Raw genomic sequence first — 452,896 nt, forward strand, 5'->3', positions numbered from 1 at the left:
TGGGAGGCCTGGCCGCCCGCAATGATCGCGGCAGCGATCCGTTGCGCGGCGCTTCGCGACTGGCGTCGACGTCTCAGGGCTTCGTCGAAACCGTTGATGCGGTGGAGAGCCTGGCTCCGGCACTGGCCGCGATCCAGGCACAGATCGACCGGGTCCTGGGCCCGGATGACGCCACCGCCCCCCACATGGCGGCGCTGCGCCGGATCCTGGGCGGCTATGGCCGGCTGCTCCTGGCCGACCTCGCCCTGCGAGAGGCCGATGCCGCCTTCGCGGGCACGCCCTTCGCCGCCAAGGCCCTGGCGGATCCCGGAGATCCCGGTTTCGGAGCGGCCTATCGACGACTGCGCGCCGGAACCAGCGATACGCTCGCGCGCTATCTCGCGGCCGCCGCCGCGGTCTCCGGCGTCGATCACGCATGGGGCGCCACGCTCGGCCGGCCTCCCGCAGATGAACAGGCACCGGCCGAAACCGGAAGAGAAAACGGATGAGCGCCGCGTCCTGCTACAATCTCGAGACCAGGCTCGCGAGCTTCAGCGCCACCATCGCGCTCGACCGCGGCGAGGCCTTGATGGACATCCTCGCCTTCGAGGCGCCGGAGGACATGGTCAAGGCGGTCACGGTGACGCTGATCTCGCATGCGCCCAGCCTGCCGAGCGGACTCGATATCGGCTGGCTGCAGGGCGAGACGCTGCTCGACAAGGCGGCAGTGCGCGCCGGCGAACGCCTGGTCCTCGGCCTACGGCGCGAAGCGGTGATGCGCGCCGTGGCCGCACACCGCCAACAGGCCGATATCGAGAGCGACGCCAGCCTCGAAATCGCCTTCTCGACCATCGTCGAGACGGCAGGCGGGGCCCGCGCCTCGCCGCGCCGGGTGGTCAAGATCGCGGTTCTGGCCGGCGCCTCGCAGCCGGAATGGCGAATCGAGCCGGTTGAGATCGACCTCGATTCCCTCGCCACCGGCAAGACGCTCGGCATCAGCCAGATCGCCATCGACATTCCCAAGGACATCGTGCTGGAGGGCCGGCGCGGCCTGACCATCGAGGCGAGCTGTTTTGGCCTGAAGGCACAGAACCTGTCGCTCGCCATCGCCGCGCCGATGGACCATTCGGTCTCGCTGCGACGCTATCCCGATGCCGGAGCCAGCACCTGCCGTCACCTGCTCTGGCTGGCCGACGCACCGGCACTCGCCGGGCAGGAGGTCCGGCTCGACGTCACGCTGACCCGCGACGCCGTGCTCGACTTCGTCGACGAGACGATCCAGGCCAATCCCAAGGCGACGCTCCAGGTCCGGCTGACGGCCAAGCTCGGCGGCTGGGTCGCCCAGGACGGCTCGGGCCACGACCCGGACGGGCCGGCCAGGCCCTGGTCGAGCGCGCTCGAGGCCCGCTCCGTGCCGATCCGCAGCCAGAACCGCGGCGAGGTCGCCTTGACCATCGCCGGTTCCCATCTCAACTGTCCGCTCGGCACGACCTCCGATCTCGTGCTCGAGGGCGGCCTCAACGCCGAGGTCGACCCGGACGACGAGACCGCGATCGTGCGCTGCGACGGGCTGGTGATCGACGTCAGGCGCTGGCCGCTGACCCGCACCGCCCCGCTGACCATCGATGTCGTCAGCCGGATGGGCAGCAGCGAGATCGCCGAGCCGACGACGCCCTTCCCCCTGGAGATCGTTCGTGAGGGCGATTTCGGCCGCCGCGGCCGCGCCGTCGTGCCGATGCAGGCGCTGACCACGACGCTGTCGCGTGCCGTGCGGACCAGCGGCGCCGACATCCTGCGCGGGCCGATCACGGTCGAGCTCACCATCACCGCCGGAGACGATGGCGGCCGTCCGCTGGTGCGCGCGCGCCTGCCGGTGCGCTACAGCCGCCGCATCCATCGCCTGCCGATCTGCATCGACCTCGGCGCCTCCGCGACCTCGATCTGGTCGGGCGCGCCGCGTGCAGCCGGCCGGGCCACCGAGATCAGGCCGCTGGCCCTCGGCAGCTGGCTGGCGCGGCATGTCGATCCGCGCCATGGCGAGGCGGCCTTGCAGGACGCCGGCTCCGCACCGTTGATCCCCAGCCAGGTCGGCCTCGATTCCGGCAATAACTTGCGTGCGGATCATGCTCCGCACGCTCTGCCCGACCTCTCCCTGATCGGCTCCGACCGGGCGACCGTGGCACGACGGCTCAAGGCCTTCGCGCGTCGCTATGACGTGTCGGCGCCGGCCCCCCCGGCGCAGGGAGGGCAGCCGGAAGGCGGCAAGCGGGTGGATTCGCTGAAGCATGCCCTGACCTCGGGCGCCGTCTCGCTGACCTTGCCCGAACAGGTCCATCGCTACGACGCGGCGGCGGAGCGGGTCGTCGCCACCAATACGGTCGAGATCGCGCCGCTCGTCGCCGACGTGCTCGACGAGCTGGTCGACCTTTATGTGCTGCGCCTCGGCGAGGACCGGCTGCGGGTCGAGGACCACGCGCCGGCGCCGATCGTGCCGCGCATCCTGATCTCCTGCCCGAGCGGCATCGGCGACGAGATCGCCTCGCGCTACCGAGCTGCGCTCGAACTGTTCTCGCAGCGGCTGGAGCGGCTCTTTCCCGGCGCGACGAGCTTTCCGGACGCCGCCGTCACCGTGCCCGAGGCGGTCGCCGCTGCCCGCTATGTCGCCAGCCTGCCCGAGGTCCGCGCTGCCGTGCCCGATCAGGGCGAGGCGCTGCTGGTGACGCTCGACATCGGCGGCGGCACCAGCGACGTGGCGCTCGCCCGCCTGCGGCGCGATGGCGACCGGCTGACCAGCCAGACGCTCGCGACCTTCGGCCTGCCGATCGGTGGCGACATGATGGACGAGGCGCTGACCGAGGCCGCCGCGCGGCTGATCGACAAGGCGATGGAGGGCCAGGAGGCGCATTGGCAGCCGGCCTTCGCCGAGGCCTCGCTGGCGCGCGCCGTGCAGCGCCAGGATGCGGCGGCGCTCTCCGCCAGGGCCTGGCTGCGCCAGGCCGTCAAACGGGCCAAGGCGAATCTCGCTGCGCGCCTGACGGCCAAGGCGGAGGCAGCCCAGAGCTCCTATCGCTGGAATCCGGATTCCCCGGATGAAAGTCTCGACCTCGTCCTCGCCGAATTGCGCGGCGATGGCGAGGCCGCGGGCCTGTTCGTCGCACAGGGCGAGCCGGCATTGGCGGGGGCGGCGCTGCCCGCCGGGCTGCGCCTCGCGCTCGACCCTGCCGACCGCACGGAAGGACGGCGCCTCATCCTCAAGCTTCCCCGCACGGCCCTCGAAAAGGGGGCCGGCGACGCCTCGGCGCGCCTCAACGAGATCGCCGCCGTGCTCGGCGGCATGTTGCCGCGCATGGCGCGCGCCGCCGGGCCGAACCCGCAGCAGCGGCCGGCCATCGTCGTCGTGCCGACCGGCCGCGCCGCGCTCTGGCCGCCGATCTTCGAGGCGATCGCCCAGGAGGCGAAGCTGAGTCAGGCCGCCCTGCCGTTCGAACGGCCGTTCTCGCCGGCGGCGATGAAGAAGGCGGTGATCGCGGGCGCCGCGATCCTCGGCATCGAGGGCGACATGGCCGGCAGCGCCGTGCTGCACAAGAATCCGCTCGGTATCGCCGCGATGGCGGTGCAGATGCGCGATCTCGGCGCCACCGGCCTGCGTACCGAGTTCGCCGCCGAGCGCATCCATTATCTCGGCTATGACATGGGCTCGGGCGACCGGCTCCATGCCGAGCATGACGAGATCGCGCCCAGCCTGGGCGGGCGGGCCAATCTCGGCCGGCGCTTCCAGTTCGTGCGCACCATCCCCGGGCTCGACCCGCAGGGCAAAGCTTTGTCGCGGCTGCGCCCGCTGCTCGCCGGACAGGACCCGATGGTGCTGCTCGAAGGCGATTCGATCGTCGAGGCGCATCGCGAGGGGCTCGACGGCTTCGGCATCTGCGAGATCGTCTCGGAAGTGCTGTCGCCGACCAGCCGCAAGGTCACGGTGCTCGCCGCCAATGAAGGCTGGGAAGCCTGCTGGCGGATCGAGCATGACCGCGTCTCGCGCATCTATTGAGGCGAGCAAGATCGTGACGGGGCTCGCCGCGAAAACCGCTCTGACCGCCGCAAGTGCGAGCTGGCCTCGCTCCCGCGCTGCGCTTCCACCTGTTTCCAGCCCTTCCTACGCCGAGTGAGCTGACGCCATGGCCCTGCCCGACCTGATGGACCTGGTAATGCATGATCCCCGCAGGCTGACCTGCCTGCGCGCCGTCGCCGGCGAGCCGGGCGAACCGATGCCCGGCATCGAAAACCTCTGGCGCAAGCCGGTCTTCGCCCTGACCCAGGCGGGGCAGCCGACCAAGGATGCGCGTCTCTCGCTGGAGGATCTGATCGACCGCAATCGCGGCATCGCCCTGATCGACGGCGGCAGCGGGCCGCAGCCGATCGACATCCCCTTCACCTCGATCGTGGTGCTGACCGCCGAGGCCCTGCCCGGCGCGCAGGAACTCGGCCGCTTCCTCGCCGACCGGATCGAGCAGCGTTTCCGCGACGTGATCGATCCGGATGTCGGCGTCACCATCCATGTCGAGCAGAGCCTGCACGCGGCGGCGCCGGTCGCGGTCTATTTCGGCCATGGCGTGCACGCGCCGCCGCAGGGCGGGCTCTTGCCGCATGGCGAGGTGATCATCAAGCAGAACGCCGATATCGCCATCGGTCAGCCGATCATCGGCGCCAACACCGCCGGCGGGCTCTATCCCGGCCAGTCGCGCTTCGCCTTCTCGCGCAGCGAGATGCTGACCCCGGCGGTCCATCCCGACCTGCCGGCCGGGACGATCTTCTTCCTCGGCCGCTACCCGGTCGATTCCTCGGCGCGCGATGCCGGCGGCCTGCCGCTGCTCATCGCCCTGCCGCAGACGCCGGAAGCGCGGGCGCAGGCAATCCAGGTCGAGACGCTGGCGACACCGACGCAGGGCGGCATCGATGCCCGTTTCGAGATCCTCGGCATCCGCCCGCAGACCGGCCGCGTCTCGCTCGGCGTCGTCGACGTCACCCTCGATCGCCGCCCCTGCCGCCTGCACCAGCAGCCGCCCAAGGGCCCGCACCTGGCCGTGCTCGGCCTCGCCATCCCCGAGAATTTCGGCGGCCGGCGCATGGCGCGCTACTGGGTCGAGCGCAGCCATGGCGGGCGATTGCTGTCCTCGGCCATGCTCGCCCCGCGCGACAGCATCGTAGTGCAGGGGCGCGATGCCCGCCGCTATGACCGCCGCGAACTGCGCTACAGCCGCGCCGGCGGCGAGTTCCGGGCCGAAAGCATCGGCTTCGACAATCGCCGCCGCTCGGTGCTGATGCTGGAGGAAGGCGAGTTCGGCTATATCGCCCTGCCGCGCGAGCAGACCGCGATCTCCTTCGGCCCTGACCAGTCCGCGCGCGGCTATGGCAGCTTCGACTGGCTCGGCGAAGCCGTGCGGGTGCAGTTCGGCTCCGGCGTGGTCGAGCGTCTCGACAATCTCTATGATCACAACCCGGTCGGCTTCATCGCCGCGGTGCCGGGCGGCGTCGCCGTGCAATCGGCCGGCGACATCTGGATTCTCGGCGAGCGCAAGGCGCAAGCTGCCGGCACCTGCACCATCCCCGCCAACGGCCCCTTCGTGCTCGGGCCGCTGGTGGTGGAGCTTCGGGGGGCGATGCCATGAGCCATCCGCTTTTCCGCGGCCTCAAGCGCAGCCTGGCCGCACTCGCGGTCGGGCTCGTCACGATCGCCGGCTTCCTCTGGCTTTCGGGCGGGCTGATCGGGGAACTCGCCGCCAGCCGGGCCTGGATCAAGCAGCCCGATTTCACCGAAACCAGCCGCTCGAACGAGGACCTGTTCATGCAGGCCGTCTCGACCGGGCTGATCTGGCTCGACCCGGCCGGGCCGACGATCCGTTCGCAGCCCTGCGAAGCGCTCTACGACCCGTCGCTGACCGTGGCGACGCCGCAAGGCACCAAGGAATTCTCGCGCACCTTGCTCGACCGGCTCTGCAACCTGCCGGCCGGCCAGCAGATCCGCTCCGAGATGCTGGCCTGGAACAACTCCTTCCTGATCGCCGCCGCTCGCGACGACCGCGCCCCCGACCGGCGCTGCGCCGACGGCACGCCGCTGACCCTGCCGGTGGTGCCGGCCGGCTGCCGGCCCTCGAGCTGGACCGCCCGCGTCGCCCAGACCACCGATCTCGCCGCGCCGCTCAACGTGATGCCGAACGCGGTGCCGCCGCCGCGCGACTTCTCCGATTTCGCCACCCGCCGTGCCAACCAGCTCTCGGACTGGGCGCTGTTCGGCCCCCTGCGCGAGCGCGACGATCGGCTCGCCCTCTCCTCCCGCCTGCCGGCGGGCGGGCGGCGCATCACCGTCGACATGATCCTGGAGCCGAGCCGCATCGTCGTCGGCAATGAGCGGGCCAATCTCGACCCCAAGCGCGACCAGCAGATCGTGCGCCTCGCCGGGATGAGCATCGCGGCTGAGCGGATCTGCTCCGACAGCGACGATTTCGCGACCTGCGCCGAGGAAGCCGCGCAGGGCCTGCCGCATGGCTGGCGCTTCACCATCACCGGCCAGCGCCGGCGCGAGACCGAGATCACCGTCGAAGGCTCGCCGGTGCGCGCCGTGCCGCCGCGGGCCCGCGAGATCCTCGGCGGCACGACGGCGCAGGCCGAGGACGGCAAGGTCAAGCTCTGGCGCTCATCGCATATCGAGGCCGATTGCGAGCGCGCCAAGGCCAAGCTGGTCTGCGAGCTCGGCTGGCGCGGCGCCGTCACCCAGCGGCGCAGCGGCGCCGGCCGCGCCCTCGCCTTCGCCGACGGTACGCCGGCGCTCGACGCCAATGGCGTGCCGCTGCCGATCGTCGACGAGCTCGGCCTGACCGCGATGATCGGCTATGGCGCCGGCGATGTCGGCTCGCTCTCGGCCGCTCTCGGCCGCGCCCGGACCCGCGAAAATCTCGTCCTGACCATCGAGCCGCGCCTGCAGAAGCTGGTGCAGGAAGCGGTCTACACGCAGATGGGCGAACGCATCGCCCGCGGCAAGCGCCCGCGCAAGCCCGGGCCGCTGCCGGTCAACCTGCCGCCCGAGCAGGAACCGCCAGACCAGGGCGACGGCCGCGCCGTCGTGCTGCTGATGGACGCCGGCGACGAGCCGGGCGCCGTGCTCGGCATGGCGAGCTGGCCGGATTTCGTGCCGGGCATGCACAGCTGGGACATTCAGGCGCTCTCGACCGGCCGCGACAGCGATTCCCCGCTCGCCGGCCATGGCTGGCGCGCCGGCGACGTCCACACCATGCCGGGCTCGACCTTCAAGCTGGTCACCGGTCTCGCCGGCATCCTCGCCCTGAAGGAGCAGCCCCGCCTCGCCGACATCATCATGGGCCGGACCCCGCCGGGGCAGCAGGCGCAGATCTTCGGCATTCCCGGCGGCGGAACGCTCAACGTCGACGGCGTGCAGATCGCCAACTATGGCGGCGCGGGCTTCAATGTCGGAATCCTGGCGCCGTCGCAGACCGGTTGCCCGGATGGCGGACGCGGCGCGCAGATCGGCTTCTGCGAAGCCCTGATCAAGTCGTCGAACCTGTGGTTCGCCGGCGTGGCGCTGACCATGGACGGCAGCAAGGTCGGCGGCCGGCCGAGCACGGTCCCGTCCCGCACCGGCACGGTCCTCGCCCGCATGACCGAGCACCTCTACCCGATCACCCAGCCGGGTCAGCTCGCCCAGCCCGGCGTCGACCTGACGCGCGGGATCGTGCCGGGCGCGCAGCGCCTGACGGGCGAGGCGCTCGACCTCGCCGTCGAGGACAAGCGCAACGCCAGGCGCATCGACCTCGTGACGAACTCCTACGGCCAGGGCGTGCGCGCCACCCCGATCGCGATGGCGTCCATCTACGGCTCGCTCGGCGCCCGCAAGGTGATCCGGCCGCGCGTGCTCAAGCCGGTCAGCGACGTCGCCGAGACGCCCCAGCCGAACGAGGGCCAGCCGGTCATCCCCGGCATGGATCCGCGCCAGGCCGAGCCCTTCCTCGATGGCGCCCAGCGCGGCCTGTTCGGCGTGGTCAACGCGCCGGGCGGCACGGCGGCCGGCGTGATGGCGAGCCTGCCGCCGGAAATAAGGCGCCGCATCTACGGCAAGACCGGCACCGCCGACACCACCGACGGCATGAACTCGGCCTGGTTCGCCGGCTGGATGAACGATGTCGCCGGCAGGAAGCGCGTCGCCTTCACCTGCCTGGTCTCGCATACGCGGGAAACCGGCGGACGCGCCTGCGGCCGGCTGATGGCCGGGCTGCTCGGCAAGGTCGCCGCGCTCGGAGACAAGAAGTGAGCGAAACGACCGCGCTGCGCCAGCTCCTCGGCCGCTGGCTCCAACTCCGCCCCTTCCGTCTGCCGCGCATCCGCCTCGGCTCGACCGGCGGCGCGGTGACCGGACTCGTCCTGCTCGCCGCCTGCCTCGCCCTGCTCGGCTTCTGGTGGCACAATACGAGCTATCTGATCGAGACGGCGCGACCGGTGGTCAGCCTGGAGCGGCTCGACCTGGCCCTGGCGCGCGGCGAGACCGTCGCGATCGGCCGGCGCGAATTGCTGCAGCCGCAGCGCTTCGACTCCGCCGAAACGCGCCATGTCGCCTTCACCCGCCTCCCCGACGGGCGGGTCAACATCCGCAACGTCGCCAACAGCCGGCGGCTCTGGCTCGACTACGCCAATGGCTCGGGCAGCTTCTCGGCGCGCTGGCGCTTCCAGCCCGGCGACCGCATCGCCGCCGGCGCGCTGACGATCGCCGTCGACGAGGCCAGCCCGGGCAATCTGCAGCTAACCCTGACCGAGGCCGGCAAGCCCGGCCCCGGCCGCAAGCTGACGGTGCAGCGCACCGGCCCGGTCACGGCGCTGCGGCTCGACGGCAATGCCCTGCCGGTCTGCCAGCCGCGTGGCGCGGCCGACCGCATCCGCGAAGTCGTGACCGGACTGATCGCCACTGACGAGCGCGGCGAGGATCGCATCGCCCAGATCGGCGGACGCCTGACCTGCTCGGTCAGGGACGAAGCCCATGTCGCCGCTGGCGCCCTGCCCTTCAAGGCGCTGACCATCGTAGCGCGCGGCGGCGGCTTCTTTCTGGCGCCGGGCGATGCCGTCGATGCGCCACGCCCGCCGGTGGTCTTCGCGCGCGGCAATCAGCGTGTCACCGATTTCGGCGACATCGCCTGGGAGCTCGATCCGGACGGGCCCGCCCGCCTCAGCCATCTGATCATCGGTCGCACCCGCTATGCGGTCGAGATCGGTGATGACGTCGGCGGCCGCCTGCCGCTGCGGCTGACCCCGCTCAGCAAGACCCACCGCTTCGACCCGGCCGAAGCCGAGCAGCTGCGCGCAGCCTCGACGACGGAGAGCGTGCGGCCGGTGATCACGCCGCCGCGCCAGCCGATGTCCGGGGCGGAGCTCGGCAACCCGCTCAGCTCGCTCAACGGCGTCGAGCGAATCGTTCGCCTGCTGCTGACGCTCGGCCTCGCCATCTTCGGCATCCTGTCGGCGATGCATCAGGCCAGCGCCTTCCGGCGCAGCGCCATTCTGGTCAGGCTGGTCGGCGCGCTCGGCTCCACCGCTTTCATCACCGCGACGACGATGCTGGTGCTGGCGCCTGAACTGTCGCGGCTCGGCGGCGCCTCGATCTCCTATGAAGGCGCGCTGCACGCCACCATCCTGGCCTATGCCATCGCCTGCCTGCTGCTGATGGTCGGGCCGCGCTTCACCACGCCGATGCGCGTCGCCTGGCTCGGCCTGCTCGGCCTGTGCTGCCTCGGCAGCCTGACCCTGCTGGCGCTCGGCATCGACGCCGAGAAGACCGACTTCACCATCCATGCCGAGAAGAACAAGCTCCTGTTCTTCGATCTGATCCCGGTCGTCGCGGTGGTGGTCGCCCTGCAGCCGCAGCGTTCCATCGCCGCCCTGCCGCGCTCCTTCTTCATGGGCGTCGGCTTCAAGGACCAGCTGCTGCGCGCCATCCCCGCCGTGCTGATCCTCGTCGCCTTCATCGCCTGGGGCGTGCTCGGCACCGAGACCGGTGTGGCGGGCTTCCAGCCGGTCGAGCTCGGCAAGATCGCGCTCGTGCTGGTGCTAGCGCATATCTTCCTCGGCTTCTCGCGGATCGACTTCTTCTACAACCAGCGCCACTACATCTCCTGGCTCGGCGTCAGCCTGGCGACGGTCCTGGTCTTCATCCTGTTCCTGACGGCGATCCCGTTCCTGAAGAGCGACTACTCGCCGGCGCTGATCATCATCATCACCACGGTGGTGCTGGCCTTCGCCTTCCTGCTGCCGAGCACGCTGAAGCGTCTGTTCGAGATCACCCGCGTCTTCCTGCGCCGGGCCGATGCGCCGCAGCGCAAGGTCCGCAAGCTCGGCTGGCCGCGCGGCGGCGTGCTGGCGCTGGTGCTGGTAATCCTGCTCGGCATCAATGCCGCCTTGATCTACGCCTTCCCCGGCCTTGTCACCTATGCGATTTCCGGGCAATGGAGCCTGCCGAAGGACCGCATCGCCGCGATCGACGTGCTCGAGAAGGCACGCGGCGGTGCCTTCCGTGTCCCGGCCGAACGGCTCCTGACCTGGTATGATCTCGACCATGCCAGGCTGCGCGGCGCCGCCACCGGCGAGGCCCGCAATCCCGACGTGATGCACCGCGATCTCGGCTTCCAGCTGCTGCAATCCAAGGTGGCGCTCGCCGAAATGCCCTGCACGCTGGCGAGACTCGATCTCGGGCTCGACAAGACGCCGCCGGAAGTCCGCCGGGCCCTCGACGAACTGCCGCCCTCGCCGGTCTCGCTCTGCGCCATGCTGCCCGGTGCGCGCGCGACGCCGATCGCCGAGCGCAAGAGCGAGATCGAGGACGAAACGGCGAGCCGCTTCACCGTCAGCGATCTCGTGCGCGTGCCGGTGGTGCAGAACGACTTCATCGCCACCTTCCTGATGGTCCGTTTCGGGCTGCCGGCCGGCCTCGCGCTGCTCGCCGCGCAGGTCGTCACCGTCTTCGGCCTGCTGGCGCTCGCTATCGGGCTGATGCGCGAGCGCGCCATGGGCGCGGCCCAGGAGGGCGCGAACAAGGGCATGGCGATCGTGCTGGTCGGCATCGTCACCATCTTCGCGCTGCACTGGAGCATTTCCTGGGGCAATGCGCTCGGCCTGCTGCCGGTGATGGGCCAGCCGATGACCTTCATCGCGGCGGCGACTTCGCATCACATGCTGATGGCGCTGCCCTCGATCGCGATCGCGCTGATCGCCGGGCGCCTGGCCGCGATCCGCCAGCTCTCCCCGACCAGCGACCCACCGCCCTGGGGGCTGTGGCGCGGGCTGACGCGGGCGGGGCTGTAACGCCCCCCTGCGCCATCGCCCGGGCTGGGGCAGGATGGCCGTGGCAGGGATTCAGGACAGGGATTTTGGGCAGGGATTTTGGGCAGGGATTTCGGGCAGGGATTTCGGGGAAGACGGAAGGTGACCGGCAGCGCTCAGGCGGTGCAGGTCACGCAATCCGGGCCGGGGGCCCGGGGCAATCGCGGCTCTGACCCGCTCAGCGGCGCTTGATCTCGATCGAGAGCGGCTTCGGCTCCTCGATCCGGATGACCGGGAAGGCCGTGATGCCGCTGCGGATCGCCGTGGGGTTGAACACGAGGCGGGTGGCGCTCGACTTCGAAGCGACGACCGCGGGCCCGGTCCCGGGCTGGAACTTGCCCTTGGCCGGCGCGACCGGCTCGAGCGCCAGTCCGCAGATCTCCTGTGCGTCGATCTGGAGGCTGGTTGCCTCCGCGACATCAATCGCCGACTCGCTGTAGCGCGGGGTCAGCTCGTAGACCTGCGCATCGCAGCTGCTGCCGGCCGGCGGTGACAGCATGACCAGCCGCGCCAGCGCCGGGCCGGAGACTGCCGCCGCAGGCACCGAACCCTGCGGCGCCGAACCCTGCGGCCCCGTCTGGAGCTGGCTCGATCCGGCCTGGCCACTCGGTCCGGCCGGAGGCGTGGAAAGCGTCAGCGACGGCGGGGCCTGGTCGGGCCCACGAGCGCCAGGGTCGCGCAGCGCATACCAGGCCGCACCGGCACCACCGGCGAGCAGGACCACGGCCGCCGCGACCAGCGGCAGCCGCGAAGAGGAGGAACGCGACGGCTTCTCACCCAGCACCGAGCCCCGGGAGAACGGCGCGGCTGCCGGCTCAGAGGTGTTGATGGGCGCCTCGGCGGCCGGGCGTGATTGCGGGGCTGCCTGACCAGCAGGCTCGGCGGCAGAAGCAGGCTGTGGCGGCTGCTTCGCCGGCGCGGGTTCGAACGGCTTCAGCGCCATCGAGGCCGAGACCGGAGCGGCAGGCTGCGCCGGCTCCGGCGCCACCGCCTGCGGCTGGAAGGAGCCGGAGCGCAGATAGAGTTCGATCGGCGCCACTATGTCGGCGAGCGAAGCGACGATGGCGATGTGATGCGGCTGATTGCCGAGGATCTTGCCGAGAATGCCGGCCGCGCGCTCGGCCTCGTCGCCATGCGGCACCAAGGCCAGCACCGGGATCGCGCCATGCTCGGCCTCGGCGAAGAGATGGCGCGAGCGGTCGATCTTCGTGGTGAGATGGTATTCCTGCTGGGTGACGCGCGCCTCCGCGGCGGTGTCGGCGACGGACAGGTCGATCGCGCCGGTGCCCCAGATCAGCAGCCTGGCTTCGGCGGCCTTGTGCGTCACCGCCTCGCCATGGGCGAGCGCGCAATGCGCGGCCAGCGTCGGAACCATCCAGCTCTTGCCCTGGTCGATCGCGCCGGACGCGGCGAGACGATAGCTGCCGCCATCCGGCAGGCCGAGAATCTGGCGCAGCGGCTCCCCGGGGCGCAGGAGATTGCTGTACTGCGTGCTCCAGGGCTCGCAGACCTCGGAACTCTCGGTCGCGAGCACGACCCGCGAGACTGGCACGCGCGCCGACCAGGCAAGCTTCTTCAGGATGATGGGCTGGTCGGTGGTGGGCACGACGACGAAGACGCCGGAACGCCTGACGTTCTGATCTCCTGAAGCCATTTCCCTCTCTCGCCAGACGCCGCCGTAACGGAAGCCAAGCCTAGACCCGCCGCCTCTCGCGGCACCTGCTTGACGTTACAGCAGATAAACGCCCGCGAGCGGGTTGGCGAGCATCAATCGCAGCAGATCGCGCTCGGCGTCCTGGCGCGGCAGATCGATGACGATGTGCTTGTCGACCGGCGCCGGCAAAGCCAGACGGACGACACCCTCGATCGAGACCACCTCGATCATGGTCGGAGCCGGCACCGAGTCCGACAGGCACTGGATGACCAGCGCCGGCGGGGCATCGTCCTCCTCGATCACGTCGAGCTCGAAGGAGCCGATGCGCCGGTGGGTCGCGCTGCTGTCATAAGCGGCGGCGGCCAGCTCGCTACGCGCCACCGCCTGGAAGGAGAGCAGGCGGCGATAGAGCCTTGCCGCCTCGGGATCGGTGCGGATGGCGCGCTCGGCGGCGAAATTGACGGGATCGCCCTTGACCCGGCGGGCATGAGCCCAGAGATCGGCACGGCTAATGCTCGCAGCCGCAGTCTCCTCGGCCTCGGTGCTGGCCAGCGCGGCCAGGACCAACCGGGCGGTCGCGCGGCCGATCAGCGGATCATCCTCGATCGGAGCCTGGGTAGCGAAATCTGTCATGGCCGTTTCAACCGCCCTTGATAGCGCTGCGAAAACACTTCGGTGAAGCGCGCCTCGTCGAGCGCGGCCTGGGCAGCCAGGTCGACCGTCTCGCCGAAGCGCCTTTGTTGCCTGATGATCCGCTGCAGGGCTCCCGCCACGGTTCTCAGTGCTCCACCATGCCTTGCGAAGGTCAGCGCCAGTTTCGCATCGTCGATGCGGAAACTGGCGCGATCATGGCGCCAGCGCCGCAGCACCTTCTGTCCCTCGGCTCGGACCGAAGCGCCGGCCGGGCCCTCCAGCGCATCGAGCGCGACGCCGATCAGCAGGAGTTCGTCGAAGCGCTTGCCCAATGCCGCCAGCGCCCCGGCGATACCGGGATAGTCGAAGGGCTCTGGGCTCTGGTCGACCTGCCCGCGATTGGAGCCGGCGACACGGCGGCTGGCTTCGACCAGCCGGTTCTCCCAGGGCGCAACCGCCCGCGAGCGCGCCAAGGTCAGCGGCTGCTCATGCGCGATCGGCAGGAGCGCGATGGCCCGGCCGATGGATTCGCGTTCCTCCTTGTTGAGGAATTTCGGATCGGCCGGCAGGCGCATCAGCGCGGCGTAGACCCGCTCGCGCACCGCCCCGTCCTCGTCCTCCTCCTCGGGCTCGTCATCGGCCTCCTCGTCGAGATCCTCGGGCTCGAGCTCACCAATCAGCGCCTGCTGATCGAGCCAGGCGATCAGCGCCTCCTCCGGGTTCTCCGAAGGCTGCCGCGCCATCAGCGCATCCATCGAGGCCGGAGCCATAAAATCGCGCCGGCCGACACTGGAGCGCTCCTCGCGCATCAGCGCGCTGAAGCGCTCGGCGAAGCGGGCAAAGCTCCAGGTCTCGCCATGCAGCAGTGCGAAGCTCCAGAGCGAGACGAGATCGTCGGGATCGAATTCGCGCTGACGCTCGCGCCGGCCGCTGGCATTGAGGAAGGCCTCGCGCTGACGGATCAGGTCGGCGAAGGCGAGCAGCGGCAAATGGCGCCGGCGCCAGGCGCGCATGAAGCGGGCCGGCTCCTGTACCGCCCGTTTCAGCCCGTCCTCATCGAAGGCGGGCAGGGCGAAGATCGCATCGAGCGCGTTGCGCAGGGCGGCCAGGCCGCCTTCGGAGCGCTCATCCGCCTCCGCTGCGAACAGGAAATCGGCCAGGCCGAGCGCCCGCCTGATCCGGCTCCAGGAAAAAGAGCGGGTCTTGCCGGCGCCATACGACAGGACGACCTCGGTCGCGGAGGCCTCGATCGCGGCGCCGGCCAGCTCGACGCCGACGGACTTCTCCTGCCGCAGCGGCCGGAGGAGGATGCCAGCCTCGTCGAGCAGGCAGCCTATGGCCGCGTCGCGGGCCGGCATGCGCGGGCCGGCGGTCAACGCCCCCAGCGCGAACAGCACCTGCAACATGTCCCAGAGCGGCAGGTCGGCGTTTTCCGAGCCGCCGCCGGTGATAGCGAGAACGAACTTCTCAGTGTCCCGGGCGGAGAAACGGCGCGAAGAGGCAATGGTGCCGATCTCCGCGACCCGTGCCGGGTCGATGCCCCAATCCATTTGCAAATTGCCCGCATCCAGCATCGAACACGATCATCAGGAGCGGAAACCCAGCCCTTCCGCCTGCGCCGTCCACAATGCTAATTTCTGCCACATTTAAAATAACAAGCCACCCGGCCCCTGTCGACCGGGTGGCATTTTCTTATAGCAACGCCGGCAATAATGGTTACCCGGCTGCTATTTCAGTCAGATTGTCAGCGGGTCGAGACCTTGCTGACGATCAGGCGATTGCCGGCGAAGGTAATCTGCCCGTTGAGGCCGACGAGTTCCATCATCAGACGGAAATTGCGGGTCAGGCGTGCCGAGTCCGACGAGGTGCTGTAGAAGAAATCGGCCGAGTTGCCGGTCATCCGCACGGTACGGTGGCTGCGATAGCACCCCCAGCGCACGAACTCGCTCTCGATCCGGTCGACTTCCGAGGTGGTGAACTCGCGCAGCTGGATCTCGAAATCGGTCGGGAGATTGGCGCAGCCATCGCCCTGGGCCACGGCGACGCCACCGCCGACGCCGTCCTTGCCACCGCCGGCAATGCCGGGCTGGCGGGCGAAGCCTTCGAGCTTCTGCGCGATCGCGGCGCCGAGATCGGTCGCCAGGACGCGAGAATGGGTGCCGACTGTCTCGAGCAGGCATTCGGCGCCGCAAGGATTGGGCAGCGCCGGCAGCTGGAAGCCGCCGACCTCGAAGGCCGCAATGAACTGGCCGCTGCGCACGTTCAGCACGCGGCCGGCGATGCGGATCTCGGGGTAGCGGATGTCGGCGGCGCCCGCACGGCGCGCCGAAGCGTAGATCTGATAGACGACCATGGCGTCGATCGGGGTCGAGACCGCCCGCGCGATCTCGATCAGCTCGGCGTCGCGGCGGCGGACGCGGCCGGTCGGCGTGATGCCGAGGGCCAGGCTGGTCTCGTCATAGACCTGGAAGCCGCGGGTGTTGAGATATTCCGAGAGCTGGAGCTGCACCCGGTTGAAGATGCGGTTATTGCGCGGAACCGTATCGGGATCGGCATCATCCGACATCACCAGCAGATTGATGCGGGAATTGGTCGACTGGGCGCTGGCGGCGGCTGCGCATGAGAGCAGCAGAGCGAGGCCGAGCATGAGACGCTTGAAGAAGGCCATGGTGGTTACCCCTGGAGGCAGGCGGTTGAAGCGAGAAGGCGACCGGCAGATCAGCCGGTGATGGCGATGATTTCCACCCGGCGATTGACCGGCGAATAGGGGTTGCGCGGATTGCGCAGCATGTCCGGGCCGAAGCCGTGCGGCTGCAAGCGGCCGCCGTCGACGCCACCATAGCCCATCAGCCAGTTGCGGACCGAGGCCGCGCGATCCTGGGACAAGGCGACATTGTGGTCGTAATCGCCGTCCTGGCTGGTATGCCCGGCGATCAGGAAGCGCTGATCGGCCAAGATCGGATCGCGCAGCGCCACCGCAAGACGCGACAGCGCCTGCTGCGCGCCCGGGCGCAGGGCAGCGGAATTATTGGCGAAGAACACCGTGACCTCGACGCGACGGCTCAGATCGATCTCGACCTCGCCGTAGGAGCGGGTGCGGATGCGACGGGTCACCGGTGCGCTGCGCCGGCCGGGGCTGCGGTCATGGGGCGCGAGGGAGCGCAGAATATTAGTGGCGGCCTGATCGGTCTGCGCCAGCGCCGGCACGGAAGCCAGAAGAGGCAGAGCCGTGAACAATCCGCCAAATGTCCGGCGCGTCATGTTCTGATGAAGCGCGGCGCTTTCGTGGTCATGATCTGCGATCTTCACGATCGGTTCCCCCAGGTTGACTTGTCGTATAGTCATATTGCCTCGACAAAGCGACGACCAGCCCGACGCGGAGCGGACGCAGCAATGGCGTTGCCAGAGCCTTGCACGCTTCTGGTGACTTTTCGCGGGGCCCCGCATTTTTCGTGGAACGACACATCTGCGATTTCGCATCGGCCGCTCTCAGGGCCACCGGCGAAAGCAGCCCAGAGCCGGCCAAGGACCGGACAACGTGCTCGCCACTCAATGAGGAGACCCGCAATGGGCTTCCAGACCGACCTTGCCGCCACGACCCGCATCCCCGGCGGAAGCCGCCGCAGCAGCCTCGCCGTCGCCGCCCTCGCCATCATCATCTCGGCCGGCGCAGCGCTCGCCCAGCCCGACCGCGACGGTGCAGCCGCGAACCCGATGCCGAACTTCATGGAAACGGCGCCCGCCGGCGCGCCGAAGATCACGGAACGGCCGCAGTCGCTGCGCCTGGAATTCTCGGCCCGCACCATCACCCTCGGTGTCGTGCAGGCGGCCCGTGAAATCATGACCACAGGCGCGATCCCCTTCGCGCCGGGCAGCTGGGAGGTCACCTCCGAGGCCCAGCGCGCCATCGGCCGCCTGCGCAACGAGTTCCGTGGCAATGTGCCGAAGGGCGCCGCCTTCGCGATCCTGGTCTCCGGCGGCGACGAGGTCGTCAATTACCGCCGGGCACGCGGCCTGCGCACCGCGCTGATCGAGCAGCAGCTCGAGGAAGCCGCCCAGATCGTGATCGCGGCCCGCGCCACAGGCGAGGGCCAGAGCGGCGACACCGGCAAGGCCCGCGTCGACCTCGTGCCGCTCGATCCCAGCCGCTGCGGCGGCTGCGGCAGCACGCCGTTCCGGACCATCGCGCTCGACACCGGCGTCTCGAAGCTGGTGCGTGCCACCGCGGAGGATGTCGTCGTCGCGGTTTCCTCGCCGAACGCGGCGGAGAAGCAGGACAGCGACATCACGGCCAAGCCGCTGCCGGCACCGCGCCCCCGCCTGAGCGAGGACCGGCCCAACACGGTGCCGGCTCCTGCGCCGCAACGCGCCCGCGCCGCCCGTCCCGAGGCGCCTGCGCTGGCGATGCCGGCTGCGCCGCCGCGCCCTGTCGCCCGGACCGCGATGACCGAGCGTGACAGCTACCAGGCACCGAAGCGGCGCGCGGCGCGCAGCCGAGCCGGCTGTCCGCAGCCCGACATCATCATCGACGACTACTATCCGGGCGGACCGCTGGTCGGCTGCGACGGCTCCTATGGCCCGCGCCCGCGCTGGTGACTGAGATCGCGGCGGCCATTGGCAGCCGCGATCATTCCTTGCCCGAATCCTGATCGATCCGGGGGTCGGCGAGATTGCGCTGGACCATGCCGAGATAGGCCAGGAAGCGCTCGCGATCCTCGGGAGAAAACCCCTCCGTCGCCTTCTCGACGACACCGACCGCCAGTGGCATGAGCGTCGCCTTCAGCGCCCGCCCCTTCGGCGTCAGCCAGACATGCAGCTTGCGGCGGTCGGCGGCATTGCGCTCGCGCAGGACGAGACCGCTCTTCTCCATGCCGGCGATGGCGCTCAGCGTCGTCGGCTCCATCGTGCCGATCCGGTGCGACAGCTCGCGTTGGGTGAGCCCGTCTTCCTGCCAGAGTGCGCGCAGGAAGTACCACATGCCGAGCGTGACGCCGTGCGGCTCGATCCGCTCCTGCAAATAGCGCTGCGAAGCCCGGTGTGCCATGCGCAGCTGGTAGCCGACGCTGGTCGCAAGCGGCAGCTCGTTCTCTTCGTCCGCGCGGTCATTCGGGTCGGCCATGCGCGAATCGTCCCATGCGCGATATTGCGCCGCCAGATCATAGCCCAGGCGCCTGCCGGCGCCCATGGTCCGCCGCCCCTGCGCGGGCATCTGGCGCGGTCAGACGAGATGGCTGCGGCCGGGCGGCGGCGCGCCCACCAGAGCTGTCTCGTCCGGCGGCAAGACGACTCCGCTCGACATGCCGGGCGGCGGCCTCCGCGAACGGAGGACTCAAACGACCTGATTATGGAGCCCCGCGTCGCCGCGCTCGAGGCGCCCGAGATTTTCCAGCAGCATGTCGACGATGTTGCGTTCATAGGCGCGCGTCTCGCCGGCGCTGTGCGGGGTGACCAGCGCATTGGACAGGGTCCAGAGCGGAGAATCCGCCGGCAGCGGCTCCTCATGGACACAGTCGATGCCGGCGCCGGCGAGGCGGCCGGACGCCAGGGCCGCGATCAGCGCGGCTTCGTCGACGACACGGCCGCGCGCGACATTGATCAGAAAGGCCGAGGGCTTCATCGCCGCGAGCGCGGCAGCATCGATCAGCCCCTCGGTTTCCGGCGTGAGCGGGCAGGTCAGCGCGACGATATCCGCCGCGGCGAGCACGCTAGCGAGTTCGGTCGGCGGTACGATCTTCTCGATCCCCGGCTCGCTGCCGCCGCGGCGGCGCACGCCGATGACATGCATGCCGAAGGCGCCGGCGAGGGCTGCGAGCCGCATGCCGATGCGGCCGAGCCCGACCACGACCAGCGTCTTGCCGCCGAGTTCGTCCTCACGGCGGGTACGATCGCCGATCATCGGCCGCCAGAAATGCCTGGCCTGGTTGTCGCGAGCGAGATGGAGCTGACGCGCCAATGCCAGGATCAGCGACATCGCATGCTCGGCAACAGCCCGTTCATTGCTGCCCTGGCCACTGGCGAGGCGGATGCCGCCGGCGGCGAGGCGCTGCTTGTCGAACTGGTCGGTGCCGGCACTGACAGACTGGATGAAGCGCAATTTTCCGGCGCCATCGAGCATCTCGTTGCGCCAGAGACCGGAGACGACCAGCACATCGGCTTCGTGCGCCCTTGCCTTCAGTTCATCGACGGTGCGCACCTCGAAGCTCGCAGCCTCGCCGTGCCGCGCCAGATACTCGTCGCGAAGCTCATAGGCGGCATGGGCGAAGCCGATGGTCAGGGCGTTCCGCTTCGGCCAAGGCTGCATGTCGTTTTCTCCGGGAATTCAGAATCGGGCACAGCCGCGACGATAGCCTGCGATCGCGCGCCCGTCGCCATCGCACCCTGCCCGATCGGCCGCGCCTCCCAGCCAGCCAACGGATAGCGCTCCGGATTGGCCCGCGAGCCGACCCCAGGGGGAGCGCAGCGCGGCTACGACCAACGCCCGTCGCCTTCGGCGCCGAGGACGGTCTCGAGCCGGACCCAGCCCGGCTCGTCGCCCGGCAGGCCGAAGCGCAGGCGCGACGGATCATGCCGGAAGCGCCTGACATAGATGCCCGCCCGCCCGAGACGCTCGAACAGGGCCGGCGCCGCGGATGTCTCGAGCAGGCGATAGAGTATGGTTCCGCCGACGACGCGGCCAGATTTGGCGAGCAGGGCGTCGAGCCGGCGCGCATCGGCGGCACGGGCCTTTTCCTGCGCCGCGAGCCAGCCGGCATCGCCGAGCGCCTGAGTGCCGATTTCGAGTGCCGGTCCCGCCACCGCCCAGGGGCCGAGCATGCCGCGCAACGCCTCGACATGCCGGCTCTCGCCGATCGCGAAGCCGAGCCGCACCCCGGCCAGACCATAGGCCTTACCGAAGGAACGCAGCACCAGCGTCGCTTGCGGCAAGGTCGGAACGAGACTGGCGCCGGGCTGGAAGTCGGCGAAGGCCTCGTCGATCACCAGCAGGCCACCGCGCGCTGCAAGACTGCCTGCCACGGCCGTCAGCGCCGGCAGATCGACAATATGGCCATCGGGATTGTTGGGATTGACCACGACCACGACATCAGCCGCGCCGGCCTCGGCGAGATCGGCGATCTCACGGACCTCGCAGCCGGCTTTCCGCCAGGCCAGCTCGTGCTCGCCATAGGTCGGCCCGAGCACCGCCACGCGCGCCTGCGGCGCGAGGCGCGGCAAGAGCTCGATCAGAATCTGCGTGCCCGGCGCAGCGACGATGGCGCTTGCCGGCAACATGCCATAGGCGCGCCCTGCCGCCGCCAGCAATGCCGCCTCCTCGCGCCCCCCGGGCAGACGCTGCCAGAGGCTTAACGGCAGCGCCGGAAGCGGATAGGGGAAGGGGTTGATACCGGTCGAGAGATCGATCCAGGGCTCCGGCGCATCGTGAAAGAGCGCCTTGGCCGTGGCGAGATCGCCGCCATGCCAGATCGCCCCTTCCGTCCCCGCTCCGTCCGCCATGATCTTCCCCGACGCTTTGCCGCTGCTCCTCGCCGCCCTGATCATCGAGGCGGCGATCGGCTATCCGGCGCGCTTGTACGCATGGATCGGCCATCCCGTCACCTGGATCGGGGCGCTGATCGCGGCGCTGGACCGCAGGCTGAACCGCGAGAGCGCCGCCTTCTCCAGAAGGCGCCTCGCCGGTCTCGCGGCACTCGCCATCCTGCTTTGCGTGACGCTGGTGGCGAGCCTCGTCCTGCTCTGGCTCTGCCGCCTGGCGGGTGCCTTTGCCCTGCTGCCGCTCGCTTTGCTCGCTTCGACCTTGCTGGCGCAGCGCAGCCTTTACGAGCATGTCGCCGCCGTCGCCGAGGGGCTCGAGAAGGATGGACTTCCTGGCGGGCGCAAGGCGGTCGCGATGATCGTCGGGCGCGATCCTGAGAGCCTCGACGAGGCCGGAGTGGCGCGGGCCGCGATCGAGAGCCTGTCGGAGAATTTTTCCGACGGCATCGTCGCGCCGGCCTTCTGGCTCGGCATCGGCGGCCTGCCCGGCGCCATCCTCTACAAGGGGATCAACACCGCCGATTCGATGATCGGCCACAAATCGCCGCGCCATCTCGCCTTCGGCTGGGCGGCGGCGCGGCTCGACGACCTCGTCAACCTGCCGGCCTCGCGGCTGACCGCCCTGCTGCTGGTCGCAGCAGCGGCGCTCGATCGGCAGGCCGATGCCTCCGCCGCCTGGCGCGCCGTGCGCCGCGATGCAGGGCGCCACCGCTCGCCCAATGCCGGCTGGCCGGAGGCGGCGATGGCGGGGGCGCTCGGGCTTCGTCTCGCCGGGCCGCGCGTCTATGGCGCGGTCAGGGTCGAGGATGGCTGGATGGGCGACGGACGGGCCGAGGCGAAGGCAGCCGACATCCGGCGGGCGCTCGGGCTCTACCGGAAAGCCTGCCTGATCCTGTGGGGGCTGGCGGGGCTCGGCAGCCTCGCAGTGCTGGCTGGCTGAGCGACGCTCAGAACTCGATCCCCTCCTGGGCCTTCACGCCGGCGGCGAAATGGTGCTTCACCAACGTCATCTCGGTGACGAGATCGGCGGCCTCGATCAACTCCGGCTTGGCGTTGCGGCCGGTGACGACGATGTGGAGATCGGGCCGGCGCGCCTGCAAGACCGCCACGACCTCGGCGAGCGGCAGATAGTCGTAGCGCAGGGCGATGTTGAGCTCGTCCAGGACCAGGAGCCGGATGCTCTCGTCGGCCATCAGCTCCTTCGCCTTCTCGAAGGCGCGGGTCGCGGCGGCGATGTCGCGGGCCTTGTCCTGCGTCTCCCAGGTGAAGCCCTCGCCCATCGAATGCCAGGAGATCTGATCGCCGAAGGCCTCCAGCGCCTTGCGTTCGCCGGTCGACCAGGCGCCCTTGATGAACTGCACGACGCCGATGCGCCAGCCATGGCCAAGCGCCCGCAGGATCAGGCCGAAGGCGGCGGTCGACTTGCCCTTGCCGGGTCCGGTGTTGACGATCAACAGCCCCTTCTCGAGCGTCTTGCCGGCGACCTCGGCGTCCTGGACCGCCTTGCGCTTCTCCATCTTCGCCTTGTGGCGGGCGGCCCCACCGTCATCGATCGTCATCGCTTCGTCCCTGCTATTTCACCTGCATCGGCAGACCGGCGACCATGAAGACCACGCGCTCCGCCTGACTCGCAAGGCGCTGGTGCAGCCGCCCGGCCTCGTCGCGGAAGCGGCGGGCGAGCGCATTCTCCGGCACGATGCCGAGGCCGACCTCGTTCGAAACCAGCACGATCGGCCCCTGCGCCTCGCGGCAGGCGAGCATCAAATCACCTGTGGCGATGGCGATATCGCGCTCGGCCAGGATGAGATTGGTCAGCCAGAGCGTCAGGCAGTCGACCAGCACCGGCCGCCCGGGCGGAACGGCACGCAGAGCCTCGGGCAGCGCCATCGGCGCGTCGATCGTCCGCCAGTCCGGCGAGCGGCGGGCCCGGTGCTCGGCAATCCGCGCGCGCATCTCCTCGTCATAGGCCTGGGCGGTGGCGATGTAGATCCAGGGAGCCGGCAGGGCTTCGATCAGCGTCTCGGCATGGCGGCTCTTGCCGGAACGGGCGCCACCGAGGACGAGGGTGAGCGGGGGAACGGTCATGTCTTGGTCTCCGCGTCATGCTCGGGCGCAGAGCCGAGCATCTCTTTCAGGAGATTCTCGGCTCTGCGCTACGCTTCCGGCCGAGAATGACGTGAGTGCATTGCACAGCGCCCGCCGGATGGCTAATGATCATCCCCGACGGTGCCTCGGCGACGAGGTGAAAAGGGAACGCGGTGCGATGCCGCGGCTGCCCCCGCAACTGTAAGCGGCGCGTCCTGCGCCATCGGCCACTGGGTTTCCCGGGAAGGCGGAGCAGGACACCAAGCCGTGAGCCAGGAGACCTGCCGTCTTTCGATGTCGTCCAACAGGCTGCCGGTGGGGTGGCCAGGAAGTGAACCAAGATGAATACGGCTACCGTCTCCAGCCAGGCCAGCGTCTCCGAGCGTGCGAAAGCCGTCGCCGCGGCGCTGATCCTCGGCTTCGTGCTGGTCTACACCGTCGGCTTCGCGGCCTCCGCGAATGTCCACAATGCGGCGCATGACGCCCGCCACGGCCTCGCCTTCCCCTGCCACTGACGGGGAAGCCAAATGGTCACGCGTGTTCTCACGGTCAGTCTTCTGGCCGGGCTTCTGGCTGGGCTGCTGATATCGGCGCTCCAGCACGTCACCACGACGCCGCTCATCCTCAAGGCCGAGACCTATGAGGCGGCGCTGCGCGCGCAGCCCGCACCGATGCAGGCGGCCTTCACCGGCGAAGCCCGCATCCACCTCGCGCACGGCCCGGCCGCGCATGGGGACGAGCATGAATGGAAGCCGCAGGACGGTTTCCAGCGCACCGCCTTCACCAGCCTGGTGACGATCGGCACCGCGATCGGCTTCGCCGCCCTGTTGCTCGCCGGCATGATCGCGGCGAACGAGCGGATCGACGAGCGCCGGGCCCTGGCCTGGGCGGTCTGCGGGTTCCTCGCCTTCGGGCTCGCCCCGGCTATGGGGCTGGCGCCGGAACTGCCGGGCGCAGCCGCGGCGGAGCTACAGCACCGGCAGCTCTGGTGGCTGATGACCGCAGCCGTCACCGCGGGCGCGCTCTTCGTCTTCCTGCGGGTCGAGTCCTCCTGGGCAAGGGCGCTCGCCGTGCTCGCTTTGCTGCTGCCGCATCTGATCGGCGCGCCGCACCCGGTCGCTCCGGAAAGCCGGGTCCCCGCCGAGATCGCGGCGCATTTCGCGGCGCTCTCGCTCGCCATCCAGGCCGCGCTCTGGCTCGCCACCGGCTTCGCCGTCGGCGTGCTCTGGCCCTGGGCCACGCGCCGCAGCGCCGCCACGGCGGCGGCCTGACGCCTCGCGCGGCCGGAAACGGCCGCGCCAGTCCAAGGAAGCAGTCTCATGCTCGAAGGCGATCTCGCCCTCGCGACCATCGCCCGGCTGGAGCCGGGCTGCACCATCCATGTCTGCACAGCCTGCCGGCGCCAGCGCGACGATCTGCCTGACGGCTATGACCGGCCGGGCGTCGAGCTCGCATCGGCCCTGGCCGCGCGCCTTGCCGGCAGCCGCGTCGCCGTCGTCGAGGTCGAATGCCTCGCCGTCTGCAAGCGGCCCTGCACCATCGCGCTCGCCGCCGACGGCAAGTGGACCTATCTAATCGGTGACCTCGACACCGACAGCCATCTCGACGAGATCGTCGGCGCGGCGCAGAGCTTTGCCGCCAGCGCCAACGGCATCGTTCCCTGGAAAGAAAGACCCGCCTCGTTCCGCAAGGGCGTGGTCGCGCGCGTGCCTCCGCTGCCGCGCCAGCAAGGATCTGATCAATGAACGCTCCCCAGAACCCCACGCTCGGCAAGGTGCCGTGCACGATCATCACCGGCTTCCTCGGCGCCGGGAAGACGACCCTCGTCCGGCATCTGCTCGAGAATGCCGGCGGCAAGCGCCTCGCCGTGCTGGTCAACGAATTCGGCGATCTCGGCTTCGACGGCTCCTTCATCGCCGGCTGCGGCATCGAGGGCTGCTCGGAGGATGACATCGTCGAGCTGCCGAATGGCTGCATCTGCTGCACCGTCGCCGATGACTTCGTGCCGGCACTGGAGAAGCTGCTCGACCGGCCGAACCCACCGCAGCACATCCTGATCGAGACCTCGGGCCTGGCTCTGCCGAAGCCGCTGGTCCAGGCCTTCAACTGGCCGGCGATCCGCAGCCGCGTCACCGTCGACGGCGTGATCGCAGTGGTCGACGGGCCGGCTGTCGCCGAGGGCCAGTTCGCCGACGATCCCGAAGCGCTGAAGGCACAGGCGGCTCAGGACCAGTCGGTCGACCATGACAACCCGCTGGAGGAGGTGTTCGAGGACCAGATCCTCTGCGCCGACCTGATCCTGCTCAACAAGAGCGACCTCATCGACGCGGAAGAGCGCGAGCGGGTCAAGGCCGAGATCGCCGAGCACCTGCCCAAGGCGATCAAGGTGGTCGAGACCGCTCATGGCAAGGTCGAGCCGGCCCTGATCATCGGGCTCGGCGCCGCCGCCGAAGCCGACCTCGCGGCGCGCCCCTCGCATCATGGCGAGGGCGAGGACCATGATCATGACGATTTCGACAGCGTCGCCCTGCCGCTGCCGGAAGCCGGCTCGCCGGAGGAACTCGTCGCCCGCCTCGCCAAGGCCGCCGAGGCCGAAGGCGTGCTGCGCCTGAAAGGTTTTGCCGCCGTCCCCGGCAAGCGGATGCGGCTCGTCGTGCAGGGCGTCGGCCGACGCATCGGCCACCATTACGATCGCGCCTGGGAGGCTGACGAGGCCCGTGACGGCAGGCTCGTCGTCATCGGCCTCAAGGGCTTCGACCGCTCCGCCGTCGAGGCCGCCCTCAAGGGCTGAAAGCGATGAGGTCCGGACGGCGGTCTCGCGCCTTCCGGACATCATGTTGAGAAAGTGATGCGATGCATCTGCTTCCGACCAGCGAGGTGAGGCTCGACGACGGCGAAGACGCCGTCGACCTCGCCTTGCCGCCGGGAGACATCATCGTTCTCTCCTTCAGCGACAGCGATCTTTCGGCGGTGGCGGCGGCCTCTTCGTCCTGGTCGGGCTTGTCCCGACCATCCACGCCTTCCCTTGGCACGGACAGTGTTCAAGACATGGATGCTCGCCACAAGGGCGAGCATGACGGAGGAGGCGCGGCATTCACGCTTCGCCTCGTGCCGCTGCGACGCTGCAAGCATCCGCTCTCGATCGACCTCTTGATCGAAAAGACGTTGAGCCGCTCGCGCTTCGTGCTGCTGCGCTGCCTGGGTGGGCTCGACAGCTGGCGCTACGGCATCGAGCAGGTCGCCGCCGCCTGCCGGCAGAACGGCGTGGCTCTCGCCGTGCTGCCCGGCGACGACCGGGAGGATGAGCGGCTGGCTGGCCATGGCACGGTGCCGCCTGCGTTCGCGGGCGCGCTGCTGGGCTATTTCCACGCCGGCGGCGGTGCCGAGAACATGCGGCGGCTGCTGGGGCGTATCGACGGTTATCTGGAAGCGCAACGCGACATATCCGATGTTGCTCCCGCCCCGCTCCCGCCGCTCTTCGCCCTCGGCCCCGACGCCGCGCCCCTGCCCTGGCGCGCCGCGCTCGCCACTCTGCCGGCCGAAACGCCTCTCGTGCCCGTCCTCGTCTATCGCTCCGGCGTCACCGCCGGTGACACCGCGATGGTCGAGGCGATCGCGGCAGCCCTTGCCGCGCGCGGCCTTTCCCCGCTTCCGCTCGCCCTGACCAGCCTTAAGGACGCCACCGTCGCGGCCGGGCTCGCCGAGCTGATCGCGGCACGCAAGCCGGCGCTGATCATCACCAGCACCGCCTTCTCGGCCCGCGAGAGCGAGGGCTTCGTGCTCGACGCTGCCGATTGTCCGATCTTGCAGGCCGTGCCGGTCGGCAGCGCCCGCGAGGCCTGGGAAGCCTCGCCACGCGGGCTTTCCGCCGCCGACCTCGCCATGCAGGCGGCGCTGCCGGAGTTCGACGGCAGGCTCGGCGCGATCCCGGTCGCCTTCAAGCAGGAGGTCAGCGATCCCGCGACCGGCCTCAGCCTGCGCCGGCTCACGCCCGATGCGGACGGCGTCACCGCGCTCGCCGAGCTCGCGGCGAATTGGGTGGCGCTCGGCCACAAGCCGGCCGCCGAGCGGCGGCTCGCTCTGGTGATGTCGGACTATCCCGCCCGCGGCGGCCGCGCCGGCTTCGCCGTCGGCCTCGACACGCCAGCGAGCGCGCTGGCGATCCGGGAATTGCTGGCCGGGGCGGGGTATGATGTCGCCCGCGACGTCGTCCCTACCCTCAACCCTCATCCTGAGGAGCGGCCTGCAGCCGCTCCTCAGGATGAGGGTTGGCGGTTGATGTCCGCACTCACCGAGGGGCCCGCCGACTTCGCCGTTCCGCTCTCGGCCTATCGCAACTGGCTCGCCACGATTCCGGCCACCGCCCGCGCCGCGCTTCTCGCCAGCCATGGCGCCCCCGAAGCCGACCCCGCCTGCTGCGGCGGAGCCTTCCGCTTCCGGCTCGTGCGTTTCGGCAAGCTCGCCGTCGCGCTGCAACCGGCGCGCGACGCCTCGCCCGATCGCAAAGCGCGTTATCACGACCCCGATGCGCCGCCGGGCCATGGCTATCTCGCCTTCTATCTCGGCTTGCGGGAGATCGAGCGGGTCGACACCCTGATCCACCTCGGCACCCATGGCACGACCGAATGGCTGCCCGGCAAGGCGGTGGCGCTCTCGGCCGCATGCTGGCCGCGCCTCGCCATCGGCGCGCTGCCGGTGATCTACCCTTACGTCGTCGACGACCCCGGCGAGGCCGCCCCGGCAAAACGCCGGCTTTCGGCTCTGACGCTCGGCCATCTGCCGCCGCCGCTCGCCGCGAGCGAGGCCGCCGGCGAGGCGGCCCTGCTGCGCGACCTTGTCGAGGAATATGCGCAGGCGCAGGTGCTCGATCCGCGCCGCGCCGAGATCGTGGCACGCGAGATTCTCGACCGGGCGCAGGCGAGCGGGCTCGCCGCCGCCTGCAGCGTCACGCCGGGCCAGGACATGCCGAGCGCGCTCGCGGCGCTCGATGCCCATCTCTGCGACCTCGCCGAGATGCAGTTCCGCGACGGCCTGCACATCTTCGGCAGCTCGGAAGCCGATCCGGAATCGGCTGCTAACGAGCGTCGCAACCTGCTGAAGGCCCTCGATGCCCGCTTCGTGCCGCCCGGCCCGGCAGGCGCACCGCAGCGCGGGCGGCCGGACGTGCTGCCGACCGGGCGCAACCTCTCGACGCTCGATCCGCGCGCCGTGCCGACGCGCGCCGCCGCCCGATTGGGGGGGGTGGCGGCCGAGGCCGTGGTCGCCCGCCATCTCCAGGACGAGGGCGATTATCCGCGCCGGATCGTCATGGATCTCTGGGCTTCTCCCACCCTGCGTTCCGGCGGCGAAGACATAGCGCATGCGCTGCATCTGATGGGCGTCTCGCCAGTCTGGGACCATGGCTCGACCCGGGTCACGGGCTTCGCCATCACGCCGCAGGCCAAGCTCGCCCAGCCGCGGCTCGACGTGACGATCCGCATTTCCGGTGCCTTCCGCGACACGTTTCCGGCGCAGATCGCCCTGCTCGACGCCGCCGCCAGAGCCGTCGCGGCGCTCGACGAGCCCGAGGAATGGAACGAGCCGGCCGCCGCCCGCCGGCGCGGCGAGACCGGCAGCCGGATCTTCGGCGCCGCGCCCGGCCGCTATGGCGCGGCCATGGCCGACCGGGCGCTCGATGGCGACTGGCGCTCGCGCGACGAACTCGGCGCGGCCTATCTCGCTGCCAGCAGCCATGCCTATGGCGGGGCGGACGGATCAGGACGGGCCGATATCGGCTTCGCGGCAAGGGTCGCGGCGGCCGATGCCTTCATCCATGCCAGCGACACCGCCGGCCGCGACATACTGGAAGCGACGAGCGCGGCCGATGCGATCGGCGGCTTCGTCGCGGCAATGCAGGCGCTGGGCGGAGAGGCTGTGACCTACAGCCTCGACACCTCCGATCCGCAGGCGCCGAAGGCGCGGACGCTCGCCGAGGATGTCTCGCGCATCGTCCATGGCAGGCTCTGCCATCCCCGCTGGATCGCGGGCCATCTCGCCCATGGCTGGCGCGGGGCGGCCGAGCTCGCCGAGGCGGTCGATGCGCTCTTCGTCTATGCCGCGAGCACGGACGCCGTCTCGGACGCCCTGTTCGATGCGGTGTTCCAGGCCTATTGCGGCAATGCCGCGACCTGGCAGGTGCTGGAGGCGGTCAACGCGCCGGCCGCCGCTTCGATCCGCTCGCGTCTCGCCGAAGCGCAGACGCGAGGGCTGTGGCGCAGCCGGCTGAACTCCACGGCGCTGCTCGCCGCCGAGCGGGAGGCGGCGGAATGAGCCTGCCCGCGCCCGAAACGATGCGACGCGGCTGGTGTCCCGGCACCTTGCGGCCGATGCAGACCGGCGATGGCTGGCTGGTGCGGCTGCATCCACCGCGCGGAGCGCTTTCACCGGCGCAGCTGGCATTCGTCGGCGAACTGGCGACCCGTCATGGCAATGGCCAGATCGAGATTTCGAGCCGCGGCAATCTCCAGCTGCGCGGCGTGCGCGAAGAGACACATCCGGCACTGGTCGCGGAACTGCTCGCCGCCGGGCTGGTCGATGAGGCGACGGGCGAGGGGCCGCACCGACTGGTGCTGGCTTCGCCGCTCGCCGGCCGTGAAGCGGGCGAGCTGCTCGACACTGCCGCCCTCGCCGCAGCAGTGGAAAGCGCCGGCCGCCGCGTCGCAGGGTTGCCGGCCAAGTTCTCGATCGTGGTCGATGGCGGCGGCGCTCTGGCGCTCGACGATTTTGCGGCCGATCTGCGCTTGCGCGCCGTCGCCATCGAGGCCGTCGCCTTCGGCCTGCCGGGCGGGCTCTGGTTCGGACCGGTCGATCCGGCAACTGCGCCCGCGATCGCCGCGATGCTGCTCACCGGCTTCACCGCCGAGGCGCGCGTCAGAAGCGGCGAGGTCCGGCGCATGCGCGAGCTCGACGACGAGGCGCTGAACGCGCTCGCCGCCGTGTGCGACCTGGCTCCGATGCCGGCTCCCACGGCGCGCCCTTTCCCTGCACCGGTTGGCGTCGCCGCCGAGCGGGACAACCGTTTCGCAGTCCTCGCCGGCCTGCCCTTCGGCCGCGGCGACGCCGCAAGCCTGGCACGGCTCGCGGAGCTGGCCGAGCGTTTCGCGATCGAAGAGATCCGGCTCTCGCCCTGGCGCGGTCTCGGCTTCTGCGGGGTTTCGAGCGCCGCCGAGGCGCTGGCTGCCGCCCTCGCACAAGAAGGCCTCGTGCTCTCGCCAAGCGACCCGCGCCTCCCCGTCTCGGCCTGTGCCGGCGCGCCGGCCTGCGATCGTGCCACCGCAGCGACGCTCGCTGATGCTGGACCTCTGTCGCAGGTCCTGGCGCCCCTGCTGGCGGAGGGGCTGACGCTGCATCTTTCCGGCTGCGTCAAATCCTGCGCCCGCCAGGGCGCTGCCGACCTCACCCTCCTGGCCAGCGAGGCCGGCTACGACGTCATCCTCGCCGGCAGCACCCGTGGCAAGCCGATCGCACATCTGACGCTGGCGGAACTTGTGCGCCGGCTCGAACCGGGTCAGGACATCCGCGCGCGCCTCGAGGCCGCAGCGCACCATCGGGAATGAAGATTTGAACACGCGCCACGCCTATCTGCGCGACGGAGCCGCGATCTACGAGCGCTCCTTCGCCATCATCCGGGCCGAATCCGACCTCTCCGGCTTTTCCGGCACCGCCGAGCGCGTCGTCGTGCGGATGATCCATGCCTGCGGCATGACCGATCTGCCCAAGGACGTGGCGATGTCGCCGGATTTCGCGGCGACCGCGGAAGCGGCCCTGGCCAAGGGCGCACCGATCCTTTGCGATGCCCGCATGGTCGCCGACGGCGTCACCCGCGCCCGCCTTCCCGCCGGCAACGAGGTGATCTGCACGCTCACCGACCCTTCGGTGGCGAAGCTGGCGCAGGAGATGGGTACGACCCGCTCGGCCGCGGCGATGGAGCTCTGGCGGCCGCATCTGGAGGGCAGCCTCGTGGTCATCGGCAATGCGCCGACCTCGCTGTTCCGCCTGCTCGACATGCTCGATGCCGGAGCGTCCAAGCCGGCCGCCGTGATCGGCATCCCCGTCGGCTTCGTCGGCGCGGCGGAATCGAAGGAGGCGCTGGCGCTGGACGGGCGCGTGCCTTTCCTCGTGGTGCATGGCCGGCGCGGCGGCTCGGCGATGGCGGCGGCGGCGGTCAATGCGCTGGCGCAAGTGAAGGAGTGAGAGGGTGAGCGAACAGGCCCCCCGCACCCTGCTCTTCGGCGTCGGCCTCGGCCCCGGCGATCCCGACTACATGACCGTGCGCGCCCGCGACATCATCCTCAAAGCCGACCGTCTCGTGCACTTCTGCAAGCGCGGCCGGCGCGGCAATGCCCGTGTCACGGCAGACGCGATCATCGCGCCGGATGCCGCCCGCGAGATCGAACTCGCCTTCCCGGTGACGACGGAGGTGCCGGTCGAGGATGAAGGCTATGCCGGGCCGATCGCCGCCTTCTACGACGCCGCTGCCGAAAGGCTCGCGGATGAAATGGCCGCCGGCCGCACCATCGCCGTACTCTGCGATGGCGATCCGTTCTTCTACGGCTCGTTCATGCATCTCTGGCGGCGCCTCGCCCAGCGCTTCCCGACCGAGGTGGTGCCGGGCGTCACCGGAATGGCCGGTGCCTGGACGCGGGCCGCCGCGCCGATCACCTGGGGCGACGACGTCATGACCGTGCTACCGGGCACGCTCGCCGAGGGCGAGCTGACGCGCCGTCTCGTCGACACCGATGCGGCGGTGATCATGAAGCTCGGCCGCAACCTGCCCAAGGTCAGGCGAGCCTTGCAGCAAGCAGGGCTGATCAACCGCGCCATCTATGTCGAGCGCGCCACCATGGCCGACCAGCGCGTGGTGAGGCTGGCCGAGAAGCCCGATGACGAGGCGCCCTACTTCTCGATGATCCTGGTGCCCGGCGAAGGGCGGCGGCTGTGACCGGCTCTCTCACCGTCGTCGGGCTCGGCCCCGGCGAAGCGCGCTATCTGACGCCGGCGGCACAGGCGGCACTCGATCAGGCCAGCGATCTTATCGGCTATGGCCCCTATCTCGACCGTATCCCCGTCCGGACCGGCCAGAGCAAGCATGCCAGCGACAACCGGGTCGAGATCGACCGGGCCCGGCATGCGCTGGAACTCGCCGCCGCGGGGAAGAAGGTCGCAGTGGTCTCCGGCGGCGATCCCGGCGTCTTCGCCATGGCGGCCGCCGTATTCGAGGCTGTAGAGGCCGGCGAGCCCGGCTGGCGCGAGCTCACGATCACCGTCGAGCCCGGCGTGACCGCAATGCTGGCAGCGGCCGCGGCGGCCGGAGCCCCGCTCGGGGGCGATTTCTGCGCGATCTCGCTATCGGACAATCTCAAGCCCTGGGACGTCGTCACCGCCCGGCTGGAGGCGGTGCTGCGGGCGGATTTCGTGATCTGCCTCTACAATCCGATCTCGAAGGCGCGGCCCTGGCAACTCGGCAAGGCGCTGGAACTCGCACTCGCCGTCCGGGCGCCCGACACGCCGGTGCTGTTCGCGCGCGCCATCGGCCGGGCCGACGAAGCACTGCGCGTCCTGACGCTGGGCGAAGCTCATGAAGCAGCAAGCACGGCCGACATGGCGACGCTGGTGATGATCGGTGCGAGCGGCACGCGCCTGATCGCGCGCGAGGGAAAGGCCCCCTTCGTCTATACGCCGCGCTCTGTGACGAAGAGCCCCTGTGCCACCAGCCAGGGCAGAACCTGATCGATATGGGTGACGTATTCGACATCGGGCTTGGGCGGCCGCTCGACCATGATCACCGGCAGGCCGAGCCGGCGCGCCGCGACGAGCTTGCCGAGCGTCATCGAGCCGCCGGCATTCTTGCTGACCAGGATCTGCGTCCCCTCCCGGTGCATCAGCCTTTCCTCGGCCTCGGCCTCGAAAGGCCCGCGCTGCTGCAGGACCTTGGCATGCGGCAGCGGCAGTTCACCAACCGGCTCGATGACCCGGATCAGATAGCGGTGCTGCGGTGCCGCGAAGAAATGCGGCAGCTCGAGCCGGCCGATGGTCAGGAAGACGCGCTGCGGCTCGGGGCCGAGCGCCTCGACAGCGGCGGCAATGTTCGGCACGCTGCGCCAGCGGTCGCCAGCCCGAGGCCGCCAGCTCTCGCGCCTGATCGCGAGCAGCGGCACGCCCTCGGCCTTGCAGGCGGCCTCTGCGTGAAAGGGCATGATGGCGGCGAAGGGATGGGTCGCATCGATGACCGCAACCACGCCTTCCTCGACGAGATAGCGGCGCAGGCCGGCAATGCCGCCGAAGCCGCCGATGCGGGTCGGCAGCGACAGCGGCCGCGGATCGGAGGTGTGGCCGGCGAGAGAGATCACGGCACGAATCTCGGGGGCCTGCTCAGCCAGAAGCTGATCAAGTGCAGCCGCTTCGCTGGTGCCACCAAGGATGAGGACGGTCATGAATCTTTTGTCGCCTGAAACCGACAAGCTGTCGAGCGCAGCGCAGCATGGCCCCTGGCTCTCGCTGGTCGGACTCGGCGAGGATGGCCGCGCCGGACTAACCCCAGAGGCTCTCGCGGCACTCGAACAGGCCGAGATCGTGTTCGGGGGAGAGCGCCATCTCAAGCTGATCGGAAAGGTCCCCGGCGAGGCCCGGGCATGGCCACAACCCTTCAGAAATGCGCTGCCGGCGATCCTGGCCGAACGCGGGCGGGCGGTCTGCGTTCTGGCCACCAGCGACCCGTTCCATTACGGCATCGGGGCCGGGCTGACCAAAGCGCTCCCTCCGGAGGAAATGCGGGTTATCCCGCAATTGTCAGCGTTTTCGATGGCTTGCACGCGGATGCGCTGGCCTCAGGAGGAGTGCGCGCTGGTCTCCCTGCACGGGCGGGCCTTACAGCGCATCATCCCGCTGCTGCAGCCGGGGGCACGCATCCTGGCGCTGTCCTGGGACGAATCGACGCCCGCCGCCGTCGCCGCGCTGCTGTCGGAGCGCGGCCTCGGCGGCAGCTCGCTCACCGTGCTCGAAGCGCTGGGAGGCCCGAAGGAGCGCGTCCGCGAGACGCGTGCCGACGCCTTCGCGATTGAGGGGATCGTGCCGCTCAACATGCTGGCGGTCAGCGTCGTCGCCGGCGCCGATGCCCGCATCCTGCCTCTGGCCAACGGCCTCGCCGACGACTGGTTCGAGCATGACGGCCAGCTGACCAAGGCCGACATCCGCGCGATCACACTCTCGGCACTCGCACCCCGCGCCGGCGAGCTGCTCTGGGATGTCGGTGCCGGCTCCGGCTCGATCGGCATCGAATGGTGCCTGCGCCACCGCCACAACCGCGCGATCGCTTTCGAGGAGCTCCCGGAGCGGGCGGCACGCATCGGTCGCAACCGGCTGACGCTCGGCGCAGTGCCGATCGAGATCGTCGAAGGCAAGGCACCGGCGAGCTTCGCCGGCAAGGCTTCACCCAATGCGGTCTTCATCGGTGGCGGGCTCGGCGATCCCGGCCTGTTCGAGGCCGCCTTCGCGGCGCTGAAGCCGGGCGGCCGGCTGGTCGCGAACGCCGTGACCATCGAGGGCGAGGCGCGGCTCGCGGCGCTGTTCGCGCAGCATGGCGGCAATCTGCGCCGCATCGGCATCGCTCATCTCGATCCGGTCGGAACGATGCATGGCTGGCGGCCGGCGATGCCGGTGACGCAATGGCGGGTGGTGAAGCCGTGAGCTCCGGCATGACCGCCGGCATCGGCCTGCGCTCCGGCACCTCGGAAGCCGACATCCTCGCCTGCCTGACGCAGGCGCTGGCGGCGGCCGGGATCGGCTCCGAGCGCCTCGGCCGGATCGCGACGCTCGCCTCGCGCTTCAGCGAGCCCGGTCTCGTCGCCGCCGCACGCACGCATCAGGTCGAGCTCGTCGCCATTCCCGACGAGGCGCTGGCCGGCTTTGAGGCCGCCTGCGCCACGCGCTCGACCCGCGTCGCAGGTCTCTATGGCGTCGGCTCGGTGGCGGAGGCGGCGGCACTGGCCGCCGCCGGGCCGGGCGCCGTGCTGGTGCAGCCGCGCATCGCCACGAGCCGCGTCACATGCGCGCTCGCCCGCAGCGCCGAACCGGACAAAAACGCCTTATGACCGTGCATTTCATCGGCGCCGGCCCGGGCGCCGCCGACCTGATCACCCTGCGCGGGCGCGACCTGATCGCCTGCTGCCCGGTCTGCCTCTATGCGGGGTCGCTGATCCCGCAGGCGATGCTCGGCTGGTGCCCGCCGGGCGCGCGCATCGTCGACACCGCCCCGCTCGATCTCGACGCGATCATCGCCGAAATCGCGGCGGCGCATGAGCAGGGCCAGGACGTGGCCCGGCTGCACTCCGGCGACATCTCGATCTGGAGCGCGACCGGCGAGCAGATGCGCCGGCTGGAAGCGCTCGGCATTCCCTATGAGGTCACGCCGGGTGTGCCGGCCTTCGCCGCCGCCGCCGCCGCGCTGAAGCGCGAGCTCACCCTGCCGGGCGTCGCGCAATCGCTGGTGCTGACGCGGACCTCAGGACGCGCCTCGGCCATGCCGGAAAAGGAGAAGCTCACGACCTTCGCCGCTTCGGGGACGACGCTCGCCATTCATCTCTCGATCCATGTGATCGAGCAGGTCGCCGCCGAGCTTACGCCGTTCTACGGCGCCGATTGCCCGGTCGCGGTGGTGTTTCGCGCCTCCTGGCCGGATGAACGGGTGTTGCGTGGCACGCTCGCCGACATCGCGGCGCAGGTGCGCTCCGCCGATCTCGAACGGACCGCGCTGATCCTGGTCGGCCCGGCCCTCGGCAGCGCGGATTTCGGCGAGAGCGCACTGTATTCCACCGGCTATGACCGCCGTTTCCGGCCGCGCGGGGGACAGGCATGACGGCCAGGGGCCTGCTCATCGCCGCACCGCGCTCCGGCTCCGGCAAGACCACGATCACGCTCGGCCTGCAGCGGGCGCTCACCCGACGCGGGCTTGCCGTGCGCGGCCTGAAATGCGGGCCGGACTATATCGACCCGGCCTTCCACGCCGCCGCGACCGGCGCCCCCAGCGCCAATCTCGACAGCTATGCGATGTCGGACGCGCTGCTTGCCGGCATCGCAGGCACGGCGGCGCAGGATGCCGACGTCATCGTCGCCGAGGGCTCGATGGGCCTGTTCGACGCTGTCCCGGGGCCGGAAGGGCACACCGGCGCCAGCGCCGACATCGCCGCTTTGCTCGGCTGGCCGGTCGTGCTCGTCGTCGACGTCTCCGGTCAGGCGCAATCGGCCGGGGCGGTCGCGCTCGGCTGCAAGCTCTACGATCCGCGCATCAGGATCGCCGGGGTCATCCTCAACAAGGTCGCGAGCGAACGCCATCGCCGGCTCGCCGCCGCCGGCATGGAGCGGATCGGCCTGCCGGTCTTCGGCGCACTGCCGCGCGAGGCCAGCCTGATCCTGCCCGAGCGCCATCTCGGCCTGGTGCAGGCCGGCGAGACCGACGATCTGCATGCCCGGCTCGATGCGTTGGCGGAAGCGGTCGCAGGCGCGGTCGATCTCGATGCGGTCGTCGCTGCGGCCGGCGCGACGATGCTGCCGGTATCGGGCGAGGCCGCGGCGGCCCTGCCCGCCCCCGGCAAGCGCATCGCCATCGCCCGCGACTCCGCCTTCAGCTTCGTCTACCCGCATGTCGAGGCCGGATGGCGGGCGCAAGGAGCCGAACTCCGCCCATTCTCGCCGCTGGCCGACGAGGCGCCCCCGGACGACTGCGACGCCTGCTGGCTGCCCGGCGGCTATCCGGAGCTGCATGCCGGGCGGATCGCCTCGGCCTCGCGCTTCCTCGACGGCCTGCGCACCTTCGCCCGGACGCGCCCCGTCCATGGCGAATGCGGCGGCTATATGGTGCTCGGCCGGAGCCTGACCGATGCCGACGGGGTAAGCCATGCCATGGCAGGGCTGCTCTCGGTCGAGACCAGCTTTGCCAAGCGCAAGATGAATCTCGGCTACCGCAACGCCGTACTGGAAGCCGATTGCCCGCTCGGAGCGGCGGGCGCGCGCCTGAGCGGCCATGAGTTCCATTATGCCAGCATCGTCTCGCAAGGCGAGGACCCGTCGCTCGCAGTGGTCAGCGACCCGCATGGCTCGGCCCCGGTTCCCGCAGGCAGCCGCCGTGGGCACGTGACCGGCTCCTTCTTCCACGCCATCGCGCGCAGGGCTGAGCCTTGAGCGCGCAATCGATCCGAACCACCTTCAGCCCTCATCCTGAGGAGCGACCCGCAGGGTCGCGTCTCGAAGGATGCTCCAGCAGGCTTCGAAACGACCTGAAACATCCTTCGAGAGGCCGCTGCGCGGCTCCTCTGGATGAGGGCTGAGAAGAGATGTCCGCCCAATCTCCGAGCTTCGACGAGGCCTTCGCCGAAAAGCTCGGCGAGTTGCTGGCCTGGCGGCGCGATGTCCGGCGTTTCCGCGCGGATGCCCTGCCGGACGCGCTGCTCGCCAAGCTCATCGCCCTGATGGAACTCTCACCCTCGGTCGGCCATTCGCAGCCCTGGCGCTGGCTGAGGGTCGACGATCCCGATCAGCGTCTCGCGGTGCAGGCGAGCTTTTCCCGCTGCAATGCCGAGGCGCTGGCCGATTACGAGGGCGAGCGCGCGGCGCTCTATGCGCGGCTGAAGCTCGAGGGCTTGCGCGAGGCGCCAGTGCAGTTCGCGGTGTTCTGCGATCACGGCACCTTGCAGGGCCATGGCCTCGGCCGGCGGACCATGCCGGAAATGCTGGATTATTCGGTCGTCGCCGCGATCACCCAGTTCTGGCTCGCCGCCCGTGCCCATGGCGTCGGCGTCGGCTGGGTCTCGATCCTCGACCCCGAAGAGGTGCGCCGCATCGCCGGCGCACCACCCGGATGGAAGCTGGTCGCCTATCTCTGCGTCGGCTTCCCGGTCGAAGAGCACGATGTGCCGGAGTTGGTGCAAGCCGGCTGGGAGAAAGGGCGCAGCTGAGCTGCGCCCGTCATTGTCGGAGCCCCTGCGTCAGGAGATGGCCGGGTCGAGCCCGGCCATGACACGCAGCGTCAGAGCGCGACCTTGAACGGCGCCTCGGTTTTGGCCTTGATCTCGTCGAGGGTGACGCCCTCGGCGAGTTCGATCAGGGTCATGCCGGCGCCGTTCTCGTCGATCGAGAAGACGCCGAGATCGGTGATCACCATGTCGACGACGCCGGCGCCGGTCAGCGGCAGGTCGCAGGCCTTGAGCAGCTTCGGCGATTCCGAGCCGTCCTTGTTCCTGGCGACATGCTCCATCACCACGACGACCTTCTTGACGCCGGCGACGAGGTCCATGGCACCGCCCATGCCCTTCACCATCTTGCCGGGGATCATCCAGTTGGCGAGGTCGCCATTCTGCGCGACCTGCATGGCGCCGAGGATGGAAAGGTCGATATGGCCGCCGCGGATCATGCCGAAGGAATCAGACGACGAGAAATAGCTCGTCGTCGGCAGTTCGGTGATGGTCTGCTTGCCGGCATTGATCAGGTCGGGATCCTCCTCGCCCTCATAGGGGAAGGGGCCCATGCCGAGCATGCCGTTCTCCGACTGGAGCTGCACGCTCATGCCGTCGGGGATGTAGTTCGAGACGAGCGTCGGGATGCCGATGCCGAGATTGACGTAGAAACCGTCCTTCAGCTCCTTGGCGGCACGCGCGGCGATCTGTTCACGGGTCCAGGCCATGTGCGTGATCTCCTGCTCAAGCCGTTTCGCGCTTGCGGACGGTGCGCTGCTCGATGCGCTTCACCGGGTTCGCCAGATGGACGATCCGCTTCACGAAGATGCCGGGGGTGTGGATGTGGTCGGGATCGATCTCGCCGGCCGGGACGAGATGCTCGACCTGCGCCACGGTCAAGCGCGAGGCCGTCGCCATCATCGGATTGAAGTTGCGCGCGGTCTTCCGGTAGACGAGGTTGCCCTCGGTATCGCCCTTCCAGGCATGGACGATCGAGATGTCGGCGAACAGGCCGCGCTCCATGATGTAGCGCTCGCCGTCGAACTCGCGCTCCTCCTTGCCTTCGGCGATCAGCGTGCCGACGCCGGTCTTGGTGAAGAAGGCCGGGATGCCGGCGCCGCCGGCGCGGATGCGCTCGGCGAGGGTGCCCTGCGGGTTGAATTCGAGTTCGAGCTGGCCGGAAAGATACTGCTCGGCGAAGAGCTTGTTCTCGCCGACATAGGAACTGATCATCTTCTTGATCTGCTTGGTCTCGAGCAGGATGCCGAGCCCGGCACCATCGACGCCGGCATTGTTGGAGATGAAGGTCAGGTTCCTGGCGCCGGAGTCGCGGATCGCCTCGATCAGCGTATCGGGAATGCCGCACAGGCCGAAGCCGCCCGCCATGATGGTCATGCCGTCCTTGACGATGCCGGCGAGTGCCGCCGCCGCATCGGGATAGACCTTCTTCATCGTGATGCCTTTGTCGCTGGGAAAGGAAGCTGATCGGGCCTGCAGCAAGAACTAGCCGAGCCCCCAGCGGCCCGCAACACGGGAAAGTCCGTCTCGGGCAGCGCCCCGCTGGACCATGACGGCTCAGCCTGACGGGAAGCCCGGACTTGCCGGTGAGGTTTCGCGCCCGCGAGGTCCCGCTCGCGCGCCAGCCGGCACCGAACCCGTCTTCCGGACGCCGGCTTGGGAACGACAGCGCTCCACCCGAGGCCTTACGCCTTTTGTCTAAGCCGGGCTTTTCACCCCAACCGGATGGACTTCCCTGCACATGCGCGCCGTTGACATGGGTGATATGCGCGGTGCAGCATGACGGCCTAGGGGAAACGATCAAACAAGATTGAACGGGGTGACCGACATGCGTGAGTTGTATGTCTGAGGATATTATTCTCTCGACGTCGGGTCTTACGAAAGAATTCGCCGGCTTCACAGCAGTCAATGGGGTCGATCTCAGCGTCAAACGCGGCACGATCCACGCGCTGATCGGCCCGAACGGCGCCGGGAAGACGACCTGCTTCAATCTTCTGACCAAGTTTCTCGCGCCGACGCGCGGGTCGATCGTCTATAATGGCCGCGACATCACGCGGCAGAAGCCGGCAGAGATCGCGCGGCTCGGCTTGGTGCGCTCCTTCCAGATCTCGGCGGTGTTCCCGCAGCTCAGCGTGATGAACAATGTCCGCATCGCGCTGCAGCGCAAGCGCGGCGACTCCTTCGATTTCTGGCGTTCCGAAGACGTGCTGCGTTCGCTCGACAAGGAGGCGCTGGCGCTGGTCGAGGCCGTTGGTCTGTCCTCGTTCGCCAACCTGCCGGCGGTCGAGCTCTCCTACGGACGCAAGCGCGCCCTGGAGATCGCCACGACCCTGGCGCTCGACCCGGAAATGCTGCTGCTCGACGAACCGATGGCCGGCATGGGCCGCGAGGACATCGAGCGGATCGCGACGCTGATCCGCAAGGTCTCGAAGAACCGAACCATCCTGATGGTCGAGCACAACCTCTCGGTGGTGGCCTCGCTGTCGGACCGCATCACCGTGCTCGCCCGCGGCCAGGTCCTGGCCGAAGGCGACTATGCCACGGTCTCGAAGGACCCGCGCGTGGTCGAGGCCTATATCGGCTCGGGAGTCGGCCATGGCCATTGAAGCGACCCTGGAGCGCAAGACGCAGGCCGGGACGACGCCGCTGCTGAAGGTGCGCGGCCTCGAAGCCTGGTATGGCGAGAGCCATGTCCTGCACGGCATCGACCTCGATGTCGGCGAGGGCGAGGTGGTGACCCTGCTCGGCCGCAACGGCGCCGGCAAGACGACGACGCTGAAGTCGATCATGGGCGTGATCGGCAAGCGCAAGGGCTCGGTCAACTTCGCCGGCAAGGAGACGATCTCGCTGCCCTCGCGCGCCATCGCCAGGCTCGGCCTCGGCTATGTCCCCGAGGAGCGCGGCATCTACTCGACCCTCTCGGTCGAGGAGAACCTGATGCTGCCGCCGCAGGTGAAGCCTGGCGGGCTCTCGGTCGCGCAGATCTTCGAGCTCTTTCCCAACATCAAGGAGCGGCTGAGGAGCCAGGGCACCAAGCTCTCGGGCGGCGAGCAGCAGATGCTGGCGATCGGCCGCATCCTGCGCACCGGCGCCAACCTGCTGCTGCTCGACGAGCCGACCGAGGGCCTCGCCCCGGTGATCATCGACCAGATCGGCGCGACCATCCGCATGCTCAAGCAGAAGGGCTTCACCATCGTCCTGGTCGAGCAGAACTTCCGCTTCGCCCAGACCGTCGCCGACCGTCACTACGTCGTCGAGCAGGGCAAGGTGATCGACATGATCCCGAACGAGGAGCTCGACGCCAATATCGACAAGCTGCACGGCTATCTCGGCGTCTGAACCAGTCCAGAACAAAGACATAAGGTGGAGGAACGGCATGAAGACTACAGCACTGCTTCTCGGGACCGCGCTCGCCGCACTGGCGGCCGGCGCCGCCCAGGCCCAGACCAGCGTCAAGGTCGGCGTGATGAACGACCGCTCAGGCCTCTATGCCGACCTCTCCGGCGAAGGCTCGGTGATCGCGGCCCGCATGGCGGTCGAGGATTTCAAGGCGGCGGAGAAGGGCATCAAGGTCGAGATCGTCTCGGCCGACCACCAGAACAAGCCGGACGTCGGCTCGACCATCGCCCGGCAGTGGTATGATCAGGATGGCGTCGACGCGATCCTCGACGTGCCTACCTCCTCGGTCGCACTGGCGGTCAACCAGATCACCAAGGAAAAGAACAAGATCCACATCAATTCGGGCGCGGCCTCCTCGGACCTGACCGGCAAGGCCTGCTCGCCGAACACGATCCACTGGACCTATGACACCTATGCGCTGGCCCAGGGCACGGGCGGCGCCATGGTGAAGGCCGGCGGCGACAGCTGGTTCTTCATGACCGCCGACTACGCCTTCGGCCATGCGCTCGAGCGCGACACCGGCGCCATCGTCACCAAGAATGGCGGCAAGGTCGTCGGCGCGGTGCGCACGCCGTTCCCGGGCACCGACTTCTCCTCCTTCCTGCTCCAGGCCCAGGCCTCGAAGGCCAAGGTCATCGGTCTCGCCAATGCCGGCGGCGACACGATCAACTCGATCAAGCAGGCGGGCGAATTCGGCATCACCTCGGCCGGGCAGAAGCTCGCCGGTCTCCTGGTCTTCATCACCGACGTGCATGCGCTCGGCCTGCAGACGGCACAGGGGCTGGTCCTGACCGAGGCCTTCTACTGGGACAATAATGACGGGACGCGCGCCTGGTCGGAGCGCTTCGCCAAGGCCAATGGCGGCAAGAAGCCGTCCATGGTCCAGGCCGGCGTCTATTCCGGCATGCTGCACTATCTCAAGGGCATCGAGGCGGCCAAGAGCAAGGACGCCACCGCCGTGATGGCGAAGATGAAGGAGCTGCCGACGGACGACCCGCTGTTCGGCAAGGGCTCGGTCCGCGCCGATGGCCGCAAGATGCACGACATGTACCTGTTCGAAGTCAAGAAGCCGTCGGAATCGAAGGGACCGTGGGACTATTACAAGCAGGTCGCGGTGCTGAAGGCCGACGACGCCTTCAAGCCGCTTTCCGAAAGCGAGTGCCCGCTCGTCAAGAAGTGAGGGGCTGACGACAGCCTCCGCACCATCCAAGGCTCCGGGGCCGCGAGACGGCCCCGGATTGTCTGTTGTCGGGAACGGTAGATCCGCATGTTCGAGTTACTTGGCATTCCGCCGCAAGCCTTGTTCGGCCAGCTTCTGCTCGGCCTGATCAACGGCTCGTTCTACGCCATCCTCAGCCTCGGGCTGGCGGTGATCTTCGGCCTGCTCAACATCATCAACTTCACCCATGGCGCGCAGTACATGATGGGCGCCTTCGTCGCCTGGATGTGCCTGAACTATCTCGGCGTGAACTATTGGGCGGCGCTGGTCCTGGCCCCGGTGCTCGTCGGCTTCACCGGCGTCATCATCGAGCGATTATTCCTGTCGCGGATCGCCCATCTCGACCATCTCTACGGGCTCCTGCTGACCTTCGGCCTCGCCCTGATCATCCAGGGGCTGTTCCGCAACAGCTATGGTTCCTCGGGCCTGCCCTACCAGATCCCGGACGCGCTGCGCGGCGGCTATAATCTCGGCTTCATGTTCCTGCCGACCTATCGCGCCTGGGTGGTCGTCGCCTCGATCGCGGTCTGCCTCGCGACCTGGTTCATGATCGAGAAGACCAAGCTCGGCGCCTATCTGCGTGCCGCCACCGAGAACGCGACGCTGACCCAGGCCTTCGGCATCAACGTGCCGCTGCTGGTGACGCTGACCTATGGCTTCGGCGTGGCGCTCGCCGCCTTCGCCGGCGTGCTCGCCGCACCGATCTACTCGGTCAACCCGAACATGGGCGCCGACCTGATCATCGTCGTCTTCGCGGTCGTGGTGATCGGCGGCATGGGCTCGATCATGGGCGCCATCGTCACCGGCTTCAGCCTCGGGCTGGTCGAGGGCCTGACCAAGGTGTTCTACCCGGAAGCCTCCGCCACCGTCATCTTCATCATCATGGTGCTGGTGCTGCTGGTGAAGCCGGCCGGCCTGTTCGGGCGCGCCACCTGATGCACGCGCCTCTCGTCATCACGGCCTCGCTGCCGCTTCGTTTCGAAGGAGCCGCTCATGGCTGAAGTCCTCCCCGCCGATGGCTCCGTGGCGCACGCCGCTGCCGAGCGCAGCACGGCGAGCCTGCACCGCAACGTCATGATCGGTATCGCGATCGCGCTGGTGATCGCACCCTTCGTGGCCTACCCCGTCTTCGTCATGAAGGTGCTGTGCTTTGCGCTGTTCGCGCTCGCCTTCAACCTCCTGCTCGGCTATGGCGGCCTGCTCTCCTTCGGTCACGCCGCCTATTTCGGCATGGCGAGCTATGTCTGCGCCTATGCGGCCAAGCACTGGGGCTTCAACCCGGAATTCGCGATCCTGGCCGGCACCTGCGTCGCCGCGCTGCTCGGCCTCGTCTTCGGCTCGCTCGCCATCCGCCGACAGGGCATCTATTTCGCGATGATCACCCTGGCGCTGGCCCAGATGGTGTTCTTCTTCTCGCTGCAGACGCCGCGCTTCACCGGCGGCGAGGACGGCATCCAGGCCGTGCCGCGCGGCAAGCTCTTCGGCATGATCAACCTCGCCGACGACCGCACCCTGTACTGGGTCGTGGCGCTGATCTTCATGGGCGGGCTGCTCGCCTTCTACCGCATCATCCACTCGCCCTTCGGCCAGGTCTGCAAGGCGATCCGGGACAATGAGCCGCGCGCCATCTCGCTGGGCTATCGCGCCAACCAGTACAAGCTCGCCGTCTTCGTGCTCTCGGCGACACTGGCCGGGCTCGCCGGCTCGACCAAGGCGATCGTCTTCCAGCTGGCCTCGCTGACCGACGTGCACTGGTCGATGTCGGGCGAAGTGGTGCTGATGACGCTGGTCGGCGGGCTCGGGACGATCTTCGGGCCGATCGTCGGCGCCCTCGTCATCGTCTCCATGCAGAACTTCCTCGCCACGCTCGGCGCCTGGGTCACCGTCATCCAGGGCGTGATCTTCGTGCTTTGCGTCCTGCTGTTCCGTGAGGGCATCCTCGGCGTCATCGCCAAATGGATCAAGAAACCGCTCTGAGCGGCTGCTTCAACGCGCCAGCAGGAACGCTGCCAACGCCGCCCGATCAGCCTCACCGAGGCCGACGGGCGGACTCATCCAGCCTCCGGGCACAACCGCATCGGGATCGGCGAGATAAGCCTTGAGGCGCTCGGTATCCCAGCGCAGGCCCTTCTCGCGCATGGCAGTGAAGCCGGGCGAATAGTCGAAGCCGGCGGCCGCGCCGAGGAGCCGACCGGAGAGCCCGTCGAGCGTCGGACCGGCCATGGGCACCCTGCCCGGCTCGAGCGCGTGGCAGGAGCGGCAGCCCTGAAACAAGGCCTCGCCGCGCTTCAATTCGTCGGCTACCGCGCCCGTACCGCCGGCCAGCGCGAGGACGGCCAGAACGGCGAATCCCAGCCTCACGCGGGCTTCACGGTCTGGATCCGGACCAGCCGATTGGTGCCGCTCTCCCCGCCCCAGGCTTCGCCGGAGCGCCCGTCCATCTGGCGGACATTGGCGCCGGCCCGATCGCTCGGGAAGCTGTGGAAGCCCTCGGTCAACGGGTCGAAGCGGAGGATGGCGTTGGCGGCAAAATCGCTGAGCCAGACCTTGTCGGCATCATCGACATAGACCGAATAGGTGCGCGGCCTGTCGCCCGGCAGCTTCCAGGCCTTCCAGCTACCGCTCTCGGTATCATAGGAAGAGACCTGGCCGGAATTCCATTCGCTGACCCAGATCCGGTTCTTCGAATCCGACCAGACCCGCCGCGCACCCTGCCCTTCCGTCGGCGGATCGACCACGGTGAAGGACGTGGTCTCGGTATCGACCCGCGCAATGTAGTTGCCGGCGAGCGAAGCGAACCAGATCTCGCCGGAGGGCGTGCGCGTCATGCCATAGGGGCCGGCGCCGCGCGGGGCGTCGAACACCTCCATCTTGCCGGAATTGGGATCGAGCCGGCCGATGATGCCGTTCTGGCCGCTGAACCAGAGAACACCCTTCTTGTCGAAGACCGGGGTGTTGAGATTGGCGCGCTCGCGGCCCGCCGGCAGCGGGAACAGCCGGACCTCATTGCTCTTACCGTCGATCCGGGCGATGGCGTTCTGTCCGCCCTCGGTGACCCAGGCGGCACCGTCCGGGCCGCGCACCACGCCATGCGGCGCCGCGCCCTCACCGAGCGAAATCACCTTGATCTGGCTGCTGCGCGGGTCGAAGCGCCCCAGCGTGCCGTTGCGCTGGCCACAAACCCAGAGCGTGCCGTCGCCGGCATCGGTGACATCGCGCGAGCCCTTGATCCCGGGCACGTCGAAATAGGTCACGATGAAGGGATTGCCCGGCCGAGGCTGCTCGGTCGCCTGCGCGCGCAGGATCAGGCTGGGAGCAGCGAGGCCAGCAAGACCGCCTTTCAGGAACGAACGGCGCAGCATCGGCTTCTCCTTTCGTCGGTGGCAGGCCGGAGCATCCGGCCATCGGCCCTTGGCCTAAACCGACAAGTTGGTGAAACTTGGCTCGCCGCGCCGCGGTTCCCTCAGAGCTGCCGCTGGACCGAGGCCGGCAAGGTCGAGACCCGCGCCATCTCGCCGCCGAGGAATTCCTCGGGCGCTGCGAGATAGTCGCAGGCCATCGCCATGGCATCGACGCCCCAGAAGATCTCGCCGTCGATCAGCAGGCTCGGCACGCCGAATATGCCCGCAGCGACCGCCTCCTCGGTGTTCTGGCGCAGGCTGTCCTTGACGTTCTGGTAGCCGATCGCCTGGACGGCGTCGGGCTGACCGCCGGCGATCGCGACCAGACCGAGCACTTGCGGGTCGTTGGCGTCGCGCCCCTCCGCCCAGACCAGCCGGAAGGCCTCCGCGACCGCGTGCTCGTCGCCTTCCAGCGCTGTCAGCAGGCGCAGCATCGCCAGCGGGTTGAACGGGTGGCTCGGCGGAAAGCGGAAGGGGATGCCCATGGCTTCGGCCAGATGCGTGGCGAGACGATAGGTGTGGACGCGCTTGGGCGCGATCTCGGCCGGGCCGAGCTGGCCCCAGGCCTTGAGCACCGCGCCGAAGACGATCGGCTTCAGCTCGACCGGCCGATAGGCGCGGATGTCGTCGAGCTTCGACAGCGCGAGATGCGCGAAGGGCGAGATGATGTCGAAATACCAGATGGCGGGCTTGGTCACGGGGCTCACTTGATCAGCTTGGCTGCGGCACGGAATTGCGGATGCTCGGCGGTGCGCAACCATTCGAACACCACCATCTCGGTGGTGACGATCTCGGCGCCATGGCGCTCCATGCGGCGTAGCGCCACCTCCTTGCTCTCGGGTGCGCGCGAGCCGATCGCATCCTGCACCACGACGACGCGGCGCTTGCGGGCCAGCAGAGAGAGCACGGTCTGGCCGACGCAGACATGGGCCTCGCAGCCACAGATTATCAGCTCCTCCTCGCCTGCGAGGGCCGCGATAAAGGCCGGCGCGCCGCAGGAATCGAAGCTCATCTTGGCGATCACCGGGCCTGCCCCGGCGAGCTCGGGGACGGTCGTCCCGAGGCCGGCCGGGTTCTGCTCGGTCATCAGCACGGGCACGCCGAGCAGGCCGGCGGCGTCGACGAGGCGGCGGGCATTGGCGACGAGGCGGGCCCCGTCATGGATCGCCGGCATCAGCCTTGCCTGGAAATCGACGATGACGAGGCGGGAACGGCCGGCATCGATCAGGCTCATCGTCATCGGGCTCCATGCTGGAGCCGGTCCAGCTCCGTTTCGACATGGCGCTCCATCAGCGCGCGCGGCGGCGTTCCGAACATCCGGATACGCCGCGTATGCGCCAGGAGGAGCACGCCGGAAGCATGGGCGAAGGCATCGGCCATGATCAAGTCTGCGAGCTCTGGATTCGCACCGAGCTCGCGCGCCGCCTCACGGATCGGCGCCAGGCTCGCCTCCAACGCCTCGTTCAGCGTCCGATCGCGTTCGCGGCCGAGGCCGTGCGGGCGCATGCCGCCGCGAAACAGGTAGAAGCCGAGATCGAGATCGCGCGGGTTCTCGGCGTAGAAATCGAAGAAGGCGAGCGCGGCCGCACGGAAACGCTGCGGCGGGGTCGCCGCGCCTGCGACCGCGGCGTCGACGAAGGCGGTCAGCGCCGCAAGCGACTGGCCGAGCACCTCGGCATAGAGCGCCTCCTTCGAGTCGAAATGGAAATACAGTGCCGCCGGGGTGTAGCCGGCTTCGGCCGCGATCGCCCGCAGGGACGCACCGTCGAGACCGTCACGCTCGAAGATCGTCCTCGCTGCGGTCAGGATCAGGCCGCGCTTGAGATCGGTCGCGGCATAGCGCCCGCGCTTTCGTCCCGTCGCCTCCTCCCCCATCCTGGAACTCCTCAAAAAGACCACTTGACGAAAATCTAACACCGTTCAATTTTATCGGCAACAACCCCGCTGGAGGACGACGCCATGCTGATGGATGCAGCCGCCTATCGCGAGTCGCTGCGCAGCTACCACCCGCGGGTCTTCGTCGGCGGGCAGAGCGTGAGCTCCGTCGCCGACGAGCCCATGCTGGCACCGGGAATCAACGCGGTCGGCGTCACCTACGACCTCGCCCATGACGAGCCCCACCGGCCGATCATGACCGCGCTGCAGGCGAGCTCGGGCAAGACCGTCAACCGCATGCTGCATGTCGACGCCTCGTCCAGCGATCTCCTAGCCAAGCTCGAGGCGGTGCGCCTGGTCTGCAAGATCTCCGGCTGCGCCCAGCGCTATCTGACGCATGACGCCTTCGGCGGCATCCTGCAGGCGACGACGCGGGCCGACGCCAACCACGGCACGGATTACGGCCAGCGCTTCCTCGCCTATCTGCACGATGCGCAGGACCGCGACCTGACGATCGGCGTTGCGATGACCGACGCCAAGGGCGACCGCTCGAAGCGGCCGGGCGCGCAGGCGAACCGCGATGCCTACGTCCACATCAAGGAACGGCGGAAGGACGGCATCGTCATCCGCGGCACCAAGGCGATCGTCACCGGCGCGCCCTATATGCATGAATTCCTGGTGATGCCCTGCCGCACCCATGCCCCGGGCGACGAGGATTTCGCACTCTGCTGCGCCGTGCCCTGCGATGCGGAAGGCGTCACCATCGTCGCCCGCCCGGCAGGCAGGCCAGGCGATCCGGCGGCGAAGTTCTCGGCGAAATACGGCCAGTCGACCGGCGCGGTGATGTTCGACGACGTCTTCGTACCCTGGGACCGGGTGTTCATGGCCGGCGAGATCGAGGAAGCAGGCTACCTCACCACCAGCTATGCCAGCCATCACCGCCATAGCTGCATCGGGGCACGGGCCGGCTTCGGCGACCTGCTGATCGGCGCCGGAGCGCTGATGATCGAGGCCAACGGGCTCGATGCCGACCGCCATTCCCATATCCGCGAGCAGATGGTCGAGTTGATCACCATCACCGAGAGCTTTTTCGCCTGCGGCGTCGCGGCCTCGGTCTACTGCCAGAAGGACGCGTCGGGCGTCGCCATGCCGGACGCCGTGTTCTCGAACATCGGCAAGCTGCTGCTGGCGACCAAGATCTACGACATGCACCGCATCGCCCATTACGTCTCGGGCGGGTTGATCGTCGCCCTGCCCGGGCCGGACGAGGACCACAATCCCGAGACGGCCGGCTCCCTCGCCGCCGTGCTGACCGGACGGCCGGACGTGCCCTATGAGCAGCGGGCGGAGGTGGCGCGCTTCATCGAGGACCTGACCGTCTCGAAGGAGGCCGGCTGGTATTCGGTGATCTCGCTGCATGGCGGCGGCTCGCCCGAGGCGATGAAGCGCGAGATCTGGCGCAATTATCCCGTCATGGAAAAGGTCGAGCTGGTCGAGAGCCTGCTCGACCGCGGCGTCCTCGCCGACGGCTCGCGCGTCTCCAAGCAGCCCGGCCGCTGCTGCGTCACGGGCTGCGAGGTGCCGGAGCGCATGACGACGCAGGAGGCGGCGGAATAGCGCCCGTACCGTCATGGTCGGGCCTGTCCCGACCATCCCCGTCTTCCCTTCATCCGCGTCGCAAGACGTGGATGCTCGGCACGAGGCCGAGCAGGACGAAAGAGCCCTTCATGACCGCTCACACCGCTGCCACCCATCAGGTCCTCAACCAGGCCCGGCCGGCCACTGGCTGGAACGCCTTTTCCGGCGATACGGTGCTGCAGGGCGTCGTCGCGCGTCTGGTGCCCTGGGCCACGGGCAAGGCCGGCGCTCTCGGCGCCCTCGCCGGCGATGCCGATACGCAGGATCTCGCACGTCTCGCCAATCGGCACGGGCCGGAACTCAGGACCCATGACCGCTACGGCAACCGCATCGACTGGATCGAGTTCCACCCGGCCTGGCACGAATTGATGGGTCTCGCCTTCGCTCATGAGGTGCCTTCGCTCGCCTGGACGACGAAGCAGGCCAATGGCCACACCGCGCGGGCGGTGATGTCCTATCTCTGGAACCAGGTCGAGCACGGGGTCGGCTGCCCGACCGGCATGACCTATGCCGCCTATCCCGGCCTCGCCCAGCCGGAATTCGCGCTCTGGCGCGAGAAGATCACCTCGGGCCGCTATGACGAGCGCCCACTCCCGGTGGCGCAGAAGACCGGCGCCAGCATCGGCTACGCGATGACCGAGAAGCAGGGCGGCTCGGATCTGCGCCAGACCCAGACGACCGCGCGCTTTCTCGAAGACACTCCGGAGGGCCGGGTCTATCTGATCACCGGGCACAAATGGTTCTTTTCGGTGCCGCAATCGGACGGGTTCTTCACCCTGGCGCAGACCGAGAGCGGCGTCTCCTGCCTGTTCTGCCCGGGCTTCCTGCCCGATGGCAGCCGCAACCGGCTGCAGATCCAGCGCCTGAAGGACAAGGCCGGAAACCGCTCGAACGCCTCCTCCGAGGTCGAATTCCGCGAGTGCCTGGGCTGGCTCGTCGGCGCGGAAGGCGCCGGCATCAAGGAGATCCTCTCCCACGCCCATCTCACCCGGCTCGACTTCTCCGTCGGCTCGGCCGGGCTGATGCGGCAGGCGCTGACTTTGACGCTGAACCACACCCAGTCGCGCCGGGGTTTCGGCTCCTCGCTGGCCGAGCAGCCGATGATGAGCAATATCCTCGCCGATCTCGCAATCGACTCGGAGGCCTCGACGCTGATGGCCTTCCGGATCGCCGCCGCGACGGACGCGATGGAGACGAACGAGCAGGAACGCCATCTCGCCCGCGTCTCGACGCCGCTGGCAAAATTCTGGAACTGCAAGCGCGCCGCCGCCTTCGTCGTCGAGGCGCTGGAATGCCATGGCGGCAACGGCTTCATCGAGGAGAACCCGATGGCGCGGCTCTATCGCGAGGCGCCGCTGAACGCGATCTGGGAGGGCACCTCGAACATGATGTGCATGGACGTACTGCGCTCCTTCAACCGCGACCCGCGCACCAAGGAGGCCTTCATGGAAGAGGTCGGCAGCGCGCGCGGCGCCAATCGTGCCCTCGACCGCTGGCTCGACCGGCTCGGCGCGGAGGTCGCCAAGCCACGCAATGATGACGGCCATGGCCGCCGGCTCGCCAATCTGATGGCCTATGCGCTGCAGGCCTCCGAACTGAGGAAGCATGCCGACGAGGCGGTGTTCGAGACCTTCTGCCGCTCGCGGCTCGATGCCGACTGGGGCTATGTCTTCGGCACGCTCGAGCCTTCGCCGGAGCTTGCCGGCATCGTCCAGCGCGCGACGGTAGCGCGGATGTAGCGCGACGGCCGCCCTGTCATTGCGAGCGTAGCGAAGCAATCCAGCCGATGCATCGCGACCCCTGGATTGCTTCGGAGCTTCGCTCCTCGCAATGACGGCAGCGACCGTCGCAGCTTTCGAAAATCGCGCGCCCCAAGCCCATCCTCACGAGGAGGCGGACACCCTACCAACCCTATGCGCGCGTTCCGTGGAGCGCCGCCCTCAGGCGGCGCAGCAGGCGTGGGCCCGTGCCGGCTCCTCGTACTCGTCATGGCGCTTGACGAAGCTGAGCGTCGACGTCTCGTTGCGGCCCCTGGGCGCGCGGTCGAGGATCATCAGCGTCGAGACCAGATCCTCGAGGCCGCGGGCATAGGAGGAGTAGGTGTGGAACACCTCTCCCTGCTCGCCGCGACTGAAGGCGCTCATGCCCGGCAGCTCGTCGAAAGCCTGCTCCGAGGGCGTCTGCGTGAAATTGTACGCGACGCTGCCGCTCGCCAATTCCTCCTTGGTGAAGGAGACGTGGAAATCGGCATTGAAGTCGCTGCCGAAAGACGAGACCCAGGGGAAATTCCAGCCCATCCGCTTCTCATAGGCCTCGATCCTGGCGAGCGGCGCCCGCGAGACCGCGACCAGCGTGACGTCATGATTGTTGAGATGCGGCAGGGTCCCGTCGAAATGATCGGCCATGAAGGAGCAACCCGGGCAGCCCGCCTCCCAGTCCGGCCCGAACATGAAATGGTAGATCATGAGCTGGCTGCGGCCGTCGAACAGCTCCGCCAGGCTGCGCCGTCCGGAAGGCGTGTCGAAGGCGTAGTCCTTCTCGACCCTGACCCAGGGCAGAGCCAGGCGCTCGGCATTGATCGCGTCGCGCAGCCGGGTGAACTCCTTCTCACGCTTCAGAAGCGCGCGGCGGGCTTCCAGCCATTCGGCCTTAGAGGCAAGCTGATGATGCTGCACGGTTTTCTCCCTTCAGCGCTGCGCCCCTATTCTTGACTTAAAGAGTTGATATCAACATAATTGCACAATGTCAAAATCAGCCCTCATGCCAGCGGAATCGCCGGTCCCGTTCACGACCACGCTGCATGTGCGCGACCACTGCCTGTGCCTGCATATGCAGCGCGCAGCCCGGGCGCTGGCCCGGCTGTTCGACGAGGCGTTGCGGCCACTTGAGCTGACCAATCAGCAATTCTCCCTGCTGATGTCGCTGAACCGGCCGGAACCACCGCCGATCGGCCCGGTCGCCAGCTTGCTCGGCATGGACCGCACGACCCTGACCGCTGCACTGAAGCCGCTCGAGCGGCGCGGCCTCGTGACGATCTCTCCCGGTGACAAAGACCGCCGCAGCCGCCTTCTGGCAATTACCCCGGAGGGACTTGCGCTGCTGGCAGAGGCGATGCCGATCTGGCAGCGCACGCATGATACCGTCGATGCCCGCCTCACCGAGATCGAACCGGCCAAGCTCCGACAGGCGCTTATCGCCGTGTCATAGCCGCACCACATCGCCCCGCCCCACTGGCCGTTCCCACCGACGCCGGTCCCGAACCCAGAACGAAGCCGCCAAGGAGCACGCAATGCCTCAGATGATCTTCATCAACCTGCCGGTGAAGGACCTCGCCAAGTCGATGGCCTTCTTCGAAGCGCTCGGATTCTCGTTCAACCCGCAGTTCAGCGATGAGACCGGCGCCTGCATGGTGATCAGCGACACCATCTTCGCCATGCTGCTGAGCCATGAGAAGTTCGCCGGCTTCTCGCCGAAGCCGATCGCCGACACGGACAAGACGACGGAGGTGCTGATCGCGCTTTCACGCGACAATCGCGAGGCGGTCGACGCCATCGTCAAGGCGGCGCTCACGGCCGGCGGCAGCACTTTCAGCGAGCCGCAGGATCACGGTTTCATGTATGGCCGCGCCTTCCGCGACCTCGACGGCCATGTCTGGGAGGTTTTCTGGATGGATCCGGCCGCGGCAAAGGCCGGGTAGCGCCCTTCGACGAGCGCCGCCGGCCTCACCCCTGCGCGGCCAGCACGGGCGCGGCGCTACGCTGCGACGCCATGTAGTCGTCGAGCGCCCGGCGCTGCTCGGCCGAGAGCCGCAGGCCGAGCTTGCTGCGCCGGAACAGCACGTCCTCGGCGGTTACCGCCCATTCCTGCACCATCAGCCAATCGACCTCGCGTTCCGTCAGGTCGGCGCCGAAGTTCCGGCCGAGATCGGCCATCGAGGCCGCGCCTTCCAGCAGGCGCTCAGTGCGGGTGCCATAGGCACGCGCCAGGCGGCGTGCCAGCGGCCTGGCGAGCCAGGGCCGCGCCGTGCAGATCCGCTCGACCAGCGCCTCGAAGCCCTGGACCGGGAAATCGCCGCCGGGAAGCGGCGCCCCGGCCGTCCAGGGCGCAGCGCGAAGCGCCGGCACGGCCGCGGCGAGCTTTTCGACCGCTGCCTCGGCCAGGCGGCGCGAGGTCGTGATCTTGCCGCCGAAGACCGAGAGCAGCGGGGCGGAGCCCGCCGGCTCGTCGAGCTTCAGCACATAATCGCGCGTCGCCTCCTGGGCCTTGCTGGCGCCATCATCATAGAGCGGCCGCACCCCGGAATAGGTCCAGACCACGTCCTCGCGCCGGATCTGCTTGCGGAAGTACTCGTTGGCCGCGGAGCAGAGATAGGCAATCTCCTCCTCGCTGGCGGCGACCTTGGCCGGATCGGCGCGATAATCCCGATCGGTGGTGCCGATCAGGGTGAAATCGCCCTCATAGGGGATCGCGAAGATGATGCGGCCATCGGCATTCTGGAAGATGTAGCAGCGGTCGTGCTCGAACAGGCGCGGCACGACGATATGGCTGCCCTGGACCAGCCTGACCGCGGCAGACCGCTCACTCGGAGCGACACCGTTGAGCACCTCGGCCACCCAGGGGCCGGCGGCGTTGACCAGGGTCCGGGCCGCCGTCTGTGCCCTCATTCCATCCGCGGCCTCGGTCTCGACCAGCCAGTGATCGCCCTGGCGGCGCGCGCCGATGACGCGGGTCCGCGTCAGGATCTGCGCACCGTGCTCGGCCGCATCGCGGGCGTTGAGCACGACGAGGCGCGCATCGTCGACCCAGCAATCGGAATATTCGAAGCCGCGGCTGAAGCGCGGCTGCAGCGGCTTGCCGGCCTCGTCGCGGCGCAGATCGAGCGAACGCGTCGCCGGCAGGAGTTTGCGGCCGCCAAGATGGTCGTAAAGGAAGAGGCCGAACCGCAGCAGCCACCAGGGCCGCAGGCCTTCGTGATGCGGCAGGACGAAGCGCAGCGGACGTACGATATGCGGCGCGGCACGCCAGATCACCTCGCGCTCGGTGAGCGCCTCGCGCACCAGCCGGAACTCGTAGTGCTCGAGATAGCGCAGGCCGCCATGGATCAGCTTGGTCGAGGCAGAGGAGGTGGCGCCGGCAAGATCGCCCTGCTCGAACAGGACGACCGAGGCACCGCGGCCAGCGGCATCGCGGGCGATCCCGCAACCATTCACGCCACCGCCGATGATGGCGACATCGAAGACCGGAGTCGACACGATTACCCTCCCGGCAGGGAGCTTCGGACCCCGCCTGCAACGAGATAGATAATGCGCGCTTTGCTTGCGTACAATGCAAAAGCGAAATTGAAAACGAAAGTAGCAACTTCGCTTCCAGCCGCAACCTCGCCTATGGCGCGGTCCGACGCATCCCTACCGCGCTCCGTTCGAAGCGACGCGGAACCGGTCAGGAGCGAGAGGTTTCCGCAGCGGTCTCGACCAGTTCGACGCCCTCGGTGCGGCAGAGCTCGCGCAGCGGCTCGGCTTCCAGACGGTCGGTGACGAAGACGTCGACATCGCGCAGATGGGCGATGCGGACGGGAGCCGAGCGCTCGAACTTGGTGCTGTCGGCGACGAGCAGGCATTGCCGGGCGTTCTCGATGATCGCCTGCGAAACCCTGACCTCGCGATAGTCGAAATCGAGCAGCGCGCCCTCCTCGTCGATGGCCGAGGTGCCGATCACGGCATAATCGACCTTGAACTGGCGGATCAGGTCGATCGCCGCCGCTCCGATGACCCCGCCGTCCGAGCGTCGGACCGGGCCGCCCGCAACGATCACTTCGATGCGCGGATGCGGATAGAGCAGCGTCGCGACATGCAGGTTGTTGGTGATCACGAGAAGGCCCTGATGGTCGGTCAGCGCGCGAGCGACCTCCTCCGTGGTCGTACCGATATTGATGAAGAGCGAGGCGTCATTGGGGATCAGCGCCGCGGCCGCGCGGCCGATCGCCGCCTTTTCCTCGCCGGCGATGAAGCGGCGCGCCTCATAGGCGAGATTCTCGACGCTGGAAGCGACGACCGCGCCGCCATGGACGCGCGACATCACGCGCTGCTCGCAGAGCTGGTTGAGATCCTTGCGGATGGTCTGGACGCTGACCTCGTAGCGCGCCGCCAGTTCCTCGACGCTGACCCGGCCCTGGCTGCGCGCCAGCGTCACGATCTCGCGCTGGCGCGGCGTCAGGCTTTCCATGGGCGAGGCTCCTTCGGGATCGCGCCAAGCTGACGGGACCGGGGGCTCGCGTCAATCGCCGCCCCGCCACCGACGACGAGGCGGGAAAACCTGTCAAAAGACATGCTGGTTTGACAAGCAATGCTGTAGCGGTCGAGCTGGACGAGAATAGCCCCAGAGATCGAAAGCGCGCACGTGCCGACACAGGTAGACAAGGATGCGCGCCTGATGCGCGCGGTGCTCGCGGCATCGGATGACTGCATCAAGGTGCTCGATCTCGAGGGCAGGCTCACCTTCATGAGCGAAGGCGGTCAGCGTGTCATGGAGCTCACGGACTTCGAGGCGATCCGCGGCTGCGCCTGGCCAGACTTCTGGGACGATGCCGGTGCGGCCGAGACCAGGGCGGCGATCGCAGCGGCGCGCGACGGCAAGAGCTATCGCTTCCAGGGCCCGGCGAACACCACCGCCGGCAATCTGCGCTATTGGGACGTGCAAGTCTCGCCGATCATCGGGCCGGACGGCAGACCGGAGGCCATTCTCTCGGTCTCGCGCGACATCACCGAACTCAGGGCCAGCGAAGAGCGCTATCGCTTGCTCGCCGGCGAACTCAACCACCGCATCAAGAACTTGCTCGCCATGGTGCAGAGCATCGTCAACCAGACCTTGCGCCAGGGCGACGAGCCGATCGAGACCGCCAAGCCCCGCCTGCTCGACCGCCTGCGAGCGCTGGGCACGGCGCAGGACCTCTTGCTGTCGGCGAGCCGGCATGGCGCCGACCTGAAACAGCTCGTCGAAGTCGTGCTGGCGCCCCATCGCTTCGGCGCGCGCATCGCGATTGCCGGCCCGGCCGTCGCGTTGTCGCCGAAATGCGCCCTGGCCATGGCGCTGGCCACCCACGAGCTTGGCACCAACGCCATCAAATACGGCGCGCTGTCCCATGAAGCCGGCCGCGTCGAGATAGCCTGGCAGCTCGAGGCCGGAGACATGCTGTTTCGCTGGCAGGAGCGCGGCGGCCCGCTGGTCGCACCGCCGACCCGGCGCGGCTTCGGCTCGCAGATGATCGAGAAGGCACTCGGCAGCTATCTCGGCGGCACGGCCCAGACCGATTATGCGGCCGAAGGCATCGTGTTGTCGCTGCGGGCGCCGCTTTCTGGCCTGGCGGAAACCTAGCGCCGCCACGGCAGCCGCGAGTCCGTGCAGCCCCGCCGGAAAGCCGCTATCTTCGGCTCACCGGGAGCTGGCCCGGTGGGAGGATGGCGGAAGAACGATGACGGGAACGCGGCGCCGCAGCATCACCCTCCTGTCGGCAGTCGCGCTGTTCGGCCTTGCCTGCGTGCTCTCCTCGCTCTTGCTGCGCCAGCAGGCCGCGGCCGAACTCGCCAAAGCCGGGCAGACCCTGCATCGCCTGATCTCGCAGCGGGCCGACCAGCACGACGCGCATCTGACCAGTCTCTCCGCCCTGGTCCAGGCCGCCGACCCCGCGCCGATCGCGACGGTCGAGCAGGTCGCCGCCAGCATCACGCGCTTCTATCCGCGCATCGTTGGGATCGACGTCGTCGATCTCGCCACCACGCCACCGGCTTCGCTGCTCGATGTGACCGACCCGGCCATCGTCGCGGCCGAAGCGGCACAGGCCTCCGGCGCGGCAGTGCGGACCCGCGCCATCGACGACGGGACGAAGCTGCTCCTGGTCAAGCGCGCCCTGACGGATGGCGTCGGTCACTATGCCATCGCGCTCGTCATCGACATCGCCCGGCTTGCAGCCAGCGACGTGGCACTGCCGGAGAGCGCCAGCGCCGAGCTCGGGCTCGCGGAGCACGCGCAGGCAGGCAGGAAGGCCGCCTTCAGCGCCGATATTGCCAGCCGGACCCAGCCACTGCGGCTCAGCCTGGCTACCACGGCGCCGAGATGGCCGACACCGCCGCCGGCTTTTCTCATCGTCGCGGCCCTGCTGACCGCGCTCGGCGCGCTGCTCGTCGACCGGCTGCTCGAAGCCCGGGCCCGGGCGAGCGAAGCCGCGCGCAAAGCCGCCCTGGCCGCCCAGGATGCAAGGCTCGCCCATGCCGGCCGGGTCAACGCCATGGGCGAGCTCGCCTCCGGCATCGCCCATGAGCTGACGCAGCCGCTGACCGCGATCCTGAGCCATGCCCAGGCCGGCCAGCGCCTCGTCCAGCGTCCCGGGGTCGAGCCCGCCACGCTCGCGCCGGCCCTCGACGCGATTGCGCGCAACGCCAAGCGCGCGGGTGAGATCCTCGGGCGGCTGCGGGCCTGGATCAGCAAGTCCGAGCCCGATCTCGAAATCGTCGATCTCGCCGAGCTTGCGCGCGAGGTCGCCCATCTGCTGACGACAGGAGCCTTGCCGGCCGGCAGCTCGCTCAAGGTCGAGAGCGATGGCAGCCGGCCACTGGTCCGGGCCGACCGGGTCCAGCTCGAGCAGGTCGTCTTCAATCTCGGCCGCAACGGGCTCGACGCAGTCGCGGAGGCGAGGGGCGAGCGGGTCGCCACGATCGCCGTGGCGACGGAAGCGGGACAGGCCGTGCTCAGCGTCGCCGATAGCGGCCCCGGACTCTCTCCGGAGGCGCAGGCGCGGCTGTTCGAGCCCTTCTTCACCACCAAGCCCGGCGGGCTCGGGCTCGGCCTTGCGCTCTGCAACCGGCTGATCGAGCGCTTCGGCGGAACGCTGGACGGCGGCAACGCCGCAAGCGGCGCCGTGTTCAGCTTCCACCTGCCTTTGGCGGCCGAAGCGGTTCGCCGAGAAGCCGCCGAATGAGCCTGCGCCTCGTCCACCTGATCGACGACGACTGGGAGGTGCGGGAGGCGCTCGGCTTCCTGCTGCGCACCGTCGGGCTGGACGTCCGGGGCTATCAGGATGCGCTCGCCTTTCTGGACGCCCTGCCCGGCCTGCCGCCCGGCTGCATCGTCACCGATATCCGGATGCCGCGCCTGACCGGGCTGAAACTGCAGGAGCGCCTCGCCGCGAGCCGCTGCCGCTGGCCGGTGATCGTGATCACCGGCCATGGCGATGTCGAGGCCTGCCGCGTCGCCTTCCGCAATGGCGCGGCCGATTTCCTGACCAAGCCGATCGACGAACAAGTGCTGATCGACACGGTCCAGGCTGCCCTCGCCCGGCTGGAGGCGATGCTCGCGGCGGAAGCGGATGCCTCTTCCGCGCGGCAGCGGCTGGAGCGGCTTTCCGAACGCGAGCGCGAGATCCTCGCCCTGATCGCCGAGGGCCATTCGAGCAAGGAGGCGGCGCGCCGGCTCGGCATCTCGCCGCGGACGGTCGACACGCATCGCGCCCATCTCGCCGAAAAGCTCGAAACCAGCTCGCTCGCCGAGATGGTCCGGCTGCATCTGCAGGGCGCCGATCGGTAGAACTACCGATGCCGCGCGTCGATCACCCGGATGCACGCGGCCGGGCGGCTTCGCCATTCTCCTCTCACGCCGCCACCCTCGGTGGCCGTCAGAGGAGTTCGCCATGTCCTTCGCCCGTCTCGTCCTGATTTCCGCCGCTGTCGCCCTGCCGGCCCTCGCCCAGGCCCAGGTGCCGCAGGAGCGCGTCCTACCCTCCGCCATCGCCGTCGAACTGGCCCAGGCGACCGTCGCGGCCTGCGCCGCCAAGAACTTCAATGTCACCGCGACGGTGGTCGACCGCCAGGGCGTCGTGCGCGCCATGGTCCGCGCCGACCGCGCCGGCCCGCACACCCTCGAAGCCAGCCGCGCCAAGGCGTTCACCTCGGCCTCGGCCCGCTCGAACACCGGCGCCATGGCCGAAGCCGCCGCGAACAATGCCGGCGCCCGCAATCTCGTGCATATCCCCGGCTTCCTGCTGCTCGGCGGCGGCGTGCCGGTCAAGGTCGGCGACGATGTCGTCGGCGCGGTCGGCGTCGGCGGCGCTCCCGGCGGCCATCTCGACGAGGAATGCGCCAATGCCGGCCTGCAGGCGATCGCGGCCAAGCTGAAGTAATCTCACGAACGATGCCCGACCGGGCCGCGCCATCGCCCCCGCGATGGCGCGGCTCTTTGCCGTTCAGGCCCCGGTCAACGCGGCAGGTCGAGCTCGGCCGGCTCGGCCCGGGGCAGCATCGCCCGATAGACCGGCGCCCAGGCCTGGTCGCCGAGGGCGAAATCGCGACATCTGAGATGGCTCCGCCGTCCGCCCTGCGTCACGACGAGGCCGTCGCGATCGCCCTGTCCTTTCACCGTCAGCGAATAGAGCGTGTAGGTGGCGTCGCCGCGCGAGAAGCGGACGATGTCGCCGGCTGACCCGGCATCGCCGACGACGGCGGTGCTAAAGGCCGAGCCGGGCGGGCGCGGCGGGTCGGGATGGACCAGCTCGACCGCGCCCTTGCGCCCGAAGCGGTAGACGAGCGTGCCCTGGCCCGGGTCGATATCGGCAGAGGCGCAGAGCGAGACGATCCGGCTGCCGATGGCGCAGGAGAATACCGCCTTCTCCTCGCGCAGACAGAGCGTCGGCCGCCGATCCTCTGCCGCGGCCCTCCCCACGACAAGCGCGTCGACGAACAAGGCCGGGAGGAGGCAACGCCGGATCGCCTGCCTCATTTCGACCAGAGCCTCAGCGGGATCTTGCCGCTCCTGCCGCAATCGGCGAAGGCGACCCTATCCTCGTTGAGTACACCGGCGACCTCGCAGCTGTCCTCGCCGACGACCAGCTTCGCGACATAGCTCGCGCCGGTGCGGCTCAAGCGGAGCGTACCAGTCTTCTCGGAAACCTCTCCCGGCCCGCAGATGGCGAGGTGCTTCAGCTGCACCGGCCCGGCGAATTCGCGCTTGCGCCAGAGTCCCGGGAACGTCCCCTCCGTCAGCATCGCGGAGACCGCCCACTCTCCGGCATAGCCATAGCGGCCTTCGAGCTCGAGTCCGAAGGCCGGCGCCGCGCCGAGCAGCACGACTATCGGCAGCACCACCGCCCGCATCGCAGCCCCCTCCCCGGCGTCGTACCGCGCCTGCCGATATTGTGCATTGCCTGCCGGCGTCCGCAACGGCAGCGTGATCGCAACGCCGATCGGCCCTGCGCGCCCGCGCATGGCGCATGGCCTGCCAGCGCATTAAGGTCCGCCATTCCCAATTCACAGGACGGGCGCAGTGCCGATGGACAAGCGGGTCGAGACCGAGGCGCCGGCGGCTGCGCTCAGCCATGCCGATATCCGCTCGATCCTGATCGGCATCATGCTCGCCATGTTCCTGGCGGCGCTCGACCAGACCATCGTCGCGACCGCGATGCCGACGATCGGGCGCGAGCTCGGCGACGTCACCCATCTGCCCTGGGTGGTGACCTCCTATCTGCTGGCCTCGACGGCCGTGACCCCGCTCTACGGCAAGCTCGCCGACATCCATGGCCGGCGCGTGACACTGCTCGGCGGCATCGTGATCTTCATCGTCGGCTCGGTCGCCTGCGCGCTCTCCTCCTCGATCTGGCTGCTGGTGGTCGCCCGCTTCATCCAGGGCCTCGGCGGCGGCGGGCTGATCGCGCTGGCCCAGACGATCATCGGCGACATGGTGCCGCCGAAGGAGCGCGGGAAGTATCAGGTCTACATCGCCAGCGTGTTCTTCTCCTCCTCGCTGCTCGGGCCGGTGCTCGGCGGCGTGATCTCGGAGGCGCTGCACTGGTCGGTGATCTTCTGGATCAACCTGCCGCTCGGGCTCGCCGCCTATTGGATGACCGACAAGGCGCTGCGCCGCCTGCCGCGCCATGAGCGGCCGCACCGGCTCGACCTGCTCGGCGCCCTGCTGATGACCAGCGCGACCATGACGCTGCTGCTCGCCTTGTCCTGGGGCGGCGTGCTCTATCCGTGGTTCTCGGCGCCGATCCTCGGGCTGGTCCTGCTCTCGTTCGCACTCTGGCTCTGCTTCGCCTGGCGACTGCGGGTCGCGGAGGAGCCGCTGATTCCACTCGCCATCCTCGCCAATCCGGTGGTGCGCGACGGCACCATCGCCGCCGGCTTCGGCATGGGGACCTTCATCGGCCTGACGATCTATCTGCCGCTCTATTTCGAGACCGTCGCTGGCCTGTCCGCGGCCCATTCCGGGCTCGGACTGATCCCGCTGACCTGCGGCACGGTCGTCGGCGCGACCGCCTCCGGCCGGGCGATGACCAAGCTGACGCATTACAAGCGCGTGCCGCTCGCCGGCCTTGTCGTGGCGCTCGCCGGCACGGCAATCCTCGCGATCTTCGCCGGAAGACTGCCGCTCGTGCCCTTCGGAGCCGTGCTCGCGGTGATCAGCCTCGGCTTCGGCACGCTGCTCCCGGTCGCGACCGTCGCGATTCAGAACGCCGTCGCCATGCACCAGCTCGGCACTGCAACGGCAACCGCCAATTTCTTCCGGCAGATCGGCGGCGCGCTGATCGTCGCCGTGTTCGGCGCGATCGTGCTCGGCGGCATGGGCGCGAGCGGCGCCGGGCTCTCCGCCGAAACACTCAGGGCCGGCGCGGTCGACCGCGAGGTCATGGTCCGGCTCTTCGCCTATGTCTTCGCCGCGACCTTCGTCGGCTTCGCCCTGTCATTGCTGTTCCTGGCGCGGATGAAGGAGTTGCCCCTGCGCGGCGCGGCGAAGGAAGCCGCCAGGGAGCTGGCGGCCGAATAGGCGGGAAGCCGGTGCGGGAAGTCAGACGTGGCGAGGCCTCATCGTCTTGACCTGAATCATGGCTTCCGCCGCAAGCCCGTCACAAGCTATCGTCAGGCTGTTATTCCCGTCTCATCAGGAGTTTCCCCATGTCCGATCTCGTCGTCATCGTCTATCCGACCGAGGCCAAGGCCGAGGAAATGCGCCAGAAGCTCTTCGGGCTCCAGAAGGAATACCTGATCCAGATCAGCGATGCCGCCATCGCCGTGATGCATGAGGGCGGCAAGATCAAGCTCAACCAGCTGCTCAACACCACGGCGCTCGGCGCCGCTTCGGGCGGTTTCTGGGGCCTGCTGATCGGCGCGATCTTCCTGATGCCGGTGTTCGGCGCGGCGATCGGCGCCGCCTCGGGTGCGCTGGGCGGCGCGCTGTCCGATTACGGCGTCAACGACAATTTCATGAAGGAGCTGTCGACGACCCTGCAGCCCGGCAATGCGGCGCTTTTCGTGCTGATCCAGAAGATGACCGGCGACAAGGTTCTCGAGGCGATCAAGGGCACCGGCGGCCTGGTGCTGAAGACCTCACTCGACCATACCCGCGAGCAGGCCTTGCGCGATGCGCTGGCCGCCTCGCCCGCCGCCCAGCCGGTGCCCACCGGGCCCGGCCCTGAGGCGACCACGAACCCTGCCCCGGCCGCCTGAGGCGCTCGCCGCTCGGCCACCTTCAAACTCCGTCATTCCGGCGCTCAGCTTTGCAGGGCTCGGAATGACGGAGTGACCGATATTGCTCGGCGCGACAGAAGCTCGAGCCGGCGCGATCAGCGCGAAAGCGGCGAGAGGGCCGGCATCCAATGCCGAACGGGCCCTCTCGCCATCTCCTTGTCGTAGATAATCAGTCCCGCAGCAGATCGTTGATGCCGGTCTTGGCCCGCGTCTGGGCGTCGACGGTCTTGACGATCACCGCACAGTAGAGCGCCGGGCCGGGCGTGCCATCATTCATCGGCTTGCCCGGCAGCGAGCCGGAGACCACCACCGAATAGGGCGGCACCTTGCCGATATGGACCTGGCCGGTGGCGCGGTCGACGATCTTGGTCGAGGCCGAGATGAAGACGCCCATGGCGAGGACCGCGCCCTCGCCGACGACGACACCCTCGACCACCTCGGAACGGGCGCCGATGAAGCAGTTATCCTCGATGATGGTCGGGTTGGCCTGCAGCGGCTCGAGCACGCCGCCGATGCCGACGCCGCCCGAGAGGTGGACGTTCTTGCCGATCTGGGCGCAGGAGCCGACCGTCGCCCAGGTGTCGACCATGGTGCCGGAATCGACATAGGCGCCGATATTGACGAAGGACGGCATCAGGATGACGTTCGGGGCGATGAAGGAGCCCTTGCGCGCCGCGGCCGGCGGCACGACGCGGAAGCCGGCGGCGCGGAAGCGGTTCTCGCCCCAGCCCTCGAACTTCGACGGCACCTTGTCCCAGAACACGCCCTCGCCCGGGCCGTTCGCCATGATCTGGTTGTCGGTCAGCCGGAAGGAGAGCAGCACCGCCTTCTTCAGCCATTGATGCGTGACCCATTCGCCGTCGATCTTCTCGGCGACGCGGGCCTTGCCGGCGTCGAGCATCTCGATCGCCTGCTCGACGGCCTCGCGCACGGCGCCCTTGGTCGAGATGCCGATCTCGGCCCGGTTCTCCCAGGCGGCATCGATGGTGGCGGCGAGATCGGTCAGCGACATGAGACAGCTCCGGCAGTCATGAGGGCGCCCGGAGCGATGGCCGATGCAGGCAGCAACGTCAAGGCTGAGGGAACGCCGGCCGGCCAGACGTGTTATGATGGAAAGGCTCACCACGCGGAAAGGCCCGATGAAACGGATCGCCCTGTCGCTCGTCCTGACGCTCGCTTTCACCAGTGCAAGCCTGGCCCAGGGACGGCCGTCGACGCTGTCGCGCAGCTGCGCCGCCAACCAGCAGAGCGTGCGCGCCAATGGCGCGATCGTGCTCGGCACCGGCGGCTATACCTATGACCGCTTCGTCGCCCATCGCGGCTTCTGCCAGTTCGACGAATATGCCGATCCGGCCTGGGTGCCGGCACGCGACACGCCGCAATGCTTCATCGGCTATCGCTGCAAGAGCGGCCCGTTCTGGGACGATTGAACCACCGTGAAATGACGACCCGGGCTGGCCTTCGACCAATGTCCCACCTATGCGGGACGATTGACTGAATCGCCGCCTTTATACCCGGACACATCATGCGCCTCTGGATCAGAAATCCGCTCGCCATTCTCGCTGAAAACGCCGGCGGCGGGGTGGTGATCGAGGACGGCGTCATCGTCGAGCTCGTCACGCTCGGCGGTTTCCCCTCGCGGCCCGTGACCGAGAGCTTCGACGCCTCCGACCATGTCGTGCTGCCCGGCCTCGTCAACACGCACCATCATTTCTACCAGACGCTGACCCGCGCCCATCCGGCGGCGATCGACCGCGAACTCTTTCCCTGGCTGAAGGCGCTCTATCCGCTCTGGGCGCGGCTGCGGCCCGAGGATCTGCGGATCGCGGTGCGGGCCGCCCTGGTCGAGCTGCTCCTGTCCGGCTGCACCACCGCGGCCGACCACCACTACCTTTACCCGGCTGGGCTCGAGAACGCGGTCGACATCGCCGTCGAGGAAGCCCGCGCGCTCGGCATCCGCGTCACCATCTCGCGCGGCTCGATGAACCTGTCGCAGAAGGATGGCGGCCTGCCCCCGGATGAGGTCGTGCAGGACGAGGACACGATCCTTTCCGACAGCGAGCGGGTGCTGAAGCTGTTCCACGATCCTGCCCCCGGCAGCATGGTCCAGATCGCGCTCGCCCCCTGTTCGCCCTTCTCGGTGACGCCGTCGCTGATGGCGAAATCCGCCGAGCTCGCCGCCCGCTTCGATGCCCCGCTGCATACCCATCTCGCCGAGACCGAGGACGAGGACGCCTATTGCCTGGAAGTCTATGGCAAGCGCCCGCTCGACCTGCTCGAGGACGCCGGCTGGATGCGACCGAAGACCTGGCTGGCGCACGGCATCCATTTCTCCTGCGAGGAATGCGAGCGACTGGGCAAGGCCGGCGTCGGAATCTGCCATTGCCCGACCTCGAACGGGGTGCTCGCCTCCGGCTTCTGCAAGACCCGCGAGCTCGAAGCGGCCGGCGCCCCGCTCGGCCTCGGCGTCGACGGCTCGGCCTCCAATGACGGCTCCAATCTGATGGAGGAGCTGCGCCATGCGCTCTTGGTCAACCGGCTGCACTATAAGAGCGCCGGCGCGGTGACGGCGCGCGACACGATCCGCTGGGCGACGGAAGGCTCGGCCCGCTGCCTCGGGCGCGACGATATCGGCAAGATCGCGCCCGGCCTGCAGGGCGACCTTGCGCTCTACAAGCTCGACGAGCTGCGTTTCTCCGGCGCGCATGACCCGATCGCCGCGCTGGTGCTGTGCGGCGCCAGCCGGGCCGACCGGGTGCTGGTCGGCGGGCGCTGGCGGGTGATCGACGGCGAGATTCCCGGGCTCGACCTGTCCGGCCTGCGCCGCTCGCATAATCTCGCCTCGCGGCGCTTTGCCTGAGCCCCTGCAATGTCATCCCGGACAAGCCACGAAGCGGCGCTGATCCGGGATCCATGCACGCTGCCCTGTCGGAAAGGCTCCAGAATGGTTCCCGGGTCTCGCTTCGGTCGCCCGGGATGACTCAGAGCTATTTCGAAACAGGAAGCGAAGGGAGCTCCGCCCGCGTCAGCGGCCCGAGGAAGCCGGTCAGATCGTTCGTGACGAAATGCACATGGCCGGCCTCGACCGCCGCCTGTTCCCAGGCCTCGCGGAAGGGATCGGGCGTGCGCGGCACGATCAGCACCGTCTTCATGCCGAGCGCGCTCGGCACGATCAGGTTCTTCTCGATATCCTCGAACATCGCCGCCCGGCCGGGATCGACGCCGTGCTTGGCGAGAAAATTCTCATAGGTCGCGCGCTCGGGCTTCGGGGTGAAGCCGGCATTGACGATGTCGAAAATGTCCTCGAAGTGATGGAGGATGCCGAGCTTGCCGGCGACGTTCTCGGCATGGCCGCGCGAGCCATTGGTCAGGATCAGCTTGCGGCCGGGCAATGCCGCGATCGCCGCCCCGAGCGCTGGGTTGGGATCGAGCAGGGTCAGGTCGATCTCATGGGCGAAGTCGAGGAAGTCAGCGGGGTCGATGCCGTGCTCCTCCATCAGCCCCTTCAGCGTCGTGCCGTAGCGCTGGTAATAATATTTCTGCAGCGCCCGCGACGACATGCCGTCGAGGCCGAACAGCTCCGCCAGGAAGAGCGTGATGCGCTCGTCGACCTGCGGCCAGACCTTCGCCTCATGCGAATAGAGCGTGTTGTCGAGGTCGAAGACCCAATGGTCGACATGGCCGAAAGCGTCCATGTCGGGCAGGAGTGGCAGGTTGGCGGCGATGTCAGCGTTCTGTTTCATTGGATCATGTCATGTGGGACGTGACAGCATGACATACAAGGTTCTTGCAAAGTCCTTGCGATGGGGAAGTCCTACGTTCCCGGGCTTCGCGCAGCGAAGAGCCCGGAACCCATGAACATCGGCATCCTTCGGAGATGCCCTGACCTCACGGCGGGCCTGCCGGCAGATTCGGTGTTCATGAGGTGCGAGCTCGCTGCCACGCAGCTCCCCGGAATGACGGCCAGGTTCGGCCCTCACTTCCTGATGATGGTGCCCGAGCCGGTATCGGTGAAGAGCTCGATCAGCACGGCATGAGGCACCTTGCCGTCGAGGATGACGACGGCCTCGACGCCCTTTTCCAGAGCGTAGATGCAGGTCTCGATCTTCGGGATCATGCCGCCGGAGATGGTGCCGTCGGCGATCAGGCGCCGGCACTGCTCGACGGTCAGCTCCGGGATCAGCTTCTTGTCCTTGTCGAGTACGCCCGGCACGTCGGTCAGCAGCAGCAGGCGCTTGGCGTTGAGCGCCCCGGCGATCGCGCCGGCGAAGGTGTCGGCGTTGACATTATAGGTCTGACCGTCGACGGCGGCGCAGACCGGCGCCAGAACCGGGATCAGCTCGGCCTTGAGGGTCGCGTCGAGCACGGTGGTGTCGACCGTGTCGGGCTCGCCGACGAAACCGAGATCGAGGATCTGCTCGATCTTCGAATCGGGGTCGACGATGGTGCGGGTCGCCTTCTTGGCGATCACCATGTTGCCGTCCTTGCCGCAAAGCCCGATCGCCTTGCCGCCCTCGCGCGAGATGTAGCCGACGATCTCCTTGTTGACCGAGCCCGCCAGGACCATCTCGACGACGTCGACGGTCGCCGCATCGGTGACGCGCAGGCCCTGCTTGAACTCGGATTTCAGGCCGAGCTTGTCGAGCATGCGGGCGATCTGCGGGCCGCCGCCATGGCAGACCACCGGCTTCAGCCCGGATTGCTCGAGCAGAACCACGTCCTCGGCGAAATCCTCGGCGGTGGCGGCGTCACCCATGGCGTTGCCGCCATATTTGATCACGATCACCTCCTGGTCGTAGCGCTGCATATGCGGCAGCGCCTGGACGAGGAGCTCGGCCGCTTGCGATGGCGTCAGATGGGCGGCAGGGTTGATCATCATGCAGGCTCCGCGACGGCGCGCCGGATCCGCGCCGGGCCGCCTTCTAGCTGAAAGTGCCGTGCCGCGGAAGCGCCGCGACGCGGCTCAGACCCGCCTTGCGAACAAGGCCGAGCCGGCGAGGCCGAGCCAGCCACCGAGCATCATGAAGCCACCGGCCGGGGCGGCGCCCATGAACAGGCGCTCGCCATGGAAGCCGCGCCTGGCGAGATCGGCCGCGAACAGCGCGACGCCGAGGATCAGCAGCGAGATTGCAAGACGCGCGCCGATATCGGCGAGCAGGCCGGCACGACGCGCGACGCAGGCTCCGATCACGGCCGAGGCGTGAAAGAGCAGCATCTGGCCGGCGATCTGAAGCGTGTCGGCCGCTCCCGAATGGGTCGCGGCGGCGAGCAGCGTGACGCCGAAGAGCCCCATCAGCATGGCGATGGTCAGATGGATCTTGGTCGCGGTGATCATGACGAGCCTCCGGCAGCGCGCCGGGGCCGACGCCAGGCTGCAGCGGGCAGGAAAGACGATGCCGCCGAGGCGCCGTCAAGCCGGCCGGCCGCGACGCGGTGAAGCGGCGCGGATCGCACCGGAGACTAGCTGCGCTCCGCCAGCACCCGCGCGATCGCGGCCCGCAATTCGGGAATGCCGAGGCCCTTCTCGCTCGAGGTCACCAGCACCTCGGGATAGGCCGCCGGGCGGCGCTTGATCTCGTCGAAGGTCGCCTCGGCCATGAAGGTCTGGTCGGCCTGCTTGATGGCGTCGCCCTTGGTCAGGACGATCTGGTAGCTGACTGCCGCCTTGTCGAGCGTCTCGAGCACCGCGCCGTCGACATCCTTCAGCCCGTGGCGGGCATCGATCAGCACATAGACGCGCATCAGGTTGGAGCGCCCGCGCAGATAGTCGTGGATCAGCCGGGTCCAGGCCGCGACCTTCTCCTTGCCGACGGCGGCATAGCCATAGCCCGGCATGTCGACGATGGTCAGGCGCTCGTCATGGCCGACCTGACGAAAGAAGTTGAGCTGCTGGGTACGGCCCGGCGTATGCGAGGTGCGAGCGAGCGCATTGCGCCGCGTCAGCGCGTTGATCAGGCTCGACTTGCCGACATTCGAGCGCCCGGCAAAGGCGATCTCCTGGCCGACCATGGGCGGCAGGTCGTCGATCTTGGTCGAGGCCCAGACGAAATCCCAGGGCCCTTCGAAGAGCTTGCGGGCAGCTTCGATCTCGTCGGCGTCGTAAGGTGTGGTCGTGCTTGCGGTCATCTGCCTTGCCTACACCGCCCGGCGCAGCGCGTCGATGTCGGCGCCGGCGATCAAGGGCAGGTTGCGGGCGATCTTTTCCGCATCCCAGTCCCACCAGCGAATTTCCAGCAGCGCTTCGACCACCTCCGGCGGGAAGCGCAGCTTCACCACCTTGCCGGGATTGCCGACCACCACCGCATAGGGCGGCACGTCGCGCGCAACCTGCGCCCGCGTCCCGATGATGGCGCCGTCGCCGATGGCGACGCCGGGCATGATCACCGCCTCGCGACCGATCCAGACATCGTTGCCGATCACGGTATCGCCGCGATGGCCATGACCGTCCGGCGTTACGGGAGGCGCGCCCTCGAAGCCGAACATCTGGAAGGGAAAGGTCGAGAAGCCGCCCATCGGATGGTTGGCGCCGTTCATGATGAACTGCGCCGCCTGGGCGATGGCGACGAATTTGCCGATGATCAGCCGGTCGCCGATGAAGTCGAAATGATAGCGCACGCAGCGGGCGAGGAAATGCTCGGGCCCGCGCGAGTCGTCGTAATAGCTGTAGTCGCCAACCTCGACGAACGGGTGGTCGACGATCGCCTTGAGGAAGGCCGTGCCCTTCCAGCCGGGAATCGGATGCCGGGTTTTCGGATCGGGAAGGGGCATGCCGGTCTCCTCGCCGTCGGGCAGGTCGCAGGTGAAATACCGACCGGGCCTTTGCCCAGCGATCGTGCGGGGCTCTTAAAGCAGACATCCCGGGTCGGCTCGCGCCGCCCGGGATGAGATCGTCGGAAACCGGGGGCGAGGCGCCCCCGCCATCCTCACTTCTTGTTGCTGTTCGCCGGCTTGGGCACGCCCGCCGCAGCCGCAGGGGCCGGCTTCTTGCCGAACATGCCCTTGAGATTGTCCCAGAGCTCGATCTTGACGCCGTGCTTGCGCATGATGAAGCCCTGCTGGAGGATCGAGAGAAGGTTGTTCCAGGTCCAGTAGATCACCAGGCCGGCCGGGAACGAGCCGAGCAGGAAGGTGAAGAACACCGGCATCCAGGTGAACATCATCTTCTGGACCGGATCCGGGGGCTCCGGGTTCATCTTCATCTGCACGAACATCGTCACGCCCATCAGGATCGGCCAGATGCCGAGATGCAGCATGGCGGGCGGCGTGAACGGCAGCAGGCCGAACAGGTTGAAGAGATTGGTCGGATCCGGCGCCGCAAGGTCCTTGATCCAGCCATAGAACGGCGCGTGCCGCATCTCGATGGTGATGAACAGGATCTTGTAGAGCGCGAAGAAGACCGGGATCTGGACCAGCACCGGCCAACAGCCGGCGAGCGGGTTGATCTTGTTGGTCTTGTACAGCTCCATCAGCGCCTGCTGCTGCTTCATCTTGTCGTCAGCATAGCGCTCGCGGATCGCCATCATTTCCGGCTGCACCGCCTTCATCTTCGCCATCGAGGCGTAAGATTTGTTGGCGAGCGGGAAGAACAGCAGCTTCAGCAGGACGGTGACGACCAGGATGGCGATGCCGAAATTGCCGACATGCTTGTAGACCCAGTCCATCAGGTAGAACATCGGCTTGGTGATGAAGTAGAACCATCCCCAATCGATCATCAGCTCGAAGCGCTTGATGCCCTGGTTCTTCTCGTAGCCGTCGATCGCCGCGACCTCCTTGGCTCCGGCGAACAGGCGCGAGGAGGCAACGGCCGAAGCTCCCGGCGCGACGGTGACCGCCTCGCCGAGGAAGTCGGCCTGATAGGTCCGCACCGGACCGGTCTGCACCGACGAGTAGCGGCCCTCGTACTTCTTGGTCTGGTCGGGGATGGCTGCCGCCGCCCAGTACTTGTCGGTGATGCCGACGAAGCCACCGACAGCGTCCTTCCAGGCCTTGCCATGCGTCGCCGCGCCGAGAGCCGGCTCCTTGTCGATGGCGTCGTAGGTATATTCCTGCAAGCCCTGCTCGCCGAGGGCGCCGATCATGCCTTCATGCAGGACATAGTAGCCGAGCGTCGTCGGCTTTCCGACGCGGACGACCTGGCCATAGGGGTAGAGCGAGATGGCGCTCGTGCCCTTGTTGTCGACCTCGTCGCGGATCGAGAACAAGGCGTTGTCGTCGACCGAGATGATGCGGCGGAACAGCAGGCCCTGGCCGTTGTCCCAGGTCAGCGTCACCGGCTTCGCCGGGGTCAGGACCTGACTGTCAGCGCTCCAGACCGTGCCGGCGTTCGGCAGGGGAACGTTGACGCCAGGCCCCGCGACCCAGCCGAAATCGGAATAATAGGCGTTCGGGCCGCCGGCCGGCGAGAGCAGCACGATGATCGGGCTCTTCGGGTCGACCGTCTCGTGATAGGCCTTGAGCGAAACGTCGTCGATGCGCGCGCCGGTCAGCGAGAGCGAGCCGGCGATCTTCGGCGTCTCGATTCGGATGCGCGGGCCGGCGGCGAGCGCGGCTTCGCGGGTCGCGAGCGACGCGGCGGCGGCAGGCTGCGCCGGGGCGGCGCCAGGGGCCGGGGCAGCGCCCGGCGTCGGCACGCTTCCCGGAGCCGGGGGCTGCTGGCTGTGCGTCTGCTGGTTCTGCTGCGCGACCTGCTTCTGCTTCTCCATCTGCGGCACGGCGAAGAAGAACTGCCAGCCGAGCAGCACGACCACGGAGAGCGTGATCGCCAGGAGCAGATTACGGTTTTCTTCTTTCATCTTCATGGTCGAAAACGGGTCTCGCTGTCGGCCCTGGCGGGCTTCTCGGGAAGGGGGCGTTTGCCGGAAGGCGGGCCGCGACGGTTGCCGCCGGGGCGGGCGCGGTCGAGCGCGACCGAGAGGTCGGCGACCATGGCGCTGAAACCGGCGGTGATCGTTTCGGGACGAGCGACGATCACGACGTCGCAGGGGCGCTCGAGTTGCCCGGCCAGCGCGAGCTTGGCAGCGGCGCGCAGGCGCCGGCGGATACGGTTGCGCTCGACCGCGCCGCCGACCTTGCGGGAGGCGGTGAGGCCGAGTCTGAGCCCGGATTCGGCGGCGTCGTGCCGCTGATCGTTGACCTGCACGGTGAAGGCAGGCGAACGAAAACGGCGGCCATGCTCGGCCGCCGCGAGAAAGTCCCTGCGTTGCGTCAGACGGGCGATGCGCATGGCGTTTGGCCAGTCTTCACGAAACCGGCGCGCCGGGAGCGCGCGCCCCACCTCATCAGGCCGACAGGCGCTTGCGGCCGTGGGCGCGACGGGCAGCGATGACCTTGCGGCCACCCTTGGTCGCCATGCGGGCACGATAGCCGTGGCGACGCTTGCGAACCAGCTTGCTGGGTTGATAGGTTCTCTTCACGGTCCGTCTCCGGGGCCTTGTCTCGGCGCAGCAACCGCAGCTCTCGAAGAGAAAGCCAAGGCCAGCCAAGCCTGTCATGCAAAAGGTTCCGCGCCGCCGCTTGGGCTGCACAGGTCGCGGGCTTATGGCGGAAGGCATGACCCAAGTCAATGCCGAAACGCCTGTGTCGCAGCAGCGCAGGCGGGTTTTCACAGGCGACGTCTTTGCACAGGCGACTTGCGCTCGCGCCTCTCTTCACCGATATAGCCGACGGGAGGTTGGCGAGGGACGTCTCACTCGCCAACCCGGTCAGGTCCGGAAGGAAGCAGCCGTAACGAGACCGAACGGGTCTTCGTCCAGCCTCCCACCTGCCGCCCCGCGCGGCGATGCATCCGCGATGTCGCTCCTGTCACGGTCGGACCGTCCGGATGCATGGCGGCGTTGACCGCCACGCCGCGAACGGCGAAAGCAATGGCATGACCGACGCGACCGTCCCCGCCGACGAGCCGGGCTTCCCCGGCCTTGCCCCCGCGCCCGCCCCGGCGGCGAACCAGCCGGCCGGCTATCGTGTCCTTGCCCGGAAATATCGCCCTGCGCATTTCGGCGACCTGATCGGCCAGGACGCCATGGTCCGGACGCTGACCAACGCCTTCGCGGCGGGGCGCATCCCGCAGGCCTGGATGCTGACCGGCGTGCGCGGCGTCGGCAAGACGACCACCGCCCGCATCCTGGCGCGCGCCCTGAACTACCAGAATGCCGACGGCACGGGCGCGCCGACCACCGACCTCTCGCGTTTCGGCGTGCATTGCCAGGCGATCGTCGAGGGCCGGCATATCGACGTGATGGAGATCGACGCCGCCTCGAACAACGGCGTCGACAATGTCCGCCAGATCAACGACGCCGTGCGCTACGCGCCGACCAGCGCGCGCTACAAGGTCTACATCATCGACGAGGTCCACATGCTCTCGGGGGGCGCCTTCAACGCCTTCCTGAAGACGCTGGAGGAGCCGCCGCCGCACGCCAAGTTCATCTTCGCCACCACGGAGATCCGCAAGGTCCCGGTGACGGTGCTGTCGCGCTGCCAGCGCTTCGACCTGCGCCGCGTCGATGCCGGCCTGCTGGTTGGCCATCTCGGCGGCATCTGCAAGGCCGAGGGCATCGAGGCAGAGGACGAGGCGCTGGCCGCGATCTCCCGCGCCGCCGAGGGCTCGGTGCGCGATTCGCTGTCGATCCTCGACCAGGCGATTGCCCATGCCGGCGGCAAGATCACGCTGGAAGAGGTCCGCACCATGCTCGGTCTCTCCGACCGGGCCAGGGTGATCGACCTGTTCGAGCAGGTGATGAAGGGCGACATCGCGGCGGCGCTCGGCGAGCTCCGGGCACAATACGATGCCGGCGCCGACCCGGCCGTGGTGCTCTCCGACCTCGCCGAGTTCAGCCATCTGGTGACGCGCCTCAAGCTCGTACCGGATGCGGTCAAGGACAACAGTCTGAGCCAGGCCGAGCGGACGCGCGGCGCCGATTTCGCCGAGCGCCTCTCGATCCGGGTGCTGGCCCGTGCTTGGCAGATGCTGCTCAAGGCGATCGCCGAGGTGCGCCAGGCCGACCGGCCGGTGATGGCGGCCGAGATGGCGCTGGTGCGCCTCGCCCATGCCGCCGACCTGCCGACGCCGGACGAGGCGCTGCGCATGCTGCGCGACGGCAGCGGCAGCGTTTCGGGCAATGGTTCGCCTGCCCCGCGCCCGCCATCGGGCGGCGGCGCGACGGCGCTGGCGGCGAGGCCGGTGCTCGCCGCCGCCAATCCGGCTCCTGCCGTCGCTGCGGCGCCCCGCGCCATGGCCAACGGCCTGCCGCAGCCCCAGAGCCTGGAAGACCTCGTCGCACTCGCCTCGCGCCAGCGCGACATCACCATGAAGCTGGCACTGGAGCGCGATGTCAGGCTGGTCAAGTTCGAGCCCGGCCGCATCGAATTCGCGCTGGCCAATGCGAGCAACCGCCATTTCGCCACCGACCTGTCGAAGCGCCTGAAGGACTGGACCGGCCAGACCTGGCTCGTCGCGCTCGCCAATACCGAAGGCGCGCCGACCCTGCGCGAGCAGGCCGAGGCGGCCCGCGACAAGCGCGAGAGCGACGCCGCGAATCATCCGGTGGTGCGCGCCGTGCTGGAGCATTTCCCGGGCGCCCGCATCGTCGATGTCCGTGATCCGCGCGCCGCCGAGGCCGAACAGGCACCGAGCGCGACGGCCGGCGACGACTATCTGCCCGAAGCCGAGCCGCTGTTCGACGACAGCGAGCCGGATTTCGAGGGTGTCGAATTCTGGACGGACAACTGAGCGAAAGGGAGCGCGGCGATGCGCGACATGATGGGCCTGATGAAGCAGGCGCAGGACATGCAGAAGAAGATGGCCGAGATGCAGGCCCTGCTCGACACGCTCGAATTCGAGGGCTCGGCCGGCGGCGGTCTGGTCACCGTGGTGATGACCGCCAAGAACGTGCTGAAATCGGTGAAGATCGATCCGAGCCTGATGGTCGCCGGCGAGCAGGAGATCCTCGAGGACCTCGTGATCTCCGCCTGCAACGACGCCCGCAACAAGGCCGAGCGCGCCGTCGCCGACCGGATGGCCGAGGTGACGCGCGGCCTGCCGATCCCGCCGGGCATGAAGCTGTTCTGAGTCCGGCTCGCGCACCGTCATTCCGGGCGAGCGCAGCGAAGTCCCGGAATCCATCGTAGAGCGCAGCGCCCCTCGATGGATTCCGGATCAGCGCCGCTTGCGCGGCTTGTCCGGAATAACGGCGCCATTCCCTCTTTAGGCTCGCCATGTCCCGCACCATTGCCGGCCCCGAAATCGAGCGCCTGATCCAGCTCCTGGCCAAGTTGCCGGGCCTGGGGCCGCGCTCGGCCAGGCGCGCGGCGCTGCATCTCGTCAAGAAGCGCGAGCAATTGCTCGGCCCTCTGGCCGAAGCCATGACGGTGGCGCGCGAGCGGATCGTCGTCTGCACCAGTTGCGGCAATGTCGACACCAGCGACCCGTGCGGGCTCTGCCGCGATCCGCGCCGCGACGACAGTCTCATCGTCGTCGTCGCCGACATCGCCGATCTCTGGGCCCTGGAGCGTTCAGGCGCGGTCTCAGGCCGCTACCACGTCCTCGGCGGCGTGCTCTCGGCGCTCGATGGCATCAGGCCCGAAAACCTCTCGCTCGATGCGCTCGTCGCCCGAGCCTCGGAACCCATGGTCAAGGAAGTCATCCTGGCGCTCAACGCCACGGTCGAGGGCCAGACCACGGCGCATTTCATCACCGACCTCCTGGCGCATCTCGACGTCAAGGTAACCAAGCTCGCCCATGGCGTGCCGGTCGGCGGCGAACTCGACTATCTCGACGACGGCACGCTGGCGGCAGCGATCCGCCAGCGCACGGGCTTCTGACCGGCCGGAGCGAAGCGTAGAGCCGAGAATCTCATGGCAGAAGCCGCTGGCCGGAGCCCCATCCGGGCCGAGATGGTCGGCTCAAGGCCGACCATGGCGCCAGGACCATTCCCAGACCGGACCGCCGCTCAGACCGAGCGCATCAGCCCGCCATCGACGCGCAGATTCTGGCCGGTGATGTAGCCGGCGCCCTCGGAGACGAGGAAGGCGACCGTCGCGGCGATCTCCGCGCTGGTGCCATAGCGCTGCATCGGCACGCCGGCGCGGCGCTCCTCGGTCTGCGGGAGAGAATCGATCCAGCCCGGCAGGACATTGTTCATCCGGACATTGTGCTCGGCGTACTGGTCGGCGAAGAGCTTGGTGTAGGCGGCGAGCCCGGCGCGGAACACCGCCGAGGTCGGGAAGGTAGCCGCCGGCTCGAAGGCCCAGGCCGTCGAGATGTTGACGATCGCGCCGGATTTCTGTGCCGTCATCACCGGGGCGACGAGGCGGGTCGAGCGGATGACGTTCATCAGGTAGACGTCGAGCCCGGCATGCCATTGCTCGTCGGTGATCTCGGTGATCGGCGCGCGCGGGCCGTGTCCGGCGCTGTTGACCAATGCGTCGATCCGGCCCCAGCGCGCCATGGTCGCGTCGACGAGACGCTGGAGGTCAGCGTTCGACTGGTTCGAACCGGTGATGCCGAGGCCGCCGAGCTCGGCCGCCAGTTTCTCGCCCTTGCCCGAGGAGGACAGGATTGCGACCCGGAAACCGTCCTGCGCCAAACGGCGCGCCGCCGCTGCGCCCATGCCGCTGCCGCCTGCCGTGACGATCGCTATTTTTTCTGCTGCCATGCCGGTCCCCATCCCTGTCGAGAGCAAGCCGGCTCATCGTCGCTAGCCGGCGTCGACGGGTTTTCTGGCATCGCGACGCGGGCTTGGCCAGTCGCTTTCCGGCCGGCCGGCGCGCACAAGGCGGATGTCATGTCGTCCCAGCAAAAAGGCCGCGCTTGCGGCGCGGCCTCGTCGATATCCGGAATGCGCGGCGGTTCAGAACTTGTAGGCGACGCTCGCCCGCACGGCATGCGAGCTCGGCTCATGCTCGGCGCTCAGGCCGAGATAGGCGCTGCGGGCGACGAAATCGAAGCTGCCATAGTCGGTATAGCGGTAGTCGAGCCCGAAGATGAGATTGTCAGTCCAGGCGAAGTTGACGCCGCCGCCGACGGTCCAGCCGGTTCGGGAGAATTTGCCGCTCTCGCCAAGACCGGCAGCCGGGTTGAAATAGCCGTATTCGAAACGGCTGAAGGCCGCGCCCGCGGCGCCATAGATCATGAAGCGGTCGAAGGAATAGCCGATGCGGCCACGCACGGAGCCCTGCCAGTCCTGCTGGACCCGGAACAATCCGCCATGCGTATCCCGGGCATTGATCCCCTCGATATCGCCCTCGACGCCAAGGACGACCGAGCCCATCTGGTAGTTGAAGCCGGCATGGACACCGCCCATGAAGGCGGAGGGGCTGTAATCGAAGGAGACACCGACCGGCGCGCGCCCGGCGGTGGTGTACAGGCTCTGCCGATCCGAGCCCCAGGAATAGCCGAGCTGGCCGCCGAGATAGAAGCCGGTCCAGCTATAGAGCGGCGGCAGGGCCGGGGCGAGCGGCAGGAACTTGCTCGACGCCAGATCGGCCGAGAGAGCAGCGCCGCTGCCAAGCAGGAGGAAGGTCGCGACGGTGGCTTTGAGGAGCGTCTTCATCGGGCTCTCTGGTCGTGGAAGGAGATGGGGCCGAATGCCCCGCATCTGGCGCCCTGGCGGGGCGCATTAGCCTGTCACGATAAGAAACCGTTAAGGTTAACAAAGCTCTAAGCGGCCTGTTGGCGCGTCAGGGATTGGAACGATCGGGAGCGCCCGGCGTTCCCTGCAGGCAGGCCGCATCGATCCGGCGGAGAGGGGCATGGCGTATCTGAAACGAATCACCGGCGCTGCCGGTCTGGCGGCGCTGGCGCTCGGCTATGTCCACGGCGCGTTCACACGGCGCGTCCGCGATCCCCTGCGACAGGTGCGCCGCGGCCGTGGCGCCGCCTCGCCGGTCGCCCTGCCCTGGCGCGGCTGGAAGGACGTGCTCGGCCGTTTCATCGTCCGTATCCAAGAGGCGCGCCTGCTCTCGCTCGCCGGTGCGGTCGCCTTCTTCACCCTGCTCTCTCTGGTGCCGGCGCTGTCGCTGCTGGTCACGATCTATGGCGGAATGACCGACCCTGCGACCATCGCCGCGCAGCTCGACGATCTGACGCTCGTCTTCCCGGAAGCGGCGCGCGAGCTGATCCGAGAGCAGGCGATGCGGCTTTCGAGCCGCGATGCGGCAAGCCTGTCGCTGACCTTCCTGATCAGCTTCGCGGTCGCCGCCTGGAGCGCGAACGCGGCGGTGAAGGCGATCTTCGACGCGCTCAACATCATCTATGGCGCACGCGAGCGGCGGGGCTTCCTGAAGCTCAACCTGATCTCGCTGGCGACGACGCTGAGCGGACTCCTGCTGCTCGTCCTGGCGCTGGCCGCGATCGCCAGCCTACCGGTGGTGACGGCGCTCTTCCCCTTCGGCCACGAGCTGGAGACGCTGGTGCGCCTCGCCCGCTGGCCCGTGTTCTTCGTCATCGGAACGGTTGCGATCGGCTGCCTCTACTGGGTCGGGCCCGACCGCAAGCCGCCGCGCTTCGCCTGGGTGCTGCCCGGCGCCGTGGTCGCGGCGCTGCTCTGGGCGGCGACGTCGAGCGCCTTCTCCTGGTATGTCAGCACGCTCGGCAACTACACCGCGACCTATGGCTCGCTGGCGACCGTGGTGGTCTTCATGACCTGGCTGTGGCTCTCGGCGACGATCGTGCTGGCGGGCGCCGAGCTCAATGCGGAACTCGAGCAGCAGAGCCGTCATGGCGCCGCGATCCCGCCGACGGCGCGACTGCTTGCCGGGCGCCGCCGCTGAAGGCTCCGGAGCCGGCCGCGCACTGGCGGCCGACGCCACAGGCGCAAGCCGCGATTGCAGTCGCGCAATCTCGGATTTGCCGCAGCCGGGGACGACAAGAGGCGGTCGAGATCCCATTTTAACGGCAAGCGGCCGCGGCCGCACCCATTCCGGAGTCCGCCATGGCCACCGCCACAACCACCCAACCCCGCACCAACGAGTCCCTCGACAGCCCCGTCCATATCGGCACCGTCAGCCTGCGCGTGCGCGATCTGCCCGGCGTCACCGCCTTCTTTCGCGACGCGATCGGCCTTTCGACGATCAGCGAGAGTGCGCAGGAAAGCGTACTCGGCGCCGGCGGCGTGCCGCTGGTCAGGCTCGAAGCCGGCGCGCAGGCGCCCTCCTCCGCTGCCGGCCTGTTCCACCTCGCGCTGCTCCTGCCGTCCCGCACCGATCTCGCCAACTGGCTCGGCCATGCCGCAAGCCGGCGGCTGCCGCTCGAAGGCGCCTCGGATCACCTGGTCAGCGAGGCGCTCTACCTTTCCGATCCAGAGGGCAACGGCATCGAGATCTATCGCGACCGCAGCAGAGCGGAATGGCCGCGCGGGCCGGGCGGCGAGATCAAGATGGCGACCGACCGGCTCGATCTCGACGCCTTGCTCCGCGAGGCCGACGGGCGCGACTATGCCGGCATGCCCGCCGGCACGGTGATGGGGCATATCCATCTGCGCGTCGGCGATGTCGCGGGCGCGGAGGCCTTCTATCGCGACAAGCTCGGCTTCGAGGTGATGGTGCACTATCCCGGCGCGGCTTTCATGGCGACCGGCGGCTACCACCACCACATCGCGGCGAATATCTGGCACAGCCGGGGTGCCGGGCCGCGCCGCGCAAACGAGGCCGGGCTCTTGCGTTTCGAGCTCGTGGCGCGGGACGATGCCGCCTATGCCGCCTTGCGCGAGCGCATGCTGGCGGCCGGCGGCGACGAGGCCGGCGGCGCGCCGGAGATCGCCGACCCCTGGGGCAACCGGATCGCGATTCGCCGCTGACAAAAAAAGGGCGCCTTCCCTGCCCGGGAAGGCGCCCTGCTTTGGTTCGGAAGCGCCTCAGAGACCTTCGAACAGCGCGCTCGAAATATAGCGCTCGGCGAAGGAGGGGACGATCACGACGATCTTCTTGCCGGCATTCTCCGGGCGAGCACCGATCTCGAGCGCCGCGGCGATCGCCGCGCCCGAGGAGATGCCGGCCGGAATGCCTTCGCTCCTGGCGAGGGCCCGCGCCGTCTCGAAGGCGGTCTGGTTGCCGACGGTAACGACCTCGTCGATGACGCCGCGATCGAGGATGCCGGGCACGAAGCCGGCGCCGATGCCCTGGATCTTGTGCGGGCCGGGCTGGCCGCCGGAAAGCACCGGCGAATCCTCGGGCTCGACCGCGACGATCTTCACGCCGGGCTTGCGCGCCTTCAGCACCTGGCCGACGCCGGTGATGGTTCCGCCCGTGCCGACGCCGGAGACGAAGATGTCGACCTCGCCATGGGTGTCGTTCCAGACCTCCTCGGCCGTGGTCTTGCGATGGATCGCCGGATTGGCCGGGTTCTCGAACTGCTGCGGGATGATCGCGCCGGGGATCTCGGCCTTGAGCTCCTCGGCCTTGGCGATGGCCCCGCGCATGCCGCCGGGACCGGGCGTCAGGACCAGCTCGGCACCGAGCAGAGCGAGCATCTTGCGGCGCTCGATCGACATGGTCTCCGGCATGACCAGGATCAGCCGGTAGCCGCGCGCGGCGGCGACGAAGGCGAGCGCGATGCCGGTATTGCCGGAGGTTGGCTCGATCAGCGTACCGCCCGGCTTCAGCGCACCGGACGCCTCGAGCGCATCGACCATGCTGACGCCGATACGGTCCTTGACGCTGGAGATCGGGTTGAAGAATTCGAGCTTGGCGAGGATCGTCGCCTTGACGCCGCGCTCGGCCGGAAGCCGGTTCAAGCGCACCAGCGGCGTATCGCCGATCGTATCGGTGATCGAATCATAGACCCGGCCACGGCCGGGAGCCTGGGCGGGGGTGAGCTTCTGCGCGGCGTCGGCCATGGCGGCCTCCCTGAGTGGTGATCAATCGGTTCGACGACAGGCTAGCATCAAATTACAGAATCTGTCGAGAAACAGATAATTTCACGCTCTATATTGTAAAATCAGCGTCGATACCCTTTCCGGCCAGCGCCGCGAGGCTTTCCGCCTGCTGGCAGAGCTCGGCCACGGTGACCGAGTCCAGCGTCGCCAGACATGCGTCGAGGGCAGTCTGGACGGCCGGGCCGACGACGTTCTCGACCAAAGGCGAGCGCGGCAGCGGCGGCAGGTTCTCCTCCGAATTGGCCTGCATTGCGGCGCGTACGATCGCGCCGGCGGTGATGCGGCGACGCTCACGGGCGAGCTCATATCCCCCGCGCGGACCGCGAACACCTTTGAGGATGCCGGCCTTGACCAGCGCCTGCAGCATGGTCTCGAGATGACGCGGCGGCAGCTCGTGGCGGGCGGCGAGCGCTTTTGCCGCAACCGGGGCCGGGCGGGCGTGCAGGGCGATGTCGACCACCGCGGCGATGGCGAGCAGGCTGCGGCGCGAGAGCTGGATCATGAACGGGCCTCCCGGACAGAGGAGGCGACGGAATCGGCGATCCCGGTCGAGCCGAAGCCGCCGGCGCCACGGACGGTGTCGTCGAGCGAATGCACCTCGACGAGCCTGGCCTGCGCCACCGGCGCGACGATGAGCTGGGCGATGCGGTCGCCATGCCGGATGGTGAAGGGCTGCTGCCCGAGATTGACGAGCAGGACCTGGACCTCGCCGCGGTAATCGGCATCGATCGTGCCGGGCGCATTGAGCACGGTCACGCCATGGCGCAGCGCCAGCCCCGAACGCGGCCTGACCTGCCCTTCGCTGCCCGGCGGCAGTGCCAGGACGAGCCCGGTCGGCACGAGGCAGCGTGTGCCCGGCACCAATTCCAGATCGCGCTCCGGCAGGGCGGCCCGCAGATCGAGCCCGGCGGCCCCCGCCGTCTCATAGGCAGGCAGAGGCAGATCCTGCGCATGCGGCAGGCGCTTGATGCGAACCGGCTCCATCATCGCTCAGCCCTTCTCGGCAAGCAGGGTGGCGAGATGGGTGACGAGTCGCGCCGCGACCTCAGCCTTGGGCAGGGTCGGCCAGGTCTCGACGGCATCGGCCGTGACGAGATGCACGGTGTTGTCTTCACCGCCCATGACCCCGGTCCCGCCGACATCATTGGCGACGATCAGGTCGCAGCCCTTCTTCGTCAGCTTGGCGCGGGCATATTCGATGACGTTCTGCGTCTCGGCGGCGAAGCCGACGACCAGTTGCGGGCGATCGATCTCGCGGGCGGCGATGGTCGCGAGGATGTCCGGATTCTCGACGAGGGTGAGACTCGGCGTGCCGTGCTCGCCCTTCTTCATCTTCTGGCCAGCCGCACCGGCGACGCGCCAATCGGCGACGGCGGCCGCGAAGACCGCGATGTCGGCCGGCAGCTCCTGCTCGGTGGCGTCGAGCATGTCGCGGGCACTCTCGACATGGATGGTGGTGACGCCGGCGGGATCGGGAATGCCGACAGGACCGGAAATCAGCGTGACATCGGCGCCGGCCGCCGCAGCAGCAGCAGCAATCGCGTGCCCCTGCTTGCCCGAGGAGCGGTTGGCGATATAGCGCACCGGATCGATCGGCTCATGGGTCGGCCCGGAGGTGACCAGCACGCGCTTGCCGGCGAGCACCTGACCACCTGCCGCGACTTGACCCGGCAATCGGCCGAGGAAGCCGATCGAGGCCGGCTTGCGCTGCTCGCCGGCCAACGCCAGCTCGATCGCCGCCAGGAGCTCCTGCGGCTCGGCCATCCGACCCGGCCCGCTCTCGCCGCGCTCGGCCATGGCACCGGAGTTCGGGCCGACGACGAGGACGCCGTCCTTCTGCAGCAGCGCCATGTTGCGACGCGTCGCCGGATGCTGCCACATCCGCGGATTCATCGCCGGGGCGATCAGGATGCGCTTATCCGTGGCGAGCAGCGCCGTGGAAGCGAGATCGTCGGCATGGCCGTTCGCCATCTTGGCGATCAGATCGGCCGTGGCGGGGGCGACGACCAGGAGGTCGGTCGAGCGCGACAGCGCGATATGGCCGATATCGGCCTCGTCGGTCAGCGAGAACAGGTCGGTGAAGCAGCGCTCGCCGGCGAGCGTGCCGACCGCGAGCGGCGTGACGAACTGTTCGCCGGCCCGGGTGAGGATGCAGCGGCTGGCGATGCCGCGATCCTTCAGCCGCCGGATCAGTTCGAGACATTTATAGGCGGCGATGCCGCCACCGATGATCAGCAGGATGGAGCGGGAAGCGGACAAGAGCGGGCTCCTGGGTCGGGACGGCCCGTTTGGTAGCATCCGGCAGGCCGGGATGTCATCGGGGCGCCCGGGTGGGCAGGGTCGATACGGCCGCAGCCTGGGCTGGCCCCGGCTGCGGAATCTCGGCGCAGTCGTCGGCGACCGCCCGGTCCCGGCCGCGCGCCTTGGCCTGGTACAGGCGCCGATCGGCGCGGGAGACGAGTTCGGACAGTGCGTCGCCGGACCGGCGCTCCGCAATCCCGAAGCTCGCCGTCACCGCGCCTCCACCCGGCGCGAAGGTGAAGACCAGGCCGGAAAGCCCGGCTCGCACCCGTTCGGCCAACACCAAGCCGGCCGCCTGTGTCGCGCCTGGCAGCAGGATCGCGAACTCCTCGCCGCCGATCCGTGCGACCAGATCCTTCTCGCGGCTGACACGGCGCAGGAGCCTGCCGAAGGCGCTCAGCACCTCGTCGCCGGCGGCATGGCCGTGGCTGTCATTGACCCGCTTGAAATGGTCGAGATCGCAGACGAGCAGCACGCAGGGCGCTTCGCCGGCGACGGAGAGCATCGCGCCCGCACGCTGCTCGAAGGCACGCCGATTGAGCAGGCCGGTCAGGCCGTCGCTGTCGCGCTCGCGGCGTAGATCGTCGATCACGTCGGAGAGCGTCGCCGCCAGCAGCGCCGTCGCCAGGGCCGCGCCGAGCACGGCCAGGGACAAATGCAGCGCCTGCCAGAACAGCGAGTCCTGGAAGACCCTGAGATCGCCCGGCGCCTCCAGCCCGATCGTCAGGATGGTACGCGGGAAGAAATGCAGGGCGAAGGCGAACAGCACCCAGAACAGCACCCGGTCGACCGGGCGGCCACGCATCAGAGGCGTGATATGCAGGCTGGCGACGAGAAGGACGAGGCCGTAGCCGAAATTCTGGAGATAGACGCGTGCCAGGAGGTTGGGTGCAGCATAGGCGAAGTACCAGAGACCGCCCATGACGGCGATGAAGGCGCAGGCATGCCAGACCCGGCCGAGCCGCTTGCCCGAACGACGCAACACCGCCTCGGCCGCGATCTGGACCGCGACGGTATAGAACAGGCCCGAGAGCAAGGCGTTCGCCGGCACCGATGCCGGCCAGAAGAACACCTGGATCGCCACCGCGATCGCGAACAGCGCCGGAGCCGCCGCCAGCAGGAGGAGATAGTCGCGCCTTCGCTCGATCATCCAGGCCCAGAGGAAGGCGAGACCGAAAACGCATAATACGGCCGGCCCGATCAGAGCCATCGTCACTCCGGACTCCAATTCCCCGGCGATCCTTCCTGCAAGCGGCCCTTGTCGAGATTGCTATGGCGTGCATCGCGGGAAATGCCCAGCGATGACGATGCGCGGCAGCCCTGCGTCTCGCGCCGGCTCAGCGGAAGGGTGGCTCGTCGAAGCTCCTGAGCTTGCGCGAATGGATCGAGGAGCCGGCCTCTTTCAGCCTTTCGAGCGCGGCGAGGCCGATCTTCAGATGCTCGCTCACCGCCCGCTCATAAAAAGCGTTGGCGGCGCCCGGCAGCTTGATCTCGCCATGCAGAGGCTTGTCGGAGACGCAGAGCAAGGTGCCGTAGGGCACGCGTAGCCGGTAGCCCTGCGCGGCGATCGTGCCCGATTCCATGTCGACGCCGATGGCGCGCGACAGGTTGATGCGCTTGCGCTCCTTGGTCCAGCGCAGTTCCCAGTTGCGATCGTCCTGCGTCACCACGGTGCCGGTGCGCAGGCGCTGCTTCAGCCGGTCGCCCTTCTCGCCGGTGACGTCGGCGGCCGCCTGCTGCAGCGCGACCTGGACCTCGGCCAGAGCCGGGATCGGGATGTCGGGCGGCACATGCTCGTCGAGAATGCCGTCCTGACGGAGATAGGCATGGGCGAGAACATAGTCGCCGATGATCTGGGTCTGACGCAGACCGCCGCAATGGCCGACCATCAGCCAGCAATTCGGCCTGAGCACCGCGAGATGGTCGGTGATGTTCTTGGCGTTGGAGGGCCCGACGCCGATGTTGACGAGCGTCACCCCTTCCCCCTTCGCCCGGATCAGGTGATAGGCCGGCATCTGGAAACGGTGCCAGGGCGCCGACATCACCCGCTCGGCGGCGCTGACATCGAGGCCTTCGCGCTCGATGCGGACGCCGCCCGGCGCGACCAGCGCCAGTGCCGTGCCGGCCTCGATCTCGGCCAGGGCCAGCCGGACGAACTGGTCGACATAGCGATGATAATTGGTCAGCAGCACCCAGGGCTGGACGGCGCGCCAATCGGTGCCGGTGTAGTGTACCAGCCGGCGCAGCGAATAATCGACACGCACCGCATCGAACAGCGAGAGCGGGCGCGGCTCGCCCTCGATGATGTCGAAGGTGCCGTCGGCGACCTCGTCGCCGACCAGCGACAAGAGTGGCGTCGGGAAGTGACGGGCAAGCTCGGCCGGGCTGACCTTGCCGCGCCCGAGCTCGTCGCCGCCGTCGAGCGCGTAGGGATAGGGAATCTCCTGGGCGCTGACCCCGGTCTCGATGGTCGCGCCGTAATCCCGAACGAGCGGCCGCAGCTGATCGAGCAGATAGGCGCGGAACTCCGCCGGATGCGTCACCGTCGTCGAATAGACGCCGGGCACGGCGAACTTGGCATAGCCGCGCCGCGTCGCGGCCGGCAGCTTCGACGGCTCATAGGTGACGCGCAGCATCGGATAGCGATAGAGCGCGCGCTGCTCCAGCGTCGGCGGCTGGCGTGTGGTGAAGAAGCGCTGAAGGTCATCGCCCAATGCCTGCCGCGCCTGGGCGTACAGGGCCTCCAGCCGGTCGACGGCTGCTTCCGGCGTGGCGGCGATCTCGAAAGTCATGTCGCGCAATGGTCTCCGGTTCGATTCGCCTCAGGGTCACCCTGCTGACGATGGCTGTCGAGCGATCCTGCCATGCTCTTGGTCTCGCAGCCATGCCGGCGATGCGCGCCGGCACAACAATGCAGCGGAGGATCAATGATGAAGCTCGCACCCTATCTTTTCTTCGACGGCCAGTGCGAAGCCGCCTTCACCGACTATCAGCGGATTCTCGGCGGCCGGATCGAGGCGATGCTGCGCTATGAAGGCTCGCCGGTCGATATCGCGCCGGAATGGCGCTCCAAGATCATGCATGCCTGTCTCGAACTCGACGACGGCCAGATGCTGATGGCCTCGGACGCGCCGCCGGAGCAGAGCACCGGGCCGATGCAGAGCGTCCATGTCAGCGTCACCGTGAAGGAGCCGGCCGAAGCCGAGCGCATCTTCGCCGCGCTGGCCGAAGGCGGCACCGTGACGATGCCGATGGCCGAGACCTTCTGGGCGCCGCGCTTCGGCATGCTGAGCGACCGTTACGGGGCATTCTGGATGGTGGGCTGCGAGCCCGCGGCCGGCTGAGCTGAACCGGCGGGCGTGCCCCGCCTGCGGCACGAGGCTCCGGGCCGGAGACGGTTGTAGATATCGTATAATTGGATACAATTATACGATGAGTATTCCGCCCCTTGCCGCCACGACGACCGCCGCCGCCCTCGCCACGCGCCTGCGTCAGGAGATCGACCAGGGCCGCTGGCAGGCCGGTGAGTTGCTGCGCCAGGAGCAGCTCGCCAGCGAATTCGGCGTCAGCCGCATCCCGGTCCGCGAAGCGCTGGCCCAGCTGCAGAGCGAGGGGCTTCTCAGGATCGAGCATTATCGCGGGGCACGGGTGAGCTGGCCGACGCCCGCCGAGATCGACGAGATCTTCGATCTGCGCCACCTGGTCGAGAGCGACCTCATCGCCCGTGCCCTGCCCCGACATGACGAACGGTCCTGCCGCGAGCTGGCGAGGCTGCAAGGCCAGCTCGAGGATGCGCAGGACCGTCTCGGCTGGATCGGCGGCGACATCGCCTTCCATGAAGCGCTCTACCGGCCGGCCGAGCGCCCGCGCAGCCTGGCGCTCTATCGCCAGCTGCGCGCGCCGATCGACCGTTTCAGCGTTCAGCAGCTCGGCCCGGAAGCCCGCAAGCAAGGCTGGGCCGAAGAGCACCGGCAGTTGATCACGGCCGCGGCCTCCGGCGACGTCCCGGCCGCGCTGGCGACACTGGCAGCACATCTCGACGCAACGCGCATGGTCGTGCTGGCGGCCTGCGCCGATCTCGGAGACGGATGATGGCGAACCACGGCGCGACGATCGAATGGCAGCGCGGCGACCAGGATTTCCTCGACCGGCGCTATAGCCGCGCGCATCTCTGGCACTTCGACGGCGGGGCGGCCGTCGCGGCGTCGAGCTCGCCGCATGTGGTGCGCGAGCCCTTCTCGAACCCGGCCAATGTCGATCCTGAAGAAGCCTATGTCGCGGCGCTGTCGAGCTGTCATATGCTCTGGTTCCTCGACCTCGCCGCGCGAGCCGGCTTTCGCATCGACGGCTATCGCGACGCCGCCGCGGGCGAGATGGCGAGGAATGCGGACGGGAAGGAATGGATCGCACGCGTGGTTCTGCGGCCGCACATCCGGTTCAGCGGCGCGCTGGCGCCCGACGACGCCATGGTCGACGGGCTGCACCATGCGGCGCATGAAAACTGCTTCCTCGCCAATTCGGTACGCAGCGCGGTCGAAACGCGAGGTAGCTGGGAGTATCGCCTCGGCGACTGACGACGAGGGTCGAGCGGCTGCGGGTCGGATTCCGCCGCAGCAGACCGTTCTTCCACGGGATACGTTTCCATATGAAGTAAAGCACACCCGCCGAGATTAACCCGTAAGGGACATTGAACCTGCCCAGCCGGGTCTTCACTATTGCGCAACGTCTCCAAGGGCCGACCGCCGCAGCTGAACAGAACCGGATCTGCAATGCCCTCGGCCGAGCTGGGATCAGTCAAGTCCGCAATGCGCGTGCTCGACTTGTTCGAGTATCTGCGCCGCTGGAATGCCGGCCAGACCCATGCCCGGATAGCCGCGCAGCTCGGCATCCCGAAAAGCAGCCTGACGCAGCTGCTCAAGACCCTGGTCTGCCGCGGCTATCTCGAATACGATCCCGCCAGCAAAGGCTATTTCCTCGGCCCGGCCGTGGTCGCGCTCGGCCAGCGCAGCGTCGAGACGCGCGATCTCGTCAGCGTCGCCGAAGACGTGCTGGCCGACACCGCGCACGCAACCCGCGAGACCTGCGCGCTCAACCTGCTGAAGGGCGACCTCTCCGAGGTGGTGGCGACCGCAAGCGGCTCGCACCGCCTGCATTACACGATGCGGAAAGGCGATGTCGCGCCGCTCTACGCGACCTCGGGCGGCAAGGCACTGCTCGCCCATCTGCCCGATGAGATGCGCCGTGACTATCTCGCGCGCGTCAGCCTCGAAAAGATCACGCCGCAGACGGTCGACTCGGTGCCGGCACTGGAGGCGGAACTGGCCGAGATCGCCCGGACCGGCATCGCCTTCGTGGTCGAGGAGTTCATGCCGGGCATCGTCGGAATGGCGCGCCCGATCCTCGGCCGCTCCGGCTTTCCGCTGGCGGCCGTCAACATCGCCCTGCCGATCGCGCGCTATGACGCCGCGCTGAAGCGGCGCTGCCTCAACGCGCTAGAGGACGCGGTGCTGATGCTGCGGGAACGCGCCAATCTCGGCTGAGCGCTGCGCCCTCTTCCCGGTCGAGCGCCGCCCGACTTCCTGGCCTAGACCGGCTTGCCTTCGAGGAAATCGACGATCAGCTCGTGCTGCGCCAGGAACATGTTGAGGCCGGTCTGGGTCTTGCAGCCTAGGCTGCGACCGGCCTCCAGCAAGGGCGAGACCTCGGGCGCCGTGATGACGTCGCCGATGAACATATCCGGCGCGAGCTTCTCGACCGCGACCGGCAAGGGGTCGCCCGCGCGCATGCCCAGCGGCGTGGCATTGGCTATGATCCCGAAGCCGCCCGGGTCGGTCGAGCCCGCCCGCACGCGCCCGGGATAAGCGGCTGAGAGCCGGGAGATCAGCGCATCGCGCCGGCCGGCATCCATGTCGTGGATCGCGAGCTCGGACACCCCGGAGTCGAGCAGTTGCAGCCCGATCGCGCTGCCCGCCCCGCCGGCCCCGATCAGCAAGGCACGCTTGCCCTCCGGCTCGCCGCCAGCCTGGCGCATGGCGCGCACGAAGCCGACCCCGTCGAGCATGTCGCCGTGCCAGGCGCGATCGGGCCCGCGGCGCAGGACATTCGCCGATTCCAGCAGCCGGGCCCGGTCGGACAGCGTCCTGCAGTGCTGCCGGGCGGCGAATTTGTGCGGAATCGCCACGACGATGCCGTCGACATTCAACACCGGGCCGAGCGCGGCAATGAAGCCGTCGACATCCTCGGGCAGGACATGGATCGGGATCAGCGCCGCATTGATGCTGCGCTCGACGAAGGCCCTGGTAATGCCGGCCGGCGACTTAACCTGGGCGATCGGGTGGCCGATGATCACGAAGATCCGGGTCTCGCCGCTCAGCATGTCCAGCATCTCATCCTCCATCCGGCTCCTGCGCGCCGGTCCGGCACCCGCGCCTTGCCCTGCTCTCGACCTTCGCCCTCAGCCTGTTCGGCCGACCGGCCTATCCAAGAGCCCTCGCGGCATCGCGATGGAAAGCGATGGTGCGCGCCAGGCCCTCCGCAAGTCCGGTTCGTGGCAACGTTCCGAGCACCGAAGGCAGGCTGGCGTCGGGGGCGAGTTCCGGGGCCGTCGGCAGGCCCGGCCCGGCAGCACTCAGGCGCGCATCCGGGACCTGACGTCGGATCTCGGCGATGACCTCGTCGACGGTCGCGACCTCGCCGACCAGATTGAAGGCATGGGCACCGGCGATATCGCGCGCCACCGCCGCCGCGAAGGCGGCGGCGAGATCCTCGACATAAAGCAGGTCGGACTGGCCGGTGTAGATGAACTCATAGGCCTCGCCCTTCGCGGCCGCCTCGGCGGCGAGGCTCGGGCCGGCGGTGAGGCCGAGCTCGCGGCCGGGCCCGTAGACCACGAAGGGGCGGAAGCCGACGCTGGCGATGCCATGATCGAGCCAATAAGCGCGGGCGCTGCCTTCGGTGGCGAGCTTGAAAGCGCCGTAATGGGTGATCGGCAGCGGTCTCGCCCCGTCCTCCGGGCCGAAGACACCGGCCGAGCTGGCATAGACGACCTTGGCGATGCCATGCCGACGCGCCGCCTCGAAGACGTTCAGCGTACCGATGACGATGACCCCCGCGCCGAGGACGGGCTGCTCGCGGCAGGCCGGAGTCAGCAGCGCGGCGAGATGGACGATGCTGTCGCAGCCCTCGGCGGCAGCATGGACGGCCTCGCCGTCGCGGATGTCGCCGAGACGCCAGTCGATCTCGGCGGCAGCCTCCCCGGCCAGCGCCCGCACGAGCCGGCTGTCATCCTTGATGTCGAAGATGCGGACCTTGTGGCCAGCGGCGAGCAAGCTGCGGACGATCCAGGCGCCGATGAAGCCGGTGCCGCCGGTGACGAGTATCTGCATGGGAATTCCCGGTCCTGTTGCGAAGGAAAGGACGATGCTCGTGATGTCGGAGCTTCGCCCCGCGCCCGTCAATCCGTCGGCGCGGCGCGTTCCGTTTCGTCGGGCGGTTTCGGCCGCCTTCCGGCCAGATGCAGCGAGATCAGCCCGCCGGCGACGATCAGCGCCGCGCCGACGACGGTGAAGATGTCGGGCACCTCGCCGAAGATGGCGAAGCCGAGCAGGGTGGCGGTCAGGAGCTGGGCGTAGGAATAAGGTGCGAGGCGCGAGGCGGTCGCGCGGGCATAGGCCGCGATCATGGCGAACTGGCCGGCCGCCTGGCAGATCCCGGACAGGCCGAACAGCAGCCATTGCTCGCCCGTCGGGGCCTGCCAGAAGAAAGGCAGAGGCAGCGAGGACAGAACCAGCGCCACCAGCATGGTGTAGAACAGCACCGTGCGGGGCGCCGCCCGTTGCGCGACGATCCGGGTCATGACCTGGCCGAAGGCGGCGAGCAGGCCGGCGAGCGCCGGGATCAGCAGGGTCCAGGAAAAATCACCGCCGAAAGGCCGCATGATCGTCAGCACGCCGAGGAAGCCGGACAGCACCGCAAGCCAGCCCCAGCGGTTCACCGTTTCGCCGAGCAGGAGCTTGCCGAGCGCCATGCTCAGCAGCGGCGAGATGAACAGAATCGTGGTGAGCTGGGCCAGCGGCACATAGGCCATCGCGAAGATGACGCAGCTGCCGGCGAGGAAGGGGAAGATCGAGCGCAGCAGCAGGAGCTTGACGGGGCCGCGCGTCAGCGCCGTCCGCCACTCACCCGGCCGGAGGATGAACAGGAAGAGGGCGGCGAAGACGACGCTGCGCCCCCACATCGCGACGACGGCGTTCGATTCGATGACGATGAGCTTGGAAGCGGCGTCGCCGATGGCGAACAGGCTGAAGGCGGTCAGGGCCAGCGCGAGCGTGGCCAGCCCGCCATCGGACTGCGGAGCTTTGGATAGCGGCTGGCTCACCTGGCGCGTTCGCCGCCGAGCCCAGGCGGGCGCCTTGCTTCGTCGCTGCCGAACATCGCCTCCCCCCGGGGCCGGGGCCCGTCCCGTTGCGCGCCGGCTGGCACGAGGCGGAAGGCTTCCGACAGCCGCCGCGACAGGCGCGACGACGATCCGGCTATAGGCAACGCAGCGTCAGGCGACAATCAGGCGCGCCCTGCGGCCAGTGCAGGGCCGCCCTCCATGCGGGGCCGGTCTCAGTAGCTGATCTGAGCAACCGCCCGCAGATTGTCCGGCGTCGTCGTCGGAAAGCCGAAGAATTCGAGATAGGCCGGGATCTGCTCGAACAGCATGTCGGTGCCGATCTGCGTCTGGCAGCCTCTCGCCCGGGCAGCGGCCAGGAAGGGTGTGACCTCGCTCTTCAGCACGACTTCGCCGACGAAACTCTCCGGTGCGATGCGCGAGACATCCATCGGCAGGGGATCACCCTCGTTCATGCCGAGCGGCGTCGCGTTGACGACGATGTCGTAGCCCTCGGGATCGCGTGTGCCGAGTTCCAGTGCGAGCGCGGGATAATGCGCGCGCAGGCGACGGGCGAGCCCTTCCACGGCGGCGCTGTTGAGGTCGAACAGGCCGAGCGCGGCCGCCCCCGCTCCCGCCAGCGAAGCGGCGATCGCCGCGCCGACGCCGCCGCTGCCGACGACCAGCGCCCGCGCACCCGCCACCTGCCGGCCCTTGCGCAGAACGCCGCGCACGAAGCCTTCGCCGTCGAACATGTCGCCGCGCAGCGTGCCGTCCGGCCGCAGGAGCACGGCGTTGCAGGAGCCGGCGATGCTGGCCGCCGTCGAAAGCTCGTCGACGAGGCCGGTCGTCGTCACCTTGTGCGGCATCGTCACCAGCGCACCGCGGATGTTCTTCAGGCGGAAGAGGGCGGCGAACACCTCAGGATACACATCGGCCTCGACCGCCATCGGCATCACCACCGCATTGACGCCGATCGACTCGAAATAAGGATTGTAGATCAGCGGCGCCTTGAAGGTCGTCGTCGGGTAGCCGAGATGGGCGATCAGGATGGTGTTGCCGTCGATCATGATCAGCCGATCGTGACGACGGCGCCGGTGCTGGCCGCCTGCTTGACGGCCTCGATCACCCTCAGCGTTTCCAACCCTTCGCGACCGGAGACGATCGGCTTGGCCTCGCCACGGATGACCTCGCCGAAATGGCGGACCTGAACGCGCAGCGGATCCTCGGCGACGAAGGGCACGCGCTCCCGGCGCAGCGGCTCCCACCAGCTGCGCTTGCCCGGATTGTACCAGAGTTCGAGCTGCGGCACGGTCAGCGAGCCATGCGTGCCGCCGAGCTGGTAGCAGGACTGGTCCTGCTGCTGCGGATAGACCGGGTTCTCGCCGGTGGTCATCTCCCAGCTCCAGGGCGCGACCACCGAGTCGGAGACGTTGACCGTGCCGAGCGCACCATTGACGAAGCGCAGGATGATCACCGCCGTCTCCTCGACGGCATTGCCGCGCACGATGTTCGATTCCTGCGCCTGCACCGAGGCGATCTCGCCGCAGAGATAGCGGAACAGATCGACGTCATGGCTGAGATTCATCATGATCGGGCCGGCGCCCTTCTCACGCCGCCAGGCCACGTCGAAATAATCGTCCGGCTTCATCAGCCAGAAGCTGCCATGCAGCGTCAGGAGGCGGCCGAGCCGCCCGGCCTCGACGATCTCCTTGGCCTTGCGGATCATCGGGTTGTAGCGCCGGTGATGGCCGGCGAGCAGCGGGATCCCGGCCTTCTCGAACGTCTCGACCAGTTGCTGCGCGGCTGCGACGCTGTCGGCGAGCGGCTTCTCGATGATCGCCGGCAGGCCGGCGGCGGCGGCTTCGAGGCCATTGGCCAGATGCAGGCTGTTCGGCGTCGCGATGACGACGCCGTCCGGCCGGGCACGCGCCAGCATCTCGGCGAAGCTCGGAAACCAGTTCGTCCCGAGCGACGAAGCCAGCGAGGTCGCGCTCGGCGAGGGGTCGACGATGGCGGCGAGCTCGAGACTCGGCTCGGCCGCGATGTGCTGAGCGTGGCGGTTGCCGATCAGACCGGCACCGATGACTGCGAGTCTGACCGGCTTCATCGGCTTTCCCCTATTTCTCGTCGATCAGCGTGGCGAGGCGCCGCAGGGCCAGCGCGTAACCCTGGGTGCCGAAGCCAGCGATGACACCGTCCGCCCGCAGCGAGACATAGGAATGATGCCTGAAAGCCTCACGCTTGTGGACATTGGAGATGTGGACCTCGAAGACCGGTCCGTCAAAGGCATTGAGCGCGTCGAGCACCGCGACCGAAGTGTGGGTGAAGGCGGCCGGGTTGATGACGATGCCGCCGGCGGTCTCGCGGGCCTCGTGAACCCAGTCGATGATCTCGTATTCACGGTTGCTCTGGTGGAAGCGCAGTTCGAGATTCAGCTCGCCCGCCAGCGCCCGGCACTCCGCCTCGACATCGGCCAGGGTGGTGTGACCGTAGATGTGGGGCTGGCGCTTGCCGAGCAGATTGAGGTTCGGACCGTTCAGGACGTAGACGAGGCGGCTCACGGCAGGTTTCCCGGGCTGGCGGATGGCGGTTCGCGGTTGTGCGGCCACAGGCGGCGGCAGCGCCTTCAATCCCTAGAGCATCGGACCGAAAAGTGGAATCCACTTTTCGGGCGAATCCGACGCGTAAACAAAGAGATAGATCGCCAACTCGCGCCCGACCGGACGCGCGCTGGCGATCTATCCTTGCGAGAGGGCTTGGTGAAGGGCCGAGAAAGAACCGCGCCGGTCCGAAGCCGGACCGGCGCGCAGTTTGGGGAGTGGAGGCGGCCCAGCGCCGGCGTGGTCAGGAGGTGAGCGCCCCCGCCGTCATGCCCTGGACCATGTAGCGCTGCAGGAAGATGAAGGCGACGACGAGCGGCAGGCTCGCCAGCACCGAGAAGGCCATCATGGCGTTCCAGTCGGTGACGAACTCGGCCATCAGGCTGTAGATCGCCATGGTCAGCACGCGATTCTCCCAGGACTCGATCAACACCACCGCGAAGAGGAACTCGTTCCAGGCGAGCAGGAAGGTGTAGAGCCCGGCACCGACGAAGGCCGGATAGGAGATCGGCACCAGCGTCCGGAAGATCGCACCGAGCCGCGAGCAACCGTCGACCATCGCGGCTTCCTCGATGTCGCGCGGAATGTTGATGAAATAGCTGCGCAGCATGAGGATACAGAACGGCAGGGTGAAGGTCAGGTAGACGATCACCAGCGAGGTTCGGGTGTCATAGAGCCCGAAGGTGATGAAGATCCTGAAATAGGGGATGCAGAGCAGCACCAGCGGGAACATCTGCGTGGTGATCAGGAACATCAGCACGGCGCGCTGTCCGGCGAAGTTGAAGCGCGCCAGCGCATAGGCCGCCATCGCGCCGAGGACGAGCGAGAGCAGGGTGACGACGAGCGAAATCACCATGGTGTTGGCGAAGACGACGAGATAGCGCGGCGTCGTGAAGATCTTCTTGTAACCGTCGAGCGTGAAGACCTGCGGCAGCCAGTCCGGCGGCATCTGCATCACCTCGATGTTCGGCCGGAAGGAGACCGACAGCATCCAGGCGAGCGGGAAGAAGACGATCAGGATCGCCAGGATGAGGAGGGCATAGGCCGCGGCATTGAGCAGGCGCTCGCGCCCCCGCTGGCCCAGCTTGCCCGAAATGACCATAGGCATCGCTTTTTCCCGTAACGCTTAGACGTTGCGCATCGTACGGCGCACATAGATGGCGCTGACGATGAAGAGCACGACGAACATCACCACGGCCTGTGCCGAGGCGTAGCCGAACTTCAGCTTCTGGAAGCCGTCGAAATAGATCGCCGTCGCCAGTACTTCCGAGGAATGGGCCGGGCCGCCACCGGTCATCACATAGACCGGGTCGAAAGCACGGAAGGTCCAGATCGAATCGAGCAGCACGATCGTCGCCATGACGCCGCGCAGTTGCGGCAAGGTGATGTGCCAGAACTGCTCCCATAGCGTAGCGCCATCGATCTCGGCGGCTTCGTAGAGCTGCCTCGGGATCGCCTGCAGGCCGGCAAGCAGCATCACCATGAAGAAGGGGAAGGCGCGCCAGACATTCATCGCCGTGACCGAGCCGAGCGCCGTCGAGGGGTCGCCGAGCCAGGAGATCGTACCGTTGGGATCGAGCAGGCCGAGCGAGACCAGAAAACCGTTGAAGACGCCGAAGGGCTGCAGCATCAGCACCCAGATCATGCCGGCGACGGTCGGCGCCAGCAGCCATGGCACGATCAGAAGGCCGCGCGCCAGGCTGCGGAAAGTGGCGTCGAGGTGCATGTTGAGCAGCAGCGCGAGCGCCAGCCCGATCACCAGATGCAGCACCACGCTGAAGAAGGTGAAGACGACCGTCTGGATGAAGGCCTTCCAGAACAGCGGGTCGTTGAACAGCGCGACATAGTTGCCGAGCCCGACCCAGACCTCGCGCTGGAGATTGCTGTCGTAGAAGCTCAGGCGGATGACGTCGCCGAGCGGATAGAGCAGCAGCGCGACCAGGATCAGCAGCGCCGGCCACAGGAATGAGAATGCGAGGAGCTCCTCGCGATACTTCTGCTTGAAAGTCATGGCACGCCGCTCATGCGGGGCCGCCGCCCTTTCGGGGGACGGCCCCTATACGATGGGAGAGGGGCGTGCTCGCCCCTCCCGGGCAGACGGGAACTATTTCGCAGCCGCGGCGAAGATCTTGTTCCACTCGGCGGCAGCGTCATCCAGAGCCTGTTTTGCGGTCTTCTTGCCCTGCACGACGTTCTGGATTTCCGTGCTCATGATCTTGTTCATCTGCACGGCGTTGGGCATCACCAGGAATGGCGAGTTGGCGTTGGCCGCCGCCATCTGGGTGACGAAGGCCTGGAAGAGCTTGCGCTCCTTGAACCAGTCCTGGCTCGAGACGTCGGTGCGGGCCGGGAAGGCGCCAGTGCCCTTGGCCCACATCTCGATGCCCTTCGGACCGGACATCCAGCGCATGAAGGTCCAGGCCGCGTCCTTGTCCTGAGCCTGAGACGAGATGGTGTTCAGCGAGCCGCGCACCATCGTGCCGCTGGTCTTGCCGACCGGCAGCGGGGCGATGTCGTAGTTCAGCTTGGGATTGAGCTGCTTCTGGATCGCGATGCCCCAGGGCCCCTCGAACATCATGGCGACGTTGCCGGAGGCGAAGTTGGCACGCTTCTCCTTCTCGCCATTGCTGAGCACGCCGGGAACGGAGACCTTGTCCTTGTTGATGCGATCGACATACCACTCGATGGCCGCAACACCCTCCGGGCTGTTGAACACCGCCTTGTTGGTCTCGGCATCGATGATCTTGGCGCCGGCCTGCAGCAGCAGCGGGTAGATCTCATAGGTCATGTTGGTCGGCGGCTCGCCCTGCAGCGTGCCGGTGATCGCGAACTGGCGCTTGTCGGGGTTGGTCAGCTTGCGCGCATACTCCGCGAACTCGTCCCAGGTCTTGGGCGCGCCGGAGAGGCCGGCGGCCTTGAACAGGTCGGTGTTGTAGAACAGAGCCACCGCGCCGCTCTCGATCGGCAGGTAGTACTGCTTGCCGCGCCATTTCTGGTGGAAGGTCACGGGGATGTTGCCGAAGAACTCTTTCGGCTCCTTGGCGATGCGCTCGTCCAGGGGCTCGATCATGCCGAGATCGGCGAACTCCGCCACCCAGTCGACCTGGACGAGCAGCACGTCGGGCAGCTTCTTGGCCTGATGCAGGACGATGGCGCGGTCGTGGAAGCCGGAGAATGGGGAATCGACCGGCGTCAGCTTGATGTCGGGATGGTCCTTCTCGAAGGCGGCCTTGAGCTCGCCCATGAACTTCTCGCCGACCTCGGTGCCCTTCCACTGGCCCCAGCGCACTTCCTTCTGCTGGGCGAGCGCCAGCGTCGGCAGGCTGATCATCGAGGCGAGCGACAGCGCCGCGAACTTCAGCAAGGAAGACCTACGTTGCAGATCCATGATCGTTTCCTCCCGGGTTGATTATCATTGTCCGCGAGCGCCGTTCGGCGCCTTCGGGTAGCGGGCGCGCCCGTCGTTGCGGGCGCGCCGTAGTCCATCGTCCTCCTTCAGGCCGCGCGTGCCTTGCGCAGCGCCTCAGGCACGGCCGGCGCGACCTTCACGAGCGTCGTGTTGTCGGTGACGAGCTTGCTTGTCGCGCCGACATTCATCCAGGTGAACATGTTGCGGAACATGTCCTGGAGCGACGCCATGATGTCGGCTTGGGCCTGGGCCGGCATCTCCCAGAACGGCTTCTTCATCACCTTCCAGGACTTCTTGCGGGTGTTGTAGAAGAACTGCGCGTCGGTCTCGCCCTGCCCCCGCTCATTGGCGTGGTTGGCGAAGGTGTATTCGCGGATCTGGTCGCGCAGCGCCTGCGGCAGGCTCGGATGGTCGAAGATCAGGTTGTTGAAGCCGAGCGCGAGGTGGACCTCGACGGTTTCCGCTTTCGGCAGCATGGCGAGCTGCTCGCCGGGCAGGGTCGAAGCGCCGTGCTGGACCGCGCCGGCCATGTTGTAGTCCTGGCGGCAGATGGTCGAGATCGTCTTGAGCAGCTCGTAATCGACATTGACCGCGGCCAGCGTGCCATCCGGCAGGACCTTGCCGCCGTGATAGGTGCCGGAATTGATCGAGATCTTGCTGACGATCGGCAGGTCGGCGCCGCGCTTGGCCATCTCCTCGAGATAGACCTTCATGAAGGAGCGCAACTCCTCCGGCGTGGTGTTCTCGTGACCGACCTCGCCGATCTCGGCGCCGAGCGAGATGGTGATGCCCTCCGGCTCGATACCGCGCACGAACTGCGTGAAATGCGCGGTCAGCTCGGCATTGACGCGCTGCTGGTCCTCGACCGTCGCGAGCGAAAGGTCGACCACCGTCGAGGCGTCGATGTCGATGCTGTAGAGCCCGGCCGCGACCTGCTCGCGCATGATGGCCTCGAGCTTGCGCACCTCGGCCTTGGGATCGGCGAGATAGGCCTTGGCGTTGATCTGGTCATGGTCGGCCTGCAGGAAGACCGGGCCGACATGGCCCTCGCGCAGGGCCGCGGCGAGCACGCCGGCGGCATATTCGAGCGGCGGCTGCTGGGCGTAGAGCGCCTCGCCGACGGCCTGTTCGAAGATGAAGAGCTTGGAATCGAGTTCCTTGGCGGCCCGGAACACGGCCCGGCAGGTCTGATAGGTCCAGCCGCGCAGGTTCATCGCCGGCACGGTCTTGCCCGCCCATTTCCCGGCGGCGCAGGCGAGATAGAGCTCCTGCACCGAGGAAGGCACGATGCCGGCGGCGAGCGCCGCCTCGCGGATCGCCCAGATCGCGACCGAACGCGCCTCCGGCTCGGCGATCGCCGCCGTCTCGGCCCAGCGGTCGATCATCGCATCAGGCGGGCGCTGGCTCTTCGAGAAATCGGGGGTCGGACCCGACAGGTCGACCTTGATCGCCTTCAGGTCCGCGAGGAGTTCGGAGAGCGAGCAACACGCCATGGATCACCATTTCCTTAGCCGGCGATATTCACGATAGCGGACGCGTCGCGGGCCGGATGCCGGGGAGCGCCCCAAGGACTGATCTGTGCCCGGCGACGCCGGCACGCCGAAGACGCACCAGACCAAAGCCGCAGAGGCCGGGCACGAGCCGCGCGCCCGAAAATCAGCGCGCGCCAGCGTCACACCCGTCGAAGATGAAAGATCGAAAGAGCTGCCTCCCGAGATTTCTTCTTTTGTGCAAGCATTGATGCACGCACGTTTCGCTATCGCAAGAGATATTTTCGTTTTCGTACATCGACGGCTCTGAACTCCTCTCCGATGTGCGGCCCGGAAGCCCCGGGATCAGCATTGCCGAACACCGGAAGCGCGCGCTCGCGAGCGCTGAGCTCACGCCCCCTCAATGCGGGTGGACGGCCCCTGTCGCCAGCATGGTCTCGATCGCCGCGCGGTCGCCCATGCCGTCCCAGCCGCGGCCGCGCTGCGCCTTTACGGCTGCTGCGGCCGAGGCGAAGCGCGCCGCCGCAAGCGGCGGACGTCCCTCGCTCAAGGCCAGCGCGTAGGCACCGTGGAACGTGTCGCCGCAGCCCGTAGTGTCGGCGACAGCGACCTTGAAGGCCGGCACGGCGACGATTTCGCCATCGATCAGCCAGAGGCTCCCGGCGGAGCCTCGGGTCACCGCGACGATCTTGCCACCGCCACCGGCGCAGTGGCGCAGCTGCTCTGCGGCACCACCCTCGCCGGCATGGTCACGCAGGCCCTCGCTGGAAAAGACGACATGGTCGGCCCGGTCGATCAGGGCCTGATTGTCGTCGGCCGCGCCGCCATCGGCGTCGAGCACGGTGACGACGCCGGCAGCGCGGGCGCGATCGAGCGCGATCAGCGCCCCGGCCGGCCAGCGGCTGTCGACGAGGACGGCTCCGGCAGCGTCGAGCGGATCGTTCGGCAGCACCGAGCCATCCAGGGACAGGCCGTGCCGGTCCGAGACGATGCTGCGCTCGCCATGATTGTCGACCATCACGATGGCGCGCAGCGTCCGGCCTTCCGACAGGACCGCGACACCGCTGCAATCGACGCCGTGCCCGCTCAGCGCGGCGATCCCGGCCTCGCCGGCAGCGTCGTTGGCGACGCGCCCCCAATAGGCGGCCGCGCCGCCGAGGCGGCAGATCGCGACCGCCGCCGTCGCCGCCGGGCCGCCATAGCGCTTCTCATAGCCGAGCACCCCGGTCTTGATGCCGGAAGCCGGCAAGGAGGCAACCTGGAAGACCTCGTCGAGGACGAGGTTTCCGACGCAGACGATCTTGCGCTTCATCGAACCGGCTTTCCGCTTGCGGCGACCGCCGGGCCGGCGCCGGCCAATCCCGGATGCTCGACGGACAGGTCGACCAGAGTGGCGACGGCCGCGGATGATGCAGCAATCTTTCCTTTTCGCAACAGAGATATTCGAAAACGCGCATTCCACTTGACGCCGGGCACAGATGTGCTCCTTAGGCCAGCCATGGCCCAATTGAGCAAACGCCACAGCGAGATTCTCGATATCCTCTCCCGGCGCGGCTATGCCGCGATCGAGGAGCTGGCGGCGACGTTCAACGTCACGCCGCAGACCCTGCGGCGCGATCTGCAGGATCTTTCCGATCGCGGCTTCCTGCGCCGGCACCATGGCGGGGCGAGCGCCAATCTCAGCACCGTCAACGCCGATTACGACCTGCGCCATGTCGAGACCGCCTCCGAGAAAGCGGCGATCGCGCGCGTCGCAGCACAATTGGTGACCCCAGGCAGCTCGCTGTTCCTGACACCGGGCACGACGGTCGACGCACTCGCCAAGGCGATTGCCGAGCGCCGGCCGCGCGGCCTGCGCGTCGTCACCAACTCGACCGCCGCCGCCTCGATCCTCGACAAATGCCCGGATATCTCGATCCTGATCACCGGCGGCCACTGGCTCGGCCAGAACCGGGCGATGGGCGGGATGCATGCCGCCGCCTTCATCGAGAATTATCGCTGCGACCTGCACATGACCAGCATCGGCGGCATCGACACCGAGGGGAATCTGCTCGAATACCGCGACGACGAGGCGGTCGTCGGGCGGGCCATGCTACGCAATGCGCGGCGCGCCGTGCTGCTCGCCGACCACAGCAAGTTCAGCCGCGCCGCCATGTCCAGGCTGGGACATCTCAGAGAGTTCAATACGCTCGTCACCGACCGCCGACCGGCGGGCGGGACGATGCAGATGATCCGCGAAGCCGGCTGCGAATTGATCGTCGCCTCCGAAACATGAAGGCCTGCGGCTGCAAGCGCAGCCGGTCAGGCGAGGAAAGGTCCAAAACCCCGGTGTACAAGCTCGCGATCATCGATTTCGACGGCACGATCTGCAGCACGCATGATGCGGTCCGCCATGTCATCGACCTGACCTTCGCGTTCTTCGACCGCCCGGCACCCGACGCGGCCGAGGTCGAAAGCGCGATCGGCAGCGGCGCTGTCGCCAGCGATCTCTTCGGCGGACTGCTCGGGCTGGAGCCGGACGATCCCGAGCGCGCCGCCTGGGCAGGCCGCTATCGCGAAATCTACAATGGCGGCGAGGGCCTCGCCCTCACCGAACTCTTCCCCGGCGTGCGGGAGGGGCTGGAGAGCCTTGCAGCCGCCGGCTGCCGCAGCATCGTGCTCTCCAACAAGGGCGAGACCTCGCTCGCGCCGGCCCTGCGCCATTTCGGCATAGACGAGCATTTCGAGATGGTGATCGGCGATGCGCCCGGTTTCGTCAGAAAACCGCGCCCCGACAGCTATCACACGCTCATCGCGCCGCGCTTTCCCGATATCCGTCCCGAGCAGACCTTCATGCTCGGCGATACCGAGACCGATATCCGCTTCGCCCGCAATATCGGCGTGCCCGCCTTCTGGGCCCGCTACGGCTTCGGCAATGCCGAAACCTGCGAGGCGCTCAAGCCGGAGCGGACGCTCGACGCGTTCAACGAAGCGGCGGATTTCGCGACGGCCGCGAGCTGAAGCCTTTTCGGCCCCGCCCGGCCGCAAGCACCGAGTCGATTTCGGCCGCCGTCGGCAGGGCGGCGCCGCGGCGCGAGACGGTGATCGCCGCCGCCCCGGCAGCATAGCCCAGCAGTTCCTCGATCTCCGACAGCTCGAGCGCCGCGATCGCCTCGCGACGCAGCCTTCCGCTGCGCGAAAGCTGTGCAAGCAGCGCCGCGTGGAAACTGTCGCCGGCGCCGACCGTGTCGCGGACCGCTGCGGGCCGCGGCGCGACAGCGACGCTGCCGGCGCGAGAGAAGCCGAGCGCCCCTTCGGCGCCGCGGGTGATCACCACCAGCGCCGCACCGCAAGCGAGCCAGTATTGCGCGGCATCGGCGAGCGAAAAGCGGTCTTCCCAGGCGAGCCGGACATCTTCGTCGCTGGCCTTGACGATGGTGGCGCTGCGATAGAAGCGTTCGCCCATGGCACGCCAGCGTGCCATGTCGGGCTCGACACCGGGGCGCAGATTGGGATCGACGCTGATGACGCGCCGCCGCCCCTCGCGCTCGGCGAGGGTGGCGAAAGCCGAAGCTCCGGGCTCGGCGACCATCGAATAGGAACCGAAGGTCAGAGCCTCGACCTCGGCAGACAGGGATTGCGGCAGCTCGGCCGGCATGAGCGAACGGTCGGCTGCGCCCTCGCCATGAAAGGCGTAGCTTGGCTGGCCATCGGCGCCGGTGGCAACGACCGAGATCGTCGACAGCCTCTCGCTGCGAACGAGGAAGCCTGTGTCGACGCCCTCCTTGGCGAGGCGCCCGGCCAGCATCTGCCCGAAATGATCCCGCGACAGGCCGCCGAGGAAGCCGGCCGCCACGCCGAGCCGCGCGAGGCCGATCGCGACATTGAAAGGCGAACCGCCAGCGACGGCGCGGGCCGGCATCTCGCCTTCTTGCGGTGCATCGACGAAGAGATCGACCAGCGCCTCACCACAGACCAGAATCATCCTAGCCCTCGCTTCGTCACGCTACCGCTCGATCCTCGTCGACAGAATGATCGAGGACATGGTGCGCTCGACGCCGTCGAGTGCACCGATCCGGTCGATCAGCGCGTCGAGCTCGCCGATGGACGGGGCGACGACGACGGCGATCATGTCGAAATGACCGCTGACGGAGTGCAGCGTGCGCACTTCGGGGATCCGGCGCAGCTCGGCCTCGACCCTGGCGGCGAGCTTGGTCACCGCCGTGATCAGGATATGCGCCTTGACCTGCCCCTTCTCGTAATCCTCCGACAGCCGCGCCGTGTAGCCGCCGATGACGCCCCGGCGCTCCAGCCGCTCGATCCGGCTCTGCACCGTCGTGCGGGAGAGGCCGAGCTTGCGGCCGAGCTCGGCCACCGGCGCGCGGGCGTTCTCGGTCAGCAGGATCAGAAGCTGTCGGTCGGTCTGATCGATCGGCATAATGTCTAAAGCTTACGGCGTATCGCCGAAAAAACCTATATGAATCGTCGCGAAGCCTACTTCTATCTGACGAAGGCGCCGGCCAAGCTTGGCGCCGAAATTCGTCAGGAGAAATTTTATGAAGAACGTCGTCGTCATCGGCGCCGGCAAGATCGGCGCGACCATCGCCGACCTGCTCGTCGCCACCGGAGATTACCGGGTCACCGTGGCGGACCGTTCGCAGGAACAGCTCGCAGCGATCCCGGCCGGGGCCGCGCTCGCGACCCGTAAGCTCGACATTACCGACCCCGCCGCCCTGCGGCAGGCGCTCGCCGGCCAGTTCGCCGTGCTCAGCGCCGCCCCCTACGATCTGACGACGCGGATCGCCGAAGCGGCGGCCGAGCTTGGCGTGCACTATCTCGACCTGACCGAGGACGTCGCCTCGACCCGCCGGGTCAAGGAGCTCGCGGTCGATGCCAAGGCGGCGCTGATCCCGCAATGCGGACTGGCACCGGGCTTCATCTCGATCGTCGCCGCCGATCTCGCCCGCGATTTCGAACAGCTCGACAGCCTGCGACTGCGCGTCGGCGCCCTGCCGCAATACCCGTCCAACGCGCTGAACTACAATCTGACCTGGAGCACGGACGGGGTCATCAACGAGTATTGCGAGCCCTGCGAGGCAATCGTCAACGGCGAGCGCATCCTGGTGCCGGCAATGGAAGAGCGCGAGGAGTTCTCGCTCGACGGCGTCACCTATGAGGCCTTCAACACCTCCGGCGGGCTCGGCACGCTCTGCGACACGCTGGCCGGCAAGGTCCGCACGCTGAACTATCGTACCATCCGCTATCCCGGCCATTGCGCGATCATGAAGGCGCTGCTGCAGGACCTGCGCCTCGCCGACCGCCGCGACGTGCTGAAGGACATTTTCGAGAACGCCCTGCCGAGCACGCTGCAGGACGTGGTCGTGATCTTCGTCACGGTCAGCGGCAGGATGAACGGCCGGCTGACCCAGCAGACCTATGCCAACAAGGTCTATAGCGGCGTGGTCGGCGGCAAGATGCGTTCCGCCATCCAGATCACCACCGCTTCGGGCATCTGCGCCGTGCTCGACCTGCTCGCCCAGGGCAAGCTGCCGCAGAAGGGCTTCGTCAGGCAGGAGGATATCGGCCTCGACGCCTTCCTCGCCAACCGCTTCGGCCGCGCCTATGCCCGGCCCGAGGATGCCGGCCAGCAACTCGACGCGGCCTGCGCCGCCTGAAGCGCGCGCAGCAGGATCGGCGCGGATCCACCAGCGGGGCAACGCTGGGGAAACATCACGGGTTCGGGCTGGCAACGGCCCGGACCCACGCTACAAAAAAGAAAATCGGTCCAGGGGGACGAAGCCGGAATGGCCAAACGCGTTCTGATCGCGGAGTTCATGCACGAGACGAACACGTTCAGTGTTCAGCTCACGGATGAGGCGGTGTTCCGCCATCACGGCGTCTTCCGCGACAATGAGGTGCCGACCGCCTTCCAGGGCACGCGGACTGCGATGGGCGCGGCCTTCGAGGCCGCCGAGAAGTTCGGCTGGAGCCTCGTCCACCCGCTCGTCACCGGAGCCAATCCCTCAGGCCGTGTCACCGACGCGGCCTTCGATGTCTTTGCCGGAATGATCCTTTCCGCCTGCGAGCGGCTCGACGGCGTGCTGCTGCACCTGCATGGCGCGATGGCGACCGAAAGCTCCGACGATGGCGAGGGCGAGCTGCTAAAGCGCATCCGCGCCAGGGTCGGCGAGGATGTGCCGATCGTCTCTGTGCTCGATCTGCACGCGACGCTGACGCAAGCCATGGCCGACAACGCCAATGCGCTGATTTCCTACCGGACCTATCCGCATATCGACCAGTATGAGCGGAGCTGGCAGGGCGCCGAGCTGCTGGAACGGGCGATGCAGGGCGAGATCCGGCCGCGCGTCGCGGTGGCGCGCCGCCCGATCCTCTATGCGCTCGATGGTGGGCGCACGACCTCGCCACCGTTCAAGGAGCTGCTGCGCCGCGGCGACGCGCTCGAAGCCGCCGGGGACGCACTCGTGGTCAGCGTCCAGGCCGGCTTCTCCTCCGCCGACGTGCACGATATCGGCCCCTCCATCGCCGTCACCCATGACGATCGCGGCAAGGCGCAGGCCATCGCCGAGGAGCTGATGGATTATGCCTGGGAGCAGCGCCGCTTCTCCTCGATCCACTTCACCCCGCTCAAGGAGGCCATGGCCAGCGCCAAGGCAGGCGAAGGTACGCTCGGGCCGGAAGCCGGTGGCAAGCCGCTGGTGATCTCCGACTATTCGGACAATCCGGGCTCGGGCGCCTATGGCGACGCGACAAATCTGCTGCGGGCCGTGATCGAGGCGGATCTCAAGAATGTCGGCTTCCACGCGATCCGCGATCCGGAAGCCGCGCTTGCGGCGCAGGCGGCCGGCGTCGGCAACCGGGTGAAGCTCAAGCTCGGCGGCAAGGTCGATCCGACGACGGGCGGCGGTCCGCTCGACCTCGACGCCCATGTCGTGGCGCTGACCGACGGGCATTTCATCTGCTACGGGCCGATGGGTGGCGGCGTCTGGCGCAATTACGGGCTCTCGGCCCTGCTGCGCGTCGACGATGTCGAGATCATCGTCATCACCCATAACGGCCAGGCGACCGATACGGCGCAGTTCACCTCGCTCGGCGTCGAGCCGACGCGGAAGTCGACCCTGATCGTCAAGTCGATGCAGCATTTCCGCGCCGCCTTCGAGCCGATCGCGCGCGAGGTGATCGAGGTCGACACAGGCGCGCTCTCGACCAAGAATTTCAAGGAGCGGCCTTATCGCAAGGTGCGCCGGCCGATCTTCCCGCTGGACGACATCTGAGCAGGCTGCAAGGTTTCGTGCCGACCGGCCGCAAAGCGCCGGCGGCGACAGGACGGAGGAACGCATGAAGGCAATCGGGAGCAGGCTAGCGGCGGGAGCTGACGCATGAGCGTCAAGGCCGATATCGTGCTGCGCGGCGGGCCGATCTGGTGCGGCCGGGAGGAAGGCGTGGTCGAGGCGCTGGCGATCTGGGGCGACAAGGTCCTGGCCGCCGGCAGCGAAGCCGAGATCGCCGGCCTCACCGGAGCGCAGACCAGGATCATCGACCTCGCCGGCCGGCTGGCGACGCCGGGGCTGAACGATTCCCATCTGCACCTGATCTCGCTCGGCATGACCATGGACTGGGTCGATGCCCGCCCGGCCAATGCGCCGACGCTGGCAGCCCTGCTCGGCGAGATCGCGACACGCGCCGCGAAGCTGAAGCCCGGCGATTGGGTGCTGGCGCGCGGCTACGACCAGACCAAGCTCGACACCGGCCGCCATCCCCTGCGCGAGGAGCTCGACCGAGCCTCGCCGGACAATCCGGTGATGCTGGTCAGGACCTGCGGCCATATCTCGATCTGCAACTCGCTGGCGCTTAAGCTCGCCGGCATCGAAGAGACCTCGCCGACGCCGCCCGGCGGGCTGATCGAGCAGGCGAACGGCAAGCTCACCGGCCTGCTCGCCGAGAATGCCCGCGCTCCGGTCAGCGCCGTGATCCCGCCGCCGACCGAGGAGGACCTCGTCTCCGGCATCGAGCGCGGCGGCAACTACCTGCTCTCGCTCGGCATCACCTCCTGCATGGACGCCGCCGTCGGCCAGAAGGGCGGCTTCGGCGAGATTGCCGCCTATCATCGCGCCAAGCGCGACGGACGCCTGCCGGTCAGGACCTGGCTCGCCCTGCTCGGCGATGAGGGCCGCTCGATCGTGCCGCAATGCCATGAAGCCGGGCTGATCTCCGGCACCGGCGACGAGATGCTGATGGTCGGCGCGGTCAAGATCTTCCTCGACGGCTCGGCCGGCGGGCGTACCGCCTGGATGAGCGAGCCCTATCTCGGCGAGGACCGGACCACCGGCGTGCAGATGCTCTCGAACGAGGAGCTCGAACGCCAGGTGCTGGACGCCCATGCCAAGGGCTACCAGCTCGCCTGCCATGCGATCGGCGATGCCGCGATCGAGCAATTGATCACCGCCTATGAGAAGGCGCTCGCAGCCCATCCCGATCCCGACCGGCGCCACCGTATCGAGCATTGCGGATTCTCGACACCGCAGCAGCATGAGCGGATGGTCAAGGCCGGGATCTATCCCTGCCCGCAGCAGGTCTTCATCCATGATTTCGGCGACGCCTATGTCAAGGTGCTCGGCGAGGAACGGGCGCTGCCGAGCTATCCGTTCCGGACCTGGTTCGACCTTGGCCTGAAGCCGGCGACCGGCAGCGACGCGCCGGTCTGCGACCCGAACCCGTTCCCGAATTTCCACACCATGCTGACCCGGCAGACCTGGCGCGGCACGGTGATGGATGAGCGCCAGCGCGTCTCGATCGAGGAAGCGCTGCAGGCCTACACCGAATACGGCGCCTTCTCGCAGAAGCAGGAGGGCGTAAAGGGCAAGCTCGCTCCGGGCTTCCTCGCCGATATCGCCGTGTTCTCGCGCGATCTCCTCGCTGCCTCGCCGGATGAGATCCTGAAAGATACACGCTGCGACCTCACCATCCGCGGCGGCAAGATCGTCTACGACCGGGCAAGCGCCGCCTGACGGCACTCCGCAAAGAGAAGGGGGAGACAGCCGCCGAAAGCCAGCTATGGTTCGTACACAAATGGTTCGTGCAAGAAGCGGGCACCAAGCCGGAAAACCGGCAAGCCCGACGCGATTTCAACCGGGATTTGGGAGGATTTTACGTGTTGAACAAATGGTTTCTGACGACCGCGCTGACGCTGGCGGCCTTCACCGTGCAGGCACAGGAACAGCCGCGCCGGGGTGGCACGATCCGCTTCACCGCACCCTATGCGACCTCGTTCACCAGCAATGACAGCCATGTCTCGCCGCAGATCCAGGACGAGATCTACACCTATGCGCTGCACCGCTCGCTCTATCGCTGGAACGCGGCCGAGAACAAGCCGGAGCTGGAACTCGCGACCGCCGTCAGCAAGTCGGCGGACGGGCTGACCTGGACCTTCAAGCTGCGCGACGACGCGCTCTTCCACAATGGCCGCAGGATGACGGCCGACGACATCATCTGGACCTATACGCGGCTGATGGACGGCTCGAAGAGCTTCCCCGGCGCGCGTTATATCCGCCGCATCAAGGGGGCGATCGAGGTCGAGAAGGGCCAGGCTAAGGAAATCTCGGGCCTGAAGAAGATCGACGACCAGACGTTCGAGATGACCCTGGTCGAGAAGGCCGATCCCGGCTTCTTCCTCTATTACGGCCAGACCTCGATCTATCCGGCCAAGGAGGCGCAGGAGCCCGATTTCTTCAACAAGCCGATCGGCCTCGGCCCGTTCAAATTCGTCGAGCATGTGCCGGGATCGCGCATGGTGCTGGAGCGCTGGGAGAAGTACTTCAAGGCCGGCAAGCCCTATGCCGACAAGGTGGTGATCTCGCCGATGGGCGAGGCCGCCTCGCGCGACATCGCCTTCCGCAACAAGGAGATCGACGTCTCGATCCTCGGCCCGACGCAATACGTCGCCTACCAGGCCGATCCCAACCTGTCGAAGGGCATCTTCGAGGTCGCCGAGGTCTTCACCCGCAATATGGGCATGAATCCGGCCTTCAAGCCCTTCTCCGACAAGCGCGTGCGCCAGGCGATCAACCACGCGATCGATTCCGACCTGATCATCAAGCGCCTCGTCCGCGACAAGGCCTATCGCGCCACCGGCTGGCTGCCGCTCTCCTCGCCGGCCTATGACAAGACCATGAAGCCCTATGCCTTCGACCAGGAGAAGGCCAAGAAGCTCCTGACCGAGGCCGGCTATCCCGACGGTTTCGAGTTCGAATGGACGGCGACCCCGAACGAGAGCTGGGGCGTGCCGATCGTCGAAGCAGTCATCCCGATGCTCGCCAAGGTCGGCATCAAAGTGAAGATCAAGCCGATCGAGGGCTCGGCGCTCGGCGCAACCGCCCAGAAGGGCGACTTCCAGGCCTATATCTGGTCGAACCTGACCGGGCCGGACCCGCTGACCATCCTGAAGTGCTTCCACTCGGCGACGCCGCAGAGCGCCTGCAACTACACGACCTACAAGAATCCCGAGGTCGACAAGCTGATCGACGAGGCCGGCAATACCGACGATCCGGCCAAGCGGATCGAGCTGCTGAAGAAGGCCAACGCCATCGTCTATGACGACGCGCCGGTCTGGTTCTTCAACTACAACAAGGCGGTGATGGCCTATCAGCCCTGGCTCAAGGGCCTGCAGCCGAACGCGACCGAGCTCGCCTTGCAGCAATATGACGAGCTCTGGGTCGACGCCTCCTCGCCGGCGGCGAAATAGGCCGAACCTGCGCGCGCCAAGTCCGGCGGCAGCCATGCCGCCGGAGCCCCGCCAGAGAGCGCCTCGTCGCTCAGATCGCTCGATCTGAGCGGATCCGGCTCCAGGAACCCGGCATGCTGCAATTCGTCTTACGGCGCCTGCTGCAGGCGATTCCGATCCTGCTCGCCGTCGCGGGCCTGATCTTCCTGCTGTTCAGCGTCATTCCCGGCAACTTCGCCTCGACCCAGATCTCCGATGGCCGCGCCGTCATGGACGCCGAAGCGGTCGAGCGGATGAACCGGCAGTTCGGCCTCGACCAGCCGCTGGCGACGCGCTTCGCGACCTATGTCGGCAAGCTCGCGACGCTCGATCTCGGCACCTCCTTCCGCACCCGCCAGCCGGTCTGGCATCTGATCGGCGAGCGGCTCTGGCCGACCATGCAGCTCGCCTTCGCCTCGATGATGTTCGCGATCCTGATCGGCGTGCCACTCGGCTTCCTCGCCGCATTGCGGCCGGGCGGCATCGTCGACACCGTCTCGATGGTGACGGCGGTCTCGGGCCTCTCCTTGCCGAAATTCTGGCTCGGCCTGATGCTGATGTACCTGTTCGCGCTGCAGCTCGGCTGGCTGCCGAGCTTCGGCTATGGCGACGGTGCCTTGCGCAATCTGATCCTGCCCTCGATCGCGCTCGGCGTGGCGCCGCTGGCGCTATTGGCGCGCACCACGCGCGCCGCCGTGCTCGAGATCATGAACGCCGATTTCGTCCGCACCGCCCGCGCCAAGGGCATGAGCGAGCGCCGCGTCGTGCAATGGCATCTCGCCCGCAATGCGCTCGTCATCGTGTTGACCACGGTCGGGCTGCAATTCGGCTCGGTGATCGGCCAGGCAGTGGTGATCGAGAAGCTCTTCGCCTGGCCGGGGCTGGGCTCGCTCCTGGTCGACAGCGTCTCGCTGCGCGACATCCCGGTGGTCCAGGGCTGCATCCTGGTGATCGTGCTGTTCTTCCTGGTCGTGAACATGCTGGTCGACGTGCTTGCCGCGATCATCGACCCCCGCATCCGCTATAGCTGAGGCCTGCGATGAAGCTCAGAGCCAATCTCGTGATCGGGGGAGCGCTGTTCGCGACCGTGGTCGTCGCCGGCGCCCTCGCCCCTTTCCTCGCCCATACCGACCCAGTGATGGACGCCAATCTGATGAATGCCGAGATCGCGCCCGGCAGCGAGTTCTGGTTCGGAACCGATGCGCAGGGGCGCGACATCTACAGCCGCGTGCTCTATGGCGCGCGCATCTCGCTGACCGTCGGCATCGTCTCGCAATTGATCAACACGGTGATCGGCGTCTGCCTCGGCCTCTCCGCCGCCTATTGGGGCGGCTGGTGGGATGATTTCGTCAACGGCCTGACCAATCTGATGCTCGCCATCCCCTCGCTGATCTTCGCGCTGGCAATCATGGCGATCCTGACGCCGGGGCTGACCAGCCTTCTGATCGCGCTCGGGCTGACCAACTGGTCCTATACCTGCCGGCTGTCGCGGGCCTCGGCGCTCTCGCTCAAGAGCCAGGGCTATGTCCAGGCCGCCAAGGTGCTGGGCTATGGCGACATCCGGATCATGCTGACCCAGATCCTGCCGAACATCCTCGGGCCGATCATCGTCATCGGCACGCTCGGAATGGGCGGCGCCGTGCTGGCCGAGGCCTCGCTCTCCTTCCTCGGCCTCGGCATCCGCCCGCCCTTCCCGAGCTGGGGCTCGATGCTCTCGGACGCCCGCGACCAGATCACCACCGCCCCCTGGATCTCGATCTTCCCGGGGCTCGCCATCTTCATGACCGTGCTCGGCCTCAACCTGCTCGGCGATGGCCTGCGCGACATCCTCGATCCCCAGTCGCGGGCGCGCACGGCATGAGCGGCGAGGCACTCCTCCAGGTCGAGAACCTCCGGCTCGATCTCGTCGTCGGCAGCCGCCGCTTCGGTGCGGTCAAGGATGTCAGCTTCAGCATCGGCCGCGGCGAAACCTTCGGCCTGGTCGGCGAATCCGGCTGCGGCAAGAGCATCACGGCGCTTGCCCTGATCGGCCTGCTGCGCCGGCCACTGGCCTTCGGCGGCGGGCGCATCCTGTTCAAGGGCCGCGAGATCCAGGACCTGCCGGGCAGCGAGATGCGCAAGCTGCGCGGCAATGCGATCTCGATGATCTTCCAGGAACCGATGACGGCACTCAATCCGCTCTCGCCGGTCGGCCGCCAGATCGCCGAGATGTTCGTGTTGCACAAGGGCGCGACCTGGTACGAGGCCGAGCGCAAGGCTGTCGAGGCCCTCGCCGATGTCCGCGTGCCCGCCCCCGACCGGCGGGTGAAGGACTACCCGCACCAGCTCTCCGGCGGCATGCGCCAGCGCGTGATGATCGCGATCGCCCTCGCCTGCCGGCCCGATCTGCTGCTCGCCGACGAGCCGACGACCGCGCTCGACGTCACCGTGCAGGCCGAGATCCTGGAACTGATCCGCGACCTCTCGGCAGCGCAGGGCACGGCCGTGCTGATGATCAGCCATGATCTCGGCCTGATCGCCAATATGTGCGCCCGAGTGGGCGTGATGTATGCCGGGCGCCTGGTCGAGGAACGGGCGGCGCAGGAAGTCTTCCGGGCGCCGAGCCATCCCTATACCGGCGGGCTCGTCGCCTCGCTGCCTTTGCTCGGTGCCAGGGCGAGCCATGGCCGCAGCCGATTGAAGGAGATTTCCGGCGTCGTGCCGGCGGTCACCGCCTTCCCCGAGGGCTGCCGCTTCAATCCGCGCTGCCAGGAGCGGACCGAGATCTGCATCGCAGAAGACCCGGAAGAGACCGCGCTGCCGCGCGGCGGCAGGGTGAGGTGCCACCACCATGCCTGAGACCGACCAGATGATCCTCAGGGTCGAAGACCTCGCCGTGCATTTCCCGCTCGGCGGTGGGCTGCTCGGCGGCAAGCGACGCACCGTCCATGCCGTGGATGGCGTCGACCTCCACCTCAGGAAGGGCGAATGCCTCGGGCTGGTCGGCGAATCCGGCTGCGGGAAGTCGACGCTCGCGCTCTCGATCCTCGGCCTGCAGGAGCCGACGCGGGGCCGCGTCCTGCTCGACGGGGTCGACATCGCCGCGCCCGGTGTCGACCGCAAGGCGCGCGCCCGCATCGTGCAGATGGTCTTCCAGGACCCCTACTCCTCGCTCAATCCGCGCCAGACCGTGCGCCGGACGCTGGAAGACCCGCTGCGGCTGCACGGGATCACCGACAAGTCCGAGGTCGACGGCCGGATCGAGGAGATGCTGCGCCATGTCGGCCTGCGGCCCGAGCAGGCGGCGCGCTATCCGCATGAATTCTCCGGCGGCCAGCGCCAGCGCATCGGCATCGCCCGGGCGCTGATCCTGAAGCCGAAGATCGTGGTGCTCGACGAGCCGGTCTCGGCGCTCGACGTCTCGATCCGGGCGCAGATCATCAATCTGCTGCTCGAGCTGAAGGAGACGATGGAGCTCTCCTACATCATGATCAGCCATGATCTCGGCGTGGTCGAGCATATGAGCGACCGGGTCGCGGTGATGTATCTCGGCCGTATCGTCGAGACCGGCGATTGGCATTCGATCTTCACCGCCCCGCGCCATCCCTATACGCGCGCTTTGATCGCGGCGATCCCCGACCCGTTCGGCGAGCGGCCGGGCGTCAAGATTTCCGGCGAACTGCCGAACCCGCTGGAGCCGCCGTCGGGCTGCCGCTTCCACCCGCGCTGCCCGGAAGTGCGCGACATCTGCCGCAAGCCGCCGACGCCGGCGCTCGGCGAGATCGCGCCCAAGCACGAGGTACGCTGCCTGCGCGCCGCGGAGCTTGTGTGATGGGCCAACCGCTTAGAACGAGAGACCGACCTTGACTGCCATCGACCTCGACGACGGGCCGCTCGAAAGCGTGCGCTTCACCGGCCTGAAACCTGGCCCGAAGCTGATCGTGCTCGGCGCCGTTCACGGCAACGAGCCCTGCGGCCCCACCGCGATCCTGCGCGCCATCGACGATTGCCGCGCCGGGCGGCTCAAGATCCTGCGCGGCGAGGTCACCTTCGTGCCGGTCGCCAATCCCAAGGCCTTTCGGCAGAAGACACGCGAGGGCGACCGCAACCTCAACCGCGACCTGCGCGAGAAGCCCCTCGCCAACGATTACGAGGACCGGATCGGCAACCCGCTCTGCGCGCTGCTGCGCCAGCACGATGCGCTGCTCGACATCCACTCCTTCCGCGGCGAGGGCGAGCCCTTCGTCTTCTTCGGGCCGCAGAACAATCGCGGCGAGCTCGAACCCTTCGCGCGGGCGGAGGAGGAGGCGGCGCTCGCCGACTGCCTCGGCGTCGCCATCGGCATCCATGGCTGGCTCGACAACTATGCCAGGCTGCTCGCGATCCGCGCCCGCCTCGACGTGCCCCGCCTCGCGGTGACCGAGGGCTATGGCACCACCGAGTTCATGCGCTTCTGTGGCGGCTATGCGGTGACGCTGGAATGCGGCTCGCATGACGATCCCGAGGCCGGCGAGATCGGCTATGCCGCGATCCGCAACACATTGGCGCAGTTGCAGCTGATCGACGCCGCCATGCCGGCCCTCGCCCTCAAGGACGTGATCGAAATGGTCGACGTCCTGCTGTGCGAGACGCAAGGGGACGCGGCCGAAGGGCCGTGGCGGACCGGAGATGCCGTGCCGGCCGGCGCGATCATCGCGCGCCGCGCCGACGGCACGCCTGTCACCGCGCCACGCGACGGCTTCGTGATCTTCCCGAACAAGGCTCCGAAGCTCGGCGAGGCGATCTGCCATTTCGGCATCGCCGGCAGGCGCGGCCCGGCCGCCTGAGGCCGCGTCCTACCTACAGAACAGGCCGCTGTTCAGCGGGGCGGGAGCTCGGCGAAATCGTCGCCGTCCCAGCTCAGGCGCTTATGACAGGGCTGGTAGCCGGCACGGTCGCAGAAGCTGCCGTGCAGGTTCAGCACGAGGACGGGCTTGCCGCCTGCGCGCGCGATGGACCAGGAGCGGACATTGTCGCCATAGACCTGGCGATAGCCATCAGCGCCCGACATGAAGATGTCGAGCGTGCAACCGCCGGAACCGCAGAAGCGGTTGACCTTATTGCCTTCGGTACAGACGACGGCACCGTAGTCGAGCAGGTAGTCGGGCCGGCCATCGCCGTTCAGATCGGCCTCGCTCTGGAAATGCGGCTTGAAGCGGGCCTTTCCGCCGCATTGCTCCAGAAGCTCCTTGCGGACCGCTGCGACCTCGGCCGGGACCGTGGCAGTCTGGGCCATGGCCCCGCCGCCCGCCAGCAGCATCGCGGCGAGCGACAGGACGACGAATCGCACGGGCATGGAAGACTCAAGCTGGGAGAGGAAGACCGGCTCATCTTGCCGCTCGCCGGACCGAAGACAAGGAGCGGCGAGCGGTTGTCCGCAGGACGAATGTCGCAGGTGGCTGATCCGCGAGAGCGCCGCTTCATGGCCGCTTCGGGATCTCCAGACCGCGCTGGACGGCCGGCCGCGCCAGGCCTCGCTCGAGCCAAGCCGGAACGCGCTCGAGCTTGTCGTATTCGACGAGCTCGCCGGCGCCGTAGAAGCCGACGAGATTGCGGACCCAGCCGAGGGTCGCGACATCGGCGATGCTGTATTCGCTGCCCATCAGCCAGTCGCGGCCGGCGAGCCTGGTCTCGAGCACGCCGAGCAGACGCTTGCTCTCGTTCGCATAGCGGTCGCGCGGGCGCTTATCCTCATATTCGCGCCCGGCGAACTTATGGAAGAAACCGAGCTGGCCGAAAATCGGGCCGATCGCCGCCATCTGGAAGAACACCCATTGCAGGGTTTCATAGCGCTGCGCCGGATCCTTGGGCAGCAGCTTGCCGGTCTTCTCGGCGAGATAGACCAGAATCGCGCCGGATTCGAACAGAGCCAGCGGCTTGCCGCCGGGACCGTCGGGATCGAGGATCGCCGGGATCTTGCCATTGGGGTTGAGGGAGAGGAATTCCGGCGTCCAGGTCTCGTTCTTGCCGATGTCGATGGTGTGCGGCTCGTAGGGCAGGCCGATTTCCTCGAGCATGATCGAGACCTTGACGCCGTTCGGCGTCGGCAGGGAGTAGAGCTGCAGGCGGTCGGGATGCTGCGCCGGCCAGCGCTGCACGATCGGGAAGGCGGAGAGATCGGACATCGGGGGAATTCCTCGGAAGGCAGATGGCGGGCATGACGGCCGCGCGGGCAGGATACCGCGGAGACGAGCCGCGGCGCCGCCGTCAGCTTGGTTCGGCCGCGAGAGCAGCGCAACCGCCATCACCGTGCAGAAATGCCAGCGCCTGCCGGCATGAACGAGAACGCCGCGCCCCGGCGACGCTCCACGGCTTGGTAAACGCCGAGAGCGACGCGTTAACCGGTGCTTAACGCCAGCGCCAAACTTAATCCGGCCGTGACTTCCCGGCCGCAGCCGGTCAATAAACCGTTCATCCAACGCCTCGCATTTGAATGGTCATGCGTCGCGTTCATCTCGCCCTTCTCACGCTTGGCGTCATCGGTGTCGGACTTGCCGGCTGCGGCAAGTTCCAGAAGCCCCAGCGTGCCGCCTGGCGTGACCAGGCCGAGGCCCAGTGCCTGGCCTCGCGCCAGGTCCAGTTCTCCTCCTATGTCAGCCTGCGCGAGAAGGCGATCGACGGCCCCGGCACCTGCGGCATGGAAAAGCCGATCAAGGTCGCGGCCTTCAGCAATGGCGGCATCGGCCTGACCAGCAATGCGACGCTGGCCTGCCCGATCGTCGCCACCACCGACAAATGGCTGGCGGAGGTGGTGCAGCCGGCGGCGATGAACGTGCTCGGCGCGCAGGTGATCGAGCTGCGGGCCGGCTCCTATTCCTGCCGGGCGATGAACAACGGCACCGGCACAAGGCGCACCTCCGAACACGCCTTCGGCAACGCCGTCGACGTGTTCTCCTTCCGACTCAATGACGGCCGCAACATCACCGTCAAGGATGGCTGGCGCGGCGCGCCCGAGGAGCAGGCCTTCCTGCGCGAGGTCTTCGTCGGCGCCTGCCAGATGTATTCGACCGTGCTCGGCCCCGGAGCCGACGCCTTCCACTACGACCATTTCCACATCGACCTGGCGCGCCACGCCAAGGGCCGGCAGATCTGCAAGCCGGTCATCAAGTACACGCCGAATTACGACCTGCCGCCGCCCGACCCGGCGCGGCCGGACCGCATGGCACTGCAACAGCAGCAGCCTTCCTCGCGCCATGCGCTACCGCCGCCAATGGTGGCGAGCAGCTCGGGCGGGCTGCTGCGCCAGCCGAGCACGGGCCTGCGTCCGCCCGGATCCGTCAATGGCGGCTATTCCGTCGCCCATGGCCAGGGCCAGGGCGGGCTTGAGGCGCAACGGCGCTATATCGAGGAACGGCCGCAGCAGCCGCGCTCGCCCTACCAGCCGCCGCCGACTCCGAGTCAGATGGGTGGGCCGCTGATGCTGCCGGGCTCGGTGCCGCCGACCGAGGAGGTGATCCTCGGCGACGAGGAGGGCAACGGCGTGCTCGACGAGATGCAGCAGGGCGAAGGCGAGACGGGGATCACCCCGCGAAACGACCCGTTCGCCTACCGGCCAGGACAGCAGACCGGCTCGATCCGGCGCTAGAGCATCGGGCCGAAAAGTGGACTCCACTTTTCGGGAAACTCCGGTGCGATAACAATGAGATAGATCACCGTGACCGCGTCCGAACTGACGCGCCGCGAGCTAAGGCGCCAGACTCTCCGAATGATGGACCGCTGACTTGCAGCCGGCGGAGCGCACGGCGGTCCGGTCCGCGGTTTCAGGTATTTGCGGTTTCCCTGGCAGCCTCGTCGATCAGCCCCGCGACCTCGACCGGGCGCGAAGCGAGCGAGGCATGGCTGGCCTCGAGCGTAAGGATCCGACGCGGTTTCATCCGCTCGGCCATGCGCTTCTGGTTGTCCGGATGGATCATCCGGTCCTGGCTGGAGAGCTGATACCAACTCGGCTTCTTCTTCCAGGCCGGTGCGGTGACGGCATCGCCGAAGGTGCTCGCCAGCGGCGCCTTCTGGCCGACCGCCATGACCAGTGCCTCGTCGGCGGAAAGGTCGGGACAGAAGCTCTCATGGTATTTGTCGAGCTTGATCCAGAGATAGCCGTCGCTGTCCGGGGCCAGATTGGGAAAGGCCGCCGGCGGGAGCGCCTGGCTGATCCCGCCGGGGCTCTCGCCGGCATCGGGCGCGAAGGCCGCGATGTAGACCAGCCCGACAACGTTCGGCAGATCGCCCGCCTCAGTGATAACCGCGCCGCCATAGGAGTGGCCGACGAGCAGAACGGGCCGCGGCTGCTGCTTCACCATCTTGCGGGTCCGCTCGGCATCCTCGGCGAGCGAGGTCAGCGGATTTTCGACCGCCCGCAAATCGGCATAGCCCTTGCGGGACAATTCCAGGATCACCTTGCCCCAATGGGCTGCTCCGCCCCAGAATCCATGGACAAAGACGATCGTCGGCTTGACGCTCATTGCTTCCTCCTTCTCGCTGGTTGACGGCTCAGGCTATGCGGAAACGCTTCCGCTGCACAGCCGCCGACGAAACGAGAGCAATGGCGCTCCTGGCCCCCGTCGTTCCTGCCTTCAAACCCTGAAAGTGGAGTCTTCCGGCGGCCTCAGCGCGAGACCAGCACCTGCCGGCACTCCTGCGGGAGCGCATCGAGCGACATGGGCGGCTTGGGCTTCGGCTTCGGGCCGGGCTTCGGCTTGGGCGGGTTGAATATCGCCTTGTGCTGACGCTCGATCCAGCCGGCGAGCTCCTCGCCGCAACCATCACCGAAATTCGGCGGCTCCTGGCCGGCGCAACCTTCGACGCCCGGCGGGCAGCTCATCCTGATGTGGAAGTGGTAATTGTGCCCCCAGATCGGCCTGACCTTGTTGAGCCAGCTCCGGTCCGAGCCGGCCTCGCGGCAGAGCGCGACCTTCAGCGCCGGATTGACGAAGATGCGCTCGACCCGCGGCTCGCTGGCCGCCGCCTTGATCAGCCTCGTATGCGCCGGCGTCCAGTTCTTCGGATCGACGTCGCGCCAGTCGGCCCGGGCCATGTTGACCGCCGGCATGTTCTCGCGGTCGTCGGCATCGAGACGCTTCCTCGGCATCGGCGTCAGCCAGATATCGGCGTCGAGGCCGATCTGGTGCGATGCATGGCCGGTCAGCATCGGCCCGCCACGGGCCTGCGAGATGTCGCCGACCAGCAGCCCGGCCCAGCCGGTGAGCTTCGGCACCTCGCGCGCGAAGCTTTCGAGATAGTCGATCAGCTCCGGGTGGCCCCAATTACGGTTGCGGGCCCGGCGCATCACCTGCCAGCTCTCGCCATCAGGGGCCAACGCCTTGCCTCCCGCGAGGCAGCCACGCGCATAGGAACCGATGGCGCGAGCCTTCATCGCCGCAGCCGGGGTGGTCTTCTGGCCAAAATGGGCGCGGGCGGCATCGGGGAAAGCGGCGATATTGGCGGCGCGGCGTCTGGCCTCGTCCTCAGCGGTGGACTGGGCGCGCGCCGCCCCCGCCAGCAAGGCGAGCGGCAGCAGAATCAGGAGGACGATACGAGAGGAGCGTGACATCGGCGCAGACTCGCAAGCTCCGTGAGGAAAGGTCAAGCGCGCCGCTTGCAGCCAGGCGCTGCCGAGGACCAAGGCCCCGGTGCCCCGCCCTCGCACCGGAAACGGAACCTCCTCCGCGCGCCTGACGTTCTTCGACTGCGCTCCCGTCGCATGGCGACGGTGCCGCGCTGATCCGAAGGAGGCGCATCATGTCCACCGTCCTGATCATCGTCTTGCTGATCGTCCTGCTCGGCGGCGGGTATTACGGCCATCGCAGCTATGGCGGCGCCGGCCTCGGCGGCGTCCTCGGCCTGGTGCTGGCGATCGTCGTCGTGCTCTGGCTGCTCGGAGCGCTCGGCGGCGCACCGGTGCGCGTCTAGATCACCGCGCGCCCGTTCGGACGCGGTCACGGGAATCTATCTCAGTGTTATCGCGTCGGAGTTTTCCGAAAAGCGGAGTCCATTTTTCGGTCCGATGCTATAGGCGTCGGCGCCCGACGCTCACGGAAGGCGTAGCCCGCCTTCCGCCGCTAGCCCGGCAAGCCGGACAGGCGTTCAGTTGGCGAGCTGCCAGACCAGGATGGCTGCTGCCAGATCCTCAAGCGCCGTCCCCACCGACTTGAACAGGGTGACGTCGTCGCGCTCGGCGGCGGTCTCGTATTCGCCGCGGCAGAGCCCGGTCAGCGTGCCGGCGACCTGCTCGGCCCGATAGGCGCCGGCCTTGATCGCGACGGCGACATCGCCGCCTTCATGCAGGGCCGCCTCGGTATCGATGAAGACATGGGCGCGCTGCAGCGCCTCGTCATCGGCCTCGCGCATCGCCATGTTGAAGGCGCCGACCAGATCGAGATGAGCGGTGCGCTTCAGCCAGCGCCCCTGGACGATCGGCTCGCGCGACAGCGTGGCGCAGGAGATCAGATCGGCCTGGCGCGCCTCGGCCTCGAGATCCTCGGCGACGCGCGCCGCGATGCCATCCGCAGCCAGTTCGGCGACGACCTCGGCCGCGGCTTCCGGCCGGCGGGCCCAGATCGCGACGTCCTCGAAATTGCGGACGCTGCGATGCGCCTTGACCAGGAAGGGCGACAGCGCGCCGGCCCCGACCATCAGCATGCGCTTGCTGTCCGGTCGCTCCAGCATGCGCGAGGCGAGCGCCGAGGCGGCGGCGGTGCGCCACAAGGTCAGGCGCGTGCCGTCGAGCGCCGCCAGCGGCTTGCCGGTGGCGCCGTCCATCAGGAGATAGGTGCCCATCACGCTGGGCAGGCCCTTGCTGGCATTGCCGGGATAGACCGTCGCGACCTTGGTGCCGAGATAGGCCGGGGAGATCTCGGGCCCGGTCCAGGCTGGCATCAGCAGGAGCGTACCGGTCGCGTCCGGGCGCGCGACTTCATGATGATGCCGGACGGGGGTGACGATATCGCCGCGAAAGGCCGCGCCCAGGGCATCGACGAGCGCAGGAAAGGTGAGCAGGCCGTCGATCTCGGCGGCGGAAAAGAATCGCATAGGAAGAATCAGACTCGGCTGGTCAGCGCAGGCAGCGCGGAATCGGGAACGGCGGCGCGCAATGATTGCGCCTCGCCGCGCAACTTCTCGGCCTCGCGCCGGTTGACGCGGGCCGCCTTGCGGTGCTTGCCCTGCGTCAGCCAGGAGGCGCAGCCGCCGATCAGCACGCCGAGGGCTATGGCGGCCAGGATCACGGCAAAGAGCGGCACGTCGAAGGCCAGAACCGGCAGGTCCCGGCTGATCGGATCGAAGGAGACGCGAACCGGCGCGCGGTTCGCGACCGAGAACAGGACGATCAGCAGCGCCACCGGGACGAGCACGAGCGCCTTGAAGAAAGCCTTCATTCGGTAACCTCCGCTCGTGCCGCTCAGGCCTTGCCGTTCAGCCGCAGGCGCAGCTCCTTGCCGGTCTTGAAGACCGGAACGAGCTTCTGGTCGACCTCGACGGAATCGCCGGTGCGCGGGTTGCGGCCGACCCTGGCCTCGCGCTGCTTGGTCGAGAAGGCGCCGAAGCCGCGCAGCTCGACCCGGTCACCGCGCGCCAGCGCCTTGACGATCTCGTCGAGGATCGAGCCGACGATATTCTCAATGTCGCGCTGATACAAATGGGTGTTGCGCTCGGCAATGCGCTGGACGAGTTCAGATTTTATCATGGCGCCAATATAACCGCTTGTAAGATCGTCATTTTTCGCCGGCAGGCTGCCAGAGCGCCAAGGGCGCGTCAAGCCGCAGGCCGGTGGGCTGCTCCGCGGCCCGGGCGATCAGCACGGCCAGGCTCTCCAGCCCCGCCGCGCGCGCCAGCGCCTCGCCCGCGCTCCAGATTCCGAAGGAGGAGCTCTCGCTGCGGCGGCGCCAATCGCGCACCGGCAAGGACTTGCCGACGCCCTTCTCGCGCTCGAGCCAGGCGATGGCCTCGCCTTCACCGCCGATCTCGTCGATCAGCTTGAGCCCGACCGCCTGGCGGCCAGAATGGACCCGGCCATCGGAGACCGCGGCGAGCTCGGGATCGTTCAGATGGCGGCGGTCGCGCACCAGCCGCTTGAACCAGTCGTAATTATCCTCGACCACGCGGCGGAGTGCGGCGATCGCCTCCGGCGAAGCCGGTTCGAAGGCATTGGGCGCCGCCTTGAGCGGGCTCGATTTCACCTCCTCGACCTTGACGCCGATCGTGTCCATCAGCTTGGCGAGGTTGGGGAACTGGAAGAGCACGCCGATCGAGCCGACGAGCGAGGTCTGGCGGGCGACGATGCGGTCGCTGCCGAGCGCGACGATGTAGCCGCCGGACGCGGCGAGCCCGTCGACCACGGCGACCACCGGCTTCTTGGCGGCGAGCTTGCGCACCGCCTCATGCACCGCTTCCGAGCCGGTCGTGGTGCCACCGGGGCTGTCGATCCGCAGCATCACCGCGCTGGCGCGGCTGTCCTCCAGCGATTTGAGCAGGTCGAGGGTGCGCCTATCGCCGGAGATGAAGCCGGAAATGGTGACGCGGGCGATATGGGCCTGAGCGGTGCTGCCGGGCAGGCGCCCGCTCCAGGCGAGCGCGGCGCCGACGAGCATGACGACGACCCCCGCCAGCGCCAGCAGGCGCCAGAGCGACAGCTTGCGTCTCAGGCTGCGGCGGTCGGCGAGCAGATCGGCGTCAGTCGACATGTCGGCGGCTCCGGTAGGCAAGGCCAGTGGTTTAGCCGCGCCATGGCAGGCGGGCAAGGCGGCAAATGCCGCATGGCGGCCAAGGATCGGTTCAGGCGGCGATCTCGGCCCGGTGCCGGTCGAGCGCATACAGGGCGAGCCCGCTCGCCACCGAGCGGAAGGCATCGCCGATATGGATGCGCTGCGCCCCGAAGCGCCGGTCGAACAGCGCCCTGACCGCGGGGACATGCGAGGTGCCACCGGTCATGAACACCGCCTCGATGCTTCCGGCCTCGATGCCGGCCTTGGCCAGCGCCTCGTCGAGTGCCTGCTCGATCGCCGCGACATCCTCGGCGATCCAGCCCTCGAAGGCGGCACGCGTCACGCTGCGATCGATCTCGACACCCATCTGGCTGAAGCTCAGCCGCGTTTCGTCCTGGCTCGACAGCGCGATCTTGGTGGCGGAGACGGCGCGGTAGAGCTCGTAGCCGAGATCGTATTCGATCACCGTCATCAGATCCTCGAGCCGGCCCGGCTCGACCGCGTCACGGATCAGGGCCTTGAGCTCGGCCATGGTCTCGCGGCTCTTCATCAGCGAGAGCCGGTGCCATTGCGCGAAGGCGGCGTGATAGTGCGCCGGAATCGGCAGGCGCTTGCCGAAAGACAGATAATCCGTGCCCTTGCCGAGGCGTGGCGACACCGCATGCTCGATGATGCGATAGTCGAAGGTGTCACCGGCGACGCCGACACCGGAATGCGAGAGCGGGATCGCCTCGAGGCGCCCCGTTCCGCCGGGCTCGAAGCGCATCACCGAGAAGTCGCTGGTGCCGCCGCCGAAATCGGCGACCAGCATGGTCTGCGCCTGCTTCAGCTCGCGCGCATACCAATAGGCGGCGCCGAGGGGCTCGAAGGCGAAGTCGACGCGCGGCATGCCGGCCTTGGCATAGGCGCCCGAAAGCCGGCCGAGCGCCAGCTCCTCGTCCGGGCGCTCGCCGGCGAAGACCACAGGGCGGCCGGAGATCAGCGGGCGCTCGGCGAGTCCGTCGAGCCCGGCCGAGAGATCGCTCAGGAAGACCGCGATCAGGTCCTCGAGCTTGAAGAGCTTGCCGAAGAGCCGGGTCTCCTGGAAGGCGCGGCTGGAGAGATGGGTCTTCAGCGACTGCAGGAAGCGGTGCTCGGTCGTCATGCCGAGCGCCATGTCGAGCGCGTCGGGACCGCTGACATGGGCGACATGGGTGTTGGGCGGCCGCCCCTCGCGCCAGAACATCAGCGCTGAGCGATAAGCGTCGACCGCGCCCTGCTTTGTCGCGAAGCTGCGGGTCGAGACGCTGCCATCGGCGCGCGCGAGGGCGACCACGCTGTTGGTGGTGCCGAAATCGATGCCGATCGCCGCGTGGTCCATTCCTACATTCCTTCTGCGCGGAGCCACCGCTGTCTTTCCGGGGCTTTGCGTAAGCAAAGAGCCTGGAACCCATGAACACCCCGCCAGTCGACAGGGCTCGTCGTCACAGCAAACCCGGCAGCCGCCGTGTTCATGGGTTCCAGGCTCGCGGCTACGCCGCGCCCCGGAAATACGCGAACGGCCGAAACAAAAGCCCGCGCGGATCTCTCCGCGCGGGCCGGTGGTCTGGTCAGGCCGCGAGACGCGGCCCGAGGATCACTTCTTGTCGGTATTGGCCTTCTTGAGGGCCGCGCCGAGGATGTCGCCGAGCGAAGCACCCGAGTCGGCCGAACCGTACTGGGCCATCGCCTCCTTCTCCTCGGCCATTTCCAGGGCCTTGATCGAGACCTGGATCTTGCGGGCCTTCTTGTCGAAGAGGATGACGCGGGCGTCGACCTTCTCGCCGGCGGCGAAGCGCTCAGGGCGCTGCTCGGCACGATCACGCGCGATTTCGGCGCGCTTGATGAAGGTGGTCATGTCCGTGCCGGCGATCTTGACGTCGAGACCGCCTTCCTTGACGTCGATGACCTCGCAGGTCACGACCTGGCCCTTCTTGAACTCACCGGCATCCACGAAGGGATCGCCGCCGAGCTGCTTCAGGCCGAGCGAGATACGCTCCTTCTCGACGTCGACATCGAGAACGACAGCCTGGAGCATGTCGCCCTTCTTGTACTCCTCGATCACCTGCTCGCCCGGACGGTTCCAGTCCAGGTCCGACAGATGGATCATGCCGTCGATGTCGCCTTCCAGGCCCAGGAACAGGCCGAACTCGGTCTTGTTCTTGACCTCGCCCTCGACCACCGAACCGGACGGATGCTGCTCGGCGAAGACCTCCCACGGATTGCGGAGGGTCTGCTTGAGGCCGAGCGAGATGCGGCGCTTGACCTGGTCGACCTCGAGGATCGCGACGTCGACTTCCTGGGAGGTCGAGACGATCTTGCCGGGGTGGACGTTCTTCTTGGTCCAGGACATCTCGGAGACGTGGATGAGGCCTTCGATGCCCGGCTCCACTTCGACGAACGCGCCGTAGTCCGTGATGTTGGTGACGCGGCCCTTGAGGCGCGCACCGACCGGGTAGCGCGCCGCGATGCCATCCCACGGATCGGCCAGCAGCTGCTTGATACCGAGCGAGATGCGGTGCGTCTCCTGGTTGATCTTGATGATCTTGACCTTGACCGACTGGCCGATGGTCACGACCTCGGACGGATGGTTGACGCGGCGCCAGGCCATGTCGGTGACATGGAGCAGGCCGTCAATGCCGCCGAGATCGACGAACGCACCGTATTCGGTGATGTTCTTGACGACGCCGTCGATGACCTGGCCCTCTTCGAGCGAGGCGACGAGCTCGGAGCGAGCCTCGGCGCGGGTCTCTTCGAGGACGGTGCGGCGCGAGACGACGATGTTGCCGCGGCGACGATCCATCTTGAGGATCTCGAAGGGCTGCGGCTGACCCATCAGCGGGCCGACGTCGCGGATCGGGCGGATGTCGACCTGCGAACGCGGCAGGAAGGCGACGGCGCCGTCGAGATCGACGGTGTAGCCACCCTTGACCGTGTTGAAGATGTTGCCCATGACCTTCTCACGGGCCTCGAACGCCTTCTCGAGCTTGACCCAGCTCTCTTCACGGCGGGCCTTGTCGCGCGAGATGACGGCTTCGCCGAGCGCGTTCTCGATCCGGTCGAGATAGACCTCGACTTCGTCGCCGACCTTCAGCTCCTGGTCGCGGCCAGGGCCGGTGAATTCCTTCAGGGCGACGCGACCTTCGGTCTTCAGACCGACGTCGATGATCGCCATGTCCTTCTCAATGGCAACGACCTTGCCCTTGATGACGGTACCTTCGAGGGCCTCGTTCCGGGTGAACGATTCCTCGAGCAGAGCGGCGAAATCCTCGCGGCCCGCGTGATAGCTTTCGACAGCTGACATAAGTGCTCCTGAATGCCGGCCGCGTATCCCGCGGATGTCCGGCTGGGCGCCGATTGGGTTGGTGTTGCGATCCGGATCGAACCGCGCGGTGCTCCGCTCACGGAGCTTGCCGACCTTTTCAAGGACGGCGGCGCCTGGCCGCAGGGGCCGATCCGCATCCAAGAGGCCGCGCCAAACGCAAAACGGGAGCTGGCCGGTTCGACCGCCCCCGGCTGTGATCGATCACGGCCCTTCGGACGAGCCGGATTTAGTCGATCCCTGGTCTCGGGACAAGAGCCGACAGGGCCTTTCAGCCCGGAAAAACCGCATCGCGGCGGCGAATCCCCCTTGCCGACCCGAGGTACCCCGTTCGGATCAGGCCGCCCGCTTGCCGCTAGGTCATCCGCATGTCAATAAACCGGCCTTGACGCGCGGCTCGCCAGCCGCCCGCCACTGCCGCCCGTCGTCGCGAATACTGCTCTGAGCTCGCCATCCGTCGTGATCGGCCGCGCCCCTTGCGTGCGCCAGACCAGGAGTCATCGTCGATGCACAGCCCCCTCCCCCGTCTCGCCTTCCTCGCCGCCGCCCTGTTCGCAGCAGCGACCAGCGCCAGTGCCGACAGCGCACCGCCGAAAGAAAGGGTCCAGCGCGGCGAATACCTCGCCGGAATCATGGATTGCGGCGGCTGCCATACGCCCGGCGTCTTCCTCGGCAAGCCGGACAAGGCGCGCAGCTTCGCCGGCTCCGAGGTCGGCTTCCAGATTCCCGGGCTCGGCACCTTCTACCCACCCAATCTGACGCCCGACCCGGAGACCGGTCTCGGCAAATGGAGCGAGCTCGACATCATCAAGGCCGTGCGCACCGGCGTCAGGCCCGACGGGCGGGTGCTGTCGCCGGCCATGCCCTATGAAAGCTACCGCAAGCTGAACGATACCGATGCGCTCGCGCTCGCGACCTATTTCAAGAGCCTGAAGCCGGTGAAGAACGCGGTTCCTGCGCCCGCCGGGCCGAGCGAGAAGCCGAGCGCGCCCTATCTCGCGGTCGTCTCGCCGCAATAGGGCGCAGCGCCGCCCCTCACCGGGAGCCGGTCGCTCATGCGTGCCCGCGCCCTTGCACGGGCGCGCCGCGGAGCCAATCTGCAGAGCGAATGCCGGCTGGCCCGGCGCGCTCAAGGGATCGGCCGCATGCTTCCCCTCTCCATCCTCGACCTCGCCTTCATCACCGAAGGCGCGACGGCAGCCGACGCGCTGCACAACAGCCGCGATCTCGCCCGTCATGCCGAAAAACTCGGCTACACCCGCTTCTGGCTGGCCGAGCACCACAACATGACCGGCATCGCCAGCGCCGCGACCTCGGTCGCGATCGGCTATGTCGCCGAGGGTACCTCGACGATCCGCGTCGGCGCCGGCGGCATCATGCTCCCCAACCATTCGCCGCTGGTGATCGCCGAGCAGTTCGGCACGCTGGAGGCGCTCTATCCCGGCCGCATCGATCTCGGCCTCGGCCGGGCGCCCGGTACCGACCAACGCACCTGGCGGGCGTTGCGGCGCGAGGCCGACTCGGCCGAGCGCTTCCCGCAGGACGTGCTCGAGCTGCAGGCTCTGCTCGGCCCGCTCCAGCCCGACCAGGTGATCCAGGCGGTCCCCGGCACCGACAGCAATGTGCCGCTCTGGATCCTCGGCTCGAGCCTGTTCGGCTCGCAGCTCGCAGCGATGCTCGGCCTGCCCTACGCCTTCGCCTCGCATTTCTCGCCGGACGCGCTGATGGACGCGCTCGCCGTCTATCGCGAGCGTTTCCAGCCCTCGGCCCAGCTCGACAAGCCCCATGCCATGGTCGGCTGCAATGTCGTCGTCGCCGAGACCGATGCCGAGGCGCGATACCTGTTCACCTCCGTGCAGCAGCGCTTCGCCGACATGCTGCGCGGCAAGCGCGGCCTGTTGGCGAAGCCGATCGACGATATCGAGAGCTACTGGTCCGGCCCTGAGAAGGCGCAGGCCCAGCGCATGCTCGCCTGCTCCTTCGTCGGCTCGCGCACGACCGTGCAGGCGCAGCTGCAGGCCTTCGTCGAGAAGACCAGGGCGGACGAGCTGATCGTCGCCTCGGCGGTCTTCGATCACGCGGCCCGCAAGCGCTCCTATGAGATGCTCGCAGAAATCCAGCCCGCGCTCGGCCCGGCGATGGCCCAGGCCTAGATCGCCGCGCGTCCGTTCGGGCGCAGTCATGGCGATCTATCTTATTGTTATAGCATCTATTTTTTCCGAAAAGTGGATTCCGCTTTTCGGTCCGATGCTATAGCCTCGGCAGGATGGGCGCGCCCTGGCTACCGGCCGACCACGCGGCGGGCGAAACCTCGCCAGACACCGACAATGCGCTGCCGGTGAATTCGGCCGGCTGCTTCCCCTGCATCGGCCTTCATGCGAGGTTGCGCCAGTTTCGCCGGCGCCGGAGGAGAACGCCATGGGTTGGGCCGTCCTGGGACTGATCGTCGTCGTCGTGATCTATCTGCTCATGACCTATAACGGGCTCGTGGCGATGCGGCAGCGCGTCAACCAGGCCTTCGCCGACATCGACGTGCAGCTGAAGCAGCGGCATGACCTGATTCCCAATCTGGTCGAGACCGTGAAGGGCTATGCCAGCCACGAGAAGGAAACCTTCGACGCCGTCATCAAGGCCCGTAACCAGGCCCAGGCCGCGGCCGGCCCGCATGACCAGGCCGTGGCCGAACAACAGCTCACCGGCGCCGTCGGCCGGCTGCTCGCGCTCGGCGAGGCCTATCCCGACCTGAAGGCGAGCGCGAACTTCCAGCAGCTCCAGCAGGATCTCGGCAATGTCGAGGACAAGCTGGCCGCGGCGCGGCGCTTCTTCAACAATGCCGTCAGCGAGTTCAACACCGCGATCCAGGCCTTCCCGGCGGTGTTCTTCGCGCCGCAGATGGGCTTCACCCCGCGCGAGTTCTTCGATGTCGGCGAGCAGACCAGGGCACAGATCGAAGTCGCCCCGAGCGTGAAGTTCTGACGAGGCGCGCGAGCGCGGAGCCGCTGTGATGCCGGGGGAAGCTTTCGGGCTCTACACCCACCAGCGCAACAACCGGATCAGGTCGAATTTCCTGCTCGTCGGGCTGTTCCTGCTGGTCTACCTGACCGTCTGGGGCCTGCTGCTGGTCGCCTACGGCTATGGCGGCGTGCCGCGCGGCCGCAGCGCCTTCAGCGAAGCGGGACGAACCTTCCTGTCCTGGCTGCCGGTGATCACGCTCGCCACGGCCGCCTGGATCTTCATCGGCTTCCGGATCAATGTCGCGCTGATCGGCGCGGTGTCCGGCGCCAGTGGGATCAGCCGCGAGGAGAATCCCAAGCTCTACCGGATGCTTGAGAACCTCTGCATCTCGCGCGGCATGGTGACGCCGAAGCTCGCGATCATCCAGAGCGACGCGCTCAACGCCTTCGCCAGCGGCGTCAACGACAAGCAGTTCACGGTGACGCTGACCACCGGGCTGATCGAGCAGCTCAACGATGCCGAGCTCGAAGCGGTAATCGCCCATGAGCTCACCCATATCCGCAATGGCGACGTCCGGCTGATGGTGATCGCGATCGTCATCGCCGGCGTGATCTCCTTCGTAGGCGAGGTGATGTTCCGCGGCCTCACCCGGCGCAGCATCCGCTATTCCTCCTCGTCCTCCGACGACAAGAAGGGCGGCGGCATCGCGATCCTGATCGGCATCGCCGTGATCGCGATCTCCTGGTTCCTGGCGATCGTGGTCCGGCTATCGCTGTCCCGGGCGCGCGAATATCTCGCCGATGCCGGCGCGGTCGAGCTCACCAAGAATCCGGACGCGATGATCTCGGCCCTGCTCAAGATCTCCGGCCGCGCCGATATCGAGGGTGTGCCGTCGGGGGTGATGGACATGTGCTTCGAGAACGACCCCGATGATTTCGCCGATCTGTTCTCGACCCATCCTTCGGTGACCAAGCGGGTGCAGGCGCTGGTGCAGACGGCCGGCGGTCGCATGCCGCTCGAGGCGCCGCTCGGCCCGCCCAAAGTCGCCGAGCGCCAGCCTCTGCCGGAAATCGCCGAGACCTCGGCCGCTCACGGGCCGTGGAGCCGCAAGCCGCCGGGTTGAAGCCCCGCCTCGGCTCAGCGGCCGTCCTTCGCCCAGGTCAGCGCTTCCTCGAGCCGGTCGTCGCCCCAGAACAATTCACCGTCTTCGGTGACGAAGGTCGGCGCGCCGAAAATGCCCAGCGATTTCGCCAGCTCGGTCTCGGCCTTCAGCCGGCCCTTGACCTCCTCGCTGCGTGCCAGCGGGAAGGCGAGCGAGGGATCGGCGCCGGCAGCACGCAGCGCGGCGGTCAAGACCGCCTCCTCGGCGATGTTGCGCCCCTCGCAGAACTCGGCCCGGAACAGCGCCCTGGTGAAGCCCGGCAGCCAACCGGCATCGCGGCCGGCAAGTGCCAGCCTCGCAGCGACCAGCGAGTTCTGCGGAAAAGCCTCCGGCTTGACGATGCTGAGCCCGGCTCGGCCGGCGCGGCGCGCCACATCGCGCCACATATAGCGGCCCTTGCTGGGGTAGAGGTTGAAGGGTGAGCTGTTCCAGCCCTGCGCCGCGAAGATCGGCGCGAGCAGGAAGGGGCGCCAGCGTAGATCGACCCCGGCAGCCTCGGCCGCGGCCTCGATCCTGAGGGCAGTCAGACAGGAATAGGTCGAGGCGAACTCGAACCAGAAATCCAGAACAGGACGTTTCGTCATCAGCCCCCCCGGCGGTCCGAAGCCGGTCCGCCACATCCACCACGGCGCGGGCGGCACGCCCGTCGATCATCATGCCGGTCCCCCGGCCCGGACCGGCCGGAGCCGATCCATCACCGGAAGACGCCACATCGATCAGAAGGTTCCGATTGCGTCGCCCGTAGCCCTGCGATAGTGCGCCCTTACGTCCGAAATGCGGCCGCCGCGGCCGCATCCGTCTCTCAGGCATGAGCGTGTCTCATGCAGCCTCAGCAGGAAGATCAGCCGATGGCCGAAAAGCGCGTGAACAAGGTCGTACTCGCCTATTCCGGCGGCCTCGACACCTCGATCATCCTGAAATGGCTGCAGACCACCTATAATTGCGAGGTCGTGACCTTCACCGCCGATCTCGGCCAGGGCGAGGAGCTCGGACCGGCGCGCGACAAGGCGCTGCTGCTCGGCATCAAGCCCGAGAACATCTTCATCGAGGACCTGCGCGAGGAATTCGTGCGCGACTACGTCTTCCCGATGTTCCGCGCCAACGCCGCCTATGAGGGCGTCTATCTGCTCGGCACCTCGATCGCCCGGCCGCTGATTGGCAAGAAGCTGATCGAGATCGCCGAGAAGGTCGGTGCCGACGCCGTCTCGCATGGCGCCACCGGCAAGGGCAACGACCAGGTCCGTTTCGAGCTGACCGCCTATGCGCTGAAGCCCGACGTGCATGTGATCGCGCCCTGGCGCGAATGGGACCTGCGCTCGCGCGAGCAGCTGATCGCCTTCGCCGAGCAGCACCAGATTCCGATCGCCAAGGACAAGCGCGGCGAGGCGCCGTTCTCGGTCGACGCCAACCTGCTGCACGCCTCCTCGGAGGGCAAGGTGCTGGAGGACCCGGCCGTCGAAGTGCCGGACTACGTCTATTCGCGCACGATTTCGCCGGAGGACGCGCCCGACAAGCCGACCGTGATCACCATCGATTTCGAGCAGGGCGACGCGGTCGCGATCGACGGCCAGAAGCTCTCGCCGGCGACGCTCCTGGCCAGGCTCAACGAGCTCGGTCGCGACAATGGCATCGGCCGGCTCGACCTGGTCGAGAACCGCTTCGTCGGCATGAAGAGCCGCGGCATGTACGAAACGCCCGGCGGCACGATCCTGCTCTCGGCGCACCGCGCCATCGAGTCGATCACGCTCGACCGCGGCGCCGCCCATCTCAAGGACCAGCTCATGCCGCAATATGCCGAGCTGATCTATAACGGCTTCTGGTTCTCGCCGGAGCGCGAGATGCTGCAGGCGCTGATCGACAAGAGCCAGGAATTCGTCACAGGCCAGGTGCGCCTCAAGCTCTACAAGGGCGGCGTCCACGTCATCGGCCGCTCCAGCCCGTATTCGCTCTACGACCAGGACCTCGTCACCTTCGAGGAAGGCGCCGTCGCCTATGACCACCGCGACGCGGCGGGCTTCATCAAGCTGAACGCGCTGCGCCTGCGCACGCTCGGCCAGCGCAAGAAGAAGCTCGGCCTCTGAGACAGAGCACTACACAGGCGTCATTCCGGCTGGAGCGAGGCGACACGCCGGAATGACGAGCCAAGATGCATTGGAGCCGGCGAGTGTCCTCGCCGGCTTTTTCGTTTTCCGGTCAGCTTACTTCGCGACCTTCCCGAGGGTGAAGAACTGGGTCTCGCCGGAGGAGTCGTCGACGCCGTCATTATCGGTGACGACGAAGAGCTCACCGGCCTTGTCGAGCGCCATGCCCTCGACCTTGTCGAGCCCGTAGCCGCCGCGCTTCATCAGCTCCGGCGTCAGGTCGCGCAGCAGCGTCTTCTCGACCGTCGGGATGTCGGAAGCGCCGAGCGGCGCCGGCTTCATCCCCCTCACCGAGAAGCTCTGCAGCGTCTTCACCGCCCCGGCACCGAACTGGTTGTCACGCTCGATCACAGCGAAGCGGTCCGCGCCGAGATAGGTCAGCTCCGAAAGCCCCATCCAGGCGCCGGCAGCCGGCGCGCTCAGCGGATAGTGCAGCACGCCCCAGCTCTTGTCGGCGGGCCTGTAGCTCAGGATCTTGGCCTTGCCCTTGGGATCATCCTTCCATTCGCGCTGCACGGCGAGCCAGACGGTTTCGTCCGCGCCCGTGCCGGTGACGGCAACGCCCTCGAGGCCGAAGCGCGTGGCCTGCTTCTCCAGCGCCTCCGGCAGGAAGATTTCCTCCTCGACCTCGCCCTTGGCGGAAACGCGCAGCAGGATGTTCTTCGTCGGCTTCTCCTTGTGCTCGGGATTGCCTTCCGAGGCGAGCCAGAAGCCGCCGGCCGGGCGGGTCGCAATGCCCTCGATATCGTAGGCCGCGGGCTTGCCTTCCTTGCCGAGCGTCAGCGCGCCGGTGATCGTCGCCGGCTTCGCCGTCGCGTCGATTTCGAGGATGCGGGAGGGCGAATAGGCGCTGTCGGTGACGGCGAAGAGCCGGCCGTTCAGGCTCGGATGGGCCGCGAGACCCGAGAGCGCCCCCCAGCCGAGCGGCACGCCACCGACATCGGCGGACTGGATGGTCGGATAGGCGGCCGGGGCCGCGCTGCGCTCGTAGATCGTCACCGCCGAGCGCGGCCCGCCCTTGGCACCGAGATCGGCCTCGGAGGCCGAGACGAAGAGGTTGCGCTGCGGGATGGCGAGCAGGCCCTCGGGAGCGATCCCGCCCGGCAGCGCCTGGAGATAGCGCGGGGCACGGCCAGCGCCCTCGTCCTTGAAGACGAGCACGAGGGAGGCCCGCTCCAGCCCGACGAAGATCAGCCGGTCCTCGCCATAGGTTCCGACCTCGATGCCCTCGGGCTCGCTGCCCTTGGCCGCCGAGCGGCGCTCCGGATAGTGTCCGAGCCTGATGGCGATATGGTCGACCAGTGCGCCGGAATCGAACTCGACCGTGCCGTCCTTGCGGAAGATGGTGAAGCCGCGCGAGCCGCCCTTCCAGTCGCCCTCATTGGCGGTGACGAAGCGGTCATTGTCGAGCCAGCGCACGGCATCGGGCTCGCGCGCCACCCCTTTCAGCTCCTCGACCGGGCTGATCTGGCCGTCGCGGGTCTTGTCGATGCTCTTCAGATCGACCGCACCGGCCGGGAAATGGGCAACGAGCTTGCCGGTCCCGGTGTCGACGATGGCGAGGTGGTTGTTCTCCTGCAGCGTCACCACGGCGAGCCCGTCCTGGTTGACGTCGACGAATTCGGGCTCGGGGTCGGTTGGCTCGACGGCGGTGATGCCGGTGAGGTCGACGATTTGCTTCGAGGCACAATCAGCTTCGCCGTCCTTGAGGCCGATCAGGGTGAGGTTGCCGGCCGGAAGCTGCGGCAGCGCGCCCTTGTCCAGTTTCTCGTCACGCTCGTTCTCGATGGCGATGACGATCTTGCGCTTGTCCTTGCTCAGCGCGATCGAATCCGGCTGGCCGCCGAGCTCGCATTTCGCCGTGACCTGCTTCGTCTTCAGGTCGATGGTCGCGAGATGCCCGGTCGGTTCCTTGAAATTGTCGCCGGAGGTGACGATCGCGGCGAAGGCCCGGTCACCGAGGACGACCACCGAGGTCGGCTCGCCTTCGACGGACACGAAGCCCGCCGGCTTCGGCGCGCTGGCGGCGGCGATGTCGATCAGGCCGATGCCCTTCTGCTCGGCATCGGTATAGGCGAGCAGCGTGCCGGCCTCGTTGGCGGCGATGATCTCGGCGACGGTCTTCTGCTTGGGGTCGCGGCCGGCGGGGAGATTGCTGGGCACGGAGAAGGTCGCGATACGGTTGAACATCGGTTCTGCCAGAGCCGTACCGCCGAGCAGGACGGTCGCGAGGGCAGCGAAGGCGAGCGGTTTGCGCATCGGACGGGTCCTGTTCCGCAAGGCTTGAGAGAACGGCGGACCCTCCGGCTAGTCAGTGCGGGCAACAGTTTCGTGACAGCTGAAACGAGATCGCCCCGCTTCCGGCTCGCCGGAAGCGGGGCGATCTCTGCCGGGGCATTCAAAGCCGGAGGGCAGCGGTCTCAACCTCGACCGGCGTCGACTTTTTGAGCCCGATCACCTCCAGCTCGGTGACGACCGCGACCACCGCGGCCTGAGCCAGGACGAAGGCGATACCGAGCGCGGTCGGCTGAAACCAGCCGGAGACCAGGGTCAGGATGCTGTCGGCGACCCAGAGGATGTTGATGCCGATCACCGCATGGATGGCGAGCCGCGGCAGACGCACCCGACTGGCGAGGAAGGCGAGCACCGCGGCGCAGGGCAGCAGCACGAGCCCGGCGCCGCGCAGGAACTCGGCCGGGAAGCCGAGCAGGCCGGCAAGCGCTCCGGCTCCGAAACTGAGCAGCAGGCCGGTGGCGGCACAGGCGGCGGCATCGAGGGCGAGAACGTTGCGCAGGAAGCTGGAGGACTGGATGTAGGCCATGGCTGTTCTCCGGTTTGGCCGCCGTTGCGGGCGGCGCCGTTGCTGATGGAGGCCATGCTGACGGATGCCCGGAGGTCGGTCGATTAAGCCAGAGGTAATTGGAAGCCGGTCCGACCGGCGCTAGCTTGCCCCACATGAACCAGCACCAGAAACCTACGGTCGGGCATCTCATCCGCGACTGGCGCCAGCTCCGCCGGCTCAGCCAGCTCGACCTCGCCCTCGAGGCCGAGATCTCCCAGAAGCATCTCAGCTTCATCGAAAGCGGCCGCTCGGCGCCGAGCCGGGACATGGTCCTGCACCTCGCCGAAAATCTCGGCGTGCCCCTGCGTGAGCGCAACGCGCTCCTGCTCGCAGCCGGCTATGCGCCGGTCTATCTCGAACGCTCGCTCGAGGATCCCGGCCTGCAGGCGGCCCGCAGTGCGATCGACCTTTTGCTGAAGGGGCACGAGCCCTATCCGGCGCTGGCGGTCGACCGGCACTGGACGCTGCTCGCCGCCAACGCCGCGGTGGCGCCGCTGCTCGCAGGCGTGACCGAAGCGGAGCTGCTGCGTCCGCCGGTCAATGTGCTGAGGCTCAGCCTGCATCCCGGCGGCCTCGCACCGGCGATCGTCAACTTCGCCGAATGGCGCAGCCATCTGATCGCCCGGCTGCGCCAGCAGATTCGCGCCACCGCCGACCCGGCGCTCGCCGAACTGCTGGCGGAGCTGTTGAGCTATCCGACGCCGGAAGCTCCCGCGCGCAAGGGCAAGGCCGGCGAAGACAGCGAGCCGCCGGTGGTCGTGCCGCTGCAAATGCGCTTCGGCGACAGCATCCTCTCCTTGATCTCGGCGACGACTGTGTTCGGCACGCCGGTCGACGTCACCTTGTCGGAACTCGCGCTCGAAACCTTCTTCCCGGCCGATCAGGCGACGGCGGAAGCACTGAGGGCGATAGCCGGCTCGTAGCGCGCAGCGTGCCGGGAACCTTCCTCGCGCCCGGCCGTTCATTGGGCATCGCCGCTGCGGCGGCACATGTTCGAGCGAGGAAACGACCGATGGGCAGCACCGCCGACAAGATCAAGGGCATGGCCAACGAGGCCGCCGGCAACATCAAGCAGGCCGCCGGCAAGGCGCTGAACAAGCCCGGCCTCGAGGCCGAGGGCTTCGCGCAGGAGCGCAAGGGCGAGGCCCAGCAAGCCGTCGGCAAGGCCAAGGATGCGGTCAAGAAAGTGATCGACAAGGCCTGATCATCGCATCAGGTCCCGATCAAGAAGCGGGCGCCGAAAGGTGCCCGCTTTTTCGTGTCCAGATCATTCCGGCCACAGCGACGCGTAGGCCCGGAATGGGGCTACCAGCAGGGCGCCTCAGGCGGCGCCGCCGAGGCCGCCGAGGAAGTCCTTGACGCGGCCGAAGAAGCCGGCGCTTTCCGGATGGGTCGCGCCGGAGCTCTCGCGCTCGAATTCGAGCAGCAATTCGCGCTGACGGGCGGTGAGCTTCTGCGGCGTCTCGACCAGGACCTGGATGTAGAGGTCGCCGAAATCGCGCGAGCGCAACACGCTCATGCCCTTGCCCTTGAGACGGAACTGCTTGCCGGTCTGCGTCCCCTCCGGGATCTTCACCCTGGCCTTCTCGCCGTTCAGCGTCGGCACCTCGATCTCGCCGCCGAGCGCCGCCGAGGTCAGGCCGATCGGCACGCGACAGAACAGGTCGGCTCCGTCGCGCTGGAAGATGGCGTGCGGCTTGATCGAGAGGAAAATGTAGAGATCCCCAGCCGGACCGCCGCGCAGGCCGGCCTCTCCCTCGCCGGCGAGGCGGATGCGTGTGCCGTCCTCGACACCGGCCGGGATGTTGACCGAGAGCGTGCGCTCGCGGGTGACGCGGCCGGAACCATGGCAGCCATTGCAGGGATCGTCGATGACCTCGCCACGGCCGCCGCAGGTCGGGCAGGTGCGCTCGACCGAGAAGAAGCCCTGATTGGCACGAACGCGCCCATGGCCGCCGCAGGTCGCGCATTGCCGCGATTTCGAGCCTGCCTTGGCGCCGGTGCCGGAACAGACCTCGCAGACCACCGAGGTCGGCACGCGAATGGTCGCGTTCTTGCCGGCATAGGCCTCCTCGAGGCCGACCTCGAGATTGTAGCGCAGATCGGCGCCGCGCTCGCGGGCATTGGCGCCGCGCGGACCACCTCGGCCGCGGCCGTCGCCGAAGAAGGATTCGAAGATGTCCGACATGAAGTCGGACATGTCGGCCGGGCCGCCACCGCCGCCCTGCTCGAAGGCCTGGTGGCCGTAGCGGTCATAGGCGCCGCGCTTCTGGCCGTCGGAAAGGACCTGATAGGCCTCGTTCAATTCCTTGAACTTGGTCTCGGCCGCCTTGTCGCCAGGATGCCGATCCGGATGGCACTGCATGGCGAGCTTGCGGAAGGCGCTCTTCAGCTCCGCTTCGCTGGCGGTCTTCTGCACGCCGAGAATTTCGTAATAGTCGCGCTTGGACATCAAACAGCCGCCCTTGCGCCCTCCTGCGCCTCACGACGCAGCCAGGCGAGCTTTCCCTTCACAGGCCATTCCGCGAATGCAATGGCCGGGTCAAGCCCGGCCATCACGTTCTGCGGGGCGGCGAACGCGCTCAGGCGCTCTTCTTCTTGTCGCCCTTGTCGTCGCTGACATCCTTGAAGTCGGCGTCGATGACGTCGTCCTTCTTGGCGTCGGCGTCGTCGGCAGCGCCATCGGCGGCCCCGGCCTCGGCCTGGCTGGCGGCATACATCGCCTCGCCGAGCTTCATCGAGGCCTGCATCAGCTCATTGGTCCGCGAGGCGATGGCCTCGGAATCATCGCCGGCCAGCGCCGTCTTCAGGGCGTCGAGCGCCGTCTCGATCGCGGTCTTGTCGGCGGCCGAAACCTTGTCGCCATAATCCTTCAGCGACTTTTCGGTCGAGTGCACGAGGCTCTCGCCCTGGTTCTTGGCCTCGACCAGCTCGCGGCGCTTCTTGTCCTCGGCGGCGTTGGACTCGGCGTCCTTGACCATCTTCTGGATCTCGGCCTCGGAGAGACCACCGGAAGCCTGGATGCGGATCTGCTGCTCCTTGGCGGTCGCCTTGTCCTTGGCGGTGACCGAGACGATGCCGTTGGCGTCGATGTCGAAGGTCACCTCGATCTGCGGCATGCCGCGCGGGGACGGCGGGATGCCCATCAGGTCGAACTGGCCGAGCATCTTGTTGTCGGCAGCCATCTCGCGCTCGCCCTGGAAGACCCGGATCGTCACCGCCTGCTGGTTGTCCTCGGCGGTGGAGAAGACCTGGCTCTTCTTGGTCGGGATCGTGGTGTTGCGGTCGATCAGGCGGGTGAACACGCCGCCCAGCGTCTCGATGCCGAGCGAGAGCGGAGTCACGTCGAGCAGCAGCACGTCCTTGACGTCGCCCTGCAGTACGCCGGCCTGGACCGCGGCACCGATGGCGACGACCTCGTCCGGGTTGACGCCCTTGTGGGGCTCCTTGCCGAAGAACTGCTTCACGACCTCCTGGACCTTCGGCATGCGCGTCATGCCGCCGACCAGGACGACCTCGTCGATGTCACCGGCCGAGAGGCCGGCATCCTTGAGGGCCTTGCGGCAAGGCTCGATGGTGCGCTGCACGAGATCGTCGACCAGGCTCTCGAACTTGGCGCGCGAGAGCTTGATGGCGAGGTGCTTCGGACCCGAGGCATCGGCCGTGATGTAGGGCAGGTTGATCTCGGTCTGGGCCGTGGTCGAAAGCTCGATCTTGGCCTTTTCAGCAGCCTCCTTCAGGCGCTGCAGCGCGAGCTTGTCCTTCTTCAGGTCGATGCCCTGCTCGCGCTTGAACTCGTCCGCCAGATACTCGACCAGGCGCATGTCGAAGTCCTCGCCGCCGAGGAAGGTGTCGCCATTGGTCGACTTCACCTCGAAGACGCCGTCGCCGATCTCGAGGATCGAGACGTCGAAGGTGCCGCCGCCGAGGTCGTAGACCGCGATGGTGCCGGTCGACTTCTTGTCGAGGCCATAGGCGAGCGCAGCCGCGGTCGGCTCGTTGATGATGCGCAGCACCTCGAGGCCGGCGATGCGGCCGGCATCCTTGGTGGCCTGGCGCTGGGCGTCGTTGAAATAGGCGGGAACGGTGATGACCGCCTGCGTGACCGGCTGGCCGAGATAGGCCTCCGCGGTCTCCTTCATCTTCGTCAGCGTGAAGGCGGAGATCTGCGAGGGCGAGTAATCCTTGCCGTCGGCCTCGACCCAGGCGTCGCCCGAGGGCGCCTTCTTGATCTTGTAGGGGACGAGATCGATGTCCTTCTTGGTCATCGGATCGTCGAAGGTGCGGCCGATCAGGCGCTTGATCGCGAAGAAGGTGCGCTCCGGATTGGTGACGGCCTGGCGCTTGGCCGGCTGGCCGACAAGCCGCTCGCCGTCATCGGTGATGGCGACGATCGAAGGCGTGGTGCGCGCGCCTTCCGAATTCTCGATGACCTTGGGCGTCGAGCCCTCCATCACTGCAACGCAGGAATTGGTCGTGCCGAGGTCGATGCCAATAACTTTACCCATGGAAGGGATCCCTTTCGATTTAGCAGATCGCCGGAACGCCGCGCCGTGGCGCGGCCCTCCGGCCCATGGCCCCGACCCGTCCCCACCTTCTGCGGCGAACGAATGCGGGATATCCACGTCTGGCAGGCGCTTCCGGATCCTGGGCTTGCGCCCGGGCCCGGCCATCGTCCGCCGGTTCAATAAAGCGAACCGGGAATCCGCCAAGAGCTTGGGAGCCATGGCATTCCGGTTCCGGCCGTGGCGAAAACCACCGCTTCGCGGCGTATATAGGGAGGGTGCCGCCCCCCTTGCAAGGCGCGAAGCCGGAATAAGAGCCAGCTCCCCGCCGCGCCCGGCGCGGTCTTCGTCGCCCGGCATGATTAACGCCTGGTGTTGCTCCCGCGCCCTTGCGCGCAGGGCCGTGTCATTCCATTCAGAAAGACCGTCCATCGCCGAAAAGGACCCGCCGTGACGCCGACCCGCCGCTCCGCCGCAAGCCGCATCGCCGTCACCGGCGCCGCGCTGGCCTGGTTCGGCTGCACGGCCGCGGCGCAGCCTCTGCAACTGCCCGGTGCCCAGCCGTTCAGCGCGCCCGGCACACAGCATTCACCACCGGCATCGAGCGCACCGGCGGCGCCGCGCCCGCGGACGATGCCGGCCATCAAGATCCCCGGCGAGGAATCGCTGCTCGGCAAGACGGTACGGCGCAATGGTGGGGCCGGCGAGGCCACGCTGGAAAAGACCGCGACCGGCTATGGGCTGAAGCTCCGGGCCGAGGGCTTCCAGGCCCAGAACCTGGTCGAGCCCTGCGCCATCTCCTTCGGCGACACGCCGGTGCCGCTGACCTTTCTCGGCAAGCCTGCCGGCCTGCCGCGCTACAAGCTCGAGGCCTCGGTCTGTCCGATCGTGTTCGACGTATTGGAAGGCGGCTTCCTGGTGGTCGAGCCTGCCGAGCCCTGCGTGATCGAGGCGGCCGCCTGCCGGATCGACCCCCGAGGCGTCTGGGGGCCGGATGCGCGCACGCTGGCCGCCCACGCCAAGGAGATCGAGGCCGAGCGCGGCAAGGCCGAGAACGCCGTGCGCGAAGGCTACCGGGCGCTGTCGGCCAAGGCCGAGCTTCCGGAGCAGCGCAGCATCGCCCGCGAACAGGCGGCGTTCTCCTCCGAGCGCGCCCAGATCTGCCGCGATTTCCAGAGCGAGGGCAGCCACGGCTTCTGCGGCGCCCGCATTACCGAGGGCCGTGCCGCCTCGATCCGCGCCCGGCTGGGCCTGCCCGAACCGAAGCCGGAAGCCGCCAAGCCGCGGCCGGCCACGGCGAAGCGGACAGCTCCCCCCGCGGCGGCGCCCACCCAGGCGATCCAGTAATACCGGCTGCGATTGTCACCAGCGCCGTCGTTCCGGGGCGCTGTGCAGCAGCGAGCCCGGAATGCGTGGACCTGATGGGCCGCGAATAGGACGGCCGAGAGCCGATCCTTCGGTTGTGACTTCGGTGTTCATGGGTTCCGGGCCTTCGCTGTGCGAAGTCCCGGAATGACGACGGCGCATCCACCGCGACCCTTCGTGCCTGCTCAGATCGCCTGACCGCCCGATACCTGCCCCGCCTCCCAGCCAAGGATCGCGCGCTTACGCGTCAGCCCCCAATGATAGCCGGTGAGCGCGCCGGACTTGCCGATGACGCGATGACAGGGCACGACGAAGGAGATCGGATTCTTGCCGACCGCCGCCCCGACCGCACGCGCCGCCGAGGGCTTGCCGATATGGTCGGCGACATCGCCATAGGTGGTGGCGCAACCGACCGGAATCCTCAGCAGCGTCTCCCAGACGCGCACCTCGAAATCGGTGCCGATCAACACGACACGCAACGGTGTCTGCGCCGACCAGCGCTCCGGCTCGAAGATGCGGCCCGCATAGGGCTTGGTCGCTTGTGGATCGAAGCGGTAATCGGCATGCGGCCAGCGCCGCATCATGTCGGCGAGCGCCTCGGCCCGGCCGCCGACGACCTTGCCGCCATCCTGGCCGTTCGAGATCCAGCCGAGCCCGGCGAGGCCGCGCTCGGTGACTACGATCAGAGCCTCGCCGAAGGGTGAGGGGTGGAAGCCGTAGGAGAGCCGCAAGCCCTCGCCGCCGGTCTTCCATTCGCCGGGCGACATCGCCTCATGGGTGACGAAGAGGTCGTGCAGCCGGCCGGGGCCGGAAAGCCCGACCTCGTAGCTGGTGTCCAGGATGCTGGCCGAGGAGGCCAGCAGCCCCTTGGCATTGTCGAGCGTGATCGCCTGCAGGAAGGCTTTCGGCGTCAGCCCGCACCAGCGCCGGAACAGATGATGGACATCGGTCGGCGTCGCGCCTGCGGCTTCGGCGATCTGCTCGATCGTCGGCTGCTGCCGCCAGTGCTCGGTGATATAGGCGAGGATGCGCCGCACCGTATCATAATCCGAGCCGGGCGCCGGCGCCGGAAAATCGGCCTCCGAGGGAATGGCCTCGGTTGCGCGGGCCAGTACGGCATTGGAGAGATTGATCGGTTTCATCGCAGTTCGGAAGCCGGAATGAGCATTCATCGTTCTATCCTCGCGATCTGATCTCATGTCCGCGAGGCTACTCATGCCAGCATGCCTATCCCACCCGAAAGCTGGCAAGCTCTCTCTCCCCGCCGCCGCCATCTAGAATCCAGCGGATGACCGATTCTGCCGCCGCGATCGTCTCGCTCTATGAGCGCCATGCCGCCGCCTACGATGCGCTGCGCGGCCGAAAGCTGATGGAGGTGGCCTGGCTCGAGCGCTTCTGCGCGCTGCTGCCGGCCGCGCCGTCGGTCCTCGACATCGGCTGCGGCATGGGCGAGCCGATCGCCCGGCATCTGATCGAGCGCGGCTGCGCCGTGACCGGCGTCGATTCCTCCGGGCCGCTGATCGGGCTCTGCCGCGAGCGCTTCCCGGAGCAGTCATGGCAGGTCGCGGACATGCGCGATCTCGCGCTCGGCAGGCGCTTCGACGGGCTGATCGCCTGGGACAGCTTCTTCCATCTGCACCATGACGACCAGCGCCTGATGTTCCCGCTCTTCCGGCAGCATGCGGCGGACGGCGCCGCCCTGCTCTTCACCAGCGGCCCCGGCCATGGCGAGGCGATCGGGACGTTCGAGGGCGAGCCGCTCTATCATGCCAGCCTGGCACCGGAGGAATATCGCCGCCTGCTCGGCGAGAACGGCTTCGCCGTCATCGACCATGTCGTCGAGGACGCGACCTGCGGCGGCCACACGGTCTGGCTGGCGCAGCGGCACTGACGCCTCAGGCCAGGATCGGCCCCGAGAGGAAGCGCCGCAGCTTCTCGCGCGTCAGACGCTGATTGTTGCGATGCCATTCGTCGTGGGTGGCGAAGACCGGCGAGGTCTCGTCCCAGCCGCTGCAACTGAAATCCGATTGCTCGGCGAAGAAGGCGACGAACTCTTCCTTCGACGCCCATTCTGCGATCGCCTGGCCGCCGTGATAGCCGTCCAGGATGTCGCAGAGCTTGATCCCGGCCCCAGTGCGGATCAGGCCATGGCCGCAGAAATCGCGGTGGAATTCGTGGATCAGGCCGCGATCGACGGGGTGCTGCATCAGCTTGTCCCAGACCTCTCCCGCCAGCACGGGCCCGAACAGGGCGTGATCGAGCCGGTCACGCAGCTGGAGCGCATAGGCGTGGCGCGAGGCTTCGCCGCCATCCTGCGGCGGCAGCTTGCCGCGCGGGCCGCGATTGGCACGCATGGCGGCGACGAGCACGAAAATGATGACGGCCAGCGCGATCAGCGGAATGATCGTCGCGGCCATGCGCGTCAGGCGGGCTCGAAATCGGGGCCGCGCCGGGCTTTGGCCAGCGCGGCGGAGAGCGCCGACGCGAAGCCTTCGCGCTCTTGCGGCGACAATGCCGCGGCGACCGGCACCTTGCGGCCGCGCGAGACCAGCGCCAGTCGCAGCAGCCCGTAATCCTCGTCGTCTTCACGCTCGAGGCGGGTCCAGGCCGGGTTGGAGCGCCAGATCGCCTCCTTGCCGCGATGCGAAACCTGGCGCAGCAGGACTTCGAGCGGGGTCACCACGATGCGTTCGAAGGCGCGCGCGGCCTTGAAATTCACCTTGAAGGCGATGAACAGCGCCAGGATGTCGAGACCGAAGAAGCCGGCCACCGGCCAGGCCCCGAGCAGCAGGAAAGGCACGGAGGTGACGAGGCTCGTCAGGCAGACCAGCGTCATCACCAGCCGGAACCCATCGGCGCCGAGCGAGCGATGGGGGGTGATGGTGGCGTCGAAGACCGGCCTTTCCGCAACGATACCGGCGGCTGCGGCGGCGCTCTCAGGGGCGGGCTTGCTCAGGCTCATGCGCGCAGTATAACGCCGCGATGAGCCCGCCGAACAGTGGCAAGACGCGCGCAGCCGCACGCCGAAAGCCTGCCGCCCCCAAAGCCCGAAACGCTGCCGAGATCCGCGAGATTTTCACGCGTTTCCGAACGGCCCGGCCGGAGCCGAAGGGCGAGCTCGACTATGTCAACGCCTTCACGCTGCTCGTCGCGGTTCTGCTCTCGGCGCAGGCCACCGATGTCGGCGTCAACAAGGCGACGAAGCGGCTGTTCGAACTCGCCGACACGCCCGAAAAAATGCTGGCGCTCGGCGAGGATCAGGTGCGCGAGCTGGTCAAGACGATCGGGCTCTACCGCACCAAGGCGAAGAACGTCATCGCGCTCTGCGAAAGGCTGATCGCCGAATTCGGCAGCGCCGTGCCGACCTCGCGCGAGGCGTTGGAGAGCCTGCCCGGCGTCGGCCGCAAGACCGCCAATGTCGTGCTCAACATCGCCTTCGGCGAGATCACCCACGCCGTCGACACCCATGTCTTCCGCGTCGCCAACCGCCTGCGCATCGCGCCGGGCAAGAACGTGTTGCAGGTCGAGTTCGGGCTGGAAAAGGCGATCCCGGCCGAGTTCGGCCGGCATGCCCATCACTGGCTGATCCTGCACGGGCGCTATACCTGCAAGGCCCTGCGCCCGGCCTGCGAGAGCTGCATCGTCGCCGATCTCTGCGACTCCGCGGACAAGCGGATCGCCTGAGCGCGCCTCAGCCGAAGACCCAGAGCCCGGCAAGCCCGGCCGAGCCGACCACGATCCGCCACCAGGCGAAGGGCGTGAAGCCGCGCTTCGAGACGAAATCGAGGAAGGAGCGAACGACGATCAGCGCCGAGATGAAGGCGGTGACGAAGCCGATGCCGATCAGCAGCGTGTCGCTGGCGGTGAGCTCCTTGTAGTTCTTCATCAGATCATAGGCGAAGGCGCCAGCCATGGTCGGCATGGCCAGGAAGAAGGAGAACTCGGCCGCGGCGCGCTTGTCGGCGCCGAGCAGCATGGCGCCGACGATGGTCGAGCCCGAGCGCGAGACGCCCGGGATCATGGCGAGGCACTGGATCAGGCCGATCTTGAAATACATCGTCAGCGGGAAAGCCGTGGCGTCGTGGTGCTTCACCTCGAGTTCCATTTCGTCGACGACGAGCAGGACCAGCCCGCCGGCGATCAGCGTGGTGCAGACCAGGAAGGGGTTGAACAGCACGCCCTTGATGAAGCCATGGGCGAGCGCGCCGATCACCGCCGCCGGCAGGAAGGCGACGAGCACGCCGATGACGAAGCGGCGCGCCGCCGGGTCGGTGCGCAGGCGCCGGGCGATGTCGAGCAGCCGATGGAAATAGACCAGCAGGATCGCCAGGATCGCGCCGAGCTGGACCAGGATCTCGAAGGATTTACCCTTGGATTCGAAGCCGAGGAAATGGCCGAGCAGCAAGAGATGCCCGGTCGAGGAGACCGGTAGAAATTCGGTCAGCCCCTCGACGACGCCGAGAATGGCGGCCACCAACAGGTCACTCATCGGAAGGTCCTTCTCAGCCGGCAGGCGCGACGCAACCAAGCGGCGCCGCGGGCGTTAAAGCTATGGCGCAGGCTCTTTGCGAATTGGTTACCAATTGGCGAAGGAAACGCACCGAATCCGCCGCATGCCCGATAGCCGGGTTGTTAGCCACCGCAGCCGAGCCTATACGGATTTTGCCTCCGCAAGGCCCGCGACCGCGCTTCAGGCCGCATTTCCAGCCCAATTCTCCGTTTCAAGCGACCGATGGCAACCCTTCACCATTATCCGCTCTGCCCGCATTCGCGCTTCGTCCGGCTGGTGCTGGGCGAATTCGGCCTCGACGCCGCGATGGTCGAGGAGCGGATATGGGAGCGCCGCCGCGAATTCCTCGAGCTCAACCCGGCCGGGACGACACCGGTGCTGCGCGAGGATAGCGGGCTCGTCATCCCCGGCCCCGGACCCATCGCCGAATATCTCGACGAGACGCGCGGCCTGGCCCTCGGCGAGCGCCGTCTGCTGCCGGAGGGCCCCGGCGAGCGCATCGAGGTGCGCCGGCTGCTCGACTGGTTCAACATCAAGTTCAACGAGGAAATCACCGCGCCGCTCGTGCTGGAAAAGGTGATGAAGCGCTTCATGAGCCGCGACGAAGGCGGCGGCCCGCCGGAAATGAGCGCGATCCGTGCCGCCCGCGGCAATGTCCGCTATCATCTGCGCTATATCGCCTGGCTGACGGCGAAGCGGAACTGGCTCGCAGGCCCGGTTCTGAGCTATGCCGATCTCGCCGCCGCGGCGCATCTCTCCTGCGTCGACTATCTCGGCGACGTGCCCTGGGAAGAGGACGAGGCCGCCCGCGCATGGTACGCCATGATCAAGTCCAGACCGAGCTTCCGGCCGCTGCTCAGCGACCGGATTCCGGGCATGGCGCCGTCGGCCCATTACGACGATCTGGACTTCTGAGCGGCGAGAAGCTCAAGGCCGCCGTGCTGGCGCGGGCGGAAAGCGAAGGCTTTTCAGCCGTGCGCGTCGCCTCGGTCGATTCGATCCCGCAGGCGCCGGCGCGCCTCGCCGGCTGGCTCGACGCCGGCAATCATGGCGACATGGCCTGGATGACCGAGCGTACCGCCGAGCGCGCCGCGCCGGGCGTGCTCTGGCCCGAGGCCCGCTCCGTCGTGATGCTCGGCATGAGCTATGCGGGCGAAGGCGACCCGCTGGCCGTTCTGGGGCAGCGCGACCGCGGCGCGATCTCGCTCTATGCCCGAAGGCGCGACTATCACGACGTCATCAAGGGCAAGCTGAAGAGCGTCGCCGGCGTGCTCGCGGCGCGCGGCGAGGTCGATGTCAAGGTCTTCGTCGACACCGCTCCGGTGATGGAGAAGCCGCTGGCGCAGGCCGCCGGACTCGGCTGGCAGGGCAAGCACACCGTGCTGGTCTCGCGCAGGCATGGCTCCTGGCTCTTCCTCGGGGCAATCTACACCACCGCCGAACTGCCGCCCGACACACCCGAGCGCGACCATTGCGGTTCCTGCACGCGCTGCCTCGACATCTGCCCGACCGCCGCCTTCCCCGCCCCCTACCAGCTCGATGCGCGGCGCTGCATCGCCTATCTGACCATCGAGCATCAGGGCCATATCGGCGCCGAATTCCGCGAAGGCATCGGCAATCGCATCTTCGGCTGCGACGACTGCCTCGCCGTCTGCCCCTGGAACAAGTTCGCGCAGGCGGCAAAGGAAACCCGCCTCGCGCTCAAGCAGGAACTCGAGGCGCTGCCGCTCGCCGAGCTCGCCGCGCTCGACGACGCCGCCTTCCGCAAGCTCTTCGCCGGCACGCCGGTGAAGCGCACCGGCCGCGACCGCTTCATCCGCAATGTGCTGATCGCGATCGGCAACAGCGGCGAGCCGACTCTCGCTGCAAGCGCGGAAGCGCTGCTCGACGATGCCTCGCCCCTGGTGCGGGCGATGGCGGCCTGGGCGCTGCTGCGGCTCGCCCCCGAGCGGGCAGCGACACTCGCGCCGGCCAGGCTCGCCTGCGAGCCAGACGCCGACGTCAGGGCCGAATGGGCACGTCCCGACCTCAGGAAATTGGAATCCGCATGAAGCTCGTCATCCTCGGCCTCGGCTATTCCGCCAGTTTCTTCGCGCGCGCCGCACTGGCGCAGGGATGGGAGGTCACCGGCACGGTGCGTTCGGCCGAGAAGGCCGCGAGCCTGTGTCGGGAGGGCCTGCGCACGCTCGTCTTCGGCGGCTTCGCCGTATCTTCGCCGCTGGCCGCCGCGCTGGCGGAAGCCGATGCCGTGCTCGTCTCGGTCCAACCCGACGAGGACGGCGATCCGGTGCTGCGGACGCTGGCCGACAAGCTTGCGGCTGCGCCCAATCTGCGCTGGATCGGCTACCTTTCGACGATCGGCGTCTATGGCGACCATGGCGGAGCGTGGATCGACGAGACTGCCGAGGCACGTCCGACCAGCCGGCGCTCGCGCCAGCGCCTCGAAATCGAACGCGATTGGCTCGCGCTCGGCGAGCGCAGCGGCAAGCCGGTGCAGATCTTCCGCCTCTCCGGCATCTACGGGCCGGACCGCAACGCCATCACCAAATTGCGCGCCGGCACCGCCAACCGGCTGGTCAAGCCCGGCCAGGTCTTCAACCGCATCCATGTCGACGACATCGCCGGGGTGCTGCTGGCCTCGCTGGACAAGCCGCAGCAGGGCGCGATCTACAATGTCACCGATGACGAGCCGGCGCCGCCGCAGGACGTGATCAGCTTCGCCGCCGAACTCGCCGAGCTGGCGCCACCGCCCGAAACGCCCTTCGACGCCAGCAAGCTCTCGCCGATGGCGGCGAGCTTCTATGGCGAGAACAAGCGGGTCTCGAACGCGCTGCTGAAACGCGAGCTCGGCTACGCCTTCCGCTATCCGGACTACCGGCAGGCGCTGCGCGACCTCGCCGCGAGCGGCGAATAGCGCAGGCTCAGGCGGCGTAGCGCTCGCCCTCGCCGCCGAGATAGTCGAGATAGCGCTGGTCGATCGCGGCGACCGGCACGATCACCAGCACGTCGGTCGTGCCGAACTGCCGGTCGATCACGGCCCCGGAGCCGAAGCGGGCGCCGAGGCGCAGATAGCCCTTCACCAGCGGCGGCAGGCTTTTCAGCGCCGTCTTGGCGTCGACCATGCCGGCCGGCAGCCGGTCCATGGCGACATGGCGCTCCGGCTTGGCAGTGACGCGCCACTCACCCTGCGCCGTGGCGTGGTGGTGCAGGAAGGAGAGCGGCAGCGCCAGCAGGTCCGGGTCCGTGCCATCGAAGCTGGCGCAGCCGAACATCGCATCGATGCGGTGATGGCGGACATAGGCCCAGATGCCGTGCCAGAGCAGCTCGACCGTCTTCTTGGTGCGATAGGGCTTGAGCACGCAGGAGCGGCCGAGCTCGAGGAAGCGCAGCTCGGGATGGCGCGCGATCATCGGCTCGATGTCGAATTCCGACTGGCTGTAGAAGCCGCCGAGCCGCCAGGCGGCCTGCTCGCGCATCAGCCGGTAGGTGCCGACGACCTTGGGCTTGATACCGCCGAAGCGGCCGCGCGCAGCGTGGTCGATGACCAGGAGATGGTCGCAGGAGGCATCGAACCGGTCGGCATCGCGCCGGAACATCCGCGACACGACATCGGGCTTGGCCGACATCTCCTGATAGAAGACGCGGTAGCGCAGGCGCTGCGCCCGCCAGATCTCGCGCGGGCCGCGGGCCAGACGAACCTCGAGCGAGCCGGAGCGCCCGAGCGTCCCGGACAGCGCGTCGGGCCCCGGATAGGCGAAGACGCCGCGCGGCCCGGCGCCGACCATCAACCCGAAGGGCGAGAAGCGCGGGCGCTGCGACAAGGCTCCCAGCTTCTGCTTTGCCGGCTGTCTGAGACCTAGGAGAACGTCGAACGCCATTTGCGGTCTTATCCCTGTGAGGCCTCGGCCAGGCGCATGACACCACTGCGCCGAACGTCTTACGGGATCGCGACAGAACTACGACAGAGATATGACCAAGAGATAGCCGATCGGCCGCGAGATGGCGAGCCCCTTCAGGCATGGCGATCCGCGGCGGACGGCCTCAGGCGGAGCGCGTCGCGGTCTTTGCCGCGCCGGCAAGCCTTTCCACCCAGACCCGCAAGGCGTCGCGCGAAAGCGGCTTAGCCAGGCAATCATCCATGCCGCCTGCAAGCGCCGCGCGCCGATCCTCCTGCGAGGTGTTCGCGGTCACCGCCAGCAGCGGCAGGCGCGCGGCACCACGCGCCTGCTCTTCCGCTCGAATGCGCCGCGCCACGGCGATGCCGTCGAGCTCCGGCATGCGGATATCCAGCAAGGCGAGGGCAAAGGCGGGCCGCTGGCCGGCCAGCGCAGCCTCGACCAGGCGAATCGCCTCTCCGCCATCGCGTGCCCAGGTCGGCACGCAACCAAGGCGCTCCAGCGTCCGCGTCGCCAGCAGGGCATTGATCTCGTTGTCCTCGGCCACCAGCACGTGCAGCCCGGCCCCGACCGCCGGTGGCGGCGCAGCGCTCTCCACCTCGGCGGAAACGGCCGGGCGCCTGTCTCCCTCAAAGCGTTGCTGCAGCGAGCGCCCGCGCACCGGCTTGACCAGGAAGCCGGTGAAGCCGGCGGCGAAGGGAGAGCCATAGCCGCGCCGCTCGGCCGGCGAGAGCATGATGACGATCTCGGAGACGCCGGCCTGCCTTGCCGCCGCCGCCAGGCCTTCGACATCGCCGCCCGGCAGCGCCCGGTCGACGAGCAGCGCCGTCAGCGAACCCGCCTCCCGCAGGCAGGCGAGCGCCGCATGCCGATCGGTGGCCAGCAGCACCTCCGCGCCGCGGCGCCGCGCCTGCTCGGCGAGATGGCCGGCACTGAAAGGCGTGCCGCTGGCGATCAGCAGGCGCTTGCCCGACCAGTCGAGTCCCGGGTCGGCAGCAGCCGCTCCGGCAGCGGCCCGAAGCGGCAGGCGAAGCCGGAAGATGGCTCCCTGCCCTGCCGGGCTTTCGACGGAGATCGCCCCGCCCATCGCCAGCGCGAGTCGACGTGCGATCGCGAGGCCGAGGCCGGTCCCGCCGGAAGTCGACATATTCGGGCTCTCGACCTGCTCGAACTCCTCGAAAATGCTTTCCAGGCGCTCGGCCGGGATGCCCGGCCCGGTATCCGCGACCGCGACGAGGATCGCCTCGCCGTCGCGCTCCGCCCGGATGCCGACGCCGCCCCGTTCGGTGAACTTCACGGCATTGCCGATCAGATTCAGCAGGATCTGGCGCAGGCGCTCGGCGTCGCCGCGGATGAGCGCCGGCAGGTCGGCGGCGAGCAGCGCCGAGACCTCGATACCCTTGGCCTGGGCACGCGGCGCCATCAGTTCGGTGACGTCCTCGACCAGCAGGGCAAGATCGAAGGGCTCGTCGACGAGTTCGAGCTTGCCGGCCTCGACCTTGGCGAAGTCGAGGATGCCGTCGACCAGGCCGAGCAGCGCCTCGCCCGAGGTCCGCAGGGCGCGCACATAGGTCGCCTGCTCCGGGTCGAGCCTTGTGTCGCCGAGGAGATCGGCCATGCCGAGAATGCCGTTGAGCGGCGTACGGAACTCATGGCTGACGGTGGCGAGGAAGCGCGATTTGGCGGCGCTGGCTTCCTCCGCCCGGCTGCGTGCCTCTTCCAGCGCGCGCTCGCCCGCGATGCGGGCGCTGATGTCGCGACCGACCCGCTGCAGCACGGCCTGGCCGACCGCGACGGGCACGACCGTCTCGACCCAGGCGATCCAGCGCTCGCCGTCGGCGGTCTCGATGCATTCGTCGAAGACGCGGGCGCCGTCGGCCAGCGCCTGAACCGGCCGCGTGACGCGGACCTGCGGCATGCGCAGGCTGCCGACCACCTGCCCTTCGGCAAGACCGAGCAAGGCCGCATAGGCGCCATTGGCATAGACGATCCGCCCCTCGCTGCGGCGGACGATGAGATCGCCCTGCGCCTCGATCAGGCTGCGATAGCGTTCCTCGCTGTCGGCGAGTTCCCAGAGCCGGTCGTTCAGGCGCTCGACATCGCCGGCGATCGAAGTCGCCTGCCGCAGGACGCGGCCGCGCTCGCGCAGCAGCCAGAACGTCGCCAGGCCGCAAAGTGCGGCGAGCAGCGAGGTCGCGATCGCAATGAGGACAGGCGGGGCAGGCCAGAGCTCCATGTTGCTGTCATAGCATGCCGAGATTGAGGAAAGGTTCGCAGCGCCGCGGCCATGGAGTCGTGATTTGAATGAACTTGTTAACCTCCCGGCATGGATCTGCGGGCCTCCTCCGGCCGGAACGCCCCGAACCTAGGCCGCCTGCGCTGCCTGGTCGATGCGCGAGCGATAGGACAGCGCTTCGGCGAGATGGATGCGCCCGAGCTGCTCCTCGCCGTCGAGATCGGCGAGCGTGCGCGCCACCTTGAGCACACGATGATAGCCGCGCGCGGTCAAGCGCATCGCCTCGGCCGCATTGCGCAACAGGGCAAGCCCGGCGGCATCCGGGCGGGCGACCTCGTCGAGCGCCGATGAGGGGCAGCCGGCATTGGTCGTGACGCCGGCGAGACCGAGCCGCTCGAAACGCGCGACCTGCCGCGCCCGCGCCTGCGCGACCCGCCGCGCGACCTCGACCGAACCTTCCGCCGCCGCCGGCAGGATCAGATCGGAGGCGGTGACCGGCGGCACGTCGATGGTGATGTCTATCCGATCGAGCATCGGGCCGGAGATGCCGGCCTGGTATTGCGCCATGCAGCGCTCGTTCGGCTGGCGCCGGCAGGCATAGCCGGGCTCCGTCGCCCTGCCGCAGCGACAGGGATTCATCGCCGCGACCAGCTGGAAGCGCGCCGGATAGACGGCACGGTGATTGGCCCGCGAGATCAGCACCTCGCCGGTCTCCATCGGCTGGCGCAGCGCGTCGAGCGCCTGCGGCTGGAACTCAGGCAATTCGTCGAGAAAGAGCACGCCGTGATGGGCGAGCGAAACTTCGCCCGGCGTCGCCTTGATGCCGCCGCCGACCAGCGCCGCCATCGAGGCCGAATGATGCGGCGCCCGAAACGGCCGCCGGTCGGTCAGCGCCCCGTCGGCCAGCTGTCCGGCGACGGAGAGCACCATCGAGAGCTCGAGCAGTTCGCGCGGGTTGAGCGGCGGCAGGATCGAGGGCAGCCGGCTCGCCAGCATCGACTTGCCGGCGCCGGGCGGGCCGTTCATCAGCAGGTTGTGCCCGCCGGCAGCGGCGATCTCGAGCACGCGCTTGGCGCTTTCCTGGCCCTTGATCTCGGCGAGATCCGGCAGCGGACCGCTCTGGCGCGCGACGGAAGGCTGTGGCCGCGCCATCACCTGCGTGCCCTTGAAATGATTGGCGAGCTGGATCAGCGAGCGCGGCGCGAGAATATCGAGATCCTGCGCCGCCCAGGCCGCTTCCGCCCCCGAGGCGGCCGGACAGATCAGGCCCTGGCCGCGGGCATAGGCGGCGATCGCCGCCGGCAGCACACCCGCGACCGGGCTGATCGAGCCATCGAGGGCGAGCTCGCCAAGCACCGTGTAGCCGGCGAGCGCGTCGGCCGGGATCGCGCCGATCGCCGCCATGACGCCGAGCGCGATCGGCAGATCGTAATGGCTGCCTTCCTTGGGCAGATCGGCCGGAGCGAGATTCACCGTGATGCGCTTGGCCGGCAGCGCGAGGCCGGAGGCGATCAGGGCGGCGCGAACGCGCTCCTTGCTCTCGCCCACCGCCTTGTCGGGCAGGCCCACCAGGATGAAGGCGACGCCGCCAGGCGTGACCTGGACCTGAACGTCGACGGCGCGCGCCTCGATGCCCTCGAACGCCACCGTCGCGACCCGCGTCACCATTTCGCGCCACCCCAGTTCCCGCACCGTGACGCTAGTGGAATCGCGTCAGGGTTGCAAGAACATACCGGGAACTATCAAGCCGGAGCGACCGCCGCCCTCCGCGCCAGCAGCTGCCGCAGCAGCACTGGCGCGGCGATGGCGAGACCGGCGCCGACGCTCATCGGCGTCGCCAGGATCATCGGCAAGGCGGCGAGCGCGAGGAGCCAGCGCTCCCACATCGCCAGTGGCGCCAGCAGCCAGCCGGCGAAAGCGGCCGAAAGCAGCGTGATGCTGGCGAAGCAGGAGGCGGTCGAGCCGATCAGCTCCGTCCAGGTGAAGCCCGGCGCCATGATCAGCATGGAGGGCGAGAACACGAAGACGAAGGGCACCAGCACCTTGCCGAGCGCCAGCCGGAAGGCGGTATTGCCGGTCTTGAACGGATCGGCGCCGGCCATGCTCGCGCCGGCATAGGCGGCGATCGCGACCGGCGGCGTCACATCGGCGAGCACCCCGTAATAGAACACGAAGAAATGCGCCACGAGCGGGTTGACGCCGAGCATGCCGAGCGCCGGCGCCGCCACCGTCACCATGATGATGTAGTTCGCCGTGGTCGGCACGCCGCAGCCGAGCAGAATGCAGACCACGCCGGTCAGCAGCAGCGTGAAGAACAGCGTCGCGCTCTTGATGTCGAAGGGCAGGAACGGCACCAAGCCGAGCAAGCCATTGGCCCATTGATCGGCCAGCGAGGTGACGATCCAGGAGATCTTGAAGCCGACGCCGGTCAGCGTGACCACGCCGACGATGATGCCGACGGTCGCCGCCGCCGCACCGACGCCGATGGCGTATTTGGCGCCGAGCACGAAGGCGTCCACCATGTCGTTGACGCGCCTGCGGCCTTCTTCCGAGCGCAGCAGCACACCATGGAACATGACGGCGAAGGCAGCCAGGGTCAGGCCGAGATTGACGCCGGGAACGCGCAGGAGTTCGGTCGGCGCCGCCACGCCGATCGCCAGGGCGAAGACGAGCGCGGCACCGGCGCGATAATGCGCGAGGCCGACCAGCATACAGCCGGTGATACCCCAGAAGGCGGCGAGATAGGGGGTGTAGCCGGTGAAGAGCACGACGATCAGGCCGAAGAGCGGCGCCAGCGTCGGCCAGTCGCGGGCGAAGACCTCCCGCAGATTCGGCGCCTCGGCATCGGTCATGCCGCGCATGCCATTGCGCTTGGCCTCGAAATGCACCTGCATCAGCACGCCGAAGAAGTGCATGCAGGCGGGAATGATCGCCGCGATGACGATCGTCGCATAGGGCAGGTTGAGGAACTCGACCATCAGGAAGGCGGCCGCGCCCATGATCGGCGGGGTGATCTGCCCACCCGTCGCCGCAGTCGATTCGACCGCGGCCGCGAAGTGCCGCTGATAGCCGAGCCGGATCATCATCGGGATGGTCAGCGAGCCGACCGTGACGGTGTTGGCGACCGAGGAGCCCGAGATCATGCCGAACAGGGCCGAGCCGAAGATCGAGACCTTGGCCGGCCCGCCGGCGAAACGCCCTGCCACCGCCGCCGCGACGCCGAGGAAGAGCCGGCCGAGCCCGACCCGCGTCGCCAGCACGCCGAACAGCACGAAATGGAAGACATAGGTCGCGACGACGCCGAGCGCGACGCCATAGACGCCCTGGCTGGTCAAATAGAGATGGTTGACGAGGTTCGACCAGGTCGCGCCCGGATGCAGGAAGATGCCCGGGAACCAGGTCCCGAAGATCGCATAGACGATGGCGAAGAGCGCGATCAGCGGCAGGCCCCAGCCGATCGCCCGGCGCGTCGCTTCGATCATCAGGATGATGGTGATCGAGCCCATGACGACGTCGAGCGTCGAGGGATTGCCGACCCGGAACACCAGGTCCTCGAAGACATAGGGCACATAGAGGCTGGCGACGGCGACCGCGACGGCAAAGAGCCAGTCATGGATCGGCACGCCGCCGGGACGCAGCATGGTCGAAGGGTGAACCGTGCCGGCGTCGCTCTTGCGCCCGGAGAAGACGAGGAAGATCAGGCCGAGCACGAAAGCGAGATGGATGCCGCGATGCGTCGTCTCGCGCATCAGGCCGAAGCCCGCCGTGTAGTAGTGGAAGGCCGAGAGCGCGAGCAGCAGTGCGCCGATCAGCAGCGCGGTGCCGTGAGGCACCTTGCGGAACTGCATTTCGGGATCGAGCTCTTCCTCGAGCTTTGCGAGTTCGGCAGCGGAGGGCTGGGTCGTCATCTCTCGTCCTCGGCATCGCGTCCGGCGGCGGGGCCTGCCAGGTCGGTCTGGAAAAAGCCTCGCCGCCGGAGCGCGGCGAAAGCGCCTCCGGGACCGCCCGGCAGGCAAAAGCACCTGCCGTTCGATCCCGGAGCATCCTTCGGCCGCGCGCGATGGCGGCGTTGCTGGTCTGGCTAGGCGCGCTTACTTCAGCAGCCCGGCTTCCTTGTAGAACTTCTCGGCACCCGGATGCAGCGGCACGCCCTGCAGGCCGGAAAGCGCGGTCGCCTTCTGGATCGCCTTGCCCTTAGCGTGGCCGGCGTCGAGCGCGGCGCGGGTCTTGTCGCTCCAGAGCGCCTTGGTCACGGCGTAGACCGTGTCGGGCGAGATCTTGGCCGAGGTCATCCAGTGGGCGCCGACCGCGACGGTCTTGACCGCGCCGACATCCTTGTAGGTGCCGGCCGGAATCTCGTCCGCGGCGAAGAAGGGCGATTCCTTGGCGAGCTTCTCGGCGGGAGCACCGGTGATCGGCAGGATGTCGATGCCCGAGCCGGTCGAGGCCAACTCGGAGATCGCCGCGGCCGGGTAGCCGCCGGTGAAGAAGAAGGCGTCGACCGAGCCGTCCTTCATCTTCTCGGCCGCCTGGTTGGGCTTGAGGTATTCGGCCGTGATGTCCTTCTCGGTGACCCCGAAGGCAGCGAGGATCGCCTTGGCGTTGAGCAGCGTGCCGGAGCCCGGCTCGTCGAGCGAGACCTTCTTGCCCTTGAGGTCGGCGACACCCTTCACATTCGCCGCCTTGCGCACGACGAGATGGACACTCTCCGGATAGAGATTGGCGATCGAACGCAGATCCGCGACCTTCGGCTTGCCCTCGTAGACACCGGTGCCGGAATAGGCCCAGAACGCGACGTCGGCCTGGACGAAGCCGGATTCGGCCGCGCCACCGACGATGGCGTTGACGTTGGCGACCGAGCCATTGCTCGCGACCGCCGTCGAGACCAGCTGCGGCGGCGCCGAGATCGCGTTCGCGATCAGCCCGCCGATCGGGTAATAGGTGCCGGCCGTGCCGCCCGTGCCGATGCGGAAGAAGGCCGGCGCCTGCGCCAGCGCGACACCGGCGGCCAGCGCGATCGCGCCGAGGCCGAGGCCGATCCCGCCGAGGCGCTTCTTAAGCTTCGAGTTCATAGCAAGTCTCCGGTTTAAGCCGCCGACCCTCGGAGAGTTTGCGCCGGGGATCAAGGGGGCCCGAACCGAATTATGTTCGAATTGCGGCACCTCCCGACAGGCCGACATGGTGGGGACCGACGAAAAGCGCCTGACCGAACGGGCCGGACCCCGATTTGCGGGCTGGTAGCAGAGCGCGGGCCGCCTTGGTTTTGCTGCACCGGAAGCACCGTATTCCCGGCCGGGGCCGGGCCCTGCCGGCGACGCAGCGCCAGGCAGGCGCAGGCACCGCGGTGAAAGCGGCCCGTTGCCGGTGACGAAACACCCAGTCCGATCTGCGAACGATCACCCCGCAGACCCGCGAGGCGCCGGCGTCGCCCTCACCTTCGTGTGACGATCCCGATCAGCGGCTTGGGCTCGCCGCCAAGCCAGAGCAGCAGGAAGCCGAGCGCGAGCCCGGCGAGAGCAGTCGGCGCGAGCAGGACATGCACCAGGACAGGATCCCAGAGCAGAGGATGCAGATTGCGTTCGATTCCCGGCTGCAGCTGGCGGACACGATCCCCCAGCAGAGCCGCCATGGTTTCGCCGAGCGGGGTGAAGCGCAGCGCGGAATTGGCGATCGAGCGCGCGCCGTCGGTCAGCAGCACGATGAAGCCGCCCGCGACCAGAAGATAGCCGAGAATCCTGACCAGAAAGCGCAAGCCACCCCCCAAATCCCGCCGGCAGCGCCAGCGCAGGCCGGTTTTCGGCCCGGCTGCGCGCGCCTGCTTCGGCACCGCCCGCCGATGCGCCCGATGTGCGCCCGCACCCGCGTCATTGCAACGCCAAACGCGATTTTGCCGCAACCCGCATAATCGTCAGTTTCGGCACTTGAAAGAAGCGGGCCCGGAGGTCATAAGCAGCGCGCCGGACAGGTGGCCGAGTGGTTGAAGGCGCACGCCTGGAAAGTGTGTATACGGGAAACCGTATCGCGGGTTCGAATCCCGCCCTGTCCGCCATATAAATTTGACAAGATATTGATTTTACTCTAAAATTCTTGAAGGGATATATTTCTATCCCACATCTAATCCCACATTCGTGAGTACCTAAGCTGCGCCGCCGCCACATCCTAGGCGCTGGTCGGCGCTAGGATTCTACGCCGCCTACGCTAACGAGCCCCTCCGACCATCGAAACACAGCCGGTTCGCGCTGAAGCCGTCTCCCGCTGCAGCCATCTTTTCGTGGTGGGGACGTTATGCTTTCTCAGTAGCGCGCTTCTCGATAGCCGCGATCGAGCCCGACTTGGGTAGGGTCGAAACATCGCCACGGTCAACCAACGTCGGCGGAGACGCCCCAAGCAAGGAGTTCAAAGAAATATGAATTGCACTCCACTGTATAAATTCGTCACAAACCTAGAGATCGCGCAATCAATTGCAAACGGTATATATAGATTCTATGAACTTACTAAGTATAAAAAAATGGAACAAATTGCTGGGCGCTCGGACTATTCCGAAGGATCGATTAGCTTTAATGACACCGAAGTCGATAATAATTTTGAAAAACTTCCTACTGGAAGTTTTGGTGGTATTAAATTTTTATGTAAAAGCGTTTCACCGGATGATAAGTATCTAAGTCAATATTTTATTTTTTGCATGAGCACCAAAAATGACGAGAGAGCAATTGGTGACTGCAGTTATTCGGTAGAGCTCGACACCGATATTTTTGACATTTTTGAGATGCTATTGCCAACGCCAAAATCACCGCTTTCCGACAGGGGCATTAAGTTTTTCAGCCATACTCGGGTAGAATATTATGATATTCACAATCACCCGAAGCCCTTTAATGGCGAGCTCTGGAAAGAGGTGTACATGAAGCATTCTGATTTTTCTTATCAATCTGAGTACAGAGCAGCCATGTTTATATCGGACCATTTCTTTGAACGTGTCAGAACTGAGCCTGAAATCTACGAAAGAAAAATACGCGACGCCCAGGGAAATCCGTATGATTTTAATCTAAAGCTCCTCATTCGATCAGGAATCGATGAAAGCGGCTGGCGGTACCTTGAATTTGACATCTCAGAGTTTCAGGCAAATTTTCTACCCGAAAATTCGAAGATATCGATCAAAGAATGCTGATCTGATTGGCAACCAAGCTATGCAACGACACCCCACGACCCATTTGCTCCGCCGCCATCACTGCGAAACACGGCTGAACATTCAGCAAATAATCTCCCGAACAATAATGCGCTAAATGGTTAGGATTGATCTAAGCAGAGAGCTGGCTCGGTTTGTCTGAACAGTTTCCGGGCTGTCGCTAAGTGGATTTCGGCCCTGGTTATGCCGCAACCGGGATTGGCTGCAGCGCATTGAAGCAGGCCTGATCGGGCGTCTGCCGTGCCAGGCTCTGGTGAGGCCTCCGGCCATTGTAGAAGGCGAGGTATCGGCCGATCGAGGCGCGCGCGTCGGATACGCTGGCATAGGCGCGCAGATACACCTCCTCGTATTTCACCGATTTCCAGATGCGCTCGACGAAGACGTTGTCGCGCCAGGCGCCCTTGCCGTCCATGCTGATCCTGATGCCCACGCCGATCAGCAGGGTGGTGAACTTGCGGCTGGTGAACTGCGAACCCTGATCGGTGTTGAAGATCTCCGGCTTGCCGAAGCGGGCCATGGCCTCCTCGACTGCCTCGATGCAGAAGGCGACGTCCATGGTGATCGACAGCCGCCAGGCCAGGACCTTGCGGCTGAACCAGTCGACGACGGCCGTCAGATAGACGAAGCCCCGCGCCATCGGGATGTAGGTGATGTCCATCGCCCAGACCTGATTGGGTCGCGTCACCGGCAGCTTGCGCAAGAGATAGGGGAAGATCTTGTGCCCCGGCGCCGGCTTCGAGGTGTTCGGCCGGCGATAGAGCGCCTCGATCCCCATGCGCTTCATCAGCGTGGCGACGTGGCGACGCCCAACCGTGTGGCCATCCGCCCCGAGAAGCCCCTGCAACATGCGGCTGCCGGCGAAGGGATATTCCAGATGCAGCGCGTCGATCGCGCGCATCAAGGCCAGATCGGCAAACGAGACCGCGCAGGGCAGATAATAGACGCTGCCCCGGCTGATCCCGAGCACCTTCGCCTGCCGGCTGAGCGGCAGATCGTGCGCACAGTCGATCATCGCCTTGCGCTCAGAAGGCCGGCCTTGCCGAGCGCGCCGGACAAAAAATCGTTCTCCAGCGCCAACTCTCCGATCTTCGCATGCAGCGTCTTCACATCGATCACGGGCGCGGTGGCTTCCGACTTTGCCTCGGACCCGAACACGCCAGCCGCCCCGTCAAGGAGCTGGCTGCGCCACTGCGTGATCTGGTTGGGGTGGACATCGAACTGCTGCGCCAGATCGGCCAGCGTCTTCTCTCCCTTGATCGCCGCCAACGCGACCTTCGCCTTGAAAGCCGGACTGTGGTTCCGGCGCACACGTCTCGTCATATCCGCTCCTGCTCACGGCAATCATGCCGCGTTCAGGCCCAAAATCCACCTATGCCCGGTGTCCAGATTTCCCGAGCCAGCTCTCGCCTCGATCTTGAACTCAACCCAAGCCGTCGCCGCATACCCCAGCTTCCGTTTCATAAAACACCTAATCGCGGCGTCCACGAAACCGGCAGCAGGCCACTCTCGCAGGTAAGCCGCAACCTGCGGCCAGCCCCGCCGAGCCCTACCTGTCGCCAGGGGCTAATTCGCGATGCCTTTCCTTGGCGGCCCGCACCAGCGCGAGGAAGCGGTAGATGCCGTGCACGAATTTGCCATAGGGCATGGTGACGAAGAGCGCGAAGACGACACCGAGATGCAGGGCGAGCAGCAGCCCCATGGCAGGCGTGGCGCGCAGCACGAGCAGCGCGAGCCCGGTCAGGCTGGTTAGCAGCAGCATCAGCAGGAAGGCGACGTCCATGCCGACCGGCGTGCCCTGGCGCAAGCCGGGATCGCGGCGCCATTTCTCGCGCAGCAGCCCGATCGGGCCGATCACCATCCCGATGCCGCCGGCCGTGCCGAGCAGCACCGGTAGGTCGTACCAGGGATAAGGCGCCTGCATGCCCAGCAGATAATGGTAGAGCGTCGCCGTCGAGGTCGCGGCGAAGCAGAGCATGAAGCCATAGAAGGTCAGATGGTGATGGAGCCGGCGCCGGTCGCTCGGCCGCTCGTTTTCGTTCATGCAGCCAGCGCCCCCGCCATCGAGATGGCGCAGGCTGCCGGCGTCCTTCAACGCCTGCCAGAGCGAACCGGGATCGCGCAGCGTCGCCTCGGGCTCGCCGATATCGCGCCAGAAGGCGCGCACCCCCATGCCTATCGCGAAGACCGCGTAGAGCATGGCGAGGCCGAAGATCGCGACCATGGTGTTGTGCGGCATCAGCCGGTAGAAGGCGCCCGGCCCGACATGCACGCCGAAAAGCACGGAAGGATCGGTCCAGGCGACGAAGCCGGCGATGAAGATCGTGACAGCCAGCGCCAACGCGATCGCGATGACGAGGCCGTTGCGCGCGAACAGGCCGGCGAACGCCCGCGGCCAAGCATATTGAGCGTAAGACTCGGTCCGGACCTGCGCCAGGGTCGCCGGGACATGCACCGCATATTCATGCGGCGGCGAGAACTGGCAGTCGTGATAGCAGGCGCCGCAATTATGGCAGAGATTGGCGAGGTAGTTCAGATCGCCATCCGAGAAGGAGCGCCGCATCTCCATCGCCGGGAAGACCGCGCACAGCCCTTCGCAATAGCGGCAGGAATTGCAGACGGTCATCAGCCGGTCCGCCTCGGCCAGCGCCGCGGTGGCATGGTGCGGGGTGGAGCCGGCGGTGCCGGCCGGGCCCGCGCCGACCATGTCGCGCAGGAAGGCGAAATCCGTCATGACAATGCGCTCCTGGCTGCTTCGCGCCCGGCAATGCGCCCGAAGACGGCGCCGATGGTCATGCCGATACCAGCGGCATAGCCTTCACCGAGGACATTTCCGGCCATGATCTCGCCGGCGGCGAACATGTTGGGCGCGCCGCGACCATCGGCCATCGTCATGCGCGCCTCTTGGTTCACCCGCACGCCGAGATAGGTGAAGGTGATGCCCGGCCGGACCGGATAGGCGTAGAATGGCGCCTTCTCGATCCGCCTCGCCCAATGCGTCTTCGGCGGCGCCAGTCCCTCGGTCCGGCAGTCGTCGAGGATGCGGTCGTCGAAGGTTCCGGGCTGCACTGCCGCATTGAAGCTCGTCACGGTGTGCACGAGCGCATCCGGATCGAGTTCGAGCCTTTCGGCGAGTTCGCGAATGCTCGGCGCGCTGATCGGCGGATAGAGCGACGGCATGAAGAGCTCGAGCGAGGAAGCGTCGAAGATGATGTAGGCGATCTGGTCGGGCTGGGCCGCGACGAGCCTGCCCCAGATCGCGTAGCGCTTCGGCCAGATATCCTCGCCCTCGTCATAGAAGCGCTCGGCCCGCCGGTTCACGACGATGCCGAAGACGACGCAATCGAGCCGGGTGATGATGCCGCCGTCATATTTCGGCGCGCGCGCGTCGATGGCGACGGCATGGCACTGGGTGGGATCGCCGACCTCCTGCACGCCCTTGTCGAGCAGCAGGCGCAGGATCGTGCCCTTGTTGTTGCGGGTGCCGCGGATCAGAAAATTCTCGGCCGCCTCGCCCCAATAGCGCTTCAGCCAGTCGATATTGGATTCGAAGCCGCCGGCCGCCGCGACCAGCGCCCGCGCCGTCAATCTCTCGCCCGCGACCGTGACCGAGCGGAACCGGCCATCGTCGATCTCGATATCGGTGACCTCGGCCTCGTAGCGGATGTCGACTCCGAGATCCTCGGCGGTCCGATACAGCGCATTCAGCATGGCCCGGCCGCCGCCCAGGAAGAAGGAATTGGTGCGCCCGAGCGAGAGCGTACCGCCAAGAGAGGGCTGCCAGCGCACCCCCTGCTCCTCGATCCAGCCCAGCATCGATTTCGATTCGCGGATCATGAAACGGGCGAGCGGCTCGTCGGTCTTGCCCTTGGTCACCCGCAGGAGATCGTCGAAGAATTCCTCCTCGCCATAGGGGCCGGAAAGGCTGGCAGTGGCCGCGTCATGGGCGCAGCGCATATTCCTGGTATGGCGTGTATTGCCGCCGCGCCAGAAGGCGTCCGCCGCTTCGAGCACCAGGACACGCGCGCCCTCGCGCCGCGCCGAAATCGCCGCGCACAGCGCCGCATTGCCGCCGCCGACGACGATCACGTCATATTCTTCGTGCTGGCTCGCTGCTGTCATTGCCTTTGTCACGGCCTGGAGAGAACGCCATCGACGGCCGTCTTCCGCGGGCCGCGCCCATTTGCATATCTATGTATACATTGGAATGCAATTGTGATCTGCGCTATCAGTGGCGGGCACCTTGGCGCCAGCCGCCATGTGTGGAGGCCTGCGCGCCGTATTGGCGGCGACGGAAGGGAAGCGGATGCCGATCAGGAAGGATGATACCGGGCCGGAAAACCTGTCCCGGTCCGAATTTGCCTATACGCGGCTCATGGCGATGATCCGCTCCGGCGAGCTGCGAGGCGGCCAGAGGCTGCGCGAGGTCGAACTTGCCGAGCAGCTCGGCGTCAGCCGCACCCCGGTGCGCGAAGCACTGCGCCGGATCGGCTCGGAGGGGCTCGCCCAGAATTCTCCCGGCCGCGGTCTCGTGGTCACCGAATACGACAAGCAGCAGGTGCGCGAGCTCTATGCCCTGCGCGCCGTGCTGGAAGGGGCCGCCGCGGGGCTCGCCACCCGTCACGCCTCCCCGGCCGAGATCGCGCTGATGCACGAGATCCTGGAACGCAGCGTCGCGGCGCTGGAGGCGCCCGGGGAGATGATGCGCATGAATGCGCGCTTCCACAGCGCCATCCACGAAGCCGCGCATAACCGCTATCTCGCCCAGGCACTCGCCCAGATGTCCGACGCGCTGGCGCTGCTGCCCGGCACCACCTTCGCCGCGCCGAACCGGGCTCGCGAAGCGCATGACGAGCACCTCGCCATTTTGCGGGCCCTGGAGCGGCGCGCCCCGGACGAGGCCGAGGCGCTGGCGCGGCGCCACATCGAACTGGCCGGCGCCACGCGCCTGCGCATGATGTTCGGCATCGAGAGCTGATGGTCCAGGCCCTACTCCGCGGCCAGCTGCACGAAGGCGGTTGCCGCCGAACGCTCGCGCCAGCGCGCGATATCGGCCGCCACCTTCGCCAGCTTGGTCTCGACCTGGGCCATGGCGACCTCGCCGAGCACGAGCCGCAGCGGCGGCGCCGCGGCGGTGACGGCATCGACGATCAGTTCCGCCGCACGCTCCGGATCGCCCGGCTGTTTGCCGTCGGAGGCCAGGAGATTGCGCCTGAACTCGGCCAGGCTTTGATCATAGGGCGGCTGCGGCGCCGCCATCTGCAACCCCTTGCTGCGGAAAGCGGTGCGAAACGGACCGGGCGCGACCAGCGTCACCCCGATGCCGAACGGCGCGAGCTCCGGAGCCAGCGATTCCGAAAATCCCTCCACGGCAAACTTGACCGCGGCATAGAAGCTGAAGCCGGCCGCGCCGACATGGCCGAGCATCGACGAGACGTTGACGATATGCCCGCGCCCGCGCTCGCGCATTGCGGGCAGGAAGGCGCGCACCATGCGATGCACGCCGAAGACGTTGGTCTCGAACGCCGCCAGCGCCTGCTCGTCCGAGATCTCCTCGGCAGCCCCGACCAGCCCGTAACCGGCATTGTTGACGAGGACATCGACCCCGCCGCGCCAGCCGAGTGCCGCGTCCCGCGCCCGCTCGATCGTCTCCGGCCGCGTCACATCGAGGTCGAGCGCGAGCAGACGCCCACTGTTGGCCGGATCGAGATCCGCCAGGGTCGCCCGGTCACGCGCCGTCGCGACAACCGCTTCACCCCGCGCCAGCAGGGCACGCGCCAATGCGCGCCCGATTCCGGTCGAGCACCCCGTGATCAACCAGACATTCCCACTGCTCGCGACCGGCATCGCCGCCTCCTTGTTTCTATGTCGGATACTATCCGATAATATAAAAAAATGACTCCATCAATGCGGCAGCAACGCGCCAGAGAACCGCACCACAGCCTCTAAAGGCACTATATAATCTCATATATATCAATATATTACATACATATTCAAGCAACAGAACACGCATCCCGCGCAGCAGGGCACAGGCCAAATCAATTTTCACGATGAGAGTTGACAATCTCAACCTGAGAAAATTACGGTCGCCACGTTGCCTGCCGAGATGAAAAAACGGCCGCGGCCGCGAGAGACCCCTCGCAACGCAATGCGGCCATCTCGGATGGGCGAATGAAGGCGGCCCGGCGGCAGATGCATGCCGGCTTACAAAAAGGGGCGCTCAGTCCCGACAAACCGCGAAGCGCATGGGAGGATATGATGAAGGCGTGGCATTTTCTGCGTGGTTCGGTAGCGGCGCTCGGCCTGTTGGCGGTGTCGAATGCCGCCAGCGCCCAAAACTACCCGACGAAGCCGATCGATCTGTCGGTATGGGCCGCGGCCGGCGGCGGCACCGACGCCACCAACCGCTTCCTTGCCCAGGCGATGGAGAAGGCGCTTGGCGGCAAGATCAACGTTTCCAACCGGACCGGCGGCGGCGGCGGCGTCGCCATGACCCATGTCTGGAACCAGCCCCGTGACGGCTACACCTGGCTCGGCGCCTCGGAAGCCATGCAGATCACCAAGGTGATGGAGTTCCACAAGACCGGAACCGCCGACTGGCGCTGGTACATGGTCGCGGGCGCGCCGGGCGTGATCTCCGTGCGGGCGGAATCCCCCTACAAGACCCTCGACGATCTGATTGCCGCCGCGCAAAAATCGCCGAAGTCCGTCAAGGTCGGCCACTGCCCCATCGGCTGTGTCTGGCACATGCGGGCCCTCGCGCTCGGCCAGGCCTCGAAAACCGAGTTCAACTACATTCCCTATGACGGCTCCAGCCCGGCCCATGTCGCCGCCCTGACCGGCGAGGCCGACGCCGTCGTCTCGGGCGTCGCCGAGCAGACCGAATTCATCCGCGCCGGCAAGCTGCGCCCGCTGGCGATGATCGAGATGAAGCCGTTCGAGTTCCCGAAGGTCGGGACGATCCCGGCCGCTGGCGTCAAATATCCCGACATCCAGAAGATTCCGGCCCGCCAGTGGCTCGGCATGGCCATCCCCAAGGACACGCCCAAGCCGATCATCGCCAAGATCGACGCGGCCTTCGTCAAGGCGATGGAAGACCCGAAGGTCAAGTCCCTCGCTTCGGAGCGCATGTTCGTCCTGTCTGGCGAGTATGGGGACGAGGCTGAGAAGAGCCTCCAGGCCATGGAAAACGCAATGAGCTGGAAGCTGTTCGAGCTGGGCGTGGCGAAGACCTCGCCGGACAAGCTCGGCATCGCCAAGCCGTAAGCCGCCGAGGCGGGGCGCTGCGGCGTCCCGCCCGCCGCCCCGTCAGGAACCCGCCATGCTGCCTCGAAAATCCCTCCGTCGCGCCGATGTCGCCATGTCGACCGGCATGATCCTGCTCGGAGCGAGCGTCATCTATGCCGCGTCCGGCATGCCCTGGCAGAGCACGCTGACCGGCGGCTCGGCTCAATGGTATCTCTCGCCAGGCCTGTTCCCCGCCGTGGTCGGCGCCCTGCTGATCGCCTTCAGCCTGCGCGTGCTCATTATCGCGATCAAGGAGGGCGGCACCGAAGAGCTTGTCCCCGCGACAATCGCCTGGCTGCGCGGCATCGGCGGCAATCACCGGCTGCACAGAGCCGCGCTCGCCGTGGGATTGATGGCGGCCTACATCTTCCTCGGCATTGGCCGGGTGCCGTTCCTGGCGGCAAGCGGCATCTTTCTGTTCGTCGCGATCGCGCTGTTCTGGTGGCGCGAAGCCGAGGGCGGGCTGCTGCGCACCGTGCTGATCACGGCCGCGATCGCGATCGGCGTCCCCCTGCTCCTGTCGACGCTTTTCACCACATTCCTTTACGTCCCGATGCCCCAACCGGCCGGCTGAGGAGGCGACGATGCTCGGTTCCTTTCTCTACGAGATCTACGCCCTCGTCACCCCGCTGAACATGGCCGTGATGGCCGGCTCGGTGACGCTCGGCATCGTCTTCGGCGCACTTCCCGGGCTCACCGCGACGCTGGCGGTCGCGCTCTTGAGCACGGTCACCTTCACCCTACCGGTGGAACTCGCCATGGTCGCGCTGATCGGCGCCTATGTCGGCGCGATCTACGGACCGAGCCATGCCTCGATCCTGCTCGGCATCCCCGGAAGCGCCGCTGGCGCCGCGACAGCGCTCGATGGTCACAAGCTTGCCCTGCAGGGCCGGGCCGGCGAAGCGATTTCACTGGCAACCACGGCATCGGTCATCGGCACTGTGATCGGCCTGTTCGCGCTGATCGCGCTCTCGCCGATCCTGGTCAAACTCGCCTTGCAGTTCACCTCGGCCGAGTTCTTCCTGCTCGCGCTGTTCGGCGTGCTGATCTGCGGCTCGCTGACCTCCGAAGACATGCCGGCCAAGGGCTGGGTCGCCGGCCTGCTGGGACTGCTGATCGCCTCGGTCGGCATGGAGACGATCCAGGGCTATGCCCGCTTCACCTTCGGCATTCCCGAACTGGCGGGCGGGATCGACCTGGTTCCGGTGATCCTCGGCGGCTTCGCCATTCCGCAGATCATCCGTGTCCTGCGCGATCTCGACAGCCACCGCGGCAGCGTCAGCGGCGTCAACAAGCTCTGGCCACGTTGGGGCACGCTCTGGCGCGCCAAGTTCGGCATCGCCCGCTCGGCCTCGCTCGGCGTCGGCATCGGCGTGATCCCGGGCGTCGGCGAGGACATCGCCGCCTGGGCCGCCTATGACGCAGCCAAGAAGGCTGACAAGGAGCCCGAGACCTTCGGCCATGGCAATGTCAACGGCGTGATCGCACCGGAAGTGGCGAACAATGCCTGCATCGGCGGCGCGATCATCCCCGTGCTCACCCTTGGCGTGCCCGGCTCGCCGCCCGCAGCCATGCTGCTCGGCGCGCTCAACCTGCATGGCATCCGGCCGGGGCCGATGCTGACCTTCGAGTTCCCGAACTTCATCGCGCAGATGGGCGCAATGCTGTTCTGGGCCGCGATCGGCATCTTCGTCATCGGCCTGTCGATGGCGAAGATCTCGCTGCAGGTGCTGCGCCTGCCGGTTGCCATTCTGATGCCCTGCGTCGCCTTCCTCGCCGTGCTCGGCTCCTGGGCGCTCGGGCTCAACATGTTCAACATCTACCTGATGCTGGGCTTCGGCGTGATCGTCTATTTCCTCGAGGAGATGGGCTATCCCGTCGCCCCGCTGGTGATCGGCGTGCTGCTCGGCCAGATGGCGGATGTCAGCCTGCGCCGCGCGCTGCTCGGCTCCAATGGCAGCTTCGAGCCATTCATGATGCGGCCCGTCGCGCTGATCCTGCTCGCGCTGATCATCATCTCGCTCTGCCTGCAGAGCGAGGCATTCAAGCGCGGCTTCGCCAGGCTTTGGACCAAGATCTTCGGCCGCCGCGAGCGCCAGGCAGCCTGACCACCACGATCCACTGCACCGTCCTCTCCCGAGGGCGGTGCAGTGCGCTCAGAAAACAAATTTCGCAATGTGAGATGCATTGCTATAATATAAAAATCAATCTCGCCATCGGGCGGACAAGCACAAGGATCGAGACCATGGCCAAGGGCGCCGAGCTGATCACCGAGTTTCTCGTCAAGGAGAAAGTCCCCTACATCTTCGGCATCTGCGGACACGGCAATGTCGGCATGCTCGACGCGCTGTACTCGGCGCGCGACGACATCAAGCTGATCTCGCCGCGCCATGAGCAGGTCGCGGCGCACATGGCGGACGGCTATTTCCGCATCAAGCATGAGGCGGTCGCGACCCTGACCTCCTGCGGACCGGGCTCGGCCAATATGGTCATGGGCACGGCGCTGGCGATGACCGATTCCTCGGCCTTCCTGGCGATCACCGCCAATGTGCCGACCTCGCAGTTCAACCGCGGGCCGTTCCAGGAGATCAACCGCCACAACCAGGCGGACTTCGCCAATGTCATGCGGCCGATCGTGAAGCGCAGCTTCCAGCCGACGCGGGTCGACATGCTGCCGCTGGCCCTGCGCCAGTCGATGTCGACCATGCTCTCCGGGCGTCCCGGCCCGGTCAATCTCGACGTTCCCTTCAACCTCTTCCAGGAAGAGGACGATGTCCGGCTCGAAAGCGGTGCGCGCGCCATCGTCAACGAGCGCCGCAGCGCGGCTTCGCCCGAACAGGTTTCCGAGGCGGTCGACATGCTCCTAGCCTCGGCCCGGCCGGCGCTCTTCATCGGCCATGGCGTCACCATTTCCGAAGCCTCGGAAGAGCTGACCGCGCTCGCCCATCTCCTCTCGATCCCGGTCATCAGCTCGCCCAACGGCATGGGCTGCTTCGACATGGAGGATCCGCTTTCGCTGGGCTTCATCGGCCGCAACGGCGCCTACCCGGCCAACCAGGCCGGCCGGCTCGCCGATCTCGTCCTGGCGATCGGCGCCCGCTTCGACGATCGCTCCTCCTCCTCCTGGATGCCGGGCTATTCCTGGAATTTCCCGGCGACCAAGCTGGTCCATGTCGATGTCGACCATGCCGAGCTCGGCCGCAACTACGCGCCCGACCTGCCGATCCTGGCCGATGCGCGCAGCTTCCTGCGTCAGATCCTGGCGGAGCTGGAACGGCGCCGGCCCGATATCACCGCCCACCGCGCCGAATGGCTCGCCATGATCGCGGAATGGCAGAAGGAATGGCAGACTTTCATCTCGCCGAACTTCTCGATCCACGCCAAGCCGATCCGCCCGGAACGGATCGTCGCCGATTGCCGCGCCGTGCTCGACGACGACGCGATCCTGACCTTCGACGCCGGCATCCACCACAATTGGTTCATGCAGTTCTGGAAGGCGCGCAAGCCGCAGACCATGCTCAACAGCTGGGGCTTTTCGGGAATGGGCTTCGGCCCGTCGAGCGCGCTCGGCGCCAAGCTCGCCGCACCGGATCGGCCGGTGATCTCGATTGCCGGCGATGGCGGCTTCGCCATGGTCCCGCATGTGCTCTGCACCGCGGTCGAGTACAACATCCCGGTGGTCTGGGTGGTCTGGAACAACTTCGCCTGGGGCGCGATCCGCGACATCCAGTACGGGCTGTTCGACGGACGCGAGATCGGCACCGCCTTCTATGCCGGCCCCAATGGCGAGCCCTATAACCCCGACTTCGCGGCCTGGGCGCGCGCCGCCGGCGTCGAGGCCGTCACGGTCACCCGTTCGGAGGATTTCGCAGCCGCACTCGAGCATGCGGTGAAGGCCAATAAGCCCTATCTGCTCGACGTGCATGTCGATGCCGATATCCGCCCGCCGGCTACCGGCGCTTGGGAGCTGCCGCCCATCCCCTACAAGGAGCCGGTGTTCGGCAAGCGCATCCTGCAGGGCATCGACGCCTGAGCGAACGGGACTGGATATGGCGCGTATTTTTCTGACCGGCGGCGGCGGCTTCATCGGATGTGCCGTCGCCTCTGCCCTCGCGGCGCGAGGGGACGAGGTGACGGCCTTCGACATCGGTGAAAGCCCGGCCTTGAAGGCGTTGCGGGCCCGCGCCGCCAATGTCTCCTTCGTGCCCGGCGAGCTGACCGAATGGCCGCAGCTCGCCGAGGCGATGAAGCAGGCCCGCCCAGATGCGGTGATTCACTGCGCCGCGGTCGTCGGCATCGTGAACTCGCTGGCAAGCCCGCTCTATACCATGCGCGTCAATGTCGAGGGCTCGCTCAACGTGCTCTCGGCAATGCGGCTTCTCGATGTGAAGCGGCTGATCAATCTGTCTTCCGAGGAGGTTTACGGCCCCTTCACACGGGAGGTCATCGACGAAACCCATGCCTGCTTCCCGACCCAGCCCTACGGCATCTCGAAATTCGCCGTCGAGCAGCTCGCGCGCGACTTTGCCCGGACCAACGGGCTGGAGGCGATCCATATCCGAACCTGCTGGGTCTATGGCCCCGGCCTGCCGCGGCCGCGCGTCCCCAAAACGCCGATCGAGGCGGGACTGGCCGGCCGCGCCTTCCATATTCCCAACGGAGCCGGCTACCGGGTCGATCAGGTCTATATCGACGACCTTGTCGCCGGGCTTCTCGGGGCGCTCGACCATCCCGGCCACCAGCATGACGTCTACCACATCACCAGCGGCGAAGCGCACAGCCTCGCCGAGATGGTCGAGATCATCCGCGAGCTCATTCCGGGCGCACAACTGTCGATCGGCGACGGCGCCTACGAGGTCGCCGGCGAGACGGCCGTCCGCAAGGGGGCGCTCGATTGCAGCCGCGCGGCGGAAGCCTTCGGCTATCGGCCACGCTACCCCTTGCGGGAAGGACTTGCTGCCTATGTCGATGCGCTGAGGCGCGGCTGAAATGGCGCCTGCGGCGGAGCGTTCAGCGCAAGGCTATGACGTCATCGTCATCGGCTCCGGCGCCGCCGGGCTGACCGCGGCCTGCGCCGCCGCCGATGGCGGCGCACGCGTCCTGCTGCTGGAGGGGGCCGACCTCATCGGCGGCACCACGGCCGTCTCCGGCGGCATGGCCTGGCTGCCGGGCTCCGCCGAACATGGCGACGACCGCGCAGCGGCAAGCCGCTACCTCGACGCCGCCGCACCCTGCCCGCCCAGCCCGGCCCGCGACGCCTTCCTTGATCATGCCGATGTAGCGCGGCGCTGGCTCGATGCCCGCACCAGCACCAAGCTCGCCGCCGTTCCGAGCTATCCCGACTATGATCCGGACCTGCCCGGCGGCACATTGCGCGGGCGCTGCTTCGCCGCCCTGCCCTTCGACGGGGCCGAGCTCGGAGCCTGGTTCCCCCGGCTGCGGCCGCCGCTGCCGGAGTTCATGCTGATGGGCGGCATGATGGTCGGGCGTGCCGATCTGCCGCATTTCCAGAACGTCCTGCGCAGCCCGCGTTCGGCCGCCCGCGTCGCGAGCCTGGTCGCGCGCTACGCGTTCCAGCGCCTGAGATACCCCCGCGGCACCACGCTCTTTCTCGGCAACGCACTGGCCGGGCGCCTGCTCAAATCGGCGCTGGACCTCGGCGTCACGATCGAGACCGGCGCGATCGTCTCCGCCCTGCTGCCCGGCAATGGCGGCGTCGCCGGCGTCGAGATCGCCGGAGGCAGCGCCAAGACAAGGACCGTCGCGGGCAAGGCGGTCATCCTGGCGAGCGGCGGCTTCTCGCACGATGCCGAATTGCGGCGCCTTCATTTGCCCGGCGCGGCCCAGAAGGTGACGGCGAACGTCGCATCGCCCGGGCCGACGGGCGCGCGCCTCGCCGAACCATTCGGCGCGCGCATCGAGGCGGAGCACGAGAACAGGGCCTTCTGGGTGCCTGGCTCGACCTTCACCCGCGCCGACGGCACGCAGGGGGTCTTCCCCCATACCGTAACCGACCGCGGCAAGCCGGGGCTGATCGCCGTCGATGCGACCGGGCGGCGCTTCGTCAATGAAGCCCGTTCCTATCATCACTTCGTCATGGCGATGCTGGAGGACGCGCCGACGAGGACGCCGGCCTATCTGATCTGCGATACCGATTTCCTCTGGAAGTACGGGCTCGGGCGCCTGCGCCCCTTCCGCCTGTCGACGCGCGGCGAGCGCCGCAGCGGCTATCTCATCCAGGCCGCCACGATCGGCGAACTGGCGCGGCGCCTCGGCCTCGATATCGGCGCCCTGGAAGAGACCGTTGCGGGCTATAATGCCGGCGCCGAGCAAGGGGTCGATCCGGCCTTCGGGCGCGGCGGCGACGCCTATCAACGCCATCTCGGCGACGGCGCGCACCGCCCCAATCCCTGCATCGCCCCGATGCGGCGCGCGCCCTTCTACGCGATCGCGGTCCAGCCGGCCGATCTCGGCACCGCAGCCGGCCTGCGTACCGATGCGGGGGGCCGCGTGCTGGATGGCTCGGGCACGCCCGTGCCCGGCCTCTATGCCTGCGGCAACGACATGAACTCGGTCATGGCCGGCTTCTATCCCGGCCCCGGCATCACGCTGGGACCGGCCCTGACCTTCGGCTACCTGGCAGGTCGCGATGCCGCGGCCCTTTGAGCTTCTAGGCGACGCGAGCCCGCCGGTTGAGCAGGCGCAGCAGCCCGTCGAATCCGAGATAGTAGGAGTCGATCCCGAAGCCGAGCACGAAGCCCTGGCAATGCTCGGCGGTCAGAGAATGGAAGCCGCCCGCGATCGTCTTATGGGTGATGTGGACCTCGATATAGGGCAGCGTCGGCTTCACCGCAGCGAGGCAGTCACGCAATGCGAAGCCGGCATATTGCAGCCCGGCCGGGTTCATCAGCAGACCGTCGAAGCCCTCGTCAGCGGCGGCATAGATACGGTTGAGCGCTTCGCCCTCGATATTCGTATAGAAAATCTCGAGATCGACGCCGCGCTCCTCGGCGTAATCCAGCATCATGCGGTCGAGATCGGCAGCGGTGGTCGTGCCGTAGAGCGCGGGCTCCCGCTTGCCGAGATAATTCATGTTCGCGCCCTGCAGCAGCAGGATCTTCCAGCGACGTGGTGCCAATTCTCTTCCTCCATCCGCGGCTCCTGTCTCGGGCCGCCTCACGGAGAGAGCATGACAGATTCCGCATTGACAAAAAATATCTCACATTGAGAAATATGCACAACAACCCAAGGAGGATGAGTTGAGCAGCCGTAAAGCCGTGATCCGGAACATCGCGGAAGTGCCGTGGAAGCAATTCCCCAATCACTTCGGCGGCGCGCTGTCGAAGCCGCTCGTCGATGAGGAAGGGCTGGGCGCCAGGCAGATCGACCACCGCATCTCGTCCTATGAACCGATGGCCTATGTCGCCCGCCACAAACATGCGGTGCAGGAGCAGATCTATCACGTCCTCTCCGGCGAGGGCCTGTTCGAGTACGGCGACGAGAAGCGCGTCGTACGCAGCCACGACGTCGTCTTCATTCCTCCGGGGATCGAGCACGCCTTCTACAATACAGGCCTCGAGAACCTCGTCTTCCTGGTCATCACCTCGCCGATCCGGGACGAGTAGATCATGGCGCTGTTGATCACCGGCGCGACGGGGCATGTCGGGCTGACGCTGGCGACGCTCGCCGGCCGTGCCGGGATCGACGTCGTCGCGCAGCACCGCTCGCCGGTGTCGCAGGCGCAGAAGGACCGCGCCGGCCCCCGGGTCCGCTGGGTGCGTGCAGCGCTCGACGATCATTTCTCACTGGCGGCGCTCGCGGCCGAATACGGGATCGACGGCGCGATCCATACCGCCGCCGTACCGAACGACCGTGTCGCCGCCGCGATTCCGTGGGAAACGGTGCAGACCAACGCCACCGCGACCGCCGCCCTGCTCGAACTGGCGCGCATCCAGAACTGGCGCCGCTTCATCTATGTCAGCTCCGGCTCCGTCTTCCAGAAGGAGATGGACCTGGCACAGCCCCTGACCGAAGACACCCCGCTTTCACCGGCGACGCTCTATGGCTCCACCAAGGCGGCGGGCGAGCTCTTCGTCGGGATGTATCGCAAGCAATACGGGCTCTCCGCCGCCACGGTCCGCATCTCCTTCGTCTACGGGCCGCCGCTGGTGCCCGCCGAGCGCGACCTGCCGCGCGGCCCCGTCGTCGCCTTTCTGAGCGAGGCCCTGCGCGGCATCGCGATCCGCGAACCGGCAGGAGGGGATTTCCGGGCGAGCTTCACCCATGTCGACGACGTCGCCGAGGGCTTGCTGGCCGCCTACCGCACCGAGCGCCTGAACCACGACGTCTACCATCTCGGCCATGGCCGGAACTGGGACACTTTCGAGGTCGCCGAGGCCGTCAGGGCCGCCGTTCCCGACGCCGTGATCGAGATCGGCCCGGGCACTGCGCCCTGGACCACCTTCAATCGCATGCGCGGGCCACTGGCCGGCCGTCGCCTCGCCGACGATACCGGCTTTGTACCGCGCCTGCCGCTCGAGGACGGCGTTGCCGCCTTCGCGCAATGGATCAAGCAGAACGACCGGGCGCGAGCGCCGACAGGGAGGACAAGATGAACTACGAACGAGTGCTTGTGACCGGCGCCGCCGGCAAGCTCGGCCAGGCAATCCTGCGCGACATGGCCGGCAAGGCTCGGCTCACCGGCTTCGACCTGCATGCCGGCGCCGGCGACATCGATTGGCGCACCGGCACGCTGACCGATGCCGCCGCCGTCGCCGATGCGGTCAAGGGCCAGGACGCGATTCTCCAGGTCGGTGCGATCCCGAACATCTGGTCCGGCAGCGGCGAGGCGCTGATGCAGGTCAATCTGGTCGGCCTGTACAATCTGCTTTCCGCGGCGGAGGAAGCCGGCGTGAAGCGGGTGATCTTCTGCTCCAGCGATTCCGTCGTCGGCTTCACCGTGCATGAGGGCGCGTTGCGGCCACCGGAGCAGCTGCCGATCGACCTCACGCACCCGCTGAACCCGACCGACCCCTACGCCCTCAGCAAGCTGCTCGGCGAGGAGATGTGCCGCAGCTTCACGCTGCGCGGCAAGCTCGAGATCATCGCGCTGCGCCCGGTCTTCGTCGCCTATCCGGAAATGTACGGCGAGATCCGCGCCCGCTCCCGTTCGCCGCAGAGCTACAAGGGCACACCGGCCGGCGGCCCCTCTTCCGCCGGTGGCGGCCCCTGCTGGCACCATGTCGATCCGCGCGATGTCGCGCGCGCCTTCAGGCTGGCGCTGGAGATGCGCTATCAGGGCTTCGACCGCTTCTTCGTCTGCGGCAACGTCACCTTGCATCCCCAGCCGACGCTCCAGCGCCTGGAAAGCGTCCTCGGCTATCTGCCGCGCCTCGCGAAGCCCGAGATCTACGCGCAAAACCCCTTCGCACCGCTCTATGATCTCAGCCGCAGCCGCGAGATCCTGGGCTTCGACGCCGAGTTCGACGCCCGCGCCGTCTCGCTGCTCCAGGACGGAGAGGCGGCGTGACCAAAGCCGCAGACGGGTTTTGCAGGCGGAGGCGCTGTCCTGCGAAATCAGCTTCAGCGATATGGGATTTCCACCATGAGGATAGTAGATAGACTGCCCGCTACCGATACTTGCTAGCGCGCAACGACGCCGCGCCCGCTCAGGGCGCGGCAAGGCTAAATGCGGAGTCTCAATATGGCCCAGCTCGCCCAGGCTGAGGATACGGACAAGAACGGCACGGATCAGACACGCGAACGCAGCGGCGTCCAGTCGATCGAGCGTGCATTCTCCATCCTCACCCAGATCGCCCAGAATCCGGACGGGATCAGCCTCGCCGATCTCTCGAAAAGCGTAGGCCTCCACACCAGCACGACCTTTCATATCGTCAGGACGATGACCGATCTCGGCGCCGTCAGACAGGATCGCGCGACCAAGCGCTACCATCTCGGAAGGATGATCTTCGGTCTCGCCGCGAGCTCCTCCCGCGAAGTCGATCTCGTCGCGACGGCGACACCCTTCATCGAGAGACTGGCGCAGGAAACCGGAGAAAGCTCGCATTTCGGGCTGCGTTCCGGCGACAAGGTCGTGCTCGCGGCGCGCGTCGCCGGCTCCGGCGCGTTCCAGCTCGTCGAGCGCGTCGGCGCCTTCCGGCCGCCGCATTGCACGGCTCTCGGAAAAATCCTGTTCGCTGCGCTGCCGGACGCCCAGTTCGAGGCCTTCCTCGGCCGCGTCGAGCTCACACCTTCGACCTCGAAATCGATCACCGACAAGGCCATGCTGCGCACCGAGATCGAACGGGTCCGCTCGGCCAAGGTCGCCTTCGACGACGCCGAGTTCGACGAGGAGGTCCGTTGCGTCGCCGCGCCCGTCTATGATCACACCGGCCAGGTCGCCGGCGCGATCGGCTTGTCCGGCCCGATCTGGCGGATGAACCTGCAGCGCATGGAGCAGGTCACACAGCGGGTCCGCGAGATCGCGGCCGAACTCTCGCAGGAACTCGGCTACAGCCCGGCCTGACGATTAGGCCTATCGCGTCGTTGTTTTTCTCAATGTAAGATGATATTCTGCATTGAGAAAAACATGGGTGAAGCGCGATGGGTTGCGGCATATTGGCGATCTGGCACGACATCGTGCCGGAGCATCAGACGGACGTGCTGTCCTGGTACGACAGGGAGCACCATTTCGAGCGGCTCGCCGTTCCCGGCTTTCGCAGCGTCCGCCGCTATCAGGCCGAGCCGGGAACCTCGCCCCAGCTCTTCATCCGCTATGAAACGGAGAGTACCGCCACGCTCTCGGCGCCAGCCTATCTCGAGCGCCTGAACCAGCCGACCCCCTGGACCCTACGCTGCCAGCCGCAGTTTCGCGGCAATTCCCGCACGGTCTGCGAGCGAATCGAGAGCCATGGCGGCGCCGAGGGCGGCTGCGCCGTTACGATCAGACTGGCCGGGCCGATGTCCGCCGAATTGCGGCAGGCCATCGGCCGCGCCTGCGAATTACCGGGCGCACTCGGCTGGGAACGCTGGGCCGCAGACCTGCAGCGCTCGACCATCCCGACACGCGAAAAGCAATTGCGCGGAGGCGAGGACCGCTATGCCGCGACGATACTGGTCCTGCACACACGCGGTACCGAAGAAGCCGCGGCCTGCCTCGCGATCATGAGCCCGGCCCTGGCCATGGAGCCACAGGGCACCACCCTGACCGGCACCTATCGGCTGGCATTTTCGGCGAGTAATTTTGCTATTGTAAAATAGCATTTCATATAATAGAAAATCTGAGCACTGACGGAGACGACCATGCGCGTCGCAGCCTTTGGCACGGGCTTTTTCAGCACCTATCATTACGACAGCTGGTCCCGGATTCCGGGGATCGAGCTGGCCGGCATCTGCGTGAATTCCAATGTCGCGCGCGGCGAGGAGTTCGCAGCGCGCTACGGCGCCAGCCGCGTCTACACCGATCCGGCGCGGATGCTGGATGAGGCGAAGCCCGATCTCGTCGACGTCATCACCACGCCGGAAAGCCATTCCAACCTCGTCGGCCTCGCCGTGGCCCGCGGCATCCCGGTGATCTGCCAGAAGCCGCTGGCGCCCAGCTTCACCGAGGCGCAGGCCATCGCCGATCTCGGCACGCGCTCCGGCACGCTGATCGTCGCACATGAGAACTGGCGCTTCCGCCCGTGGAACCGCGAGATCGGACGCCTGCTGCGCGACGGGGCCATCGGCGAGCCCTACAACGTCACCTTCCGCATGCGGCCAGGCGACGGCCAGGGGCCGGGCGCCTATCTCGATCGCCAGCCCTATTTCCAGCAGATGCCGCGCTTCCTCATCCATGAGACCGGCATTCACACCATCGACGTGCTGCGCTTCCTGATGGGCCGGATCACCGGGGTGTTCGCCCATCTGCGCCGGATCAACCCGGTCATCGCCGGAGAGGATGCCGGATACGTCACCTTCGCCTTTGCATCCGGTGCCGCCGGCATTTTCGACGGCAACCGCCTCGCAGATTTCCAGGCCGAGAACACCCGCCTGACCATGGGCGAACTCCTGGTGGAAGGCTCGGAAGGCGCGCTGCGCGTCGACGGCTATGGCCGAATCTGGCGGCGCGCCCGCGGGGCCACGGAAGCCGAGCACGCCTATCACTGGGAAAAGCGGGGCTATGCCGGCGATTCCGTGCACGCCCTCCAGAGCCATGTCGTCGACCATCTGCGCGATGGCATGCCGATCGAGAATACCGCCAGCGAGTATCTCGAGGCGCTGCGTGTCGAGGAGGCGATCTACCGGTCGCATGAGACGCGGCGCTGGATCGACCTGAATCAATAAGAGATCGTCCGGGAGGAAAATAATGGCTTACAACAAGATCGTGGTGACCGGTGGCGCCGGTCGCCTGGGACGGTTCGTGGTCGAGCGCCTGAAACAGCGTTACGACGTCTCCGTCATCGACATCCATCCGTCCGACGTGCCGGGCGTGCAGAGCGCGGATGTCGACGTCACCGATCTCGAAGCGCTGACCGCGGCCTTCAAGGGAGCCGACGCGGTCGTCCATCTGGCGGCAGTGCCCAATCCTCGCACCAGCTCGCCGGAGAAGTGCTTCCGCGTCAACACGCAGGGCACCTGGGTGGCGCTCCAGGCCGCAGAGGATGCCGGGGTGAAGCGCGTCATCGTCATTTCGAGCGATTCAGCCACCGGCCTGCACTACAATCCCAAGGACTGGGCGCCGCAATACCTGCCCGTCGACGAGAAGCACCCGATCCGGCCGAGCGAAGTCTATTCGCTCTCCAAGGAAGTCACCGAGTCGATCGCGCGCTGCTATTCGGTGCGCGGCAAGGTCGAGGTTCTCGTCATCCGCCCCGGCCACATCGTCTTCGCCCCGGAATATCCGGAGCTCGGCACGCGCGGCTCCGACGTCAACAACTATCATCTCTGGGGCTATGTCGCCCCGCAGGACGTGGCGCAGGGTATCCAGCTCGCCCTCGAGCACCCGGACGGTCGCTATGACTGCTTCTTCCTCGGTGCCGCCGACGGCCTCAATGAGCGTCCGACCCTCGAAATCATGAGGGAGCGTCTGGGCTACCTTCCGGAGGTCCGCGGCGATGTCTTCGAGCGCAACCCGAATGCCGGCGTCTTCGGCATCGGCCATGCGCGCGAGGTGCTGGGCTACGAGCCGCAATTCACCTGGCGCGATTTCGGCGTCCGCTGATCTTCCTCAAGCTCATTTCAGGAACCCGGCTCGATGACCGATCCCAAGACCATTTTCGCCATCAATACCTATTCCTACACCCTCGACTACAGCGCCGCCGAAACCATCCGCCATCTCGGCGGCCAGGGTTACCCCGGCTTCGAGCTGATGATGTATACCGGCCACTTCTGGCCGGGCGAGGTCGACGAAGCCGCGAAGCGCGATATCCGCAGCGCCGTTTCGAGCACCGGCACGCGGCTCGTTTCCTTCAACATGCCGAATATCGACCTCAACATCGCCGGCGCCTCGCCGGAGGTGCGCGCCTATTCGCTCGGCCTGCTCTCCAACTTCATCCGGCTCGCCGGCGAGCTCGAAGTGCCGGCGATCGTGATCGGCCCCGGCAAGGCCAATCCGCTGTTCTCGCCGGGGCACGCGCTGCTGCTCGGCCATTTCCACAAGGCGCTCGACACGCTCGCCCCGATCGCCAAGCAGGCCGGCGTGCGCCTGCTGGTCGAGAACATGCCCTTCGCCTTCCTGCCGGACGCGGACTCGCTGATGAAGGCGCTGGACGACTACGGCAATCCCGATGTCGGCATCATCTACGACGTCGCGAATGGCCATTTCATCGGCGAGGACCCGTGCGAGGGACTGCGCAAGGTGTCGAAGCGCCTCGGCCTCGTCCATTTCTCCGATACCGGTCGCAAGGTCTACCGCCACGACACGATCGGCCTGGGCGACGTGCCCTTCGCCGCCTTCCCGCCGGTGCTGAAGGAAATCGGCTATGCCGAGCTGCCGGTGCTCGAAGTGATCTCGCGCAATGCCGATGCCGACACGCTCGACAGCGCGACGCGTCTCGCCGCGGTCGGATACGGCCGGGCATGAGCAACGCGGTCCGCCGTGCTCTGGTCGTCGGCCCGACGGGCGCCATCGGCAAGGCGCTCGTCGCAGCGATGCGGCGGGCCGGCGGATGGACCGTCTATGGCCTGTCCCGGGGGGCCCCGCCTTCCGGGGCGCAGTTCGATCATCTCGCCGCGGATCTGATGGACCGCGACAGCGTCGCGGCGGCGCTCGCAGGCGCCGAACCGGTCACGCATCTCTTCTGCGCCGCCCGCGCCGCCCATGGCGAGGGCGGCATCGAGGATGTGGCGAGCAATGTCGCGATGCTCGCCAATGTCGTCGAGGCGGCTGCGGCGCGCTCCTCGGAGCTGCGCCATGTCCATCTCGTCGAAGGCACGAAATGGTATGGCGTCCATCTCGGCCCGCATCGCACGCCATCGAGCGAGGACGACCCGCGCCATCTGCCGCCGAATTTCTACTACGACCAGGAAGACGCGCTGATCGCGCTCGCCCGCGGCCAGCGCTGGAGCTGGTCGGCCTGCCGGCCTACCGTGGTCTGTGAATTCGATCCCTCCCGCGCGCGCAATCTGACCGCCATTCTCGCCGCCTATGCCGCGATCTGCCGCGAATTCGGCGCACCACTCGACTTTCCCGGCACCCGGGCCGGCTATGAAAGCCTGAACGAGGTGACCGATGCCGGCCATCTCGCCGACGCGATCCTCTGGCTTTCGACCCGCGAGAGCGGCACCAATCAGGCCTTCAACATCACCAATGGCGACGCCTTTCGCTGGCGGCACATGTGGCCGCGCCTGGCGACGATGCTCGGTCTCGCCTGCGGCGAGCCGCGCGACATCCGGCTGGCCGACTGGATGAAGGACAAGGGCCCGGTCTGGGAGCGGATCGTCAGCCGCGAAGGGCTGGTGCCCCAGCCGCTCGAAGCCACCGCGCTCTGGGCCTTCGGCGACTTCGTCTTCCGGCAGGACTGGGACGTGCTTTCCAACCTGACGCGGCTGCGCCGCACCGGCTTCGCCGGATCGATCGATTCCGCCGAGATGTTCGCGCGGCAATTCACCCAGTACCGCGCCGCACGGCTGATGCCGACGGTGCGAGACGCTTGAAAGGGAACAGGCAGATGGACAGCTCCAACCAGGCCATCAAGCGGATTCCGATGCTGATCGGCGGCGAATGGCGCGAGGGCGCCACCATGGACCCGGTCAACGATCCCTATCGCAACGAGATCGTCTCCTATCAGCCGCGCTCGACCCGGGCCGATCTCGATGCGGCGCTGAACGCTGCCGTCGCCGCCAAATCCGTGATCGCGGCGATGCCGGGCTTCGAGCGCGCCGCGCTGCTGCGCCGCGTTAGCGCGCTGCTGCTCGAGCGCGCCGACATGATCGCCGAGGTGATGTCGCGCGAGACCGGCAAGGCGATCAAGGATGCGCGCGGCGAGGTCGTCCGCTCGCAGGACACGATCAACCTCTCGGCCGAGGAGGCGATCCGCATCGAGGGCGAGCATATCCCGCTCGACGGCAGTGCGATGGGCGCCGGCAAGATCGCGCTCATGCTGCGCTTCCCCGTCGGCGTCATCGCCGGAATCACGCCGTTCAACGCGCCCTTCAACCTCGCTGCCCACAAGGTCGCCCCGGCGATCGCCTCGGGCAATGCGGTCATTCTCAAAGGGCCGCCGCAGGCGCCGGGCGTCGTGCACGAGCTGACCAGACTCTTCGTCGATGCCGGCACGCCGCCCGGCGTGCTCAACACGCTCTACGGCCCCGATGTCGGCCCGGAGCTGGTGCGCGACCCCAGGGTCGATTTCGTCACCTTCACCGGCTCGACCCGCGTCGGCGCCGAGATCAAGGCGGTGACCGGCCTGCGCCGCGTCGCGCTCGAACTCGGCGGCGCCGGCCAGACCATCGTCCATGACGACGCCGATATCGGCGAGGCGGCCACGACCTGCGCCCGCAATTCGATGCGGCTCGCCGGCCAGAGCTGCATCTCGGTACAGACCGTCTATGTCCACCGCGCGGTCTACGACGCCTTCGTCGAGAAGCTCGTCGCCGAAGTCCGCACGCTCAAGCTCGGCGACCCCGCCGATCCCCAGACCGATGTCGGCACGCTGATCGACGAGCGCACGGCACAGCGCATCGAAAGCTGGGTCCGGGAGGCGGAAGCCGGCGGCGCACGCATCCTGACGGGTGGCAAGCGCAAGGGTGCACAGCTCGAGCCGACCGTACTGGTCGACGTCACGCCCTCGATGAAGGTCGTCTGCGACGAGGTCTTCGGCCCGGTCGTCAGCGTGCTGCCCTATGATGATTTCGGCGCGGCCTGCGCAACCGTGAGCGACAGCCGCTTCGGCCTGCAATGCGGCGTCTTCACCAAATCGATCCATCTCGCGGTCCAGGCGGTGCGCAGCATCCGCACCGGCGGCGTGATCATCAATGGCAGCTCGACCTGGCGCACCGACCAGCTCGCCTATGGCGGCGTCAAGGATAGCGGCATCGGCCGCGAGGGCCCGCGCTACGCCATTCGCGACATGACCGAAGAGCGGCTGATGCTGCTCAATCTGTGAAGCCGGCGATGGCCCTGCTCCACACCGCCCATCTGCGAGTCCGGGAGGAGGCGATCGAGCCCTTCCGGGTCCGCCTGCTCCGGCATGCCGCCACGAGCCTCGAGCGCGAGGAAGGCTGCCACCGCTTCGACTTCAGCCAGGAACGGTCAGACCCGACCCTCTTCCTGCTCATCGAGGTCTATGCGGACGACGAGGCTCTCCGGATTCATCGGGAGAGCGCGCATTATCTCGCGTTCCGAGCCGACGTCCAGGACTGGGTGGTCGAGAGACACTGGTGGTTTTGGAACGATTGCGCGCCCGCGCCGCAGAATGCGAGTGGCGACGGCGTATCCAAGGAGCATTCTGGATCGAGGATCGGATCGTGACGCAGGTCTGTGGGTATATCGGCGCAGGGATGATGGGGGCACCGATGGTGCGCCGTCTCCTCGCCGCGGGAACGGAAGTGCACCTGTGGGCCCGAACGCCCGAAAAGATCCATGACCTCGTCGAGGCAGGTGCCAAACTGGCTGCCAGCCCGGCCGAACTGTGCCGACAGGCCGATGTCGTCATCACCTGCGTTTCCGATACGCAGGCCATGCGCTCGGTCGTCTTCGATCGGGACGGCCTGGCCGAGGGCGCCGCTTCGCCGAAGATACTGGTCGACATGTCGACCATCTCGCCCCAGCTGACCATCGAGATGGCCAGCAGGCTCCATGCGGAGACCGGCATGATCTGGATCGACGCGCCAGTCTCCGGCGGCCAGGTCGGAGCCGTCAACGGGACCCTGGCGGTGATGGCAGGCGGTCCGGCCGATGCGATCGACAAGGTTCGGCCGATGCTGGCGCACCTTGCGCGCGCCGTGACGCGGGTCGGCGACAGCGGAGCCGGCCAGTATGTGAAGATGCTCAATCAAACGCTGGTATCGACCACCTATCTGATGGTCGCGGAAGTCCTGAATTTCGCCGAGCGCATGGGTGTCGATGCCGCCGCAGTTCCGGAAGCACTCCGCGGCGGCCATGGCGATTCCAACCTGCTCCAGCAGATCTGGCCGAAGATGCTGGCCCGCGACTTCACCGTCACGGGAACGCTCGACACGCTGATGAAGGATCTCGGCATGGTCCGGGGGATCGCGCAGGAGCGGGCGGCACCGATGCCGCTCAACGCACTCGTCGCGGAGATGATCCGCAAACGCATTCAGGACGGCCATGGACAGGACGACGTTTCGAGCCTGTTCAAGCTCTACGCATCCTAGTGCCGCTCCTAAGCAGCTTTCTATCCAGAACACCCCGCATCCGCGGGGAATAGCCGATTGGCGCGGGAGGCCCGAATGGCAGATCAAATCCTTCCCATGGACCTCAGCGGCTATCGGGTCCTGATCACGGCGGCCGGCAGTGGAATCGGCAAGGTTTCCGCCGAGGCTTTTCTCGCCTGCGGTGCCCGCGTCTATGTCAGCGACATCCAGCCCGAGCCATTGCTGTCGACCATCGCCAGCACCGCGGGCCTCGACGGCAGCGTCGCCGACGTAGCCGAGCCCGAGCCGGTGCGCCGGATGTTCGCAGAAGCGCTCGACAGGCTCGGCGGACTAGACGTCCTCATTAACAATGCCGGCGTCGGCGGCCCGACATCGGGCATCGAACAGATCACGCCCGAGCAGGTCGAGCAGACGCTCGCCGTCAACGTCAAGTCGCAGTTCCATTGCAGCGCCGAGGCCGTCAAGGCGATGCGCGCCAATGGCGGCGGCGCGATCATCAATATGAGTTCTGTCGCCGGCCGCCTCGCCTTCCCCAACCGCACGCCCTATGCCGCGGCCAAATGGGGCGTGATCGGCTTCACCAAGAGCCTCGCCATGGAGGTGGGACGCGACAATATCCGCGTCAACGCCGTACTTCCGGGCCATGTCGAGGGCGACCGCTTCCGCAACATCTGGACGCAGCGCGCGCGGGAGGCCGGGCTCGAACCCGAAGTGGTGTTCAAGGAACTGTTCGACCGGACCGCGCTGGGTCGAACGGTCAGTGCCGAGGACATCGCCAATACGCAGATCTTCCTGGCCTCGCCCTATGCCGCCTCGATCACCGGTCAGGCGATCAGCGTCTGCGGCGGCGTCGAAATGATGCGCTGAAGCAGCTTTCTGGCAGCACCGGACGACATGGCTGGGACGGGGCGAAGCCAGCATCCAGAGACGCCCGCGCTGCGCGAGGGCGCGGGAAAGCTCGAGAGACGCCGGAGGACACGATGCGTGAAGTCGCGATCAACTGCTATTCCTACATCTGGAAGATGGCCGCGGACGAGGCCATCGACCATCTCGCCGGGCTCGGCTATCGCGAGCTCGAATTCATGGTCAACTGGCCGCATCTGTGGCCGTCCGCGCTGGGGCCGCAGGCCCGGCGCCGGACCCGGCAGGCTCTCGAACGAAACGGCGCACGGATCATCTCCCTGGCCCCGCCGATGCTGGACCTCAACCTGGTCAGTCCGGCGCCGGAAATGCGCCGATACACGATCGACCACTATATCGACGTCATTCGTCTCGCCGGGGAGTGGGACGTGCCCTGGGTCGTGGTCGTTCCCGGCAAGACCCATCCGCTGCTGCCGCTGCCGGACCATTATCGGGACCGCTGGTTCGACGACGCCCTGGTCGAGCTCGAACGCTGTGCCGCCGCCGAAGGCGTCGAGATCACGCTCGAGAACGTCCCGAACTCATTCCTGCCGCGCGCGGAGGACCTGATGTCCCGGCTCGCCCGGATCGGCAGCGACCGGATCGGCATCACCTATGACGTCGCGAACGCCGTCTTCTTCGGGGAGGATCCTTCGCAAGGGCTCGAAGAGGTCGCCTCCCGGCTGCGCTTCGTCCACCTCTCCGACACGGGCACCAAGACCTGGGCGCATGCGACGATCGGCACCGGCGTCGTGCCGGTTCAGGACATCGGCGCAGCGCTCGACCGGATCGGGTTCACCGGGCCGACCTCGCTCGAGATCATCTCGCCGGAGCCCGACGCCGATATCCGCAAGAGCCATGACATGCTCGCAGGCTGGGGCTGGCGGCCAAGAGACCGGCACTGACGAGGCAGAAGGCGCGCCCCCGTCGAAGCCCCGCAATCACACGGCGATGCGACGCCGCCGAATACAGGGGCCGGATCGAGGCGCGGCCTGCGAACGCAGCAGTCACGGCGACGAGCGTGAACAAGGGCGCGTAATATCAAAGTCAGCGTTGCTGATTTCATTCTTCCGGTGTTCGATCACGGCAAGAGGTTGCAGGCGCTTTCGGACGGGCTCGAGGGCCCGACCGGGCGCTGCGCTTGCCTCGATCCATTCCTGCTTCGAACGAGCTCCCTGATGCGCGCACTCGGCGTTGGCCTGATCGGCACCGGCTATATGGGCAAATGTCATGCATTGGCCTGGAACGCGGTCGCGCCGGTATTCGGCGACGTGCCGCGCCCGCGGCTCGCCATGCTCTGCGAGGTCGATCCTGCGCTGGCGACGCGACGTGCCGGCGAGTTCGGCTTCGCGCGGGCGACCGCTGACTGGCGGGCTCTCGTCGCCGATCCCGAAATCGATGTCGTCTCGATCACGACGCCCAACGCCTTCCATGCCGAGATGGCCCTGGCGGCCCTGGAGGCCGGCAAGCATGTCTGGTGCGAAAAGCCGATGGCCACCTCGCTCGCCGACGCGCAAGCAATGGCCAGTGCTGCCGCAACGGCGCGATCGGTCGCAGCGCTTGGCTACAACTACATCCAGAACCCGGCGATCAGGCTCGCTGCGAAGCTCATTGCCGAAGGGGCGATAGGCCGGGTCAGCCATGCCCGCGTCGAGATGGACGAGGATTTCATGGCCGACCCGGCCGCTCCATTCTCCTGGAAGAGCCAAGCGGCCTCAGGCCATGGTGCGCTGGACGATTTCGGCGTTCACGCCTTTTCTCTGCTGACGCTGCTGCTCGGCGAGACCCGGGCCGTCATGGCCGATATGGCGAAGCCTTACCATGAGAGACCGCTGGCCGAGGGAGGCACGCGTACCGTCGAAACACATGACGTGGCGAGCCTGCTGCTGCGTTTCGCCTCGGGGGCTTCCGGTCTGGTCGCGCTCAACCGCTCGGCCTGGGGGCGCAAGGGCCGCATCGCGCTGCAGGTCTTCGGAGCGCGCGGCACGATCAGCTTCGATCAGGAGCGCCTGAACGAGATCGAGCTCTATCTCGCCGAAGGGCCAACGGATCGTCAGGGGTTTCGGCGCATCTTGAGCGGCCCGACGCACCCGCCTTACGACCGCTTCATCCCGGCACCTGGCCACGGACTCGGCTTCAACGAGCTCAAGATCATCGAATGCCGAGAACTCCTGCACGCCATCGCTGGCGAGCCGGCCCATCTGGTCGATTTCGCAGCCGGGCTGCGCATCGAGCGCATCGTCGAAGCGGCCGCGCGCAGCTTCGACGAAGCACGCTGGGTCACGCTCTGACGTCTCGGCACCCATTGTTCGGCTGTCATCGGGTCGTGATGACAGCCGACGTGCCGGCCTCGGCGATGCCGCGGTGACGGGGCCGCCTGCCGAGGAGCACCGTCGGCATCTCGGCGTTATCGAAGACGGGAGGCCCTTCGACGAAGTCGGGTGCCCGGTCAGCGCGCCAGTTTCAGCGGGAGTTTCATCAGATAATCGGTCTGCGCCGCGGTTTCGACCGCTGCGGCGGCGTGCTGCCGGCGAATCGTCGCGATCGCGTCGGCGGGGGACTGACCCGCTTCGACCAAGAGCTGCGCCGCGATCGTGCCGGTGCGTCCCAGGCCGGCGCGGCAATGGATGGCCCAGCTCTCTCCGGCCCGGAGGCGGGCGAGCAGGTCCAGCTGCTGCCAGGAGAGCGCGAAGCCGTCATCGGGAACGCCGAAATCGCGAATGGGAAGATGAGCCCAGCGCAGCCCGGCCCGGTCGACGGCTGCCGCGAAGTGCGCAGGCCCGCCGGGCAGCTCCTGCGCTTCGACGAGACTGAGCACGCCGTCGGCGCCGAGCAGCGCGATATGCGCGAGATCGTCGATGACGGCCGCGCTCGCCTCCCGGTCCGAAGCCGCGGACGCCGCCCAGCGACCGGGGCACGGGGAGAGCAGAAGCCGGCCGGCGATACCGGGCAGCGCGATGGTCGAGACAGGCGGGGCGGTCAAGCTGCGCAAGGTGCGAGGCCCAAAATGCTGTGCGCAGGATGCTGCGGCTCGGGACGATGTCGCGCCGGACACCGATGATCGGTCGCGTTCGGCAATTGACACTATGACATAGCTGTGTACAGCTATCCAATCATGATGTCCAGCTCTCCGCGCCCCGCAGAGACGAGTTCGTCGTCGCCACCGACACCGGACTGGCGAGATCGTCTTTCCGCCTGCGTCTGGCCGGCCGTGATGCTGCTGGGCCTTGGGCTGCTCGTCGCTCTGGCCGCGCGCAATGTCTCCGCCAATCTCGCGGCCTCGGGAATGGAGATCGACTTCTCTTTCCTCTGGCTGGAGGCAGGCTTCGACGTCAGCGAGAGCCTGATCGCCTATTCGCCGCGCGACACCTATGCGCGCGTGCTGCTCGTCGGCATTCTGAACACGCTCCTGGCCGCAGCCGTCGTGCTCGTCCTGGCGAGCAGCCTCGGGCTGGTCGTCGGGGTCGCGATGACGAGCTCGAACTGGCTCGTCCGAACCTTGGCCCATGGCTATGTCGAGCTGCTGCGCAACCTGCCGAAGCTGCTGATCCTGATCGCGCTCTATGTCATGATGGTGCGCTATCTGCCCCATGTCCGCCTGGCCTGGACCGGACCGTTCGGCGCCATGCTCAGCAATCGCGGGCTGTTCCTGCCCTGGCCGGTCATCGAGCATGGCGGCAGGCTGCTGGCCCTGGCGAGCGGGCTCTGGCTGGCGGGCTGGGTTCTGTGGGCGCGGCTTGCCCGGCGCAGACAGGATCGCACCGGCCAGCGCCACCCCGTCGCCCTACCGGCCATCGCGGCTGGTGGGCTGCTCCTGGCCACGCTCGCCCTGCTCGACGCGATCAGGATCGGCTGGTCCGTGCCGGAGCTGAAGGGCTTCAACGTCGCCGGCGGCATGAGCCTTTCGCTGCAGTTCACCGCGCTCGTCGTGGCGCTGGGCGTCTATCACGGCGGCCAGATCGGCGCGATCGTCCGCGGCGGCATCATCGCGACCTCGTCCGGGCAGCGCGAGGCGGCGCAGGCGCTCGGGCTCGACTGGTTCAAGACCATGCGACTGATCGTGCTGCCGCAGGCGCTGCGCGTGATCACGCCGCCGCTCGGCAACCAGTATTCGAACCTGCTCAAGAACACCTCGATCGCCCTGGCCGTCGGCTATTCCGACCTGCTCAGCGTGGTCAGCACCTCGGTGAACCAGACCTTCCGGCCGATCGAGCTGATGCTGCTCGTGGCGGGCTTCTTCCTGGTGGTCAACATGCTGATCTCGGCGCTGGTGAACTGGTTCAGCCACACCTACCGCCTGAAGGGACGCTGATCATGGCCATGGTCTCCGTTCCACTGCCGCTCTCGGGCGCCCCGCGTGCGCACCGGCCCAAGGCGCTGTTGGCCTGGCTGCGCGCAAACCTGTTTTCGGGCTGGTGGAACTCGCTGCTGACCATCCTGACGCTGATACTGCTCTATCGCTTCGCGACGGCGGTGCTGAACTGGGCGGTGCTCGATGCCGTGCCATTATCGGGCAGCCGGACCGAGTGCCTGAAGGCGGCGGGCGCGTGCTGGGCATTCCTCAGCGAAAAGGCCGATCTCATGCTGACCGGTACCTATCCGGCGGCCGAGCGCTGGCGCGCCTATCTCGCGAGCGCGCTGATCATCGCGACGATCCTCGTCTTCGCGCTGGTCCCGATCGGGCTCTATATGCGCGTCGGCATGACCAGTCTGGCGGCGGCCGCCTCCTATCTGCTGCTGCGCGGCGGGATCGCCGGCCTGCCGCTGGTCGAATCCCACCGCTGGAACGGCCTGCCTCTGGTCCTGTTCCTCTCCACCTTCACCATGGCGGTGGCCTTTCCCCTGGGCGTCCTGCTCGCGCTGGCACGCTGGTCGCGGCATCGGGCCCTCAATCTCGCAGCCGTCGGGTATATCGAGACGGTGCGCGCCATCCCGATGGTCGCGGTGCTGTTCGCCGGCATCTTCGTGCTGCCGCTGCTGCTGACGCGCGGCGCCACGATCGAGCCCGTGATCGCCATCCTGATCGTGCTGACGCTGTTCTACGCCGCCTATTTCGCCGAGGACGTCCGCGGCGGCCTGCAGGCGCTACCGAAGGGCCAGGTCGAGGCCGGCGCCAGCCTGGGATTGTCGGGCTTTCAGCGCATCCATCTGATCGTCCTGCCGCAAGCCCTGCGGACGGCGGTGCCCGGCCTGACGAACTCGATCATCGGCAGCTTCAAGGATACGTCGCTCGTCGCCATCGTCGGCATGCATGATTTGCTCTCGACCTCGCGCATGGCATATGCCGATCCGCTTTGGCAGGCCTATGCACTTGAGGCCAATGTGGCGATCGGGCTGTTCTATTTCCTCTGTTGCTGGATGATCTCCGAGCGCGGCCGGCGACTCGGGCACGGCACCGGAAAGGCCGGCTCGTGACGGCCTTGGAAGACCGGAGAGGGCAAGGATGACCGAGACCACGATGCCGGAGGCGCAGCAGCTGCGCCAGTTGGTCCGATCGCGCAATGATGTGATCTTCGAGATCGTGCGCGACCGCATCTGCCTGCGCGAATATGACGAAGGCCACGTCATCCACGAGGCCGCGCTGGCGACCGAGTTCCGGGTCAGCCGGACGCCGATCAGGCAGGTCTTGCAGCGCCTCGTCTACGAGCAGCTCGCGGAAACGCGCAACGGCGTCGGTACCATCGTCTCCTATGTCGACCACCATGCCGTCGACATGCTGCGCTTCCGCATTGGCCTGACCGGTCTGATCGCCGATCTCGTGCCGCTGCAAATGCCGGCCGGCCTCAGATCGGATTATGCGCGCCTGCTCTCGCTGGCCGAGCAACTGCGCGACAATTCCGCGATCAAGGAGGTCTGGACCGTCTGGCGCTCCCATCACGAGGTGCGCAACGCCTTGATCGGCGACGAGGCGCTGCGCCAGATGGATGACATGATCTTCTTCCGCATCGCGCGCAGCTGGGTCGCCTGGCTGAAGCGCGATCCGCGCCTGATGCGTGAATTGCTGACCGCGGAGATCGTCGCGACGGCAGAGAAGGCCGGCAGCCTGTCGGCTCCGGAGCTGTTTCGCCTGCATGCGGCGCATCTGGAGCTCCTGCTGGCGCGCTATGGCGCGGACGCCAGCAGATAGGCGACCTGGTCGTTGCTTTCGATCGCATCCGGACGGGCCGCGCGCACTGCATCGATCGCCGCTTGAGGCTGGCTTCCCGCCGCGATCAGGACGCGGGCGGCCATCATGCCGCTTCGGCCGGCGCCGGCGAGGCAGCAGAACCCGACGCTGGCACCGAGATCGAGCTCCGGCAGCACCCTGCCGGCCAGCTCCGGCCAGTAGGAGCTCCTATCGGGGGCACAGAAATCGGCGATCGGTGCAAGCGTGACCTCGATGCCGCGCCTGCCCGCCGCACCCTGCAGGTGCTCGATATCTCCAGGCTCGCATTCGCCGGTGTCGAGCAGGCTGACCAATAGCGTCACGCCATTTTCGGCCAGCCTGTCGAGGACGCGCTCCTGGCGATCATCGTCGATGCTTCGTTCGCCGCGACGCAGGATGACGAGCCCTGGAAAGGGCAGCATGCCGACGGCGCCGCTGAATCCGCGCGGGGAGACCCACGCGATATCGTCGTCCATGCCTTCCCCTCTATGGCGCGGCGCACGCGGCCTTCCGGTCGCGTGCGCCTTTGCACCCATTAGAGCGGAGCAGCCCCCCGGCTGTCGAGCGTCCGATCGGCCCTAGCGGATCGGGAAGCTGAACATCAGGCCGCCATCCCTGGTCAGCCGATTGAGCGAGGCGGCGCGATCCATGGCGAGCGGCGAGCCCTTGCCGATATGCTTCTCGAAGACCTCGCCGTAATTGCCGACCTGCTTGATCAGGCGCGAGCTCCACTCCGGATGCAGCCCGAGCTTCTTGGCCATGTCGGCGGTCGGGCCGGTTGGCGAGATCAGGCGCTGCTCATCGATGGGCAGGTCTTTGAGCGTCGCCATCTTGGCGTCGATATTGGCCGAGGTGACGCCGAATTCCTCGGCGGCGATCATCACCTGGACGCCCCAGAACAGGGTCTTCTCGAGCTCCGTATCCGGCCGCGAGACGAGGGCGAGCGGCTCGGTGGCGGAGCGCTGCGGGACGATCACATAATCGTCCGGCTTCGGCGCAAGCAGCCGGTCGGCAGCCAATGCCGAGATCGAGCTCGCGACCGCATCGCATTTGCCGGAGAAGAAGGCCTGCAGGCGCGCCGTCTTGTCGGCGATGTTCTCGACCTTGTAGGGCAGCTTGGCGGCGCCGAACCAGTCGGCGAGGTAGAGCAGCGTGGTCGAGCCTTCCTCGGCACAGACGGTTGCCCCCGAAAGGTCCGCGAGCTTGGTCATGCCCAGGCTCTTGGGCACCATGAAGCCCTGGCCGTCGAAGAAGGTGGTCGTGACGAATGACACGCCGGGATCGGCATCGCGGGTGCCGGTCGCGGTGATGCCGCGCGAGGCGATATGGGCGCTGCCGCTGATGATCGCCTTCAGGCTGTCGGAAAAGCCGATGCCGCGCAGCTCGGCCTTGGCGGCGTCGCCGAAGATCGCGGCGGAGGCCATGCGGCAGAACTCGACATTGAAGCCGCGGAACGTGCCCTGGCTGTCGGGGACGGAGAAGCCCGGCGAGTTCGGGTTCACCAGGCAGATGATCTTGCCGTCCTGCTTGATCTTGTCGAGCACCGGCCCGGCCTGGGCTGCCGGTGCGAGAACGAACAGCGTTGCAGCGGCCAGAGTCGCGCGGAGCACCGGAAAAGCCATCTAGATCCCCTCGAGCTTATGATTGGCTTATAGCTGTGAAGCTGTATACAGCCATGCTTTGTACACGTCAAACATCCTGAGCCGACCTTGCGGAGCGCGGCATCGATCAGGGCCGCGTCGTCGAGCCCCGTGACGATTTGCGATCGCCGCCACTTCATCCGTCGCGCAGAGATCTCTGCGGCGACACGGCGCCTGCTGTCGCCCGGCACCGTCCCGCCCGATGGTGCAGATCAGCCCTCGGCCACCGCATGCGCCGCAAGGTCCTTCGCCAGACAAGGCCTGCTGCCCGGCGGCCGGAGGCCTCGCGCCCTGATCGCGACGTCGATTGCCGAGAACACAGCGTCACGGCAATCGATCTCCTCCGCGAAGCTCGGGACCCAGAAGCGAACGGCATAGCGGATGCCGTCGCGTTCATAGGAAATGACCCTTACGTCCGGAGCAGGCTTCGCCAGGATGATCGTCGGCTCGGCCGAGGCTTGCGCCAGCAGCCCCTTGGCCACCGCGACCGGCACATCGTGGCCGAGCAGAATCTGGATCTTCGTCCGGTAGCGCCGCCGCGGCGCGCTGTAGTTCGTGAGCCGCTGGCGTGCGATCTGGCTGTTGGGCAGGATCGTGTAAGTGTCGTCGCGCGTCAGAAGCCGGGTCGTGCGCCATCCAATCTCGACGATCCGGCCACGGACCGTGCTGTCGATCTCGACCCAGTCGCCGATGCGGTAGGGGGCCTCCAATCCCAGTGCGATTCCGGAGAGCACATCGGCGAGCGCGTTGCGAACGGCGAAGCCGAGGATCGCCAGAACGAGCCCCGAGCCGGCAAGGGCGCCGCTGACCGACTGCCCGAAGACCAGGATGATGGTTGCGATGGCCGCGGCGATGAACAGCGCGACCGAGACGAGCTCCTGAAGCAGCCTGGGCACGCGCCGGCGGTTCGGGCCGACACGCTCCAGTGCGATGCCGATCAGGCGGCCACCGAGCCAGGCCGCCGTGAAATAGCTCAGCGCACCCGAGAGCATCCGGATGGCATGAGCCTCGATATCGGGCCTGGTCGCGTCCAGGATCGACTGATGCGCGAGGTAGATGCCGATGCTCGTCAACATGGCCGCAGCAGGCCAGAACAAGCGGTGGCGAACGATCTCGTGCCGACTCATGAGCGTTCTGGCCGCGCTCTGCCCGGCGCCCCGGCGGACGGCCGCAAGCCACCGGCCTCGCCGGAGGGGTGCGCCTCGGCAAAGCCGCCCTGCTCGAGGCGACTTGAACACCACGGGCAACGCATCGCGGTCCGCGGGACACTGCGAGTGCAGCGTGCGCAGACCAGCCTGAAACGAATAGTCATCGATCCAACTCCCCTGCGCGCCGGCAAGGCGGCGCGAAAACCCTCGATCTGCTCTCGGTCGGGGGCCCGGAGGGCGATGGCGGCAGCGTCAGGTCGCCGCGAAGCCGCTCCGGGTAACGACATGCGTCTTCGGGATCGAATCCACTTTCAATTTCTGAATTTTTTTGAGCATATAGAATATATATACTATTATTATATTATTTCAACCGCTCGACAGTTAAATATATTTTCGCCGATTTAGCTATAGATGAACTTATTCTTCGAAAATACAGGGCATCACGAAAGCGCAAATCGCCCTCGCTCATCTGCAGCGTAGTCATCACCACGCCGAAGGCTGCACCTTGCAGCTCGTTGAAGCTGGCCAAACCCGGTGCGGATTTCGAGCTGCTCCCGTCCTGGTTTTTCGGCCCCCCTGCATTCGCCCGGGATATGGCCGACCGGCGCCCCGGAAACCTGTCCGTCTGCCAAGAATTCCCGAACCGGCTCCCGGTGACGTGCTAAACCGCGACAGCGCGCCTCTCGGCATCTTGCTCTTGCAGCCTTCATAACAGGGATAGGTGGCGCGCCTATTGGGAGACGCAAAGTGTCGCGCGATCATCGGGTGAGTCTCAAGGATGTCGCCAAGCTGGCAGGCGTCGACGTCTCGACGGCATCGCGCATCCTCGGCGGCAAGCCCGGACAGCGCATCTCCGAAGAAGCGCGCGCCAGAATCCTGGAAGCGGCCAAGACCTTGCAATATCAGCCGAATGCGCTGGCGAGGGCTCTGCGGACCGCACGGACATTCACGCTCGGCCTGGTCGTGCCGCAGTTCGACAACCCGGTGTTCTCGCTTGCGATCCGGGGAGCCGAGGCCGCTGCCGCGCGGCGGGGATATTCGATCCTGATCGCCCATCGCGACCCCGACCACATCGATGCCGGCACCTATGAACGTCTTGCCGGAACCCATCGCGTCGATGGCCTGCTTGCGGCCAGCCTCGACGACGACCGCAACCTGATCGAGGATCTCAAAGCCGCACAAATTCCGTTCGTGCTGATGAACCGCAGCGTCGGCACCTCACCATCGGTCGCGCTCGATACCGAGAGCGCAGCACGCATCGGTGTCGAGCACCTGCTCGCCCTCGGGCATCGGCGCGTCGCGCATATCGCCGGACGCCTCGAGGGCTTCAACGGCCAGGCCAGGTTGGCGGGCTATTACGGGGCTCTGCAGGCGGCAGGCTTGCCGGCCGATCCCTCACTCGTCGAGCCGGCCGGCTACAGCGTCGAAGGCGGCGCCGAGGCCATGCGTCGCCTTCTCACCCGATGCGCGCCCCTGCCAACCGCGGTGCTGGCGGCCACCCTCGTTTCGGCGACGGGAGCGATCGCGGCATTGCATGAAGCGGGGATCAGCGTACCGCGGCAAATCTCGGTGATCGCAATCCACGACGCCCCGATCGCGGCCATGGTCTACCCCGCGCTCACGACCGTCCGGACCCCATTGGAAGCGATGGGCGCATCGGCCGCCGAACTCCTGATCGACCTCATCGAGGGCGGGACGCCCGAGGCCGTACGCCTTCTGCCGCCCAGCGGTCTCTCCATCCGCAAATCCACCGCCCCTCCCCCACTTGACAGCGCGTAAATTCGACATTCTACTTGCGCAAACGATTGTTCAGATCGCTTGGGAGGGTTTTTCGATGCTGTGTGCCGCTCTCACCCCGCGGAGCCCGTCCGCATGAGTTCCGTGCCAGCATCGCAGGGGGCCGCGAAGCCGCTGTCCCGTATCGCCGACATCGTCGGCGCGCAGAATCTCCTGATCGACGAAGCAACCCTGCGCCAGTATGCGCGTGATCGGCTTCCTTTCGGCATCTTCAAGCACCGGTCCGGCGGCCTGCCGGGAACCACGCCGGTCGCCGTCGCGCGCCCCGCAAGCGAAGATGAAGTCGCCGCATTGCTCGAAGCCTCCGCGGCCGAAGGCTTCCGGGTCATTCCCTTCGGCCTGGGCTCGGGCGTGCTCGGCGGCACGATCCCGCTCGGCGGCGAGGTGATGCTCGACCTGACGCGCCTCGACAAGCTCGTCTCGATCGACGAGGTCAACGGCCTCGCCACCGTCCAGGCCGGCATGAACGGCTGGGACTTCGAAACCGCGCTCAATGCAGCGGGATGGACCAGCGGGCACCTGCCCCAGTCGATCAAGATCTCGACCGTCGGCGGCTGGGCCGCCTGCCGCGGCGGCGGCCAGGCCAGCTCCCGCTATGGCAAGATCGAGGACATCGTCGTCGGCCTCAAGGCCGTGCTGCCCGACGGGCGCAAGCTCGCAGTGCGCCCGGTCGCACGCCGCTCGGTCGGCCCGTCCCTCATCGACCTCTTCGTCGGCTCGGAAGGCACGCTCGGCGTGATCACCGAGCTGACGCTGCGGATTTTCCGCAAGCCCGAGGTCGAGCAGGGTGTCGTGCTCGCCTTCCCGACGGTCGAGGCAGCCCTGAGCATGGCGCGAAGGGTCATGCAGGCGGAATTGCGCCCGCAGGTCGTGCGCATCTATGACGAGATCGAAAGCCGCGATCGCACCAAGGGCATCGCCCTGTTCAGCGAGAAGCCGATCCTGGCGATCCTGGTCTTCAGCGGCAGCAAGAACACCGCTGAGGCCGAGGAACGCGATGCGCTCGCCATCGCCGAGCAGGAAGGCGGCACGGTCGCCGATGACGCCCCGCTGCGGCATTGGCGCGAGGTCCGCTACGAATCCTACTCGGCCAAATGGCAGGCGGCCGGCTATTTCATGGACACGATCGAGGTGTGCTGTCCGTGGAGCACCCTGCCCGATCTCTACGAGAAGGCGCGCGCTGCCGCGCTCGGCATCCGGGCCGACATGCATTTCGGCGCGCACTGGTCCCATGTCTATGCCGAGGGTGCCTGCCAGTACATGACCATCCGCCTGCCGCCGATGCCCGATGCCGAAGGGCTCGTCCTGCATGGCAAGCTCTGGGACGCGATCCAGTCGGTCACGCTCGCCTGCGGCGGCAGCATCGCGCACCATCACGGCGCCGGCGTCTTCCGCAATCCCTGGATGCGCGATGAACTGGGCACGGGCCTCGACGTGCTCCAGGCGATCAAGGACGCGCTCGACCCGGACAACCGCCTCAACCCCGGCAAGCTCGGCCTGCGCCCGGCGCCCGGCGCCGTTGCCGTCGGTCATCGCTGAGGGATGCCCCTGATGCGGTGGAGCCTGACATGAGCGCGGCCGATACGCTGTTGCTCGGCATCGACCTCGGCGCCGGCTCGCTGAAGGCGAGCCTCATCCGCCTGGACGGGTCGCTCGAAGGAGAGGCCAGCCACCCGGTCTCGACGCTTGCCCCGCAACCGGGCTGGAGCGAGCAGGACCCGGCCGAGTGGTGGCGCGCAGTCTGTGCGGCGGTGCCGGCTGCGCTGGCGAAGACCGGCCGCAGCCCGGCCAGCATCGCTGCGCTCTCCTTCTCGGCCGGAGCCCATACGCAGGTGCTCGAAGATCGCGATGGGCGCATCATCCGCCCAGCGATCCTCTGGAACGACCAGCGCTCGGGCCCGCAGACCCGGGCCCTGCGCGAGCGCGCCGACGATCGCATCCTGGAGCTCGGCTTCAACCGGGCGAACCCGACCTGGACGCTGCCGCAGATGCTCTGGCTGAAGGAGCATGAGCCGGAAGCCTTCCAGCGCGTGCACCGGCTCTATCTCGCCAAGGACTGGCTGCGCAGCCGCTTCACCGGCGGCTTCGAGACCGACACGATCGACGCCGTCGGCGCCTTGATGGCCGATGCGCGCACGCTGCAATGGTCGCAGGAACTCTGCGACCTGATCGGCTGGAACATGGCAACCCTGCCACCAATCGTCGCCGCGACCAGCCGCTGCGGCAGCGTGACCGCGGAAGCCGCGCGCCAGACGGGGCTCCTCGCTGGCACGCCCGTGATTTGCGGCACTTCAGATACGGCGGTCGAGACTTACGGCGCCGGAATGATGCGCCCGGGCCTTGGCGTCGCCAAGCTCGCCACGGCCGCGACGGTCAGCGTGCTCTCCCCGCACGCCGTGCCGCACAAGGAGCTGATCAACTATCCGCACGTTATACCCGACCACTGGTATGTCATCACCGCGACGAACTCCTGCGCCTCCGCTCACAAATGGCTGCGCGACACCTTCTTCCGTCGCGAAGGCGAAGACGGGCAGGCTGCGTTCGATGCGATGGAGCGTGCCGCCAACAGCGTCGGCGCCGGCAGCGAAGGGTTGTTCTTCCATCCCTATCTGAATGGCGAACGCAGCCCCCATTGGGACCCGATGTTGCGCGCCGATTTCGTCGGCATCGGCTTCAACCATGGGCCGGGGCATTTCGTGCGCGCGCTCTATGAAGGCATTTCCTATTCGTTGCGCGACTGTCTCGAGGTGCTGCGTGCGAACGGTCTCGGCTTCGAGACCGCGCGCCTGACCGGAGGCGGGGCGCGCAGCCCGCTTTGGCGCCAGATCCTCGCCGATGTGCTGGCCGTCAAAGTCGAATTGCCGGCCGTCGCCGATGCCAGCTTCGGCGCAGCGCTGCTGGCAGGCGTCGGGATCGGGGCCTATTCCAGTGCGACAGCCGCCGAACAGGCGATCCGCGTCGTCGCCACCCACGAGCCCGATCCGAGCCGGGTCGAGCTCTACGAGCGCGGATCTGCGCTCTACCGAGACATCCAGGCGGCGCTCGCCCCGCTCAATCACCGCATCCGCGCCCAGTACGGAGCGAGCTGATCATGGCCTCCGTCACGCTCCAAGGCGTCAGCAAGTCGTTCGGCAGCATGGCGGTCGTCGATGCGGTCGACCTGTCGATCGACGAGGGCGAGTTCATGGTGCTCGTCGGCCCCTCGGGCTGCGGCAAGTCGACGACGCTGCGCATGATTGCGGGGCTCGAAGAGAGCACCGGCGGCACGATTCGCATCGGGGGGCGCGACGTGACGCGTCTGGAGCCGCGCGAACGGAACATCGCCATGGTGTTCCAGAACTATGCGCTCTATCCGCACAAGAGCGTGCGCGAGAACCTCGCCTTCGGCCTGAAGATGCGCGGCGCCGGCAAGGCCGAGATCGAACAGCGCGTGACCCACGCCGCGCAGATGCTGAAGATCGAGAATCTGCTGGCGCGCAAGCCGCGCCAGCTCTCCGGTGGCCAGATGCAGCGCGTCGCCCTCGGCCGGGCGCTGGTGCGCGAGCCCGACGTCTTCCTGTTCGACGAGCCGCTCTCAAACCTCGACGCCAAGATGCGGGTCCATATGCGCGACGAGATCGCCCGTCTGCACCGGGCCGTCGGCACCGCGATGATCTACGTCACCCACGACCAGGTCGAGGCGATGACGCTCGGCGACCGGATTTGCGTGATGCGCGACGGCGTCGTGCAGCAGGTCGGCCGCCCGCTCGAGGTCTACGACCGGCCTGCCAACCGCTTTGTCGCCGGTTTCATCGGCTCGCCCGAGATGAACTTCGTCGAGGGTGCGATCGAGCAGCGCGACGGGCGTCTCGTCTTCGCTGCCGGCGAGTTCACGATACCGCTCGCCCCGGCGATGGCAGGCACCGGCAAGGTCACGCTCGGCATCAGGCCGGAGCATCTCAAACGCGATCCATCCGGCTTCGCCGCACGTGTCGTCCATATCGAGCGCATGGGCGACGAGAGCGTGCTCACGCTCGATGCCGGCGTAGCCCTGCGCGTCCTGATCGATCGCGACGATGACATCGCCGAGGGCGACACGCTGCGCTTTGCGGCCCCGCCGCACCGGCTGCACCTGTTCGACAAGGAAGGAAAGACCCTGCGGAGCTGAAACCGGCGCAAGACCGGTTCAACCGACAATGAAACGAGGAGGAGACGCGATGACGACCAGGAAGACCGGCGGGCTCTCCCGCCGCTCGCTGCTGACAGCGGGCGCCGGGGCTGCAGCAGCCACGATCTACATGCCGGCCGTGCACTCGCAGGTGCATGAGCTGCGCTTTCTCAACGGCGAACCCGCCGTCGACTCGGTGCGAGCCCTGCGTGTCGCAGCCGCGCAGTATGAGAAGGAACGCCGGATCAAGGTCACGATCGACACCGTGCCCTCCGGCGACGCCTATACGCGCACCGTCTCAGCCATCAAGGGCGGGCGGCCCTACGACATCTCGACGCTGATCTTTGTCGCCCATGTGCTGACCCTCGCCAATGAAGGCCAGCTCACGCCGATCACCGAGCTCGTGAACCGGCACAAATGGGGCAAGCGGATCCTGTTCCCGGTGAACGGGCAGCACTACTGGTACATGTACGACTACAATCTGTGCTGGCTGTTCTACCGCAAGGACCTCTACGATTCCGCCAAGCTCGAGCCGCCCAAGACCTGGGCGCAGCTGCTCGAAAACTGCCGCAAGACCTCCGGCACCGAGGGCGGCAGCCAGCGCTTCGGCATGGCGACGCCGATCGGCAACAACGACGCGACCAATTGGATGAGCCTGGCCTATATGTGGGCCGACGGCATCTCGCTGTTCGACGACAAATGGACGAACACCTTCGCCAGCGAGGAGAACCGCAAGCGCGCGGCCGCCTATCTCGATTTCTTCGGCGAGATGTACAAGACGATGCCGCCCGGCATGACGCAGGCGGGCTTCGGCACCATCACCGCCGCCTACTCCTCGGGGCAGGCAGCGCACGCGCCTTACGCCGGACGCCTGATCGAGATCCTCGAACAGCGCGCACCCCAGCTCGCGGACAAGTACGGCATGATGCCGTACCCCGACAGCGCCGGCAAACAGGCCGCGGTCAACCATGGTTATGACGGCTGGGTCGTCGGCAAGACGCCGATGGCCGAGGAGGCGGTGCGCTTCCTCGAATGGTTCTCGGACGCGCACTACATCAACTTCCTGCACTCGGCGCCGCTGCATTTCCAGCCGCCACGCCTCGACATCTACGAGGATGCACGCTGGCGGGCGCATCCGTTGATCGAAAAGCATGCCGGTGCGGTGAAGACGATGCAGGGCTTCCTCGAGGACCCCAACATCGTCATCCGCTCGGTCGACACCGAGGGACCGGCACCGGATCTGCGCCCTGCGAAGATCTTCGAATCCTGGGTGTTCCCGGAGATGCTCCAGAACAAGGTGCTGAAGAACCTATCGTCGCAGGACTGCGTCTCGCAGGCCGTCGAGAAGATGAACCGCGCCATTGCCGGCTGAGCCGCGCACCACAACGCAAAGGAGGGCGGGCCCTTCGGGGCCTGCCACCGCCCATGCCTTCACGCTATGACTGGGTGATCTGGACCGTCTTCTGGAGCGGGCTCGCGCTGACGGCGCTGTTCGTCGGCGGCCCCGTGCTCGACGCGCTCTGGCTGTCCCTGCACCAGGCTTCATCCTTCATCGCCGAGCCCCGCTTCGTCGGCCTCGCCAATTACGGGCGCGTCGTCGTCGACCCGGAGTTCTGGCGGGCTATGGGCAACGGGCTGTTCTATGCGCTGACCTCGATCGGGCTGCAGGTCGTGCTCGGCATCGCCTTCGCGCTCGTGCTGAACCAGACCTTCCCGGCGCAGCGGCTCGTGCGCGGACTGGCGACGCTGCCCTATCTCCTGCCGACCGTCGTCGTGGCGCTGACCTTCCAGTGGCTGTCGGATGGCTCGGTCGGGCTCGTCACGGTGTTGATGCGCGATCTCGGCTTCGGCACCATTCCCTGGTTCGAGCAGCCCTGGACCGCCCGCATGTCGGTGGTCCTCGCCTCCGTCTGGCTCTGGACGCCCTTCGTCACGATCTGCGTGCTCGCCGGGCTGCAGACGATTCCGCCGGCATTGTACGAAGCGGCGCGTGTCGACGGAGCCGGGCCGGTCGCGCTGTTCTGGCATGTCACGCTGCCGCAGCTCAAACCGGTCCTGACCGTCGTGGTCCTGCTGCGCGGGATCTGGATGTTCAACAAGTTCGACATCATCTGGCTGCTCACCAAGGGCGGCCCCCTCGGCGCCACCGAGCATCTGCCGATCATGGCCTATAAGCGCGCCTTCTCGCTGTTCGACGTCGGCGGCGGCGCCGCCGTGGCGACACTCTCCTTCCTGATGCTGTCGATCGTCGTCACGATCTATCTCAGGCTCTTCCCGCTCGAGGAGAAACGCTGATGCGTCGCTCCGCCTCTGCCCGGATCGGTATCGGCTTCGCGGCTTTCGCCATCGCCGCCTGGTCGTTCTTCCCGATCTACTGGATGATCGTCTCCAGCCTGCGCTCGCAGCAGGAGCTGTTCACCCGCCCGACTCTGCTGCCGAGCTCATTCTCCCTGGAGAGCTACCAGCAGCTTCTGGAAGTCACGGACTATCCGCAGCAATTCCGCAATTCGATCGTCGTTGCACTCGCCGTGGTGGCGATCACGCTCGTCGCCTCGATCATCATCGCCTATGCGGTGACGCGCTTTCGCGTGCCGTTCAAGCTGATGATCGTCGGCTCGATGCTCTACGCCTACATGTTTCCGCCGATGCTGCTCGCGATCCCGCTCTACGGCATCTTCGTCTCGCTCGGCATCGCCGACAGCCTTTTCGCTCTGGTCATTGCGCATTGCACGCTGACCTTGCCGCTCGGCGTCTGGCTGCTCTGGGGCTTCTTCAAATCCATGCCCTTCGAGCTCGAGGAGGCGGCCATGGTCGATGGCTGCACGAGGCTCGGCAGCTTCGTGCGGGTCGTGCTGCCGCTGTCGCTGCCGGGCATCGTCACCGTCGCGATCTTCGCCTTCCTGCTCTCCTGGACCGACTACACCTATGCGCTGGTGATGATCTCGTCGGATACGCAGAAGACGCTGCCTGTCGGTCTGGCCTCGATGGTCGGCTCGTTCGAGTTGCGCTGGGGCGAGGTGATGGCCGGCGCGACCTTGATCGCGCTTCCCCTGTTCCTGATGTTCACCCTGCTCTCGCGATACTTCATCCAGGGCCTGGCGGCCGGCGCGACAAAGGGCTAACCCGAACCGAGGCGAAGATGAGCTTACGCATCCTCGGCGCGCCGCGCCGCTACATCCAGGGACCGGGCGTAGCCGCCTCTCTTGGCGAGCATGTCGGCCCGCTCGGGCAACGGCCAGTTCTCCTCGCGGACCCGATCGCGCTCGAGCGCGAGGGCTCGCCTCTGCCGGGCGCGCCGGCGCTCGTCTTCGGCGGCGAGATCACCCATGCCGAAATCGAGCGGCAGGCGGATGCCGCACGCCACGCGGGTGCCGATGTGATTGTCGCCATGGGCGGCGGCAAGGCGATCGACACCGGCAAAGGCGTGGCGCGACGCCTTGGCGTACCCCTTGCCGTCGTGCCGACCGTGGCCTCGAACGACGCCCCGACGAGCCGCTTGATCGTCATCTATGACGAGAAGCACGCCATCGCCGAAGTCGAGTTCCTGCCGTCCAATCCCGACATCGTCGTCGTCGACACCGCGATCGTGGCGCGCGCCCCGCGCCGCCTGCTGGCGGCTGGGATCGGCGATGCCCTCTCGAAGACCTTCGAGGCCAATGCCTGTTTCGCGGCGCAGGGTCGCAACTTCTACGGTGCGACCCCACCGCGCGCGGCGCTCGCGCTCGCCGATGCCTGCTACGCCACGATCCGGCGCCATGGCGAGGCGGCACTTGCCGCCGTCGATCGCCAGACGCCGGATGCAGCTCTCGAGGACGTGGTCGAGGCCTGCGTCCTGATGTCCGGCCTGGGCTTTGAATCCGGTGGGCTGTCGCTCGCCCATTCGCTGACGCGCGGGCTGACGGCCCATCCGGCGCTCGCCGGCGCCCTGCATGGCGAACTCGTCGCCTACGGCACCATGTTGCAGATCGTCTATGAGAGCCGTGGCGCGGAGTTCTGCGAAGACGTCGCCGGTTTCGCCCGGGATTGCGGCTTGCCCGTCAGTCTCAAGGCTCTCGGCATCGAGAACCCCGGCGACGACGACTACCGCACCATTGCCGGCCCGACCTTGGCGGCGCCGCACATGAAGCATCTGGCCCGTCCCGCGACAGTTCAGTCCCTGGTCGAGGCCATGCGCCAGGTCGAGGCGGGTCGAAGCTAAGCCTAGCATCCTGTCCGCAGAAGAAGGGCGCTCGATCAAGCCGCGAACTGAATCGAGACCAGCGATGCGCCCGGCTCATGCGCCGGGGTCGGAAGCTGCAGGCCCGCTTGCCGATCGAGCTGATAGTCTGGGGAACGAGAACGATCGAACTCCCGGAGGAACGGCATGCTCGAGAAGAAGCGCTTCTACATCGACGGTGAATGGGTCACGCCATCTGGCGGGCAAGAGCTTGCGGTGATCGACCCCTCGACCGAGGAGGCTTGCGCCGTGATCCTGCTCGGCGACGAGGCGGATGCGAATGCCGCGGTCGCTGCGGCGAAGCGGGCCTTTCCGGCCTGGTCGAGGACCGAGCCGGCTTCGCGGCTGGAATATGTCGAGCGCCTGCTGGAGATCTACAAGCGCCGGGCTCCCGAAATGGCCAAGGCGATCAGCCAGGAGATGGGGGCTCCGATCGACATGGCGCTCGCCAGCCAGGTCGGCGCCGGCGCCTACCACATCGCCAATTTCATCACGGCCTTCAAGGATTTCCAGTTCTTGCGGCCGCTCGGCCCGCACGCACCGAATGATCGGATCCAGATGGACGCGATCGGCGTCGTCGGCCTGATCACGCCGTGGAACTGGCCGATGAATCAGGTGACGCTGAAGGTCGTGCCCGCTTTGCTGGCCGGCTGCACCATGGTGCTCAAGCCCTCCGAGGTCGCCCCGCTCTCCTCGATGCTGTTCGCCGAGTACATCGACGAGGCCGGCTTCCCCAAGGGCGTGTTCAACCTGGTCAATGGCGATGGCGCCGGCGTCGGCACGCATTTGTCGTCGCATCCCGATATCGAGATGATCAGCTTCACCGGCTCGACCCGGGCCGGCGTCGCGATCTCCAAGGTCGCGGCCGAAAGCCTGAAGCGTGTGGTGCTCGAGCTCGGTGGCAAGGGCGCCAACATCGTCTTCGCCGATGCCGATCCGAGCGCGGTCAAGCGTGGCGTGCTGCACTGCTTCAACAATACCGGGCAGAGCTGCAATGCGCCCACCCGCATGCTGGTCGAGCGCTCGATCTATGATCGCGTCGTCGAGGAGGCCAAGACGGTTGCCGAAGGCGTCGCGGTCGATTCCTCGCACAAGCCGGGCAAGCATATCGGCCCGCTCTCCTCGGAGGCCCAGTTCCGCAAGGTCCAGGACCTGATCCAGAAGGGCATCGACGAGGGTGCCCGGCTGGTCACGGGCGGCGTCGGCCGGCCGGATGGGCAGAACAGGGGCTATTTCGTCCGCCCGACCGTGTTCGCCGACGTCAACAACCAGATGACCATCGCCCGCGAGGAAATCTTCGGCCCCGTCTTGTCGATCATCCCGTTCGACGGCGAGGAGCAGGCGATCGAGATCGCCAACGACACGCCCTATGGGCTGACGAACTATGTCCAGTCGAGCGATGGCGAGAAGCGCAACCGTGTCGCTTCGCGCCTGAAGTCCGGCATGGTCGAGATGAATGGCAATCCGCGCGCGCCCGGCGCCCCTTTCGGCGGGGTCAAGGCGTCGGGGCGGGCGCGCGAGGGCGGCGTCTGGGGAATCGAGGAATTCCTCGAGCCCAAGGCGATCTCCGGCTGGACTGCGCAGAGCTAGGTCGCCAAGCGTTCGACCGGACGTGGATGGCCGATCGAGCTCTTTGTGAAAGCATCGCCCGAAAGGTGGATTCCGCTTTTCGGGCGATGCTCTCGCGGTGAGCTTTCGATAGGCTGCCCATCCGGTCCCGCCCGAGGAAGCTGAGGTTGCGAAGCTTCGGACCCCTCGGAGGAACCGGATGAACATGCACGAGAATGCCGGTTGACGCGCCCGGCCGAGAACGGATCGCGCGGCAATCAGCGCGCCTGCGACCACTCCTCGCGATAGAGCCTCGTCGGTTTCTTCTGGCTCGTCGCGACGCCCTGCGGTCCAGCATGATGTGGAGACAGCGATGGCCTCTACTCAAATCTTGAGGAAGAGCAGAGCCTCAGATCAGTGCCCGTCCTATCGGCGACGCAGATTTGACTGGGGTGGGCAAAGCCTTATCGTATCGCCCAGTGACACAATGATGACCGGCAACAGGGGCAAGCGAGGCATCTATCGATATTTTACCCGTGTAGCTGCGGGCTGTCCGAGAACAGGTGGTCAACCTGTGCTGTCGCGATTAACATGGTGGCGAGTAGAAAATTGCATTAGCCGAGCTTAACGCGGCCAAACCTGCCGCATGATTGAGATATGCGTTTCTGAGGGTTTCGATGACAGCCACTGAAGTTGCGTCAGCACCGACTAAAGTCCCGGAAATGCGGACCGTCACTCTCGCCGCAGGCGCCTATCCGCCGATCAGCCTTACTGCACCAGCGCATTGTCACGTCCCGCGTGTCATCGAGAAACACGGGCTGGGAGCGCATGAGCCGCATGCGATCGCTGCTTGCCTCGCAGCAATGCAGGTGACCAAGGGGCCGTTCTACGATGTCGGAGCGAACGTTGGCGTCTTCTCGCTCCTTGTTGCCGCAACTTTGCGCCGTCCTTGCGTATCTTTCGAGCCCACGCCCGAACTGGCTGATGCGTTGGACGATGCCGCGCAGCGGCATTACCTGCCAATCGAGTTGAGGCGCGTGGCTCTTTCCTCCAAATTGGGGGTCGCAAAGTTCTATCTGTCTGCGCGCTCCGATGCGTCCAACAGCCTGAACCCCAAATTTCGGGCTCATTCGGGCGAGATCGATGTCGAATGCGACACACTCGATAATCTGGCGCCGGCTGAAATCGGCGTGCTCAAAATCGATACCGAGACGACAGAGCCCGACGTCATCCGCGGAGCGGCCAAGACGATCGCGAGGCTGCGGCCCTTGATCGTCATCGAAGTGCTGCCGTCTGGTAGATCGGCCGCGTTCATGAACGATTTTCTGCGCGATAGCGGCTATGTCGCGTATCATATCACCTCAAAGGCGACCTGGCGGCTCCGGCGAGCGGTTGAAGTCGCCGAAGCTGGGGAAGACCGCAATTGGCTTTTTGCGCCTCAACCGATCGCGGATGGCTTCTGGACGCATCTGGACGCCTGGCGCTGGCGGCTGATCGCAAAATAGGCGAGCAGCCCCCGGGTGACCGGCTCATGGCGTCACAACCCGTTGCGGATCGAAGCGAGCATGCTGTCGTCTCGCCAAGGCGCGCTGTCATAGGCCCGGTCGGCGAAAAGTAGCTTGCGCGGCGCGGTCGAGCCGGCATTTCGCCGCTCGCGCCTTGTCCTGTGCGTCAACATCGAACTTGTCACATCAGACGCTCTCGACCCTGATCGGCGGCGACCACCACCATGCATGCCGGGCCGGCGCCGACAGCGCCGGCTCCGGCCAGAACCGCATCCTGCACTACAGACATGTCCAAGATCGTCGCTGAGATAGCCAGGCTCGATCCTGGCCTCCCAACCTCGAACTTCGGGGCGAAGACATCGACAAATCCAGGGGCGCTTCGGACCCGCATCTGGTAGGATTGGCGACGTCAGAATGCTGTGGGCGGGTGCAGCCTCACCTCCTGCGTCACCCAGGGCATCAATTCGCCGAACATGGGCAGATAGACATCGCGGAAGATCGCCCGCGCGACATCGGCAACCTTGGCGGGCAATGGGCCGAGCTCGCCAGCCCGGGCCACGATCGAAACCGGCCGGCTGAAGGCCGGGCCGGGAAAGCGGCGCAGCTCGATCGCCGAGAGATGGCTTATGCTGCGCGCGATCGAGGTCGCCGGCAACAAGGCCCAGCCGAAGCCGCCCGCGACCATCGCTGCGACCGAGTCGACGCTGTCGAAGGCGAAAGCGAACTCCGGCTCCAGCTTCATCCGCCTCAGATGGCGGTCGATCAGTCGGCCGAGAGCACTGCTCAGGCTGTTGCGCACGAAGGTATTCTGCATCGCATAGGCCTTGAAGACGGCAAGATCGGACAGATCGGGCGCGCCCTTCGGCACCAGCAGCACGATCGGCTCATCCATCACGTCATGGCGTTCGAGCCCAGCCGCATCGTCGAAGCGGCCGGCTGCGACCAGCAGGTCGAGGCTGCGGTCCAGCAGGCGCGCGCGCAACCCGTTGTTGAAATCGGTCGAGATCGAGAACGCCCGGATCTGCTGCTTCGCGCCCCGGATGAAGTGGGGCAGGAAATGGATCGCCAGCGAATCGATCAGGCCGATCCGGATGCTCGGCAACAGCGCGTCGAAGCCGAGGCGGACGTCGGCATCGAGCACCTTGGCCTGCGTGATCATCAGCTCCGCATGACGTCTGACGATGCTGCCGAGCACGGTCGGCATCGTCGGCCGGCGGGAGCGATCCAGCAGCGGCGCGCCGAAATGGCGCTCGAGCTGGGTCAGCGCGTGCGACACGCCGGACGGCGTGATCCCGACATCACGGGCCGCGAGAGACAGGCTGCCGCGCTCGCAGATTGCGGCGAAGATCGCGAGCTCGCGCAGGTGAAGATTGAGAAATGCCCGCTCCATCAGCTCAGCATAGCGCTTTTCATTGCGATCTGGTCACTTTAATTATGAGCTTCTCGCACAATGACTGCTGTTGCCTCACGGAGAGCAGCGGATAAGCCTTTGTAATATTATAGTTTAATCTGCTCTGCTTCAGCGTCGAATTTGCCGCTGTCCATTTCTTGGGCACGGCTTTGATTGCCCAGTTCCGGGCGAGCGCCTAAGCCTTCTTCCGCTCTACGAAGACGCCCGCATGACAACGATCGGGCGGGCACTTGGCGGTAAGGGGAACTGTCCATGCTTTTGACACGTCGTGCATTGAACCGCGGCATTCTGGGGGCCGGCCTGCTCGGAGTTTCCGGCCGCAGCGCCAGCGCCGAGACCACCCTTGAACGCATCAAGAAGGCCGGGGAGCTGGTTGTCGCCACCGAAGGGCAGTACCCGCCCTTCGAATTCGTGCGCGACGGCAAGCTGGTAGGCCTCGGCCGTGACCTGCTCGAGGAGGTTACCGGCAAGCTCGGCGTCAAGCTGAAGCAGCTCGACCTGCCATTCCAGGGCATTCTGCCCGGCCTGATCGCCAAGAAATTCGATCTGGTCGCAACCTCGCTGGGGCTGACCGAGGAGCGCGCCAGACGCTACGCCTTTACCATGCCGACCGGCATCAGCCAGGCGCATGTGCTCAAGCGCAAGGGCAATGCGGCGATCTCCTCGTTGGCCGATCTCAACGGCAAGGTGGTCGCGACGCAGCTCGCCTCCTCGGTCGAGCCGACTGCCAAGGCTTTGGACGAGAAGCTGAAGGCCGAGGGCGGCAAGGGTTTTGCCGAGCTCAAGCTTTTCCCCGCCTTCTCCGACACCTTCCTGGCCGTGGGCAGCGGCGTCGTCGATGCCGCGATCGCCAATCTTCCGCTCATGTTGCTGCTGATGCGCGACCGCCCGGGAGTCTTCGAGATCGTCGGACCGGCGACCGAGCGCAAAACCTACCTCGCCTGGGCGACCCGCCCGGAGGATGCCGAGCTCCGCGACTTCGTCAACGGCGTCTTCAGGGAGCTGCGCGCCAGCGGAAAGATGGGCGAGCTGCAGGAGAAATGGCTCGGCATCAAGCTCGACCTGCCCGATACCGGCTACCTGCCGGCCGGCGCGCTCTAGACGCGAACGAGCAGGCGCTCCAGCAATGGACTTCAGTGTCGAGGCCGCGCTCGCCGCCTTGCCCGCGCTGTTGCGGGCAACGGGGACGAACATCGCCATCGCGGCCGCCGCGATGGCTCTCGCCCTCGCCGGTGGCATCCTGCTCACCATCCTGCGTTCGCTGAAGATCGCGCCGCTCAACCTGGTGATCGGCGTCGTGATCAGCTTCATTCGCGGCACGCCGGTTCTGATCCAGATCTTCCTGTTCTATTACGGGCTGCCGGCCCTCGGCCTGCAGCTCGATCCGCTGACGGCGGGTATCTGCGCCATCGCCTTCAACAGCACGATCTTCATCAGCGAGATCATGCGCGGCGGCCTCGCCGACATGGACCCCGGCCCCGTGGAGGCGGCGATCGCGCTCGGCCTCAAGGCCCGCGCCATCTGGGGCAAGGTGGTGATCCCACAGCTGCTGCTGCGCATCCTGCCGCCGCTGGTCAACGAAGCGACCATCATCCTCAAGGGCACGGCCTTGCTCTCTGTCATCACCGTGGTCGAGCTGTTCCGTGCCGCCCAGCAGATCTCGGCGACGACGTTCCGGCCGTTCGAGACCATGCTCGCCGCGGCGGCGATCATCCTCGTGCTCAATGTCCTGGTCAGCCAGTTCGGCGGCATGCTCGAGCGCCGGCTGGCGGTAAGGAGGGGTTAGGATGACGCTCGACCTCTCGATCATCACCGACAATGCCGGGCTGTTCGCCCAGGGCGCGGTCGCGACCGTCTATATCTCGGTTGCCGCCATCATCTCGGGATTGCTCATCGCCTTCCCGGTCGCGCTGCTGCGGCTTTCGCCGCGCCGCGTGATGAGCTGGCCGGCGGTTGCCTATGTCGAGCTCTTCCGCAACATCCCGTTCATCGTGATGCTGTCGCTGTTCTTCTACGGGCTGCCCTTCTTCGGCCTCAGGTTGCAGCCGATGACGACCGGTATCGTCGCGCTCGCCTTGTTCGGCAGTGCCTATTTCGCCGAGATCGTCCGCGGCGCCATCCTCTCCGTGCCGCGCGGCCAGATGGAATCGGCCCGTGCCATCGGCATGTCCTATCTCAGGGCACTGCGCGAGATCATCTTCCCGCAGATGCTGCGCTTCTTCATTCCGGCGGCGACCAACACCTCGATCTCGCTCGTCAAGGAAAGCGCGGTGCTGGCGACGCTCTCCGTCGCCGAACTGACCTATCAGGGACTGATCGTGCAGGGCCAGACCTTCGCGCCCTTCGAGGTCTTCCTGGCGACGGCCACGATCTACTGGGGGCTGACCGCGCTGCTGGCGGCGGGCTTCCGGGCCTCGGAACGGCGACTGGGCGGCCAGGCGCGGCGCGGCTTCTCCTCGCGCCATCGCCTTGCGGCACGCTATCTCTCGCTCGAGCCGGAGCCCCGCTCATGACCGCGCCTCCCGTGCTCAGCGTGCGCGGCCTGCGCAAAAGCTTCGGTGCGATGACGGCGGTCGCCGGCGTCGATCTCGATGTCGAAGCCGGCGAGATCGTCTGCATCATCGGCCCAAGCGGCTGCGGCAAGAGCACCTTCCTGCGCTGCATCAACTATCTCGAGCGGCCGGACGAAGGCACGGTGCGGATTGCCGGGGACTATATCGGCCGCGAGCCCGCCGCAGCCGGCGGGACGCGCCTGCAGTCAGCCCGCCAGCTCGACCGGATGCGCCCGCGCGTCGGCCTCGTCTTCCAGCAATTCCATCTCTGGCCGCATCTTTCCGCGCTCGAGAACGTCGCCCGCGCACCGATCAGGCTGCGCGGCGTCGATCGCAACGAGGCGGAGGCGCAGGCGCGGGCGCTGCTGGCCCGCTTCGGCCTCGCGACCAAGGCCGAGCGCATGCCCGCCGACCTGTCGGGCGGCGAGAAGCAGCGCGTCGCGATCGCCCGCGCGCTCGCCATGAAGCCGGAACTCATGCTGTTCGACGAGCCGACCTCGGCGCTCGATCCGGAGGTCGTCGGCGACGTGCTGCGCCTGATGAAGGAGCTCGCGGAGGAGGGCATGACCATGGTCGTCGTGACCCACGAACTCGGCTTTGCGCGCAAGGTCGCCGACCGCATCGTCTTCTTCGACGCCGGCCGCATCGCCGAGATGGGACCGCCGGAGGAACTCATCGACAGACCGCGTTCGGAACGCCTGCGGCTGTTCCTCTCGCACTTCCAGTAGGTCGCCGCGGCGACCCTCTTCCAAGACACCATCGAGGGCAAGATGACCGAAACCCTGACCAGCGCGCCAGAGCATGGCCACGCCACCTTCCTGTTCTCCGAGCTCGCCCTCGATCTCGACGATCTGAAGGCCGACATCGCCTTCCTCGGCATTCCCTACGGCCATCCCTACACGATCAGGAATGTCAGCAACGACCAGTCGAACGGGCCGACGGCGGTACGCCAGGCCTCGGACCGGGTCTCGCGCTCGCTCGAGCGCTATGATTTCGACATTGGCGGGCCGCTCTTCGACGACAGGCCGATCCGCATGGTCGATTGTGGCGACGTGGTCGGCGAGATGCACGATCCGGCCTCGCATACACGGCGGGCCGAAGAGGCGATGCGCAAGATCGTCGCCTCGGGCGCGATGCCGCTGGTGATCGGCGGCGACCACGCGATCCCGATCCCGGTGCTCAAGGCCCTGGACGGCGAAGGCCCGCTCGTCCTCGTCCAGATCGACGCGCATATCGACTGGCGCGACGATGTCGGGGGCGTGCGAGAAGGATTGTCCAGCCCGATCCGGCGCGCCTCGGAAATGGCGCATGTCACGGACATCTTCCAGATCGGCATCCGTTCGCAGGGCAGCGCAAGGCGCGCCGATGTCGAGGCGGCACAGGCCTATGGCGCCAACATCGTCACTGCCTATGAGCTGCACGATGTCGGCATGGACGCGATCCTCGCGCGCATTCCCGACAATGCCCGCTACTACATCACGATCGACGCCGATGGGCTCGATCCTTCGATCATGCCCGCCGTCGAGGGGCCCGCGCCCGGCGGCGTCACCTTCCATCAGGCCCGCAAGCTGATCCACGGGCTGGTCGGCAAGGGCCGGGTGGTCGGCATGGACATCGTCGAGATCACCCCGTCGCGCGACGTCAACCGGATCTCGGCGATCACCGCCGGCAGGCTGTTCCTCAACCTGATCGGCGCGGCCGTGCGCGCCGGCTATTTCGACAAATGAGTTCCTGCAGCCAGCGTCTGGCGCTGGCCGCGACCCGCTCGCCATTTCCATGGAGCAAGACGTGACCGAGATGCGTGGTGCCGCAGACCGCCTGAACCGCGGCTTCGTCGGCGTGCCGACTTTCCTGCGCGCAAACTACTGCGCGGACATGGCGGCCCTCGCGGCCGAGTTCGCCGTGATCGGAGTCCCCTTCGACGAGGGCTCGCCTTTCGCGCCGGGCGCGCGCTTCGCGCCACGCGTCATCCGCGAGCATTCGCTCCGCTTCGGCACCGGCGGGCTCTATGATATCGACAGCGACAGCGTCCTGGCGCCCGACCTCGTCACCTCGGGCCGTCTCGTCGATTGCGGCGACGTCGACATCTGGCCGACCAACCCGGCGCGCACCTTTCAGAATCTGACGCAGGCGGTGCGTGCGGTGCTGGCGCGCGGCGGCAAGCCCGTGATCATCGGCGGCGATCACTCGATCACCTTCCCGATCCTGCAGGGCTATGACCGGCCGGTCCATGTCGTGCAACTCGATGCCCATATGGATTACGGGGCGGTCACCGAGGATCTCCGGCACACCAACGGGCAGGCCTTCCGGCAACTGCACGCTCTGCCGCATGTCGAGAGCCTGACCCAGATCGGCATTCGCAGCTTCAGGACGCGCGCCAGCGATGTGCGCGACGCGCGCGCCAATGGCAGCACCATCGTCACCATGCCGAAGCTACGGGAGGTCGGCGCCACCGGAGCCCTCGCCCATATCCCGGACGGCGCCAGCGTCTATGTCAGCATCGATGTCGACGCCTACGACATGGCACTGGTCCCGGGCTGCGTCTCGGCCGAGCCGGATGGCATGCGCTTCGACGAGCTTACCGGCATTCTCGACATGGTCGCCCGCCGCTTCGCCGTCGTCGGCTTCGATTTCGTCGAGGTCAATCCGCCTCTCGACGTCGGAACCGGCGTCACCTCCTATCTCGGGGCGCTGACGATCGCGAAATTCCTGAGCGCGATCGCAACCGGAAAGCGGCCTTAGGCTCGGCTGCCGGTGCGCCTTGTACTGCCCTGCCGCATGGCGAGCAGCGTTAGGTAGAACGCAACGGCATCGATCACGCGGTGGCGCCGGCATCTGATCGCCCCCCCCCCCCCCGAGATGGGGGCTACCACAACGGATTGATCCGCACGCAACTGCGGGGATGACGACGCGCTTCGACATCCCCTGCGGCATTCCATGATTCATGCCCTGCTTCTGGCGGAAGCGCTGATCGCATCCTGCGCACTCGCTTTCGAAACTGCGGCGGCGCGGCTGGTCGCGCCTTATGCGGGGATGTCGACCGACAGCTGGACCGCGATCATCGCTGGTTTCCTGCTGTCCTGGGCGCTTGGGAACCAGGTCGGTGGCCGCTGCTCCGCCGGCGGAGCGCAGCGCTCGCTATGCCGGGCGGCAGCCGCCGTCGCGGGGGCTGCGGCAATGGTCGCGGCCACACCGCTGCTGCTGCCGGCGCTCGACAGCTGGCTCGTGGCGTCCGATCCGGTCGCACGCTGGCGGCTTGCGCTCTTCGCCGCCCTGCCGACGCTCGGCCCCGGCTTCCTGTTCGGAATCGCACCGCCGCTGGTGATGTTGGCGATCATCCGCCACAGCGGCGGGCACGGGGCGTTCGTCGGCATCGCCAATGCGGCCGGTGCCGCCGGCAGCGCAGCCGGCGCCGTGGCGGTGCTGTGGCTCGGGCTCGACTGGCTCGGCACGCGCGGCACCTGCCTCGCCATCGCCGCGCTCGGCCTCGTGACAGCCGCCCTCCTGACGGCCACGGCGTTTCGGGCCGACACGCGGCACCCCGCATGATCGTTGCGCTACTGCCGCTGGCCGTCTTCCTCTCCGCGGCGGCCTGCCTGTCCGTCGAGCTCGCGATCGTGCGGCTGGGCGCGCCGCATGTCGGCCAATCGCTGCTGCCCTGGACCGCTGCGATCATCGCCGTGCTGCTCGGCCTTACCCTGGGCCATGTGCTCGGCGGCAGGGCCGGAGGGCCGCAGCCGCCCCCCGCACGCCTGCTCTGGCTGATGGCGACAGCCTACCTCGGCGCGAGCGGCGCCGCGATCGCGATGCCGGCCCTGGCTGCACCAGTCGCGAATGCCCTGGCGACGGAAGACGGCGCCGGCCTCGCCTCGACCATCGGACTCGCCGCCCTGTGCCTGCCGCCCAGCATCGCCGCCGGCTTCGTGACGCCTCTGGCACTACGCCTGCAATTGGCGCTGCGCCTCCCCGGACAGGCCAGGCAGGTGGCGGCGATCTATGCCGCATCGGCCGCCGGCAGCGTTGCCGGGACGGTCGCAGCCGGCTTCTGGCTGCTCGAGCAGGTCGGCGCGGCCGGGCTAACCTTCGCCGCAGCCGCGACCTGGGCGACGGTCGGTCTGGCGCTGCTGCCCTGGCGGGGACGCCCGGCCGCCGCCATGCTGCGCGCGATCGGCCTGCTCGCGCCCGGGCTCGGCATCGCATTCCTCGGCTGGAGCAGCGCCTGCGCGATCGAGTCGCGCTATACCTGCGTGCGCTATCTCGACACGACCTCGCCGCAGGATACGCGGCTGCGCTTCATGATCCTCGACGAGGGCGTGCACAGCGCTTCCGATCTCGACGACCCGCGCGCCCTCCATCTCGGCTATGCCGCGCTGGCGGACCGCCTCGCGGCCATGGCCTTCGCCCGTTCTGCCGACCGGCAGGCGATGGTCATCGGCGGCGGCGGCGCGACCCTGCCGCGGGCCTGGGCTAACCGAAGCCCGCCGGTTTCGGTGCTCGTCGCGGAGCTCGATCCTGTCGTCGCAGCCGAGGCCGCGACGGCGATGGCCGCGACCGGCCCGGCCCTGCATACGGTGATCGGCGATGGCCGCGCCGTCCTGCGGAGCCAGCCTGCCCGGCCGAGCTACGACGTCGTGCTGATGGACGCCTATCGCACGCGCACGGCGCCGCCGCATCTCGTGACGCGGGAATTCGGCGCGCTGGTCCATGCCCGGCTGCGCGAGACCGGCGTCTTCCTGTCGAACGTGATCGATCGCGCCGACACGCTGCTGCTCGCGCGCAGCCTCGCGAAGACGCTCGCTCTCGACTATGCGGCGGTCGAGATCTGGCGGGCGGAGGAAGCCGGGACGCCGGGCTCGACCAATGTCGTCGTGGCCGCCTGGAAAAGTGCGGCTTCCGTTCCGGACGCCGGGCGGATCACGGTGCCAGTGAGCATCATGGCTGCCGGCGAGCCGCCCGCGTCGCGCGATGTGAGCTGGCGTCGCCTCGACGGCGAAACGGGACTGCGCGCGACCATGGGGCAATGCGCGATGCTCCTGACCGATGACCGTGCGCCGGTCGAGCGGCTTCTGGCCGGCCGCGCCGCCTGCCCTTCGCGGCCGGGGCCGTGAAGGAGCATCTGGTCCAGATCGCGAGGACAGCGTTGCTCTGCGGCGCCCTCGGCCTGCTGCTCTATCTCGGCCTGACCGAGCTGGCACGGTTTCCCACGTTCACCGTCCCCGTACTCGGCATCTTCGGCTCGGCCTGCGTCGCAATTCTGCTGGCGCAGGAAATCTCGGGCGCGCTCCGGACCGGAATCCTGCCGCGGCTGCCCGGCGCCATCCGGCGACGGGAGGAACCGATCTGGTTCTGGGGATCGCTCGCGTTGAGCCTGCTGTGCCTGCTTCTCCTGCTCTGGCTGCTCGTCGCGAGCCTTGTCCGCCTCGTCCTCCACTCGGCGGCCTGAGCAGGGACGGCGCGGCGCGAAGAAACCGGCTCGCCAGCCCGAAGCCAGTCGCTTTTCCGTCGCAGGCCCCATGAACGGGGGGATGGCCGCCGAGAAAAGCAGCGACATAGTCTGTGGGCGTTCGATCTCGATCGCGCCTGCCGCAAAGGAGCGCTCATGCAAATCCAAGCTCATCCGACGAAGACGCCGCTTCCCTTCGTTCTCGCCAACTCCAAACCCTATGCCCTCGAGCAGTACGAGGACGGCGAGCTCGGCTATTACGATTCGGAGACGCAGACCTGGCGCGGCACCGTGCTCTTCCACAAGTCGTCGACTTCGCGGAACGTCAGCTCGACCTCCGGCCGCACCTCGGATTCCGACCTGGCTTCGGACGTGCTCGGCAACTGACCGGCTTCGGCTTTCGGCCGTTGCCCCGACAAGCAGACAGATCGCCTCTCCGCGCCCGGCAGGGTGCATGGCGATCTGGCGAACCGGCTCGCTCGCCACCGCTTCCTGTCCTCCCACAACGCTGAATCTCGCCGATGCCTGCCACGAATGCCCGCCCGGCCGTCCTGATGATCTCCACGAAGCTGGACCCGCATGTCGATGCGGTGCTCGCCATCCTGGAGCAACGCGGCGTGCCCTGTTTCCGGCTCAACACCGATCATTTTCACGAGGAGTACCGCGTGACGATGAGCGATGGCATCGAAGGCGCGATCCGCATCTCCGACATCTGGGGGCGGAACTGCCTGTTCCCGCACGGCCTGCGCTCGGTCTGGATGCGCAAGCCGGAACCTTCGCTGCCGCCGCCCGGAATCGAGGATGAGGGCGTCATCGGCTACATCAAGGACGAGATGCGCGAGTTCATGGGCTTCCTGCCGATGGACGGGCGCGTTCCCTGGATCAACAATCCCGACGAGAACCGCCGCCACCAGCGCAAATTCCCGCAGCTTCGAATGGCGCAGAGCCTCGGCCTGCGCGTCCCGCGCTCGATCATCACCAATGATCCGGAGGAGGCGGAGGCGTTCTTTGCCGGCTGCCCGCACGGCGTCATCTGCAAGCCTATGCTGATGGGCAGCCATTATATCGAGGGTGCCCATCACGTCGCCTATACGCGCCGCGTCGCGCCCGACGAATTCGCCAGCCTGAAGGCCTCGATCGCGCTCTGCCCGACCTATCTGCAGGAAGCGATCGAAAAGGATCACGAGCTGCGCGTCACCATCATCGGCGACCGCCTGTTCAATTGCCGGATCGACAGCCAGGGCGTCGAGGGGGCCGAGCAGGACTGGCGCGCGGTCGACACGATCAAGCTGCCGCATCGCATCGAGCCGCTGGCGCCGGCGATCGACGCCGCGCTGCGCGCCTATCTCGGGCATTGCGGCCTGCGCTTCGGCGCCTTCGACCTGATCGTGACGCCGGAAGGCGAGCACGTCTTCCTCGAACTCAACCCCAACGGCCAATGGTACTGGGTCGAGCTCGCCACGAAGGCGCCGATGGCCGAGGCGATGGCGGACCTGCTCGAGGCGCCATGACGCCGCCGCCCGCCCCGGCCCGGCTCGCTGCCCTCCTCGGAGGCTTGCCGGCGTCCGGCGAGCCCCGCCTGGGACGCCTCCTCGGCGGCATGCTCTGGCGGCAGCGGCGACGGACGCTCCCGGCACTGGCAGCGGCCGCGGCACTCAGCATCCTCGCCTTCCTACCGCCCTGGCTGGTCGCCGGTCTGATCGACGAGGGCTTCATCGGCCACGAGGCCGGGCTGGTAGCGGGGATCGCGAGCCTGATTTTCGTTCTCGGCGCCGTCGATGGCGGTCTGGCCTATGTCCGTCGCCTGCTTGCCGCGCAGGCGACGCTGGCGCTCCGGCGGGAATTGCTGCTGCCGGCCTTCGGGACGATGCTGCGCCTGCCTGCCGATAGTGGGCTTGCGCGCGATCAGGGCGTGCTCGGGCGAGCTTTCGAGGAGGTCGACCGCCTCGCCCAGGGGGCAGGCGATCGGCTGACCGAGTTCGCGCTGGGGGTCGGTACCGTCATCATTCTGCTCGGTGCCATGCTGACGGTCGACTGGCGGATCGGCCTTGCCGCCGGCGCTCTTGTTGCGGCTCTGGCCGGACTTCATCTGGCCGCCGCTGCGAGCCTGCGCCGGCGAGAGGCAAGCTGGTTCGAGGCCCGCAGCCGATATTGGGGACATCTGATCGAGGCGGTCGCCTATATCGAGACCTTGCGCCGCAACAGCGCTCACGCCTTCGCCGAGCGCCGTTTCCGCGAGCGGCTCGACCAGGACAGCGCGTCCCATCTTTCCGTTGTCAGGCTGTCGGCGGGGCTCGACGCCGCCGGCCGTTTTGCAGGCGGTGCGATCATCGCCGCGGTAATCTTGCTGGCCGGCTGGAGCGTGATGTCGGGGCAGGCGAGCATCGGCGGCTTCGTCCTGCTGCTCTCGCTCGGCGGCGCCCTGACCGCCCCGGCACTGTCGGCGCTGAAGGTCGTCGACGATCTTCAGGCGATGATCGTGGCGACCGCCTGTCTGCGCCGGCTCGCGACGCCACCGCATGAGGCGGTGGATTGGACGTCGACATCCCGAGAGGCAGCAGCCGAGGCTCTCGCCATCTGCGACCTCACCTTCTCCTATGGTCCGCAGGAACAGCCGGTGATCGACCGCCTGTCGTTCACGCTGGCGCCGGGCGAGACGCTGGCGCTGCTGGGCCGCAGCGGCGTCGGCAAGAGCACGCTGGCCAACCTGTTGATCCGCGCCCGGCAGGGCGAGGGCGAGATCCGGCTCGGTGACAGGCGTTCGGCCGAAGTGCCCTTGGGGGCATGGCGGCGCCGGATCGTCGTGGTCCCGCACGAGATCGACATCTTCACCGGCAGCGTTGCGGAGAATATCGCCCTGCCGAAACCCGATGCCGGGCGCGAGGAGATCGCGATGGCGGCGACGCTCGCCGGCCTCGCCGACGACATCGCCGGCCTGCCTGATGGCTACGACACCAGGCTGGGACAGGACGGGGTGGAACTTTCCGCCGGGCAGAAGCAGCGGCTCGGCCTGGCCCGGGCGATGTTCTTCACGCCCGATGTGTTGATCCTCGACGAGAGCACGTCCGCGCTCGACCCGGCGACGGAAAGGCGCGTGCTCGACACGCTCCTGCAACGCCATGCCGGCGCGGCGGTGCTCGCCATCACCCACCGCGACAGCGTCGCGGCAAGGATGGACCGTATCCTGCGGCTGGACGATGAACCGGTCGTCGAAGGGCGAGCGGCGTGAGCATAGCCAGTGTCCAGCACCGACTGCTGCCGGCCGTCATCGCGTCAGGGCTTCTGTTCTTCGGCCTGCCCGGTGGGCCTCGGGCAGAACCGGTCACGGCCGACGAGGCCGAGCTGACCTATTTTCTTGGCCGCTGGGCTACCGAACCTGCCGAACGCCCCGGCTTCGAGACGATCATCGCCCGAGGAGCCGATTGCGAACGCCCCGTCGAGATCGTCTCGCCGAGCCCAGGCAGCATCGTGCGCTCCGTTCCGCGCCGTGACGGCAGCCGGCCCATGACCCGCTTCTCCGTGAAGCGCTTCGGCCGCGATTTCCCCTGGTGGCCGGAGCCTACGGGGCCGGGTCTCGTCGCCCGCAAGCTCGATGATGGCGGCTTCCTGCTTGCCGGTCTCGTCACCGGACGGGCGGATTGGAACAATGCGATCCGCCATCGCCGTTGCCGTTGACCCAGCGGTTCGCAGCAGGACAGTCGAAACGAGATCGACCGGCGAGGCTAACGAGGATACGCGCCGGATGACGCAGAAGTCATAAGGGTTAGGTTCCACAGGAACTCGCCGAATACGCGGTCGACAAGGTCAGGGATCGCTGCGATGCTGTCCTGCGGCTTGCAGTGGGGACCGTCACGGGAGCGATGCCCAGCTCCGGAATGTGGCGGCTGGCGTTGGACGATGGTGTTCTGGCTTCCGAGCCGCATATTGCAGATTGCCGTCGTCATTTGCCTTGCAGCAACGCTCGGGGTGCTCGTGACCGTTCTGCGCCAGCCTTGGCTCGGCCTGACGCTTGTCGGCGAGCCATCCGGCGACAAGGTTCTGATCACCGCTGTTCATGCCGACGGCCCGGCGCAAGGCAAGGTCGAACCGGGACAATTCCTGGCGATAGCCAGCGCCATCGCTCCTGAGACCGCCATCAGCCTCGCCGCGACCGACGTCATCGAAGAACCCGATGTCATCGACAACTACGAGCTGATCAGGGCCTTCTTCGCCAGGCAGTCGCTCCTGGCCTCGGTCCTCGCTTCCGGCAAGGTCGCGCTGCATGTCGCGACGCCGGACGGCGCGCCGTCGATCCTGACGATCGCCCCATCACAACGGCCGCTGACGACGCTGCCTTCGGCGTTCTGGGTGCAGATCGTCACCGGCCTGGGCTCGCTGCTCATCGGCGCCTGGGTACTGGCCTTGCGCCCCCGGGACCTCTCGACCCGGCTCTTCGCCCTGTCGGGCGCGATGATCATGCTCTCGGCCTTCGCGGCGGCGATCTACTCCTCGCGCGAGCTCGCCATCGACGGCAGCCTGTTCCGCTTCCTCGCCGCGCTCAACAATATCGGCGCGGTCGGCTTCGGCATCGTGGTCATCTGCCTGTTCCTGGTCTATCCGCGCCGGCTCGTCCCCAATTGGGTGCTGGGCCTTCTCAGCGGCACGGTGGCGCTCTGGATCCTGCTCAACCTCGCCCATGCCCTGCCGAGCCCGCAAATGGGCGCGCAATTGCCGACCCTTCTCGAGATGCTCGCCATTATCGGCCTGATCATCGTCCAGCGCTTCGCCGTGCGCCGCGATGCGCGCGGCCGCGCAATGCTGCGCTGGATCGGGCTTTCGGTGATCATCGGCGCCCTGCCCTTCATAATGCTGATCAGCAGCCCCGTGCTGTTCGACACCGCCCCCGCCGTCCAGCAGGGGCACGCCTTCGGCTTCTTCCTGCTGATCTATGCCGGCCTCGCGCTCGGGGTTTCGCGATACCGGCTGTTCGACCTCGACGAATGGGCGTTCCGGATTCTCTTCTATGCCGGCGGCCTGCTGCTGCTTCTGGCGGCCGACGGCCTGCTGATCATGCTGCTCCATCTGCAGCCGACCGCCTCGTTCGGCCTGTCGCTGCTGCTGGTCGGCTTCGCCTATCTGCCGCTGCGAAGCCTGCTCTGGGAACGGCTGGTCGAGCGGCGCAGCGTCGAGCGGCACGAACTGTTCCAGGCGGTCATCGACATCTCCTTCACGGGTTCAGCCACGGAACGCTCGCGGCTCTGGCGCTCGCTGCTCGGCCGCCTGTTCGAGCCGGTCGATCAGGTCGTGACGAGCGAGGCCGTCACCCAGGCCGCAATCCTGCGGGACGGGCTCGACCTCGCGGTTCCCGCAGTCGCCGATACGCCGGCGCTCACCCTGCGCTATGGCTGGGCCGGACGGCGCCTGTTCGGCTCGCGGGACGCAAAGCTCGCCGAGCAGCTCGTCAGGATGATGCGCTATTCCGAAGCGAGCCGCAGCGAGTACGAGCGTGGCCGGACGGAAGAGCGCCACCGCATCGCCCGCGACCTGCATGACGATGTCGGAGCGCGCCTGCTCTCGGGCCTGCACAAGAGCGGGGTCGACGACGTGCAGCGGGTCCTGCGCGACGCGCTCGCCGACATCCGCTCGATCGTCGGCGGACTGTCCGCCGACTGCCTGCCGCTCTCGCAGGTTCTCGCCGCCTTGCGGCACGAGACCGGAGACAGGCTCGACATGGCCGGCATCGAGCTGAGCTGGCTGCTCGAAGGCGAGGAGGAGAGCGACTGCCTGCTCGACTACCCCGTCTATCGCGGACTGATCTCGCTTCACCGCGAGATCATCACCAACGTCATTCGCCATGCCCATGCCAGTGCGGTCGAGGTCAGGCTGCGCCTGTCGGAGGGCATGCTGTCGATGCGCATCCGCGACGACGGCGACGGCATACCGCCGTCGACGGAGGAGGCACGGACCGGCCACGGGCTTCTCGGCATCCGGCGACGCATCGCCGAACTCGGCGGGGAGATCGCCTTCGAGCCTGTCGAGCGCGGCACCAGCATCGCGATCTCGCTGCCGCTGCGCCGCATCGCGCATGGCGGTGAGCCGGCCAGGACGGCGCAGCCATGATCCCCGCGATCACGGGGTCGCGAGCGGATCAGGCAGAGCCTATCGTAACGATCCGTGCCCCTTCCCGGTAATGACGCAACCTGCATGACGGACAGAACAGAGCCGCAGCACCGCGCCGACCGCACCGGCCTCGTCGTCGAGGACAGGCCCGACACCAGGCGCTGGCTCGTGGCGATGCTGAAGGCCGCCTTTCCCGGCATCACCGTACGCGAGGCGACATCCATGGCGAGCGCGCGGGCACGGCTGCGCGACGAGCGGGGGCGCGACCGCGCCGAGGGCCCGCAGGACATCGCGCTCGTCGATATCGGCCTGCCGGACGGTTCCGGCATTGACCTCATCCGCGAGATCGCGGCGCAGCATGCGCGCTTCAGCCCGATCGTGACCACGATCTATGACGATGACCAGCATCTGTTCGAGGCCATCGCGGCCGGGGCCCAGGGCTATCTGCTGAAGGACCAGCACGAGGATACGATGGTGCGCTACCTGCACCGGATCGACGCCGGCGAGCCGCCCCTGTCCCCCTCCGTCGCCCGGCGGATCATGACGCATTTCGCGCGCCGGCAGCCCGAGCCCGCCGCCGAGCCGGTGATGCTGACGCCGCGCGAACAGGAGGTGCTCGCCCTGATCGGAAAAGGGCTGCGTATCCCCGAGGCCGCCCAGGTCCTGGGCCTCACCTCTCATACCGTCGCCGGCTATGTGAAGAGCGTCTATCGCAAGCTCAACGTCTCGTCGCGGGCGGAGGCGGCGATAGAGGCGGTCCGGCGCGGAATCGTCTGAGGAACGATCAGCCGGGCGCGGCCGGGCGATCCAGCCGATAGGCGAGTGCCGAAAGTAAGCCGCCGATCCCCGCCACGAACACGGCCAGACCGATGGCGCCTTCGTCCTCGAACAGATAGCTGGCGTAAGCGGCCCCCCACCAATTGCCGGCGAGCGTCCCGACGACGACGAGCAGGAGGCGACGGCCGCGCCGCCAGCGCAGGACAAGACGGTCCGAGACCGGCAGGGCGATCAGGGCGACCGGCGCGACAATGGCCAGAAGATGGAGCAGCGCGGCGGCGAGGGGAGCAAAGCCATGGCTGGCGATGCTGAGGAAAAGCAGCATGGGGAAGAACAGGCCGCCGGTCGAGACCGAGAGCACGATCGCGGCGGCCAGCAGACCGCCGACCAGCCCGACCAGCAGGGCCCACAGGGATCGCCCGGGCCAGATGCCGGGCAAGGCTGTCAACGTCGCCCGCATGAGGCCAGCACGAAGGCCGAACGACTGACGATCTCACGCTCGCCGCTGCCGCCGAGCTCAGCGGAATCGTACCAGAGCGTCGGGCCGAGATCGGGCAGGAAAAGGATGGCCGGCGCGGCTGATCCGGCCCGGGGAGCGTCCGCGATCTCGGACAGGTCGCGACGCAGGGGAATGAGGCGCAATGGCGTGGCCGGCTCGGCTGTGTCCGACGCGGCCGCGATGGGCTGGCCGCGCTCGGCGGGAGCGACGCTCGACGGGTCGCGGATCGCTTCAAGCGTCAGGCCACCATAGCCATTGGCGGCCTGAATGCGGAACCAGTAGCTCTGCCGGGCCGTGCGAACGCGCAGAAACAGATTGGAGGCGGCAGTGCCGAACGATCCTGCCGCCAGCAAGGCCAGCTCTGTCCCGTTGTCGCCCCGCTGGACGTAGAGCGCGGATTCCGCCGGACAGGGCCCGGCGGCAAGGGCACCGGGCATCATGGCAGGCGTCAGGACGGCCAGACAGGCAAGGCGGGCGCGCATCGAAACCTCGCGGATCTTCGCGGACAGCCTAGGGAGCCAGCAGTCACCGCTCCATCCCCGGAACAGGGGGCTCTGTATCGCGAGGATTCCCGACATCCGGACCGGGGGATGCGCAGCTCGAAAGCACGGCAGCGTCCGCTCCAGGAAATGACCTCGAGGCCGTCCACGAAGCCGGGTCAACTCCATCCGCCCCGTCCCCCCAGCTCAGCCAAAGCCAGGCTATGATCCGCGCATGCGCTCGATCAGTTGGAGCAGCTCGCTCTGACGACGGGTGTGTGTTTTCGAGAAGATCATCTTCAAATGGTCGCGCACCGTTCCTGAGGTGATCCCGAGCGTCTGCGCGGCGGAAACGGGGTCCTCCCCGGCAGCGAGGAGGAGCGCCGTACGCGCCTCGGCTGGCGTCAGGCCGAATGCTTCGCGCAGTTTCTCCGGCGTCGGAAGCTTGCTGCTCTCGAGGTCATTGACGGTCAGCAGGGCCCTGGCGCCGGTGAGGATATCCGAAAGGCCGGCGATGATCGGCATGGCCTTGACGATGAGCGGCCGGCGTCCCAGTCGACGAAGCACCATCCAATGCGGCTCCGTCCGGGTAACGGAGATGCCCGGTGCCAGGACCGTGGCGATGAGTGCCTGCAGGCGTTCGCTGTTTTCCGCATGCGTCGTGCGCAGCACCCCGTGCGACAGGGTGAAGTCCGACCCGAGCAAAGCTTTCGCATCGGTATTGAGGCGGATGACCCGCCCGGCCGCATTGAGGAGGAACGCAGGCCTTTCAATCAGCTCCATCGTATCGAGCACAGCTTCGGCGCGCTGGGTCGACAGCGTTTCGATCAAGGTCAGCACGCGAGCCAGATGGTGCCGAAGACCCGACAGAGGTCGCAACTCCTCATATGTGAAAGCGTCTTGCCTGGAGTTCCTGAGCATGACCAGGCCGTAATGCTGGCCATCTCGCGAGAACCCCAGCGTACCCCACCACGGCAGGTCCCAAGGACGGAGCCATTCGTTATGGTAGGCGCTGTTGCGCCGCTCCTGCTCGGTGGAGACGTCGTGCTCGATCAGCACTTTCCGCCCTTGGCGAAGAAGCGGCCAGGCGCGGTAACCCCGCAAGTCGCGCTTGTACCAACCGCTGTCGAGAAAGTCGTCGATTGGAGCGACCAGTTCGGGCGAAACCGGCCTTGCGATCAACGTCTTGCTGCCGACATCGGTCGCCAGGCACGCCCCGACAGCATTGGCCGAGCGAGCAATGTCGTTCAGGACGTCCGGCCAGGTCTCCGGGGCGACCACGACATTGTAGAGCTTCTCGAGATCGAGGCCGTTGTCCTTCTCGCCCATGGCTTGTCCTCGATACCCGCACACGACATGCGAAGCAGCCCTCATCAACTGGCGACGCGGGCAGCCCACCCCAATCGGGATATGTCGAACCTAGGGGAATTTGTAGCTTAGAGAGGCGTTTTCGACGCGATCAAAATTTCATAACCTAGAATTTATTCTTATCCATCTCCGCGAATTCGGCTTCAACGCACAATTTTTCGTTCCATAGGATCAGTGTGCTGAACGCCGGTCTTCGCTTCTTTCGCCGTCCACTTCCAAACCTCCCAGCTTTTCTCGATGCAACGGCCCCTGGGGATCCGACGGCCCAGCTTCAGGCTGTTCAGTTGCAGGCGCTGCTGCGGATCGGACGACGGAAGCACTCCGTCGCCTGCCGGGCCGCGACCAATGCGAAGCGCTGACCGCACCCCCGACATTTCCGCGGCAGTCGGCACGGCGTGCGGTGTTGCCGCCTGGATCGATCCACGGCGCGCGCTCCGGTCGGAGTACCGCGTCAAAATGGGGTTAACCCGTTTGCCAGAAGCGCTCTCGGAGGGCGGAACCGTATAATGGCGCCAACCCTCGGGGAGAGCGCTGGTGCAACAGGGTCCCGTCGATCTTGTGGACGAGTCACGCCGTCACGTTGCGCGGCAGGTGATGGATGACCTCGGCGAGGCCACCATCTCGGTCGAAATCACCACGCCGGAGCGTCTGGCAACGATCGAGCGGGAATGGCGCGGCCTTTCAGGCCGCGCTCTGGCCGACAACGCCTTTCTGGAGCCGTCGCTCATCGCAGCGGCAGCCGATGCGCGCGCGGCCGAGATCGCGGTACTGCTGGCCTGGAGCGCGCCGCAGCCCGATACACCCAGTCGACTGGTCGGTCTCTGGGCGCTGGCGCGCCAGCACGCATTTTCGTTTCTGCCGGTGCCGATGCTCAAGACGCCGGTGCTCGAGCACGCCTTTCTCGGCACCCCCGTGCTCGACCGCGACAACGCCGCCGCGGCTTTTTCGGGCATGCTGGACGCGATCGCCACAGAGCGCTCGCTGCCGGATACTCTGAGCATCGGAAGCCTCGATGCGAGCGGGCCCGTCGCCGCTGTCGTCGCTGACGTCCTGGCGCGGCGCGGCTCATCCAGCACCCGGCTCGAAACCCGGCTTCGCCCCGCGCTGCTTAAATCGGTCGCAGGCAGCGGGGCCAGCCCGGTCGCGCCCAGCCGCGCCAAGGCACTGCGCAAGAAGCAGCAGCGACTCGGGCGCCAAGGCCTCGTCAGCTGCACGCGGCATGCGGACGACGGCGAGATCGCGCCGGCCATCGAAGAATTCCTCACGCTCGAGGCTTCGGGCTGGAAGGGGCGCAAGAGCAGCCGCGGGCAGGCGATCCTGCGCACGCCGGCGCTGGCGAGCTTCTTCAAACGGACGATCCTCGCGCTGGCGAACCGCCATCAGGCCCAGATCATCGCCCTGCGCCTCGACGGGCGGGCCATCGCCATGCAGGTCACCGTCCAATCCGGCGAGACGGCCTTCACCTGGAAGTCCGCCTATGACGAAGCCCATCGCGCCTGCGCCCCCGGGCTGCTGCTGCACCAGGAGGTCACCAACCGCTTTCTCGCCGACCCCGCCTTGCATGCGATCGATTCCTGCAATCATCACGATACCGGTCACATGGCCGAATTCTGGGCCGGCCGGCGTGAGGTCTCGGACCTGATCATCACAGTGCGGCCGCAGCGAAGCCTGGCCTTCGGACTGGTCAGCACGGTGGAGATCGCGCATCGCCGCCTGCGCGCTATGGCTCGGCGCATGCGCGCGCTGCTGCAGGCGGCAAGGCAGCACCACGCCGCCCCGGCTATGCCGGCGGGCAAGGCCGGCAAGGTGCAGCCGTGAGCGAAAGCGCTGCCCTGCCGCGCTTCAGCCGGGTCTCGCCAGCGGGTGAACCGCTCCGTTTCGCAGATGATCAGGCAGCAAGCCCGTCCCGGCCGGCGCAGACGCCACGGATACAGCTGGCGAGCGCCCGCGACTTTGCCGACCTGCGGGACGACTGGGCCGATCTGGTCAGCCGCGCAGCAATCCCGAACGTCTTCATGGACCCAGCGGTAGCAACGGCATTCGCCTGCGCCTGGCCGGATCGGGTGCGGGTCCTGTTGGCCTGGACCGACGATCAGGCGGCGGAAGTCCCGCCGCGGCTTCTCGGCGCCTGGCTGCTGGTGGAGCGTCACACCCGGCTGAGCTGGCCCTGGAAGGCCCTGGTCTGCCCGCCGGGGCCGGTCGCCTATCTCGGCACGCCGGTCATCGACGGCAGACAGGTCACGACAGTCCTTGCCGCGATGCTGGCGGCGATCCGCCGGATGCCGGAGCTGCCCAAGCTGATCCAGGCCGGCGACATGTCGGGGGGCTCTGCGGTGACGGAGGCTCTGGAGACCGTGCTGGACGGCGGAGCCGGCAGTGCGCGGCTGCTGGAGACGCGGATTCGCGCCGGCCTGACCTCTTCCGACGACCCGAAGGCCTTTTGGGCCGCCTCGATGTCGCCGCGGCGGCTACAAGGCTTCGCCCGCAAGCGACGCCAGCTGAGCAAGGAGGGCGAGCTGGCGCTGAGCTTCGTCGACGAGCCAGCCGCAGTGACGACCGCGCTGGAGGAGTTTCTCCGGCTCGAGGCCTCGGGCTGGAAAGCCGCGCGCCACAGCGCGCTCGCATCCAATCCGGACACCGGGCGTTTTGCCCGCGAGCTGGTTCTCGGCCTGGCAGAGCGTCGGCTGGTCAGGATCGAGGCGCTGCGGCTGGACGGGAAGCCGATCGCGATGTGGGTGGTGCTGCTGTGCGGAGACGCAGCCTTCACCTGGCGCACCGCTTATGACGAGACCTATAGCCGCTTCTCGCCCGGCGTTCTGCTGCTCGAGCATACGACGATGCGCCTGCTCGCCGATCCGACGATCAGCTTCACTGATTCCTGCAATCACCGCGACACCGGCCAGCAGGCCGAACGCTGGCCGGAGCGCCACGAAGTGCGCGATCTGCTGATCGACGTCGAGCCCGGCCGAAAGCTGCGCCTGCTCTTCCTGGCGAGCCGCGAGAAGGCCTACCGACGCGGCCGCGAGGCGGCGCGACAGCTCTACCATCGTCTGCGCCCCACCCTCGCCCAGCTCCGGCGCCGGCTACGTGGCGAGGCTGCCAAAGACCCGCAAGAGTGAGGACGCCATGGCGCGCTCGGCAGACATCGTAATCGTCGGAGGCGGGCTTGCCGGTGCAAGCGCCGCCGTGATGCTCGGCCGCACGGACCACGACGTCCTCCTGATCGACCCCCATGATCCGCCGCGGCCGGATTTCCGCTGTGAGAAATTCGACCCCTCGCAGATCCGCCTGCTGCGGCGCATGGGCCTCGACGGGCTGGTCCTGCCGGCGGTGACGCAGAATCGCGAGCTCTGGGTCGCACGGCTCGGGCGCCTCGCCGACAAGCTCGCCGTCGAGCAATACGGCATCCTCTACCAGCCGCTGGTGCGTGCAGTCCGGCGGGGCATTCCGCCGCAGGTGCGCTTCCTGAACGGGACCGTGGCGGCGATCAGCCTGAGCGACGACGAGCAAACGGTCACGCTCGCGGATGGCGAGGTCGTGACGGCCCGGCTTGTCGTGCTCGCCAACGGACTGAATCGCGCCCTGCGAGGCGCGCTGGGAATAGGCTGCCAGACGCTCAGCCAGACTCATTCGGTCACGATCGGCTTCGATGTCGTGCCGACCGCGAGCGCGCGCTTGCCCTTCGACTCCCTGACCTATTACGGCGAACGGCCACAGGATCGCATCGCCTATCTCACCCTGTTCCGTCTCGGCACGGTGATGCGCGCCAACCTGATGACCTATCGCGGCCTCGACGATCCCTGGCTCAAAGCGATCCGCGAAACGCCGGAAGCCGCGCTGACGAGCGTTATGCCGCGGCTGGCTGCGCTGATCGGTCCCTTCGCGATCCAGGGCACGGTACGCGTGCGACCGGCCGATCTCTATGTCTCGACCAATGTCGAACAGCCGGGCGTGGTGCTGGTCGGCGACGCCTTCGGCACCTCCTGTCCGGCGGCTGGAACCGGCACGAACAAGGTGCTGTGCGATGTCGAGCGGCTCTGCTCGGTGCATGTGCCACGCTGGCTGGCGACGCCCGGCATGGGAGCGAGCAAGATCGCCTCCTTCTACGCCGACCCGGAAAAGCGTGCGACCGACCTGTCCTCGCGCCGCGCGGCCTATGCGCTGAAGGCCCGTTCCCTCGCCGATGGCCCCCTCGGACACGCAGCCGGCTACGCACGCTATGTCGGCCGCCTGGCCAAGGGATTCACGCGCCGCGGGCTCGCGCGCCTGCGCAGCCTGTCGCAGCAGGCGGGCAGACTCTCCTGGAGGCGCGGCCCGGCACAGGCTGGCCGATGAAATCTCTTGATCTGCGGGAGGCGGCAGCATGAACGAGTCCGTGCCTTCGATTCATTTCCTGTCCGCGGTCGACTGGCCGGAGACGACGTTGCGCTGCGAGGAGGCGGCCTGGGACGCGGAACTGCTCGGCCCCTGGCGCGATCTCGAACGACGCAGCTCCAGCACCAGCTTCTTCCAGAGCCCCGACTGGTGCGAGGCATGGGTCGAGGCGGCGCGGGCCTGCGGTCAGCCGGAAACGCCCCGGATCGCGACCATCTGGCGCGGCCGGACGCTGGTGCTGCTCTGGCCTCTCTCCGTCCGGCAGCTCTCTTTCTGCCGGATCCTGCATCATCTCGGCGAGCCCGCGACCCAATATGGCGACGTGCTGATCGACAAGCGGGAAGATCGCGACCTGCTGTTCGGCATCGCCTGGGACATGGTCCGCAACTGGCATGATGTCGACACCATCGAGCTGCGCCGCGTCCGCGACGACACGGCGCTCGCCAGCCAACTCGCCCGACATCGGGTGGCAGGCTCGCAGGCGAGTGCGCCGATGCTCGATTTCCGCAGCCTCGACGGCGGCAGCGCCGACGGCCAGCGCACGGGCCGCACGCGTCAGGCGCTGCGGCGGCATCAGCGCCAGCTCGCGGAACATGGGCCGGTCAGCTTCGCGCTGGCACAGCGGCCGGAGGAGCAATGTCTGCTGATCGAGCACGCATTCGCGCTGAAGCGGGTCTGGCAACAGGAGAAGGGGGCCGTCAGCGCCGGCTACGCTCATGGTGCGAGCCTGGGCTGCCTGCTACGTCTCGCCAGGGAGGGCTGGCTTCTGGCGGCCTATCTGCGTACCGGCGACGAGATCGCCGCCATCGAGATCGGCGCCGTCAGCCAAGGACGCTACTGGTCCCTGGTCCAGAGCTACGACCTGCGCTTCGCGAAACACGCTCCCGGCCGGCTGCTGTTCTGGCATCTGCTGGAATGCTGCCCGGAACTCTCGATCGACGTCTTCGACTTCCTGGCGCCGGCGCATCGACACAAGCTCGAATGGGCGAACAGGGAGGTCCCGATCGCGGACTATCTCATCCCGGTCTCGCGGCGCGGCCGCCTCGCCGCCACCTATCTCGGGCGTATCCGTCCGGTGCTGCGTGAATGCTACCACCTCCTACCCTCCGGGCTGCGCCAGCATGCCGGAAAGCTGCTGCACCGGTTGGGCTGAGGGCCATATCGGCCGCATTGCTGCGCCAGCCGGGGTACCTCTGCCGCCCGCTCGACGGCCTGCCCCCGACACGTCTTCAATAGCCTGGAGCAGTTTCGAGCGAAGCGAGCGCCGGTTCGCATGAAGAAAACGCGATGAAATAGAGAATTGGAGCGTTTCCCCGATTCCACAAAAAACGGAAACGCCCTGGCGACGAGAAAATGAGAGGCGCCGAGCATGCCGCTACACCTCTCTGTCGAGATGCCGGCCAGCTTCGCCGCGGCACCGCGAGCACGGGCGCGGCCGGATTGGGGCGATCGCTATCTCGGGCTGCTCTGCTTCGTGCTGGCGGGCTACGCGATCTTCGGCAAGGGCTTCGCCTATGTCGGCGTGCCGCCGCTGTTCATCGGCGAGATCACGCTCGTGCTCGGCGTGCTCGCCTTGATGGCATCGCGCAGCTGGATCGCCATGCTGATGACGGTACCGAGCCTCGCGCTCCTCGCCTTCATGGGATGGGTCGCGGTGCGGACCGTGCCGGGCATCCCGGTCCACGGCTTCGATGCGCTGCGCGACAGCGTCATCGCGCTCTATGGCACCTTCGCCTTCATCATCGTCGCACTGTTGCTGCAGAAGCCGGCGCGGCTCGGCCGGCTGCTCGGCACCTATAGCCGGTTCGCCTTGCTCTACGGGCTTTCCGGCGCGGCCCTAGCCTACACCACCAGCTCGCTCTCGCATCTGCTGGCCTGGCCGTTCTCCGGCGTGCCGGTAGTCTATGTCCGCATGGGCGAGGCGGCGGTGCATCTGTGCGGCGCGACCGTTTTCGTGCTGCTGGGCTTACGTCGCGTTCCCTGGCCCTGGCTCGTTGCCGTGCTCGTCGGCTTCCTGATGATCGCGATCAGCCGCGGGGCGATGCTCGCCTTCCTGCTACCGGTGCTTCTCGCGGCCGTGCTCGGCGGTCAGGTGCGAAAGCTCATACCGATCGCGGCAGGAGGCGGCGCGGTGTTCGCGATCGTCCTGATGTTCGGCCTGCAGGTGGAGCTCGAAAGCGGGCGGGTGATCGGCCCGACCCAGCTGATCAACAATGTCGAGAGCATCATCGGGCGCAGCGAGGCCTCCAATCTCGACGGTACCAAGACCTGGCGCCTGCGCTGGTGGCAGGCGATCCAGGACTACACGCTGCGCGGCCCATATTTCTGGACGGGCAAGGGCTTCGGCGTGAATCTCGCCGAGGATGACGGCTATGTCGTCGGAGCGGAGGGGGGCGGTGCTCCAGTCCGGGCCCCGCACAACGTCCATCTCGGCATTCTGGCAAGGGCCGGAGTGCCCGGCCTCGGCCTCTGGATCGTGCTGCTGCTGTGCTGGTTCGGCATGCTCGTGCGCAGCCATCTCGCCGCGTTGCGCCATGGCGACGAGCGAGCTGCCAAACTGTTCATCTGGATCGGCTGCTACGGCCTGTCGATGCTGATCAACGCCTCCTTCGATGTCGCACTCGAAGGACCGATGCTGGGAATCTGGTTCTGGTCGATCATCGGGCTCGGCATCGGCAGTTCGATGCTGCAGGATTTCGCGCAGCGCCGGAGGCCGGCATGGCCGCCGAGCACCTGAAGGCCGCGGCAGCAGGCATGCTGCTGCTCACCGCCGCCCCGGCAAGCGCGGCGGTTCCGGCGGCCCCTGAACCGCGGCCCGCCTCCGCCTGCCCGGCCGGCGCAACTCGCATCACGAGCGAGCACTCGCTCTCGCAGGCCGTCGCGACGGCACCGAACGGCACCACCTTCTGCATCGAGGCCGGACTGCACCGGCTGCAATCGGCCCAGCCGAAGCGCGGCCAGCGCTTCTTCGGCGAACCGGGCGCCATTCTCAGCGGTGCCGCGATCCTCGCTGGCTTTCGCGCCGTTGACGGCGTCTGGGGCGCCGCCGGGATCGCTGCGCCCGGCCCGGCCAACGGGGTCTGCAAGACCGGCTACGAAGCCTGCCAGTGGCCGGAAGCCCTTTTTCTCGACGGCAAGCCATTGCAGGCGGTCGCCGACCGCGCGCAATTGCGGCCCGGCCGCTTCTTCCATGACCGGCTGCGCAACGAATTCCTGATTGCCGAAGCTCCCGAAGGGCGCCTGGTCGAGGTCGCGCGCGCCCGCTATGCCCTGTTCGGCGCCGCCGCCGACGTCACGGTCCAGGGGCTGGTCTTCGAGAAATACGCCAACCCGCCCCAGGAAGGCGCAGTCCGTGGCGACGGCCCGAACTGGCGGATCGAGGATTGCGACTTCAGGCTGAACAGCGGGGCCGGCGTCTCGGTCGGCCCTAACGGACAGGTCCTGCGCAGCAGGATCCACGACAACGGCCAGATCGGCGCCACGGCCGACGGCACCGACATCCTGTTCGAAGGCAACGAGATCTTCGGCAACAACCGTTCCGGCTTCGATCCGAGCTGGGATGCGGGCGGCATCAAGGTCACGGTCAGCCAGAACGTCATCTTCCGGAACAACAACGTGCACCATAATGACGGGCCGGGTCTGTGGTGCGACGAAAGCTGCGTGAACACCACCTTCGAGGGCAACCGCGTCGCCTATAACAGCTCGGCCGGGATCTTCTTCGAGCTCTCCTCGAAGGCCGTCATCCGCAACAATGTGCTCTGGCAGAACAATCAGGCCGGCGCATCCTGGTACTGGGGCGCCGAAATCCAGATCGCGGCCTCGGAACAGGCGCTGGTCCACGACAATGTGCTGGTCGTCCGCGAATCCGGTCGCGCGATCATGCTGATCGACCAGAACCGCTGGAAGGTGGGCGGCGGCTTCTACAAGACACGCGACAATCGCGTCACCGACAACGAGATCACCTTCATGGGCCGCGGCTCGGCCGGCGGCGTCTCGGTCTCCGACCCGAGCGCGGAGAATTTCGCGATCATCGAACGCGGCGGCAACCTGTTCGACGGCAACCGCTACCGGACCATCACCGGCGCACCGGCACCGCGCTTCGTCTGGGGAACGGTGGAGATGGATTTTGCGAACTTCCGCGCCCGCGGCCAGGAAAAGCAGGGTAGCCTGACGGCCGGTGCCAGCGTTCCGCACTGACCCCCTTCTTCGCTTCAGCCCGGCTTCTTGGGGATCGGCGCCGGCGCGGCGGCCGCGCCGTGCGGCAGGATCCGGAAACTGCGCAGGCGCCCGCCCGGCCGCAGCCAGCGATCCAGCGGCTTCTCGAGCGCAAGGTAGAAGGCCACGCCGATCGCGAGCGCCAGCGCCACCCCGACCAGCCGCACGACAACATCATAGCTCGCCGGCACGCCGAGGCCGCCGAGCAGCTTGCCGCCGGCCGAGAGCACGAACCAGTGCGAGAGATAGATGCTGAAGGAGGCTTCGCCGAGCAGCACCATGCTGCGCCCGAGCCGGCTGTCCTTCTGCAGTGCCTGCCGGCACAGGATGAAGCCGGCGAAAACGAGGCCGGCGGCGGCGATGCGCCAGAGCGGCATCAGCTTGCCCGAAGGCGCCTCCCAGACGGCCCAGAGCAGGATCAGAGCCGGCGGCAGCACTTGCAGGGCGAGGTCGGCGGCCCGGCGTCCCTCCAGTTCGCGCACCAGCCAACCGAGGGCGAAGGCCAGCATGAAGGGGTTGAAGACATGCGTCAGGAAAGCGGCGCCGAGCGTGCTCGCACCGGGGACAGGCCCGGCCGGCGAGCCGAGCGCCAGACCGACGGCACCGAGCGCCGTCAGCAGCCAGGCAAGGCCGATCCGCGCACCACGCCCCGAGCCGACGGTCGCCAGCATCAGCGCCACGCCGAGATAGAACAGGATTTCGTGCTCGAGCGTCCAGCCGACGCCGAGGATCGGAAAGCCCTGCTGCGGCAGGATCAGGAAGGACTTCGCCATGCTGATCGGATCGGGGCTGAAACCCATCAGATGCCAGGCCGGCTTGATCAGATAGACGAGGACCACGAGGCTAGTGAAGAACCAGTACATCGGTATCAGCCGCAGGACGCGCGCCGCGAAAAAGGCGCCGCCCGTGTCCTTCTCACCGACCCGCATGGCGATGACATAGCCGGAGACGATGAAGAAGAGCTCGACGCCGAGCGCCGAGAAGGGCTGATACCAGGACCGGGCGATCGCCAGATTCGAGAAATGCTTGGTCAGCAGGTCGGAATGACAGAGCACGACCTCGCCGGCGGCGAAGGCGCGCAACCACTGCAGCTCCAGACGTCGAGACGCTTGCACCGTTCCGCCCCTCACCGGCTCAGCCTGGCCGCGGCCGGAGGCCCCGGCTTCCATCGCCTTTCGGAAACGCGGCGCATCGAAGCCGACGTCCCGGCCCTGCCTTCCGAGCGGTCATCTCGATCGGTTCTCCGCATCGCCTTTCTCTCCGCTTCCGGCGAGCCTGCCCGGCTCGGTCCTCTGCCGAGGGCTCTAGCGCGCCCCACGCGACGTCAGCACCGCCGGGAAGGTCTCGAGCAGGATGTAGATGTCGAGCCAGAGCGACCAGTTGCGGATGTAGAAGAGATCCTCCTCCTGCTGCACCTCAAGGTCGCCGCCGCTGCGCGAGCTGACCTGCCACAGGCCGGTCAGGCCGGGCGGCACGCTGACCCGTATCGACTGGAAGCCGGGGTCGAAGCTCGCCATGTGGTAGTCCGGGAACGGTCGCGGGCCGACCAGGCTCATGCCGCCGCAGACGATGTTCCAGAGTTGCGGCAGCTCATCGAGGCTGGAACGGCGCAGGAAATGGCCGATCACCGGCAGGATCCGCGGATCGTCCTTGAGTTTGAAGAAGCGCTCCCATTCGGCGCGCGCCTGCGGATTACGTTCCAGATGCTCCTGGAGCCGGCTTTCGGCGTCGGCATACATGGTGCGCAGCTTGAGGACGTTGAGCTCACGACCGTCGCGCCCGACGCGGCGCTGCCGATAGAAGGCATGGCCGGGATCGGCGATCTTCACCGCCAGAGCGAGCATCAGGATCAAGGGGGAGGCCAGCAGCAGCAGGGGCACGGTGACCATGAGATCGATCCAGCGCTTGATCGCGAGATGCCCCGGCTGGAACAGGTCGAAGCGCACCTCGAGGCCGAGCGCCCCGCCGAGATTGCGCGTGTGCATGCCGACATTCGGCAACCCATCGGCATTCTCGGCGACGACGACATGCGGCGCCCGGACATCCGACAGCGTGATCCCCGGCCAGCCCTCGCCCGGCAGCAGGGCCGCCGCCGCGACGATGACGACCTCGGCCTGTTCCGAGAGCCTGGCCAGATCCGCCGAGCCGCCCAGCATCGGAACCGGCCCGGCCTCGGCGCTTTCCAGATCCGGCCGGTCGCCGATCAGGCCGATCGGGCGCAGCCCCAGCTTCGGATCGCGCAGCAGCCGCCTTGCCATCGCGTTGCAGAGCTCGGGCGGGCCGACAAGGATGGTCGGTGCGCCCCAGATCCCGGCCCGCGTCAGCAGATACCGGACCAGCCCTTCCGTGTAATGGCCGATGACGAACAGCGCGCTCCCAAGCAGGAGGATCGCCGCCAGGCTCTCCGGCCCCTGCCAGGCGGCGAACGCCAGCACCGCCATCACCGAGAGCATCAGCGCCGCCTGCGCGCGCAACCGCAGGCGGTCTATCGGGCAGGGCCCCCAGCAACCATAGATCCCGAACGAGGCATGCAAAGGCACCACGAGCGCGATCCCGGCCAGACCGGCTTCGAGGGCATCATGAAGCGCTGCCGGCGCGATCTGCATCGTCAGCGCGACCGCAAGCCCGGCGGCCAGGAGATCGCCGGTCACGAGCGCCGTCACCACGGCGATACGGCGGCGCGACCAGGCACCGCCCCGCCGCACCGATCGCGGGACCGACGGAACGCGCGTGGCGCTCAGTTTCGGCGAGGCAACCGAGGATATGGCCAGAGGCATGACGCGCACCCTCCCCCTTCCCAGCAATGACGCGCCGTTGCGGCGCTATTCGGCCGCCTGCACCTGCGGGGCTTCGGCCTTCCGGGCCAGCATCTCGGCGATCCAGCGATAGGTGGGCTTCAGCCCGTCCTTCAGCAGGATGCCGGGTTCCCAGCCGAGCACCTCGCGCAGGCGGGAATTGTCGCTGTTGCGCCCGCGGACACCCTGCGGGCGCGAGCGGTCATGCTGCTTGACGATGCGCTTGCCGGCGATCCCGGCCACCATGTCGACGAGCTGGTCGACGGAGACCAGTTCATCGGTGCCGAGATTCAGCGGCCGGTCGTAGTCCGAGCGCATGATGCGGAAGATGCCCTCGACGCAGTCGTCGACATGCATGAAGGAGCGCGTCTGCTGGCCGTCGCCCCAGATTTCGATCGCGGCGCCATCGGCCGCGAGCGCAACCTTCCGGCAGATCGCCGCCGGCGCCTTTTCGCGACCACCATCATAGGTACCGAGCGGCCCGTAGACATTGTGGAAGCGGACAGTGCGGGTCGGGAAGCCCCAGTCCTCCGTAAAGTACTGGCACATTTTCTCCATATAGAGCTTCTCGAGCCCGTAGCCCTCCTCCGGATCGGCCGGGAAGGCATCGTCCTCGCGCAGTGGCGTCACATCGGGCTTGTGCTGCAGATATTGCGGATAGATGCAGGCCGAGGAGGAGAACAGGAAGCGCTTCACCTCGGCTTCCCGCGCCGATTTCACCATGTTCACGTTGATCAGCGTGTTGTGCAGCGTGATCGCGGCATGGGACGAGGTGATGTAGCCGATCCCGCCCATATCGGCGGCGAGATGATAGACCTCGTCGACCCCTGCGACCGCCTTCTCGCAATTGCCGGGAAGCCGCAGATCGAGCAGCGCGAACTCATGTGCCTTGCTCGCCTCGTATTCCGGCGCCTTGATGTCGACCCCGCGTACCTTGTGGCCGTGAGCCACCAGATACGAGACGAGATGATGGCCGATGAAGCCGCCGGCGCCGGTGACCAGTGCGATCTTGTCAGGCATGTCGCTCTCCAGCTCTGCATTGGAGGATTGGATACGGGTTCAGCCGGTGATCAGGCGGCGCAGGCGCCGCCGCGTGCCCAGCCAGAAGGTCGTCGCCGAACGCCGGACGAGGTCTCCGCCGACCGCCGCGAGAAAGCCCGGCACGATGCGCAGATAGCGGCGGCCGAGGCGGCGCGGCTCCTGGCAGAGTCGGAACAGCCATTCGAGTCCGTTGCGCTGCATCCAGAGCGGGGCCTGGGCCTTGCGACCGGCCAGGAAATCGAAGGCGGCGCCGACGCCGATCAGCACCGGTGCGTCGAGGCGCGCGCCATGGCTCGCCATCCAGTATTCCTGCTTCGGCGTGCTGAGGCCGACCCAGACGATGTCGGGCTTGGCCGCATTGATCTGGGCCACGACATCGTCGTCCTCGTCGCTGGTCAGCGGGCGGAAGGGCGGGCACAGCGTCCCGGCGACGACGAGGCCGGGGCAATCGCGCTTGAGCGCCGCGGCGAGCTGATCGGCGACGCCCTTGTCGCCGCCATAATAGAATTGCCGGTAGCCCCGCTGGGCCGAAAGGGCGCTGAGCGCCCGCATCAGATCCGGCCCATAAACCCGCCGGGTATCGGCATGACCGAGCAGGCGCGAGACCCAGACCAGGGGCATGCCGTCCGGCGTCGCCATGCCGGCCTGGTTGTGGATCGCCCGCAGGACCGGGTCGCGTCGGCTCTCCATGACGCCATGCGCGCCGGTGATGCAGACATAATGGTGCTTGCCGGCCGCGATCCAGGACTCGATCGTGTCGAGCGCCCTGGGCAGGTCGATGGCGGCGACACGGACACCGAGAATCTCGACGCGTGGCAGCGGCGGGCGGGAGATCGGCGTGTTCATGCCACCACCTTCAGCTCCAGCGATTGCGGGGGAGCCGGGGCCTTGGCCAGGAGCTCGTCGAAATAGGCGATGGTGCGGGACAGGCCTTCCCGCAGCTCGACCCGCGGCTTCCAATGCAGCAACTCGGAGGCGCGCCCGATATCGGGGCAACGCTGCCGGGGATCATCGGCCGGCAGCGGGCGGAAATCGAGCGCCGAGCGCGAGCCGATCAGTTCGATGATGGTTTCGGCGAGCTCGCGCACGCTGATCTCATGCGGATTGCCGAGATTGACCGGTCCGATCACGTCGCCATCGACGTTCATGAGCCGGATCAGCCCGTCGACGAGGTCGTCGACATAGCAGAAGGAGCGCGTCTGGCTGCCGTCGCCATAGAGCGTGATCGGCTCGTTGCGCAGCGCCTGCACGATGAAGTTCGAGACTACCCGACCATCCTTCGGATGCATGCGCGGGCCATAGGTATTGAAGATCCGGGCCACCCGGATACCGAGGCCGTGCTGGCGCTGATAATCGTAGAACAAGGTCTCGGCGCAGCGCTTCCCTTCATCATAGCAGGCGCGCGGACCGTTGATGTTGACCAGGCCGCGATAGTCCTCGCGCTGCGGATGGACCTCGGGATCGCCATAGACCTCACTGGTCGAAGCCTGGAGAATGCGGCAACGCAGCCGCTTGGCGAGGCCGAGCATGTTGATCGCGCCCATGACACTCGTCTTCGTCGTCTGCACGGGGTCATGCTGGTAGTGGATCGGCGAAGCAGGACAGGCGAGATTGTAAATCTCGTCGACTTCGACATAGAGCGGAAACGTTATGTCATGACGATGAACATCAAAATTCTTGTCAGAAAGAATATCAGATATATTTCCGCGATTGCCCGTGAAATAATTATCAACACAGACAACCTCATTTCCTTGGGCTAATAATTTCCTGCAAAGATGCGATCCCAGGAAACCAGCTCCTCCAGAAACCATAACCCGTTTCATTCTACTCTCCGGATTATTTATGTTGGCGGGATATCCATCCAAAGAAAGATAATGTCGTGAATATCTCTCTATAAATTTCGGAAATAAGCCCTCTCGATTTCGTATTTAAAATTAATTTTTACTTCGCATAACCAATTGTTAAGTATTTATAATTTCGAAATCAGACAATTGCTATTTCGGGGCATGCTCAATCAGCCACGCCCATCTTGCAGAGGTACTCCGTCGCACCGCCCCTGACGCGGCAGCCCTTTGGAGGGAGGTGCCGTCGCCGGGTTCCGGCATCCCGGCCCCGCCAATGCCCTGACCATGCGACATGAAATGACCACGACCACCGCCAAACAACGCAATATTTCCAAAGCCTTGGAGCCAACCTGTCGAGGGGTAGCCCTTTCGCGCCCGGCTCGTCGCCCTAATGCGCCCGATCGAAACCGGCGCGGTGCTCTAGCGTGTCCTCACAAACCCGCCTCGCCAGACCGATGACGGATGGCCCGGAGGCCGGGTTCGGAGACATCCAGGAAGGTTCCACGCAATGCCCGCTCGCCAGACATCCGAACCGCAGGCCCTGACGCCGTCTCCGGCGCGGGCAGTGCGGGCCCCGGCCGCAACGGTGAGATTGTCCTGGCTGGCCGGGCTCTGCGTGCTCGCTCTCCCGCTCCTCCCAGCCGCGGCGGCCGAGCAGAACGCCTATCGCGTCGCCCCGGGCGACCGCATCGGCATCACCGTCTTCGGCCAGGCCGACATGTCCGGCGATACGATGATCGATTCCAGCTACAGCATAGCCGTGCCGCTGGTCGGGTCCGTATCGGTGCGCGGCCTCACCCTCAGGGAGATCGAACAGCGCGTCGCCAAGAGCCTCGCGGACGGCTATCTGCAGAATCCGGTCGTGTCCGTGCGGCTCACCGAGCCGCGCCCGATCTATGTCGTCGGCGATGTCCGCACAGCCGGCGTTTATCCCTACCGCCACGGCGTTTCTGTGCTCGGCGCGGTCGCGCTGGCCGGGGGGTTCGGCGTTCCCGAGGAACAGGTGCGCGCCGCGCTGCGCACCGACTTCGTCCAGGCCGATGAACGGGTCCGCGCCCTGGAGACGACCAGGCTGACGCTGACGGCCCGGCGCATCCGGCTCGAGGCGCAGCGTGACGGGCGCAGCCCCGATTTCAGCAGCCTCGCGGCCGGGCGCGGCTCCGAAGAATTCGTGACGCAGCTCAAGGCCAGCGAGACCGAGCTGCACAATTTCCAGACCTCCGCCCTGCAGCAGCAGATCGAGATGCTGCAGCAGCAGGAGCCGAAGCTCCAGGACAATAAGCGCTTCGTGCAAGACCAGCTCAATGCCGAGAAGCGCCAGCTCGAACTGATCCAGCAGCATCTCGTCGACTACAACGCCCTGCTCAGCTCGGGTCTGGCGCGGCGCTATACCGGGATCGAATTGCAGCGCGAGGAAGCGCGCAATCGCGGCAACATTGCCCGTTTCAATGCCGACATCTCGTCGAACGGACTCGCCCTCGGCGAACTCAGCCTGCGGATCCGGGAAGCACGCGAGGCCTTCCAGCGCCGTGTCTGGAGCGAGATGCAGGACGTCGTGCAGCGCCTCGCCGAGACCGATGCGGCACTGCCCGCCGCGCGGCTGACGCGTGAGCTCAGGCTGCGCCAGGTCGGTCTCGCCGAAGAAACCGCCGGGCCGCCGAAGCGCTCCCTGTTCGTGACACGCCAGACCGAACAACGCAGCGAGACTTTCCCGGTCGTCGAAGGCGCCCTGCTCGAACCCGGGGACATCCTGCGCGTCGAGCGGCAGCGCCCGCCCGAGCCCGACCTGCCCCCGACCGCCGCCGCCATGCGCTGACCCGGCCTTTCCCCGCCCTTGAAACTGGAGCGAGACATGAGCTGCCCAATCCGGCCCCTGATCATGTGTGGTGGCGCGGGGACGCGCCTTTGGCCGATGTCGCGCGAATCCTTCCCGAAGCAGTTCGCGCTGCGCGTCGGTGGCTATTCGATCTTCCAGCAGACGGTGCTGCGGGTCACGGGGCCGGAATTCGGCCGGCCCGTGATCATCACCAACCAGACCTATCGCTTCATCGCCGAGCAGCAGCTCGCCGAAATCGATGTTCTGGCCGACTTCGTGCTCGAGCCCGCCCGCCGCGACACGGCGCCGGCGATCATCGCCGCGGCGACCCTGGCTGGGCAAAGCGACCCCGATGTGCCGCTGTTGATACTCGCCTCGGATCATCAGGTCCGTGACGGCGAGGCCTTCCGCACCGCCGTTCTCGCCGGCCTGCCGGCGCTGGCGGCCGGCTGGCTGGTGACCTTCGGGATCCTGCCGACCGATCCCGCTACGGGCTATGGCTATATCGAGCCCGGCGAGACGCTGCCCAGCGGCGCTCGAACCGTCAGGCGCTTCATCGAGAAGCCCGATGCCGAGCGGGCCAGGCGCTATGTCCTCGACGGGATGCTGTGGAACTCCGGCAACTTCATGGCCAGCGCGCGCACCCTGATCGAGGAGTATGCGCTGCACCAGCCCGCCAGCGCTGCCGCCGTGGCACGAGCCGCCGAGCAGGCCACCGTCTCGCCCGGCGTCTTCGCGCTCGAGGCAAAATCCTATGGCGAAGCCGAACAGCTCTCGATCGACTATGCGGTGATGGAGCGGACGGCGCGCGCGGTCGTGGTGCCGCTCGCCTGCGGCTGGTCGGATGTCGGCAATTGGGACCTGCTCTGGGCCGTCAGTGACCAGGACGGGGCCGGCAATGTCAGCCGGGGCGAAGTCGTCCTCTCCGACGCCCATGGCTGCTATGTCTCGAGTGACGGGCCGCTGACCTCGGTGCACGGCGTCGAGGATCTGATCGTCATCGTCAACAAGGACGCGATCCTCGTGACCGACCGCCACCGCAGCGGCGAGGTCAAGCAGATCGTCGAAGGCCTGCGCCAGACCGGGCGGCAGGAGGCCGACACCCATTGCAAGGTCTATCGCCCCTGGGGCTGGTACCAGGTCACCGATTGCGGCGACGATTTTCAGGTCAAGCGTATCGTCGTCCATCCGAAGGGCCGGCTCTCGCTGCAGAGGCATGGGCATCGCGCCGAACACTGGGTGGTGGTCCGCGGCACCGCCCAGGTCACGGTCGGCGAAGAGGTCCGGCTGCTGACGCCGAACCAGCACGCCCATATCCCGCTCGGCGCCATCCACCGGCTCGAGAACCCCGGCAACACACCGGTCGAGCTCGTCGAGGTGCAGTGCGGCGACTACCTCGGTGAGGACGACATCGTCCGCATCGAGGACATTTATCAGCGAGTCTGACGATGGGCTCGCCGCGCCCCTTTGCCGGCAACCCATCGCCACGGTGCGGGCCCTGGGCCTTCGGCCCGGTCCGCACCATCCCGGCCGGGAGCACGCCGCTTTCGACGATCCCCGCCCCGAGCAACCCCGGCAAGCCCAGCGCTTCGCCACAGAAGGCCGCGTTAAGGTCATGAACTGGGCGTTCCAGAATCCGATCCGGCTGGAAGAAGGCGCTCCACGGCATTTCGAGCATGTCGGCTACGAGGCCGGCCTCGCGCTGTGGCGCCGCCGCCGGATGATCATCGGGCTGATCGCGCTGGCGCTGCTCGCTGCCACGGCCTTCCTTTTGACGAGCGAGAAGCGCTATGCCGCGACCTCCCTCGTCCAGATCGATTTCAGCCGCGATGATCCGACCGGCCGTCGCACCGCCGGCCTGCCGCTCGATGCGAGCGCCCTCGTCGAGACCGAATCTCGCTTCGTCCGCTCCCGCACGATTACCCGCCAGGTCGCCGAACAGCTCGCCGCCGAGGCCGCCGCCAAGCCCGCTGCACGGCTGGGAGCGCCCGTCCCCGATCCGGAGCAACTCGAGTCGCAGATCGAGCAGCTGGCGCGCAATCTCACGGTCCGGAACGACAGCCGCTCCTATCTGATCGAGATCGGCTACACTGCCAATACGCCGGCCAAGGCCGCCGAGATCGCCAACCGATTCGCCGATACCTATCTCGCCAATCGCGGCGAAACGAGTTCCGCTTCGGCCCGCCGGGCCGCCGAATGGTATGCCGACCAGATCGAGGTCACGCGCAAGAGCCTCGAACAGGCCGAGCGCGCTGCCGCCGACTACCGCCGCAGCTCCGGCATCGTCGAGACCACTGCGGAAGGCGCGGTGCTGCTGCAGCAGCGGCTGCGCGAGATTTCGAGCCAGGTCAGCGCCGCCACGCTCGCGCGGGTGAACGAGGAATCGCGGCTCGAGCGCGCCAAGCTGGCGGCCGCCGAAGGCAACATCCCGCCCGACATCGCGGCACTGCCTCAGATTCAGCGGCTGATCGAAAGCCGGGAGACGGCGCGCCGGCAAGCCAGCACGCAGGCCGCCGCAACCGGCGAGCGCCATCCTTCGGTGATCCAGGCCCGCGCTTTGCAGCAAGAGGCGGAGGCGCGCCTGCAGAACGAGGTCGCGAATGCGCTGGCTGCGATCACTGAGGACGTGAAGAGCGCACGCCGTGTCGAGGAAGAGCTGGAAACCGGCGTCGGCAAGGCGAAATCGAGCCTGATCGATGCGCGGGCGAGAGAAGCGGAGCTGCGGACCCTGCAGAGCCGGGCCGATGCGCTGCGCGAGCGCCTCAAGGTCTTGAACGAGGGTCATATGCAGGCCCGCGCCCTGTCCGAGCTGAAGCCGGTCGTGGCGCAGATCATGGCGGCGGCGGAACCAAGCCGGGCCCCGGCCGGCCCGAAGAAGGGGCTGACCCTGGCGCTCTCCGGGCTCGGCGCCGCCGTGTTCGGCGGGCTCCTCACCTTCCTGCTCGAACGCCGGGATGTCGGCTTCCGTAAGGAAGAGGAGGTGCTGGCCGCCACGGGCAGCCCCTGCATCGGCCTGCTGCCGGCGCTGCAGCCAGGCGATGCCCGGGTCAACGCCGCCACCCAGCGCGAAATCCTGCGCGCGATCATCGCCACCCACCGTCTCGCGGAATCCGGGCCGGCCAAAGTCCTGCTGATGACCTCGGCCCTCCCCGAGCAGGGCAAGTCGCAGGCGCTCGAGGCTCTCGCCCATTGCCTCGTCGAGATGGGACGTCGCGTTCTCGTCGTCGACGCTTCTCCGCGCAGCGAGCTCGACGGCACCGGGAAGGCGGCGCTCGAGGACATCGTCGCCGGCAGCGCCGCGCGCAAGCGGGCGCTCGAAAGCGGCCGGCAATGGAGCCCGGCGGACATGCCGCTGCGCAATCCGCTGCTGCGGCGAAGGGCACCGCTGGCGGCCAGCGAAGCGCGCCAGCTCTCGGTGGTGCACCGTCGCGGCGGCCTTTCCGACAGCGCCTCCGCCTTCACGCCGGCGACGCTCGCGGATCTGGTCATGGAGGCGCGCTCGTCCTTCGACGTCGTGCTGATCGAAGCACCGCCGGTCCTGCTGGCCGCGGATGCGCTGATCCTCGCCCATTTCGCCGACATCGTCCTGCACGCGGCGCGCTGGCAGGACACGCCGAAAGCCACCGTCGCCGCGGCGGTGAAACGGCTCTGCGACGGCGGCATGAGGGTCCACGGCGTGCTTCTGACCCAGGTGGACGTCGAGCGCTATGCGAGCTTCCAGAGCTTCCGCGCCCCGTCCTCCGCCTACAGGATTCGCAAATATTACGCCGATTTCGACTGAATGCCGGGGAGGTGACCTTGGGCCTGCGCGATCGCATCATCATCACAGGCGGCAACGGCTATGTCGGCCGCCAGCTGACCCGCCAGCTCTACGAGCAGCACGATGTCTGCGTCGTCGACAATCTCCGCTATGGCGAGCTCCGCTTCACGCCGGCCGATCTCGAACGCATCCGCTTCGAGCGCCTCGACATCACCGACGAGTTGGCGATGGCGCGGCTCGTCCGGGAGTTCCGGCCGGATGTCATCGTCCATCTGGCCGCGATCCACTACATCCCCGAATGCGAGAACGATCCGGCACTGGCGCTGCGGACCAACCTGCTCGGCCTGGTCAGCGTCCTGCTCGCGGCACAAAGCGGCACGCGCTTCGTCTTCGCGAGCAGCGGCGCGGTCTACAAGCCCGACCTCGCCCCGCATTGCGAGATGTCGGCGGCGCTCGAGCCGAACGACATCTATGGCATGAGCAAGCTGCATGGCGAGCAATATGTCCGCTATCTCGCGCAGCAGCGCTCGCTCTCCGCGGTCATCGTCCGCCTGTTCAACGTGGTCGGCCCCGGCGAGACCAATCCGCATCTCCTGCCCGAGATCGTCGCGCAGTTGAAGGCCGGCCATCGCGTGGTCCGGCTCGGCAATCTCTGGCCGAAGCGCGACTACATCCATGTCGAGGATGCGGCGCGCGGCTTCGCCACGATCGCGACCGCCAGGCGGTTGCAAACGGAAAGCACGGTCACGGTGAATCTCGGCTCCTCGCAGCCCTATTCGGTCGAGGAGGTCCTGCACAAGCTGCGCGCCATTGCCGACATCGAATTCGAGCTGGAGCAGGATGGCAGCCGGATCAGGCCGGTCGACCGCCCCTTCCTGGCCGCCGACACCACCCAGATCCGCCGACGCTTCGGCTGGGTCCCGGCCTTCACCATCGACGACGCGCTGCGCGACCTCTGGCGCGCACCGGACCTCGCCCGTGCGCTGGTGGAGAAATATCAATGATGAAGGTCCTCGCCGCGATCGTGGCTCCGCCGCATCTCAGCGTCAGCGGCGCCGGCCGGGCCGCCGAGCAGCTCAGCGCCGCGCTTTCGCGGCATTGCGACATCACCGTCGCCAGCATGATGGGCGCGCAGCTGCGCGAGGCGGATGCCGGCGGCCTGCGGCGCGCGCCGGTCAAAGTCGGGTTGCCTCAGCCGCTGCCCTGGGACCGGGTCCCGAACCGCTACCGCACCTTGTTCTACCGCTCCGACATCCCGGAGATGCTGCACACGGGCGGCTTCGACCTGGTGCATCTGCACAATCCGATGCCGGCGCTGGAAATGGCCCGGATCGCCCGGGCCTGCCGGGCGGCCGGCGTGCCCTATGTCGTATCGACGCATGGCTTCAACGAGATCGCCAACGGAACGCGGATCTACGGCTTCGGCCCGCTGCGCCGTCTGGCCTGGCGGACCCTGGTGACAGGCCCGGTGCAGCAGACGGTGCGCGGAGCCGCGGCCGTCCTCGGCCTGTCGCCTGCGGATCGCGAAATCGTTGCGGCGATGGGCTTTGCCGGCAGCTTCGCCCTGGTTCCCAACGGCGTGCCGCTGCCCGGTCCGGCCGATAGCGGCGAAGACACCGCCATCTGCCGCAGGCTCGGCGTGCCGGCCCGGCGCCCTGGCGAGCTCACCGCCATGTTCCTGGCGAACCACACGCCGAACAAGGGCCTTCCGATCCTGCTCGAGGCCTTCAGTGGACTGAATTGCCCGTACACCCTGATCGTCGGCGGCGAGACGCGCCCCGAGATCGACTACAGCCTCGCCAACCGCAAGCGGCGCTCCGATCAGCGCATCATCGTCACCGGACGCGTCTCGGATCGCGAAGTCGAGGCCCTGTTCCGCCGTTCCGACCTCTTCGTCTTCCCGACCCTGGCCGACACCTTCCCGCTCGTCGTCCTGGAAGCGATGTCCCATGGGCTGCCGGTGCTGGCTTCCCGCGTCGGCGGCATCCCGCACCAGCTCGACCAGGGCAGCGGCCAATTGGTCGAGCCGGGCGATGTCGGCGGGCTGCGCGAGACGATCAGCGCGCTGGCGGCGCAGCCTGAGCGGCTGCGGAGCATGGGGCAGCAGGCCAAGGCGCGTGTCGCCCGGCACTTTACCTGGGACAATGCAGCCGAGCGGGCCTTCGCCGAATATGAAAAGGCGCTCGCAGCGCCCTCGCAGGCCCGCGCCTCTGCCGTCTCCGCCCACTGCCTACCCCATACGGTTCAGCGAGGAACACGAGCATGAGCTCCGCCACCCCCAAGCGTCTCGCGATCATCGGCTGCGGAGCGGTCGTCGACCATCACATCCTGCCTGCACTGCGTCGGCTCGGCTGGCTGCCCTCGGTGCTGATCGACCGCTCGCCCGAGCGCGTGGCCCTGCTTGCCGGCAAGCTCGGCCGGCACGGCCGCGATGTCGTCCGCGCCGCCGACTGGCGTGAGGCCGCCGACAAGTTCGATGCCGCCATCGTCGCCGTGCCGCACGTCTTCCATGGCCCGATCGGAACCGAGCTGCTCAAGGCCGGCAAGCATCTGTTCATGGAGAAGCCGCTGGCCGTGACCTCGGAGCAGTGCCAGACGATGATCGGCGAGGCCGAGACCCGCGGGCTCAGCCTCAGGGTTGGTCTGCTGCGGCGCTATCTGCTCGGCGCGCGCTGGCTCAAGGCGCTGATCGAATCCGGCTCGCTCGGCACGATCCGCAGCTTCAGCATTCGCGAGGGCTTCGTCTTCAACTGGGCGACCAGCTCCGATGCGCTGCTCCGGCGCGAACTCGCCGCCGGCGGCGTGCTGATGGATACCGGTGCACACACGCTCGACCTGCTGCTCTGGTGGCTCGGCGACGTCGCCTCGCTGCGCTACCGCGACGATGCCGCACAAGGGGTGGAGGCCGACTGCCTGCTCGAATGCAGGATGGCTTCGGGCGCGACGGGAACGGTCGAGCTCAGCCGCACCCGCGATCTGCGCGACACGATCCAGATCCAGGGCAGCGCCGGTTTCGTCGAGGTCCACCTCTCCAAGAACATCGTCCTCGACGGCTCACCCAACGCGCTCGCCTTCCGCCATGAAGGGCGGGCGGCGGCCGACCTGCCGCTGCAGCTTTTCCCCGAACTGTTCGATTCCGAGCTGCGCGATTTCGCCCGGAGCGTCGCGGGCGAGGTCACTGCCGGCATTCCCGGCAGCGAAGGCGCCCGCTCCGTCGCGCTGATCGAGCGCTGCTACGCCAATCGCGAACCGCTGACGCTCGGCTGGCGCAGCGACGCGGTCGATGGCGACGCGGACGACATGCCCCGCCTGCCCGCCGGCAGCACGGCGCTGCTCACCGGCGCGGCTGGCTTCATCGGTGGCAGGCTCGCCGAGCGGCTGGTCGAGCAGGGCGTCAAGGTGCGCTGCCTCGTGCGCAGCTTCGGCCAGGCGACACGCCTCGCCCGGCTGCCGGTCGAGATCGTCAACGGCAGGCTCGGCGAAGCCGGCCCCGCCTCCCGCGCCTTCGACGGGGTCGATTACGTCTTTCACTGCGCCTATGACCACCGCTCCCGCAAGGCCAATCTCGACGGGCTCGAACAATTGCTGGCGGGCGCCGCCAGGCAGAAGGTCAAGGGCTTCGTCTATCTCAGCAGCTTCTCGGTCTACGAGCCGTTTCCGGACGGCAAGCTGACCGAGGAGACCCGCGATGGCGACGTCTCCTGGCCCTATGCCCGCAACAAGCTCGACCTCGAGGCCCGCACGCTGAAGGCCGCCCGCGAGGAGGGCGTGCCGGCCTCGATCATCCAGCCGGCCGTGGTCTACGGCCCATTCTCCAAGCCCTGGGCGGATGCCCCGGCCCAGATGCTGATCACCGGCGACGTCATCCTGCCCGATGCCGGGGACGGCGTCTGCAATGCCGTCTTCATCGAGGACCTGATCGACGCGATGCTGCTCGCCGCGCTGCGCCCCGCGGCAGTCGGGGAGCGCTTCATCATCTCCGGCCCGGAACCGGTGAGCTGGGGCAAGTTCTTCGGCGCCATCGCGCAGGCCATCCAGGTGCCACCGCCGGTCTATTGGCCCAGCGCCCGAATTCGCGGCGAGAACAGCGGCCTCATGCGCGACATCAAGGCGGTGCTCGCCAACCCGAAGCGCCTGGTCCAGATCATCGTCCGCTGGCCGCCAGCGCGCCAGGCGCTGCAGGCCGGCTACGATGCCTTGCCGCCCGGTCTGCACAAGCTGGTGACCAAGGCCTATTTCGGCGGCGGCGGCGGCCGACGCTTCGGGCTCCGTCACCTGCCCGATCCGCGCGCGCTCGCCCTCTATGAATCCCAGGCCTATGCCAGCAACGACAAGGCGGCGCGCCTGCTAGGCTACCGACCGCGTCATGGTTTTGCCGAAGGCATGGCGGTCACCGGCGCCTATCTGCGCTGGGCCTATAGCGATCTTTGCCGGGCGGGCGAGGCCGCCCGGGCCTCGACCCATGCCGCGCCGGAAGCTCCCGCAACGCTAGCCAAAGCGAGTTGAGCCTTGCTGCGCCATGCCTCCTGGACCTTGATCGATCAGGGCGTCGTCAGCCTCGGCGCCTTCCTGCTCAACATCGTGCTGGCGCGCCATATGGCGCCGGTCGAATACGGCATCTTCGCGCTGATCTTCGGCATCCTGCTGATGATCCAGCTCTCGATCAGCTCGGTGATCTTCTATCCGATGTCGATCCGGATCGCGCGACTGCCCGAGGAGGAGCGCCCGGCGCTCGCCGGGCGCAGTCTTGCCTTGCTGCCGCTGCTCCTGCTGCCGGCAGCAGCGCTGCTCGCCCTTGGGCTCGTCGTCATGGCACGGTCCGACCTCGCCTTGCCCGTGGCGCTCCATCTCACCGTCTGGCAGGGACAGGAAGCGCTGCGACGCGTCCTGTTCGCCGAGTTCCGCCATCGCGACGCGCTCGTCGGCGACAGCATCGCCTATCTTGGCGCGCCACTCGCCGTACTGATCCTGCTGCAACGGGGCACGCTGACGCTGCCTGGCGTCTTCTTCTGCATGGCGGCCGCATCGGGCGTGGCGCTCCTGGTCTCCTCCCGCCTCGTGCACGCCGAGCGGCCAGCCGCCAGGACGCTGCGCCCGACCTTCAGCGAGTTCTGGTCGCTCGGGCGCTGGTCGCTCGCCAACAACTTCGTCGGCGCCCTGCGGATCCAGATCCTGCTTTGGGGACTGACCGCGATGTTCGGCGCCGCGGCGACAGCGGCCTTCCAGGCGGCGCTCAATGTCGTGAACCTCGCCAACCCGATCCTGCTCGGCCTGTGCAACGTCATCCCGCAGGCGGCGGCGCGCAAATCCCGCGAAGGCTACCGGGCCGCCTGGAAGGCAGCGCGGGACTATGCCCTGATCGGCACATTACCCTTGCTGCCCTGCTATGCGGTGCTGCTCGCGGCACCGGACCTTGTGCTCCTGCTGCTGTATGGCGCGGATTCCAGCTATCTCGGGCTCGCCCTGCCGATCCGGATTCTCGCGATCAGCTGGCTGCTCGGCTACTCCGCCGACATGATCTGCTCCTTCATGCATGGCGTCGACGCTGCTCGGCTGGCCCTGCTCGTCAGCGCTGCCGGCACGCTGGCGGCCGCCGCGCTGTTCCTGCCGCTGGTCCAGCCATACGGGCTGATCGGCGCCTGCATCACGTTCGGCGGCTCGAATCTGGTGCGGCTGCTGAGCGCGCACTGGTTCCTGACGAGGATGATTGCCCATGGTCGACCTTCTGCTGCCTGAGACCGCTCGCTCCGCGCCTCCGCGCGCCAGCCTCGACATCCGCCATGTCGTGATCGACGACGCCGGCCCGCACCCTTCCGCCGCCAACGGCGTCCACCATGTCGTGCGCAGGATGGCGCGCGAGCAGATCGCCGCCGGCGACGATGCCAGGATCCTGTTCCTGCGCAGCCATGACCAGGACGGCGGCGGAGAGGCCGTCGATCTGCCGACCCTGATCCTGCCTCTCGACGGCAGGCAGCTGGCCGGAAGGGTCTATGATCTCGCCGAGCCGATCATCGCGGCGATGACGGCAGGAGCCGGACCGAACACGGTGTTCCATATCCACACCGCCCGGCAATTGCTGCTGCCGTCGCTGGCACGGGCGCTCGCCCGACGCGGCCTCCCCTTCGGCGTCACCGTGCATGGCCGGTATTCGCATGTATTCGCCCCGCGAGGCCGTGTCGCGAGCTGGCGAACCGCGGCCTATCTGCGCCTCTTCGAGTGCCGGGCGCTGGAGCTGGCGCGTTTCGTCCAGGCGGTCTCCGTCGCCGAGGCGCGCATCATCAGCCGGCTCGCCCCCGATGCGAATGTCCAGATCGTCCCGAACGCGGCCTATTCCAGCGTCTTCGACGGGGTTCCGCGGCGTCCCAGCCGTCATGTCAGCTTTGCGGAGTTCCCGATCTTCGGTTTCTGCGGCCGCTACGAGATCGTGCACAAGGGCCTCGATCTCCTGGTCGAAGGTTTCGCGATTTATCGCAGGCAGGGCGGCGGCGGGCGCCTGGTTCTGATCGGCACCGGGCCGGCGCGAGACATTCTGGCCGCGATGGCCGCCACGCTCGGCATAACCGATGCGATCGATATCCAGGGCCCATGCTTCGGCGAGGAGAAGCATAGGAAGATGTCGGACTGGCACTTCTTCGTACAGCCTTCGCGCTTCGACGGCGTGCCGATCGCGGCGCTGGAGGCCGCACTCGCGGGGCTTCCACTGGTGGTTTCGCAGGAAACCGGGCTCGCAGAACAGGTGGCGAGCGCCAATGCCGGCCTCGTCATGCGCGATCTGACGGCAGACGCGGTCGCGGAAGCTTTTCACAAGGCGGCGCTGTCCTCCGAGGAGGGCTGGCGGAGCATGATGCTGGAAGCACATGCGATGGCGACCGAAATCGGAGACTGGACGCCGATCGTCGCGGAACTTCGCAAGCTTTACCTGGCTGGATGAGCCTCACATCGCGGCTCGAGAGCGAGCCTCAAGACGCGGCGGCGATGATCGACTCGCTGCCATACCCGATGCCGCTGAGCTCGGCGGCCGGCGCCGGTTCCAGATGGCTGACCGCCCAGATCGCGGCCTGCGTCCGGTTCTGGACCCGGATCTTACGCAAGATCGCCTTGATATGGACCTTCACCGTCGCTTCGCCGATCTGCAGACGCCGGGCGATGACCTTGTTGGAGTCGCCCTGGATCAGGCATTTGAGAATCTGCATCTCACGCGCGGACAGGCCGCGGCCCGAATTGGAGGGCGGCGGCGAATAGGCAATGACTTCCTTCTCGACGTGAATGTCGACGCCATGCTCCTTGCCGATCTCCTTCAGGACATCCGCAGGAAACAGGCTCTCGCCAAGCATGACCAGCTCAAGAGACTTCACAAGTGTAACGAAATTAATCCGCTTCAGAAGATAAGCTGAAACAGATAGCTTGAAAGCAAGCTGAACCTGCCTCGTATCGTAGTCATCCGACAATATGACGATCTTCGAATCCGAAAACAAATTTCTAAAACTTAGAATACTTCTTTCCATCAAATCGATATCATCATTTACGCATATAATAATCAGAGACAGACCTCTCAGGTCTCGGCATTTATTCGTAAAATCGTCGAAATCACTAGCTGAAGCTACGATATCAAAACCACGATTTCCAAGTATTTCGCGAACACCCTCTGAAAAGAGAGCACACCGGTCGATAAATGCTGTACTCACTCCACTCATAACAAGTCCCCTTATCTATAGCATTTTGGTCTCCAGCAGTATTCATAGTCATCTATCCTACTATATAACTACATCAAGATACTCACCTGGAGGGGGTATGACAAGCTATCCCTAGCCAGAACACGAAATTTTGATTAAAATATTAACCTTTAATCAGCCGCCGTTATTTCAATATGAAACAAGAATCGTACAATTCTATTAAATTCTAACAAATAGAATTGAAGATCAACGAACAATATATCCAATTGAACAAAGATATGATCATCTCTAAAATGGCATTTAAATTAAAATTGATCCTTTGCATGCTATAATGAATTGATATTTTTTTGTAAGAAACTTCATAGTCGACACTATCCAGCCCGCCCCGCAAGCAGTGAGGCTCTTTTCTCGTTACCCCCCTTTTTTGTCCTCCAGCCTCCCTCGAACGGAGTACCTCTCACGAGCCCCGATTATGGCGCGCCGGCCGTCACGTCGCCGGCCATGAAATCGTTCGGCCCCAAGCCCTTCCGCGCCGCCGGCACAGCGTGCTCCCAGACAGCCTCTGCTATCATGGCAGGTATGTGTGCTCCCCAGGTCTTTTCGCAGCGACGGCACCGTGACCGCCAACCGGCAAACGGACGGCACACCACGCCGAAAGCATGCTTCCCCTGTGTCCGGCAAGCGCCTAGCCTCGCAGCAACGAGGCAGGTGACCGGAAAGGCGGCAGGGAATGAGCAAGGGATCCGATCTTCTGGTCGCGGCGCTCGAGAACGAGGGCGTCGACCGCATTTTCGGCGTGCCGGGCGAGGAGAATCTCGACGTCGTCGAATCCTTGCGGACCTCGAAAATCGAACTGGTACTGACCCGTCATGAGCAGGCCGCCGCCTTCATGGCGGCGACACATGGCAGGCTGACCGGAAAACCCGGCGTCTGCATCGCGACGCTCGGCCCCGGCGCACTGAACTTCTCGACCGGTGCGGCCTATGCCCATCTGGGGGCCATGCCGATGATCCTGATCACCGGCCAGAAGGCGATCATGACCGCCAAACAGGCCCGCTTCCAGATCGTCGACGTCGTCGCCTCGATGAAGCCGCTGACCAAGATGACCCGGCAAATCGTCAGCGCCGCGAGCATTCCCTCCGCGGTGCGCGATGCCTTCCGCGTCGCGATGGAGGAGCGGCCGGGACCGGTGCATCTCGAACTGCCCGAGGATATCGCCTCCGAAGAAATCGAAGGCATCCCGCTGATCCCGGTGCACCCGCTGGAACGACCGGTCGCCGATCCCGGGGCGCTCGACCGCGCCGCGGCGATGATCCTCGCCGCCAAGCGCCCGCTCGTGATGATCGGCGCCGCCGGCAACCGCCCGCGCCTGATCGAGGCGCTCTCGGCCTTCGTGCGCCGCGCCCGCCTGCCCTTCTTCAACACCCAGATGGGCAAGGGCGCCGTGACCGGCGGCTCCAATCTCTATATCGGCACGGCGGCCCTCTCGGAGGGCGACTATGTCCACCGTGCCGTCGAGCAGGCCGACCTGATCATCGCGATCGGCCATGACACGGTCGAGAAGCCGCCCTTCCTGATGAAGAGCGCCGGCGGCTCGAAGGTGATCCATATCGGCTACCAGTCAGCCACGGTCGAGCAGGTCTACCATCCCGATGCCGAGGTCATCGGCGATATCGGCGCGACCGTCACCGCCCTCGCCGACAGGCTGGGCGGCAAGCTCGAGGCCGATGCGCATCTGCTGGAGCTGCGCCAGAAGATCCTGGCGCGGATCAACGACCGCGCAGAGGAGGACCGTTTCCCGCCGACGCCGCAGCGCATCGTCCACGACGTCCGCAAGGTGATGCCGGAGGACGGCATCGTCTGCCTCGACAATGGCATGTACAAGATCTGGTTCGCGCGGAACTACCGAACCCATGTCGCGAATACACTGCTGCTCGACAATGCGCTGGCGACGATGGGCGCCGGCCTGCCCTCGGCGATGATGGCGGCGATGCTCAATCCCGGCCGCCGGGTGATGGCAGTCTGCGGCGATGGCGGCTTCATGATGAACTCGCAGGAGATGGAGACCGCCGTTAGGCTCGGCCTAAACCTCGTCGTGGTGATCCTGAACGACAGCGCCTATGGCATGATCCGCTGGAAGCAAGCGGTCGACGGCTTCCCCGACTACGGTATGAGCTTCGGCAACCCCGATTTCGTCCGCTATGCGCAAGCCTATGGCGCCAGGGGCTCGCGCGTCGAGGCGGTCGAGGACCTCGTTCCGACACTGGAGGCGGCCTTCGCCGGCGGCGGCGTCCATCTCGTCGAGGTGCCGATCGACTATTCCGAGAACACGCGAGTGCTGGTCGAGGAACTGCGCAACCGCTCGCCGGATGTGGAGTTGGCTTGAGCCGGAGAAACCCGCATCTTCAGCTCTCATCCTGAGGAGCCATTTCATTAGAAATGGCGTCTCGAAGGATGCTCCAGTGTTCTCTGGAGCCATCCTTCGAGACGCCGCTATCGCGGCTCCTCAGGATGAGGGCTGCGGCTGGAAGGAAGGGACATGCCATGCTGCAGGTTGTTCAAGCCTATGACCGGGCGCCCATCGAGGAGATCGCCGCCGACGATGCGGCGGCGCTCGAGGCGAAGCTCCAGGCTGCAGAAAAAGTGTTTCGGGATCGCGATGGCTGGCTGAAGCCGTATGAGCGGATGGCGATCCTGCGGCGGCTGGCCGGCCTGCTGGAGGGCAAGCGCGAGCATTTCGCCCGCCAGATCGCGCGTGAAGGCGGCAAGCCGCTCACTGACGCCATCGTCGAGACGACCCGCGCCATCGACGGCATCCACAACGCCGTCGAGGAGCTGCGCAACTTCGCCGGCCGCGAAATCCCGATGGGGCTGTCGCCGGCGGCGGCCAATCGCTGGGCCTTCACCACCAAGGAGCCGATCGGCATCGTCGCGGCGATCTCGGCCTTCAACCACCCGCTCAACCTGATCGTCCACCAGGTCGTCCCGGCGATCGCGACCGGCTGTCCGGTGATCGTCAAGCCGGCGGGAACGACGCCGCTCAGCTGCCGCGACTTCGTCGCTTTGGTGCACGAGGCCGGGCTGCCGGAAGCCTGGTGCCAAAGCTTCATTCCCGAGAGCACGGAGCTGGCGGAAAGGCTCGCCACCGACAGGCGCATCGCCTTCCTCAGCTTCATCGGCTCGGCCAAGGTCGGCTGGTATCTGCATGCGAAGCTGGCGCATGGCGCCCGCTCGGCGCTGGAGCATGGCGGCGCAGCCCCGGCGATCGTCGACCGCAGCGCCGATCTCGACAAGATCATCGAGCCGCTGGTGAAGGGCGGCTACTACCATGCCGGGCAGGTCTGCGTGTCGACGCAGCGCATCTTCGTCCATCGCGAGATCGTCGATGCTTTCAGCGAGCGGCTGGTCGCACGCGTCGAGGCGCTGCGCACCGGCGACCCCGTGCTGAAGGACACCGAGGTCGGCCCATTGATCCAGCCGCGCGAGGCCGACCGCGTCGCCGCCTGGATCGAGGAAGCCGTCAAGGGCGGCGCGAAGCTCGCGACCGGCGGCAAGCGGCTGTCGGAGACGACGCTGGATCCGACCGTACTGCTCGACCCCGCCATCGACGCCAAGGTTTCGCAGCTCGAGATCTTCGGGCCGGTGGTCAGCATCTATCCCTATGCGAAACTGGACGACGCCATCGCCCTGGCGAATGCCCTGCCAGTCGCTTTCCAGGCCAGCATCTTCGCGCAGGACATCGACATCGCCCTGCATGCCGCCGAGCGGCTCGACGCCTCGGCGGTGATGATCAACGACCCCACCACCTTCCGCACCGACTGGATGCCCTTCGCCGGACGGCGCGAATCCGGCTACGGCACCGGCGGCATCCCCTACACCATGCGCGACATGACACAGGAGAAGATGATCCTGCTGAACCGGCGCTGATCCCTCCGGCCATATCGAGGCTCGGGCGGCCCTGGCGAGCCGCCGCCGCCCTCGCGCCCTGCCCAGACAGAGACCCCAGCCATGCCCGATGCCTTTCTCGACTTCTTCAGCGACACCAAGACCAGGCCGACGCCGGCGATGCGCGCGGCGATGATGGCGGCCGAGGTCGGCGACGAACAGAAGGGCGAGGACCCGACGGTGACCCGGCTCTGCGAGCGCGTCGCCGACATGCTCGGGCAGGAGGATGCCGTGCTGCTGCCCTCGGGCACGATGTGCAACCAGATCGCGCTCGCCGTGCATTGCCGGCCGGGCGACGAGGTGATCTGCGACCAGTCCAGCCACATCATCAATTCGGAAGGCGGCGGCCCGGCCGCACTGGCCGGTGTGATGCTCAGGGGACTTCCCGGCAAGCGCGGTATTTTCAGCGCCGCCGATGTCACCGGCGCGATCCAGCCCGAAAGCCGCTACAGGCCGCGCCCGCGGCTGCTCTGCGTCGAGCAGACCTCGAATTTCGGCGGCGGCTCGATCTGGCCGCTCGAAACGGTGCGGCAGGTCACGGCGACAGCGAAGGCCGGCGGCCTCGTCACCCATCTCGACGGCGCGAGACTCTTCAACGCGGTCGTCGCCTCCGGCGTCAGTGCGCGCGACTATGCCGAGACCTTCGATTCCGCCTGGGTCGACCTGACCAAGGGCCTCGGCGGTCCGGTCGGCGCCGTCCTCGCCGGACCGCGCGACTTCATCCGGGAGGCCTGGCGCCTGAAGCAGCGGCTCGGCGGGGCGATGCGGCAAGCCGGCTTCCTCGCCGCCGCCGGGCTCCACGCCCTCGACCATCATTGTCGCACGGCTGGCGGAGGACCACGCCAATGCCAGGGCGCTCGCGGCCGGGCTGGCGCAACTGCCGGGGATCCGGCTCGCCGACGACCGGATCGAGACCAATATCGTCTTCTTCGATGTCGCCGGCGCCGGCTACAGCGCCGTCGATTTCGTGGCGGCAGCCAAGGCGAAAGGGCTCGGCGCGGGCGCTTTCGGGCCGAGCCTGGTCCGGATGATCACCCATCTCGACGTCAGCGCCGACGATGTGCGGCGCGCGCTCGAGATCATCGCCTCGCTGCGGAAATGAGGCAGGCGCCGCCCGGGTTTCAGTGCGGCGCCGTCTCGGGCGCAGGCGCCTGGGCGGGACGCGGCTTGGCCAGCCGGCCCTCCTCGGCCTTGAAGAAGAATTGCGAGGCGACGAGCCAGCCCTTCAGCGGCCGCAGCGGCGGGATGCAGGTCAACAGGACGATCGGCAGCGTCGTAACCAGATGGACCCAGCCGGGGGGCTCATAGGCGAGCTCGAGCCAGAGCGCGAAGGACAGCGCCGGGATGCAGACGAACATCATGACGAAGAAGGCCGGCCCGTCGGCCGGGTCGGCGAAGCTGTAGTCCAGCCCGCAGGCCTCGCAGCGCGGCTTCAGCGTCAGGAAGCCGTCGAACAGCTTGCCCTCGCCGCAGCGCGGGCAGCGCCCACGCATGCCGGTCTTGTATGGTGATAATTTGGGCCAAACGCGGGGTGTCATCTTCGCCTCCGGGGCGTTCCGGTCGTCCTGATCGGTCATAAGTGCTTCATAGCAGTCATTGCGATCATTGTATGCACTCAATCCTGTCATCAACCGGGATTGCGACCCTATGCCTCAGCGCTCACAACACGCTCGTGCTCAGCTCCGGCGGTTTCTCCAGAGCATGCGCCATGAATTCCAGGGCGCTGCGGATGGCGCCGCGACTTTGCGGCCCGCCCAGACAAATCCGCACCGCCTCCGGCGGATGACCGTCGGCGGCGAAGACGTCGCTGGCGGCGATGCCGATCCCGGTCGCCTGCATATGGCCGGCGAAGGCCGAGCGGGTCCAGGGCGCGGGCAGTTCGAGCCAGAGATTGAAACTCAGCGGATCGGCCCGATAGCTGCCCGGAGCCAGAATCTGCGCGGCGAGCCGCTGGCGGGCGCTGGCTTCGGTCCGGACGAAGCGCAGGATCGCATCGGCGGTACCGTCCTCGATCCAGCGCGTCGCGATCGCCGCCGTCAGCGGCGAGGCCATGACGCTGGCAGCGCGCAGGGCCGCTGCGAAGGGCCAGCCGGAGCGCGCATCGGGCGCCACGACATAGGCGATGCGCAAGCCCGCGCCGATGCATTTCGACAGGCCCGCGACATGCCAGCTCAGTTCCGGCGCCAGCGCGGCGAAAGGCGGCGGCGGCGCGGCCGGAACGAAGCCATAGGCATCGTCCTCGATGATCGCGACGCCATGCTGGCGGGCGATCGCGACAAGTTCGACACGGCGTGCCTGCGGCACCGTCAGCGTCGTCGGATTGTGCAGGACAGGGTTGAGACAGAGCGCCTTCGGCCGGAATTTCTCGCAGGCTTCGGCGAAGGCGGCGGGCACGATGCCGTCGCCGTCCATGGCGAGGCCGAGCAAGCGGATTCCGAGCTGGGCCGCGATCGCCCGGATTCCGGGATAGGTCAGCGCTTCCGTGAGCACGACATCGCCCGGCCGCGCCACCACATTGAGGATGCCGAGCAAGGCCGAATGGGCGCCCGGCACGACGAACAGACGCTCGAATCCAGGGGTGAGCCCGCGCCGGGCGAGCCAGAGGGCGGCGGCCGCCTTGTCGGAGCGCGAACCGCCAAAGCCCTGATAGCGCAGCAGCGAGACCAGATCGCCCCCGACCTCGACCAGTGCTGCGCGCATCCGGGCGATCAGAGCCGGATCCTCGGGCTCCGGCGGCAGGTTCATCGAGAGATCGACCAGCTCCGGCGCCGCCCGGCGCGCCTGGGCAGGCGCCTTGACGAAGGTGCCCTGGCCGACGCGCGAGGCCACCAGACCGCGGCGCTGGGCTTCGACATAGCCACGCGCCACGGTGGTGAAATCCATCGCAAGACGCGCCGCCAGCTGGCGCTGGGGTGGCAGGCGATCGCCGGCGGCAAGCCGGCCATTGCCGATATCCTCGGCGATCGCCTCGGCGATGGCGAGATAGCGCGGCTTGTCGCTGCGCGTCAGATCCGGCGTCCAGTCGATCATCGGCTTCGCATCGGGTTCGGATGACAGGTAAGGCAATACGGATGATTGACTGTATATTGTTGCACGCCGCCCCTGTCACCTCGACGCAAGGTCGCAACTGCCGGGTCCGGCCAGCTGAGCGCCCATAGGATTTACAGACGGCCCCCAAACGGCTATAAACATCATCTGAAATGAATCTTAAAAGAGTTCCCTTCTTGGCCCCGCCCCTGCCGCAGCAAGTCTCCGAGGCTCTGATCGAACGGGTCGTGCACGATTTCTACGGCCTCGTCAGGCAGGACGCACTGCTCGGTCCGATCTTCGAGGAGCGCATCGGTGATGGCTGGGACGCACATCTCGCAACCCTGGTCGATTTCTGGTCCTCGCTGACGCTGATGAGCGGGCGCTATGCCGGCAAGCCGCACACTGCACATTTCGGCCTCGGATTGCGGACGGAGCATTTCGAGCGCTGGCTCGCGCTGTTCGAAAGGGTCGTCAACACGCATTGCGCCGGCCCTGCCGCCGCGCTCTTCATCGGGCGGGCGCGCCGCGTCGCCGACAGCCTGCAGATCGGGCTCAACATCGGAGACAAGGCGCTGCACCTGCCAGCCCGGGCCGGCGCGCCCGCGACGGCCTAGAAAGCGAGGCCGGCGAGCCTGACCGCGCGCTGTTGGACCCCAGCGGCCAGCGGGCGGAGTGTCGCAAGGCGGTTGCGAAAGATGCCACAGCGCTACATCTTCCGCCGAGAACCGAGTGCCGCCCGCGACAACGCCGGAAGCCGCAATGCGCCTGACAAACTTTTCCGACTATTCCCTGCGCGTCCTGATGTATGCGGCGACCCGGGACGGGACGCTGGTGACGATCGAGGAAACGGCCGCCGTCTATGGGATTTCCCGCGCGCATCTGATGAAGGTCGCGAATCTTCTGGTGCATGCCGGCTTCCTCAAATCGATCCGCGGGCGCACCGGCGGCCTGACGCTGGCGAGGCCACCCGGCGAGATCGGCATAGGGGCAGTGCTGCGCGTGACCGAGCCGGACTTCGCCCTGGTCGAATGTTTCGGCGCGGATAATCGCTGTCTCGTGACGCCACGCTGCCGGCTGCGTGGCGTGCTCGGCGAGGCACTCGCCGCCTTCGTCACGACGCTGGATCGCTATACGCTGGCCGACCTCGTGCTGAAGCCTGAGGATTTCGGCCTCGCGGCACCGGCGCAGCCTATAGCGGCCAAGCCGGCGCGGCGGCGGGCTGCCCAGGCCGCGTCCTGACGAAGCTGGATCGCCTCCTCAAGCAAAGGACAGCCGTGCCGACCAACCGAGGGACGTGGTAGCCACGATGGATAAGATCTATTATAAATGAATCTTATTCGCCGCTGGCGGCGTCAGGACCATTCGCAGGCAGAGGATACCCGGCATGGCAGCGCTGGTGCTGGACCCGTCGATCTTCGTCGATGACGAGATCCTGCACGAGATCGTTCAGTCGCTGAGCGAGCGCCTGCGCCGTCATGCCGGGCTTCGCAACGGGCTCGACATGGTCATCGGCAATCGCTGGGAAGAGTTCGAGCGGGATTTCGCTCACTTCCTGGGCGCGCTGCTCGAACAGACCGGCGATCATGGCGGCGGCATCGTCGCGCTGCATCAGAGCTTCCCGGCTCTGCAGCCGCAGCATGTCCGGGACGCCTGCGAGGTCTTCATGGAAGCGGCCTTGGAGGTCCTGCCCTTTCACGCGGCCGCGAGCCTGTCGGAACTTTCCGAGCATGTCGGCGCGCTCGTCCTGCGCGCCCTCGAACCTGCGACCACCGCCGCCGCGGCGATGCCGCTTACCCTGCGCCTCAACGAGGCCGAGGAGGTGCTTCGGGCCGGCGCGGGCCTGAGATAGAATCCGCCTCCGGCGCAGGGCCATCCGCAGCGCTGCCCTCGCCGGAGATCGTTTCCGCCGGTGGAAGTGCCTCGTCCTCAAGCAGGATCCGTGCCGCCGCACCGTCCAGATCCTCGTATTGACCGCTGCGCAGCGACCACATGAAGGCACCGAGCCCGACGACACCGAGCCCGATGGCGATCGGGATCAGGTAGAAGAAATCCATCATCGCAAGGCCATGGCGGGGGCTCCTGCCGGCTTCCGCGCCAGCGGCGCTTTGGCGAGCCCGCTGGCGGCGTGCCGTCCCAAGCGCAGTGCGTTTCCGATCACCAGCAGCGAGGACAGCGACATCGTCACCGCCGCGACCAGCGGCGTGACATAGCCGAGCACCGCGATCGGAATCGCGATCGCATTATAGGCGACCGCGAGGAAGAGGTTCTGCCGCACCAGCCTGCCCGCCTCGCGCGCCACGGCGAGCGCCTGCGGCACGGCGAGCAGGCTCTCGCGCAGGAAGACGAAATCGGCGGCGTTGCGGCCAATATCGGCCGCCGTCGCCGGCGCCATCGAAGCATGGGCGCGGGCCAGCGCCGGCGCATCGTTGAGCCCGTCGCCGACCATCAGCACCTTGTGCCCGCTGGCTGCGGCGGCCTCGATATGGGCCAGCTTGCCGCCGGGCGAGACCCTTGCACCATGCGGCAGACCGAGGGCGGCAGCGAGCCGACGCACCGGCTCCTCGCGATCGCCGGAGAGGATCTCGACCGCAAGCCCGGCGGTCGAGAGCGCCGCTATCGCCTCGCGCGCATCGGCCCTGAGCCGGTCGTCGAAGTCGAAGCTCGCCAGTGCCTTTCCATCCCGGCTGAGCACGACGCGGGCTTCGCTCGCCACAGCCTCCGGCGCGGCGGTGGAGCCGAGCGCCCATTCCGGCCGCCCGAGGCGATAGAGCGAGCCGCCGGCCTGCGCCTCGAGCCCAGCCCCCGGCTGCTCGGCAACCTCGGAGAAGACGATGCCATCGGCAGGGCGCCCGAGCCCGGCCGCTGCAGCGATCAGGGCGCGCGAATAGGGATGACGAGAATGGGCAGCGAGCGCTGCCGCCAATGTCAGGGTGTTAGAGTCATGGGCCTGTGCATCGAGCAGGCGCGGATTGCCCTCGGTCAGCGTGCCCGTCTTGTCGAAGACGACGTGGTCGATCTCGGCGAGGCGCTCCATAGCCGCGCCATCGCGGACCATGATGCCCTTCTCGAACAGCCGTCGCGCCGCCATGATCTGGACCATCGGCACGGCCAGGCCGAGCGCGCAGGGGCAGGTGACGATCAGCACGGCGATGGCGACAGTGATTGCGCGATGGGCGTCTCCGGTCGCCGCCATCCAGCCGAGGAAGGTCAGGAAGGCCGTGAGATGGATCACCGGCGCATAGAGCCGCGCCGCCCGATCGGCGATGCGCCGATAAAGCGAGCGCCCCTCCTCGGCCGCCTCCATCATCCGCATCATCTCGGCCAGGAAGGAATCGCGCGCCGCCGCGATCGCAGTGATCGTCAGTGGGCGCGTCAGATTGAGCGTGCCGGCCTGCAGCGCCTGTCCAACTCTTGCAGGCTGCGGCAGGCTCTCGCCCGAAACCAGCGAGCAGTCGAGTTCGGAAGCACCTTCGAGCACCCGGGCATCGACCGGCACCCGCTCGCCGGCGGCGAGCAGGATGGTCATGCCGGGCTCGATCTCGGCGACCGGCAGATAGGTCCCGCTGCCGTCCGCGCCGATGACGAGGGAGCCGCGGGCCGCGAGCCGGGCGAGCCCCTTGACCGCAGTGCGGGCCCGCTCGCGCATGACATGGTCCAGCGTGCGGCCGATCAGCAGGAAGAAGAGCAGCGAGATCGCGGCATCGAAATAGGCGTGCGGGCCACCATGCACCGTCTCATAGAGGCTGAGCGCGAAGGCGAGCGAGACGCCGATCGAGATCGGCACGTCCATATTGGTGCGGCCCTTGCGCAGGGCGCCCCAGGCGGAGCGGAAGAAGACGCGGCCGGAATAGGCCAGCGTCGGCAGGGCGATCAGCGCCGAGATCCAGTGGAACAGGTCGCGCGTCGCCGGCTCGGCGCCGGACCAGACGGAGACCGAGAGCAGCATGATGTTGCTGGCGGCGAAGCCGGCGACCGCGAGCGATCGGATCAGCTCGGAGAGCGCCGCATCCGTGCCGGACTCGGCGAAATCAGCGAGATGCGCGTCATAGCCCACAGCGGCCAGCGTCTCGGCGAGGGCCGGCGGCACCTCGCCGCGCCAGCGGATCGCGACCCGCTTGGTCGAGAGGTTGACCCTGGCCCGCTCGATGCCCGGCAGCGCCGAAAGCGCCTTTTCGATCGTGGCGATGCAGCCGCCGCAATGGATGCCGGGGACGGAAAGATCGGTCTGGCGCGCCCCGCCGCCGACCTCGCGGCTGGCCAGCATGATCTCGTCGGCGGTCAGCCGGTGATCGACCGTCGGGCTGTCGGCGCCGGGCGCACAGCAACTCATCATCGACTCCGAAACGGCAGGCCGGCCGCCGAAAGGCGGCGCGCCTCATCCCGTCAGCTCGCGTCAGCCTCGGCGGCGATGGCGCGATAGGCGTACCAGGTGCCATGCCCCAGAAGCGGGAACACGACGATCAGGCCGAGCAGGCCCGTTGCCAGGCTGAGCAGGAACAGGCCGAGTACCAGCGCGCCCCAGGCCAGCATCACCGGCAGATTGTTCCAGACCAGCGCGGTGCTCTTGCCCATGGCCGTCAGCGCGTCGACCCGTTTGTCGAGCTGCATCGGGATCGCAAAGACGCTGATCGCGAAGGAAAAGGCGGCGAACAGGCCACCGACAGCGCCTCCGACCAGCAGCATGGCGAGCCCGATCGGTGTCGTGAACAGCATCGCGGCGATATGGTCGAGCCCGGGGAACGGACGCAGGCCGAAGAACAGCGCGTAGATCAGCACCGCCGCTCGCATCCAGAGCAGCATCAGCAGGCAGAGCAGGACACCGGTGAACAGCACCTGCCCGCCCGAGGCCGGCTTGACGAAGAGCATGCGGCCGAGGCCGATGCGCTCGCCCTTCGCATGGCGGCGGCTCTTCTCATAGAGCCCAATGGCGAAGAGCGGGCCGACGACCATGAACCCGGCCAGGGCCGGGAACAGGATGTAATCCCAGCCGAAGGAAAAGAAGCAGGCGACGACGGCGAGCGAGACCAGGAAGACCAGGAGCCCGTAGCTCAAGCTCGGCACGGGGTTGTCGACGATGTCCTGCCAGCCGGCCCGCAGCCAATCCAGGGCGGCAGAGGCCGGCAGGCCGCGGCTCCATTTGTTCTCGCGCGGGAGCGGAGGGACGACGGCCGGGATGATCATGGTTCGCCTCGCTGCGGGCTGATGCCGACTTCGCTCGAAAATGCTCCAGGCGTCATTGCGCTCACCTCGACTGACAGGCCGAGCGGGCGGCGCTGTAGGCGCCCGGCCGGCCCTCGCCTTCGCCCTGCCGGAGATGGGGCACGCAATCGGGCTGGGATGAGATCGCGACATGGACGAGATGCCAGTTGGCGCCGGCGAGCAGCAGCAGGCCACCGCCAATCGCCAGGCCGATGGCGAGCCTGCCGCGCCGGCCCCGCTGGCTGGTCGCGATCTCGCTCATGGCCTCGGTTTCCTGAGGTCGGCGAGGTAGAGCGCCAGGATCTTGCGATCGACCGGCGACAGCCGGTTCTCCCAGGCCGGCATCTGGCCCTGCCGGCCATGCCAGACCGAGTTGAAGATCGACTGCGTGTCGCCGCCATAGATCCAGGCCTTGTCGGTCAGGTCCGGTGCGCCGAGCTCGGCATTGCCCTTGCCCTCATCGCCATGGCAGGCCGCGCAATTGGCAGCGTAAATCGCCTTTCCGGCCTCGACCCTGGCCTTGTCGATGCTGCCAGGCGCCGCCGATAGCGACTGGACGAAGGCGGTGACGCTCTCGACATCGGCGCGCGGGATCATGCCGTCGCGGCCGAAGGCGAGCATCTGGGCGCTGCGGCTCTCGCCATGGCCGGAATTGATCCCGACCCGGATCGTCTCCATCAGCGCCTCGGGCGTGCCACCCCAGAGGGTCGAGGCGGCCGTAAGATCGGGGAAGCCCTTGCTGCCCTTGGCGTCGATGCCGTGGCAGACGGCGCAATTGTCGCCGAACAGGGTGCGCCCGCTCTGGCGCACGATCGTCATCAGGGCCGGATCGGCCTGGATCGCGGCGAAGTCGGCGCTCTCGATCTTCTTGCTCCAGGCGCGCGCCTGCTCGGCCTGCTCCAGCGAGCGCGCGATGCTCTTGCGATCATCGGCGCCGAGCAGGCCCTTGGTGAAGCTTGCGCCGGTCGGCCAGGTCGGCATCAAGAGCCAATAGCCGAGCGAAAAGACGAAGGTCGCAATCAGGAAGAAGTACACGGCCCGGGGGACCGGCGTGTTCAACTCCTTGATGCCGCTCCATTCATGACCGGTGGTCATGAAGCCGCTGTGAGGATCGCGTTCCTCTACCGCCATGGCCGGTCCTCGTCGCGCAGGATGGAATCGGCAGCCTTGTCGAAATGCTGCTTGTTCGACGGCCAATAGGTGTAGACTAGGACGGCGATCGAGAGACCGATCAGGTAGAACAACCCGTAGGATTTCGAGAACCAGACGGTCGTTTCATGGGCGAGGCTCATGGCTTGCCTCCTGAGGGCTTGGCTTCCGCCGACTTGGCCGCTGCCGGTTCGGCTTCCATCGCGACGGCCGGCTTGTGGGCTGCGTCGGTCAGGCGACCGAGGATCTGGAGATAGGCGACCATCGCGTCCATCTCGGTGAGCTCATTGGGCTTGCCATCGAAGGCACGCACCGTGGTCGCCTCGCCATAGCGCTTGGTCACGCCCTCGGCGAAAGGCGAGTCCGGCGCGGCCTGGCCATAGGCGTCGGCCGGGGCGTTGGCGATCATCTCGTCGGTATAGGGCACGCCGACGGCGCGCAGCGAACGCAGATGCTTGCCGAGATCATCGGTCCGCAGCGGCGTGCGCAGGAACCATGAATAGGCCGGCATGATCGAGACGGGGACCACATCGCGCGGATTGTTGAGATGCGCGACATGCCAGGCGTCCGAATACTTGCCGCCATTGCGAGCGAGGTCCGGTCCGGTGCGCTTCGAGCCCCAGAGCATCGGATGGTCGTATTTGGACTCGACGGCGAGCGAATAGGGCCCGTAGCGCTCGACCTCGTCGCGCAGGGTCCGGATCATCTGCGAATGGCAGGCATAGCAGCCCTCGCGGATGTAGATGTTGCGGCCGGCCACCTCCAGCGGCGTGTAGACGCGCATGTCGGGCGCGTCCTCGACCGTCTGGTTGATGGTGAAGAGCGGCGCGATCTCGACGAGGCCGCCAATGCTGGCGACGCCGATCACCGCCAGCACGAAGCCGAGCGTCTTGCGTTCGAGACGATAGTGCAGACCAAACATCGCCTCACTCCCCGGGCTGAAGGGCCGGGGCCGGAACCGGCACCGAACTGTCCGCGGCCGGATCATGCAGATGGGCCGCCCGGATCGTCATCCAGATATTATAGCAGCCGACGAGCGCGCCGATCAGGAAGAGCAGGCCGCCGATCGCGCGGGCGATGTAGTAGGGCCGCATCGCCACGAGCGAGTCGAGGAAGGAATAGGCCAGCGTGCCGCTTTCATTATAGGTCCGCCACATCAACCCCTGGATGATGCCGGAATTCCACATCGAGAAGACGTAGATGACGGTGCCGGCGAGGGCGAGCCAGAAATGCACCTCGACCAGCCCGGCCGAATACATCGCCTTGCGCTTCCAGAGCCAGGGCACGGTGGCGTAGATCGCGCCGAAGGTGATCATCGCGACCCAGCCGAGCGCGCCGGCATGGACATGGCCGACCGTCCAGTCGGTGTAGTGCGAGAGCGCGTTGACCTGGCGGATCGCCATGAACGAGCCTTCGAAGGTCGAGAGGCCGTAGAACACGGCGGCGACCATCATGAAACGCAAGGTCGCGTCGTCGCGCACCCGGTCCCAGGCGCCGTTCAGGGTCAGCAGCGCGTTACCCGCCGAAGCCCAGGACGGGACGAGCAACATCACCGAGAAGGTCACGCCCAGACTCTGCACCCATTGCGGCAGCGCTGTGTAGTGCAGATGGTGCGAACCCGCCCACATGTAGAAGAAGGTGATGCCCCAGAAACTGATGATCGACATCCGGTAGGAGTAGATCGGCCGGTCGGCGCGCTTCGGCAGATAGTAATACATCATGCCGAGGAAGCCGGCCGTCAGGAAGAAGGCGACGGCGTTGTGGCCGTACCACCATTGCGTCATCGCATCCTGGACGCCGGAGAAGGCGGAATAGCTCTTCGCCTGGCCGAGCGAGATCGGCATGGCGAGGTTGTTGACGATATGGAGGATCGCCACGACCAGGATGAACGCCATGTAATACCAGTTGGAGACGTAGATATGCGGCTCCTTGCGGCGGGCGAGCGTCCTGACATAGAGGATGAAATAGGTGACCCAGACGATCACCAGCCAGATATCGGCATACCATTCCGGCTCGGCATATTCCTTCGACTGGGTGATGCCCATCATGTAGCCACTGACGGCGATCAGGCAGAAGAGATTATAGCCCAGCAGCACGAACCAGGGGCTGAGCTGGTCAGGCAGCCGCGCCCGCGAAGTCCGTTGCACCACGTAGAATGAGGTCGCGATCAGCGCATTGCCGCCGAATCCGAAGATCACGCCGGTGGTGTGGATCGGCCGGATGCGGCCGAAGCTCGCCCAGCCGGCATCGAAGGTCAGCTCCGGATAGACCAGGAGCCAGGCGACCCAGTCGCCGACAAACAGGCCGATCACGGCCCAGATCATCGCCATGATGATCCCGAACTTGGTCGGCTCGTCATAATAATGCTGCAGCCGCTCGGGCCCCGGTTCAGGCGCTAGATAGCCGGCTATGACCAGGAAGGCGCCCCCGGCCCCGGCGATCAGGAACATCAGGCCGTGCACACCGATCGGGTCGCCCTGACCGGCAATGGTGAGAAGGAGGCCGCCCAGCGCCAGCGCGACCAGTATGGTGAGCGCCAGCCGTCTTTCCGGAATCGTCAACTGGGAGATCATCGGCGATCGTCCTTCGGCTCGCTACACGCATGTCGATGCAATCTGCGACATCGAGTCCACGAACCCGATCCGCGCCGGTCCGACAACAATGCCGCACAGGCAGGCCGGAATCGTCAAGGGCATTTAATATATATCAAAGATGATTGTTTCTCCCAACACGACAGGGCGTCGCAGTCCGGGCTACGACGCCGCACCGGCCGGGCGAAAGCGCGGCGCAGCCGGCGCTACCGCGCCCTTTATCCGTAATGCTGCGTGAAGACGCTCCATTGCCGATGAAAGCATCACGGACCGGCTCAGCTGGCCCGATCTGGCCACCACCCGACAAGCTCATGTCTTCCCGACAGCGAGCGCCCGGGCCTTAGGAAAATCCGCGAATTCGGCGAAATGTAGCACCACGCTTGACTTCCCAGTCAACCATACTAATCATAACGCGCCATGATCAATTTTCGGCTATACGATATCCATGGGACGACACATCGTCCCGCAAGCGCCCAGCCCTGAGGCGAATATCACGGCCTCGCCCGACGGCCAGGCTTTTCGACAGCAATCCGAGCACGCAGCGCCTTTTTCGGCGAGAATGCGTATAGTCCGCCCTTCACGGGCGAGGGTCGCCCCCATGGAAACGGCAGTGAACATCGCAACATTCCTCCGGGCAGAAGACATCGCGCTCGACCTGTCCGCCGCGAACAAGCAAGCCGCCATCGAGGCGGCATCGGAGCTGCTCTGCCCGGGCGAGGATGCTTGCCGCAAGGCGGTGCTCCAGGCGCTCCTGGCGCGTGAGCAGCTCGGCTCGACCGGCCTGGGCCGCGGCGTCGCGCTGCCGCATGCGCGCTCGAACACGCTGGCCGCGCCGAGGATCGCTCTGATGCGCCTGGAGCAATCGGTCGATTTCGGCGCGGCCGATGGCGACCCTGTCGACCTCGTGCTTGCCGTGATCTGGCCGGCCGAGGCGATGGACGACTTTCTGGGCACGCTTTCCAAGTTCTGCAAGATGCTGCGCGAGCCGCGCCTGCTTCAGGGCTTGCGCGACGTCGCCACTCCCGAGGAAGCGAGCGAGCTCCTGCGCCTGACGGCGGAGCAGACCCCCGGTCCCGACAAGGCGCGCGCCTGACAGCAGGACCGGCGTAAACACCTGACACCTCCCGCCGCCGGAGACACGGCCGGCGGCGGCTTCCCCATTCAACCGACCAGCGGATTTTTTCGAACCCAGGAGGACAAGGACGTGCGGATTGCCGATCGCACCGTTTTCGGACGGAAGATCGCTCACGAGGCGACCTATGCCGACAATGACGGCCGAGGGCCCGGAGAACCCATCCGCATCCAGTATGCCGCGCTCCCCCATCGCCTCTCGCAGACGGGAAGCCTCGATGTCATGCTGATCACCTCGCGCGATACCGGCCGCTGGGTCCTCCCAAAGGGCTGGCCGATGCGCGGCAAGACGGCCCGCGAAGCAGCGGCGCGTGAAGCTTATGAGGAAGCCGGGCTGATCGGGCAGGCCGACGCCGCCGCCCTCGGCTCCTATCATTACCGCAAGCGCCGGCGGCGCGGCACATCCGTGCTGTGCCGGGTCGATGTGTTCCCCCTCGACGTCCTGGCGGAACTCCAGCGCTGGCCGGAGAAGCGCCAGCGCCGGCGCTCCTGGTTCTCCGTCGAGGACGCAGCCGGGCTGGTCGACGAAGCCGAGCTGAAGGCCCTCATCCTGGCGGCGCAGGAGCACATCGGCCTCGGCGGCACGAAACCGGCAGGCTGAACCAAGCGGACTCCCGGGACCGGAGCGCTCCCGGAGGCCGAAAAGCAGCAACCGGCAAGCTTTCCTCAAGTCTATCGAGGAACATCCGCCCGGCACGAAACGACAAGGCAGAATGCAGTCATACCGAACCATTCGGCATGACCGCATACCCGGCGAGCCAGCCTGAAAACGGCCAGAACCGCGCCGCGGTTGATTTTTCCGGACACGGCGCTATAAGATGGTGCCTTGCCCGATGCAGGCTACATCTGCTGGTTGGAGAGGATGGAATGTCTCACGACGCCCCCTTCCAATTGGGGATGGGCTCAGTTTTACTGAACGCCTCCCAAAAGGAAGAAACCTTTGCGGCAAGCGCCTTGACGGCGCTGACCGAGGCGACCTGTATCGGCAGTCGCGCCGGCCTCGCGGCGCACGCCGCCGCAAGGCGCCACGCCGAGAAGAAGAGCCGGAACAACAGCGCGAAAGCACTGATCTAGCACGCGGAAGCGGCGTTCGCAGAGACGAAGCCGCTATCGCCCGGCCGCCTTTTCCGCAGGCGGCCACGAACCGCATACCCTTTGCGCAATCGCATCTCCCCCGGCGCTCCGCGCCGTGCCGGGCGCTGCAACGACGGCGCGTATCACGGCGGCCCGGCGGCCGCCCCGCTTTCGACAGGCACGACGCATCGATGATCCAGACCCCTTACTACCTGATCGACAAGGCAGGCTTGCTGCGCAATCTGCGGACGATCGAGCGCGTCCGCACGCAGTCGGGCGCCAAGGTGCTGCTGGCATTGAAGTGCTTCGCGACCTGGTCTGTGTTCGACCTGATGCGCGAATATATGGACGGCACCACCTCGTCCTCGCTCAACGAGGTCAGGCTCGGCCGCGAGACCTTCGGCGGCGAGACGCATGCCTACAGCGTCGCCTATGCCGACCACGAGATCGACGAGGTGCTCGCCAACTCGGACAAGATCATCTTCAACTCGATCAGTCAGTTCGAGCGCTTCGCCGACAAGACCGCCGCGACGAGCCGTGGCCTGCGGCTCAATCCGCAGATCAGCGCCTCGGGCTTCGACCTCGCGGACCCGGCCCGGCCGTTCAGCCGCCTCGGCGAATGGGACGTCGAAAAGGTCGCGGCGATCATCGGCCGGCTCGACGGCTTCATGATCCACAATAACTGCGAGAATGCCGATTTCGCCCGCTTCGACGCGATCCTGACCCAGATCGAGGAGAAATTCGGCGGATTGCTCAAGCAGGTCAACTGGGTGAGCCTGGGCGGCGGCATCCACTTCACCGCCGAGGGCTATGCGCTCGACGCCTTCTGCGACCGGCTGAAGAGCTTCTCGCAGCGCTATGGCGTGCAGGTCTATCTCGAGCCCGGCGAGGCGGCGGTCACCAAGAGCACCACCCTAGAGGTCACGGTGCTCGACACGCTCTTCAACGGCAAGCATCTCGCGATCGTCGACAGCTCGATCGAGGCGCATATGCTCGATCTGCTGATCTACCGGCAGACCGCCAAGATCGCGCCGGATGCCGGCCCGCATCGCAGCATGATCTGCGGCAAATCCTGCCTCGCCGGCGACATTTTCGGCGAGTTCCATTTCGAGCAGGCGCTCAAGCCCGGCGACCGGATCTCGATCCAGGATGCCGCCGGCTACACCATGGTGAAGAAGAACTGGTTCAACGGCGTCCAGATGCCGGCGATCGCGGTGCGTGAGCTCGACGGCAGCATCCGCAAGGTTCGCGACTTCACCTTCGACGACTTTAAGGCGAGCCTCTCCTGAAGCCCGCCACGCAACGCCACAGACAACACGAACAAAGGAGGCTCAGGCCCGAAATGCAGAAGAAGAATGTCCTGATCATCGGCGGCGGCGGCGTAGGCCAGGTGGTGGCCCATAAATGCGCCCAGAACAACGACGTGCTCGGCGACATCCATATCGCCTCGCGCACCCTGGCGAAATGCGAGGCGATCGTCGCCTCGGTCAAGCAGAAGGGCACGCTCAAGACCAAGGGCGAGATCGCGGCCCATCAGCTCGACGCACTCGACATCGAGGCGACCAAGGCGCTGATCGCCAAGACCCGGGCCGGGATCGTGATCAATGTCGGCTCGGCCTTCCTGAACATGTCGGTGCTTTCGGCCTGCATCCAGACCGGCGTCGCCTATATCGACACCGCGATCCACGAGGAGCCGCTGAAGATCTGCGAGACGCCGCCCTGGTACGGCAATTACGAGTGGAAGCGCCGCGAGGAATGCGCCAAGGCCGGCATCACCGCCATCCTCGGCGCCGGCTTCGACCCCGGCGTGGTCAACGCCTATGCGCGCCTCGCCAAGGACGAGTATTTCGACAAGATCGACTCGATCGACATCATCGACGTCAATGGCGGCGACCATGGCCGCTATTTCGCGACGAACTTCGATCCGGAGATCAATTTCCGCGAGTTCACCGGCACGGTCTGGTCCTGGCAGAACCGCCAGTGGACCTCGAACAAGATGTTCGAGGTCCGCAAGGACTGGGACCTGCCCGTCGTCGGCACGCGCCCGACCTACCTGACCGGCCATGACGAGATCCATTCGCTGTCGCGCAATCTCGACGTGCCGGACATCCGCTTCTGGATGGGCTTCGGCGAGCGCTACATCACGGTCTTCACCGTGCTGAACAATCTCGGCCTGCTCTCCGAGCAGCCGATCCGCACCGCCGAGGGCCAGGAGATCGTGCCGCTCAAGGTGGTCAAGGCCGTACTGCCCGACCCGTCCTCGCTGGCGCCTAACTATACCGGCAAGACCTGTATCGGCGACCTCGTGAAGGGCAAGAAGGACGGCAAGGCGCGCGAGGTCTTCATCTACAACGTCGCCGACCACGAGGAGGCCTATGCCGAGGTCGGCAGCCAGGGCATCTCCTACACCGCCGGCGTGCCGGCGGTCGCCGCCGCGATGCTGATCGCCAGCGGCGAGTGGGATGTGCGCGGCATGGTCAATGTCGAGGAGCTGCCGCCGCGGCCCTTCCTCGGCCTGCTCGACCGGATGGGCCTGCCGACGCGGATCCGCGACGAGGCCGGCGACCGTGCGCTGAGCTTCGCGGCCACGCCGGACGTCGCCAAGCGCGCGGCCGAACCGGCTCTGGCCGACTAAGACGCCGAGCGTCCCGGCGGATGCGGAAGGGCGCTCCAGCGCCATGTGAGAGCATCGGCCCGAAGAAGACTGGCCGGACAGGGGCAATCCCGTCCGGCCAATCCTCGTTGCGGCAGGCCACAGCGTCCGGACAGCGATACGGCCCGTCGGAGCGCACGACGACCGCGCGCCTCTGCACCAAATCTTGTAAGCAATACCTCGATTTTGCAGGGTAATTTATTTTCAGATCAACAAAAAAGACGCCAAAATCGGTTTGTTCGGAAAATATTATTTCCATCAAATTCGATTCTTTGGGCCGCACCTGGCGATATTTGACTTCCTAATACTTTCGGCCGATGCTGGCTTTGCCATGATCGGAAATCATCCCCCAGCCGGGGTCTTCTGCACAGCTTCGCGCCTCGCACGCCCCTAGCCCTGGTTCGGCGCGGCGGCCTTCGGCCCCGAGCGACGAGCCAGGGAGATCCAGCATCGCCCGCAGGCATGACAGGCGACCGGCACATGCCGGGCGCTCGGTCGCTGCCGCCCTATCGGGCCAAGCCCTTTCATTCTGCAGCCCGCCCTTCTTGCGGCCGCGCCGAGATGCGCGCCGCCCGCGGCTGCGCGCCATCAGGAAACCAGAACCATGAGCAATAAGCGCAAAGGCAACCGCGAAGCCAAGAAACCGAAGCAGCAGAAGCCCGCTGCCCAGACAGCGTCCTCAATCGCCGAACTCAGCAAGCAGCCGCTGCCCGTCAAGAAGCTCGGGCGCTGACGGCGCTCCCAGCCGAATGCAGTCATGACGCACGGGCGGGCCCTCGCCACGGCCCGCCCGCATCATTCAATCCCAAAATGGGCCCGCAGACCCGATGAAAGGCAAAGGTGACCCCGCTTCCGCAGATCATCATCACGCATGAGGACCTCGCAATCCTCTCGGGCCTCATCGAAAAGGCCATGGCGAGCGGCCGCTACACGGCCGCGACCAGGCTCGCCGACGAACTGCACCGGGCCCAGGTGGTCGAAGCCGCGCGGGCACCGCCGGACTGCCTGCGACTGAACATCGGCGGGCAATATCTCGAGGAGCGCAGCGGTGCGGTGCGCGACATCGTGCTCGTCGCCGGGCGCAGCAGCGCCGCAGTCGGCCTCGTTTCGGTGCTGAGCCAGGTTGGCACCGCCCTGCTCGGGCTCTCGGCGGGCCAGCGCATCGGCTGGCTCGATCCGCGCGGCAAGCCGCGCTGGCTGCGCCTCCTGCGCGTCGATGGCGGCATTTCGGGGACGGCGCCCCTGGCCTGAAGCCTTCTCGCCTGAGGCCTGCAGCCATGCCACTCCGGCGCTGCGCCCGATGACCGCGGCAACCCGTGCCGCCCGACCTTCGGCGCTACCTGCCCAGCGACCCCGACCTCAACCTCAACCTCAACCGCGCCCCGAGGTCCGGCACAGCCGCACTCCCGGCCCTTCGCGACCGTCCGGAAGAAAGCGAACGCCGGCCTGCTCGAAAGCCGCAAGGACCAGGGCTTCCGAGGCGCGCTGAAGCTCGTGACGCTCGCGCTCGAAATCGCGGACGGTGCTGCGCGAAACGCCGGCGGTGGCAGCGAGCTGATCCTGCGTCCAATTCAGCAGCCCACGCGCGGCGCGGCATAGTTCAGGACGTAAATTCATGACGTTCGCCCATTGCCTTCGGCTGCCTGAGTCAACCATAATGGACGGAATCGGGCAAGGCTGGAGTTCTGCGGCAGTCCAACTGGAAGGATCCCTCATCCATCATGGCGGACGACGCCTTACTCCTGAGCCTGATCGTCGCCCTGCCTTTCCTGGGCAGCCTGCTCGCGGCGCTCCTTCCCGCCAATGCCCGCAATGCCGAAGCCTGGCTCGCCGGGCTGATCACTGTCGGCATCCTGACCATCGCCGGGATCCTGTGGCCGAAAGTGGCCGAACCCGCCGCCCTGCGGGCACAGTTCGAATGGCTGCCGGAATACGGCCTCAACTTCGTCCTGCGCCTCGACGGACTGGCCTGGCTCTTCGTCATCCTGATCGCCGGGATCGGCCTGCTCGTCGTGCTCTATGCGCGCTATTACATGTCGCCGGACGATCCGGTGCCGCGCTTCTTCTCGTTCCTGCTCGCCTTCATGGGCGCGATGCTCGGCGTCGTGCTGAGCGGAAACCTGATCCAGATCGTCCTGTTCTGGGAACTGACCAGCCTCTTCTCCTTCCTGCTGATCGCCTATTGGCACCATAGCCAGAGCGCCCGCGACGGCGCCCGCATCGCCCTGACCGTCACCGCCGCCGGCGGGCTATGCCTGCTCGCCGGCATGCTGCTGCTCGGCCATATCGTCGGCAGCTACGATCTCGATGTCGTGCTCGCCTCGGGCCCGAAGATCGTCACGCATCCGCTCTATCTCACGGCGCTGATCCTGGTCGCGCTCGGCGCCCTGACCAAGAGCGCGCAGTTCCCCTTCCATTTCTGGCTGCCGCGGGCCATGGCCGCGCCGACGCCGGTCTCGGCCTATCTGCACTCCGCCACTATGGTGAAGGCCGGGGTCTTCCTGCTGGCGCGGCTGTGGCCGGCGATGGCGGGACACGAATACTGGTTCTGGGTGCTGGCGCCAATCGGCGTCGCGACGCTGGTGATCGGCGCCTTCCTGGCGCTGTTCCAGCAGGATCTGAAAGGGCTTCTCGCCTATTCGACGATCAGCCATCTCGGCCTGATCACCCTGCTGCTCGGGCTCGGCAGCCCGCTGGCGGCGGTCGCGGCAATCTTCCACATCATGAACCATGCGACCTTCAAGGCCTCGCTGTTCATGGCGGCCGGGATCATCGACCATGAGGCGGGAACGCGCGACGTCCGCCGGCTCGGCGGGCTCTACCGCGCCATGCCGATCACCGCGACCCTGGCCATGGTCGCTGCGGCCTCGATGGCCGGCGTGCCGCTGCTCAACGGCTTTCTCTCGAAGGAAATGTTCTTCGCCGAGACCATCGAGTACCATGTCGACACGGCGCTCGACCATCTGCTGCCCTATATCGCGACCGTCGCCGGCATGTTCAGCGTCGGCTATTCGCTGCGGCTGATCCATCAGGTCTTCTTCGGTCCGCCCGCGACCGACCTGCCGCACAAGCCGCACGACCCGGTGATCTGGATGCTGCTGCCGGTCGGCCTGCTGGTGCTGATCTGCCTTCTGGTCGGCATCGTGCCGGCGCAGACCGTGGGCGGCGTGCTCGCTGTCGCGGTCGAGTCGGTGCTGAGGGGACAGACGCCGAGCTACAGCCTGGCCGTCTGGCACGGCTTCACCCCCGCCCTGCTGATGAGCTTGGTGGCGACGGCGGGTGGCATCGTCATCTATCTCTCGATGCTGCGCTATCTTTCCGGCAACATCGAAGGCGCACCGCTGCTGCGCGAGTTGAAAGGCAAGCGCCTGTTCGAGCGGGCGATCGTCTTCCTGTCCTGGCGCTGGGCCAAGGGCCTGGAGCAGATCGTCAGCACCGCCCGGCTGCAGCCGCAGATGCGCCTGCTGATCGGCGTCACCATCATGCTGGCGCTCTGGTCCTTCTATACGAGGCCGATCTCGCTGGTGCCCGGCAGCCTGCAGGGAGCCGATCTCGAATTCATGCTGGTCTGGGTGGTCGGTGCCGCCTGCGCGCTCGGAGCCGCCTATCAGGCCAAATATCACCGACTCGCCGCGGTGATCCTGACCGGCGGCACCGGGCTCGCGGTCTGCCTGACCTTCGCCTGGTTCTCGGCTCCCGATCTCGCCTTGACCCAGCTCCTGGTCGAGATCGTCACCACCGTCCTGCTCCTGCTCGGCCTGCGCTGGCTGCCGAAGCGCATCGAGGGGATCGCCTCCGAAAGCGCCTTCTCCGCCAGGCTGCGCCGTTTCCGCGACCTCGCCATCGCGATCTCCGGCGGCGCCGGGCTCGCCGGGCTCTCTTATCTGGTGATGACCTGGCCGCTCGCCGGCAGCATCTCCGGGAATTTCCTCGAGCGCGCCTATACCGAGGGCGGCGGCCGCAACGTCGTCAACGTGCTGCTCGTCGATTTCCGCGGCTTCGACACGCTCGGCGAGATCGCCGTGCTCGGCGTGGTGGCGATCACGGTCTACGCATTGCTGCGCCGCTTCCGCCCGGCCCGCGACAGTATCGGGCTGCCAGAGCAGAAGCAGTTCCAGAACCTCTACGACGCCGACATCCAGGGCAGCGGCAAGGATCCGATCACGGCACATTACCTGCTGGTGCCGGGCCTGATCATGCGCCTGCTCTTCCCGGTGATCGCGATGATGGCGGTGTTCCTGTTCATGCGCGGGCATGACCTGCCGGGCGGCGGCTTCGTCGCGGGGCTGACCTTCGCGATCGCCTTCATCCTGCAATACATGGCCGGCGGCGCCCGCTGGGTCGAAGCCCGGCTGCGCATCCTGCCGGTGCGCTGGATCGGCGTCGGCCTGCTGGTCGCTGCCTTGACCGGCGCCGGTGCCTTCGCCTTCGGGCGGCCATTCCTGACCTCGGCCTTCGCCTATGCCGAGCTGCCGCTGCTCGGCAAGCTGCCGCTGGCGAGCGCCCTCTTCTTCGATTTCGGCGTGTTCGCGCTCGTGCTGGGCGCAACCGTGCTGGTGTTGATCGCGCTGGCGCACCAGTCGCTACGCGTCTATCGCGCTGGCGCCGCCCGTGCCAACACAGCAAGCGGCGGGAAAAGCTGATGGAACTGATCGTCTCCCTCGCCATCGGCATCCTTGCGGGATCGGGCATCTGGCTCTTGCTGCGGCCGCGCACCTTCCAGGTCATTATCGGCCTGTCGCTGCTCTCCTATGCCGTCAATCTCTTCATCTTCGGCATGGGCCGGCTGCGCGTCGGTGCTCCGCCCGTGCTCGACCCCGCCGCCGGCGGCGACATCTCGCGCTATGCCGACCCGCTGCCGCAGGCGCTGGTCTTGACGGCGATCGTCATCAGCTTCGCCATGACCGCCCTCTTCCTCGTCGTACTGCTGGCCTCGCGCGGGCTGACCCGCAGCGACCATGTCGACGGCCGGGAGGGCGGCTCGTGAGCTGGCAGGACCATCTCGTCATCGCGCCGATCATCCTGCCGCTGATCGCCGGCGCGACGATGCTGCTCTTCGACGGTCGCAGCCGAACGGTCGCGGCCGTGCTCAACCTCGTCTCGACCTTCGCGCTGCTCGCGATCGCGATCAGCCTGGTCACGACCAGCGGCGGCCCCGATCCGGCCGCCGCCGTCAGGGTCTACCGGCTCGGCGACTGGCCGGCGCAGTTCGGCATCGTCCTGGTCGCCGACCGGCTGTCGAGCATGATGCTGTTGCTGACCGCGATCCTCGCCTGTGCGGCGCTGATCTTCTCGCTGGCCCGCTGGCATCGCTCCGGCAGCTATTTCCACCCGCTCTTCCAGTTCCTGCTGATGGGGCTGAACGGCGCCTTCCTCACCGGCGACCTGTTCAACCTCTTCGTCTTCTTCGAGGTGCTGCTCGCCGCCTCCTATGGCCTCGCCTTGCATGGCTCCGGCCATGCCCGCGTACGCGCCGGCCTGCACTACATCGCCGTCAACCTCGTCGCGGCGCTGGTCTTCCTGGTCGGCGTCAGCATGGTCTACGGCGCCGCCGGCACGCTCAACATGGCCGATCTCGCCGCCCGGATCGGCAGCCTGCCGGCGCGCGAGCGCGCGCTGCTGGAAACCGGCACCAGCATTCTCGGCGTCGCCTTCCTGGTGAAGGCCGCGGCCTGGCCGCTCGGCTTCTGGCTGCCCGGCACCTATGCGGCGGCGAGCGCGCCGGTCGCCGCGCTGTTCTCGGTGATGACCAAGGTCGGCATCTACGCGATCCTCCGGATGGGCTTTCTGCTCGCCGGCCCAGAAGCCGCCGCCGGCTCCTCTCAGTTCGGCGATGTCTGGCTGCTCGCTGCAGGAGCCGCCACCATCCTCTTCGCCATGGTCGGCATGCTCGCCTCGCAGGATCTCGCCAAGCTCGCGAGCTTCTCGGTCGTGGTTTCGTCGGGAACCATGCTCGCCGTGCTCGGCACCAACGACGTCTCGATCATCGGACCGGCGCTCTATTATCTGGTGTCGTCGACACTCGCGATCGGCGCCTTCTTCCTGCTGATCGAGCTGATCGAACGCGGCCGCGCGCCGACCGACGACATTCTCGCGGTGACGCTCGAAGCCTATGGCATCGAGGACGAGGAGGAGCCCGGCGAAGACGGTGATGCCGGCGTCGCCGTGCCGGCGATCCTCGCCGTGCTCGGCGCGGCCTTCATCGTCTCGGCGCTCTTGCTCTCCGGCCTGCCGCCGCTATCCGGCTTCGTCGCCAAATTCGCGATCCTGGCCGGTGCGCTCGGCGGGAGCAACCCGGCGACGGCGACCGGGATCGCCCCGGCCGCCTGGGCCTTGCTCGTGCTGCTGCTGCTCTCCGGCTTCGTGACGCTGATCGCCATGGTGCGCGCCGGCATCCGTTCCTTCTGGGCGGTGATCGAACGCGAGGTGCCGCGCGTGCGGGTGATAGAAGTGGCGCCCGTCGCAGCCCTGCTGCTGCTCTGCCTCACCCTGACGCTGCAGGCCGGCCCGGCGATGCGTTTCATGCAAGCCACAGCGGTGGGGCTGCACGGTTCCGAGGCCTATATCCAGGGGGTTCTGACACCGACAGCGATGCCGGCGGGGGGCAAGCCATGAGCCGCTGGCTGCCCTCCCCGCTCGTCTCCCTGGGCCTGCTGGCACTCTGGCTGCTGCTGAACCAGAGCCTGTCGCTCGGTCACCTGCTGCTCGGCGGCGTGCTCGGCCTGCTCGGCCCGCTCATGCTGCGGCGGCTCGATGTCGCGCCGCTGAAGCTGCGACGGCCGGCCGCGATTCCGCGCCTGCTCGGCGTGTTCATCGCCGACATGGTCCGCTCCAATTTCGCAGTGGCGCGCGTCATCCTGTTCGATCAGGCCGATCGCAGGCCCGGCTTCGTCCGCATCCCGCTGCGGCTGCGCTCGCGCTATGGGCTGGCGGCCCTGGCCTGCATCATCACCGCGACACCGGGCACGAGCTGGGTCAGCTATGATCCGGCCACCGGCATGCTGGTGATCCATGTGCTCGACCTGAGCGAAGGGGACGACTGGTCCGCGCTGATCGAACGGCGCTATGTCGGACTGCTGGTGGAGATCTTCGAATGAGCGCCGCGATCCTCACCTTCGCCCTCGTCACCGGCCAGATCCTGCTGGCTCTGGCCATGGTCGCCGCCGCCTACCGCATCCTGCGTGGCCCGCGCGCCCAGGATCGCGTGCTCGGCATGGACGCGCTCTATCTCAATGCGATGCTGCTCCTGCTCGTCTTCGGCATCGGCTCCGGCACGACGCTGTATTTCGAGGCGGCGCTGGCGATCGGCCTGCTCGGCTTCGTTTCGACTGTGGCGATGGCGAAGTTCCTGATGCGTGGGGAGGTCATCGAATGATGTCGCTCCACGCCCTCCCCGCCTGGGCGGCGCTTCCGGTCGCGGCGCTGATCCTCGCCGGCTCGCTGCTGGCCTTGACGGGGGCGCTCGGCCTGCTGCGGTTCAAGAGCTTCTATGAGCGCGTGCACGCGCCGACGCTCGGCTCGACGCTGGGCATGGGCTGCATCCTCCTCGCCTCGATGCTGTACTTCTCGGTCGGCCAGACACGCCCCGTAGTGCACGAGATCCTGATCGGCCTCTTCATCACGATCACCACGCCGGTGACGCTGCTGCTGCTGGTGCAGGCGACGCTTTACCGGGACCGGCAGGAAGGCCGCGACCCGCTCGACGCAGACAATCGCCCGGAGGCATAGGGCGCCTCGTCTCGAAGCTGGCTTTTACATCGTCGATTCAGGGGGCCTGGCGCCTTCCGCGAGCAGCAGGGCGAGAAGCTCGCGCTGATTATGCGTCCCCGTCTTGCCGAAGGCGCTCTTGATATGGGCGCGGGCGGTTTCGTAGGTGACCCCGAGCTCCTTCGCGATGTCGACCAGCGATCCGCCAAGCCGCAGCGCGCTGGTGATGCGGGCCTCCTGCTCCGTCAGGCGATAACGCGCCCGGAGGCGAACGGCGACATCCGACCGGTCGGGAGGAAGCACTCTGAGGATCACCAGGGCCGTGACCGCCGGGCTGAAATAGGCAAGCGGGCCGCGCCACGCTAGGGAGTGCAGATTCGAAGCGAGCGGCAGCACCGATACGGAAAGCCTGGTTCCGGCCCATTCGACCGCGAACTCGGCATGGCCTCCAGCGCCGCCGGGATATCGCGCGCAAGTAGCCTGGACCGAGCGAGAGAACCTAGCATCGATCTCGGGCAGGCCGAACGAAACGATATCGCGGGCCCGCACATTGATCAGCATGCCGCTGTCGATCAAGGCCTCGGCAGCGGCATTTGCCGCGACGAGCTTGCAGTCGGCGTTCACGATGAAGGCGGGATCGAGCAGGTTCTGCATGAGACCATCGCTGGGAGTTGTGTGCTGACCGCGCAGAACAGCGCGATTGCAGTCGAATGCTCGACGCATGCGGGCGGCCAAGGCCTGCATCGCCGGCGCCAGCACTTCGTTCGTCCGCTCATGGGAGCGACCATCATAGTGGACGCAGAAGAACGCGACGCGATCGCGCTCATGCGCGATCTTGAGACCCAGGGCCATGTCGGCCCGCCCCATCGGCTTGAGCCAGTCATTGTAAAACTCGGTGGTTTCAAGAACCCGACGCGGCAGGATCGCATCGGCCAACTCGACCTTCGCGGCCGCCATCTCCCTCCAGGATCCCAGCCATGGATTACGGGAGGCGAAATGCAAAAAATACGGCTCGAGATTGACGTCCTCCCAGCCAGCTCCGGCCAGAGGCGTGGCGTAGGGCGCCTGTTGGTCGTGCCCCTGGAAAAGAACGCGCACATCGGGGCGCAAGGCCTGGAAAGCAGCACAGACATCCTGCCAGCGCTCTGGAGACAGAGCAGCCGCGTCGATCACTTCGCCGACTTGCGAAACCGCGCGAACGAACTCGGCACCACTCAGGCCGCGCAGCGCCATTCCGGATCCCCCGATCCCTTTTTGATTGTGCCGATCATCCTCCAGCGGAAACCGAAGGGCAATGGGCTGTCCAGCTCGCGGCGTGCGATCAGCCGCAATCTAGTGATCCGCGCGGAACCTGTCCTACCCCAATTGGGTGACGGCAAAGATCCCGAACTGCTGCAGACTTGAAACCAGCCGATCAAGGCTAGCCTGCTCGAACCGGGGGGATGGGCAGTGAAGGGCCGATGCGTGATGCGCCTTGCCGAAGCCCGAGGCCGCTGTCGTTTCTGCGACGGGACTGATACCGAGCCGTGCACCTGCCGGGACGCAGAGAGCGACGCCGTCAGGATGGTCACACTTAGCCAGCTATGGGGCAATACGGCACTCGGTCGAAGCTCCAACCTGGCCATACGTGCGGCGACCAGCTCCAGGGAGCTTCACGCCATCGGCCGCCTTCGCTACCGGCTTTTCGTCGAGCGCGGCGGCGAGAGCTTTGTCCATGCGAGCCATGGCGACGGCTGGCTCCTGGAACCGATCGACACGGCGAGCCTCAATCTCTGGGCCGGTCCGGAACGACGCTGTCTCGCTGCAGCCCGGCTTACCCAGGGTGCGGACGCCGTCACCGACCCCCGACTCGCAGCGATGCTTCGACGCAGTGCGCTCCCAGCGGCCGAACATCCCCATTCTCTGGTACTTTCGCGCCTGGCGATCCGGCACCAGGCCAGCGCCCGACCGCTCGCCCAGGCCCTCGCCCGGCATGCCTACCGGGTCGGGCTCGAAGCGGGCGCCGACACGGCGCTCCTCGCCTCCCGCCCCGCAGACATCGTGTTCTTCACACGCCTTGGCTTCAGACCCTCCGGCGCTGCGTGGACCGAGCCTGGCGTGGGCGAGCTCCGCTGCCTGACACTCGCGATGCGGGACCGCGCAACGCTCCGGGCGGCCAGCTCACCGTTGCTGGCCGAGCTCGACGCGTTCGAGGCCAATGGCTCGTCCGGGACCGCAAAGGTCTCGATCCTCGATCTCGGCGACGATCTGTGAGGCCCGGCACGGGCACAGACCCTCCGGCCTTTCGCGCTCTCCGCTCGCCCTTCCCCCATTGACGGGCTCTGGACCACCTCCCGGAGGCGCGTGATCAGGCACCGCCGCCGGCGCCGTGCTTGATCAGTTCCCGCGCGATGATGGTGCGCTGGATCTGGTTGGTGCCCTCGTAGATCTGGGTGATCTTGGCGTCGCGGTAGAGGCGCTCGACCTCGAAGCCCTGGATATAGCCGGAGCCGCCGAAGATCTGGACGGCGTTCGCGGTCTGCGCCACCGCCATGTCGCTGGCGAAGCATTTGGCGATCGAGGCGGCCGAGGTCGCCGGCGCGCCATGGTCGATCAGCAGCGCCGCCCGCTCGACCAGCGCCCGGGCCGCGGCGATGTCCTTGGCCATGTCGGCGAGCATCCATTGCAGGCCCTGGTTCTCCAGGATCGGCTTGCCGAACTGGCGCCGCTCGCGGGCATAGGCCAGCGCCGCCTCGAGCCCCGCCTGGGCGATGCCGACGGCGAGCGCGCCGATGCCGACGCGGCCCTTTTCGAGCACGCTCATCATGATGTGGAAGCCCCGGCCCTGCGGACCGAGCAGGGCATCACGCGGCACCGTCACGCCATCGAAGTTCAGCGCGCCGACCTGGCTGGCGCGCTGGCCCATCTTGTGTTCCTTGGCCCCGCGCGAAACACCGGGTGCGTTGAGGTCGACGATGAAGATGCTCATGCCGCGATGGCCGGCGGCGGGGTCGGTCGAGGCCAGCACGAAGCCGAGATCGGCGACCGGCGCATTGTGGATCCAGAGCTTGCCGCCATCGATGACATAGCCATCGGCGGTCTCGCGTGCGGTGGTGCGGACATTGGAGAGGTCGGACCCCGCCTCGGCCTCGGTCAGGCAATAGGCGACGCGGGCCTTGCCGCGCAGGATGTCCGGCAGATGGCGGGCACGCTGCCCGGCCGTACCATAGCGGGTCAGCAGCGTGCCGATCAGCTCGACGAGACCGCACTGGTCGGCGACGGAGGCATAGCCGCGCGACAATTCCTCCATGACGAGCGCATAGGCATAGCTGTCGAGCCCGGCGCCGCCATGCTCGGGATCGGCGGTGATGCCGAACAGGCCGAGCTCGCCCATCTGGCGATAGATCTCGGCCGGAAAGGTCGAGTCACGGTCGAGCTCGGCGGCAGCTGGGCGCACCACCTCATCGGCGAAGCGGCGGGCGGTGTCGCGAATCTGCTGGTAGAGCGCTGTGTCCTGGAGCGGCGCGTGCATGGGGTTTCCTCCCGTCCTCAGGCGATGCCGTTCAGGGCGCAGAGATGACCCATCCGCGTTGTCGCGCGCTCGGGATCGGCGAAGAGCCCGGCCTGGTCGGCGAGGCGGAAGAGATCGGCATAGTGCAGGATGCCGCGGGCCGATTCAGCGCCGCCGACCATGCGGAAATGATCCTGGAAGCCGTTAAGCCAGGCGAGGAAGACCACGCCGCTCTTGTAATACTGGGTCGGGGCCTCGAAGAGCCGGCGCGCCAGCGTGACCGTCGGGTCGAGGATGGCGTGGAAGCCCTGCCGGTCGCCCGCATCGAGGCAGGCGAAGGCGGCGGCCGCCGCCGGCGCGATCGGGTCGAAAATGCCGAGCAAGCCGTGCGAAAAACCCTGCGCGTCGCCGCCGATCAGCTCGGCATAGTTGAAGTCGTCGCCGGTATACATCACGACGCCTTCCGGCAGTTGCCGGCGCATGGAGATCTCCTTGCCGGCATCGAGCAGCGAGATCTTGATGCCGTCGATCTTGGCGGCGTGCTCGCGGATCAGCGTCAGCACGGTCTGCATCGCCGGCTCGAAATCGCGGCTGCCCCAATAGCCGGCGAGCGCCGGGTCGAACATCTCGCCGAGCCAGTGCAGGATGACCTTGCCGCGGCACTGGCCGAGCAGCCGGCCATAAACCGCAAGATAGTCGTCCGGCCCCTTCGCCACCCGGCAGAGCGCGCGGCTCGCCATCAGGATGATCTTGCCGCCATGCTTCTCGACATGGGCGATCTGCTCCTCATAGGCACGGATGACGTCGTCGAGCGTGGTCGCGGCATTGGCGTCGAGCTGGTCGGTCCCGGCACCGCAGGCGAGATCGGCGCCCGGCACGGTCTTCGCCTCGGCGAGCACGCGGGCGATCAGCTCGGCGGCATTGCTCCAGTCGAGTCCCTGTCCGCGCTGCGAGGTGTCCATCGCCTCGGCGATCTTGAAGCCTAGGCCCCAGAGATGGCGCCGGAAGGCCAGGGTCGCATCCCAGTCGAGCGCCGGGACGCGCCAGGGCTCGTCCAGCCTGCGCGGATCGGCGACGACATGGGCGGCGGCGAAGACGGTGCGTGTCCGCGACGGCGCATGGGTCCGAGGAAAGCGCGAGGCCGGCGCCAGCATGTAGCGCTCAGTCCCACCATCGGCCCGGGGCAAGGTGATCTCGGCCATCGCATCCTCCCGAAATGGAACGTTCCATTTAATTTATCTGCTCCAACCGCTATAATTCATTGTTCCGGCGATTTGAAGAGAGATATTGCCACGTCTGCTCGGCAATGATATGGAACGTTCCAAATTCAATAATGCCTTCGGGCAAACGGGACGAAGCGATGCCGCAAGGGGCGCAGCCCAGGGACAAGGTGACGATCATCGAGATCGCGGACGCTGCCGGCGTCTCGAAATCGACGGTCTCGCTCGTCCTGACCGGCCGCGGCAGCGTCAAGCCCGAGACGCGCGAGCGCATCCTCCAGGTGATGGACGAGCTCGGCTACGTCTATAATCGCGGCGCCGCCAATCTGCGCAACACGCAGTCCAAGATCGTCGGCCTCGTTCTCAACGACCTCTCCAACCCGTTCTTCGCCGAATTCGCGATCGGCGTCGAAACCGTGCTGCAGATGGCCGGCTATGTCGCCTTCATGGCGAACACCGCCGAAAGCGTGGTGCGCCAGGGCCAGGTCATGAAGATGATGCGCGAGCATGGCGCCCGCGGCATCATCCTCTGCCCCGCGCTCGACACCACGGCCGAGGAACTGGCACTGGCAAGTGGTCCGGACACGGCCCTGCTGGTCGCCATCCGCCGGCTGCCGGGAGTCGCGGCGAGTTCCGTGGTGCCGGACAATGTCGCTGGCTCGGCCAGGATCACCCGCCATCTCCTCAATCTCGGGCATAGGCGCATCGCCTATCTCGGCGGCATGAGTTCAATGGTGGTCCGGCAGGATCGCCATCAGGGCTTCAGCGAGGCGATGGCGAAGGCCGGCGTCGCGATCGATCCCGGCCTGAACCTCGAATGCATGCCGACCCGCGATGGCGGTTTCAGCGCGATGAGCTCGGCCCTGGCGCTGCCGAACCGGCCGACCGCCGTGGTCTGCTACAACGACGTCGTCGCCATCGGCGCCATGCTGGCCGCCGCCAGGCGCGGTCTCGTCGTCGGGCGCGACATCGCCATCGTCGGCTTCGACGACACCAGCGAAGCCCGGCATGTTTCGCCGGCCCTGACCACGATCGCGGTCGACGCGGTCGGGCTCGGCGAACGGGCCGCGGCCATGCTGCTCGAACGCATCACCAATCGCGCAGCGCCGGCGACCAGCCATGTCGGCCCGGCCGAGCTCGTCATCCGCGAATCCTGCGGCGCCTATCAGCATGCGCTGACGGCCGCCGGCTGACCCATTTTCACAACCGGACCAAAGCAAGATGGCGTTCCCCCGCATCCTCACCGCCGACGAAGCCGCCGCCCTGATCCCGGACGAGGCGATCGTCACCGTCTCCTCCTCATCGGGCCTCGGCTGCCCGGATGCGGTTCTTGCCGCGATCGGCCGACGCTTCGAGGCGAGCGGCCATCCGAGGCAGCTGACGACACTGCACCCGATCGCCGCCGGCGACATGTCGGGCATCAAGGGCATCGACCATCTCGCCAGGCCCGGCCTGCTCGCCCGCATCCTCGCCGGCTCCTACCCGTCCGGCCCGTCGAGTGCCGAGCCGCCGGCGATCTGGAAGATGGTCACCGGCAACGAGATCCCGGCCTACAACGTCCCGAGCGGCATCCTGTTCGACATGCATCGCGAGGCGGCTGCCAAGCGCCCGGGCGTGCTGACCAAGATCGGCATGGAGACCTTCGTCGACCCCAGGAACCAGGGCTGCGCCATGAACGAGCGCGCCGCTGCCGAGCCGATCGTCAGCCGCGTCGAGTTCGACGGCGAGGACTGGCTCTATTTCCGCAGCATCGTGCCGAAGGTCGCGATCATCCGCGCCACCACGGCCGATGAACGCGGTAACCTCTCCTATGAGCACGAGGGCGGCTATCTCGGCCCGCTCGACCAGGCGCTCTCCGTCCGCAACAATGGCGGCATCGTCATCGCGCAGGTGAAGCGCGTCGTCGCCGCCGGTTCGCTGAAGCCGCAGCAGGTCTTCGTGCCCGGCATCCTGGTCGATGCCATCGTCGTCGCACCCGAGCAGATGCAGACGACGCAGACCGTCTACGATCCCGCGATCTCGGGCGAGGTCTCGCGGCCGCTGTCGAGCTTCGAAACTCCGGCCTTCGACGTCGCCAAGGTGATCGCGCGGCGTGTCGCGCAGGAGCTGCGCCATGGCGACGCCGTCAATATCGGCTTCGGCATCTCGGCCAATGTCCCGCGCATCCTGATCGAGGAAGGCCAGCACGGCGCCGTCACCTGGGTGATCGAGCAGGGCGCGGTCGGCGGCGTGCCGCTGCTCGAATTCCAGTTCGGCTGCGCCTCCAATGCCGAGGCGATCGTGCCCTCGCCCTACCAGTTCACTTACTTTCAGGGCGCCGGCTTCGACATGTCGCTGCTCTCCTTCCTGCAGATCGACAGGCAGGGCTCGGTCAACGTCTCGAAGCTCGGGGTGCGCCCGCATGTCACCGCCGGCGCAGGCGGCTTCATCGACATCACCGCCCGCGCCCGGCGCATCGTCTTCTCCGGCTATTTCAGCGCCGGCGCCAAGCTCGGCATCGCAGACGGCAAGCTGGTCATCGAGAAGGAAGGCAAGGTCAGGAAGCTGGTCGAGGCCGTCGAGCACATCTCCTTCTCGGGCCCGCGCGCCATCGCCCAGGGCCAGGACATCACCTACATCACCGAACGCTGCGTGATGAAGCTGACGGCCGAGGGCATCGTCGTCAGCGAGATCGCGCCCGGCGTCGACCTCGAGCGCGACATCCTCGCCCAGGCCGAGTTCCCGCTGCTGGTGCCGCAGCCGCCAAAGCTGATGGATGCAGCTTTGTTCCAGGAAGCCGTGCTCGGCCTCGTCGTTCCCCGGAGGGCCGCATGAGCGATCCCGTCACCCTCGAGATCGCGGGCGGGCTCGCGATCATCACCCTCGCCCGCCCGGAAAAGCTCAACGCGCTCGACGATGTGATGGTCGCGCTGCTCGGCCGCCATGCCGAGACGATCGACGCCGACCGTTCGGTGCGCGCCGTGATCCTGACCGGCGAAGGCAAGGCCTTCTGCGCCGGCGGCGACATCGTCGCCTGGGGCGGACTTTCGCCGCTGGAGATGGGTCAGGGCTGGGTCCGCTCCGGCCATCGCGTCTTCGACAAGCTGGCGCGGATGAAGCCGCCGGTAATCGCGGCAATGAACGGCCATGCGCTCGGCGGCGGGCTCGAGCTCGCCGTCACCGCCGACATCCGGATCTGCGAGGTCCAGGCCAAGATCGGCCTGCCCGAAAGCGGGCTCGGCATGATCCCGGGCTGGTCGGGCACGCAGCGCCTGGTCAGGCGCCTCGGCGGGCGCGTCGCGCGACGCCTCGCGCTCACCGGCGAGATCGTCACGGCCGAGACGGCGCTGTCGCTCGGGATCGTCGATCAGGTCGTCGAGAAAGGCGGCGCGCTGGCAGCGGCCAAGGCCATGGCCGAGCGCGTGCTGACGCGCGGACCGGTGGCGAACATGGTGGTCAAGCAGTTGATCAACGCCGCCGAGGACGAGGACCGCGCCGCGATCCTGGAGACGCTGGCGACCTCGCTCGTCTCCTATACGGACGATGTCAAGGAAGGCGTCGGCGCCTTCAAGGACAAGCGTCCTCCGAGCTATCGGGGGTCTTGAGATGGCACGCCCCGTCGCCCTGATCACCGGCGGACGGCGCGGCATCGGCCGCGCCATCGGCCTCGCCCTCGCCCAGGCAGGCCATGACATCGCCTTCACCGATCTCGCCGAGGACGAGGCCGCGGCTTCGGCCAAGGCGGCTTTCGCCGAGGCCGGCGCACGCGTCTTGTTCGTCCGGCACGATGTCACCGCGATCGAGAGCCATGCCGGGCTCGTCGCGGCCGTGCTGCGCGAATTCGGCCGGCTCGACCTCTTCGTCTCGAATGCCGGCATCGGCGCGCCGGTGCGCGGCGACATGCTGGAGATCACGCCGGAATCCTATGATCTCGTCATGGGGGTCAATCTGCGCGGCGCCGCCTTCCTGAGCCAGGAAGTCGCCAAGGCGATGATCGGCCAGAGTGAGGCTCGGCACCCTGCGATCGTCTTCATCACCTCCGCCAGCACGGAACTGGTCTCGATCGACCGGGCGCAGTACTGCGTCTCGAAGATCGGCCTCTCGATGTGGGCCAAGGCGCTGGCCGTCAGGCTGGCGCCCGAGGGCATAGCGGTCTTCGAGGTCCGGCCGGGCGTGATCCGCACCGAGATGACGGCGAAGGTCGCGGCGAAATACGACGCCCGCATCGCCGAGGGGTTGATCCCGGCCGGGCGCTGGGGCGAGGGAGAGGATGTCGCGCGCTGCGTGGCCGGCCTGGCCGGCGGCGGCTTCGCCTATGCGACGGGAACGGTGATCAACGCCGATGGCGGGTTGATGATTCCGCGCCTGTAGTTAGGTTCGGCGCCGACAACCCGGCGCCGGAGACGTGGCGGTCGCCGTCAATGGACAAGGAGAAGGGGGCATGATGACAGCAAAGACCGGCATAGTCCCCCGGATGGGACGCACTGCATGAGCTATGAGTTCGATTTCGCTTCGGTCTTCGAAGCCTGGCCCGAACTGCTCCACGGGCTGGTCAATTCGCTGGTGCTCTCGGCCGCCGCCATGGCGATCGGCATGATCGTCGCCGTCGCCGGCGCGCTCGGCAAGACCTCCGGCCCGAAATGGCTGGTCTGGATCATCGACGGCTATATCGAGCTGATCCGCAACACGCCGTTTCTGATCCAGATCTTCATGATCTATTTCGGCCTGCCCTCGCTCGGCCTCAAATTCTCGTCCAACACCGCGGCGCTGATCGCACTGGTGGTCAATGTCGGCGCCTATGGCATCGAGATCATCCGCGCCGGCATCGAGAGCATCCAGAAGGGCCAGGTCGAGGCCGGCAAGTCGCTCGGCATGCGGCCGCTGCAGATCTTCCGCTACATCATCCTGAAGCCGGCGATCCAGGCGATCTACCCCTCGCTGACCAGCCAGTTCATCCTGCTGATGCTGAATTCGAGCGTCTGCTCGGTGATCGCGGCGACAGAGCTCACCGCCATCGCCGGCGACATCCAGTCGCGAACCTTCCGCAGCTTCGAGGTCTATTTCATCGTCACCTGCATGTATCTCGGCCTGTCGATGTTCTTCTGGACGGCCTTCGCCGCGATCGAGCGCAGCTTCCTGCGCAAGCCAACCCGGTAAGGTCTGAGACGATGCGTGAACTTGGACCCAACGAAATCATCTTCATCCTCGCCGCCGTGCGCTGGACCCTGCTGCTCTCGCTCGTCGCCTTCCTCGGCGGCGCGCTCGGCGGCGCCTTGGTGGCGCTCGCCCGCACCAGCGAGATCAAAGGTCTCAGGCTGATCTCGAATGGCTACATCAAGCTGTTCCAGGGCACGCCGCTGCTGATGCAGCTCTTCCTCGCCTTCTTCGTGCCGGGGCTGTTCGGCTGGTCGGTCGATCCCTGGACGGCGGCGGCGCTCGGCCTGTCGCTGCATGCCAGCGCCTTCCTCGGCGAGATCTGGCGCGGCGCCATCGAGGTCGTGCCGCGCGGCCAATGGGAGGCGGCGACCTCGCTCGGCCTGCGCTACACCCCGAAAATGGCGCTGATCATCGTGCCGCAGGCGATCCGCATCGCGATCCCCCCGACGATCGGCTTCTTGGTGCAGCTGATCAAGGGCACCTCGCTCGCCTCGATCATCGGCTTCGTCGAGCTGACCCGCGCCGCCCAGGTGATCAACAACGCCACCTTCCGGCCGTTCACGATCTTCGCGCTGGTCGCGCTGGTCTACTTCCTGATCTGCTGGCCGCTCTCGGCCTACAGCAAGCGGATGGAGCGCAAGCTCCTGGTCGCCGCGCGCTAGCGCGACGGCCGAGCCACCCCCAAAAAGGCAATCTGAGGAGAAACGCCTGATGTCCCTGTTCAAGTCCATTGCCCGCCGCAGCCTCGGCGCACTGGTCCTCGCCGGCTTCGCCGCCGCGACCCTCGGCGCCGCCCCGGCCAAGGCCGCCACGCCCGAGGAGATCAAGGCCCGCGGCAAGCTCATGGTCGGCCTCCTGACCGACTACCCGCCCTTTGGCGGCACCGACGCCCAGCAGCAGCCCGCCGGCTACGACGCCGACGTCGCGGCGCTGATGGCCAAGTCGCTCGGGGTCAAGCTCGAGCTCGTCCCGGTCACCGGCCCGAACCGCATCCCCTATCTCCTGACCAACAAGGTCGACGTGCTGATCGCGACCTTCGGCATCACCGCCGAGCGCTCGAAGCAGGTGCTGTTCTCGAGCCCCTACAGCTCGCTGACGATCTATGTGCTGGCGCCCAAGAGCCTGAACATCAAGACGACAGACGATTTGAAGCCGGTGACGATCAGCGTCGCCCGCGCCTCGACGCAGGACACCGCGATCACCGCCGCCGCCCCGCAGGGCACGCAGATCAAGCGCTTCGACGACGACGCCACCGCCCTGCAGGCGCTGATCTCCGGTCAGGTCCAGGCTATGGGCGCGAGCAACACCATCCTCGCCCAGCTCAACAAGGACTATCCGCAGCTCAACATCGAGCCGAAGCTGACGATGCGCGAGCAGGCCAACGGCATGGCCTTCCGCAAGGCCGACACGGCACTGGCAGAGTTCGCCAACAAGTTCATCGCCGAGATCGAGAAGAACGGCGAGCTCTCGGCGATCAACAAGCGCTGGTTCGGCGTCGAGCTGACCAAGCTGCCGCCGATGCCGCAGTTCTGATCCAGGACGACGACGCTGCGCCCGGCCGAGCGCCGGGCGCAGCGCCACAAGACGCAAGCGACGAGAAAAAGTGATGGCGAGCGAAGCGACCGCGACCAAGACCGCGGCAAGGTCGGACGAAGCCCCGATCATCCAGATGCGCAAGGTCGACAAGTTCTATGGCGACTTCCATGTGCTCCGGAACATCGACCTCTCGGTCACCCGCGGCGAGCGCATCGTCATCTGCGGGCCCTCGGGCTCGGGCAAGTCGACGCTGATCCGCTGCCTCAACCAGCTCGAGGAGCACCAGTCCGGCGAGATCGTCATCGACGGCACCACGGTGCATGCAGGCCTACGCGGCATCGAGGATGTCCGCCGCGAAATCGGCATGGTGTTCCAGAGCTTCAACCTGTTCCCGCATCTGACCGCGCTGGAGAACTGCACGCTGGCGCCGATGAAGGTGCGCGGCATTCCGAGAGCGGAGGCCGAGGCGGCAGCGCGCGTCATGCTCGAGCGGGTGCACATCCCCGAGCAGGCGATGAAATTCCCGATCCAGCTTTCCGGCGGCCAGCAGCAGCGCGTCGCGATCGCCCGCTCGCTCTGCATGAACCCGAAGATCATGCTGTTCGACGAGCCGACCTCGGCGCTCGACCCCGAAATGGTCAGTGAAGTGCTCGACGTCATGGTCGAACTCGCCGAGAGCGGCATGACCATGCTGGTCGTGACCCATGAGATGGGTTTCGCCCGCAAGGTCGCCGACCGGGTGATCTTCATGGATGCCGGCGAGATCGTCGAGGTCGCGCCGCCCGAGCAGTTCTTCCGGGCGCCGGAGAACGAGCGCACCCGCAAATTCCTCGGCCAGATCCTGCATACCTCCGGCCACTGAGGCCGGCACTCAGCGGTGGCTGAACAGACCCCCGCAACGCCGCTCCAGGTCGGCGATGCAGAACATCGGCGCGGATCTCCGCGCCTTCGCTATGCTGGGCGGGTTGAGCTACGGAGCCCGCCCGCAATGCGTCTGAAGCAGTCGCTTCTCGTCTACGCCAATGTGCTGCTGCTGGTCGCAGTTGCGACGGCCCTCGCCGCCACGGTCGTCTCCTTCGCGACGCTGGACAGCGTCTCGGCGATCTACATGCTGCCGGTCCTCATCGCCGCCGTCCGCTACGGAACTGGACCGGCGATCATGGCCGCCCTCCTGGGTGCATTGCTGACGACGCTGTTCTACCCGCCGCTGTTCAGCGTGAAGGTCTTCCGTCTTCCGCAGTTGATCGACCTCGTGACCTCGCTGGTCGTCGCCCTGGTGATCGGGCAGCTCGCCGGGCGGATCCGCCAGGAGATGCTGCGGGCCCGAAACCGGGAACGCGAGATCCGGCAGCTCTACCAGCTCGGCGGCGCCATGGCGGCCGCCGGAGATGCCGACGCGATCTATGGCATCGTCGCCGACCATATGACGCAGGTCCTGGCCCGGCCAGTGACAGTGTTCCGGATGTCGCCGCGCGGACACATCGAGACAGTCCGCGCACCGACCGGCAGCGCGGTGCCGGAGGCGTTGACCGCGGCAACGGGCAACTTTGGCCGCGGCGTAGCGAAAGGCGCAGCGGCCCCGGTCGCACGCGTCGATCTCGGCACGCAGGGACACTGGCTGCTCTGCCGGCTCGGCGCGCAGGACCGAACCGATGCGGTGCTGGCGGCTACACTCGGCGATCTCGGCGAAAATCCGGCCGAAGAGCTGGTGGCTCAGGCGAGCTCGATCCTCGCCGAAGGCTCGCGTTCGCTGGAGCGGCTCGGCTTGTCCAAGGCGGTCGAGGAGCGCAATCTGCGGCAACGGACGGACGAGTTGCGCGACATCCTGATGGAATCGGTTTCGCACGATCTACGAACGCCAGTCGCCAGCATCATGGGGGCTGCGAGCGTCCTCGCCGAGGCACCCGGCATTGCCGGCCGCCCGGAGCTCGCCGAGTTGCCGGCTGCGATCGGCAGCGAAGCGCGGCGTCTCGATCAGCGCATCCAGAACCTGCTCGACGTCACCCGCATCCGCTCCGGCGCGCTGCAGCCACGCCTCGACACGGTCGACGCCGCCGATCTCATCAATGCCGCCTTGGAAGGCGCTGCAGCGAACCTGCGCGGCCGCAGGATCGAACGGCATTTCACGGATGACCTACCCTTCCTGCGCATCGACCCGATCCTGATCGAGCAGGCGCTGATCAACCTCCTCGACAATGCCGCCAAATTCGGCCCGGCAGCTGCCGCCATCGCAATTTCGGCATCGGTCGAGGCGGAGAAGCTCGTCCTCGCGGTTCAAGACCAGGGGCCGGGTCTCGATGCCGCCGAGAGCGAGCAGATATTCGAGCGCTTCCATCGCGGCGAGCGCCATGCCGACATCGCCGGCGGCAGCGGGCTGGGCCTCGCGATCGCCAAGGTCTTTGTGGAGGCCAATGGCGGAACGATCGAAGCCTTGAGCGAAGGCCTCAACCGGGGCACGACCATGCGGATCGCGCTGCCCCTCGCCGCCGACCAGCCAACCAGAGATGATGATGAGTGAAGCCACGCGCTCGACCCCACCGCTGCTGGCGCTGGTCGTCGACGACGAGCCGGAGATCCGCCGCTTCCTGCGCACCGGGCTGGAGATGCGGGGCTTCAGGGTCGTCGAAGCCCCGACGGCGCGCGAGGCCATCGAGCTCGCCGTCATGCGGGCGCCTGATCTGGTGGTGCTCGATCTCGGCCTGCCCGATGCCGACGGAGCGAGTGTGCTCGCCGAGCTGCGTTCATGGTCGAAGGTGGCGGTGATCGTGCTTTCGGTGCGCAGTTCGGAGGCCGAGAAGGTCGCATTGCTCGAAGCCGGCGCAGACGACTACATCGTCAAGCCGTTCGGCATGGCCGAACTGCTCGCCCGTGCCGGCGTCGTGCTGCGCCGGGTGGCGACGCGCAGCGCACCGGCGCCTGTCCTGCGCGTCGGCGGGCTGACGCTCGATCTCGCCCAGCGGATCGTCAGCCGCGACGGCGTCGTCCTGACCCTCTCACCCAAGCAGTTCGCGCTGCTGCGGGCGCTCGCCGCTCATCACGGACTGGTCCTGACCCACCGCCAGCTGATGCGCGAGCTCTGGCCGCACGATCCCGACGAGGACGTGCAGTATCTGCGCATCCTGATGAAGAAGCTCCGCAACCGGATCGAGCCCGACCCTGCCCGCCCGATCTATGTCGTGACCGAGCTGGCTGTGGGCTACCGGCTGCGCACGCAGGAGCAATTCGACGCAGCCGGCTATGCGATGGCTATGCCCTAGCCTCATACGCGCCATGGAACGGCTAAGCGCATAGCTGCTAGCTCCCGACGAAGTCCGCGCGGCGAAAGAGCCGCGCAGAACCGCGGCAGGGAGCGTTCATGTTCAAGATCTGGCTGGCGCTCGCCTCGATCGGCGGCATGGCTTCACTCGTCGCGATAGCCTGGCTGTTCTGCCGGCAGCTGCTGCCGCTTTCCCGCGCCATCGACAAGCTCGGCGAATGGCTCGGCGTGATCGCGAGCTGGCTCGTCCTGCTCGCCTGCCTGGTCAGCGCGATCAACGCGACGGTGCGCTACCTCGTCTCCTACAGCTCGAACGCCTGGCTCGAGCTGCAATGGTACATGTTCGCCGGCATGGTGCTGCTCGGCGCCGCCTATACGCTGAAGGTCAACGAGCATGTCCGCGTCGACCTGATCTACGGCACGATTTCCGACCGTGCCCGCCACTGGATCGACCTGCTCGGCGGCGCGATCTTCCTGACGCCGATGTGCCTGGTGATGATCTGGTTCACCTGGCCCTGGTTCGTCCAGGCCTGGACGCTGAACGAGAGCTCCAGCAATGCCGGTGGCCTGATCCGCTGGCCGGTCATCCTGCTCCTGCCGGTCGGCTTCGCCCTGATCCTGCTCCAGGGCTTCTCCGAGATGATCAAACGTGCGGCGGCGCTGCGCGGCTTCCATCAACACGAATACGCTTACGAGAAGCCGCTGCAATGATCGACGCCATCCGCGACAATCTCGGCCCGATGATGTTCGCGGGCCTCGTGCTGTTCCTGCTGATCGGCTACCCGGCGGCGTTCTCGCTCGCGGCGGTCGGCCTGTTCTTCGGCTTCGTCGCCATCGAGATGGGTGTGATCAGCCACACCTATATGGGCAACCTGACCTTCCAGCTCTACTCGATCATCTCGAACGACCTGCTGCTCTCGATCCCGTTCTTCACCTTCATGGGCGCAGTGCTCGAGCGCTGCGGCCTCGCCGAAGACCTGCTCGACTCGATCGGCCAGCTCTTCGGCAGCGTCCGTGGCGGGCTGTCCTATGCGGTGATCTTCGTCGGTGCGATCCTCGGCGCGATCACCGGCACGGTCGCGGCCTCGGTCATCGCGATGGGCGTGATCTCGCTGCCGGTGATGATGCGCTACGGCTACAATATGCGGCACGCCACCGGCGTGATCGCCGCCTCCGGCACGATCACGCAGCTGATCCCGCCCTCGCTCGTGCTGATCGTCCTCGCCGACGTGATGGGCAAGTCGGTCGGCGACATGTATGCCGGCGCGATCGGCCCCAGCATCGTCCAGGTCGCGCTGTTCTGCGTCTGGGTGATGATCCTCAGCATCCTCAAGCCCGAGCAGGTGCCGGCGCTGCCGCCGGAGGCACGCACCCTGTCCGGCTGGCCGCTGGCCGTGAAGTGCATCCGCGGCATCGTCCCCTCCGGCGCGCTGATCTTCCTGGTGCTCGGCACCATCTTCCTCGGGCTGGCGACCCCGACCGAGGCAGGCGCGATGGGCACCGTCGGCTCGCTGATGCTCGCGGCGATGTACGGGACACTGACCAGGAAGCTCACCTACCAGGCGATGTCCTCGACAATGCGGATCACCGCGATGGTGACCTTCATCCTGATCGGCGCCCGCGTCTTCAGCCTGGTGTTCCAGGGCGTCGGCGGCGGCCTGTGGATCGAGCACATGCTGACCGGGCTGCCCGGCGGTCAGGTCGGGTTCCTGACCTTCACCATGGTGTTCATCTTCTTCATCGCCTTCTTCCTCGACTTCTTCGAGATCGCCTTCATCATCATCCCGCTGCTGGCCCCGGCGGCAACCAAGCTCGACATCAACCTGATCTGGTTCGGCCTCCTGATCTGCGCCAACATCCAGACGGCGTTCATGCATCCGCCCTTCGGCTTCGCGCTGTTCTATCTGCGCGGCATCGCGCCGCCGCAGGTGAAGAGCCGCGACATCTATCTCGGCTCGATCCCGTGGATCGTGCTGCAGCTGATCCTCGTCGGGCTGATGATCATCTTCCCTGAGATGGTAACCTACTGGCTCGAAAAGCCGGTCACGCTCGATCCCGCGGCGTTGCAGAAACAGTTCGACGCCCTGCCCTCAGTCGGCACGTTCGACCTGGAGGGACTGGCGCCGCCCAAGCCCTGACGCTGCCTCGGTGGCAAGCCCGCACCTCTGCGTAAGGCGCGCGCGGCCGTCAGGCTTCGTCGAGCGGGAGGTCGAAACTGCTGCCGGCCAGCACGGCTTCGACCAGGCTTTCATAGGGCGCGGGGTCCAGCCCCTTCTCCGCGAGCCAGGCCGGATCGTAATAGGTCTTGCTGTAGCGTTCGCCGGCATCGCAGATCAGCGTGACCAGCGAGCCCTGCCGACCGACCGCCTTCATCTCGCCGGCGAGCCAGCAAAGGGCGAGGAAATTGGTTCCGGTCGAGCCTCCGACGCGGCGACCGAGCCGACGCGACAGCACGTTCATCGCCGCGATCGAGGCCGCATCGGGAATGCGGACCATCCGATCGACGACCCCCGTCACGAAGGAAGGCTCGACGCGCGGACGGCCGACCCCTTCGATGCGCGAGGCGCGCTCGCAGCGGCACTGCGCATCCGCCAGGCGGTAGCCGTCGAAAAAGGCGGAGTGCTCGACATCGGCGACGCAGAGCCGGGTGGCATGGCGCTTGTAGCGCAGATAGCGCCCCAGCGTCGCCGAGGTGCCGCCCGTGCCCGCGCTCATCACCATCCAGCTCGGGACCGGATGCGGCTCGCGCTCCATCTGGCGGAAGATCGCTTCGGCGATGTTGTTGTTGCCGCGCCAGTCCGTCGCCCGCTCGGCATAGGTGAACTGGTCCATGTAATGGCCGCCGAGCCGGCGGGCGAGCGCCTCGGCCTCGGCATAGAGCAGGCTGCCATCCTCGATGAAATGGCAGGTCCCGCCATAATGCTCGATAGCGGCGACCTTCTCGCGCGAAGTCGAACGCGGCATCACCGCATAGAAGGGCACGCCGATCATGCGGGCGAAATAGGCCTCCGACACCGCCGTCGACCCCGAAGACGCTTCGACGACCGCCGTGCCTTCCCGGATGTGGCCGTTGCAGAGGGCGTAGAGGAAGAGCGAGCGTGCCAGCCGATGCTTCAGGCTGCCCGTCGGATGGGTCGACTCGTCCTTCAGATAGATGTCGATGCCGGCGAGCTTCGGGCATTCGAGCTTGAAGAGATGCGTGTCGGCCGAGCGGTGCTGATCGGCATCCAGCGCCGCGACGGCCTGGTCGACCCAGTCGCGGGAACAGGATCTGGGAATGGCGGGACGAACGATCATGCACGAGGACCAGCAAGGAGAATCCTCCCATTATGCCTATTTCACCCGTGCCCGCCACAGCAGCCAACCGCACCGCGGGGGGCGCAAGCCGGCGGCAGCGGAGCCGGCACGCGCGGGCTGCCATGCCTGCCGCGCATGCGATGAGCGCGCGAGAGGGTCGCGGCCCAAAGCAATGTCGTAGTAGGAAGGCGGGCGATGCGACGCTCCGGGCCCGGCGCGCGCCGAGCACGATATCGCCCTGGCCGGTGCGCGGCGCCATCGCTGCCGCAACCCGTGCCTTGCAGGCATCCGGATGTGGAGAAACCGATGAAGATTGCGGTCATGGGTGCCGGAGCGGTCGGCTGCTATTACGGTGCGATGTTCGCGCTGGCCGGCCATGCGGTCACGATGATCGGGCGCCCCGCGCATGTCGAGGCGATGCAGGCGGACGGCATCGTGCTGCTGAAGGCCGGCACGCGCCATCGGGCACCGGTACAGGCCACCACCGAGCCCTCGGGCGTCGCAGGCGCCGAGCTCGTGCTGATCTCGGTCAAGTCGGACGACACGGTCGCCGCCGCCACGGCGATCGCCCCACACCTTGCCGACAATGCCCGGATCCTCAGCCTGCAGAACGGCGTCGACAATGCCGAGCGCCTCGAAGCGGTCTTCGGCCGCGCCGTCATCCCCGCGGCAGTCTATGTCGCGGTCGAGACGCTCGCGGCCGGGCAGGTCCGGCACAATGGCCGCGGCGAACTGGTGATCGGCGCCGGCCCGGATAGCGAGGCGCTGGCGCAGAGCTTCGCGCAGGCCGGGATCCCGACCGATGTCTCGGCGAATGTCCGGGACGTGCTCTGGACCAAGCTGACGATCAACTGCGCCTATAATGCGCTCTGCGCGATCGGAGAGCTGCCCTATGGCGCGATGGTCGGCGTCGCCGGCGTCCCCGAAGCCATGGCCGATGTCGTCGCCGAATGCCGCGCCGTCGCCAGTGCCGCCGGCGTCCGGCTGCCCGATAATCTCGGCGACGCCGTCACGGGACTGGCCGCCGCGATGCCGAGCCAGTTCTCCTCCACCGCGCAGGATCTCCAACGCGGCAAGAAGACCGAGATCGAGCATCTCAACGGCTATGTCGTCAGGACGGCCGAGAAATTCGGGATCAGCGTTCCCGCCAATCGCATGCTGCTCGCCTGCATCCGCCTGCGCGAGGAATTCAACAACCGGGCCTCCTGAGCCGCAACGAGGCCGGCAACCGATCCGGACGCCGACGATGGGCGCCCGCGAACCTGAAGCAGGAAAGAAGCGTGACCATGCCTAGCAAGATTGGGGTCATCGGCGTCGGCCTGATGGGCCACGGCATCGCCCGGAACATTCTCCTCAAGGGCCATGGGCTGACGGTGATGGAGCATCCCGGCAACCAGCCGCTGGACGAGCTCCTCGCCGGTGGAGCCGCCACCCACACGACCTCGGCCGAAGTGGCGCGCGCATCGGATGTGGTCATTCTCTGCGTCACCGGCTCGGCCGAGGTCGAAGCCGTGCTGTGCGGCCCGTCCGGCCTGCTCGAAGGGCTGCGCCCCGGCGCCATCGTTGTCGACTGCTCGACCTCGGTGCCGGAATCGACCAAGAAGATGGCCGCGCTCGTCGAGAAGGCGGGCGGGCGCTTCATCGACGCGCCGATGACCCGGACCGCCAAGCACGCCCATGAGGGCAAGCTCAATCTGCTGGTCGGCGGCCTGGCGGCGACGCTGGACGAGGTCCGCCCGGTTCTCGCCTGCTTCGCCGAGAACATCACCCATGCCGGCCCGCTCGGCGCCGGCCATCGCATGAAGCTGCTGCATAATTACGTCTCGCTCGGCTTCGTCACCCTGCTCGCCGAGGCTTCGGCCTGCGCCCGCCGCTCGGAGGTCTCGCTCGACGTCTTCGTCGAGGTGCTGGCGAGCGGCGGCGGCAGCGGCGCGGCGCTGGAAAGGCTCAAGCCCTTCCTGCTCGCCGACGATCCGAGCGGCCTGCAGTTCTCGATCGCCAATGCGCTGAAGGATCTCAGCTATTATACGCAGATGGCGCAGGATACCGGTGCCGCGCAAGGCATCGCGACGGCGGTGCGCGAAACCCTGGCGCAGGGCGTCGAACGCGGCGGCAGGCAGGCCATGCTGCCCGAACTCGCAAAGATGCTCTGAGCCCTTTCGCCATCCGGCCATTCGGAGGCCGCGCCGCCTGCTCGCAGGACGGCGCAGTTTCCGGGTCGGGCGGCTGACCCCCGCAGCGAGAACCTCACCCAATAGCAATCGAACTGCCAACTCAAGCAATCGAGAGCTCGATTTCTGTACGAGGCCGGCGTCCACGCACCCGGATACGACCCGGCGTCAATTGACAATGATCGCGCACGGGACGAGAACATTGGATCACTAAGGCAGCAAGGACCGATTGCCTTGCGGCGCGAGTATTCAGCGCCAGTTCGACCGCCGGGCGAAGCCGAGGTTCGGCCATGGCTGGAGGAAAGCAACGCGCGGGATCTGCCGACGCACCGTGGCGGGCATGGCCGGCGCGGCTTGCAGAGCTTGTGTCCTCCCCGCGCCTCCCCCGCATTCCCTCCGACGGTTTCTTGTACTGCCGGGACTGTTTCGACGCTTTCCCGCCTGGAGCATGCGCGCGCGAGGCGGATACCGGTTCGCGCCAGGACAATCCGATAAAACAAAGAGACAGAGCATATTCGCGCTTCGGAGAGGCGCGGATATGCGCGAGCGGCATCTTACTCGGCTAAGGTCGCGACGCGGCCCAGGCGCCGCGACCATCACTGGTCTGCTCATCAAGCCCTCGGCAAGGATGACAGAGGATGGCTATCGCAATCGCACTGATCCTGGTTGTGATCGGCTCGGTGGTCTTCCACTTCGTGAGCCCGTGGTGGTGGACGCCGATCGCCTCCAACTGGGGCTATATCGACCAAACCCTGATCATCACCTTCTGGATCACCGGTGCGGTCTTCGCCGCCGTCGTGCTGTTCATGGCCTATTGCGTGATCCGCTTCCGCCATCGCGAGGGCAACCGCGCCGCCTATGAGCCCGAGAACAAGCGGCTCGAAGGCTGGCTCGCGATCGGCACCGGCATCGGTGTCGCAGCCATGCTCGCGCCCGGCCTCGTGGTCTGGCATCGCTTCGTCACGGTGCCGGCCGATGCTGCGACGGTCGAGATCGTCGGCCAGCAATGGCAATGGAGCTACCGGCTGCCGGGCGCGGACGGAAAGCTCGGCGCCACCGACATCGCCCATGTCACCCCGGAGAACCCGCTGGGGATCGCCCCGAACGACCCGCATGGGCAGGACGACGTCATCATCCAGGGCGACCCGCTGCATCTCCCGATCGGCAAGCCGGTCAAGCTGCTGCTGCGCTCGCTCGACGTGCTGCATAACTTCTACGTGCCGGAGTTCCGCGCCAAGATGGACATGATCCCGGGCGTCGTCACCTATTACTGGCTGACCCCAACCCGTCCCGGAACCTTCGAAGCGCTCTGCGCCGAACTCTGCAGCACCGGCCACGCCTTCATGCGCGGCGGCGTCACCGTCGAGCCCGACGAGAACTACCAGGCCTGGCTGCAACAGCAGAAGACATTCGCCCAGTTGCAGGCGCCGTCGAGGGCGCAGGCGAAGAATTAGGAGCGGCTCCGGCCAGCCCGAACCGGGCAGCCCGGACCGGCGGAAGCGGAAAGGTCTCGCGATGGCGGACGTGACGCATGGCGTGGCAGGGCCGGTACCGACGGCGGGGCACGACGATGTCGAGCTCTACCACCCGAAGAGCTGGATCACGAGATATGTCTTCTCCCAGGACGCGAAGGTCATCGCGATCCAGTATTCGGCGACGGCGCTGGCGATCGGACTGGTCGCGCTCGTGCTGTCCTGGCTGATGCGGATGCAGCTGGCCTTTCCCGGTCTGCTCTCCTTCATCGACGCCAACTACTATTACCAGCTCATCACCATGCACGGCATGATCATGGTGATCTACCTCTTGACCGCGCTCTTCCTGGGCGGCTTCGGCAACTATCTGATCCCGCTGATGCTCGGCGCACGCGACATGGTCTTTCCCTATGTCAACATGCTGAGCTTCTGGATCTATTTCCTCGCCGTGCTTGTCCTCGTCGGCGGCTTCTTCGTGCCGGGCGGGCCAACCGGCGCCGGCTGGACGCTCTACCCGCCCCAGGCGATCCTCGCCAACACCGCCGGCCAGCAATGGGGCATCATCATCATGCTGGTCTCGCTGATGCTGTTCATCATCGGCTTCACCATGGGCGGGCTGAACTATGTCGTGACCGTGCTCCAGGGGCGGACTCGTGGCATGACGCTGATGCGCATGCCGCTGACGATCTGGGGCATCTTCACCGCCACAGTGATGGCGCTCCTGGCCTTCCCGGCCCTGTTCGTCGGCGCCGTGATGATGCTGCTCGACCGGGTCATCGGCACCAGCTTCTTCATGCCCTCGATCATCGCGATGGGCGAGCAGCTGGCCTATAAGGGCGGCAGCCCGATCCTGTTCCAGCACCTGTTCTGGTTCTTCGGCCATCCCGAGGTCTACATCGTCGCGCTGCCGGCCTTCGGCATCGTCTCCGATCTGATCAGCACCCATGCCCGCAAGAACATCTTCGGCTATCGGATGATGGTCTGGGCGCTGGTGGCGATCGGGGCGCTGAGCTTCGTGGTCTGGGCGCACCACATGTATGTCAGCGGCATGCATCCCTCCTTCGGCTTCTTCTTCGCCACGACGACGCTGATCATCGCCATCCCGACCGCGATCAAGGTCTACAACTGGATCCTGACGCTGTGGCGCGGCGACATCCACCTGACCCTGCCGATGCTGTTCGCGCTCGGTTTCATCGTGACTTTCGTCAATGGCGGGCTGACCGGCCTGTTCCTCGGCAATGTCGTGGTCGACGTGCCGCTCTCCGACACGATGTTCGTCGTCGCGCATTTCCACATGGTGATGGGCGTCGCGCCGATCCTCGTCGTCTTCGGCGCGATCTATCACTGGTACCCGAAGGTGACCGGACGCCTGCTCGACGAGACCCTCGGCAAGCTGCATTTCTGGATCACCTTCCTCGGCGCCTACGCGATCTTCTTCCCGATGCACTATATCGGGCTGATGGGCGTGCCCCGGCGCTATCCCGAAATGGGCGCGATGGCGTTCGTGCCGCCTTCGACGGTGACGCTGAACATCTTCATCACCGTGGTGGCGCTGATCGTCGGCGCGGTCCAGCTCGTCTTCCTGTTCAACCTGATCTGGAGCCTGAAGCGGGGCCGGCCTTCCGGCGGCAACCCCTGGCGGGCGACCACGCTCGAATGGCAGACGCCGCAGACCCCGCCCGCCCATGGCAACTGGGGCAAGGAGCTGCCGGTGGTCTATCGCTGGGCCTATGACTACAGCGTGCCCGGCGCCGCGCAGGACTTCCTGCCGCAAAACCAGCCGCCGGCGCCGAGAGTGGGATAGGGGGCCGGCCATGGCGGTGATCCTCCTCTTCATGACGGTCATGGCAGGCATTGCCGGCTGGTGGCTGCTGCGCCAGGGGCTCGGCGCCAAGCCCTGGCTGGAGGTCGGCATCGCCGGCGAGGCCGACTGGACGGGCCCGGCGCCCCGCCCGACTGCGAAGCTCGGGCTTGCGGCCTTCCTGGCCGTCGCCGGTTCGCTGTTCGCGCTGCTGGTCAGCGCCTATTTCATGCGCAGCGGCATGGCCGATTGGCGGCCGCTGCCGATGCCCGCCGTGCTGTGGTTCAGCACCGGCCTGCTGGTCCTGAGCAGCGTCGCGCTGCAGACGACCGTCACCGCCGCACGCCGTGGCGAGCTCGACGGCGTCAGGTCCGGCCTGCTCGCCACCGGCGTGTCGGCGCTGGCCTTTCTCGCCGGTCAATTGCTGGCCTGTCGGGAACTCGGCGCCGCCGGCTATTTCGCCGTGGCCAACCCGGCGGGCGCTTTCTTCATCCTGGTCACCACGATCCACGGCCTGCATCTGCTCGGCGGGCTGGTGGCGCTCGGCCGGACGGCCCTGCGGGCCTTTGCCGCGCCGATGGCTGGGGCGCCCGAGGCGCTGGCAGGCCTGCGGCTCAGCGTCGAGCTCTGCGCCACCTACTGGCACTTCCTGCTTCTGGTCTGGCTCGTGCTATTCGCCCTGCTGATGCGCTGGACCGACGATCTGATCGAGATCTGCCGGGCGCTGCTGACTTAGGCGCGAGTGCGAACACGGAGTGAACTACCCGGCGGCGGCATCCGCCATTTCGACGAGATCCGGATGTAGGTTCGAAGATCATCCGGCTCCCGGCTGCGAGCGAGGCGAGCGATGAACGAGGTCTTGCCGTCCACTGCGCATACCGAAGCCAGGCCTGCCGCGGGCTGGCCGGGCATCGTCTCGGACTGGTCGTCCGATCGTCAGGCCTTCAAGGGCGTCTCCTGGGGGAAGGCCATGATGTGGGTCTTCCTGCTCAGCGACACTTTCGTCTTCGGCAGCTTCCTGATCGCCTACATGACGGTCCGCATCTCGACCACCGTGCCCTGGCCCAATCCGAGCGAGGTTTTCGCGCTCGAGATCGCCGGCCACCATCTGCCGCTGATCCTGATCGCGATCATGACCTTCGTGCTGATCAGCAGCAGCGGGACGATGGCGATGGCGGTCAATTTCGGCTATCGCCGCGACCGCCGCAAGACGGCGATGCTGCTGCTCCTGACCGCGCTGCTCGGGGCCAGCTTCGTCGGCATGCAGGCCTTCGAATGGTCGAAGCTGATCTCGGAAGGGGTGCGGCCCTGGGAAAATCCCTGGGGCGCCGCGCAATTCGGCTCCAGCTTCTTCATGATCACCGGCTTCCACGGCACGCATGTCACGATCGGCGTGATCTTCCTCGTCATCATCGCACGCAAGGTCTGGCGCGGCGATTTCGACGACGGGCGGCGCGGCTTCTTCACCAGCCGGCGCGGCCGCTACGAGATCGTCGAGATCACCGGGCTCTACTGGCACTTCGTCGATCTCGTCTGGGTCTTCATCTTCGCGCTGTTCTATCTCTGGTGAGGGAGGCTTTCATGTCGCAACCGACGAGCCCCGCCTCGGTGCAGGCGCCACCCCAGGGCGAGACGCAGCACCATCCGATCAGGCTCTACCTCGTGGTCTGGGTCTGGCTGTTCATCCTCAGCGCCTGCTCCTATCTGGTCGACTATTTCCAGCTCGTCGGCCTGCTGCGCTGGTCGCTGATCCTGCTCTTCATGGCGCTCAAGGCCGGGCTGATCATCGCCGTCTTCATGCACATGGCCTGGGAGCGGCTGGCGTTGAGCTATGCGATCCTGCTGCCGCCGCTCGTGCTGCTGGTCTTCGTCGGCATCATGATCATCGAGGCGGACCATACCCTGCTGTCACGGCTGACCTTCTTCTCCGGTTCCTGAGCAGGCCGTCGCGGCTTTCGCCTTCCTGCCGTCGTCAGAGGAGTCTGTGCCCATGGTCGCCAAGGAACTGAAATTCGCCTCGGAGGCGCGCGAGGGCATGCTGCGCGGCATCGAGATCCTCGCCGATGCGGTCAAGGTGACGCTCGGGCCGAAGGGCCGCAATGTCGTGATCGAGAAATCGTTCGGCCCGCCGCGGATCACCAAGGACGGTGTCGCGGTCGCCCGCGAGATCGAGCTTTCCGACAAATTCGAGAACATGGGCGCCCAGATGGTCCGCGAGGTCGCCGCGAAACAGCATGACGCGGCCGGCGACGGCACGACGACCGCGACCGTGCTCGCCCATGCCATCGTCAGGGAGGGCGCCAAGGCGGTCGCTGCCGGGATGAACCCGATGGATTTGAAGCGCGGCATCGACATGGCGGTCGAGGCTGTGGTCGCCGATCTCAGGCGGAATGCCAGGAAGGTCACGGCCAATAGCGAGATCGCCCAGATCGGCACGATCTCGGCCAATGGCGACGAGGAGATCGGCAAGATGATCGCCACGGCGATGAAGAAGGTCGGCAATGAAGGCGTCATCACGGTCGAGGAGGCGAAGACCGCGCTGACCGAGCTCGACATCGTCGAGGGCATGCAGTTCGACCGCGGCTACATCTCGCCCTATTTCATCACCGATGCGGAGAAGCTGCGCGCCGAGCTCGAAGACGCCTATGTGCTGATCCATGAGAAGAAGCTCTCGGCCTTGCAGGCCATGCTGCCCCTGCTCGAAGCCGTGATGCAGACCGGAAAGCCGCTGCTGATCATCGCCGAGGATGTCGAGGGCGAGGCCCTGGCGACGCTGGTCGTCAACCGGCTGCGCGCCGGGCTCCGGGTCGCCGCAGTCAAGGCCCCGGGCTTCGGCGATCGCCGCAAGGCGATGCTCGAGGATATCGCCATCCTGACCGGCGGCACCGCCATTTCGGACGATCTCGGCATCAAGCTCGAGACGGTGACGCTCGACATGCTCGGCCGGGCCAAGAAGGTGATGATCGAGAAGGACAGCACCACGATCGTCGGCGGTGCCGGCCGCAAGAAGGACATCGAGGCCCGGATCGCACAGCTCAAAGCGCAGACCGAAGAGACCTCCTCGGATTACGACCGCGAGAAGCTGCAGGAGCGTCTCGCCAAGCTCGCCGGCGGTGTCGCGGTGATCCGCGTCGGTGGCGCGACCGAGACCGAGGTCAAGGAGAAGAAGGACCGTGTCGACGATGCCATGCACGCCACCCGCGCCGCAGTCGAGGAAGGCATCCTGCCGGGCGGCGGCGTGCCGCTGCTCAGGGCCCGCAAGGCGCTCGCCGCGCTGAAGCCGGCCAATGGCGACCAGCGCACCGGCGTCGAGATCGTGCGCCGCGCGCTGCTGGCCCCGGCCCGCCAGATCATCGAGAACGCCGGCGCGGAAGGCTCGATCATCGTCGGCAAGCTGGTCGAGGCGACCGACTACAACTGGGGTTACAACGCCGCGACCGGCGAGTTCCAGGACCTGATGGCCAATGGCGTGATCGACCCGGCCGAGGTGGTTCGCACCGCACTCGAAGACGCAGCCTCGATCGCGTCGCTGCTGATCACCACCGAAGCGCTGATCGCCGATCTGCCGAAGAAGGAAGCGACCTCGGCCATGCCGGGCGGCATGGAGTTCTGAAACGTCGGCTGACCGGCCTGTTGCCGCGATCAGCGCAGCTCGATCGCGGTCTCGACGACGTGTTGAAGCGCCGGCGCATCCTCCGAGGTCAACGTCATGCGCAGGCGCACATTGCTGCGCCCTTGCAGGCTGCCTTCGCGCACGATGCGCTCGATCTCACGCTGCGAGGTGACGCCGACCTCCTTGAGGAATTTGCGGATGGCCATGTTGAGACGATCTTCATCCATGCTCGATCTCCAGGGCTTGCCGCCGGAACGGGGCAGATCCGGGCATGATAGCGCAAACCGCCTGCCGCGCGTCGCTGCGGCGCTTCGCCGCCAGAAGCCGCGACAGTTCAGGTCATGCGCGCGAGCAAGCTGCGGAAACCGGGCAGCACGCGCAAAGTAAGCCAGCACAAAAGAACGCCGCAGACGCCGCCGGCAATCTTGACCAGCAGGTCGCCAAGCCGCGCATGCCGGTCAGCCGAGACCAGCTGGACGAGCTCCAGCCCGACTGCGACTCCGGCGACAAAGAGCAGGACGGTGCCGATCCGCCGGGGATGGAAGGCTGCGAACAGGAATCCCAGCAGCCAGAACGCGGCGAAGCGCTCGAAATGAGCGGAATGGCTGATCCGCGGACGCATCTCGAGCGAGGACAAGGTGGCGAAGACGATGAAACCCAGCAGAAGCCAGGGCAGCAGGCGCAGCAAGAATCTCGGCTTCATGAACTGCGGCTCTCCGGCTCGGCGATGCGCGCGCCTTGTCGCGCGCCCTTCCCCCCGACGCAAGCCGGCCATAGCATCGGACCGAAAAGTGGCCTCCACTTTTCGGTCCGATGCGATAACACTGAGATAGATCACCGTGACTGCGTCCGAACGGACGCGCGGTGATCTATTGCGCCAGCGACGCGCGATAGACCTGCAGGGTCTGCTGGGCGACACCCGGCCAGCTATAGGTCTGCTCGACATGCAGCCTCTGGGCGCGGATTCGCTCCTCGCTCAGCGGATTCGCCATCTTGGTGGCGATAGCCCGTGCCAACGCGTCGATGTCGCCGAGCGGGAAGTAATCCTCGGCCGGCAGATCGATCTCCTTGTTCGCGGCGATGTCGCTGGCCAGGACCGGCAGGCCCGAGGCCATGGCTTCGAGCAGCGCGATCGGCATGCCTTCATGGCTCGAGGGCAGCACGAAGAGCGCCGCATTGGCGAAAAGCTCCGCCAGCCTGGCGCCGGTCTGAAAACCGGTCAGCACCACCCCGGGCGTACGCTTCGCGAGAGCCCGGACCTCGGCCGAATAGGGCGTCTCGAACTCCGCATCGCCGGCCAGGACCAGCTGGAAACCGGGACGATCGAGTTTGGCGAAGGCCTGGATCAGATCGCATTGGCGCTTCTCCGGGACGAAGCGTGCCGCCAGGAGGACATAGCGCTTCGGCTTCAGCGCGAACTCGGCGAGGATGCCGGTCTCCGCCGCTGGCGGGGCGAGGCTGACGCCGTTTGGAACGAAGGCGACGGGCGCGTGATAGCGCGCCGCCATGGTCCGCGCGACCCCGTTCGAGACCGCGATCCGGCCGTGCGACAGGCGCATGCCGAAATACTCGCCGAGCTTCAGTACGCTCCGGGCGAAGCCGCCCCATTTCTGGCGCTCGTAATCATAGCCGTGATGGGTGACGACGACCCGAAGACCGAGCAGACGGGCAAGCGGCACGAACAGGGCCGGTCCGACCGCATGGATATGCAGGATGTCGGGCCGGCGAAGCGCCGCGAGCCAGACACCGAGGAAGGTATGCACGATCGCTTCGAGCGCCATCTTGCGCGGTGCCCATAGCGGCAGGACGCGAATACCGTTCCATGAGCGAGAGCCGCCCTGCGGCAGATAGCGGCTGCGGCCGATGACCTCGACATCCCAGCCGCAGGAGTTCAATTCGCTGGCGAGCATCTCGACATGTTTCTCGACGCCGCCCTGGATATTGGGGATGCCCCGCAGGCCGAGAAAGACGATCCGCCGCCGCGGCTCCGACTTTGCCGGAGCGGAAGCCGACTGGCCCGGCGGCATCTCGATCGGAAGACTGGTCATGCTCGCCCCCTTCCGCCGCTCCCGGGCCTAATCGTCGACGACGCTGCAAGCCGACAGGCTTTGCACATGTTCCTTCTCAACCCGGTAAGGTCTCCCCGAGGACCGGAAAACTCTACGGCTGGAGAACGGCACGTCTCAAGCTGCCAGCCGACATAGGGAAAACAAGCATTCGACCGCAAGAGAAGCCATTGCCCGATTGCCATTTTCTATTCGTTAACCTTTACGCAAGGCAGCGTGTCCTGCCCTTCAGCCGGAGAGCGCGCTGTAAAGCGCGAGCGTGCGCTCCTGATAGGCGGTGGCGGAGAATTCCCGCGCGATCCAGTCGCGCCCCGCAAGCCCCATCCGCCTGCGCTCCGCGCCGGAGAGCGCCGCCAGCGCCGCCAGCTTGCTTGCAAGCCCCTGCACATCGCCGGCAGCGCTCAGCATCCCGGTCTCTCCCTCCCGGACCATTTCCGGAATGCCGCCGATCGCGGCACCGAGCACGGGGCGCCCGAGCGCATAGGCCTCCAGCACGCTGATCGGCGCGTTCTCATACCATTCGGAGGGCAGGACGAGCGCCTTCGCCCGACCGATCAGGCGATGCAGCTCATGCCCCGAAAGATGCCCGGCGAAGGTCACATCCGCACCGGTCCGGGCGACGAGCTCGCGTAATGCCGCCTCCTCCGGCCCGGATCCGGCCAGGACGAGCCGCTGCCCGGCGAGCGCGGTCGCCTCGATCAGCGTCGCGAGGCCCTTTTCCGGCGCGAGCCGCCCGGCGAAGACGAAATAATCGGCCTCGTCCCAATCCGTCTGGAAGCCCTGCACATCGACGAAATTGGGGATGTAGACCAGCTTCTCGCGCGGCCAGCCCCACTCAACCAGCTTTTCGAGATAGAAGCGGCTGGGCACCACCACCCGGTCGAGCTTGTCGCGATAGAGGCCGAGCGCCCGGTGCAGCATGGTTTCGACCAGGACCAGCCCGCTGAGTGCGACCGAATCCTTGACGCAGCGATGGCGCAGGACGTTGTGGATCCGCCCGCCCTTGCAGTCCTCGCAGACCTTGCCGGCGCGCAGCATCTTGTAGGACGGGCAGGCGAGCTTCAGGTCATGGGCCGTCATCACCACCGGAATCCCCGCGGACTTCAGGGTGGAGAAGATGGCGGGCGAGAGATGATGGTAGACATTGTGGGCATGGGCGATGGCAGGCCGCGCCTGCTCGATCAGCCGCCCGAGATTGCGCTGGGCCTCGACGGAGTAGATCACGCTGGCGGCCTGGGCGAGCTTGCGCAGCGGGCCCGTCTGCCGGCCGTACTCGATCTCGGAGACGAAATAGCCGGACCATGGCGAGGGCGCATTGTTCTCATGCTGCATGGCGAAGGGCACGACGTCCCAACCGAGCTGCGAGAACATCGCCATATGATCGAAGAAGACAGCTTCGGCGCCGCCGCGGCGGTAGAAGTAGTTGTTGATCGCCAGCAGGCGCTTCTCGGCAGGATGCGGGCTCGACATCCCCGTCGCCTCACCAGCCGAGCCGGTCGAGCGCACGCTCGACGGTCAGCACGCAACAGCCGCGCGCCAGCGCATGGGCCACCAGATGATCGAAGGTCTCCGGCCTGCAGCCATAGGGCGTCGGGCGCGCCGCGATGTCATGGGTGAAGAAGACGAGCCAGCCGGGCGCCCGCACCACCTCGTCGATCCAGCCGGTCAGGGCACGCGCCTCTTCCTCCGGCTGGCGGATTTCGACCGCCTTCAGCATCAGCGGATCGACGGGTCCGCGGTTGATCGCCTCGCCGCCCGCGCGGCAGCTGCGGAAACGGCGAGCGAACTCCGAACGGGCCAGTGGCCAGGCGGCATTGTAGGGAAAAGCGAAATTGACCGGTGGCAAGGCCACCCCCGCATCGGCGAGATAGGCTGCGTTGCGGTCGAGCTCGCCCGGCAGCTCCCGCCACGGGATGTCGCGAACCCGGCGATGCGAGAAGGTGTGGCAGCCGATCTCGTGGCCTCGTTCGGCCAGTTCCCGGCAACCTTCCGGCCCGATCAGGACCCGTTCAGGCTCGACCTGCCCGGCCAGCCCGCCGGCAATGTAGAAGGTGCCGCGCACACCATGGCTTTCGAGGATCGCGGCGCCCTGATGCAAGGCGCTGTCCGGCACGTCGTCGAAGGTGAAGGAAACCAGCGGGGTCTCGGTTTCGAGGGTGCGCGTCGGGCCGGAGAACCGCCAGATCAGCCGGTTCGCCAGCCGGTCGACCAGCCCGCCCTTTCCGTCGAATTGTTCGAACACGCTAGGCATGCGCGACGTTTCCCTGGGGCTGCGGACGGGGTTCGTGGGCCAGCGTCGCGGATGTTTGCAGGGACAGCCCGTATATCGCGACCAGGAAGGTGAACCAGAGCGGATTGGGCCCCTCGAAGAACAGGCTTTCCAGACAGGCGTGAAAGACGACGTAGAGCCAGAGCCTGACGAAGAGACGCGTCAGATGGCTGTGTTCGTTCGCGGGGTCGACGCGCGAAATGTGATAGAGCGGCAGCACGACCAGCCAGGCTAGGGTCAGCACGAGGCCGGGCACCCCCATCATCAGGATCACTTCGAGATAGGAATTATGGGCATGGGCCGCCGCCACGGCCCAGGTTTCGACCGCACCGCCGCCATTGACGAGCTGCGAAGTCTGCCAGAAGCCCTTCATGCCGTAGCCGACCAGCGGATTCTCGGCGATCGCCGAGAAGGCCAGGCGCCAGACATCGGCCCGGTTGGTGAAGGTCGCGTCGATGCCCAGGCCCGAGACGAAATCGCCCAGCGGCCGGATGATGGCGGAACCGACGGCGAAGAGATTGAAGAGCGCTATGCCACCGATGACCATCGGCACCCGCAGGATGCGCACCTTCTCGAAAACCCAGGCGACGATCAGCACGGCCGGCAGCATCGCCGTGGAGGTCTTCCCGCCGGTATTGACCAGAAAGACGAAGGCCAGGCAGACGATCACCACGCCGACGAGGCGCGACCAGACATTCATGACGAAGAGGCCGAAGAGCGCCATGACCACCATGGCCACGGCGGCGTCGTTCTTGTGCCGGAAATGACCACGCCACAGGCCGGCATTGATCTGTTCCAGCACTTCGGAAGCCTGATGGATCGAAAGGGTCGGCTTGAAGAGGACGCCGTAATACGCCAGCGACAGAACGATCAGGCATCCGATGCCGAGCAGCTTGGCAAAATGCCGCTCGCAGCGCGGCAGCAGGAGGAAGACGCTGGCGTTCACCACGGAGATGACGGCCAGGACCATGCCCTTGATGCCCTGGAACGGATAGCTGGACAGGATGACCGACACGAAGCCGAGCCAGGCCAGGATCAGCGACAGCAGCACCCGCGGCTGAAGGATGATGCGGCGCATCGGGTGCAGCAGGCCGAAGCCGAGCATGCAGGCGAAAAGCCCGAGCGACAGGAGCTGGTTCAGCGCACTCGAGGCCCGGGCCGACTGATCGAGGACGGCCTCCCCCGACAGATCGACGAACGGGCTGAGGGTGATCCAGGAGAACAGGAAGACCGCCAGGAACAGGACGGTTCCGGCGCGGCCCCGCAGCGCCTGCGCCCTGTCTCCAGCATGTGCGATCGCCTCCCGCATCGCCGGCGACGCCCTCAGGCGGCCGCGAGCCGCGGATCGCGCAGATGGCGCCAGGCGCCGCGCGCCAGGGCGATGGCGATGCCGAGGCAAAGACCGAGGAAGACGGCCGCACCGAGCAGGATCAGCGTCCGCGGCGGCCAGCTGCGCGCCTTCGGCGGCAGCGGGCGCGAGATAACGCGGACATTGCTGGTGTCGATCTGCTGGCGTTCGCTGATCTGCTGTGTCCGGGCGAGATGGGTTTCGTAGAGGGCGGCCTTGGCGCGCGCGTCCCGCTGCAGATCGCGCAGCCGCACCTGCTCCTCATTGTCGCTGAAGACGTTCGATTTCTCGTCATCCGCCTTGCCGCGCAGCATTGCGAGCGTCGAGCGATCGCGCTCGAGTTCGGCCTTCGCCCCATCGAGGATGCGCCGCGCCTCGCGCGTCAGGGCCGCCTCCAGCGCCTGCTGCTCCGACTGGGCCGTGACCATCTGCGGATGCCGTGTTCCAAAGGTCGCCCTGATCGAACCGATCTGCTGCTGCAGCGTATTGTATTGCGCCCGCAGGTTGACCATGGTCGGAGTGTCGAAAACCGACGCGCTGGCGGTCCGCCGCTCGGCGAGCGCAGCGCTCATCTGCCTGTAGCGCGATTCCGACTGGATGAAGCGCTGCTGAGCGTCCAGAACCTGGGTGTTGAGTTCGCTCGACAAACGCGCGCTGACCGGCTCGCCATTGTTGAGCTGAAGCCCCTTGCCGCGGCGGAAATCCTCGACCTTCTGCTCGGCCTCGGTGACGTTTCGGCGCAGCTCGTCGAGGCGGTTGTTGAGGTTCTTGACCACCCGGCCGGCGCTTTCGGCGGACGACTGGAAGAGCTCGGCCTCGAAGGCGTCGACGATGGCGTTCGAGATGGTCACCGCCTTCTCGGGGTCCTCGGCCCAGAAGCGCATCACGACGACGAAGGAGCGCTCCTCGCGCCGAGCATCGACGCGCTCGGCAAGGGCCCGCATCACGGCGAGCCGGTTGTCGCGCGCGACGCTTTGCGGCGAGATCAGCTGCCAGAGCGGCGTCAGCAGGCCCGGCTTGACGAATTCGGGATCATTGGCGAGGTCGAGCTTGTCGATCACCCGCGACAGAACATTGCGCGAGGTCAGGATTCTCAGCTTGCTCTCGACCTCGAGAAGCTGCGCATCACGCTGCGGGTTGGAGGTGAAGACGTCGTCTCGCACCACGTTGAGATTGGACGGATCGATCAGAATGTCGGTGTAGACGGTGTAACGCGGCGGCGTCACCGCTGCGTAGAACAACGCCGCGGCCATGCACAGAACGACGGCGCCGATGATCCAGCCCATCCCGGCACGTAGCCAGCCGAGGATATCATCGACACCGACCTCCGCGAGCAGACCGAGACGGGAGAGCGGGCTTTTGCCGGCAATGGTGGTACCATCGGAAGCGACGACGAAATCGGCGTCAGCACGCGCGGCATGAGCACGGCCGACGGGTCGAGGCGTCTGACGCTGCTCCGACTCCTTCGGCCCATACATCCCGCTTCGCCCTCGGTACGCAACTCAAGACGGAAGAGACGCAGAAGCCCCCCCAAACAAACCCAACAGCTAGGCTTCCGCCCTGAATATTGCGTTAATCCGCTTGTGGAGGCACCGGGCGCGAGGTCGCAAGGCAGCGCGCGCGGTCACGACGCAGCGGCAATCGCGATTGTTCAGGGCTCGATTTCACCGCTCGTGCGCCAGCTGCGCCGCAGTACTTTCCGCTAGACTGGTGTTTACCATGCACGCGGATATCCGGGGCCGTTAACGTCTGCGCCTCTGCGACTGGCTATAACTCGCGAAGAACCGACTGAACTTTCGGATATGTCTCCGCATGTGTGGCTTTGTTGGCTATTTCGGCGCCGTCCGGGATGGGAGAGCACTCCTTGAACGGATGACGGCTGCGATCGCCCATCGCGGTCCCGACGAGCAGGGCTTCTTCAGCGGACCGGAAGTTGGCCTCGGCCATGCCCGGCTCTCGATCGTCGGCCTCGGCGACGGCCAGCAGCCGATGTCGGACGCATCAGGCGCGCTGACGATCGCCTTCAACGGCGAGATCTTCAACTATGTCGAGCTGCGCGAGGAGCTGCAGGCCAAGGGCCGCCGCTTCCGGACCGCGAGCGACACCGAAGTGATCCTGCATCTCTATGACGAGATGGGAGAGGACTGCCTCTCGCTCCTCAACGGCGATTTCGCCTTCGCGATCTGGGATGCGCGCCGGCGGCGCATGTTCCTCGCCCGCGACCGCATGGGCGTGCGGCCGCTGTTCTACACACGCCAGGGCGACCGCTTCTATTTCGCCTCCGAGGTCAAGGCGCTGCTCCAGGTGCCGGGGGTGAGCGCAGAGATCGATCCCGTCGCCCTCGACCAGATCTTCACGCTCTGGGCGCCGATCACGCCCCGGACGGCCTTCCGCGACATCTGCGAGCTCGAGCCGGCGAACCTGATGTTCGTCCAGGACGGCGGCATCTCGACCCGGCCCTATTGGAGCCTGGACTATCCCGACCACGACACCCCCTCCCGGCACAGGGACGAACGCGAAGCGGCCGAGGAACTGCGCGCCCTGCTGACCGAGGCGACGCGCATCCGCATGCGTGCCGACGTGCCGGTCGGCTCCTATCTCTCGGGCGGGCTCGATTCCTCGATCACCTCCGCGCTTGCCGCCCGCATGGTTCCGGGCGGTCTCAGGACCTTCTCCGTCACCTTCGACAGCGCCGAGCATGACGAGAGCGAATTCCAGCTGGAGATGGCGCGCGCACTCGGCACGCAGCACAGCGCGGTCGCCTGCCGCGAGGGCGACATCGCCGCCGTCTTCCCCGAGGTGATCCGCTTCACCGAGCGGCCGATCATCCGGACGGCGCCCGCCCCGCTGTTCAAGCTCTCGGGGCTGGTGCGCGAGGCCGGCCTCAAGGTGGTGCTGACCGGCGAGGGCGCGGACGAGGTCTTTGCCGGCTACGACATCTTCAAGGAGAACCGGGTTCGGCGCTTCTGCGCGCGCCAGCCCGGCTCGCGCATCAGGCCGCACCTGTTCCGCAAGCTCTACCCTTACCTGCCCGGGCTGCGGCAGCAATCGGCGGAGTATCTCGCCTCCTTCTTCGGCGCGAACGGCCATTCCCTCGACGATCCACTCTATTCGCACCGGCCGCGCCTCGACGGCACGGCGGCAACGAAGCTCTTCTTCTCGGGCGATCTGCGCGCCAGCCTCGGGAATTACGACGCGGCCGAGGAGATGGTCTCGCGTCTGCCGGAGGCGTTCGCGCGCTGGCACCCGCTGCATCAGGCGCAATATCTCGAAGCCCGTTTCCTGCTGCCCGGCTACATCCTCTCCAGCCAGGGCGACCGGATGGCGATGGCCCATGGCATAGAGGGGCGTTTCCCCTTCCTCGATCATCGGCTCGTGGAGTTCGCCGCCGGCCTGCCGCCCGAGATGAAGCTGAAGGGCCTCGTCGAGAAACACATCCTGCGGGAGGCGACCAAGGACCTGCTGCCACCCTCGATCGGCAAGCGCAGCAAGCAGCCCTATCGCGCGCCCGACAGCGCCTCCTTCGTCGGAGCCGGCGCCGCCGACTATGTCGAGACGGCGCTCGGCGAGGCCGAGATCGGCGCGAGCGGTCTCTTCAACCCGAAGGCGGTCGCCAAGCTGCACGAGAAGTGCCGCGCCCGCCCGGCCTCCGGCTTCCGCGACAATGCGGCCTTCGTCGGCATCCTGTCGACACAGCTCTGGCTCAAGACCTTCACCGGGGCCGACAGCCAGAGCTCGAAAGCCGCCTGACACCTCATCAGAAAAGGAACTGACATGACCGATACGATCAGGGACGCGGTGAAGGCCTTCGTCATCGAGAATTTTCTGTTCGGCGACACCGGCAATCCCCTCGCCGACGCGGACTCGCTGATCGAGAACGGCATCATCGACTCCACAGGCGTGCTCGAGCTCGTCGCCTTCATCGAGGACCGCTACGGCATCACCGTCGCCGATTCCGAGATCGTTCCCGCCAATCTCGATTCACTCGGGCGCATCACGGCCTTCATCGCCTCGAAGACCGCCGCGTCCGCGACGGCCTGAGACAGGGACAGGACAGGATATCGAGCCGATGCGGGTCGAGCATTTCGTCATCGACAGCGCCAGGGCGCATGGCACCAAGACCGCGCTGGTCACCGAGCGCAGGCGGCTGAGCTATGCCGAGCTGGACGATCTCTCCAGCCGGCTGGCAGCCACGCTCGCCGCCAATGGGGTGAAGCGCGGCGACCGCGTGCTCGTCTTCATGGATAATTGCTGGGAAGCGGCCGTCTCGATCTTCGCGACCCTCAAGGCCGGCGCGACCTTCAGCCCGATCAACGCGTCGACCAAGGCCGACAAGCTCGCCTACATCATCGAGGATTGCGAGGCCGCCGCGATCCTGACCCAGGCCAGGCTGATGCCGGTCGTGACGCAGGCGCGCGCGGCCGGCCCCGGACGACCGCTGTTCGTCGCCGCGGTCCAGGCCGCGCCCGGCCAGGCCATCGAAGGAGCGGCGGATTTCGAGGCGTGCCTTGCGGCCGAGCCGACCCCGGTCGCGCATGGCGGAATCGACATCGATCTGGCCATGCTGATCTACACCTCGGGCTCCACCGGCCGGCCCAAGGGCGTGATGATGACCCACCGCAACATCGATGCGGCAGCGGAATCGATCACCACCTATCTGCGCAACAGGCCGGACGACATCATCCTCAACGTGCTGCCGCTGGCCTTCGACTACGGGCTCTACCAGCTGCTGATGGCGATGCGGCTCGGCGCGACCCTCGTCCTCGAAAAATCCTTCGCCTTCCCGCAGGCGATCTTCGAGCGCATCCGCACCGAGAAGGTCACCGGCTTCCCGCTGGTGCCGACCATGGCGGCGCTGATCCTGCAGATGCGCGATCTCGAACCGGGCTTCCTGCCGAGCCTGCGCTACATCTCCAATACCGCGGCGGCGCTGCCGCCGGCCCATATCGCCCGGCTGCGCGAGCTCCTGCCCGGCGTGCGGGTCTATTCGATGTACGGGCTGACCGAGTGCAAGCGCTGCACCTATCTGCCGCCGGAAGAGCTCGACCGCCGGCCCGGCTCGGTCGGAATCGCGATCCCGAACACCGAAGCCCTGGTCGTCGACGATGAAGGCAATCGCGTGCCGCCCGGCGTCGCCGGCGAGCTCGTCATTCGCGGCCCGCATGTCATGCAGGGCTACTGGCGCAACGACGCCGCCACCACGCAGATGCTGCGCCCGGGCCCGCACCCCTGGGAGAAGCGCCTGCATACCGGCGATCTCTTCCGCGCCGACGAGGATGGCTTTCTCTACTTCGTCGGCCGCAAGGACGACATCATCAAGACGCGCGGCGAGAAGGTCGCCCCCAAGGAGGTCGAGACCGTCCTGCATGCCCATCCCGGCATCGCGGAGGCCGTGGTGATGGGCGTCGCCGACCCGGTGCTCGGCCATGCCATCGCGGCGCTTGTGGTGCGCTCCGACGAGAGCCTGAGCGAGCGCGACATCATCCGCCACTGCGCCGCCCATCTCGAGGACTTCATGGTGCCTAAGATCGTGGAATTCCGCAGCGAGCTGCCGAAGACCGATACCGGCAAGGTCAGCCGCAGGCTGGCCGCCGAGACGCTTGGAGCTGCCGAATGAACATCGCCCCTGCCCCTGAAAGCCTCGCCTTCTCGGCGGAGACGCTGAAGATCGACGGCGCGGCCGAGATCGAGCAGATCGTCACCGGCCTGCGCGCGCAATTGCGCGGCATGCGCAAGCGCGGACTGGTGCTCGGCCTGTCGGGCGGCATCGATTCCAGCGTCTCGGTGGCGCTGGCGGTGCGCGCGGTCGGCGCCAAGAACGTCTTCTGTCTGTTCATGCCCGAGAACGATTCCGATCCCGAGAGCCTCAGGCTCGGCCGGCTCGTCGCCGAGACCTTCGGCGTCGCCGCCGTGGTCGAGGATATCGGGCCGACGCTGCAGGCGATGGGCTGCTATGAGCGGCGCGACGCGTTCATCCGCGAGCTGGTGCCGGAATACGGACCCGGCTGGGGTTCGAAGATCGTGATCGCCAACGCGCTCGCCGGCGAGGGCTACAACATCTCCTCGCTGGTGGTCGAGGACCCGCAGGGCAATCGGACCAAGCTGCGCATGCCGCCCACGGCCTATCTCGGCATCGTCGCCGCCACCAATATGAAGCAGCGCACCCGCAAGCAGGTCGAGTACTATCATGCCGACCGGCTCAACTTCGCCGTGCTCGGCACGCCGAACCGGCTCGAATACGACCAGGGCTTCTTCGTCAAGAACGGCGACGGCGCGGCGGATGTGAAGCCGATCGCGCATCTCTACAAGAGCCAGGTCTATGCGCTCGCCGCCGATCTCGGCATTCCCGAGGAGATCCGCCGCCGGCCGCCGACGACCGATACTTTTTCGCTCGAGCAGACGCAGGAGGAGTTCTATTTCTCCCTGCCCTATGACCGCATGGACCTGTGCCTCTACGGCCTCAATAACGGCCTCCCGGCCGAGCAGGTCGCCGCGGCCGCGAAGCTGAGCACGGTCGAGGTCGAGCGCGTCTTTGCCGATATCGCCGCCAAGCGGCGGGCGACGCGCTATCTGCATCTCGAACCGCAACTGGTGCAGCCGGTGACGGAGATCGCCGGCTGAGACCGGCACCGCCGGCGCGCCTGAACTTCGCGCCGGCTCCGCGCCCTATTCGAAGCGCCCGCCGACCAGCCGGCTCCAGCTCTCACCCGCCAGCCCGTTGAAGAAACCACGGCCGGCCAGGAAGGCGTCGACCAGCGCCGGCTCGCGTGCATGCACGACGGTCGAGGCGAGATGAGTGAAGGCGATGCGGCGCCCGAGCATCGCCTCGAGCAAAGCGGGCTGCGTACGGCCGCGCAAGCCGGCCGCCCCGCGCCGCGCCGCATGCCCGATCAGGCAATCGATGACGGGACCGGCCTGGCCCGGCGCGGTCAGGATCTGCAGGACGCGCGCGATCCCGCCAGGGCGCAGATGGTAGAAGAAGGCACCGATCGGCGCGCCGCCGGGCGTGAGGACCGAGGCGAACACCGCTTCGCCCTGTTCCGGCTTCCTGGCCGCCTCGGCGACGATGTGGGCGAGCTGCTCGGCGCTCCAGTCCGGGCGGAGCGCGAATTGCCGCGTCAGCGGCTCGACCAGGGCAGCAAAGCCGGGCTGGTCGATCTCGGCGACCTTGAGGCCGCCCTTCACGGTCCAGCCCTCCGGCACACCGGACCAGCGCAGCTCATTCTCCTGCATCTTCCGGCGCAAGCGGCGATCGACCAGCCCGGCGAGCGGGGAGAGCAGGCGCGCCGCACCAATCCGCTCGGATGCCAGTGCGAGCATGAAGGCCGAAGGCCGGATGGCACGGACCCAGTCGAGGCTGTATTGCGGCAGCGCCACGCCACGCAGCCTTGCCCACATCTGCGCCGAGACCTCGCTCGCCGTCTCGCTGAAGGAAAGGTCCTGCGGCCCGGCCAGGAAGGTCTTCAGCAGCCTGGCACCGGCCATCGGATCGCTGCTCCGCCGCTCGACCATCAGCGAGCCGCAGATCGCGGCCTTCAGCTTGCGACCCTCATGGCTCATCGGCAGCGCATTCACGCCGATGAAGCCGGAAATCTCACCCTCGCCGGAAACATGGACCAGCGGCGCGATCTCAGGATCGCAACCTGGCGCTTCGAGATAGTGCCGTCTCAGATAGGTGACGAGCGCCGCTGGTGGCGGCGCATCGCTGTTCCGGAACACCCGCTGGAACAGCCCCGCAACCGCCGGAATATCGGCGGTCTCCAGGGAACGAACCAGGCTCATGCCGGCCGCCCCGCCGTCTCGCCGGATGCCGGCGCGGCGGCCAGCTTGCGGACCAGCGCGACCCGCGGCGTGCCGGCCTCGTTCGTCGCGAAACGCACGGGCTCATAAGCCCTGGCCCGCGCGATCAGCGCCGCGGCCTGACGATCCTGGCCCTCGCCGAACTCGAACAGCAGCCAGCCTCCCGGCTTCAGGACGTCGACGGCGTCGCGGATCACGCGCTGATGGATCGAGATGCCATAGGGCCCGCCATCGAAGGCCTCGCGCGGCTCGGCCGCGAGCAGATGCGCGCTCTCGCCCTCCAGGCGCGAGGTCGAGATATAGGGTGGATTGCAGACGATCATGTCGACCTTGCCGGCCAGCCCCTCACCAGCCAAGGCATCGAACAGATCGCCCTGGTGGATGGACACCCGATCCTGCACGCCGAGGCGCTCGGCATTGCGGCGGGCGAGCGCCACCGTGCCGTCGGTCAGATCCGCCCCCCAGATGCGGGCGGTCGGGATTTCCGTTGCGATCGCCAAAGCGAGATTGCCGGAGCCGCAGCACATGTCGACCACCGACGGCCCGGGCAGGCCCTCGCGCAGGCGCTCGACGGCGCAGGCCCCGAGCAGCTCGGTCTCCTGCCGGGGCACGAGGACGTCGGGCGCGAGTTCCAGCTCGATACTCATGAAGCGCTGCATGCGAGGCCCGCTCTGGCCCGCAAGGTCGACTGCTCTGCCCGTCATCGGGGCTCCTTCCCGCACTGGTCGGATGATCACGCCGGCAGGCTAACGGCATTCCGGTAAACACCTGCTGAAACACGCCTGCCGGTGTTAACTGCGCCCTTATTTTTGCCTGCTACTGATGCCCCGTCGATGCTAGTTCCAGCGGGGCGGCCCCGTTCGGTCGATTTTCGAAGGCGGGAGAGGATGGCTCCGGGCAACGCAAAAGGATCGGGCATGCGCGGAGCCCTGCTCCCGATGCTGCTGTCCTATGCCGCCTCGGGCGGCAGCCTGATCATCAGCTCGGCCGCACAGCTCCTGACCTTCGCGATCCTGGCCCGCTTTCTCGGCGTCCACGAATTCAGCCTGTTCGTCGCGATCACCGCCATCTCGAATATCGCGGTGCATATGTGCGGGCTCGGCGCGATGGAATGCCTCGTCCGCCGCGTCGCGCGCGATCGGGCGATCTATCCCGACATGCTCGGCCACAATCTGATCCTCACCGCGGCGAGCGGCGTCGCCCTGGTCGTGATCGGCGCCGCCCTGCTACCCTTCTTCTTCACTCTCTCCCCCGACCCGGCAACCAATGCCGCCGTCATCACGCTGATGCTGGTGACGAACATCGTCCTGGTGCGCGTGATCGTTCTGGCGGAGCAGATCTTCATCGCCCATTCCGATTTCGCCTCGGCCAATATGGTCGTTGTCGGCTTCGCCCTGGCCCGGACCGCCGCCGCCGTCCTCGCCTGCCTCGTTTTCGGGGTCGCCAGCGTTGCCTCCTGGGCACTCTGGCAATTCGCCTGCCATGTCCTCGTCGCCCTCGCCTGCTGGCGCGCGCTCGCCAGGCTCGGCCGGCCGCGCTATCGGATCGTGCGCGAGGAGCTGCCGCTCGGCCTCTATTTCAGCGTTCCCTTCATCCTGCGCGCCGTGCGCCAGAATGCCGATCTGCTCGTGCTCAGCCTCGTCGCGAGCCCCGAGATCGTCGCGAGCTACAGCGTCGCCCGCCGCATGCTGGAGAGCAGCTATCTTTCCGTCGAGGCGCTCAATCGGCTCGTCTATCCCGGCTCGGCGCGGGCGACGGCGGAAGGCCTGCAGCACGCCATGCCGCGGGTTCGCAAGGTCCTGGTCGCCGCCACGCTGATCAGCACCGCCGCAGCGGTGGCCGTGTTCGTGCTGGCGCCGATCCTACCTCTCCTGTTCGGCCGGGATTATGTCTCGCTCGTCTCCTTCGTCCGGGCCCTCTGCTGGGCGGTCATTCCGCTGGCGATCTGGGCCGTGGCGGCCGAGGCGCTGGGAGCCTCGGGCCATCAGTCGACCCGCGCCGCCGTGATGGGCATCGGCAGCGTGCTCGGCGCCGCACTCGCCGCGCTCGCGACCTGGTATGCGCCGCCCGCGGGAACCTTCGTCTCCTTCTATGTCATCGAAATCGCCATGGTGATCGCAGCCTGGAGCGCCTTGCAGCGAGTCGTGCGCCAGGATCGGGAACGGGCCCTGACCCGAGAGCCCCGAACCGGGATGGCCCATGGGAGCTGAGCCCAATTGCGCACCCATCGCAGCGAGCCCCGGCGGCGCAGCCGTCCGTGCAGCGGGCGTGCGACCGATGGTGCGCGGCGACATTTCGACTATCGCCCGATTGTTCAGCAAGGCGTTCCGGAACAGCGACAAGGTCGCGCCCGAGCTTGCCCCCTATCTGGAAACGATCTTCTTCGGCAGTCCGCATTATCGGCCGGAGAATGGCAGCATGGTGCATGAGGGCGAGAATGGCGTGGCCAGCGCGATCCTCGCCGTACCGATGGAATTCAGCGCACATGGTCGCCCGATCATGGCGCGGCTCCTGTGTGCCTTCATGGCCGACGGGGCCGAAGGCGCGGCAGGGGCCGCCCGCCTGGCGCGCCAGATGCGCGCCGCGCGGCAGGACATGTGCTTCTCGGACAATTCTTCGCCAGTCAGCGCCGACCACTGGATTGCCGGCGGAGGCAGCGTGCTCCCGATCCAGAGCCTGGAATGGCGCCGCGCCTTCAGGCCGGCGACGGCAGCGGCCCTCGCCTGCAGCCGCGCGGCCCCAGCCTTGGGCTCGCGGGCCGTCGTCACCCCGCTAGGCTGGCTCGACCGGACGTTGCGTCGGCGCAGACGCTCGATCACCCCGGCAGCCATACCGGACTGCCGGACGATCCCCGCCACACCTGACGAGTTCCTGGCCTGCGCCGAGCCGATGATGCAGCGCTTTCAGGTCCGCCCGGTCTGGAGCAAGGCCGAGTTCGACTGGCTGGTCGGCGTCGCTTCGCTGAACGGCCGGCTCGGCACGCTGAATTTCAGGATCGTGCTCGACGGCCGGGAGCAGCCGATCGGCGCCTTTCTCTATTTCGGCCGAAAAGGCCGGGAGGCCACGGTGCTGAACCTGCTCTGCACGGCCGGCCGCGAATTCGAGGTCGTCGGCCAGATGTTCTCCAGCCTGGATGCCGAAGGCTACGCCGCAGCCGGCGGAATCGCGCAGCCCTTCATGATGAACGCGATTTCGCGACAGCGCTGGCTGAGCTTCAAGCATCGCGGCTATTTCTGCCTGGTGACGCGCCATGCCGACATCAAGGACGCCGCGCAGCGCAACGACATCTATATCGGCGGGCTGGCATCCGAGAGCTGGAGCCGGCTGCTCACCGATTTCTGAAGCTGCACCGATGGCAGCGACACTGGAGGCCCGCTTGGCCGTTTCGATCATCATCAAGACGCTGAACGAGGAAAAGCGCATCGCCGCGACCATCGAGAGCGCGTTGACCGCGCTCGGCGACGTGCCGGGCGAGGTCGTGATCGCCGATAGCGGCTCGTCGGATCGCACCATCGAGATCGCCTCGCACTATCCCGTCGTGATCGCCCAGATTGTGCCGCCGGCCCGCCCGAGCTGCGGGATCGGGCCGCAGCTCGGCTTCCAGCATTCGCGCGGCGACTATCTCTGCCTGCTCGACGGCGACATGCTGCTCGATCCCGGTTTCCTCGACGAAGCGATCCGCTTTCTCGAGAAGAACCCTGGGGTCGCCGGCGTCACCGGCCATGTCGAGGAGATGCAGACCGCCAATCTCGAATATGCAAGAAGGGTGCAGCGCAACGCCCCCGAGAACCGGATCGGGCCGCTCGACCGGATGAATGGCGGCGGCCTCTACCGTCGCAGCGCGATCGAGCAAGCCGGCTATCTGTCGGACCGCAACCTGCACGGCTATGAGGAATTCGACCTCGGCATCCGCCTGCGCGATGCCGGCTGGCAACTCCACCGGCTGGACCGGCGCTTCGTCCAGCATTTCGGGCATACGCTGAATTCCTACAAGCTGCTGATGCGGCGCTGGCGGAACAAATATCTCCACGGCATCGGCGAATTGCTGCGCGCCTCGCTCGGGAGGCCGTATTTCTTCCAGCTCCTGCGTGAACTGCCGGAGCTTCGGCTTTGGGGGGCGGTGTATCTCTGGTGGGCGCTCTCGATCGGGCTCCTGCTGTTGCTGCCGCAGAAGGGGCTCGCTCTCGGGCTGGTCCTCGCCCTGCTCGCCGGCATCGTGGCGCTGATGAGCTGGCGCAAGGGCGGGCTGGGCATGGGGCTCTACACCGTCGTCGCCTGGTTCTTCCACGCGGCAGCACTGCCCGCCGGCTTCCTGCGCCAGCGCCTGGAACCAGATGCTCCGATCGAAAGCCGCGTCATCGGGAGCGATCGATGACACGGCTGCTGCGGCTTGCACTGGCGCTCTCGGCTGCGCTCGGCTGGACGGGGGCGCGCGTGCAGGCCGAAGAATGGCTGCCCGTCCGCGAGATTTCGCTGGAGCTACGCCCCGGTAGCCCGCTGGATTTCTCCGCCATCCTGCCGAACGCGAAGATCGAGCCGAACCGGCGCCTGATCGCCAACGCCAATGGGCGGCTGGCCTATGCCAGCGCGCCGGATGAACCGGCGCGCCTGTCCTGCGCCTCGCTGGCCTGGAGCCCGGCCTCCGGCGGCTTCCCCGACCGCGCCAATGCCGACCGCTATGCCAGGCAACTGGCCTTGCACGGCTACAATCTGGCACGCCTGCATTTCGTCGACGGCAGCCTGATGTTCGGCCGGAAGACCGATTTCGACTTCGACCCGGAGACGCTCGATCGCATCCACTATTTCCTGGCCGCGCTGAAGCGGAACGGCATCTACTGGATGATCGACGGGCTCTCCTCCTGGCGCGGGGCCTATGGCGGCCATGACGATCGCTGGGACCCGGGCGGCACGCTCAAGCTCGCCTTGCATCTCGACGACGGCGCCTTTGCGCACTGGAAGCAGTTCACCGAAAAATTCTTCACCCGCGTCAATCCCTATACCGGGGTCGCGCCGATCCATGACGATGCCCTGGCGCTGGTGATCCTCGTCAACGAGAACAATCTCGAATTCGAGAGCGTCGTCCACGATCGGCGTGGCAAGGCGCCCTATGACCCGATGTTCGCGGCACCGTTCAACGCCTGGCTGGCGCGGCACTACCCCTCCAGCGCGGCGCTCGCCAAGGCCTGGGGCGGCCTCGGCTGGACCGAGAAGCTGGAAAACGGCTCGATCCGGCTGCCGGCGGACCGCTATGCCGACAGTCCGCGCCTGCGCGATCTCCAGGCCTTCTTCACCGAGATCGAGACCGCCTCGGCAGCGAAGATGAGCGAGGCGCTGCGCGGCTTCGGCTACAAGGGGCTGATCAGCACCTACAATAACTGGCCGACTGTGCAGGCCGCGCTCAGCCGGCGCGGGCTCGATGTCGTGACGATGAACACCTATCACGACTGGGCGAGCGGCTATGCCCCCGGCAGCAAGCTCCTCCAGCAAAGCTCCCTCGGCGATGCCGCAAACTCCATGCGCATGGCCGCTGCGGCGCGCTGGCTCGGCAAGCCCTTCGTCATCAGCGAATACGACCACCTGTTCTGGAACCGCTACCGCTATGAAGGCGGGCTGGTGTTCCCGGCCTACGCCGCGCTGCAGGGCTGGGACGCGCTCTGCCGACACGCGCACGGCCCGATCGCGCTGTCCTATGGCGAACCCTATCCGCACAAGCGGGCCATGCTGCCCTATGCGATCGCGCTCGACCCGGTCGCGCGCGCCGGGGAAACGCTCGCCGCCCTGCTGTTCAGGCGCGGCGACGTCGCGGCCTCGCGGCTCGCCATTCCGTTTGCGGTCCGTGGCGAGGCCGATCTTGGCCCGGACATGCAGGCCCGCGAGCCCGAGAATTTGACGGAACTCGCCTTGCTCGGCAGGATCGGACTCGAGGCTGCCGACCGGATCGGCGACCGGATCGCCGTCCTCCAGCCGCGCGGCGCCAACCGGCCCGAGGCGATCGTCGAGAAGCTGCGGGCGAGCCGCCTTCTCCCGGCCGAGAATGCGACGAAGCTCGCCGCCGGCCTCTTCCAGAGCGATACGGGCGAGCTCCTTCTGAACCGCCGCGACCGGCAATTGCGCCTGACGACGCCGGCGACGGAGGCCGTCGCCTTCGCCTCGGCGAGCCTGCCGGTCAAGCTCAAGAGTCTTAGCATCGACGGCTCGGAGGGAGACGGGCTGATCGCGATCTCCTCGCTCGACAAGCCGGCATCGCTGGCCAAGGGCAGCCGCTTCCTGCTGATCTTCGCCACCGACGCCCGCAACACCGACATGGTCTTCCGCGACAGGGAGCAGAAGGTGATCGAGGATTTCGGCAGGCTGCCCGTCCGAATCCGCAAAGGGCATGTCGACATCAGGCTCGACCGGAGCGCCCGGCAATGGCAGCTCTCGCCGATCGGCCTCGACGGCAGCGTGAAGCCGCCGGCCATCAGCAGCAGCGGTCCCGTCGCCTTCCGGCTCAGCAACGACCTGCCCAGTGGCCCGACCACCTATTTCCTGCTCGAGCTCAAGGGGAGCGGCCCCTGAAGGCGGCCGGCCGGAGCGCATGATCGTTTATCGCCGGTGCAATGCATGCGATAAACCGGCCGGCAGCGAAGAGAGAACCGACGAAGAGCATGATCGATGCGGCTGAACAGGCCTGAGTCCCCCCGGTTCGACCGGCCGGGCGCGGCGTCCGGCAGCGCCTCCGATCGACCGGACGAAGCCCAGTCGGCGGATGGTCGCCGCGCCGACGACAAGCCGGGCCCCGTTCTCGAACTCGGCCCCCGCGTAAGGCGGCTGCGCAAGGCGGCGGCGCTGACACTGGACGGTCTCGCCGAACGCTCCGGGGTCAGCCGGGCCATGCTGTCCAAGGTCGAGCGCGGCGAGAAGAACCCGACCCTCGCCGTGGTCACCCGGATCGCGCGCGGGCTCGGCACCTCGCTATCCGGGCTGATGGGCGCGGAGAGCGACGCCGCTCCGGTCGCGACGCGGCGCGTCGATCAGCGGCTGAGCTTTCGCGACAGCGAGACCGGCTTCGAGCGGCATGTGCTCTCCCCGGCCCATCCCGAAAGCGGGGTCGAGCTCTTGCTCCACGTCATTCCGCCCGGCATGTCCTCGGGCTGGCTGCCGACTTATGAGGGCAGCGTCGAGAAGCACCTGATCATCCAGGAGGGTCGGCTCTCGGTCGAGATCGGCGCGACGGTCCACCGGCTCGCCGCCGGCGACAGCTTCTATTTCCAGATCCGCGAGCCCTATCGCTTCGTCAACGAGACGGACGAGCGCTGCAGCTATTACTGCGTGATCGTCCGCCGCCCTTGACCGGCGCTCTGCCAGCTCACGCCGCGGCGGGCAGGCCTGCCGGCTATTGCAGGGTGAACGGATTCGAGATCGCGGGCCTGGCGTTGATGAAGACGCTCTTCGGCTCGAGATATTCCATGATCGCGGCCTGGCCGTTCTCGCGCCCGATCCCGGATTCCTTGAAGCCGCCGAACGGCGCGAGATAGCTGACCACGCGATAGGCGTTGACCCAGACCGTGCCCGCCTTGAGCTTCTTCGGCAGGGTCATGGCGCGGCCGAGATCGGTGGTCCAGACTCCAGCCGCAAGCCCGAAGGGCGTGTCGTTGGCGAGAGCGATCGCCTCCTCCTCCGTCTCGAAGCTGAGCACGCTGAGCAGCGGCCCGAAGACCTCTTCGCGGGCGATGCGCATCGCATTGGTGACGCCAGCGAAGATGGTCGGCTCTACGAACCAGCCCTGCGTGCAGCCGGGACGCGTGCTGCGCTCTCCGCCGAGGACGCAGCGCGCACCGTCGCGGCGGGCGATCTCAATATAGTCGAGCACCTTGGCGAGCTGCTGCTCGGTCGCGACCGGACCGATATCGGTTTCGGGATCGTTTGGATCGCCGAGGCGCGCCTCGCGCATTCTTTCGACCAGCCTGTCCAGGAAGCGATCATGGATCGAGGCCTGCAGCAGGAGCCGCGAGCCGGCCATGCAGGTCTGGCCGCCGGCGGCGAAGATGCCGGAGATCACGCCCTTCACCGCCGCGTCGATATCGGCGTCGGCGAAGACGATGTTGGGCGACTTGCCGCCGAGCTCGAGCGAAACCCGCTTGAACTGGCGCGCGGCGGCCTCGTAGATCCTGCGCCCGCCAGCATTGCCGCCGGTGAAGGCGATGCGCGCCACCAGCGGATGCTCGACGAGCGGCTCGCCGGCCTCCTGCCCCAGGCCCGTGACGACGTTCACCACGCCGGGCGGGAGGCCGGCTTGCGTGAACAGCTTCGCCAGCTCCAGCATCGAGACCGAGGCGAATTCCGAGGGCTTGACCACGACGGTGTTGCCGGCCGCCAGCGCCGGGGCGAGCTTCCAGACCGTGAGCAGCAGCGGCGAGTTCCAGGGCGTGATCGCGCCGACGACGCCGAGCGGCTCATAGGCGACGTAGTGGAACATGTTGGCCTTGTCGATCGGCGTGACATGGCCCTCGATCTTGTCGGCGAGCCCGCCATAATACTGGAACCAGCGCGGCAGATAGCGCATCTGGCCGAGCATCTCGACGCGCAGCTTGCCATTGTCGCGGACCTCGAGATCGGCGAGGCGCTCGGCATTGGCGGCGATCAGATCGGCGAGGCGGAACATCAGCACGCCGCGATCGCTGGCGCTCATCCGCGACCAGGGCCCGCTGCTGAAGGCTTCATGCGCGGCTCTGACGGCGAGGTCGACGTCGGCGGCGCTGGCGCGCGGGATCAGGGCCCAGGGCTTGCCGGTATAGGGGTTCTTGGTCTCCAGCCAGCCGCCGTCGACGGCCTCATGATCCTTGCCGTCGATATGCATGGGAAAGCGCGGGAGCGCCGGTGCGGTCGTGCTAGTCATCGTGCTGGCTGTCCGTCTGGTCGCGAGACCGGCAGGCCCCGAACGCCGGCAAACGCCGGCGCCGGAGCGGGCGGGGATCAGGGCTTGTAGAGATGCTGGCAGCCGCTCTGCTCGGCCGGGGTGAACAGGCCCTCGCTCGGCAGCGTCGCCAGCACCTTGTAGAGATCGGCCGGGCTCTTCGATTCCGCCGGGGACTTCACCTCGAACAGGTGCATGTCCATGACGACGCGGCCATTGTCCTGGATGCGCGCCTTCTGGATCATGTCGCCGGTGATCGGAAGCTCGCGCATCGTCCGGGCGATGCCCTTGGCGTCGTCGCTGCCCAGCGCCTTGACCGCCTTGAGGTAGTGCGTCGTGGCAATATAGGCGAGCGCATGGCCCATGGTCGGGACCTTGTTGTCGAAGCGCGCCATGTAACGCTTGGCCCAGGCGCGCGTCGCCTCGTTGATGTCCCAGTAGAACGGGGCGGAGAGCTTCAGCCCTTGCGCCGCCGGCAATCCGAGCGCGACGACGTTGTTCTCGTAGACCAGCATCGTCGCAGGCTTCGCCTTGACGCCGAATTCGCGCATCTGCTTCAGCGAATTCACGAGGTCCGGACCGGCATTCGCGAGGCCGACGACGTTCGCGCCGGAGGACTGCGCGGTCAGCAGCGGTGAGGACAGATCGGCCGTTCCGAGCGGGTGGCGGGCCTCGCCCAGCACCTGGCCGCCGGCGGCCTTCACCGCCTTGCCGGCATCGGCCGCGAGATTATGGCCGAAGACATAGTCGGCGGTGAGGAAGAACCATTTGTTGCCGCCCTCGTCGACGACTCCCTTGGCGACCGCATTGGCGAGTTCCGCCGTCGAGGGCGCCCATTGCGTGCCATAGGGCGAGCACTGGTTGCCGGTGAAGTTCGGGGCGTAGCCGCCGCTGACCAGGGTGGTGATCTGCCGCTCGCGCGCGACCGCCTGCACGGCGAGGCCGACCGAGCTCGAGCCGCCGGGCAGAATGACGCTGACACCGCGCTCATCGATGAACTGGCGCGCCTGCGCCGAGCCGATATCGGGCTTGCTCTGGTGATCGGCGACCACGACCTCGATCGGCCGGCCCAGCACCGAGCCGCCGAAATCCTCCACGGCCATGCGAACCGACAGCGCGGTGCCGGGGCCGCCATTGTCCGAGAAGGTGCCGGACATGTCGTCGATGACGCCGATGCGGAACGGCTTGTCATTGGCGCTCGCCGGCAAGGTGCAGGCGATCATCGCCGCAGCCAGGAGCGAAGAGCGCAGCGCAGGCATGGTCATGGTGAAATCCTCCCCTGGACCGTTTCGGTCGCCGATCGGCCGGCCTTGTAGCCTTGGCTTCCGGCCCGGGCTGGCGGGCCGGAAGCAGGGGAATGCTAGCACTCGCTCATAGAAATTCTACTATAGAAGAAAAATATGGCGGCCATAGCCGTGGGCTTCAGCCAGGACCTCCGCGAGACCGACCGCCCCGGCAATCTGCCGGGATGCGTCATGTGCCGGACGTCCGGAATCGGCAGTCGGGATTTGGCGCGCCATGGCGACGAGGCCTCCGCCTATCCCTGGAAAACCTCCGGATAGGCGAAGAGGCCGGGGGCGCCGCCGGTGTGCCAGAAGACGATGGTCTCCGTCGGAGCGATGGCGCCGCTCCGGACGAGCGCGACCAGGCCGGCCATCGCCTTTCCGGTATAGACGGGATCGAGCAGAATCCCCTCGGTGCGGGCAACCAGCTCGACAGCCTCGATCATGGCGGCAGTCGGCTGGCCATAGCCCGAGCCGATCTGGGAATCGTCGACCTCGAGCCCCGTCACCGCACCTCTCTCGCGGCCTTCGAGAGCGAAGATCTCCTGGACCAGCCCAGCGACGATGGCTCCCGCCTCCTCGGCAGAGCGCGAGACGCTGACACCATGCACGCGGCAGGGCAACCCGGCCTCCGCGACGCCGGCAAGGATGCCGGCATGAGTGCCGCCGCTCCCGGTCGGCACGACGATATGGTCGAGGGAACAGCCTTTCTCGCGGGCCTGCGCCGCAAGCTCCAGAAGCGCCTCGCGACAGGCGAAGCTGCCGAGACCGTTAGAGCCTCCGACCGGGATGAGATAGGGTTTGCGCCCCTGCGCGGCCAATGCCGCCATCGTCGCCGCGGCCGCCGCCGTGCTGTCCTCGCCCGCAGCGAGAAAACGGATCTGCGCGCCGAAGATCCGGTCGAGCAGCTGGTTCCCGTTCATCCGATACGCTTCGCCACGGTTGGCCACCGAGTCGGTCAGCAAGAGGACGCAGCCGAGACCGTGCCGCGCCGCGGCCGCAGCGGTCTGACGGGCGTGGTTCGATTGCAGCGCGCCGATGGTCACCAGCACATCGGCGCCCTGCTGCAGCGCTTCAGCGACGAGGAATTCCAGCTTGCGGGCCTTGTTGCCGCCGCCGGCGAAACCCGTGCAGTCGTCGCGTTTGATGAAGAGCGAAGGCGCAGCACCGCCCCGCCCGAGCGCCTGCGACAGGCGCGGCATCTCCTCGAAAGGGGTGGGGAGCATGGCGAGGCCGGTCCTGGCCGGGCCGGAAGATGTGGCGGGGTTGGTCATTCTACCGATCCTTGCCTGGAAAGCGGGCCTCGATGCCCAGTCTCACCATAGTGCCCCCGCGGAAAAAGACAGCGTCCCACCGGCCTGTCACCGGTTTCGCGGACATCGGACCAGGCTTCATGAAGCCCGAGGGGCGTATGCAGCACAGAGGATTTGGCGGCGAGTTCGAGATCGAGGCGCTTCGGCTGGCCGGAGAACGCGTACTACGGCGCTCGCCATCTCCCCGAAAGGCGTTCCAAGCGCGACGCAATATGCGCGATACGCGCCGGCCGAGAGGTCCGGTTTGATTGTTGGTGGAGGCTCGGGCCGAGCCGCAGGCGGATGGCGCGCCCCACGGCGACAGCGCGATCCCCGCCTTCGGCTAGCCAAGTTCGGGCAGGTCTCTCCTCAGCCAGGCCAGCCGATTGATGGCGCGTGCCGCGAACTCCTGGGCGAGCATCATCGCAGCCTCGTCGCGAGCCCGGTCGGCCGCCTCGAGATAGCGATCGAGCAGGAACTCGGCGATGGCGAGCGGGGCGTCGAGTTTCGGTGGGACCGGCCCGATGGGAATGGCGACCGCGCCCTCCTCGAGTTGCTGGGCCTGACGGCGGGCCTCGGCGGCGAACCGCAGCAGGGTGTCGCGAGACGGATCGGCGCTCTGCGCCGCCGCGTCCAGCACATCGGCCAGACGCCGCTCGAGCGCCGCGGCGGTGGGGGGCGTTTCGCTCTCGCCCTGCGCTTGATGCCGCTCGCGATGAAACGCCTTCCGCCGCTCCCGGCGCAGCAGCGCGACGTGGCCGAGCTCCTCATGCGCCAGGGCCTCCGCCGCGGTCCGGATATCGGCGGAGGAGGCGTGGGCCGCGACATAGCTCCAGAAGGCGAAGGCACGTTCTTCGTTCCGTACCGCCATCGATAGGGTCCGATAGACGCTGAGCAGGCGAGGATCGGCCGTCGCGGCGCCCTCATCATCGAATGTCTCGGGAGCCGTCCAGCGGATCATGGCCGGGTCGGGCGGCCGGCCATGAGCGAGCCGGGACCAGTCGCTGACGCTGTCCAGATGCCCGCGCTCATCAGCGGCGAGCTTCTCGAAGGCTTCCGCGAGCGCGATTTCTCCGTCCGATCGCATCCGCGCGCCGATCGCGGCATAGCGGCTTTCCGCCTCCTGCTCCATGGCGAAGGCGATGGCGAAGAGCTCCGCAAGCGATGTCACCGGAGCCGAAGGCTCCGCTTTCAAGAGCGACATGGGCTCCCCCTGTAGCGCTGCCAACCCGTCTGCGCAGCATCGGCGATCTCAGATGAAGTTTGTTTGCGTTGGATCAAAGTGCCGCCCCGGCCGGAACTCCATAACGACCTCGGGCCGATCTCCGGTTTCGGATCGGTCCGGCCCTTGCTGTCGAAGGCTGAGCCAGAACGCCTGCCCCTGCTGGCCGCCGCGCTCAGCGAATTTCCGAAACCGGACGGTGTCAGGTGTCAAAGCGCGCACATTGCATGGCCGACAGGTCGCAAGCTCACGGCTTCGGACGGGTCGCGCGCATTCTGGCCGGGCTCGGCGCGGCGCTCTGGCTGCTGTTCAGCGTTCAAGCGGCGCTCGCGGCAGGGCGCATTCAGGAATTCCTGCCGCAGGCGAAGCCGGCCGAGTTCTTCGCGACGGCCGATCGCTTCGGCCCGGCCCAAGGCGAACCGGCGATCGTGCCGGCCTATCAGGGAGACCGGCTGCTCGGCTATGTCTATCTGAACTCCGACTTCACCAATGCGACGGGCTATTCCGGCAAGCCGATCAACATGCTGGTCGGCATCGACCCGCTCGGCGTCGTCACCGGTATCAAGCTCGTCGAGCACAAGGAGCCGATCGTCCTGGTCGGCATCCCGGAGCGCCGCATCGTCGAGGCCGTCAACACGCTGATCGGCAAGGAGATGAGGCCGGTCGCCGCCGGCCAGGAGCGGCCGCCCCAGGTCGACATCGTCAGCGGTGCGACAGTGACCGTCCTGGTGATGGGCGACAGCGTCGTGCGCTCGGCGGTGAAGCTGATCCGCAGTGGCCGCCTCGCCGGAGGGGGGCCAGTGGCCGCGGCGCCGAGCGCGGCCACGCTGATGCGCACGCTCGCTCCTGACAGCGGCGAGGCCCGCGACTGGCAGAGCCTGCTCGGCGACGGTTCAATCCGCCGGCTCTCGCTCTCGGTCGGCGAAGTCAACGAAGCCTTCCTCCGGGCCGGCAATCGGGCGGCCGCCGAGAATGCGGAATCCGACGACCCGGCTGACAGTTTCATCGATCTCTATGTCGCGCCCGTCAGTGTGCCCGTCATCGGCCGGAGTCTGCTCGGAGCCGAAGCCTATGAGCGGCTGAAGGCCCGGCTCAAGCCCGGTCAGCAGGCGATCATCGTCGCCGGCGAAGGCGCCTACTCCTTCAAGGGCTCCGGCTATGTCCGCGGCGGCATCTTCGACCGGATCGAGCTGCTGCAGGACGGCCAGGGCGTTCGCTTCCGCGACCGCAACCATATGCGCATCGGCGCCTTGCTCGCGGATGGTGCACCTGAACTGCCCGAGATCGCGCTCTTCGTCATGCCAGACGAGTTCAAGCTCGATCCGACCGAGCCCTGGCAGTTGCAATTGCTGGCGCAGCGCAGTGTCGGCGCCCGCGAAAAGGCCTTCCTCGCCTTCGAACTCGCCTATCAACTGCCGGAGGCCTATCTCCGCGTCGAGCAGGTCCCGGCTCCGATGGCGGCAGCCGGCGCGCCTGCGCCAGTGCCAGTATCAGCGCCCGCGCCAGCGCCGCAGGCTTCCACGCCGGCTGCTGCATCGCCGGCGCCGTCGACCGATATGGCCCAGGGCGCCGGCGGCGTCGACGAGCCGCTCTGGCTGGCGATCTGGCGGATGAACACGGTCGCGGTGGTGATCACGGCCATTGCGCTGCTCGTCCTCACCGGCATCTTCTTCTTCCAGAACCTGCTGGTCAGCCGGCCCGTGCTGTTCGGCTGGATCCGCCGCGCCTACCTGCTCTTCAGCCTGGTCTGGCTCGGCTGGTATGCCAATGCCCAGCTCTCGGTCGTCAACGTCCTGACCTTCATCCACTCGCTGATGACCGATTTCAGCTGGGAATTCTTCCTGGCGGCGCCGTTGATCTTCATCCTCTGGGCAGCGATCGCCGCCGGACTGCTGTTCTGGGGCCGGGGACCGTTCTGCGGCTGGCTCTGCCCGTTCGGCGCACTGCAGGAACTTCTGAACAACCTCGCGCAATGGCTCAAAATCCCGCAGGTCAAGATCCCCTGGGGTCTGCATGAGCGGTTGTGGCCGCTCAAATACATCATCTTCCTGAGCCTGTTCGGCCTGTCGCTCTACTCGGTCGCACTGGCCGAGACCTTTGCCGAGGTCGAGCCGTTCAAGACCGCGATCATCCTGAAATTCGTCCGCGACTGGCCCTTCGTGATCTATGCGCTGACGTTGCTGGCGGCCGGCTTGTTCATCGAGCGCTTCTTCTGCCGCTATCTCTGCCCGCTTGGTGCCGCACTCGCGATCCCTGGACGGCTACGCACCTTCGAATGGCTGAAGCGCTGGCCGGAATGCGGCTCGCCCTGCCAGCGCTGCGCCAAGGAATGTCCGGTGCAGTCGATCCATCCCGAGGGGCACATCAACGTCAATGAATGCATCTACTGCATGCATTGCCAGGAACTCTATCACGACGACCAGCGCTGCCCGCACATGATCCAGGTCCGCCTGAAGCGCGAGAAGCGCGAGGCGCTGAGCTCGCCCTCGATGCGGGCGCCCCAGAGCAACGGCCCGACCAGGACACTCTTCACCCACAAGGGCAACCCGGTCGCCGAACCGAATGCGGCCAGTGCTGCCGACCCCTCCGCATGAGCAAAGCAAGGAGACTGTGATGTCGACCGAAGACAGGAAAAAGGGCGGTCTGAACCGGCGCGACATGCTCGGGACCACGGCGGCGGTCGCGGTGGCCGGCGCGGCGGGCACGGCCGGAGGAGTCGGACTCTCCCGCATGGGAGCGGTTTCGACGGCCGAAGCGCAGACGCGGCCGCAGCAGGGCGCGGCCCGGCCCGCGACTGCGAGCAAATACGAGGTCAAGCCGGGCGAACTCGACGAATACTATGTGTTCTTCTCGAGCGGCCAGACCGGCGAGGTCCGCATCGTCGGCTGCCCCTCGATGCGCGAACTGATGCGCATCCCGGTCTTCAACCGCGACAGCGCCACCGGCTGGGGCCAGACCAATGAGAGCCTGCGGGTGCTGACCGAGGGGCTCACCCCCGAAAGCCGCGCGTTCCTGAAGGACAAGGGCGGCACCTATCTCAACGGCGACCTGCACCACCCGCACCCGTCCTTCACCGACGGCACCTATGACGGGCGCTATCTCTTCGCCAACGACAAGGCGAACACCCGCGTCTGCCGTATCCGGCTCGACGTGATGAAGTGCGACAAAATCATCGAGCTGCCGAACCAGTACACGGTGCACGGCCTGCGCGTGCAGAAATACCCCCGGACGGGCTACGTCTTCTGCAATGGCGAGGATCGCGTACCCGTGCCGAATGACGGGCGGGACCTGAACAACCCGAAGAAATACGTATCGATCTTCAGCGCTGTCGACGGCGACACCATGAAGGTCGCCTGGCAGCTCAAGGTCGACGGAAATCTCGACAATGTCGACTGCGACTACCAGGGCAAATACGCCTGGGCGACCTGCTACAATTCGGAAGAGGGTGTGACGCTCGCCGAGATGATGGCGAAGGAGCAAGACTGGGTCATCGTCTTCAACCTCAAGCGCATCGAGGAGGCGGTGAAGAAGGGCGAGTTCGAGACCATCGGCGGCGTGCCGGTGCTCGACGGCCGCTCGGGCTCGAAATTCACCCGCTACATCCCGGTGCCGAACAGCCCGCACGGCATCAACACCGCCCCTGACGGCATCCACTTCGTCGCCAATGGCAAGCTCTCGCCGACCGTGACCGTATTCGACGCGCGCCGGCTCGATGATCTGTTCGACGACAAGATCAAGCCGCGTGACGTCGTGGTGGCGGAGCCGGAGCTCGGCCTCGGCCCGTTGCACACTGCCTATGACGGCAAGGGCAACGCCTACACCACGCTCTTCCTCGACAGCCAGGTGGTCAAGTGGAACATCGACCTCGCCAAGCGGGCCTTCAAGGGCGAGAAGGTCAACCCGGTCATCCAGAAGCTGGACGTGCACTACCAGCCCGGCCACAACCACACGACCATGGGCCAGACCAAGGAAGCCGACGGCAAGTGGCTGATCTCGCTGAATAAGTTCTCCAAGGACCGGTTCCTCAACGTCGGCCCGCTCAAGCCCGAGAACGATCAGCTGATCGACATCTCCGGGGACCGGATGGTGCTCGTGCACGACGGCCCGAGCTTCGCCGAGCCCCATGACGCGACCCTGGTGCACCGCTCCAAGATCAACCCGCTGCATGTCTGGAAGCGCGACGACCCGTTCTTTGCCGATGCGGTCAAGCAGGCGAAGGCCGACGACGTCAATCTCGAGCAGGACTCCAAGGTCGTTCGCGACGGCAACAAGGTGCGCGTCTACATGACCTCGGCGGCGCCGGCCTTCGGGCTGGACGAATTCTCGGTCAAGCAGGGCGACGAGGTCACGGTCTTCGTCACCAATATCGACGAGGTCGAGGACCTGACGCACGGGTTCTGCATCACCAATTACGGCCTCAACATGGAGGTTGCGCCGCAGGCCACTGCCTCGGTGACCTTCGTCGCCTCGAAGCCGGGCGTCTACTGGTACTACTGCTCCTGGTTCTGCCATGCCATGCACATGGAGATGAAGGGGCGCATGCTGGTCGAGCCGCAGGGCGCCTGAGACGATGGCCCTGCATCGCACAGCGATGAGCCTTTGGCTGGCGGCGGCTGCCGCCGCCAGCTTCGTCCATCCGGCCCGGGCCGGGCCGGCTCCGGTCGAGCCCGGCGGTGAACCGCTTCAGGCCGTCATCGACCGGGCGGCCGAGGGCGATGTCGTCCTGCTCGCTCCCGGCGAGCATCGCGGCCCGGTCAGGCTGGCGCGCCGGCTCACGCTCCTGGGGCAGGAAGGGGCTGTTCTCGCCGGCAGCGGCCAGGGCAGCGTCGTAACCGTTTCGGCTCCCGGCGCCGCGGTGCGCGGCCTCACCATCCGCGGCTCCGGCCGCGATGCCGAGCGCATGGATGCCGGCGTCTTCGTTGAGAAGACGGCGAGCGGCGCGCTGGTCGAAGGCAACCGGATCGAGGGCAATCTCTATGGCATCTATCTGCATGGCGCCGAGAATGCGATCGCGCGCCGCAACGAGATCGTCGGCATCGCCGAAGGACGGGTGAACGAGGCCGGAAACGGCATCTCGGTCTGGAATGCGCCGGGCGCCAAGGTGCTCGACAACGACGTCCGTTACGGGCGCGACGGCATCTTCGTCGTCACCAGCAAGAACAACGTCTTCAGCGGCAACCGTTTCAGGGATCTGCGTTTCGCGATCCACTACATGTACACCAACGACAGCGAGATCTCGGACAACCGCTCGCTCGGCAATTCCGTCGGCTTCGCCATCATGTTCTCGCACCGGCTGACGGTGCGCGGCAACGTCTCGGACGGCGACCGGGACCACGGTTTCCTGTTCAACTACGCCAACCAGTCGCGGATCACGGGCAACGCCGTGCTCGGCCGCCTGCAGCCGGCCGAACGCTGGCTCGGCGCCGGCATGCGCAGCAAGGACACGCAGGAGCACGGCCTGCCGGCGACGGAGCCCGAAGCCGCGACCGGAACCGGTGCCCGCCCGGCGCCGACGAAATGCGTCTTCATCTACAACGCCAACCAGAACCGTTTCCGCGACAACTGGTTCGAAGGCTGCGAGATCGGCATCCACTTCACCGCCGGCTCCGAGCGCAACGAGATCGTCAACAACGCCTTCATCCGCAACCGCAACCAGGTGAAATATGTCGGGAGCCGCTATCTCGACTGGTCGACCGGAGGGCGCGGCAATTACTGGAGCGACAATCCCGGTTTCGACCTGAATGGCGATGGTCTCGCCGACAGCGCCTATCGGCCGAACGATCTCGTCGACACGGTGCTCTGGACCGCCCCGCAGGCGAAGCTTCTGATCAATTCCCCGGCCGTGCAGGTGATCCGCTGGGCCCAGGCCCAGTTCCCGGCACTGCTTCCGGGCGGTGTCGTCGACAGCCATCCGCTGATGGCGCCGCCGCCCCGGCCTCCATTCGCAGAAGGACGACGCCCGTGACGGCCACCGTCGACATCCGGAATCTCGTGAAGCGCTTCGGCGCGGTCGCGGCGGTGAAGGATGTCTCCTTCACCCTGCCGCCCGGCGAAACGGTCGCGCTCGTCGGCCATAACGGCGCCGGCAAGACCACACTGATGAAGCTGATGCTCGGCCTGATCCACCCGAGTGAAGGGACCGTCCAGGTTCTTGGCGAGAACCCTGCAGCCGGGGATTTCGCCGCCCGCAGGCATCTCGGCTATCTGCCGGAGAGCGTTTCGTTCAACACCGGCCTGACCGGGCGGGAGACCATCGCCTTCTATGCCCGCCTGAAGCGCCAGCCGATCGCGCTTGCGCTGGCGCTGATCGAGCGCGTCGGCCTCGGCCATGCCGTCGACCGGCGGGTCGGAACCTATTCGAAGGGCATGCGCCAGCGCCTCGGCCTCGCCCAGGCGCTGCTCGGCCGCCCGCGCGTGCTCCTGCTCGACGAGCCGACCACCGGGCTCGATCCGGCGCTGCGCCAGAGCTTCTACGACATCGTTGAGGAACTGCGCGCCGATGGTGCGACCATCCTGCTGTCCTCCCACGCGCTGACCGAACTCGAGGAGCGGGCGGGCCGCGTCATCATCATGAACCGGGGCGTGAAGGTCGCCGACGGTACCCTCGACGAGCTGCGCCGGATCGCTCAGTTGCCGACGCGCATCCGCCTGCGCGTCGCGGAGCAACTGCCTGACGCGCTGGAAAACTGGCTGGCGCCCATCGCGAACTGGCGGCGGATCAACGGCCACGGTGTCGAGATCGATGCCGCTCCCGCGGACAAGATCGCCATATTGCGCCATGCCACCGGCCCCGAAGCACCGGTTGACGACCTTGAAGTCGTGCCGCCGACGCTCGACGAGCTCTACGCACATTTCCTGCGCTCCCAGGAGCAGGCCCGATGAGAAACGTCCTGATCGTCGCCCTCAAGGAGATTCAGGAGGCGCTGCGCAATCGCTGGGTGCTGGCGACAACCTTGCTGCTGGCGGCACTGGCGCTCTCGCTCACCTTCCTCGGCAGCACGCCGACCGGCCATGTCGGCGTCCGAGCGCTCGACGTCGTGATCGTCAGCCTTTCGAGCCTGACGATCTTCCTGCTCCCGCTGATCGCCCTGCTGATCTCGCATGATGCGATCGTCGGCGAGATGGAGCGCGGCACGATGCTTCTGCTTCTGAGCTATCCGATTGCCCGCTGGCAGGTGCTGCTCGGCAAGTTCGCCGGGCATCTCATGGTCCTCGCCTTCGCAACCCTGCTCGGCTATGGCGCCGCCGCCGGCGCGCTGGTCGCGACGGGCGCCACCATCGATGCCGAAAGCTGGGCCGCCTTCGCTGCGATGATCGGCTCCTCGATCCTGCTCGGGGCGGTCTTCATCGCGGTCGGCTATCTGGTCAGCGCACTCGTCGGCAGCCGCGGCGCCGCAGCCGGGGCCGCGATCGGCATCTGGCTCCTCTTCGTGCTGATCTACGACATGGCGCTGCTCGGCTTCCTGGTCGTCGATCAGGGGCGTGTCCTGTCCGGTGGACTGCTCAACACGCTGCTGCTGCTCAACCCGGCCGACATCTATCGCCTGTTCAACCTGACCGGCTTCGCCAATGTCAGCGCCTTCTCAGGCATGGCCGGCGTCGCGCAATCGGCTCAGCTCGGCCCCTCGCTGCTGCTCGCCGCGCTCATCGCCTGGGCGCTGGTGCCGCTCGGCCTGGCGGCCGTCGCCTTCTCGAGGAGAGAGCTATGAGGCTGTTCGCCCTGTCAGCGGTTCTGATCGCCGGTCTGGCCGCCGGTTGCGACGACAAGACCAAGACCGCCGCGCCGCCGCCACCCCAGGCGCTGACGCAGCAGGCCATGGGGCATTATTGCGGGATGAACGTGCTGGAACATCCCGGACCGAAGGGGCAGATCCTGCTGGCGAGCCGGCTGCAGCCGGTCTGGTTCTCCTCGGCTCGCGACACGCTGTCCTTTACCCTTCTGCCCGAGGAGGCCAAGGACATCCAGGCCGTCTACGTTTCCGACATGGGCAAGGCACCGAGCTGGGAAGAGCCTGGCGCCACCAATTGGATCGATGCGAAACAGGCGCTCTTCGTCGTCGGCAGCAGCAGGAAGGGCGGCATGGGGGCGGCCGAGCTGGTGCCCTTCGCCCAACGCGACGCCGCCGAGGCCTTCGTCGCCAGGCATGGGGGCAGCATCCTTTCCTTCGACGCGATCCCGCGCGACGCCGTGCTCGGCAGTGACAGCGACGCGGCTGCGCCGGACGGGCCGCCGCCGGCCGCTGGCACGCATCTGCATTGAGGAGCCCGTCATGGCCACCGTAACCCGCAGGCGCCTGATCGGCATTACGGCCGCGGCAGGCGGGCTCGCCTTGCTGCCTGTCGGCACGCGCGCCGCCGCCGAAGGTCATCTCGTCGGCTGGCGCGGCCAGTGCATGGGTGCAGTCGCCTCGCTGCAAATCCACCATCCCGACCGGGCCGAGGCGGAACGGCTGATTGCCGCCGCGCTGGTCGAGGTGGCGCGGCTGGAGCGCATTTTCAGCCTGCATCGCGACGATTCGGCGCTCGTCAGGCTGAACCGCGACGGGATGATGGTCGCGCCACCGCCCGAGCTCGTCACGCTGCTCAGCGATTGCCGCCGCTACTGGACTCTCTCCGGCGGCGCCTTCGATCCGACGGTCCAGCCCCTCTGGACCTTGTATCGCCGCCATTTCGCCGGGCCCGATGCTGATCCATCAGGCCCCCCCGCCGCAGCCTTGAGCCGGGCGCTCGCCGTGGTCGGCTTCGAGCATGTCATGGCCGGCCCGGATCGGATTCTGTTCCGCCGCCGCCGCATGGCACTCACCTTGAACGGCATCGCCCAAGGATACATCACCGATCGGGTCGTCGCCTTACTTCGTAGGGGCGGCGTCGACCGCAGTCTGGTCGACATGGGCGAGCCCCGGGCACTCGGCCGGCGCCCGGACGGCAAGCCGTGGCAGATCGGAATCGCCGATGCGATGGAACCGTCCCATACCACCCAGGTGCTCGACATCGTCGACGGAGCCGTCGCAACGTCATCCGCTCATGGTTTCCGCTTCGACCGCGACGGTCGGTTCCATCATCTGCTCGATCCGCAGAGCGGCGCGTCGCCCGATCGCTATCGTTCCGTGACCGTGGCCATGCCGACGGCGACCGCGGCCGACGCCCTTTCGACGGCCTTCAGCCTCATGCCGGCACAGGATGTCCTCCGGGCGACGCAGGCGCTCGGAGCCGGCCGCGTCTATCTGACAAACGCGACAGGACGGACGGAGGCTATCGGAGCCTGAGAACAGACGTAGACCTCCTCGCGCCTGGACGATTTCCAGAAGCGCTCGACGAAGAGGTCGAGCAAGCCATCGCGGCATGGCTCGAACGAAACGGCCTCCGGCGAATCCGGGGCGCTTCCCTAAACGGCTTCGCTTGAGCGGATGATCCAGATCAGCCTGGTCTCGATGTCGGCTAGATTCTGAAATGAATGCGGCTGCCGGCTGTCAAATTGAAAAGCGTCGCCTTCTCCGAGAAGGTAGCGCTGCTCGGCAATGCGCAGCTCGATGCGGCCTTGGACGACGTAGCCTGCCTTCTCGCCATTGCGTCGCGAAGGGTCCGGACCGGAGCCGCCCCCCACTGCGATCGACAACATGAAGAACTCCATCTCCGAATGCCCGGGGGGTGAAAGGAGTTCCTTCGTCAGACCCGTCTTACCGAACAGCAGCGTCGAGCGCTGCCCTTGCCGGGTTACCGTGCCTTTTTCCGGATCGTGGTCTGCATCCACGTCGAAAAAGCTCGCGAGCGGCACCCCCAGAGCGACGCGCAGCCTGTCGAGCAGCTTCAGCGAAGGAGAAGTCCTTCCGCGCTCGATATGGCTCAGCATTCCCACCGAGATCTGACTGCGCGCCGAAAGCGCCGCCAGGGTAAGCCCCTGCTCGACACGCAGATTGCGTATCCGCTCTCCCAAACTGACCAGCGTGGCGCTGTCGATGTCGTCGGCGTCTGACATTGAATTACGGTTCGGCGAGGAAGCAGAGGATGCTGGCATACGATAGCGCTTATAGCCCAGTTAAAATTTCATGGCGAGGACCGCAAAGCGCGCTTGCCAAATTATATCACCATGATACGAATCTGGAAGCGGTCCAGGCTTTGATATTCGCGATCCAGAGTTGATTTCTGCTGATTTTGGCGGTTTTCGCGGGAAGATTTGCGAGTTTGGATGCTCTGAAAGTCGACTTACGGGTGAAATTCCCTTCAAGAATTTTACGCGCATGAGAATTATGGCGTGAGCGGCAACCGCTCATCGCGCCACAAAAAGGAGGGGTCACCATGGCGAATTTCTCGATCACCCGCAGGCATGCCGGCGCTCTGCTGTTTGGAACGGCGCTCGCGGCGCTGTCGCCGCTCTCGGCCATCGCCAATCCTCAGCCGGGCGGGACGCTGACGATCACGACGACGCCGGAGCCGGCGCTGATCACGAATGCGCTGAGTTCGGCGCCGACGACGGCAGAGCTCGCCACCAAGATATTCGACGGCCTTCTCGAATATGACATGAACCTGAAGCCGATCCCGTCGCTGGCTGAAAGCTGGTCGACCAGTGCCGATGGCAAGACGGTGACCTTCAAGCTGCGAGAGGGAGTCGTCTGGCATGACGGCAAGCCCTTCAGCAGCGCCGACGTCCAGTTTTCGCTGATGGAGGTGGTCAAGACCCATCATCCTCGCGGACAGGGCAATCTCGGCCCGGTCACCTCCATCGACACGCCGGACGCCCGGACCGCCGTCTTCAATCTCGCGCATCCCTATCCGCCGTTGATGATGGGGCTTTCCAGCCTCGAGGCGCCGATCGTCCCGCGGCACATCTACGAAGGCACTGATTTTCGGAACAATCCGGCGGTCAACAACCCGATCGGAACCGGCCCCTTCAAATTCACGCGCTGGGAGAAGGGCAATTACATCCAGCTCGACCGGAACGAGAAGTATTGGCGCCCGGGCCGTCCCTATCTCGACCGCCTCATCTTCCGTTTCATCGCGGATTCCGCGACGCGGGCGGCGGGTGTCGAGCGGGGCGAGATCGATGTCGCGACCTTCGGCACGATCAACCCGGTCGAGATGCGGCGGCTGGAGAAACTCCCGAGCCTGAGCATCGCCCAAGGCGGCTACGAGGCCATCGCACCGACGATGATGCTGGAGCTCAATACGCAGCGCGCCCCCTTCAACGACAAACGCGTACGCCTGGCCGTCGCATATGCCCTCGATCGGCAGTTCATCACCAAGAACATCTGGTACGGTTTCGGCAAGCCCGCCACCGGGCCGATCTCATCCGTGCTGAAGGGCGCGGGGGCATTCACCGATCAGGGCATCCTGCGCTTCGACGGCAAGGATCGGCTCGATGTCGCCAACAAGCTGCTCGACGAGGCAGGCCTGAAGCGCGGCAAGAACGGCGTGCGCGTCAAGATTTTCCACGATCCGGCGCCGTTCGGCGAGGACTGGCGCCGCATGGGCGAATACATCAAGCAGGCGCTGAGCCGGGTCGGGATCGAGGTCGAGCTTCGCAACCGCGACTACCCCTCCTTCGTTCGCCAGGTTCACAATGAGTATGATTTCGACATGACCTCGACCTGGTCGATCGGCATGGCCGACCCCACGCTCGGCGTGCAGCGCCAGACCTGGTCCCGGATGATCAATCCGAAAGTGCCCTTCGGGAACACGGCGCAGTACAGCAATCCGGAAGTCGACAAGCTCTGGGAGGCTGCGCAGACCGAGACGGATACTGCCAAGCGCAATCAGATCTTCCATAAGCTTCAGGAGACGCTCGTCGCCGACAGCCCCCTGATCTGGATCATGGAGATGGACTTGGTGGCCGTGCAGAACAAGCGCGTCCAGAACCTGATCACGTCTCCGCTCGGCATCCGCGGCGGTCTTTACGACACCTGGCTCCAGCGCTGAGCCGGCAACCGAGGCGTGGGCGTCGCCCACGCCTCTCCGATCCGCTTTCGAGGTCCGTCAATGTGGGTTGCGCGGGGCAAGTACATCCTGGATCGCCTGATCCGGGGGCTGCCGATCATTCTGGCCATCGTGGTGGTCAATTTCTTTCTCATCCGCCTCGCACCGGGTGATGCCGCCCAGGTTCTCGCGGGCGAGGCCGGTGCCGCGAGCGAGCAGTATATGGAGCAGATCAGGCGGCAATTCGGCCTAGATCAGCCGCTTTACGTCCAGTTCTTCAGCTATATGAAGAACATCGCCCTGTTCGATCTCGGCTACTCGTTCCGGCATAATCGGGAAGTCTCCAGCCTCATCTTCGAGCGTCTGGGCGCGACCGCCTTGCTGATGACCGCCGCGATGATCGTTTCCGTCTCGCTGGGGATCGTGCTGGGAGCCGTCGCGGCGATCCGCGACCGGACGCTCATCAGCCATATCATCACGGTGTTCGCCGTCGTTTCCTACGCGACGCCGCTGTTCTGGATCGGGCTGATGTTCATCATCGTCTTCTCGATTCATCTCGGCTGGTTTCCGACCAGCGGCATCATCACCGTCGGCGCCGACTATACAGGCCTTCGCGCGATGCTGGACGTGCTGCATCATCTCGTCCTGCCGGCACTGGCTCTGTCCTGCTTCTACATCGCGCTCTACACGCGCCTGATGCGGGCATCCATGCTCGAAACGCTCGGTCTCGACTTCATCAAGACGGCGCGCGCCAAGGGCCTGGGTGACCGCAAGATCGTCGTGCGCCACGCCTTGCGAAACGCCATCCTGCCGGTCCTCACCATGGCCGGAGTGCAGGTTTCGGCGATGCTGGGCGGCTCCGTGATCATCGAGTCCGTGTTCGGCTGGCCGGGGCTCGGATTGCTCGCGTTCGAATCCCTGTTCGCGCGCGACCTGAATCTCCTGCTCGGCATTTTCTTCCTGAGCTCGATCCTGGTCGTCGTCACCAATGCCGTCGTCGACGTGATCTACACGATCGTCGACCCGCGTATCGAACTGAAGCGGAAGCGGGCTCATGGCTGAGACAGTTTTTCGTGGCCTGGGCGTTCTCGGGCGGGTCCTGCGGAGTCCCAGCGGTGCCTGCGGCATGTTCCTGCTGTCCTGCGTGGTCGTGCTCGCTATCGCCGCGCCCTGGCTTTACCCGGACGGCCCGTTCGAAATGGTCGGCGCGCCCTTCAGCCCTCCCTTCGACGAGTTCCCCCTGGGAACCGACATGCTCGGGCGGGATATCGCCGCGGGGATCGCCTACGGAGCACGCATCTCCCTCGTCGTCGGAGCCGTGGCGACACTGTTCATCACCGTGCTCGGCACGGTGATCGGCGGAACGGCCGGATATTACGGGGGGAGCATCGACTCCGCCGTGATGCGCATCACCGAGTTCTTTCAGACGATCCCGACCTTCATCGGCGCCATCGTCATCGTCGCGATCCTGGGGCCGACGCTTCCCAACGTGATCGGCGCGATCGCCATCGTCTCCTGGGCACCGCTCGCCCGATTGGTGCGTGCCGAAGTCATCGCGGTCAAGAACAGGGAGTTCACCTCCGCCTGCCTCGCGCTCGGGATGGGTGATCTGCGGATCATGATCGTCCAGATCCTGCCGAACGTCCTGTCGACGATCGTCGTCGCCGGCTCGCTGATGGTGGCCACCGCCATCCTGTTCGAATCGGGCCTATCGTTCCTGGGGCTCGGCGACCCCAACATCATGACGTGGGGCTTCATGATCGGCGCGGGAAGAGCCGCGATCAGGACCGCCTGGTGGATGGTCACGCTGCCGGGTCTCGCCGTCCTCTTGACGGTTCTGGCGATCAATCTGGTCGGCGATGCCCTGAACGAAGCACTCAACCCGAGGCAGAAGCGCTGATGGCCGCCGAGAACCTGCTTTCCGTCGAGCGCATCAGGACCGAGTTCCGGTCGACGCGCGGCGCCTGGTTTCCGGTCGTCGACGAAGTCGATCTGTCCGTCGCGGCCGGTGAGACCCTCGCAGTCGTCGGAGAATCGGGCTGCGGCAAGAGCATGCTGGCGCACTCGATCATGCGGCTCCTGCCACCGCGGATCGCGCGGTCCGGGGGCGGCCGGGTGATGCTGGACGGGCGCGACCTGCTGGCGCTCTCGGAGGCCGAAATGAGAGGCGTCCGCGGCAAGGACGTCTCGATGATCTTCCAGGAGCCGATGACGAGCCTCAACCCGCTCATGCCGGTCGGGCGCCAGATCGTCGAAAGCATCCTGGAGCACGACGACTGCAGCCGCGCGGATGCAAATCGTCGTGGCCTGGAGCTGATGGATCTGGTCGGCATACCGGAGGCCAGAGCACGCTTCGACCAGTATCCGCACCATCTTTCCGGGGGAATGCGCCAGCGGATCGTGATCGCGATCGCGCTCGCATGCCGCCCCAAGGTTCTGATCGCGGACGAGCCGACGACGGCGCTTGACGTGACGATCCAGGCGCAGGTCCTCGCGCTGATCGACCGCCTCAAAAGCGAGCTCGGCATGGGCGTGATCCTGATCACGCACGATCTGGGAGTGGTCGCCGAATGGGCCCAGCGCGTCATGGTCATGTATGCCGGGCGCAAGGTCGAGGAAGCGGATGCCGAGAGCTTCTTCCGTGGTCCCAAGCATCCCTATAGCCGGGCTCTGCTTGCCAGCGTGCCCCGGCCCGAGGACGTTCTGAGCGGAATTGTTCGGCCGCTCGCCGAGATTCCCGGCGCCGTTCCGCCGATGGACCGCCTCGGCCAGGGCTGCGCCTTCTACCAGAGGTGCGACCGGCGCAGCGACGCCTGCCTGGCCGCCGCGCCCCCGTTACAGCAAGGCGACCGACACAACGCCGTCGCCTGCATCCATTCGGAACCCTGACGATGTCGCTCCTGTCGGTCGAGAAACTCGTAAAGCACCATCGGACGCCATCCGGGACCGTTCGCGCGGTGGACAACATCAGCTTTGCCGTCAAGCCGGGCGAGACACTTGCGCTCGTCGGCGAGTCCGGTTGCGGAAAGTCCACTTTGGGACGCACGATCATGCGCCTGCACGAGCCCGACGAAGGCGCGATCGTCTTCAAGGGCCGCGACATCGCCCATCTTTCGCGCGCCGAAATGAGACCCGTTCGGCGCGACATCCAGATGGTCTTCCAGGATCCGTACGCCTCGCTCAATCCACGACGCACGATCGGACAGATCCTTACGGAGCCCTATTCCGTGCATCGCATCGGCAGTTCCGCCGAGCGGGCGAAAAAGGTCGGCGATCTCATCGAGAATGTCGGGCTGCACGCCGACCATGCCAACCGCTATCCGCACGAATTGTCGGGCGGCCAACGTCAGCGGATCGCTATCGCCAGGGCCATCGCACTGGAGCCGAGTCTGGTCGTCTGCGACGAGCCCGTCTCGGCCTTGGACGTCTCGATCCAGGCTCAGATCATCAACCTGCTGCGGCGCCTGCAGGATCTGAGTGGCGCGGCCTATCTCTTCATCTCACACGACTTGTCGGTCGTCGGCTATCTCGCCGACCGCATCGCCGTCATGTATCTCGGTGAGATCGTCGAGATTTCTCCCAAGAAGGAACTCTGGCAGCAGCCGCTTCATCCCTACACGCAGGCGCTGTTCTCCGCGATTGCCGAACCGCTGCCGCCAAGCGTCCCGCGCAGAAAGCGGATCGAGATGATCGGGGAAATCCCGAGCCCGATGAAGCCGCCATCGGGCTGCCGGTTTCACACGCGCTGTCCGATGGCCATGCCCAAATGCCGTGAAGTGCCGCCCGTTCTGGCGGAAATCGCCGGAGGCACGAGCGGCCGGCAGGTGGCCTGCCATCTCCATTCAAGCGCGAACTGAGCGTCTCGCCCGGCTGCCGCTTGAAGAAACGCCCTTCCATCCAACTCACCGACAGGAGCAAATACCGATGTACATCACGGCGCGCATCAAAGCCGACAAGATTTTTCACGGATATGATGAGGATCTGAACCCGGTCGTGACCGATCACCCGCCGCGTGAATTCGTCGAGAAAGTGATCAAGCTCGACAGGATATTGTCGTTCACCGAGAAGTATATCTTCATCGAATGCCCGCACGATACCGTTCAGACCTGGGAGTACGAGGGAAGCCTCGAAGATATCAAGAGCAAGCTCCAGGCGGCGAAGCTCCTTCTCGCTTGACGGTTAGTCGGGAGGCATCGAGTCCCTGATGCCTCCCTTCATTTGAGCCCAATCCCTTCGAGCCGAAATCGATGCCAGATCCCAGGTCCCCTATCCGCCTCAGCATCGCCGTGAACGGCTCCCGAATGGAAGCCGAGGTCGACCCCCGTCGAACGCTGTTGGATTTCCTGCGGGAAGACTGCGCCCTGACCGGGCCGAAGAAGGGATGCGACCATGGGCAATGCGGCGCCTGCACCGTCCTCTTGGACGGGAAGCGGATACTGTCCTGTCTGAAACTGGCGATCTCGGCCGCAGACCGTAGCGTGACCACGATCGAGGGGGTGGAGCGCGAGGGAGGCCTCCATCCGATCCAGCAGGCGTTCCTGGACCATGACGCATTGCAGTGCGGCTACTGCACGCCCGGTCAAATCATGTCTGCGCTGGAGGCGATAGCCGATCCTGAACTTCGCACGAGGCCCCAGATTCAGGAATTCATGAGCGGCAATATCTGTCGGTGCGGCGCCTATAACGGCATCGTCGATGCGATCATGGACGTGAAGGCCAATGCGAGCCTTTGACTATATCCGCGCCGTGACCCTGGAGCAGGCGCTCCTGGAACTGGGCCGCCCCGATAGCCGCGCACTTGCAGGGGGCACGTCACTCGTCGACCTGATGAAGCTCGGCGTGGAAGCGCCGGCGAGGCTGGTCGACATCGGAAGCCTGCCTTTGGCGGCGATCACGCTCGGGCAGAGCGCTCTGTCCATCGGGGCTTTGGCCAGCAATAGCGAGATCGCGTCGAACGAGACCGTCGGACGCCTCTTTCCGGCGGTTTCGCAGGCCATCCTCGCCGGTGCCTCCGGCCAGATCCGGAACATGGCGAGCCTGGCCGGAAACCTGATGCAGCGGACGCGATGTCCGTATTTTCGGTCGACCGACTGGCCCTGCAACAAGCGTCAGCCCGGATCGGGCTGCACCGCCGCGAGCGGCTCCAACGCGCATCATGCCGTGCTCGGCGTCAGCGCCTCGTGCATGGCGGTGAACCCCTCGGATCTGGCAGTCGCGCTGCTGGCCCTCGATGCCGAGGTGCACCTTGTGGGGCCCAGCGGCCCGCGCAGCGTGCCGATCTCGCAATTCTATCTCCTGCCCGCCGAGACGCCCGAGATCGAGACCGTGCTGTGCCCGGGCGAACTGATCACGCAGGTCGTTCTGCCGCGCTCCGAGCTTGCGGCGGCATCGACCTATCTCAAGCTGCGCGGGCGCGCTTCCTATGAATTTGCCAGCGCCTCGATCGCATCGGCCATTCTCGTCGAGGGGGGCGTGGTGCGCGACGTCGCCGTAGCGCTGGGCGGGCTGGGGGGCGTTCCCTGGCGCGACCGGACAGCGGAAGCCGAACTGATCGGAAAGGCCATTGGGCGGCAAACGATCGAGCGCTACTGCGACGCCCTGCTCGCGGCAGCCAGCCCGACGAAGGACAATGCCTACAAGCTCGATCTGGCACGCGGGGCGATCCACCGTTGCCTCGATCCGGATCGAGCGCGGGACGACGTGACCGCACGCGGATCATCAGCGGAGTAGCAATGCCAAAACATCTCGGCGAGCCTCGCTCTCGGATCGAGGGGGCGTTGAAGGTGACAGGCCGGGCGGCTTACGCCGCAGACCGCCGCCTTCCGAACCAAGCCTATGCCTGGGCAGTCAGAAGCCCCATTGCCGCCGGCAGGATCATGCGGGTCGCGGTCGCCGAGGCAGAGGCGGTCGATGGGGTGATCGCGATCTATACGCACTGCAACGCGGCCGAGGCTTTGGATTGGGGGCCGGAGAACGCATCGTGGAACTTGAGCGCCGAGGCGCTCGGGCGAACGGCCTTGGCGGAAGCCGAGCCGACCGCACAGCCCCTGTATCAGCCATTGACCGGCTCCGAGATCGTCTTCGCCGGTCAATGGATTGCGTTGGTCGTCGCCGAAACACTGGAAGCGGCGCGAGAGGCAGCGCTGCTCGTCACCGCGGAGTACGTCGAAGACCCGGCCTCGACGGAACTCGACAAGGACAGCGACCGCTTCCTTTCGCCGAGCTTCTTCTTCGGCGCGGACATGCATGTGCAGCGCTCCGGGCCCGAGTCCAGCCGCTCCGACCAGGCCGCGATCCGCGAAACCTATGTCACGCCCGTACAGTTTCACCATCCCATGGAAACATCCGCGACGGTCGCGGATTGGCAGGACGACGGCGTTACCGTGTTCGACTCGACGCAAGGCGTCTGGGCGGCACGCGAATTCATCGCCCGCTCCCTGAAGGTGCCGACGGAGAGGGTCCGGGTCGTCTCTTCCTATGTTGGAGGTGGCTTCGGCGCCAAGAACCAGATGTGGCCGCATCAGGCTCTGGCGGCTCATATCTCGCGGGCCTTGCGCAGGCCGATCCGCGTCCAACTCAGCAGAGCGGACATGGTCGTCGCTTCAGGTCACCGCTCGGTCACGCATCAGGACGTGGACCTCAGAGCCGGCGGGGATGGCAGGCTGAATGGTCTTTCGCATGTCTCCTGGGTGCCGACCTCGATTCGGGGCAATTTCTTCGAGCCCTGCGGCCTCAATTCCCTGATGCTGTACGAGACTGCCGATCTCGACGTCCGTCACTATGTCACGCGCAAGAATATCCCGTCACCGACGGTGTTCCGCGGGCCAGGCGAAACGCCCGGTTCATTTGCGTTGGAATGCGCCTTGGACGAACTAGCGCATCGCATGCAGATGGACCCGATCGCGCTGCGCCGGCGCAATTTTGCGTCGCACGACGCCTATCATGCGCGCGACTGGTCCGCGAACCGTCTGGAAGACTGCTACGAGCAAGGCAGCGCCGCCTTCGGCTGGGAGCATGGCTTCACGCCACCGCGCTCCATGCGGTCGAAGAGCGAACTCATCGGCTTCGGCATGGCGACCACAGCCTATCCGGCCCCGGCGCTGGCTGCGACCGTTCGCTTGCGCCTGCGCCAGGACGGCCCTCTCGTGATCGAAACATCGGCAACCGATATCGGCACCGGCATGTATACGATCCTGGCGCAGACCGTCGCCGACGCGCTCGGCTGGCCGCTGGAGGACCTGGTGGTCAGCTTGGCCAGCTCGGATTTTCCCAACGCGCCGACGGCGGGGCGATCGAAATCCACCGCCAGTGTCCTCCCGGCTGCCGCGAATGCTTGCCGCGCGCTCCTCGATCGGCTTCAAGCCATGGATCGCACCCACAGCATCGCCCCCGACTCCAACCGATCCCCGTTCGAGATTCTCGCGGCGGCCGGCTCGAGCGAGCTCGTCGTCGAAGGGAGTTCGACCGGCATGCCGACGGGGCAGAATCTGAGCTTCTACTCGTTCGGAGCCCATTTCGCGGAGGTCAGGGTCGACGAGGAACTCGGCCGCGTCAGGGTGACGAGGTTCGTCAGCGCGCTCGATTGCGGGACGATCGTCAACCCCAAAACGGCAGCGAGCCAGATCAAGGGAGGCATCATCTTCGGGATCGGCATGGCCCTGATGGAAAAGGGCGAGTTTCATCCTGTCAGGGGCCGTTTGGTGAACGACAACCTCGCCGACTATGCGGTTCCCGTGCATGCCGACGTCCCCGACATCAAGGTTGTTTTCGTGAACGGAGCGGACGAGCGCTTCAATGAATTCGGGGCGCGAGGGCTCGGCGAGATCGGCTTGCCGGGCGCTGCGGCGGCGATCGCGAATGCGGTATTCAACGCCACCGGCAAACGGGTCCGCAACCTGCCGATCACCCCGGCCGATATCGTTCGCAGAGCATAGCTCGGCCACCATTGAGCGGCAGCCCCCTACGAGCTCCGCCTCAGGCTTCGCGAACGGAGCCCCCGGCATCGGGCGCTGCTAGAGGCGGTCGCCAATCTCTCAGGGCTGGTGGCGTTGTCCGTTCACAGCCGAAGATGGCTGGCAACGTGCCGAATGAACCGGCTCAACCGCTGAGATAGGTCGCAGCGGCCAATGCATGCGTCCGGACCAGATTGAGCAATTCATCGATCGAAACCGACTCGTTGGCGGTGCCTGCGACCGGCGTTGGGCCGTACCAATAGGCCGGGATCCCCGCATCCCGCCAATATTTGCAATCCGACAGGGCGGCGGCGGGAAACATTACGGGGCGGAGGCGCCCGAGACCCTCGACGGTGTCCTGAAGGATGCGCGCGAGTTCGCCCGTCGGATTGCAATAATCCGGTGCGGACATTGCGACATGAACGATCGCCGCTTCCGGATAACGACCGACGATCGCCTCTGCTTTCGCGACGATGGCTTGCGGATCCAGCCCGATCGGTATGCGCGCCTCGAACTCGAAAAGGCAGTCGGATGCGATCACGTTCACCTTGGCGCCACCCCGTATGGTGCCGACATTGAGCGTGATCCGGCGCATGGCTTCGGCCCCCGGGCCGAGCAATGCGCGGACTTCGGGATCATCGAGCGTTTCGACGAGTTCCGGCGGCATCTCGACCGGCAGCTCGGCCAGCGCGTCGAGGTCGCGAATGATGTCGGTCGCGATGCGAATGGCGTTGGCGCTTTTGAAAGGCGCGCTCGCATGCGCACCGGGCGTGGCGACTTTCACCGAGAACTGTACGTTGCCCTTGCCGCCGAAGCTCACGCCGCGCGGGGTGGTCGACTCGCCGCTGAGGACGAAATCTGCGTCCATTTCGGATCTGATCGCTTGAAACATGTGGCCGACGCCGAACTTACCGCCGTTCTCCTCGTCCGACACGATTGTCAGCGAGACCTTGCCGCCGAAGCGCTCACGCAAGCGCGCGAGATAGGTGAAGGCGAAGATCGACGCGGTAAGCCCGGCCTTCATGTCTCCGGTACCACGGCCCCAGACGCGTCCGTCGGCGACCTTGCCGCTCCACGGATCATCGGTCCAGCCGGGCTGATTGCTGACGGGAAAGACATCAAGATGGCCGTTGAACATCAGGTGGCGCCCGGCTCGCGGCATTTCGACCGACGAGATCAGATTCGGCCAGTCCTCCCGCGCGTTGACCTCTCTGAAAGGCAATCCTTCCTGCGCCAGATGGGCCTGGACGAAATCCATCGCCTCCCGGGTATCGCCCGGTGGATTTGGTGATTTGCACCGCACGAGGCCGGAAAAGAACTCGATGATCCTGTCCTCGTCCTGTTCGATCCATGCCAGGATCTGGTCGCGAACGCTGGTCATGACATTCCTCGGATCGGGCATGCGGCGGAGCGGTCGGCCAGAGGAGCCGCGACCGGCATCCTGCCGCCGGGCCGGTCGAGGCACCATCGACGAGATGCGCGATGTCTTGGCGGGCAGCGCGTCACGAACGGGCCTTCGCGGCCTGCAGCGCGCGCCAGATGGCCGCCGGGGTCGCAGGCATGTCCACGGAGGTGACGCCGGCCCCCCTCAAAGCGTCAATGACGGCATTCACGATCGCTGGCGGTGACCCGACCGATCCGACCTCGGCGCACCCCTTGGCTTTGAGCGGGTTATGCGCGCAATCCGTGCCGTGGGTCAGGACCGTGAAGCTCGGCAGATCGCTGGCGCGGGGCATCTGGTAGTCCATGAACGAGCCGGTGAGCAGCTGCCCGGCCTCGTCGTGGATGCAGGATTCGAACAGCGCCTGGCCGATGCCCTGCGCCAGCCCGCCATGGATCTGGCCCTCGACGATCATCGGGTTGATGATCCGCCCGAGATCGTCGGCTGCGACCATGCGCTCGATCCGGACGGCGCCGGTTTCGGGATCGATCTCGACCTCGCAGACGTGACAGCCCCCGGGAAAGGTCCAGTTCTGGGGATCGTAGAACGCGGTCTCGTCCAGCCCGGGCTCGAGCTCCGCGATCGGAAAATCGTGCAGTTGATAGGCGGCGCTCGCGATCCCGGCGAAGCTCTTGGATCTGTCGGTTCCGCGCACACGGAATTCGCCGTTCTCATAGACGATGTCGGCTGCGCTCGCCTCGAGCAGATGCGCGGCGATCTTCGCACCCTTCCGGATGATCTTGTCGAGACCGGCAAGGATCGCCGAGCCGCCGATGACGAGCGAGCGCGACGCGATGGTGCCGCGGCCGAACGGCACCTTCTCGGTATCGCCCTGAACGATCTTCACCCGAGCGAGCGGAATGCCCAGGCGCTCGGCGACGATCTGCGCGAATGTCGTCTCGTGACCCTGACCGTGGCTGTGCGTGCCGCTGAACACGGTCACGTCGCCGCCGGGATGCACGCGAATCTGCGCCGCCTCCGCCCGTCCGCCGCGGCTGCCCATCGCTCCGCTCACCCTGGAAGGCGTGCCACCTGCGACCTCGACATAGGTCGAAACGCCGATGCCGCGCAGCTTGCCGCGCCGTGCCGCCTTCCGTTTGCGAGCGGGGAAGCTCGACCAATCGGACGCCTCCAGCGCCAGCTGCAAGGTCCGGTGATGATCGCCGGAATCGTATTCGAGGCCGAGGGGCGTGCGGTACGGGAACTGATCCGGCTCGATCAGGTTCCGACGCCGCAGGGCGACACGGTCGATGCCGGTCTCCCAGGCTGCCTTGTCGATCAGGCGTTCCAGCAGATAGGTGGCCTCGGGCCGTCCGGCTCCGCGATAGGCATCGACGCTCGTGGTGTTGGTGAAACAGATGGCGACATTGCAGTAGACCGCCGGCGTTCGATACGGCCCGCATAACAGCGGGGCATAGTAGTAGCTCGGGATCGCGGTCGAGCCGGTCGAAAGATAGGCGCCGACATTCGCATGGGTCATCACGCGCAGAGCCAGGAAGGTTCCGTCCGGCCCCAGCGCCATCTCGGCCACGGTCTCGTGGGCGCGGCCCTGGACGTCGGTCTGGAAGCCCTCGGAGCGGGTGCCGGTCCAGCGAACCGTTCCGCCGAGCTGCCCCGCCGCCCATGTCAGGACCGTCTCCTCAGGGTAGAGCGACGCCTTGGTGCCGAAACCGCCCCCGACATCCGGCGAGACGACGCGCAGGCGCGTCTCCGAGATGCCGAGAATGGCGTTGCACAGCACCGCGCGCACGAGATGTGGATTCTGGCTCGTCGTATGCAGGACGTAGTCGCCCGTCGCACGATCGAATGAAGCCACCACCGCACGCGGCTCCATCGGGTTCGCGATCAGGCGGTTATTGTCGAGGGCGATGCGGGTGACATGCGACGCGCCGCCGAAGGCTTCGTCCACGGCTGCCCGGTCGCCGAGTTCCCAGTCGCAGCAGATATTGCTCCCGACATCGTCCCAAACCAGCGGCGCTCCCGGCGCGGAGGCCTCGCTGCCGAGGGTCACGGCCGGCAGAACCTCGAAATCGATGCTGACCGCCTCGGCGGCATCATGCGCCGCGAAAACGCTATCGGCGATGACGACGGCGACCGGATCGCCGACATGGCGGACCTTGTCGATCGTGAGGGGATAGCGCCGCGGCTCCGCCATGGCTTCGCCATGCCGGTCCCGCAAAAACCAGCCGCAGGGCATGCAGCCGACCCCTGCTGCGACGAGGTCGGCGCCGGTGAAGACGGCCCTTACGCCGGGCGATGCGGCCGCAACGGAAACGTCGATGTGCCTCAGCCGGGCATGGGCATGCGGAGAGCGCACGAAGGCGGCAAAATACGCCCCGGGCGTCGCCAGATCGTCAACATAACGTCCGCGGCCGGTGACGAAGCGCTGATCCTCGACCCTGCGGACACTGACGCCTATGCCCTGCGGGTGCCCGTGCAGGGCAGCGGAGTCCGGCAAGGTCTCCGGCATGGCGGCTGGTCGAGGGTGCGCATCTCCGCCGACCGGCATCTCGGCCCGCCCCTCCGGCCCGACCCCGGCATCGAAAGCTCCCTTCAGCATATTCCGCAGCCCGCCGCGCTCTGAATGAGGCCAGCGCCGCACCGCATCGGCCACGCACTGACATATTAGAAGCTAGCCGTGCATTTTCCACGTGTATAGCCTCAAAATGCCAAATCTCTACACTGGATGCATTATTAGTGCAGGTAATTCGGAAAAAATAGCCGATTGACAGCGGCAAGCGTCGATGCCAGCCTGCATTGATTGTGGCATTTCTAATATGTCAACAAGAGGGATGGACCTTGAGCGCCACATCCGTACGGCCCTGGCTGCTAATGGCACCGGCCCTGATATTGCTGAGTGTGCTGCTCGTGATCCCCATGCTGATCATGGTGATCTACACATTGTTTCTGTATGTAGACATCGGCGTCGACCGCGCCGAACTTGGCCTTCAGAACTGGATAGACTTCCTCACCGATAATTATTACTATTATGCCTTATGGAAGACGGCCCGCGTTGCTTTGATCACGACGGTGGTCAGCGTCGTTGTCGGATTTGTTCCGGCCTATGTCATCGCCCAGGCCAATGCGCGCTATCGCTGGCTGCTTATGCTGATGCTCCTCTTGCCGTTCTGGATCAGCTTCGTCATTCGCACGATGTCGTGGATCCATGTCCTCGGCGTGCGAGGGGCGATCAACTCCTTCCTGCTATGGGCAGGCCTGATCGGAACCCCTTTCGAGATGCTCTACAATGAAGCGGCCGTGATCATCGGCCTTACACACTTCATCTTGCCCTTCACCATCCTCAACATCTTCGTGGCGATCGAGGCCAGCGACCGGAACCTCCCTGCCGTGGCGCGCACGCTCGGCGCGCCACCTTTCGCCGTCTTCCGCGAGGTCACCTTGCCGCTCGCGATGCCGGGGGTGGCGACCGGCGCGCTGCTCGCCTTCGTCCTGGCCGCGGGAGCCTATGTCACCCCGATCATCCTGGGCGGACCAGGGGATTTCCTGTTCGGCAACCTGATCTTCAGCACGACGATGGTCGAGATCAACTGGCCGATGGGCTCGACGCTGGCGGTCGCGCTGGTGATGATCCTGGCTGCCCTGACCGTGCTCTATAATCGCTATTTCGGGCTCGAACGCCTGGCCCGGGGGCTGGCATGATCTCTCCCGCGACCAGCCCGGAGCAGTCCTGGGGCTGGCTCCTCCTCAAGGCCATCACCGCCCTGGTCTACGTCTTCCTGTTCGCGCCGATCGTCGTGGTCGTGATCCTGTCGTTCAACGCCGCCGATTTCGGCTCCTTTCCGATGCAGGGGCTGTCCTGGCGCTGGTTCGTCAAGCTTTGGGAAAATCAGGCGATCGTCGGGGCCTTCGTCACGTCCTTCACTCTTGGCGTGCTGACCGCCTTCATCGGCACGCTGGTGGCGCTGCTCGCGGCCATGGCGCTCGCCCGCCACCGCATGGCCGGGCGCAAGGCCATGGGCATTCTCGTCATCGCGCCACTGCTCATTCCGGAGACGGTTCTCGCAGTCGGGCTGCTGCTGCTGCTGCGCGCGCTCGATCTGCCGCGGACCTATCTGCTTCTCCTGATGGGCCATGTGCTGCTGACGCTGCCGTTCGGCGTGCTGGTCCTGCAGGCCAGGCTCGCAGGCCTGGGGCGGACCTATGAGGAGGCTGCGGCAAGTCTCGGAGCATCCTCCTTCGCAGTGTTCCGCGAGGTGACCTTGCCGCTGAGCCTGCCCGCGATCGTTGCGGCGCTGCTGTTCTCCTTCACGATCTCCTTCGACAACCTGACCGCATCGCTGTTCTGGCGGCCGGCAGGGATCGAGACCGTACCGACCCAGATCTTTGCGATGCTGAAGGACTCGGTCAGTCCCGAGATCAACGCCCTGGGAACCGTCATGATCGTGATCACGATCGGACTTTCGGTTCTGGCCGGCGCGATCGGGAACCGCCTGGCCGGGCAGACGAGGGCCGCGCCCGCTGCCCACGCATAGGACGCCAACCAGAAACAAAAGGGGACGAGGATGAGCAAGCCGTTGGACTATCGGCAACTGGACCATCTCAAGAGCCGCTTTCTCGCCGGCGATCTCGATCGCCGGAGCTTCCTCGGACTCGTCGGGATTGCCGGGCTCGCAGCCGGCGTCACCGGCGGGCCCTTGCGCGCGATGGCTCAAGCTGGGGTCAAGGAGATCAAGTTCCACGCCTGGGGAGGCGTGGCCCAGGAGGCGATGCGCAAGACCGGCATCGCGCAATTCGAGAAGGCCACGCAGATCAAGATCGTCGAAGGCACCTTCGGCCTCGAGGAAGAGATCCTCACCCAGGCACGCGCCGGACGTCCCGGCGACTTCCACGTGGTCAATTCGGCCGGCATCGCCTGGTACAAGCGCTGGACCGATGCGGGCTTCGGCGTGGTTCTCAACGAGAACAACATTCCCAATCTGAAGCATGTCATGGCCGCGGCCATCGACCCGTTCCGGAAGGTCACGCCGAACGGCCTGTCCGCGATCCCCTACAGCTATGGCAACACCGGCATCGCCTATAACAAGAAGTACATCTCGCCCGAGCGCGCCAGCGCCGAGCGCGAGATGCTGATGATCGACCCGAAGCTCAAGGGCAAGCTGAGCGGGCACAACGACTTCCAGACCCGGATCTGGGCGGCGGCGCTCCAGACCAAGCAGGATCCGAACAACATCAAGGACATGGATGCGATCTGGGCGAAGGTTCGCGAGAGCCGCTCCCTCGTGAAGAAATACTGGGGGTCAGGAGCCGAATCGACGGAGTTGCTCGCATCGGAAGAGGTTTACGCGAGCGACATCTGGTCCGGCCGCGCCGCCGCCCTGATGGCGCGCAACAGCGACATCGGCTACGTCGATTACTCGAAGGGGTATTGCTGGGGCTCCGACCTGCTGGTCCTGAAAGGCGCGCCGGTGGAGGCGTGCGAGCAGTTCCTGAACTTCCTGCTCGATCCGCAGGTCCTGATCGCCGTCGCCGAGGCCCAGCTCTATCCGCCGACGCTCGATCCGACCAAGGTCGCGCTGCCGGATGCGGTCAAGGCGCTGCCGAATTTCGACCCCACCGGCACCCTGTCGAAGTTCGCCGTTTCCGATCCGGATTACTGGACGAAGAACGAGAAGTCCTGGAAGCCGATGTATTCCCGCATCGAGAAGGGCTTCTGATGAATGCGCAGATCCCGCGCGACCGGACGCAGGTGGGCGCGAGCCCACCTGCTGTCTCCCAGTTTGCGGATGGAACCCCTGACGCCGTCAGGCTCGACGGCGTCGCCAAGGCCTTCGGCTCGTTCGTCGCCGTGCGCGACGTGAACCTCTCGCTGCGCAAGGGCAGCCTGACCAGCCTGCTCGGGCCGTCCGGCTGCGGAAAGACGACGCTGCTGCGCCTGATCGCCGGCCTGGAGACGGCGTCGCGCGGGGAGATCGCGATCAACGGGCGCTCCGTCGGCAATGTCGCGATCCATAAGCGCAATATCGGGCTGGTCTTCCAGAACTACGCGCTGTTCCCGCACAAGACGGTCGCCGAGAATATCGGCTTCGGCCTCAAATATCGCGGCGTCGCCAAGGCGGAGATGGCGGCGAAAATCAAACGGGCCCTCGACGTCGTCCGCCTGCCGGGAATGGAGGAGCGCTATCCGAACCAGCTGTCCGGAGGCCAGCAGCAGCGCATCGCGCTGGCGCGCGCCGTGGTCTTCGAGCCGGACGTCCTGCTGCTCGACGAGCCGCTTTCGGCGCTCGACGCCAATTTGCGCGACAATATGCGCGTCGAGATCAAGCTGATCCAGAAGGCCCTCGGGCTGACGACGATCCTGGTGACGCACGACCAGCAGGAAGCACTGGCGATGTCCGACGAGATCGTCGTGATGAACCAGGGCGTGGTTCAGCAGATCGGCGATCCGAAATCGGTCTATCGGTTTCCGCGGAACCCCTTCGTCGCCGGCTTCCTCGGCCAGGCCAATATCTGCGGCTGCGAGGTCCTGGAGAGCGCCGCGGATACGAGCGGACAATGGCGCGTTCGACTGGATAACGGCACCGAGCTGTGGGCGGTTCCCGGCGGGGAGACGCGCCAGATGCCGGTACGCGCCGGCGACAGGGCCGATGTCGTGATCCGCGGTTCGGACATGAAACTGAGCGTCAGCGAGCCGCGCGACGCGGCGCTCCCCGGCAATCGCCTTGCGGGCAGCATCGTCGACTCCAGCTATCTCGGCGACGACACGCAATATGTCGTCGATGTCGGCGGTACGAATTTCAAGCTCTCGCAACGGACCTCCCGCGAGGACGGAGCCGGAGCCGGGGACCTGCTGAGGCCCGGCACAAGGGTCTTCATCACGGTCGCCCGCGATGCATGCGCGATTCTCGGCGTCAGTTGAGCGAGGAAGGACGGAGCGTGACTGAAAAGACCGTTTGCTTTCGTGGAGCCGACTGGGTGATCGGCTGGGATTCCGCCGCTGCCGGCCATCGCTATCATCGCAACGCCGACGTCGCGTTTCGAGGCGATACGATCCTGTTCGCCGGTCCCGGCCGCTTCGAGGGACAGTGCGACGAGGAGCTGCCCGGAAGCGGCCTGTGCCTGATGCCCGGGCTGGTCGACATCCACAACCACTCCTCGACGATGCCGGCCTATCGCGGCGTCCGGGAGGAGCTGGGCAATCCCAACTTCTTCTTCAGCGGGCTCTACGAGGGGTGGGGCCTGTTCATCCCGCCCGCCGAGACGCGGCGGCATGTCAGCAAGCTCGCGCATTGCGAATTGCTGCTGAGCGGCGTCACCACCTATGTCGACATGTCCTACCCTTTCCCGGGCTGGGTGGAGGGCGTCGAAAGCTCCGGCATCCGCGCCTCGATCTCGCCGCTCTTCGATTGCGCCTCGATCGCGGCGGTCAGCCCGCACCAGCTCGAATACCGCTGGGCGCCCGATGGCGGGCAGTCGGCCTACCGGAAGGCGAAGGAGGTCCTGGCGGAGACCGAGGCCAGCAGCTCCGGACGCCTGACGCCGATGATGTCGCCGATGTCGGTCGATACCTGCACGCCGGAATTGCTGCGCGAGGCCCATCAGCTGGCAGGGGAACGGGGCTGGCCCTACCATCTGCACGCGGCGATGTCCGTGATGGAATTCCACGAGATGGTGCGCCGCACCGGGCTGACATCGATCCAGTGGCTGGAGACGATCGGCGTCCTGGGACCGACCACCATCATCGGGCATGGCGCGATCCTCGACCATCATTCCTGGGTGCATTGGCACACGCGCACCGATCTGGACATCCTGGCGCGTTCCGGATCGTCCGTGTCGCATTGCCCGGTGGTGCTGAGCCGGCTAGGCGTCACGCTGGAGAGCCTCGGCCGCTACCGCCGGGCCGGCATCAATGTCGGCATCGGCACCGATTGCGACCCGCACAACATGCTGGAGGAGATGCGCCAGGCGGCGATCATGTCCCGCGTCGCGGACCAGCACATGTTCTCCGCGACCACCGCCGATGTCTTCGATGCCGCCACCATCGGCGGCGCCAGGGCGCTGCAGCGCGACGATATCGGCCGTCTGGCGGCCGGTGCGAAAGCGGACATCGTCGTCGTCGACCTGACCAATCCGATCATGCAGCCGCTCTACGATCCGCTCCGCAGCCTGATCTTCAGCGCCTGCGATCGGGCGGTGAAGGACGTGTATGTCGGCGGCAGGAAGGTGGTCGGAGATGGCGAGGTTCTGACGATCGACCATAAGCGGCAGGCGGAAACGGTAGCGGAAATCCAGGAACGCGTGGTCGCGGACATGCCCAACCGGGACCGCCGGCAGCGTACGGCCGCCGAAGTCTCGCCGAGAACCTACGCCTGCAGCGATCTCTGACGGTGACGAAGCCCCGCCAGAGAATGGTCGATCAGGCGGGCGATCTCGCCGGCGAGGAGCCCGAGCCCCGCGCGTCGCTGACGACGGTCGCCTATAACCTGATCGAGAAGCAGCTCATCGTCGGCGAGATCCCGCCCGGTGCCCTGCTCTCGGAGGCGTCGCTCAGCAAGGCGATCGGCATCGGGCGCACCCCCGTGCGCGAGGCGCTCCAGCGTCTGGCTCGGGAAAGGCTCGTCACGATCATCCAGCGCAAGGGCGCCCGCGTCAGCGCGATCGACATCGATCAGTACATGGCTGGGCTGAGCCTGCGCCGCGAGGTCGAGCGGGTCATCGTCAGCAATGTCGCGCTGACCGCCAGCTGGCCTCAGCGCCAGTCGCTGCACCAGCTGGCGGCGGGGCTTCGCGAGGCCGTGGAATCCGGCGATCTGGCCAAGGCGCTCGAGATGGACCGGCGCTTCAAGCTGCTCGAGATGGAGATCTGCGAGAACCAGTTCCTGAGCGCCGCCGTGCGGCCGCTCTACGGCCTCGCCCGTCGCTTCTATTTCGCGCAGGCTGTCGAGCCGGTGCGCGCGGTCGGCCTGGCCCAGGCGGCTCTGATCGACCACATCGCGCGGGGCGATGCGGATGCCGCAGGAAGAGCCAGCGATGCCTTCATCGAAGCACTGGCACGGTTCGGAGCAGAGGTGGGCAAGCCGGTCGGCGCACGCACGGATGAACACTCCGAGATCGCCGATATCGAGCTCCGGCTGGCGGACAGGGCCTACGACCTGATCGAATGGAAGATCGTCACCGGCGCCTACGCCGTCGACGAGCTCCTCAGCGAAGGGCAGCTGAGCCAGGAGCTCGGGCTCGGACGGACGCCGGTGCGCGAGGCCTTGCAGCGCCTCGCGGCGCATCGGCTCGTCACGATCGTGCCGCGGCGCGGGCTCCTGGTCACGAATTTCGACGCCTACGATCTGTCGCGCCTGACCGAGGCACGCCGCCCGCTCGAAAGCATGCTCTGCCGGCTGGCTGCGCGGCATGCCAGCCGCGAGGACCGCCAGCGGCTCGCGGAGGTGGTGGAAGGCATCGACGGCGTGACCGATTACGAGAACGGCTCGGCCATTACGCTCGACCAGAGTGCCAAGACGCTGCTCCTGAAGGCTGCTGGAAACGTCTTCCTGGCGGACGCGATCGCTCCGGTCCATGGCCTGTCGCGAGCCCTGTATTTCCGCAAGCGTTCCGCTCCCGACCTCGACGTCGTGCGGGCTCAGCTCAGCATGCTGAGGGCCGTGGTCCGGGGCGACGAGGCCGAGGCCGGCCTGGGGGCGATCCGCTTCGTCGCAGAAGTCGCGCGCGTGATGCACCAACGGCGTGAGATATGGAGATGATGAGATGAGCGATCTGAGAACGACCATTCTCGACTGGATCAAGCAGGACGAGGACGAGCTCGTCCAGTTCTACCGCGACTTCGTCAAGGCGCGCTCGCCGAACCCGCCGGGCGACACCCGAGAGGCGATCGGCTTCGTTGCCGACCGGCTGACCGAATGGAAGATCGGTCATGATGTCGTCTTCGCGAAGGACAAGGAGCACCTGCCGAACATCGTCGCCGATTTCGACACCGGGAAGCCCGGCCGGCACCTGGTCCTGAACGGCCACGCCGACGTGTTCCCGATCGGAAATCCGGATTCCTGGGAGCGCGATCCCTGGTGCGGCGATGTCGTCGACGGCCGCGTGTTCGGGCGGGGCTCGACGGACATGAAACCCGGTACGACCGCGAGCATCTACTGCTACCGTTACCTCGACCGCCTGCGCGACAGACTGAAAGGCCGGCTGACGCTGACGGTGGTCTCGGACGAGGAAACGAGCGGGCGCTGGGGCGCCGGCTATCTGTTCGAGACGATGCCGGAGCGGGTCCGCGGCGATTGCCTGCTGAACGGCGAACCGACCGGCGTCGAGACGATCCGCTTCGGCGAAAAGGGCATCATCCGCTTCAAGGTGCGGGTCAAGACGCGCGGCGCGCACTCGCCCTATCCGCATCTGAGCCCGAGCGCCATCGACAAGGCCTGCGAGATCATCCTCGCGCTGAAGACGATGGCGGGCTCGGGGGGCGAAGGCATTCCGGTCGAGATCCTCGATCATCTCAACAAGGCCGACGTCCGGTCACTCATCGACAAGATCATGGGCGTCGGCACCGCGGACGTCATCAAGCAGTACACGGTGAACATCGGCACCATCGGCGGTGGAACGACCGCTAACATGATTGCCGATTATTGCGAGTTTCATGTCGATATTCGCGAGCCGGTCGGAACTCCGAAGGATGAGACGCTTCGCCGCGCGATCGAGATCGTCGAGAGGACGCCGGGGGCCGAGGTGTTCGAGATCGGCGGATCGCCCACCAACTGGAGCGCGACGCAGCACGAGATGATCGACATCATCTCCGACACCGTCGTCTCGCTCGATCGGCCGAAACCGGTGCTCCTGCCGATGCTCGCAGGCTCGGACTGCCGCTTCTGGCGGGAAGCCGGCGTTCCCGCCTATGTCTATGGACCGAATTCGCGCAATATCGCGGCCCCGAACGAATCGGGCTCGATCGAGGATTTCCTCCACGTCGTTCGAGTCCACGCGCTGACGGCAGCGACATATCTCACACGATGATGCACAGCCTCCCGCTTCATGAAACACCCAATCTCGGTGTCTACGAAACCGGCAGCAGGCCACGTATCTGAAACTCCGGTCGCAGCGGCCCGGGTTGGGGGGTACCAGCCATTGGCAGGTGCCCCGGAAGCGGACCTGTTCCACCTAGTCCAGGCAGGGGTTTCAATTTTACCCACCTCGTCGCACCTATTTCCTGCTCCCCAACCGCCGGCTTGCGTCAGCATGCACGTCCTGCCGCCACTCGCTGAACGCGATGCAGGCGGCCAGCAGGCAGATGAACAGGAAGAGCATGGGAGCCTCGTCATCCACAGGGCCAATCGGGTGAATGCAGGAGTCGTCTCAGGGCATGCCAGCCTTTGCGCCGGTACGGCGTTTCTCCGGAGGGCGGTCAGTGTCTGACAGCGCCCCCCATCCGAGGCCTGCGGAAGCGCCCCTGCGCCTCGGTTTCAGGAGGCATCCCACCGCTCAGCCGGTAGCGGCTTGTCGAATCTGATCATGGTTTCGAGCGGTGACATCGTCGGTGTCGTCAGCGCCGCCAAGGACCGGTGCGGGACCGGCGCGCCTTGTGCAACAATGAAAATTGCTGCGGCGGCGAGTGCACCCGCACCAATGAAATAGATCGACCGTGGGATTTTGGTTTCGGCCATCGAACCCACTCCCTGACCTAGGTTTCTAGCGTTTGACCGACTGGGCTGGCCCTAGTGCGAGAACGCTGTCGTAGAGTGCGAGCGCTTCTTCGATGCGGCCCGCGTTGCAGACGGATCGCGCACGGAGGTGCGTTAGCGCCGCGCCGTTCAGTTGATCGGCGGGCAGCGCCCCGACCTCACCAAGATCCTCAATCAGGGTAATGACTGCGATCTCCCTCATGGCGCACTCTCGGGCGAAACCTGTCTGGTTCTGCGCCATTGCGCCTGTCGCCATCGCGAGCGAAGCGCCGAAGATAAGCGCTGGGAGTACGCGGCCAGCTCCAAGGATTGGGCAAATAAAGGTTCGAACAGGCATCGGCTCGGTCCTCCTCGTGGTTGCACAGGGCGCCTTCCGGCCATGCGAAAAAAGATCGACCTCTGATCCGGCATCGGATCGTTGCTGGATGCTAGGCAACCGGCAGGGATCCGCATCATCGGAACCGATGAGGCCGGCAGCCGAATTGGGGCTGGACTACGGAAAGGCTGGGGGCTCGTACCCGGGCGCGAGAAGGCGCGTTCAGGCGCCGTGGGCAGGCAATTGCCGCGGCTGGATCGGCGGCGTCGAGTTATGCAGCAATTGCAAGAGCTTGGCTTGCCTTGACGTCCCGGTCTTGGCGTACAGGCGCTGAAGATGCGTGCGAAGGGTCGGCTCGCTGATGCCGAGCATCTCGGCCGCTTCCTTCCCGCCCAGCCCCCCGGCCAGCGCCAGGAGAACGCGAAGCTCGCCCCCGGTGAGGTGATGCAGCCTGGCGAAAGCCTCGCCCGGCATGAGCGGGGCGTGAACCGGGTCCTGCATGAACACGGCGCAGCTTGCCGCGAAAGGGGCGACGGCGCTGCGGCGATGACCTGACGCGACCGGCAGGCAGGTTGCGACATAGCCGGTACCGTCAGCGTGTGGAATCGCCAGGGAATGCGCGCTCGACTCCATGTCGATGCCATCGAGCCCCGCCTGATCGATGGCTTGCTTCAAGACCGCGCGCGCACCGGGATCGGTGGGGAAAAGCCGGTCGTTCACGAGCCGGATGGCGCGGCCCCTCCTGACCTGGCGCTCCGCGGTCGCGTTCATGTAGACGACACGCCCGTCCCGCGCCGTCAGGTAGACGCCCGAAGCCAGCCCATCGAGCGTTCGTTCCAGCATCTCCGTTCTCACCGTCCGGATATCGAGCGCGTCGGAAATTGCGAGGGTACGGCAGACATGAGGCGACAGGAGCTTGAGAAAACCGATCTCGCGCTCGCCGAATTGCGGCGCGGTTTCGTCGCGGGACACATGCATCGAGGCCATCCGCCCCCCGGTCCGCAGCGCCGGAAACCAGATGATGTCGCGCAGCCCGAACTTCTTCAGCACATCATGAAAAAACCGGGTCTCGTAGAAGTCGTAACTCTCGATGGAGAGAGCCTTGACCTCGCCGATATTCGCCACGACATCCGATGACGCCATCGGGCTTTCCGCATAGTTCCGTCCGAGCTCCTCCAGAAACTGCTGCTGGTAGCCGAACACGAACAACTGGTCGTTTTGCGTGTGCCTGAGATCGTGCACGCAAATCCCGCCCGCCGTGCTGTCACAGAGGCTGGCGATCGTTCGGCAAGCCGCCGGCCATTTCAGCGGATCGAGCGCGCAGTCGTAGATCGCGCCGATCGCATCGGAAAGCACCTCGGCAGAGCTTCCATTCGAACCGGTCACGCTCAGCCCTTTCCCAACCGAATGATTGCCGGCCGGAAAACCGTGGCTCGACCAAGCAAGCCCGGCCCCGCAAATGGAGAAAATGTATTATGCTTTTGAATTTCAAGCGAAAATTGACAAGAAGCAAAAGATTGAGACGCGACGGCAAGTAAATGATCTCCAGTATCAAACCAGACCGCAGACCACTTGACAGAAGCCCCCCGCCTGCGACGCTACGTCACTTAAATTGTTCGCCTGCACCAAGCTCATCCGGGTCGTGTCATGCGTGGGAGGGAAGTGCGATGGCAGAGATCCCCGCCGACGATCCGGCATTGAATGCCCCTGCCAGGCGGCCCGTGGCTGACAGGGAAGAGGGCGGCTCCTCGCCCACGCTGCAAGCGTTCGACGGCAATCCCCAGGGCGAATTCGGACCGCAGTTCTGGCAGAGGTTTCGTGGCACCGTCGCGCACATCTACACATTGTCGCTGCCGAATCCGTCCGAGCAAGCTCGCTTCACCCTCTCCAGCCGCACCTATCCTTTGCCCCGCGCGCTGCTGGTGCGCTCGCAGGGTACGGCGTTCATCATGACGCGGGGGCCCGCGCTGGTCGCGCGCAGCCCCGATCAGTTGCTGATCTATCTCGAGCTCGAAGGATCCTGTGACAATGACTGGGCCGGGCAGCGCGGACGGGTCGAGGCGGGCGATGTGCAAATTGTCGACTATGCCCAGCCATTCCACAGCGTGACGAGCGACTATGAGAACCTGATCCTCGTCCTCGCGCGCGACAGCGTGCCGGCGGCGCTGCTGGCCATGGAGCCGCACGGCCTGGTCTTTCGGCGCGGAAGCGGCGCCGCGCGGCTGATCGGCGCAGCGATGCAGGAACTCTACGCGCAGGCCGGTACCCTCACGGTAAGCGAAGCCGAGGCGGCCATCGAGGGCATCGTGGCACTGACGACCGCCTGTGCCCGCGCAAGGCTGGCGAGCGACGAAGCGGAGCATGTGAAATCGCGGAGAAAGGCGGCGCTCGACTATATCGACGCGCATCTTGCGAACGCGCAGCTCGGACCCGATGAGATCGCCGATGCGGTGCATCTCTCGCGGGCATCGCTCTACCGGCTCCTGGCGGCGGAAGGCGGCATTCGCGCCGTGCTGTTGCAGCGCCGGCTCGACCAGGCCCTGCGTCTCCTGCTGGCCGACAACCGGGACGAGTACTCGCTGGCGGACGTCGCCAAACGCTGCGGCTTTGGCGGCTTGAGCCAGTTCAGCCGGGCGTTCCGCGCGCGCTTCGACTTGCCGCCACGGCAATACCGCGCGCTCATCCGCCAGCAGGACGGCGATTGGCACGAGGTCCGCCTGAGGGCGGATGGCTTCGGTTCGTAGGCCCTGCCCTGGCGGCGGCGTGGATCGGCTATTGGTTGTCCGCGCCGCGCAGCAACAGGCACGCCATGGCCCCGGCGAGGGCGACCGGCACCGCCGCGAACGCCACGGCTGGCCAGCCGTAATGCGCTGCGAGCGCTCCCAGCATCATCGGCCCGGCGAATTGGCCCAGATTGCTCGCTTGCTGAAGCAAGCCGATCATCGTCGGAAGATTGGCGGGGGCCGGCGAAGTATGGGGCGCACTCGCATAGAGCGCTCCCGGCGCCAAGCCGCCGATGCCGAGCGAAATCGCGGCGAGAACCAGCACCGCCGGCGCGGAAAGGGCCATGCTGTAGATGAACGTGCTGACGACCGAAAATGTCAGCAGCGCCGTCGCGACGCAGATCCAGAGCCGCGTCGACCGGATAGACCTTCTGGCACGCTCCTATGCCGACGGCTCAGGTGAGGCCACGCTCGCTCAGACCTGCCGGAACGGCGCGGAGAGGCCATAATCGGCATCCGCCAGCACACAGCCAAAGCGCAGGCCGGCCGTGCGCGCCCGATCGATCTCGGCGAGCGCGATCTCGGGCTTGGTCCGATAGTCTCCATGACCGTCCGGCATGCCGGTCCGGGCCAGTCGTGTGGGATCGCTCGTCCAGCGCTCGGGCAGGAACAGCCGGAACCTCACCATGATCGGCACCTCGCTGGAAGCCAGCGTCAGCGACACCAATGTCTGGCAGTTCGCGCTTGCCCAGGGTCGAGGCGTATTGCAGCGCGACACCGACCGAGCGCTCGCCCTTCTTAGGGAGGGCCGTATCGTCAACGATCAGCCAGGCCTCGGCGGGCAGGGCCTTCTCCAACGGCACCACGTCCCAAACACCGCCGGCGATAAAGTGATGAAGCTGGTCGTAACCGACGCCACCGTCGCGCGCCGCCATCGGCTGGATGCTCTTGCGATCGCCGGCTCCGATCAGCCCCGCCACATAGGCCGGACAGATCCACGCCCGCACCTTGCGCCTCAGTGCGCCGAGAAAGGGCGCAAGCCAGCCCTCAAGATCGGACTTCCAGTTCTCGTCCATGGCCGGCCCTCCAGAAAGCCGGCCATCCATGAATCACGCAAACCCCGCCGCGGGAATCCCGAAAACCCGCGCCGCTCTAAAATCTGCCGAAGTAGTGATAGGCGTTCAACCGCCTTCAAATCTCAAGCCCGATCAGTGCGCTGGAACTCGCCAGTGAGCATCTGAGCGCTCTCTATGCAGCATCCGCACTGAGCCGACCGTGCAACCGGCCGACGATCGCGCGAAGAAGCGATCATCCACGGCCAGCGGTCGGCCAGGTATGCGCCATCGCTGCAAGAGTTCGCACCAGCCGCGGCAAGGCTGCCGGCCGATGGCGCGTCGGATTCCAGATTGCGGAAACCTGGCGGCTGATTGCGGCACCAGATAGCGTCAAAGGGACCGGATTGAAATTGTGAATACCCTTTGAGGCCGCCGACGACAGCATGGCTATGCCGTGTCCCTGCGCGACCATCGCCACGAGAGCGTGAGGGCTGTCGCTTTCCAAGACGATGCGCGGCCGGATTCCGGCCTTTCGGAAACTTTCATCGACGAGATCCCGGGTCATGAAGCCCCTGCGGAGAAGCAGAACGGGGGCATCGGCGAGAGCTTCCAACGGAAGCTGCGCTTGCTCCCGGCGCGAATCCTTCGGCGGTAGATATGCGAGCAACCGTGCGACGAAGAGAGGAGCGGAGCCGAAATCCGCCGGATCACTGGGGGTGGCAATGGCCATGTGGACGGTGCCGCGCTCGACCATTTCGATCAGGGACCGGTTCGGCCCCTCGGCCAGAGTGATCTCGATGCCGGGGTTTTCCGCCCGGAAGCCCGTCAGCGCCGGCGCGATGAGGGATGCGATCGTCTGAGCGGTGGCACCGACGCGAAGATGTCCGACCTCGCCGTTCACTATGGATTTGCCCCGGACCGAAAGCGCGTTGGCCTGCTCGATCAATCGGGCTGCGCGCGGTAGGAGGTCCTCTCCCTCAGCAGTCAAGCTCAGGCGCTTGCCGATCCTGTCGAACAGGCGAAAGCCGAGCTCGTCTTCAAGGGACTGGATTTGCCGGGAAAGCGCGGATTGGCTGATGTTCAGCGCCTCCGCCGCCCTCGAGAGGTGCATGCCCTCGGCGATAGCGACAAAGAAATGCAGCTTTTTCAGATCTATCAAAGCTTATGCACGTTTCGCATGAGGAGAGCATTCAAGTTTGCATTGGACACTGGATCGCTGTCGTTGCGCAATAGGTTCATGGCCGGCAAACGGTCAGGGGATTTGGACGTCGAACAGGGTATCGGGAGATCAACATGCGTATGCGACTGGCCATTGCAGGGGCCGCGATTCTCGGCCTGATGCAGACCTCCGCCCTGGCCGCCTGGCCGGAGAAGCCCGTCACGGTCACGGTCGGATTCGGAGCCGGCGGCACCACCGACGTGGTGGCGCGTGCCGTCGCAGAACTGGTGTCGAAGAAGCTCGGCCAGCCGGTCGTGATCGAGAACAAGGCCGGGGCAGGCGGAGCAGTTGCGGTCACGGCGCTGAGCAAGCAGCCGGCTGACGGCTACAACATCGTGGCGACGACCTCGACGACGATCACCCTCGATCCGCAGGTCACCAAGCTGGCCTTCGGGCTCGACGATTTCACCTATGTCGCGGCGACCGGCGAATTCCCGGAAGCCTTCATCGCGCTGCCCAAGAGCGGCTGGAAGACCCTCAAGGACGCGATCGACGCCAGCAAGGGCGCCGGGAAGACGACCTATGCGTCGAGCACCTCCCTCGATCGCATGATCACCGCCGCCCTCGGCAAGCAGACCGGCGTCCAGTTCGTGCCGGTTCCGACCCGCAGCGGCGCCGAGGTCGTGACGCAGGTCATCGGCGGCCATACGCCGCTGGGCTACTCTTCCGGCGCCTATTATCCGCAGGCCAAGAGCGGGGAGCTCTCCGTTCTCGCGGTGCTCGGCGAGCAGCGACTGAAGGGTCTGCCTAACGTGCCGACGCTGAAGGAGCTGGGCTACGGCCTGTCGAGCGTGAACCTGATCCTCTTCGTCGCGCCCAAGGGATTGCCGGCCGACGTCGCCAAGACGCTCTACGATGCGTTCGCCGCCGCCGCGGCCGATCCCTCCATCGTCGATCTGATGGAAAAGCGCAGCCTCAATCCGTTCGTCGCGACCGGCGAGGCGCTCGCCAAGACGATCGCGGGCCAGAGCGAGGGCTTCAAGAAGCTCATCGAGGCCTCGAAGTAAGAGCGGACGGTAGAGGGGCACCGCCGCATGCGCTCGCGTGTATCTCTGATCGCGGAGACGCTGTTGCTTGCGGGCTTCTGCGTCGCCCTGCTGGTCTGGATTATCCCGGCCCAGACCAGCGAGGGCGGCTTCGGGCTCTCGCCGGCCTTCCTGCCCACGGCACTGACCGCGGCCCTCCTCGCCCTGCTCGTCCTCGATGGCGGGCGGCGGCTCGTCTCGCGCCGCGCCGAACCCGCTTACCCGACCGGGATCGGCGCGCTCGGCCGGATTATCGGGCTGGCGGTCCTGGGGGCGCTGATCCTCCGCTTCGGCGGCATCGTGCCCGCCGGTGCCGTGACCAGCGCCGCCGGCATGGTGATCCTGGGAGAACGCCGCGCCCTTCCGGTCCTGGGGACCGCGATCATCTGCGGCGCCACGCTCTGGCTCGCTTTCGGCTGAGGCTCCATGCAAGACGCGCTTCTGGGATTCGGCGACGCTCTCTCGCCCGATACAATCGCCTTCGTGCTGATCGGTGTCCTGCTGGGCTATGTGATCGGCGTCCTGCCCGGCCTCAACCGCCCTGCGGCGCTCGCGATCGCCATCCCGCTCAGCTACTATATGAGCCCGGTCAGCGCCGTCGGCTTCCTCATCGGCATCGCGAAGGCGAGCGGTGCGGGAGGCGCGACTACCGCAGTGCTGATCAACGTGCCCGGCGAACCGAATGCGGCGGTCACCTGCCTCGACGGTTATCCGCTCGCACGCTCCGGCAAGGCGCGCCAGGCGCTGCAGACGGCGCTGTACGGCTCCGTTATCGGCGACGTCGTCGGCACGCTCGCCTTGATCCTGCTGGCGCTGCCGCTCGCACGCTTCGCGTTGAAGATCGGCCCGGTCGAAATGACGGCGCTGATGATGCTGGCGCTCACTTTCATCGCCGCGCTGTCGGGCTCGTCTCTCCTGCGCGGGCTGATCGCCGGAATCTTCGGCATGCTGGTCGCGACCATCGGTCTCGACATCGAGAGCGGCACGCCGCGAATGACCTTCGATCAGGTCGACCTGATGGATGGTGTCCCGCTCCTGGCGGTCACCGTCGGCATGCTCGCGCTGACCGAGATGGTGATCCAGGCCGAGGAACTGCTCGGGCGTCGCGGTAGCGACCCCACGCCGGTCGTCACCAGCGGGAAGGACGACCGTTTCGGCTGGCCGGAATTCCGCCACGTGCTTCCGACCTTTCTGCGATCGAGCCTGGTCGGTACCGTGATCGGCATCATCCCGGGGCTCGGCCCGAGCGTCGCGTCCTTCGCCTCCTACGGTATCGCCAAGCGCTTTGCCCGCCCGGGCGAGCGCTATGGCGAGGGCGAGCTGAAAGGCGTGGCCGCCGCCGAGACCGCGGACAACGCCGTCGTCCCCGCCAGCTTCATCCCGCTCTTCGCGCTCGGACTCCCGGGCAGCGTGTCGGCGGCCATCCTGATCGCGGCCTTGACGATCCACGGCGTCGTGCCCGGCCCGCGGCTGTTCGAGGAGCATGCCCGGCTGGTCTACGGGATCTATGGCACGATGCTCGTCGCGGCCGTGCTGATGCTGATTGTCGGCAGGGTCGGCCTCGTCGCCTTCGCGCAGCTCACCCGGGTGCCGGCGATCATCATCATTCCCGTGGTCGTCATGCTGTGCGTCGTCGGCTCCTATCTGGAGAGCCGCTCGCTCTTCGCGGTGCAGGTCATGATCGGCTTCGCGGTGCTCGGCTATCTGATGCACCGTTTCGACTATTCCCGCGTCACCTTCCTGATCGGTTTCGTCATCGGCCCCCAGTTCGAGCTGTCATTGCGACAGGCGCTGATCATCACCGACCGCGACCCGGCCGCCCTGCTGTCCCATCCAATCGCATTGGCGATCCTTGCAACCGCGCTCATCGGCGGTCTGCTTTCCATGCGGGCACGCGATCGTGCCCCGACGACCGGAGACATCACGTGAAGATCAACATCAACGCCGATATCGGCGAGGGCTACGGCAAGTATTCGATCGGCAACGACGCCGCGCTGATGCCGCTCATCGGCTCGGCCAATGTTGCCTGCGGCATGCATGCCGGCGACCCGACGATCATGGTCAGGACGGTGAAACTCGCCCTCGACCACGGCGTCTCGATCGGCGCCCATCCCGGCTTCAACGACATCTGGGGCTTTGGCCGGCGCCAGATCCGTATGCGCCCGCAGGATCTCGAATACTTGGTCACCTACCAGATCGGCGCCCTGCTCGCGCTCGCGCTCGCGCAGGGGGCGAAGGTCACGCATGTCAAGCCTCACGGCGCATTGAACAACATGGCGCATGGCGACCTGGACTATGCGCTCGCCATTGGCCGCGGCATCAAGGCCGCGGACCGCGAGCTCATCTATGTCGCAAATGCAGGCTCCCAGATGACGCTGGCCGCCCAGCAACTCGGGCTGAGAGTCGCGAACGAGGCCTATGTCGACCGGGTCTACGACGACAACGGCATGATGGCCTCGCGCGAGCGCGAGGATGCCGTGATCCGCGACCCCGAGCAGGCCGCACGGCAAGTTCTCGACATCATCCAGAACAAGGCGCTGATCAGCACCTCGGGGAAACGCATCCCGGCGGAGATCCACACCTTCTGCATACATGGGGACGAGCCGACGGCGGTCGACGTGATGCGGGTGGTGCGGTCGCGACTCGCAGAGGCGGGAGTGGAGGTGGTCCCGCTTCCGGTTCTGCTCGGCTAAAAGGCCGCGGCTGGCGCTCTTCCGGCGACGATCGCCCCGCGCAAGACCGCCCGCGGTTTGCGCCACAGCCGCGGCGCGCCCGACACGGTTCGAACGTGTGACCTTTGCCGCACCAGAGCGCCGCTCCTTCGCAAAATCCCTCGTTGCCGAAGCAGCCGGGATCGGCTATCCACCTTCCACGGATTGCGCCCGTAGCTCAGCTGGATAGAGCGTTGCCCTCCGAAGCTGGGTTTTCGCTGAAAGCGCTGCCGAAATACCCCTACATTCACAACAGGTTGCGCTGCGAATTGGTGCTCTAGACGTGGTCACATCTCGATTCGGCACGACCTCGCCACCCGCAGGTTGATCATCGGCTCGAACGTGCCAGAAAATTCGCCGCGGTCGATCATCACCGAATGATATTCTTGCGTTCGAATCGACGACTTAGGCACGGAGAGCCCGACCTTGAATAGCATTCCCAGCGGACGCTTTGTCGTGCTCGATTTCGAGACGACTGGACTCAGTCCCGCGGCGGGCGCGCGGGTGATTGAGGTGTCAGCTCGCGAGGTGGTGGATGGCCGAGCAGGCCATGAATTTCTTACCTTCGTCGATCCAGGCGTCCGCGTGCCGGCTGAGATAACGCAGATCACCGGCATAACCACTTCGATGCTAAGCGGCGCACCGACCTCGGCCGTCGCGATGCGTCAACTGACGTCATTCATCGGACCATCGCCGATCGTTTGCCACAACGCCGGCTTCGATCGGCGATTTTATGAGCACGAGGCGAGCGAGTTTCTCGATGGGCGCACCGTTCGCGCTTTCTGCACTTTGCTGTTGGCTCGGCGCTTGTTTCCGGGCCGGAAAAGCTATCGCCTAGGCGGCCTCATCGGCGAGATGGGCATCGCGTCCCCTGGTCGCCTTCATAGGGCGAGTGCAGATACGTTTGTTACCGCGCACCTATTCGATCGTATCTGCGCGGACGCACGCTCTCGCTGTCGCGCCGAGCATTTTGATCACGACGTGTTGCACCGGCTGCAGAGGATCCGGATCGCAGGAGCACATGAATGGTTGGCGACATTAGGTAGCTCTGTCCCTTCGTCCCGCGGCAAAGCCGGATCACTCGGGCGCGGCATGCCGAACACAAGCTCGTTGAACTGACCCAAGTGACCTCCTGCTCCTGGACGATCGTTGGCTTCGACTCGGCCTGGACGGATAAGCTCACAGCACCTGGGGCCGTCTGCGCCATTCGATCCGACGCCCAGGGGCGACGATCCTCGTCCGAACCGCAGTTGGCGACCTTTGACCAGGCGCTTAAATTCATCGCGGCTGAACGTGCACGTTGCGACGTCTGCATCGTTGCGCTCGACCAGCCTACGATCGTGCCCAACCTAACGAGCATGCGACCTGTCGATCGAGTCGCGGCGTCGTTGATCTCCTGGTTGGGCGGCGGCGTTCAGCCAGCCAATCGCTCGAAGATTGGCATGTTCGACGATGCTGCTCCGGTCTGGCGCTTCAAGAACCTGCTGGGCGCGGATGACGATCCCGAAGCTGCCCGATCGGCGATCGGCGGCTTGTATCTGATCGAGGTATTCCCTGCCCTCGCATTGCCATCCCTGGACGCAGCCTATTTCGGCCGGCTACTCGCGCCTCGCTATAATCCCGAGAAGCGTCGGCGTTTTCGCTCGCCCGATTGGTCGAGCGTTACCGAGGCGGTTCGGCGCCATGCAGCCGTGGAGATCGTCCCGGAGCTGGCGTTGTGGGCACAGGAGGCAGCCTCACTCGTTGCTCCGAGAAAGGGCGATCAGGACAAGCTTGACGCAGCAATCTGCGCACTGGTCGGCCTTCTGTGGCGCACGAAATCACGCGCCGAAACGATCATGATTGGAGATCTGGATACCGGCTACATGATCGCGCCAGCGAGCGCCGAAGTGAGATTGAAGCTCAAAATAGCGGCGCTTAAGTCAGGCGTCGCCGTTGATGGGGATAGCGCCGTCGACTAGCGACGCTGAAACGAAAGTGTGGATTCGGAGTGCCGGCTCAAGGGAGCAGGTCCCTCCGAAGCTGGGAATCTTCCTTCGCGCCGACGAGAAGATGCTTTACTTCACAACGGCTTGATGATTTTCGACGCTACGCCGAGGCGTCAGTTTCGCGACGCGGCACGACCTCGCCAGAGGCGCTCCTGCCTTGCGGTCTGAACCGACGCTGACACTCCTCGTCGAACGACTGCACAATTTCGACCCGAGGGTATTTACAAGCCCTGAGAGTATTCAGTCCTCTCCGTCATGATCGGCCGTCACATCAGCTGAGGACGCGAAAGAGGCGATGGTCGTCAACAAGGCAGCTGCAAGGGCTTTTATCTTATGAATGGAACCTATCAATCGTTGCACCGGAACTGATCGGCGCTCACCAGCCTGAAGTCGGGTCCAGAAATGGTGCTCGTGGATTCGACACGCCTCAGCGGACCCGGGCTTATCGTTCTCCAGGTGCATCCATTCGCCTTGCAGGCGCTAACCTCGATGGCGAACCTGTTTCCGTTCGAGCACCAAAGTTCGGTGAGGTGCCGGACTTTCGCATTCTGCCTTATCTCACAGGAAGCGGCGGCCTCCCACCCCCTGAGACATTTCGTGCCCTGGTTGGAGTTTTCCCTAATGATGCTTCTCGGTTGAACGGTTGAAGCAGAGCGCTGAGCGTTCTCTTTGATTGTGCTCTGGCTCTGAGGAGTAAGTTCAGGACGTTGGGCGTTGTCCATGATCGTTTTGCCAGTGCTATGCTTCACCTTTTCGATCAAGCCGCGCTTCGTTTTCTCACTTTGGCAGTCCCTGTTGAAAAAGCGTTCGGCGTTCGGCGATTCAGTCTCTACGATCACGAAGCAATATTCGCGGGCGACTTCTTCAAGATCGCGTGGATCCTTCGTCCTGTGCCGTTCCAGCCTGAGGGCAGCCTCAAGGCCCAACTGGCCACGGGCGACTTTCAGGCACTGATCCCGATATGCGCGTTCGAATTCATTAGAGCAGATCTGAATGCGTTGCCTGTCAATCTCCTTCGCCAATTCGTCCAAACTATCTCTATTGTTATCGCGGGGTGCCGGCTCAGATTTCGGTATACTTCTAGGTTTGGAGCTTGGTGACACCGTCGGTGTCGAGGCGCGCGTCGGGGCCCCGCAGACCTTTTCGCGTTCCTCGTTGCACCATTTTAGTCCTTGGGTTCCCCCGAAGACCCCGCGGGTTCGGCCATCACCAAAATCTAAAGTCCACCAGTTCCCAGGTGTAACCATACGGCAAGTGCACGCCCCATGCGCACTTACGGGCGCCGCTATGACTGCAACAGAAAATAGAAAGAGCCACGTATTCTTAAGCATATCGATTCCCCAGACTCAATCTTAATTGTAGTATTTCGATATTCCGCCATCTGTCCCATTCAAATTGCTAGCGTTAAATCGCCCTCTGGTATACTTCGTCCCAGACCGGCATTGGGTAGACCGCGTGGAGGTATTCGAAACATCTGAACATCGCCTCGGAGCTGTTTGGATGCCGGGTGGCAACGTCGAGGATGAGGTGCTTGCGCAGGTCGCCCGAACCGTGATCGCTCTCGCGCCACCGATACGAGCGAGAAAGTTCAGACTGAGCCGGTCGACCGGCTCAAGAAACGTCTCCGCCTCGTGGTCCGCATGGGCATAACGCGTCCGCTCGCGACCGATGTAGAGCTCGTAGCGCAGACAGCCGATCTCCAGCATTTCCCGGGCAGTGCGAGCGATACCCATCGCAGGAAAGCGGACCGTATCAACGATCTCCTCGGGCCAGCGGTCGGCTCCAAGCCAGTCGAAATTCGAAAGTGAGACTTCGACCAGCTGCCCCGCGATGGAAGCCCTGTCGCGCATGATACCTCGCCATGCTGGCTACTAGCCCACTGACTTTGGCGGATTGTCCTAAACTGCCATCACCCATTTGGGTTATCGACACGATGGGCTTCCGGCTCGTGGGCGGAGCTGGCAGCCACCATGGCGGTTGACGCCCGCAGCCATTCCCGGGAAATCTTCCCAAAGGTAATATGCTGGCTGGGACGAGGCCAATAGCATGAGTATCGAGGAAGAGCTCACCGACGCCATCTACGAGGCCGGAGCAATTCCGGAGCTATGGCCGCAGACTCTCCAGAAATTGTCCGAACTATCCGATGCCCTGGGCGGGCTACTCTTCGTAACCAATATGAAGACCGCAGACTGGATCGCTTCCGATGGCATTATTGAAATCGTCAAAAAGTATTTTCGTGAGGGCTGGGCAGATAAAAATCCACGACCGAGGCGCTTAGCGGCTCTGCGACATGCCGGTTTCATTCATGATTTAGACGTCTTTTCCGAAGAAGAGCTTAAGAACGAACCTGTTTACCAAGATTTCTACCGCAAAGTCGGCTTCGGTTGGGGCGCTGGCACCATGTTCCAAATGCCGAGCGGCGACAATGTCGTTTTCAGCTTCGAATGTTCTTATGAAGCCGGCCCAGTTCGTCGAGAAACAATCGAAAGGCTGGACAGGCTGCGGCCGCATTTGGCTCGGGCGAGCTTGCTGACTTGGCGCATGGGCATGAGAACGTCGCAGGCCGTCGCAGCCGCACTCCAGTCTCTCGGCCTGCCCGCTGCGGTTTTGAGCGAAGCTGGGCGCGTGGATGCCGCCAACGCTCTCTTCGAAGACTTGCTGCCCAACTGCTTTCAGGACCGCCGTGAGAGGCTAATGTTGAAGCACGCGCGCACCGACGAATTGCTGAAGATGGCGATTGCGAGGCTGACCTCGCGCGGCCAGGTGCTGGAGAGCCAGTCCATTCCCTTGGCGGCGACCGAAGAGCGGCCGGCTCTTGTGCTTCATCTACTACCGGTTCGGCGTCAGGCGCGAGACGTCTTTTCCCGGGGATCGATCATCCTGGTTGCGATGCCTGTTGATCGGAGCCGCGTGCCTCATGCAGAAATCCTGGAAGCTCTTTTCGATTTGACGCCGGCCGAGGCCGCCATAGCTCGCGCGATTGGCGAGGGACAGGGGCTGAAGGCGATCGCGTCGGCGCGCGGCGTCTCTGTCGAAACCGTTCGCGCTCAGATTAAGTCCGTCTTTGCGAAGACGGGAACAGGCAGGCAAGCGGACCTCTCTAAGCTTCTCAGTGGTCTGATGCCGGGCCCTGGCCCGATCCGCTAAGTTCAGGATGAATTTTCGTTGAGAGCATTGGTTATGCAAGGCGTGCGGCCAAGGGAGCAGGTCCCTCCGAAGCTGGGAAACACGCCCGGAGTGACACTAGAAACTTTATTTATTTCAAGACTTTAAGCATCTTCTTGCTGCAACTCAGCTGTTCGTGAGCTGTATCGGCACGATCGCGCCGCAACCGCTCAAACTCAGGCGGTGTGGGAATCGCTCGCGGTTGAGAACGTGGGGCCCAATGCGCGTTATCCCAAGCCTCCTTGCTGCAGATCTTCGTTACCCAACTGGACAGCTCGAACAGCTTCCAGCGCTATCAGCGCCGCAGCTACCTTAGCGCGAGCTTCCTCGATGTCGGCCATGACCAGGCAGTCGCTCCTGTGGATTGCCGCCAGGAAAGCCGCGAGAACCGCCGGGCAATTGGCTGCCAGTCCGAGGAAGTGATCGCCGCTGGGAGCGCGCTCGCCGGAGAGCCAGTTTTTCACAGTTCGATCGTTCGCGCCGGTCCAGAGCGCCACCGTCTTTATCCTGGAAGACTGCCCGCGAAGCGCTGCTCTCAACGCCGTCGAGACAAGCTTGGCAAACGCCGGAGGGGTGATCGCTTTCCTTCGACCGTTGGGCAAGAAGTTGCCCGAATTCGAAAAGGACATTCCGCCGCCTCCGCGCTTGAGTGACCGGCGACGTCCGCCGGCCTACGAGACTTCGAGTGTGGAGTGGCCTTGTGTGAGTAGCGCTGAAGGATCGATTAGGATTGCGCGGATCGGGCCGGAGCGATCACGGCGGGCAGCTGCCTATGTCAGAATGTCGACCGATCACCAGCGTTACTCGACCGAGAACCAGCTAGACGCAATCAAGCGCTTCGCCGAGGCCCGCGACATCGAGATCGTCCGGGTCTACGAGGACGCCGGCAAAAGCGGCCTGAACCTCGAGGGTCGCGACGCCTTCCAGCGCCTTCTCGCCGACGTGGAACGGGGCGCCGCCGACTTCGGCACGATTTTGGTCTACGACGTCAGCCGCTGGGGCCGCTTCCAGAACGCCGACCACGGCGCGCACCTAGAGTTCCTCTGCTCCCGCGCCGACATCGTCGTCCACTATTGCGCCGAGCAGTTCGAGAACGACGGCAGCATCGGCTCGAACCTACTGAAGACCGTGAAGCGGGTCATGGCAGGCGAATATAGCCGGGAGCTGTCGGTCAAGGTCTTCGCCGGCCAGTGCCGCCTAGTCGAGAAGGGGTATCGTCAGGGCGGGATGGCCGGGTTCGGCCTGCGGCGGCTCCTGATCGACGAAAACGGCGAACCCAAGTCCGAGCTCTCGATCGGCGAGCGCAAGAGCCTCCAGACCGATCGCGTGATCCTGATGCCCGGTCCGCCCGAGGAGGTGGAAGTCGTCCGGCGCATCTATCGCCTGTTCGTCGACCTCGGCGTGCAGGAGGCCCAGATCGCGGCTCGCCTGAATCTTGAGGGAGTCGTCACGGACCTGGGGCGCCCCTGGACGCGCGGCACCGTCCATCAGGTCCTGACCAACCCGAAATACATCGGCGACAACGTCTTCAACCGCGTCTCCTTCAAGCTGAAGATGCACCGCGTTGTGAACAGCCAGGAGCACTGGATCCGCGCCCGCGGCGTGTTCACGGCGATCGTCGACGTTGCCACATTCGAGCGCGCTGCCAAGATCGTGGACGACCGCAGCCGCAAGATGAGCGATGCCGAACTCCTCGACCTGCTGCGGTCGCTACTCGAGGCGCAGGGGTCCCTCTCCAGCCTCGTCATCGACGAGCGCGAGGAAATGCCGTCGAGCAGCGTTTATCGAAATCGCTTCGGCAGCCTACTGCGCGCTTATCACCTCGTTGGCTACAGCCCGCGGCGCGACTACCGCTACATTGAGATCAACCGGCGCCTGCGGGCGATGCACCCCGAAGTCGTCGCGACAGTAGTTGATGGCCTGCGCGACGCTGGCGGGGACGTCCACGTCGATCTCGAAACTGGTCTGATCGACGTCAACGGCGAGTTCACCGCCTCGGTCGTCGTGGCGCGCTGCGGCGAGACGCAAGGGGGCTCGCCGCGTTGGCGCATCCGGCTCGACACCGGCCTGGCGCCAGAGATCACGGTCGCAGTGCGCATGGACCACGGCAACGTCTCCCCGCTCGACTACTACCTGCTCCCGCGTTTGGACATGTCCGAGCCGAACCTTCGGCTCGCCGAGAGCAACGGCCTGTCCCTCGACGGGTATCGCTTCGAGACGCTGGACTTCCTGTTCTCCCTGGCGGCCCGAACTCAATTCGAGGAAGCGGCATGACCGAAGCCAAGCACACCCGCGTGGAGATGATCCCAATCGACCGGATTATCATCCTGAACCCTCGCGTCCGGAACCGACGCAAGTTCCTCGAGGTGGTCGAGAGCATCAAGACAGTCGGGCTAAAGCGCCCGATCCGCGTCAACACTATGATTGGTTCGGATGGTCAACGCTCCTACGGCCTCGCCTGCGGGCAGGGCCGGATCGAGGCCTTCCGCGAACTCGGGCGGACGGAGATCCCCGCCATCATCACGGACGCAACGCAGGAAGAGTGCCTCCTGTTGAGCCTCGTCGAAAACTGCGCCCGCCGGCAGCATCGTTCCATCGACTTGCTTCAAGATGTCACGACCTTGCGCAGACGCGGCTATAACGACCGCCAGATTGCAGAGAAAATTGGCACCTCGTCAGAGTGGGTCAACATGATGGCCTCACTTATCGAGAATGGCGAGCAACGCCTTATCGAGGCCGTCGATGCGGGGACAATTCCAATCTCGGTCGCGATTGAAATTGCGCGCGCCGATGACGAAACCGTCCAGCAGATGCTGGCCGAAGCTTACACAGAGGGAAGAATCTCGGGTCCGCGGCTGATCAAGATGAGGCGCCTCATCGAGCAGCGGTCGCGAAGCGGCAAACACGTGTCGACGAACCCTTTTGGAAAGAAGCTTAGCAGAGCGAGGTCCTCGGAAGCATTCGTTCGCATTTTTCAGCAGGAAGCCGATAAGCAGCGCCTCCTGGTGAAGAAGGCCGAAGTCACGGAAACCCGCCTGCTGTTCGTGGTCGAAGCGCTTAAGAATCTGCGGACCGATGAGAATTTCATCACTCTGCTACGGGCCGAGCGCCTCGACACGATGCCGAAAGACCTGGAGAGCCGTATCCTAGGAGTGCCGGCATGAGTGAAACACTCAACCAGACACGGATCGCCTTCGAGCCAGAGTGCATCACCGTGCCGGTGACGTCGCTCTTGCCCGTTCGGCCGCCTCGGGCGTCGGTTAAGGCAAGTCATAAGTATCAGCAGATCCGAACCTCGGTGGTTGAGATCGGCCTGGTCGAGCCGCCAGTGATAGCCAGGATCGACGGCAATCCGGCCAACTTCCTTCTTCTCGACGGCCACGTCCGCATCGAGATCCTGAAGGACCTTGGCAAGACCGAGATAGAATGCCTCGTATCAACCGACGACGAGAGCTTCACCTTCAACAAGCGGATCAGTCGACTCTCAGCCGTCCAAGAGCACGCCATGATTCTGAAGGCGATTGCCCGCGGGGTGTCAAAGGAGAGAATCGCGAGCGCGCTAGGGATGCACGTCAACAGCGTGAAACGGAAGGCGACCCTACTCGATGGCGTCTGCCATGAGGTTGTGTCGATGTTGAAGGACACATTATGCCCGATGGCAGTCTTCGAAATTCTGAAGCGGATGAAGCCACTACGCCAGATCGAAGCGACCGAATTGATGATCGCCGCGAACAACTACACAGCGGTTTACGCCACGGCGTTGCTCGCCGGGACGCCGACCAACGAGCTGGCCGGCGAGAAAAAGTCAAAGAAGGTGAGAGGCGTCACGCCAGAGGCGATGGCGCGGATGGAGAAGGAACTCGCCCGGCTCCAGGAATCGATGGCAGAGATCCAGGAGACCTACGGCAAGGAGCATCTCCAGCTAACCGTCGTGAAGGGCTATCTTGGCAAGCTGCTCGGCAACCCTCGCGTCGTGCGCTACCTTCTCCAGCACAGACCCGAATACCTTGAGCACTTCCAGGCGATCGCCGATGCGACCTCCTTCGCCGGCCAGGCCGCCTGATTGACTTTTCGCCGCCGCGTAGATAGCGAGCTGAGGTGTCTGGTTACGCGACATGCCACAGATCGATTTGATATCCGAACTGGCTGAATGGCGGCGGCGCGAGCATAAGCGTCAACGGCCCACGTGCATTACGACAGCACACGCAGCCGCCTATCCCCACACGCGAGCACTCTGAGCATCGTAGAAGATGATTTCGAGTGGGTGTCGATCGCGAATAGCAGATCGATATTCGATTAGACGACGCGCGGACGTTTCGATAGCTTTATTTCCTGCGCTGTTGGGATCTCCATAAACGCTGACTAGCATCCTTGGAGTCTTTCCACTCGCAATTCGTTTCAGAACGTGAGCATCGTTGTCTGCGAGGGAGTGCCCAAATACGATGAAGCAAGACCGGCCGTTATCTGCACACGATTCCAGACTCCTAAGCGACTTATGTAGATAGGCGCTATGCATTATTTTTTCTAATTTGCTCTCACTTGTTCCTTCGGCGAAGAATAGCGGATATTTATCATCATCCAAAGCGGATCGTATCTGATCTACTATGGGAGTGTCGGTTCGTGACCATGTATATTTCACAATCTGCGACCCCGCATCGAACAAATGAAGGGCGCCGTGAAGGTAGTGAATATTGGCTCTGTTGCCTTCCTGCCAAGTGACGTATGTAGCGCCATCTTCCTCTGGACTGCGAAAACCGTCGTCAGTATTGAGAGCAATTTGATCTATATCTGAATTCATTATCGTCCAATACAGCATCACATCATAGTTCAGTGTATATATGTTGTTGAACGAGCTGAGAAATTTTCTGCAGCTTTGATACTGAGCGGCATCGATATCGTAAGGGCGATCTGGATGTCGCCTTGCAATCGCGGCCACCAAAACGTCTTTCACGATAATTGAATCGGTTATAAGTTGATCAATTAGTTGCTTATTGCCTGGATCATATACGGAAATAACACGAGCAGCATCGATCAAGTGTTTTATGACGAACTCGAAATCTTGCGTTCCAATGGCCGCGAACAGAGCTTTTACGTGCGGCGCCTTTCCGAAATCCGCACTCTCTAGAAGCGACCCATAAGTGAAGATGTCTGGCTTTAACGAGATGCTGAAGCCGTTTCCAAGGACGAGATGCTTGTTGCCGAGATCTGCGACCCTCGCCATAGCTTGCTCAAAACTAACGATATCCACGTCTTCCCCCAGCACGACGTTGAGTGACTCGCATGCTCGCACAACGCGAGCCGCTGTCCAGATGCAGCAACTGCGAGCGCGACGCGCCTGAACGAGAGAGCGTTGCCTACGAAAGGCACGCCCAATGGCCGCACTGATCGCCGGAAGCCTTTGATCCTTCAGACATCGGAAGACGCCAGACCCTCCGCGGTTCGCGCCGCGGCACACCTGCGCCACATCCAGCTCGGATTTCTCCGCGCCGCGCTTGGAAACCTCCTTGGCGGGCCACTGCCGGCATCCTCTAGTGATTAGAGGAATGAGGCAGCAGTGCAATGGCGACGATCAGGAAGCTTCGAGGCAGATGGCAGGCGCAGGTGCGTCGTCGCGGTATGGCGCCGAGAGCGAAGAGCTTCGATCAGAAAGCTGATGCTGAGAAGTGGGCGCGCTCGCTCGAGAGTGAGCTCGATCGCTGCGGCATGCTACCGGATACGCGCGTAGCTGAATCTACCACGCTGCGGTCGATCCTTGAGCGCTATATGCTCGAGATCTCGCCTCGCAAGCGAAGCGCCCATACCGAAATCTCGAGAATCAAGGCGCTGCTGCGTCGTTCGATCTGTCATCGCACGCTCGCGCTGCTCTCGACGTCAGATCTTGCGACTTACCGAGACGATCGCCTGAAGACCGTGTCACCGTCGACCGTGATCCGCGAGCTGAACACGATTTCACACGCCATCGATACCGCGATGCGCGACTGGGACGTCTATCTGCATCGCAACCCTTGCAAGCTCGTGCGCCGCCCAAGTCCACCTCGAGGGCGCAATCGACGCCTTCGTGATGACGAGGAGCGACGTCTGCTCGACGCCGCCGACAGTGGTAGAAACATCTATATGCGCGACCTGATCGAACTCGCTATCGAAACGGGCATGCGCCGCGGTGAGTTGTTGTCACTCAATTGGGAGCACATTGACCTTGAAACGAGGGTCGCGCATTTACCGATCACGAAAAACGGCGAACCTCGCGACGTGCCGCTCTCCACCCGTGCACGAGGCGTGCTCCAGCGACTCTGGGAAGGCCAGGGAAGCCCGTCGACCGGTCGAGCGCTGCCAACCAGCGAGAGCGCGGTCGTTCAAGCCTGGGGGCATCTGTGCGGGCGCGCTGGGATCTCTGGTCTGCACTTCCACGATCTGCGCCACGAAGCCGTGTCGCGATTGTTCGAGAAGGGCCTCAACGTCGTAGAAGTGTCTACCATCTCCGGGCACAAAGAGCTGCGCATGCTCGCGCGCTACGCGCATCTGCGAGCCACGGATCTCGTTGCGCGCCTCGGGTAGCCCCGAAGTCGAAGTCCTAGTTTGACGCGTTGATGCCCTACGGGATGCAGGCAATCTGCCGGCCTCCAACGCTCTATCCTTGCCTGCGTGGTGCAGCCGCGCACCATGACCATTGCTGCCTCCCACCGGTTTCCCGAGCCGGAGGGCTAGTGCCAATCCGGTGCTCCGATGGACGCGTGATCTCGACCACTGGAGATCGACATGACACGCGCCTTCACATCCGCCCTTTCGTCAGTCGCCTTAGCGATTTCTCTCGTCGCAACTCCCTCGCAGGCCAGCGACTTCACCCGCGCCGACGTTCTCGTGCTCATCAATCGCGACGTGCGCCACTGGATCCTGAACTCTGACGACTTCCGCCTGGACATCGAGGCGCTGCGCATTCCCCGATCAACCGGCGAGCAGGGGAAGGTCTGCGGACCGATCGTGTCGCTGCGTCGCGACGAGAACCCGAGAGCGTTTCAGTCCTACAGCGCGACGCTCTGGATCTTAGGCGACAAGCTGGTCGTCGGCGGCATGCAGCCGTTCTTCACGAAGATCGATGAACTCATCGCCGCGGACCTGTGCCGGTGAAGCGATCCTCAGTTCCCGGTGGCGTAGAGACGTAGTTCTCGGCAGCCGCACGTCGGGATGCCATTGAAAGGTTTCAGGCTTCTCAGGAAGCAAGCTACGGCGTCCCAAGACGTGAGCCGGGAGTGGTTATGAAAGCCAACCTCCGGCCCGGGATTTAAAGACTCGCGCCGCAGGCGCGACGCAAGGCCGAAGGCCGCGCAGGGCGAGCGCAGCGAGCCGAGGCAGGCAGGCAGGCAGGCAGGGAAGCTTCCGGACGTCACACTTTATGCTGCGGTTCCTTAAATAATAAACATGCTTAGAGTATAAAGCCATATATAGGGAAATGTCACAAAGCGTGACAAACAACAGCCCGGCAAAAAAGTGCTATATAGTCTCCAGCATTAAATGGAGCATATGCCTTGACCCTGGCCGACCTCGAAAGCTCTGCGTCGTCTGCCAATAGACATACCGGCGATCGTGAGCCCGTATCGATGCGCCGACCTGATTTGGCTCCTCGTATGGCAATCGAGGCGTGGAAGGCCGACAAGGAGCGGCACAGGGCGCGCGATCGAGTCTTCGATCGTCACCTGGAGCGGGCCCTCTACAGGATCTCGCGCGAGAGGGTTGGGCTGACCGTCCGGTCGTATACCCATCACGTGCACGAGCCACAGCAGCCTACTGAGGATCGTGAGGCGTGTGAACGTCGCAAGCACAGAGATCGCCAGCGCGTCTATCGCAATGGCAGTGCCGATAACGTCCGGACCTGGACTGACCTGTCCACGTTTACCCCCGAAGAGAAGGCCGCCTACAAGCGCGCGCAGGCAACTGAGCGGAAGCGCTGTCAGCGTGCGCGTGAGCGTGAAAAGAAGTTCGGTATTTCGGATGACATCGACGTTGACGAAGCGCTCAGAACCCTCGACCTCGAAGAATAAGGGAAGTGCGGTGACCAACACCATCGGTTGGGCCAACCGCGTTGGATGGGATCGATCAGCTAGAGGCCACGGTGCCGATCGACCCATGCCTGCAGCGATGCAGCCAGGTCTGATTTCAGACGGTGCTCTTGATTCAGGGCTCTTCCGACGCTGGCGTCGAGTCGTTTCCGACCTAGCTCGTCCATAACGGTGCCCATCTTGATCCCGCGCCGGGCCATGATCTCGATGACCCGGCGCTTGCCATCGAATGTCAGACGGCCCTCGGCATCCGTGATCGCCAGCAATGAGGTCGTCGACGACGGCGGAGATGCGGCGCCGCTCGTTCGGCCTCCAACAATCGACAGAAATTCAGCTCTTTCGGTCGGAGTGGCCTTCTTCCATGCCCTTATCAACGCGTGGATCTGCTTGGGGGGCTGCCGAACGCCCGCGGCCAGGATCGCCGCAGCTGCGCTCTTAAAATCGCCGGCTAGATAGCGCGCATAGATCGCGGGATGCTTCTTCTCGACAACGCCGAGGTAATAGACGTTGTCGCGCTTTTGCTTCGCCATAGCGTCTGGTAGATTCAGCTACAGCCGTTCGTCAAGCGGGTAAGGCGAGCCTCGATCGGCAGGCCGAGCCAGGCAGGCCGCTGTAGCGATTTTGACGCTGTCCCCGTGCCGGCCACCCGGATCAACGCTGCTCAATCACACGAGCCACAAGAGGCGCCGAGCGATCTATCGCTCCAGCGCTGTTTACCCTGGTCAACCAAGAGGGCGCATTTGGACAACTTGCGGTCAACCAACATGCCGAGAGGGCACCAGAATACCTATTTGGGGCGGCCCGCAAGGTAAACCACGCAGCGCGGAAAATTCAATGAAATCAGTCGTTGGTTGACCGTAAGTTTACCCTAAGTTGTCCTGGAACGCTGAAATCAAAAAAGATCTCGGCACACGACCTGCATTGCAGCCTGATGCCGCAGGTTCACTGATTTCGACATTTCGCGTGTCCGGAGTCGAATTTCGATTGCTTCTCGCTTGCAGGGCGTCCCCGGAGAGGCGCGCGCGATAGCGATGACCGCATTCGAATAGATGCCGAGACGGACCTTCACTGCGGATGTCTGCGTTATCGGAAAATCCCGACGACGGACACCTCGAGCCTCGCCGGAACCCAGGATGAAGGGAAGCTCACTGGCAGCAACAACCCGTTTGCGCTGCATGGGTAGCGCTCAACGCTGCTGAGCCAGTTGGTGACTCTCCCTGCGAATCCTAGGGCGCATATTCGTCGTCACTGCGGTCGATGGAGCGCTGCTCGAGGCTGGCCGCGATAGCGCATCTGAGGTTGTCAGATCCTGGCGCGACGCCAGCCGGCTCGCTTGGCGTCGGCCTCAGTGCAGAACCATCGCTCTCCGCGCCACCAATGCAAGACGACGTCGGCATAATACCGCTGGCCTGGAACGTGGTAGATGCGCTCGCCGGTGGAACTGATGTTTCCGCGAATTTTGCAGCTCGGCGATACGGCTGCTTTGAGTGGCTCGCGGTAGATCCACATGCCTGCGCATAGGCTGGTCAAGCGTAAGCGTCGTCCCGGTGCCACCTTTCGGACTGGGGCATGAACGTTGATGTTCCGAGCCTGGAGGGCTTGGACATATGACGATTTCAGAGCTTACGCTTAAATCGAGCGCCGAGATCGACGAGCCGGTTCGGCGGTTTGAGGTCTTCACGGGTGCGGGGCGCCGTCGGGACTGGTCTGCCGAGGACAAGGCGCGGATCGTGGCGGAGAGCTTCGAGGCTGGTGCGACGGTGAGCGCCGTCGCCCGCCGCCATGCCTTGTCGCCGCAGCAGTTGTTCACCTGGCGGCGCGAGATCCGCAAAGCCGCGGAAGCGATGCCAGCGTTCGTGCCGGCGGTGGTCGCGTCGGAATCTGCCGTCGCACCGGAGCGGACGGCGCCAACGTCACGCCCGAAGCGGCGCGCTCGGTCGCGCCGCGCGGCAGCCATCGAGGTCGACGTCGCTGGCGTCAGGGTAACGATCGAGAACGGGGCCTCGCCGGTCACGATCGCGGCGGTGCTCGGCGCGTTGAAGGCCGGATCGTGATCGGCCCGACCGGCGCGGTCCGCGTCATGGTGGCGACGAAGCCAGTCGACTTCCGCAAGGGCGCCGAGGGGCTGGCCGCGCTGGTGCGCGAGACGATGGGCGCCGACCCGTTCTCGGGCACGATCTACGTGTTCCGCGCCAAGCGCCCGGACCGGGTGAAACTGGTGTTCTGGGACGGCACCGGCGTGGTGCTGGTCTCGAAGCGTCTGGAGGATGGCGAGTTCCGCTGGCCCAGGATCGAGGACGGAGCCCTGCGGCTGACGGCGGCCCAGCTTCAGGCCCTGTTCGAAGGGCTGGACTGGCGCCGGGTCCATGAACCGCAGCGGGCGGCGGCGCCGGTCGCCGCGAGCTGAAAGCGCTCGCAAGCATCTGACGAATATGATTGAATCGGCGTCATGGCCGCGCTCCCGCCAGAGCTCCCCCGTGACCCCGAGACGCTTCAGGCGATGCTGATCGCGCGGGAAGCGGAGATCGAGCGCCTGCGCCAGATCATCAAGGAGTTGCAGCGGCACCGCTTCGGCCGCCGGGCCGAGACCTTGCCGGAGGATCAGCTTCTGCTGGGGCTGGAAGAGGCCGAGCAGGTCGAAGCCGCCGAGTTTGCGGCGTCCGAGGAGACAGCGCCGGCTGAGAAGGCAGCCCGGGAGCGCCAGCGTCGCGCGAACCGTGGCGCGCTGCCGGCGCATCTGCCGCGGATCGAGATGATGGTCGATATCGAGAGCGACACTTGTCCTTGCTGTTCCGGTAAGCTTCATCGCATCGGCGAGGATGTGGCCGAGCGCCTCGACATCGTGCCGGCCCAGTTCCGCGTGCTCGTGCTGCGCCGGCCGAAATATGCCCGCCGCTCCTGCGAAGACGTCGTGGTGCAGGCTCCGGCCCCGGCCCGGCTGATCGAGGGCGGGATCCCGACCGAGGCGACGGTCGCCCAGGTGCTGGTCTCCAAATATGCCGATCATCTGCCGCTGTATCGTCAGGCCCAGATCTATGCGCGCCAGGGCGTCGCGCTCGATCGCTCGACGCTGGCCGACTGGGTCGGGCGCGCCGCCTTCCTGTTGCGGCCCGTGCATGAACGGATGCTGGCGGTGCTGAAGGCCTCGCCCAAGCTGTTCGCCGACGAGACCACGGCGCCCGTGCTCGATCCCGGCCGGGGCCGGACGAAGACGGGCCAGCTCTGGGCTTATGCCCGCGATGACCGGCCCTGGGGCGGCGCCGATCCACCCGGCGTCGTCTATGTCTATGCTCCCGACCGCAAGGCGGAACGGCCGATCGCTCATCTCGCCGGCTTCCGCGGCATCCTCCAGGTCGACGGCTATGGCGGCTACAAGGTGTTGGCCGAACGGGGCGAGGTTCGCCTGGCCCTGTGCTGGTCGCATGTGCGGCGACGCTTTTACGAGCTCGCTCAGTCCGGCCCCGCTCCGATCGCCAGCGAAGCCCTCCAGCGCATCGCCGAGCTCTATCGCATCGAAGCCGCGATCCGTGGCCATGATGCCGATGCACGTCGGGTCGCGCGCCAGGAGAAGAGCAGGCCGATCCTCGAGGCCATGGAGCCATGGCTGCGCGAGAAGCTCAGCCTGATCAGCCAGAAGACGAAGCTCGCCGAAGCCATCCGCTATGCGCTCTCGCGTTGGCAGGGCTTGAGCCTCTTCCTCGATGACGGTCGCGTCGAAATCGACTCCAACACTGTCGAGCGCTCGATCCGGCCGTTGGCCCTGACCAGGAAGAATGCGCTCTTCGCCGGCTCCGACGGCGGCGCCGAGCATTGGGCCGTCATCGCCTCGCTCGTCGAAACCGCAAAGCTCAACGGCGTCGAGCCGCACGCCTATCTCGCCGATGTCATCGCCAGGATCGTCAGCGGCCATCCCAACAGCCGCATCGATGAGCTGCTGCCCTGGGCCTATCCGGTTCAGGCCCCTCTCAGGGACGTGGCCTGAGGACGACGCTTACGGTCAAGCCAATGGCGACCACGATCCATTTCGCAGCGAGCCCAAAATTGAACTCCCGCCTCGGACGGCCTGGTCTGAAGCGAACAACAGTCATAGGCTCCACGATAGAGGTAAGGCGCTAACGCTCCGTGGAAGGCGCCGGTCGATTTTGAACTGGTCGCGATACCCTGGGCGATCAGCGACGGCTGTCGACTACGACCAGGTTGCGAAGATCCTCGACGCTCAGCAGCGCCTTCCTCCTGTGCAACATTCGATGGCAGTTCGCGCAGACCAGCGCGAGATCCTCGAGGCGCGTCTTGTCGCCAGGAGTGAGTGATGCGACCGGCTTTCTGTGATGGACCTCGATGAAGCCCTGACCCAGATCGCCATATCGGTCGGCGAACTCGAAGTCACATGCCTCGCAGGCCAGACGTCCGAGCTGCGCATGAACATGCTCGCGCTTTCGCTGGATCAGCTTCCGGCTGCGCTCCCGAGAGAGATGAAGGCGCAAAATCAGGCCACCTTCCTCGACCTCCAGATCGTCGTCGACCGGCGAGATGGTGACCGCATCGTCATCGATCGCTGTCCTGATTGCTCGCGCCGCTTGCGTCAGGGCAGCCCCGTCGAGAGCGAAAGTGATCCAGACCTCTTCCTCCAGCTTGTTGCCCTGGGACAGCCCGATCTTCCCGGCTGCCTGGAACGCTGGGTCGAACCTCCGGAAGTTCATCATCTTCATGTAGACGCCGTTGGCGTTGCGATAGGTCTCGCTTCGTTCGATTCCTCGGCGCTCGCCCAGCCGGTTCAGAAGCTCCGATAGTGCGGCGACCTGAGCGCTGGTCTTGCTCGGCGGTGACGCTGGATTAACCATGTAGAGCTCAAGCGCCAGCACGTGCTCGTCCCACGTCCAGTCGATGCGAGCCGAGCGAGGCACGACCTGGAAATTGAGATCCGTTAGCTTCCGGACGGCATCTCCAAGTCCACCTGACAATTCATTGTGCTTCAGCGGTCGTCCGTCACCGGGGAGGTATTTGTGGGCGACGGCGACGATCGCCTTGGAGTCGTATTCCTTCCCGTCGACCAGGAGCATGTAGTCCTTAGCCGTGCCGAAGCCGTAGGTGCGGAGGAATGTCTCGCGTCCGAGCTCGTCGAATTCGGCCAAGGCTCTGTGAACTGCGTCTGATGTCAAAGGCGCTCGGACCATTGTGATTTTTCTCCTTTCAGGCACGGCGCCCTAGCGTCTCACCAATATTTGACTTAGCAAAAATCGTCGATCGATCCCTTGGAACGCCTTAGTATTCCCATGCGCTTTGTTGCCGATGGCCCGTCGGTCCCCGATGACCTGCTTGTAGCCCGCGATTTGGGAGATGTTATCTTCTTCTGCGGCGCTGGCGTCTCACAAGCGAATGCGCATCTTCCCAACTTCGAGAAGCTTGGACGGGACGTCATTCGCTTGTTGGGGGCAGCCCAGAACAGTCCAGCTCGGCAACTCCTCGAGAAGGCCATCGAGATGGGCCAGATGGCTGGTGTGGGCGGTCTATTGGCGACCGATCGTGTATTTGGTTTGCTCGAACGGGAATTCGAGGTCAACGACGTTCGCGAAGCCGTGGCCGAGGCGATCAGGCCACCGGAGGGCTACGCACTCGACGCACATCGCATTTTGCTTAACCTGGCTACGTCACGAACTGGTGTGACCCGACTGGTCACAACTAATTTCGACCTACTGTTCGAAGAGTGTGAACCCGCGCTCGAATCCTGGGGGCCGCCGCGACTGCCGGACCCACGAAGCGACCGCGAGTTTCGCGGCATCACCCATCTACACGGCCGCGTCGACAAACATTACCGGCGACCACAGGACGATGAGTTCGTCGTCTCCAGCGCCGATTTTGGTCGAGCCTATCTGTCGGAAGGTTGGGCGACGCGTTTCATCCAGTCGCTGCTGGCTAGGTTTCAGATCGTCTTTGTTGGTTACACGGCGGACGATCCCCCAGTGCAATATCTGCTAGAGGCATTGAACCTGCGGGCCGGAAGCCGAAACCGACTCTTTGCGTTTCAGTCGGGCGAGAGCACGGAGGCCGCGGCGCTCTGGGAGCATCGCGGTGTCCAGGCGATACCGTTCGACAGCAGTAACGGGTTCGCCCCGCTATGGGATACGCTGGCGGCATGGGCGCATAGGGCGCGGGACGTCGATGGCTGGTATACTGATCTGCTGAGCAGCGCGAAGGCAGGCCCCAGCGTGATCGACGCGCATGTCCGAGGGCAAATCGCGCATGTCGTGTCAACGCGCGAAGGTGCGCACCGGATCGCGACGGCGCAGATGCCGATCGATGCAAGCTGGCTCCTGGCCTTCGATCCGCAACTTCGCTATGGGCACCCCGGTCCCTTAAAGCCCGATGACGACGCGAGCGGGATACTGGACCCGTTTGACGCACTGGGCTTCGATTTCGACGCACCGCCCGAGCCGACACAGCCGGACGATAAGTTGAACCAACGCAAGATTCCGGACGGCGCCTGGGATCCGTTCGCGCCGACTCGGCTCGATTATGAAGAGTCCGGCGAGGCCTCGACCAACACGCTACGCGGCACGGCTGCGACTATGGCCGCGCCGCTGTCCCCACGTCTCGCTAGCCTCGGTATCTGGATTCAACGTGTCGCCCATCAGCCTGTAGCCTTGTGGTGGGCCGCACACCAAGCCGGATTGCACCCGGACATCCGGCGCAGCATCGAGTCCCGGATGCGGCATGAGCCTCAGCAGTTTCCTGAGAGCGTTCGCCGAGGCTGGCGCTTGCTCTTCTCAGCCTGGTCCGACATGCGTGCGAACCCGGACATGCTGCGGTATGACATCCTAGATCGCTCGGTAAAGGAGGGTTGGTCCACTAGCCTAGTCCGTGAAATTGCCGGGATGTATCGACCACAACTCAAGATCGAACGAGTGTTCGGCATTGACCACCCTCTCACTTGGTCGGATGCGGGCGTGCCTGAGGCTGTGGTGAGCATTGATATTGAGTATCCGCATCCTCACGAGGGGCTACACATCCCGGACGAATACGTTGGCTATGCGGTGAGCCAGTTTCGCGCGAACTTGGAATTGGCGGTCAGCCTGGAAAGAGAAGTCACCGGAGACGAACGCCTGTATTTTGAGACCACCCGAGCGCCAGATAATGGGCCAGCCCTGCCCGACAACAGCTACGGACTCACCGGGCCGATTCTGATGGTTCAGAACTTGATGGCGCGCTGGCTCCGACTCGACCCCACCGCAGCGCGCGACGAGGTGCGTCGGTGGCCAGTCAGTGACGAGCACATCTTTGCGCGACTACGAATCTGGGCCGCGGGCCATGAGCTCATCCCGGCGGATGAGGCTGCGAGAATGTTGCTATCGTTCTCGGAGCGCGTGTTCTGGGGATCATTACACGAGCGAGATTTGCTTTACGCACTGCGCGATCGCTGGGCGGAGCTGCCGAGCGAATTGAAAACAGCCATTGAAGCGCGGCTTCTAACGGGCGCATTTCCTTGGAGCAAAGACGTGCGTGGCGGCGCGGAACGTGCGATCGCCGACGATCGGCTGAGCCGCTTGCACTGGCTGTCCAGCCATGGCGTGCAGTTCACGTTCGACCTGGCCGCGGAGATGGCGGCGTTGCGCGCCGCGGCGCCTGGATGGACCGAGCGCGTTGGCGACGAGGTGGCTAAATCTCGGGCGCCAGTAGTCTACAGCATCGAAACGGACAATGCCGCCGAGCCGCTGCTCAAAACGCCCATTCCGGAGATCTTGGCGAAGGCAAGGGAGGCTGGAAGGTTAGACTTGTTCGATCGCGTCCAGCGCGAACCGTTCCGGGGTCTCTCGGAGCATCGCCCGGTCCGGGCTCTGGGGGCGCTTACGCATGTCGGACGCAAAGGCGAAGCACCTCGCACAGCTTGGTCCACATTCCTATCTGCTGATATGCGCCAAAAAGACAACGCGCGGATGATCTCGGTGATCGTCGGTCGTCTAGTTCGCCTGCCGATGGACCAGTTCCAAAAGATTGCTTACCCAGTCTCAGAGTGGATGGAAGCCATCGCTGCTCGGCTTTATGGCGATACTAGCCAGGCCTTCGAACCACTCTGGTCACAGATGATGCAGGCATTGGCGACGGGCGATCCCGGGCGCCGCCCCAGGCTCGGTAACGGCTGGGCGGACATCGCGCTAAACGCGCCAGTAGGTAGGTTGGTAAACCTGCTCATGAAAGATCCGGCCAAAGATGGCCTGGGGTTATGTGCCCAGTTCCCCGCCCACTGGACTTCTAAGCTACAACAACTTCTCAGCCTGCCGGGAAATCTTCGCAGCCAAGCCCTCGTCATGATCGGCTTACAATCGGCATGGCTCTACGCCATTGACCCGGTTTGGACAGCACGCGAACTGCTCCCAGCGGCCGACGACCAGGGAGATGACGGAGACGCGTTTTGGGACGGCGTTTTTTGGGCAGCGCGGCCAAGTCGCATGCTATATCCGCGTTTGAAGGCTGGGTTGGCGGCTCGATCACGACAGCCGCGCTGGCAACGTCAGCACGGAAATGTCCTGGCTGGCCTTCTACTTTCCGGCTGGCTCGGCGAGAGAGAAAACACGCAGTCGGCGCGCCACGCCTCGGACGTTGAGTTGCGCGAAATATTGATCCACACAGGCGATGAGCTGCGAGGTCAGTTTATCTGGCATCTTGAGCAATTGCTCACAGCTGACGATGGTAAGTGGCGAGATCAGGTAATTCCATTCCTGGCCGACGTCTGGCCCAAGCAGCGAGCGCTTCGGACGCCAGCGAATTCGGCGAGGCTCGCGGATCTCGCCCTGGCGAGCGGCGACCTTATGCCGGGGGTTGTCGACCTGATCCTGCCGCGCCTAGTCCCTGTCCGCGGCCTAAATCTGCGGATGATCCTAAAAGATGGGGATGACCATCCCGCTGTGCATCATCCGCGCGCCACGCTCGATCTTCTGTGGGGCGTGTTGGCGGAGGATCCCAGACAATGGCCTTATAAGATTGAGGAAGTGCTTAATCGCTTAACCGAGGCTCCCGAGACAGCGGGGGATCCGCGGCTTTCCGAACTCAGACGGCGGCGCGAGCGATAGCGCTGTTGCGATCTAACCCGGCGCCATTGGCAAGCGCTGGCCGAAGATGGGCTGCCTCCGCCACAGCCGCGGCGCGCCCGACACGATTCGAACGTGTGACCTTTGCCGCTTCGGGCTCTGCTCAATCGCAAAATCCCTCGTTGCCGAAGCAGCCGGGATCGGCTATCCACCTTCCACGGATTGCGCCCGTAGCTCAGCTGGATAGAGCGTTGCCCTCCGAAGGCAAAGGTCACACGTTCGAATCGTGTCGGGCGCGCCATTTCCGGTCAAAGCTGGGCACAATCGTGCCAGCTCCGGTTTTCTCCTGAACAAGCCCTTCTGCCAGAGCCTGTTTCGGGCCGAGGATGCGGATTTCCTCAGGTCCGATGACGACGCGGTCCACGAACAGATGCAGCCATGCCCGGCGGAAGGCTGGATCGGCACTGCGCAGCCGCTCGCTGATCTTCTGCGAAAATGCGGCCACCCGTTCGTCCGAGATGCGTGTACCGTGCAGCACTCGCCTGCACTTCAACTGCTCGATTCGCTCCTGTCCGTCAGCGACGCGGAGTTTTGCGTCGGCAACGCGTTGAGCGAAATTGGCATCCCGATAGTCGGTGATGCCGTTCTCGATCGCGTCGTAGAGGCGGTTCAATGCGCCAAGTTCAGCTATTGGCGCATTGGTGCTTCAAGTCATCGATTCCAGCGTCAGGATAGCGCTTGGTAAGGTCAATTCGCCGCGATGACGCACTTGGTTGACCGTCCTTGCCCCTGCCGTCGCTTAGACAAGGTCAGACCGAGTATGATGGCACAGGCGAGAGCATTGCCTCCGAAGACTGCCGCCATCGTCCAATCGTGAGCGGCTAGGAGGGCGTATACGACCGTGGTCAGGTGCGAAATCGCAAACAGGCTCCAGGTCGCGCACGAAATCGCCCGCGCGCCGTCAGGGGTCTGAATGATGCGCAGGATCTGCGGCAGATAGGCGAGAGCGCGGATGGCGTTGCACAGCGTAAACACAGCTGTCGCCAGTTCAGCCGCTGTCATGGCAGCCTCCTTGTGCAAGGAAGAGGAAGCTCAACGGCCGCCGGCTGCGGCAGCCAGCCTCGCGCTGAGATCAGTGTAGATCGCAATTGCCTCGGCCTTTCGCCCGTCGCGACATGCGACCCGCGCATCGATAAGCTTCATCGCGGCATCAGCGACAATCTCCGCAGCAAGGCTCCGATCCTCCCCATGCTGTTCGATCAGGCTGAAGACGGCCAGGTCATGCGGCGCACAGGCTTCAGCTGCCGTGCCGCCGGCAAGGGCCGTGGAGGATCCGGGCGGACTCTGCATCAGCAGCGCGAAAACCACGCCAAGAAGCCATCTGCTGGACATGACGCACCTCCTGAACCTGTCAGCCGCCGGATTTGACGGGTGCGGACATCTTGTCCGGAATGGAAGTTGGCGAAGGGGTGGCTCCGTCTCCCTTCTCTCGGGACTGATTGACCACATCGCCCGTCACCTCGTTCAGGCAGACCGTCTGGAAGATCGAATATCCCCTAGGGCAGACGTCCCGGGCGCCCTGCGCAAAAGAGAGGTCCGACATCGGCAGGAGGCCGAGCAGGCACGCCGCGATGCCGCGGGCTTGTGCGGAGCGACGGATGACGCTGCGTACGTTTGATGAGATGACCATGGTGGCCGTCCTTCTTGTCATCTGTGAGGGTTGACGTCGAAAGGGCGACCGCTTGCGCGCGGCGCCGCAGAATCGGTCGACCATGGGGAATCCGGATCAGTTGAGCGCCGTCGCGACCTTGGCGATCCCCGCCTTGGCGCAGGTTTCGTCCTTGTCACCACCGGGCGCGCCGGAAACCCCGACGGCGCCGATCGTCTCGGCACCAGCCTTGATAGGCACGCCGCCGCCGATCGCGATGACGCCGGGAATCTGGCGCAGCGCTGAAGCATCGCCACTGGCCGTTGCTGTGGCGAACTCCAGCGAGGTCTGGTTGCGGGTCCGGGCCGTGTAAGCCTTCAAGCGGGCGAATTCGACGGTATGAGGCGCTGTGCCATCGCCGCGCAGCGCCGCGGCAAGCTGCCCCGCCTTGTCTACGATGACCACGCTGACGCGGAACGATGTCTTGGCACATTCCTCGACGGCACCGGCGATGATGGCCTGTGCCATGGCCATCGAGACGTTTTTTTCCACTTGAGGCGCTTGCGCATGGGCCGCTGCGGGCAGGCAAAAAAATGCGAATGCGATCAACGATGTCGTTTTCATGTGACAGGCTCCTACAAGCGCCGCTTCAGCGCTCGGATGAAGGTTTCGGTGGAAAGGGCCGGTACCCCGAACTCAGTCGAGGCCCCATTTCGCCTTGATCGCGGCGACGGTTCCGGCTGCCTCCAGCTTCGACAGCGAGCGGTCGATCTTCATCAGCAAATCGGCATCGCCCTTGCGCACCGCGAAAGCGAGATGGCCGACGAGGATGGGCTGGTAGCTTGCGACCGTGCGCAGTCCGCTATTCCCACTCATTCTCAGCAGGAAATTCGCCTGCAGCCCATTGTCGATGATCCCGTCGACGCTGCCAGCCTGGAGCTTGGCGATCGATTCCGGCGGCGTCGCCGAGAGCGAGAGGTCCGCGCCGGCGTCCTCGAGCGGCTTGACATAAGAGCTGCCGCGCGACGTCGCGATCTTCATCCCCTTGAGATCGGAGACCGATTTGAAGGCAGCGGTATTCGACGCCTTCACGATCAGGACGTCGCGATAGCTGCCATAGGGATGGGTGAAATCGACGACCTTCTGGCGCTCGGACGTGATGCCAAATGAGCCCGCGATGGTATCGATCCGCCGTTCGGCCAGCGCCTGCTGCAATTCACCAAAGGGCATCGCCTGGAACTGCAGGCTGAGGCCCGCATCGGCACTGATCGCCTGCATGATCTCGACGGCGAATCCCTCAGGCGCCTTCGTGTCCTGATTCAGGCCGGATGCGGGTTGCCCTGCCGGCGTGATGCCGACCTTGACCAGCGCCTGGGCATGGGCGGCCGGCATTGCAGCCCAAAGACCCATGACGAGAGCTCCTGCGATCCCGGTTTTCATGATGTCGTCCTCGTTTGCTGGAGCCGATGCTCCGATCACCAGGACGATAGGCGCCGCCATCAGGCAGCAACATTATCCGCAGGTGCCGTCGACAGGCGCGCCATGGGCGCGCGGATCGATCGGCAAGCTTTTGTCTTTGCAGGCGAAAACTCCAGGAAGGCATGCCGGCGTCGGTGCCGGCACCTCGGTATCAACCGCTAGGCATTGGCCTTCCGCTACGGCATTCTGGTCGCCCTAGCCGGAGGCCGATATGCATAGCCGACGCGAACTTCTGATCATGACAGCTTGTGCCTCAGCCTCTCGTAGCCTCGCGGCGACGCCGGGCCGGGCCAGGCGTATCGGCTGGCTCACGGCCCAGCCGGCGGCGAGCCTTGTGCCCTATCTCGACGCATTGCGAGAGGGGCTCGTGGAACAAAAGCTCGTTCCCGGGGAAAGCATCGAGATCCTCTATCGCTATGGCGACGACAAGATGGATCGCGTTCCGGCATTGGCGCGGGAGCTCGTCACGAGCGGCGTCGAGCTTCTGATGGTGCAGGGCGCGGCGATCCCGGACGTGCTCAAACTGGGATTGCCCATCCCGATTATTTTCGTCACGAGCGCCGATCCGATCTCCGCCGGCTTCGCCAAAAGCCTCTCCCAACCTTCCGGCAATTGCACCGGCGTCACCTTCATGGCCTTCGAACTGCTCGGGAAGCGGCTGGAGCTGCTGAAGGAGATCGTCCCGAAACTGAATCGCGTCGCCGTGCTCGGCAATCCGCATCACGCGGGCTCGGATATCGAGCGCGCCTCCTCCGAGGAAGCCGGGCATCGCCTCGGGATCGCGATCGATTTTATCGCCACGCCGAACAGCGACGCGGTGCTGGCGGCGCGGGCCGATCTCGCCCGTCTTCGGCCTGACGCGATCTCGCTCCTGCCCGACGGCTTCGCCATCGCGCATCGCAAGACGATCATGGCGCTTGCGAACGAGGAGCGCATCCCCGTCATCTCCGGCTGGCCGGTCTTCGCTCAGGCCGGCGCGCTCTGTACCTACGGCCCGCGATTGTCACTGATCTACCGTCGCGTCGCGTTTTTCGTGGCGCGTATCCTCGCCGGCGCCAAGCCGGGCGACCTGCCGGTGGAACGCCCGACGCAGTTCGAACTCATCCTGAACCAGACAGCGGCCCGCTCCTTCAACCTAACCTTTTCGCGCGCAATTCTAGCGCGTGCTGACGAGGTGATCGAGTGAAGCCAGCCGATCGGCGCAGCTTCGCTCGCCCCGGACATTTTGTCCGGAGACTGGGACGTCGATTGTCGATCAAGGTCGCGGCAGCGATCGCAGGCATCGCCGCGCTCGTGCTGGTCTGCGCCGGCGGCATGAGCTTGTGGCTCTTCCTCGGCGCCCAGATGAGGACGGTGACGGCGCTGCATCAGCTGCAGGCCGCGACGGCGGCCGAACGCATCCTGCGTTTCGTCGACGAGCTCGAAGCGCATCTGCGCTGGCTGATCGCGCCGTCTTGGTCGAGCACGAATGAGGATGATCGGCGGATTGATGCGCTACGAACCCTGCGGGCACTCGCGCCGGTGAGCACGCTGCGCCTGCTTGATCCGCAAGGCCGGGAGCAACTGCGCGTATCCCGTTTAGGGCCGGATGTCGCGGCCTCGGGCGCGGATCTCGGCCAGACGGAAGCCTATCTGGCCGCGCGGCAACAGGGGCGCCATGTCGGTCCGGTCTATTTCCAGGACGGCTCAGAGCCCTACGTTACCATCCATCTCGGTGGCGCTTCCACCCGCCAAGGCAGCGTAGTCGCGGACGTCAATCTCAAGCTGATCTGGGACATCGTTGCGGCAAGCCGTATCGGCGAGGCCGGCCACATGCTGCTGGTGGACGATGCGGGGCGCCTGATCTCGCATCCCGATATCAGCCTGGTCCTGCGGCGAGCCGACGTCTCGACCCTGCCACAGGTCCGGGCCGCGCTGACCGCGGCGCCACCCGGCGAGAGGGCATCCCTCGTCCCCGGCCGGGATCTCGACGGGCAGAAGATCCTGTCGGCGCATGCCCGTTTGCCGTCGCTCGGCTGGAATGTCGTCACCGAACTGCCGCGGGCCGAAGTGCTGGCACCCGTTTATGCCTCCATCCGCCTATCGCTCGTCGCCTTGCTGGGTGGGCTCGTGGCGGCGATCATCTGCGGCGTCCTGATCGCGAGACACATGACCCGGCCGATCGAGACGTTGACCGCCGGCGCGGCCAGGATCGGCGCCGGAGCGCTCGATCATCGGATCGCGATCACCGGCTCGGACGAGTTCGCGGAGCTCGGCGAGCGCTTCAACGAGATGGCCAACAGCCTCCAGGCCGAACGGGCGACGCTCGAACACAAGGTTGCGCAGAGGACGCAGGAACTGGCGCGCGCCAATCAGGCCAAGTCCCGGTTCCTCGCCAGCGCCAGCCACGACCTGCGCCAGCCTCTACACGCCTTGAGCCTCTTCATCGACGAATTGCGCGCCAATCCGACAAGAGACCGGCGCGCGCGCCTCAACGGCAAGCTCGCCGAGGCCGTTGACAGCCTCAACAGCATGTTCGACGCGATCCTGGATACCTCGAAGATCGAGGCAGGCGCGATCAGGCCAGCGCGATCGCGCTTTCCTATCGCCCCGCTCTGCGATGCCTTGCGTGTGCTCTTTGCACCGGCAGCCTCGGCCAAGGACCTGGCGCTGGAAATCGGCAGCAGCGACCTCTGGATCGAAAGCGACGCCTTGCTCCTGCAGCGCATCCTGCAGAACCTTCTGGCGAACGCAATCCGCTACACGAACAACGGCAGCGTCACGCTATCCTGCACTGATCGCGACGGCCAATTGATGATCGCGGTCACGGATACGGGCCCGGGTATCCCCGCAGAGATGCAATCCGACATCTTCGGAGAGTTTTTCCGGGCGCCGACACCCGGCCAGAGTGGCGAGCGCGGACTGGGGCTCGGGCTCTTCATCGTAGCAAGCTTCGCACACCTGCTGAACCACCCGGTCAGCCTGGATTCGACACCGGACCGCGGCTCCACCTTCGCGATACAGGTGCCCGTCGTTCCATCGATAGCCGAGCCCTCGCCGACAACTGATCTCCGGCGCCATACCCTCTTCGGTCAGGGGCGCTATGCGGTGGTACTCGGAGACGATCCGGCAGCACGGAATGCAACGGCCAGCCTGCTCCGTTTGTGGGGCTTCGATGTCCGAGAGACGGCATCGCCGGTCGAATTGGAAAGCGGTCCTGTTGATTTGCTCGTCGCTGACGGCGATGGCATAGGCACATCCGATGGGGTCGCGGCCATTGCAGCGATGCGGGATTTGCGACCCGGCCTCCGGGTCATCATGCTCAGCGGGCAGCCGCAAGCTCTCCAACTGGGCGAGGCAAGTGCCACGATTGACGTGCTGCGCAAGCCCTTGCTGCCGGTCGCGCTGCGCGCCGCCGTCGCGAAGGCTATGACCGGGACTAGCTGCCCGTGAAGGGAGACGGAGCGCTCAGGCGATATCCGGCAATTGCCAGCCATAGCGGGCGATTGTGAGCGCCGCCTCGGTGCGGTTACTGACCTGGAGCGCCCGCATCAGCGCGGTGACATGATGTTTCACTGTGACTTCGGCAATCGAGAGCGTGCGGGCGATAGCCTTGTTGCTGCGGCCGCGCATCAAGAGTGCCAGCACTTCGAGCTGCCTTTCCGTGAGGCCGAGCTCTGCTGGCGTCGGCGGCCGTACCGGTGCCGCCGGGAGCACCTCTTTCGACCGGGACGGCCAAGCTTCAGGCGGAATATAGATGCCGCCTGCTAAGATGAGGTGGAGCGCGCTGACCATGACCGAGCGGGGCGCCGATTTCGGGATGAAGCCGACCGCGCCGGCATCGAGTGCCGCAGCCATCACGGCGGCTTCGGTGCTGCTGGACAGGACGACGACCGCCGTCGCGGGGCGACACGCACGGATTGTCTTCAGAAGATGAAGGCCGTCGCCGTCGGGCAAACCAAGATCCAGGATGACGAGCTGCTTCTCGGGATTGCTTTCGGCGAGTTCCATAGCCTTGTGGGCGGAGTCCGCCTCGTCGATGACAGCACACGCCACAATCTCGGCCAGAATGGCGCGAAGCGCGTCGCGAATAAGGGCATGGTCATCGACAAGAAGGATTTGCATGACAGGGCTTAAATTGCCCCAGCCACGACGTTGCGACAATCGCCGTTCTTTCAACTTTAGGTTTCTGAGGAGCCACGTCCGCCTGACCGGGAAGCCCTATCGCGGCCTCGAAAGCGCTGCTCAGGGAATGTCCGCTCTCCGGCACCAAGCCAACTTCCGCTCATGGCGCAACTCGGCGAGCTGTTTGTCGATTGTTCCGATTAAGTCTACGCGCCCAGCCCGCCCGTCAGCATCTACTTGATCTCGACGACCCCCTCGATGCCGAGGATGGCCGAATTGATGTCGACCATGCCGTATTCGAGCTCTTCGGCGACGCGAAAGGCGCGGCCGAGATCCTTGGTGTAGAAATACGCCAGGAGGTCGAAGGGCGTGCCCCGATCACGGTCGCCCCGGCTATGGTCGCAAAGGCGATCTTCCGGCTGAACCAGATCGCTCCCATCCAGCCGAGGTCCGAGACATAGTCCCGATACCATTTCAGGCTGAGACCCTGCGGCGGGAACCGGATGTAGGATGCCTCCCCCAGCGACATCGGTATAACGATGAGCGTCAGCAGCAGAAGGAAAGCCAAGGATTGCGTTCAAATTGACCTACGATCGCAGTCCCCGCTGGCTCCTTCGATTCTTATTTTTCGGCAAAGTAGCGCGATGATGCTCATCGTACCGTGCCCTTCCGCTACCCGAGATCGTCGAGCGCGGCGATGATGAAGCCGCCGATCAGGCCGAGATGCTCGAAGAAGCTGTTCGTCGCCATCATCCGCCCCTGGCCCGCCGGCATGTCCCAGAAGCGGATGGCGATGAAGGTCGCCACGAGCGTGAAGCCGGCGAGCGCAAGCGCGGCGAGCCAGCGCCAGCGGCCGGTCAGGATCATCGCGGTCGCCACGAGCTCGAAGACGATGACGCCGACCGCGAAGAGCGGCGCCGGGGTCAGGCCGAAATGGCCGGGGGAGGCGCGCTCTCGTCGGCGCTGGCGAAATCCCGGGCTCCGTAGACGACCTTGCCGCCGACGACGGTGAGATCGGCGGTGATGAAGGAGAGCTCGTCCTCCGGGCAGGCGAAGAAATCGCGATCGGGCACGATCAGGTCGGTGATCTCGCCGCCGGGCGGCTGAGGCGTATCCTTCGTATAGCCGACGGCCCGCAGCGCCGCGCCGTTGAGCAAGGCGCGGTCGTAGAGATGCAGGATGAAGACCGGCGTGTCCGGCGCGACCGCATTGAGTTCCTCGATCGTCGGCAGGCGCTTCTCGGCGAACTGATGCTCGGTGAAGCCGCCGACGACGCGCACCCATTGCGGCGGCGGCGTTACCGCGACCTGGCGCTTGAGCATGTTCATCGCGTCGGCGAGCGAGCGCACGCCGTCCCAGCGCAGCTCCATGTGCGCCGATGCAGCGCCTGCGGATCGATGCGCTTGCCGCCATAGTCGGCAGCGCGGCCATAGGGTGCCCAGGCGACGGTGGCGAGCTTCCTCCCGACAAGGTTTTCAGGCGGCGTGTTCGTGGCCCGCAGCGCAATGTCGGCGTCTCCCCTGGCCAGGTTGAACGGATCGTTTCCGATCAGGACCTCGATGCGGATCGACGGATGGAGGGTTCTGAACTGCGCCGATATCGGCATGAGGAGGTGACCGGCGATGGCATCGCTCGTCGTGACACGCAGCTCTCCGGTCAAGACCTGTTCCGGCCCGGCCAGGCCCTGCGTGACTGCGACGATGTCGAGCTCGAGTCGTTGAGCCAAGGCAACGACCTCGAGCCCGGCGGAGGTCGGAGTATAACCTGTCCGGCGCCTCTCGAAGAGGCTGACGTGCAGGACATATTCGACCTGGGCAAGCCTGCGGAAAATCGTCGTGTGGTTGACCCCCATCGACGCGGCCGCCCCCGCGACGCCTCCGGCTTCTCCGATGGCCTTGACGACACGCAGGTCGTCCCAGCTCAATCTCTTGAACATATCGGCCGTCATGTCGCCTCACCGGGAAAACACGTGCCCCGCCCGGGAAAGCCGGGCGAGGCACAAAGGGCAAGAAGGTGGCTGGACGTGCCTTCCCAGGCGAAAATGGCGGCGCAGGAGCCCTGTGCCGCCACCTGGACCTGGACTGCGTCAGGGCGCGTAGGCGATAAGGTCCAGCAATGTGTGCGCGCCGGCCGCCTGCAGCGGCCCACCCAGGATGATGGTGGTCGAGACCGGCTTCAGCTGCGGGAAATGCGCGGCCCATTCGTCCATCGATTCAGCGAAGTGGACGCCGTGGTCATGGAAGCAGGCCCGGCGGACGACATTGCTCAATGACGTGCCCGCGGCCTCGCAGATCGCCGCGACATTCTTCAGCATGTACTTCATCTGCTGCCGCGCCGGTTGCCCGTAATAGGGGAAGCTCGGATGCCGGGTCAGGCTCTCCGGGACCTTGCCATTCTCGTCAACAGCGAGCTGCTGGCTCAGGAACAGCAGATTGCCGGCTTTGATCGCCTGGGGCGCGTGGCCGATCGCCTTCGGGGCCTTGTCGGTCGACACGGTTTCGATGCGCTTGTTGCTGTCATTCGCCAGCAAGGTCAGCGCGATCTCGACCTGGCTACCTTTCTTGCTGAGCCCGGAATACGGCACGACGATCCGTGCCGGCGGGTTCGTCGGGAACCACTTCGCCCATGCCGCGTCGATCTCCGCAAAACCGGAGGGATCGCCGATGAACAGCTCGGCCTTGACGGCGCGCCCAAGCGACGATCCGGCCATCTCCGCCATCTTGGCGAGCTTGGCGAGCGTCGCATCGGTTTGCTTCCGCAGTTTCCCGGTGGCGGCGCCGGCCGGGCCAGCCGGATCCGCTGCGAGGAACACCCAGTCGCCGCGGCGAACAGCCGAGGAACGCCCTCCCAATGCGCTCGACTGGCTGAAAAGCGCAGGAAATCCGACATTGGCCCCGCCATCCGCGACGCCGATCAGTTCGATTTCCAGCAGGGTGTCCTTGACCATCAACTCCTTGATGCCGATGCCGGTCGAGGCCGGCAAAGGCTGCGTGAAGACCCGGTCCTGTTGCACCAGGTGAGGCACAGCCGAGATCTGTGGAGACGTGTCGCCTTTCTTGAAGGCCGCCAGCGTCGGATGCCGCGAGGTGTACCACTGCCAGATCCGGGCGGTATCCTTGCTCATGTCGAGGCCCGCGGCCGCGACGGTCTCGGCGAGGTTCGACAGGACGAGCTTCGATTGCAGGCCGAGCCGGACAGGGTGTGCGGGATCATTGCTCCTGGCCGCCGGGTCGATGCCGGTTTTGAAGTCGCTGGCGAGTTGCCCGGCGACGAAGAGCCAGCCTCCGGCCGTGATCGCCGGCGTATAGGGCATCAGCGGCTTCTGCACGCCGCCGGGCCAGACCGCGCGCGGTGCCAGATCGACTGCTTTTGGGGAGGGTGTGCTCGCGGCCCGGTTCTGTGCGAACAGCGGCGCCGGGGCCAGCGAAGCTGCGCCCAGAAGGCCCTGGGTGAAGGCCCTGCGTGTCGTGGTCATAGTCGTTTTCCCTGTTTTTGATCTCGAAAGGTGCCGGGTCGCCGCCGCCGAGGGCGCATGCGGGCGCGGGCGCGGATAGCCGGTGATCGTTCCTGTGTCGGTTTACGGCGCAGATGGCTCCGAACGCCGCAGGCCGTTCAGGAAGGCCAGCAGATCGGCTGTGACGCGCGTCTTTTCGTCGACGGGAAGGAAGTGGCCTGCTTCCGCATATTCGACATAGCGCGCGCCCGGGATCAGGCTGGCCGCGGCGCGCCCGGCGATAGCCGCCGGCACGCTCTGGTCCTGCGCGCCGTGAAGGATCAGCGTCGGCACGGTGAAGGCCGACATGTCCGGGCGGAAATCAGTTTCGTACCAGGCGCGCGCCGTCGCCAGCGTCGCCGGGCCGGAGGCCGGGAGAGCCATCGAGAGATACCAGGCCTTCAAGCCCGCGGCGACGACCGGGTCCGTACCCGGCCGGAACACGGTTTCGGCATAGCCCGCCAGAAAGCCGATCCGATCGCCGGAAAGAGCCGCCGCAAGACCATCGAAGACAGCGCGATCGAGGCCATGCGGATTGTCGGGATGGCGAGCGAGGCAAGGCGTGACCGCAGCGATCAACGCAGCCCCTGCGACACGCGCGGCGCCATGCCGCGACAGGAAGCGCGCGACCTCGCCGCCGCCCATGGAGAAGCCGACCAGGACGATGTCGCGTAGGTCGAGATGGCGGATCAGGCTGTCGAGATCGTCGGCCAGGCGATCATAGTCGTAGCGCGACCAGGGTCGGTCGGAGCGCCCGAAGCCGCGCCGGTCATAGCTGATCACCCGGTAGCCGGCGTCGACGAGGGCGGAAGCCTGATACTCCCACATCTCGGCGGTGAGCGGCCAACCATGGATCAGCAGCACCGGCTGGCCGCTGCCCCAGTCGGAGTAGTGTAAGGCGACGTCGTCGCTGGTCCTGACGAAAGGCATGGGTCTTGTCCTTTGTGATGCGGCCACGCCGGTGCTGGCCCGCAAGGTGCTTCTGCGGGCGCTTCACGCGTGGCCGGCTGTCGGGGAGAGGTGTCGAGCCTGGAGGGCGCACAGCGTTTCAGGCCGACGCAGCGCTGGCCTCGAGATGCGGATAGTCGGTGTAGCCGGCAGCCCCGGAGCCGTAGAACGTCTGCGGGTCGGGCGGGTTGAGAGCGGCTCCGCGACGGAAACGCTCTATGAAATCCGGATTGGAGAGCGCCCAGCGCCCGACAGGCGCGACATCGGCCAGGCCGGCCTCGACATCCGCCGTCGCCGCTTCGAGCGGCCGGTTGACACGGTTGACCAGCAGCACCTTCGGCCAGAGCTCGCGAATACGGCGCAGGAGCTCTTCGTTGCCGCCATGCGCGACATGGAGATAGGCGAGGTCGAACCTGGCGAGCTCCTTGACCAGATGAAGGTAGAACGCTTCATGGCCCTCGCCCTGCGCGATGCCTCCGAGCCGGGAGCCCGGCGACAGGCGGATGCCGGTTCGGTCCGCGCCGACCTCGTCGACGACCGCGGCCACGACCTCGAGTCCGAAGCGCGCCCGGTTCTCGATCGATCCGCCATAGGAATCCGTGCGCGTGTTGGCATTGGGCGAGAAGAACTGCTGGATCAGATAGCCGTTCGCCCCGTGGATCTCGACGCCGTCCGCGCCGGCCTCGATGCTTCTGGCCGCCGCATGACGATAATCGGCGATCGTCGCTGGCACCTCCTCGGTGGCCAGCGGCCTCGGCACGGGCGCGTCCTTGAGGCCACCGAGCGTGAACATCTTCTCGCCGGGCGCGATGGCGGACGGAGCGACGGGCGCGCGGCCATGAGCGGTGTTGTCGGGGTGCCCCATGCGGCCGGCATGCATGAGCTGGATGAAGAGATGGCCGCCGCGGGCATGGACCGCGGACGTGACCCGCTGCCAGCCGCGGACATGGTCGTCGGTGTAGATTCCAGGTGTGTTCGGGTAGCCCTGCCCATCGGCCGAAGGCTGTGTTCCCTCGCTGATCAGCAGCCCCAGCGAGGCGCGCTGCCCGTAATACTCGGCGGCAAGCTCACCCGGCGTGCCGTCGGCCTGCGCCCGGCTTCGGGTCAACGGCGCCATCGCGAAACGATGCGGCAGGTTCATCCGGCCGATCCTGATCGGCTCCCAGATATTGGTCATCGCTAGCTCCTTGGGTCGGGGTACCCGTCACAGCGACAGGTGAGTTCGATTGGTCTCAGCCAAGATGGAGCGTTCCGCCATTGGATCGGAGATGCTATTTCTGAGACTTGTCGTCTCATATTTGGACCGACCATGGATCTTTCGGACCTCGCTGATTTCAACCTCGTCGCGCGCCATGGCGCCTTCGGCAAAGCCGCGCGGCTCAGCGGCCGGCCGAAAGCCACGCTGGCCCGGCATGTCGCCAATCTGGAAGACAGCCTCGGGGTCCGGTTGGTGGAACGCGGGACGCAGGGCCTGCGGCTGACCGACGAGGGCCGTGCACTGCATGAGCGGACCGACGAATTGCTGAGCGAGATCGCCGATGTCGGCGAGGCGGTGTCGTCCCGAATCGCTCGACCGCGCGGACGCTTGCGCGTCAGCGCGCCGGTGCTGTTCTCGCACACCCATCTGGGCCACCTGGCCGCGAAGTTTGCCGGTGACTGCCCCGAGGTCGCGCTCGAGGTGACGGCGGAGGATCGCCGGATCGAGCTTCTCGAAGAGGGCTACGATATCGCAATCCGCGTCAATCCGCGCCCCGACGACCGGCTGATCGGACGCTGCTTCGCCCGCGACGAGATGCTGGTGGTGGCTCCGCCGGCTCTCGCCGGGCTGATCACCAGCCCGGCCTGGAACGGGCAGGTCGCGGCGATCACGATGACCACGGAATTCGACGGTGGCCCCTGGCCGATCCGGAGCGGAGGCGCTGCCATCACCGTTCGGCCCGAGATCCGGCTGCGGCTGTCGTCGCTCGTCATGATCCGCGACGCCGTCCGGGCGGGCCTCGGCGTGGCGATCCTGCCGCGCTCGATGGTGGATCGCGACATCGAAGACGGGCGACTGGTCGCCTGGGGCGAAGTCGCCGATCGGCCGATCGAGCTCTGGGTGCTGCACCACTCCCGCAGGCTGGTCAGCCCCAAGATCGCAGCCTTCGTCGCCTTCCTGTCGGCCGCATTCCCCGACCGGGTTTTGCGGCACGGCGGTCACAAGGCTTGATCGTGCGCTCCCGGGCTCTCCCTGCTCGGAAGCCATCGCGGGGCTCTGACGCTTCACATTGTACCCGGCAAAGCAAAAGCCGCACGCTTCTAGATCAACCAGCGTTGCTCGGTCCGGACCGGACGCTGGCTGCGAAAGCCCTCGGAGCCCTGCCCCATCCCGAGATAGACCTCTCGCACGCGGGCATCCGCCCGCAAGTCCACGGCCGGAGCGCTCATCGCGACGCGGCCGGCCTCCATCACGTAGCCGAGTTGCGCATAATGCAGCGCGAGATTGGCATTCTGTTCCGCCAGCAGGATCGAAACACTCTCCGTCTGCACGATGCGGGCGATGATCTCGAAAATATGCTCCACGACTTGCGGCGCCAGTCCCAGCGACGGCTCGTCGAGCAGGATCAGCTTCGGGCGCGACATCAACGCCCTGCCGATGGCGCACATCTGTTGCTCGCCCCCCGACGTATAGCCGGCGGCGACGTGCCGACGCTCCTTCAGCCGCGGGAACAATCCGTAGATCTTCTCGAGGTCGTCCCGTATGGCCTGGGCGCCGTCGCTTCGCGTCGAGGCTCCGGTCAGGAGGTTATCCTCGATCGACAGCCTGCCGAAGCAGTGGCGCCCCTCCATCACCAGGATGCAGCCGCGCTGCACCAGGGCGTTGGGCGGCAGCGCGTCGATCCGCTCGCCCTCGAACAGGATCGTGCCCCGCGAGACTTCGCCGCGATCGGTTTGCAGCAGCCGCGCGATGGCCTTCAGCGTCGTCGTCTTGCCAGCGCCGTTGGGGCCGAGCAACGCTGCGATGCCGCCGCGCGGAACCCGTAGCGACACGCCCTTCAGAGCGACCGCGATACGGCCATAGACGACCTCGATGTCGTTCACGGAGAGAATATCGTCGCCTGCACCAGCAGTTTTCATCGGCTTTCTCGTTCTCATCCAGCCATAGGAGCGCTCGGGCATCCCGCCCGGAAACATCCGGCAGGAGACGGCGGGCATGCCGCCGCCTCCCCTCTCATGGCTCAGTTGCAGGGCTCCTGACGGGCCGGCCAGCCGGGATTGGCCGCGGCATAGCGTTTCGCGGCATCGTCCAGCAGCGGCTTGACGGTGTCGTGATCCGGCGAGATCCAATCGGTTGCCGGCACGTAGCGGCTTCCATTCCACTGTGAGACGAACAGGTCGTTATGGCCGTTATGGTCATCGCAGCCGAGTTTCAGCGGCGCGGCAAAGCCTGCCAGCCCGATCTCGTCGAGCCGCTTGCCGGTGATCTCGAGCTTCTCGAGCGCCTTGCGAACATCGTCGCTCGAAACGCGCGCCTTGCCGGTATCTTTCTGTGCGGCGCGGATCGCCTCGACGATCAGCATGCTGGTGTAGACGCCGCGGTTATAGAGGTTCTCGCCGACGCGCTCACGCGGCGACAGCGACAGCTTCTTGTCGACGACATGCTTCAGAATGTCCTGGATCGCCGGGAAATCGGTCCCGGTCCGGTGGTAGCTGAGCGTGCCGTAGCCACGGGCCGCCTCGCCGCCGGCACGGCCGTCATCGTCTCCCCCGGCCCACCAGACGCCGACCATCCGGTCCAGCGGAAAGCGATTGCGGATCGCCTCGCGCACGGCCGTCGGATTCATCGATCCCCAGCCTTGATTGTAGAGGAAGTCGGGCTTGTCTCGTCGAATACTGAGCCAGATCGCGCTCTGGCTCTGCATATCGGAGGGCGGGATCGGATAGAGCTTCAGCTGAAAGCCGTATTTCTTGGCGAGTTCCTCGAAGACGGGCACGGGCTCCTTGCCGAACGGTGCGTCGAGATGGATCAGGCCGAGCGTCTTGTCCTTCAGCTTGTCGAGGCCGCCCTCGCGTGACGCCATATAGCGGACCATCACCGAAGCGCCGTCCCAGTTGGTGATCGGCGGGTTGAAGACCCAGGGGAAGACACTGCCGTCGCCGGAAGCCGAGAGCCCGTAGGCGACAGTGAGCAACACGATCTTGTCGACCGCGGCGCGCGGCGTCAGTTGCAGGGCGATGCCGGTGGAGAACGGGCTCATGACCAGAGGGTTGCGCCCCTTGACCGCCTCATAGCACTCGACGCCCTTCTTGGTGTCGTAGCCTGTCTCGCACTCGGTGTGGTCGATCCTGACCCCGCCAATGCCGCCGTCACGCTGGTTGATCATCTCGAAATAGTCGCGCATGCCGTCGGCGATCGGGATGCCTGAGCTGGCGAAGGAGCCGGTGCGATAGGTGAGCAGCGGCAGGAAATGGCCTTCCTGTGCCCGTGCAACGCCGGGAGCGGCAAGTATCCCTGCCAGAAGAGCGACTTTGACGATCTGCATTACCATGGTTTCCCCCCTTGTTTGCTGTTGTCTGCGCGGTTTCATGCGGAGCAGGCGCGTGCCTCAATAGGGGAACGGCCAGGTCGTCAGCTTGCGCTTGAACACCTGCCAGAGCCGGGCGAGGCCAAGCGGCTCGACCATCAGGAAGGTGATGATCAGCGTGCCGATGACGATGAAAGTCAGGTTCTCGGCGGCTGCTCCCGAAAGCGGGATTCCAAGCGCGGGCAGGCCGAATTTCAGCATGGTCGGCAGTGCCGAGATGAAGAACGCGCCGAGATAGGAGCCGATCAGGCTACCGAGCCCGCCGATGATCACCATGAACAGCACCAGGAAGCTCTGATGCACGTTGAAGGCGTCATTGGCTTCGCCACCGCCATAGTAGAGGAACATCATCACGGCGCCGGCGACGCCGCAGTAGAAGGACGAGACGGCGAAGGCCAGGAGCTTGCTCGGCACTAGGCGCACGCCGACCAGCTCGGCCGCGATGTCCATGTCGCGTAGCGCCATCCAGGACCGGCCGATGCGGGAATGGATCAGGTTGGAGGCGAGGACCGTCAGCACGACCACGATGGCGAGCAGCAGCAGATAGCGTGCCTCGACGCTGGCATTGCCGCCGGTGACGACGATGCCCAAGACCGTGCGCTCGGGCACTTCGATCGCTCCCGAGGCATTGTAGTTGTAGAGCCACGGCACGCGCACAAAGCACCATTGCAGAAAGAACTGCGCGCCCAGCGTGGCGACCGCGAGGTAAAAGCCCTTGATCCTCAGGCTCGGTAGCCCGAACAGCACGCCGATGGCGGCCGAGAACAGACCGCTCGCCAGGATCCAGATGACAATGCTGACATCCGGGAAGATCGTCGTGAGCTTGTAGCAGGCAAAGGCGCCGACCCCCATGAACGCGCCGGTCCCGAGTGAGACCAGGCCGGCATAACCGAGCAGCACATTGAGCCCGATCGCGGCCAATGCGTAGACCAGGAAGGGGATCAGGATGCTCTGCAGGACGAATGGCGGGGCGACGAACGGCACGACGGCGAATGCCGCGAGCACGATGCAGAGCATGCCGATCCGGTCTTCCTTCCAGCGGAAGATGGCGAGATCCGCCTTGTAGCTGGTTCTGCGCTGGCGCTCTTCGCGATATAGCATGCGACCTATCCTTCAGATGCGCTCGATGGCCCGATCGCCGAACAGCCCATGCGGCCGCACGATCAGGAAGCTCAGGGCAATGATGTAGGCGAGCCAGCTCTCGATGCCGCTGCCGAGCAGCGGCCCCCAGTAGAACTCCCCGATCTTCTCGCCGATGCCGATGATCAGCCCGCCGATAATGGCGCCCGGGATCGAGGTGAAACCGCCGAGGATCAGCACGGGCAGCGCCTTCAGCGCGACCGCCTGCAGGCCGAAGGAGACATCCGAGCGCGCGCCCCAGGCGATGCCGGTGACGAGGGCGACGACGCCGGCCGCGAACCAGACGATGACCCAGATCCGGTTCAGGTTGATTCCGACCGAGAGCGCCGCCTGATGGCCTTCGGCGACGGCCCGAAAGGAGCGACCGAGGCTGGAGAACCTGAACAGCAGCGTCAGGCCGACGATGAGGGCTAGCGTGATGCTCGCCGCGGCGATGTCCAGCATCTGGATACTGACCCGGCCGCCGAGCATCTCGAGGTCGAGATAGCCCTGAGGCAACCCGAGCGACTCGGTGATCATCTGGCGCGGCACGCCGCCGAAGACGATCTCGCCGACGCCGATCAGCAGATAGTTCAGGCCGATCGTCGCCATGAACAGGATCAGGTCGGACTGGTTCACCAGCCGGCGCAGCATGAAGCGCTCGACAAGGGCTGCGAGGACGAAGACCACGGCGATGGCCGACAGCAAGGCGAGATAGGCGCCGACGCTCCGGGGCAGGCCGAGCCTTACATAGAGCTCGTAGGCCTCGATCAGCGCCAGAGAGCTGAACACCACGAGGATGCCCTGCGCGAAGTTGAAGACGCGCGAGGCCTTGTAGATCAGAACGAAGCCGAGCGCGATCAGGCCGTAGAGCATGCCGCCGACGAACCCCTCCCAAAGGGACTGGGCGAGCAAGTCCGGCGCATCGGCCATGGCGCGGAAGGGTGCGACAGCGATCTGATGGATGATCGAGCCAGGCGGGCTCTGCCGGGCGAGTACGACCAGCCCGGCAAGCCCGGCCAGTCCGACCAGCCAGCGCATGAAGGGCCGCAGGTCGGCGGTGGAAAGGGCAGCGGAATTTGCCTGTGGGGTCACGTCAATGCCCTCCATGCCGGGTGCCGATATAGGCCTCGATGACGCGCTGATCGCTCTTGACCTCGGCCGGCGTCCCGTCGGCGATCTTGTGCCCGTGGTCGAGCACGACAATGCGGTCGGACAGGTCCATGACGACGCCGAGATCGTGCTCGATGAACACGATGGTCGTGCCGAAATGAGCGGAGACCTCGAGGATGAAGCGGCACATCTCAAGCTTCTCGCCGGCATTCATGCCCGCCATGGGCTCATCGAGCAGCAGCACCTCGGGCTCCATCGCCAGGGCGCGCCCAAGCTCGACCCGCTTCTGCAGGCCGTAGGACAGCGTCCCGACCGGGTGCAGCCGCAGATGCGATATCTCGAGGAATTCGATGATCTCCTCGACGCGCTCGCGATGCGCGATTTCCTCGGTGATCGCCGGACCAACCCGCAACAACTGCCAGCCCAGACCCCGCTTCATTTTCAGGGTCCGCCCCGTCATGATGTTGTCGAGCGTCGACATCCCCTTGAACAGGGCGATGTTCTGGAAGGTCCTCGCTATGCCCTCCGCGGCTGCGCGATAAGGCCGCATGAAGGGGCGCGCCTCGCCGCGGAAGTGAATCGCGCCGGTCGTCGGGCGGTAGAACCCGTTGATGCAGTTGATCATCGAGGTCTTGCCGGCGCCGTTCGGGCCGATGATGGCCTGGATGTGACCGCGGGCGACTGCAAACGAGACATCTGAGATCGCGGTGATGCCGCCGAAGCGCAATGTCAGGTTCTGAACAGCCAGGACGTTTTCGGGGTGATCGGGATGTTGCTGCGGCACCGCGTTCACGACCTCGACTCCGCGCGCAGATCGAGCAGCAGGCAATCGCCGCAGCCATCCAGCGCAAACATCTGGGCTGCGCTGAGGCCAGCTTGCGCCAAGCGGTCAAGTAGAGGGCGGTGCCGGGCCTCGACGACGTGGCGTCGCAACTCGCCGGTCCAGCTCAGCTCGCCATTGCTCGGATCGAAGGGCCTCGTCCGGACGATCAGCCAGCGCAGCGCCGGATCAAACTCCGGTCCGCTGGCCAGTTCGCGGCGCAGCCCGTCCGCGAAGACCGGCTGCCTGATGAAGTCGGCCAGGTTGGAAAAGGAATGCAGATTGCGCTTCGCCCACAGCCTGATGCCGCGCGCATCCGGCGAGACCACCATGGCGGCAGCATCCAGCCGGGCCGCATGCGCGATGAGCGGCGAGGACAGGACGGCCCTCTCCGGCCCCTCTGGCCAGGGCTTCTCGTCTGACGGCGCCTGGGCCGACTTGCGCCCGAGAATATTCAGCAGGCCATCGGCCGTGACCACCCCGATATCGCCCGAGCTCGCCCAGCCCTTGCTGGAAGTCGCGCCGATATCGGTCGCATAATGGACCTCCCCGTCTGCGCCGAGCTTGAGCCGCCCCTGTGAGGCGAAACCGGGCCCCGGCGCATTGCCGGCACGGGTCGCCAGCCACCCGCCGGCTTCGACTTGCGCATAGGTCTCGCGCAGCGGCACGCCAAGCGCATTGAAAAACTGCAGATGACGGTCTTCCAGCGCTCCGCCCACGACATAGGCCGCCTTGACCGTGTTGAAGCCGAGCCGGCTGCGCAGCGGCGCATAGACCAGCGCCTCACCAAACCAGGACTGCAGGCGCAGGGCCGGGGAAACCGGCCTGCCGGCCCGCTCGCATTGCGCGCGCCTGAGCGCGACGCCAACGAAATGCCGGAAAAGGCGACGCCAGGATGCGGGAGCATCCATGATCCGCTCTTCGATCTCCGCCGCGATATTCCGGAAGATATGAGGGGGATAGGCGACATAGGCCGGCGCCGCTTCGCGCTGATCCTCGAACAGCGAGTTGGCACTTTCGGGCAAGGAAAGACAGCTCGCGCCGATGAGCCAGCCCGCATAGCCAAAGAGCGCTCCACCCATCCAACCCAGGCAGGAGAAGGCGAAAACATCCTCGCCCGGCCGATGAGCTTCAGCGGCAACGAAAGCGGAAAGGGGGTGAATGACCGCTGCGTGGCTCAGGATCACGCCGCGCGCTTTTCCGGTCGTGCCGCGCGTATGGAGGATCATCGCCGTATCGTCCGGGCGCTGGTGCGGCATGATCCAGCCAGCGCCGTCACGGCCCGGGCCGGCCGCGACCAAACGCTCGTAGTCCATCAGAATCTCGTCGCCGCGCGAACCGATTCCGCGGCGGTCGAGATAGACGATACGGTCGATCCCTCCAGTATCCGCTTGGACATCGAGCAGCCGACCGACCTGCTCCTGCCCTCCGGCGATCGCCAGTCGAGCGCCGGTTTCGGCCAGCGCATCGCGGATCTCCTGCGCGCCGGCATCCGCGAAGAGCGGGACCGGCACCAGCCCGGCGCGTTGAAGCGCGGCCATGCTCAGGAACAGGCGCGCCTGCGGACGACCGATCACGATGACTCGCATTCCAGGCTGCCAGCCCAGCGCGGCCAAACGGCCGGCGATTACGGTAGCGAGGCCATCGGCCTCCGCCCAGGTCCAGCTCTTCCAGATCCCGCGGTGTTTTTGCCGCAGCGCGCATTGGCTCGGAAAGCTCTTCGCATTGCGGGACAGAAAATCGGGAAGGCTTGGCGCAAGAACCGGATCCGGATTTGCGGCCTGCGGCCGCTCCGACATCTGCTTGTCTGTGTCTTTCGGTCGAAAATCCGACACCGCCCGCTCCCCAGTTATCGCTTTTTCTTCAGCGAACGCTACGAAGCGGTCTACGATATGTCTAATATTGAGATTGAGGTTTAATTATACCTCATAAGATATCGATATTGGGCAGCGTAGCTCGGAGCAGCGCCCGGACGCTCGTTTCACCCGCCGGCCCATATCGCGAATGGCGCTCAAGCGCCGCGCCTCGACCGCACGTGGCTTCATTCGTCAACGGAGCGGGAAGCCGGCCGTCAGTCGGCCTTGCCTTGGGTGATCGGGCGCGCATAGGCACGCTGGGCATGGCGCAGGAAGCGCTGCACGATGGCACTGCGATCGTCCTGCCGCCAGGCCATGGTCACGACGGTCGAGATCAGCGGGCTGACAGCGCGGTATGCGACACCCGGAATGCTCAGCGCTCTCAGGCAGTCCGGCGCCAGCGAGACGCCTAGGCCGCAACCGACGAGAGCTGCGACCGTCTGCCATTCCGCCACGCGCTGCGAAATGCTGGGCTCGAAGCCGGCTTGCCGGCAAGCCGCTATGATGCGGTCGTGCAGGGCCGGGCCGGAATCGCGCGGGATCATCACGAACTCCTCGCCGGCCAGATCCCGCAGCTCGATCGTCTCGAACCGAGCGAGCGGATGGCCCTCCGGCAGCACCGCGATCAGCGGCTCGTCGAGCACTGGTCGCGACTCCAGCAGCGGGACCTGATAGGTTTCGCGCAGGAAGGCGATATCGATGTCGTGCAGCAACAATGCATCGACTTGCGGAGCCGATGTCATCTCGTGGATGCTGAGCACGACGTTCTGACTGTCCCGACGATAGGACTGGAGTACCTTCATGATCCCGGTCAGGGCGAGCGACGGGTTGATGCCGATGCGCAGCATACCCTCTTCGCCCTGACCGGCCCGGCGCGCACTCTCGATACCTTCCTTGGCCTGGTCCAGCAGCCGCCGGGCCGTGCCCAGCAGGCTGTCACCAGCAGCAGTCAGGGTAACCTTGCGTGTGCCGCGCTCGAACAGCGCGTAGCCCACCTTGGCTTCGAGCCGACGAATCTGCTGGCTGAGGGGCGGCTGCGCGATACCGAGCTTGGCCGCCGCCCGCCCGAAATGCGCCTCCTCGGCGACGACGACGAACGATCGCAACTGACGCAGGTCTACGTCGGGTTTGTAAACCATGCCGTGGTCAACTGCACTCGCGCTAACGGTCGTGCGGATGGTTACATCCAACGGCATGGCTTTTCTACTCGTGTGCCTAGTGATAGCCGACCATGCCCTTGATCTCGAGGAACTCGGCGAGGCCGAAATCGGCGTATTCGCGGCCGTTTCCAGAGCGCTTGTAGCCCCCGAAGGGCGCTCCCGAATCCCAGGCCGGGTAGTTCAGATACACCGTGCCGGCCCGCATCCGGCGAGCAACGTCGCGCCCTCTTTCCTTACTGCCGGCCTGGACATAGGCAGCCAGCCCGTAGACGGAATCATTGGCGATCGCGACAGCCTCGTCCTCGTCGGCATAAGGCAGGATCGACAGCACCGGACCGAATATTTCCTCGCGGGCGATGGTCATCTCAGGATGGACGCCGGCGAAGATTGTCGGACGGACATAGAAGCCGCGATTGAGGCCTTCCGGCCGCCCGGCACCGCCGGCGACCAGCGTCGCCCCCTCGTTCAACCCAGCCTCGATCAGCTTTTGAATCTTCTCGAACTGCGTTCGGTTGGCGACGGGGCCAAGATCGCTGCCGGCTGCCGCCGGCGCTCCCGGCCGGAAGCCCGCGGCCGCTTCACGCGCGACTGCGACGGCCTCTTCATGGCGTGCCGCCGGGACGAGCATGCGCGAGGGCGCATTGCAGGACTGGCCGCTGTTGCGGAAGCAGGCGGCGATCCCCTTGCGGACCGCCTCGCCAAGATCGGCGTCGTCCAGGATGATGTTGGCAGATTTGCCGCCGAGCTCCTGGTGAACGCGTTTGACCGTGTCGGCAGCCGCCTTGGCGACTTCGACGCCGGCTCTCGTCGAGCCGGTGAAGGAGACCATATCGACATCCGGATGGCGCGACAGCGCGTCGCCGACCACCGGGCCGGTGCCGTTGACCAGGTTGAAAACGCCCTTCGGCACGCCAGCCTCGTGCAGCACCTCGGCGAAGATCAGGGCGCTGATTGGCGAGATTTCGCTCGGCTTGAGCACCATGGTGCAGCCGGCGGCGAGAGCAGGTGCGACTTTGCAGGCGATCTGGTTGAGCGGCCAGTTCCACGGCGTGATCAGGGCGCAGACGCCGATCGGCTCCCTGGTGACGACGGTCGTGCCCCTGATCTCGTTGAAGTCGTAGCTTTCAAGGACAGAAATCATCTTCTCGATATGGGCGATGCCCATGAAGGACTGTGCCTCGATCGCCAGCTTGAGCGGAGCCCCCATCTCGCGCGACAGGGCGTGGGCGATGTCATCGCGCCGAAGCTTGTAGGCGGCGGCAATCGCCTTGAGCAGATCGACTCGCTCCTGCTTGCTGGTGAGCGAGAAGGAGGAAAAGGCCGTCTTCGCAGCGCGGACAGCCTTCTCGACATCCGCCACGCCACCAACCGCGATGGTGGTAAAGGGTTCTTCCGTTGACGGATCGACGACCTCAAGCGTGCCCGGCGCAGCCGGGAGGACCCAGGCTCCGTCGATATAGAATTCAAGATTATGCGTCATGTTCAAACCCGTTCTGATGGCGGACGGTCGGCGTGGATCAGGCAGCCTTGGACTGCGCGGCGCCAGCCGGAAGGCCGACGATCGCCTCGATCTCCAGCTTCATGCCTGGGAAGGCCAGACGGGTGACCTCGAACAGCGTGCTCGCGGGGCGCGCCGCACCGAAGTACTTCTGACGGATCGGATTGATCTTGGTACGGTCGTTCACGTCGGTCAGGAAGACGGTGACCTTGAGGATGTCGGAAAAGCTGGCATTCGCCTGCTCCAGGATCTTGCCGAGACCGGAAAGAACGGCCTCCGCCTGGGCGACGACGTCGTCCTTGCCGATCAGCTCATGATTTTCATCGAGCGGCGCGACACCCGAGATGAACAGAAGATTCCCGAACGAAACTGCATCGCAGTAGTGACTGATCGGCGGGTTGAGGCCCGGCGTCATGTATTCCCTGCGTTCGATATTTTCACTCATATCCGATAACCTCGTGAGGATCACACGTTCATCGTGCCGATGCCCACGCAATCTCATCCGCAATCGCCGATATGTAAATTATTCGAATTGGAGGTTATTGAGACGATCTGAGATATGAATCTCCGATTGCCTGCCAGGCCCTGAAAGCGCGCTCAGCGCAGCAACTCGGTAACGCGAACCTCGCCTTCGGGCTTGTCGAGACGGAACATCTGTTCGCGCCCGAGCGAAGCGTAGAGGTCGTAGCCGGCGCGCATCAGCGGCCGCATGGCCCCAGTATCGACCAGGCCGCCCTCGATGAAGCGATCATCGATATAGACACCGACCACCTCGCCGACGACGAGGAAATAGCTCGTCGAGCCGTCCCGGGCGGTCAATGGCGTGGTCGAGAGATACTTGCACTCGAGCGCCGCCGGAGCAGCGGCCACGCGCGGCGGCCTGACGAAGCGCGACGGCGCAGGGGCCAGCCCGGCCAGCGCCAACTCGTCGGTCCCGCGCGGCAAGGCGGCGGAGGTGAGATACAGCTGATCGCGCAGGTCGAAGGACGCGAAGGAGCAGGTGAACTCTCCACTCTCCTCAGCGATGGATGCCGAGTCCTTCATGCCCTGGCTCGAGAACGCCACCATCGGCGGCCGGTCCGAAACCGCATTGAAGAAGGAATAGGGCGCGCAGTTCAGCCGCCCTGCCCCGTCCATCGTCGTGATCCAGCCGATCGGCCGCGGCGCGACGATCGCCTTGAAGGGGTTGTAGGGCAGCCCATGATCATTACTCGAGGCGTTGTAGTGCATGTCGGTCTCGCGGAACGAGGGAAGCTGGCTTTCTGCCTGCCCTCCTCCGGGAGCGTCCAATATCCGCCGCGACCGAAAATCATATCATTGCCGTTCGCACGCCGCCCCGAAGCGCGGCGCAAAGTGCAGCATGACGAGACGATGCGCCCGCCTCGCCGGACCGTCGATCATCCAGGCATCGGCTGATCCGGCTTGCCGATGACGACCGAGGCGCCGTCGACGAACGACCTGACCTTCATCTCGACGATGGCGCCGAGATCTGCGACCGGCAGATTGTAGATGAATTTCCTCACGCCCAGATAGAAGATCGCCGCATGCAGGCTCCAGACCGCCTCGATCTCCATCTCCGTCACAGGAAGCTCAGCCGTCGTAGGCGCGCGGAATTCGTGTCGTAGCTCGCTGACCAGGCTGTCGAAGATGCGCTTGCGCAGCAATTCCAGGTAGCGCGTGTTGAAATCGAGCCCCTTCAGTCCCGAGAACATGAAGAGCCGGACCCATTCGTAAGTCAGGATCATCTGCGAATAGTCCCGATAGAACGCCACCAGCCGTTCGCGCAGCGGCTTTGTCCGGTCGCTGATCAACTCCTCCCAGAACGGATTCCAGCGCCTCAGGAACACCTCCTGATAGACCCGTTCGACCAATGCGTCCTTCGTCTCGAAATAGCGATAGAGCAGGGGTTGGGTGATGTTCAGCCGCTTGGCCAGCTCGCGGGTTTGTCCCTCGAAGCCGAACTCGGCGAAGAACCGCACCGCTTCGCGGACAATGATCTCCTCCCGTTTGGCAGGGCTCATGCGGCGGCCTACGGTCAGATTTCCCGGCTCCGCATCGGCGGCCGAGCGCGGGCGCCTCCCGCGACGCCCCCCCAGGATGATCGGTGTTTCATCATTTGACATTCAAATAATTTATCACTCGATATCGGAATATGGAAGCCACTAGCGCGCGGCGCGCTCAGTGTTTTGTACGCCTGTTTCGATTTTTCTGAACCGCACGGTGTTGACGCGCAAAAGAATGACACTCATATAATGATCAATCGATAAATAAATATCGGCACCAAAGGGAGGACATCGATGCTCACGAGACGACAGGCGCTGGCCGGCACTGCCGCCCTGGCCATGACATCGCGCAGCGCCCTTGCGGCCGCACCGCTGCGCATCGGCATGCTGAGCGTCAAATCGGGCGCGCTGGCCGCCGGCGGCCGCCAGATGGAGGACGGCTTTCGCCTGTTCCTGCGCGAACGCGGCAACCGTATCGCCGGACGCGAGGTCGAGTTCATCGTCGCAGACACCGGAGGGCAGCCCGCCCTTGCCAAGACCCGCGCGCAGGAGCTGGTACAGCGCTCCGGCGTCCATGTCGTCGTCGGCCCCGTCGCGGCCTTCGAAGCGCTTGCGATCAGCGACTATCTTCAGGAAGCGGGCGTTCCCTTCCTCTGCGCCTCGGCAGCCGCCGAGGATCTGACGCAGCGGCGGCTCAATCCATGGTTCGTGCGAACCTCTTCAACCTCCGCCCAGCCCTGCCACCCGCTCGGCGAGTATGCGGCGCGTGATCTCGGCTACAAGCGCATCATCGCCATCGCCGACGATTTCGCCTTCGGGCAGGAGCAGACCTCCGGCTTCCAGCGCGCCTTCGAGGCAGCCGGCGGCACCATCCAGAACAAGCTCTGGGCGCCGCTGAACGTCGCCGATTACGGCTCCTATATCGCCCAGATCAGCGATACCGATGCCGTCTTCGCCGCCTTCGCCGGCGCCAACGGCCTGCGCTTCCTGCGGCAATACGCCGAGTACGGCCTGAAGCAGAAGATCCCGATCGTCGCAGCGATGACCACGGTGGATGAGGGCGTCCTGCACAGCATGGGGGACGAGGCCGCCGGAATCATCTCCGCCGGCTGGTATTCCGCTGCACTCCCCGGCGACGCCAATCAGCGTTTCGTCGCTGGGCTTCGCAAGGAGACCGGGGTCGATCCGGGGTTTTATTCCGCCGGCGCCTATTCAGCCGGGCTCGCACTGGAAAGCGCGCTGGCGAGCATTGCCGGCAAGGCCGAGGACAAGCAGGCCCTGATCGCCGCCTTGCGCAAGGTCGACATTGCCAACGACCCGCGTGGCCCCTGGCGCCTCGATCCCTACGGAAACCCGGTCCAGAACATCTATATCCGCAAGACCGAGCGCCGCGACGGCCGCCTCGTGAACACGGTCGTCAAGACCTACGAGAACGTCTCCCAGTTCTGGACCTACAAGCCCGAGGCCTTCCTGGCCGCCCCGGTCTACTCCCGCAGCAACCCTGTGAAGCTCTGAGCCTCGGCCAGGCGCTTCTCCAATCGGTCGAGCCTCATGATTGTCGACGCACATAACCACGTCATTCCCGCTGCCATCGTGCGCCTGCTCGAGCAAGCGCAGGAGCCGTTCGGCGTCCGGGTCGAACGCTCGGCGGCTGGTACGCGCCTCATCCATCGCGAAGGCTTCGCCTATCCGCTCTTCGACGAGTTCGCCGATCCGCAAGAGAAGCTGCGCCGGCTCGACGAGCGCGGTTTCGACGCGGCGGTGATCTCGCCCTCGCCGACCTTGTTCTTCTACCGCATCGCCCCGGAAGCAGAGGCTGCGTTCGTCAGCCGGCTCAATGACGAGATCGCAGCCTTCGCCGCCTTCGCTCCCCAGCGATTGCGCGCGATGGGCACCTTGCCGATGCAGTCACCCGAGTACGCAATCGCGGAGCTGCAGCGGATCGTCGAGGTCCACGGCATCCGGTCGGTCATGATCGGTTGCCATGTCGACGGCGCGGCGCTGTCCGAGCCTCGCTTCAGGCCGGTCCTGCGGCGCGCCGCGGAACTCGGCGTGTTGATCCTCACCCATCCCTATTACTTCGGCACGAAGCCCGGACTGGAGAAATACTACCTCACCAACCTGATCGGAAACCCGCTGGATACCGCCGTGATGGCGGCGGATCTGATCTTCGGCGGCGTGATGGAAGAGCTGCCCGAGCTGAAACTGTGCCTGTCGCATGGCGGCGGCTTCCTGCCCTATCAGATCGGCAGGCTCGTGCACGGGCAAAACGTGCGGCGCGAAGCGCAAACCACGCAGGTTTCGCCGAAAGAGCTGTTCAGGCGTTTCTACTTCGACACGATCACGCATGATCCGGCCGCCCTGGCCTATCTGATCGAGCTCGTCGGGCCACAGCAGGTCCTGCTCGGCACCGACATTCCCTTCGACATGGCCGACGTCACACCGATGCGCACGCTCGAAGCCGTGCCCGGCCTGTCGGCCGAGGCCCGCAAGCTCATCGCCGGCGACAACGCCTGGCGCCTAACGGGCGCCTGATCCGAACCGAACGGAGACAGACATGGTCACCCAAGCCCGACCTGCTCAGGCGGCAACGTCACGACATCAGGCTCCCCAAGGCCTCTTCATCGACGGCAGATCGGTCGACCCCGGGCCGCGCGAGCTGATGAACATCGTCTCCCCCGGGACAGGCGCCACCATCGGTCAGGTCATCCAGGCCACGGCCGATGATGTCGACAGAGCCGTCAAAAGCGCCGATGCGGCGTTTCGTTCGGCGGAGTGGCGCGGCATGTCCGTCAGGACGCGGGCGCGGCTCGTCAACAAGCTGGCGGACGTGATGGAGGCGCATCTCGACGAGCTCTTCGAACTCGAGACGCTCAACAACGGTCGGCCGCGGCGCGAGACCCGGGCCCAGCTCGCCCGCGTGCCGGACCTGTTCCGCTACAATGCCGGCCTCGCCCTTGCGCGACGCGACGACGTCATTCCGGTCGAGGGCGACTATCTGACCTATGCGCGGCGCCTGCCGGTCGGCGTGGTGGCTAATGTGACGCCGTTCAACCATCCGTTGCTGATCGCCTGCCGCAATCTGGCGCCGACCTTCGCCTCCGGCTGCACGACCGTGGTGAAGCCTTCCGAATTCACTCCGCTGACGACCTTGCGGCTGGCCGAACTCTTCTCCCAGGCGGGCCTGCCCCCCGGTGTCTTCAACGTCGTCACCGGCAACGGCGCGGTGACGGGCCGTGCCCTTTCCGAGCATCCCGGCATCCGCAAGCTCGTGCTCACCGGCGGCACCGAGGCCGGACGGCTTGCCGGCGCGGCGGCAGCGGGCAACTTCGCTCGCCAGACGCTCGAGCTCGGAGGCAAGACGCCGGTCGTCGTCTTCGAGGATTTCGATCTCGACCAGGCGGTCAACTACGCCGCGTTCGGCGCCTTTGTCGGAGCGGGCCAGACCTGCGTCTGCGCCGCGCGTCACATCGTCCAGCGCAGCATCTACGAAGCCTTCGTCGAGAAGCTGGCCGCCAAGACCCGCTCGATCGTGGTTGGCGATCCGTTCGCGCCGGAGACCCAGATGGGACCGGTGATTTCCGAACGCCAGCGCCAGCGCGTGCTGGATTTCGTCCGGATCGGCCGCGAGGAAGGTGCAAGGCTCGTCGCCGGCGGGCGCGTCCCGCCGGCTTTCGCGGACAGCCCGGGCTTCTTCGTCGAGCCCACCGTGTTCGCCGATGTCGATCCGCGCATGCGCATCTTCCAGGAGGAGGTCTTCGGCCCCTTCACCGTCGTCACGCCCTTCGACACCGAGGAGGACGCGGTGCGGATCGCCAATGACAGCCCCTACGGCCTGGCAGCCGCGATCCGCACCCGCGATATCGCCCGTGCCCATCGCGTGGCGGACCGCATCGAGGCCGGCATCGTCTGGATCAACGACCACCATCGCGTCGATGCAGCTTCGCCCTGGGGCGGCTTCAAGCTCTCCGGCATCGGTCGCGAGTTCGGCAAGGAGGCCTTCGACGCCTATTTCGACGTCAAGGCCGTGATGGTGAATGTCGGCGACCAGCCCTTCGACTGGTTCGACATGGACGCGACAGCACCTCGCCTCAACTGACGCAAGCGCTGCGGCTACCCCCACCTTCTTGGAGATTGGAACCGTGTTCTGGATCAACGGGCTGCTCAACAGCTTCGCTTTCGGAGCGATCCTGTTCCTGCTGGCCGTCGGCTTTTCGCTGATATTCGGCCTCCTGCGCGTCGCCAATCTCGCACATGGCGCGTTCTTCATGCTCGGAGGCTATGTCGCGACGTCGACGATCGGTTTCGGCTTCGCGGCTGCCGTGCTGGCGGCGGCGCTCGCCTGCGCGGTCTTCGGCGGCCTCATCGAGCGAACCCTGATCCGCCGCCTGGCGGGCCGGGAACTGGCGCAGGTCCTCGGAACCCTCGGCCTCGCCTTCATCATCGCCGACCAGTGCCTGCTGTTGTGGTCGGGAGACCCGATCGCCCTTCCCGCCCCGGAAGCACTGCGCGGCGCCGTGCAGGTCGCGGGCATCGCATTTCCGGCCTATCGGCTGGCGCTGATCGCGGTGGCCGTGCTCGCGCTCGCGGTGATCTGGCTCCTGGTCGAGCGAACCACCCTCGGCGCCCGGATCCGGGCGGCCGTCGACGACCGCGACATGGCGCGCGCCACCGGTATCCCGGTGTCGCGCCTGTTCACGACCGTGTTTTGCATCGGCGCCGGGCTTGCCGGCATGGGAGGGGCGCTCGCCGCCCCGATCATGTCGGTCTATCCGGGGCTCGACGCGGAGATGCTGCCGCTGGCCCTGCTGGTCGTGATCCTCGGCGGCATCGGCTCTCTGTCCGGCGCCTTCATTGGCAGCATGCTGATCGGCCTGATCTACACCTTCGGCCAGATGCTGCTGCCCGATCTCGCCTACGTCATCCTGTTCCTGCCCATGGTCGTGGTGCTCGCGCTGCGTCCGCAGGGTCTCTTCGGAAGGCATGCAGCATGAAACCGGCCATTCTTCTCCTGCTCGCCGGAATTCTCGTTCCGCTCGCGCTGCCCGGCGAGTTCTACCTGGCGATCGCCACCCAGATCCTGGTCTACGGGCTGTTCGCCGTCAGCGTGAACCTGATCGCCGGCTATTGCGGGATGGTCTCCTTGGGCCACGCGGCGTTTCTCGGCATCTCCGGCTATGCCTTCGCCCTCCTGACGACGACCCATGACTGGCCGGTCTGGGCGGCGGTGTCCGGCGCCCTGGTGCTGACCACCGCTGTCGGCGCCCTGTTCGGTCTCATAGCCCTGCGTACCTCCGGGCTGAGCTTCCTGATGATCACCCTTGCCCTCGGCCAGATCGTCTGGGGCATCGCCTTCCGCTATGTCGACCTGACCAATGGCGAGAACGGTGTCTCGGTACCCCGCTTCGACAGCGTCGTCGCACAAGGGAACGGGCTCTATTATCTCTGCCTCGGCGTGACCGCAGCCTGCCTCGTCCTCGTGATGGCGCTCTCGCGCTCGCCCCTCGGTCTCTCGATGCAAGGGGTCCGCGACCAGCCCCGGCGCATGGCCACGCTCGGCTACGATGTCTGGGCGATCCGCTACGCGGCCTATGTGCTCTCGGCGCTGCTGGCTGCGATCGCGGGCATTCTCTACATGCTGGTCTTCCGCTTCATCAGCCCGCATGCGCTCTCCCTGACGGTCTCGTCGGAGGCGGTGCTGATGGTGATCGCCGGCGGCCTCGGCACCACGCTCGGCCCGTTGCTCGGCGCGGGGCTGGTGGTCCTGCTGAAAAACGTCGCGAGTGCCTATACGGACCGCTGGCCGACGCTGCTCGGTCTGATCTTCCTCTTCATCATCGTCGTCGTTCCCGAGGGGCTCGTCCCCGGCATCCGCCGGCTGCTGCGCACCGCTTCGGCAAAGCGCCCTGCCGCCGCCAGCGCGCGAACGACGCTGGCATCCGGTTCGCGCCTGGAAGGAGTGCGTTGATGGCTGCCCTCGAGATCAGCGACATTCGCAAGAGCTTCGGCGGGCTCGATGTCATCCAGGGCGTTTCCTTCTCGGTGGCGCCCGGCGAGCGTCGGCTGCTGCTCGGCCCGAACGGCGCCGGCAAGACCACTCTGTTCAACCTGATCGCCGGCGATCTACGTGCCAGCAGCGGCCAGATCCTGCTGCAGGGCCGGAACGTCTCCACCCTGCCCAGCTTCCGCCGCGCCGCCCTCGGCATCGGCCGCACCTTCCAGATCCTCACCCTGTTCGGGCGCGAGACGGTGATCGGCAACGTCATCATGGCTCTTCTCGGCCGCAGCAGGGACCGCTGGAATCCGTTGCGGCCGGTCGCCTCCGACAAGGCCTTGCGGGAGCGGGCTCTCGGGATTCTCGCCGATGTCAGGCTCGATGCGCTGGCGGATCGCCCGGTGCAGGAGACCTCCTATGGCGAGAAGCGCCGGCTGGAGATCGCCATGGCGCTGGCGCAAGCGCCGCAAATCCTGCTGCTGGACGAGCCGCTCGCCGGGCTGTCGCGCGAGGAGCGCGCGACGGTGAGCGCCCTGCTCGACGGCCTGCCCCGATCTCTGACCATCGTCATGATCGAGCACGACATGGATGTGGCGTTGGCCTTCGCCGAGAAGATCGCGCTGTTGCATCACGGCAAGCTCGTCGTCGACGGCACGCGTGACGAGGTCATCGCCGATCCGCGCACGAGGGAGGCCTATCTTGCCCAATGAGCCTGCTCTGACGCTGTCGGGCCTGAACGCCTTCTACGGCGACAGCCACATCCTCCACGATGTTTCGTTCGAGCTCCCGCAGGGACGGGTCCTCGCCTTGCTCGGCCGCAACGGCGCCGGCAAGACCACCTGCATGAGTGCGATCGCCGGGCTTCTACCGTCACGGACGGGGCGGATCGCGATCTCCGGCCGGGACATCTCCAGCCTCAGCCCCGAGGCCATCTGCCAGGCGGGCGTCGCGCTCGTCCCGCAAGGGCGGCGCATCTTCAAGAGCCTGAGTGTCGAGGAGAATCTGGCCGTCGCGCGCTGCACGAAGCCGGCTTCCGACCGGATCTCCTGGACCACCGAGGGGATCTACGACCTGTTTCCGCGGCTGAGGGAGAGGCGCGGCCACCTCGCCGGCCTGCTCTCCGGTGGCGAGCAGCAGATGCTGGCGATCGGCCGCGCTCTGATGACCGCCCCGCGCGTCCTGCTGATGGATGAGCCGACCGAGGGCCTGGCTCCGCAGATCGTCGCCGAAGTCGGATCGATCGTTCGCCGGCTGCGGGAGATCGGCCTTTCCGTGATCCTGGTCGAGCAGCACATGGCCTTCGCCCTGCAACTGGCGGACCATGTCGTGGTCATCAGCACCGGCAGGATCGTCGAGCGCGCGACCGCTGCCGAGATCGCATCCGACATGAATCGGCTCGAAGAGCATCTGGGCGTGCACTAGAGCATTTTCGAGCGAAGTGGATACCGGTTCGCATGAAGAAAAAGCGATAAAACAAAGACCTGGAGCAATTCCGCGGTTCGGAGAGTTGCGGAATTGCTCCAGGCCGCCCGCCCAGCCCGGGAGGCCCTCGCCCATTTATTGATCAATCGATCAACTATTTAACGATGAAGGCACGCACAATGTCCCAGGATCCGAAGGCCAATCACAGCCGTGGCCGCGCCGTTGTCATCGGGGGCTCGATGGCTGGGCTGTTCGCCGCCCACCTCCTCTTGCGGCAAGGCTGGCAGGTCGAGGTCTTCGAGCGAATCTCGGCGGAGCTCGCCGGCCGCGGCGCCGGCATCGTGACCCATGACGAGCTGTTCGAGGTCCTGCGACTCTGTGGCATCGATAGCGAGACTGCGCGCATCGGTGTCGCGGTCCGGGGTCGCCGCGTTTTTGCCGGCGACGGCGCGATCCTCGGCGAGCAGGCACTGCCACAGATCCTGACCTCGTGGGGGCGGCTCTACAGCCTGCTGCACCAGGCCCTGCCCGACGGCTGCTATCATCATGGCTACAATCTCGACCGGCTCGCGCTCGACGCGGAAGGCGTCACGGCACATTTCTCCGACGGCCGGAGCCACCGGGCCGATCTGCTGATCGGCGCGGATGGCATCTTTTCCACCGTCCGCAAGCAACTGTTGCCAGAGGCGATGCCCTCTTATGCCGGCTACATCGCCTGGCGGGGGCTGGTCGACGAGGCTGAACTCTCGGCGTCGACCCGCGCAGCGCTTTTCGACAGCTTCGCCTTTTCCCTGCCTCCGGGCGAGCAGATGCTCGGTTACCCGGTCGCCGGTGCCGACGAATCCATGGAGCCGGGGCGGCGAAGGTTCAACTTCGTCTGGTATCGCCCGGCCGCCCAGGGCCCGGCGTTGCGGGATCTCCTGACCGGTACCGACGGAGTCGAACACGAGCTCTCGATTCCGCCCAACATGATCAGGCCGTCCGTGCAGCAGGACATGCGTGAGGCCGCCCGGCGCCTGTTGTCCCCGCAATTCGCGGAAGTGGTCGAGAAGACGCCTCAGCCTTTCATCCAGGCAATCCAGGATCTCGAAACCCCGCAAATGGCATTTGCGGGGCGGGTCGCGCTGATCGGCGACGCTGCCTTCGTCGCTCGCCCCCATGTCGGTATGGGCGTCACGAAGGCTGCCAGCGACGCGCTCGCGCTCGTCCGGTCGCTCGCGGAATTCGGAAGCGACATCGCAGCCGGGCTCGCCGCCTTCGAAGCGCAGCGCCTGCCCTATGGCCGTGCCGTTATCCGGCGCGCCCGCGATCTCGGTGCCTACATGCAGGCGCAGTTGCTGACCGAAGAGGAGCGGCAGCTGGCCGAACGACATCGCCGCCCCGAAGCCGTGATGTCGGAGACCGCGGTTGCCAGCGGCATCGCAGCATAGCGCCGGCTCCCCCTCACTATCCACGCGACCACCAGGAGACAGACGATGAACCAAGAGCCGAGCCATGCCTGGCCACCGCCGCCGGACAGCTTGTCACCGGCCCACCGGGCCGAGTTCGCGAGCCATCTCGGCATCGGACGAGTCGGAACCCGGCTGGTCTCGGAAACCGATCGGGTCCGGGTCTGGGCGCTCTCGCTCGCCCCCGGCGAGCGGATCGGCTTCCACACCCATGTGCTGGACTACTTCTGGACGGCCGTGACCGGCGGCAACGCCCGCTCGCAATATGCCGACGGGCGCGTCGCCGAGGTCTCCTACCAGCCCGGCGACACCCAGCACCATCGTTTCCAGGCCGGCGAATTCATGATCCACGACCTGCACAATACCGGGACGACCGAGCTCGTCTTCACCACCGTCGAGTTCCTGCAGAGCGCCAATGCGCCGCTACCCATCGCCTGAACCGCGTCTTCAGCCGAATAATCTGGGAGTTGTCATGCCGACCCTGTTCGACCCTGTCCGCATCGGTGCAATCGAAGCGCCCAACCGGATTTTCATGGCCCCGCTCACGCGTGCCCGCGGCACGCGTGAGCACCTGCCGACACCGGTCATGGCCGAGTATTATCGCCAGCGCGCCAGCGCCGGGCTGATCGTCAGCGAGGCGACCGGCATCAGCCAGGAGGGACTGGGCTGGCCGTTCGCGACCGGCATCTGGTCCGACGAGCAGGTCCGCGGCTGGGCGAAGGTGACCACAGCGGTCCAGGAAGCCGGTGGCCGGATCTTCTGCCAGCTCTGGCATATGGGGCGCGTCGTACATCCGAGCCTGCGCGACGGCGCATTTCCCGTCTCAGCCTCGGCGACGACCGCTCCCGGCCTTGCCCACACCTATGAGGGCAAGCAGCCGCATGCCCAGGCCCGCGCGCTCGACACAGGCGAGATCCGGCGTGTCATCGAGGATTATCGCCAGGCGGCGAGCAATGCGCTGAAGGCCGGCTTCGACGGTGTCCAGATCCATGCCGCGAACGGCTATCTGATCGACCAGTTCCTGCGGGCGAGCGCCAACCATCGCGACGATGCCTATGGCGGCCCGATCGCCAACCGCATCAGGCTGCTCGGCGAGGTCTGCGAAGCGGTGGCCGGGATCGTGGGGCCTGACCGTCTCGCGGTACGCCTCTCGCCGAATGGCGAGTCGCAAGGTGTGAACGATCCTGAGCCCGAGCCGCTCTTCGTTGCGGCCGCCCGCTCATTGTCGGCCCTCGGCATCGCTTTCCTCGAGCTGCGCGAGCCGCCTCCGGACGGCACCCGCGGCAAGCCGGATCACCCTGCCATCGCTCCGGCCATCCGGCTCGCATTCAAGGGAACGCTCGTCCTGAACTCAGATTTCGACGGAACGCGCGCAAGCGCGGCCGTGAGCTCAGGCGCAGCGGACGCGATCACCTTCGGGCGCCCATTCCTTGCGAACCCGGACCTTCCGGCGCGGTTGCGGCTCGGTGCCTCTCTCAATGGCGACGACATGGAGACATGGTACTCGCAAGGCATCGAGGGCTATCTCGATTACCCGGCATTGGCGGGCTAGGCAGCAGGGACCGGCAGCAGCGCGTGCATCCGCCGAGAAGCTGCCGGTCCCTCCGACGTCAGGTGTTCGCCGGGTTTCGGCCTGGCGCCAGCTTGTCGATCGAGCAGGGCGTCTTGCTGAAGCGCACCGGTGGCTTGGTGCCGACCAGCCGGCCCTCGGTGGGATGGTCGGTCTTCTCGAAGAAGCCGGTGGCTCCCAGATGAGGATCGTCGAGCAGGTCGTCGATGGTGTTCACCGTCGAGCAGGGGATGTCGGCTTGCGCCAGCAATGCGAGCCATTCGGCTGTGCGGCGCTCGACCAGACAATGCGCCAGCCGGTCGTAGAGCGTGTCGATCATGGCGGCGCGAGCGGCGGTATCATCAAGGGCGGCCTCGTCTGCCCAGTCGACACGGGCAGCGGCACGGAAAAAGGCGCGCCAATGGGCGCCCGTATAGGGCATGACCGCCAGGTATCCATCCGCGGTGCGATAGGGCCGGCGATTCCGCGAGAGCACGCGCGAATAGCCGCTGGGGCCGAGTGGCGGCTCGAAACTGCGGCCGCCGAGATGTTCGACGGCGAGGAACGAGACCATCGCCTCGAACATCGGGACCTCGATGGCCTGCCCTTCGCCGGAGACCGCACGGTGATAGAGCGCGGCGTTGATGGCGCCGACGGCGAAGAGCGCCGTCGTCTTGTCGGCGACGATGGTCGGGGCATAGCGCGGCTCGTCGCCGGCATGCCGGCTGAGCGCCGCCCATCCCGAAGCCGCCTGGATGATATCGTCATAGGCCGGGCGATCGCGATAGGGGCCGTCCTGCCCGAAGCCGACGATGGCGCAGTAGATCAGGCGCGACTGGCGAGCGAGCAGCGTGTCCGGGCCGAGGTCGCTCTTGCGCGCCGCTCCCATGCGCATGTTGTGGATGAAGATGTCGGCGCCCGCGATCAGATCGCGCAACTGCGCGAGATCGCGCTCTGCCTTGAGGTCGAGCGTGATGCTGCTCTTGTTGCGGTTGGCGTTGAGGAAGGCAGCGCCCATGCCGGGCGAGCGTGCAGGGCCCGGGCCGCGCATGACGTCGCCACCCGGCGGCTCGACCTTGAGCACATCGGCGCCCATGTCGCCGAGCATCTGCGTCGCGTAGGGTCCGGCGATAACCGTGGTCAGGTCGACGACCTTGATCCCATGAAGCGGGCCCGGCATGGCACAGTGATCTCCGTTCAGCGGGCAGTGAAGCCGCCATCGACGGGCAGGGCAACGCCGGTGACGAAGGAGGCGTCGTCGGAGGCGAGCCAGAGTACGGCATGCGCCGCCTCCTCGGCCTTGCAGAGCCGCCCCATCGGCACCGCCGCCATCATACGCGCCTGATTCTCCTCGGCCTCCTTCGGATCGCCCGAGCGGCCGGTGAAGCCAAGCTTCATCGGTGTATCGGCAAGGCCGGGGCAGACGACGTTGACCCGGACATTGTCGGGCGCGAAGCGCTGCGCCAGCGACTTGGTCAAGCCCACCACCGCGAACTTGGCCGCCGAATAGACCGGCGAGAACATCGAGCCGACCAGGCCAGAAACCGACGAGGTAAAGACGATCGAGCCGCCGCCGCGCTTGCGCATGTGGCCGATGGCCTCGCCGGCGGCGAGCGCGGCCGAGGTGACGTTGAGCGCGATCGCCTGATCGTAGGCCGGCAGGTCGAGATTCTCGATGCCGCCGGGGCCGGGGATGCCGGCATGGGCCCAGAGGATGTCGACGCCCCCCAGAGTCGCGGCGGCATCGTTGATCGAGCTCCTCATCTGCTCGGGTTGGGAGAGGTCGGCCTGGATCGTCGCGATCTCGCGGCCCATCGCCCTCGCATCGGCGGCGAGCGCGGCCAACGCCCCGGCATCGATGTCGACGGCAGCCACTTTCGCGCCCTCGCGCAGGAAGAGTTCGACGCCGGCGCGGCCCATCCCGGAAGCGGCGGCGGTGACGATGGCGAGCTTGTTGGCAAGGCGCATGACGGTCTCTCGATACTTCTGCGGTTGGTCTCAGTTGGCGTAGGCGTCAGGGAAGCGCCCGGTCGTGCTGATCACGGTGGTGCGCGTCTCCAGATAGGCGTCGAGCGCCTCGATGCCGTTCTCGCGGCCCCAGCCGCTGCCCTTGAAGCCGCCATAGGGGGTGGACCAGCGGATGAAGCGGTAGGTGTTGACCCAGACCATGCCGGCCCTGATCCGGCTGGAGACGCGGTGAGCCCGGCCGAGATCGCTGGTCCAGAGGCCGGCGGTCAGACCATAGTTCGAGTCGTTGGCGAGGCTGACCGCCTCCTCCTCGTCTTCGAACGGGATCAGCGCCGCGACCGGCCCGAAGATCTCCTCGCGGGCGATCCGCATGTCGTTGGCGACATTGGCGAAGACGGTGGGTTCGACGAAATAGCCCTCGCCATGGACGCCTCCGCTGAGGCGGCGCCCGCCGGCGATGAGTTCGGCTCCCGCCTGCCTGCCCAGCTCGATATAGGACAGCGTCTTGGCGAGCTGCTCGGCATGCGCTTGAGGCCCCATATGGTTGGCCTCGTCGAGCGGCGGGCCGACACGGACCTTCGCCGCGCGAGCCCGGAAGGCCTCGACGACCCGATCATAGATTGGCCGCTGCACCAAGACGCGCGAGCCCAGCGCGCAGCTCTGGCCGCATAAGGTCCAGGCCGAGTTGGTCGCGGCATTCAGCGCCTGTTCGACATCGGCGTCGGCGAAGATGATATGGGGAGATTTTCCGCCGAGCTCGAAGGTGAAGCGCTTCATCGAACCGGCGCCCACGCCCAGGATCGCCTTGGCGGTCGCGCCCTCACCGGTGAAGGTGATCTTGTCGACATCGGGATGGGCTGCAAGCCGCTCGCCCGCGCCGCCCTTGCCGTAGCCTGGCACGATGTTGACCACGCCCGGCGGGAAGCCCGCCTCCTCGAACAGCCGCCCGAGGGCGAGCGAGGTGACCGGCGTCTGCTCGGCAGGCTTCAGCACCACGGTGCAGCCGGCAGCAAGCGCCGGGCCGAGCTTCCAGGCGGCCGCCATCAGCGGCACGTTCCAGGGCGTGATCGCACCGACGACGCCGACCGGCACCCGCGTGGTGAAGGCGTGGACGCTGTCGTCGAAGGGGATGGTGCGGCCTGACGCCTTGTCGGCGAGCGAGGCCCACCAGTGATAGCCGAGATGGTGGCCGCCGGCATCGACGCGCGTCTCGCGCAGCGCGCGGCCATTGTCACGTGTCTCCAGCACCGCGAGTTCCGCAGCCCGCTCACGGTAAAGGTCGGCGAAGCGACGCAGCAGCGCCGCACGCTCATGGCCGAGCATCCGCCCCCAGGGGCCTTCGAGCGCAGCGCGGGCCGATGCCACGGCCCGATCGATGTCGCGCGGGCCACCAAAGGCTGCGTGCGCCCAGACATATCCGGTCGATGGATCGATGCTCTCGATCAGGCCGCCATCTTGCGGGACGACCCATTCGCCACCGATGAAGAGATGCTCGTAGCGGGCGAGCGGCGCGGCTTTTGCGGCTGCGGTCATGAGCGTTCCGGATGTCAGGGGCATGGAGGAATGGGCCGCCCGGGCGCGCGCGGCCCGACGACGTCACTTCACCAGCGGGCAGCCGCCGTCCTTGAGCGGACGGAAGGCGCGCTCGGCCGGGATCGTGGCGAGGACCTTGTAGTAGTCGAAGGCTTTCTTCGATTCCGACGGCTTCTTGACCTCGACCAGCATCATGTCGTGCAGGACGCGGCCGTCCTCGCGCAGCGAGGTCTTGCCGAACAGCGGATCGTCGAAGGTCCCGGCCTCGCGCATCGCCTTGACGACGGCCGCCCCGTCCTTGGCCGAGCCGATTTTCGCGACGGCATCGAGATAGGCGAGCGTCGCCGAATAGGCGCCGGCCTGGTTCATCGAGGGGAAGCGGCCGCCATGCAGCTTGGCGAATCGCTCTCCGAAGGCACGGGTCTTGTCGTTGACGTCCCAGTAGAAGGCGGTCGTGAGTTGCAGGCCCTGCGCGCTTTGCAGGCCGAGCGAGTGAATGTCGGAGATGAAGAGCAGCATGCCGGCCAGCTTCTGGCCACCCTGCACGATGCCGAACTCGGACGCCTGCTTGATCGCGTTGATCGTGTCGCCGCCGGCATTAGCCAATGCGATCACATTCGCCTTCGAGGCCTGGGCCTGAAGCAGATAGGACGAGAAATCCTTGGAGTCCGTCGGGTGGCGGACGCCGCCAACGATCTGTCCGCCATTCTGCTTGACCACGGCGCTGGCATCGCGTTCGAGCGAATGGCCGAGGGCGAAATCGACAGTCAGGAAGAACCACGACTTGCCGCCGCCCTTGGTGATGGCGTCGGCGGTGCCGTGCGACAGGGCCCAGGTGTCGTAGGTCCAGTGCACCGAGTTCGGTGTGCAGGCCTTTCCCGTCAGGTCGGATGTGCCGGAGGCGGTGAACAGCGCCACCTTGTTCTTCTCCTGGGCGATCGGCGCGATCGCCAGCGAGATCGCGCTGGTCGGCAGGTCGACGAGGGCATCGACGCCTTCGGTATCGAACCATTTGCGCGCGATGGCGCTGGAGATGTCGGGCTTGTTCTGCGCATCGGCCGAGACGATCTCGATCTTGAAGCGCTCGGAACCGGGACGCTTCATGAAATCCTCGACCGCCATCTGCGCGGCCACGGTCGCTCCCGGGCCGCCAATATCGGAGAAGATGCCGGACATGTCGGCGAGCACGCCGAGCTTGACCGGAATCTCCTGGGCAGCGGCCGCCGTCGCCATGGCGACGGTCGAGAGCACAAAGGCACGGAACATCGAACGCTTGGCTGCGGACATGGTTTTCCTCCCTGAAGCCATCTGGCTCGCGATGCGCGCTCGTCGGTTGGTCGGGCGCATCAATTCTTGTTTATGAATTTAAAAGACATGATCATGAATTTTGAGTCAAGCGTCTATCGCCGGGGCTTGCCTGCGGACGCAGCTTCCGCTTGATCTGGCGCAAGGCAGCTCCGGCCTGCGGCAGCGACCGCCGGCGAACCGGGGACGAAAGCAGGGCGACATGCTGGTCAAGCAGGCGGCGAACGTATTGGAGCTGATGGAGTACTTCGCCCGCCGCAAGCGGCCGGCGACGATGGCGGAGATCTCCGACGATCTCGGCTGGCCGCGCTCAAGCACCTTCAATCTGGTCGGGACCGTCGCTGAGAAAGGCTGGCTCTACGAGCCGCGTCAGCGCGGTGGCTTCTATCCAAGCCCGCGCTGGCTGACGCTGGCGCGCATCGTCGCGGAGTCCGAGCCATTGCCGGAAAGCGTGCACCGCCTGACGATGCGGATTGCGGAGGAAACGGGAGAGACAACGGCGATCGCCGCGCTCGCCGGCACGTCAGCGCTGTTCATCGACGTCGTCGAATCGTTCCAGCCGGTGCGCTATTTCGCGGCGATCGGCGACCGTGTCCCAATCCATGCGAGCTCCGTAGGCCGGGCCATTCTGGCGCAGTATTCCTCGGACGAACGCCTTACGATCTACCGCAAGATCGGGTTCGAGCGCTTTTCCGCGACCACGCCGATGACGGCCGACCGGATCGAAGCCGACCTAACGGAAGCTGAAGACCGCGGCTATCATCAAAGCTCATCCGAATTCATTCCCGATCTGGCCGGTGTCGCCTTTCCGTTGCCTGTCGGAGCACGTCGGCTGTCGATCGTCGTCGCCGGACCAACCTCGCGCTGTCTCGACCGCAGGCCGGCAACGGCCGGGATTATGGCAAAGGCAATCCGGAACTTCGCCGAGGAAACGACGGCGGATTAGCCGCCCACACCGGCCTGGGCGTTGAGGCGGCGACATGCGCGCGCCGTCACGCTGAATCGAGCGCTCTCTGAAGCCCCCCGCGCTCCGGCCTCCCACAGCCCGGCAGCGCAACAGAACGGCGAGACGTCACGCCCGCTCGAACGCGAGCGCGATGCCCTGGCCGACACCGATGCACATGGTGGCGAGCGCGCGCTTCTTGCCGGTCAGCAACAATTCGAGCGCCGCCGTGCCGGCAATGCGAGCACCCGACATGCCGAGCGGATGGCCGAGCGCGATCGCGCCGCCATTCGGGTTCACATGTGCGCCGTCCTCGTCGATGCCGAGTGCGCGCAGCACGGCGATACCCTGGCTGGCGAAGGCCTCGTTGAGCTCGACGATATCGAAATCCGTCGGTTGCAGGCCGAGCCGGGCGCAGAGCTTGCGCGTCGCCGGGACCGGGCCGAGGCCCATCACGCGGGGCGCAACGCCACCGGTTGCGCCTCCGAGGACGCGCGCGAGCGGGGTGAGCCCATATTTCCTCACCCCCGGCTCCGAGGCGAGGATCAGAGCCGCCGCGCCATCATTGACGCCGGACGCATTGCCGGCGGTGACGCTGCCACCCTCCTTGCGGAAGGGCGTCGGCAACCTGGCGAGCTTCTCCAGCGTGGTGTCGCTGCGCGGATGCTCGTCGATCTCGACTTGGGAAGGGTCGCCCTTTCGCTGTGGGATCAGGACCGGGACGATCTCCCTGGCCAGCCTGCCATTCTGCTGAGCCGCCACGGCCTTCTGCTGCGAACGGACGGCGAAGGCATCCTGATCGGCACGGCTGATCGCGCAGTCGGCGGCGACGTTTTCGCCGGTCTCCGGCATGGAATCGACGCCATATTGCGCCTTCATCAGCGGATTGACGAAACGCCAGCCGATCGTCGTGTCGTGAATCTCGCCATGGCGCGAAAAGGCGCTCTCAGCCTTGGGCAGCACGAAGGGCGCGCGCGACATGCTCTCGACGCCACCGGCGATCATCAAGTCGGCCTCGCCAGCCTTGATCGCGCGGGCCGCAGTGATGACCGCGTCCATGCCGGAGCCGCAGAGCCGGTTGATCGTGGTGCCCGTCACCTCCTTGGGCAGTCCGGCGAGCAGCAGCGACATGCGCGCGACGTTGCGGTTGTCCTCGCCCGCCTGATTGGCGCAGCCGAAGATCACGTCGTCGACGGCACCGAGATCGAGGCCCGGATGCCGCTCGACCAGCGCCTTCAGCGGCACGGCGCCGAGATCGTCGGCCCGTACCGAGGACAGCGAACCGCCGAAACGGCCGATCGGCGTGCGGACATAGGCACAGATGAAAGCTTCGCGCATACGGATCGTCCCTGCATTGCAACCGAGCCGCTGCGGCCGGAATGGTGCTGTTGTTTCGCCAGCGGCCCGATTTAGCCGGAAAGCGCCGCTGCCAGCCCTTCACAAATAATGGCTGGTGACCGCCTCCGATTGCCGGAGGCTGTCGCGCGGGCCCGCGAGCGTGACTTCGCCGAGCTCCAGCACCATGCCGTGCTGGGCGACGTCGAGTGCCATGGCGGCGTTCTGCTCGACGAGGAGCACGCCCGTGCCGGCCGCCGCAACCGCCGCGATGATCGCGAAGATCTCGTCGACGATCTTCGGCGCGAGGCCGAGCGAGGGCTCGTCCAGGAGCAGGATGGCGGGCTTGGCCATCAGGGCGCGGGCGATCGCCAGCATCTGCTGTTCACCGCCCGAGAGGGTCCGGGCAGGCTGCCCGGCGCGCTTGCGCAGCACCGGAAACGTGTCGAGCAAGCGCTCCATGTCGGCATCGAGATCGGGGGCCCCTCGCCTCTGATAGCCGCCGAGCCGCAGATTGTCGGCGACGCTCAGACTGAGGAACAACTCCCTCTGTTCTGCCACCAGCGACACTCCGGCGGCGAGTGCGCGATCGGGCGTCTCGTTCGGGAGCGGCCTACCGTCGAGCTCCACGGTGCCGGCTGAGCGGCGCAGCAGGCCGACAATGGCTTTCAGCAGGGTGGACTTCCCCGCCCCGTTGGCGCCGAGCACCGTGACGATCTCGCCGCGCGGGACGTCGAGGCTGACACCGTGCACCACCGTCTTGCCGCCATAGCCGGCATGGAGATCACGAACCGAGAGCATGGCTGGCCCTTTCACCCATATAGGCCTTGATGACCTGCGGCGAACGCCGCACCTCGTCGGGCGGCCCTTCCGCAATCATGGTGCCGAAATTCAGCACGGTGATACGGTCCGAAATCGCCATGACCAGCGCCATCACATGGTCGATCACGACGATGGTCAGCCCCTGCTCGGCCCGCAGATCGAGCAGGATGCGGTTCAGGGCCTCGACCTCGAGCGCCCGCAGGCCTGCCGCCGGCTCGTCGAGCAGGAGCAGCCTTGGCCGCGTCGCCAGCGCACGCGCGATTTCGAGCCGCCGCTGCTTGCCGAAAGGCAGGGCGGCCGCCGCCGCGTTCTCGGCATCGGCGAGCCCGACCAGCGCCAGCAACCGGCGCGCCTCCGCCCGCGCCGCCTCCTCGCTGCGGCGCCAGGCGGCGCTGTGGATAGCCGCCGCGAACGGGCCGCAGGCATGGTGCCGGTCGAGCCCGACCATGACGTTCTCCAGCGCACTCATCTCGCCGAAGAGCTCGGTGTTCTGGAAGGTCCGGGCGATGCCACGGCGCAAGATCGCATGCGGTACCAGGCCGTCGATGCGCTCTGCGCCCAGCGCGACCGAACCGCCGCCGACCGGGTAGATGCCGGAGATCACATTGAGCAATGTGCTCTTGCCGGCGCCGTTTGGACCGATCACGGCATGGATCGCGCCCGGCGCGACCTGCAGCGAGACATCCTGCAGCGCGGTCAGCCCGCCGAAGCGCACCGTGACCTTGTCGATCGTGAGCAGGGGGCCGGTCATGGCGTCAGCTCCGGCTTGGCGCGCCGCGGCCAGGTGCGCAGGCGCGCGATGCTCAAGCTTGCTAGGCCGTTCGGGCGCAGCACGATGAAGCCGAGCAGCAGCAATGCGAAGACCAGGCCGAGATAGGTCTGGAAGCCCTGCAGCAGGTCGGGCAGCAGCACGAAGACGGCACTGCCGACGATCGCCCCCAGCGGCGAGGCCATACCACCGACCACGGCAACCGCGAGGTAATAGACCGATTGCGTGATGCCGAACTGGGCCGGATCGAGATAGGAGGACAGCGGCGCCAGGAGCCCGCCGCCGAGGGCGCCGAGAAAGGCGCTCGCGCCGAAGGCGGCCGCCTTGTAACGCAGGACGTCGAGCCCCATCGCCTCGGCCGCCGTCTCGCTCTGCCGGATCGCGGCGAAAGCGCGCCCGTAATGCGAGTTGAGCAGACGCTCGACCGCGAGGAAAAGCAGGGCGGCGCTCGGCACGATGACGTAATAGAGCTGGCGTCCGGTGGTCAGCTCCAGCCCGAACAATCCGAAGGGCGGCACCGCCAGGCCGGCTGCGCCGCCGGTGATCGCATCCGAGTGGATCAGGGCGAGCTGGACAATGGCGGTCACGGCCATCGTCGCCAAGGCGAGATAATGCCCTGCGACCCGCAGCGTCATCAGGCCGAGCAGGTAGCCGAGTCCGCCGGTAGCCAGGGCCGTCACGACGATCCCGGCCCAGAGCGGGATGCCGGCCGAGACCGCAAGCACGGTGGCCCCATAGGCGCCGAGCGCGGCGAAGGCCGATTGGGCGAGCGAGATCTGCCCCGCCAGCCCGGTGACCACGACCAGGCCGAGCACGATCAACGCGGTGCCAGCGATCAGGCAGAGCTGGAACAGATGGAACTCGGCGAGGAACTGCGGCAGCGCGAGCAGAAGCGCCAGCACGAGGCCTATCCAAAGAGAGCGTGCGATCATGCTCCTAGACCTTCTTCACTGTCAGGACGCCGAGAAGACCCTGCGGTCTGACGAGGACGACCAGGATCAGGATCGCGTAGCTGATCATGTCCTTGAGCGCGCTCGAGACATAGGTTCCGGCCAGCGCCTCGATCATGCCGAGCGCGATGCCGCCGACCACGGCGCCGGGCAGGCTGGAAAAGCCGCCGAGCACCGCCGCCGTGAAGCCCTTGATGCCGATCAGCCCCATCTCGGGCGAAAGGGTCAGCAGCGGCGCCACCAGGATGCCGCCGACCGTCGCCAGCACCGAGGCGAGCACCCAGATCGCCAGGAAGACCCGCGAGACCCTGATGCCGACGAGGCTGGCGCCGGTGCGGTTGTCGCAGGCCGCCATCACCGCCTTGCCGCGCAAGCTCCGCTCGAAGAACAGGAAGAGCGCCGCCAGGATCGCCAGCGAGACGCCGACGATGGCGAGGTTGGCGGGCACGATCAGCAACTCCCCCCAATGGACCGGCGCCGGCGAGAGCAGGAAGGGGAAAGGCCAGGCGCTCGGGCCCATATAGGCGCGGACGAATTCGCGCAGCACCGTTCCGAGCGCGAGGCTGGCGATGATCCGCGCCAGCAGCGAGGCGCCGCGCAGCGGCCACATGAAGCCGCCATAGATCACCGCGCCGAGCAGGACAGAAGCGATGAGGGCGACGAGAACGGCCGGCCAGAACGGCAGGCCGATCACCGTCTGCGCGATCAGGACGAGATAGGCCCCGAATGTCACCTGATCGCCATAGCCGAAATGAACGACCCCGGTGCCCTTGTGGATCAGCACGAAGCCGAGCGCGATCAGCGCGTAGACGGCACCGGCAGTGATGGAGCTGACGAGGACCTGGACCAGCATGACGGCCTCAGAGCGCCGCCACGGCTTTGATCTCGATCAGCGCGCCGGGGCGTACCAGGCCGGCGACCACGACTCCGGTCGCCGCCGGCCAGGGCGGCCCCTTGAAGAGCTCGCGCCGAAGCTGTGCCGTCTTCTTGTACTCCTCGAGCGACAGCACATAGTCCGTGGTCTCGACGATGTTCTCGAGCCCGGCGCCGAGCTGTGCCAGCGCGCGCTCGAACTTGGCGAAGATCTGGCGCGTCTGGGCGACGATGTCGTCCGGCCCCACCAGCTGTCCGGTCTCGTCCGTCGCCGTCGTGCCCGACAGGAAGACGAGATTGCCGACACGGACCGCCGGCGAGAAGGTGAACTTTTCCGGCCAGCTGGCCGGAACGATCGGGGTGTAGTGCGACATGGCCTGTTGCCTCAGCTCGCGGCGCGCAGCGCGAAGCGCTGGATCTTGCCGGTCTCGGTCTTCGGGAGCGCATCGACATATTGGACGATGCGGGGGAACTGGTGCTTGCCGACGGTGCGCTTCACCGTCTCGACGAGCTCTTCGGTCAGGCTGTCGCTGCCGACATGGCCGGGGCGGAGCACGACGACGGCCTTGACGACCTGGCCGCGCATCGCATCCGGCTGGCCGACCACCGCAGCCTCGGCGACGGCCGGATGCGTCAGCAGCGCACTCTCGACCTCGAAGGGGCCGATCCGGTAGCCGCTGCTCTTGATCATGTCGTCGGTCCGGCCTTCGAACCAGAAATAGCCGTCCTCGTCGCGGCGACCGAGATCGCCGGTGACGATCCAGCCATTGCGGACGAGCGCCGCCGAAGCCGCTGCATCGTTCCAGTAGCGCAGCCAGTAACGGCAATCGGCATCCGCTCTTTTGGCGATGAAGCCGATCGCCCCCGCCGCCGGCAGCTCGACGCCATCCTCGTCGACGATCGCCATGCGGTAGCCCGGACAAGGCAGGCCCATCGAGCCGGCCCGGACCTCCATGGCGATCGCATTGTGATTGCCGATCGGCAGCCCGTACTCGGTGGCGCCGAAATGGTCCATCGGCGTGACATTCCACAGGCGGCGAAAGCCCTGCACCACCTCGCCATTGAGTGGCTCGCCGCAGCTCGACATGGCGCGCAAGCGCAGATCGGGCGCACGCAGCGCCTGCTCGTCCAGCGTCAGCAGGCTGCGCAGCACGGTCGGTGTCGTCGCCATGTTGGTGACGCGGTAGCTTTCCAGGACCGAGAGGCAGAGCTCGGCCGTCGGGTTCTTCTGGACCGAGATGACAAGCGCGCCGCGGGCCAGAGCACCGAGATAGCAGACGAAGCCATAGCCCCAGCCCGGATCCCCGGTGGCCCAGAGGACGTCGTCCGGCCGCACATCCAGGCCGTGGATGATATAGGGCCAGGTCGCCGCGAGGAAGTTGACTGCGAGCGTGCCGCCCTTGGGCTGGCCGGTCGAACCGGAGGTGTAGATGATGGCGGCCGGATCGTCGCGGTCGCGCAGCAGCGGCTCGAACTCTGGCGTCTCCATCGCGAGCCCAGTCTCGAAATCGACGAAACCGGCCGGAAGCTCGCCTCCCGAACCCGCCGCCACGACGGCGACCCCGTCGAGCCTGGCGGGAAGCTGATGGAAATTGCCGCGATGCGTGACGAGAACCCTCGCCTCGCTGTGCGACAGCCGGTAAGCCACCGCATCCGGGCCAAAGCCGGTGAAGATCGGGACATAGATCGCCCCGAGCTTGAGCGCGCCGATCATCGCGATCAACACTTCCGGGCCGCGCGGCAAGAGCCCGGCGACCCGGTCGCCCGGCCGGACGCCGAGACGGCCCAGCAGATTGGCGAAGCGGTTGCTGGCCTGCGACAGCTCCCGATAGCTCAGCCGGGTCTCCCGGCCATCCGCGGCCACCGCGATCAGCGCCGTCCTGTCGCTATCGGCGTGACGGTCGACGATCGCCGCTCCGAGCGAGACCTTTTCGCCCGGCCTCCAGCCGAGCTGGTCCGAGACTGCGGACCAGGAGAAGGCGCGCGTGACGTCGCTGTAGGTCTCGAGGGTCATGGGGCGTCCGAAAGAGGCGCGGCCGGCGGCCGGCAGGTCAGCAAATAGGCGTGATGCCCGGAGAAGACGGTCTCGCCGCTCTGGTTGGTGAGCGTCACCGCAAGGCGCAGGATCGCCTTGTTCCCGCCCGCAGTGCGCTCGACGGCCACGACCTCGAAATGGCTGGTCAGGACATCGTCGATGAAGACGGGCGCCAGGAAGCGCCCGTCCTGTTCCAGGAAGGCAACCAGCGACTGCTCGAGTTGTCGCGAGGTCTCCGTCGCGCCGAGCGCCGCCATGCCGGTGACGAGGAGCCCGTGGGCAAGACGCCGGCCGAACCGCGTCCTTGCGGCATAGTCGGCGTCGTAGTGGATCGGATGGGCGTCGCCGGTGATCCCGGCAAAGGCCGTGAACTGCGCTTCTCCGACGGCGCGCGGTACGCCGGAGAAGCGCCCTCCGACGCGAAAATCCTCGGCGAAGAGCTGGGCCTCCGGCGCAAGCGCGGTCACGGCGCGTTGCCCCCGTCACGGGCCTTGATCACCACCGGCTCGAGCTTGCGCGAAAGATCGCTCTGGATCTCGACGACCTTGGCCGACTGGTTGCCCTCGCGGATATCCGGCCCGAACGTGGTCGGCAGCGTCAGCCCGGTCTCGAAACCCTTCAGCGATTCCAGGGCCTGGATGAACCCTTCCTGCGTCGGCTGCGCCCCGGCGCGCTTCAGCCCCTCGATGAAGACCAGCGCGCCGCCATAGCCTAGGATGTCGCCGAGGTCGGGGCGCCCCTGCCGTGCCAGATCCGGAAAGCGCTGTTCGAAGGCCTGACGGAAGCGCACCGCGGTGGGCTCACTGCCTTCCGGCAGGGCATCGAGCGTCACTATGTTGCGGGTTCCGCTCGCCGCCTCCCCGACGATCTCGGGGTATTTCCTGCTGCCGGCCGAATTCGAGCCCATGATCACCGCCTTCAGCCCGAGCTGCCTCGCCTGCCGGGTGATGATGGCCGAGGGATTCGGATAGCCGTAGACGACGAGGACATCGGGCGTTGCCTGGATGGTCCGGGCGATCTGGGCGGTGAAGTCGCTGTCGGCGAGGTTGAAGACCTCGTCGCTGACCAGCTTCACCTGGCGCCTTCCGAGGCGACCGATCAGCCCGTCGGCGCCGCGCTTGCCGTATTCGTCGGACTGGCGCAGCAGCGCGATGCGCTTGGCCTTGAGCTCATCGACGAGATAATCGGCGATCGCACTGCCCTGCTGCCGGTCGTTCATCGGCCCGGTCCGGAACACCGTGCGGATCGGCGGCTCGGTCACGGCCGGCGTCGAGAAGACCGAGATGAAGACCGGCGTCTTGCTGGCCTTGAAGGTCGGGACCAGCGCCTGGCCGACGGCGCTCGCGGCGGGGCCGAAAACCGCGAAGACCTTCTCCTGATCGACGAGGCGCTTGAAGGCGGCGATGCCCTTGGGCGGCGAGGATTCGTCGTCGAGCGAGACCCATTCGATCTGCCGGCCATTGACGCCGCCGGCGGCATTCGCCTGCTCGAAGGCCAGCGTGGCGCCGGCGAGATTGCCGCTGCCGAACACGGCGAGCGGCCCGGTCAGGCTGCCGAGCACGCCGATCCGGATCGACTTCGGAGCCACGCCCGGCGCCGCATTGGCCAACGCCGCGCCTGAGCCGAGAAGCGAGGTCGAGGCCGCGAGCAGGCCGAGCGCCTGGCGACGGTCGAAGCGTAGCGAGGTCCGTTCGATTTCACTGGTCATGATCGCCTCCCATATTTTTCCGTAAATCGGAAATAGTTTTTGATAAATGGAATTTAATGCGATAGACTGAGTCGTTGTCAAGTGGCCGCTCGTGCAGCAGCATCGGCCCCGTCGTCGGAGATCGCCCGTGAAACCCGCTACAGACACCCCGCTCGAGCGCTACATCCGGGCGCTCGAGAGCATCGCCCTGTCACAGGACGGGCTCGGCGTTTCCGGCCTCGCGGACCGCTGCGGCCTCTCGGTCGCGACGGCGCACCGCCTCTTGCAGAACTTGCAGGCGACCGGGCTGATCGTCGCCGCGGGAGGCAAGCGCAAGGACTACAAGATCGGCCCGCGGCTGCTGCGGATCCTGCATGCCGGCTCGGATTCCGCCTGGCTCGCCATCGCCGTCCAGCCGGTTCTCAACGCCCTCGCCGACCGGCTGTCGGAGACCTGCTATCTCGCCCGGCTTCTCGGCGACGAGGTGGTTTCGGTGGCGTGGGCGGCCCCGAGTTCTGGGTTGCGCGGCTATGTGGTCCCGGGCCTTGCGCTGGCGCCCCATGTCGCGGCCTCGGCCAAGGCGATCATGGCCTTCCAGGCCCCCGACATGATCGATCGCGTCCTGTCGGCACCGCTGGCCAAACTGACGCCGGAGACCAGGACCGAGCGTGCCGAGATCGAGCAGGACTACGCCGGGGTGCGCAACCGCGGCTACGCTACCTGCTGGAACGAGATGGAGCAGGGGCTCGGGGCGCTTGCGGTGCCGATCCCGCTGGCCGGCGCCGGCGTGCTCTACAGTGTCGGCACGGCCGGCTTGCTGGAGCGTATGACGAAGAAGCCGGAGCAGGACTATATCCAGGCACTGCACTCAGCTGTCGAGCCGCTCACGCGGGCGCTCAAGGAGCGGCCGCCGGAAGTGCAAACCGCGAGCGGAGGCCGATCCGCGCCCTGACGCCCGGCACAAGAGAGGACCGGCGCGTCGTTAGAAAGCGATCGATCGCTTCGTCGTTCTCTCGGCTATCGCCGCGATCGATGATTTCGAAAGCTACGTCGTGCCAATCATCGCCGATAGGCGTCAACAGCAAAAAGACATGGGGGGAACAACGCCTGCCCCACCTGGCGGATCGGCTTCGGAGAGGATTCGATTCCTCCCCGGCGTCCGGCGAGCCGGACGTGCGGACTGCGCATCCCGCGCAATGAACGACCCCGCAAATCTGCGGAGCCTCTCCAGCGCATCGGTCGATGCTGCCAAGCAACCCGCTTCCTCGACCAGACATGCGTGACACATCCAATCGCCGAGCTCTATCGGGCTTTATTCGGCTGCCTTGCTATCCTCGGGAGGCGGCGCGAAATACCGCCCCCCGCGAGCCCAGTTCGAACCATGTATCTCGATGAACATGACATCGACGGACTCGACGCGGCAGTTCAGAAGCTCTGCAGTCAGTTTCGTGACCTGCTCTACATAAGCATCCTTCTGCTCCCGGCTTCGCCCCGGCGACAATTCCACACGGACCGTTGGCATCCGCATCTCCTCTTGCATCGATGATTATTCGAGTGACCTGCACACGGATCAAACCAGAGCCAGCGCTACGGCTCGATGTTTCTCCACAGCACCAGCATCCAGATGAGCCGCCCGCCGCATCACACCCGCTTTACGCGAGCACACCGACCGGCAGCACCAATAATGGAGGCAATCTTTACTGCTTCAACCCGATCGGACGGGCGAATTCAGCCAGATGCGCATGCGGAGAGGCGGAAGGCAGCCGCTATGTCCCGTTAGGCTCGGGACTCAATCACACCAGAAGGTGATTGCAGCTGCGATGAAGACGCCTGCCATGAAGTTGGTGGCGAGCTTGTCGTAGCGGGTCGCGATGCGGCGCCAGTCTTTCAGCCTGCACCAGAGGCGTTCGACGAGGTTGCGGTTGCGATAGGCGTTACGGTCGTAAGGGATCGGGGCCTTGCGGCTGCGCGTAGCGGGGATGACAACCTCGGCACCCTGCTGCTGGATCGCGGCACGGATGGCATTGGTGTCATAGCCGCGGTCGGCGATCAGCTTGTCGAAGCGACCGCGCGCCGCTTCGATCAGAGCTGGTGCCATCGTCATGTCGGACGTGTTGCCCGGCGAAATCAACAGGATGCGCGGCCGTCCGGCGAGATCGGTCAGTCCGTGGATCTTGCTGGTACGTCCGCCGCGCGAGGTGCCGATGCCTTGTACGAAGGCCCCCCTTTTGCGCCGGCCGCCGAGCGGTGGACCTTGATGCTGGTGGAATCGATCGCGACCGCACCCCACGCGCCGCTGTGGCCGGTCAACGCCTCGAACACCGCAAACCAGACGCCCTGTCGGCTCCAGCGGTGAAAGCGATTGTAGATGGTCGTGTAGGGGCCATACTCCGGCGGGCAATCGCGCCAGCGCGCCCCGATCCGCAGCATATGCACGATCCCCGAGATTACCCGGCGATCATCCACACGCCGGGCTCCACAGCGACCGCGCGGCAGAAACGGCTCGATCCGCTCCCACTCCGCATCGCTTAACCAAGTCAGCGACTTGCCCATCCATGCCTCCACAACAGCAGAGACTTTGAATCAGCCGAGCAAACCAACCGCAACCCGATTGAGTTCAGAGCCTAGCCCATCGCGAACCAGACCTCTCCGTCACGACCGACGCGGCTCTCAGATTCCAGTTTGATCAAATGGGCACAGGCATTCCGTTCGGCCGCGCGCCGGAGCTTCGAATCTCGCTTCGAATAGAGCCGATCGACCAGTTCCCAGCTCGATAGCGCCTCTTTTTCGAGGGCTTTCCGGATCTCTTCTTCACGACCAAGACGATGGTCCAGAAGCGATTGCACATAGGGCATCGGGTCGAACAGTGCCGGGCCATGGCCCGGCAGAAACAACGTCTCGTCGCGAGCCAGGATCGCACGCAGACTCTCGCAGTATTCGATCATGCTGCCCCCCGGCGGCGATCCACGCCGCTCAGCCGTCACTGCCTCGCGATCTTCGCATGGCATCGTCCTCCTGTGCGCCACCGGTGAGGTGCGGGATTCAGTGGCGCCGACGGCTCAGGCACATCCAAGCTCAACAGGTTGCAACTTGAAGATTCCTACCCGAGCATTGGGAGAGTGGCCGCATTCAGGCTGATCTGGCCAGGATTTTATCTGAATAATAACAGCAATCAACGGTCAATACCCGTCGAAAGCGGCTTTCGTCGAGACTTACGTGGCCTACCTGATCGATCTTCAAGCAGAAATTCGTCCCCATTTCACCAATGAGAAGTGGTATTACTTGCTCCTTTGGATGGATACGCCTAAGGAAACCAGCCGGATATTGCTTGGCCCTGCGGCTGATGCA

The 452,896-nt window shown here is 66.6% G+C and carries 421 protein-coding genes, 2 tRNA genes, 1 other RNA gene, 4 pseudogenes and 1 riboswitch (2 of these 429 only partly in view); of the genes and pseudogenes, 247 read left to right on the top strand and 181 right to left on the bottom strand.

The window, feature by feature from the left end:
* The 5 genes from AC3RCC_RS24735 to AC3RCC_RS24755 form a co-directional block, all read left to right on the top strand.
* A protein-coding gene (locus tag AC3RCC_RS24735) for a hypothetical protein (RefSeq protein WP_492256910.1) crosses the window boundary here: on the top strand, positions 1–488 show its final stretch. 1,900 nt of this gene lie to the left of the window's left edge; 488 of the gene's 2,388 nt are visible here — the last part of the coding sequence; the start codon falls outside the window, past its left edge; it ends in the stop codon at positions 486–488.
* Positions 485–4,024, top strand: coding sequence for a hypothetical protein (locus tag AC3RCC_RS24740; protein ID WP_492256911.1), 3,540 nt, complete (start codon positions 485–487; stop codon positions 4,022–4,024). Before AC3RCC_RS24735 ends, AC3RCC_RS24740 begins: the two co-directional genes overlap by 4 nt.
* Positions 4,025–4,151: 127 nt before the next feature.
* Positions 4,152–5,642, top strand: coding sequence for a hypothetical protein (locus AC3RCC_RS24745; RefSeq protein ID WP_492256912.1), 1,491 nt, complete (start codon positions 4,152–4,154; stop codon positions 5,640–5,642).
* A complete protein-coding gene (locus tag AC3RCC_RS24750) occupies positions 5,639–8,296 on the top strand; it encodes a penicillin-binding transpeptidase domain-containing protein (RefSeq protein WP_492256913.1) in 2,658 nt (885 codons plus the stop codon). Before AC3RCC_RS24745 ends, AC3RCC_RS24750 begins: the two co-directional genes overlap by 4 nt.
* Positions 8,293–11,331 (top strand): hypothetical protein, encoded by a 3,039-nt coding sequence (locus tag AC3RCC_RS24755; protein WP_492256914.1) that lies wholly within the window; start codon positions 8,293–8,295, stop codon positions 11,329–11,331. The genes AC3RCC_RS24750 and AC3RCC_RS24755 overlap by 4 nt, the downstream gene beginning before the upstream one ends.
* 196 nt (positions 11,332–11,527) lie before the next feature.
* Here AC3RCC_RS24755 and AC3RCC_RS24760 read toward each other — a convergent pair whose 3' ends face one another.
* The 5 genes from AC3RCC_RS24760 to AC3RCC_RS24780 form a co-directional block, all read right to left on the bottom strand.
* Positions 11,528–13,003 (bottom strand): hypothetical protein, encoded by a 1,476-nt coding sequence (locus tag AC3RCC_RS24760; protein ID WP_492256915.1) that lies wholly within the window; start codon positions 13,001–13,003, stop codon positions 11,528–11,530.
* Between the two features lie 75 nt (positions 13,004–13,078).
* On the bottom strand, positions 13,079–13,636 hold the full coding sequence (locus AC3RCC_RS24765; protein WP_291636071.1) for a hypothetical protein: 558 nt from the start codon (positions 13,634–13,636) through the stop codon (positions 13,079–13,081).
* Complete coding sequence (locus AC3RCC_RS24770) at positions 13,633–15,186, bottom strand: hypothetical protein (protein ID WP_291636069.1); 1,554 nt, start codon at positions 15,184–15,186, stop codon at positions 13,633–13,635. Before AC3RCC_RS24770 ends, AC3RCC_RS24765 begins: the two co-directional genes overlap by 4 nt.
* 194 nt (positions 15,187–15,380) lie before the next feature.
* On the bottom strand, positions 15,381–16,304 hold the full coding sequence (locus tag AC3RCC_RS24775) for a hypothetical protein (RefSeq protein ID WP_452119488.1): 924 nt from the start codon (positions 16,302–16,304) through the stop codon (positions 15,381–15,383).
* Positions 16,305–16,354: 50 nt separating this feature from the next.
* Positions 16,355–17,116: an OmpA family protein gene (locus AC3RCC_RS24780; RefSeq protein WP_492256916.1), complete on the bottom strand. Its 762-nt coding sequence runs from the start codon at positions 17,114–17,116 to the stop codon at positions 16,355–16,357.
* Positions 17,117–17,203: 87 nt separating this feature from the next.
* On the opposite strand from AC3RCC_RS24780, the gene AC3RCC_RS24785 reads away from it, so the two are divergent.
* Positions 17,204–18,232 carry a hypothetical protein gene (locus tag AC3RCC_RS24785; protein WP_492256917.1) on the top strand — a complete coding sequence of 343 codons (1,029 nt, stop codon included), beginning with the start codon at positions 17,204–17,206 and terminating at the stop codon, positions 18,230–18,232.
* Positions 18,233–18,263: 31 nt separating this feature from the next.
* Here the strand turns inward: AC3RCC_RS24785 and AC3RCC_RS24790 are convergent, their stop codons facing one another.
* The 3 genes from AC3RCC_RS24790 to cobD all read right to left on the bottom strand — a co-directional run bounded on the left by AC3RCC_RS24790 (position 18,264) and on the right by cobD (position 21,127).
* Positions 18,264–18,755, bottom strand: a complete 492-nt coding sequence (locus AC3RCC_RS24790; protein WP_291646376.1) for a MarR family winged helix-turn-helix transcriptional regulator — start codon at positions 18,753–18,755, stop codon at positions 18,264–18,266.
* Positions 18,756–18,965: 210 nt separating this feature from the next.
* Complete coding sequence (locus AC3RCC_RS24795; RefSeq protein WP_492256918.1) at positions 18,966–19,937, bottom strand: D-2-hydroxyacid dehydrogenase; 972 nt, start codon at positions 19,935–19,937, stop codon at positions 18,966–18,968.
* A 164-nt stretch (positions 19,938–20,101) separates the two neighbouring features.
* Entirely contained in the window at positions 20,102–21,127 is a 1,026-nt protein-coding gene (cobD, locus tag AC3RCC_RS24800; RefSeq protein WP_492256919.1) for a threonine-phosphate decarboxylase CobD, read from the bottom strand.
* On the opposite strand from cobD, the gene cbiB reads away from it, so the two are divergent.
* Positions 21,126–22,106, top strand: a complete 981-nt coding sequence (cbiB, locus tag AC3RCC_RS24805; protein WP_492256920.1) for an adenosylcobinamide-phosphate synthase CbiB — start codon at positions 21,126–21,128, stop codon at positions 22,104–22,106. The two genes, cobD and cbiB, sit on opposite strands and share 2 nt — an antisense overlap.
* Positions 22,107–22,113: 7 nt before the next feature.
* On the opposite strand, the gene cobO is transcribed toward cbiB, so the two are convergent.
* Entirely contained in the window at positions 22,114–22,725 is a 612-nt protein-coding gene (gene cobO, locus AC3RCC_RS24810; RefSeq protein WP_492256921.1) for a cob(I)yrinic acid a,c-diamide adenosyltransferase, read from the bottom strand.
* A gap of 13 nt (positions 22,726–22,738) precedes the next feature.
* Positions 22,739–23,251 carry a bifunctional adenosylcobinamide kinase/adenosylcobinamide-phosphate guanylyltransferase gene (gene cobU / locus AC3RCC_RS24815; protein ID WP_291646371.1) on the bottom strand — a complete coding sequence of 171 codons (513 nt, stop codon included), beginning with the start codon at positions 23,249–23,251 and terminating at the stop codon, positions 22,739–22,741.
* Between the two features lie 123 nt (positions 23,252–23,374).
* Positions 23,375–23,554, top strand: a riboswitch (cobalamin riboswitch).
* Positions 23,555–23,592: 38 nt separating this feature from the next.
* Between cobU and AC3RCC_RS24820 the strand changes: the two genes are divergently transcribed.
* The 9 genes from AC3RCC_RS24820 (at position 23,593) to cobJ (ending at position 33,019) form a co-directional block, all read left to right on the top strand.
* Complete coding sequence (locus tag AC3RCC_RS24820) at positions 23,593–23,766, top strand: CbtB domain-containing protein (protein ID WP_291636049.1); 174 nt, start codon at positions 23,593–23,595, stop codon at positions 23,764–23,766.
* A 12-nt stretch (positions 23,767–23,778) separates the two neighbouring features.
* Entirely contained in the window at positions 23,779–24,522 is a 744-nt protein-coding gene (locus AC3RCC_RS24825) for a CbtA family protein (RefSeq protein ID WP_492256922.1), read from the top strand.
* 48 nt (positions 24,523–24,570) lie between these two features.
* Entirely contained in the window at positions 24,571–24,996 is a 426-nt protein-coding gene (locus AC3RCC_RS24830) for a DUF1636 family protein (RefSeq protein WP_492256923.1), read from the top strand.
* On the top strand, positions 24,993–26,042 hold the full coding sequence (gene cobW, locus AC3RCC_RS24835) for a cobalamin biosynthesis protein CobW (protein WP_492256924.1): 1,050 nt from the start codon (positions 24,993–24,995) through the stop codon (positions 26,040–26,042). The genes AC3RCC_RS24830 and cobW overlap by 4 nt, the downstream gene beginning before the upstream one ends.
* Positions 26,043–26,104: 62 nt before the next feature.
* Complete coding sequence (cobN, locus tag AC3RCC_RS24840; protein ID WP_492256925.1) at positions 26,105–29,560, top strand: cobaltochelatase subunit CobN; 3,456 nt, start codon at positions 26,105–26,107, stop codon at positions 29,558–29,560.
* A complete protein-coding gene (gene cobG / locus AC3RCC_RS24845) occupies positions 29,557–30,846 on the top strand; it encodes a precorrin-3B synthase (RefSeq protein WP_492256926.1) in 1,290 nt (429 codons plus the stop codon). Before cobN ends, cobG begins: the two co-directional genes overlap by 4 nt.
* Positions 30,847–30,850: 4 nt before the next feature.
* Positions 30,851–31,483 carry a precorrin-8X methylmutase gene (locus AC3RCC_RS24850; protein WP_492256927.1) on the top strand — a complete coding sequence of 211 codons (633 nt, stop codon included), beginning with the start codon at positions 30,851–30,853 and terminating at the stop codon, positions 31,481–31,483.
* Between the two features lie 70 nt (positions 31,484–31,553).
* Positions 31,554–32,231 (top strand): precorrin-2 C(20)-methyltransferase, encoded by a 678-nt coding sequence (locus AC3RCC_RS24855; protein WP_492258828.1) that lies wholly within the window; start codon positions 31,554–31,556, stop codon positions 32,229–32,231.
* Positions 32,228–33,019: a precorrin-3B C(17)-methyltransferase gene (cobJ, locus tag AC3RCC_RS24860; protein ID WP_492256928.1), complete on the top strand. Its 792-nt coding sequence runs from the start codon at positions 32,228–32,230 to the stop codon at positions 33,017–33,019. Before AC3RCC_RS24855 ends, cobJ begins: the two co-directional genes overlap by 4 nt.
* Here cobJ and AC3RCC_RS24865 read toward each other — a convergent pair.
* The gene (locus AC3RCC_RS24865; protein WP_291633707.1) at positions 32,962–33,723 is read right to left on the bottom strand and encodes a cobalt-precorrin-6A reductase; all 762 of its coding nucleotides are present in this window, start codon (positions 33,721–33,723) and stop codon (positions 32,962–32,964) included. The genes cobJ and AC3RCC_RS24865 overlap by 58 nt on opposite strands.
* Here AC3RCC_RS24865 and cbiE point away from each other — a divergent pair.
* The 5 genes from cbiE (at position 33,722) to bluB (ending at position 38,238) form a co-directional block, all read left to right on the top strand.
* Positions 33,722–34,975: a precorrin-6y C5,15-methyltransferase (decarboxylating) subunit CbiE gene (gene cbiE, locus AC3RCC_RS24870; RefSeq protein ID WP_492256929.1), complete on the top strand. Its 1,254-nt coding sequence runs from the start codon at positions 33,722–33,724 to the stop codon at positions 34,973–34,975. The two genes, AC3RCC_RS24865 and cbiE, sit on opposite strands and share 2 nt — an antisense overlap.
* 8 nt (positions 34,976–34,983) lie before the next feature.
* Positions 34,984–35,379, top strand: coding sequence for a cobalamin biosynthesis protein (locus tag AC3RCC_RS24875; RefSeq protein WP_492256930.1), 396 nt, complete (start codon positions 34,984–34,986; stop codon positions 35,377–35,379).
* Positions 35,376–36,143, top strand: a complete 768-nt coding sequence (cobM, locus tag AC3RCC_RS24880; protein WP_492256931.1) for a precorrin-4 C(11)-methyltransferase — start codon at positions 35,376–35,378, stop codon at positions 36,141–36,143. Before AC3RCC_RS24875 ends, cobM begins: the two co-directional genes overlap by 4 nt.
* On the top strand, positions 36,140–37,465 hold the full coding sequence (locus tag AC3RCC_RS24885; RefSeq protein WP_492256932.1) for a cobyrinic acid a,c-diamide synthase CobB: 1,326 nt from the start codon (positions 36,140–36,142) through the stop codon (positions 37,463–37,465). The genes cobM and AC3RCC_RS24885 overlap by 4 nt, the downstream gene beginning before the upstream one ends.
* A gap of 152 nt (positions 37,466–37,617) precedes the next feature.
* The gene (bluB, locus tag AC3RCC_RS24890) at positions 37,618–38,238 is read left to right on the top strand and encodes a 5,6-dimethylbenzimidazole synthase (RefSeq protein ID WP_492256933.1); all 621 of its coding nucleotides are present in this window, start codon (positions 37,618–37,620) and stop codon (positions 38,236–38,238) included.
* Between the two features lie 71 nt (positions 38,239–38,309).
* On the opposite strand, the gene AC3RCC_RS24895 is transcribed toward bluB, so the two are convergent.
* Positions 38,310–38,963, bottom strand: coding sequence for a CoA transferase subunit B (locus AC3RCC_RS24895; RefSeq protein WP_291633695.1), 654 nt, complete (start codon positions 38,961–38,963; stop codon positions 38,310–38,312).
* Positions 38,964–38,979: 16 nt separating this feature from the next.
* Complete coding sequence (locus AC3RCC_RS24900) at positions 38,980–39,687, bottom strand: CoA transferase subunit A (protein WP_492256934.1); 708 nt, start codon at positions 39,685–39,687, stop codon at positions 38,980–38,982.
* Positions 39,688–40,094: 407 nt separating this feature from the next.
* Between AC3RCC_RS24900 and AC3RCC_RS24905 the strand changes: the two genes are divergently transcribed.
* The 5 genes from AC3RCC_RS24905 (at position 40,095) to AC3RCC_RS24925 (ending at position 44,848) form a co-directional block, all read left to right on the top strand.
* Positions 40,095–40,859: an ABC transporter ATP-binding protein gene (locus tag AC3RCC_RS24905; protein WP_291633691.1), complete on the top strand. Its 765-nt coding sequence runs from the start codon at positions 40,095–40,097 to the stop codon at positions 40,857–40,859.
* The gene (locus tag AC3RCC_RS24910; protein WP_492256935.1) at positions 40,849–41,592 is read left to right on the top strand and encodes an ABC transporter ATP-binding protein; all 744 of its coding nucleotides are present in this window, start codon (positions 40,849–40,851) and stop codon (positions 41,590–41,592) included. Before AC3RCC_RS24905 ends, AC3RCC_RS24910 begins: the two co-directional genes overlap by 11 nt.
* A gap of 37 nt (positions 41,593–41,629) precedes the next feature.
* Positions 41,630–42,832: an ABC transporter substrate-binding protein gene (locus AC3RCC_RS24915; protein WP_291633686.1), complete on the top strand. Its 1,203-nt coding sequence runs from the start codon at positions 41,630–41,632 to the stop codon at positions 42,830–42,832.
* Between the two features lie 87 nt (positions 42,833–42,919).
* Complete coding sequence (locus AC3RCC_RS24920; RefSeq protein ID WP_492256936.1) at positions 42,920–43,807, top strand: branched-chain amino acid ABC transporter permease; 888 nt, start codon at positions 42,920–42,922, stop codon at positions 43,805–43,807.
* A gap of 57 nt (positions 43,808–43,864) precedes the next feature.
* Positions 43,865–44,848, top strand: coding sequence for a branched-chain amino acid ABC transporter permease (locus AC3RCC_RS24925; RefSeq protein ID WP_465247456.1), 984 nt, complete (start codon positions 43,865–43,867; stop codon positions 44,846–44,848).
* Between the two features lie 9 nt (positions 44,849–44,857).
* On the opposite strand, the gene AC3RCC_RS24930 is transcribed toward AC3RCC_RS24925, so the two are convergent.
* The 5 genes from AC3RCC_RS24930 to AC3RCC_RS24950 all read right to left on the bottom strand — a co-directional run bounded on the left by AC3RCC_RS24930 (position 44,858) and on the right by AC3RCC_RS24950 (position 48,147).
* Positions 44,858–45,232, bottom strand: a complete 375-nt coding sequence (locus AC3RCC_RS24930) for a c-type cytochrome (protein WP_492256937.1) — start codon at positions 45,230–45,232, stop codon at positions 44,858–44,860.
* Positions 45,229–46,233 (bottom strand): Vgb family protein, encoded by a 1,005-nt coding sequence (locus AC3RCC_RS24935; protein WP_492256938.1) that lies wholly within the window; start codon positions 46,231–46,233, stop codon positions 45,229–45,231. Before AC3RCC_RS24935 ends, AC3RCC_RS24930 begins: the two co-directional genes overlap by 4 nt.
* 101 nt (positions 46,234–46,334) lie before the next feature.
* Entirely contained in the window at positions 46,335–46,970 is a 636-nt protein-coding gene (locus tag AC3RCC_RS24940; protein WP_291633677.1) for a 2-hydroxychromene-2-carboxylate isomerase, read from the bottom strand.
* 5 nt (positions 46,971–46,975) lie between these two features.
* Entirely contained in the window at positions 46,976–47,506 is a 531-nt protein-coding gene (locus tag AC3RCC_RS24945; RefSeq protein ID WP_291646349.1) for an isochorismatase family protein, read from the bottom strand.
* 2 nt (positions 47,507–47,508) lie between these two features.
* Positions 47,509–48,147 carry a TetR/AcrR family transcriptional regulator gene (locus tag AC3RCC_RS24950; protein ID WP_291646348.1) on the bottom strand — a complete coding sequence of 213 codons (639 nt, stop codon included), beginning with the start codon at positions 48,145–48,147 and terminating at the stop codon, positions 47,509–47,511.
* 84 nt (positions 48,148–48,231) lie between these two features.
* Between AC3RCC_RS24950 and AC3RCC_RS24955 the strand changes: the two genes are divergently transcribed.
* A complete protein-coding gene (locus AC3RCC_RS24955; RefSeq protein ID WP_492256939.1) occupies positions 48,232–49,764 on the top strand; it encodes a 4-hydroxyphenylacetate 3-hydroxylase family protein in 1,533 nt (510 codons plus the stop codon).
* 110 nt (positions 49,765–49,874) lie between these two features.
* The gene (locus AC3RCC_RS24960) at positions 49,875–51,524 is read left to right on the top strand and encodes an acyl-CoA dehydrogenase family protein (RefSeq protein WP_492256940.1); all 1,650 of its coding nucleotides are present in this window, start codon (positions 49,875–49,877) and stop codon (positions 51,522–51,524) included.
* 201 nt (positions 51,525–51,725) lie between these two features.
* Here AC3RCC_RS24960 and AC3RCC_RS24965 read toward each other — a convergent pair whose 3' ends face one another.
* Complete coding sequence (locus AC3RCC_RS24965; protein WP_492256941.1) at positions 51,726–52,460, bottom strand: DUF899 domain-containing protein; 735 nt, start codon at positions 52,458–52,460, stop codon at positions 51,726–51,728.
* Between the two features lie 85 nt (positions 52,461–52,545).
* On the opposite strand from AC3RCC_RS24965, the gene AC3RCC_RS24970 reads away from it, so the two are divergent.
* On the top strand, positions 52,546–52,992 hold the full coding sequence (locus AC3RCC_RS24970; RefSeq protein ID WP_492256942.1) for a MarR family winged helix-turn-helix transcriptional regulator: 447 nt from the start codon (positions 52,546–52,548) through the stop codon (positions 52,990–52,992).
* Between the two features lie 82 nt (positions 52,993–53,074).
* Positions 53,075–53,482 carry a VOC family protein gene (locus AC3RCC_RS24975; RefSeq protein WP_492256943.1) on the top strand — a complete coding sequence of 136 codons (408 nt, stop codon included), beginning with the start codon at positions 53,075–53,077 and terminating at the stop codon, positions 53,480–53,482.
* 25 nt (positions 53,483–53,507) lie between these two features.
* On the opposite strand, the gene glpD is transcribed toward AC3RCC_RS24975, so the two are convergent.
* Positions 53,508–55,037: a glycerol-3-phosphate dehydrogenase gene (gene glpD, locus AC3RCC_RS24980; RefSeq protein WP_492256944.1), complete on the bottom strand. Its 1,530-nt coding sequence runs from the start codon at positions 55,035–55,037 to the stop codon at positions 53,508–53,510.
* 187 nt (positions 55,038–55,224) lie between these two features.
* Positions 55,225–56,007, bottom strand: a complete 783-nt coding sequence (locus AC3RCC_RS24985) for a DeoR/GlpR family DNA-binding transcription regulator (protein WP_492256945.1) — start codon at positions 56,005–56,007, stop codon at positions 55,225–55,227.
* Between the two features lie 174 nt (positions 56,008–56,181).
* On the opposite strand from AC3RCC_RS24985, the gene AC3RCC_RS24990 reads away from it, so the two are divergent.
* From AC3RCC_RS24990 to AC3RCC_RS25005, 4 genes are all read left to right on the top strand, one after another.
* Complete coding sequence (locus AC3RCC_RS24990; RefSeq protein WP_492256946.1) at positions 56,182–57,156, top strand: HWE histidine kinase domain-containing protein; 975 nt, start codon at positions 56,182–56,184, stop codon at positions 57,154–57,156.
* 97 nt (positions 57,157–57,253) lie between these two features.
* Positions 57,254–58,756, top strand: coding sequence for a sensor histidine kinase (locus AC3RCC_RS24995; protein WP_492256947.1), 1,503 nt, complete (start codon positions 57,254–57,256; stop codon positions 58,754–58,756).
* On the top strand, positions 58,753–59,361 hold the full coding sequence (locus tag AC3RCC_RS25000) for a response regulator transcription factor (protein ID WP_452118980.1): 609 nt from the start codon (positions 58,753–58,755) through the stop codon (positions 59,359–59,361). The genes AC3RCC_RS24995 and AC3RCC_RS25000 overlap by 4 nt, the downstream gene beginning before the upstream one ends.
* A gap of 103 nt (positions 59,362–59,464) precedes the next feature.
* Positions 59,465–59,953 (top strand): GlcG/HbpS family heme-binding protein, encoded by a 489-nt coding sequence (locus tag AC3RCC_RS25005; RefSeq protein WP_291633650.1) that lies wholly within the window; start codon positions 59,465–59,467, stop codon positions 59,951–59,953.
* 74 nt (positions 59,954–60,027) lie between these two features.
* Here AC3RCC_RS25005 and AC3RCC_RS25010 read toward each other — a convergent pair whose 3' ends face one another.
* Together AC3RCC_RS25010 and AC3RCC_RS25015 are read right to left on the bottom strand one after the other, a co-directional pair.
* Complete coding sequence (locus tag AC3RCC_RS25010) at positions 60,028–60,549, bottom strand: hypothetical protein (RefSeq protein ID WP_492256948.1); 522 nt, start codon at positions 60,547–60,549, stop codon at positions 60,028–60,030.
* A complete protein-coding gene (locus AC3RCC_RS25015) occupies positions 60,546–61,034 on the bottom strand; it encodes a hypothetical protein (RefSeq protein WP_492256949.1) in 489 nt (162 codons plus the stop codon). Before AC3RCC_RS25015 ends, AC3RCC_RS25010 begins: the two co-directional genes overlap by 4 nt.
* A gap of 64 nt (positions 61,035–61,098) precedes the next feature.
* Between AC3RCC_RS25015 and AC3RCC_RS25020 the strand changes: the two genes are divergently transcribed.
* The gene (locus AC3RCC_RS25020; RefSeq protein ID WP_492258829.1) at positions 61,099–62,592 is read left to right on the top strand and encodes an MDR family MFS transporter; all 1,494 of its coding nucleotides are present in this window, start codon (positions 61,099–61,101) and stop codon (positions 62,590–62,592) included.
* Positions 62,593–62,720: 128 nt separating this feature from the next.
* Positions 62,721–63,272, top strand: coding sequence for a DUF1269 domain-containing protein (locus tag AC3RCC_RS25025; protein WP_291633644.1), 552 nt, complete (start codon positions 62,721–62,723; stop codon positions 63,270–63,272).
* A 190-nt stretch (positions 63,273–63,462) separates the two neighbouring features.
* Here AC3RCC_RS25025 and dapD read toward each other — a convergent pair whose 3' ends face one another.
* Complete coding sequence (gene dapD, locus AC3RCC_RS25030; RefSeq protein ID WP_291633642.1) at positions 63,463–64,305, bottom strand: 2,3,4,5-tetrahydropyridine-2,6-dicarboxylate N-succinyltransferase; 843 nt, start codon at positions 64,303–64,305, stop codon at positions 63,463–63,465.
* A 127-nt stretch (positions 64,306–64,432) separates the two neighbouring features.
* Here dapD and AC3RCC_RS25035 point away from each other — a divergent pair, with 127 nt between their 5' ends.
* Positions 64,433–64,723 (top strand): hypothetical protein, encoded by a 291-nt coding sequence (locus AC3RCC_RS25035; RefSeq protein WP_291633640.1) that lies wholly within the window; start codon positions 64,433–64,435, stop codon positions 64,721–64,723.
* A 95-nt stretch (positions 64,724–64,818) separates the two neighbouring features.
* Positions 64,819–66,153: an 8-oxoguanine deaminase gene (locus AC3RCC_RS25040; protein WP_492256950.1), complete on the top strand. Its 1,335-nt coding sequence runs from the start codon at positions 64,819–64,821 to the stop codon at positions 66,151–66,153.
* A 127-nt stretch (positions 66,154–66,280) separates the two neighbouring features.
* Here the strand turns inward: AC3RCC_RS25040 and AC3RCC_RS25045 are convergent, their stop codons facing one another.
* From AC3RCC_RS25045 to rpmH, 8 genes are all read right to left on the bottom strand, one after another.
* Positions 66,281–67,036 carry a pyrimidine 5'-nucleotidase gene (locus AC3RCC_RS25045; RefSeq protein WP_492256951.1) on the bottom strand — a complete coding sequence of 252 codons (756 nt, stop codon included), beginning with the start codon at positions 67,034–67,036 and terminating at the stop codon, positions 66,281–66,283.
* Between the two features lie 233 nt (positions 67,037–67,269).
* Positions 67,270–68,172 (bottom strand): acetylglutamate kinase, encoded by a 903-nt coding sequence (argB, locus tag AC3RCC_RS25050; protein WP_492256952.1) that lies wholly within the window; start codon positions 68,170–68,172, stop codon positions 67,270–67,272.
* Positions 68,173–68,256: 84 nt separating this feature from the next.
* Positions 68,257–68,628: a DUF423 domain-containing protein gene (locus AC3RCC_RS25055; RefSeq protein WP_291633634.1), complete on the bottom strand. Its 372-nt coding sequence runs from the start codon at positions 68,626–68,628 to the stop codon at positions 68,257–68,259.
* Positions 68,629–68,753: 125 nt separating this feature from the next.
* On the bottom strand, positions 68,754–69,419 hold the full coding sequence (gene yihA, locus AC3RCC_RS25060; RefSeq protein WP_452118987.1) for a ribosome biogenesis GTP-binding protein YihA/YsxC: 666 nt from the start codon (positions 69,417–69,419) through the stop codon (positions 68,754–68,756).
* A 9-nt stretch (positions 69,420–69,428) separates the two neighbouring features.
* Positions 69,429–70,061 carry a CatB-related O-acetyltransferase gene (locus AC3RCC_RS25065; protein WP_492256953.1) on the bottom strand — a complete coding sequence of 211 codons (633 nt, stop codon included), beginning with the start codon at positions 70,059–70,061 and terminating at the stop codon, positions 69,429–69,431.
* A gap of 155 nt (positions 70,062–70,216) precedes the next feature.
* Positions 70,217–72,085 carry a membrane protein insertase YidC gene (gene yidC, locus AC3RCC_RS25070; RefSeq protein ID WP_492258830.1) on the bottom strand — a complete coding sequence of 623 codons (1,869 nt, stop codon included), beginning with the start codon at positions 72,083–72,085 and terminating at the stop codon, positions 70,217–70,219.
* A gap of 2 nt (positions 72,086–72,087) precedes the next feature.
* Positions 72,088–72,516: a ribonuclease P protein component gene (gene rnpA / locus AC3RCC_RS25075; protein WP_291633627.1), complete on the bottom strand. Its 429-nt coding sequence runs from the start codon at positions 72,514–72,516 to the stop codon at positions 72,088–72,090.
* A gap of 55 nt (positions 72,517–72,571) precedes the next feature.
* Complete coding sequence (rpmH, locus tag AC3RCC_RS25080; protein WP_038364779.1) at positions 72,572–72,706, bottom strand: 50S ribosomal protein L34; 135 nt, start codon at positions 72,704–72,706, stop codon at positions 72,572–72,574.
* Positions 72,707–72,957: 251 nt separating this feature from the next.
* On the opposite strand from rpmH, the gene ffs reads away from it, so the two are divergent.
* From ffs to recR, 4 genes are all read left to right on the top strand, one after another.
* An RNA gene (ffs, locus tag AC3RCC_RS25085) (signal recognition particle sRNA small type) lies at positions 72,958–73,054 on the top strand.
* 107 nt (positions 73,055–73,161) lie between these two features.
* The gene (locus AC3RCC_RS25090) at positions 73,162–75,018 is read left to right on the top strand and encodes a DNA polymerase III subunit gamma/tau (RefSeq protein WP_492256954.1); all 1,857 of its coding nucleotides are present in this window, start codon (positions 73,162–73,164) and stop codon (positions 75,016–75,018) included.
* An 18-nt stretch (positions 75,019–75,036) separates the two neighbouring features.
* On the top strand, positions 75,037–75,357 hold the full coding sequence (locus AC3RCC_RS25095; protein WP_492256955.1) for a YbaB/EbfC family nucleoid-associated protein: 321 nt from the start codon (positions 75,037–75,039) through the stop codon (positions 75,355–75,357).
* A 146-nt stretch (positions 75,358–75,503) separates the two neighbouring features.
* A complete protein-coding gene (gene recR, locus AC3RCC_RS25100; protein ID WP_291646328.1) occupies positions 75,504–76,109 on the top strand; it encodes a recombination mediator RecR in 606 nt (201 codons plus the stop codon).
* Positions 76,110–76,237: 128 nt separating this feature from the next.
* On the opposite strand, the gene AC3RCC_RS25105 is transcribed toward recR, so the two are convergent.
* Together AC3RCC_RS25105 and AC3RCC_RS25110 are read right to left on the bottom strand one after the other, a co-directional pair.
* Positions 76,238–76,942, bottom strand: coding sequence for an SDR family oxidoreductase (locus AC3RCC_RS25105; protein WP_492256956.1), 705 nt, complete (start codon positions 76,940–76,942; stop codon positions 76,238–76,240).
* A 195-nt stretch (positions 76,943–77,137) separates the two neighbouring features.
* Positions 77,138–77,839 carry an outer membrane protein gene (locus AC3RCC_RS25110; protein ID WP_291633598.1) on the bottom strand — a complete coding sequence of 234 codons (702 nt, stop codon included), beginning with the start codon at positions 77,837–77,839 and terminating at the stop codon, positions 77,138–77,140.
* Between the two features lie 199 nt (positions 77,840–78,038).
* Between AC3RCC_RS25110 and AC3RCC_RS25115 the strand changes: the two genes are divergently transcribed.
* Complete coding sequence (locus tag AC3RCC_RS25115; RefSeq protein ID WP_492256957.1) at positions 78,039–79,058, top strand: YihY/virulence factor BrkB family protein; 1,020 nt, start codon at positions 78,039–78,041, stop codon at positions 79,056–79,058.
* Positions 79,059–79,219: 161 nt separating this feature from the next.
* Positions 79,220–80,083: a VOC family protein gene (locus AC3RCC_RS25120; protein WP_492256958.1), complete on the top strand. Its 864-nt coding sequence runs from the start codon at positions 79,220–79,222 to the stop codon at positions 80,081–80,083.
* A gap of 57 nt (positions 80,084–80,140) precedes the next feature.
* Here AC3RCC_RS25120 and cysK read toward each other — a convergent pair whose 3' ends face one another.
* The 6 genes from cysK to AC3RCC_RS25150 form a co-directional block, all read right to left on the bottom strand.
* Entirely contained in the window at positions 80,141–81,121 is a 981-nt protein-coding gene (gene cysK / locus AC3RCC_RS25125) for a cysteine synthase A (protein ID WP_291633592.1), read from the bottom strand.
* Between the two features lie 88 nt (positions 81,122–81,209).
* Positions 81,210–81,662 carry an RrF2 family transcriptional regulator gene (locus AC3RCC_RS25130; protein WP_291633590.1) on the bottom strand — a complete coding sequence of 151 codons (453 nt, stop codon included), beginning with the start codon at positions 81,660–81,662 and terminating at the stop codon, positions 81,210–81,212.
* Positions 81,659–82,147: a dUTP diphosphatase gene (dut, locus tag AC3RCC_RS25135; protein WP_492256959.1), complete on the bottom strand. Its 489-nt coding sequence runs from the start codon at positions 82,145–82,147 to the stop codon at positions 81,659–81,661. Before dut ends, AC3RCC_RS25130 begins: the two co-directional genes overlap by 4 nt.
* Positions 82,148–82,150: 3 nt before the next feature.
* The gene (locus tag AC3RCC_RS25140; RefSeq protein ID WP_492256960.1) at positions 82,151–83,458 is read right to left on the bottom strand and encodes a phosphopantothenoylcysteine decarboxylase domain-containing protein; all 1,308 of its coding nucleotides are present in this window, start codon (positions 83,456–83,458) and stop codon (positions 82,151–82,153) included.
* Positions 83,459–83,474: 16 nt separating this feature from the next.
* Complete coding sequence (locus AC3RCC_RS25145) at positions 83,475–84,671, bottom strand: GGDEF domain-containing protein (RefSeq protein WP_492258831.1); 1,197 nt, start codon at positions 84,669–84,671, stop codon at positions 83,475–83,477.
* 127 nt (positions 84,672–84,798) lie between these two features.
* Complete coding sequence (locus tag AC3RCC_RS25150; protein WP_291633586.1) at positions 84,799–86,253, bottom strand: AMP nucleosidase; 1,455 nt, start codon at positions 86,251–86,253, stop codon at positions 84,799–84,801.
* A gap of 138 nt (positions 86,254–86,391) precedes the next feature.
* On the opposite strand from AC3RCC_RS25150, the gene AC3RCC_RS25155 reads away from it, so the two are divergent.
* The 4 genes from AC3RCC_RS25155 to AC3RCC_RS25170 all read left to right on the top strand — a co-directional run bounded on the left by AC3RCC_RS25155 (position 86,392) and on the right by AC3RCC_RS25170 (position 89,001).
* Positions 86,392–86,805, top strand: coding sequence for a VOC family protein (locus tag AC3RCC_RS25155; protein ID WP_452119078.1), 414 nt, complete (start codon positions 86,392–86,394; stop codon positions 86,803–86,805).
* Between the two features lie 88 nt (positions 86,806–86,893).
* Positions 86,894–87,553 (top strand): GntR family transcriptional regulator, encoded by a 660-nt coding sequence (locus tag AC3RCC_RS25160; protein ID WP_492256961.1) that lies wholly within the window; start codon positions 86,894–86,896, stop codon positions 87,551–87,553.
* Complete coding sequence (locus tag AC3RCC_RS25165; RefSeq protein ID WP_291646319.1) at positions 87,553–88,035, top strand: OsmC family protein; 483 nt, start codon at positions 87,553–87,555, stop codon at positions 88,033–88,035. Before AC3RCC_RS25160 ends, AC3RCC_RS25165 begins: the two co-directional genes overlap by 1 nt.
* Before the next feature lie 231 nt (positions 88,036–88,266).
* Positions 88,267–89,001, top strand: coding sequence for an IclR family transcriptional regulator (locus AC3RCC_RS25170; protein ID WP_291633580.1), 735 nt, complete (start codon positions 88,267–88,269; stop codon positions 88,999–89,001).
* 44 nt (positions 89,002–89,045) lie between these two features.
* Here the strand turns inward: AC3RCC_RS25170 and AC3RCC_RS25175 are convergent, their stop codons facing one another.
* The 11 genes from AC3RCC_RS25175 to AC3RCC_RS25225 all read right to left on the bottom strand — a co-directional run bounded on the left by AC3RCC_RS25175 (position 89,046) and on the right by AC3RCC_RS25225 (position 100,649).
* Positions 89,046–89,846, bottom strand: coding sequence for a shikimate dehydrogenase family protein (locus AC3RCC_RS25175; protein WP_492256962.1), 801 nt, complete (start codon positions 89,844–89,846; stop codon positions 89,046–89,048).
* 91 nt (positions 89,847–89,937) lie between these two features.
* Positions 89,938–90,846 carry an NAD-dependent epimerase/dehydratase family protein gene (locus AC3RCC_RS25180; protein WP_492256963.1) on the bottom strand — a complete coding sequence of 303 codons (909 nt, stop codon included), beginning with the start codon at positions 90,844–90,846 and terminating at the stop codon, positions 89,938–89,940.
* Between the two features lie 68 nt (positions 90,847–90,914).
* On the bottom strand, positions 90,915–91,838 hold the full coding sequence (locus AC3RCC_RS25185) for a DMT family transporter (protein ID WP_291633574.1): 924 nt from the start codon (positions 91,836–91,838) through the stop codon (positions 90,915–90,917).
* A 233-nt stretch (positions 91,839–92,071) separates the two neighbouring features.
* Positions 92,072–92,905 carry a shikimate dehydrogenase family protein gene (locus AC3RCC_RS25190; protein WP_492256964.1) on the bottom strand — a complete coding sequence of 278 codons (834 nt, stop codon included), beginning with the start codon at positions 92,903–92,905 and terminating at the stop codon, positions 92,072–92,074.
* Positions 92,906–92,907: 2 nt separating this feature from the next.
* A complete protein-coding gene (locus tag AC3RCC_RS25195; RefSeq protein WP_291646313.1) occupies positions 92,908–93,945 on the bottom strand; it encodes a Gfo/Idh/MocA family protein in 1,038 nt (345 codons plus the stop codon).
* A 10-nt stretch (positions 93,946–93,955) separates the two neighbouring features.
* The gene (aroQ, locus tag AC3RCC_RS25200) at positions 93,956–94,399 is read right to left on the bottom strand and encodes a type II 3-dehydroquinate dehydratase (RefSeq protein ID WP_492256965.1); all 444 of its coding nucleotides are present in this window, start codon (positions 94,397–94,399) and stop codon (positions 93,956–93,958) included.
* A gap of 283 nt (positions 94,400–94,682) precedes the next feature.
* Entirely contained in the window at positions 94,683–95,546 is an 864-nt protein-coding gene (locus AC3RCC_RS25205; protein WP_291633566.1) for a carbohydrate ABC transporter permease, read from the bottom strand.
* A gap of 18 nt (positions 95,547–95,564) precedes the next feature.
* A complete protein-coding gene (locus tag AC3RCC_RS25210) occupies positions 95,565–96,449 on the bottom strand; it encodes a carbohydrate ABC transporter permease (RefSeq protein ID WP_492256966.1) in 885 nt (294 codons plus the stop codon).
* Positions 96,450–96,542: 93 nt separating this feature from the next.
* Positions 96,543–97,826 carry an ABC transporter substrate-binding protein gene (locus AC3RCC_RS25215; RefSeq protein WP_291633562.1) on the bottom strand — a complete coding sequence of 428 codons (1,284 nt, stop codon included), beginning with the start codon at positions 97,824–97,826 and terminating at the stop codon, positions 96,543–96,545.
* A gap of 107 nt (positions 97,827–97,933) precedes the next feature.
* Positions 97,934–99,340 carry a hypothetical protein gene (locus AC3RCC_RS25220; RefSeq protein ID WP_452119007.1) on the bottom strand — a complete coding sequence of 469 codons (1,407 nt, stop codon included), beginning with the start codon at positions 99,338–99,340 and terminating at the stop codon, positions 97,934–97,936.
* Positions 99,341–99,737: 397 nt separating this feature from the next.
* Positions 99,738–100,649, bottom strand: coding sequence for a PfkB family carbohydrate kinase (locus AC3RCC_RS25225; protein ID WP_492256967.1), 912 nt, complete (start codon positions 100,647–100,649; stop codon positions 99,738–99,740).
* A 186-nt stretch (positions 100,650–100,835) separates the two neighbouring features.
* Here AC3RCC_RS25225 and AC3RCC_RS25230 point away from each other — a divergent pair, with 186 nt between their 5' ends.
* The gene (locus AC3RCC_RS25230; protein WP_492256968.1) at positions 100,836–101,612 is read left to right on the top strand and encodes a DeoR/GlpR family DNA-binding transcription regulator; all 777 of its coding nucleotides are present in this window, start codon (positions 100,836–100,838) and stop codon (positions 101,610–101,612) included.
* Positions 101,613–101,665: 53 nt separating this feature from the next.
* A complete protein-coding gene (locus AC3RCC_RS25235; RefSeq protein ID WP_492256969.1) occupies positions 101,666–102,337 on the top strand; it encodes an HAD family hydrolase in 672 nt (223 codons plus the stop codon).
* Here AC3RCC_RS25235 and AC3RCC_RS25240 read toward each other — a convergent pair.
* Both AC3RCC_RS25240 and AC3RCC_RS25245 read right to left on the bottom strand, forming a co-directional pair.
* Positions 102,300–103,301, bottom strand: a complete 1,002-nt coding sequence (locus AC3RCC_RS25240; protein ID WP_492256970.1) for a carbohydrate kinase family protein — start codon at positions 103,299–103,301, stop codon at positions 102,300–102,302. The two genes, AC3RCC_RS25235 and AC3RCC_RS25240, sit on opposite strands and share 38 nt — an antisense overlap.
* A 21-nt stretch (positions 103,302–103,322) precedes the next feature.
* Positions 103,323–103,754 carry an Lrp/AsnC family transcriptional regulator gene (locus AC3RCC_RS25245; RefSeq protein WP_291633550.1) on the bottom strand — a complete coding sequence of 144 codons (432 nt, stop codon included), beginning with the start codon at positions 103,752–103,754 and terminating at the stop codon, positions 103,323–103,325.
* Between the two features lie 118 nt (positions 103,755–103,872).
* Here AC3RCC_RS25245 and AC3RCC_RS25250 point away from each other — a divergent pair, with 118 nt between their 5' ends.
* From AC3RCC_RS25250 to AC3RCC_RS25290, 9 genes are all read left to right on the top strand, one after another.
* A complete protein-coding gene (locus AC3RCC_RS25250) occupies positions 103,873–104,991 on the top strand; it encodes a saccharopine dehydrogenase family protein (protein ID WP_492256971.1) in 1,119 nt (372 codons plus the stop codon).
* Positions 104,992–105,120: 129 nt separating this feature from the next.
* Positions 105,121–106,608 (top strand): M81 family metallopeptidase, encoded by a 1,488-nt coding sequence (locus AC3RCC_RS25255; RefSeq protein ID WP_492256972.1) that lies wholly within the window; start codon positions 105,121–105,123, stop codon positions 106,606–106,608.
* Between the two features lie 105 nt (positions 106,609–106,713).
* Positions 106,714–108,342: an amidohydrolase gene (locus tag AC3RCC_RS25260; RefSeq protein ID WP_492256973.1), complete on the top strand. Its 1,629-nt coding sequence runs from the start codon at positions 106,714–106,716 to the stop codon at positions 108,340–108,342.
* 146 nt (positions 108,343–108,488) lie between these two features.
* Entirely contained in the window at positions 108,489–110,075 is a 1,587-nt protein-coding gene (locus AC3RCC_RS25265) for an ABC transporter substrate-binding protein (RefSeq protein ID WP_492258832.1), read from the top strand.
* Between the two features lie 113 nt (positions 110,076–110,188).
* Entirely contained in the window at positions 110,189–111,124 is a 936-nt protein-coding gene (locus AC3RCC_RS25270) for an ABC transporter permease (RefSeq protein WP_291633540.1), read from the top strand.
* 8 nt (positions 111,125–111,132) lie between these two features.
* Positions 111,133–111,954: an ABC transporter permease gene (locus tag AC3RCC_RS25275; RefSeq protein ID WP_492256974.1), complete on the top strand. Its 822-nt coding sequence runs from the start codon at positions 111,133–111,135 to the stop codon at positions 111,952–111,954.
* Positions 111,951–112,931, top strand: a complete 981-nt coding sequence (locus tag AC3RCC_RS25280; protein WP_492256975.1) for an ABC transporter ATP-binding protein — start codon at positions 111,951–111,953, stop codon at positions 112,929–112,931. The genes AC3RCC_RS25275 and AC3RCC_RS25280 overlap by 4 nt, the downstream gene beginning before the upstream one ends.
* The gene (locus AC3RCC_RS25285) at positions 112,924–113,904 is read left to right on the top strand and encodes an ABC transporter ATP-binding protein (RefSeq protein WP_492256976.1); all 981 of its coding nucleotides are present in this window, start codon (positions 112,924–112,926) and stop codon (positions 113,902–113,904) included. Before AC3RCC_RS25280 ends, AC3RCC_RS25285 begins: the two co-directional genes overlap by 8 nt.
* 31 nt (positions 113,905–113,935) lie before the next feature.
* A complete protein-coding gene (locus tag AC3RCC_RS25290; RefSeq protein ID WP_492256977.1) occupies positions 113,936–114,898 on the top strand; it encodes a M14 family metallopeptidase in 963 nt (320 codons plus the stop codon).
* A gap of 32 nt (positions 114,899–114,930) precedes the next feature.
* Here the strand turns inward: AC3RCC_RS25290 and AC3RCC_RS25295 are convergent, their stop codons facing one another.
* Both AC3RCC_RS25295 and AC3RCC_RS25300 read right to left on the bottom strand, forming a co-directional pair.
* Positions 114,931–115,407 (bottom strand): hypothetical protein, encoded by a 477-nt coding sequence (locus AC3RCC_RS25295; RefSeq protein ID WP_492256978.1) that lies wholly within the window; start codon positions 115,405–115,407, stop codon positions 114,931–114,933.
* 124 nt (positions 115,408–115,531) lie between these two features.
* The gene (locus AC3RCC_RS25300; RefSeq protein WP_452119020.1) at positions 115,532–116,236 is read right to left on the bottom strand and encodes a glutathione S-transferase N-terminal domain-containing protein; all 705 of its coding nucleotides are present in this window, start codon (positions 116,234–116,236) and stop codon (positions 115,532–115,534) included.
* Positions 116,237–116,550: 314 nt separating this feature from the next.
* On the opposite strand from AC3RCC_RS25300, the gene AC3RCC_RS25305 reads away from it, so the two are divergent.
* Entirely contained in the window at positions 116,551–117,696 is a 1,146-nt protein-coding gene (locus AC3RCC_RS25305; protein ID WP_492256979.1) for an extensin-like domain-containing protein, read from the top strand.
* 175 nt (positions 117,697–117,871) lie between these two features.
* On the opposite strand, the gene AC3RCC_RS25310 is transcribed toward AC3RCC_RS25305, so the two are convergent.
* A complete protein-coding gene (locus tag AC3RCC_RS25310) occupies positions 117,872–118,570 on the bottom strand; it encodes an alpha/beta hydrolase (RefSeq protein ID WP_492256980.1) in 699 nt (232 codons plus the stop codon).
* A 143-nt stretch (positions 118,571–118,713) separates the two neighbouring features.
* Complete coding sequence (mepA, locus tag AC3RCC_RS25315; protein ID WP_291633524.1) at positions 118,714–119,658, bottom strand: penicillin-insensitive murein endopeptidase; 945 nt, start codon at positions 119,656–119,658, stop codon at positions 118,714–118,716.
* Positions 119,659–119,846: 188 nt separating this feature from the next.
* On the opposite strand from mepA, the gene AC3RCC_RS25320 reads away from it, so the two are divergent.
* Positions 119,847–120,017, top strand: a complete 171-nt coding sequence (locus AC3RCC_RS25320; RefSeq protein ID WP_291633522.1) for a DUF3309 family protein — start codon at positions 119,847–119,849, stop codon at positions 120,015–120,017.
* A 174-nt stretch (positions 120,018–120,191) separates the two neighbouring features.
* Here AC3RCC_RS25320 and lhpI read toward each other — a convergent pair whose 3' ends face one another.
* The 6 genes from lhpI to rpsA all read right to left on the bottom strand — a co-directional run bounded on the left by lhpI (position 120,192) and on the right by rpsA (position 126,128).
* Entirely contained in the window at positions 120,192–121,136 is a 945-nt protein-coding gene (gene lhpI, locus AC3RCC_RS25325; protein ID WP_492256981.1) for a bifunctional Delta(1)-pyrroline-2-carboxylate/Delta(1)-piperideine-2-carboxylate reductase, read from the bottom strand.
* 8 nt (positions 121,137–121,144) lie between these two features.
* Entirely contained in the window at positions 121,145–121,480 is a 336-nt protein-coding gene (locus AC3RCC_RS25330; RefSeq protein WP_291633518.1) for a lipopolysaccharide assembly protein LapA domain-containing protein, read from the bottom strand.
* A 23-nt stretch (positions 121,481–121,503) separates the two neighbouring features.
* Complete coding sequence (ihfB, locus tag AC3RCC_RS25335) at positions 121,504–121,788, bottom strand: integration host factor subunit beta (protein WP_291633516.1); 285 nt, start codon at positions 121,786–121,788, stop codon at positions 121,504–121,506.
* Between the two features lie 28 nt (positions 121,789–121,816).
* Entirely contained in the window at positions 121,817–122,785 is a 969-nt protein-coding gene (gene sppA / locus AC3RCC_RS25340; protein ID WP_492256982.1) for a signal peptide peptidase SppA, read from the bottom strand.
* Between the two features lie 91 nt (positions 122,786–122,876).
* Positions 122,877–124,166, bottom strand: a complete 1,290-nt coding sequence (locus AC3RCC_RS25345; RefSeq protein WP_291633512.1) for an Hsp70 family protein — start codon at positions 124,164–124,166, stop codon at positions 122,877–122,879.
* Between the two features lie 255 nt (positions 124,167–124,421).
* Entirely contained in the window at positions 124,422–126,128 is a 1,707-nt protein-coding gene (rpsA, locus tag AC3RCC_RS25350) for a 30S ribosomal protein S1 (RefSeq protein ID WP_291633510.1), read from the bottom strand.
* Between the two features lie 524 nt (positions 126,129–126,652).
* Here rpsA and AC3RCC_RS25355 point away from each other — a divergent pair.
* The 4 genes from AC3RCC_RS25355 (at position 126,653) to AC3RCC_RS25370 (ending at position 130,224) form a co-directional block, all read left to right on the top strand.
* Entirely contained in the window at positions 126,653–127,165 is a 513-nt protein-coding gene (locus tag AC3RCC_RS25355; protein ID WP_492256983.1) for a c-type cytochrome, read from the top strand.
* 126 nt (positions 127,166–127,291) lie between these two features.
* Positions 127,292–128,299 carry an LLM class flavin-dependent oxidoreductase gene (locus AC3RCC_RS25360; RefSeq protein ID WP_492256984.1) on the top strand — a complete coding sequence of 336 codons (1,008 nt, stop codon included), beginning with the start codon at positions 127,292–127,294 and terminating at the stop codon, positions 128,297–128,299.
* A 265-nt stretch (positions 128,300–128,564) separates the two neighbouring features.
* On the top strand, positions 128,565–129,122 hold the full coding sequence (locus tag AC3RCC_RS25365; protein ID WP_492256985.1) for a LemA family protein: 558 nt from the start codon (positions 128,565–128,567) through the stop codon (positions 129,120–129,122).
* Positions 129,123–129,150: 28 nt separating this feature from the next.
* Entirely contained in the window at positions 129,151–130,224 is a 1,074-nt protein-coding gene (locus tag AC3RCC_RS25370; RefSeq protein ID WP_492256986.1) for a M48 family metallopeptidase, read from the top strand.
* Between the two features lie 14 nt (positions 130,225–130,238).
* Here AC3RCC_RS25370 and AC3RCC_RS25375 read toward each other — a convergent pair whose 3' ends face one another.
* Complete coding sequence (locus AC3RCC_RS25375; RefSeq protein ID WP_291646285.1) at positions 130,239–130,847, bottom strand: 2-hydroxychromene-2-carboxylate isomerase; 609 nt, start codon at positions 130,845–130,847, stop codon at positions 130,239–130,241.
* A 264-nt stretch (positions 130,848–131,111) separates the two neighbouring features.
* Between AC3RCC_RS25375 and AC3RCC_RS25380 the strand changes: the two genes are divergently transcribed.
* A complete protein-coding gene (locus tag AC3RCC_RS25380; protein WP_291646284.1) occupies positions 131,112–132,344 on the top strand; it encodes an argininosuccinate synthase in 1,233 nt (410 codons plus the stop codon).
* A 117-nt stretch (positions 132,345–132,461) separates the two neighbouring features.
* On the opposite strand, the gene AC3RCC_RS25385 is transcribed toward AC3RCC_RS25380, so the two are convergent.
* Positions 132,462–134,663 carry an esterase-like activity of phytase family protein gene (locus AC3RCC_RS25385; protein ID WP_492256987.1) on the bottom strand — a complete coding sequence of 734 codons (2,202 nt, stop codon included), beginning with the start codon at positions 134,661–134,663 and terminating at the stop codon, positions 132,462–132,464.
* Positions 134,664–134,802: 139 nt separating this feature from the next.
* On the bottom strand, positions 134,803–135,225 hold the full coding sequence (locus tag AC3RCC_RS25390; protein ID WP_492256988.1) for a hypothetical protein: 423 nt from the start codon (positions 135,223–135,225) through the stop codon (positions 134,803–134,805).
* A 134-nt stretch (positions 135,226–135,359) separates the two neighbouring features.
* Here AC3RCC_RS25390 and AC3RCC_RS25395 point away from each other — a divergent pair, with 134 nt between their 5' ends.
* Positions 135,360–136,169 (top strand): helix-turn-helix domain-containing protein, encoded by an 810-nt coding sequence (locus AC3RCC_RS25395; protein ID WP_492256989.1) that lies wholly within the window; start codon positions 135,360–135,362, stop codon positions 136,167–136,169.
* An 89-nt stretch (positions 136,170–136,258) separates the two neighbouring features.
* Entirely contained in the window at positions 136,259–136,450 is a 192-nt protein-coding gene (locus AC3RCC_RS25400; RefSeq protein ID WP_291633489.1) for a CsbD family protein, read from the top strand.
* A gap of 117 nt (positions 136,451–136,567) precedes the next feature.
* Here AC3RCC_RS25400 and dnaJ read toward each other — a convergent pair whose 3' ends face one another.
* Positions 136,568–137,698 (bottom strand): molecular chaperone DnaJ, encoded by a 1,131-nt coding sequence (gene dnaJ, locus AC3RCC_RS25405; RefSeq protein ID WP_291633487.1) that lies wholly within the window; start codon positions 137,696–137,698, stop codon positions 136,568–136,570.
* A 130-nt stretch (positions 137,699–137,828) separates the two neighbouring features.
* On the bottom strand, positions 137,829–139,754 hold the full coding sequence (dnaK, locus tag AC3RCC_RS25410) for a molecular chaperone DnaK (RefSeq protein ID WP_291633484.1): 1,926 nt from the start codon (positions 139,752–139,754) through the stop codon (positions 137,829–137,831).
* A 447-nt stretch (positions 139,755–140,201) separates the two neighbouring features.
* Here dnaK and AC3RCC_RS25415 point away from each other — a divergent pair, with 447 nt between their 5' ends.
* Complete coding sequence (locus tag AC3RCC_RS25415) at positions 140,202–141,098, top strand: hypothetical protein (protein WP_492256990.1); 897 nt, start codon at positions 140,202–140,204, stop codon at positions 141,096–141,098.
* A 203-nt stretch (positions 141,099–141,301) separates the two neighbouring features.
* Here the strand turns inward: AC3RCC_RS25415 and AC3RCC_RS25420 are convergent, their stop codons facing one another.
* Positions 141,302–142,288 carry a methylated-DNA--[protein]-cysteine S-methyltransferase gene (locus AC3RCC_RS25420; RefSeq protein WP_492256991.1) on the bottom strand — a complete coding sequence of 329 codons (987 nt, stop codon included), beginning with the start codon at positions 142,286–142,288 and terminating at the stop codon, positions 141,302–141,304.
* Between the two features lie 116 nt (positions 142,289–142,404).
* Here AC3RCC_RS25420 and AC3RCC_RS25425 point away from each other — a divergent pair, with 116 nt between their 5' ends.
* Positions 142,405–143,007, top strand: coding sequence for a class I SAM-dependent DNA methyltransferase (locus AC3RCC_RS25425; protein WP_492256992.1), 603 nt, complete (start codon positions 142,405–142,407; stop codon positions 143,005–143,007).
* 4 nt (positions 143,008–143,011) lie between these two features.
* Here AC3RCC_RS25425 and AC3RCC_RS25430 read toward each other — a convergent pair whose 3' ends face one another.
* Together AC3RCC_RS25430 and AC3RCC_RS25435 are read right to left on the bottom strand one after the other, a co-directional pair.
* Complete coding sequence (locus AC3RCC_RS25430) at positions 143,012–143,533, bottom strand: hypothetical protein (RefSeq protein WP_291633477.1); 522 nt, start codon at positions 143,531–143,533, stop codon at positions 143,012–143,014.
* A gap of 5 nt (positions 143,534–143,538) precedes the next feature.
* On the bottom strand, positions 143,539–144,078 hold the full coding sequence (locus AC3RCC_RS25435) for a DUF2244 domain-containing protein (RefSeq protein WP_291633475.1): 540 nt from the start codon (positions 144,076–144,078) through the stop codon (positions 143,539–143,541).
* A gap of 20 nt (positions 144,079–144,098) precedes the next feature.
* Between AC3RCC_RS25435 and nth the strand changes: the two genes are divergently transcribed.
* Positions 144,099–144,800 (top strand): endonuclease III, encoded by a 702-nt coding sequence (gene nth, locus AC3RCC_RS25440; RefSeq protein ID WP_492256993.1) that lies wholly within the window; start codon positions 144,099–144,101, stop codon positions 144,798–144,800.
* Positions 144,801–144,807: 7 nt separating this feature from the next.
* On the opposite strand, the gene AC3RCC_RS25445 is transcribed toward nth, so the two are convergent.
* Entirely contained in the window at positions 144,808–145,605 is a 798-nt protein-coding gene (locus AC3RCC_RS25445) for an undecaprenyl-diphosphate phosphatase (RefSeq protein ID WP_291633471.1), read from the bottom strand.
* A 243-nt stretch (positions 145,606–145,848) separates the two neighbouring features.
* Between AC3RCC_RS25445 and AC3RCC_RS25450 the strand changes: the two genes are divergently transcribed.
* From AC3RCC_RS25450 to AC3RCC_RS25460, 3 genes are read left to right on the top strand one after another with little or no spacing between them, the layout of a single operon-like run.
* Entirely contained in the window at positions 145,849–146,541 is a 693-nt protein-coding gene (locus AC3RCC_RS25450; RefSeq protein ID WP_291633469.1) for a glutathione S-transferase family protein, read from the top strand.
* The gene (queG, locus tag AC3RCC_RS25455; protein WP_492256994.1) at positions 146,439–147,677 is read left to right on the top strand and encodes a tRNA epoxyqueuosine(34) reductase QueG; all 1,239 of its coding nucleotides are present in this window, start codon (positions 146,439–146,441) and stop codon (positions 147,675–147,677) included. Before AC3RCC_RS25450 ends, queG begins: the two co-directional genes overlap by 103 nt.
* A complete protein-coding gene (locus AC3RCC_RS25460; RefSeq protein ID WP_492256995.1) occupies positions 147,674–148,540 on the top strand; it encodes an SDR family oxidoreductase in 867 nt (288 codons plus the stop codon). The genes queG and AC3RCC_RS25460 overlap by 4 nt, the downstream gene beginning before the upstream one ends.
* 7 nt (positions 148,541–148,547) lie before the next feature.
* On the opposite strand, the gene olsB is transcribed toward AC3RCC_RS25460, so the two are convergent.
* From olsB to AC3RCC_RS25490, 6 genes are all read right to left on the bottom strand, one after another.
* Complete coding sequence (gene olsB, locus AC3RCC_RS25465) at positions 148,548–149,411, bottom strand: l-ornithine N(alpha)-acyltransferase (RefSeq protein WP_291646446.1); 864 nt, start codon at positions 149,409–149,411, stop codon at positions 148,548–148,550.
* A 256-nt stretch (positions 149,412–149,667) separates the two neighbouring features.
* Positions 149,668–151,758 (bottom strand): ATP-binding protein, encoded by a 2,091-nt coding sequence (locus tag AC3RCC_RS25470; protein ID WP_492256996.1) that lies wholly within the window; start codon positions 151,756–151,758, stop codon positions 149,668–149,670.
* A 129-nt stretch (positions 151,759–151,887) separates the two neighbouring features.
* On the bottom strand, positions 151,888–153,426 hold the full coding sequence (locus tag AC3RCC_RS25475; RefSeq protein ID WP_492256997.1) for a YifB family Mg chelatase-like AAA ATPase: 1,539 nt from the start codon (positions 153,424–153,426) through the stop codon (positions 151,888–151,890).
* Between the two features lie 74 nt (positions 153,427–153,500).
* On the bottom strand, positions 153,501–155,666 hold the full coding sequence (locus AC3RCC_RS25480) for a TRAP transporter permease (RefSeq protein WP_291638952.1): 2,166 nt from the start codon (positions 155,664–155,666) through the stop codon (positions 153,501–153,503).
* A gap of 183 nt (positions 155,667–155,849) precedes the next feature.
* On the bottom strand, positions 155,850–156,830 hold the full coding sequence (locus tag AC3RCC_RS25485) for a TAXI family TRAP transporter solute-binding subunit (RefSeq protein ID WP_291638951.1): 981 nt from the start codon (positions 156,828–156,830) through the stop codon (positions 155,850–155,852).
* Between the two features lie 359 nt (positions 156,831–157,189).
* Positions 157,190–157,510, bottom strand: a complete 321-nt coding sequence (locus AC3RCC_RS25490; protein WP_492256998.1) for a PetM family of cytochrome b6f complex subunit 7 — start codon at positions 157,508–157,510, stop codon at positions 157,190–157,192.
* Positions 157,511–157,717: 207 nt separating this feature from the next.
* Here AC3RCC_RS25490 and AC3RCC_RS25495 point away from each other — a divergent pair.
* Together AC3RCC_RS25495 and AC3RCC_RS25500 are read left to right on the top strand one after the other, a co-directional pair.
* Positions 157,718–157,807, top strand: a tRNA-Ser gene (locus AC3RCC_RS25495).
* A 459-nt stretch (positions 157,808–158,266) separates the two neighbouring features.
* Positions 158,267–158,923 carry a hypothetical protein gene (locus tag AC3RCC_RS25500; protein WP_492256999.1) on the top strand — a complete coding sequence of 219 codons (657 nt, stop codon included), beginning with the start codon at positions 158,267–158,269 and terminating at the stop codon, positions 158,921–158,923.
* Positions 158,924–159,122: 199 nt separating this feature from the next.
* Here the strand turns inward: AC3RCC_RS25500 and AC3RCC_RS25505 are convergent.
* The 3 genes from AC3RCC_RS25505 to tcuA all read right to left on the bottom strand — a co-directional run bounded on the left by AC3RCC_RS25505 (position 159,123) and on the right by tcuA (position 163,060).
* Positions 159,123–160,261, bottom strand: a protein-coding gene (locus tag AC3RCC_RS25505) for an IS3 family transposase (protein WP_492257000.1) whose coding sequence is annotated in 2 segments (ribosomal slippage) — positions 159,123–160,003 and positions 160,003–160,261 — 1,140 coding nt in all. Because the reading frame shifts where the segments join, the coding sequence is not laid out codon by codon here.
* Positions 160,262–160,487: 226 nt separating this feature from the next.
* Complete coding sequence (tcuB, locus tag AC3RCC_RS25510) at positions 160,488–161,645, bottom strand: tricarballylate utilization 4Fe-4S protein TcuB (RefSeq protein ID WP_291638969.1); 1,158 nt, start codon at positions 161,643–161,645, stop codon at positions 160,488–160,490.
* Between the two features lie 23 nt (positions 161,646–161,668).
* A complete protein-coding gene (tcuA, locus tag AC3RCC_RS25515; RefSeq protein ID WP_492257001.1) occupies positions 161,669–163,060 on the bottom strand; it encodes an FAD-dependent tricarballylate dehydrogenase TcuA in 1,392 nt (463 codons plus the stop codon).
* Between the two features lie 184 nt (positions 163,061–163,244).
* Here tcuA and AC3RCC_RS25520 point away from each other — a divergent pair, with 184 nt between their 5' ends.
* Positions 163,245–163,916, top strand: a complete 672-nt coding sequence (locus AC3RCC_RS25520) for a GntR family transcriptional regulator (protein WP_492257002.1) — start codon at positions 163,245–163,247, stop codon at positions 163,914–163,916.
* A gap of 11 nt (positions 163,917–163,927) precedes the next feature.
* Here AC3RCC_RS25520 and AC3RCC_RS25525 read toward each other — a convergent pair whose 3' ends face one another.
* Entirely contained in the window at positions 163,928–164,785 is an 858-nt protein-coding gene (locus AC3RCC_RS25525) for an oxidoreductase (protein WP_492257003.1), read from the bottom strand.
* Between the two features lie 411 nt (positions 164,786–165,196).
* On the opposite strand from AC3RCC_RS25525, the gene AC3RCC_RS25530 reads away from it, so the two are divergent.
* The 6 genes from AC3RCC_RS25530 (at position 165,197) to AC3RCC_RS25555 (ending at position 172,891) form a co-directional block, all read left to right on the top strand.
* A complete protein-coding gene (locus tag AC3RCC_RS25530) occupies positions 165,197–166,204 on the top strand; it encodes a Bug family tripartite tricarboxylate transporter substrate binding protein (RefSeq protein ID WP_291638946.1) in 1,008 nt (335 codons plus the stop codon).
* Between the two features lie 55 nt (positions 166,205–166,259).
* Complete coding sequence (locus AC3RCC_RS25535) at positions 166,260–166,799, top strand: tripartite tricarboxylate transporter TctB family protein (RefSeq protein ID WP_492257004.1); 540 nt, start codon at positions 166,260–166,262, stop codon at positions 166,797–166,799.
* 10 nt (positions 166,800–166,809) lie between these two features.
* Complete coding sequence (locus tag AC3RCC_RS25540; RefSeq protein WP_492257005.1) at positions 166,810–168,333, top strand: tripartite tricarboxylate transporter permease; 1,524 nt, start codon at positions 166,810–166,812, stop codon at positions 168,331–168,333.
* A gap of 137 nt (positions 168,334–168,470) precedes the next feature.
* Positions 168,471–170,258 carry a thiamine pyrophosphate-binding protein gene (locus AC3RCC_RS25545; protein WP_492257006.1) on the top strand — a complete coding sequence of 596 codons (1,788 nt, stop codon included), beginning with the start codon at positions 168,471–168,473 and terminating at the stop codon, positions 170,256–170,258.
* A gap of 16 nt (positions 170,259–170,274) precedes the next feature.
* Entirely contained in the window at positions 170,275–171,213 is a 939-nt protein-coding gene (locus AC3RCC_RS25550) for an NAD-dependent epimerase/dehydratase family protein (RefSeq protein WP_492257007.1), read from the top strand.
* A 1-nt stretch (position 171,214) separates the two neighbouring features.
* Positions 171,215–172,891: an FAD-dependent oxidoreductase gene (locus AC3RCC_RS25555; RefSeq protein WP_492257008.1), complete on the top strand. Its 1,677-nt coding sequence runs from the start codon at positions 171,215–171,217 to the stop codon at positions 172,889–172,891.
* 4 nt (positions 172,892–172,895) lie between these two features.
* Here the strand turns inward: AC3RCC_RS25555 and AC3RCC_RS25560 are convergent, their stop codons facing one another.
* On the bottom strand, positions 172,896–173,363 hold the full coding sequence (locus AC3RCC_RS25560) for a type II 3-dehydroquinate dehydratase (protein WP_291638940.1): 468 nt from the start codon (positions 173,361–173,363) through the stop codon (positions 172,896–172,898).
* 121 nt (positions 173,364–173,484) lie between these two features.
* On the opposite strand from AC3RCC_RS25560, the gene AC3RCC_RS25565 reads away from it, so the two are divergent.
* The 15 genes from AC3RCC_RS25565 to AC3RCC_RS25635 all read left to right on the top strand — a co-directional run bounded on the left by AC3RCC_RS25565 (position 173,485) and on the right by AC3RCC_RS25635 (position 187,233).
* Positions 173,485–173,850 (top strand): cupin domain-containing protein, encoded by a 366-nt coding sequence (locus tag AC3RCC_RS25565; protein ID WP_291647538.1) that lies wholly within the window; start codon positions 173,485–173,487, stop codon positions 173,848–173,850.
* A 3-nt stretch (positions 173,851–173,853) separates the two neighbouring features.
* Entirely contained in the window at positions 173,854–174,840 is a 987-nt protein-coding gene (locus AC3RCC_RS25570; protein WP_492257009.1) for an NAD-dependent epimerase/dehydratase family protein, read from the top strand.
* Positions 174,837–175,754, top strand: coding sequence for an NAD-dependent epimerase/dehydratase family protein (locus tag AC3RCC_RS25575; RefSeq protein ID WP_492257010.1), 918 nt, complete (start codon positions 174,837–174,839; stop codon positions 175,752–175,754). Before AC3RCC_RS25570 ends, AC3RCC_RS25575 begins: the two co-directional genes overlap by 4 nt.
* A gap of 174 nt (positions 175,755–175,928) precedes the next feature.
* Positions 175,929–176,750 carry an IclR family transcriptional regulator gene (locus tag AC3RCC_RS25580; RefSeq protein WP_291638936.1) on the top strand — a complete coding sequence of 274 codons (822 nt, stop codon included), beginning with the start codon at positions 175,929–175,931 and terminating at the stop codon, positions 176,748–176,750.
* A 92-nt stretch (positions 176,751–176,842) separates the two neighbouring features.
* Positions 176,843–177,484: a hypothetical protein gene (locus AC3RCC_RS25585; RefSeq protein WP_492257011.1), complete on the top strand. Its 642-nt coding sequence runs from the start codon at positions 176,843–176,845 to the stop codon at positions 177,482–177,484.
* 42 nt (positions 177,485–177,526) lie between these two features.
* A complete protein-coding gene (locus AC3RCC_RS25590; protein WP_492257012.1) occupies positions 177,527–178,549 on the top strand; it encodes a Gfo/Idh/MocA family protein in 1,023 nt (340 codons plus the stop codon).
* A gap of 22 nt (positions 178,550–178,571) precedes the next feature.
* Positions 178,572–179,426: an NAD-dependent epimerase/dehydratase family protein gene (locus tag AC3RCC_RS25595; RefSeq protein ID WP_492257013.1), complete on the top strand. Its 855-nt coding sequence runs from the start codon at positions 178,572–178,574 to the stop codon at positions 179,424–179,426.
* Positions 179,427–179,459: 33 nt separating this feature from the next.
* A complete protein-coding gene (locus AC3RCC_RS25600; protein ID WP_452118711.1) occupies positions 179,460–180,287 on the top strand; it encodes a sugar phosphate isomerase/epimerase family protein in 828 nt (275 codons plus the stop codon).
* A complete protein-coding gene (locus AC3RCC_RS25605; protein WP_492257014.1) occupies positions 180,284–181,360 on the top strand; it encodes an SDR family oxidoreductase in 1,077 nt (358 codons plus the stop codon). Before AC3RCC_RS25600 ends, AC3RCC_RS25605 begins: the two co-directional genes overlap by 4 nt.
* A 14-nt stretch (positions 181,361–181,374) precedes the next feature.
* Complete coding sequence (locus AC3RCC_RS25610; protein WP_492257015.1) at positions 181,375–182,811, top strand: aldehyde dehydrogenase family protein; 1,437 nt, start codon at positions 181,375–181,377, stop codon at positions 182,809–182,811.
* Between the two features lie 8 nt (positions 182,812–182,819).
* Entirely contained in the window at positions 182,820–183,176 is a 357-nt protein-coding gene (locus AC3RCC_RS25615) for a putative quinol monooxygenase (protein ID WP_492257016.1), read from the top strand.
* Positions 183,173–184,042, top strand: a complete 870-nt coding sequence (locus AC3RCC_RS25620) for an NAD(P)-dependent oxidoreductase (RefSeq protein ID WP_492257017.1) — start codon at positions 183,173–183,175, stop codon at positions 184,040–184,042. Before AC3RCC_RS25615 ends, AC3RCC_RS25620 begins: the two co-directional genes overlap by 4 nt.
* Before the next feature lie 75 nt (positions 184,043–184,117).
* The gene (locus AC3RCC_RS25625) at positions 184,118–184,909 is read left to right on the top strand and encodes an SDR family oxidoreductase (RefSeq protein WP_291638926.1); all 792 of its coding nucleotides are present in this window, start codon (positions 184,118–184,120) and stop codon (positions 184,907–184,909) included.
* Positions 184,910–185,022: 113 nt separating this feature from the next.
* A complete protein-coding gene (locus tag AC3RCC_RS25630) occupies positions 185,023–185,847 on the top strand; it encodes a sugar phosphate isomerase/epimerase family protein (protein WP_291647560.1) in 825 nt (274 codons plus the stop codon).
* Between the two features lie 273 nt (positions 185,848–186,120).
* Positions 186,121–187,233 carry a Gfo/Idh/MocA family protein gene (locus tag AC3RCC_RS25635; protein WP_492257018.1) on the top strand — a complete coding sequence of 371 codons (1,113 nt, stop codon included), beginning with the start codon at positions 186,121–186,123 and terminating at the stop codon, positions 187,231–187,233.
* Positions 187,234–187,391: 158 nt separating this feature from the next.
* Here the strand turns inward: AC3RCC_RS25635 and AC3RCC_RS25640 are convergent, their stop codons facing one another.
* Entirely contained in the window at positions 187,392–187,997 is a 606-nt protein-coding gene (locus tag AC3RCC_RS25640) for a phosphatase domain-containing protein (protein ID WP_492257019.1), read from the bottom strand.
* Positions 187,998–188,156: 159 nt separating this feature from the next.
* On the opposite strand from AC3RCC_RS25640, the gene AC3RCC_RS25645 reads away from it, so the two are divergent.
* Genes AC3RCC_RS25645 through AC3RCC_RS25655 form a run of 3 tightly spaced genes read left to right on the top strand, consistent with a single transcriptional unit; the run spans position 188,157 to position 191,069 of the window.
* Positions 188,157–189,254 carry an amino acid ABC transporter permease gene (locus AC3RCC_RS25645; RefSeq protein WP_492257020.1) on the top strand — a complete coding sequence of 366 codons (1,098 nt, stop codon included), beginning with the start codon at positions 188,157–188,159 and terminating at the stop codon, positions 189,252–189,254.
* A gap of 2 nt (positions 189,255–189,256) precedes the next feature.
* Positions 189,257–190,357 (top strand): amino acid ABC transporter permease, encoded by a 1,101-nt coding sequence (locus AC3RCC_RS25650; protein WP_492257021.1) that lies wholly within the window; start codon positions 189,257–189,259, stop codon positions 190,355–190,357.
* A gap of 28 nt (positions 190,358–190,385) precedes the next feature.
* A complete protein-coding gene (locus AC3RCC_RS25655) occupies positions 190,386–191,069 on the top strand; it encodes a GntR family transcriptional regulator (protein ID WP_291647568.1) in 684 nt (227 codons plus the stop codon).
* Here AC3RCC_RS25655 and AC3RCC_RS25660 read toward each other — a convergent pair.
* The 3 genes from AC3RCC_RS25660 to AC3RCC_RS25670 form a co-directional block, all read right to left on the bottom strand.
* Positions 191,045–191,623 (bottom strand): protein-tyrosine phosphatase family protein, encoded by a 579-nt coding sequence (locus AC3RCC_RS25660; RefSeq protein WP_492257022.1) that lies wholly within the window; start codon positions 191,621–191,623, stop codon positions 191,045–191,047. The genes AC3RCC_RS25655 and AC3RCC_RS25660 overlap by 25 nt on opposite strands.
* A 42-nt stretch (positions 191,624–191,665) precedes the next feature.
* Positions 191,666–192,709: a transporter substrate-binding domain-containing protein gene (locus tag AC3RCC_RS25665; RefSeq protein ID WP_291647570.1), complete on the bottom strand. Its 1,044-nt coding sequence runs from the start codon at positions 192,707–192,709 to the stop codon at positions 191,666–191,668.
* Between the two features lie 230 nt (positions 192,710–192,939).
* The gene (locus tag AC3RCC_RS25670) at positions 192,940–193,803 is read right to left on the bottom strand and encodes a mechanosensitive ion channel family protein (RefSeq protein WP_492257023.1); all 864 of its coding nucleotides are present in this window, start codon (positions 193,801–193,803) and stop codon (positions 192,940–192,942) included.
* An 819-nt stretch (positions 193,804–194,622) separates the two neighbouring features.
* Here AC3RCC_RS25670 and AC3RCC_RS25675 point away from each other — a divergent pair.
* The 10 genes from AC3RCC_RS25675 to AC3RCC_RS25720 all read left to right on the top strand — a co-directional run bounded on the left by AC3RCC_RS25675 (position 194,623) and on the right by AC3RCC_RS25720 (position 207,088).
* Positions 194,623–195,654, top strand: coding sequence for a LacI family DNA-binding transcriptional regulator (locus AC3RCC_RS25675; RefSeq protein ID WP_492257024.1), 1,032 nt, complete (start codon positions 194,623–194,625; stop codon positions 195,652–195,654).
* Positions 195,655–195,747: 93 nt separating this feature from the next.
* Positions 195,748–197,211: an FAD-binding oxidoreductase gene (locus AC3RCC_RS25680; protein WP_492257025.1), complete on the top strand. Its 1,464-nt coding sequence runs from the start codon at positions 195,748–195,750 to the stop codon at positions 197,209–197,211.
* A 29-nt stretch (positions 197,212–197,240) separates the two neighbouring features.
* Complete coding sequence (locus AC3RCC_RS25685; protein WP_492257026.1) at positions 197,241–198,761, top strand: xylulokinase; 1,521 nt, start codon at positions 197,241–197,243, stop codon at positions 198,759–198,761.
* Positions 198,762–198,763: 2 nt separating this feature from the next.
* A complete protein-coding gene (locus AC3RCC_RS25690) occupies positions 198,764–199,819 on the top strand; it encodes an ABC transporter ATP-binding protein (RefSeq protein ID WP_492257027.1) in 1,056 nt (351 codons plus the stop codon).
* A 49-nt stretch (positions 199,820–199,868) separates the two neighbouring features.
* On the top strand, positions 199,869–201,191 hold the full coding sequence (locus tag AC3RCC_RS25695) for an ABC transporter substrate-binding protein (RefSeq protein ID WP_291638175.1): 1,323 nt from the start codon (positions 199,869–199,871) through the stop codon (positions 201,189–201,191).
* A gap of 53 nt (positions 201,192–201,244) precedes the next feature.
* Positions 201,245–202,114, top strand: coding sequence for a carbohydrate ABC transporter permease (locus AC3RCC_RS25700; protein WP_291638174.1), 870 nt, complete (start codon positions 201,245–201,247; stop codon positions 202,112–202,114).
* The gene (locus AC3RCC_RS25705; RefSeq protein WP_291638173.1) at positions 202,114–202,941 is read left to right on the top strand and encodes a carbohydrate ABC transporter permease; all 828 of its coding nucleotides are present in this window, start codon (positions 202,114–202,116) and stop codon (positions 202,939–202,941) included. The genes AC3RCC_RS25700 and AC3RCC_RS25705 overlap by 1 nt, the downstream gene beginning before the upstream one ends.
* A gap of 17 nt (positions 202,942–202,958) precedes the next feature.
* Positions 202,959–204,017 carry a glycerol dehydrogenase gene (locus AC3RCC_RS25710; protein ID WP_492257028.1) on the top strand — a complete coding sequence of 353 codons (1,059 nt, stop codon included), beginning with the start codon at positions 202,959–202,961 and terminating at the stop codon, positions 204,015–204,017.
* A gap of 165 nt (positions 204,018–204,182) precedes the next feature.
* Positions 204,183–205,625, top strand: coding sequence for an aldehyde dehydrogenase family protein (locus tag AC3RCC_RS25715; RefSeq protein ID WP_492257029.1), 1,443 nt, complete (start codon positions 204,183–204,185; stop codon positions 205,623–205,625).
* A 635-nt stretch (positions 205,626–206,260) separates the two neighbouring features.
* A complete protein-coding gene (locus AC3RCC_RS25720; protein WP_291638170.1) occupies positions 206,261–207,088 on the top strand; it encodes an FkbM family methyltransferase in 828 nt (275 codons plus the stop codon).
* Between the two features lie 409 nt (positions 207,089–207,497).
* On the opposite strand, the gene AC3RCC_RS25725 is transcribed toward AC3RCC_RS25720, so the two are convergent.
* A complete protein-coding gene (locus AC3RCC_RS25725) occupies positions 207,498–208,478 on the bottom strand; it encodes a LysR family transcriptional regulator (protein ID WP_492257030.1) in 981 nt (326 codons plus the stop codon).
* 273 nt (positions 208,479–208,751) lie between these two features.
* Between AC3RCC_RS25725 and AC3RCC_RS25730 the strand changes: the two genes are divergently transcribed.
* From AC3RCC_RS25730 to AC3RCC_RS25800, 15 genes are all read left to right on the top strand, one after another.
* Positions 208,752–209,600 (top strand): transporter substrate-binding domain-containing protein, encoded by an 849-nt coding sequence (locus tag AC3RCC_RS25730; protein ID WP_291647596.1) that lies wholly within the window; start codon positions 208,752–208,754, stop codon positions 209,598–209,600.
* A gap of 25 nt (positions 209,601–209,625) precedes the next feature.
* Complete coding sequence (locus tag AC3RCC_RS25735; RefSeq protein WP_291638167.1) at positions 209,626–210,285, top strand: amino acid ABC transporter permease; 660 nt, start codon at positions 209,626–209,628, stop codon at positions 210,283–210,285.
* Position 210,286: 1 nt separating this feature from the next.
* Positions 210,287–211,012: an amino acid ABC transporter permease gene (locus AC3RCC_RS25740; protein ID WP_492257031.1), complete on the top strand. Its 726-nt coding sequence runs from the start codon at positions 210,287–210,289 to the stop codon at positions 211,010–211,012.
* Positions 211,009–211,779: an amino acid ABC transporter ATP-binding protein gene (locus tag AC3RCC_RS25745; protein WP_492257032.1), complete on the top strand. Its 771-nt coding sequence runs from the start codon at positions 211,009–211,011 to the stop codon at positions 211,777–211,779. Before AC3RCC_RS25740 ends, AC3RCC_RS25745 begins: the two co-directional genes overlap by 4 nt.
* Positions 211,780–211,821: 42 nt before the next feature.
* Positions 211,822–212,778, top strand: a complete 957-nt coding sequence (locus tag AC3RCC_RS25750) for an agmatinase (protein WP_492257033.1) — start codon at positions 211,822–211,824, stop codon at positions 212,776–212,778.
* Between the two features lie 70 nt (positions 212,779–212,848).
* Entirely contained in the window at positions 212,849–213,793 is a 945-nt protein-coding gene (locus tag AC3RCC_RS25755; protein WP_492258833.1) for an arginase family protein, read from the top strand.
* A 195-nt stretch (positions 213,794–213,988) separates the two neighbouring features.
* Positions 213,989–214,600, top strand: coding sequence for a fused MFS/spermidine synthase (locus tag AC3RCC_RS25760; RefSeq protein ID WP_492257034.1), 612 nt, complete (start codon positions 213,989–213,991; stop codon positions 214,598–214,600).
* The gene (locus tag AC3RCC_RS25765) at positions 214,597–216,159 is read left to right on the top strand and encodes a fused MFS/spermidine synthase (protein ID WP_492257035.1); all 1,563 of its coding nucleotides are present in this window, start codon (positions 214,597–214,599) and stop codon (positions 216,157–216,159) included. Before AC3RCC_RS25760 ends, AC3RCC_RS25765 begins: the two co-directional genes overlap by 4 nt.
* Positions 216,156–216,494 carry a hypothetical protein gene (locus tag AC3RCC_RS25770; RefSeq protein ID WP_492257036.1) on the top strand — a complete coding sequence of 113 codons (339 nt, stop codon included), beginning with the start codon at positions 216,156–216,158 and terminating at the stop codon, positions 216,492–216,494. Before AC3RCC_RS25765 ends, AC3RCC_RS25770 begins: the two co-directional genes overlap by 4 nt.
* A gap of 156 nt (positions 216,495–216,650) precedes the next feature.
* Positions 216,651–216,881: a hypothetical protein gene (locus AC3RCC_RS25775; protein WP_291638160.1), complete on the top strand. Its 231-nt coding sequence runs from the start codon at positions 216,651–216,653 to the stop codon at positions 216,879–216,881.
* A 134-nt stretch (positions 216,882–217,015) separates the two neighbouring features.
* Entirely contained in the window at positions 217,016–218,005 is a 990-nt protein-coding gene (locus AC3RCC_RS25780; RefSeq protein ID WP_492257037.1) for an MvdC/MvdD family ATP grasp protein, read from the top strand.
* The gene (locus AC3RCC_RS25785; RefSeq protein ID WP_492257038.1) at positions 218,002–219,723 is read left to right on the top strand and encodes an ABC transporter ATP-binding protein; all 1,722 of its coding nucleotides are present in this window, start codon (positions 218,002–218,004) and stop codon (positions 219,721–219,723) included. Before AC3RCC_RS25780 ends, AC3RCC_RS25785 begins: the two co-directional genes overlap by 4 nt.
* Positions 219,720–220,169: a hypothetical protein gene (locus AC3RCC_RS25790; RefSeq protein WP_492257039.1), complete on the top strand. Its 450-nt coding sequence runs from the start codon at positions 219,720–219,722 to the stop codon at positions 220,167–220,169. Before AC3RCC_RS25785 ends, AC3RCC_RS25790 begins: the two co-directional genes overlap by 4 nt.
* A gap of 291 nt (positions 220,170–220,460) precedes the next feature.
* Positions 220,461–222,593: a sensor histidine kinase gene (locus tag AC3RCC_RS25795; protein ID WP_492257040.1), complete on the top strand. Its 2,133-nt coding sequence runs from the start codon at positions 220,461–220,463 to the stop codon at positions 222,591–222,593.
* Positions 222,594–222,677: 84 nt separating this feature from the next.
* Entirely contained in the window at positions 222,678–223,370 is a 693-nt protein-coding gene (locus AC3RCC_RS25800; RefSeq protein WP_452118745.1) for a response regulator, read from the top strand.
* A gap of 7 nt (positions 223,371–223,377) precedes the next feature.
* Here the strand turns inward: AC3RCC_RS25800 and AC3RCC_RS25805 are convergent, their stop codons facing one another.
* The 3 genes from AC3RCC_RS25805 to AC3RCC_RS25815 all read right to left on the bottom strand — a co-directional run bounded on the left by AC3RCC_RS25805 (position 223,378) and on the right by AC3RCC_RS25815 (position 225,677).
* Positions 223,378–223,818 carry a hypothetical protein gene (locus AC3RCC_RS25805; protein ID WP_492257041.1) on the bottom strand — a complete coding sequence of 147 codons (441 nt, stop codon included), beginning with the start codon at positions 223,816–223,818 and terminating at the stop codon, positions 223,378–223,380.
* Positions 223,815–224,351, bottom strand: coding sequence for a hypothetical protein (locus AC3RCC_RS25810; protein ID WP_291638153.1), 537 nt, complete (start codon positions 224,349–224,351; stop codon positions 223,815–223,817). Before AC3RCC_RS25810 ends, AC3RCC_RS25805 begins: the two co-directional genes overlap by 4 nt.
* A 219-nt stretch (positions 224,352–224,570) precedes the next feature.
* Positions 224,571–225,677, bottom strand: coding sequence for a helix-turn-helix transcriptional regulator (locus AC3RCC_RS25815; protein WP_291638152.1), 1,107 nt, complete (start codon positions 225,675–225,677; stop codon positions 224,571–224,573).
* Between the two features lie 573 nt (positions 225,678–226,250).
* On the opposite strand from AC3RCC_RS25815, the gene AC3RCC_RS25820 reads away from it, so the two are divergent.
* The 6 genes from AC3RCC_RS25820 (at position 226,251) to AC3RCC_RS25845 (ending at position 234,287) form a co-directional block, all read left to right on the top strand.
* Positions 226,251–227,534 carry a GNAT family N-acetyltransferase gene (locus AC3RCC_RS25820; protein WP_492257042.1) on the top strand — a complete coding sequence of 428 codons (1,284 nt, stop codon included), beginning with the start codon at positions 226,251–226,253 and terminating at the stop codon, positions 227,532–227,534.
* 197 nt (positions 227,535–227,731) lie between these two features.
* Positions 227,732–228,835 carry a GNAT family N-acetyltransferase gene (locus AC3RCC_RS25825; RefSeq protein WP_492257043.1) on the top strand — a complete coding sequence of 368 codons (1,104 nt, stop codon included), beginning with the start codon at positions 227,732–227,734 and terminating at the stop codon, positions 228,833–228,835.
* A gap of 7 nt (positions 228,836–228,842) precedes the next feature.
* Positions 228,843–230,051, top strand: coding sequence for an FAD-dependent oxidoreductase (locus tag AC3RCC_RS25830; RefSeq protein ID WP_492257044.1), 1,209 nt, complete (start codon positions 228,843–228,845; stop codon positions 230,049–230,051).
* 28 nt (positions 230,052–230,079) lie between these two features.
* Positions 230,080–231,243, top strand: coding sequence for a GNAT family N-acetyltransferase (locus AC3RCC_RS25835; RefSeq protein ID WP_492257045.1), 1,164 nt, complete (start codon positions 230,080–230,082; stop codon positions 231,241–231,243).
* Positions 231,244–231,459: 216 nt separating this feature from the next.
* Complete coding sequence (locus AC3RCC_RS25840) at positions 231,460–232,827, top strand: O-antigen ligase family protein (RefSeq protein WP_291638147.1); 1,368 nt, start codon at positions 231,460–231,462, stop codon at positions 232,825–232,827.
* The gene (locus AC3RCC_RS25845) at positions 232,809–234,287 is read left to right on the top strand and encodes a right-handed parallel beta-helix repeat-containing protein (protein WP_492257046.1); all 1,479 of its coding nucleotides are present in this window, start codon (positions 232,809–232,811) and stop codon (positions 234,285–234,287) included. Before AC3RCC_RS25840 ends, AC3RCC_RS25845 begins: the two co-directional genes overlap by 19 nt.
* A gap of 14 nt (positions 234,288–234,301) precedes the next feature.
* Here AC3RCC_RS25845 and AC3RCC_RS25850 read toward each other — a convergent pair whose 3' ends face one another.
* From AC3RCC_RS25850 to AC3RCC_RS25870, 5 genes are all read right to left on the bottom strand, one after another.
* Positions 234,302–235,387, bottom strand: coding sequence for an acyltransferase family protein (locus tag AC3RCC_RS25850; RefSeq protein ID WP_492257047.1), 1,086 nt, complete (start codon positions 235,385–235,387; stop codon positions 234,302–234,304).
* 222 nt (positions 235,388–235,609) lie between these two features.
* The gene (locus tag AC3RCC_RS25855) at positions 235,610–237,082 is read right to left on the bottom strand and encodes an exopolysaccharide biosynthesis polyprenyl glycosylphosphotransferase (RefSeq protein ID WP_492257048.1); all 1,473 of its coding nucleotides are present in this window, start codon (positions 237,080–237,082) and stop codon (positions 235,610–235,612) included.
* 45 nt (positions 237,083–237,127) lie between these two features.
* On the bottom strand, positions 237,128–238,120 hold the full coding sequence (locus tag AC3RCC_RS25860; protein ID WP_291638143.1) for an NAD-dependent epimerase/dehydratase family protein: 993 nt from the start codon (positions 238,118–238,120) through the stop codon (positions 237,128–237,130).
* 39 nt (positions 238,121–238,159) lie between these two features.
* Complete coding sequence (locus AC3RCC_RS25865; protein WP_291638142.1) at positions 238,160–238,987, bottom strand: WecB/TagA/CpsF family glycosyltransferase; 828 nt, start codon at positions 238,985–238,987, stop codon at positions 238,160–238,162.
* On the bottom strand, positions 238,984–239,964 hold the full coding sequence (locus tag AC3RCC_RS25870) for a UDP-glucuronic acid decarboxylase family protein (RefSeq protein WP_291638188.1): 981 nt from the start codon (positions 239,962–239,964) through the stop codon (positions 238,984–238,986). The genes AC3RCC_RS25865 and AC3RCC_RS25870 overlap by 4 nt, the downstream gene beginning before the upstream one ends.
* 529 nt (positions 239,965–240,493) lie before the next feature.
* Between AC3RCC_RS25870 and AC3RCC_RS25875 the strand changes: the two genes are divergently transcribed.
* The 8 genes from AC3RCC_RS25875 (at position 240,494) to AC3RCC_RS25910 (ending at position 252,492) form a co-directional block, all read left to right on the top strand.
* Positions 240,494–241,801, top strand: a complete 1,308-nt coding sequence (locus tag AC3RCC_RS25875) for a polysaccharide biosynthesis/export family protein (RefSeq protein ID WP_492257049.1) — start codon at positions 240,494–240,496, stop codon at positions 241,799–241,801.
* A 36-nt stretch (positions 241,802–241,837) separates the two neighbouring features.
* Positions 241,838–243,247, top strand: a complete 1,410-nt coding sequence (locus AC3RCC_RS25880; protein ID WP_492257050.1) for a mannose-1-phosphate guanylyltransferase/mannose-6-phosphate isomerase — start codon at positions 241,838–241,840, stop codon at positions 243,245–243,247.
* Between the two features lie 169 nt (positions 243,248–243,416).
* Positions 243,417–245,582 carry a GumC family protein gene (locus AC3RCC_RS25885; protein ID WP_492257051.1) on the top strand — a complete coding sequence of 722 codons (2,166 nt, stop codon included), beginning with the start codon at positions 243,417–243,419 and terminating at the stop codon, positions 245,580–245,582.
* Between the two features lie 17 nt (positions 245,583–245,599).
* On the top strand, positions 245,600–246,565 hold the full coding sequence (locus tag AC3RCC_RS25890) for an NAD-dependent epimerase/dehydratase family protein (protein ID WP_291647631.1): 966 nt from the start codon (positions 245,600–245,602) through the stop codon (positions 246,563–246,565).
* On the top strand, positions 246,562–247,827 hold the full coding sequence (locus tag AC3RCC_RS25895; RefSeq protein WP_492257052.1) for a glycosyltransferase family 4 protein: 1,266 nt from the start codon (positions 246,562–246,564) through the stop codon (positions 247,825–247,827). Before AC3RCC_RS25890 ends, AC3RCC_RS25895 begins: the two co-directional genes overlap by 4 nt.
* Positions 247,824–250,067 (top strand): NAD-dependent epimerase/dehydratase family protein, encoded by a 2,244-nt coding sequence (locus tag AC3RCC_RS25900; protein WP_492257053.1) that lies wholly within the window; start codon positions 247,824–247,826, stop codon positions 250,065–250,067. Before AC3RCC_RS25895 ends, AC3RCC_RS25900 begins: the two co-directional genes overlap by 4 nt.
* 3 nt (positions 250,068–250,070) lie before the next feature.
* Positions 250,071–251,297 (top strand): MATE family efflux transporter, encoded by a 1,227-nt coding sequence (locus tag AC3RCC_RS25905; protein WP_291635201.1) that lies wholly within the window; start codon positions 250,071–250,073, stop codon positions 251,295–251,297.
* Positions 251,275–252,492, top strand: a complete 1,218-nt coding sequence (locus tag AC3RCC_RS25910; protein WP_291635200.1) for a glycosyltransferase — start codon at positions 251,275–251,277, stop codon at positions 252,490–252,492. The genes AC3RCC_RS25905 and AC3RCC_RS25910 overlap by 23 nt, the downstream gene beginning before the upstream one ends.
* Positions 252,493–252,520: 28 nt before the next feature.
* Here the strand turns inward: AC3RCC_RS25910 and AC3RCC_RS25915 are convergent, their stop codons facing one another.
* Entirely contained in the window at positions 252,521–253,009 is a 489-nt protein-coding gene (locus AC3RCC_RS25915) for a response regulator transcription factor (RefSeq protein ID WP_291635197.1), read from the bottom strand.
* A gap of 955 nt (positions 253,010–253,964) precedes the next feature.
* On the opposite strand from AC3RCC_RS25915, the gene AC3RCC_RS25920 reads away from it, so the two are divergent.
* From AC3RCC_RS25920 to AC3RCC_RS25930, 3 genes and pseudogenes are all read left to right on the top strand, one after another.
* Positions 253,965–255,620, top strand: coding sequence for an acetolactate synthase large subunit (locus AC3RCC_RS25920; protein WP_492257054.1), 1,656 nt, complete (start codon positions 253,965–253,967; stop codon positions 255,618–255,620).
* Between the two features lie 158 nt (positions 255,621–255,778).
* Positions 255,779–257,161 carry an aldehyde dehydrogenase family protein gene (locus tag AC3RCC_RS25925; protein WP_492257055.1) on the top strand — a complete coding sequence of 461 codons (1,383 nt, stop codon included), beginning with the start codon at positions 255,779–255,781 and terminating at the stop codon, positions 257,159–257,161.
* An 81-nt stretch (positions 257,162–257,242) separates the two neighbouring features.
* Positions 257,243–258,281, top strand: a pseudogene (locus tag AC3RCC_RS25930) (threonine aldolase family protein).
* Between the two features lie 19 nt (positions 258,282–258,300).
* Here AC3RCC_RS25930 and AC3RCC_RS25935 read toward each other — a convergent pair.
* On the bottom strand, positions 258,301–258,717 hold the full coding sequence (locus AC3RCC_RS25935) for a DUF983 domain-containing protein (protein ID WP_291635189.1): 417 nt from the start codon (positions 258,715–258,717) through the stop codon (positions 258,301–258,303).
* Positions 258,718–258,838: 121 nt separating this feature from the next.
* Positions 258,839–260,209, bottom strand: coding sequence for an aminotransferase-like domain-containing protein (locus AC3RCC_RS25940; protein ID WP_492257056.1), 1,371 nt, complete (start codon positions 260,207–260,209; stop codon positions 258,839–258,841).
* A 194-nt stretch (positions 260,210–260,403) separates the two neighbouring features.
* On the opposite strand from AC3RCC_RS25940, the gene AC3RCC_RS25945 reads away from it, so the two are divergent.
* The 3 genes from AC3RCC_RS25945 (at position 260,404) to AC3RCC_RS25955 (ending at position 262,058) form a co-directional block, all read left to right on the top strand.
* Positions 260,404–260,823 carry a group III truncated hemoglobin gene (locus AC3RCC_RS25945; RefSeq protein ID WP_452118770.1) on the top strand — a complete coding sequence of 140 codons (420 nt, stop codon included), beginning with the start codon at positions 260,404–260,406 and terminating at the stop codon, positions 260,821–260,823.
* A gap of 145 nt (positions 260,824–260,968) precedes the next feature.
* On the top strand, positions 260,969–261,448 hold the full coding sequence (locus AC3RCC_RS25950; RefSeq protein WP_452118771.1) for an RrF2 family transcriptional regulator: 480 nt from the start codon (positions 260,969–260,971) through the stop codon (positions 261,446–261,448).
* Between the two features lie 145 nt (positions 261,449–261,593).
* Positions 261,594–262,058, top strand: coding sequence for a hypothetical protein (locus tag AC3RCC_RS25955; protein WP_492257057.1), 465 nt, complete (start codon positions 261,594–261,596; stop codon positions 262,056–262,058).
* On the opposite strand, the gene ccoS is transcribed toward AC3RCC_RS25955, so the two are convergent.
* From ccoS to ccoN, 8 genes are all read right to left on the bottom strand, one after another.
* Positions 262,012–262,266, bottom strand: coding sequence for a cbb3-type cytochrome oxidase assembly protein CcoS (ccoS, locus tag AC3RCC_RS25960; RefSeq protein ID WP_492257058.1), 255 nt, complete (start codon positions 262,264–262,266; stop codon positions 262,012–262,014). The two genes, AC3RCC_RS25955 and ccoS, sit on opposite strands and share 47 nt — an antisense overlap.
* Positions 262,263–264,539: a heavy metal translocating P-type ATPase gene (locus AC3RCC_RS25965; RefSeq protein ID WP_492257059.1), complete on the bottom strand. Its 2,277-nt coding sequence runs from the start codon at positions 264,537–264,539 to the stop codon at positions 262,263–262,265. The genes ccoS and AC3RCC_RS25965 overlap by 4 nt, the downstream gene beginning before the upstream one ends.
* Before the next feature lie 53 nt (positions 264,540–264,592).
* A complete protein-coding gene (locus AC3RCC_RS25970; RefSeq protein WP_492257060.1) occupies positions 264,593–265,390 on the bottom strand; it encodes a DUF2189 domain-containing protein in 798 nt (265 codons plus the stop codon).
* A 61-nt stretch (positions 265,391–265,451) separates the two neighbouring features.
* Positions 265,452–265,670: a hypothetical protein gene (locus AC3RCC_RS25975; RefSeq protein ID WP_492257061.1), complete on the bottom strand. Its 219-nt coding sequence runs from the start codon at positions 265,668–265,670 to the stop codon at positions 265,452–265,454.
* Complete coding sequence (gene ccoP, locus AC3RCC_RS25980) at positions 265,667–266,539, bottom strand: cytochrome-c oxidase, cbb3-type subunit III (protein ID WP_492257062.1); 873 nt, start codon at positions 266,537–266,539, stop codon at positions 265,667–265,669. The genes AC3RCC_RS25975 and ccoP overlap by 4 nt, the downstream gene beginning before the upstream one ends.
* On the bottom strand, positions 266,530–266,700 hold the full coding sequence (locus AC3RCC_RS25985) for a cbb3-type cytochrome c oxidase subunit 3 (RefSeq protein WP_291635172.1): 171 nt from the start codon (positions 266,698–266,700) through the stop codon (positions 266,530–266,532). The genes ccoP and AC3RCC_RS25985 overlap by 10 nt, the downstream gene beginning before the upstream one ends.
* Positions 266,697–267,479, bottom strand: a complete 783-nt coding sequence (gene ccoO / locus AC3RCC_RS25990) for a cytochrome-c oxidase, cbb3-type subunit II (protein WP_492257063.1) — start codon at positions 267,477–267,479, stop codon at positions 266,697–266,699. The genes AC3RCC_RS25985 and ccoO overlap by 4 nt, the downstream gene beginning before the upstream one ends.
* Positions 267,480–267,483: 4 nt before the next feature.
* Complete coding sequence (ccoN, locus tag AC3RCC_RS25995) at positions 267,484–269,130, bottom strand: cytochrome-c oxidase, cbb3-type subunit I (protein ID WP_291647664.1); 1,647 nt, start codon at positions 269,128–269,130, stop codon at positions 267,484–267,486.
* A 628-nt stretch (positions 269,131–269,758) separates the two neighbouring features.
* Between ccoN and AC3RCC_RS26000 the strand changes: the two genes are divergently transcribed.
* The 7 genes from AC3RCC_RS26000 to AC3RCC_RS26030 all read left to right on the top strand — a co-directional run bounded on the left by AC3RCC_RS26000 (position 269,759) and on the right by AC3RCC_RS26030 (position 275,257).
* A complete protein-coding gene (locus AC3RCC_RS26000; protein WP_492257064.1) occupies positions 269,759–270,241 on the top strand; it encodes a PTS sugar transporter subunit IIA in 483 nt (160 codons plus the stop codon).
* Between the two features lie 111 nt (positions 270,242–270,352).
* Positions 270,353–270,880, top strand: a complete 528-nt coding sequence (locus tag AC3RCC_RS26005; protein WP_492257065.1) for an NUDIX hydrolase — start codon at positions 270,353–270,355, stop codon at positions 270,878–270,880.
* A 137-nt stretch (positions 270,881–271,017) separates the two neighbouring features.
* Positions 271,018–271,353: a hypothetical protein gene (locus AC3RCC_RS26010; protein WP_291635165.1), complete on the top strand. Its 336-nt coding sequence runs from the start codon at positions 271,018–271,020 to the stop codon at positions 271,351–271,353.
* A gap of 191 nt (positions 271,354–271,544) precedes the next feature.
* The gene (locus tag AC3RCC_RS26015) at positions 271,545–272,642 is read left to right on the top strand and encodes a carboxynorspermidine decarboxylase (protein WP_452118780.1); all 1,098 of its coding nucleotides are present in this window, start codon (positions 271,545–271,547) and stop codon (positions 272,640–272,642) included.
* A 53-nt stretch (positions 272,643–272,695) separates the two neighbouring features.
* Positions 272,696–273,988, top strand: a complete 1,293-nt coding sequence (locus tag AC3RCC_RS26020; RefSeq protein ID WP_492257066.1) for a saccharopine dehydrogenase family protein — start codon at positions 272,696–272,698, stop codon at positions 273,986–273,988.
* Positions 273,989–274,610: 622 nt separating this feature from the next.
* The gene (locus tag AC3RCC_RS26025) at positions 274,611–274,739 is read left to right on the top strand and encodes a hypothetical protein (protein ID WP_291635160.1); all 129 of its coding nucleotides are present in this window, start codon (positions 274,611–274,613) and stop codon (positions 274,737–274,739) included.
* A gap of 107 nt (positions 274,740–274,846) precedes the next feature.
* The gene (locus AC3RCC_RS26030) at positions 274,847–275,257 is read left to right on the top strand and encodes a GreA/GreB family elongation factor (RefSeq protein ID WP_492257067.1); all 411 of its coding nucleotides are present in this window, start codon (positions 274,847–274,849) and stop codon (positions 275,255–275,257) included.
* Between the two features lie 120 nt (positions 275,258–275,377).
* Here AC3RCC_RS26030 and AC3RCC_RS26035 read toward each other — a convergent pair whose 3' ends face one another.
* On the bottom strand, positions 275,378–275,662 hold the full coding sequence (locus AC3RCC_RS26035) for a helix-turn-helix transcriptional regulator (protein WP_492258834.1): 285 nt from the start codon (positions 275,660–275,662) through the stop codon (positions 275,378–275,380).
* Between the two features lie 65 nt (positions 275,663–275,727).
* Here AC3RCC_RS26035 and AC3RCC_RS26040 point away from each other — a divergent pair, with 65 nt between their 5' ends.
* Genes AC3RCC_RS26040 through mnhG form a run of 6 tightly spaced genes read left to right on the top strand, consistent with a single transcriptional unit; the run spans position 275,728 to position 281,734 of the window.
* Positions 275,728–278,649 (top strand): monovalent cation/H+ antiporter subunit A, encoded by a 2,922-nt coding sequence (locus tag AC3RCC_RS26040; protein ID WP_492257068.1) that lies wholly within the window; start codon positions 275,728–275,730, stop codon positions 278,647–278,649.
* Positions 278,649–278,993, top strand: coding sequence for a Na+/H+ antiporter subunit C (locus AC3RCC_RS26045; protein ID WP_066475707.1), 345 nt, complete (start codon positions 278,649–278,651; stop codon positions 278,991–278,993). Before AC3RCC_RS26040 ends, AC3RCC_RS26045 begins: the two co-directional genes overlap by 1 nt.
* Entirely contained in the window at positions 278,990–280,621 is a 1,632-nt protein-coding gene (locus AC3RCC_RS26050; protein ID WP_492257069.1) for a monovalent cation/H+ antiporter subunit D, read from the top strand. Before AC3RCC_RS26045 ends, AC3RCC_RS26050 begins: the two co-directional genes overlap by 4 nt.
* Positions 280,618–281,103 carry a Na+/H+ antiporter subunit E gene (locus AC3RCC_RS26055; protein WP_492257070.1) on the top strand — a complete coding sequence of 162 codons (486 nt, stop codon included), beginning with the start codon at positions 280,618–280,620 and terminating at the stop codon, positions 281,101–281,103. Before AC3RCC_RS26050 ends, AC3RCC_RS26055 begins: the two co-directional genes overlap by 4 nt.
* Entirely contained in the window at positions 281,100–281,381 is a 282-nt protein-coding gene (locus AC3RCC_RS26060) for a K+/H+ antiporter subunit F (RefSeq protein ID WP_492257071.1), read from the top strand. The genes AC3RCC_RS26055 and AC3RCC_RS26060 overlap by 4 nt, the downstream gene beginning before the upstream one ends.
* Positions 281,378–281,734, top strand: coding sequence for a monovalent cation/H(+) antiporter subunit G (gene mnhG, locus AC3RCC_RS26065; RefSeq protein WP_291647677.1), 357 nt, complete (start codon positions 281,378–281,380; stop codon positions 281,732–281,734). Before AC3RCC_RS26060 ends, mnhG begins: the two co-directional genes overlap by 4 nt.
* Positions 281,735–281,758: 24 nt before the next feature.
* On the opposite strand, the gene AC3RCC_RS26070 is transcribed toward mnhG, so the two are convergent.
* Entirely contained in the window at positions 281,759–282,946 is a 1,188-nt protein-coding gene (locus tag AC3RCC_RS26070; RefSeq protein ID WP_492257072.1) for a helix-turn-helix transcriptional regulator, read from the bottom strand.
* Positions 282,947–283,276: 330 nt separating this feature from the next.
* Between AC3RCC_RS26070 and AC3RCC_RS26075 the strand changes: the two genes are divergently transcribed.
* Positions 283,277–283,966, top strand: a complete 690-nt coding sequence (locus AC3RCC_RS26075) for a GNAT family N-acetyltransferase (RefSeq protein ID WP_492257073.1) — start codon at positions 283,277–283,279, stop codon at positions 283,964–283,966.
* Between the two features lie 94 nt (positions 283,967–284,060).
* On the opposite strand, the gene AC3RCC_RS26080 is transcribed toward AC3RCC_RS26075, so the two are convergent.
* Together AC3RCC_RS26080 and AC3RCC_RS26085 are read right to left on the bottom strand one after the other, a co-directional pair.
* Positions 284,061–285,224, bottom strand: coding sequence for an acyl-CoA dehydrogenase family protein (locus AC3RCC_RS26080; protein ID WP_492257074.1), 1,164 nt, complete (start codon positions 285,222–285,224; stop codon positions 284,061–284,063).
* A gap of 17 nt (positions 285,225–285,241) precedes the next feature.
* Positions 285,242–286,405, bottom strand: coding sequence for a dihydrodipicolinate synthase family protein (locus AC3RCC_RS26085; protein ID WP_492257075.1), 1,164 nt, complete (start codon positions 286,403–286,405; stop codon positions 285,242–285,244).
* Between the two features lie 158 nt (positions 286,406–286,563).
* On the opposite strand from AC3RCC_RS26085, the gene AC3RCC_RS26090 reads away from it, so the two are divergent.
* The 12 genes from AC3RCC_RS26090 (at position 286,564) to AC3RCC_RS26145 (ending at position 298,489) form a co-directional block, all read left to right on the top strand.
* Positions 286,564–287,616, top strand: a complete 1,053-nt coding sequence (locus AC3RCC_RS26090) for a LacI family DNA-binding transcriptional regulator (protein WP_492257076.1) — start codon at positions 286,564–286,566, stop codon at positions 287,614–287,616.
* 28 nt (positions 287,617–287,644) lie between these two features.
* Positions 287,645–289,237, top strand: coding sequence for an acyl CoA:acetate/3-ketoacid CoA transferase (locus tag AC3RCC_RS26095; RefSeq protein WP_492257077.1), 1,593 nt, complete (start codon positions 287,645–287,647; stop codon positions 289,235–289,237).
* The gene (locus AC3RCC_RS26100) at positions 289,234–290,007 is read left to right on the top strand and encodes an enoyl-CoA hydratase/isomerase family protein (RefSeq protein WP_492257078.1); all 774 of its coding nucleotides are present in this window, start codon (positions 289,234–289,236) and stop codon (positions 290,005–290,007) included. Before AC3RCC_RS26095 ends, AC3RCC_RS26100 begins: the two co-directional genes overlap by 4 nt.
* Before the next feature lies 1 nt (position 290,008).
* A complete protein-coding gene (locus AC3RCC_RS26105) occupies positions 290,009–290,773 on the top strand; it encodes a 3-ketoacyl-ACP reductase (protein ID WP_492257079.1) in 765 nt (254 codons plus the stop codon).
* 117 nt (positions 290,774–290,890) lie between these two features.
* Positions 290,891–291,559, top strand: coding sequence for an amino acid ABC transporter permease (locus AC3RCC_RS26110; protein ID WP_291635128.1), 669 nt, complete (start codon positions 290,891–290,893; stop codon positions 291,557–291,559).
* Positions 291,560–291,570: 11 nt separating this feature from the next.
* The gene (locus AC3RCC_RS26115) at positions 291,571–292,221 is read left to right on the top strand and encodes an amino acid ABC transporter permease (RefSeq protein ID WP_291647693.1); all 651 of its coding nucleotides are present in this window, start codon (positions 291,571–291,573) and stop codon (positions 292,219–292,221) included.
* Between the two features lie 49 nt (positions 292,222–292,270).
* Positions 292,271–293,092 (top strand): transporter substrate-binding domain-containing protein, encoded by an 822-nt coding sequence (locus AC3RCC_RS26120; RefSeq protein ID WP_492257080.1) that lies wholly within the window; start codon positions 292,271–292,273, stop codon positions 293,090–293,092.
* Positions 293,093–293,228: 136 nt separating this feature from the next.
* Positions 293,229–293,957 (top strand): amino acid ABC transporter ATP-binding protein, encoded by a 729-nt coding sequence (locus AC3RCC_RS26125; RefSeq protein ID WP_492258835.1) that lies wholly within the window; start codon positions 293,229–293,231, stop codon positions 293,955–293,957.
* Positions 293,958–294,083: 126 nt separating this feature from the next.
* Complete coding sequence (locus tag AC3RCC_RS26130; RefSeq protein ID WP_492257081.1) at positions 294,084–295,613, top strand: ATP-binding protein; 1,530 nt, start codon at positions 294,084–294,086, stop codon at positions 295,611–295,613.
* Complete coding sequence (locus AC3RCC_RS26135; protein WP_291635118.1) at positions 295,606–296,352, top strand: response regulator; 747 nt, start codon at positions 295,606–295,608, stop codon at positions 296,350–296,352. Before AC3RCC_RS26130 ends, AC3RCC_RS26135 begins: the two co-directional genes overlap by 8 nt.
* 137 nt (positions 296,353–296,489) lie before the next feature.
* Positions 296,490–297,062, top strand: coding sequence for a TRAP transporter small permease subunit (locus AC3RCC_RS26140; protein ID WP_291635209.1), 573 nt, complete (start codon positions 296,490–296,492; stop codon positions 297,060–297,062).
* On the top strand, positions 297,059–298,489 hold the full coding sequence (locus AC3RCC_RS26145) for a TRAP transporter large permease (protein ID WP_492257082.1): 1,431 nt from the start codon (positions 297,059–297,061) through the stop codon (positions 298,487–298,489). The genes AC3RCC_RS26140 and AC3RCC_RS26145 overlap by 4 nt, the downstream gene beginning before the upstream one ends.
* Positions 298,490–298,538: 49 nt before the next feature.
* On the opposite strand, the gene AC3RCC_RS26150 is transcribed toward AC3RCC_RS26145, so the two are convergent.
* Entirely contained in the window at positions 298,539–299,648 is a 1,110-nt protein-coding gene (locus AC3RCC_RS26150) for a PLP-dependent cysteine synthase family protein (RefSeq protein WP_291635114.1), read from the bottom strand.
* Between the two features lie 306 nt (positions 299,649–299,954).
* Between AC3RCC_RS26150 and AC3RCC_RS26155 the strand changes: the two genes are divergently transcribed.
* From AC3RCC_RS26155 to groL, 8 genes are all read left to right on the top strand, one after another.
* Positions 299,955–300,857, top strand: coding sequence for a ketopantoate reductase family protein (locus tag AC3RCC_RS26155; RefSeq protein WP_492257083.1), 903 nt, complete (start codon positions 299,955–299,957; stop codon positions 300,855–300,857).
* Positions 300,858–300,934: 77 nt separating this feature from the next.
* Entirely contained in the window at positions 300,935–301,801 is an 867-nt protein-coding gene (locus tag AC3RCC_RS26160) for an NAD(P)-dependent oxidoreductase (RefSeq protein ID WP_492257084.1), read from the top strand.
* A gap of 656 nt (positions 301,802–302,457) precedes the next feature.
* On the top strand, positions 302,458–303,273 hold the full coding sequence (locus AC3RCC_RS26165) for a cytochrome c oxidase subunit II (RefSeq protein ID WP_291635109.1): 816 nt from the start codon (positions 302,458–302,460) through the stop codon (positions 303,271–303,273).
* Positions 303,274–303,334: 61 nt separating this feature from the next.
* A complete protein-coding gene (locus tag AC3RCC_RS26170; protein ID WP_492257085.1) occupies positions 303,335–305,095 on the top strand; it encodes a cbb3-type cytochrome c oxidase subunit I in 1,761 nt (586 codons plus the stop codon).
* 10 nt (positions 305,096–305,105) lie between these two features.
* Positions 305,106–305,828, top strand: a complete 723-nt coding sequence (locus tag AC3RCC_RS26175; protein WP_291635105.1) for a cytochrome c oxidase subunit 3 — start codon at positions 305,106–305,108, stop codon at positions 305,826–305,828.
* Between the two features lie 111 nt (positions 305,829–305,939).
* Positions 305,940–306,662: a heme-copper oxidase subunit III family protein gene (locus tag AC3RCC_RS26180; protein ID WP_492257086.1), complete on the top strand. Its 723-nt coding sequence runs from the start codon at positions 305,940–305,942 to the stop codon at positions 306,660–306,662.
* Positions 306,663–306,673: 11 nt separating this feature from the next.
* Complete coding sequence (locus AC3RCC_RS26185; RefSeq protein WP_492257087.1) at positions 306,674–307,030, top strand: cytochrome C oxidase subunit IV family protein; 357 nt, start codon at positions 306,674–306,676, stop codon at positions 307,028–307,030.
* Positions 307,031–307,082: 52 nt separating this feature from the next.
* A complete protein-coding gene (gene groL / locus AC3RCC_RS26190; protein ID WP_492257088.1) occupies positions 307,083–308,705 on the top strand; it encodes a chaperonin GroEL in 1,623 nt (540 codons plus the stop codon).
* 29 nt (positions 308,706–308,734) lie between these two features.
* Here groL and AC3RCC_RS26195 read toward each other — a convergent pair whose 3' ends face one another.
* From AC3RCC_RS26195 to AC3RCC_RS26225, 7 genes are all read right to left on the bottom strand, one after another.
* Positions 308,735–308,932 (bottom strand): DUF6494 family protein, encoded by a 198-nt coding sequence (locus AC3RCC_RS26195; RefSeq protein WP_291635097.1) that lies wholly within the window; start codon positions 308,930–308,932, stop codon positions 308,735–308,737.
* A gap of 107 nt (positions 308,933–309,039) precedes the next feature.
* The gene (locus tag AC3RCC_RS26200) at positions 309,040–309,543 is read right to left on the bottom strand and encodes a VanZ family protein (protein ID WP_492257089.1); all 504 of its coding nucleotides are present in this window, start codon (positions 309,541–309,543) and stop codon (positions 309,040–309,042) included.
* Between the two features lie 31 nt (positions 309,544–309,574).
* A complete protein-coding gene (locus AC3RCC_RS26205; protein ID WP_492258836.1) occupies positions 309,575–310,732 on the bottom strand; it encodes a glycosyltransferase family 4 protein in 1,158 nt (385 codons plus the stop codon).
* A 267-nt stretch (positions 310,733–310,999) separates the two neighbouring features.
* Positions 311,000–312,241 (bottom strand): glycosyltransferase family 4 protein, encoded by a 1,242-nt coding sequence (locus AC3RCC_RS26210; RefSeq protein WP_492257090.1) that lies wholly within the window; start codon positions 312,239–312,241, stop codon positions 311,000–311,002.
* A 10-nt stretch (positions 312,242–312,251) separates the two neighbouring features.
* Positions 312,252–313,013 (bottom strand): polysaccharide deacetylase family protein, encoded by a 762-nt coding sequence (locus AC3RCC_RS26215; protein ID WP_492258837.1) that lies wholly within the window; start codon positions 313,011–313,013, stop codon positions 312,252–312,254.
* Between the two features lies 1 nt (position 313,014).
* Positions 313,015–314,349 (bottom strand): O-antigen ligase family protein, encoded by a 1,335-nt coding sequence (locus AC3RCC_RS26220; RefSeq protein ID WP_492257091.1) that lies wholly within the window; start codon positions 314,347–314,349, stop codon positions 313,015–313,017.
* Between the two features lie 14 nt (positions 314,350–314,363).
* Complete coding sequence (locus AC3RCC_RS26225; RefSeq protein WP_291635087.1) at positions 314,364–315,866, bottom strand: GumC family protein; 1,503 nt, start codon at positions 315,864–315,866, stop codon at positions 314,364–314,366.
* Positions 315,867–316,200: 334 nt separating this feature from the next.
* On the opposite strand from AC3RCC_RS26225, the gene asnB reads away from it, so the two are divergent.
* The 4 genes from asnB to nadE are packed head-to-tail and all read left to right on the top strand — an operon-like array spanning position 316,201 to position 321,009.
* Positions 316,201–318,138 carry an asparagine synthase (glutamine-hydrolyzing) gene (gene asnB, locus AC3RCC_RS26230; RefSeq protein WP_492257092.1) on the top strand — a complete coding sequence of 646 codons (1,938 nt, stop codon included), beginning with the start codon at positions 316,201–316,203 and terminating at the stop codon, positions 318,136–318,138.
* A 24-nt stretch (positions 318,139–318,162) separates the two neighbouring features.
* Positions 318,163–318,429, top strand: a complete 267-nt coding sequence (locus tag AC3RCC_RS26235; RefSeq protein ID WP_291635083.1) for an acyl carrier protein — start codon at positions 318,163–318,165, stop codon at positions 318,427–318,429.
* Between the two features lie 28 nt (positions 318,430–318,457).
* The gene (locus tag AC3RCC_RS26240; protein ID WP_492257093.1) at positions 318,458–320,005 is read left to right on the top strand and encodes a class I adenylate-forming enzyme family protein; all 1,548 of its coding nucleotides are present in this window, start codon (positions 318,458–318,460) and stop codon (positions 320,003–320,005) included.
* A complete protein-coding gene (nadE, locus tag AC3RCC_RS26245; protein WP_492257094.1) occupies positions 320,002–321,009 on the top strand; it encodes an NAD(+) synthase in 1,008 nt (335 codons plus the stop codon). The genes AC3RCC_RS26240 and nadE overlap by 4 nt, the downstream gene beginning before the upstream one ends.
* 45 nt (positions 321,010–321,054) lie before the next feature.
* On the opposite strand, the gene AC3RCC_RS26250 is transcribed toward nadE, so the two are convergent.
* Positions 321,055–322,170 (bottom strand): hypothetical protein, encoded by a 1,116-nt coding sequence (locus AC3RCC_RS26250; RefSeq protein WP_492257095.1) that lies wholly within the window; start codon positions 322,168–322,170, stop codon positions 321,055–321,057.
* Positions 322,167–322,892, bottom strand: a complete 726-nt coding sequence (locus tag AC3RCC_RS26255) for a N5-glutamine methyltransferase family protein (protein ID WP_291635078.1) — start codon at positions 322,890–322,892, stop codon at positions 322,167–322,169. Before AC3RCC_RS26255 ends, AC3RCC_RS26250 begins: the two co-directional genes overlap by 4 nt.
* 213 nt (positions 322,893–323,105) lie before the next feature.
* Here AC3RCC_RS26255 and AC3RCC_RS26260 point away from each other — a divergent pair, with 213 nt between their 5' ends.
* The 5 genes from AC3RCC_RS26260 (at position 323,106) to AC3RCC_RS26280 (ending at position 329,520) form a co-directional block, all read left to right on the top strand.
* Positions 323,106–324,398 (top strand): lipopolysaccharide biosynthesis protein, encoded by a 1,293-nt coding sequence (locus AC3RCC_RS26260; protein ID WP_492257096.1) that lies wholly within the window; start codon positions 323,106–323,108, stop codon positions 324,396–324,398.
* Positions 324,388–325,530, top strand: coding sequence for a GNAT family N-acetyltransferase (locus AC3RCC_RS26265; protein WP_492257097.1), 1,143 nt, complete (start codon positions 324,388–324,390; stop codon positions 325,528–325,530). Before AC3RCC_RS26260 ends, AC3RCC_RS26265 begins: the two co-directional genes overlap by 11 nt.
* A 34-nt stretch (positions 325,531–325,564) precedes the next feature.
* Complete coding sequence (locus AC3RCC_RS26270; RefSeq protein ID WP_492257098.1) at positions 325,565–326,563, top strand: glycosyltransferase family 2 protein; 999 nt, start codon at positions 325,565–325,567, stop codon at positions 326,561–326,563.
* Positions 326,564–326,568: 5 nt separating this feature from the next.
* On the top strand, positions 326,569–328,746 hold the full coding sequence (locus AC3RCC_RS26275) for a glycoside hydrolase (protein ID WP_492258838.1): 2,178 nt from the start codon (positions 326,569–326,571) through the stop codon (positions 328,744–328,746).
* A gap of 96 nt (positions 328,747–328,842) precedes the next feature.
* Entirely contained in the window at positions 328,843–329,520 is a 678-nt protein-coding gene (locus AC3RCC_RS26280; RefSeq protein WP_492257099.1) for a helix-turn-helix domain-containing protein, read from the top strand.
* Between the two features lie 43 nt (positions 329,521–329,563).
* Here AC3RCC_RS26280 and AC3RCC_RS26285 read toward each other — a convergent pair whose 3' ends face one another.
* The 4 genes from AC3RCC_RS26285 to AC3RCC_RS26300 form a co-directional block, all read right to left on the bottom strand.
* Positions 329,564–331,066: an aldehyde dehydrogenase gene (locus AC3RCC_RS26285; RefSeq protein ID WP_492257100.1), complete on the bottom strand. Its 1,503-nt coding sequence runs from the start codon at positions 331,064–331,066 to the stop codon at positions 329,564–329,566.
* 77 nt (positions 331,067–331,143) lie between these two features.
* Positions 331,144–332,349, bottom strand: a complete 1,206-nt coding sequence (locus AC3RCC_RS26290) for an ABC transporter substrate-binding protein (RefSeq protein ID WP_492257101.1) — start codon at positions 332,347–332,349, stop codon at positions 331,144–331,146.
* A 272-nt stretch (positions 332,350–332,621) separates the two neighbouring features.
* Positions 332,622–333,641, bottom strand: coding sequence for a D-cysteine desulfhydrase family protein (locus AC3RCC_RS26295; protein ID WP_492257102.1), 1,020 nt, complete (start codon positions 333,639–333,641; stop codon positions 332,622–332,624).
* Between the two features lie 361 nt (positions 333,642–334,002).
* Positions 334,003–334,830 carry a ferritin family protein gene (locus AC3RCC_RS26300; RefSeq protein WP_492257103.1) on the bottom strand — a complete coding sequence of 276 codons (828 nt, stop codon included), beginning with the start codon at positions 334,828–334,830 and terminating at the stop codon, positions 334,003–334,005.
* Positions 334,831–335,108: 278 nt separating this feature from the next.
* Here AC3RCC_RS26300 and AC3RCC_RS26305 point away from each other — a divergent pair, with 278 nt between their 5' ends.
* Genes AC3RCC_RS26305 through AC3RCC_RS26335 form a run of 7 tightly spaced genes read left to right on the top strand, consistent with a single transcriptional unit; the run spans position 335,109 to position 344,147 of the window.
* Positions 335,109–337,475: a 4Fe-4S binding protein gene (locus AC3RCC_RS26305; RefSeq protein WP_492257104.1), complete on the top strand. Its 2,367-nt coding sequence runs from the start codon at positions 335,109–335,111 to the stop codon at positions 337,473–337,475.
* A 19-nt stretch (positions 337,476–337,494) separates the two neighbouring features.
* Positions 337,495–339,447 (top strand): TAT-dependent nitrous-oxide reductase, encoded by a 1,953-nt coding sequence (gene nosZ / locus AC3RCC_RS26310; RefSeq protein ID WP_291635056.1) that lies wholly within the window; start codon positions 337,495–337,497, stop codon positions 339,445–339,447.
* A gap of 25 nt (positions 339,448–339,472) precedes the next feature.
* Positions 339,473–340,846, top strand: a complete 1,374-nt coding sequence (locus AC3RCC_RS26315; RefSeq protein ID WP_291635052.1) for a nitrous oxide reductase family maturation protein NosD — start codon at positions 339,473–339,475, stop codon at positions 340,844–340,846.
* A complete protein-coding gene (locus AC3RCC_RS26320) occupies positions 340,843–341,763 on the top strand; it encodes an ABC transporter ATP-binding protein (protein ID WP_492257105.1) in 921 nt (306 codons plus the stop codon). Before AC3RCC_RS26315 ends, AC3RCC_RS26320 begins: the two co-directional genes overlap by 4 nt.
* Positions 341,760–342,590, top strand: a complete 831-nt coding sequence (locus tag AC3RCC_RS26325; RefSeq protein WP_291644263.1) for an ABC transporter permease — start codon at positions 341,760–341,762, stop codon at positions 342,588–342,590. The genes AC3RCC_RS26320 and AC3RCC_RS26325 overlap by 4 nt, the downstream gene beginning before the upstream one ends.
* Complete coding sequence (locus AC3RCC_RS26330) at positions 342,587–343,141, top strand: nitrous oxide reductase accessory protein NosL (RefSeq protein WP_291640597.1); 555 nt, start codon at positions 342,587–342,589, stop codon at positions 343,139–343,141. Before AC3RCC_RS26325 ends, AC3RCC_RS26330 begins: the two co-directional genes overlap by 4 nt.
* Before the next feature lie 10 nt (positions 343,142–343,151).
* Positions 343,152–344,147, top strand: a complete 996-nt coding sequence (locus tag AC3RCC_RS26335) for an FAD:protein FMN transferase (RefSeq protein ID WP_492257106.1) — start codon at positions 343,152–343,154, stop codon at positions 344,145–344,147.
* A gap of 119 nt (positions 344,148–344,266) precedes the next feature.
* On the opposite strand, the gene AC3RCC_RS26340 is transcribed toward AC3RCC_RS26335, so the two are convergent.
* Positions 344,267–344,857: a helix-turn-helix domain-containing protein gene (locus AC3RCC_RS26340; protein WP_291640593.1), complete on the bottom strand. Its 591-nt coding sequence runs from the start codon at positions 344,855–344,857 to the stop codon at positions 344,267–344,269.
* Positions 344,858–345,177: 320 nt separating this feature from the next.
* On the opposite strand from AC3RCC_RS26340, the gene AC3RCC_RS26345 reads away from it, so the two are divergent.
* The 9 genes from AC3RCC_RS26345 (at position 345,178) to AC3RCC_RS26385 (ending at position 354,725) form a co-directional block, all read left to right on the top strand.
* Entirely contained in the window at positions 345,178–346,794 is a 1,617-nt protein-coding gene (locus AC3RCC_RS26345; protein ID WP_492257107.1) for an ABC transporter substrate-binding protein, read from the top strand.
* Positions 346,795–346,854: 60 nt separating this feature from the next.
* A complete protein-coding gene (locus AC3RCC_RS26350) occupies positions 346,855–347,853 on the top strand; it encodes an ABC transporter permease (RefSeq protein WP_291640588.1) in 999 nt (332 codons plus the stop codon).
* Positions 347,846–348,691, top strand: coding sequence for an ABC transporter permease (locus tag AC3RCC_RS26355; protein ID WP_492257108.1), 846 nt, complete (start codon positions 347,846–347,848; stop codon positions 348,689–348,691). The genes AC3RCC_RS26350 and AC3RCC_RS26355 overlap by 8 nt, the downstream gene beginning before the upstream one ends.
* Positions 348,691–349,680, top strand: a complete 990-nt coding sequence (locus AC3RCC_RS26360) for an ABC transporter ATP-binding protein (RefSeq protein WP_291640601.1) — start codon at positions 348,691–348,693, stop codon at positions 349,678–349,680. Before AC3RCC_RS26355 ends, AC3RCC_RS26360 begins: the two co-directional genes overlap by 1 nt.
* Positions 349,681–349,682: 2 nt before the next feature.
* A complete protein-coding gene (locus AC3RCC_RS26365) occupies positions 349,683–350,648 on the top strand; it encodes an ABC transporter ATP-binding protein (protein WP_492257109.1) in 966 nt (321 codons plus the stop codon).
* 67 nt (positions 350,649–350,715) lie between these two features.
* On the top strand, positions 350,716–350,967 hold the full coding sequence (locus AC3RCC_RS26370; RefSeq protein ID WP_291640582.1) for a hypothetical protein: 252 nt from the start codon (positions 350,716–350,718) through the stop codon (positions 350,965–350,967).
* Positions 350,968–351,092: 125 nt separating this feature from the next.
* Positions 351,093–351,524 carry a (2Fe-2S)-binding protein gene (locus AC3RCC_RS26375; protein ID WP_492257110.1) on the top strand — a complete coding sequence of 144 codons (432 nt, stop codon included), beginning with the start codon at positions 351,093–351,095 and terminating at the stop codon, positions 351,522–351,524.
* Positions 351,511–352,521, top strand: coding sequence for an FAD binding domain-containing protein (locus tag AC3RCC_RS26380; RefSeq protein ID WP_492257111.1), 1,011 nt, complete (start codon positions 351,511–351,513; stop codon positions 352,519–352,521). The genes AC3RCC_RS26375 and AC3RCC_RS26380 overlap by 14 nt, the downstream gene beginning before the upstream one ends.
* 2 nt (positions 352,522–352,523) lie before the next feature.
* Positions 352,524–354,725: a xanthine dehydrogenase family protein molybdopterin-binding subunit gene (locus tag AC3RCC_RS26385; protein WP_492257112.1), complete on the top strand. Its 2,202-nt coding sequence runs from the start codon at positions 352,524–352,526 to the stop codon at positions 354,723–354,725.
* 163 nt (positions 354,726–354,888) lie between these two features.
* Here AC3RCC_RS26385 and AC3RCC_RS26390 read toward each other — a convergent pair whose 3' ends face one another.
* Positions 354,889–356,124, bottom strand: a complete 1,236-nt coding sequence (locus AC3RCC_RS26390) for a M20/M25/M40 family metallo-hydrolase (protein ID WP_492257113.1) — start codon at positions 356,122–356,124, stop codon at positions 354,889–354,891.
* A 121-nt stretch (positions 356,125–356,245) separates the two neighbouring features.
* Positions 356,246–358,654 (bottom strand): xanthine dehydrogenase family protein molybdopterin-binding subunit, encoded by a 2,409-nt coding sequence (locus AC3RCC_RS26395; RefSeq protein ID WP_492258839.1) that lies wholly within the window; start codon positions 358,652–358,654, stop codon positions 356,246–356,248.
* A gap of 329 nt (positions 358,655–358,983) precedes the next feature.
* Here AC3RCC_RS26395 and AC3RCC_RS26400 point away from each other — a divergent pair, with 329 nt between their 5' ends.
* Genes AC3RCC_RS26400 through AC3RCC_RS26430 form a run of 7 tightly spaced genes read left to right on the top strand, consistent with a single transcriptional unit; the run spans position 358,984 to position 367,164 of the window.
* Positions 358,984–359,844 carry an ABC transporter permease gene (locus tag AC3RCC_RS26400; protein WP_492257114.1) on the top strand — a complete coding sequence of 287 codons (861 nt, stop codon included), beginning with the start codon at positions 358,984–358,986 and terminating at the stop codon, positions 359,842–359,844.
* Positions 359,841–360,677, top strand: coding sequence for an ABC transporter permease (locus AC3RCC_RS26405; RefSeq protein ID WP_291640572.1), 837 nt, complete (start codon positions 359,841–359,843; stop codon positions 360,675–360,677). Before AC3RCC_RS26400 ends, AC3RCC_RS26405 begins: the two co-directional genes overlap by 4 nt.
* Before the next feature lie 30 nt (positions 360,678–360,707).
* Complete coding sequence (locus tag AC3RCC_RS26410) at positions 360,708–361,859, top strand: ABC transporter substrate-binding protein (RefSeq protein ID WP_291640570.1); 1,152 nt, start codon at positions 360,708–360,710, stop codon at positions 361,857–361,859.
* On the top strand, positions 361,859–363,061 hold the full coding sequence (locus tag AC3RCC_RS26415; RefSeq protein ID WP_492257115.1) for an ABC transporter ATP-binding protein: 1,203 nt from the start codon (positions 361,859–361,861) through the stop codon (positions 363,059–363,061). Before AC3RCC_RS26410 ends, AC3RCC_RS26415 begins: the two co-directional genes overlap by 1 nt.
* A gap of 17 nt (positions 363,062–363,078) precedes the next feature.
* On the top strand, positions 363,079–364,527 hold the full coding sequence (locus AC3RCC_RS26420; RefSeq protein WP_492257116.1) for an amidohydrolase family protein: 1,449 nt from the start codon (positions 363,079–363,081) through the stop codon (positions 364,525–364,527).
* 2 nt (positions 364,528–364,529) lie between these two features.
* Positions 364,530–365,897: a GntR family transcriptional regulator gene (locus AC3RCC_RS26425; RefSeq protein WP_291640564.1), complete on the top strand. Its 1,368-nt coding sequence runs from the start codon at positions 364,530–364,532 to the stop codon at positions 365,895–365,897.
* Positions 365,898–365,901: 4 nt separating this feature from the next.
* Complete coding sequence (locus AC3RCC_RS26430) at positions 365,902–367,164, top strand: M20/M25/M40 family metallo-hydrolase (protein WP_492257117.1); 1,263 nt, start codon at positions 365,902–365,904, stop codon at positions 367,162–367,164.
* Positions 367,165–367,610: 446 nt separating this feature from the next.
* On the opposite strand, the gene AC3RCC_RS26435 is transcribed toward AC3RCC_RS26430, so the two are convergent.
* The 3 genes from AC3RCC_RS26435 to AC3RCC_RS26445 form a co-directional block, all read right to left on the bottom strand.
* Complete coding sequence (locus AC3RCC_RS26435; protein WP_492257118.1) at positions 367,611–367,811, bottom strand: hypothetical protein; 201 nt, start codon at positions 367,809–367,811, stop codon at positions 367,611–367,613.
* Between the two features lie 25 nt (positions 367,812–367,836).
* Positions 367,837–368,031 carry a hypothetical protein gene (locus AC3RCC_RS26440; protein ID WP_492257119.1) on the bottom strand — a complete coding sequence of 65 codons (195 nt, stop codon included), beginning with the start codon at positions 368,029–368,031 and terminating at the stop codon, positions 367,837–367,839.
* Positions 368,032–368,367: 336 nt separating this feature from the next.
* The gene (locus AC3RCC_RS26445; RefSeq protein ID WP_492257120.1) at positions 368,368–369,531 is read right to left on the bottom strand and encodes a helix-turn-helix transcriptional regulator; all 1,164 of its coding nucleotides are present in this window, start codon (positions 369,529–369,531) and stop codon (positions 368,368–368,370) included.
* Positions 369,532–369,812: 281 nt separating this feature from the next.
* Here AC3RCC_RS26445 and AC3RCC_RS26450 point away from each other — a divergent pair, with 281 nt between their 5' ends.
* A complete protein-coding gene (locus tag AC3RCC_RS26450; protein ID WP_291640554.1) occupies positions 369,813–370,889 on the top strand; it encodes a helix-turn-helix domain-containing protein in 1,077 nt (358 codons plus the stop codon).
* A 28-nt stretch (positions 370,890–370,917) separates the two neighbouring features.
* On the opposite strand, the gene AC3RCC_RS26455 is transcribed toward AC3RCC_RS26450, so the two are convergent.
* From AC3RCC_RS26455 to AC3RCC_RS26465, 3 genes and pseudogenes are all read right to left on the bottom strand, one after another.
* Positions 370,918–371,214 carry a hypothetical protein gene (locus AC3RCC_RS26455; protein WP_365878661.1) on the bottom strand — a complete coding sequence of 99 codons (297 nt, stop codon included), beginning with the start codon at positions 371,212–371,214 and terminating at the stop codon, positions 370,918–370,920.
* Positions 371,215–371,326: 112 nt separating this feature from the next.
* Positions 371,327–371,981, bottom strand: a pseudogene (locus AC3RCC_RS26460) (IS701 family transposase); the annotation flags it as partial.
* 195 nt (positions 371,982–372,176) lie between these two features.
* Positions 372,177–373,082, bottom strand: a complete 906-nt coding sequence (locus tag AC3RCC_RS26465) for a LysR family transcriptional regulator (RefSeq protein ID WP_291640551.1) — start codon at positions 373,080–373,082, stop codon at positions 372,177–372,179.
* Positions 373,083–373,216: 134 nt separating this feature from the next.
* Here AC3RCC_RS26465 and AC3RCC_RS26470 point away from each other — a divergent pair, with 134 nt between their 5' ends.
* The 6 genes from AC3RCC_RS26470 to AC3RCC_RS26495 all read left to right on the top strand — a co-directional run bounded on the left by AC3RCC_RS26470 (position 373,217) and on the right by AC3RCC_RS26495 (position 378,839).
* Positions 373,217–374,149, top strand: a complete 933-nt coding sequence (locus AC3RCC_RS26470) for a Bug family tripartite tricarboxylate transporter substrate binding protein (protein WP_291644401.1) — start codon at positions 373,217–373,219, stop codon at positions 374,147–374,149.
* Positions 374,150–374,176: 27 nt separating this feature from the next.
* Positions 374,177–374,587, top strand: coding sequence for a hypothetical protein (locus AC3RCC_RS26475; RefSeq protein WP_291640548.1), 411 nt, complete (start codon positions 374,177–374,179; stop codon positions 374,585–374,587).
* A 6-nt stretch (positions 374,588–374,593) separates the two neighbouring features.
* Positions 374,594–376,096: a tripartite tricarboxylate transporter permease gene (locus tag AC3RCC_RS26480; protein WP_291640546.1), complete on the top strand. Its 1,503-nt coding sequence runs from the start codon at positions 374,594–374,596 to the stop codon at positions 376,094–376,096.
* A complete protein-coding gene (locus AC3RCC_RS26485) occupies positions 376,093–376,860 on the top strand; it encodes a LamB/YcsF family protein (protein ID WP_291644405.1) in 768 nt (255 codons plus the stop codon). The genes AC3RCC_RS26480 and AC3RCC_RS26485 overlap by 4 nt, the downstream gene beginning before the upstream one ends.
* A gap of 444 nt (positions 376,861–377,304) precedes the next feature.
* Complete coding sequence (locus AC3RCC_RS26490) at positions 377,305–377,997, top strand: 3'-5' exonuclease (protein ID WP_492257121.1); 693 nt, start codon at positions 377,305–377,307, stop codon at positions 377,995–377,997.
* Between the two features lie 5 nt (positions 377,998–378,002).
* Complete coding sequence (locus AC3RCC_RS26495) at positions 378,003–378,839, top strand: DUF429 domain-containing protein (RefSeq protein WP_492257122.1); 837 nt, start codon at positions 378,003–378,005, stop codon at positions 378,837–378,839.
* A gap of 374 nt (positions 378,840–379,213) precedes the next feature.
* On the opposite strand, the gene AC3RCC_RS26500 is transcribed toward AC3RCC_RS26495, so the two are convergent.
* The gene (locus tag AC3RCC_RS26500; protein WP_492257123.1) at positions 379,214–379,897 is read right to left on the bottom strand and encodes a hypothetical protein; all 684 of its coding nucleotides are present in this window, start codon (positions 379,895–379,897) and stop codon (positions 379,214–379,216) included.
* Positions 379,898–380,912: 1,015 nt separating this feature from the next.
* On the opposite strand from AC3RCC_RS26500, the gene AC3RCC_RS26505 reads away from it, so the two are divergent.
* Entirely contained in the window at positions 380,913–382,013 is a 1,101-nt protein-coding gene (locus AC3RCC_RS26505) for a helix-turn-helix transcriptional regulator (protein WP_492257124.1), read from the top strand.
* 245 nt (positions 382,014–382,258) lie between these two features.
* Here AC3RCC_RS26505 and AC3RCC_RS26510 read toward each other — a convergent pair whose 3' ends face one another.
* Positions 382,259–382,660, bottom strand: a complete 402-nt coding sequence (locus AC3RCC_RS26510; protein ID WP_492257125.1) for a hypothetical protein — start codon at positions 382,658–382,660, stop codon at positions 382,259–382,261.
* 151 nt (positions 382,661–382,811) lie between these two features.
* On the opposite strand from AC3RCC_RS26510, the gene AC3RCC_RS26515 reads away from it, so the two are divergent.
* The 3 genes from AC3RCC_RS26515 to AC3RCC_RS26525 are packed head-to-tail and all read left to right on the top strand — an operon-like array spanning position 382,812 to position 386,094.
* A complete protein-coding gene (locus AC3RCC_RS26515) occupies positions 382,812–384,305 on the top strand; it encodes a recombinase family protein (RefSeq protein ID WP_492257126.1) in 1,494 nt (497 codons plus the stop codon).
* Positions 384,302–385,195: a ParB/RepB/Spo0J family partition protein gene (locus AC3RCC_RS26520; protein ID WP_492257127.1), complete on the top strand. Its 894-nt coding sequence runs from the start codon at positions 384,302–384,304 to the stop codon at positions 385,193–385,195. Before AC3RCC_RS26515 ends, AC3RCC_RS26520 begins: the two co-directional genes overlap by 4 nt.
* Entirely contained in the window at positions 385,192–386,094 is a 903-nt protein-coding gene (locus AC3RCC_RS26525; protein WP_492257128.1) for a plasmid partitioning protein RepB C-terminal domain-containing protein, read from the top strand. Before AC3RCC_RS26520 ends, AC3RCC_RS26525 begins: the two co-directional genes overlap by 4 nt.
* A gap of 150 nt (positions 386,095–386,244) precedes the next feature.
* On the opposite strand, the gene AC3RCC_RS26530 is transcribed toward AC3RCC_RS26525, so the two are convergent.
* Complete coding sequence (locus AC3RCC_RS26530; RefSeq protein ID WP_492257129.1) at positions 386,245–387,279, bottom strand: DUF4917 family protein; 1,035 nt, start codon at positions 387,277–387,279, stop codon at positions 386,245–386,247.
* 311 nt (positions 387,280–387,590) lie between these two features.
* Here AC3RCC_RS26530 and AC3RCC_RS26535 point away from each other — a divergent pair, with 311 nt between their 5' ends.
* The 3 genes from AC3RCC_RS26535 (at position 387,591) to AC3RCC_RS26545 (ending at position 390,067) form a co-directional block, all read left to right on the top strand.
* Positions 387,591–388,586, top strand: coding sequence for an integrase (locus tag AC3RCC_RS26535; RefSeq protein ID WP_492257130.1), 996 nt, complete (start codon positions 387,591–387,593; stop codon positions 388,584–388,586).
* A gap of 201 nt (positions 388,587–388,787) precedes the next feature.
* Positions 388,788–389,156, top strand: a complete 369-nt coding sequence (locus AC3RCC_RS26540) for a hypothetical protein (RefSeq protein WP_492257131.1) — start codon at positions 388,788–388,790, stop codon at positions 389,154–389,156.
* A gap of 398 nt (positions 389,157–389,554) precedes the next feature.
* A complete protein-coding gene (locus tag AC3RCC_RS26545) occupies positions 389,555–390,067 on the top strand; it encodes a hypothetical protein (RefSeq protein ID WP_492257132.1) in 513 nt (170 codons plus the stop codon).
* A 59-nt stretch (positions 390,068–390,126) separates the two neighbouring features.
* Here the strand turns inward: AC3RCC_RS26545 and AC3RCC_RS26550 are convergent, their stop codons facing one another.
* Both AC3RCC_RS26550 and AC3RCC_RS26555 read right to left on the bottom strand, forming a co-directional pair.
* On the bottom strand, positions 390,127–390,615 hold the full coding sequence (locus AC3RCC_RS26550) for a hypothetical protein (RefSeq protein WP_492257133.1): 489 nt from the start codon (positions 390,613–390,615) through the stop codon (positions 390,127–390,129).
* A 772-nt stretch (positions 390,616–391,387) separates the two neighbouring features.
* The gene (locus AC3RCC_RS26555) at positions 391,388–391,594 is read right to left on the bottom strand and encodes a sunset domain-containing protein (protein WP_492257134.1); all 207 of its coding nucleotides are present in this window, start codon (positions 391,592–391,594) and stop codon (positions 391,388–391,390) included.
* 98 nt (positions 391,595–391,692) lie between these two features.
* Between AC3RCC_RS26555 and tnpA the strand changes: the two genes are divergently transcribed.
* From tnpA to tnpC, 3 genes are read left to right on the top strand one after another with little or no spacing between them, the layout of a single operon-like run.
* Positions 391,693–392,139, top strand: a complete 447-nt coding sequence (gene tnpA / locus AC3RCC_RS26560; RefSeq protein ID WP_492257135.1) for an IS66-like element accessory protein TnpA — start codon at positions 391,693–391,695, stop codon at positions 392,137–392,139.
* Positions 392,136–392,492, top strand: coding sequence for an IS66 family insertion sequence element accessory protein TnpB (gene tnpB / locus AC3RCC_RS26565; RefSeq protein WP_492257136.1), 357 nt, complete (start codon positions 392,136–392,138; stop codon positions 392,490–392,492). Before tnpA ends, tnpB begins: the two co-directional genes overlap by 4 nt.
* Before the next feature lie 42 nt (positions 392,493–392,534).
* The gene (tnpC, locus tag AC3RCC_RS26570; RefSeq protein WP_492257137.1) at positions 392,535–394,067 is read left to right on the top strand and encodes an IS66 family transposase; all 1,533 of its coding nucleotides are present in this window, start codon (positions 392,535–392,537) and stop codon (positions 394,065–394,067) included.
* Between the two features lie 187 nt (positions 394,068–394,254).
* On the opposite strand, the gene AC3RCC_RS26575 is transcribed toward tnpC, so the two are convergent.
* Positions 394,255–395,217 (bottom strand): HNH endonuclease, encoded by a 963-nt coding sequence (locus AC3RCC_RS26575; RefSeq protein WP_492257138.1) that lies wholly within the window; start codon positions 395,215–395,217, stop codon positions 394,255–394,257.
* A gap of 141 nt (positions 395,218–395,358) precedes the next feature.
* On the opposite strand from AC3RCC_RS26575, the gene AC3RCC_RS26580 reads away from it, so the two are divergent.
* Entirely contained in the window at positions 395,359–399,150 is a 3,792-nt protein-coding gene (locus tag AC3RCC_RS26580) for an SIR2 family protein (protein WP_492257139.1), read from the top strand.
* 182 nt (positions 399,151–399,332) lie between these two features.
* Positions 399,333–399,409, top strand: a tRNA-Arg gene (locus AC3RCC_RS26585).
* On the opposite strand, the gene AC3RCC_RS26590 is transcribed toward AC3RCC_RS26585, so the two are convergent.
* The 6 genes from AC3RCC_RS26590 to AC3RCC_RS26615 all read right to left on the bottom strand — a co-directional run bounded on the left by AC3RCC_RS26590 (position 399,380) and on the right by AC3RCC_RS26615 (position 402,166).
* Positions 399,380–399,781, bottom strand: a complete 402-nt coding sequence (locus AC3RCC_RS26590; RefSeq protein ID WP_291638405.1) for a hypothetical protein — start codon at positions 399,779–399,781, stop codon at positions 399,380–399,382. The two genes, AC3RCC_RS26585 and AC3RCC_RS26590, sit on opposite strands and share 30 nt — an antisense overlap.
* 74 nt (positions 399,782–399,855) lie before the next feature.
* Positions 399,856–400,170, bottom strand: coding sequence for a hypothetical protein (locus tag AC3RCC_RS26595; RefSeq protein WP_291638406.1), 315 nt, complete (start codon positions 400,168–400,170; stop codon positions 399,856–399,858).
* A gap of 30 nt (positions 400,171–400,200) precedes the next feature.
* Positions 400,201–400,500, bottom strand: a complete 300-nt coding sequence (locus tag AC3RCC_RS26600; protein ID WP_492257140.1) for a hypothetical protein — start codon at positions 400,498–400,500, stop codon at positions 400,201–400,203.
* 19 nt (positions 400,501–400,519) lie between these two features.
* Positions 400,520–400,798: a hypothetical protein gene (locus tag AC3RCC_RS26605; protein WP_492257141.1), complete on the bottom strand. Its 279-nt coding sequence runs from the start codon at positions 400,796–400,798 to the stop codon at positions 400,520–400,522.
* A gap of 96 nt (positions 400,799–400,894) precedes the next feature.
* Positions 400,895–401,380, bottom strand: coding sequence for a GlcG/HbpS family heme-binding protein (locus tag AC3RCC_RS26610; protein ID WP_492257142.1), 486 nt, complete (start codon positions 401,378–401,380; stop codon positions 400,895–400,897).
* A 72-nt stretch (positions 401,381–401,452) separates the two neighbouring features.
* Positions 401,453–402,166: a substrate-binding periplasmic protein gene (locus AC3RCC_RS26615; protein ID WP_291638410.1), complete on the bottom strand. Its 714-nt coding sequence runs from the start codon at positions 402,164–402,166 to the stop codon at positions 401,453–401,455.
* A 307-nt stretch (positions 402,167–402,473) separates the two neighbouring features.
* On the opposite strand from AC3RCC_RS26615, the gene AC3RCC_RS26620 reads away from it, so the two are divergent.
* Entirely contained in the window at positions 402,474–403,421 is a 948-nt protein-coding gene (locus tag AC3RCC_RS26620) for an ABC transporter substrate-binding protein (RefSeq protein WP_492257143.1), read from the top strand.
* Between the two features lie 62 nt (positions 403,422–403,483).
* Positions 403,484–405,667, top strand: a complete 2,184-nt coding sequence (locus tag AC3RCC_RS26625) for a sensor histidine kinase (protein WP_492257144.1) — start codon at positions 403,484–403,486, stop codon at positions 405,665–405,667.
* A gap of 15 nt (positions 405,668–405,682) precedes the next feature.
* Here the strand turns inward: AC3RCC_RS26625 and AC3RCC_RS26630 are convergent, their stop codons facing one another.
* The 8 genes and pseudogenes from AC3RCC_RS26630 to AC3RCC_RS26665 form a co-directional block, all read right to left on the bottom strand.
* Positions 405,683–406,339 (bottom strand): response regulator, encoded by a 657-nt coding sequence (locus AC3RCC_RS26630; RefSeq protein ID WP_291638413.1) that lies wholly within the window; start codon positions 406,337–406,339, stop codon positions 405,683–405,685.
* A 233-nt stretch (positions 406,340–406,572) separates the two neighbouring features.
* The gene (locus tag AC3RCC_RS26635) at positions 406,573–406,812 is read right to left on the bottom strand and encodes a hypothetical protein (RefSeq protein WP_465247510.1); all 240 of its coding nucleotides are present in this window, start codon (positions 406,810–406,812) and stop codon (positions 406,573–406,575) included.
* 199 nt (positions 406,813–407,011) lie between these two features.
* Positions 407,012–407,287, bottom strand: a pseudogene (locus AC3RCC_RS26640) (DoxX family protein); the annotation flags it as partial.
* Between the two features lie 134 nt (positions 407,288–407,421).
* Positions 407,422–407,712, bottom strand: a pseudogene (locus AC3RCC_RS26645) (amidohydrolase family protein); the annotation flags it as partial.
* Positions 407,664–408,287 carry a LysR family transcriptional regulator gene (locus AC3RCC_RS26650; RefSeq protein WP_492257145.1) on the bottom strand — a complete coding sequence of 208 codons (624 nt, stop codon included), beginning with the start codon at positions 408,285–408,287 and terminating at the stop codon, positions 407,664–407,666. The pseudogene AC3RCC_RS26645 and the gene AC3RCC_RS26650, both read right to left, overlap by 49 nt.
* Positions 408,288–408,425: 138 nt before the next feature.
* On the bottom strand, positions 408,426–409,814 hold the full coding sequence (locus tag AC3RCC_RS26655; RefSeq protein WP_492257146.1) for a Rid family hydrolase: 1,389 nt from the start codon (positions 409,812–409,814) through the stop codon (positions 408,426–408,428).
* Positions 409,815–409,916: 102 nt separating this feature from the next.
* On the bottom strand, positions 409,917–410,762 hold the full coding sequence (locus AC3RCC_RS26660) for an alpha/beta fold hydrolase (protein ID WP_492257147.1): 846 nt from the start codon (positions 410,760–410,762) through the stop codon (positions 409,917–409,919).
* Between the two features lie 118 nt (positions 410,763–410,880).
* On the bottom strand, positions 410,881–411,957 hold the full coding sequence (locus AC3RCC_RS26665) for an alkene reductase (RefSeq protein WP_492257148.1): 1,077 nt from the start codon (positions 411,955–411,957) through the stop codon (positions 410,881–410,883).
* 132 nt (positions 411,958–412,089) lie between these two features.
* Here AC3RCC_RS26665 and AC3RCC_RS26670 point away from each other — a divergent pair, with 132 nt between their 5' ends.
* Positions 412,090–412,989 carry a LysR family transcriptional regulator gene (locus AC3RCC_RS26670; RefSeq protein WP_492257149.1) on the top strand — a complete coding sequence of 300 codons (900 nt, stop codon included), beginning with the start codon at positions 412,090–412,092 and terminating at the stop codon, positions 412,987–412,989.
* 89 nt (positions 412,990–413,078) lie between these two features.
* Here the strand turns inward: AC3RCC_RS26670 and AC3RCC_RS26675 are convergent, their stop codons facing one another.
* From AC3RCC_RS26675 to AC3RCC_RS26725, 11 genes are all read right to left on the bottom strand, one after another.
* Entirely contained in the window at positions 413,079–413,915 is an 837-nt protein-coding gene (locus AC3RCC_RS26675; RefSeq protein WP_492258840.1) for an ABC transporter ATP-binding protein, read from the bottom strand.
* Between the two features lie 83 nt (positions 413,916–413,998).
* Positions 413,999–415,303, bottom strand: coding sequence for an ABC transporter substrate-binding protein (locus AC3RCC_RS26680; RefSeq protein WP_492257150.1), 1,305 nt, complete (start codon positions 415,301–415,303; stop codon positions 413,999–414,001).
* Positions 415,304–415,366: 63 nt separating this feature from the next.
* Positions 415,367–416,446, bottom strand: a complete 1,080-nt coding sequence (locus tag AC3RCC_RS26685; RefSeq protein ID WP_492257151.1) for a branched-chain amino acid ABC transporter permease — start codon at positions 416,444–416,446, stop codon at positions 415,367–415,369.
* Between the two features lie 12 nt (positions 416,447–416,458).
* Positions 416,459–417,433: a branched-chain amino acid ABC transporter permease gene (locus AC3RCC_RS26690; RefSeq protein ID WP_492258841.1), complete on the bottom strand. Its 975-nt coding sequence runs from the start codon at positions 417,431–417,433 to the stop codon at positions 416,459–416,461.
* A 127-nt stretch (positions 417,434–417,560) separates the two neighbouring features.
* Positions 417,561–418,361 carry an ABC transporter ATP-binding protein gene (locus AC3RCC_RS26695; protein ID WP_492258842.1) on the bottom strand — a complete coding sequence of 267 codons (801 nt, stop codon included), beginning with the start codon at positions 418,359–418,361 and terminating at the stop codon, positions 417,561–417,563.
* Between the two features lie 5 nt (positions 418,362–418,366).
* The gene (locus AC3RCC_RS26700) at positions 418,367–420,232 is read right to left on the bottom strand and encodes an AMP-binding protein (protein ID WP_492257152.1); all 1,866 of its coding nucleotides are present in this window, start codon (positions 420,230–420,232) and stop codon (positions 418,367–418,369) included.
* Between the two features lie 236 nt (positions 420,233–420,468).
* Complete coding sequence (locus tag AC3RCC_RS26705) at positions 420,469–421,449, bottom strand: LysR substrate-binding domain-containing protein (RefSeq protein WP_492257153.1); 981 nt, start codon at positions 421,447–421,449, stop codon at positions 420,469–420,471.
* Positions 421,450–421,468: 19 nt separating this feature from the next.
* Positions 421,469–422,893, bottom strand: a complete 1,425-nt coding sequence (locus tag AC3RCC_RS26710; protein ID WP_291638425.1) for an aldehyde dehydrogenase family protein — start codon at positions 422,891–422,893, stop codon at positions 421,469–421,471.
* 37 nt (positions 422,894–422,930) lie between these two features.
* Positions 422,931–423,326: a RidA family protein gene (locus AC3RCC_RS26715; protein ID WP_492257154.1), complete on the bottom strand. Its 396-nt coding sequence runs from the start codon at positions 423,324–423,326 to the stop codon at positions 422,931–422,933.
* A 182-nt stretch (positions 423,327–423,508) separates the two neighbouring features.
* Positions 423,509–424,141 carry a flavin reductase family protein gene (locus AC3RCC_RS26720; protein WP_291638427.1) on the bottom strand — a complete coding sequence of 211 codons (633 nt, stop codon included), beginning with the start codon at positions 424,139–424,141 and terminating at the stop codon, positions 423,509–423,511.
* 167 nt (positions 424,142–424,308) lie between these two features.
* The gene (locus AC3RCC_RS26725) at positions 424,309–424,932 is read right to left on the bottom strand and encodes a TetR/AcrR family transcriptional regulator (protein ID WP_291638428.1); all 624 of its coding nucleotides are present in this window, start codon (positions 424,930–424,932) and stop codon (positions 424,309–424,311) included.
* Positions 424,933–425,208: 276 nt separating this feature from the next.
* Between AC3RCC_RS26725 and AC3RCC_RS26730 the strand changes: the two genes are divergently transcribed.
* From AC3RCC_RS26730 to AC3RCC_RS26775, 10 genes are all read left to right on the top strand, one after another.
* The gene (locus AC3RCC_RS26730; protein ID WP_492257155.1) at positions 425,209–426,429 is read left to right on the top strand and encodes an ABC transporter substrate-binding protein; all 1,221 of its coding nucleotides are present in this window, start codon (positions 425,209–425,211) and stop codon (positions 426,427–426,429) included.
* Between the two features lie 36 nt (positions 426,430–426,465).
* On the top strand, positions 426,466–427,449 hold the full coding sequence (locus AC3RCC_RS26735; RefSeq protein WP_492257156.1) for an amidohydrolase family protein: 984 nt from the start codon (positions 426,466–426,468) through the stop codon (positions 427,447–427,449).
* Positions 427,450–427,471: 22 nt separating this feature from the next.
* Positions 427,472–429,013 carry an aldehyde dehydrogenase gene (locus AC3RCC_RS26740; RefSeq protein WP_492257157.1) on the top strand — a complete coding sequence of 514 codons (1,542 nt, stop codon included), beginning with the start codon at positions 427,472–427,474 and terminating at the stop codon, positions 429,011–429,013.
* A gap of 43 nt (positions 429,014–429,056) precedes the next feature.
* On the top strand, positions 429,057–429,908 hold the full coding sequence (locus AC3RCC_RS26745) for a branched-chain amino acid ABC transporter permease (RefSeq protein WP_492257158.1): 852 nt from the start codon (positions 429,057–429,059) through the stop codon (positions 429,906–429,908).
* A complete protein-coding gene (locus AC3RCC_RS26750; protein WP_492257159.1) occupies positions 429,905–430,882 on the top strand; it encodes a branched-chain amino acid ABC transporter permease in 978 nt (325 codons plus the stop codon). The genes AC3RCC_RS26745 and AC3RCC_RS26750 overlap by 4 nt, the downstream gene beginning before the upstream one ends.
* The gene (locus tag AC3RCC_RS26755; RefSeq protein ID WP_492257160.1) at positions 430,882–431,619 is read left to right on the top strand and encodes an ABC transporter ATP-binding protein; all 738 of its coding nucleotides are present in this window, start codon (positions 430,882–430,884) and stop codon (positions 431,617–431,619) included. Before AC3RCC_RS26750 ends, AC3RCC_RS26755 begins: the two co-directional genes overlap by 1 nt.
* Positions 431,609–432,331 (top strand): ABC transporter ATP-binding protein, encoded by a 723-nt coding sequence (locus tag AC3RCC_RS26760; protein WP_492257161.1) that lies wholly within the window; start codon positions 431,609–431,611, stop codon positions 432,329–432,331. Before AC3RCC_RS26755 ends, AC3RCC_RS26760 begins: the two co-directional genes overlap by 11 nt.
* A gap of 179 nt (positions 432,332–432,510) precedes the next feature.
* The gene (locus AC3RCC_RS26765) at positions 432,511–433,761 is read left to right on the top strand and encodes an FAD binding domain-containing protein (RefSeq protein WP_492257162.1); all 1,251 of its coding nucleotides are present in this window, start codon (positions 432,511–432,513) and stop codon (positions 433,759–433,761) included.
* Positions 433,762–433,806: 45 nt separating this feature from the next.
* Positions 433,807–434,217: a cupin domain-containing protein gene (locus AC3RCC_RS26770; RefSeq protein WP_492257163.1), complete on the top strand. Its 411-nt coding sequence runs from the start codon at positions 433,807–433,809 to the stop codon at positions 434,215–434,217.
* A 34-nt stretch (positions 434,218–434,251) separates the two neighbouring features.
* On the top strand, positions 434,252–435,331 hold the full coding sequence (locus tag AC3RCC_RS26775; protein ID WP_492257164.1) for an alkene reductase: 1,080 nt from the start codon (positions 434,252–434,254) through the stop codon (positions 435,329–435,331).
* 58 nt (positions 435,332–435,389) lie between these two features.
* On the opposite strand, the gene AC3RCC_RS26780 is transcribed toward AC3RCC_RS26775, so the two are convergent.
* The 4 genes from AC3RCC_RS26780 to AC3RCC_RS26795 form a co-directional block, all read right to left on the bottom strand.
* The gene (locus AC3RCC_RS26780) at positions 435,390–436,508 is read right to left on the bottom strand and encodes a CaiB/BaiF CoA transferase family protein (RefSeq protein WP_492257165.1); all 1,119 of its coding nucleotides are present in this window, start codon (positions 436,506–436,508) and stop codon (positions 435,390–435,392) included.
* A gap of 17 nt (positions 436,509–436,525) precedes the next feature.
* A complete protein-coding gene (locus AC3RCC_RS26785; RefSeq protein WP_492257166.1) occupies positions 436,526–437,296 on the bottom strand; it encodes an SDR family NAD(P)-dependent oxidoreductase in 771 nt (256 codons plus the stop codon).
* 30 nt (positions 437,297–437,326) lie between these two features.
* The gene (locus AC3RCC_RS26790; protein ID WP_492257167.1) at positions 437,327–438,829 is read right to left on the bottom strand and encodes an aldehyde dehydrogenase; all 1,503 of its coding nucleotides are present in this window, start codon (positions 438,827–438,829) and stop codon (positions 437,327–437,329) included.
* A gap of 63 nt (positions 438,830–438,892) precedes the next feature.
* The gene (locus AC3RCC_RS26795; RefSeq protein WP_492257168.1) at positions 438,893–440,116 is read right to left on the bottom strand and encodes an ABC transporter substrate-binding protein; all 1,224 of its coding nucleotides are present in this window, start codon (positions 440,114–440,116) and stop codon (positions 438,893–438,895) included.
* A 220-nt stretch (positions 440,117–440,336) separates the two neighbouring features.
* Here AC3RCC_RS26795 and AC3RCC_RS26800 point away from each other — a divergent pair, with 220 nt between their 5' ends.
* Entirely contained in the window at positions 440,337–441,080 is a 744-nt protein-coding gene (locus tag AC3RCC_RS26800) for an IclR family transcriptional regulator (RefSeq protein WP_492257169.1), read from the top strand.
* Between the two features lie 126 nt (positions 441,081–441,206).
* On the opposite strand, the gene pcaF is transcribed toward AC3RCC_RS26800, so the two are convergent.
* From pcaF to AC3RCC_RS26845, 9 genes are all read right to left on the bottom strand, one after another.
* Entirely contained in the window at positions 441,207–442,415 is a 1,209-nt protein-coding gene (gene pcaF / locus AC3RCC_RS26805; RefSeq protein WP_492257170.1) for a 3-oxoadipyl-CoA thiolase, read from the bottom strand.
* A gap of 99 nt (positions 442,416–442,514) precedes the next feature.
* Positions 442,515–443,213 (bottom strand): ABC transporter ATP-binding protein, encoded by a 699-nt coding sequence (locus AC3RCC_RS26810; RefSeq protein ID WP_492257171.1) that lies wholly within the window; start codon positions 443,211–443,213, stop codon positions 442,515–442,517.
* Entirely contained in the window at positions 443,197–443,985 is a 789-nt protein-coding gene (locus AC3RCC_RS26815) for an ABC transporter ATP-binding protein (protein ID WP_492257172.1), read from the bottom strand. Before AC3RCC_RS26815 ends, AC3RCC_RS26810 begins: the two co-directional genes overlap by 17 nt.
* Complete coding sequence (locus tag AC3RCC_RS26820; protein ID WP_492257173.1) at positions 443,982–444,905, bottom strand: branched-chain amino acid ABC transporter permease; 924 nt, start codon at positions 444,903–444,905, stop codon at positions 443,982–443,984. Before AC3RCC_RS26820 ends, AC3RCC_RS26815 begins: the two co-directional genes overlap by 4 nt.
* Positions 444,906–444,939: 34 nt before the next feature.
* Positions 444,940–445,806 carry a branched-chain amino acid ABC transporter permease gene (locus tag AC3RCC_RS26825; protein ID WP_291638447.1) on the bottom strand — a complete coding sequence of 289 codons (867 nt, stop codon included), beginning with the start codon at positions 445,804–445,806 and terminating at the stop codon, positions 444,940–444,942.
* A gap of 7 nt (positions 445,807–445,813) precedes the next feature.
* A complete protein-coding gene (locus AC3RCC_RS26830; RefSeq protein ID WP_291638448.1) occupies positions 445,814–446,200 on the bottom strand; it encodes a Rid family hydrolase in 387 nt (128 codons plus the stop codon).
* Positions 446,201–446,211: 11 nt separating this feature from the next.
* On the bottom strand, positions 446,212–447,840 hold the full coding sequence (locus tag AC3RCC_RS26835; RefSeq protein ID WP_492257174.1) for an acetate--CoA ligase: 1,629 nt from the start codon (positions 447,838–447,840) through the stop codon (positions 446,212–446,214).
* Complete coding sequence (locus tag AC3RCC_RS26840; RefSeq protein ID WP_492257175.1) at positions 447,837–448,328, bottom strand: MaoC family dehydratase; 492 nt, start codon at positions 448,326–448,328, stop codon at positions 447,837–447,839. Before AC3RCC_RS26840 ends, AC3RCC_RS26835 begins: the two co-directional genes overlap by 4 nt.
* On the bottom strand, positions 448,325–449,569 hold the full coding sequence (locus tag AC3RCC_RS26845) for an ABC transporter substrate-binding protein (RefSeq protein ID WP_492257176.1): 1,245 nt from the start codon (positions 449,567–449,569) through the stop codon (positions 448,325–448,327). The genes AC3RCC_RS26840 and AC3RCC_RS26845 overlap by 4 nt, the downstream gene beginning before the upstream one ends.
* A gap of 127 nt (positions 449,570–449,696) precedes the next feature.
* Between AC3RCC_RS26845 and AC3RCC_RS26850 the strand changes: the two genes are divergently transcribed.
* The gene (locus AC3RCC_RS26850; protein WP_492257177.1) at positions 449,697–450,500 is read left to right on the top strand and encodes an IclR family transcriptional regulator; all 804 of its coding nucleotides are present in this window, start codon (positions 449,697–449,699) and stop codon (positions 450,498–450,500) included.
* A 360-nt stretch (positions 450,501–450,860) separates the two neighbouring features.
* On the opposite strand, the gene AC3RCC_RS26855 is transcribed toward AC3RCC_RS26850, so the two are convergent.
* The 3 genes from AC3RCC_RS26855 to AC3RCC_RS26865 all read right to left on the bottom strand — a co-directional run bounded on the left by AC3RCC_RS26855 (position 450,861) and on the right by AC3RCC_RS26865 (position 452,493).
* Positions 450,861–451,088 (bottom strand): 4-oxalocrotonate tautomerase, encoded by a 228-nt coding sequence (locus AC3RCC_RS26855; protein WP_492257178.1) that lies wholly within the window; start codon positions 451,086–451,088, stop codon positions 450,861–450,863.
* A gap of 249 nt (positions 451,089–451,337) precedes the next feature.
* Positions 451,338–452,101, bottom strand: a protein-coding gene (locus AC3RCC_RS26860; RefSeq protein ID WP_492256049.1) for an IS5 family transposase whose coding sequence is annotated in 2 segments (ribosomal slippage) — positions 451,338–451,765 and positions 451,765–452,101 — 765 coding nt in all. Because the reading frame shifts where the segments join, the coding sequence is not laid out codon by codon here.
* Positions 452,102–452,172: 71 nt separating this feature from the next.
* Positions 452,173–452,493, bottom strand: coding sequence for a hypothetical protein (locus tag AC3RCC_RS26865; RefSeq protein WP_492257179.1), 321 nt, complete (start codon positions 452,491–452,493; stop codon positions 452,173–452,175).
* A 271-nt stretch (positions 452,494–452,764) separates the two neighbouring features.
* Between AC3RCC_RS26865 and AC3RCC_RS26870 the strand changes: the two genes are divergently transcribed.
* Positions 452,765–452,896, top strand: the 5' end (the start) of a protein-coding gene (locus AC3RCC_RS26870; protein ID WP_492257180.1) for a hypothetical protein. The gene runs 138 nt beyond the window's last position; the window shows 132 of its 270 coding nt (coding positions 1–132); its start codon is at positions 452,765–452,767; the stop codon falls past the right edge of the window.

It is taken from the genome of Allobosea sp. GW823-FHT01F03 (genome assembly GCF_058798075.1).

Excerpts from the sequence above, each read along its gene's own strand:
- AC3RCC_RS25210 (WP_492256966.1), bottom strand. The coding sequence starts at position 96,449 with ATGACTTTCAAGCAGAAGTATCGCGAGGAGCTCCTCGCATTCTCATTC.
- AC3RCC_RS24985 (WP_492256945.1), bottom strand. The coding sequence starts at position 56,007 with ATGGAAAGCCTGACGCCGCGCCAGCGCGAGATCGTGACGCTGGCGCGC.
- ccoS (WP_492257058.1), bottom strand. The coding sequence starts at position 262,266 with ATGATGGATTTCTTCTACCTGATCCCGATCGCCATCGGGCTCGGTGTC.
- AC3RCC_RS26355 (WP_492257108.1), top strand. The coding sequence starts at position 347,846 with ATGGCTGAGACAGTTTTTCGTGGCCTGGGCGTTCTCGGGCGGGTCCTG.
- AC3RCC_RS26855 (WP_492257178.1), bottom strand. The coding sequence starts at position 451,088 with ATGCAAGAGGAGATGCGGATGCCAACGGTCCGTGTGGAATTGTCGCCG.
- AC3RCC_RS25555 (WP_492257008.1), top strand. The coding sequence starts at position 171,215 with ATGGCGCCTGCGGCGGAGCGTTCAGCGCAAGGCTATGACGTCATCGTC.
- ccoP (WP_492257062.1), bottom strand. The coding sequence starts at position 266,539 with ATGGCGGTAGAGGAACGCGATCCTCACAGCGGCTTCATGACCACCGGT.
- AC3RCC_RS26610 (WP_492257142.1), bottom strand. The coding sequence starts at position 401,380 with ATGAAAACGACATCGTTGATCGCATTCGCATTTTTTTGCCTGCCCGCA.
- AC3RCC_RS25215 (WP_291633562.1), bottom strand. The coding sequence starts at position 97,826 with ATGGATCTGCAACGTAGGTCTTCCTTGCTGAAGTTCGCGGCGCTGTCG.
- AC3RCC_RS25575 (WP_492257010.1), top strand. The coding sequence starts at position 174,837 with ATGAACTACGAACGAGTGCTTGTGACCGGCGCCGCCGGCAAGCTCGGC.
- AC3RCC_RS26725 (WP_291638428.1), bottom strand. The coding sequence starts at position 424,932 with ATGAGCCCTGCCAAACGGGAGGAGATCATTGTCCGCGAAGCGGTGCGG.
- AC3RCC_RS25935 (WP_291635189.1), bottom strand. The coding sequence starts at position 258,717 with ATGACACCCCGCGTTTGGCCCAAATTATCACCATACAAGACCGGCATG.
- AC3RCC_RS25800 (WP_452118745.1), top strand. The coding sequence starts at position 222,678 with ATGACGGACAGAACAGAGCCGCAGCACCGCGCCGACCGCACCGGCCTC.
- AC3RCC_RS24945 (WP_291646349.1), bottom strand. The coding sequence starts at position 47,506 with ATGAGCCTGATCGATGCCGGCCGTTCCCGCCTCGTCATCGTCGATTTC.
- AC3RCC_RS26285 (WP_492257100.1), bottom strand. The coding sequence starts at position 331,066 with ATGACTAGCACGACCGCACCGGCGCTCCCGCGCTTTCCCATGCATATC.
- AC3RCC_RS26305 (WP_492257104.1), top strand. The coding sequence starts at position 335,109 with ATGGCCGACAGGTCGCAAGCTCACGGCTTCGGACGGGTCGCGCGCATT.
- nadE (WP_492257094.1), top strand. The coding sequence starts at position 320,002 with ATGAACATCGCCCCTGCCCCTGAAAGCCTCGCCTTCTCGGCGGAGACG.
- AC3RCC_RS26110 (WP_291635128.1), top strand. The coding sequence starts at position 290,891 with ATGAGCTATGAGTTCGATTTCGCTTCGGTCTTCGAAGCCTGGCCCGAA.
- AC3RCC_RS25815 (WP_291638152.1), bottom strand. The coding sequence starts at position 225,677 with ATGGGCGAGAAGGACAACGGCCTCGATCTCGAGAAGCTCTACAATGTC.
- AC3RCC_RS26710 (WP_291638425.1), bottom strand. The coding sequence starts at position 422,893 with ATGACGCATAATCTTGAATTCTATATCGACGGAGCCTGGGTCCTCCCG.
- AC3RCC_RS25760 (WP_492257034.1), top strand. The coding sequence starts at position 213,989 with ATGATTCATGCCCTGCTTCTGGCGGAAGCGCTGATCGCATCCTGCGCA.
- AC3RCC_RS26665 (WP_492257148.1), bottom strand. The coding sequence starts at position 411,957 with ATGACCAATATCTGGGAGCCGATCAGGATCGGCCGGATGAACCTGCCG.
- AC3RCC_RS25375 (WP_291646285.1), bottom strand. The coding sequence starts at position 130,847 with ATGACGAAACGTCCTGTTCTGGATTTCTGGTTCGAGTTCGCCTCGACC.
- AC3RCC_RS25470 (WP_492256996.1), bottom strand. The coding sequence starts at position 151,758 with ATGGAGCTCTGGCCTGCCCCGCCTGTCCTCATTGCGATCGCGACCTCG.
- AC3RCC_RS25025 (WP_291633644.1), top strand. The coding sequence starts at position 62,721 with ATGTCCGATCTCGTCGTCATCGTCTATCCGACCGAGGCCAAGGCCGAG.
- AC3RCC_RS24995 (WP_492256947.1), top strand. The coding sequence starts at position 57,254 with ATGACGGGAACGCGGCGCCGCAGCATCACCCTCCTGTCGGCAGTCGCG.
- dnaJ (WP_291633487.1), bottom strand. The coding sequence starts at position 137,698 with ATGTCCAAGCGCGACTATTACGAAATTCTCGGCGTGCAGAAGACCGCC.
- AC3RCC_RS26800 (WP_492257169.1), top strand. The coding sequence starts at position 440,337 with ATGCTGGTCAAGCAGGCGGCGAACGTATTGGAGCTGATGGAGTACTTC.
- AC3RCC_RS26075 (WP_492257073.1), top strand. The coding sequence starts at position 283,277 with ATGGTCACACTTAGCCAGCTATGGGGCAATACGGCACTCGGTCGAAGC.
- AC3RCC_RS25600 (WP_452118711.1), top strand. The coding sequence starts at position 179,460 with ATGACCGATCCCAAGACCATTTTCGCCATCAATACCTATTCCTACACC.
- AC3RCC_RS26070 (WP_492257072.1), bottom strand. The coding sequence starts at position 282,946 with ATGGCGCTGCGCGGCCTGAGTGGTGCCGAGTTCGTTCGCGCGGTTTCG.
- AC3RCC_RS24830 (WP_492256923.1), top strand. The coding sequence starts at position 24,571 with ATGCTCGAAGGCGATCTCGCCCTCGCGACCATCGCCCGGCTGGAGCCG.
- AC3RCC_RS25140 (WP_492256960.1), bottom strand. The coding sequence starts at position 83,458 with ATGCTACCAAACGGGCCGTCCCGACCCAGGAGCCCGCTCTTGTCCGCT.
- AC3RCC_RS25655 (WP_291647568.1), top strand. The coding sequence starts at position 190,386 with ATGACCGAGACCACGATGCCGGAGGCGCAGCAGCTGCGCCAGTTGGTC.
- AC3RCC_RS26135 (WP_291635118.1), top strand. The coding sequence starts at position 295,606 with ATGAGTGAAGCCACGCGCTCGACCCCACCGCTGCTGGCGCTGGTCGTC.
- AC3RCC_RS26125 (WP_492258835.1), top strand. The coding sequence starts at position 293,229 with ATGCGCAAGGTCGACAAGTTCTATGGCGACTTCCATGTGCTCCGGAAC.
- AC3RCC_RS25015 (WP_492256949.1), bottom strand. The coding sequence starts at position 61,034 with ATGCGCGGGCGCGCAGGGCCGATCGGCGTTGCGATCACGCTGCCGTTG.
- AC3RCC_RS26780 (WP_492257165.1), bottom strand. The coding sequence starts at position 436,508 with ATGCCGGGCCCGCTTCATGGGATCAAGGTCGTCGACCTGACCACGGTT.
- AC3RCC_RS26370 (WP_291640582.1), top strand. The coding sequence starts at position 350,716 with ATGTACATCACGGCGCGCATCAAAGCCGACAAGATTTTTCACGGATAT.
- AC3RCC_RS26175 (WP_291635105.1), top strand. The coding sequence starts at position 305,106 with ATGGCGGTGATCCTCCTCTTCATGACGGTCATGGCAGGCATTGCCGGC.
- AC3RCC_RS26480 (WP_291640546.1), top strand. The coding sequence starts at position 374,594 with ATGCAAGACGCGCTTCTGGGATTCGGCGACGCTCTCTCGCCCGATACA.
- AC3RCC_RS24970 (WP_492256942.1), top strand. The coding sequence starts at position 52,546 with ATGCCAGCGGAATCGCCGGTCCCGTTCACGACCACGCTGCATGTGCGC.
- AC3RCC_RS26615 (WP_291638410.1), bottom strand. The coding sequence starts at position 402,166 with ATGGGTCTTTGGGCTGCAATGCCGGCCGCCCATGCCCAGGCGCTGGTC.
- AC3RCC_RS26010 (WP_291635165.1), top strand. The coding sequence starts at position 271,018 with ATGACCGCATACCCGGCGAGCCAGCCTGAAAACGGCCAGAACCGCGCC.
- AC3RCC_RS24950 (WP_291646348.1), bottom strand. The coding sequence starts at position 48,147 with ATGGGGGAGGAGGCGACGGGACGAAAGCGCGGGCGCTATGCCGCGACC.
- AC3RCC_RS26350 (WP_291640588.1), top strand. The coding sequence starts at position 346,855 with ATGTGGGTTGCGCGGGGCAAGTACATCCTGGATCGCCTGATCCGGGGG.
- recR (WP_291646328.1), top strand. The coding sequence starts at position 75,504 with ATGTCCCGCACCATTGCCGGCCCCGAAATCGAGCGCCTGATCCAGCTC.
- AC3RCC_RS24750 (WP_492256913.1), top strand. The coding sequence starts at position 5,639 with ATGAGCCATCCGCTTTTCCGCGGCCTCAAGCGCAGCCTGGCCGCACTC.
- AC3RCC_RS24785 (WP_492256917.1), top strand. The coding sequence starts at position 17,204 with ATGGGCTTCCAGACCGACCTTGCCGCCACGACCCGCATCCCCGGCGGA.
- AC3RCC_RS26025 (WP_291635160.1), top strand. The coding sequence starts at position 274,611 with ATGAGCAATAAGCGCAAAGGCAACCGCGAAGCCAAGAAACCGAAGCAG.
- AC3RCC_RS26450 (WP_291640554.1), top strand. The coding sequence starts at position 369,813 with ATGGCAGAGATCCCCGCCGACGATCCGGCATTGAATGCCCCTGCCAGG.
- AC3RCC_RS26605 (WP_492257141.1), bottom strand. The coding sequence starts at position 400,798 with ATGGTCATCTCATCAAACGTACGCAGCGTCATCCGTCGCTCCGCACAA.
- AC3RCC_RS25240 (WP_492256970.1), bottom strand. The coding sequence starts at position 103,301 with ATGATTCTGGTCTGTGGTGAGGCGCTGGTCGATCTCTTCGTCGATGCA.
- AC3RCC_RS25285 (WP_492256976.1), top strand. The coding sequence starts at position 112,924 with ATGCCTGAGACCGACCAGATGATCCTCAGGGTCGAAGACCTCGCCGTG.
- AC3RCC_RS25450 (WP_291633469.1), top strand. The coding sequence starts at position 145,849 with ATGGCAACCCTTCACCATTATCCGCTCTGCCCGCATTCGCGCTTCGTC.
- AC3RCC_RS25810 (WP_291638153.1), bottom strand. The coding sequence starts at position 224,351 with ATGCGCGCCCGCCTTGCCTGTCTGGCCGTCCTGACGCCTGCCATGATG.
- AC3RCC_RS25420 (WP_492256991.1), bottom strand. The coding sequence starts at position 142,288 with ATGAATGCTCATTCCGGCTTCCGAACTGCGATGAAACCGATCAATCTC.
- AC3RCC_RS25840 (WP_291638147.1), top strand. The coding sequence starts at position 231,460 with ATGCCGCTACACCTCTCTGTCGAGATGCCGGCCAGCTTCGCCGCGGCA.
- AC3RCC_RS26395 (WP_492258839.1), bottom strand. The coding sequence starts at position 358,654 with ATGCCGGAGACCTTGCCGGACTCCGCTGCCCTGCACGGGCACCCGCAG.
- AC3RCC_RS25000 (WP_452118980.1), top strand. The coding sequence starts at position 58,753 with ATGAGCCTGCGCCTCGTCCACCTGATCGACGACGACTGGGAGGTGCGG.
- mnhG (WP_291647677.1), top strand. The coding sequence starts at position 281,378 with ATGATGTCGCTCCACGCCCTCCCCGCCTGGGCGGCGCTTCCGGTCGCG.
- AC3RCC_RS26595 (WP_291638406.1), bottom strand. The coding sequence starts at position 400,170 with ATGACAGCGGCTGAACTGGCGACAGCTGTGTTTACGCTGTGCAACGCC.
- AC3RCC_RS26510 (WP_492257125.1), bottom strand. The coding sequence starts at position 382,660 with ATGTCCTTTTCGAATTCGGGCAACTTCTTGCCCAACGGTCGAAGGAAA.
- AC3RCC_RS25005 (WP_291633650.1), top strand. The coding sequence starts at position 59,465 with ATGTCCTTCGCCCGTCTCGTCCTGATTTCCGCCGCTGTCGCCCTGCCG.
- AC3RCC_RS26390 (WP_492257113.1), bottom strand. The coding sequence starts at position 356,124 with ATGACCAGCGTTCGCGACCAGATCCTGGCATGGATCGAACAGGACGAG.
- AC3RCC_RS26470 (WP_291644401.1), top strand. The coding sequence starts at position 373,217 with ATGCGTATGCGACTGGCCATTGCAGGGGCCGCGATTCTCGGCCTGATG.
- AC3RCC_RS25195 (WP_291646313.1), bottom strand. The coding sequence starts at position 93,945 with ATGAAGCCGGTCAGACTCGCAGTCATCGGTGCCGGTCTGATCGGCAAC.
- AC3RCC_RS25145 (WP_492258831.1), bottom strand. The coding sequence starts at position 84,671 with ATGGCTCTGATCGGGCCGGCCGTATTATGCGTTTTCGGTCTCGCCTTC.
- AC3RCC_RS25965 (WP_492257059.1), bottom strand. The coding sequence starts at position 264,539 with ATGAGTTGCTGTGCGCCCGGCGCCGACAGCCCGACGGTCGATCACCGG.
- AC3RCC_RS26095 (WP_492257077.1), top strand. The coding sequence starts at position 287,645 with ATGGCGTTCCCCCGCATCCTCACCGCCGACGAAGCCGCCGCCCTGATC.
- AC3RCC_RS25700 (WP_291638174.1), top strand. The coding sequence starts at position 201,245 with ATGCCTTCACGCTATGACTGGGTGATCTGGACCGTCTTCTGGAGCGGG.
- AC3RCC_RS25330 (WP_291633518.1), bottom strand. The coding sequence starts at position 121,480 with ATGAAGGCTTTCTTCAAGGCGCTCGTGCTCGTCCCGGTGGCGCTGCTG.
- AC3RCC_RS26635 (WP_465247510.1), bottom strand. The coding sequence starts at position 406,812 with ATGGTATCGGGACTATGTCTCGGACCTCGGCTGGATGGGAGCGATCTG.
- AC3RCC_RS24960 (WP_492256940.1), top strand. The coding sequence starts at position 49,875 with ATGACCGCTCACACCGCTGCCACCCATCAGGTCCTCAACCAGGCCCGG.
- AC3RCC_RS26225 (WP_291635087.1), bottom strand. The coding sequence starts at position 315,866 with ATGTATGGGCCGAAGGAGTCGGAGCAGCGTCAGACGCCTCGACCCGTC.
- AC3RCC_RS26790 (WP_492257167.1), bottom strand. The coding sequence starts at position 438,829 with ATGACCGCAGCCGCAAAAGCCGCGCCGCTCGCCCGCTACGAGCATCTC.
- AC3RCC_RS25735 (WP_291638167.1), top strand. The coding sequence starts at position 209,626 with ATGGACTTCAGTGTCGAGGCCGCGCTCGCCGCCTTGCCCGCGCTGTTG.
- AC3RCC_RS25460 (WP_492256995.1), top strand. The coding sequence starts at position 147,674 with ATGAAGCTCGTCATCCTCGGCCTCGGCTATTCCGCCAGTTTCTTCGCG.
- AC3RCC_RS26040 (WP_492257068.1), top strand. The coding sequence starts at position 275,728 with ATGGCGGACGACGCCTTACTCCTGAGCCTGATCGTCGCCCTGCCTTTC.
- AC3RCC_RS26730 (WP_492257155.1), top strand. The coding sequence starts at position 425,209 with ATGCTCACGAGACGACAGGCGCTGGCCGGCACTGCCGCCCTGGCCATG.
- AC3RCC_RS26280 (WP_492257099.1), top strand. The coding sequence starts at position 328,843 with ATGCGGCTGAACAGGCCTGAGTCCCCCCGGTTCGACCGGCCGGGCGCG.
- AC3RCC_RS25395 (WP_492256989.1), top strand. The coding sequence starts at position 135,360 with ATGAACCAGCACCAGAAACCTACGGTCGGGCATCTCATCCGCGACTGG.
- AC3RCC_RS25570 (WP_492257009.1), top strand. The coding sequence starts at position 173,854 with ATGGCGCTGTTGATCACCGGCGCGACGGGGCATGTCGGGCTGACGCTG.
- AC3RCC_RS26825 (WP_291638447.1), bottom strand. The coding sequence starts at position 445,806 with ATGCTGGTCCAGGTCCTCGTCAGCTCCATCACTGCCGGTGCCGTCTAC.
- AC3RCC_RS25710 (WP_492257028.1), top strand. The coding sequence starts at position 202,959 with ATGAGCTTACGCATCCTCGGCGCGCCGCGCCGCTACATCCAGGGACCG.
- AC3RCC_RS25545 (WP_492257006.1), top strand. The coding sequence starts at position 168,471 with ATGGCCAAGGGCGCCGAGCTGATCACCGAGTTTCTCGTCAAGGAGAAA.
- AC3RCC_RS26160 (WP_492257084.1), top strand. The coding sequence starts at position 300,935 with ATGCCTAGCAAGATTGGGGTCATCGGCGTCGGCCTGATGGGCCACGGC.
- AC3RCC_RS25225 (WP_492256967.1), bottom strand. The coding sequence starts at position 100,649 with ATGAAGCGCAAGATCGTCTGCGTCGGAAACCTCGTCCTCGACGAGGTC.
- AC3RCC_RS26525 (WP_492257128.1), top strand. The coding sequence starts at position 385,192 with ATGAGTGAAACACTCAACCAGACACGGATCGCCTTCGAGCCAGAGTGC.
- AC3RCC_RS26415 (WP_492257115.1), top strand. The coding sequence starts at position 361,859 with ATGAATGCGCAGATCCCGCGCGACCGGACGCAGGTGGGCGCGAGCCCA.
- AC3RCC_RS24905 (WP_291633691.1), top strand. The coding sequence starts at position 40,095 with ATGTCTGAGGATATTATTCTCTCGACGTCGGGTCTTACGAAAGAATTC.
- AC3RCC_RS26435 (WP_492257118.1), bottom strand. The coding sequence starts at position 367,811 with ATGGCCGAAACCAAAATCCCACGGTCGATCTATTTCATTGGTGCGGGT.
- AC3RCC_RS24915 (WP_291633686.1), top strand. The coding sequence starts at position 41,630 with ATGAAGACTACAGCACTGCTTCTCGGGACCGCGCTCGCCGCACTGGCG.
- AC3RCC_RS25885 (WP_492257051.1), top strand. The coding sequence starts at position 243,417 with ATGAACTGGGCGTTCCAGAATCCGATCCGGCTGGAAGAAGGCGCTCCA.
- AC3RCC_RS25475 (WP_492256997.1), bottom strand. The coding sequence starts at position 153,426 with ATGGTGACGCGGGTCGCGACGGTGGCGTTCGAGGGCATCGAGGCGCGC.
- AC3RCC_RS25305 (WP_492256979.1), top strand. The coding sequence starts at position 116,551 with ATGCGTCGCGTTCATCTCGCCCTTCTCACGCTTGGCGTCATCGGTGTC.
- AC3RCC_RS26770 (WP_492257163.1), top strand. The coding sequence starts at position 433,807 with ATGAACCAAGAGCCGAGCCATGCCTGGCCACCGCCGCCGGACAGCTTG.
- AC3RCC_RS26630 (WP_291638413.1), bottom strand. The coding sequence starts at position 406,339 with ATGCAAATCCTTCTTGTCGATGACCATGCCCTTATTCGCGACGCGCTT.
- AC3RCC_RS24910 (WP_492256935.1), top strand. The coding sequence starts at position 40,849 with ATGGCCATTGAAGCGACCCTGGAGCGCAAGACGCAGGCCGGGACGACG.
- AC3RCC_RS26535 (WP_492257130.1), top strand. The coding sequence starts at position 387,591 with ATGGCGACGATCAGGAAGCTTCGAGGCAGATGGCAGGCGCAGGTGCGT.
- AC3RCC_RS24745 (WP_492256912.1), top strand. The coding sequence starts at position 4,152 with ATGGCCCTGCCCGACCTGATGGACCTGGTAATGCATGATCCCCGCAGG.
- AC3RCC_RS25430 (WP_291633477.1), bottom strand. The coding sequence starts at position 143,533 with ATGGCCGCGACGATCATTCCGCTGATCGCGCTGGCCGTCATCATTTTC.
- AC3RCC_RS25785 (WP_492257038.1), top strand. The coding sequence starts at position 218,002 with ATGACGCCGCCGCCCGCCCCGGCCCGGCTCGCTGCCCTCCTCGGAGGC.
- AC3RCC_RS25170 (WP_291633580.1), top strand. The coding sequence starts at position 88,267 with ATGCGCGTGCTCGACTTGTTCGAGTATCTGCGCCGCTGGAATGCCGGC.
- AC3RCC_RS25610 (WP_492257015.1), top strand. The coding sequence starts at position 181,375 with ATGGACAGCTCCAACCAGGCCATCAAGCGGATTCCGATGCTGATCGGC.
- AC3RCC_RS24760 (WP_492256915.1), bottom strand. The coding sequence starts at position 13,003 with ATGGCTTCAGGAGATCAGAACGTCAGGCGTTCCGGCGTCTTCGTCGTC.
- AC3RCC_RS25245 (WP_291633550.1), bottom strand. The coding sequence starts at position 103,754 with ATGCCGATCGATCAGACCGACCGACAGCTTCTGATCCTGCTGACCGAG.
- AC3RCC_RS25190 (WP_492256964.1), bottom strand. The coding sequence starts at position 92,905 with ATGATCGACGGCAACACCATCCTGATCGCCCATCTCGGCTACCCGACG.
- cobM (WP_492256931.1), top strand. The coding sequence starts at position 35,376 with ATGACCGTGCATTTCATCGGCGCCGGCCCGGGCGCCGCCGACCTGATC.
- cbiB (WP_492256920.1), top strand. The coding sequence starts at position 21,126 with ATGATCTTCCCCGACGCTTTGCCGCTGCTCCTCGCCGCCCTGATCATC.
- AC3RCC_RS25580 (WP_291638936.1), top strand. The coding sequence starts at position 175,929 with ATGGCCCAGCTCGCCCAGGCTGAGGATACGGACAAGAACGGCACGGAT.
- AC3RCC_RS25745 (WP_492257032.1), top strand. The coding sequence starts at position 211,009 with ATGACCGCGCCTCCCGTGCTCAGCGTGCGCGGCCTGCGCAAAAGCTTC.
- AC3RCC_RS25345 (WP_291633512.1), bottom strand. The coding sequence starts at position 124,166 with ATGGACCACGCGGCGATCGGCATCGATTTCGGCACCACCAACAGCGTG.
- AC3RCC_RS25725 (WP_492257030.1), bottom strand. The coding sequence starts at position 208,478 with ATGGAGCGGGCATTTCTCAATCTTCACCTGCGCGAGCTCGCGATCTTC.
- AC3RCC_RS25705 (WP_291638173.1), top strand. The coding sequence starts at position 202,114 with ATGCGTCGCTCCGCCTCTGCCCGGATCGGTATCGGCTTCGCGGCTTTC.
- AC3RCC_RS24925 (WP_465247456.1), top strand. The coding sequence starts at position 43,865 with ATGGCTGAAGTCCTCCCCGCCGATGGCTCCGTGGCGCACGCCGCTGCC.
- AC3RCC_RS25750 (WP_492257033.1), top strand. The coding sequence starts at position 211,822 with ATGACCGAAACCCTGACCAGCGCGCCAGAGCATGGCCACGCCACCTTC.
- AC3RCC_RS25680 (WP_492257025.1), top strand. The coding sequence starts at position 195,748 with ATGAGTTCCGTGCCAGCATCGCAGGGGGCCGCGAAGCCGCTGTCCCGT.
- asnB (WP_492257092.1), top strand. The coding sequence starts at position 316,201 with ATGTGTGGCTTTGTTGGCTATTTCGGCGCCGTCCGGGATGGGAGAGCA.
- AC3RCC_RS26795 (WP_492257168.1), bottom strand. The coding sequence starts at position 440,116 with ATGTCCGCAGCCAAGCGTTCGATGTTCCGTGCCTTTGTGCTCTCGACC.
- AC3RCC_RS26140 (WP_291635209.1), top strand. The coding sequence starts at position 296,490 with ATGGCTTCACTCGTCGCGATAGCCTGGCTGTTCTGCCGGCAGCTGCTG.
- AC3RCC_RS24820 (WP_291636049.1), top strand. The coding sequence starts at position 23,593 with ATGAATACGGCTACCGTCTCCAGCCAGGCCAGCGTCTCCGAGCGTGCG.
- AC3RCC_RS26185 (WP_492257087.1), top strand. The coding sequence starts at position 306,674 with ATGTCGCAACCGACGAGCCCCGCCTCGGTGCAGGCGCCACCCCAGGGC.
- sppA (WP_492256982.1), bottom strand. The coding sequence starts at position 122,785 with ATGTCGACTGACGCCGATCTGCTCGCCGACCGCCGCAGCCTGAGACGC.
- AC3RCC_RS26240 (WP_492257093.1), top strand. The coding sequence starts at position 318,458 with ATGCGGGTCGAGCATTTCGTCATCGACAGCGCCAGGGCGCATGGCACC.
- AC3RCC_RS26235 (WP_291635083.1), top strand. The coding sequence starts at position 318,163 with ATGACCGATACGATCAGGGACGCGGTGAAGGCCTTCGTCATCGAGAAT.
- AC3RCC_RS26740 (WP_492257157.1), top strand. The coding sequence starts at position 427,472 with ATGGTCACCCAAGCCCGACCTGCTCAGGCGGCAACGTCACGACATCAG.
- tnpA (WP_492257135.1), top strand. The coding sequence starts at position 391,693 with ATGACGATTTCAGAGCTTACGCTTAAATCGAGCGCCGAGATCGACGAG.
- AC3RCC_RS25535 (WP_492257004.1), top strand. The coding sequence starts at position 166,260 with ATGCTGCCTCGAAAATCCCTCCGTCGCGCCGATGTCGCCATGTCGACC.
- AC3RCC_RS25670 (WP_492257023.1), bottom strand. The coding sequence starts at position 193,803 with ATGTTGACGAGCATCGGCATCTACCTCGCGCATCAGTCGATCCTGGAC.
- AC3RCC_RS26340 (WP_291640593.1), bottom strand. The coding sequence starts at position 344,857 with ATGTCAGACGCCGACGACATCGACAGCGCCACGCTGGTCAGTTTGGGA.
- tcuA (WP_492257001.1), bottom strand. The coding sequence starts at position 163,060 with ATGACAGCAGCGAGCCAGCACGAAGAATATGACGTGATCGTCGTCGGC.
- cobO (WP_492256921.1), bottom strand. The coding sequence starts at position 22,725 with ATGACGATCGATGACGGTGGGGCCGCCCGCCACAAGGCGAAGATGGAG.
- dut (WP_492256959.1), bottom strand. The coding sequence starts at position 82,147 with ATGATGGAGCCGGTTCGCATCAAGCGCCTGCCGCATGCGCAGGATCTG.
- AC3RCC_RS26345 (WP_492257107.1), top strand. The coding sequence starts at position 345,178 with ATGGCGAATTTCTCGATCACCCGCAGGCATGCCGGCGCTCTGCTGTTT.
- tnpC (WP_492257137.1), top strand. The coding sequence starts at position 392,535 with ATGGCCGCGCTCCCGCCAGAGCTCCCCCGTGACCCCGAGACGCTTCAG.
- AC3RCC_RS25605 (WP_492257014.1), top strand. The coding sequence starts at position 180,284 with ATGAGCAACGCGGTCCGCCGTGCTCTGGTCGTCGGCCCGACGGGCGCC.
- bluB (WP_492256933.1), top strand. The coding sequence starts at position 37,618 with ATGTCCGCCCAATCTCCGAGCTTCGACGAGGCCTTCGCCGAAAAGCTC.
- AC3RCC_RS26180 (WP_492257086.1), top strand. The coding sequence starts at position 305,940 with ATGAACGAGGTCTTGCCGTCCACTGCGCATACCGAAGCCAGGCCTGCC.
- queG (WP_492256994.1), top strand. The coding sequence starts at position 146,439 with ATGGTACGCCATGATCAAGTCCAGACCGAGCTTCCGGCCGCTGCTCAG.
- dnaK (WP_291633484.1), bottom strand. The coding sequence starts at position 139,754 with ATGGGTAAAGTTATTGGCATCGACCTCGGCACGACCAATTCCTGCGTT.
- AC3RCC_RS24780 (WP_492256916.1), bottom strand. The coding sequence starts at position 17,116 with ATGCGAAATCGCAGATGTGTCGTTCCACGAAAAATGCGGGGCCCCGCG.
- AC3RCC_RS25260 (WP_492256973.1), top strand. The coding sequence starts at position 106,714 with ATGAGCGTCAAGGCCGATATCGTGCTGCGCGGCGGGCCGATCTGGTGC.
- AC3RCC_RS25130 (WP_291633590.1), bottom strand. The coding sequence starts at position 81,662 with ATGATCCAGCTCTCGCGCCGCAGCCTGCTCGCCATCGCCGCGGTGGTC.
- AC3RCC_RS25020 (WP_492258829.1), top strand. The coding sequence starts at position 61,099 with ATGGACAAGCGGGTCGAGACCGAGGCGCCGGCGGCTGCGCTCAGCCAT.
- AC3RCC_RS26845 (WP_492257176.1), bottom strand. The coding sequence starts at position 449,569 with ATGACCAGTGAAATCGAACGGACCTCGCTACGCTTCGACCGTCGCCAG.
- AC3RCC_RS25390 (WP_492256988.1), bottom strand. The coding sequence starts at position 135,225 with ATGGCCTACATCCAGTCCTCCAGCTTCCTGCGCAACGTTCTCGCCCTC.
- AC3RCC_RS26060 (WP_492257071.1), top strand. The coding sequence starts at position 281,100 with ATGAGCGCCGCGATCCTCACCTTCGCCCTCGTCACCGGCCAGATCCTG.
- ccoN (WP_291647664.1), bottom strand. The coding sequence starts at position 269,130 with ATGATCTCCCAGTTGACGATTCCGGAAAGACGGCTGGCGCTCACCATA.
- AC3RCC_RS25385 (WP_492256987.1), bottom strand. The coding sequence starts at position 134,663 with ATGCGCAAACCGCTCGCCTTCGCTGCCCTCGCGACCGTCCTGCTCGGC.
- AC3RCC_RS26405 (WP_291640572.1), top strand. The coding sequence starts at position 359,841 with ATGATCTCTCCCGCGACCAGCCCGGAGCAGTCCTGGGGCTGGCTCCTC.
- AC3RCC_RS25380 (WP_291646284.1), top strand. The coding sequence starts at position 131,112 with ATGGCCGAAAAGCGCGTGAACAAGGTCGTACTCGCCTATTCCGGCGGC.
- AC3RCC_RS26080 (WP_492257074.1), bottom strand. The coding sequence starts at position 285,224 with ATGCACGCGCCGCTCCAGGACACAGCGCTCTACCAGCAGATTCGCGAC.
- tcuB (WP_291638969.1), bottom strand. The coding sequence starts at position 161,645 with ATGGTCGGCGCGGGCCCGGCCGGCACCGCCGGCTCCACCCCGCACCAT.
- AC3RCC_RS24900 (WP_492256934.1), bottom strand. The coding sequence starts at position 39,687 with ATGAAGAAGGTCTATCCCGATGCGGCGGCGGCACTCGCCGGCATCGTC.
- AC3RCC_RS24765 (WP_291636071.1), bottom strand. The coding sequence starts at position 13,636 with ATGACAGATTTCGCTACCCAGGCTCCGATCGAGGATGATCCGCTGATC.
- AC3RCC_RS25295 (WP_492256978.1), bottom strand. The coding sequence starts at position 115,407 with ATGCCCGTGCGATTCGTCGTCCTGTCGCTCGCCGCGATGCTGCTGGCG.
- groL (WP_492257088.1), top strand. The coding sequence starts at position 307,083 with ATGGTCGCCAAGGAACTGAAATTCGCCTCGGAGGCGCGCGAGGGCATG.
- AC3RCC_RS25940 (WP_492257056.1), bottom strand. The coding sequence starts at position 260,209 with ATGATCGACTGGACGCCGGATCTGACGCGCAGCGACAAGCCGCGCTAT.
- AC3RCC_RS25865 (WP_291638142.1), bottom strand. The coding sequence starts at position 238,987 with ATGAACACGCCGATCTCCCGCCCGCCGCTGCCACGCGTCGAGATTCTC.
- AC3RCC_RS26155 (WP_492257083.1), top strand. The coding sequence starts at position 299,955 with ATGAAGATTGCGGTCATGGGTGCCGGAGCGGTCGGCTGCTATTACGGT.
- AC3RCC_RS25230 (WP_492256968.1), top strand. The coding sequence starts at position 100,836 with ATGGCCCAATTGAGCAAACGCCACAGCGAGATTCTCGATATCCTCTCC.
- AC3RCC_RS26055 (WP_492257070.1), top strand. The coding sequence starts at position 280,618 with ATGAGCCGCTGGCTGCCCTCCCCGCTCGTCTCCCTGGGCCTGCTGGCA.
- AC3RCC_RS26170 (WP_492257085.1), top strand. The coding sequence starts at position 303,335 with ATGGCGGACGTGACGCATGGCGTGGCAGGGCCGGTACCGACGGCGGGG.
- AC3RCC_RS25435 (WP_291633475.1), bottom strand. The coding sequence starts at position 144,078 with ATGAGCCTGAGCAAGCCCGCCCCTGAGAGCGCCGCCGCAGCCGCCGGT.
- AC3RCC_RS26775 (WP_492257164.1), top strand. The coding sequence starts at position 434,252 with ATGCCGACCCTGTTCGACCCTGTCCGCATCGGTGCAATCGAAGCGCCC.
- AC3RCC_RS25665 (WP_291647570.1), bottom strand. The coding sequence starts at position 192,709 with ATGGCTTTTCCGGTGCTCCGCGCGACTCTGGCCGCTGCAACGCTGTTC.
- AC3RCC_RS25175 (WP_492256962.1), bottom strand. The coding sequence starts at position 89,846 with ATGCTGGACATGCTGAGCGGCGAGACCCGGATCTTCGTGATCATCGGC.
- AC3RCC_RS25220 (WP_452119007.1), bottom strand. The coding sequence starts at position 99,340 with ATGGCGTGTTGCTCGCTCTCCGAACTCCTCGCGGACCTGAAGGCGATC.
- AC3RCC_RS26520 (WP_492257127.1), top strand. The coding sequence starts at position 384,302 with ATGACCGAAGCCAAGCACACCCGCGTGGAGATGATCCCAATCGACCGG.
- AC3RCC_RS24790 (WP_291646376.1), bottom strand. The coding sequence starts at position 18,755 with ATGGCCGACCCGAATGACCGCGCGGACGAAGAGAACGAGCTGCCGCTT.
- AC3RCC_RS26810 (WP_492257171.1), bottom strand. The coding sequence starts at position 443,213 with ATGCTCTCGGTTCGTGATCTCCATGCCGGCTATGGCGGCAAGACGGTG.
- AC3RCC_RS25165 (WP_291646319.1), top strand. The coding sequence starts at position 87,553 with ATGGCGAACCACGGCGCGACGATCGAATGGCAGCGCGGCGACCAGGAT.
- AC3RCC_RS26865 (WP_492257179.1), bottom strand. The coding sequence starts at position 452,493 with ATGATCGAATACTGCGAGAGTCTGCGTGCGATCCTGGCTCGCGACGAG.
- AC3RCC_RS25035 (WP_291633640.1), top strand. The coding sequence starts at position 64,433 with ATGAAACGGATCGCCCTGTCGCTCGTCCTGACGCTCGCTTTCACCAGT.
- AC3RCC_RS26475 (WP_291640548.1), top strand. The coding sequence starts at position 374,177 with ATGCGCTCGCGTGTATCTCTGATCGCGGAGACGCTGTTGCTTGCGGGC.
- AC3RCC_RS25595 (WP_492257013.1), top strand. The coding sequence starts at position 178,572 with ATGGCTTACAACAAGATCGTGGTGACCGGTGGCGCCGGTCGCCTGGGA.
- AC3RCC_RS26220 (WP_492257091.1), bottom strand. The coding sequence starts at position 314,349 with ATGCGGGAGGCGATCGCACATGCTGGAGACAGGGCGCAGGCGCTGCGG.
- AC3RCC_RS26555 (WP_492257134.1), bottom strand. The coding sequence starts at position 391,594 with ATGTGGATCTACCGCGAGCCACTCAAAGCAGCCGTATCGCCGAGCTGC.
- AC3RCC_RS25845 (WP_492257046.1), top strand. The coding sequence starts at position 232,809 with ATGGCCGCCGAGCACCTGAAGGCCGCGGCAGCAGGCATGCTGCTGCTC.
- AC3RCC_RS25065 (WP_492256953.1), bottom strand. The coding sequence starts at position 70,061 with ATGCCCCTTCCCGATCCGAAAACCCGGCATCCGATTCCCGGCTGGAAG.
- AC3RCC_RS24955 (WP_492256939.1), top strand. The coding sequence starts at position 48,232 with ATGCTGATGGATGCAGCCGCCTATCGCGAGTCGCTGCGCAGCTACCAC.
- AC3RCC_RS25615 (WP_492257016.1), top strand. The coding sequence starts at position 182,820 with ATGGCCCTGCTCCACACCGCCCATCTGCGAGTCCGGGAGGAGGCGATC.
- AC3RCC_RS25180 (WP_492256963.1), bottom strand. The coding sequence starts at position 90,846 with ATGCAGATACTCGTCACCGGCGGCACCGGCTTCATCGGCGCCTGGATC.
- AC3RCC_RS25740 (WP_492257031.1), top strand. The coding sequence starts at position 210,287 with ATGACGCTCGACCTCTCGATCATCACCGACAATGCCGGGCTGTTCGCC.
- AC3RCC_RS25765 (WP_492257035.1), top strand. The coding sequence starts at position 214,597 with ATGATCGTTGCGCTACTGCCGCTGGCCGTCTTCCTCTCCGCGGCGGCC.
- AC3RCC_RS25880 (WP_492257050.1), top strand. The coding sequence starts at position 241,838 with ATGAGCTGCCCAATCCGGCCCCTGATCATGTGTGGTGGCGCGGGGACG.
- cobU (WP_291646371.1), bottom strand. The coding sequence starts at position 23,251 with ATGACCGTTCCCCCGCTCACCCTCGTCCTCGGTGGCGCCCGTTCCGGC.
- AC3RCC_RS26580 (WP_492257139.1), top strand. The coding sequence starts at position 395,359 with ATGCGCTTTGTTGCCGATGGCCCGTCGGTCCCCGATGACCTGCTTGTA.
- AC3RCC_RS25855 (WP_492257048.1), bottom strand. The coding sequence starts at position 237,082 with ATGCCTCTGGCCATATCCTCGGTTGCCTCGCCGAAACTGAGCGCCACG.
- mepA (WP_291633524.1), bottom strand. The coding sequence starts at position 119,658 with ATGTCACGCTCCTCTCGTATCGTCCTCCTGATTCTGCTGCCGCTCGCC.
- lhpI (WP_492256981.1), bottom strand. The coding sequence starts at position 121,136 with ATGCGATTCTTTTCCGCCGCCGAGATCGACGGCCTGCTCACCTTTCCT.
- AC3RCC_RS25040 (WP_492256950.1), top strand. The coding sequence starts at position 64,819 with ATGCGCCTCTGGATCAGAAATCCGCTCGCCATTCTCGCTGAAAACGCC.
- AC3RCC_RS26600 (WP_492257140.1), bottom strand. The coding sequence starts at position 400,500 with ATGTCCAGCAGATGGCTTCTTGGCGTGGTTTTCGCGCTGCTGATGCAG.
- AC3RCC_RS26660 (WP_492257147.1), bottom strand. The coding sequence starts at position 410,762 with ATGCCTTTCGTCAGGACCAGCGACGACGTCGCCTTACACTACTCCGAC.
- AC3RCC_RS25270 (WP_291633540.1), top strand. The coding sequence starts at position 110,189 with ATGCTGCAATTCGTCTTACGGCGCCTGCTGCAGGCGATTCCGATCCTG.
- AC3RCC_RS26090 (WP_492257076.1), top strand. The coding sequence starts at position 286,564 with ATGCCGCAAGGGGCGCAGCCCAGGGACAAGGTGACGATCATCGAGATC.
- AC3RCC_RS25160 (WP_492256961.1), top strand. The coding sequence starts at position 86,894 with ATGAGTATTCCGCCCCTTGCCGCCACGACGACCGCCGCCGCCCTCGCC.
- AC3RCC_RS24825 (WP_492256922.1), top strand. The coding sequence starts at position 23,779 with ATGGTCACGCGTGTTCTCACGGTCAGTCTTCTGGCCGGGCTTCTGGCT.
- argB (WP_492256952.1), bottom strand. The coding sequence starts at position 68,172 with ATGATGATCAACCCTGCCGCCCATCTGACGCCATCGCAAGCGGCCGAG.
- AC3RCC_RS25975 (WP_492257061.1), bottom strand. The coding sequence starts at position 265,670 with ATGAGCGAGATCGCGACCAGCCAGCGGGGCCGGCGCGGCAGGCTCGCC.
- AC3RCC_RS25205 (WP_291633566.1), bottom strand. The coding sequence starts at position 95,546 with ATGCCTATGGTCATTTCGGGCAAGCTGGGCCAGCGGGGGCGCGAGCGC.
- AC3RCC_RS25540 (WP_492257005.1), top strand. The coding sequence starts at position 166,810 with ATGCTCGGTTCCTTTCTCTACGAGATCTACGCCCTCGTCACCCCGCTG.
- AC3RCC_RS26375 (WP_492257110.1), top strand. The coding sequence starts at position 351,093 with ATGGAAGCCGAGGTCGACCCCCGTCGAACGCTGTTGGATTTCCTGCGG.
- AC3RCC_RS25630 (WP_291647560.1), top strand. The coding sequence starts at position 185,023 with ATGCGTGAAGTCGCGATCAACTGCTATTCCTACATCTGGAAGATGGCC.
- AC3RCC_RS26455 (WP_365878661.1), bottom strand. The coding sequence starts at position 371,214 with ATGGCCCTTTCCGCGCCGGCGGTGCTGGTTCTCGCCGCGATTTCGCTC.
- yihA (WP_452118987.1), bottom strand. The coding sequence starts at position 69,419 with ATGACCGCAAGCACGACCACACCTTACGACGCCGACGAGATCGAAGCT.
- AC3RCC_RS24775 (WP_452119488.1), bottom strand. The coding sequence starts at position 16,304 with ATGGCCTTCTTCAAGCGTCTCATGCTCGGCCTCGCTCTGCTGCTCTCA.
- AC3RCC_RS25370 (WP_492256986.1), top strand. The coding sequence starts at position 129,151 with ATGCCGGGGGAAGCTTTCGGGCTCTACACCCACCAGCGCAACAACCGG.
- AC3RCC_RS25250 (WP_492256971.1), top strand. The coding sequence starts at position 103,873 with ATGAAGAACGTCGTCGTCATCGGCGCCGGCAAGATCGGCGCGACCATC.
- AC3RCC_RS26550 (WP_492257133.1), bottom strand. The coding sequence starts at position 390,615 with ATGGCGAAGCAAAAGCGCGACAACGTCTATTACCTCGGCGTTGTCGAG.
- pcaF (WP_492257170.1), bottom strand. The coding sequence starts at position 442,415 with ATGCGCGAAGCTTTCATCTGTGCCTATGTCCGCACGCCGATCGGCCGT.
- AC3RCC_RS25310 (WP_492256980.1), bottom strand. The coding sequence starts at position 118,570 with ATGAGCGTCAAGCCGACGATCGTCTTTGTCCATGGATTCTGGGGCGGA.
- AC3RCC_RS26315 (WP_291635052.1), top strand. The coding sequence starts at position 339,473 with ATGAGCCTTTGGCTGGCGGCGGCTGCCGCCGCCAGCTTCGTCCATCCG.
- AC3RCC_RS26685 (WP_492257151.1), bottom strand. The coding sequence starts at position 416,446 with ATGCTATATCGCGAAGAGCGCCAGCGCAGAACCAGCTACAAGGCGGAT.
- AC3RCC_RS26380 (WP_492257111.1), top strand. The coding sequence starts at position 351,511 with ATGCGAGCCTTTGACTATATCCGCGCCGTGACCCTGGAGCAGGCGCTC.
- AC3RCC_RS24920 (WP_492256936.1), top strand. The coding sequence starts at position 42,920 with ATGTTCGAGTTACTTGGCATTCCGCCGCAAGCCTTGTTCGGCCAGCTT.
- AC3RCC_RS25300 (WP_452119020.1), bottom strand. The coding sequence starts at position 116,236 with ATGTCCGATCTCTCCGCCTTCCCGATCGTGCAGCGCTGGCCGGCGCAG.
- AC3RCC_RS26655 (WP_492257146.1), bottom strand. The coding sequence starts at position 409,814 with ATGACCACGACACGCAGGGCCTTCACCCAGGGCCTTCTGGGCGCAGCT.
- AC3RCC_RS25970 (WP_492257060.1), bottom strand. The coding sequence starts at position 265,390 with ATGATCATCCCGGCCGTCGTCCCTCCGCTCCCGCGCGAGAACAAATGG.
- AC3RCC_RS26705 (WP_492257153.1), bottom strand. The coding sequence starts at position 421,449 with ATGCCGTTGGATGTAACCATCCGCACGACCGTTAGCGCGAGTGCAGTT.
- AC3RCC_RS25755 (WP_492258833.1), top strand. The coding sequence starts at position 212,849 with ATGCGTGGTGCCGCAGACCGCCTGAACCGCGGCTTCGTCGGCGTGCCG.
- AC3RCC_RS24865 (WP_291633707.1), bottom strand. The coding sequence starts at position 33,723 with ATGACCGTCCTCATCCTTGGTGGCACCAGCGAAGCGGCTGCACTTGAT.
- AC3RCC_RS24875 (WP_492256930.1), top strand. The coding sequence starts at position 34,984 with ATGACCGCCGGCATCGGCCTGCGCTCCGGCACCTCGGAAGCCGACATC.
- AC3RCC_RS25955 (WP_492257057.1), top strand. The coding sequence starts at position 261,594 with ATGGCAGCGCTGGTGCTGGACCCGTCGATCTTCGTCGATGACGAGATC.
- AC3RCC_RS25280 (WP_492256975.1), top strand. The coding sequence starts at position 111,951 with ATGAGCGGCGAGGCACTCCTCCAGGTCGAGAACCTCCGGCTCGATCTC.
- cobG (WP_492256926.1), top strand. The coding sequence starts at position 29,557 with ATGAGCCTGCCCGCGCCCGAAACGATGCGACGCGGCTGGTGTCCCGGC.
- AC3RCC_RS26120 (WP_492257080.1), top strand. The coding sequence starts at position 292,271 with ATGTCCCTGTTCAAGTCCATTGCCCGCCGCAGCCTCGGCGCACTGGTC.
- AC3RCC_RS25105 (WP_492256956.1), bottom strand. The coding sequence starts at position 76,942 with ATGGCAGCAGAAAAAATAGCGATCGTCACGGCAGGCGGCAGCGGCATG.
- AC3RCC_RS26145 (WP_492257082.1), top strand. The coding sequence starts at position 297,059 with ATGATCGACGCCATCCGCGACAATCTCGGCCCGATGATGTTCGCGGGC.
- AC3RCC_RS26150 (WP_291635114.1), bottom strand. The coding sequence starts at position 299,648 with ATGATCGTTCGTCCCGCCATTCCCAGATCCTGTTCCCGCGACTGGGTC.
- AC3RCC_RS25255 (WP_492256972.1), top strand. The coding sequence starts at position 105,121 with ATGGCCAAACGCGTTCTGATCGCGGAGTTCATGCACGAGACGAACACG.
- AC3RCC_RS24885 (WP_492256932.1), top strand. The coding sequence starts at position 36,140 with ATGACGGCCAGGGGCCTGCTCATCGCCGCACCGCGCTCCGGCTCCGGC.
- AC3RCC_RS25695 (WP_291638175.1), top strand. The coding sequence starts at position 199,869 with ATGACGACCAGGAAGACCGGCGGGCTCTCCCGCCGCTCGCTGCTGACA.
- AC3RCC_RS26165 (WP_291635109.1), top strand. The coding sequence starts at position 302,458 with ATGGCTATCGCAATCGCACTGATCCTGGTTGTGATCGGCTCGGTGGTC.
- AC3RCC_RS26085 (WP_492257075.1), bottom strand. The coding sequence starts at position 286,405 with ATGGCCGAGATCACCTTGCCCCGGGCCGATGGTGGGACTGAGCGCTAC.
- AC3RCC_RS25485 (WP_291638951.1), bottom strand. The coding sequence starts at position 156,830 with ATGAACTCGAAGCTTAAGAAGCGCCTCGGCGGGATCGGCCTCGGCCTC.
- AC3RCC_RS25635 (WP_492257018.1), top strand. The coding sequence starts at position 186,121 with ATGCGCGCACTCGGCGTTGGCCTGATCGGCACCGGCTATATGGGCAAA.
- cobD (WP_492256919.1), bottom strand. The coding sequence starts at position 21,127 with ATGGCGGACGGAGCGGGGACGGAAGGGGCGATCTGGCATGGCGGCGAT.
- AC3RCC_RS25590 (WP_492257012.1), top strand. The coding sequence starts at position 177,527 with ATGCGCGTCGCAGCCTTTGGCACGGGCTTTTTCAGCACCTATCATTAC.
- AC3RCC_RS26410 (WP_291640570.1), top strand. The coding sequence starts at position 360,708 with ATGAGCAAGCCGTTGGACTATCGGCAACTGGACCATCTCAAGAGCCGC.
- AC3RCC_RS26735 (WP_492257156.1), top strand. The coding sequence starts at position 426,466 with ATGATTGTCGACGCACATAACCACGTCATTCCCGCTGCCATCGTGCGC.
- AC3RCC_RS25480 (WP_291638952.1), bottom strand. The coding sequence starts at position 155,666 with ATGACGACCCAGCCCTCCGCTGCCGAACTCGCAAAGCTCGAGGAAGAG.
- AC3RCC_RS26205 (WP_492258836.1), bottom strand. The coding sequence starts at position 310,732 with ATGCCGCCGGGCCAGTCGGCTTCCGCTCCGGCAAAGTCGGAGCCGCGG.
- AC3RCC_RS26260 (WP_492257096.1), top strand. The coding sequence starts at position 323,106 with ATGCGCGGAGCCCTGCTCCCGATGCTGCTGTCCTATGCCGCCTCGGGC.
- AC3RCC_RS26100 (WP_492257078.1), top strand. The coding sequence starts at position 289,234 with ATGAGCGATCCCGTCACCCTCGAGATCGCGGGCGGGCTCGCGATCATC.
- AC3RCC_RS25425 (WP_492256992.1), top strand. The coding sequence starts at position 142,405 with ATGACCGATTCTGCCGCCGCGATCGTCTCGCTCTATGAGCGCCATGCC.
- AC3RCC_RS25275 (WP_492256974.1), top strand. The coding sequence starts at position 111,133 with ATGAAGCTCAGAGCCAATCTCGTGATCGGGGGAGCGCTGTTCGCGACC.
- AC3RCC_RS25120 (WP_492256958.1), top strand. The coding sequence starts at position 79,220 with ATGGCCACCGCCACAACCACCCAACCCCGCACCAACGAGTCCCTCGAC.
- AC3RCC_RS25950 (WP_452118771.1), top strand. The coding sequence starts at position 260,969 with ATGCGCCTGACAAACTTTTCCGACTATTCCCTGCGCGTCCTGATGTAT.
- AC3RCC_RS26130 (WP_492257081.1), top strand. The coding sequence starts at position 294,084 with ATGCGTCTGAAGCAGTCGCTTCTCGTCTACGCCAATGTGCTGCTGCTG.
- cbiE (WP_492256929.1), top strand. The coding sequence starts at position 33,722 with ATGAATCTTTTGTCGCCTGAAACCGACAAGCTGTCGAGCGCAGCGCAG.
- AC3RCC_RS25625 (WP_291638926.1), top strand. The coding sequence starts at position 184,118 with ATGGCAGATCAAATCCTTCCCATGGACCTCAGCGGCTATCGGGTCCTG.
- AC3RCC_RS25835 (WP_492257045.1), top strand. The coding sequence starts at position 230,080 with ATGAACGAGTCCGTGCCTTCGATTCATTTCCTGTCCGCGGTCGACTGG.
- AC3RCC_RS25155 (WP_452119078.1), top strand. The coding sequence starts at position 86,392 with ATGAAGCTCGCACCCTATCTTTTCTTCGACGGCCAGTGCGAAGCCGCC.
- AC3RCC_RS26290 (WP_492257101.1), bottom strand. The coding sequence starts at position 332,349 with ATGACCATGCCTGCGCTGCGCTCTTCGCTCCTGGCTGCGGCGATGATC.
- AC3RCC_RS25875 (WP_492257049.1), top strand. The coding sequence starts at position 240,494 with ATGCCCGCTCGCCAGACATCCGAACCGCAGGCCCTGACGCCGTCTCCG.
- nosZ (WP_291635056.1), top strand. The coding sequence starts at position 337,495 with ATGTCGACCGAAGACAGGAAAAAGGGCGGTCTGAACCGGCGCGACATG.
- rpsA (WP_291633510.1), bottom strand. The coding sequence starts at position 126,128 with ATGTCAGCTGTCGAAAGCTATCACGCGGGCCGCGAGGATTTCGCCGCT.
- olsB (WP_291646446.1), bottom strand. The coding sequence starts at position 149,411 with ATGGTCGGCGCCGGGCCGCGCGGCGTCTTCGCCTATCCGGGGCCCGAC.
- AC3RCC_RS26325 (WP_291644263.1), top strand. The coding sequence starts at position 341,760 with ATGAGAAACGTCCTGATCGTCGCCCTCAAGGAGATTCAGGAGGCGCTG.
- yidC (WP_492258830.1), bottom strand. The coding sequence starts at position 72,085 with ATGAAAGAAGAAAACCGTAATCTGCTCCTGGCGATCACGCTCTCCGTG.
- AC3RCC_RS25365 (WP_492256985.1), top strand. The coding sequence starts at position 128,565 with ATGGGTTGGGCCGTCCTGGGACTGATCGTCGTCGTCGTGATCTATCTG.
- AC3RCC_RS26385 (WP_492257112.1), top strand. The coding sequence starts at position 352,524 with ATGCCAAAACATCTCGGCGAGCCTCGCTCTCGGATCGAGGGGGCGTTG.
- AC3RCC_RS26360 (WP_291640601.1), top strand. The coding sequence starts at position 348,691 with ATGGCCGCCGAGAACCTGCTTTCCGTCGAGCGCATCAGGACCGAGTTC.
- AC3RCC_RS25730 (WP_291647596.1), top strand. The coding sequence starts at position 208,752 with ATGCTTTTGACACGTCGTGCATTGAACCGCGGCATTCTGGGGGCCGGC.
- AC3RCC_RS26195 (WP_291635097.1), bottom strand. The coding sequence starts at position 308,932 with ATGGATGAAGATCGTCTCAACATGGCCATCCGCAAATTCCTCAAGGAG.
- AC3RCC_RS26830 (WP_291638448.1), bottom strand. The coding sequence starts at position 446,200 with ATGTCGCACTACACCCCGATCGTTCCGGCCAGCTGGCCGGAAAAGTTC.
- AC3RCC_RS25150 (WP_291633586.1), bottom strand. The coding sequence starts at position 86,253 with ATGACTTTCGAGATCGCCGCCACGCCGGAAGCAGCCGTCGACCGGCTG.
- AC3RCC_RS25110 (WP_291633598.1), bottom strand. The coding sequence starts at position 77,839 with ATGAAGACGCTCCTCAAAGCCACCGTCGCGACCTTCCTCCTGCTTGGC.
- AC3RCC_RS25780 (WP_492257037.1), top strand. The coding sequence starts at position 217,016 with ATGCCTGCCACGAATGCCCGCCCGGCCGTCCTGATGATCTCCACGAAG.
- AC3RCC_RS26715 (WP_492257154.1), bottom strand. The coding sequence starts at position 423,326 with ATGACGCCGGGCCTCAACCCGCCGATCAGTCACTACTGCGATGCAGTT.
- AC3RCC_RS26250 (WP_492257095.1), bottom strand. The coding sequence starts at position 322,170 with ATGAGCCTGGTTCGTTCCCTGGAGACCGCCGATATTCCGGCGGTTGCG.
- AC3RCC_RS26620 (WP_492257143.1), top strand. The coding sequence starts at position 402,474 with ATGACAGCTTGTGCCTCAGCCTCTCGTAGCCTCGCGGCGACGCCGGGC.
- AC3RCC_RS25550 (WP_492257007.1), top strand. The coding sequence starts at position 170,275 with ATGGCGCGTATTTTTCTGACCGGCGGCGGCGGCTTCATCGGATGTGCC.
- AC3RCC_RS25045 (WP_492256951.1), bottom strand. The coding sequence starts at position 67,036 with ATGAAACAGAACGCTGACATCGCCGCCAACCTGCCACTCCTGCCCGAC.
- AC3RCC_RS25985 (WP_291635172.1), bottom strand. The coding sequence starts at position 266,700 with ATGAGCCTCGCCCATGAAACGACCGTCTGGTTCTCGAAATCCTACGGG.
- AC3RCC_RS25720 (WP_291638170.1), top strand. The coding sequence starts at position 206,261 with ATGACAGCCACTGAAGTTGCGTCAGCACCGACTAAAGTCCCGGAAATG.
- AC3RCC_RS26505 (WP_492257124.1), top strand. The coding sequence starts at position 380,913 with ATGAGTATCGAGGAAGAGCTCACCGACGCCATCTACGAGGCCGGAGCA.
- AC3RCC_RS26115 (WP_291647693.1), top strand. The coding sequence starts at position 291,571 with ATGCGTGAACTTGGACCCAACGAAATCATCTTCATCCTCGCCGCCGTG.
- AC3RCC_RS24935 (WP_492256938.1), bottom strand. The coding sequence starts at position 46,233 with ATGCTGCGCCGTTCGTTCCTGAAAGGCGGTCTTGCTGGCCTCGCTGCT.
- AC3RCC_RS25320 (WP_291633522.1), top strand. The coding sequence starts at position 119,847 with ATGTCCACCGTCCTGATCATCGTCTTGCTGATCGTCCTGCTCGGCGGC.
- AC3RCC_RS26295 (WP_492257102.1), bottom strand. The coding sequence starts at position 333,641 with ATGACCAACCCCGCCACATCTTCCGGCCCGGCCAGGACCGGCCTCGCC.
- AC3RCC_RS25355 (WP_492256983.1), top strand. The coding sequence starts at position 126,653 with ATGCACAGCCCCCTCCCCCGTCTCGCCTTCCTCGCCGCCGCCCTGTTC.
- nth (WP_492256993.1), top strand. The coding sequence starts at position 144,099 with ATGAGCCCGCCGAACAGTGGCAAGACGCGCGCAGCCGCACGCCGAAAG.
- AC3RCC_RS26755 (WP_492257160.1), top strand. The coding sequence starts at position 430,882 with ATGGCTGCCCTCGAGATCAGCGACATTCGCAAGAGCTTCGGCGGGCTC.
- AC3RCC_RS26430 (WP_492257117.1), top strand. The coding sequence starts at position 365,902 with ATGAGCGATCTGAGAACGACCATTCTCGACTGGATCAAGCAGGACGAG.
- AC3RCC_RS25360 (WP_492256984.1), top strand. The coding sequence starts at position 127,292 with ATGCTTCCCCTCTCCATCCTCGACCTCGCCTTCATCACCGAAGGCGCG.
- AC3RCC_RS25715 (WP_492257029.1), top strand. The coding sequence starts at position 204,183 with ATGCTCGAGAAGAAGCGCTTCTACATCGACGGTGAATGGGTCACGCCA.
- AC3RCC_RS26650 (WP_492257145.1), bottom strand. The coding sequence starts at position 408,287 with ATGACGGCCGATATGTTCAAGAGATTGAGCTGGGACGACCTGCGTGTC.
- AC3RCC_RS25520 (WP_492257002.1), top strand. The coding sequence starts at position 163,245 with ATGCCGATCAGGAAGGATGATACCGGGCCGGAAAACCTGTCCCGGTCC.
- AC3RCC_RS26335 (WP_492257106.1), top strand. The coding sequence starts at position 343,152 with ATGGCCACCGTAACCCGCAGGCGCCTGATCGGCATTACGGCCGCGGCA.
- AC3RCC_RS26785 (WP_492257166.1), bottom strand. The coding sequence starts at position 437,296 with ATGCGCCTTGCCAACAAGCTCGCCATCGTCACCGCCGCCGCTTCCGGG.
- AC3RCC_RS26440 (WP_492257119.1), bottom strand. The coding sequence starts at position 368,031 with ATGAGGGAGATCGCAGTCATTACCCTGATTGAGGATCTTGGTGAGGTC.
- AC3RCC_RS26210 (WP_492257090.1), bottom strand. The coding sequence starts at position 312,241 with ATGTCGAGCCCGCATCCTGCCGAGAAGCGCCTGCTGGCGATCAACAAC.
- AC3RCC_RS24855 (WP_492258828.1), top strand. The coding sequence starts at position 31,554 with ATGACCGTGCGCGCCCGCGACATCATCCTCAAAGCCGACCGTCTCGTG.
- AC3RCC_RS25115 (WP_492256957.1), top strand. The coding sequence starts at position 78,039 with ATGGCGTATCTGAAACGAATCACCGGCGCTGCCGGTCTGGCGGCGCTG.
- AC3RCC_RS26365 (WP_492257109.1), top strand. The coding sequence starts at position 349,683 with ATGTCGCTCCTGTCGGTCGAGAAACTCGTAAAGCACCATCGGACGCCA.
- AC3RCC_RS26815 (WP_492257172.1), bottom strand. The coding sequence starts at position 443,985 with ATGACCGGCCCCCTGCTCACGATCGACAAGGTCACGGTGCGCTTCGGC.
- AC3RCC_RS25660 (WP_492257022.1), bottom strand. The coding sequence starts at position 191,623 with ATGGGTGCAAAGGCGCACGCGACCGGAAGGCCGCGTGCGCCGCGCCAT.
- ccoO (WP_492257063.1), bottom strand. The coding sequence starts at position 267,479 with ATGTTTGGTCTGCACTATCGTCTCGAACGCAAGACGCTCGGCTTCGTG.
- AC3RCC_RS25830 (WP_492257044.1), top strand. The coding sequence starts at position 228,843 with ATGGCGCGCTCGGCAGACATCGTAATCGTCGGAGGCGGGCTTGCCGGT.
- AC3RCC_RS26670 (WP_492257149.1), top strand. The coding sequence starts at position 412,090 with ATGGATCTTTCGGACCTCGCTGATTTCAACCTCGTCGCGCGCCATGGC.
- cobN (WP_492256925.1), top strand. The coding sequence starts at position 26,105 with ATGCATCTGCTTCCGACCAGCGAGGTGAGGCTCGACGACGGCGAAGAC.
- AC3RCC_RS24740 (WP_492256911.1), top strand. The coding sequence starts at position 485 with ATGAGCGCCGCGTCCTGCTACAATCTCGAGACCAGGCTCGCGAGCTTC.
- AC3RCC_RS26675 (WP_492258840.1), bottom strand. The coding sequence starts at position 413,915 with ATGAGAACGAGAAAGCCGATGAAAACTGCTGGTGCAGGCGACGATATT.
- AC3RCC_RS25910 (WP_291635200.1), top strand. The coding sequence starts at position 251,275 with ATGGTCGACCTTCTGCTGCCTGAGACCGCTCGCTCCGCGCCTCCGCGC.
- AC3RCC_RS25920 (WP_492257054.1), top strand. The coding sequence starts at position 253,965 with ATGAGCAAGGGATCCGATCTTCTGGTCGCGGCGCTCGAGAACGAGGGC.
- AC3RCC_RS25825 (WP_492257043.1), top strand. The coding sequence starts at position 227,732 with ATGGACCCAGCGGTAGCAACGGCATTCGCCTGCGCCTGGCCGGATCGG.
- AC3RCC_RS26750 (WP_492257159.1), top strand. The coding sequence starts at position 429,905 with ATGAAACCGGCCATTCTTCTCCTGCTCGCCGGAATTCTCGTTCCGCTC.
- AC3RCC_RS25690 (WP_492257027.1), top strand. The coding sequence starts at position 198,764 with ATGGCCTCCGTCACGCTCCAAGGCGTCAGCAAGTCGTTCGGCAGCATG.
- cobW (WP_492256924.1), top strand. The coding sequence starts at position 24,993 with ATGAACGCTCCCCAGAACCCCACGCTCGGCAAGGTGCCGTGCACGATC.
- AC3RCC_RS26255 (WP_291635078.1), bottom strand. The coding sequence starts at position 322,892 with ATGACGGGCAGAGCAGTCGACCTTGCGGGCCAGAGCGGGCCTCGCATG.
- AC3RCC_RS26330 (WP_291640597.1), top strand. The coding sequence starts at position 342,587 with ATGAGGCTGTTCGCCCTGTCAGCGGTTCTGATCGCCGGTCTGGCCGCC.
- rnpA (WP_291633627.1), bottom strand. The coding sequence starts at position 72,516 with ATGCGCATCGCCCGTCTGACGCAACGCAGGGACTTTCTCGCGGCGGCC.
- AC3RCC_RS24975 (WP_492256943.1), top strand. The coding sequence starts at position 53,075 with ATGCCTCAGATGATCTTCATCAACCTGCCGGTGAAGGACCTCGCCAAG.
- AC3RCC_RS24795 (WP_492256918.1), bottom strand. The coding sequence starts at position 19,937 with ATGCAGCCTTGGCCGAAGCGGAACGCCCTGACCATCGGCTTCGCCCAT.
- AC3RCC_RS26720 (WP_291638427.1), bottom strand. The coding sequence starts at position 424,141 with ATGCACTACAACGCCTCGAGTAATGATCATGGGCTGCCCTACAACCCC.
- AC3RCC_RS25525 (WP_492257003.1), bottom strand. The coding sequence starts at position 164,785 with ATGCCGGTCGCGAGCAGTGGGAATGTCTGGTTGATCACGGGGTGCTCG.
- AC3RCC_RS25400 (WP_291633489.1), top strand. The coding sequence starts at position 136,259 with ATGGGCAGCACCGCCGACAAGATCAAGGGCATGGCCAACGAGGCCGCC.
- AC3RCC_RS26105 (WP_492257079.1), top strand. The coding sequence starts at position 290,009 with ATGGCACGCCCCGTCGCCCTGATCACCGGCGGACGGCGCGGCATCGGC.
- AC3RCC_RS24770 (WP_291636069.1), bottom strand. The coding sequence starts at position 15,186 with ATGGATTGGGGCATCGACCCGGCACGGGTCGCGGAGATCGGCACCATT.
- AC3RCC_RS25900 (WP_492257053.1), top strand. The coding sequence starts at position 247,824 with ATGAGCTCCGCCACCCCCAAGCGTCTCGCGATCATCGGCTGCGGAGCG.
- AC3RCC_RS25650 (WP_492257021.1), top strand. The coding sequence starts at position 189,257 with ATGGCCATGGTCTCCGTTCCACTGCCGCTCTCGGGCGCCCCGCGTGCG.
- AC3RCC_RS26265 (WP_492257097.1), top strand. The coding sequence starts at position 324,388 with ATGGGAGCTGAGCCCAATTGCGCACCCATCGCAGCGAGCCCCGGCGGC.
- AC3RCC_RS26015 (WP_452118780.1), top strand. The coding sequence starts at position 271,545 with ATGATCCAGACCCCTTACTACCTGATCGACAAGGCAGGCTTGCTGCGC.
- AC3RCC_RS26765 (WP_492257162.1), top strand. The coding sequence starts at position 432,511 with ATGTCCCAGGATCCGAAGGCCAATCACAGCCGTGGCCGCGCCGTTGTC.
- AC3RCC_RS25530 (WP_291638946.1), top strand. The coding sequence starts at position 165,197 with ATGAAGGCGTGGCATTTTCTGCGTGGTTCGGTAGCGGCGCTCGGCCTG.
- AC3RCC_RS25775 (WP_291638160.1), top strand. The coding sequence starts at position 216,651 with ATGCAAATCCAAGCTCATCCGACGAAGACGCCGCTTCCCTTCGTTCTC.
- AC3RCC_RS25860 (WP_291638143.1), bottom strand. The coding sequence starts at position 238,120 with ATGCCTGACAAGATCGCACTGGTCACCGGCGCCGGCGGCTTCATCGGC.
- AC3RCC_RS24895 (WP_291633695.1), bottom strand. The coding sequence starts at position 38,963 with ATGGCCTGGACCCGTGAACAGATCGCCGCGCGTGCCGCCAAGGAGCTG.
- AC3RCC_RS26540 (WP_492257131.1), top strand. The coding sequence starts at position 388,788 with ATGACACGCGCCTTCACATCCGCCCTTTCGTCAGTCGCCTTAGCGATT.
- AC3RCC_RS25895 (WP_492257052.1), top strand. The coding sequence starts at position 246,562 with ATGATGAAGGTCCTCGCCGCGATCGTGGCTCCGCCGCATCTCAGCGTC.
- AC3RCC_RS25090 (WP_492256954.1), top strand. The coding sequence starts at position 73,162 with ATGACCGACGCGACCGTCCCCGCCGACGAGCCGGGCTTCCCCGGCCTT.
- cysK (WP_291633592.1), bottom strand. The coding sequence starts at position 81,121 with ATGGCCGACGCCGCGCAGAAGCTCACCCCCGCCCAGGCTCCCGGCCGT.
- AC3RCC_RS26835 (WP_492257174.1), bottom strand. The coding sequence starts at position 447,840 with ATGACCCTCGAGACCTACAGCGACGTCACGCGCGCCTTCTCCTGGTCC.
- AC3RCC_RS25925 (WP_492257055.1), top strand. The coding sequence starts at position 255,779 with ATGCTGCAGGTTGTTCAAGCCTATGACCGGGCGCCCATCGAGGAGATC.
- AC3RCC_RS25500 (WP_492256999.1), top strand. The coding sequence starts at position 158,267 with ATGGAACAAATTGCTGGGCGCTCGGACTATTCCGAAGGATCGATTAGC.
- AC3RCC_RS26020 (WP_492257066.1), top strand. The coding sequence starts at position 272,696 with ATGCAGAAGAAGAATGTCCTGATCATCGGCGGCGGCGGCGTAGGCCAG.
- AC3RCC_RS25010 (WP_492256948.1), bottom strand. The coding sequence starts at position 60,549 with ATGAGGCAGGCGATCCGGCGTTGCCTCCTCCCGGCCTTGTTCGTCGAC.
- AC3RCC_RS26680 (WP_492257150.1), bottom strand. The coding sequence starts at position 415,303 with ATGCAGATCGTCAAAGTCGCTCTTCTGGCAGGGATACTTGCCGCTCCC.
- AC3RCC_RS25870 (WP_291638188.1), bottom strand. The coding sequence starts at position 239,964 with ATGAAACGGGTTATGGTTTCTGGAGGAGCTGGTTTCCTGGGATCGCAT.
- ihfB (WP_291633516.1), bottom strand. The coding sequence starts at position 121,788 with ATGATAAAATCTGAACTCGTCCAGCGCATTGCCGAGCGCAACACCCAT.
- AC3RCC_RS25445 (WP_291633471.1), bottom strand. The coding sequence starts at position 145,605 with ATGAGTGACCTGTTGGTGGCCGCCATTCTCGGCGTCGTCGAGGGGCTG.
- AC3RCC_RS26515 (WP_492257126.1), top strand. The coding sequence starts at position 382,812 with ATGTCGACCGATCACCAGCGTTACTCGACCGAGAACCAGCTAGACGCA.
- AC3RCC_RS25095 (WP_492256955.1), top strand. The coding sequence starts at position 75,037 with ATGCGCGACATGATGGGCCTGATGAAGCAGGCGCAGGACATGCAGAAG.
- AC3RCC_RS25055 (WP_291633634.1), bottom strand. The coding sequence starts at position 68,628 with ATGATCACCGCGACCAAGATCCATCTGACCATCGCCATGCTGATGGGG.
- AC3RCC_RS25645 (WP_492257020.1), top strand. The coding sequence starts at position 188,157 with ATGCTGCTGGGCCTTGGGCTGCTCGTCGCTCTGGCCGCGCGCAATGTC.
- AC3RCC_RS26035 (WP_492258834.1), bottom strand. The coding sequence starts at position 275,662 with ATGGTTGACTCAGGCAGCCGAAGGCAATGGGCGAACGTCATGAATTTA.
- AC3RCC_RS25685 (WP_492257026.1), top strand. The coding sequence starts at position 197,241 with ATGAGCGCGGCCGATACGCTGTTGCTCGGCATCGACCTCGGCGCCGGC.
- AC3RCC_RS26045 (WP_066475707.1), top strand. The coding sequence starts at position 278,649 with ATGGAACTGATCGTCTCCCTCGCCATCGGCATCCTTGCGGGATCGGGC.
- dapD (WP_291633642.1), bottom strand. The coding sequence starts at position 64,305 with ATGTCGCTGACCGATCTCGCCGCCACCATCGATGCCGCCTGGGAGAAC.